The organism is Rhizobium sp. CC1099 (genome assembly GCF_029714385.1).
Lineage (GTDB): Bacteria > Pseudomonadota > Alphaproteobacteria > Rhizobiales > Rhizobiaceae > Rhizobium.
Map to the genome: position 1 here is coordinate 2,476,981 of NZ_CP121641.1, position 461,373 is coordinate 2,938,353.

The window sequence follows — 461,373 nt, forward strand, 5'->3', positions numbered from 1 at the left end:
AAAACAAACGCTAAAGTTCGCTCAGCGTCCGCTTCACAGCATTGCGCCATCCCTTGACCTTCGCGGCCCGCGTCTTCTCATCCATGTTCGGCTCGAAGCGCCGGTCGCGTTTCCACGTGGCGGAGAAGGTCTTGCGGTCGGGCCACACACCCGCCCTGCTCCCGGCAAGCCAGGCAGCACCGAGGGCGGTGGTTTCGAGGATGACCGGGCGATCGACGGGAGCTTCGAGCAAGTCTGCCAGCCGCTGCATCGTCCAGTCGGAGGCGACCATGCCACCGTCGACGCGCAGCACCGTGTCGTCCTTGCCGTTCTTCCAGTCCTTTTGCATGGCATCAAGCAGGTCGCGGGTCTGGTAGCAGACCGCTTCGAGCGCCGCGCGGGCGAATTCGGCTGGACCGCTGTTGCGGGTGAGGCCGAAGATCGCGCCGCGCGCCTCCGGGTCCCAATGCGGCGCGCCAAGTCCGGTGAAGGCGGGGACGAGATAGACCTCTTGTGTCGGGTCGGCCCGTTCCGCAAGCTCGCCGGTCTTCGAAGCGCGGTCGATGATCCCGAGGCCGTCGCGCAGCCACTGCACGGCCGCGCCCGCAATGAAGATCGAGCCTTCGAGCGCATAGGTCGTTTCGCCGTTTAGGCGGTAAGCGATCGTGGTGAGCAGCCGGTTCTTGGAGCGCACCAAGTCGGCGCCGGTGTTCAAGAGCGCGAAGCAGCCTGTGCCGTAGGTCGATTTCATCATGCCAGGCTCGAAGCAGGCCTGTCCGATGGTCGCGGCCTGCTGATCGCCGGCTACGCCGAGAATCGGGATCGCGGCGCCGAATATCGAGGCATCGGCAACGCCGAACTCATCCGCACAGTCCTTCACCTGCGGCAGCATGGCGGCCGGCACGCGCAGGATTTCGAGCAGGTCTTCGTCCCATTTGTTCTCGGCGATATTGTACATCAGCGTGCGCGAGGCATTCGTGGCGTCGGTGACGAAGTTCTTGCCGCCGGTCAGCCGCCAGATCAGGAAGGTGTCGATGGTGCCGAAGCAAAGCTCGCCCTTGGCGGCACGCGCCCGTGCTCCCTTCACATTGGCCAGCAGCCAGGAAAGCTTGGTGCCGGAGAAATAGGGATCGAGGATCAGCCCGGTCTTCTTCGTGAACGTCTTTTCGAGGCCCTGGCGCTTGAGATTGTCGCAGTAGCTCGCCGTGCGGCGGTCCTGCCAGACGATGGCGTTCTGGATCGGCTTGCCGGTCTCGCGTTCCCAGACGACAACAGTCTCGCGCTGGTTGGTGATGCCAAGTGCCGCGATGTCCTTGGCTTCGATCTTCGCCTCGCGCAGCGCCATGTGGATGGTGGAGACCACCGAATCCCAGATCTCCTCCGGATCGTGTTCGACCCAGCCGGAACGCGGATAGATCTGCGTGAACTCCTTTTGGCCCGCGCCGGCGATCCTCATCTCGCTATCGAAAATGATGGCCCGCGTCGATGTCGTGCCTTGATCGATCGCCAAAACATATCCGCTCACGCCTGTCCCTCCCATGCGCATTGCTTTGTTGCAGAAATCAATAAGGCACCAAAGCGAACCTGAAAAGAAAATAAAACGAAAAAGAAGCTACGCCCGTCCCGCCCTCGGCTGCTCTCCTTCCAGCCTGCAAATCGTCTCTCCCGCGCGATTGCCAGAAGCGCCGCTTTGGGCATAACCTTCGCGATATTGCGTCGCGAAAACAAGCCATGGGGAGAACAGCATGAAGAGAACCGTTGTCGTCACCGGATCCACCAGCGGCATCGGGCTTGCGATCGCCACCGCCTTTGCCGGAAAGGGCGACAATGTCGTCATCAACGGCTTCGGAAAGGCGGACGAAATCAAGGCGATAGTGGAGCGGCTTGAATCGCTTTCCGAGGGAAGTGCCCTCTACCACCCAGCGGATATGACGAAACCCGCGGAGATCGCAGACCTGATCGCCACGGCGGCGAAGACCTTCGGCACCGTCGACGTGCTGGTCAACAATGCCGGCATCCAGCATGTCGAGAAGATCGAGGATTTCCCGATCGAGAAATGGGACCAGATCATCGCCATCAACCTGTCGAGCTCGTTTCATACGATGCGCGCCGCCATCCCGCAGATGAAGGCGAAGAAGCATGGCCGCATCATCAATATCGCCTCGGCGCACGGCCTCGTCGCCTCGCCTTTCAAATCCGCCTATGTGGCCGCAAAACATGGTATATTAGGCCTGACGAAGACAGCGGCGCTCGAACTTGCCGAATTCGGCGTGACGGTAAACGCCATCTGCCCCGGCTATGTGCTGACGCCGCTCGTCGAAAAGCAGATACCGGATACCGCCAAGGCCCGCGGAATGACGGAGGAACAGGTGAAGACCGAGGTCATCCTCAAGGCCCAGCCGACGCGCGAATTCGTCAAGGCCGAGGAGATCGGCGCCATGGCGCTCTACCTCGCCAGCGACGACGCCCGGCAGGTTACCGGCACCCACATCTCGATTGACGGGGGCTGGACTGCGGCATAACCATTTCAAAAACAAGAACAAGGAACAACATGAAAGACAGCATCCGCTTCATCCTCAACGGCGAGGACATCACGCTGAGCGATGTCCACCCCTCCGAGACGCTTCTCGATTTTCTGCGGTTGAGGCGCCGGCTGACCGGCACGAAGGAAGGATGCGCAGAGGGTGATTGCGGCGCCTGCACGGTGCTCGTCGGCCGGTTGCTCGACGGCAAGCTCTTCTATGAGACGGTCAATGCCTGTATTCGCTTCTTAGGATCGCTGAACGGCACGCATGTCGTCACCGTCGAGCATCTGGCCGCCAGGAACGGCACGCTGCATCCGGTACAGCAGGCGATGGTGGACTCCCACGGTTCGCAATGCGGCTTCTGCACGCCGGGCTTCGTGATGTCGCTCTATGGCCTGTGGCTTTCCAACGAGAAGCCCGGACGGCCCGAGATCGAAAAGGCGCTTCAGGGCAATCTCTGTCGCTGCACCGGTTACGAGCCGATCGTCAAGGCGGCCGAAGCCGTCAGCCGCGCGCGTCCGAGCACGCTCTTTGATCCGCTCGAAAAGACCCGCTCCGAAATCGTCTCCAGGCTCTGGGCGATGCAGACACGCGAAACGATCACCATTGTTTCCGGCGAGGACCGGCTGATCGTTCCCGGCTCGGTCGAGGCGTTGGCGCGCGTTCTGGCCGATGAACCGCAGGCAACCGTCATCGCCGGTTCCACCGATGTCGGACTCTGGGTGACGAAGCAGATGCGCGCCTTGAGCCCCGCCATCTTCATCAATCACCTGAACGAACTGCAGGCGATCAAGACCACGGATGGCGGCGTGACGATCGGTGCGGGCGTCACCTATACCAAGGCTTTCGAAATCCTTGCGCCGAAGGTACCGACGCTCGGCAATCTCATCAACCGCATCGGCGGCGAGCAGGTGCGCAACATGGGTACGATCGGCGGCAATATCGCCAACGGCTCGCCGATCGGTGACAGCCCGCCGCCTTTGATTGCGCTCGGCGCCACGCTGAAGCTGCGCTCGGCAACGGGCACGCGCATGCTGCGGCTCGAGGATTATTTTATCGAATACGGCAACCAGGACCGCAAGCCTGGCGAATTCGTCGAGAGCGTCTTCATGCCCTACCCGGCCGAAGGCAGCCAGTTCGCGGTCTACAAGATCACCAAACGCCGCGACGAGGACATCACTGCCGTGCTCGGCGCCTTCTATCTAACACTCGACGAGGCAGGCGACGTCAACGACATCCGCATCGCCTTCGGCGGCATGGCCGGAACGCCGAAGCGCGCCCGCACCGTCGAATCCGATCTCATCGGCAAGCCGTGGAACGAGGAAACCGTCGACAGAGCACGCGACGCCTTCGACGCCGATTTCCAGCCGCTGACCGACTGGCGCGCCACCGCCGAGTACCGGCAACTGACGGCAAAGAACCTGCTGAGGCGCTTTTACCTGGAAACGGTTGGAACGCCAGTGGAATTGAAGCGGTTCGAGGGGGTGGCGTGATGACGATCATCAACATCGCCGCAAGCAGGCCCCCTCATCCGGCTGCCGCCACCTTCTCCCCGCCGGGTCCGTCATGCTCGGGCTTGAGCCGAGCGTCCACGTCCGAGCGGCTAGAGTGGACACCAAACGCCAGTGCAGGCAACTCGGAGGAGCCATCTGATGGATAAATCCACCTTCGACACCGCCAAGGTCATCATCAGCGGTCCCATGCACAGCGCACTGAAACATGATTCAGCGCATAAGCATGTCACCGGAACTGCCGATTATATCGACGATATTCCGGAACCCGCGGGCCTGCTGCACGGCGCGCTCGGAATGTCCGACCGCGCCCATGCCGAGATCCTCAGCATGGACCTTTCCGAAGTCCGCCGGCACCCCGGCGTCGTTTGGGTCTTCACCGGCAAGGACGTGCCGGGCGTCAACGACGTCAGTTCAAACGGCAGCCATGACGAGCCGCTGCTTGCCGAAACCGAGGTCGAGTTCCACGGCCAGCCGGTCTTTGCGGTGATCGCCGAGACCCGCGATGCAGCACGGAAGGCCGCACAGAAGGCGAAGATCGAGTATCGCGATCTGCCGCACTGGAGCGATATCGACGGCGCGCTCGAAAACGGCAGCCCGCTCGTCATCGCGCCGATGACGCTGCAGCGCGGCGACGCCAAGGCCGAGATGGACAATGCCCCGCACCGGCTGAAAGGCCAAATGCGCATCGGCGGGCAGGAGCATTTTTACCTCGAAGGCCACGTCGCCATGGCGATCCCCGGCGAGGACGACGAGGTGACCGTCTGGTCCTCCACGCAGCACCCGAGCGAAATCCAGCATATCGTCGGCCACGTGCTGAACATTCCGTCGAATGCCGTTACGGTGAATGTGCGCCGCATGGGCGGCGGCTTCGGCGGCAAGGAAACGCAGGGCAACCAGTTTGCAGCGCTTGCCGCCATTGCCGCCAAAAAGCTGAAACGTGCCGTTAAATTCCGCCCCGACCGCGACGAGGACATGAGCGCCACCGGCAAGCGCCACGACTTCCTGGTGGATTACGAGCTCGCCTTCGACAATGAAGGCCGCATCCACGCCGTCGACGCAACCTACGCGGCGCGCTGCGGCTTCTCGTCGGACCTGTCCGGCCCGGTGACGGACCGCGCCCTCTTCCATGCCGATTCCAGCTATTTCTATCCGCATGTGCATCTGACCTCGATGCCGCTGAAGACGCATACCCCCTCGAATACTGCCTTCCGCGGTTTCGGGGGGCCGCAGGGCATGCTGGGAGCCGAGCGCTTCATCGAAGAGATCGCTTATGCGATTGGCAAGGACCCGCTCGAAATCCGCAAACTGAACTTCTACGGTCAGCCCGGTTCCGGCCGCACGACGACGCCCTACCACCAGGAAGTTGAAGACAACATCATCCTGCGCATCGTCGAGGAATTGGAGGAGAGTGCCAATTACCAGGCCCGCCGCAATACCATCATCGGTTTCAACCGCGACAGCCGCTTCATCCGCAAGGGCATTGCGCTGACGCCGGTGAAATTCGGCATCTCCTTCACGATGACCGCCTTCAACCAGGCGGGCGCCCTGGTGCATATCTATCAGGACGGTTCGATCCATCTGAACCATGGCGGCACGGAGATGGGCCAGGGCCTTTATACCAAGGTGGCGCAGGTGCTGTCCGACAGCTTCCAGGTCGATATCGACCGCGTGAAGATCACCGCGACGACCACCGGCAAGGTTCCGAACACGTCTGCGACCGCCGCCTCCTCCGGTTCCGACCTGAACGGCATGGCCGCCTATGACGCTGCGCGTCAGATCAAGGAGCGGCTCGTTGCCTTCGCCGCAGACAAATGGAGCGTCGATCCGGCAGAAATCGTCTTTTTGCCGAACCGGGTGCGCGTCGGCGAGAAGGAAGTCCCCTTCCCCGATTTCATCAAGCAAGCCTATTTCGCCCGCGTGCAGCTCTCGGCAGCGGGCTTCTACAAGACGCCGAAAATCCACTGGGATCGGGCAGCAGGGCGCGGCACGCCGTTCTATTATTTCGCCTATGGCGCCGCCTGCAGCGAAGTCTCGATCGACACCCTGACCGGCGAATACCTGATCGACCGCACCGACATCCTGCACGACGTCGGCCGCTCGCTGAATCCGGCGATCGACATCGGCCAGGTGGAAGGCGGCTTCGTGCAGGGCATGGGCTGGCTGACGACGGAAGAACTCTGGTGGGACGACAAGGGCCGGCTGCGCACGCATGCGCCCTCGACCTACAAGATCCCGCTTGCCTCCGACCGGCCGAAGATCTTCAACGTCGGTCTCGCCGAATGGTCGGAAAATGCCGAGCCCACCATCGGCCGCTCAAAGGCCGTCGGCGAACCGCCGCTCATGCTGGCGATCTCCGTGCTCGAAGCACTCTCGATGGCGGTGGCCAGCGTCGCCGACTACAAGGTCTGCCCACGGCTCGACGCCCCGGCAACGCCGGAGCGGGTACTGATGGCGGTGGAGCGGATGAAGCGGGTGTGAGAGTGGCTGGCTTACTGATGCCTCAAGCCAAGGTGAATGAGCGGGGGAGCAAGACTGGCCCGGCTAGAGGCAGTGACTCCCTGCAATCAGCAGGCTGCGATAATTTCATATCAGTCTTCCCCCTTGTGAGGGGGGTGTCACGCAGGACAGAGGGGGGTGCTTTCGCGCCATGACGTCCTCTTTCCTCGCCTTCACGTCGGCTCACCCCGCCATCATCCTCATCGACATTGTCGAAACCCAAGGCTCCACGCCGCGCGAAGCCGGCACCTTCATGCTCGTCGCCGAAAATGCCACCTGGGGCACGATCGGCGGCGGGCAGTTGGAGTTCATGGTGATCCGCAACGCACGAGACCTGCTTATAGGCAGCGGCAGGGCGACCATGAATATTCCGCTTGGGCCGGAGATCGGGCAATGCTGCGGCGGGCGTGCTGAGTTGCGGTTCCGGCGGGTGACGGATGATCTGATGACAGAGCTGAAAGCAAGGCAGGCCGAAGAAACGTCACGCTTTCCGGAGGTCTATGTTTTCGGCGCAGGCCATGTCGGCCATGCGCTCGCGGCCGCACTTGCGCCGCTGCCGCTCTTCGTGACAGTGGTCGAGACGCGTAAGGAAGAGCTTGCAAACCTGCCATCGGAAGCGAAGACGCAGCTTACGCCGATGCCGGAAGCGCTGGTGAAGGAGATGCCCGCGGGCTCCGCCGTCGTCATCCTGACGCACGACCATGCGTTGGACTTTCTGATCGCCCGCGAGGCGCTGGCGAGAACCGATCTTGCCTATACCGGCATGATCGGCTCGGCCACGAAACGGGCAACCTTTGCAAACTGGCTTTCGCGCGAAGGCGGCGAGCGGAACTGGCTCGACCGCCTCACCCTGCCGATCGGCGGCTCGGTTGTCAGGGACAAGCGGCCGGACGTGATCGCCGCCATGACCGCTGCCGAAATACTGACGGCACTTTCGGCCTATCGGCAGAGATCGCTCTCGTGACGGGGATCGCGCCCGTCCAGGAAGCCAAGATCGCGCTTTACACGATCGGGAATGCCGTCGAGATCGAGCCGCGACGGGTGGAAGATCTTGCCATAGGCCCACCCTGTCACGCCTGAAACAAGTGACAAAAGCGAAAGATTGACGAGATTTGTGTTCTCTTCGATAGCATGGCAATCCATGACGTCACCCTTGTTCAACTGATGCTGAGGCTTGCAGATTGCCGCTAAAAATGTTGCAATTCCAATCGAACAACCGTCTATGTGCATAAAGAGAACTTATCCATGAAGCTGTCGAAACAGTTCCCGCTGAATGCGCTGCGCGTCTTCGAAGCCGTGGCGCGGCTTCGCAGCTTCACGAAGGCGGGCGAAGAGCTCGGCATGACGCAGACGGCTGTGAGTTATCAGGTGAAACTGCTGGAGGAGAGTATCGGCGAACCGCTGTTCCTGCGCCGCCCGCGCCAGATCAGCCTGACGGATACCGGCGAACGGCTGGCGCCGAGGGTGACGGAAGGTTTTGCCATCCTGAGCGAAGCAGTCGCCTCCGTCAGCGCCGCAGCAGAAGAAATGCTGCTTATCCACTCGACTCCGACCTTTGCGGCGCAGTGGCTGGCGAGACATATAGGCTCGTTTCACCTGAAATATCCGAGCACTGCCGTAAGATTGAAAACCTCAGACACGCTGATCGATTTTTCGCGCGAGTCCGCCGATCTCGCACTCCGCAGCGGCAAAGGCAACTGGCCGGGCCTGCGTTCCCATATGCTGATGAAGGTGACGTTTACGCCGATGCTGGCGCCCGCATTGGCCGAGTCGATCGGCGGCATCCATTCACCGGCCGACCTGCTGAAGCTGCGGCTGATCGATGCCGGAGACCCTTGGTGGCTCCAGTGGTTCACCGAGGCCGGCGTACCAAACCCCGATCTTGCCGGTCGTCCTCGCTCAAGGCTCGGCGCGCAGTCCTTTGAAGCAAGTGCCGCAATTGCCGGCCAAGGCGTTGCGATCCTGACGCCGGAATTTTATTCGGACGATCTCGCCGCCGGCAGGCTCTGCCAGCCCTTCGACCTCGTCTGCTACGACGGCGCCGACTACTGGCTCGCCTATCCGGAAAGCCGAAGGAATGTGCCGAAGATCAGGGCCTTCCGGAACTGGATCATCGGCGAGATGGACGCGCACGCTCTCTGAGCGGCGCTCAATAGCCCATTTCCGGCGCGTAAAAGCAGCGCGGCGTGTCCTCGTTCGGGAACAGGCAGAGGTGATATTCGCCATCGCCGGATTGCATCGCCTTCGTCATCGGCAGCATGAAGACATGCGCCCGCGTCACCAGCCGGTGGTCGCCGGGCAACAGCGTCACCCGATACCCTCTGGGCGTCACCTTGACGCTTTTCGAAGGAATCATCTGGCAATCGCCAGTATGGTTGTCGCCATTGCAACAGAAGGGTTCGTAAGACCAACCCGCTGGCGCGTCGTGGGCACTTACACTCGACGCGAACGCAATCATCACACCTGCCAGAATGCTGCGCATGGGCATCTTCTCCGTCGATGAATGCGCCGCCTCAATGCGGTTTCCACCTCATCCTGGCGGCCCATAATGGTAATTGTAACCGAATCGTGACATTTCAAGGATCACTAAATTCTGCAGTGCAACATACTCAAACCAGACTTGCTGCCTTAAACCGTCCGCAACTTTCAATGACCTCACGGTCACATAATCCATGCTGACGGAGACCGAATTGAGGCTTGTCGTGCGGAAATGCGTGACGGCAATGCTCTCGGGGGCAGCCTCAATCGCGGCCGAAAGATCGGTGTTACCCGTTTGAGACGCTCGGCAGAGCTCGACTTTTTGGCAGCCCTGCTTCGATCAAGCCACCCCTGACGATTAAACTGCCAGGAATTTCACAGAAATGAATTGCGCGGACAGCAAATCCTCTGCCTTCATAATAATCGAGGGAAACAATCGCCGATGCGTGCTCCTCGGCAAGCAAGCGGCGGACGTCTTTCCCCTTCCCTCCCGCAGCAACTTTCTGCAATGTGGCGAGTCGGAGGAAGACAGGGGAACTGAATGTATGAATATGCCATAGCGTGGGAATGGCTGGCTTTTGCGACACGCTGGTTTCACGTCATCACCGCGATCGCCTGGATCGGCTCGTCCTTCTATTTCATCGCGCTTGATCTCGGGCTGGTGAAGCGTCCGCATCTTCCGCCGGGCGCCTATGGCGAGGAGTGGCAGGTGCATGGCGGCGGCTTCTACCACATCCAGAAGTATCTGGTGGCGCCGGCGCAGATGCCGGAGCATCTGACCTGGTTCAAATACGAAAGCTACTTCACTTGGCTCTCCGGCTTCCTGATGCTCTGCATCGTTTATTACGGCGGAGCCGACCTCTTCCTCATCGACCGCCATGTGCTGGACATCAGCGCGCCTGTCGCGATCCTGATCTCGCTCGCCTCGCTGGCCGTCGGCTGGATCGTCTACGACCTGCTCTGCAAGTCGCCGCTCGGCAAGAACACCTGGGGCCTGATGGCGGTGCTCTATGGCGTGATCGTCTTCATGGCCTGGGGCTATACGCAGCTCTTCACCGGCCGCGCCGCCTTCCTGCATCTCGGCGCCTTCACGGCGACGATCATGTCGGCCAACGTCTTTATGATCATCATCCCCAACCAGAAGATCGTCGTCGCCGACCTTATCGCCGGACGCACGCCGGATCCGAAATACGGCGCGGTCGCCAAGCAGCGCTCACTACACAACAACTACCTGACGCTGCCAGTCATCTTCTTCATGCTGTCGAACCACTATCCGCTGGCCTTCGGCACCGCCTTCAACTGGGTGATCGCAGCCCTCGTCTTCCTGATGGGCGTCACCATCCGCCACTGGTTCAACACGACGCACGCACGCAAGGGGCGCCCGACCTGGACCTGGATCGCGACAGTCATCCTCTTCATCATCATCATGTGGCTTTCGACGGTGCCTGAGGTGCTGACCGGTGGAAGCGAAACGGCTGCCGTCGCGCCGGCCTTCCAGCAGTTTGCTGGTGATCCCCACTTCCCTGCGGTCAAGGAGGTGATCGGCACGCGCTGTTCGATGTGCCATGCCGCCGAGCCAGTCTATGAGGGCCTTGCCCGGCCGCCGAACGGCGTCATCTTCGAAAACGACGCGGAAATCGCCGCCCATGCGCGTGAAATCTATATACAGGCAGGCCGCAGCCATGCCATGCCGCCCGGCAACGTGACGGAGATCACGTCGGACGAGCGGAAACTGCTCGTCGCCTGGTTCGAAAGCGCAGTCGAAGGCAAACAGCAATGATGACGAAACTCCTGCGCGGGCGCCTGCTCTCGTTCAAGCGCGCGCCCCTCAGCGTCACTGATACGGACAGCTACCGCTACGAGAGCGACGGCGGCCTGCTGATCGAGGCAGGCAAGATCGCGGCGATCGGCGCCTATTCCGACATCAGGAAGAAGGCTCCGGCAGATGCGGTCGAGATCGACCACCGCCCATACCTCATTATGCCGGGCTTCATCGACACGCATCTGCATTTTCCGCAGATGCAGGTGATCGCCTCGTACGCAGCCAACCTGCTCGAATGGCTGAACACCTACACCTTCCCGGAAGAATGCCGCTTCGTCGAAACCGCGCATGCCGAAAAGATCGCGTCGCATTTCTACGACGAACTGGCCCGCCACGGCACGACGACGGCTGCCGCCTATTGCTCCGTCCATAAGACCTCCGCCGACGCCTACTTCTCGGAGGCCATGCGCCGCAACATGTGCATGGTCGGCGGGAAGGTGATGATGGACCGCAATGCCCCGCAGGGCCTGCTCGACACGCCTGAGATGGGCTATGAGGAAACGCGGCAGGTGATTGCCGACTGGCACGGCAAGGGCCGAAACCACGTCGCCATCACCCCGCGCTTCGCCATCACCTCGACGCCGCAGCAGATGGCGGCGGCCCAGGCTCTCGCCCAGGAATTTCCGGACCTGCACATCCAGACGCATCTTTCGGAAAACCACGATGAGATCAGGTTCACCTGCGAGCTTTATCCGGACGCGATCGACTACACCGATATCTACGCCCGCTACGGCCTGCTAGGCCCGAAGAGCCTCTTCGGCCACTGCATTCACCTCTCCGAGCGCGAGGCAGATGCCATGAGCGAAGCCGGTTCGGTTGCAGTCCATTGCCCGACCTCGAACCTCTTCCTCGGCTCCGGCCTCTTCCCGCTGAAGGCACTGGCGCGCCGCGAAAAAACCGTCAGGATCGGCGTTGCGACCGACATCGGCGGCGGCTCCAGCTATTCGATGCTGCGCACCATGGACGAAGCCTACAAGATCCAGCAGCTCCTCGGCGAGCGCCTCAACCCGCTCGAAAGCTATTATTACATGACGCTCGGCAACGCCGAGGCGCTCTCGCTCGCCGATAGCATCGGCACCCTGGATGAAGGCACGGACGCCGATCTCGTCGTCCTGAACGCCGCGGCAACGCCTGCCATGGCGTTGAAGATGGACGTGGTGAAAACGCTGCCGGAAGAACTTTTCCTGCTCCAGACGATGGGCGACGACCGGGCGGTCGCGGAGACTTATGTGGCGGGCGAGGCAGCGAAGAGCAACCTCACTCTCTGAAGCAGACAAACTGGACATTCTCGCGCGCTGATCGATGCTTATGAGGCGTCACACTCTCCAATCCATCTGCCCGACCCAGTGGCCGCCATTCTATTTACGCATGCATCAACAGGGCTTGAGCTGCAAGGACCTTCAACCGATGCTCGGCAGCCTTGGACGCGTGGCGGAAATTCTCAATCGCAGGCGATCCCTCTCGCTTGAAATGATCCGCCGGCTGCATGAGCATCTCGAGATTCCGACCGACATCTTGATCCAGCCGATCCGTACCAACAACACGGCATAGGATATCAATACGACCAGCTTTTCTTCAAAGCCTCCATCACTGCGCGGATGATCGGGACATTCCTAATGTCGGAGTGAACGACAAGCCAGACTTCGCGCGTCAGCGGCTTGGGCTCCCGAACGGCCTTCACGAGGCCATCCAAGCCGGCAAGGAGGAAATTCGGCAGGAGGGCGACACCGCCGCCGGCCCTCGCGGCGGAAAGCTGGAACTCGAGGGTGGTGGCCTTGATGGACAGTTTTCGCCCATTCGCCACCTCGAGCAGGCGAGTTGACTGCGGCGAGCTCGACATGGTTTCGTCATAGGCGATGAAGTTCCAGTCCTCTTCCGGCACACAAGCCAGATAAGTTGGCGCCGCATAGAAGCCAAAAGCCACGTCGCCAAGCTTGGTGATGGTAAAGTCGCCCTGTTCCGGCTTCGTCATGCGGACCGCGATGTCCGCCTCCCGCCGGTCGAGCGAGGCGTATCGCGTCTCGCCGACAATGGTGATGGCGATGTCCGGATGGTTGCGCCGGAGCTCGACGAGCGGCCCGGCAAGCAGCGCGGCCGCAAGCGTCGGCGGTGCGCTTACCTTGACATCGCCGGCAAGCCTGCCGCCGGCAGCAAGGCTCACACGTTCGATCGCCCGCGCCTCCTCCCCCATGCGCTCGGCCATCGCCGCGACCCGCTGCCCCTCAGCCGTCAGCGATATGCGCCGTCCGCGCCGGTCGATGAGCTTCACGCCCATCTGCGCCTCCAGGCCGGCGACGCGGCGGGCGACCGTCGCATGCTCCACGGCGAGCGAGCGGGCAGCGCCGAGCAAAGTGCCAGTCTGCGCCAGGGCCGCGAAATAGCGAAGATTTTCCCAATCGAACATTGATCATTTTTTCCCATCAATTGGCAGACAATAGGGAATTTCCGATCAACAGGCCATCGGCCATGATTGCTGCGACAGCAAACCGGAGCACAGTCATGGACAAAATCGTTACACTTCAGGCGCCGGGCGGTATCGAGCAATTGCAGGTCCTGGAGCACACACCGCAGCAGCCTGGCCCCAATGAGATCCGCATACGGCATGAAGCGATCGGCATGAATTTCGTCGACATCTACCATCGGAAGGGCATCTATCCCTTGCCAGCCTATCCGGCAGTCCTGGGCGTCGAGGGCGCGGGCATCGTAGAGGCTGTTGGTACCGGCGCCGTCGAGGTGAAACCGGGTGACCGCGTTGCCTATGCCGGCGTGGTCGGCGCCTATGCCGCAACGCGCCTGCTCCCCGCCGCGCGCGCCATCCGACTTCCGGACGAAATTCCATCACGCCTCGCCGCAAGCTCGATGCTGAAGGGCATGACTGCCTACATGCTGCTGACGCAGACCTACAAGGTCGCCCCCGGCACGATCGTCCTCGTGCATGCGGCAGCCGGCGGGCTCGGCGCCATTCTGGTTCAATGGGCAAGGCATCTCGGAGCAACGGTTATCGGGACCGTCAGTTCAGCGCAAAAGGCAGTGCTCGCCTGCAACCATGGCGCCGACCACCTGATCGTCGGGCGCGATGCGGATGTCGTCGGCGAAGTGAAGCGGCTGACTGGCGGCCGCGGCGTTGATGCCGCCTATGACGGCATCGGCGGCAGCATGCTGTCCAAGACCATCCAATGCCTGCGGCCATTCGGCGTCGCCGCAACGATCGGCCAGGCCGGCGGCCCGATACCGCCTGTCGCTGTCGAGGAGCTGCGCCCCGGAAAATCTCTCGCCCATCCGAGCATCATCGCCTATGTCGCCGACCTCGATAACTACACAGGGGCGGCCAAAGCCGTGGTCGAGATTCTGCGTTCCGGCATCACCGCAACGATTGCCGGAGAATACGCTTTGCCCGACGCCGCCAAGGCGCAGCAACTCCTCGAAGAAGGACGTGCTGCGGGTAGTCTCATTCTTGTTCCATAGGCGACGAAAGAGATACCCAACAGCTTGGAAATCATGTTAAGGGCCACGGCACTATCCAGATGCGAAAGTCTCGTCCATGGCCACTCCTCTCACCATCGCTGACCTCAAGCAACTCGCCCAGCGCCGCGTGCCGAAAATGTTCTTCGACTATGCGGATTCCGGTGCCTGGACGGAGTCGACCTATCAGGCGAATGAGAGCGATTACGCCAAGATCAAGCTGCGCCAGCGCGTACTCGTCGACATGACGAACCGCACGCTGGAAACGACGATGATCGGCCAGAAAGTCTCGATGCCGGTGGCGCTCGCGCCAACCGGCTTGACGGGCATGCAGCATGCCGACGGAGAGATGCTGGCTGCCCGCGCGGCCGAGGAATTCGGCGTTCCCTTCACGCTCTCGACCATGAGCATCTGCTCGATCGAGGATGTCGCCTCGGTGACGACACGGCCGTTCTGGTTCCAGCTCTATGTGATGAAGGACAAGGACTTCGTCATGGACCTCATCAATCGCGCCAAGGCGGCCAAGTGCTCGGCGCTGGTGCTGACGGCTGACCTGCAGATCCTCGGCCAGCGGCATAAGGACCTGCGCAACGGCCTCTCGGCCCCGCCGAAATTCACGCCGAAGCATATCTGGCAAATGGCGACGCGCCCCTTCTGGTGCCTCGACATGCTGAAGACGAAGCACCGCACCTTCGGCAACATCGTCGGCCACGCCAAGAATGTTTCCGACCTCTCCTCGCTGTCTTCCTGGACGGCCGAGCAGTTCGATCCGCAGCTCTCCTGGGCCGACGTCGCCTGGATCAAGGAAAAGTGGGGCGGCCCGTTGATCATCAAGGGCATTCTCGATGTCGAGGACGCGAAGGCCGCAGCCGAGACGGCGGCCGACGCAATCGTCGTCTCCAACCATGGCGGCCGTCAGCTCGACGGCGCCCCTTCCTCGATCAGCATGCTCCCGCAGATCGTCGATGCCGTCGGACATAAGATCGAGATCCATCTCGACGGCGGCATCCGCTCCGGCCAGGACGTGCTGAAGGCCGTGGCGCTCGGCGCCAAGGGCACCTATATCGGCCGTCCCTTCCTCTACGGCCTCGGCGCCATGGGCAAAGAAGGCGTGACACTGGCGCTCGGCATCCTCCGCAAGGAGATGGACATCACCATGGCGCTCTGCGGCAAACGCGACATCAACGACGTCAACTCCTCAATCATCGCCGGGAGGCAGTAGCGCTCGCAAGTGAGAAGCCTACTCAGAAGAGTCACGAATCCCAGGATCGCTGTCGCGATGGCTGGCTCATTGACGACACGGTCTGAAAAACCACGGCTTTAAGCCATGTTGCGTTTTTGAGGCCATATTTGATGTCGAGTTCATCGCGGTGACGGCTGCCGAGAGCTAAGCTCCGATAGATCTGACTCCGGAACTTTCTGAAGGCGCGGTGTCGCATGTGTGTTGGCGGCTCAGGGTCAACGCACGCGAACAAGCTTAGCCTTGGCCGGATTGCGCCCAGGAGCGGACATCATTGTTCGTCCGCTCGACATTCCTCTTCTACGTTTCAAGTGGCTGTCAGTATCATTAGCTCATCGGGCTCTTGGAAAAGACCAGTCCGAACCCGAGCGCGATCATTGCGAATCCTGAAAACTCGCGGATGCGCCGGAACGCGCCGGATGAAGATCGGGAAGGCCGCCGTCGTCAACCTGGGACCATCTGAGACACGATCCGATCAATCTCTTTTGTGCTTCCCGACAGGCCTGCCCTCACTCCGGCCCGGTCGGCGTCGGGCCTGTTCTGGCTCATCTTGCACTTGCCCTCCAACCTGCGGATCGGCATGCGCATGCCAACGATCCCGCGGAGCTGCGCGGCGATGAACGCGGATGGCGCGTCGTTGACCGACCAAGGGTGGCTTCGGCCGCTCTCGTGCAAATTGGTAAGCTTGTCGACCACCGCGAAGAGACGATCCGCATCTTCGAAGAACTCGATCGGACCCATCGCATGCACCGCCGAGTAGTTCCAGGTCGGCACGACCTTGCCATGTTCCGCCTTTGAAGCGTACCAGGAGGGCGTAATGTAGGCTTCGGGCCCCGTGAAGACAGCCAGCCCGTCTCCGATCATTGTCGACGACCATTGCTTGTTGGCCCGAGCGAGGTGGGCGTAAATCACGCCGAACTCGCCCTCGGTCTCATCGATAAACGTCGGCAACAACGTCGCCATCGGCCCATTGGGTGTCGCGGTTATCAGGTTTGCCGTCCGACATTCACGCATCATCCGATGGAGATCAACGATGTCCTCGACGACGAAAGCGGGGGGATTGTACATTTAGATTCTCCTTGCATTGATATCGTAATGCACTTCAACTGGCTCGAATTGAACGTCCAGTTCAGGAGGATTTCAGTGGGCCAGTTGAAAGACAGGTCGAGGAACGTCGGGACGACCCGAAGGATCGTGGAAAGCCTGCGGGACCAAATTGCGACCGGTGTGTACGCGCCAGGCGACAGGTTGCCCTCGACGCGCGCCCTGGCCGTGGACCTCGGTGTTTCGCGTACCACAGTCACCGCCGCCTTCGACCAGTTGATCTCGGAGGGCTACGTCGTCAGCCGCCAAGGCTCCGCGAGTGTGGTGGCGGAGATTGGGCCGATGCGACATCGTCAGCCAGACGAGAAATCCGGCCCGGCAATCCCGAGGCTGTCATCGTATGCGCAGCGGCTCTCGCAACTGCCCGAGGGAGCTTCCCCGGTCCATTCCGGCCTGGCATTCAATTTCCGCTATGGGGACCTGTCGGCGGCGGATTTTCCCACGCTTCTGTGGCGGCGAGCACTGACCGAGGCGCTTCTCAAAACCAAAGGACGTCTCGCCTACGGGGTTCCCGCCGGAAATCCGGTCTTGAGGAAGGAATTGCAGGGATACCTCTGGCGTGCGAGGGGCATCAGATGTGAATCCGAGCAGATCGCGGTGGTGTCCGGTTCGCAACAAGGGCTCGACCTTTGTGCCCGCGTCCTGGTCGACACGGGCGACCGTGTCGTCATGGAGGAACCGGGTTACGTGATGGCTCGTCACGTGTTCGTGGCCGCCGGCGCGTCGGTGATCCCTGTTCCCTGCGATGATGGCGGCCTCGATGCCGCGGCCGTCGAAGGCGTTCGCGACGCCGTGCTCGCCTATGTCACGCCCAGTCACCAGTATCCCCTCGGCGGCGTGTTGTCCGTCGGGAGAAGGGAGGCACTGCTGCGGTGGGCCGATGAAACCGGGGCATACATCCTCGAAGACGACTATGACGGTGAGTACCGCTATGACGTCAAACCCATACCGCCGCTCTACCAATCGCGCAGCGGGCGGGTCATATATCTCGGGACCATATCGAAGACGTTGTCGCCGACGCTCAGGCTTGGGTATCTGGTCCTCCCCGAGAACCTCGTCCAGGTGTTCTCCAAGTGCAAGCAGGCCGTGGACCGTCACAGTCCGGCCCACGACCAGGAGGCGTTCGCGAGCCTGCTAGAGAGCGGAGCCTATGAGCGCCATGTTCGGAAGATGCGGAGGGTAAACGCCGAGCGGCGCGCCGCTCTGATTGAGGCCTTACGGAAGACCTTCGACAACATAGAGGTCGTCGGCTCGTCGGCAGGGCTTCACCTCGTAGTCTGGTTCAACGGTCTTAAACCCGAGAACGAGGTCGACTTGGCGGCCGAGGCGTTGAAACTCGGAGTAGGCATCTATCCTGTCGATCCGCTGTACGCGGGACAACGCCCCCGGCGTGCGGGATTTGTGTTCGGCTACGCCACAATGACTCCCGCTGAGATCAGAAGTGGGATTGAGCTTCTTCGGCGGGTTTTCGGAAATCGCGACGCTTTCATTTGAACGAAGGAACGCCGCGTCGAGCTCAGGAAAATTTCAAAAGAGCTTCAAGTTGAGCGGAAAGTTGTAATACCAGAAGGTCGGCTCCCGGTTTGCCGCTGATCTGCACCCCGATCGAAAGGCCCGACACGCTCCTCAACCAAGGGCACGAGACATCCCCGAAACTGTTGAACGACAGCGTCCCTGTGGCTGGCCAAACCGGGACGTTTCCTTTGCTTGTCACCTACGACCGCTTAGGGCCCCGACAACGGTCATGTTCAGAGACAGGCACGTTCCGGAGGCCGCTTCTGCATGACAGTTCGCTCCGAGGAAGCAGCCCAGCGAAAATCTTAAACCGAATTGCTTCAGTGCGGAACGAATCGCCTCCGGAAGGATTGCCAGGCGGTCACCGCGCTCAGTGGAAGGGCTTCATCAAGTTCGCCGAAGCGACCGGTAATCGGGTGAACCGCCAGTTCATCGACGGCGAAACAGCTGATCCCGTGCCGCGCGAAGCCCAGGTCAAGGGGTTCGAGATCGAGAACCACCCGTACATTATGATCGATCCCGAGGAAGTGGCGGCGGTCATTCCGGAGAGCAATAAGACCTTAGACATCGAGCCCTTCATTCCCTGCTCCGACGTCGATGACGTCTATTTCGACAAGCCATATTACCTCACGCCGACCGACAAAGTCTCGGAAGATGCCTTCGCCGCCCTGCGAGACGGCATGCGGAAGTCGAATGTCGCCGCTATCGCGCAAACTGTTCTCTTTCGCCGGATGCGGACCGTGCTCATCCGCCCTCATGGAAGAGGGCTGATCGCAACCACCATGTATTACGACTACGAAGTCCGATCCTCGGAAAAGGCTTTCGAGGGATGCCCAAAACGGCATCGGCATGGGCGAAGGCCTTGCAGCGCAACTGCTATCCTATCACGCCAACAAACCCATCTTGGACCGGCTCATGAAGGAAGCAGGCTTCGATGGCGACAATGCCGTTTCGTCTCTGCTGGACAATCTGGATGCCGCCAAGGCGAAGCCTGGCGCACCGAAGGTGCTTCACGAAGACGACTAAACTGCTATCGAATCCAGCCCGTTGCCAGCGCGGCCGCCCAGTCGGGGCGGCCGTTTGCTTTTGCGAGTCTCGACATCGCCATGTGATCGTAGGCGACGTTGCGGAAATAGGGTGTCCAGCCGGACGCGGATTTCTCCAGGATGGCGTAGCTTGCCATCGGATGGCCGGTCTCCACCTTGTGCGGATAGGGTTTGTCATCGTCATAAGCCGGGCCGCCGACGCTGCCGGGATTGACGATGAGGCGGCCGTCGCGAAGCTGGACAAGGCGCGAAATATGGCTGTGGCCGCACAGGATCAGCGGCAAATCGATCCCGTCCGCGAGCGCCTCAATTTCTTTCAACGGCTTCAGAAACACATGGCCCTCCGGAGCGACGGATTCCAGCCAGTAGAGATTGTCATCCTTAGGCGTCGCGTGGCAGAGATAGACTTCACCTTTGTAGATGAGGTCGCTCGGTAGAGATCGCAGCCAATCGAGATGACGCGGTAGAAGCTGCTGATAGGCAGCTTTATCGGAAGCATGCATGTATTCCGGCTTCTGCTCGATCAGGTAGCGGTCGTGGTTGCCGCGGACTGTCGGAAGGGCGAGCGAGAGAAGCAGCTCGGCGGTCTTTCCTGCTTCCAGGGGGCTACTGAAGCAATCGCCGAGATCGACGATATCCGAAATGCCCTGCGCGCGGATATCGGCAAGCACGGCCTCCAGAGCCAGATGGTTGCCGTGGATATCGGCGATCGCCGCAAACCGCATCGGCTAACTCCCGCGATAGGTGGAATAGCCGTAAGGCGAGATCAGCAGCGGCACATGATAATGCGCGCCGGTGTCGGCGATGCCGAAGCGGATGGGTACGAGATCGAGAAAGGCCGGATGCGGCAGCGGCATGCCTAACGCGCGCAGATAATCACCGGCATGGAACAGCAGTTCGTAGGTTCCTGCCTGGAAATTCGCGCCTGAGAGGATCGCGCCGCCGTCGACACGGCCGTCCGAATTGGTCTCGACCGTCTTGATGTGGTGGCGGATATCCCCCTCCAGGCGAAAAAGGTCGATCCTCAGCCTTTCAGCAGGCTTACCGGAGGCGGTGTCGAGAACATGGGTCGTCAGTCCGGTCATAGAGCTGGCTCGCTGATCGTGTATGAGGTTTCGAAGAAATGCTCTTGCAGATTGTCGCCGGGACCGTCCCTGTCGACAACGAGAAAGTCGCTTGATTGGCCGAGCACGAGCAGCGGGTGATGCCAGACGTTGCGGCGATAGTTCACGCCCTGGTCGCCATGTGCGAGAAACACCTGCGGCCTGCCGGGCTTTCCGTCCTGATCTTCCGAAACCACGACCAGAAACGGCCGCCCGGAAAGCGGCGAGAAGCTCTGGCTGCCGAAAGGATGCCGCTCCATCATGCCGATCTCATAGGGAAAGGCGCGCGGCTGGCCGCGGAAGAGATTGATGATGACGCGTGCGCCCTCGCCTGCCGCCTCGGCCGTAGCCAGCGCATGAAAGCGTTCCGTCGTGCCGCCGTTGATATACCGCATTGTTGCCGGATCGGCCTCGATAACGTCGCCGAACGGCGCGAAAGCAGTTTTGGTGAGAGGCTGGATGTCGAGAAGGTCTGTCAAATGTCATTCACCCTGGGCGTGCCAGTGACGCAATCCATGCAGTTGATCGAGAAGATCGGGGATGGCTGTTTGCGCAGTATCCCAAACGGTGTCTAGGTTCATGCTCATATAGCCGTGAGCGATCCGGCTTCTCATTCCGCGCATCTTTTGCCAAGGCACGTTGGAAAATTCCGCTGCAAACTCGGGATATTCCTCCATGATGCGCGATGTTGCCGCGCCGATCATCAGGAGGTTCATTCCAACTGCGCGCTGTCTCACAAGGTCCTTCAGAAATTCATCCTTGCTCATGTCCTTGACGAAATCGATGGTTTCGAATGCGACCTGCTGCATCTCGTCGAGATAGGTTCGAAGCCGATCGATACTCATACAGGCTTGGCTTCCTGCAGGACCCGGCTGCGGACACGTTCGGGAAAATCGCCTGGCGTCAGAACGTGGATTTCCGTCCCGGACATCAGCGCCTGCAACTCCTCCAGCAGCCCGCCGAGATCGAAAAGCGTCGTCCCCGGCAGCGCATCGACGAGAATATCGAGATCGCTGTCCGGCCTGTCCTCGCCGCGGGCGACGGAACCGAAGATGCGCGGGTTCGCCGTGTTGAAACGCGTCGTGGCGTCGCGGATCGCCTGCCTGTTCTTTTCCAGCACTTCCGATGGCTTCATCGAGGCATCACTCCTGATGCCTCGAATATAGGTGAGCGGCGATAAAGAAGAAAGAACTCACCCCTTCACCCCGAAGAGCCGCAGCCGCATGATGCCGCCATCCGGATGCATCGCGATGCGGACATGCGTCACCGGCCCGATATCGGCGATGGCATCCGCGCCATATTCGTGGATGTGGTCCATCTGCAACTTGGTGCGTGTCAGTATCGGCTTCCAGTTTTCCGAAGCCGCTGTGTCCACTTCGCTCAGCGTATCGCCAAGATCGGGCAGATAAGCGCCGAGAAGCTCGCAGGTGTCCGGGAAATTGCCCTTGAAGAAGGCGGTATCGACAATGACGCGCTTGATTGTGCCGGGGTGGCCGAGGCGGATAACAGCCCAGTCGTGACCCGGGCCGCGGCGGCGCTTGGTTTCCCAGCCGTCGCCCATGTTGATGCCGCGTCCGGGGCCGAGCATCTTGTCCGGGTGGCCGTAATGGGCGTCCGACCAGGCAAGCGACTTCGCGCCATTGAATATATAGCCGAGGTCAACTTCCTCGCTCGCACCGACCTTCGACCAGTCGAAATAGGCCGAGCCGTAGACGCGCAGGCGCGCGACGCCGCCATCGGGATAGATATGCAGGCGCAGATGCGTCCAGATCTTCTCCTTACCGGCATTCTCGAAGAAGTGATGCGCGCTTGGCCCCAGAGGCGACTTCGCGAGGATTTCGGTCCACACCGTTGCATCGGTCGGATCGCCGTCTTCGACGAAAGCGGCCTCGATCGAGCAATGCGGCGGATAGTTGCCGGTAAAATAGCTGGTATCGACGTCGAAGCCGAAGATGCGGCCGGGCATGGCAAGCTTGACGATCGCCCAGTCATGGCCGGGCACGCGCTTGCGGCGGCTTTCCCAGCCGTCCATGTACTTGCCGTTGTCGTCGTAAAGGTCCGGATCGAAGCTCGCCGGCACATCCTGCAGCATGCGCTCCAGCGGCGCAAAGAACTCGTCCGTCGCATAGAGGCCCCTGGCGCCGAGGCGCGCGGAAGCAAGGTTGATCGCGCCGTTCGCGAAGGACGGCAGGCTGGCATTGGTATTCTCGGTCATTCACTTCTCCGGAAGCATGGATGTCAGGCGCAAAAGCGCAATCTTTTCGACCTCAGCGCAGGCGGTCGCAAGTTCCTCGTCGCGGCTGTTGCCGATGCGTTTTTCGAAAGCCGCAAGAATATCGTCCTTGTTCAGTCCCTTCACGGCGACGATGAAGGGAAAGCCGAATTTCTGGACATAGGCGGCGTTGAGTTCGGTGAAGCGGGCATGCTCTTCGCTGCTCAGCCAGTCAAGTCCGGCACTTGCCTGCTCCTTCTTGCTGTCTTCCGTCAGTTCGCCGGCGACTGCCAGGCGTCCGGCAAGATCGGGATGGGCGCGAAGCACGCCAAGACGCTCTTCCTCGCTTGCCGCGCGGAAGATCGCGACGAGCGGAATGTGCACCTTGTCCACAGTCAACTCATCGCCAATGAAACCGTCGTCATAGGCGCGCTCGGCAATGAAGGGCGAATGTTCGAAGACACCGCCGAAACGCGACACGAATTCATCCCGCCGGATCATCAGGTCATGTCCTGCTTGTGGTTCTTGTGCCAATGCTCGGCAATCTCGATGCGGCGAGGGATCCACACGTTGTCGTGCTTCAGCACATATTCGATGAAACGCTTCAGGGCTGCAGCGCGGCCGGGCCGACCGACCAAACGGCAATGCAGGCCGACCGACATCATCTTCGGGTTGCCGGCCTTGCCTTCTTCGTAGAGCGTATCGAAGGCATCCTTGAGATAAGTGAAGAATTGATCGCCGGAATTGAAGCCCTGCGGCGTCGCAAAGCGCATGTCGTTCGTTTCAAGCGTATAAGGAATGATGAGGAACGGTTTGTCATCAACCCCCTTCACCCAGTAGGGCAGGTCATCGGCATAAGAGTCTGACGAATAAAGGAACCCGCCCTCCTCTTGAACCAGCCGCAGCGTATTGTCGGAGGGCTTTCCCTGGTACATGCCGAAGGGGCGCTCGCCGGTGAGCTCGGTGTGGAGACGCACCGCTTCGAGAATGTGCTTGCGCTCGAGGTCTTCCGGAAAATCCTTGTACTCCAGCCAGCGGTAGCCATGGCTGGCGATCTCCCAGCCGGCTTCCTTCATCGCCGCGACGGCCTCCGGATTGCGGGCCATCGCAAGCGTCACGCCGTAGACGGTCGCCTGAACCTTGAGCTCGGTGAACATGCGCCAGAGCCGCCAGAACCCGGCGCGCGAACCGTATTCGTAGATCGATTCCATGTTCAAGTTGCGCTGGCCGGGCCAGGGCGCCGCTCCCACGATTTCCGACAGCAGGTTCTCGGACGACGGATCACCATCGAGGATCGAGCTCTCGCCGCCCTCTTCGTAATTGATGACGAACTGCACGGCGAGGCGGGCCTCGTCCGGCCATTTCGGATCGGGGGTATTGCGACCATAGCCGACGAGATTGCGCGGATAGGTATCGGAAGCCATCAAATCACCTTTTGAAAGTCAGGCGAAACGGTAGCACCCGGAGACGGAATGTCGAGACGGAAATGCGAAACTGACTTTCGCCGCTACGGCACAAGTCGCCGCCTCTGCGGCTGGATCATATGCCTGCGGCCCGCAATAGCGCGACGCAGAAGACGCCGAGCGCCACGGAAACGAGCATCGGCAGACGGAGTGCGGCAATGGCGGTGAGCGCGCAGGCGATCGTTTCCGCAATGCCGGTGGCAAAGGCGGTCGGCGCGACGACCGCCATTAGAACGGCAGGCGGAATGGATTCGATCGCCTTTCGGCGGCTTCCCTCCAAGGACAGATGCCACACGAGCACAAGACCGCTCAGGCGCGTGAGCACCGTCACGGCTGCCATGGCGATGATCGCGACAAGGGTGGAGAAATCGACTGTCATTGCGTTACCTCCACGCGCCGACTGCCGCTGGCAACTGCCGCAAGCAGACCGGCGCCGGCGCCGGCTGCGATGTACCAGACGCCTGGTACGAAATGTTGGGTCGCTACCGCGGCCGCACCGCTTGCGATAAGCACAGCGCCGGTTTCCGGTCCCTTCCAGAAGCCCATGACGAGCACGATGAAGACGGCCGGAAAGGCGAAATCCAGTCCAAGCGCCACGGGATCACCGAGGAAAGCGCCGAGCGTCGCGCCCGCAAGGCTCGAAAGCACCCAGGCGAGATAGAAGGGCGCGGCAAGCCCAGCGAACCAGGCGGGCGTGAGCCGCGCAAGACCGGCGCGGAATTCCGCCATCGCCCAGATCTCGTCTGCAAGAAACAGGCATGCGAAATAGCGCCTGCGTCCGCCAAAAGCCTGCATCTTGGTGCCGAGCGAAGCACTCATCAGCACATGGCGGATATTGACGAGCAGGGCCGCAAAACCGACGCTCGTCCACGAGGCCGGATGCGTCCAGATATCCATTGCCACGAACTGCGAACCGCCGGCAAAGACCAACGCGCTCATCAGTGCCGTCTCGACCGGGGAAAGCCCTTTCGTGACCGCGACCGCGCCGAAGACGAGGCCGATCGGTATGACGGCAGCGATGAGCGGCGAAATGGCTCTCATGCCGCCCAGGAACTCCGCCCATTTTCCATTCTCATTCACGACAGGATCTCCGATTTGATGCGGAGGTTTTAGAATGGAGATGAATGGTCGTCTTGAACGAAAGTGACTACCGCGCGCGGTATTGGCCGGGCGTCACGCCGGTGCGCGCCTTGAAATGCCGGCTGAAATGCGCCTGGTCGGCAAAACCGCATTCGAGCGCAATCTCCGCCGGCTGTCCGCCAGCCTGCAGCTTGCGCCGAGCAACGCGAATGCGGATATCAGTGAGGAAGGCGTGCGGCGTGATGTGGAATTCCTTGCGGAAGGCGCGTATCAGATGCGCACGGCTGAGGCCCGCCACGGCGGCGAGTTCTTCAAGTCCGACATCAAAGGCGTAGTTTTCCATCAGGTAGTCACGGGCGCGCTGCACGGCCGACCGCTCCTGCGTGTCGATCGGCACGATGATTGAACTGCCGTGATGCCGAAACATGGCCTCGAGCACAAGGAACATGCCCTGACTGGTCTCCAGCGCACCGGCCCCCAATTCCAGCGCGCGGTGCGCATCATAAAAAGCCTCGGCAAGCCGGGGATCGTGAAGGATCTGCTTGCCGAAGGCCGGCATGCCGCTGAAGGTGCGGCCGGTGACATCTTCCAGGATTTCGCGGAAGAGTGACGTGTCCGGGTAGATCATCCGGTAGCGATAGCCGCCCTCGACAGGCACGCCGTCATGGATTTCGCCCGGATTGATCAGATAGAGATCGCCCGGCCCCGAGCTTTCGCGCGCCCCCCGGATCGTCGCGATCTGGCTGCCGCTTTCGATAGCGCCAATGCTGAAGGTCTCGTGGGCATGTGGCGCGAACTCATGCGTCAGGAACGTCGCGCTCAGGCACTCCATGCCGCCGAAACGGCTGTCACGCCAGAATCGCGTCGTCTCCGCTCCAGACAGCGGCATGGCTTCGGTTGCCTGTTCCTGGGAGATGTTGTCCATCGGCCGGATATAGCATCTTTGGGCCGCCCATTCTTGAACAAAAGTGATCAGGCGATCTTGCGCGCGCTGACCTTGCCCATCGGATGCAGCGAATGGACGCGGAACGGCCCGCCTGTGCCTTCCTCGATCATCAACGCGATGTTGGCGACGGTGACCGGCTCAGCGAGAACAGGCTCGAAGACGTTACGCAGCGCCTGCTCGATGCGCGGCATATCGACAAGATTGACAGGACCCGTCAAAGGCATGTGGAAGCGGAACTCGTCCATCACATAGGGATTGCCCCAGCGATGCAGGTTGGCAAACTGCGCGGCTGAAAGCGCATCCGGATCGATGCGCTCGATCTCGGCTTCGGAAAGCGGTGCACGGAAGCGGTCGAAATGCTGCACGACCGCAGAAGCGAGATAGTGCATGTGTTCGCAGGGGACCGACGGCACGAGGCTGAAGTAATTGCGCAGGCGCGCGACCTCGATCCTTGGAATCCGGAACGGCTGGAAGCTGCCGGAAAAGCGCATCATATCGCGTAAAAGTTGCGTTTCCGAAACATCGGGTGCAAGATGAAACGGCGCCTTCAGCACACCATGGAAACCGTAGCGGCGCGGCACGGCAGTATGGAACGCTATATCGTGGATGCCGATGCCGCCAATGGCCGGAGGTTCGACCATCTCGCCGGAAAAGACGTTGCGGCCGAGCCAATTGGCCGCCACCTCACTGAGCGGATCGCTCGGCGTCGGCGTGAAGCAAATGGCGTAGCGCATGCAATCTCCTCCACCAAAGGAAGGGCGCGCAGACGATTCCGGCGCCGTCGATGCGCAAGCAGATAGGTGATTTGCATGACAGAATAACGAAAAGCACCAGCTTCTAATTCACGTTTAACGTGAAGCAGCCGTGATATGGCTCGAAAACGCGAAACTTTCCGGCAGGGCGAAAGGTGCGGAACGGCCGTCGGCCATATGTACGGCAGCTTCGGCAAGACGGTGGGCAAGGCCGAAGCTGACCTTGAAGCCGCCGGTCAAGGCGATGAGCTTCGGATACATCGGATGTGGACCGATCATCGGATCGCGGTCGATCGCCTTCGGACGAAGGCCGGCCCAGCGCTCGACGACCGGCGCCTCGCCAAGCACGGGGGCCATCTCGCGCGCAGCTTCGATCAGAGCGTCGAGTTGAGCATCGGTCGTATTGGGATTGTCAAAACGGTCCTCGCTGGTGCTGCCGATCGCAGCATGGCCGCCCTCATGAGCAATGATATAGAGGCCGTCGCGGAAGATGGTGGGAAAGGCGGGATCGATCTCGGCCTTCAACAGCGCCGCCTGCCCCTTGACCGGTTGGCCGAGCGGCCTTTCCAATCCGGGCGTGAACCGCTGCAGAAGTGGAAATGACTGGTGACCTGCCGCGACGATGCAGCGGCCGAAGGCGATTGTTCTCCCACCGGCGTCGGCGATCCCGCGTTCCGGTTCGAGACCGCCAACTGTAGCATTCTCGATAATGCTCACACGCTTTGCCTGCCTCAGAAAGGCGACAAGAGCGGCGACCAGCGTGCGGGGTGCGACGCGGGCAGCGAGCGTGTCGTACACGAAGCCGCTCGCACCAGCGGCAGGGTCGATCCAGCCTGCAACCGGCGGAGCATCTGCGACATGCCAATGGAAGCTGCGGCCGTGCCAATGCCAATGTGTTTCGGCATCGGCGGAATGGGTAAGCGCGATCTTGCGCAGATGCGGCTTCGGCAGCGGGATGATGCGGCCGGAGCGGCGGTAGCCGGTGGAAAGGCCGGTGGCAGCTTCGATCGCAGCGATCTCGGCTTCGAGGGAAACCAGCGCATCGAACTGGAACTGCTTCTTGGCATTCCATTTGTCCGGCAAATGCGGCATCAGCGCCCCGAGCAGCCCGCCGCTCGCACCCTGCCCCAATTCACCGGCATCGACGAGGAGCGTGTCGATGCCAAGCCGCTCGGCATGAACCGCCGCCCACAGCCCCATGATGCCGCCGCCGGCAATCAGCAGGCTGACGGACGATTGACCGGAGGAGATGGCCGCACTATCGGCTTTAGGCATGACAGAGATTGATCCCGATCAGATTGGCAGCACGAGCCAGCCGCTCGAATGGCGCGACGGCGATATGCCCTATTCGCAGGCTTTTGGCGACCATTTTTATTGCCAGACGGACGGGCGGCTCGAATGCGGCCACGTCTTTCTGGCGGGCAATGGCCTGCCGGAACGGTGGACCGGCAAGGACAATTTCCGCATTGGAGAGTTGGGGTTCGGCACCGGGCTGAACTTCGCGGAAACATGGCGGCAATGGAAAGCGCATCGCCAAAGGGACCAACATCTGAATTTCATTTCCTTCGAGCTTTACCCGATGCGCCCGCAGGAGATCGGTCGCGCACTTTCGCACTGGCCGCAAATCGATGCCGAGCGGCAGGCGCTGACGGCGCTGTGGCCCGGCCAGCCGCAAGGCACCGTGACGCTGGCATTGGACGAGCAGACGACCTTGAGCGTTGTCTGCGGCCCGGCAATCGATGGCGTTGCGGCCGCCGAACCCGGCTTCGACGCCTGGTATCTCGATGGTTTCGCGCCGTCGCGCAACGCCGACATGTGGTCGGAAGAGCTGATGCGGCTCATCTGCGAGAAGACCCTCTCTGGAGGAAGCTTCGCGACCTATGCCGCGGCAGGCTTCGTCAGGCGCAATCTGATGGCGGCGGGATTTGCGGTCGAGCGGCGCAAGGGTTTCGCCGGCAAGCGCGAGATGCTCTGCGGCGTAAAACCCTAGTGGCCTGAGCGGCCGGGCAACTGCGCGCTCTTGCCGAGCCAGAGCTGGATTTTCTCTTCCAGCAGTTCGGGGCTGATCGGCTTCGACATGTAATCGTCCATGCCGGCGTCGAGACAGAGCTCGCGGTCGCTTTCGAGCGCATGCGCCGTTACGCCGATGATCGGCACGCGGTGGGCCTGTCCGCGCTCTCGGACACGGATCGCGCGGGTCGCGTCGTGGCCGTTCATCACCGGCATCGAGACGTCCATCATGATGATCCGCGGCGCATGGCTTTCCCAGGCGTTGACCGCCTCCTGGCCGTTGTTGACGACGAGGAAACTCAGGCCGGTGCCCTGCAGGATCTGCGTGAAGACGATCTGGTTCACCTCGTTGTCCTCGGCGACGAGCACATCGATGAAGGCAGTCTTGCGCTGTTTTGAGGGCGGCGGCGCAGAAGGCTCCGGTTCCCTCATCTCGGTTTCTGCCTGCAGGCGGGCGATTTCGGCTGCAGAAGCCCGCTTCACGCGGCTTGCGCGCACGACCTCGACGATCGTGTTGCGAAGAAGGTTGGCGCGGGCCGGCTTCATCAGATGCGCATGGCCGTTGAGGGCTGCGAACTCCTTTTCCGTGCCGGAGATATCCATTGAGGTCAGGAAGATGATCGGCAGGCTCTCGAAGCGGGCGTCGTCCCTGAGCCTGCGGGCGACTTCCGCACCGTTCATTTCCGGCATGTGATAGTCGAGCACCAGGGCATCGACCTGGACGCCGATCTGGTGTGCGGCCTCAAGGATGGCAATGCCGGTCCTGCCGTCTTCCGCAGCCACGCCGTCAAAACCCCAAAGCGACAGCTGCTCGGAGAGAATGCGGCGGTTCACCTCGTTGTCGTCGATGACGAGCACGCGTGCGCCGCGTACATTGACGGGCAGCGGCTTGGGATCGAGGCGGGCGGCAGCGATGGCGAAGGGCAGGTTGACGGTGAAGACCGAGCCCTTGCCCGGTTCGCTCTCGGCGTTGACGTAGCCGCCAAAGAGATCGACCAGACCGGCAGTGATGGCAAGACCAAGGCCGGTACCCTCGTGGCGCCGCGTCGAAGAGGAATCGACCTGCGAGAATTTGTCGAAGACCGATTGCAGTTTGTCTGCCGGGATGCCGATGCCGGTATCCTCGATCCTGATCTCGACCATGACCTCGCCGTCCGAGCCAGGCCGGAAACCGATATCGACGAAGACATGCCCCTTCTCGGTAAACTTGACGGCGTTGCCGACGAGATTTGTGACGATCTGGCGAAACCGCCCGGCATCGCCGATGACGGCGGCAGGCAGGTTCGAATCGGCGCGCACCAGAAGCTCGAGATCCTTCTCCGCCGCGGGCGAAGAAAGCAGCGTCGCGACATCCTCGACCGCTTCCACCGGATCGAAGGCCGCCTTGCGCAGCGTCATCTGTCCGGCATCGATTTTGGAGAAGTCCAGAATGTCGTTGATGATCGTCAGAAGCGCGTTGCCGGACTTGACGATGATGTCGATGAAGGTCTTCTGCCGCGCGTCAAGATCGGTCTTCGCCATCAGCTCGGCCATGCCGAGCACGCCATTCATCGGTGTGCGGATTTCATGGCTCATATTGGCGAGAAATTCCGACTTGGCGCGATCGGCAGCTTCAGCCCGTGCCAGCAGCCTCTCAAGCTCTTCCTCGCGCTCTTTCATTTCGGTGACGTCGGTGAAGAGCGCGACCCAATGGCCGCGCTCGCTGATCGTCGCCTCCATGTTCACCCAGCGCTCGCCGGCCACATGAAAGACAGTGGCGATCGGCTGCTTCGCAGCGATGTTTGAACGCCAATAGTGCAACACCTCGGCGGCGGGACTCTTGAAGTCGCCGCGATCGGCGCAGAAATTGAAGAGGTCGATCCAGCCGCGGCCCGCAACGAGGTATTCCGGCGGAATACGCAGAACGTCCGAAAGCGCATCGTTGGAGAGCTTGATGATGCCGTCCTGGACGATCGTCAGGCCTTGCGGCATGGCCCGCGTCGCATCCCGCATCAGTTCGCCGAGATGCTCCAGGGCAGCGCGCGTTTCATGGATTTCCTTCTCGCTCGCGCGAATGGCGCTCATATCGGAATAGGAGAGAAGAATGCGGTCGTTCGAGATGCGGCGGCTGTCGAAGATGATCGATTTGCCGCCCGACCAGCTGAGTTCGATCGGCTCCTGCTCCCCATCCGAACCGAAATGGCGCTGGCGCTCCGCCAGGATCTCTTCCGGGCTGTGCTCGTGGCCATAGCGCCCGAGTTCACAATTGCGGCGGATGACATCGATGAACGGCCGGCCGTCAAAACGATCGTCAGGCGGCAGATCACAGATCGTGTAGAATTCGTCGTTTATGTAGAGGATATCGAGATTGTTATCGAGGATCAGCACGCCGACCGGCAGCGAACGCAGGATGTTTTCAATGTCGCGATGCAGGATTTCGGCATGCTTCTGCGCCTCGATCAGCTTGGCTTCACGCTCCTTGAGCGGTGAGATGTCCGAAAAAGAGCCGACGACATAGACCCTGCTGTCCGGCGTCTGCACGCGATTGACGCGCGTCAAGATCGGATAAACTGTTCCGTCCGTGCTTGGAAGCTTACCTTCCACCTCCGTTAGCGAGCCGTCCTTGAGCGCCAGAGCGTTTTCCTCATAGATGCTGGCGCCACTCTCCTCGCCGAACATCTCAAACTCTGTGAGGCCAAGCACCTTTGACCGGACATGGCCGGTGAAGGTCTCGTAATACTGGTTGGCATAGACGAGGCGGTGCTGTTCATCGCGCGCGAAGGCGGCGACCGGCAGGTCTTCCATGATGGTCTGGAGGAGATCGAGCTCGTTCACGCTCTCGTGCCATCCGGTTTCAGCGGGCGATGCTTTGCCTCCACTTCGATAGGCCGAATTGACGATCAGCGGGCGGCCGTCGTCAGCGAAAATGCCGACCGGATGATCGAGTTTTTCCAGCGTGGCACGGACGCGCTCGAAATCGGCGAGCAAAGCCTGATCCGGCCCCGAGAGAACCGGCCGGCGGGGCTGCGCGCGCGCCTCGAAGATACCGAGAACATAGGCCCGGTCTTCCGACGGCATGAAGCTCTCGATCCGGATCCGCTCATGCTCGGTTGCGGCAGCATCGAAGCAGATGGCGGTTTCTTCGGTGCCGAAGACGAGCGCGCGGCGCTCCTTGTCTTCACGCTCCTCCTCTTCCGGACGATCGAGAATTTCGCTGGTCCGGCGGCCGATGAAATCGGAAATTTCCCTGCCGAAGAAGCGGGCATAGGCTTCGTTGACGGCAACGTAGCGAAGCTCGCTGTTCTTGACATAGGCAGGCGTATCCAGATCTGCGATCCGGCTGCATGCCAGTTCGAGAAGGTCCCCGCTCGATGTCAAAAGATCTCGCCTCGCTGTCAGGAGAAGGAGTTTTGTTCTGGCATCCACTATAGGTGTAAGCCGTTTAACAAGGTTTTAACCATGACACGTTCCGGAAATCCGACCCCGGGACAACGAAGTTCGGCCCAAGAGTATCAGGAACTATGCTATAATCTCCCACATTGTAAGACTGAACTCGATCAGTTGGCCGCGTTTCGCCACGGTTTCTCCTGACGGCTTCAAGAAACAAGTTCGTCTATGATAAGGAGACGATCATGTCCGTACTTCACAAAAGCATGGCGGCGGGCTTGATGGCGTTGACTTTGACTGGCACCTCCCTCATTCCGGCAACGCCGGCGGACGCCCGTTCGCGACGCGATGCCTTTTGGGGCGGTGTTGCGGCCGGAGCAATCGGCGGCATCCTGCTCTCGCAGGCTGCGCGTCCCTACCCTGGCTACGGCTATTATTATCCCGGACCTTACTATGGAGCCGACTCCGGGCCCTATTACGGAGCCTACTATAGACCGTACTACAGGCCTTACTACAGGCCGTACCCGGTCTATCGCAGCTACTACCGGCCGTACCGGCCTTACTATCGCTCCTACTATCGGCCTTACCCGGCCTACTACCGCAATTATGGATATTGCGGTGTGGAACGCCGCTACGATCACCGAGCGGACGTATGGGTCAGCGTTCGGGTCTGCCCCGGCTATTAAGGAATATGCGTGCGGCACGCCGCCGCTCGTTCAGGCGGCGGCGCAGCACCTTTCTCTCGCTCGTCTCTTGACTTTCAACCTGAACTAGACCAAATGCAGGCCAGCTTTCACCTTCCGGCCGCCGCGTGAGCTGCCCCTGCGAAAAAAGACAAACGCAAGAAGAAGGATAAAAGCGCATTTCATAGGATGCCGCGATCCCAAGTGCGGCCAGAAGCGCTGGAAAGTTTTTCCAACACACAAGTTCCCACTTCACGCGGGGTTCTTGACGCCAGAATGATACCGGACCGCATGGTGTGATCCGGCACATCGTTTCGGCGCCCCGAAAGGTTATGACTTGACTAATTTTGAATCGCTTGGTGTCTCCAAGCCGATCGTCGCCACGCTTTTTCAGCTCGGCATTGAAACGCCCACGCCCATTCAGGCGCAGGCAATCCCTCTTCTCCTGGAAGGCCGCGATCTGATCGGCCTCGCCCAGACCGGCACTGGCAAGACGGCTGCCTTCGGCCTGCCGCTGATTGAAAAACTGCTCGCCGATGACAGGCGTCCCGACAATCGCACGACGCGTACGCTCATCCTCGCTCCGACCCGCGAGCTGGTGAACCAGATCGCCGAGAACCTCAAGAACTTCGTCCGTAAGTCGCCGCTGCGCATCAATGTCGTTGTCGGCGGCGTGTCCATCAACAAGCAGCAGCTGCAGCTCGAACGCGGCACCGACATTCTCGTCGCGACACCCGGCCGCCTCCTCGACCTCGTCAACCGCCGCGCCATCACGCTGACGACGGTGCGCTATCTCGTGCTCGACGAAGCCGACCAGATGCTCGATCTCGGCTTCGTGCATGATCTGCGCAAGATCGCCAAGCTCGTTCCGAAGCGCCGCCAGACCATGCTCTTCTCGGCAACGATGCCGAAGGCGATCGCCGATCTTGCGGGCGAATACCTGACCGATCCGATCAAGGTGGAAGTGACGCCTCCCGGCAAGGCTGCGGACAAGGTCGAACAGTACGTCCACTTCGTCGGCGGCAAGAATGACAAGACGGAACTGCTAAAGAAGTCGCTTTCCGAAAATCCGGATGGCCGCGCGATCGTGTTCCTGCGCACCAAGCACGGCGCCGAGAAGCTGATGAAGTATCTCGATCACGTCGGCTATTCGGTCGCTTCCATCCACGGCAACAAGAGCCAGGGCCAGCGCGAGCGCGCCCTGAAGGCATTCCGCGACGGCGGCATCAAGACTTTGATTGCAACCGACGTTGCCGCCCGCGGCATCGATATCCCGGCCGTCAGCCATGTGTTCAACTATGATCTGCCGGAAGTGCCGGACGCCTATGTGCACCGCATCGGGCGCACGGCTCGCGCCGGCCGCGACGGCATCGCAATCGCCTTCTGCGCGCCGGATGAGGCACGCCTGCTGCGCGATATCGAAAGGCTGATGGGCATCGAGATCATCGTTGCCAGCGGCGAACCGCCGGCAGACATGCGCGCGGCTCCGCGCCGCGGCAACGGCAACGGCAACAACCGCAATCGCGGTGGCCAGGGCCGTGGTGGCGAAGGTCGCGGCGATGGCCGTCCGGGTGAACAGCGCTCCGGCAATCGCCAGGACCGCCGTCCGCGCCGCGAAGGCGAAGCAGGCGAGGTCCGCGCGAACAACGAGGAACGCCGCAACCGCCGTCCGCGTCCCGAGCGCCAGACTGCCCGCAACGAGGACTTCCGCGGCCAGCGCCGCGGCGAAGCGACACCCCAGGGGCCGGACAACGACCTCGTATCGACCTCGGATTTCCGACCGGCCAAGAAGCCGCAACAGCGCCCGCACGGCAGCGCCGATGCGAACCGCCATCATCCCGGCGGCGCCCGTAACGCGCACGGCCGCCCTGGCCGCAAGCATGGTGAGGATCGCGGCCAGCAGGCTCACGGTGAGCACCGCCAGGACGGCTCTGGCGGCATACGTCGCAAAGGCCCCCGCAATGGCGGCGGCCAACGTCGCGAACAGGCTTGAATACAGAACTGAAAGAGGCCGGGTAGCTTCCGGCCTTTTTTTGCTTTAAGCCTAGGTGAACGGCTTACCCCGGCGAGACGGTCTCAAAGGACTGCGCGCCGGCGACATGCGAACACTATCGCAATCTGCATTGCTATTTTCCGGGCATATCTGCCGATCTTAGCAATTCCGGTTGCATGCCAGCGCCTTCGCGACACTGGCCCTCATTGAGTGCATTCAACGACAGACTGCTTATTCAATAAGAGAGATAGACCTTGCGATCACCCGTAGCGTCCGGCAGCCGCCGCTTTCAGCTCATTCTGCTCAAGCCGTCGCATTATGACGACGACGGCTATGTGATCCGCTGGTGGCGGGCCATGATCCCTTCGAACTCGCTGGCGGCTCTCTTTGGCATTGCGGCAGACTGCGCGGAGCGCGAAGTGCTCGGCCCCGGCGTCGGCATCGACATCAAGGTGATCGACGAAACCAATACACGCGTGCATATTCCGGAACTGCTCGCGCTGCTGAGGCAGCACGGTAATTTCGGCATGGTCGCGCTGGTCGGTGTTCAGTCGAACCAGTATCCGCGGGCGCTCGACATTGCCCGGCCGTTTCGCGCGGCGGGCATTCCAGTCTCGATGGGCGGCTTTCACGTTTCCGGTTGCCTTTCGATGCTCGACGGCAAGGCGGTCGAACTCGACGCCTGCCGGGAGATGGGCATTTCGATGTTCGCCGGCGAGGCCGAAGGCAGGCTCGACAAGGTCTTGCAGGACGCGGCTTATGGCGAGCTCGAGCCGGTCTACAATTTCATGAACGACCTTCCGGGCATCGGCGGCACGCCTGTGCCCTTTCTGCCCAAAAAGAATGTCGAACACACGCTCGGGCTAAGCAGCAGCTTCGATGCCGGCCGCGGCTGCCCCTACCAGTGCTCGTTCTGTACGATCATCAATGTGCAGGGCCGCAAATCACGTTTCCGCTCCACCGACGATATCGAAAAGCTGGTGCGGATGAACTGGGCGCAGGGCATCCACAAATTTTTCATCACCGACGACAACTTCGCCCGCAACAGGGACTGGGAAGCGATCTTCGACCGGCTGATCGAACTGAAGGAAAGGCATGGCATCCCGCTCGGCCTAATGATCCAGGTCGATACGCTCTGTCACAAGATCCCGCACTTCATCGAAAAGGCAAAACGCGCCGGCGTCACGCGGGTCTTCATCGGCCTGGAGAACGTCAATCCGGACAACCTGACGGCCGCCAAGAAGAACCAGAACAAGATCACCGAATACCGGAAGATGCTGCTCGCCTGGAAAGCGCAGGGCATCATGACGCTCGCAGGTTACATCCTCGGCTTTCCTTCCGACACGCCGGAAACCATTCGCCGCGACATCAAGATCATTCAGCACGAGCTGCCGCTCGATATCATCGAGTTCTTCGTCCTGACGCCGCTGCCGGGCTCGGAGGATCACCAGACACTCTGGCGCAAGGGTATCCCGATGGACGCCGACCTCAATACCTATGACGTCGAACATGTCTGCACTGCGCACGAGAAGATGAGCCGGCAGGAATGGGAGAGCATCTATCACGAGGCCTGGTCGCTTTACTATTCGCCGGAGCATGTGAAGACGTTGCTGCGCCGGGCCGTTGCGAGCGGCTTGCCGCTTGCAAGCCTCGTCAAGGTGCTGGTGTCCTTTGCAACAACGGTGCCGCTCGAAAAAGTGCATCCCCTGCAAAGCGGTCTGCTGCGGCTGAAGCACCCCTCGGAACGGCGGCCCGGATTGCCGCAGCAGCATCCCCTCGTCTTCTGGCCGCAATTCGTGTGGGAAACCGTTGCCAAGCACGTCGCGTTGGCAGGCTCCATCCTGCGCATGAGCGCAACTGCGTTCCTCATCAAAAGAAATCCGGCATCAAAAAACTACATGGACCAGGCGCTGACGCCGGTTGATGACAGCGAGGAAGAGAAGCTCGATCTGTTCACCAAGACAGCCGGCGGTACCGCGGCCGTCACGCATGTGCGGAAAATCGCGCAGTTGACCCATGCCAACCATTAGGCTTGATCAAGCCTCAGCCATCCGGGCGCTTTTCCGGTTCGTCAGATAGACGCCGGTGACGACCACGATCGTTCCGATGATCAGCGGCACGGTCAGCGGTTCGCCGAAAGCGATGAAGGCCTCGATCGCGACCGTTGGCGGCATCAGGTAGATCAGCGATGCGGCCCGCGAGACCTGGCCGCGGCGGATCAGGTAAAGAAGCAGCCCGATCCCGCCCATCGACAGGCCGAAGACCGACCAGATCAGCGCGCCGAAAGCCTCTGGCGTTGCATCGAAATGCAGGCGCTCGAAGGCGAGCGCGAGCGGCAGGGTGACGATAAGCGCCCCGACATATTGCATCGTCGCGATCGTCTTGAGATCACCCGTCTGCAAGTGTTTCTTCTGGTAGATCGTGCCGTATGTGACGGAGACCATGGCGATTAGGTTGATCGCGAGCGGCACCGCAGCGTGAACGAGGCTCGCGGAGGCTGGATCGAAAAGTTTCGGGGAAACGGCGATCGCTATGCCGAAGAAGCCGAGGAGAAGTCCGAACTTCTGGGTGGGCTGCAGGCGTTCGCCGATCAGGAAGGGCGCCACCATCGCCGTCAGCAGAGGCTGCAGCGCGGCGATGATCCCGGAAATGCCAGCCGCAACGCCATTGGCAATCGCCCACCACAGGCCGGCAAGATAGAATCCGTGCAGAAAGAAACCGGAATAGATCGCGCGCAGAACCGTCGCGCGATCCGGCCATTTCGCCTTCAGCACCCAGCAGAGACCGAAAAACGCCAGCGCCGAAAGCGCATAACGGATGCCGAGGAAGGTGAAGGGCTCCGAATGGCGTGCTGCATATTTCGCGACGACCCAGCCGGTGGACCAAAGCAGGACAAAAATGGCGGGAGCGAAACGATCAAGGGTCATGGGAGGCCTGGGGGCAATGCGGTATCGGGCGCTGATAGCCCCCAAGCGCCCTCGCGTCAAAGGCGAAGCATTGATACTTATTTCAAGTTTCGCTGATGATTGGCGCAAAAAGCGGAAATGACCGGGCGTCTGCCCGGCCATCTCATGCGCGGCTTGCGGCCGGGAGTTGCCGTCAGCCGATCTTGATGAGCTTGCCTTCCTTGACGGACTGGACCGCCGCATCGGCGAGCGCCAGCGCGGAAAGGCCGTCGGCGCCGGAGGGCGAAATCGTTGCGTCCTTCTCGACTGCGGCGATGAAGCTTGCGATCTCGTTGGCGTAGGCTTCCGTGTAACGGGTCATGAAGAAGTCGTGCAGCGGCGGGCGCGTGTAGCCGTCACTGTTGGCGACTTCGATCGAGACCGGACGCTGATTCTCGGCCGCCACCATTCCCTCCGAACCGTGCACTTCGATGCGCTGGTCGTAGCCGTACGTGGCGCGGCGGGAGTTGGAGATGATCGCCTGCTTGCCGGACTTCGTCTGCAGGATGACCGAAACGCTGTCATAGTCGCCCGCCTCGCCGATTGCCTTGTCGACAAGGACAGCGGCCGTTGCGGTTACCGAGACCGGCTCCTCGCCAAGCAGGAAGCGGGCCATGTCGAAGTCGTGGATCGTCATGTCGCGGAAGATGCCGCCAGAGCGCTTGATGTAGTCGACAGGCGGGGCCCCGGGATCGCGCGAGGTGATTGTCACCATCTCGACCTCGCCGATGCGGCCGTCGTCGATTGCTTTGCGCACGGCCATGAAATGCGGGTCGAAGCGGCGATTGAAACCGACCATCAGCTTCGCCTTAGTCTCATCGACAACCTTGATGCAGGCCTTGACACGGGCAACGTCGAGATCGATCGGCTTTTCGCAGAAGATCGCCTTGCCGGCCCGCGCGAAGCGCTCGATCAGATCCGCGTGCGTGTCGGTCGGCGTGCAGATGACGACGGCGTCGATATCCTTGGCCGCCTCGATCGCCTCGATCGTCCGGAGCTCGCAGCCATAAGCGGAAGCGATCGCTTCAGCCGCCTGAGGAAGCGCGTCGGCGACGGCGACGAGCTTCGCATTCGCGTCGCCGCTCACGGCTTTCGCGTGAACCTTGCCGATGCGGCCGGCGCCGAGAAGACCAAATCTGACTGTCATGAGAACCTCCCTGGAATTCGGAACAAATAAACCGAATTGTGACAATTGTGGAATTTTCATTCCATTTTCTGTTCGAGCCGTCAAGCCCGTTGCCCTTTCACATTCTCGAAATCCATCCTAAAGACAAGTGATCGAAATATGACCGGGGGACACATGCAGCTGATAGATCCAAACCATCCGGCCTACCGCCGCGTCTGGGTGCGGGCGCTGATCGTGGGCCTGTGCCTGGGCTGGGCGGCGCTGGAGTTCATTACCGGCGACCCGTTCTGGGGCGTGCTGTCGGCCGGCGCCGGCGTCTATGCTTTCTACATGCTCTTCTGGACTTTCAAGCCGCAGCCACCCGCCGAACCCGCCGAGGCTCCCAAACCGGAAGAGACGGACCCCGAATAATCAGCGGCCGCGACGCCGCACGGCTTCATCGATCAGCAGGTTCGCGAGCATCATGCGCTTCGTTGCATTCTCCCGGAATGCAGGCGCGACGCGATCGGGATGGTTCGACTTGGCAAAGGCACGGCGCTTTTCGTTCAGCGTCTGCAGCGTATCGGCGGCTGTGATGGAGAGCTCCGCAGCGATATCGGCAGGCGCAGTGCGCGCAAGATGTTCCGGCATGACGGGTTCCGGCTCAGGCTCCGCAAGGGGCTGCGCCTGGATGTCCTCGTCTGCCCCGGCAACAGGCGTCTCCAGTTCCAGATTATCGAGATAGCCTTGGCCCGCCCGTTGCGAGGCCGCTGATACGCCCTCCATCACGTCGAAGGCGAGACCGGTGGTAAAGCCATGGACGCGATGCGCGACGGACGCCTCTGCCTCGTCTTCGCTCTCTTCTTCTGCTTTCAGCCGCTCCAGAACGGATTGAAAAACCGATTGCCCGAACAACATGCCCCTTCCCTTCGAAGTGGCGCATTGAACACCGCCAGCATGGCGCCGGGCTTGCGCTCAGCCTCCCTGCTTCCGGCTTTCCTCGAGGATGAGGTCGTAGAGAAGCCGCGCGCTCGGAGGCAGGGCGCGCTCGCGTGCGGTGATGAGGCTGTAGGGCTTTACGTCGATCTTGAAATCGGTCGGCAGCACGCGCACGTCGGATGCCTTCGCATCCTGGCCGGCGAGGAACTGGGCAACATCCAGCGCCACGGGTGCGATCGCGTCCGTCTCGCAGATGATCGCGCAGGTGAGCAGCAAGGAAGACGTATTGACGATATTTTCCGGCAACGGCACGCCCGCCGCCAGAAAGATATCCTCCAGCGTCCGCCGGAGCAGCGTGCCCGGCGGCTGGAAGACCCACCCGTAACCATGGAGATCGGCGAGGCTGCTCGCATTCTTCTTGAGGAGCGGATGGTCCCTGCGCACGATCAGACAGGCTTTTTCGATGCCGATCTCGCGCACTTCGAAGAGTCGCGGATTAACGTCGTCGGGAATGCGGCCGATGATGAAATCGTGCCTGGCGGCGAGCAATTCCCGCGCGAGAACGTTGCTGGTCTCGACCTCAATGTTGATCTCGATGCCCGGAAACGCCTTGCGAACCTTGTCGATGGCCGGAACAACAAGGCTCATGGCCGGCGCTGTAACCGCGCCGATGAAGACGGAACCGCCCTTGCCGCTCTTCAATTCGCTGATCTCGCGGCTGGCCTCGCGCAATTCCAGCAGAATTTTTCGTGCACGCCTGGCGAGTGCTTGTCCGAAAGTCGTCAGCACGACACCGCGGGCGATTCGTTCGTAAAGCGGCGTCTTAACGATCGATTCCATTTCAGCGAGCATTCTGGAGGCGGCAGGCTGGGAGATGTTCAGGATCTCCGCCGCCGCGGAAATCTGTCCGCTATCTTCGATTGCGACGATTATGCGCAGGTGATTCAGCTTCAAGCCCGCACGCAGAAAGGCATCATCGCCAATATTATCGCTGTGGATATCGATCCGATCCTCGGAAATCGACCCGGAAACAATCGCCATGGTTGCGGCCTCCCATCCGCCTTCCATCAAAAGTAATACTTTTTAACGATATACCAAATTTGTTATGCACTTTACCACTTATTCTATTTGACAGTTATAAGATTCCATACGAGTTTGCGGCCGTGTGCTGGTTGGCACTCAACACGTGTGAGATCGTGGAGGAGACCTACTTCGTTTCTCACCATCTGAAGTAACTATCCAATCTACGGAACCTGCCACAGTTTCGTGGCGGGCGACTATTCGTCCGCCGTCTATTAACAAGGGAGAGAGAAATGAAATCCATTATCTCATTGATGGCTGCGGCCGCCTTCGGCGTCGCTTCATTCGTTATGCCGGCACTGGCGCAGGACAAGGGGACCGTCGGCATCGCAATGCCCACGAAGTCTTCCGCTCGCTGGATCGACGACGGCAACAACATCGTCAAGCAGCTTGAGGCAGCGGGCTACGGCACCGACCTGCAGTATGCAGACGACGACATTCCGAACCAGCTGTCTCAGATCGAGAACATGGTCACCAAGGGCGTTAAGGTTCTCGTCATCGCCGCCATCGACGGCACGACGCTTTCCGACGTTCTCCAGAAGGCTCATGACGCCGGCATCAAGGTCATCGCCTACGACCGCCTGATCCGCGACTCGGCCAACGTTGACTACTATGCAACGTTCGACAACTTCCAGGTTGGCGTTCTGCAGGCAACCTCCATCGTTGACGCCCTCGGCCTCAAGGATGGCAAGGGTCCGTTCAACATCGAACTCTTCGGCGGTTCGCCGGACGACAACAACGCCTTCTTCTTCTACGACGGCGCAATGTCTATCCTGCAGCCCTACATCGACAGCGGCAAGCTCGTCGTGAAGTCCGGCCAGACCGGCATGGACAAGGTCGGCACGCTGCGTTGGGACGCGGCAACGGCCCAGGCCCGCATGGACAACCTGCTCTCGGCTAACTACACCGACGCCAAGGTCGACGCCGTCCTGTCTCCGTACGACGGTCTCTCCATCGGCATCATCTCGTCGTTGAAGGGCGTCGGCTACGGCACCCCAGATCAGCCGCTCCCGGTCGTTTCCGGCCAGGACGCTGAAGTTCCGTCCGTGAAGTCGATCATTGCTGGCGAACAGCACTCGACAGTCTTCAAGGACACGCGCGAACTCGCCAAGGTCACCGTTGCAATGGTTGACGCTGTCATGTCCGGCAAGGAGCCGGAAGTCAACGACACGAAGACCTACGACAACGGCGTCAAGGTTGTTCCGTCTTACCTGTTGAAGCCGGTAGCGGTCGACAAGACCAACTACGAGAAGGTTCTCGTCGAAGGCGGTTACTACACGGCTGACCAGCTGAAGTAACTGTACCAAGTTGGCCGGAATCCGCTGGTTGCGGGTTCCGGTCTTCACTTTTATGATCGTCGCGCCGAATTTCCGGCTGTTGGCGTTGGATTTTGACTATGGACAATACAATCCTCGAAATGCGGAACATCACCAAGACGTTCCCGGGCGTAAAAGCGCTTGAGAACGTGAACCTTAAGGTTCGTCAGGGTGAAATTCACGCATTGGTGGGCGAGAACGGGGCCGGAAAATCGACCCTCATGAAAGTTCTCTCCGGCGTTTACCCGGCCGGCACGTACGATGGCGAGATCGTCTACGAAGGCGACGTCCGCAACTTCAAGGTCCTGAAGGATTCGGAAGAAATCGGCATCGTCATCATCCATCAGGAGCTGGCGCTCGTGCCGCTTCTGTCGATCGGCGAGAATATCTTCCTCGGCAATGAGAATGCCAAGAGTGGCATCATCAGCTGGCAGGAAACGTTCAACCGCACGCGGCAGCTGCTCGCAAAAGTCGGCCTGCGCGAATCTCCCGACACGCTTGTCACCGACATCGGCGTCGGCAAGCAGCAACTCGTCGAGATTGCCAAGGCGTTGTCGAAGAGCGTGAAGCTCCTGATCCTCGACGAACCGACGGCATCGCTCAACGAAAGCGACTCAGATGCGCTGCTGAACCTGCTGATCGAGTTCCGCAACCAGGGCCTCACCTCGATCATCATCACCCACAAGCTGAATGAAGTGCGCAAGGTTGCCGACCAGATCACGGTTCTGCGCGACGGCATGACGGTCAAGACGATGGACTGTCACATCGAAGAAATCAGCGAAGATATCATCATCAAGAACATGGTGGGCCGCGAGCTTGCCGATCGTTATCCGCCGCGCTCCGTGCCGATCGGCGAAACGATCCTCGAAGTCAAGAACTGGAACGCCTATCACCAGCATCACCGCGATCGGCAGGTGCTGCACAATGTCAACATCAGCGTCCGCAAGGGCGAAGTCGTCGGCATCGCCGGCCTGATGGGTGCCGGCCGCACTGAATTCGCCATGAGCGTCTTCGGAAAGTCCTATGGCCACAAGGTCAGCGGCGAAGTGCTGATGCATGGCAAGCAGGTCGATGTCAGCACCGTCCGCAAGGCGATCGACGCCGGTCTCGCCTATGTGACCGAGGACCGCAAGCATCTCGGCCTCGTGCTCGGCGAGAACATCGTTCACAACACCACGCTCGCCAATCTAGCCGGGGTCTCGAACGCCACGGTCATCGACAGCATCAGGGAATCCAAGGTCGCATCGGACTACCGCTCGAAGCTGCGCATCCGCAGTTCCAGCATCTTCCAGGAAGCGGTCAATCTCTCGGGCGGCAACCAGCAGAAGGTCGTGCTGTCCAAGTGGCTGTTCTCCGATCCCGATGTCTTGATCCTCGACGAACCCACCCGCGGTATCGATGTCGGTGCAAAATACGAAATCTATACTATCATCAACCAGCTCGCCGCCGACGGCAAAGGCGTTCTGATGATCTCATCGGAAATGCCGGAACTGCTTGGCACGTGCGACCGCATCTATGTCATGAATGAAGGACGTATCGTTGCGGAACTGCCAAAGGGAGAGGCGAGCCAAGAAACCATCATGCGCGCTATCATGCGCTCAGGGGAGAAGAAACAATGACTCCGGTCAACCCTCTAGCCGCCGAGGAAAGCAACGTCGTTTCCGTTGCCGACTATATCCGTGGCAATATCCGTGAATATGGCATGCTCATTGCGCTCGTCGCGATCATGGTTTTCTTTCAGTTCTACACCGGCGGCATTCTCTTCAAGCCGGTCAACCTGACGAACCTCGTTCTGCAGAACTCGTTCATCGTCATCATGGCGCTCGGGATGCTGCTCGTCATTGTGGCCGGCCATATCGACCTGTCCGTCGGCTCGATTGTCGCCTTCGTCGGCGCCCTCGCCGCCATGATGATGGTCACGTGGCAGATGAATTTCGTGGTGGCGGGCATTCTCTGCCTGATCATCGGCGGCATCATCGGTGCCGCCCAAGGCTACTGGATCGCCTATCACCGCATCCCGTCCTTCATCGTGACGCTTGCCGGCATGCTGGTCTTCCGCGGCCTGACGCTCTTCGTACTCGGGGGCAAAAACATCGGCCCGTTCCCGAAGGATTTCCAGATCATCAGCACCGGCTTCCTGCCGGGCAGCATGATCGACATCGCCGGAACGCCGGTGCAATCCACGTCGCTGATCCTGACACTCATTATTCCGGTCGTGCTGTTTTACCTTGCCTGGCGCCGCCGCAAAGTGAATGAGAGCCACGGCATCGATGTCGAGCCGATGGGCTTCTTTATCGCCCAGAACGCCGTCGTTTCCCTGGCGATTCTCTTCCTCGGCTATCAGCTTTCGACCTACAGAGGCCTGCCGAACGTTCTCGTCGTCATGCTCGTGCTGATCGCAGCCTATGCATTTGTAACGCGTCGCACGACGATCGGCCGCCGCGTCTATGCGATGGGCGGCAACGAAAAGGCCACCAAGCTCTCCGGTATCAACACCGAGCGCCTGAGCTTCTACACCTTCGTCAACATGGGCGTTCTTGCCGGTCTCGCAGGCATGATCGTGGCGGCTCGACTGAACTCGGCAACGCCGAAGGCAGGCGTGGGCTTCGAGCTCGACGTCATCGCGGCGTGCTTCATCGGCGGCGCTTCGGCCTCCGGCGGTGTCGGCAAGATCACCGGTGCCGTCATCGGCGCGTTCATCATGGGCGTCATGAATAACGGCATGTCGATCGTCGGCCTCGGTATCGACTTCCAGCAGATGGTGAAGGGCCTCGTGCTTTTGGCCGCCGTCTTCTTCGACGTTTATAACAAGAATAAGGGCTAAGCGCTCCGGCGCCAGTCCTCGCATTTGCAGTCATGAGAACGACCAGTTCCGGCTCCCTCGGGAGCCGGAGAGGCGGAGCTGTTCCGCACCCAGCTAAAGAGGATGAAAGCCGTGCTTATTTCGCAGATCAAGGGTTCGAACGGAGAGATCATCGTCGCCGTGCGTGAGCCGGGCGGTGCAGCGAAAGCCGTGAAGAATGCAGGCAGCGTATACGCGCTGGCAATGGAAGCTGCAGACGCCGGCAAGTCGCTCGTTTCCATCATCGAGGCGCATGGCTATGGCGATGCCGTCGATCTGGAAAAGGCCTATGCCGAAGGCAAATTCCTCCCGCCGATCACGCATCCGGATGCTGCTCACCTGCATCTGACGGGTACGGGCCTCACGCACCTTGGCTCAGCGGCGACCCGCGATTCCATGCACAAGAAGACCACCGAGGCCGCGGAAGAAACGCTCACGGACTCGATGAAGATGTTCAAGATGGGCATCGAGAACGGCAAGCCGAAGGCTGGAGAAAAGGGCGTCCAGCCCGAATGGTTCTACAAGGGCAACGGCTACGGCGCTGCAGCGCCCGGCGCTCCCCTCGTCTCCCCTTCCTTCGCGCTTGACGGCGGCGAAGAGCCGGAAATGGCCGGCATCTACGTGATTGCCAAGGACGGTACCCCGTTCCGCATCGGCTTTGCGCTCTCCAACGAATTTTCCGACCACGTCACCGAGCGGATCAACTATCTCTATCTCGCCCACTCCAAGCTGCGTCCCGCAAGCTTCGGTCCGGAAATCCGCATTGGCGTTGCCCCGGAAGACATTCGCGGTACCTCGCGCATCAAGCGCGGCGACAAGGTGATCTTCGAAAAGCCGTTCCTCTCCGGTGAGGCGAACATGTCGCACACCTTCGCGAACCTCGAATATCACCACTTCAAGTATGGCCTCTTCCGCGTCCCGGGCGACGTTCACGTCCACATGTTCGGCACGGCGACGCTCTCCTTCGCAGATGGCGTCAAGACGGAAGAAGGCGATGTTTTCGAAATCGAGGTTGCCGAATTCGGCCTGCCGCTGCGCAATCCGCTGAAGGTTGCCGCCGAGGAAAATATCGCTGTGAAGCAGCTTTGAATTTTGCGCTGGGCTGGCCGCGATCTGCGGCCGGACCACTCTGTAAAGGGTAAAGGAGGCTCGTTCAGCCCATGACCATTTATCAAAACCTGATCGCCGGCGAATGGACCGGCGCCGACGCCGTCGAAAACATCAACCCGTCCGATACGAAGGAGGTCGTCGGCCTCTACGCCAGCGGCTCCGCCGCCGACACCAAGAACGCGATCGCCGCCGCCAAGGCCGCCTTCCCGGCCTGGTCGCGTTCCGGCATCTGGGAACGCCACGTCATCCTCAAGAAGGCCGGCGACGAGATCATGGCGCGCAAGGACGAACTCGGCGCGCTGCTTGCCCGCGAAGAAGGCAAGACACTGCCGGAAGCCATCGGCGAGACGATCCGCGCCTCGCAGATCTTCGAATTCTTCGCAGGCGAAGCGCTGCGCCTTGCCGGCGAAGTCGTGCCCTCCGTGCGTCCGAACATCGGCGTCGAGATCACCCGCGAGCCGCTCGGCGTCATCGGCATCATCACCCCCTGGAACTTCCCGATCGCGATCCCCGCCTGGAAGATCGCCCCGGCGCTCTGCTACGGCAACACCATCGTCTTCAAGCCGGCCGAACTCGTACCCGGCTGCTCCTGGGCGATCGTCGACATCCTCAACCGTGCAGGCCTGCCGAAGGGCGTGCTGAACCTCGTCATGGGCAAGGGCTCGATCGTCGGCCAGACGATGCTCGACAGCCCCGACCTTGCCGGCATCACCTTCACCGGCTCCGTCGGCACCGGCAAGCGCGTCGCGGTTTCCTCGATCGAGCATAATCGCAAGATTCAGCTCGAAATGGGCGGCAAGAACCCGATGGTCATCCTCGATGACGCCGATCTTTCCGTCGCCGTCGAAGCGGCGGCCAACTCGGCCTTCTTTTCGACCGGCCAGCGCTGCACGGCATCGTCTCGCCTGATCGTGACGGAAGGCATCCACGACAGGTTCGTGGCGGCCATGACCGAGAAGCTGAAGACACTGAACGTCGATCACGCGCTGAAGACCGGCACGCATATCGGCCCGGTCGTCGACGAGAGACAGCTCAAGACCGACACCGATTACATCGAGATCGGCAAAAAGGAAGGCGCCAAGCTTGCCTTCGGCGGCGGGCTGATCGCGCGTGACACGCCCGGCTTCTACCTGCAGCCGACGCTGTTCACCGAAGCGACCAACCAGATGCGCATTTCCCGCGAGGAAATCTTCGGACCTGTGGCATCGGTCATCCGCGTCAAGGATTACGAAGAGGCGCTGGCTGTCGCCAACGACACGCCGTTCGGCCTGTCGTCGGGCATCGCGACCACCAGCCTCAAGCACGCGACGCACTTCAAGCGCAATGCCGAAGCCGGCATGGTCATGGTCAACCTGCCGACCGCCGGCGTCGACTTCCATGTTCCCTTCGGCGGACGCAAGGGCTCGTCCTACGGCTCGCGCGAGCAGGGCAAATACGCCGCCGAATTCTTCACAACCGTCAAGACCGCTTACACCCTGGCGTAACGACATCATCGGCTTCCGGGTCGCGCGAGGCGAACTGGAAGCCGTGAAGGACAGAGACTATGAAAAAGAAAGCTGAATGGCCGCGTAAGCTGCGGTCGCAGGAATGGTACGGCGGCACGAGCCGAGACGTGATCTATCACCGCGGCTGGCTGAAGAACCAAGGGTATCCACACGACCTGTTCGACGGACGGCCGGTTATCGGCATCCTCAACACTTGGTCGGATCTGACGCCGTGCAACGGTCATTTGCGAGAGCTCGCCGAGAAGGTGAAGGCGGGCGTATGGGAAGCAGGCGGCTTCCCGGTCGAGGTGCCGGTGTTCTCGGCATCCGAAAACACCTTTCGCCCGACGGCGATGATGTATCGCAACCTTGCCGCGCTCGCGGTGGAGGAGGCGATCCGGGGCCAACCCATCGATGGCTGCGTGCTGATGGTCGGCTGCGACAAGACCACGCCGTCGCTTCTCATGGGGGCAGCTTCCTGCGACTTGCCCTCGATCGTCGTCACGGGTGGGCCGATGCTGAACGGCTATTTCCGCGGTGAACGCGTCGGCTCAGGCACGCATCTGTGGAAGTTTTCCGAAATGGTGAAGGCTGGCGAGATGACGCAGGCCGAGTTCCTCGAGGCGGAGGCCTCGATGAGCCGTTCGTCGGGCACCTGCAACACCATGGGCACCGCCTCTACCATGGCTTCCATGGCCGAGGCGCTCGGCATGGCGCTTTCCGGCAACGCCGCGATCCCAGCAGTCGATTCCCGCCGCAAGGTGATGGCGCAGCTCACCGGCCGGCGTATCGTTCAGATGGTTAAGGACGATCTGAAGCCCTCTGACATCATGACGAAAGAGGCCTTCGAGAACGCCATCCGCACCAATGCGGCTATCGGTGGATCGACCAACGCCGTCATCCACCTGCTCGCCATGGCCGGCCGGGTCGGCGTCGATCTTTCGCTGGACGATTGGGACCGCTGCGGCCGCGAGGTCCCGACCATCGTCAACCTGATGCCGTCGGGCAAGTACCTTATGGAGGAGTTCTTCTATGCCGGCGGCCTGCCGGTGGTGCTGAAGCGCCTCGGCGAGGCGGACCTCCTGCACAAGGATGCGCTGACGGTATCCGGCGAAACCATGTGGGATGAGGTCAAGGACGTCGTCAACTGGAACGAGGATGTGATCCTGCCTGCCGAAAAGGCACTGACCTCTTCGGGCGGCATCGTCGTGCTGCGCGGCAATCTGGCGCCGAAGGGCGCGGTGCTGAAGCCTTCGGCCGCCTCCCCGCATCTGATGGTGCACCGTGGCAGGGCGGTCGTGTTCGAGGACATCGACGACTACAAGGCCAAGATCAACGACGACAGCCTCGACATCGACGAAACCTGTGTCATGGTCATGAAGAACTGTGGACCAAGGGGCTATCCGGGCATGGCCGAGGTCGGCAACATGGGCCTGCCGCCCAAGGTGCTCAAGAAGGGCATCACCGACATGGTGCGCATCTCCGACGCCCGCATGTCCGGAACGGCCTACGGCACCGTCGTGCTGCACACCTCCCCGGAAGCGGCGGTCGGCGGGCCGCTCGCGGTGGTGAAAAACGGCGACATGATCGAGATGGACGTGCCGAACCGTCGTCTGCATCTCGACATTTCTGAGGAGGAGCTGGCCCGGCGGCTCGCCGAATGGCAGCCGAACCATGATCTGCCGACGTCCGGCTATGCCTGGCTGCACCAGCAGCATGTCGAAGGGGCCGATACCGGTGCCGACCTCGACTTCCTCAAGGGATGTCGCGGAAACGCGGTCGGCAAGGACAGCCACTAGCGGAGCGCATCGAGACAGCAAATCGATGAGGCGGGGTGAAGCCCGCCTTTTTCGTTGGTTGGTGGAAAGAAAAGGCGCTTCAGCGCCGCGTCGCCGACTGCCATGGCGGCGCCGATCCAGGCCCTTACGCACCATCCAGCTCGAGGTTTTCGATGAACTGGCCACGCGCCGCCGCCTGGTTCAAGCCGCAAGTGCCGTTCGAGGGCGAGCTATGGCCAGCTTACATCAAACAGTCATACAGGCCGATAAGCGTGACGTCGATTTCCTGGTCGGCCCGCGCGGCTCGAAGATCCCGATGGACCGCGCAGCCCATGGGGCCAAACGGTCACCAGCGTCAAAAGGCGGTACGAAAGTTCCGCCTTTTTCTTTGCGAACCGCATTTCTTCCGGAACGTTCTCGCCTCGTCGCCGTTACCGCGGTAGGGAGGGAACCATGCCTGGAGTGCAAAAATCGATTGTGCTCAGCGCCTTCAACAAGGATGAGCACGGTACCCTGATTCCGGCATTCGAGCCTCGGCAGATGAAGAGGGAAGAAACGGCCGTCTATATCGCACAGACGCTCGTCAAGGATTATGATGGGGTCGTCGTCTGGTGCAGCGAGAAAAACCATGCCATCGGCGAACAAGGCCCATCGGTGATCCTGTTCCGCTCAGGTCTGGTGCCGGAATTCGAGTAGCCATAGCCCTTATCGTATCAAAGCTCCGGGGCGGGCGAGGCAGGATGACCGTTTATTCCGTCAAGCACATCACGCATTATTCCTATAAACGGCCTGTTGCCTTTGGCCAGCACCGCGTGCTTTTCCGCCCGCGGGACAGCTTCGACCAGCGCCTTCTGGATGCAACGATGACGATCGATCCGGAACCGGCAGGAATCCGCTGGATACACGACGTCTTCGGGAATTGCATTGCGCTCGTGGATATAGACCGGCCGGCCGATCAGTTGCGGTTCGAGACCAATATTCGCCTCGACCACACGCCGCAGGTGCCGCTCGATCTCGAAATCGATCGAAAGGCGCTAACCTACCCTTTTTCCTACGACAACGAGGAGATGACGGACCTTTCCTGTACGATCACGCGCCACTACGAGGATCCGGGTGGTGCGGTCGCACACTGGGCGCATCAGTTCGTCGGAACACGCTCGTCGGGCCAGACAGGCCACGTCCTGATGACGCTCTGCTATGCGATCCACGAGAGTTTCATCTATGCCCGCCGCTCTGAACATGGAACGCAGGCGCCGATCCAGACGCTGATGATGCGGCAGGGAACTTGCCGCGACTTTGCCCTGCTGATGATGGAAGCGGCGCGTTCGCTTGGCCTGGCCGCCCGTTTCGTCACCGGCTATATCTACGTGCCGGATCGCGACGGCTCGACGACGCTCGGCGGCGGCTCGACGCATGCCTGGTGCCAGGTTTATCTCCCGGGCGCCGGCTGGGTGGAATTCGATCCCACGAACGGCATCGTCGGCAACCACGATCTGATCCGCGTCGGCGTTGCGCGCGATCCTCGCCAGGCGGTTCCGCTCTGGGGCAGCTATGACGGAGCGGCGGACGATTTCGACGACCTGGTTGTGCAGGTCAACGTCACCACCCAACAGTAAAATCTGGCGAAGGGTCTCTTCCCTGTGGAACCGAAAGGTTCTGCTGGCGTTCCTTGATGGCCTGCGGGCTTGCTGAACGAAGGAGCTTCCATGAAGATTCGCGCTGGTTTCACGATCGGCTATGAATGTGTACAGCCAACGCCAATGCTTCTCGTCCTCAATGTCCACCCCTCGCGGCGTCCCGACCTTCTGACGGATCAGGTGCTGTCGTTCAGCCAGCCGATCGCGGCGTGGAACTACACGGATAGTTTCGGGAATTCCTGCACACGCATCGTCGCCCCGCCGGGACTGACCACGATTTCGACCGTGTTCGAGATCTACGACAGCGGCCAGCCGGATGCGGTGCCGCTGGATGCGCAGCAACACGAGATCAAGGACCTGCCGGACGACGTGCTCGTTTTCCTTCTCGGCAGCCGTTATTGCGATACGGACCGGTTGAGCGATTTCGCCTGGGCGACGTTCTCGAAGACGAAACCCGGCTGGCCGCGGGTGCAGGCCATTGCCGATTTCGTGCACGGCCATATCGAATTCGACTACCTGAAAGCCGATCTACTCCGTACTGCGCATGGTGGCTATTGCGACAAGACCGGCGTCTGCCGCGACTTCGCGCATCTTGCCATAACGCTCTGCCGCTGCCTGAACATACCAGCGCGCTATTGCACAGGATATCTCGGCGATATCGGCGTGCCGCCCGATCCCGCGCCGATGGATTTCAGTGCCTGGTTCGAAGTCTATCTGGGCGGCCACTGGCATACGGTCGATGCCCGGCACAACGTTCCGCGCATCGGCCGCATACTGATGGGAACCGGCCGCGATGCGACGGATGTGGCCATCTCGACCGCTTTCGGTCCGGCTGTATTGAAGCAGTTCGATGTCGTGACGGAAGCGGTGCCCAGCGATAACGACGCCATCTCCTGAACATTTTCACGATCAGCGGAAATCCCGTGCGGTGAGCGTCAGATTGTTTCCGCGCCGATTTGCATAGGCTCTGGCGGCTGCTTCCTGGATCGTAGAGCGTGCGGCGTCAAAGGCATTGAGACAGGCAAGCTCCGAAGCGTTCGCCGCAGCGGATTGTCCAAGCGCGGCTGCTTCGACGAGAAACCTGATTTCGAACATGCCGTCGTAGCCGGTAAAGCGTACAGCCTTCCTCGTTTCGTCGAAAGTACGGCTTCTGTTGGGAAAGATAAGCGTCATTCGGTTAGTCCTCCAAATGAGCGCGGTCAGCGCGAAGAGCTGCAGCGATCAGATCGCATTCAAAAGTGTGGGCACGCAGTTGCTGATTGAAATCGACGAGCTGTTCTGTGGCCAGCGAGGTCGGTTCTCCCCGCAGTAAAACACCCGCAATATGGGCTTCCTGCGCCGCGATGTGCTTTCTGTCTTCCGCCACGCGCCGGCGGGAAAGCTCCAGATCTTTCGAAGAATAAGCCATGGCTTATTATAGCACGGCTTTGAGCCGAAATCTAAGTAACGCCAAAATGAAGATCGTCCGATCTTCTTTTCTGCGAATAGTTTTAAGCCACGCTGGCCATCAGCTCTGGCTTTGCATCTGGCCCTGATCTTCGACCTTGACCATGACCGAGAGTTTCTCGCCCGGCGTGCCGATGCGCATGCCGGAAACAGGGGCTGCGTCGCGGTAGCACAGGCCGGAAGCGACGCGGACGTAGCGGGCATCGGGGCAGATGTCGTTTGCCGGATCGAAGCCGACCCAGCCGAGGCCAGGAATGTGCGCTTCGCCCCAAGCATGCGTCGCGGCCTGCTCCGCCTTTCCCTCCATCATCAGGTAGCCGGAGACATAGCGCGTCGGCACCTGCAGTGCGCGGGCCGCCGAAACGAAGATGTGGGCGTGGTCCTGGCAAACGCCGCTCTTCTTCTCCATCGCCTGTTCGGCGGTCGTGTCCGTGTTGCTAGTTCCCGGCTTGTAGTCGACCGCTTCGTGAATGGCCCCCATCAGCGCGTGCATCAGCGCGAGTTCATTGTCGCCGTTTACTGTCCGTATGAGTTCCCTGATGAGCCTGCCGGGCTTGGTGCGCGGCGTGTCGCGCAGGAACAGCCAAAGCGGGCAGAAGCCTGTATGCGGGCCGGTCACTCCATTGCGATCTTCGGTTTCGACTTCACCCTCGGCGACGATGCGCGTCACTTGCTGTTCGCCTTGCAGCGAGACGAGGTTCACATGGTTGCCGAACTGGTCGTCATACTCCACCTCTGGCTTGGCGCCTTCGACATGCAACGACCAGTTCAAAACGCTTTGACCGAAGGCTGAGGGCGGTGTCAGGCGCAGCCGCTGCAGCGAGAACTGCGACGGCTCGTCGTAGTGGTATTCGGTGACATGGCTAATCTTCAGTCTCATCTCATGCCCCGCTTATACGTAGAACCGATAGCCGTCGGAAATTTCCATGCCCAGCTGGTTGTTGCGATTGACGAAATCCTCAAGGAATTCGTGCAGCCCCTGGTCCATGACGTCCTTGATCTGCCTCGTTTGCAATGATGTCCGGATGGCGTCGGCGGTATCGTGGGCCGACAGCCGCTCACCACCGTAACTGCTCGATATATAGCCGAGGTTGCTGACGATCTTTTCGTAGCAATAGGCCAGCGACCGCGGCATCTGGCCATTCAAGATCAGGAAGTCGGCGATATTGGCCGCCTTGTACTCCTCATCATAGGCCCAGCTATAGGAACGGTGCGCTGAAACCGAACGCAGGATCGATTCCCACTGCACATTGTCGATCGAGGACCCCACCTGCGAGATGGATGGCAGCAGCACGTAGTACTTCACGTCGAGAATGCGGCTCGTATTGTCCGCCCGCTCGATGAAGGTGCCGATGCGCGCGAAGTTATAGAGCTCGTTTCTCAGCATCGAGCCATGAAAGGCCCCGCGGATAAGGCCCGCGCGCCGCTTGATGACATCGATGACCTCGGGCATTTCGGCCGCCTTGAGGCGCTTGGAAAGCAGGGCCTTGAGCTCGATCCAGCATTCGTTGGTCGCCTCCCAGGTCTCGCGCGTCAGAGCCGTGCGAACCATGCGGGCGTTGTTGCGGCCGGAATCGATGCACGACATCACGCTCGACGGGTTCGAATGATCGCGCAGCAGATAGTCGATCGCATCGACCCTGGTGAGTTTGGCGTGCCCTTCGTCGTAGGCTTCGCGGACACCCGCACTCTGCAGCACGCCATCCCAGTCGTCGTCGCCTGTGCCGCTTCGGGTAAGCGACATGCGCAGGCCGGCATCGATAAGACGCGCGATATTCTCGGCGCGCTCGATGTAACGGAACATCCAGTAGAGTCCGTTTGCAGTTCTTCCGAGCATCAATCCTCCAATACCCAAGTGTCTTTGGTACCGCCGCCCTGGCTCGAATTGACGACCAGCGAGCCCTGCTTCAGCGCGACGCGGGTCAAGCCGCCCGGAATGATCTGCACCTTGTCGGAAACCAGCACATAGGGCCGCAGGTCCACATGGCGCGGTGCGATGCCCTTGTTGACGAGGATCGGCACCGTGGAGAGCGACAGCGTCGGCTGGGCGATGTAGTTGTTCGGTCGGGCCTTCAGCTTTTCGGCAAAATCGGCCCGCTCCTTTTTCGAGGCCGTCGGGCCGACCAGCATGCCGTAGCCGCCGGAGCCATGCACCTCTTTCACGACGAGTTCTTCGAGGTGTTCCAGCACATATTTGAGGCTGTCGGCCTCCGAGCAGCGCCAGGTCGGCACGTTTTCGAGAAGCGCCTTCCGGCCGGTATAGAACTCGACGATCTCCGGCATGTAGGAATAGATCGCCTTGTCGTCGCAGATGCCGGTGCCCGGCGCATTGGCGATGGTGATGTTGCCGGAGCGGTAGACATCCATGATGCCCGGAATGCCGAGGGCGGAATCGGCACGGAATGTCAGCGGATCGAGGAAGTCGTCATCGACGCGGCGATAAAGCACGTCGATCGCCTCATAGCCGCGGGTCGTGCGCATCTTCACCTTGCCGTCGATGACGCGCAGATCCGCCCCCTCGACCAGTTCCACGCCCATCATGTCGGCGAGGAACGAATGCTCGTAATAGGCGGAATTGTAGATGCCGGGCGTCAGCACGGCGACGCGCGGCTTGCCCTTGCAGCCGGGAGGGGCGAGCGAGGCAAGCGATTGGCGCAGCAGATACGGGTAGTCCTCGACGCGCTGGACCTTGTTCTCGTGGAAGAGTTCCGGAAACATCTGCATCATGGTTTCCCGGTTTTCCAGCATATAGCTGACGCCGGACGGCGTGCGGGCATTGTCTTCCAGCACGTAGAACTGATCCTCGCCGGTGCGCACGATGTCGGTGCCGACGATATGCGTATAGACGCCGCCGGGCGGGCGGAAGCCGATCATCTCGGAAAGAAACGTATCGTTCTTCTCGATCAGCTCACGCGGAATACGGCCGGCGCGGATGATCTCCTGCTTGTGGTAGATGTCGTCCAGAAAGGCATTCAGCGCAATCACGCGCTGCTCGATGCCCTGAGCGAGCTTCCGCCATTCGCGGCCGGAAATAATGCGCGGGATGATGTCGAAGGGAATGAGCTTCTCCGAGGAATCCGCATGTCCGTAAACTGCGAAGGTGATGCCGGTTTTCCGGAAGATGTTTTCCGCGTCGCGAGATTTGGCAATCAGATGCGCCCTGTCCTGGGCATTGTACCACTCGAAATATTTCTCATATGGCTGACGGGGATTTTCATCCCCGGTGATCATTTCATCAAATGCCAAAGGTGTGGCTCCCCTTCTTTTTGTTCATTTGAATACAATGCAAAAGGCAATGCAAGAACCATGCACAGTTCGAAGAGAAGATTCCTAAAATCCCCCTCGGCGCCAAAAACAGCCGAAAAACCGGGCATTTAGGCGGCTGCATCGCGAGGGCCTGGACGGCCGGTCGAGCGAGCACGACCAAAAAGTGGGCATGTGATTATTTTCCGCCCGCCTCGTCGAGGCAAATCGCGCCAGTGGACTTTGCGTGGAGTGCGCCCGCAAGGGCCGATCGCTCAGCCGTGCCCCGGTCCGCCTGCATTGACGATATCTTCGTCGATCACGCCAAGCGCCCGGTTCAGATGTCCTTCGAAGACAAGGTTCTGCTCGTCTGCGACCACTCGCAATTCCGGCATGCCTTCCATGCGCACTATATGCGATTGCCCAAGGCCCTCCTCAATCCCCTGCCGCAGCAGATCGTAGTAGCGCGTGCCCGGCCCGGTGATTGCGATCGGCATGCGCTCCGTCAGGCTCAGCACGCGCGACAGCCCGTTGCCGAGCGCGAGGCCCGCCTGGCGGAAGGCGAAGGCCGGCATGCGATGCCCCTGGCGAGCCTGCGCGGCGATCTTGTCGAGTTCGGCGACCGGCACGAATTTTGCCGGGATCGTATCGAGCGGCACTTCGAAGGCCGTTCGAAGGATCGCATAGAACCCGGCATGCGCCTCAATGCATCCCTTGGCGCCGCAACGACAGAGACCGCCATTGGCCATGTGCAGCATATGCCCGAAATTCGGCGCCGATATCTCGTGGCCGCCATGCGGCGTGCGCCTGACAATGCCGAGCCCGATGCTGTGGCCGAGCGAGAGTGCGCCAAGCGAGCGGAAATCCTCGCCCTTTACATTCTCCTCGCGCGCGCCGAGCGCGGCGGCGACGAGCAGTGTTTCATTGTCCAGGATAATCTTCGCCTGCCATTCCGGACGCAGCGCCGATTCGAAATCGATCTGCTCGCTGCCGAAGATCGGCGACCAGACGAGCACGGGCTCGAGCGAATTCACTAGCCCTTTGCTGCTGATTGAGATCAGCAAGACTTTGTTGCGGCTGATCCTGGAACGCTCCAGGATACGTGACAGACCCGCCTTGACCGCCGCCGCGAAGCGCGCCGCCCCCGCAGGGTCATGCGAACGTTCCTCGCTGAAGCGATCGATCAGCTTGCCGGCGTAATCCACCAGCGAATATTGCACGGCGTCCGACGAGATGATGACCACGATCAGATAGCCGCAGTCCCGCCGCTGCCGGAAAAGCACGCGTGGCCGTCCTCTTCCGCTTGCCGCCTGGTGCTCCGATTTCTCGATGATCTGCGCCTTTTCGAGATCGGCGGTGATCGCAGAAACCGTCGCGGAGGACAGGCGCGTGTAGTCGGAAATCTCGGTATGCGCGACCGCACCGTGGCGGCGAAGAGCGGAAAGCACCAGCACGCTATTCCTCTGCCGGACCAGCTCCGTGCTCGATTTGGTCAGCATGAATGCCGCCCTCTCCCCGTATTCCGCCCCGCTTTCACACCGAATCTCCAGCCGATTTTCGCAATGGAATTTAGCCGGTAGTGCGGTGTTGACAGTTGAAAAAATCTCTGACACTAAATTTCTCGACTGTCGAGAAAATAATTCATCGATTTCTGGACAGCGATCCGCGGCGGCCGGAGGAAACATTCGGGCTGGGTCGACCGCAATTCATTCGGGAGGACAATATGAAGTCTATTTTGAAGCTGATGGCCGGCACGGCCATCCTCATTTCCGTGCACACGGCGGCCATGGCTGCCGATCTCGTCGTCGGCGTTTCCTGGTCGAATTTCCAGGAAGAGCGCTGGAAGACCGACGAAGCCGCCATCAAGAAGGCCCTCGAGGCCAAGGGCGCAAAATACATCTCTGCTGACGCCCAGTCGTCTGCCGCAAAGCAGCTGACGGACGTTGAATCGCTGATCTCGCAGGGCGCGAACGCCCTCATCGTGCTTGCGCAGGACTCCGATGCCATCGCTCCCGCCATCGAAAAGGCCGCCGCCGAAGGCATCCCGGTGGTCGGCTACGACCGCCTGATCGAAAATCCGGCAGCCTTCTACATCACCTTCGACAACAAGGAAGTCGGCCGCATGCAGGCAAAGGGCGTCTTCGACGCAAAGCCTGAGGGCAACTACGTCTTCATCAAGGGTTCCTCGTCCGACCCGAACGCAGACTTCCTGTTCTCGGGCCAGATGGAAGTGCTGAAGGCAGCAGTCGACGCCGGCAAGATCAAGAGTGTCGGCGAAGCCTATACCGACGGCTGGAAGCCGGAAAACGCGCAGCGCAACATGGAACAGTTCCTGACCGCCAACGACAACAAGGTTGACGCCGTTGTTGCTTCGAACGACGGCACGGCCGGTGGCGCAATCGCCGCTCTCGACGCACAGGGTCTCGCTGGCTCAGTCCCGGTCTCCGGACAGGACGCCGACAAGGCAGCACTCAACCGCGTCGCCCTCGGCACCCAGACGGTCTCGGTCTGGAAGGACTCGCGCGAGCTCGGCAAGCGCGCTGCCGAAATCGCCCTCGATCTCGCCGCCGGCAAGACCATGGACAAGATCGAAGGCGTTGAGACCTTCAACGGCGGCCCGAAGGGCGTCGCCATGCAGTCCGTCTTCCTGAAGCCGCTGCCGATCACCAAGGACAACCTCAACGTGGTCATCGACGCCGGCTGGATCAGCAAGGCGGAAGCCTGCCAGGGCGTCAAAGCCGGTTCGGTTGCTGCCTGCAACTAAATCGCTGCCGACAGGTTGAAAACAGTGCCGGCGCCGCAACGGCAAACCGTTGCGGCGCCGGATGCGGATCGAGATCCGGCGCCAGCCCAGGTAGCGACCGCTAATCGACCGCCATTACCCATCCCGACCCGATGCCGTCATGGCCGCTGAGACCGGATCTGCAGAGATCGGTGATGGTGATAGTTTAAGAACTGGGCGTAAGTGGCGGTTGACTAAGAAAAGCGCCGCAGCCTGCCCAAACGATGGGGGAACGGCAAACCCATGGCCGAAACGGTACATTCCACGACTTCCAACGGGCCGCGCAACGCGGAAGCCAATCCGGTGGCGCGCTTCTTCCGCGCGACGGAGATCGACACCCGGCTTCTCGGCATGGTCGGCGCGCTGCTGATCATCTGGATCGGCTTCCAGATCATGACCGGCGGCCTCTTCCTGACGCCGCGCAACCTCTGGAACCTCTCGGTCCAGACCTCGTCCGTCGCCGTCATGGCGACCGGCATGGTGCTGGTGATCGTCACCCGCAACATCGACCTTTCCGTCGGCTCCATGCTCGGCTTCTGCGGCATGGTGATGGGTGTCTTGCAGGCGCAGGTGCTGCCGCAATATCTCGGCTTCAACAGCCCCGCCACCTGGATCATCACGCTTGCTGCCGGCCTCATCGTCGGCGGATCGATCGGCATGCTCCAGGGTATGATCATCGCCTTTTTGAACGTGCCGTCCTTCATCGTCACCCTCGGCGGGCTTCTGGTCTGGCGCGGCGCCACCTGGTTCGTCACCAGCGGCCAGACGGTCGCGCCAATGGATATCAATTTCCGCATCATGGGCGGCGGCACGGACGGCTCGATCGGCGCCACCTGGAGCTGGATCGTCGGCGTCATCGCCTGCCTCGCCATCATTGCCAGCATCATCAATTCCCGCCGCCAGCGCCGGCGCTTCGGCTTCCCGCGGCGCCCGCTTTGGGCCGAATACTTCCTTTCGGCCCTCGGCTGCGTGCTCGTGCTCGGCGCCATCGCCGTCGCCAACAACTATTACTGGCCGACAAACATCGCCAAGAGATATGCGGAGGCAAACAGCATTCCCTGGCCGGAGTCCGGCCTCGATATTCCTTACGGCATTGCCGTGCCGGTTCTGATCGCCGTCATCGTCGGCGCGATCATGACCTTCGTCGCGACGCGCCTGCGCTTCGGCCGCTACGTCTTCGCCATCGGCGGCAACCCGGAGGCAGCCGAGCTCGCCGGCATCAAGACCCGCTGGGTCACGGTCCGCATCTTCGCGCTCATGGGCCTGCTCTGCGCCATCGCCGGCGCAATCTCGACCGCCCGCCTCAATGCCGCGACGAACGCGCAGGGCGAGCTGGACGAACTCTATACCATCGCCGCTGCCGTCATCGGCGGCACGTCGCTTGCGGGCGGCACCGGCACCATCGCCGGCGCCATGCTCGGCGCGCTCGTCATGCAGTCGCTGCAGTCCGGCATGGTACTGCTCGGAATCGACAGCCCGCTCCAGAGAATCGTTGTCGGTGTCGTCCTTGTCGTCGCCGTCTGGCTCGACACGGTCTACCGCGCCCGCGCCAAGTAAGAGGAGGCCAAACCATGACACACCAAAGCACTCCCCTTGTGGAATTGAAAAACATCTCGATCTCCTTCGGTGGCATACACGCCGTCGACAACGCCTCGGTCGACCTCTACCCCGGCGAAGTCGTCGCCCTCCTCGGCCATAATGGCGCCGGCAAGTCGACGCTGATCAAGATTCTTTCCGGTGCCTACAAGCGCGACGGCGGCGACATCCTGATCAACGGGGAACCCGCCGACATCCGCAACCCGCGCGATGCGAAGAAATACGGCATCGAGACGATCTACCAGACGCTCGCCGTTGCCGATAACGTCGATGCCGCCGCAAACCTCTATCTCGGCCGCGAGATCCGAACGAAGTGGGGCACGCTCGACGACGTCGCCATGGAGGCCTCGGCCCGCGAGGTGATGGGGCGCCTCAACCCGAACTTCAAGCGCTTCAAGGAGCCGGTAAAGGCGCTTTCGGGAGGTCAGCGGCAGTCGGTGGCGATCGCCCGCGCGATCCTCTTCAACGCCCGTATCCTGATCATGGACGAGCCGACGGCAGCCCTCGGTCCCCAGGAAACGGCGCAGGTCGGCGAGCTCATCAAGCAGCTGAAGAAGGAAGGCATCGGCATCTTCCTCATCAGCCACGACATCCATGACGTCTTCGACCTCGCCGACCGCGTCTCGGTCATGAAGAATGGCCAGGTCGTCGGACACGCCCGCACCGAGGACGTCACCAAGGACGAGGTGCTCGGCATGATCATCCTTGGCAAGGTGCCGCCAAAGGCGATCCCCGGCCCCGGCGCCATGCAGGTCTGAACGAATGGACCCGTGAACACCAAAGTCCCGCCGCTCGCAAGAACGGCGGACTTTTCAATTTTGGAGATTGAAGCGCAGCGCAAGCTAGGCTAAGAACCTGCCATCGGACAGGCGATTCAAACCGCCTCAGGCATGCACCCGTAGCTCAGCTGGATAGAGTGTTGGATTCCGATTCCAAAGGTCACAGGTTCGAATCCTGTCGGGTGCGCCATTTTCAAGTTCTGTGCCGCCGCATAAACGCGAACTGACACCCTTGGTTCGCGGATTCTAGCCACCATAAACGCGAACTGGACCGCCCCGGAACGACATTTTCGGTGGAATTGCGCAATGCCCTGCTCCTCCTCATCACTCCTGACCGCAGACGCCATCGCTTGCTTCCTGCTTTCGAAGAATGGTGACGAGGAGCCATGCAAGACAGAACCGTAACGTTCTCGACAGGCTGATCCCTCAGTCGCAAACGTCGTTAAACCTTTGCTGTCGCGAGGAAGGCCCCCGCGGGGCGTTCGTGCCCCTCGAATCCGCGCCATCGCTCCCCCAAATGCCAGCCGGGAAATGTTGACACCCTCCGAACACCCCTCGAACAGGGCAAAAAGTGGCCTCCAAAACGCCCTTCCCTGGTTATAGTGAAGAAGTGGTTAATGCCCGCCATTCGCCCCCTGAGGCGCACATGGGACGAGTATAGCCCTGCAGAATCGGCGGATCCCTGCCTTGTTCCAAAACAACGCAGACATACTGATCGAAAAACCCCGAAGTCTCGTCAAGTCCTTAGGTCACGCAATACATCGGACGAGGACGATATACATTATGATACTTAAGGGTGCCTTCGCGTGATGGATTCGCCTGCATATCCTTCGGCACCATTGCCAGGAAAGAAAGGACTGGGTCCTGCGGCGCTCGGCGACCTGAATCCTTGGAAGCCTTAGCCGCGGCACAGGATTGGCCGGTATTTCCTTTCAACGAGGAAGTTAAGTTTCCTGACGACCAGGTCGCCCGACCTGTCCGACTTCGAGAGAGCTTGGGTCGCCAAATATACCACTTCCCGCCTAGCTGTCCTCTGTCCGTTTCGGACATTTCGAAAAGTCCTCGTCCTTTTCCATTCGATCTGTTTCGCTTGATGCAGGTTCAAAACGGAGACAAACCAGATGCCACAGCGCGAAGCGAAGATCGCAGAAGGCAGAGTTCTTCGAGGCTATGATGACGACAAGACGTTGCTCGAGATGGGCCTGGGCCTGATCCAAGGCAGATATCAGGACGTGACCGATGCTGCACGCTCGATCGGCGGCAACGACGAGTCCAACATCCATCGCCTCCGCCGGAAGTTTCGCGAGGGTGCTTATCATCAGAAGGCGCTGGAAAAGTACACGGGGGATGTCATCCGGAGCCGCGGACTCGCAGTCAGGCCGCAGTTCCCTTCAGCGGACGGGCTCAGGACCTGGTTGATCGGCGAGCTGGGCACGTTGATCGATGGCTACGCCGAGTACAGCCGTATGGTGGGAGCGCAGTCGGATTGCGACGGCGACCAGTTTCTCTTCGAAGACTATCTGCATGACTGGGATCGCCACTTCACCTCCCGGCAAGCCGTCGAGCAGCTACTGGGATCCGTTGTTCCGGCGATCCACAGCTTCTACGAGGGAAACCTCGTCATGAAAGAACATGGCGCGGATACTAAGGGCATCTCTGAATTCTACCCGGTGACATATGTTATGATGGAGATCGACCCTGGACAGGCACTGTCTCCAAACATGCGGCTCACCGAGACCGAACCAGGCGTGAACAGGGGCGACCACCTTACCGTCATCTACCAGAACCCAACCATCCGCGACGCAAGATGGCTTAGTGCTGAAGCAAGGCGCTACGAGTCCTTCAGGGCGGAATATGACAGCCACTGGCTGAAGGATCGTATGTGGAAATGGCCCACGGAGGAAGGCGTTCAGAAACCTACGGTCACATGGGGCGAGCAGCCTGAGGTTTCGCTCGTGGCTCGGTAATCTGCGGGGCCGCTTTGCGGTCTTCGTCTGCCGGAGGAAGTTGATCGCGGAGGCAACTCCGTGTCCCGCGCGGGGATCGAGTCGCTTCCTCCGGCCATCAAACGCACGGCCACAGAAACAATTTCTGCTTGAGCGAATTACCGCGGAGGCCAACGAAACGGGTAGTTTCCCCATGCAATTCTGCCGGATTCGTTAACCTCGTGCCCACATGTTCTGACTGCGGGGTTGCCGCATTCCGGTAGATGACGATGCCGATTTAAACCGATCCATTTTCAACGGTATGGTCATGACAAGTATCCTGACGAACACATCGGCTGCGATGGCGCTGGCCACGTTGAGAACCGTCAACGGTCAGTTGAACCGGGACCAGACCATGGTTTCGTCCGGTTATAGGATCAGCACCGCCGCCGACAACGCGGCATACTGGTCGATCTCGACGACGATGAAATCGGACGCCAAGGCCGTCAATGCCGCAAGGGACGCCATGGCGCTCGGCTCCGCAAAGACCGACACGGCCTATGAAGGGATCGAATCGGAAATTTCAGTCGTCAGCGAGTTCAAGGCGAAGCTCGTGGCGGCGATGGAGAAGGGGGTCGACAAGACCAAGGTCCAGGACGAACTCGACCAGCTCGCGCAGCAGGCCGTCTCAATCTCCAGTTCGGCAAGCTTCAACGGCCAGAACTGGCTGTCCACCGACATTACCGACATCTACGACACCACCCAGAACACCGCGAGCCTCGTCTCGGGCTTCATCAGGACGGGTTCGGGCGTCCAGGTGACTAGCGTCCCCGTCGACCTATCCAAGATTTCCCTCTTCAACACGACAGGCGGCGGCGCCCTGCAGAAGGACGACAGGAGCACCGGCACCATCGGCGGACTGCGCAACACCGATACGTTCACGCACGGCGGTGGATCGATCCAGATGTTCACCTTCACCGGCCCGCTGGTCTTCACCGACAACACGACGGCGATTACGCTCAGCATGGTGCTCGACGCCGACGATCCGTCGACGACGACCTCGCCACAATCGGGAACGTCGGTGAGCGTCACGATCGACCGCTCTCTGGTCGATCCGGTCTATCCGACGCTGAACGGTGTCATCTCCACCCGCGACCAGTTCGCATGGGTGATGCGCGCGGCTCTCACCCCCGTCGGAGCACAGTTCTCTACGGTGAGCGGAACGACTGACGGATACGCGCTTCTTTCGGCGGAGACTTCGGGCCTTTCCGGATCCTCGATCCAGGTGACGAGCGTTAACTCCACGCTTGCAAGCGGAAGCACGGGCGGCCTCACCACGACTGGAACGGACTACGGCGACCGTCCGAAACTTATCAGCTTCTTCGACGGCTCCTTCAACGTACACAGCTCGGCGGTTCTCTACCTTCCGGTCACCATCAACGGAACGTCGACGACAGTGTCGATCGACCGCCAGGCCGTCGACAACGCACTCGGACCGACCGATGGCGTAATCTCCTCGGCCGACGATCTCGTGACAGTCCTGAATGCCGCAATGACCGCTCAGAACGTTGGCGTGAAAGCCTCGAACCAGGGAACCTACATCCTCTACGAGATCGACGATACCGTGCACCCCGAAGCGGGAAGCAAGACATCCTTCGGGATTGGCCCCGCCTACGACAACCTCGGAAATGTTCCCGATTTCGGATTACTCGACGTCGACATCACGTCCAGCTCCGCAAACCTCGACTACTATCTGAGCGGCGTGGAGTCGATGCTGCGCAAGCTGACTGTCGCAGGATCCACGCTCGGATCGCTGCAGCAGAGAAACAGCCTTCAGGAGAATTTCGCGAGCAAGCTCATCGACAACATTTCGTCGGGAGTCTCGAAACTCGTCGATTCCGACATGGAAGAGGTGTCTGCCCGCATGAGTGCACTGCAGACGCAGCAGCAGCTCGCGCTCAAGGGTCTTCAGATCGCCAATTCACAGCCACAAGCGATTCTAAGCCTGTTCCAATAGAAATAGCATCAAGGGGCCTGTATCAAATCCCAGCCTCTAACCGAAATGTGGGATCCAGGTAAATATTGATACTGTATCCCTTGTGGAATCGGCGTCGGTCGCAGCGCATCGGATTAGTCGTTAGGATCGAGTCAGACGAGGTCAAACCGATGATTTCCAAGCGAGCGGCCGTCGAAGCCGATAAGCCCTTTCTCATATGGCTTGAAGAGGCTTGCATGCGTGAATATGCCGTTGCGCTCTGGGGCGCGTGGCCGCAAGATTTGAGCGTGCGGAGCTCTATTGTAGGCTGCCAGATCATCGTCGACGACGCCTACGATGTCGGTTGTGTCACTGTTGAGAAGCACAGTGACCATCTATGGCTCGATGAGTTGTTCATCGCGCCAACGTTTCAGCGGCGGGGAATCGGTTCGAAAGTTCTACGGAGTGTTATATCGGAGGCAGAAGAACTTGAACTTCCGGTGCGCTTGAGCGTCCTGACCACCAATCCGGCCGTGGACTTTTACCTACGACATGGATTCCGAGTTCATCAGGAAACGAAAGAGAGACGATACCTTGTAAAGTGACCTTTCTCTTCATAGCACGGCTGGGCCAGGCATGCGAAGTCGCGGGCGTCCTGCATGCGGAAGATCGGAGACCCGGAGCACTTGATGGTGGCAAGCGGATAATAAAAGCGAGGAGACGCTCGGCGCGGGTCGACATCGCCCGGCGGCATCTCGAATGGAATATGCGTCATGCTCATTCCTCGGAAATACAATACGATGAGGCGGACGCCGAACTAGGTCCGGCGGTCAGTCAAGGTATTCGGACCGAGTGGGAGCGAGCAATGTACAACATGATGGCGAGAACGTTTAGAGAACAAAATGGCGGGCGTCAAGGCGCCGACTTCTCCTTATTTTCAGAAAGATCCCTAGAACGTTTGAACCTATGCGGAACCATCACGCTCACTGCGGATTTCTTCTGGCCGAGGTACGGAGTTTCCGCATGAACAAGGACAAAAAGGCACAGCAGGCGATCGAGGAGACAGGTAAGACGCCAGTCGACGGTCAAGAGCTTCCCGCTGCCGGCCCTCATGCCAAGGAGCACCTGACGGACGAGAGCAAGACGCCGGGCACCGGGGCACTTCAGGATAGGGAAGACGAGAGCGTTTCGCCAGGCGGCGGTTGATCGTCGTATAAGTAAGCAGCCGTAACGTGCGTGGCAACAGGCTCCGCGATTCTGCTGCCCTATTCCTCAGCTTCCAGAGACCCGCATCGCGCCCGATCCGTCCGTTCACCCGTTGACGTTGTAGGTCGCGATCTTCAATTGCCGCCTGCTTCAAGTTCGCGTTCCTCTTCGATCGCCGACAACCGGGCGTTCGCGGCGTCGAGGATTGCGGTCAGGAACTCGACGCGGGTCCAACCGACGAGGTGGGCCTCCTCCACGAGGATCTGGATGGCGTAGTCGACAGTTTGGTCGAGCTCGACCTTTCGTTCCGGACTTTCTGGCTGGGCGCTCGGTGGATCGATCATGGAGAGGTTGCCTTTCATCGGGTAAGGTCGCGGCGGACGGGTTAGATGCTCGCCTGGCGTTTCGTTGCCCGCACCGAGAAATCGGAAAAACCGGTGCGTTCGTCATCTCCGTCGTGTCCGATTGGCACACCGCGACCTCGCGCAATTAACCTCCGTTCCTAGCGAAGGTTCCAGTAGAGACTATAATAGCGAACCCGGCCTCGTTTCGCGGGGATGCCGGCTAGAAGACACTCCGTGCCCTTGAAACCAACACAATCATCGACTATCTGCACCTCATCGGCGTTGCTGGTGAGCGCTCCACGCGAGCGTTCGCGACTGCCGAAGTCGCTTATCTGCTTTTGACCACGGATGTACTGGCACTGGTGTGAAGAGCGATGTCGAGAAGGTCGGTGCGGTTTCGCCCCGGCCTTTTTTATTGCCTGCTTGTCAGGGCAGAGCCCCCGGCCAATCGTTCGATGGTTCCTCGGCCTCGGCGCCCGGACGATCCTCGGCGGGATCGGGATCGCGTTCGTAGGCAGCACGGAGATTTCCGATCTCTTCGACGATCGCCTCATAGACGTCCGACTGCTTCGCGCCCTTGACGACGAATGAGTCTACGAAGTCTTCTAGCTTCAGACGCAGACCATCTCTCCAATCATTGGTCATATCTGCCACTCCGACTGAAGGCGGACGCCTTGGCATAGCAGACCCCGCGTTGGAGAATGCGTCGTCATCCGGCTGATCGGAGCGGCGCCCTCGTCGGGTTCGGGTTCGGGATCGGGAAGAGGCTCCTCGCCGGGAATGCGGTCGGGCTCCGGTGGCGGATTGTCGAGCGGCGACGGTGACGGCGGTGGCACGATAGGTTCGAACGGAACTGACATTGGAAATCCTCCTCAACCACGGCAAACGCAGCAGGTGTCGGCAAGTTCCGACGCGAAAAGAACGGGCGTCGATCAGTACCCTCTGAGCATATCGAACCGAATTATGGTCCGATCGCACCAATAATTGGTGCACCACGTTATGAATGAGATCCCCTCCACGGGCACCCAAAGCATTCGGGCTTCGAAATGCAAGCTTGGGGCCCGACCGTAGCGGTCCCTATCGACGGGCTTCCCTTGCGGCTGTCCGCTGCCGTGAACATCATGACCGAAGAACAGGATGGTGCGATCAGCACGGGTAGAACTGCGTTTGTCCTGAAAGGAGTCCTCGCGTGAAGCACTTCATGGCACGGCGTTACATGTAGACTCGATTAGGTTGCCGAACCTCTGCCCCTGGGCCTCCACCAGCCACCAGCCGACACCGCAACCATCTTAATCCTTCATCGGCTCGCCAAGCGTATGCATCAAGCGGTTCGCCCAGCCGAAGATGGCAGCGGAGAAGACCAGGTCGAGTCGCTCCAGCTCGTCGAGCCCCACGTCCGCCAGCCCCCGCGCGTCGTCGACCGTCGCCGCGGGCGGTGTGGTCGACAGTCGTGCCGAGAAGTCGAAGATTGCCTGGAGGTGGTCGTCCAGCGTGGCATCGAGTCCGTCGGCGAACACGGCGTCGATGACGTCGGCCCGTTTTGTCAGGTTATTGAAGCGCGAGGCGTGGACCGCGGCGCAGTAGACGCAGCGATTGACGATGGACGCGGCAACGGCGCCCAGTTCGCGCTCGCTCGCCGCCAGCCCGTCCTTGCCGTACATGATGAGGTTGAACAGGGGCGAGCGGACCGCGAGCGTCTCGGGGTCGTGCGCCAGAGTGAGCACATAGGGCGAGATGCCCTTGTTGGACGGCGTCGTCTGCATCGCTGCATGCTGCTCGTCGGTGGCGGTCGCGAAGTCGACTGGAACGACATAGGGCTGCCAGCGCGGCACGGTGGTGGTGAAGGTGTGGACGACCTCGCTCATCGCATTTCTCCAAGCAGCTTCAGGCCGGCGAGAACGCGCACCTGGTAGTTGACGAAAGCGGCGAGTTCCGCGAGCCGGACGAGGTCGGCGTCGCTTACGCCGACCTCGCGCAACGCTTCTACATGGGCACGCGTCGCATCGCGTGGTGCGACCGTCAGCCGGTCGGCATGACGGACGATCTCCGCGGTACGCGGGTCCGTCACGTTCGTGTCGGGCTCGGCGAGCGAGGCCGTCGCCGATTCGTCGGCGCGGGCGACCAGGGTGTCGTAGTGGCTTGCGAGCGCCGCGCTGCGGTTGTGGCGCGCCATTCGTGCGGCAAGCGCGGCCCTGAGGCCGTGCGACAGTCCGCCGGGATCACGAGGCAGGAGCACGGCGTCATGGGCGGCCTCGCTCAAGCGCAAGATCTCGGCGCGCTTCTCCATGGCTTGCGCGAGCGCGGAGCCCGGTCTCGCAGAGGCTAGGGTTTCGATGAGTGTCAAAACAAGCTCCTCAGTACGTCACGGACAATGCTCTAGGTAGGCGCGACGCGCCATTATGTCAAATAGTAATGAAGACATGACTTTTATGCGGAATTTTTACTATTAGCGATCGCCAATTGAGAATTGTCATGCTTTACTGACATGAAGGAGAGTGTTTGATGTCCAGTATGCATTCTAACTCTTTCGATATCCGACAACTTGAAGCCTTCGCCGCGGTCATGTCCGCCGGTAGCGTTACCGGAGCGGCGCGGCTCCTCGGCCGATCGCAGCCGGCGGTCACGAGGCTCATTCAGGATCTGGAAGCGGACATTGGCTACGCGCTGTTGCACCGGAGCGGGCCACGCATTACTCCCACTTCGCGCGGGATCCTCTTTCACGCCGAGGTGGAACGCCATCTTGTCGGTCTCGCCCACATCCGCGAGCGGGCGGATGCTATCGGCCGCGACGAGCCGCCGCCGCTGACAATCGCGGCCACGCCGTCGCTCGCAGCCGGCGTGCTGCCCCAGGCGCTCGCCGCCGTCGCGCCGGAACTAATTCCAAGCCATCTCCATGTGCAGGCCCTGGCGGCCGAGAACGTCGTGCAGTCGGTGCTCGCCCGCTCGGCGGACCTGGGAATCGCTAGCCTGCCGCTGGAACATCCCGGCCTCGACGTGCATTGGGTAGCCGATGCACCATGCGTCGTCGCCCTTGCCGCGAGCGATCCGCTCGCCGAGAGCGACGTCGTGCGCCTCGCCGATCTTGCCGACCGCCGCATCATCACCTTGGCGAACCCCTATCGCCTGCGGCACCGCGTCGACGAGGCTCTGGAAAGGGCGGGCGTCACGCCACAACGGATGATCGACGTCAACGCCTCGATGACGGCTCTCACGATGGTCCGAGCGGGGCTGGGAGCCGCCATCGTCGAGCCAGCGACGGTCTGCGGCGTTCCGCTCGAGGGCATCGCGATGCGTGTGCTCGACCACACCATCCCCTTTGTGTTCGGCGCGATTTCACCTGCCGCGATGCCGCTTACTCCGACCGTCTCCGCCGTGATCGAAGCGGCGCGCGCGGTGGCCCTGGCGATGCCCGGTTGCCGACTGCATGACTCGGGCGGCCTCGAGGCCTTGGCCGACACCGTCTACGGACAAACCCCGCTGCCTGAAGGATTGCCGTCATGAGCGCCTTGTCCTCCTTTCCGAACGGACTCGACGCCCTCGAGGCGCGCCTGCGGCAGGATCTCGCCTGGCTGGAACTTCCGGCCAAGGCCTGGGTGCCGCCTCGCGTCGTCGACGGCCAGCGCGTCGTCGACGTCGTCATCATCGGCGCAGGAATGGCCGGGCTTGTCGCCTCGGCCATGCTGAAGCGGCTCGGCGTCGCCAATCACGTCGTCCTCGACAAGGCGCCCGCCGGACGCGAGGGGCCATGGGTCACCTTCGCGCGGATGCGAACGCTTCGCTCTCCCAAGCAACTGACCGGACCGGCGATGGGGCTGCCGGCGCTGACATTCCGCGCCTACTACGAGGCATTGCATGGCCGTGACGCCTGGGTCGCGCTCGACCGGGCACCGCGCGAGACGTGGATGGACTACCTGATCTGGTATCGGCGCGTGCTCGACCTGCCGGTGCGCAACGGGACGACCGTCGACTCGATCCTCCCGCGCGCGGACGGTCTGCTTGACATCGTGTGCCGTCAGCACGGCCGGATCGAAACTACGATCGCCCGCCACGTGGTTCTCGCAACCGGCCGCGACGGCCTGGGCAGCCCCTTCGTTCCTCCCATCGCCGACGACATCGACCCGAAGTTCTGGGCTCACACCGCCGACGCTATCGATTTCGCATCGCTGCGCGGCAAGCGGGTCGGCGTCGTAGGAGCCGGCGCTTCTGCGATGGACAACGCCGCCACCGCTCTCGAGGCCGGGGCGGCACGGCTTGACATGTTCGTGCGCAGGACCGACCTGCCACGGATCAACAAGTTCACCGGCATCGGCAGCCAGGGCGTGGTGCACGGCTTCGCCGGTCTGCCCGACGAATGGAAGTGGCGCTTTCTCGACTACGCCATGCGGGCGCAGACGCCGCCACCCCGCCCCAGCGTTCTGCGCGTCAGCGCGTTCCCGCAGGCTCATCTCCACTTGGGAAGCCCGATTACCCGGCTGGAGCAGCAAGGCGATCATCTCGCGGTGACGACGCCGAAGGGCCGCTATCCCCTCGACTTCCTGATCTTCGGCACCGGCTTCAAGATCGAACTGACAAATCGGCCGGAACTCGCCGCCGTCGCATCCCACATCCGCCTCTGGCGCGACCGCTTCCCCGTGCCGGCGGACATGCGAAACGGCGAGCTCGAAGCCTCGCCCGACCTCGGAGACGCGTTCGAGTTCCTCGAGGCCGAGCCGGGCGCCTGCCCGGCGCTGGCCCGGATTCACTGCTTCAACTTCCCTGCCACCCTGAGCCACGGCAAGCTCACGGGCGACATTCCCGCCATCAGCGAAGGCGCCGACCGGCTTGCGCGCGGCATCGTCAGGTCGCTCTTCGTCGCCGACCGCGAGCGTCATTTCGCCGATCTTCAAGCGTACGATACGCCTGAGCTTCTCGGAGACGAATGGGCGGACGACGAGACTGGGGCGAGCGACGACACGACGCTTCGCGAACCATTTCCCGAAAGGACACCGACCTGAAATGCTTGAGCTCAAGAACCTAAAGCTGTCCTACGGAAGCACGCAGATCCTCAACGGCGTCGATCTCTCGGTGAAACGCGGCGACGTGGTGTCGATCATCGGCCCCAGCGGTACCGGCAAGACCACGCTGCTGAAGTGCATCAACTACCTGGTAAAGCCGGCGTCCGGCACCATCGCGTTCGATAAGATCAAGATGGACTACCAGCGCCCGGACAACACCGCGATACAGGCGATCCGGCTCCGGACGGCCATGGTCTTCCAGCAGTTCAACGTCTTCAAGAACATGACGGTCATTCAGAACGTGATGGATCCGCTCGTGGTGGTGCAGCGCAAGTCAAAGGACGAGGCGCGTGAAATCGCCCTGCAGGAGCTTGAACGAGTAGGCCTCTCCGACAAGCTGGACAGCTACCCGTCCCAGCTCTCAGGCGGCCAGCTCCAGCGGACCGGCATCGCGCGGGCGCTCGCGGTCAAACCGGACGTGATGCTCTTCGACGAACCCACGTCGTCGCTCGATCCCGAACTCGTCGGCGAAGTTCTTAAGGTGATCAAGGACGTCACGTCGTCGGGGATCACCTCGCTGCTCGTCACCCACGAGATGCAGTTCGCAAAGAACATCTCGAACCGCATCGTCTTCATGGATCGGGGCGTCGTCGCTGCCGACGGCAGCCCGACCGAGATCTTCGATTCGCCCTCGAATCCGCGCCTTGCCCAGTTCCTCAATTCCGAGCTTGCAATCCAGTAGAGAAAGGATGCCTGAAATGTCTTCTATCAGATCGAATTCGCGTCGTCGGTTCGGCCTCGCCGTCGCCGGTGTCGCAATCGCCCTTGCAACCGCGGGGGCATCCTATGGCCAGGACTCCGTCCGGACGATCAAGATCGCCACGGCGGCGGAGTCGAAGCCGCTGTCGTGGGGCGCGATCGGCGTCGAGCCGCAGGGGTACGAGCCCGACGTCCTGAAGGCTATCAACGCCAAGCTGCCGCAGTACAAGTTCGAGATGGAAGGCGCCGCCGACATCGCGCAGGAGACCGGCCTCGCGACGGGCAAGTACGACATGGCGTCCGGCGGCTACTACAAGGCGCCCGCGCGCGAGAAGCAGTTCCTCATCCCCGACAATCCGATGGGCGCGAGCCTGATCAAGATCTACAGCCGCAAGGACAGCGGCATCAACGAGATGAAGGATCTGGTCGGCAAGAAGATCGTGCCCGTCACTGCCGGCGGGGGCATCTACAAGTTCGCCACCCAGTGGCAGGAACAAAACCCGGACTACAAGATCGAGATCACCGCATCGAGCGCGGGCATCCCCTACCCGGATCGCCTGAAGGAAGTCCAGAACGGCAAGTACGACGCGCTGGTTCTGCCGTCGAACCTGGGCGAGCAGACCGTGATCGACAACCAGAAGCTCGACATCAAGGCGAGCGAGCCGGTCGCCATCAACAACACCTACCTCCTGATTCACAAGTCGGAGGAGAACAAGGCCTTGGCCGACGACATCGACCGGGTGCTCAAGGAGCTGAAGGACGACGGCACGCTGGGCAAGATCTCGCAGAAGTGGTTCGGCGAGGACGTCACCAAGTACATGAAGTAACGGCTCGTCCAGACGATTCCAGGAATGGCCGACGATCAAGGCTGAAACTGCAAGAAGGAGTGTTCCAAGGTGGACCTTTCCATAATGATCCCCGAGCTGCTCAAGGCGCTGCCGCTGACGCTCGCGATCACGTTTACGGCCATGATCGTCGGCTTCTGCCTGGCGCTGATCGCGACGACATTCCGGGTTCGCAGGGTACCGGTGATAAGTCACCTGGCCGACCTCTACGTATCCTATGCCCGGAGCGTCCCCGTGGTCCTCCAGTTGTTCGTCGCCTTTTACGGACTTCCTTTGGTGGTCGCGCTGTTCGAGGTCGAAGATTTCGTCTCGCCAACCGTCGCTGCAATGTTGGGGCTCAGCCTCTATCACGGAGGATATCTGTCGGAGGTCCTGCGGCCGGCATACCTGGCCGTCGATCGTGGTCAGCATGACGCGGCGGACAGTCTGGGATACACCTTCCGACAGAAGCTTACTCGCGTCGTCGGCCCACAGGCGGTGCACATCGCATTGCCTGGTTACGGCAACTCCATCATCTACCTGATCCACAACGTCGCGCTGGTCATGTACATCGGGGCGGCGGACGTGATGGCAACTGCGCATCTGGTCATGGAGCGAGACTACAACCAGTACCAGTTCGGAACCTATGTCGTGCTGGCGGTGATCTATGCGCTGCTTTGCCTGATCGCGTGGCTCATCGTGCGCTTCTTCGAGCTTCGCTCCTCGAAGTTCGCACCGAAAGCGGCGCCCGCGAAGACCACTATCATGGCAAGCGTCTGATCAGGAAAGGGTGCACATGTTCGATATCGAAGTCTTGCTCCCGGACCTGTGGAGCATCCTGGGCGCAGTTCCCGTGACGCTCGCCATGGCGATCGCGATCTTCATCCTCTCCACGATCGTCGGCAGCCTGTTCGCGATGGTCGAATACAGGCGAATCCCCGTCCTGCGAGAGTTCGTCGTCGCCTATAAGGTCGCCTTCAAGGGCGTGCCGATGGTGATCGTGATCTTCCTCGCGTACTACGGCCTTCCCCCCGCACTCCACTTCCTGGCCTCTCTGGTCGGGGTGGAGTTCAACGGTCACTCGACGCCGAACTGGGTCACTCTCATCGTCGCGTTGACCGCCTGCGTCGCCGCGTTCCAGGCGGAGGTCGTGAAGGGCGCCCTGAACTCCTTCGACACCGGCCAGGCTGACGCGGCCTACTCGTTGGGCTACAAACGCAGCCAACTGTTCAGGCGGATCATGCTTCCCCAGGTGATCGTCGCGGCGATCCCGGACCTCGCCAACTCGTTCATGGTGATCATGAAGGCGCTGTCCCTTGGGTTTGCGATCGAGGTCGTCGATATCTTCGCGCAGTCCCAGTTGACCGCCGCTCTGAATTTCTACTACCTCGAGGCCTTTGTGATCGCCGTCGTGATCTACATGGTGATTGCATACACCGTCACTCAAATCGCCGACAGGACTGAGCGAGCCCTTAGGATGCGGACGTGAGGGTAGCCTCGCTTCCCCTGCTGTTGCCGCGAACAGTGCCGTCCACGATCATGGCGGATTTTGCCGAGAGCTTCTGACGATGTACGCGCGAGACGGCGAGGTCGCCGCCCCACGCTTCGGCGTAGCTCGCCGGGCAACGATACCCGGCGAGCTACGCCGGGTCCGTGGCCGCGCAGACGAGAACCTTGTCGACCCGGCGCCCGTCGAGATCGACGACTTCGAACTAAAGAGACGTCGCGAAGAGGCGCTGAGATTGGGATCAGAGCCTGGACCTCATCGAACAAAGTAAAACTCCACCGTTGGCGGCCTGGGGACGTCGATACCCTGAGGCAGCCATTTAAGGTTTGAGATCGAGCAGAGCGCGACCGCTTCCATCCATGGCGAATGGCACGGATGCATGTTGGTGGGACACCATCCAGCGGCCATCGCGCTTCACCAGGCCAAGGGTTTGACGAAACCAAAGATCGACCTCAGTGCCGTCAGTTTTAGTTCCCGTCATGCGCGTCAGACCACTCCAGAAAGCAACGTCTCCGCCGACCGTTAGCTTGGCATCGCAAACATCGCCGCCGATCGGACCTTCCCAGGTATTGAACCATGCCTGCAGGCCTGCCTCGTCCTTGCCGTGATAGACGAGCGGCGGTGCTAGCGAAAACTCGACAGAATCCTCGGTTTCGTAGGAAAGTGCGCCCTTGGGATCTTTTTCGCCGAGCGCGGAAGCGCGCATCGTTAGCATGGCGATAATCGCCTCTTCGTCGATATTGACTTTGGTTTCGGTGCTCATTGGCCGTTCTCCTGTGCTGTTCAAGCAGAGGACGAACGGGGGAACGACAATCCGACACCGACACACGAAGCTAGTGGAAATTTCGCGCCTTCGCCTTCAAGGTGTCGATATGGAGATCCGGGATTTATCCCGAGCCGGAGATTATGCCGAGTCCATTCCCGAGAGCCCGCGATTTCCGATGTGGAGTGCTAGGATTTTCAGTCATGCCTACTTCATGGCTGGCCGGTATGAGGATGCCCTGCGGATGCTGGACCGCTTGACGCCGGAAAACTATGGAAGGAAACACTGGGGGATGCGTTCTGGCGCGCTTGCGGTTCTTGGCCGAACTGAAGAGGCGAATGTCGCAGTAAGGGACGCACTCAGGCGGTTTCCCCAATTTGACCGTCGAGGGATTTCTCAATATTCCCGGATTCAACGAAGCGGAGCGCCAGCGGTTGATCGAAACCATGCGGCCTCGTCGGATTTCCTGATTGCGCCAAGGCGGAAGAGCTCGCGAAGATAAAGAAGCCGCTGCGCCTGCCGGAGTGTGCTTCGCCGTAATCGCGTTTAATGGCGGCCACGGATGACAAACGTCTCGAAGGGTCCGAGACGCGACCTTTGTTTCACTGACCGCGAAAGCCCAGATGTGGCGCTCGTCCCTCGTTCCGGGTCGACGAGACGTATGGCAGTAAACGACCCAAAGCAGACCGCCGCCGCAGAAATTATATAGCACCGACAATGACATAGCGGCGGCCGGTTTCATCCTCTCCGGCGCGCCAATTTCCTCTGGTGTCTAGCCCGAAGACATAGGTGACAGATCGCATCTAAGACATGGGTGACAATCTGGTACCGAACGGATTGTCGATAGTTTGCAAAGTCCGCTGCTTTAGGTCGATATATCCCAGATCATAGTGCATGAAGCTGATGAGCCAGATGCCTTCGTCGACGTCCTTGATTCCGAGTGTCTGTCCGGCCAGCACGGTCGAGACGTTGATCTTCTTGCGGTAGATGCAGATTTTATCCAGCACACCGACGTCAGAGGCTCCATCGAAGAAACTCAAGGAACAATCGGCTCTGGTTGTGGTTCGCCGTAGGTCTCCAACGAAAGGACGATCCTATGTTTATGCGAGTCGACCAGCTCCAGGCCGAACTGCCTGCCCCGAAACGGGCCGATCCGAACGCCGCCGCAGCTCTTCAAGAGCTTCTTGGCGGAAAGTATGGCGAGATGTCCACACTCGGAAACTACATGTTCCAGAGTTTCAATTTCCGCTCTAAAGAAAAACTCCGGCCGTTCTACAGCCTCGTCGCGAGCATCACCGCCGAAGAGCTTGGTCACGTCGAATTGGTCAGCAACGGCGTGGCCATGCTTAACAATGGTCCTGACATCCCTGACGGAGACGCCGGCGACGGCGGCGACATCTCCGGAGCGCCCTTCGAAGATATGAAAGACATCTGTCTGGCAGCGGCCTTCCTTTCGGGCGGCGGCGGTGCGATGCCGGTCAACAGCAACGGCGTCTCCTGGAGTAATGACTTCATCACCACGACGGGAAACGTCGTCGTCGACCTGCTTCACAACTTCCACCTGGAATGCGGCGCACGCCTTCATAAGCTGCGTGTCTTCGAGACGCTGACCGATCCGACCGGCAGCGAAGTCTGCGGCTACCTGCTGGTGCGCGGTTCGGTTCATGCCCACGCCTACGCACTTGCGCTGAAGAAGATCACCGGCGTCGAGATAGAGAAGTTCCTACCGTGCCCGAACATTCCGCTGGCCAACATTCGAGAATGCCAGAAGTACCTTGACGAGGGATCGCATCGCCGCCTCTACACCTGGAGCCCCAAGGACTATAAGGAGATAGCCGGCATCTGGAGCAATGACGAAGTCGCGCTTGCTGGCGATCCGCCCGGCACGACTAAAGCGACGTCCAGCGAACGTCCCTCTGCCGTAAGACCGGTGGGGCCGGTCCTCTTCTCCGCGCCTCTGGGGCCTTGGGTGGCCATCGTGGCTCCGAAGCTGAACTCGATGTGAACGACGATGGCGCCGTCCTCGATTATCTGATAGGTTGTGGCGCACGCGCCTCCAACGCCAACTTAACTTTAGGAACGCCCGCTCCTTCCGATAACATCTTGTTGTATACGTTCCAACGCTTCTGCTAAAGGTTGATATACGACACGCGTTGCGTCAGAAATCTCCGCTGACAGAAGACCGTTTTGACAGGGTCGATCATCGTCCCATCCGGAATGGTTTACGATGGGGTACAAGCATATACCTTCGATCGGGACCCCGGCATCCATCGCAGCAACGACCTCGCTATAAACATACATGATCCAACCAGGTCGCCTTTCAGCTTCGATACCGGTTTCGGCAACGAATATCGGCTTGCCATATCTGGCATAGGTTTCGATCAGAATGGTCCTAAATGGTTTGTAAAGCGCATTGGTTTCGTCGATCGGTGAACCACCGTGGATCCACTGATTGTTGTGATAGTAGTTCACCCCAACGATATCGAGATAGCGATCTGCGCCGCCGATTTGGGGCCATAGCCTTCCACCTAGTAAATCCCACCCCTGGAACTGCGACTGGCGATGTCCTTCGGCAAGTTGCCTCTCCCAGGGTCGCGACGGATCTAGGATGACGTTGATAACGGGATCGCAGTGCACAAAACGTGCCCGTGGATCGACCAGAAGGATGGCATCCATGGCGGCGATAGAAGCGCGCGCGAGCTGGACTTTCAATTCAAAGCCGCGTCCGTTTGCAAAAGGGTTCAGGTAGCCGACGTCTCCTCCACCCCACGACAAAAACGAGATCTCGTTTACGGGACAATAGAACGGAACCTCGCTCGTGTTTTCCCGCACCACTGCTGCGACAGCACCCGCAAAATTTGCAAGCCGAGGCGCAAAATCCTGCCCCCAAATATCGATATCGTCTGGCCAGCCATAGTGCAAAAGGTCCCAGATGACCTGAACGCCCACCTCTTTCGCTGCTTCGAGCATCGGAAGAAAGCTAGACCAATCATAGCGGCCAGATGACGGCTCTATAAGATGCCAGCGGAGGCCGTCGCGCACGGTTTCGATCCGGTGCGCTTTCAGTTGATCGTAGTCCTGTCGCGCATGCGAGTCGTGGCCAGTAGAGGCGAGGACATCGAGACGCGTCCCAGCAGTTTCGCCCTCGCCTGGACGGAGGCGGTGCGTTGAACACTCGAAACCACCCTGAATGAAGGATTTGAACAAACCAGATGGCCCGGCTCGCGCTCGATCTTCGAGAACATCCAGAAAAAGACCTTCCCATCGCGGCACGATAGTAGCGGCGCTGTAGTCGTTTTCAACTTTTGACATCAAGGCCTTGCCCAGCCGGGCACGCAGTTCGGCTGACATGATCAGCTTCATCATGGCCTGAGCGACAGCGGCGGGATCGTTGTAGGGCACGAAGAGACCCGAAGTCCCCTCCTCGACCTGCTGGAGCGCCCCGTTATCAGGCGTCGCGATTACGGGCAGACCTGCCGCACCCGCCTCCGCCAGAATGTGCGGCATCCCCTCGTCGCGCGAGAGCCAGGTAAAAATATCGAAGGCTGACAGAAGGTTGGGAACATCCTTTCGATCTCCGAGAAAGGAAAGCACGCCACTCAATCCCCGCTGAGCAGCAAGCGAATGCAACTGTATCGCATATTCCGGGTGGAACGCGTCGGCCCCCCCTACAATCACAAAACGCGCAGACGCAACGTCCTTGTGCACAATCGCCGCAGCTTCTATGAAGTCTTCGACGTTCTTCTTTGGATCAAGCCGTCCGACCCAGCCGACAAGGACCGAATCCTCGGCCAAGCCGAGTGACGAACGGGTTTCGGCACGCCGGGTGACGTCAAATTCCGAGAAATCGACCATCGACGGGATTTCAAGAGCACTTAATTCACGACCGGGCATCACGGAGGCTGCGGCATCGCGGATTGATCGACAGACGCCGACGTAGCGACTTGTGAAGTGCTTCGGCCCCGCAAGCGCCTCCGACACCAGCCCGCCATGTTCAATCAGCGGCGGGCGGAGGTGGATACGTTCAAGCGCCGGGTAAATATCGGCGACATTCTGACAGGAGACCACGACGTCATAGCCTGGGATCTTCGTTGCCAGATAGGTTATCGTATCCTTGAACGACAATGTGTAAGGGGTCGTATCGACATCCACGCCCAACGCCGTTAGCTGCTCGTGTGTCTGATCGGGCATGCTCGGTTTGTGGAAACATGCCACGACGTCAATGCGATAGCGGTTTCGATCGAGATTTCGGGCAAGGAGCCGCACTTCCGTCTCTTCACCGCCAACGACTAACCATGCGAATACGAAAAGGATTCGGACTGGTTGTTCGCGCGAGCTCATTCCTGAACCTTAAAAACAATCTGCAGGAATTCCGGCCGGTTCGTAACGAGATCGGCCAAGAATTGCGGCGCATCATCAAATGGAACGACGTGCGTGATCATGTGGTCCCGGATAGCAGAGCCGTGGCTCCGCATAAGGCCAACTGTCTCTTCGGCAAGCCGACATCGGCCCCACGACGCCCCCAATCCGCGCGGGACACGATTGATTTGTGCGCACCTGATGTTGAGCCCATTGTGGTGAAACTCTTCGCCAAGCCGCAATGCCTCGGCTCCACCTTGGTAAAAGGCGAGATCGATGACTGTTCCCTGCGGGCGCAACGCTTTGAGCGCAGTATGCAAGCTGGTCGCCTGCGCACGCGTCTGGAACACTACATCGGCACCGCGGTCTCTGCCGCCGTTGTGCCAACGCGCCTTCACGTACTGCCACACTAGTTCCTCCTCCATCGCGGCGAGGCCAAGATCGTGCGCCCTGTTCTGACGGAATTGCGACGGGTCGGCGACAATGAGGTTGGAAGCTCCGCACTTCTGCGCAAACAGCGCAGTCATCAGACCCACCGTTCCCGCACCCAGGACAACGACGTTGCGTCCCTCAATGCCAGCGCCCAGGTAGGGCACGCTGCTTCCGAAAGCCTCTGAATCGGCGTGCAAAATTCCATTAGCCGCGATCGGTCCCATCTGAGCGACAAACACTCCAAGCACGGGATCGATATCGTTGGGAAGCGGCACCAGCAAGTCATGGCAGGGGTCTGCAGTGTGACCGCTCTTATGCGCAAAAGTCGTCGCGACAACATCGCCATTCGCGAAGCCGGCAGCCCGTGTCTCCGAAACGCGCGCCACCTCCATGTAGCCCAAAAAGGGAACTGGATAGTGAAGGTCAGCCTCGCCTTCCACAAATACGCCTCTCTCCCCATCGAACCTCGAACGGAAGTAGGGGTTGGTATTTTTCATGAACGTGAGTTCGGTACCTGCTGAAAATCCGCTATACAGCGTCTCCAACCGGATATGGCCGTCGGCGGGCGGGCCCTCTTCGTATTCCAAAAAGAATGCTTTCCCAGCACGTTCTATGCCCAGCGAACGAATTCGCCGATGGCCGGTGGGCGGGCTCTGCGGCTCCTCTTTACGGGATTGATGCTGAAGAGGAGCCATTGGCCTGCGCTCGAAGACAGGAGGATCGAGTTTTACGGGTTCGTCTTGTCGGGCTGAGGCTGCGACAGCCAGCGCGATGCGATGCGTTGCGAGCGCGTCCGAGTAGGCACAGCGAATGTGGTTTTCTTGCCCGCGCACGGCGTCGACAAAGTCGCGATCCTCGCGCCAGACGGGATCGCCTTCGGCTTGACGCACCGGACGTCCTGCTCCGACATCGACCATGATGTCATGATCTGTCAATTCGATCGCAAGACGATCGGCGAAGATGTTGAGCCCGACCCTATGGTTCCAGCCGAGAAGGCAGGTCGACGAAATGTTGGCGATGACACCGGACTCGAAGGTCATTGTCGCAGTCGCAACTGCGGGCACATCGAGGCCAGGAAATTCTGACCGATCTTTAAAGCCAACACGACCATATACGTCCGTTACTTCGCCAATGAGGTAACGCGCCAAGTCAATGATATGAGTGGTCTGCTCGATCATCTGCCCACCTGATCGATCAATCTTCCACCACCATTGGGGTGGAGGCGTCTGGTCCAACCAGTAGCCGGAGAGAAGTTGCGCCGGGTTTTCCACCAACAACCGGCGGGCCTCCTCTACAGTATCGAGATACCGCCAGTGATAGCCCACGGCCGTGATTAATTTCACTCCCGCAATCATGGCTGCAAGTTCTTCAGCAAGGGCCAAATCGAGAGTGATAGGCTTCTCGACAAAGAACGGGACGCCGCGTCGGATCAGCTCCCTTTCCACGTCGCCGTGCGCAAAGGGAGGTATGCAAATATAAACTGCATCGAGCGCTTCGTCGTCCAGCATTGCCTGGTGGCTGGTGAACGCCTTCGCACCAAAGCGCGATGCAGCTTCGCTTGCGCGACCTAAATCAGGATCCGCAAAAGCGACGAGCGCCACATCGTCAAATCCGGTAAGAATGTCGAGATGGCGGCGCGCGATTCCTCCGACGCCGATGAAGCCAATCCGTGTCTTCTCCATGAAAGGATGTCCTCTTTCGACTTCTGTTTTGGCGGGGAGAAACCGTTGGTAGACGGCAACCGTTTCGGTGGCCATCCGATCCGCTGAAAAGGCGCTGTGAAATCGATCCATGCCAGACTGACCTATTGACCTGGCGCGAATGGGGTCAGAGAGCGCGTCGATCAAAACATCAGCTAAGGAGGAGGGATTTTCTGGCTCAGCCAAGAATGGGTGATCTTCGCCAAGGGCTTCGATGGTCCCCCCAATTCGGGTTGCTACGACCGTCAGTCCTACAGACATTGCTTCGAGCACCGCCAACGGCAGGCCCTCAAAGCGCGAGGGCAGGACAAAGAGGTCGGCATTCATCATGATGTTGGCAACGTCGTTTCGGTGTCCTAGAAACTGGACATGATCGCGAAGTGCCAGTCCGTCGACCAGATCTTGGATAGCATTCATTTCCTCGCCCTCCCCCACCAGAAGAAGCAAGGCGGTAGGATGGGCTGCAACAACGGTTGGCATTGCCCTTACGAGGGCAGCGTGATCCTTCTGTTTTGAAAAGCGCGCCACCGTAAGCAGGGTTGGTCGGGATTGAAGCGCGCGTTCGCCGATGCCGTCTGCGTCGCTTTCCCCCCGCTCCAACGCATATATCCCGTTGCGGACAACCGTCAGCCGGGCCGGATCCACACCATTTCTTTCAAAACTCTTGCGAGATGCCTCGGAAACTACGATATGATGGGCAACTGTCAAAATCGATCTATGATACTGCGCGATTTGCTCGGCATCTGTCAGCAAATATGGCAAATGCTCCGTTCGTATGACGGGAATTCCGCAAACGCATCCTACACGGGCGATCTCGTGTCCCTCCCACCCGATGCCGGCATGGATGTGAAGCAGCGACGCACCTGATGAACACAGCCATTCCTCAAATGCCGCGGGATCATCGGCGTTCTTGATCGCCAAGCCGCGGCAGACGGCGCGGGTCAGCAACGCGCAATTCGGCGGAGCCGCTAGCGTGACTTTGTAGTGTGTTCCAAGCGCCTGCCCGAGCGTAAGCATGTGCTCGCCCATCCCGGACGGCTCGCGGCTGTCGGTGGCGATAACGATGTGGTGCAATTGACTTGTCATTTCACGCTCGCAGCAATGGTGCTTGCGTGCGCCTTTGACATCTTCCGGTATGTTGCCAGAGCCTGGCCCACCACCTGATCCATATTATAGTACTTGTATGTCGCGAGCCGACCGACAAAAGTTACGTCGCTACAACGTCGCGCAACAGCTTCATATTGCTTGTAGAGTGCCTGATTTTCCGGTCGAGGGATGGGATAGTAGGGCTCCCCGTCTCTACCGGCGAACTCATAGGAAATGGTAGTCTTCGGATGGATCTGACCAGTCAGATGCTTGTATTCGGTAATCCTCGTATACGGCACCGTCTCCGAAGGATAGTTGATCACGCCGACTGGTAGCAGGCGTCTGGCATCATGTGTTTCGTGCCGGAACTCAAGGCTACGATATGGAAGACGACCGAAGCGAAAATCAAAATATTCATCGATCGGGCCTGTGAAAATCGTATGCGCCGCCAGATTGTCCTTTCGGATGTCCGCGAATTCCGTGCCGAGCAATACAGTGATGCACTCGTGGTCCAACATTTTCTCGAACATCTTAGTGTAACCATGCAACGGCATGGCCTGGTAGGTGTCGAGGAAATATCGGTCGTCGTCGCTAACCCGTGCCGGGACACGCGACGTCACCGATCTGTCAAGCTGGGTCGGATCGAGACCCCATTGCTTGCGGGTGTATCCTTGGAAGAACGTGCGGTAGAGATCGTCACCGACCTGGGAGACCACCGCATCCTTCGCCGTTTCGATCGGATCGCAAGGTTCCGCACGAGCGGCCAAAAATAAGGCGGCCTCTGCGTCGTCCTTCAGATTGAGACAATAGAGCCCGTTGAGGGTCGTTCGGTTGATGGGAACAGGCAATCGGCGATCGCCAATATCGGCGAGCACACGGTGTTGGTACGGCCTCCAAGCCGTAAATTGTGACAGGTAGTCAAAAATTTCCAGACTGTTGGTATGAAAAATATGCGGTCCATATCGATGAACGAGGATGCCGTCTTCGTTGTGAAAATCGTACGCGTTGCCGCCGATATGCAGACGCTTATCACACAAAAGTACATGCTTCCCATCGGACGCCAATCTTTCTGCCATCACCGAGCCCGCAAAGCCCGCACCGACGATCAGGTAGTCGTAGGATGGCCTTGACCTGACGCTTGACTGTGAACAGGGGAACTGTGTGGGGGAATGCGGAGATGCGGACCGACGGATGATGGCTTCCTCAACCAGCACGCTCATCGCATCAAACGTGTCGTCCCAAGACGAAGCGGCGATAAGGATATCAACTGACCTCAGCCAGGCGCTGTCGAATTCTTTGAGAGCAAGCGCGTCGTCGCACGCAGTGGCAAACCCCTCGGCATCTCGCGCAAGAGCGACACCGGAAACGCCCCCGTATTGACGCACTACGTCAGCGACAGGCGTCGATACGATTGGTCGACCGGCAGCAAGATACTCCGGAGTCTTGGTAGGGCTTATTAAACGTGTTGCGTCGTTCAGAGCAAACGGCATCAGTGCGACGTGCCAGCCCGACACATACGCTGGCAGTTCGCCATATGCTTTTCGGCCGAGGTAATGGATGTTCGCCGCTTTGGGGAGGTCGTCGGGTGAAATCTTGACGATTGGCCCGATAAATACGAAAGAGAGGTCCGGCCTAGCGTTGGCTACAGCGCTTATTAGGCCGAGGTCAAGGCGCTCGTCGATGACACCGTAATATCCGAGCTTTGGACTGCTGATAGACCTTTGATCGGCCGGCTCCTCGAGGTTTCCACGAGCAGCGTGGAAATGGTCTGCATCGACGCTAGACGGGAAAGGATGAATATTGTCATGCAGATACCGCTTAGCCTCATACAGGCTGTAGCCGCCCGTGAAGGCCACATCGGCGCGTGCAAGGAGTGCAGCCTCGGCGTCCTTGAGAGTTGGCGGCGCAAACTTGAAGTTGGCCAACTCGTCCATGCAATCGTAAATGACCGCCGCCGCATCGATGTGGCGAGCGAACCCATACATGAGCGGCGTATAGAACCATAGTATCGGGCTGGCCACGCCATAGATCGACAGTAGTTCATCCAACAGTTTTCTTAGTTCGCGCTCCCTCTCGTCCTCGCCTAACCAGTGAGGAATTCGAGGACGTATGGCTTTCACCGCCGTCCCCTCAAATGGATGGATCTCCAGATAGGCTAAATGATGATCTGTGGGGATGAACTCCTCGAAATAGAAGACCTGTCTATCGCGGGCGAAACGTTCCATCAAATGCTGCGGACGCTGCAGCACAAAATCCCAGCGCAAATGGGAAAAACATATGATCGGCGCCTTGCGTTGCAGGGCTTTATGGAGCCCTTGGGTGAATGAGCTGGAGAGATTCATTGCGGATCCGCCGTTTTATTAGAGGCCTTCTAACCTCCACTCTGGCGGTTTGTTCCGCAGTCATTTCTGCCCCGCATGCGAATCCATGATTTCGCAAAGCTTGCGGACCGAATGTGGCCACGTCCAATTGTCGAGTACAGCCTTGCGCGGGGAATAGTTTGAGAGGTTTTCAAGCATGCTCAAAATGCCATGGTCAAAGTCATCCGCTGCTGCAGTCGCTCCGGTTCGCGATGTAATATACTGAAGGCCGCACACGAGTGCGCTATTAGCGAGAACAGGCAGCCCAGCGAGCATGTATTCGGTCAGGATCGCTGGCGCACCGTCATTGATGCCGCAGACCACACCGATCTTTGCCTGGCTCATTAGACGGTTGACGTCTGCATATCGCACGCCGGGCGGACCAACAAAGTCGACGGCAATTCCCAAGGCTTGCACTTGTGCACGCAGAATATCCCCGAGTTCCCCATAGCCGCAGACGCAAAGTGCACGGATACCACTCGGAAGCTTAGCGAGCGCATCGAAAAGGATATCGTGGCGCTTGTAGGCTTGAGCGGCGGCGACATAGATAACGTCATATCGTCGAGGGCCATCGAGTGGATAAAATGTGCTGTCGGAGGCAAATTCCGGTCCAATCGGAAGGACCGCCGTCTTCATTTCCGGATGTCGCCGCTTCACCTCCTGCGACTGCCACAAGGCGCCGGTAAGCACGAGGTCGAAATGTTGGCTGATTGATCGTGGAACTCGCCACGTGGGAGCATCGATAGAATTGTAGATTTTATAGCTGCTCTTGCATGCGACAAGTATATCTTCGGAAACGCCAAGCCCCCACACGCAGAGAATATCGGGAGCACCAAACGTAATGATGTGGGCCAGCATATCATTCGACGCGAATGGCGCCTCAGGGCCGTTCATTGCGAATGAACGGTGAACAAGAAACGGATTTGTCAGATCCTCTGGGGGCGGGTGGGCGCCCCGCCAATGCGTCCAAATTTCGACGATGTCGACTATGCCCGTCTTCAAGCAAGCAAGGGGCAGGCGTTCAATGTAGCCGCCCCGCACCATTACATCCTGGATTGATTGTTCGGCAGTAGAAGGACTTCCCCGCGCTCCGCTGGCCCACTGACCTCGCAATTCCTCGATAGAAAGCGGCGAGGAAGGCTCGTACCAGCCGGCCTGATAGTCGCTGATAACGACAAGACGCTTTTTCGGTAAATATTCCCTGTTCAATTCACGCCACTCCGTCACCCATGACGCAGACCATTCCTTGCAGTTACTTCACAAGATCGATTCCGTGACTGATCCGGCGATCGCTCTTTACCCATCGAATACGTTCGGAGGCGTACCGTCGGGATCGGTTTTCAACATGTACGGGACGACCGACCATATCAGCGCGGCGGCAACGCCATCCGGCCGCAATTGCAATTCAACAATGGTGGTCCAGGCTCCGTCGTCCATAGCCGCACCTCGTGAGATGATGAGCGGCTAACACCGGCGGTGTCGGTAAGTTCCGAATTCCGCGCAAACCGGCTGTCGTTGGTTCGCTCTTAGCTCCCCCTAACGGACGAACGGTGACCAGCGGGTGGCGCGCAAACCTCGTCGGGCCTTACGACCACAGCATCCGGCGACTGGCTGCCTGCGCTAACAAGCGCGATGGCGTGCCTCAGTGCGGCCTGAACGTGCTCGCTTTGGACGCCAACCTTAGCAAAATCAAGATGATGCGTCGGCAACACCGCGAAGTCGAGTTTCCAGAATATCGATCAGGATCACTCGTTGCCGACTCCCGACGATGTTCGGGAAACCGTGACCTCGCGGCATCAGAATGCAGTGCGCCTCATCACTGTTGGTTGAGCAGGAAGACTGCCGCGCGGCACATCCTTCAGCGAGCCAGTTACGGGCGTTCCCTTCATCTAGCGTACGGACAAAAGAAGCCCCGCCGAATGAACTGACCCCATTAAGTTGGACAGTTTAGAAGGCCAGGTCCGTGCAACAGGCAGATCGCTCCTAGTCCGTTCTCGACAAGGAAAGGGGCGTGCCTAGAGGCATCCGGACGCGAACTCAGCGGCTTGTCCCGCAAGGAGGCCGACGATATAGCCGCGCAGCTCAACGTCGACCACTTTTCTTACACCAGATCTGGAACATCAAAAGATAAACGAGGTTCGGGATAGGTGAAACGAAGCAAAATAGGAGAATCCAATGCTTCTGAAACTCATCGCGGTCTCGGCACTTTCGATCGGTGTGGCAACTTCGGCCATGGCTCAGGCCAGCGGCGGCACAGGTGGAACTGGAGGAACCAGTGGTTCTGGCCAGTCCGGCGGCGCTTCAAGATCCGGTAGCATGTCCGATAGCGGATCCGGCACTTCCACCTCCGGCACGGGCGCTTCCGATAAAGACAAGGATTCGACGGGCAAGCAAGACTCTTCCGACTGCATTCAGGGCCAAGTCAAAGATGCCGCCGGCAATTGCCGGTAAAATCTGGCTCATCGAAGAAACCCCGCGGTCAACTCTGCGGGGTCTTTGTGCCGTTCCTTCAACTGCGCTTCCACGAAGACCGATTTTACCTATGAACGAGAGCGGCAACCCTACCAAGGATCGGTGCGAGGAAGGCCGAGATGGAGCGGTTTCTGACAGCTATGAGGGCGAGCCGTCGCGTGAACATCCGAATTAGACAGGATGTGGCGCGGAGTCGATCGCCTAAACGGCGGTGGGCCTCTCACTGTCTTTCTCCGGAATTCTATTGTGGCCAGGTTCTTCGCGATCAGGCACGAGGTTTCAGGGTATTCGACACGTTTTTTGCGTCCTGCTCAGCATCATCGGTGTCGCTCAAGGGACCGCTAGCCGAAGCGAAAATACTTCTGGAACATTCGGGTGAAGCGGGAGTTGGGAGCGCATTCAAAAAACGGTGAAAAAGCTTTGGAGGCTTCTACCATGTCCCAACCATCCATCTCCCGCCTGCCGGGCGATACTCCGTATGCGGTTAACCCGGCAGACCCGCGCACTACGGCCACCATCAACAAGATATCATGGGGTGCAGTGTTCGCCGGCGTCGTTCTCGCACTCGCGGCCCAGTTCCTCCTTAATCTTCTCGGTGTCGGGATTGGCGCTGCAGTTCTCGACCCTACCACGTCGGACAATCCTACAGCGACCAGTTTCTCCATCATGGGCGGCCTCTGGTTCGTCGTTTCCGGCATCGTCGCCTCGTTTATCGGCGCATATGCTGCAAGCCGGCTGTCCGGCCGTCCCAGCAAGTCCACAGGCGGTTTCCACGGCATCACCTCCTGGGCCGTTACGACGCTAGTCATTCTCTACCTCCTGACCACCTCGGTTGGCGCACTCGTCGGCGGCGCCTTCAGCGGCCTTTCGAGCGTGGTCGGCGGTGTCGGCAAGACTGCAGCAACTGCGGCGACCACCGGAGCGTCTTCGATTGCCGCAGCAACCGATCCGATGGCCGATATCGAACGGCAAATTCGCGAGGCCAGCGGTGGCTCCGACCCGCAAGCCCTTCAAGCGGCGGCAGTCACGGCGATGAAAGCCGTGGCAACGGGCGACCCGAGCAAGGTCGAGGACGCCAAGGCACGGGCCGCCGACGCTCTGGCGAAAGCTCAGAATATCCCTGTCGACCAGGCGCGGGCGAAGGTGGATGAATACGAGGCAAACTACAGGGCATCCGTCGATCAGGCAAAGCAGCAGGCTTTGGAGGCGGCAGAAACCACGACGAAGGTCGTGTCCAGCGGCGCCCTGCTCGGCTTCGTCGCACTCGTTCTCGGCGTGATTGCAGCTTGGTTCGGGGGGGTAGCTGGCACGAAACCAGGCCCCATCCTTGAAGAATATACACGCGGCCGAAACCTATAGTCATCTCAACACGAGGAACACGAACATGGCAGAACCTAAAAATCTTAGCGATCTCCTTTATGAGACCCTCATGGACATGTACTTCGCGGAAAAGCGGATACTGACGGCCCTGCCCGAGAAGGCTGAAGCCGCGCAATCGCCTGATCTCAAGGAGGCATTCGAAACACATCTCGGTCAGAGCGAAGATCACGTAGCGCGCCTCGAACAGGCCTTCGAACTGATAGGCAAGCCAGCGCAGCCGAAGACCTGCAATGCCATCCTCGGCATCATCGAGGATGGCAAGGAAGTCATGGAGGCGTTCAAGGGGACGGCCGCCCTCGATCCGGGCCTGCTCGCCGCTGCGCAGGCTGTGGAACATTACGAGATCAGCCGCTACGGCACGATGGTCACCTGGGCCGAGACGCTCGGTTTGGATGACGTAGCTGACCTCCTCGCGGAGACTCTTGACGAAGAAGAAACGACAGACGAACGGCTTACCGAGATCGCCAAAGCAACCGTCAACGCGCAGGCCGCCTGATTGCCGGCGCGTGGTGACGGAAACGGGAGGTGCGCCAACGAGGTCGGTTGATCACTATGGCGCGCCGACCCCTGGGGACCTAAATCAACGCATGCGATGCTGCAAATAACATATTCATCCGAAGGACTTGCCGCTTCTCAACCGGGACTTAGCGTTGGTGCAACGGGTGTTTGATGCTGTTAGAGCCGAAGCCGGCGCCAAAGCCGGCGACCAATCAACCGCAATCATCAACCCTTTTTACCCGGCCGCTCTTACGTTGAAAAAAGTAGCGCGCTATGAGCAGCCTCCTGCTGTCCGAATAACGGTCGAACCTCGTGATCTTCGCATTGTTCCGCGCCACCGGGCCTTCTTACGGTGGAGGACGTGCGTTCAGGATCCACCTTCGATCGTCATTCTGCTCAGCACCCGTTCAGGCGTCCCGTAGGCGGCACCGGCGAAAGCCTCCAGCGCACCCCTATCCCGAATTCTGATGACACCCCGGTCGGAGTAGATGAGATTCTGCCCCTCAAGGACATGAAGAGCGTTCGTCACCCCCGGTCGTCTGACGGCCAGCATCACGGCGAGGAACTCGTGCGTCACGTCGATCCGGTGGCCGTCGACCCGGTCGTCGATCATGAGAATCCACCTCGCCAAGCGAGCGTCGATGCGTTGGACGGCGTTCGACAGCGCGGTATAGGCGGTCTGGGTGAACAGACTAAGAGCGAAGCGTTCCAGGATTCGTCTGACCTCGACGTTTTCCGCCACGAGTTCCTGAAGGGCCTCGCGCTTTATCCGATGACCTTTTCCGGACACCTGCATCATGAATTCGAAGGGATGCCGCTCCGCATCGAGTATCGCTACGAGCGGCGTGACACCGTCCCTTCCGACAAGCCCGATTTCCGTGCGTTCGCCGGCCGCAGACACGGCGACCATCGACGCCACTCCGTCTTCGGGAAAGTAATGGTGCGCGATGGGAGCGTCGAAACCGGCGATATGGAAGTTTCGGGGAAGATCGATGGGTTCAAGCCTTGGGCGGATCGCATTCCAGGCGTCGGCGGACAGACCTGACAACAGGTGATTGCGGATAGCGGATTGAAGCATCGCGGTTCTCCAGTACAGCGAGCGCAGAGCATTCCGATCGTCTGCGCTATTACAGTTGGGACCGCCATCGTACTATCCGCACGTGACTGTGCAACCGCAAGGAGTTCACGCCGGCATGTAATGAACTTCGTACCATAACAGGCCGACGCCGGAACGCATAGCATTTCCGCTCATTCCCCTGTTGCCGCCCAAGGGAGAACGGCATGAACGAGGCTGTCCTGGCATGCGCCACCCTGGAAGATCAGCTCGCATTGATACCCGCCGTCAAAGGTTCGCGATGACGTTTGAATGATCCGCGTCAGATGCGGACGACCTCGCGCAGGGACGCGCTGCGCATGGCTCGCCCGATCCACCCCTCGGCCTGGCGGCACGCATCGGCAAGGACTCTTGACGATCACGGTTTCGAACGGAGGCGACGCCATTCCGCCGGAGACGATGGAGCGGCTGTTCCAGCCCCTTTTCCGCGGCGGCGAGCCGGCGCCAGGCAGGACGGCCTCGGACTAGGTCTCCAAAACGCTTCCGAGATCGCCAAGGCCCACGGGTGGCACTCACCGTGACGTTCTCTCCAAAGGTATGCCCAATCCAGAATAATCCCCAGCAGTGAGGCTTGAAAATCGAGCAGGTTTCCCAGCGCAAACGTGCGCTCAAGAGAGATCTGGCCAAGGGGCTGGAAGAGAAGTCGTTCGGTTGAGCGATGTCATCAAACTCGATTGAAACCTTCTTTGGTTCGATATCGGACGGTGGGCGAACAGCGGGAACCATTAGTGCGCGTATCCATTACGGTTGGTGCTCGGAGGAACCACCATGCCGCAATGCCCTTCCCTTCAAGATGAAATCGTTGCCTTACGTCCTGTAATGCAGGCCTTCGCTCATCGATTTACCAGATCGGATGCCGACGCCGAGGATCTGGCACAGGAAACGGTCTTGAGGGCCCTGGGGCATCTGGATCATTTCACGCCCGGAACCAGCCTCAAAAGCTGGATGTTCACCATCCTCCGGAACCAGTATTGCAGTCAGTACAAGCGGTCGAAGCGTTACCGTTTGGCCTCCGACATTTCCGAAGGCTCCTTCGAAAACTCCGTGCCATCGGATCAGGATTGGCCATTGCGGCTGAAAGATGTTTCCGAGGCGATCGACCGTCTTCCCAAACACATGCGACAGGCGCTGATGCTCGTCGTGTCCGGGCGCTCGTACGCCGATGCCGCAAAGGATTGCGGGTGCGAAATCGGTACCATCAAGAGCCGGGTCGGCCGCGCACGGATGGCGCTGATGGTGGCCTTGGACGAGGCCTCTTTCAGCGAAGCTGCTACCCGGTAAAAAGAAAGCGCCAATGCAGGCAATTTCAGGTGCACTCCACGTTGAGCACGCTCTCCCAGGAACTCAAACGCCCTGCGACCTTGATCGAAGAGTTCAAGCAATCCTAATGTGCCCGAAAGATTTCCCAGAGGCGACGATGAATCGCCAAGATGTCTTCTTTCGCTTCACTCAGAACGAAGCATCCAGGGGGCTTTAATGAACTCGAAACGAAGGCGGCGAATACGAAAGGGATCTGGCGGGCCTCGAGGATTTCTACGCACGCAATCATCTCGTCACCCTCGTAGTCGAGATCGATGATCGCGCCATCGTGGCCGCCAAGGTCAAAAGATGAAAGAGCATTGGCCGCAACGGGGCCCGCCAGAACAATGTTGAGTGATCTCCAAGCGTTCGAAACGGTCGATGGGGTCGTACGACTGGTAATCACGAGAAAGCGCAGCATGTTGGTCTGCCCCCTGAGTGCGATGTTCAAACAGAACACACTCGGGGAAGTTCCGAAGGGAACCCCGGTGCCCCTTTACCTGATCGGATACGACCAGGATTGCAAGCATTTACTCAAAGGCGAACTGTGGGGTGCGCTATCACTCCGCAACGCCGCATAGAGCGAGATCGTTAGATGTTGCGTCCTGAGCGTCGCTTATTTCAGATCCTGGAAAAAACGATGGTTCCGCGAAACCTTCATTCAACTCCGCCAGTCATCTTGGGATAATCCGCTCACCTCTCCCGCCTCAGGATTACGGTGATACGAAGCTCTTGGGAATCACCTGTGGGTCGGTAACGACACGCTGAGACGCCACTCCATCTCAGGTGTTGACCATTACGTCGTCCGATCAAGTTAGTTCGGGCTACGGCAGGGCTGCGATTCTACTTCCATGTCCGCTCGGAGACACCTTCAACAGGGATCTCTAAGCATCGACCTCCCCTCGGTAATCGCGGCGCTTCTTGCGATGATCGCCTAAACCAAAGTGACACCGTGCAGGGAACGAAACGACAGCCCCGCAGTTAACTGGCACGCAAACAATCATGTTTCGCGCTGTTCAGGAGAAGTCACGTGGGAAGCACATCTGACAAGGCATCGGGCAAGGCCAACGAACTGGCGGGCAAGGCACGCCAGGCTGCTGGCAAAGCCGTGGACAACAAGGAAATGCAGGCTAAGGGCGCGGCGCAGGAAGGCAAGGGCAAGGCCCAGGTCGCCAAGGGCAAAATCAAGGAGGCAGTCAAGGGCGTCGTTGATCGCACCTGACCGAACTCTGATTCCGTTGTCAACGACTGCCGCCCTTGGGCGACGGGGTACCGGGACATGCGGTGCGCCTGCATCGCGATCAAGGCCGGCGACGAGTCCAAGGACAAGACGAAACCGCCCAGCCCTGGCAGACCGCTACGGCTGGTTTGACGACTTCTTAGCGCTCTTCAGCTTCTTGGATGAAGTCGGTACGCTACCGGTGACGGCAGATGCAGCGTCACGCTTGTCCGCTAATGCAGCCGATCTGCGGTCTTTCCCATGTAATCCGCGACCTACGCACTGCGCGACCCCATCGGCGAAGGCGGCCCCGTGGTGGTGTCCTTCCGCCGTCTGGGTGCTCGGTTCGGCATTCGACTCGCCGCTCACGATCAGGATGACGATCGAAAGTCATTCCCAGAAAGAAGCGATGCTGAGCGGTGAATTGGGACTTTGGGCGAGGCTTGTGATTCTGACGGGCGATAAGGTCGAAAGCGCCGGGCGCAAGCAGGCCCGACTGCTCTTCCTATTTCGTCTTAAGACGTTCAGCCTCTTCTGTGATCCCTGCCTTCGCGGTATCGTGCACGTCGACAGCGACGGAAGCAGCCTTGTCGTAGACATCCGATGCGAGATCCTTGCCCTCATCAACAATCTCGGTGGCTTTCGATGCGACGTCCGCTTTAATGCTATCGGCTGCATCTCCAAGGACTTCATCTTCCTTGTCCGTGCGAGGAAGGGCAGCACCGAAAGCGGCTCCCACGGCGAAGGCCAGCGCGCCCCCAACCAGCGGCTGATCGCGAAAATGCGCAAGGATCGCTGTATTAAGTCGTGTCGTTTTTTCTGCAAGTATTGAACTCGCCGAGGACGCGGACTGCGATACTGAACCTGCGGCATCGCTCGCCTGCTGAGCCACGTTCCCGGCGGCATCCTTAACTTGTTTCCAGCTTTCCGAAGCCCAGCCTGTCGTGGCCTCCAGCACAGCGCCCGCTTCATCTGTGATATTGGAGATCTGTTTACCCGTCGCGTCGGCAAATCCTCGGTATGCTCTTCCGCTCGAGTCGACGAAGTTGCCAGCGCGATTTTCCGACCTCATCAGTCAAAGCCTTGAACCGCTCTCCGGCATCGTCGATGAAGTGGCTATATCTGGCGCCGCCAACATCCTCTGGCGGCCCGACGCGTCGAACGCCTCCGTGGGCAGCATAAAGCGGATAATTTTCAAGCGGCGTGTCAACGGCCGTGCGGGTAGGTGACAGCGCCCCGCCTTGTTTAGCCATCAGCCATGCTAGGCTCACGCCGATCAAAGCGACGGGGAGTGGGTTGACCTTGAGGGCTGTTCCGAGGTTGCTGACATACTCCCCACCACCGCTTCCTTTGGCATACGCGAGGACCTCATCGACGAGCTGACCTGGGGACATTCTCTCCTGAATAGCGCCGATGCGGTCTTCGATCCTTCGACGGTCGGCATCGATTTCGCGCTGAATATCGATCGACGATTTCTCCGATGATTGATTCATCATATTTTCTCCTTAACGACTTCGACATCTCGGCGGAGGGATGCAGCCGTTCGATCCAGTTTCAGATTGGCACCGCGCAATGTAGCAAGACCTTTAGACACCAGCACCCACGCGATACCGGCAATAAAAAAGCCGACAATCAGCGCGGATAGAGCCTGGGAGGATGTTTGCGTGAAGCCTTGCGTTACTAAGAACGCAACTAAGCCGCTTACCAAAACGCTTAGCAGGACACCGACAGCGCCGATTGCCAGCACCATGCCAATCACCAGGACCTCGACGCCGCTGAGAGCTTTAGAGACTTTTTCAGAGGCTTCCGTCTTAGCCAGGTCTATTTCCTTGCGAAGGAGGCCAGAGACATCGCTGACAAGGCCGCCAACGAGTTCCGATAATGGCGCGTTATCGCTTTCTTTAGCCATTGTGCGGACCTCCGGATGTTCCTGCGGTAGACGAAAGCTGGAAGTCGGTAGACGCCTGCATCTTCTCTGGTGCGCTCGGAGACGACTTTCGGATTGCAGAAGCAGTCAGAAAACGGCTCGCTGCCAAGCCGGCAAGTGCCGCTACCCCCAGAAAAGCCAAAGGCTGTTTGCGGCCGAAATCCTCAGCCATGCTGGCAATCTCTCGGAGATCCCGGCCTTCCATTTTTTTCGCGAGGACCGCGACGCTCTCGCCGATCTGCTTTGCATACCGGCCCACCTGTGCCTGATCGCTGCTTTCGAGTTCCGCGCCCACTTTCTGCAGAGCGGTTGCGATGCCACCGACTTGGTGAGCGGCGAAGTCGGTCTGTTCCGCCACAGTATCCTGGATCTTCTGCGTGGCGGTCTGGGCGGCATCCTTGGCCGCCTTGCTGACTTCCCCAAGGTCATCGCTGACCCTGGTTTTGAGATCACGAACTTCGACTGGCTGAATTTCGGTTGGGACGCCATCGTCCACCGGAGACCGTTCATCTTGCGACGGCATCGGCCCAGTTGGAGCCTGTATGATTTCGTCTGGCATTTTCAATCCTCCCAGAAGGTGCGAGCGGCGGATGCTGCGATCACCCCTAACCGGAAGAGCAGATGTTTGTTCCCAGTCACTCTAGGTTTGCATCCAACTAAAAATTGGCGAATTGCCTCGACGGAAAAAGACATCGCTCCTTCGCTTCCTCGATATGATCGATGGCCAATTTGGCTTGCCCCGAACGACGCGTTTCCTCCTCGCCTCGAACGGGAGCCGGACATCGGCTCGGCAGTTGAATGCCGCCGTCGTTATTGGCCGCACAATGGAGGACAGAATGTCGAAAGTTGATCAGCAATGCGATCAATCCTTATACCCGAGCCCGGCTTGGCGCTGGAGAACTGCTCGCCGCCAAACCATCGGGTGCGCGGATGACGCCCGACTTCAGATTGTCAGGGACAATCCGTCGAGGAACGCCCTGAAGAAACGGGACATCCGGACATGCAAGCCAATCCAGTCGGGGAGTGTTTGCGTCCAGGTCGATTCGGCATAGGTGAAGCTATAGGCACCGAGCACTGCCACGAAGATCTCGGCCTCGCGGATCTCACCGGTCTTGCGATCAACAATCGGGATCTTCTTGCCAGTCGACGAAGACCTTGTCGCGGGCCGCATCTCCTGGCGCATAGTCGGCGAAAGTCGCTGTGAGAAGCTACGAAAGAGTTCGCAGAAGCGGCTTTAGCCGTGCCCTTCGGGGTGCGACCCACGATACTCCTCCCAGAGAATGAGCAAGGTGACGCCTGGCTTTTTGAGCTCGACGGCATGTTCAGCCCAGTTCGGTTCGTGCGGCGTCTCGTGCCTTGTTTGACGCAGGCTTGCGGGAAGGTGTTGCTGAGATCGGGGCGGCCTCGATCCGCATTGCGAGTGCCGAGGCCTCGGATCAAATCGAAGACGCACGGAGCCGGATCAGGAACCGCCCATCGCAGCGGTGGGTCCCTCGCTGCGCTGATCGGCGATTTCTGGGGGACGACCCGCTAACACAATCTTCTGCAGGCAGTTGAACGATTGGCTATTCGGGCCCCTGGGGCCGATCGGGAGGACCAGAGGGCGCTTTTAGGGCTGTGCCAGTCCCGGTTTTGGGTCGCCTGATTCGGAGCCTCCGAGGGCTTACCGGAGACGGCGGCGGCGCATCGGAGAGCATCTCACGCGCGGCGGTGGTCAAGGTGGAAGCAATGAAATCAGCCTCCGGAAGCTGGTGCAGTTGCGTGTCCTCATCGTTTTCAGACCACAGCACTGCGCCTACGCGCGTGGTGGGATACATGCGCTTGAAGCGGCGTACAAGTATGCCGGCATGCCTGACAGAGTCAAAGTTCAGGAAGCAGACGACGATGGCATTTGCTCCATTCGGAACGAGATCGCGGCTGCGGCGGCTGGCGATGTCGGAGTGCCTTGCTGCCACCACTTCCGCTCCTTGCACTTGGAGAACCTGGGCCAGCATCACCGCTGATGCATCGTCAAGAGGCCCCCTGCCACCAATGCAGAAGACCGTTTTCCCGGTCCCGTCCGGCAGTTCCTCGTCGCCCTCTCCCTCATCCTTCGTGGCCGTCAAGGGTGTCTCGTCTGCGGTTTTGTCCTCCTGCTCTTCTTCTTCCTCCTCCTCCCGAGCGATCTCTTCCAGATTCGAGACCAGCGTGATGGCGGTACCGAACACTTGTTCCATCTGCTCCGCTGTCAGGACGCCTCTACGGCGGTCCTGCTCGGCGAGCAGAAGGGCTGGAATAGCAACCTTGCCATAGTATTCCTCCAGATAATCTTCCTCGAGGATCTCCTCAGCGAGATCGGTGGCCTCGTCGGGATCCCCAGCTAAAAGTCTTTGATAAAGGCGTTCCTTGGGATCAAGCACCGGTTCGCTGCCAAACAGGACTTCCAAGAATTCAAACTGCGGGACATAACGCCCTAGAACTGCCAGGCACACGGTCAGCGGCGTCGACAGGATAAGGCCGACCGGTCCCCATAACCATGCCCAGAAAATAGCTGCAACGATGATGGCAAGGGGAGAGAGGCCTGTTCGGGAACCATACAGCCATGGTTCGACGATGTTGTTGCTCGTCAGCTCCAGCGCGAGAAAGATCGCGGCGACCCAAAGAACAAGGCTCCAGCCCGGATCGACTGCGAACGCCAGGAAGAGCGGCAGTACGGCAGCTATTACCGGCCCGATATATGGGACGAACCGCAGAACGATGGCAAGCATCCCCCAGAGCACTGCATTGGGAATTCCCACCGCCCAAAGCCCCAGCGCCAAGGGGATGCCGTAAGCGCAGTTCACGACCAATTGCATGAGGAGATACTGCGCAACGCGGCTTCCCGCCTCCTGCAGGGCTTCGGTGGTGCGATGGAGGTCTCCGTAGCCGACGAGCCGGATAAAGCGGTCGCGAAGCTCCTCCCGCTCCAGGAGCATGAATATGACGACGACTATGATTAGTCCCAATGACGCGATCGGACCGACCAAGGGGCCGATCAAATTTGTCAGCGTTGCAATGGGGCGGCTTGGCGCGAATATCTCTACGAGCAGAGGCTCCCTAGATGATCGCTCGCCCACGGGAGCAGTCGGTTTCTGCTCCACGCTGTTGAGTTCCCGTCCGACACTTTCGACGACTGAAGTCAGCCGCCGAACGATACCCGTATCGCTTCCGCTTTCCTGGAGCGCCCGGATCTTTCCCACAATGTTGGTCTGATAGGCAGGGAGGTTTTGCACGACTTCAGTAACCTGTCCGGCCACCACAAGGCCGAACAGGATGAGAACAAGAAAGGCGAGCATGACGGTAGTTATTACCGCCAGAATGCGAGGAAGCCCCAGCTTACGAAGACGTGAGGAGATTGGTGCCAGTGCGAACGTCAGCAGAACAGCGATTGCCAGAGGAAGGAGGACTTCCTTTGCAAAGTAGAGAATGGCAATGACTGCGAGCACACTCGCAAAGGCAGGCATGCGTGAGGGTGATGCGGGCGGAATTGAATATATACGACGAGAACCCCCGAGGCCGTTTTTCAATTCCGCCTCCTTGCTATGGTCGTGACTTGAAGGCGTCGATATGCCAATTGGTCCAAGACTCATGGAGGTAGGGCGCAGATGGGACTTAGCAATGATTGCGCTGCTGCACTGGCCGAGCGGCAGGGTGCCAGGATGATGGTGTTCTCGCGGGACCCGGGATCCACGATGAATGCGCATCCTGTCTGGGTCGCGCTCCAGGCCGCCCCTCGGAAAGGATCGAGATTGGGTATGCAGCGACGGCGGGCCTAGTTTGGTCGAAGCGATCCCATGCCCAGGCTCAGAACATCAAGCCTTGCGCGTTCGAACCACCCGCCTGGCTATTTTCGCAGGATCTTCTCCATCGCTTTCCCGTTGGCGAGTTCGTCGATCAGTTTGTCCAAGTAGCGGATTTCCTGCATCGTAGGTTCTTGGATGTCTTCCACGCGAACGCCACAGATCGCGCCGGTAATTAGCGATCGCGAGGGATTCATTTGAGGCGCTTGCGCAAAGAAGTCCTCAAATTTTGTGTCATTCGCCAACTGATTATCTAGCGTCTCTTGGGTATGTCCCGTCAGCCAACAGATGATCTGATCGACGTCAGCTTTCGTGCGCCCCTTCTTCTCCGCTTTGGCGACATAGTGCGGATAGACGCTCGCGATACTGACTGAATAGATTCGATGCTTCGTCATGCATCCCCCCGGCGGAAGCGTTGTGAGCTTTTGTCACCGCTAACTTAGCCAACGGACGCTCAACAGCAATCCTTTGCAGCGCGGGAGGCTTAAAGAGCAAGTCCGGCATGTCCATCAAGTGGCGCGAATCTCTGGGGCCGATAGCGGAAGACTCTGCACTTCAGGATGCGTTCGTCCTTCTGCGCGACGCCATGCGCAAGTCAAACGTGGCAGCAATCGCGCGGGCGGTGCTGTTGCGCAAGATGCGCACGGTACTCCGCGCTCATAGCAATGGCCTCATCGCCACCGCGTTGAACTTCGACTACGAAGTCAGGTCGTCCGCGAAGGCTTTCGACGAGATACCAAAGCTGAAGATGGAGGGCGAAATGCTCGATCTCGCAAAACACATCATCGCGTGCGTCCGGATCTTGTTCGCCCGCACACCCTCCGAAGTTCCTTCGCGAATCCATCATCAAGCGTCTGCGAGCCAGCGTGAGCAGTTTCGGGAACTTCGGAGGGCATCCAACTTCAGGCGGTCAGGTATTCAAGCCGCCATCCACTGTGAGGATTGTTCCTGTAATTTGCCTTGCAGCAGGGCTCGCGAGGAAGGCCACAGCCGCCGCCACATCTTGCGGCTCGCCATACCGGCCAAGAGGCATCAGTGCGCGCTGGAAGTCGGCAAAATCACCGTTGGCCGGGTTCATGTCTGTATTAGTCGATCCCGGCTGGACCAGGTTTACGGTGACATCACGCGCTCCCAGTTCGCGAGCGAGGCCGCGCGTAAACGAGTGGAGCGCGGATTTTGTCATGTAATACACCGTACCGCTCTCGCCAACGATGCGTTCGGCGCCGGCCGAGCCGATAGTAATGATGCGACCTCCCGCTTGAAGATATGGAATGGCGGCCTGCGAAGCGAGCACGGGTGATCGCACGTTGACGTTCAGCAGCGCATCGATGTGAGCGACGCTGACGTTGGCGATCGCATCGTAAAGCGCGATTGCCGCATTGTTGACAAGAATGTCGAGACCGCCAAGCGCCTGGGCGGCCTCCTCCACCGAGCGCTTCACGGCCGCCGGATCGGCACTGTCGGCCTGGATAGCAAATCCGCGCCTGCCCTTCCCCTCAATAGCTCGAACAACCTCTGCTGCGCGATCAGCCGAACGCTCGTAGGTGATCGCCACGTCCGCGCCCTTGTCCGCAAGTGCTAGCGCAATAGCGGCGCCGATACCACGCGATGCGCCCGTCACAAGAGCTCGCTTTCCAACCAATTCACTCATTATCTGTCCTTTCTGTAGTGATTGACACAGAAATACGTAGGGACGTGAAAGCGGTGCGTCAAGAATATTATATCGATCGATACAAAAACGTATGCAAGTTGCCGAGGAAGGATGAGAGGTTTATATAACAATTGATGCAGAAATCGGACCGAAAGCCTCAAGCCTGCGAATCTACTCCGTCCCGCGCTCGCGGGCGCCCTCGCGCATTTGATCGACAAGCCGCCTTGGCGAAGGCGACCCGTCTCTTCTGGCTCAAGGGCTTTGAAGCCACGTCAATGACTGATCTCACCGAGGCGATGGGGATCGGATCACCCAGCCTGTACGCAGCATTCGGATCAAAGGAAGCGCTTTACGCGGAAGCGGTGCGTTATTATCGCGAGAGCTACGAGGCGCTCGTCTGGGCTAAATTCCATTCAGCGCGGACGGCGCGCGAAGCGATCGCTTCATTTCTGCTGGACTCAGCTGCGGCCCTGACCGGCTGTGTTGCAGACATTCCCCATGGCTGCATGGTGGCCCTCTCATCGGTCGGCAGCGAAGGCCACTTGGAATTGGGTGAACTCGTACGATCAGCACGTGCCGTCACGCTCGAACGCCTGAAGGCGCGCTTGGATCGGGCCGTGGCGGATGGTGAAGTTCCAGTCGCAACGGACGTCCATGCGCTTTCGCGTTTCGTGCAGACTGTCCAGTTTGGCATGTCAATCCTGGCTCGCGACGGGGCCAGCCGTGCCGAGCTTGAGGCCGTGGCTGAGGTCTCGATACTGGGATGGGATGCCCGCATCAGGAGCGACACCGATTCCGCGTAAAAGCGCGCAGGCTTACGGGCTGCGCTCTATCGATTCTCATTGATAACGCAATCAACCGAGCAAAGTCATTCACCTCCGATGGGCGTCTCTCGAAACCGAGACCCGAGATATTTCTGCGATTGGAGGGAGGACCGAGCAGGAGGTTTGCCAATCGCTTCTAATTTAGGTGCGGCAATCGCGATAATAGGGCAGCTCTCGAGCAGAATATCGCCCAATCGGCGACAAATGGCGGGGGAAGGTTTTTGAAGACGGCTCCGTCATCGCCGGCCTTGAAATAGGATATGAAAGCAAACCCATAAAGTGGCGACGGCGTGAGGCACAATTGCTTGAAACCGAAGCCTAGGATGCACCCGATCAAGCGATCGCCCTTCCGCGGCCGGTCGATTTTACCTGCTGAGTTCGGCCGCAGAGGAACTCTACCCGCGTGCCCGCTTCAGGCCGGACCAACTGCCTCGACACTCGCATTTGAACAAAACCCCGCTCCCGCTGGTTATTCTGCAAAATCGCGAGAGAACGACGATGGATTTCCTAGAGGCGGTCAACGCTGCCGGATCCTGGCTGCAGGTTTTCCTTCTCAATGAGTGGACGCTCTATCAGTCCGCCCTGATAGTCGCCGGTTACCTGCTTTCCGGCTTGCTGGCAAAACGGATCGAGCCGGCATTGGAATCGCGCGCCCGCACCATCAAGGGAAATCCGGATCTGCTTCGCGTCATCATCGCATTTATGAGGCGAACACGCTGGCTCTTTCTGATTGTGCTGCTGGCGATTGCGGATGTGGTGCTGTTGCGATTTGCGTGGCCATCGCACCGGTGGCTGGTAGCAACAGCCCTCACTCTCGTGGTGGCGTGGTTCGTCATCTCGGTACTCACGCGCATCATCCGAAACCAGATGCTGGCGCGTGTCGTTGCCGCCGCCGGCTGGTTCTATTTTGCACTTTACGCGCTTGGGCTGGATCGCGCGCTTCTGGCAGCACTCGATGGTATAGCCGTCAATCTCGGCGCCGTTCGCCTTTCTATGCTGCTCGTCTTGAAGGCCATCGTCCTTTCCGTCGCGCTGATCTGGCTTGCGGTTCTGATCGGCAACATGTCGTCGAACTGGATCCAGAAGTCGGCGGATCTCACGCCCTCCTTGAAGGTTCTCATCAGCAAACTAATCAAGATTGGGCTCATTGTCTTTGCGGGCACGATTGCCTTGTCTGCGACAGGCATCGACCTGACTGCGCTCACGGTTTTTTCAGGTGCTGTCGGCGTCGGCATTGGTTTCGGCCTGCAGAAGGTCGTCTCCAACTTCATATCCGGAATCATCATCCTGCTCGATAAATCCATCAAACCGGGCGACACGATTACGCTGGGGGAGACCTTCGGCTCCATCCGCGACCTGCGCTCCCGCTTCGTCTCCGTCATCACCAGAGATGGCAAGGAGTACCTCATTCCAAACGAAGACTTCATTTCCCAGCAAGTCGTCAACTGGTCGTTTTCCAGTGATTATGTCCGCATCGAGGTGGATTTCGGAACCTCGTATGACAGCGATCCGCACGAGGTTGCCCGCATCGCGATCGAGGCGGCCAAGACCATCCCGCGGGTTGCCGGCACCTACGCCCAGCCGGTCTGCTGGATGACGGCCTTCGGGGCATCATCGGTCGATTTCAAGCTGAGATTCTGGATCTCCGACCCGAGCAACGGCCTTACCAACGTGCGCGGTGAAGTACTAATGGCATTATGGGATGCATTCAAGGCAGCCGGCATTTCGATCCCGTTCCCGCATCGCGAAATCATCATGAAGACACCTGTCGAGCTTGCCCGCGCATCTCTTCGGCAGCGGCCAGATGATGAGCGCGCTTCCGGCAGCCCCAAATCCGGGAACTGAATTGCCTCAAAGACGTTCGGCAATATCCGTTCACGAGGTCACCGCCATGCGCCGCGCCCTTTGCTTGCTCTCCCTCGCACTCGCCGGCTCCCAGCCGCTTGCGGCAGCCGCTCAGGAAGCCAATTTCCTCCAGTCGCTTGCCGGAAACTGGCAAGGCGCAGGCCAGGTGCTGATGCGGATCGGCAGCGATCCGGTCAACGTGCGGTGCAGCTTCGCAACGACGGCGGGCCGAGCCAACTTCTCCATGAACGGCAGCTGCCGGGGCTTTGTCGTCGTGCGCCGGGCCGTTTCGGCAAATCTGAGGGTCAGCGGCGGGCGCTATACCGGGACCTATGTCGGACCGATGGGCCTGCCGTCTGCGCTTTCTGGAGGCCGCCGCGGAAACGCCATCAATCTTTCCGTACGCTGGGCCCGCCCCGTGAACGGCGACCGGAACGCCACCATGACCATCGAGAAGGTCGGGGCGGATGGCTTGCGCCTGCGCACGGTCGATCGCGACCATGCGACCGGAGGGTCGGTCGTCACCAGCAACATCGATCTTATGCGTCAGTGAACTTCCGCAAGTCTGTCCAGCCGGTTTCGTCAGTTGCTCGTCTGCGTCGCGGCCGCTTCCGGGGCCGAGCCGTTCCTGGCGAGTTGCCCGATGGCCACCAGAACCAGCACGGCAAGGACGCCTGCCGCCGATGTCAACGCCAGCGACCAGACGACGCCGATGCTCCCGATCAGGTAGGCCAGCGCAAAGGGTGCGACCGCCGACACGATCAGGCGCGCCGCCATCACCCGGCCCTGCATCTTTCCATAGCCGTCGCTTCCGAAGAGCAACAGCGGAAGCGTTCCGGTGACGATGCTGAAAAGGCCGTTTCCCAGGCCGAAGACAACTGCGAATGCGATGGCGCCGGCAACGGAAGGCGCGGTCGGGATGAGCAGCAATACCGCTGCCGACATAAGCGTGGCCGCGATGATGGCAAGCTTGAGCGGCGGCAGGTTCACGCCGAAGAGCATGTTCGTCAACCTGCTGAGAACCTGCGAGGGGCCGAAGAACGTCCCGACCAGCGCCGCTGTCGCGCCGAGCCCGAGGCCGGAAAGCAGCGGCACCATATGGACGAGGATGGCCGAGCTCACCAGCGACTGGAGGGAGAAGGAAAGCGCCATCAGAACGAAACCCATCCTGCGCGCCGATGCGGCAAGCGTTCCTTCCACGCGTCTCGCCGGCGAGGCTTTGCCGCTTCGCTCCCGGTTTCGGCGCATCTGCCGCGAGAGCACGGCATGGATAGGCAGGCAGATGATGAGGTTGAGGCCCGCGAATACCAGATAGACCTGCTGCCACGACATCTCAGCGTGCAGCATCGTCGTGATCGGCCAGAAGATCGTCGAGGCAAACCCGCCGATGAGCGTCAGGTAGGTGATGCTCCGTTGTGCCGCCTGCGGCCGGATCTGCACGAGCAGCGCGAAGGCCGCGCCATATTGAACGAGGTTCGACGCCGCCTCGATGCCGATCAGCGCCGCCACGAAGGAAATCCTGCCGGGCGCCAGCGCGCAGGCGACAAGTGCCGCCGCCGCGATCGCCGATCCCGCCGTCATGATCCGTCCGGCGCCGAAGCGGTCGATCCATTTGCCGAGCGCAGGTGCCATAAGGCCGCCGATCAGGAGAGCCGCGGACAATGCGCCGAAGACAGCCTCGGACGGCCATCCGAGATCCCGCGACATATCGGGGGCGAGGATGCTGAAGCTGTAATAGAGCGTGCCGTAGCCGATGATCTGCGTGATGCCAAGGGCGATAATGGCAGCAATCGGCGGAGGTTCGGTCATATGGATTTCAGGCTCACGCGCTGTTCGAGCTTATCGGCCTCTTCCTTGCGCTCGCTGTAGCGATCGGTGAGATAGGCGGAAGCGTCGCGGGTAAGCCACGTGAATTTCACCAATTCCTCGCAGACGTCAACCACCCGGTCGTAATAAGACGAGGATCTCATGCGGCCGTCCGCGTCGAACTCCTGAAAAGCCTTGGCGACTGACGACTGGTTCGGAATCGTGATCATGCGCATCCAGCGGCCAAGCATGCGCATTTGCCCAACGGCGTTGAAAGACTGCGAGCCGCCCGACACCTGCATGACGGCGAGCGTCTTGCCCTGCGTTGGCCGCACCGAGCCAACCGAAAGCGGAATCCAGTCGATCTGCGCCTTCATGATGCCGGTCATGGCGCCATGGCGTTCGGGCGAAACCCATACCTGCCCTTCCGACCACTGCGAGAGATCGCGCAGTTCCTGGACCTTCGGATGGCTCACCGGCTCCGCATCAGGAAGCGGCAATCCCTCCGGATTGAATATCCGCGCCTCGCAGCCGAAGTGCTCGAGCAGGCGCGCCGCCTCATGGGCGAGCAGCCTGCTATAGGAGACCGTGCGTAGCGAACCGTAGAGGATCAGGATACGGGGCTTGTGCTTCGAGAATGGCGGCCGCAGCGCTGCCAGATCGAGCGGCCGCAGATGTTCGCGGGAGGCTGCCGGCAGATCAGACAATGCGCCTGCCTTCCGCATCGAGAACCTGTTCGCCGTCTTCCTTGGCGAAGGCGCCCTTATGGGGCTCCGGCAGGATATCAAGAACCGCCTCGGATGGCCGCGCCAGCCGCGTGCCGAGCGGCGTCACGACGAAGGGCCGGTTGATGAGGATCGGATCTTTCAGCATCGCATCGAGAAGCTGATCGTCGGTCAGGGCCGCGTCATCGAGCCCGAACTCCGCATAGGGCGTACCCTTCTCGCGGATGGCCTGGCGCACCGTCAGGCCGGCGTCGGCGATCATCTTGACTAGCTCCGAGCGCGACGGCGGAGTTTGCAGATACTCGATGACCGTCGGCTCGATCCCGGCATTGCGGATCATCGCCAGCGTGTTGCGCGACGTGCCGCAATCTGGGTTGTGATAGATGGTGGCTTTCATAGCTTTGCCTCAGGTGAGAGGGTTGACGATGCACCCGGCTGCAGCAACCAGGTGAAAAGAAAGAGCGCCACGACCGCGCCGGCGATTTCGGCGACCCAGAAGCCCGGAAGATCGACCGGACGGATGCCGGAAAAGGTGTCGGTCAGCGAGCGGGCGAAGGCAACGGCCGGATTGGCGAAGGAAGTCGAAGCGGTGAACCAGTAGGCGGCCGTGATATAAAGCCCCACCAACCATGGCACCGCCTTCTGCTCGAAGCGGATCCCGGCGAGGATCACCGCCACCAAGCCGAAGGTCGCGACACCTTCGGAAAACCATTGCGCCCCGCCGGTGCGCACCTTTGTCGACAGCTGGACGAGCGGAAGATCGAACATCAGATGGGCCGCAATCGTCCCGATGGCGCCGCCAGCAACCTGCGCCAGGACGTAGCAGAGGAAATCGCGTTTCGGCAGCGACCGCGATATCGCGAAGACCAGCGAGACCGCCGGATTGAAATGAGCTCCGGAAACCGGCGCGAGGATAGTGATCAGCACCACCAGGATGGCGCCGGTCGCCAGCGTGTTGCCGAGCAGCGCCAGTCCTACATCCTGCGTCAGCGATGTCGCCATGATGCCCGACCCGACCACGGTCGCGACGAGAAGTGCTGTGCCGAGGCCCTCGGACACCAGGCGGCGCGGCAGATCGAACATCATCGTTATCCTGCCTTCACCGGATTGCTCGTCGAACCTTCCATGGCGCCGATCTGGCGCAGGTGCTGCTCCAGAGCGAGCTTGTCGATCGACGACAAAGGCAGGCTCAGGAAAGCCATGATCCGGTTCTTCAGGAACCGTGCGGCCTGCGCGAAAGCCCGGCCCTTCTCGACTTCGCTGCCCTCGACAGCGGCCGGATCCTCGACGCCCCAGTGGGCAGTCATCGGATGGCCGATCCAGACAGGGCAGGCTTCGCCCGCGGCGCTGTCGCAGACCGTGAAGATGAAATCCATTTCCGGCGCACCCGCCTCGGCAAACACGTCCCAGCTCTTCGAGCTGAAGCCGGTCGAAGGATAGCCCAGCGCCTGCAGCTCCTTCAGCGCATAGGGATTGACCTTACCCTTGGGTTGGCTCCCTGCCGAAAACGCCCGGAAGCGCCCCTTGCCTTCGGCGTTGAGAATGGACTCCGCCAGGATCGAGCGGGCGGAATTGCCGGTGCACAGGAACAGCACATGGTAGAGACGGTCGGCAGTCATTGCAGTTTCTCCTCCACTTTAGGCGCGCAGCATGCGGCGACCGCCGCCACAGGTGCGCAGATTTCAGGGTTCCCGGCGCAGCAGTCCTCCATCAGGAAGCGGATCAGACCGCCCAGCGCATTATAGTTCGCGGTGTAGATGATCGAGCGGGATTCGCGCTTCTGGCTGATGAGGCCGGATCGTTCGAGCTCCTTGAGATGGAAGGAGACATTCGACGGCGAGACAGCCGTCTTCTCCGCAACCATGCCGGCGGCCATTCCGTCTGGACCCGCGACCACCAGCACGCGGACGATCTGCAGGCGGGTTTCCTGGGCGAGCGCGGCGAAGGCGCTCAGGGCTTGACGTTGATCCATATTTCAATAATCCTTGAATCATTGAAATTAGGATTAATGCAAATGAACGCGATCGACAACAGCAAAATGCAGGACCGCGACATCAGCCTCGGCCTGCTTCTCGACTTCCTGGCAGGCGCCAAGCATTTGCCCTTGGTTTTCCATTACGACGGCCGGCCGGTGAAACCGGGCTACCACGTCACCGAAGTCAAGGCCGGTGAGTTCGCAGCGCTCGACTGCGGCGCCAACCCGGAAGCATGGCGAGAGATTTTCATCCAGCTATGGGACATCGAAGAGGACGACCGCACGCATATGCCGGCTGGAAAATTCTATGCAATCATCCGCAAGGTGACCGAGCATGTGAAGCTCGACGGTTCTGCAAGGCTGACATTCGAAGTCAGCGACGGCGTGCGGCCAATACAGCTTTATTGCGCGGCCATGCCGGCCTTGCTGGGCGGCATGGTGCACGTTGAACTTGCGCCTCGCCCGGCAAGCTGCAAGCCGCGCGACCGCTGGCTCAAAGAGGAAACACGAAAGACTGAAGCCTGCTGCAGGCCCACGCATGGCAAAGATACCTGCTGCGCTTAAAAGGCACTGAAAAGCCAACGGCCCACATCAGCGACAGTTATCTCCGGCCCTTCCTAATCATATTGGGCAGGTTGATATGTCGTCGGGACACTGCCGTTATACGTTCCATGAGGTTTGTGCTGTTTTACATTGTAGCGTGCTTTTCCGTCAGCCTTGCTGTGGGCGTCACCATATATCCGATCTTTGAACCGCCACCCGGGCCGGCGCAGGATTCCTGGCGGCAAAGCTCCCGTCCTCAAGCAGCCAGGATGGCGGGCAAGACCTCTCGCCTGATGCCTTGCGCCAATGCCTCGTCCTGCCTCCAGGCGCCAACGAGCGCTGACCCGAACGACGCTTTTCGTTTCCGTCCACCGGTTTTTGTGCCGGCCTCTCCCCGCACCCCGTCGGCGGGTGTGCCCGCGAGACGTGAGCTTTAAATGGTTGCCCCGGCCCCAGACCAAGCCCTCCGCATCGTCGCATTCCGGCAGCAGGTCGACCGAACGCGCGAATGCAACGCTTCATTAACCACGTCTAGCGTACTTTTGGCAAAACCAAGGAGGTCGGCAGGTTGAGGGGGCGAACAACACTAGCTCGTAGCGCAGCGTATTTTGTAATCGCGTCTTTGCTGGCGGGCTGCGTGAGCGGACCGGACCACACGCCTCCGGAGATGCCGCTGCCGGCGAAATTCGGTGAGGGCAGCACCAAGAATATCGGTGATGTTGCGACGGTGGCCTGGTGGTCGGCCTATCGCGACAGGCAGCTCGACAGCCTGGTGGCGCGCGGCATCGACCAGAACCTCGACGTGCTGCAGGCGATGGAGCGCATCAATTCGGCGTCCTCGAATGTGACGGTCGCCGGGGCCGGTTCGCTGCCGAGCCTGGTGGTCGGCGCCTCGCACACGGTGTCGGGCCAGATGGGCTCGGAGCGCACCCGGGTGGGTGCTACCAACACCACTGGCGGCGAGGCCAATGTCTCCTGGCTGCTCGATCTCTTCGGCCAGTACCGCCGCTCCAAGGAAAGCGCGCTTGCCTCGCTCGATTCGGCCTATGCCAGCGCCGACGTGGCCCGGCTTGCCTTCCTGCAGGATCTCGTCTCGACCTATATCGACGCCCGCTTCTTCCAGGAGCGCATTGCGCTGTCGAAGGCCAACCTGCAATCGCGCCGGGAGACCTACGACCTCACCAAGTTCCAGCTGGAAGCCGGGGCCGCCTCCAGGCTCGACGTCGTCCAGGCCGAGGGCCTGGTGCAGTCGACGCAGGCCGAAATCCCCGGTCTGGAAACCAACTTCCGCGTCTCGGCGCATCACATCGCCACGCTGCTCGGCCTGCCGGCCTCCTCGCTGATGGCCGAACTGCAGAGGGGCGCCGCCCAGCCGGTCTACCGTGCCGGCATCATCTCCGGCATCCCGGCCGACCTGATCCGCAACCGTCCCGACATCCGCGTGGCCGAGCGCAATCTGGCAGCGGCGACCGCCAATATCGGCGTTGCCCAATCGCAGCTTTATCCGTCGATCGCGCTGTCCGGCTCGATCTCGCCGACCTGGGTCAACCCGGCCGGTGGCCGCGGCGGCGGCCTGACCACCTGGTCCTTCGGCCCGACGCTCAACCTGCCGATCTTCGACGGCGGCCGCCTGCGCGCCAATGTCGACATTGCCAAGTCGGACGCCAATACCGCCTATCTCGCCTGGAAGGCAGCGGTGCTCAACGCCGTCGAGGAGGTGGAGAACGCGCTGTCGGCGGTGCGCCGCGACGCCCAGACGGTGGAAGCGCTGCGCGCCCAGGTCAAGACGACGCAGGAATCGCTGGAACTGTCGACGGCAAGCTACAAGGACGGCGCCTCCTCGCTGCTCGACGTGCTCGACGCCCAGCGCCAGGTGTCGCTGGCCCAGGCGAGCCTGGCGGCGGCCGTGCAGCAGATGGCCAAGGACTACGTCTCCCTCAACGTCGCCATCGGCGGCGGCTATGCCCCGGGCGGCAAGGTCAATTCTGTCTCCGCCACCGTGGCAAAAGGCCCCACAAAGAGCTGAAAAAGCCAAAGGGGGTTGTTTGCGGGAGGGGGCGATTTACTACCTTAAGGGCGACCACCGATATTCCCCGGTTAGTGTAATATGCTCCCATCCGAGCGGCGAGACGTGAGGCAATAGAACCAGATCGACCTGCTCACCGCGGGCAATTTGGTCGGAGACGATTTCGACGAGCTTCCATGAGTTCCAATAAATGATGATGGCAGTGAGCAGATTGAGCCCGGCAAAGCGGTGTTGCGGTCCCTCGGACGAACGGTCTCGGATTTCTCCACGCCGGTTGAAACTGACAGCTCGCTTGAGGGTATGGTGGGCTTCCCCCTTGTTCAGCCCGATCTGAGCCCGGCGCTGCAAATCAATGTACCTCAGCCAATCGAGCGTGAATATCGAGCGCTCCAGACGGACAACTTCTCTGAGAGCCAGCGCCAGGCTGTTTGACGTGGATAGGCGGCGAGTTTCCGAAGGATTTGACTCGGCACGACGGTTCCACGGGCCATACTGGCAGCGAGCCTCAGAATATCGGGTCAATTTTCACGGATCAGCTGAATGTTGATCCGCCCGCCGATCAGCAGCTGAAGAGCAGGCGGCACGTGATCAGGAGCGGGGGCGTAAATCCGCTTGTCATGGCGTCCCGCGACCGCTTCAGCATCCGCATGATCGTGTCCAGGGACGGTTCCAGGCGCCCCGTACGAAAGTCCACCAGGTTGGCGAACAGCTCCAGGAGTTCGATGGCAATAAGCCGAGTGCGCCGCTGCGTGCGCCTGGCTGCCGTGTGGCCAGCTCGCAGCGGCGCGCGGCCATGACGATCCGGCGAACCTCCTGCCGATCCGTTCGCCGCCAGAAAACGCCCTCGCAGCGGCCTGCGCCGTGACTGTGTCGTCTGATAGGTGTGCAGGCGCGGGGGATCGTTTGTCCGTCCAGGACGGCGCCCTGGGCGAAGAGCAGACCCTGACGCGATTGACATGCCTTACCCGTTCCGCAATCAACACTTTGCGTTCCCGGCAAATGCGACGCCGATCTTCGTCCTCTGGGCTTGGCGCTTTGACCATTGCGCATACACGCGCCTCACCGCGCTTGAACGCGAGCAGTGCCCCAAGCTTAGCGAGGGTGAACCAATGGATCAGCATAGCAGGCTTTTTGTCGGTTTGGACGTCTCGAAATTTGAAGATTTCTGTGGCCGTCGCTGACGGTGCGCGGGGCGGTGAAGTAAGGTTTTATGGGGACGTAGCCTCGGATCCGAACGCGGTGACGAACATCGTGGAAAAATTGGCGAAACGAGGAGCTGTCCTCCACTTCTGCTATGAGGCCGGACCGACAGGTTACGAGCTTTACCGTTAGCTTACCGGGATGGGTCACGACTGTGTGGTGGTCGCACCGTCCATGATACCAAAGCGTTCTGGTGATCGGGTGAAGACGAACCGGCGCGATGCGGTCAGCCTAGCATGGCTACTCTTGCAAGGAGGGGGCCGTCCACATATGCGCCAAGATCAGTGCGGACAGGTCTGCATTTCTGATTGAACGGGTGTGGTTTCCATAACCTACTCCTTCCGAGCGAGTGCTTTAATACAGCCTCACTCTGCCAGAGCGCCGGCCGCTGTTCACTCCTGATGGGATCTAAAGTATATTCAGCACGATGAGAGGCCCCGCCGCCAATCTGGCTGTGCAAACCCGGCCAGCTCCACCCGATTGGCGCTACCATTTGCGTACAGAATTAAATATCAATCTTGATCTTTGAGTATATATCGACATTATGGTGTCGCGTTTCTAATCTGCAATCTCTGGCTATTCTTTAAATAGCTATGACAATATGTGGTTGGAAAGCGCACAGGGTAATTCCCCTAAAGGTGGTCGCATACATGAGAATTCTTTTTATAACGTCATTTCCTCCATTTCCGATTGATCGCACTGGAGGTGGCATTAGATCAAGACTGCTTATCGATGCGCTGAAAAAAATAGGGTCGGTCGGTATCTTTTACCTAAATTACAGAGGGGCAGATCATGACATCTCACATGAACTATCTCCGCTCTTCGCTGATGGTTCGTTGATGTTGGAGCAATCTGTTAAAATCGGAGGCCAAGGAAAAATCTATGCACATGCCGATAAGGCACTTCGCGGGTTAGGAATGATATGGGGCAGAAAGCTCGCTGCGGCAGGGCTGCGGGTAGACATTGGCGCGCGTAAAGCGATCGAAGACCTAGTTGCCTCCAAAAAGTACGATCTTGTGGTGGCTAGGTTGAGTCGCCCGACGGCCGTTTCCGGCTTACTTGATGTCGACAACATCCCCCTAATAGTTGATGCCGATGATTGGGAACCCAGTCGCGTGACCACGCAGCTCAATGTGGTTCCATGGTATAATATCCTTGTAAGGGCATATCTGCATCGTATGCACGGAGGAGCAGAGTATCTGGGTCAACGGATACTAGAGCGTGCTGACCACGTTTTTCTCGCTTCGGAGACGGATACGGCGCTTATATCAAAGATTATTGCAACAACATTGCCTAATCTTCCGCTATCGAATGATGGAGGTGAGATTGTTCGGCTTTCTCAATCTGACGCGAAATCTCGTATTTTATTCGCAGTTGGTCAGTGGTCCAAGGCACAGAACTCAGATGGTATGTCGTGGTTTATAGAGAATTCTTGGCCTCTAATTCTGAGGAAGGTTCCAGAGGCTAGACTTCGTATCGCAGGGCGTGTCTCTGATGATTTGTCCAAAGTTTGGAAACGCCGAAAAAACCTGGATCTTCTCGGGTTCATTGATGATTTGACACCTGAATATGAACAGGCGGCAGCGGTTGTGGCGCCGATTACTTGGGGCGGTGGAACTAAGATCAAGGTTTTGGAAGCGTTGGCCTACGGACGTGTTCCTGTTGGGACGTCTCATGCATTTGATGGGCTGGCTGATGAGCCAATTTTAAATGACGTTGTTGTCAAAAGTGACGATGCAGAAAAGCTCGCGGACGGTGCTGTTAAATTGCTATGCGATCATGATTTTCGGTCATCACAAGAAATCATGACGTTGAAATATTACGGCGATAATTATTCAATTTCTTGCTTTAACGAAATGGTGGCGGAAACTGTGAAAAGTGTTGTACTTGCCCGCCCCTGATAGCGGTGGGGTGGCCACTAAGACAAAACGGTTTTTCGGCCCTACTCGTTAGGTCGATCACAAAGTCGACGATCTGCTTACCAAAACTCGGTCGGGTATAGACGGCCGCGCTACCACGTGCTCTTCTCCCCAACCTCGGCGTCATGGATCAATCAGGTCGAACGCTGGTTTGCGGAACTGACCCGCGAGCAGCTCTGTCGCGGCGTCCACACTTCGACAATGCCGCTCGAAGCTGACATCCGAAGCTTCATCGAACGCCATAACGAGCACCCGAAGCCCTAGAGACTGACTCGAAAAGACGTCAATAACATAATATCTTGCGAGGCGTCGGATTAGGACGCGGATGTGGGCGATGATGATCCACGCTTCTGCGGAAGCGATGGATTTCTCCCAATCCTTGACCAATCTTCGGCATCTTCCAAGCCATGCGAAGGTGCGCTCCACGACCCAGCGACGCGAAGGACTTCGAAGCCCTTGGCCTTGTCGGTGCGTTTGACGATCTGGAGAGTGAACGTAGCCATTTTTTGCAGCGCGCCCCTCAGCTTCGGTCCGGCATAACCGCCATCGGCGAAGATATGCCGGAGCCAAGGCCAACGCTTGAGAATGGTTTTGAGAACGGCATCCGCGCCGTCGCGGTCCTGAATATCGGCGCTGTGCACCATGAGGCCGACCATCAATCCGAGCGTGTCGACGACGATATGACGCCTGCGACCCTTGATCTTCCTGCCCGCATCATAGCCCGCAATACCTCCGCTTTCGGTGGTTTTCACGCTCTGGCTGTCGATCACGCCAGCAGACGGCGAGGCTTGACGGCCTTCAAGCTCGCGCGCCGCCATCACAAGATGATGGTTGATCCGTCCCCATAACCCAGTTGCTCGCCATTCGTAGAAATAGGCCTGAACTGTCGTAAACGGCGGAAAATCCTTGGGCAGCATCCGCCACTGGCAGCCCTGGAAGCAATGTAAAGCAGTGCGTTCACGATCTCCCGAAGATCGGTGCTGCGCGGCCTGCCCAAACGCCTTGGCCCAGGCAGGAAAGGCGAGATCAATCCCCATTCCCGGTCCGTCAGGTCGCTTGCATAGCGGCGCGTCGGGCATATTGCCGACGGGTGAAATCAGTCTAACCCATTGTGGTCTCCGTTCGTCCTAAGCAAACAAACAGAATCACAAATGACTGATTTCACTCAATTCTTTTTCGGTCAGGCTCTTACAGGTGGACGAAAAGCACGATGAAATGAAATGCGGCGCGACCGCTCGCGGTCAAGGAAAAAGGACCCGTTCTGCCTATTGACGAGCCCTTCTCCCTTCATCGGAGGAGTAATGAGACGGTCTCGCAAGGATGATACCGCTCTCAAGCATCAGACCACGATTTCCCGGTCTTGAACATTTCTACAAATGGATGAGCCTGCCCTACGCCCCGATACGCGCTATGACGATCGCGCGAACGCGCTTCCTGTGCCGGAAGAAGACAGGAACCCGCCCGCTCGGCTATCACCCAAAGGGATTAGTTGATTTCGTGCAGTAGTATGGCATCCTTGCGTCGGGATCGGGGGCAGTACCGAGTAGAGCCAATTCCAAATGCGGCAGCTAATACTCGCGGGCTAATGACCGCGAAAAGCTCCTTGCGGAAGGGCTCGCTTCATTGCTGAAGCGAGCCCGGCTTTTTTCGGCCCCCAAGAATATCGAGCAGTCTTCAGTCTTATACAGAATAACAGCGTCCCCGCTTGTAGGGGCGCCGGGGATACTCAGATCCTCTTCCTTCTCGGCCACCAAGCATCGGAACACGGCTCCTTCGAGGCGAACCGCGCATTCCACCCCTGACCCAGGTGGCACTCGAGACGGCCCTGCCCGCGAAAGCATGCGAAGCCCTTCACAGCAGTTCGAGGAGTTCAGCACCAACCACGCATGATCAATGCATGAAATCCCTGATCTTGTAGGCAACCTCCGTCCGGTTGGTGGCATTCAGCTTTTTCATGATGTTGCGGATGTGAACCTTTACCGTACTTTCGCAAAGCTTCATTTCATACGCGATGATCTTGTTGGCCTTGCCGCGCAGCAAGGCTTCTGCCACGACCGCTTCACGCGGCGTGAAGAGTTCATCGGTGCAGTTCATGCCGTTGCTGACAGCACTGATCACGTGCCTCGCAGCAAGAATGCTGCTCGCGGGAATGAAAATTCCCCCGGCCTGGGCCAGGCCGATCGCTTCTGCAGCAACGCCAATACTGACAGTGGTGGGTATGTAGCCTCGGGCGCCGTATTCCAGCGCTTTGAGGATTTGCGAAAGTTCGTCGCTTTCCGCCCCCACGACGACAGGGCTGGATTTGAACTTCTCGGTCAATTTCGCGATCGCTTGGCCCACATCGGCATCCGTGATCTTCTTTCCGCCGATCATCAAAAGGATGACGGCGGGATCATGCTGGATATGCTGGTTCTGCCAGTCCTCCAGCGAATTGGCGGAAATGATGTTCAAGGCCGGTTGATACTCGCGAAGGCTGCGTGACAGGCACTCCCGGTCAAGCGCCCGCGAATCGATCAGCAGCAGATACTCCGCATGCTCTTCCGTCGTGACGATATTCGCTGACGACAGACTCCGTACCGGATCCCTCGCCTTCAAGGAAATGAGGCGGGTTGTCCTTGCGATACCAGTATTTTCGCTGGTTATTTGTTGCCCGTTCATAGCCGACTCCTACTCTCAACAAAATTGGCAGCCAAAACTAGAGACCAATTTGAAATACATACGCTTTACTTGCAAATCATACGATTAGATCAAACTTTAGGGCCTGATCTAAAGTACTTTTACAGTCGTATGAAATCCAAACGCCCAACATTAAACTTGCATTAATTATAAATGTCGGCATTAACATATGTTAACCACTACTCATAAAAGATCACATCTAAAACTTATTTCTTACTGGGCAACAACATTGGCCCTAATCACTTTAGCCACAAAGAGCTACGAATATTGTGAATAATCCTCATATTTTATAGAATTATCCACAGAGGTGCCCTGTCGGCTCTTCTTTCGAATAGCCCCCAAAACACCTGGAAGTATTTCAGGAATTTACAGCCGGCGCTCCGCCGGCGGCGCCAGGTAGCTTGGGTCGAAATCGACCAGTTCCTCGAGTTTCTTCCTGTCCAGGAATTCGACGACGCCACTTTTGAATACAAGCAGGCCGCTGAGCCGCATATCTTTCAGGACGCGATTGATATGGACGGTCGAAAGACCGACGGCATCACCGATTTCGGCCTGTGTCAGCGGACATTCAAAACCATCCGCCAACTCGTGCTGGAAGACACCCAGCCGGACGGCCAGCTCGAGAAGAAGATGCGCCGTCCGGGCAAGAGCATCGCGGCGCCCGATATTCGCCATCCTTTCGGTCAGCCGGGCTTGACGGCGCACCATCTCCAGGAGCAGCGCGCGGTGCAGGTCGTTCGAAGCGCTCTCGGGCTTTCGATCGCCGAGCGCCGGCAGTTCGTAGATGCGGATGTTGGAGAGCGCCTGCATCGTCTCGCGCGACAATTCCGCCGAAGCAGTCCACACGATATCGCCGGGAAGCGAAAAATCGGACACCATGCGTGTGCCATTTGGAAGCAGCTTCCAGGATATTATCCAGCCGCTGATCAGATAGAAGATGCGGGCCCGGCGATTTCCGACCTCGAAGATCGTTTCGCCAGCTTGGTAACCGCGGTACGCTCCCCCCGCAAATTCGCGACGCTTGAGATGACGACTTGCCGAAAGCTCATATTCCGCGGTGGTCAGTGTTACCATTCCCCAAACCCCGTAAGCGAACATCCGCTTTGACTGAACAAAAGTATAATCTTAAGGTTGGAAAATACACAATATCATGCGTCTTTTGCCGTGTCGCTTACTCCATATTGCTTAAGTTGCTTGGGAGCGCGGTGTTGCAGCCTGCCGCAGGACTTTACGCGCATACATTGAATCTTTTGCGGGCGACGGGAAACAACGCTCCGCTGTGATCGGCAAGCCAGGGGAACATCTGGTCTTTCAATGCGGAATTCAACGGGGGCCGGCCGCAATGCCTCGCACGTCGTCCGACATCGGATATTCGCTGATCAGGCCTGGCCGCAGCGCAAATCGCAAGCGCCGCATTCCCGTTTCCGCACAGTCCATCGTGAGATTATATCTTTCCTCATCAATACCTTGGGCGAGCGCGGCTTTTAGAAGAGCAGGAATTTCGCTCGTCACATGCTCTTCATCCACAAAATAGGCTTCGCGCCCGACGGAGCGGAAGAAGCCCTCGACCTTTTTATCCCAGCTAAGTCCGACATGCGCAATGCGCAAGGAATAGGCGGCGATGCAGGCGTGGAGGCGATGGGAAACGATGGCATCTGCGGCATTCAGCAGCCGCAGCAACTGCCCTACGTCCGCGGGCCGATCGGCAAGATGGAGTACGCCTGAGGTAAGATGACGTACCATCGAGCCTTCGTTCACGATCGTCCTCGCGAAAATGTGATCTTCCGTGGCGCCGTTGCAGAACAGCATGACGCTGAATCCGTCCTCGATCAGCGCGTTTACTAGCTTGCGGTACCCAGCCGCATCCCCAAGCGGTATCGGGCCCGTCTGGCTGGCATGCCGCGTGAGCACGACCGGTTCCGTGACGCAGATGGCGACCGTCTTTCCCGCGCTCGGTACGCGCGTCGTATCGGCTATCTGGGCGATCAGGAGCCCCGGATCAGGGATGATGTCCGGAACTGGACCGGCCGGAAAATGACGGCGCCAGCTATCGTAAGCAAACCTGTCGCGCACCGAGACGTGCAGCAGCCGCACGCCGCCGATGCGGGCGAACAGTCGCCTGGCTGGCTCTGACCAATCGGAGCTTACGCCGACAGCATAAATCCCAAGCGGGCGGTCGAAGCGCCGAACGCAATCCAGAACTGTTCCGATCTTTAACGGGAAATTCAGGTCGTCGTCCTGGAACAGATTGCCGCCTCCGATGACGACTGCATCCGCCGCGGCAATCTTCCGTTCCCATTCCCCACGCAGCCGCCGGAGCGCTCGCCGGACGACGAACCCGACAGCCAGCCGCCGCGCAGGCTTTGGCAACCTTTGAAGCAGCTTGAGCAGATGCCGGCGCCGGCTGCTATTTGCACCGCCGAACCCGGGACGACCGGCAAGATCGACAGTCTCCACCTCGATGCCGCCGCCCGTTTGCGAAAGGCCGTGCTCGATGCACAGAGCCAATATGCCGTCGCCAAGGTTCTCGCTGTACTTGACGTTGAAGACGACGATCTTGAAGGGCATGCTGCTCATGACCGCCTCTCCAGTAAGCTCATGGTACTAGAGGCAGAGGCCCTCGCGCGGAGCGGATAGGGCGCAGCCAGGGCGGTCGTGGCCCCGGCAAGAATGTAGATCATCAGCCCGAGATCATAGACAGTTGCGGATATGGAAGCCGTGACCAGCACCGCCAGGATCCCCATTTTCGCGGCGCGTATCGCCGCACCGCATTCATTCAACTGCGACGACCCAATGGGCGGCTTCAACGACAGTACGGACCATATGAACAGCGCGAACAAAAACGCGCCGAGCACCCCCATATTGGACAGCAGCACCAGCACGAAGCTGGAAGCCCGTGCACTGCCCAGCCCCGCACCGAAACCTAACGTGTCGCGGAACGTCTTGTAGGCAACGGCATTCCAGTCCGCACGCTCTTGTCCCGACTGGCTGTCGGCTTTCGAAAACAGCATCTCGTCGAAGAAGCCGGCAACGCCTGCCGAAAGTCCGGGCAGCGTCGCCAGGACAAGAAACACGATGAGCGGGGCCGCCGCGAGCGAGCCGGCAATAAAGAGCGCCGGCTGGCGAGATCGGTCAGCGGGCGACCGGAAAAACGACCGCAAGAAAAGGACCGGAACAATAATCGCCAGACCGATAAGCCCCGTCGCCGATGTCGAAAAGAGCAATGCGATGAACAGAAGCCACGTCAAAGGGCCGATTGCCCGGCCACGGACGCCTTCGAGCCAGAGGCTGGCGATGATGGCAAACAGCACCAGCGTATAGCCAGCAAATGCCGATGCTTCCGGAAAAGTCCCCGAAATCCTCTTCAGCCCGCCCTTTTCGGCAGCGGTCAGCAGCGCGTAGTTTGCCGTCCTGACAAACCCGAGCAAATATTCGGTCCGCGTGAAATAGGTGACGATATCGGCCAGTGCGAAGCTCAATGTCACCGTCGCGGTGACCAACACGGCTTTGATGAGATCGTCATGCGCGCCTGCGCGCCTAAAGAAGGCAAAGGTGCTGGCGAACGCCACCAGGCCGCCCACGGCATAGACGGTCTGCGTTATATTGCTCGACGAGGCACGCAGCGGCACGAGCGAGATTATGTTTCGCAGGCCGACCGACCGCTCGACGATCATGGTTTCCGTCATTCCTTGAAACAACCGCGGAAAGAACAATGCCGTAAACAGTCCGAAGACCGTCAATACCAACAGGATGAATCCAGCGCGCGACGGAGAGACTGCAGCGAAGATCTGTCCCTCGCCGAATGCCATGAAGATGCGTAGAACGAAAAACAGCAGAAAGAGGTTGGGCACCAGGATTGACGCTCCGCCCATTCCGGGCAGCGCAATGGCCGCCGCCGCGCCGAATGCAGTCGACAGCATCATCCATGTGAAAGAATGCCTGACCGGGGCGAACACCAGAATTGCCCCCAGCACAATGGTCATCAGCCCAATGAATTCGACCCGCATCCACCGCACCCAGTTTTCCTCAACAGAAAGCTATCATGCGCCGAAGCGGCTTGTATTTACGTCCGCCTTAAGCCCTTTGCGGTAGTCCTTCGGTCGAATTGGGCCCTTTCCCGCGAAAGTGCGCGTCAGTACGGTCCGCGGCATGAGAACGTTTACGCTCAAAACCTGTCTTCGTCGTACAGGCTGGCCGCGATCGTCTGGCCGCCGGCTGGGCATCGTGATCGCTGCCGCGCTTCTGTGCGCCGGCCTGGCAAATGCCGAAGACTGCGTGCCCGGCGACACCGGCGATCAAATCGATACCGAGGAGATGAAGCTCACTTTCGAAGACAACTTCGACGATCTCAGCGTGTCGGCCTGGGGCCCTGGAACCCGCTGGATCGCTCATACGCCGTGGTCCGGCGATTTCGGCGGCGCCCGTTTTGCCAATCCCGAACTCGGTTTTCCGTTTGTCGTCACCGACGGCGTTCTGCGCATCGAGGCGGCCCGCAACGCCCAGGGCGATTGGCGTTCCGGGCTGCTTGCCTCCGTTGACCCCAAGGGAATTGGCTTTTCGCAGTGCTACGGATATTTCGAGACGCGCGCCCAGCTGCCCATCGGGCCTGGCGTGTGGCCAGCTTTCTGGCTGATTGGCAAGGATAGGTCGAAATCGACCGCCGAGATCGATGTTCTTGAATTCTACGGAGACAAACCGGAAGGATATTCTTCGACCGTCCATGTCTGGCACCGCGGTGGCGGGCATTATTCGGATTTCTCGCGCATCGAGGTGTTCCGCGACGCAAGGCCCACCGACTTTCATACATATGGCGTGAAAATAGATTCCGAATTCATCCGCATGTATTTCGACGAGAAGCTGGTCTGGAAAACTAAAACCCAGCCGGAGCACCGCCAGCCGATGTATATCCTTGTCAATCTGGGACTGGCGAAAGACGCTGGCGAAATGAACGTTCCCGATCCTTCGCATATGTTCGTGGATTACGTCCGGGCTTATAGCGTCAGGTGACGCTCCGCATGGACCGCAGGCTCACCCTCGCATCCGATCAATTATCCATCCGCACTTTAAAAACACGCATGTATCACAAGGCGTTAGCAGAGGTGCGCGGGCGCCTGCCACATGGGACAGGGTATGGGAAAACCGGCCCTCTAAGACTTTCGTGCACTTGCTGTCATCCCAATGATCAACTGGCGATTTTCCTCGATCATGAAATCCTGTCTCCTCATTCTTTCGATGGCACGATCTCCTGCAGGGCAATGATTGGGGGCAAATCAGTGACTGATCCGGCGTTTCTTGAAACGAACGAAGCCGATGTTGTTGTGTCTTATGACCGGGACCGCTCTCTCCAGGACATCGTACGTCAGCAGGCTCGCATCGCTCCGCAGGCGACGGCGATTGTCTTCGGCGACGAGCGTCTCACCTACGATGAGCTCGACAGATTGTCCGACGCCCTGGCGGGACACCTCGCGGAGCTTGGAATCCGAAAGGGCGATGTCGTGGGCATGCTTCTTCCGCGCGCGCTCAATACCGTCATTTGCATGCTTTCGATCCTGAAGGCCGGCGGCGTCTATGTACCGCTCGATCCGGCCTATCCCGAAGAGCATCTCGCCTATGTCGCCGCCGAGTGCGCCCCCAAGGTTGTCTTCGTCGATGCGGAATCCGCTGGAAGGGCTAGCTCCGTCCCCGACCTGCGCGGCACAATCATCGATGCAGGAGTTGTGATTGGAAGGCTCGCACACAGCGCCGTCGCCAAACGGCCGGCCATCGAGGTCACTGGCAGCGACCCGGCTTACATCATGTACACGTCCGGTTCCACGGGCCGGCCGAAGGGCGTTACGATTGCCCACCGCAGCATCGCGCGGGTCGTCCTCGATCAGAACTATATCGATTTCAGACGTGACGACGTCATCCTTCACGCCGCTACAATCGCCTTTGACGCGACGACCTTCGAAATCTGGGGCGCGCTGCTGAACGGATGCACGGTCGCCGTCATGCCCGATGCCGATTTCTCCCTGGCGCGCCTTGCAGGCGTCATGCGTGACACCGGCGTCAGTATGACCTTTCTCACCACGGGGCTGTTCAATCTCTTCGCGGACTATGCAGGGGGCGATCTGCCGAGGCTGCGCCATGTGCTTTTCGGCGGCGACGTGGGCTCTCCAGTGCATGCCCGGCGATTTCTCCAGCGCTATCCCGGCTGCCGGCTGAGCAACGCCTACGGCCCGACCGAAACTACCGTGTTTGCAGCGGCCTTCACCGTACCGCCAGGCTTTGCGGAGGCGGAGCTGCCGATCGGCAAGGCGATCGCCCATACCGGGATCTGCATTTTGGACGAGGAATTGCGGGAACTTCCGCCCGGCCGCGAGGGGCAGCTTGCGATATCCGGCGACGGCTTGGCGATCGACTATTTCCGTTGTCCGGAGCGCACCGCGGAAAAATTCGTCATGGTCGCCAAGGAGGCCGGCCCGAAACGCTGCTATCTGACCGGCGATATCGCCCTTCTCCAGCCCGACGGCACGGTAAGCTTCAAGGGACGCCGCGACCGGCAGGTCAAGATCAACGGCAAGCGCATCGAGCTTGACGAGATCGAGACCGCACTGAGGAACGACCCGGCACTCTCCGACGCCATCGTTCTCTGCCACCTCCAGGGTCCCACCCTGAAACGTATCGTCGCCTATCTGCGCCCGCACGCGGAAACTGCGCTTGGCGATCCGGCTTTCGCACAAGAGGTCATGTCGAGGCTGCGCGCCACACTTCCGGTCTACATGATTCCGAGTGCGACCGTCGTGGTCGATGCATTCCCGCTCACCCCGGCCGGCAAGGTCGACCGCGCGAGCCTCCTCCCGCCGCCGGTCGAGGCCGCCCGGCCCGATGCGGACGCCGTGGCAAGCACGCAAGCGGAAACGCTACTGACGCAGCTCTGGAGCGAGGCGTTGGGTGCCGAAGGGATCGATCTCGACAGAAACTTCTTCGATCTCGGCGGCACCTCTCTCCAGCTTCTGCAGGTGCATGCGGGACTGGAAGCAAGGCTCGGGCGCGCCGTGGATGTCGTCGCACTGTTCAAGCATTCGACCATCCGCGAGCTTGCCCGCCATATCGAGGGCAAATCCCAGAACACCGCGCGATCCATCGCCGCTGCCCAGCGAGCGGCACTTCAGAGGAAAACCATGTCCCAGTTCCGAAGGAGCGCTTCATGACGGGAATTCACGAAACCGCCCACTCCGATCTCGATCGAATTGATATCGAGGACGATCAGGGTCCGGGCGGCATCGCGATCATCGGCATGTCCGGGCGCTTCCCGGGCGCACCCTCCGTGGAAGCGCTTTGGGAGCTCGTCCGTGACGGCCGGAATGCCTTTTCGATATTCGCGCCGGACGAAATCGAAGATTGCTTCACCGACGAAGAACGCGCCGCCGCAAATTATGTCGCTGCCCGCCCGCATCTTCCGGACGTGGACATGTTCGACGCAGAATTCTTCGGCATGTTTGCACGCGAGGCAGCACTCACCGATCCGCAGCATCGCGTCTTCCTGGAAATCTGCTGGGAAGCGCTCGAAAACGGCGGCTACGATCCGCATCGCTATCCGGGCATGATCGGCGTCTTTGCCGGCTCGTCGATGCCGACCTATCTGATCAACAACGTCCTTGGCGATCGTGCCAAGGCGGAGGAATTCGCCTCCAATTATCAGATCGGCTGTTTTCAGCAGCTCGTAGGAGCGCTCAACGACGCGCTCGCGACTCGTATTGCCTACAAGTTCGATCTGCGCGGCCCCGCCTTCACGCTGCAATCGGCCTGCTCGACCTCGCTACTTGCCGTGTCGCAGGCCTGCCAGAACCTACAGACCTATGCTTGCGACATGGCGCTCGCTGGCGGCGTGTCCATCACGCTGCCGCAAAAACGGGGGTATATCTACCAGGAAGGCGGCATGGCTTCGGCCGACGGCACCTGCCGGCCGTTCGATGCGAACGCGGATGGAACCGTCTTTGCAAGCGGCGCAGGCGTCGTACTCCTGAAGAGGCTGGAAGACGCGCGAAGGGACCGCGATCGCATCTTCGCAGTCATCCGCGGCTACGGCATTAACAATGATGGCTCCGACAAGGTCGGTTTCACCGCACCGAGCGTCCGCGGACAGGCCGAGGCGATCTCCGCCGCCCTGGCAAATGCAGGAGTGCCAGCCGCATCAATCGGATACGTCGAATGCCACGGGACAGCGACGCCCCTGGGCGATCCCATCGAGTTCGGCGGCCTGAAGGAGGCCTATCTCGACATTGCGGACGCGCGGGAGAGCTGTGCGCTCGGTTCAGTGAAGGGCAATGTCGGGCATATGGACTGTGCTGCAGGCGTATCCGGTCTCATCAAGACAGCGCTGATGCTTCATCGCGGCAAGATTCCGCCGATGCCCAACTATAGCCGCCCCAATCCTCGGCTCAATATCGAGGAGAGCCCGTTTTATATTCCCACCGAAATGACGGACTGGCCGGCACAGGGACATCCGCGCCGCGCAGGCGTCAGCGCCTTCGGCGTCGGCGGCACGAATGTCCACGTCATTCTCGAAGAAGCGATTGGCGAAGACCGCGAGGCATGCTCAGACGTCACCAAGCCGTACATCCTGCCGCTGTCGGCACGCGATCCGGCAGCCTTGTCGGCTATGCGCGCCAATCTCAGCGCTCACCTGACCGAGCGCCCGGAGATTTCGCTCGCAGACGTCGCCGCAACGCTGCAGAACGGCAGATGCGAGTTCAGCCATCGCTTTGCGATATCGGCCCGGACCGTCGAAGAGGCGCGGGAAAAGCTCGGCCCGGAACGCACTGCGGATTCCATCGCCTCGGACGCCCCTCCGGTCGCGTTCATGTTTCCGGGACAAGGCGCGCAATATGTCGGCATGGGTGCTGGACTCTATGACAGCGAACCGGAATTCGCACGCTGGATCGACAGGGGCGCCGAACTGCTGAAGCCTATGCTCGGCCTTGATCTTCGGATTTTCATCTGCCATTCCGGACCGGTGCCGGAGTCAATGGCTGACGAACAGCGCAACACGCGCATCGCTCAACCATGCCTCTATCTCGTCGAATATGCGCTGGCACGGCTGTGGATGAGCCGAGGCCTCAGGCCTTACGCGATGATCGGCCATAGCGTCGGCGAGTTCGTAGCAGCAACGCTTGCCAACGTGATTTCTTTCGAAGATGGACTCCGGCTTGTCTCCAGCCGCGGGCGTCTCATGCAAAGCCAGCCGCAAGGCGCGATGGTTTCGGTTCGGGCCGACGCGCAAACCGTCTCCGCTTACCTGAAAGGCGATGTCGAGATCGCCGCCGTCAACGCTCCGAAGCTGTCGGTTATCTCCGGCCCGTTCGCGGAGATCGACGAGGTTTGTTCAGCGCTCGAAGCTGGCGGCATTGCCTTCAGCCGCCTGCACACGTCGCATGCCTTCCATTCGCCGATGATGGACGAGGCGGCAGCCGCACTTTACGAGGAGACAGCCAAGGTAACCTACGGAACCGCAACGGTTCCCTATATCTCTTGCGTGACCGGAGACTGGCAGACGGCGCAACAGGGCACTTCGCCGGATTACTGGGCCAGGCACTGCCGCGACGCCGTTCATTTCGCCGCTGGCCTCGCAAAGCTTTGCGACGGGAGGAAACCCATACTCCTGGAGGTTGGTCCAGGGCGGACGCTCTCCGTATTTGCTTCGCAGACCGTTGCACGGGACAGTCTGAATACCGTGATCCAGTCTCTGCCCGAACACGATCGCGCGCCCGAAGCTGCCGATGTCTTCGCCGGCGCCCAAGGCAGATTGTGGATGGCTGGCTGCGTCCTTGAATGGCCGGAACTGCCCAACGGCGCAACGGCACACCTTGATCTGCCGGTCTACCCGTTCCAGCGCCAGCGTCACTGGATCGATGCGCCTCCATCGGCGCGCCGCAATGCAGGCTCTTACGCGCTGTCTCGCTCCGAGCTGCAAATCGTGGTCGAACCTTCGGCTGCGATCCAAATGCCGGCAACTGTCAGCGTCGCTCCAACGAACGCCCCCTCTTCCGCCGATCGTATCCCTGCGCTTGAATGCGAACTGCTGGCCACTCTCGCCGAGATGTCGGGCAATGCATTGAGGCCGGCCGACGTCGCCGCGACATTTATCGAGCTGGGCTTCGATTCCCTCTTCATCGGGCAATTCGCGCAGAGGATCGAGAAGGACTACCGGGTCAAGATTTCGTTCCGCGATCTTCTGAGCACCATTCCGTCGATCGCCAACCTGGCGAAACATCTCGATGAGAAAATGCCGGAGAAAGCGCCGGCAGCATCTCCGCCGCCTGCGGCGCATCTTCTTGCACCAGCGGCGGTTTTTGCCGCGTCGGAGATGCCTTTTGCGCCTACCCCTTCGCCGTCCGGATCGATGGGCGAAGTGCAGGCCCTCATTCAATCGCAGATTCAACTGCTCCAATCACTCTTCGCCCAGCAGCTCCAGTTGCTGCAATCCTCGGCGACCTCTCCACCGGTGGCGGTGGCAGAAAGCGCCGCAACCGTAAGCCTGCCGCAGGCGGCACTATCAATTGCTCCGGCTCCAGCTGCTGCTGCCCCGTCCGAAGCGGTAGATGCGCCGGTCACGCCCGCAGAAAGGCTGGAATCCGTCCCGCTCACGGAAGCTCAGACGGAGATCTGGCTGGCAGCCCAGACCGGCGATGAAGCGTCCTGCTCCTTTAACCTGTCCATTTCGCTGACGCTGGACGGCGAGTTCGACGAAGCTGCCTTTTCAAAGGCACTGAGCCTTGTGACGGATCGTCATGATGCGCTTCGAATCCGCTTCAGTCGCGCTGGCGATTACTTCCGCTTCGCCGACGATTTCGCGCTGAAGGCGCCGCTGGTGGATTTCGCCGGCCGGCCCGACGGCGAAGCGCAGCTTCGGGAGATGCTCGACGAGGATGCAAGGACGCCCTTCGACCTCGTCGACGGCCCGCTTGCCCGCGCCTTCATCGCGCGTCTGGCAGTCGACAAGCATGTCTTCGTCTTCAGCGGACACCACATCATCTGCGACGGCTGGTCGATCAGCGTGCTTCTCGACGAGCTAGCGATGGCCTATGCGGCTTTCCGCAACGGCGAGACACCGCAATTCGAGCCGGCGCTCTCCTTTGCCACCTATGCGACGAAGCTTGCGCCCACACCCGAAAAATCCGAGAAGGACGAGCAGTTCTGGCTCGATCAGTTCAAGGAGATTCCGGAACTGCCGGAACTGCCGCTGGACCGGACGCGGCCCGAACATCGCAACTTCGCCAGTGGTACCTGCACGGGCTACATCGAGGGCGATGTCTACAAGGCGCTGAAAAAAGCTGGAGCGCAGTCCGGCGCAACGCTGTTTTCAACCTTGCTGGCGATGCTGCAGGTCGTCGTCTCCCGGCTTTCCAGGCAGGAGGACATCGTGATTGCGGTTCCTGCAGCCGGTCAGAACCTGATCGGAGAAGCGATCCTTTTCGGCCATTGCGTCAATCTCCTGCCAATCCGCCAGACCGTCGCATCACAGACGAGCTTCTGCGAGCATCTGAGGGCAACGCAGCGGCTTGTTCTGCAGGCGGTAGAGCATCAGTCCTGCACCTATGGCACGCTCGTGCGCAAACTCGGCGTAAAGCGGGATTCGCGCCGCCTGCCATTGACGGAAATCCAGTTCAATCTGGACCACACCGCAGCAGATCAGCCCTTCGGGAACCTGACGGCAAACATGGCCAACAACGTGAAGGGCTTTTCCAATTTCGACATGTTCTTTTGCGCGTTCGAAGAAGAAAACGCCGTCCGCATCGATGTCGAATACAATGCGGAGGTCTTCGACCGATCGACGATCGAGCGCTGGATCCAGCATTTCGCAACGCTCGCCGAAGCGCTGTCCAAGAACATCGACGTCGAGATCTCGAGGCTGCCGTTATTGAGCGACGACGAACGCGGCTGGCTGATCGACGGCTTGAACGACACGGCGGCAAACTATCCGCGAGATGAGCACGTGGTCTCCCTCTTCGCCCGCAAGGCGTCGAAGCAGCCCGATGCGATTGCAGCCGAACATGGCGGCCGCTCCATCACTTACGGCAGGCTGGAAGCCCGCTCCAATCAGTTTGCCCGATATATTCAAGAGGCGATTCCCGAGCCCGGCCAGCGCATCGCACTGCTCGTCGACCGGTCGCTAGACATGGTCGTGGCGCTGCTGGCGATCATGAAGGCCGGGCACACCTACGTGCCCATGGATCTTTCCCATCCTGAAGAGCGCCTCTGCCAGACCCTCGACGTCGCGCGCGTCGGCGGCCTGATATGCGACAGCGATGCCATGGCGTCCCTCGCCCCCGCAAACATTCCCGTTATTCGCATCGACGAGGAAGCAAAGGCGGTAGGCCGAATGACCAGCACTGCGCTTGACGCTCTGCCGCCCGATTCCGCTGCCCCTGCATATGTCATCTTTACCTCCGGCTCGACCGGGGCACCCAAGGGCGTCGAAGTGTCCCATCGGGCGCTGACGAACTTCCTCCTCTCCATGGCGAAGGAGCCCGGCTTCACCGATCGGGATACGATCCTTGCGGTGACGACGATCTCGTTCGACATCGCGGGGCTCGAGCTCTACCTGCCGCTCGTTACCGGTGGGAAGATGGTGATTGCCGACCGGCAGCAGGTGCAGGATGGCTTCGCCATTGTCGATCTCGTGGAAAAGAGCGGTGCGACCGTGCTTCAGGCGACCCCCGCGCTCTGGCAGATGCTTGTCGAGGCCGGCCTCGAGGACAAACCGCACCTCAAGATGCTGTGCGGCGGAGAGCCCATGCCGAAAGAACTCGCCAAATCCCTGCTGAAAATCGGCGGCGAGCTCTGGAACATGTATGGCCCGACGGAGACGACGGTCTGGTCGTCCGTCGCGCGCATTTCCGACGCGGAGGCACCGATCACCATCGGCCATCCGATTGCCAATACCCAGCTTTACATCGTCGACCGCAACAACGACATCGCGCCCATCGGCGTCACCGGCGAGCTGTGCATTGGCGGCGACGGCCTGGCGAACGGCTACTTCGACCGGCTGGATCTGACCGAGAAGGCCTTCGTTCCGATCTCCTTCGGCTCGAACCGGCCAACGCGGCTCTATCGGACCGGCGATGTCGGACGCCGTCTTGCGAACGGTTCGCTGCAACTGCTCGGACGCCGAGACCAGCAGATCAAGCTCCGCGGCTTCCGCATCGAACTCGGCGATATCGAAGCCGTCGTTTCGAAGGCTCCCGGCGTGCGCCAATGCGCGGTCGTCGCTGCGGAGAAAAAGAGTGACGGCAAATTGCTCGTTGGATACATCGTACCGGAAGCAGGCGCCGAGCCGAGCGCAGCCGAGCTCTCGGACTTCGTCACGGCGAAGCTGCCCCGCTACATGGTGCCGACCTACTGGGTGACCGTCAGCGAACTGCCGCAGACAGGCAACGGCAAGCTCGATCGCAAGACGTTGCAGCAGCGTGGAATTCCTGCCCACAGCACCGAGGCAAAAAAGACCAAACCGCGCACTCCAATGGAAGAGCAACTAGCGGCTATTTGGCAGGACATACTCGGCAGCCAGGATATCGGCGTGGACGACAATCTCTATGCGCTTGGAGCCGACTCCCTCACGATTTTCCGCATGGCAGCGCGCATGCTGGACGCCAATCTCCCGCTGGAAGCCAAGCACCTCTTGCGCTACCCATCTATCGCGCAATTGGCCAGGTTTGCCGAACAGCAGATCCGGCGGCGAGAGAAGCTGTCCAAACGCCTGTCCTCAATGTGGTGCAGCGTCTTGAACGTTGACCAACTGCAGCCTGATGACGATTTCTTTGCCGTCGGCGGCAACTCCGTTCTCGCAGCAAAACTCCTGCAGGAAGTAGAGGCGGCCTACAAGATCGTTCCAAATCCCGAAATGATTTCCAAATTTCGGACATTCCAGGATTTCACGGCAAAAATCGCCAAGACACTGGAAGGCGTTGACACGGAGTCGTCCCTTTGGGAATTGGTGACATGCAAGACAGGCAGCAGCGATGCTGTTGTCTATACGTTCAATCATCCATTCCTGTATTACGCGCTCGCCACCGAGATCGACGACAGCATTTCCGTTCACAACCTGAACATGTTCAGCGCTGATTTGACGAGCGCACCGGCGGATATGTCGGTGGAAGATATAGCCAGACAAGCGATCGAAGCGATGAAAATTCCGGTGGGAACCCGTCGTTTGGCCCTGGTCGGTCTGTGTGTGAACGGCATTTTGGTCATGGAGATCAGCCGGCAGTTGCGCGAAAGCGGTATAGACGTGCGCTGTACCGCTGCCATCGATAGCTGGTGCCCCACATTCGTATCATCGCTGCCCAAGAGCCGCCTAATGTGGTGGCAGACGGAGAGGCGCGCGAAGCGGGTCTTGCACTTCACCAGCAAGCTTGTGAAGGGGGACATTACCACCCTGGATTACTTCAGGCACTTCAACATCTCATGGAAGCTGATGCAGCTTCTTCACGTGAAAAGTGCCGAACCTTTGGAATCAGATCGCGCCAATGCGATGGTCACTGCGTTCATGAATTCCGCAGCCGCGCATCACAATGACCCGGCGATCAGAGATTCATCAATTGTCCTGGTGCGCAGTCAGGCGCACAATAGCCGGGCACGAAAGTTGAGGTTCGGCTGGAGGAACGCCGTCGCCGAGGACACGCCAGTGCTCGACCTGGAAGGCTGGCATGAGGACTCGCTGATAGATTCCGGCAAGGCTCTGGCAAGTCTCATATCCGCGCGGCTTGGAGTCTCCTCGGACGTGTCATCAGGGGGAATAGCTCGCTGAGCGCAATCCGTCAGACGTTCGTCTATTTTGGGAGCACGCGTGGATGGGAATGGCAGCACACAGACCTTTGAGAGTTGCGGTCCTGGCAAAGTCGAGGGATCGGCTCGAAGCATGGCAATTGATGGTGCTTGACCGGCTTGCTTCCGAGCCTCTTTTTGATCTTGCAAGCATCATCGTGCATCAGACGGCACCTAAGGTTCGGGTGCCGAAGCTCTTCGCACTCGAGGCCCGTCTGGAACGCAGGTTCCTTACCCATGAGACCCCCTATCTGCCGAAATCCTTTTCGCCGGAAACCCAGCGATTCGACGACATGGGATCGCGCGATTTAGAAATGGCGGAGAGCCAGGACATCCTTCGACGCCTCATGCAGGACCTGGAAGTGGACATCGTCATTCGTATGACGCCCTCGGGCCTGCCATCAGGCGTAAGTGATGCCTTGCCGTTCGGAGAATGGGCGTTGAGCTGCAGCGATCAGGTCTCGGACAATGTCGACTGGTTCGCCTATCGTAGCACAATTTCGAAGGCGGCATCGGTCGAGCTCTTGCTTTATAAATCCGGAGCACCAGACGGAAGCGTTGACGTCATCGCGTCTTCCTTCTTCAATACCAAGACAAGTGCTGCGCGCGTTGCCGCCTCCATAAAGGAGCGTGGCGTGACCTTGCTTATGCGCGAATTGAGACGCCTTGCCGAAACACGGCAACTGCATGTGATCGCCCGCCGGCCCATCCCGGCGATCCCCCCACCGTCCGCTTCAGATCTTGGCCGCTACGTTGCTACGCTTGCTGGCGACCTCGCCGCACGTTGCATCAAAATGCTGAGAAAGAAGCTTCATTCCGGTTCGTCCGTTTGGGCCCTCTATACCGGCGGGGGTCACATCGAGGATTTCGACCCACAGCAATCCGTTGAAATTCCGCCAACGATGAACGAGATCAAGGCGGATCCGTTCCTTTTCGAACACGAGAACGAATGTTACCTCTTCTGCGAAGCCTATGCGGATGGCCAGAAGAATGCACACATTGCCGTCGGGCGCTTCCGCGGAGACAAGCTCGAACACCTCGGGATAGCCTTGCGTTGCGAGCACCACCTTTCCTATCCTTTTGTCTTCAGGGATGGCGAGGATATTTTCATGATGCCCGAGCGGCACCAATCGCGCCAGATCCAGATCTGGCGCTGCGTCGAATTTCCGCTGAAATGGGAATTGTACTCGACGGCGCTCGAAGGCAGGTCGGCCGCCGACAGCGTGCTGATGCGTCATGGAGGAAAATGGTGGCTTTTCACCAATCTGTCGGATTTCCACGACTATGAAGATCACTGCAGCGAACTCTATGTTTTCGAGGTCGACGGTCCAAAGCTCGAGCGCGTGATGCCGCACCGGCATAATCCGGTCGTCATAGACAGCACGCTCGCGCGAAATGCCGGACGCATGTTCGAACGCGGCGGCCGCCTTTACAGGCCATCGCAGCGCAATGCCTATGGCATCTACGGATATGGACTGAACATCATGGAAATCGACGAGCTGAGCCTCGACAGCTACAGCGAGCGGTGCATACGAACGATTACGCCGGACTTCAAGAAAGGCCTGCTTGGCTGCCATCATTTTGATGAGGCGGCCAATCGTTACGTTCTGGATGCGCGCTTGACATGAAGAACAGGGCGTTTTCGTCTCGATAGTTCAGGCTGACATGCCTTCCGCCGGTCAGCGCCGCAAGCGTCCCGACAAATGGAGGTGGCATTTCGAGGTCGAACAGACTCCAATCCGCCGGCGTATTTCCGTCTGCATCCAGGCGCTCAAGGCGCGGCGGAAGACCATCGCCAACGGTGACGTCGAATGCATCCAGAGGAAACGAGAGACCGACGCCGATCGCCTTGACGAAGGCTTCTTTGCGTGTCCAGACGGAATAAAACGCCCGACGATACTCTGCGGCCGGAAGTGCAGCGAGGGTCATTTCCTCCTTCGGCGACAGGAAACGGCTGACATTGTCTTCCTTCAGAGGCCGAACCTCTTCTATGTCTATCCCGACCTGGTAGCAGCTTGATACCGCAAGCGCCGCCATCCCGCCGCAATGGCTGAGGTTGAAATGCAACATCCTGCCGTTCGACGCTGCGATGCGCGGCTTGCCATAGGCATTGTAGCTCAGGCTGAGGCGGTTGGGCTCAATTCCGAGGTAGCTGCCGACAATTCGGCGCAGCCCCGACCGGCCTGCAACGAACCTGCGGCGATCACGCTCGTGAACAAAGCGCGCTGCCGCATCGAGCTCGCGGGCCGTCAATGGCGTTGCGAGATATGGTGCCTGCGAAGTGCTCGCCTCCTCCAGGTTCCATATCCAGATATCGATGACATCAGCGCTCAAGCCGTCACGCATTACCCCCACCCCCTGCCGACAGTTCATAGAGAGCGATCAGGACCGCCGTTTGTCTGCCAGCCAAGCTCAGAATGGCAGCAGGCGTCACCTGCACGGAGCACCAGTTTGTCTGGTCTGCGGCCCGACAGGCAAGCTATCCAAAGTCGGTAGAGAGTTACGCTTATGGGCACCTTGGCCATGCTCCGTCCTTCGCCGTATTTTGGTAATCTTCAAAGTGCCGGCACCGATGGAGTAGTATTAATGAGTTCGCGTGAGCCATCGTCGCTATCCAGCCTGACGGCAAAAGCCGGCACCTGGACGGTCGGCAGCAAGTTGGCTTCGAAGGCACTGGATTTCGTAACGCTCCTGTGTCTCGCCCGGCTGCTCGGCCCATCGGATTTCGGACTGGTGGCGATGGCGATGTCTTCGGTTCTCATAGCCGAGGCGATTTTCGAGATGCCGGTTGCCGCCGCACTCATCAGAGATCCGTCGCCAACCAAGGATATGTTCGACACGGCTCTGACGATCGGCCTGACAAGGGGTCTGATCGTTGGCATGCTGCTGTGTGCGCTCGCCTATCCGCTCGCATTGTTCTATGACGAGCCGCGGCTGACCACCCTGATCTGCGTGCTTTCGCTGGCGCCTGTCATGCGCGGACTTAAGAGCCCGAAGCTGATACTTTTTACGCAGCGCTTCGATTTTCGCCCGGACTTCATCCTGGAGGCCGCGGGCAAGATAGCGTCCTTGTGTGCTGCCGTAGCCATGGCCCTGTATACCGGAAGCTACTGGGCGATCGCGGTTGGCACGGTTGTCGGCCCGATGCTGATGATGATCGTCTCCTATATCTACGCGCCACAGCAGCCAGTTCTGTCACTCAAGGACTGGTCGATGTTTGCGCCCATTGTCGGATGGTACATGCTGTCGCAAATTCTCCAATCGGTGAACTGGCAGCTCGAAAAACTCCTCCTGCCGCGCTTTATGGACCTGGTTTCCTTCGGCCGCTATTCCGTTGCAAGCGACATTACTGCCGTTCCCTATCAGTCGGTGGTCCAACCGCTCTTCAGGCCGTTTCTCGTCGCATTCTCGCAGATTCCGTCGCATGAAAAGCTTGGTGAAGCCTATCTGCGCGCCACAAGCACGATCGTCTTCCTGGTCGCGCCGGCGCTTGTGCTTCTGTCGATCCTCGCGGATGTGGTCGTCACGATATTGCTTGGGCCTTCCTGGCATGGTGCCGCCTTCATCCTCACATGCCTGCCGCTGATCGCCATCATCAGCCTTCCCACGGCACTCGTGAACTCCATTTGCTTCCTGGCCGACAAGATGCATCTGATCGTCATCAAGAGCGTCATCGAGCTTTGCTCCAAAATGATGCTGATCTGCTCGCTCGGATATGCTTACGGGCTGTATGGCATACTGGCCGGACAGGCGATCGCCGCCGCGATAAGCCTCACCACTTCGCTTGCCATCGTCCGTGCATCGATCGGCCTGAGCCTTGCCCGGCAAGCCAAGGAAGGGGTCAAATATTTCGCTCCGATCTTGCTGATGGCGCTCTGCCTGGTGCCGGGAATCTATCTCGGCGACTCCGTTGACCATCCTCTGCGGCAGTTGTGGCTATCGATTGCAACGGCCGCCGCTGCAACGCTTGTCTATCTTGGCAGCATGTTTTTCATGGCCCGCATGTCTTCGTCCGAAGGACTGCATGAATACGACTTCGTCATGCAATATCTGAGAAAGAGGTTCAGGCCGGCCATTTAATGGATGCAGTTCGGCCTGTTCGTAATCTATCGGTTTCCGTGATCGAAAGGCGCAAGCCGCTGTCAAATATAGCCTCTGCTGCCCTTATGTTTCAGGCTATAAAACCGATGGGAAAGCCAAGTAGACTTGCGAGATAGAGGAGAATCGCCATAAGAGGAGCACAACCGGACGCATAATTGGCATGTCGATTGGCATTCATGCTTGCTGTTGTCTTCGTCGAAGCGAAGAATGTTTTGCGGGCAGAAGTTGCGCGAAGCAAGGCGTCTAAGCCCAACCAATTTCGAAGCCAAGGGGTCTTGGTGTTGAAACGTCGGCAGGAGGCCGGACGGATGCATTCAAAAGTCCCGTTCGAACGCATGCGTTCTCCCACCGCAAAATTCGTTCTGCGGTGGGCGGCTATTCTCTTTTGCCTGGTGATATGGGGCGCCGTGATGGCCTTTTTCATCTGGTAGATTCGTTGCGCGCGAAAAGAACGATGCCGATCGTCTTCCAGATAATCTTCAAATCAGCCGACATCGAGCAGCTGTGATAATAGTCCACGTCGAACTGCACCCGTTCATCATAGGTCGTGTCCTTGTTCCGGTGCACCTGCCATAGACCGGTAAGGCCCGGCGTCATGGCGAGATAGTAATGGATCTGACGGCCGTAACGCTCCATTTCTTCGGCCACGATCGGCCGCGGCCCGACAAGGCTCATATCGCCGCAAAAGACGTTCCAGAGCTGCGGCAGCTCGTCGAGGCTCGTCATCCGGAGATATTTTCCAAGCCAATGGACGCGCGGGTCGTTGACCAGCTTCTGGGTTTCATTCCATTCGGCGCGCCGCACGGGATCGTTGGCGAGAATGCTGGCCAGCCGCGCATCGGCGTCCTTCCGCATCGAGCGGAATTTCAGGCATGAGAATGAACGGCCGTAGCGGCCGACACGCTCGTGTCGGAATATGAGCGGCCGCCCATCAACCAGCAGCAGGGCCACCGCGATAAGCGCGAAAAACGGCAGAAAGAAAACCAGCGCCGATCCGGAAATCAGGATGTCCCCGGCACGCTTCAGGCGATAATCTCTCGACGTCGGCCGTCGTAGCCGAGCCGATTGCCCGTCCTGAGCAACGCCATCAAAGAACGATAGCATTTTGAAACCCCGTTTGTATCTCAACCCACAGTTAAGGTTGGCAGTGTCGGCCAGAATAGACAATTGACCAGAACGGCTAAGCCTTAGTCAGATAGAAGTAGGCCCGAATACCGATGGCGGGACCATTGATTTATTCACCTCTTAAAACTGTCGATACAGGAGAGGACGCAACCGCTTTCAATAAGGGTATCTGCTTGATGCCGTTCAATTAAATGAATGGATGGCGATAGGCGGCGGATCGATTGCCGGATCGTTCAGGTAGCCGACCGGCAACGCCAGCCAAGCTCGTTCGCGCCAAGATCCGGCCGTAGAGAGCGATCAGCGCTTCGCCCCAGGTTTCCGGCGAATGAGCAAGCCCGGGCGCCTTGCTGAGGCCGTTCAAGCTCATGGAGCGTACCACCGCATCATCGGCTGCGAGCCGTCGCATCGCCGTCGCCAGCGATCCGATGTTCCCCGTCCTGAATGTCAGCGCGCAACCGAATTCCTCAAGCTCGTTTCCCAACAAGGCGGCGTCCGGCACAATAACGGGAATTCCGCTTCCGATCGCTTCGACGGCTGCAAGCGCGAAAGGTTCCGGCACGCGCGACGACACGACGATGGCGCGCGCATTGCGCAGGAGTTCGTGCATCTCCCCTTTCGCTTTCCAGCCGTGGATGACGACTTCAGGATAGTCGCGCTCCAATATCGACCGCCCTGCGCCATCGCCAATGATCTGGAGCCTCACATTGGCAAGCCGCGCCGCCCGCGCGGCATCCTCGAACCCTTTTTCCGGCTCGAGCCTTCCCACGAAGAAGAAATCCCGCATCGTCCAGGGTTCGGCCCCTCTGCGCAGAAACGGCTCCACCGGATTGCGAATGGTCTCGATATGATCGGTGCAGAGGCCGGCGCGCTCGAAATATTCACGCATCCGCTGATGCACGATGACGATATTGGCCGGGAGCTCGTCCGTCGGATAGAGCCGCTCACGCAGCAAGTGGCGTGCAGAACGCCAGATCTTCTCGTGATAGCCGCGTTTGTCGCATTGCGTCATCATGCACGGCACCGACATCGGCGTGAGAGTGCAGACGGTGTCTTTCCGGTAGTTCGCAAAACCGCCGTTTGGGCAGCACAGGAAATAATCGTGTGCATGCAGAACCACGCGCTGGCGGACGGGCCACAGGGCCTGGAAGATGGAAGGCGAAAGGATCTTCGACCAGCCATGGACGTGATAGATGGTCGAGGCCGTGTCGGCACTATCGATGACCTCGCGCACGGCATCGAGAGCCTGCCTGTTGTAAAGCCCGTTGATCGAGGCTGCGATCCGCCCCTGGGCGGTCAGCGGTGCGCCGCCGAGATTGATGGTGTCGTCCGCCGGCAGCTCGCTTCCAGCCGCGTCGCCCGCCAGATAGGTTACGGGAATGCCGGCGCGTTTGAGCAAATGCGCCGACAGAATGGCGAGGTTGGAGGCTCCCCCGACCTTTGTCGAACGGTCATTGATGACGACAACACGATCGGGATAACGCTGAATCACGATCCTACCCCATCGTCCTGATATTCTGCGGGGCAAGCCTGCCCATCAGAAGATCGAAAATTGCGATCGCATTGCCCTTCAGACGCCCTTTCCGGTCGACCCAGGGTTCGGGGCGCCAGGCTTTGACAAGATTGGCGGCCAGGTTCCGGCCCATTTGCGCAGCCGCCCGCCCCGAACTCAGGGTGTTCTTGCGCACGAGATAGATGGGATTTGCGATCTGCGAATATCCGAACTTGATGCCGGTCGTTCGACCGGCCTTCGTGCCGAGATGCACGCCCTGCAGATGGTCGGCGCAAATGACTTCGCCATATCGCGCCATCATGCGGCTGAAGTCGACATCTTCAAGCCAGCCATAAAACGGCAGATTCTCGTCAAACCGGACGCCTGAAGCCACGATCGCCGAAACACGGACAGCCATGTTGCAGCCATAGGCGTTATAGATCGGCTTAAAGGATTTCTCCCGTTTCTGCGGGCGGCGAACCTTCTGCACGAGTTTCAGGCCGTCGCAGACCGAGATACCCGCCCCGGTGATCCCGTCGGCGATGACCGTGCCCGTCGACATGACGATATCGCGCCGGGTGCGAAACAGCAGCTCAGTGTCCTCGATATAAGTGGGCGTCATCAGGAAATCGTCGTCGAGGAAGAGCACCACATCCGCACCGACGATGCTGTCGAGAATTGTATTGCGCTGAAGGCAAAGTCCGCGCTCTGAAACCAGTACCCTGACCGGGCATGCGAGCGAGGAAAGGCTCGCTCGGTCGACATCCTCAAGCGAGGGCACGCAGATGACGACCTCCTCGGGCTGACGCGTCTGGTGCGATATATGGGGAAGCACGGCAGAAAGGATTTCGCGCCTGCCCGAACTCGCGATGCCGACAGCCACCTTGAGCGGGCGCCCGCGCGGCTTGTCATTGAAGGCCAGATGGGGAGCGGCCGGTTTTGCGGTAGGTTCGCTCCGCCGCGACGAAGCAGGCTTTCCCGATGAACGCTTGCTGCCACCGCTGCGATTGGCGATGATCCCGAGCAGGTTCACCCGCGACGCGCCGAAGCTCGCAAGCGCGGCCGACAGCCGCTCGATGGTCATTTTCTTCGGCTTGCCGACGACAATGGCGATGCCATCCAGATAGTTGAAGATATGCCGGGTATCCGCCGAGCCTTCGAATGCCGCAAGATCGACGATGACGACGCCGTAGTTCTGGCGGAGTAGCTCAATTTCCGTCTTGAGCGCGGCAAGATGACCAAATATCTGGTGGCACGCGGCAGACCGCCTTGTCTCCTCAACGGTCAGCACGGGAACCAGCGTGGAGGCTTCAGCATGCTCGTCGTCCCTGTTTCTCCTGCTCCTGCGGCCGTGCTCATCGTGACCCGCCCCGACATGTTCGGCGGCTTGCGGCTCATGCGCGCCAACATGATCCATCCGCAGCAAGCCGAGCCCGAAGTCCTCCCCGGCGGCACTCGCCACTTTGCTCAGGAAGCCTTTTTGGAAATCGGCATCGACGAGGACGACCGGCGTGCCTTCATTCTGGTAGAGCTGCGCGAGGTTCGCCGCAACCGTCGTCTTTCCCTCGCCGCTGCCGACCGACGTGATGCCGATGACCATTGGCGAATTGGGGCGGAATGCCGAACCAATGGAGTTCTTCACGCCTCGCAAGGCTTCGGTGAAATCGGAATAGGGCGCATCGAGCACACCCCGCAGCGGCATCGCGGCCTGCAGGTTTGCCGCCTTCGCCCCGGCGGGCAAAACTGCCGTTGCGCCCTGAAGAGGCAGGCTGCCGAGCGACGCTATACCGAGCTCCTGCCGCAGCCTGGAGTTCAAGTGAATCCCCTTGCCCCTTCCATCAAAAAGCAGCGCGAGCAGGAGACCACCGGCCAGGCCCATCAGCGTGGTGAAGGGCAGGATGATGGAGGGTTTCGGCGAGCTCTTCGTCAGCGGCGCGGACGCGGCCGTCACGACACGGGCATCTCCGAGCGGGAAAGACTGCTTCTGCAACGTGCCCGTCAGTTGTTGGAGAATTCCTTCATAGATGCGGCGATAGGTCGTTGCACGGCTTTCCATTTCGGTGAGTTTCACACGCGCCAGGTTTTTGTCCGTGCCGGTAGCAGTCAGCGCCGCCATCTGGTCATTGAGGAGGCGTTCGCGGGTTTGCGCGACCTGCAGGTTCGTTTTGTATACTTCCTGGATGCGGACGAGTTCGTTCCTGATATCGCCGGTTAGCCGTGCAACTTCCTCTTTGGCGGCCGCGATCGCGGGATTGCCGGGATCGTAGCGGCTTATCAGATTGTTCAGCCTGGTCGTAGCAAGGCTGACGTCCTCCTGGAGTTTCTGTATGCGGGGGTTGTCGATCGTCTCCTGAACGCTGCCGCGAACCGTTTCCCCCGCCATCATCCGATTGAGGGTATCGAGCTTGGCGGACGCGGCAGCGGTCTCGGCGCTTGCGGAAATGGCTTGGCTGCTGATCTCGGACAATTGCTGCTGGTCCAGGGACGATGTGGTGCCGAGTTCCATGATGCCGTTCATGGCCCGGAATTCTTCTGCATCCAATGCCGCCTGCCGGGCTTGCTTCTCCACGTCGATCAACCGGGTTTCCAGCCAGTTCGCCCCGCTTTGCGCTGCTGCGGCGCGCGCGGAGACGGCCGAATCCATATAAGCTTGCGCAAGGGCGTTCGCGACGCGAGCCGCCTTTTGCGGATCGGTAGATTTGTAGCCGATTTCGAGGATATAGGATTGCCCTACCCTGACGACCGAGACCCGCGACAGGAACGACGCCATCGTCCTGCGCATGCGTATCTCCTCGTCCGACGCCTCCTGGCCGGGTGCGGCGGGTGCAGCCGCTTCGCCGATCATCGACTGCAGCCAGTCCTTGACGATCGACCGCCACGACGCATTGTCCTGGATTTCCGGATCCTCGGAGAGATTGAGTTTGTTGATGACCGCTTTCGCGATCGGCTCCGACTGGATGATCTCCACCTGACTGGCGATTTCAGCCGCCTCGATGATGATCGTTCCAGTGAAAGCATCCTGGGATGCGATCCGGCCCTGCTCGGGATCCATGACGAGGCGGGCAGCCGCGAAGAAGAGCGGCGGCTGGGTGGCGACATAAACACCGCCCGCGGCAGCGCCTACCGCCGTGAAGAGGGCAAGTATCAAGGTGTGGCGCCGCAGAAAGCGCCATATGTCGCCGAACGATATATTTTCCGTGTCAGCTGATTGCTTCTTGCCGAACTGATCGCCGGGGATAAGCTTGCCGATGTCGTGAACAACCATATTGTTTTGCCCAATCCTCGAATTCATGTGATTTACTGCACCCGCGGAGGAGGATTGGCGGACGAAAGCATCGAGCCGTCCAGGTTCTTGGAGACATTGTAGCGAACGTCCAGCACATCCCCCGGCTCAAGCCCAGCGCTATCGGGAACCGGAGCGGCAGTGCCCGAGTCACCGCCGCGGGTCAGCCAATATTCAAGCGGTTGCACGTCGACGGCCTGGAGGCTTTCATAGCGTGCAACGGATGCGCCTGCGGCCTGCAGCAGCTGAACGGTCGTGGAGCGCTTCAACCGCACGTCTTCCAGCTCCGCTTCTGTTACTTGCAATTCCTGCCCCACCTCTGTCTTGCGCTGGCCCTTCAGGTTGAGTGCTTCACGTTCGGTTTCGTTCAGCTTCTGCTTGGCCTGCATGGACGCGACGACCAGATCGAGCTTGTCGCTCTGCATATCGGCGACGATGCGTTCAAGGGATGTCTTGCGGGAGGTGGTCAGGATCTTGGTGTCGACGAGTTTTGCGATGTCGCCAAGCTCATCCTGGGCGATCTGGACTTGCCTTTCCTGCGCCACCATCTTCTCGTCGAGCACAGTGATCTCGCTTCGCAAGAGCTTCATGAGATCTGCTGCGGATTCCAGCTGGTGCCGCAAGGCGTCGGCTCTTGCCGTGAAGAGAGCGCTTTCGCTTTTCAGTATCTGGCCCACGACTGAACCTTCGGGGGCGCCGGTCAGTTCCGGAGGAAAATCCACGGAAGGCTTGTCGTTCAGCTCGGCGATCAGCCTGGCGCGGCGGGCCGTGAGCTGTTTTGCCTGAAGCTCGAGGCGGCTGAACTCCCCAGCGTAACGAATCTGCTCGGCGTCGGCATATTCGCCGGAGCGATCGTTGCGGCGTTCCCGTCCGCCAGCCAGGGCAAGCGCTTGCTTGACGGTCAGTCCTGGCCGGAATTCGAACTCGTTCGGCCGCTCGACGGCACCCGTGACATAGACCATCGGATATTTGGCGATCTCAACCGAGGCGATGGGAGCGGTCGCAAGCCCCGTCAGTTTTTTGATCCTCTCACCGATCAGGAGCGCCGTCTCTTCCGTCGTCTTGCCGAGAACGGCAATCTCGCCGACCATCGGCATCGAGATATCGCCGCGCTGAGACACGGCATATTCGCCGTTGAGAGCGGTCCATTCCTTGTACTCGCCCGTTGAAGGCACCCATTCCACGACCGAGACCTTCATCCTCGTCTGCGCTCTGATGCGGTAGCTGTCGTCTGCGGCATGGACGGCTTGTCCGGTCAAAGCGGTGCCAATGAGCCCTGCCGCCATGATGAAGCGGAGGACACGACGGGCGCCGGGCAATGCGGTTCTTGAATTGCGTACGGCAGCAATGGGCATGGCGCGACCTTGTTCTCCTCGTCATTCTGCAGCGGGCAAACCGCCGAATGTCGATGATGCGCCTAATGCAATTCGAGTAAATCCACCGCGACGCAGCCTGCTTTAGTCCAATCTGAGGAAGACGGAGTAGAAAACCACCGGCCGCTTCCCCCAGTTGCGGTATCTCCGGCCAAGTGCCCGCTCCACATAGGTCTTTTGGCCGTGGCTCTACACCGTTTTAGGGCGGTTGCAGACCAATCTAGGCTCTGTGGAATGTCCCCCGCTTCAACGATGATGGCCCGACTGGTTGGCGAGGGAGACATCATGCGTGTCGCGATTGTTCACTACTGGCTGGTTTCGATGCGCGGCGGCGAGAAGGTCGTCGAGGCCCTCTGCGACATGTTCCCAGACGCCGACATCTTCACCCTCGTTTACGATGAAAGCCGCGTCTCCGAAAAAATAAGGGGGCATGTTGTCAAGACGTCGTTTCTGCAGCGCTTGCCGGGTGCCGTCAGGCATTATCAGTCGCTGCTTCCGCTGATGCCCTTCGCGCTCGAAAGCCTCGACCTCAGCGGATACGACCTGATCATCTCAAGCGAATCGGGCCCCGCCAAAGGCATCATTGCTCCGCCGCATTCGACACATGTCTGCTACTGCCATTCGCCGATGCGCTATATCTGGGACCACTATCACGTCTATCGTTCGCATGCCGGCCTCGCTTCCAGAATGATGCTTCCGGTGATCGCCCCGCTTCTGCGGTCCTGGGATGTCAGCACCAGCATGCGCGTCGACCGTTTCGTCGCGAATTCGCACCATGTAAAAGCGCGCATCGGCAAGTATTACGGACGCTCCGCCACGGTCGTCTATCCGCCAGTAGCAGTCGAGGACTATGCGCCGTCGGATACCATCGAGGACTTTTATCTTTGCGCCGGGCAGCTCGTCTCCTACAAGCGGGTCGATCTCGCCGTGAGGGCCTTTTCCAAGATGGGACGCAACCTCGTCGTCATCGGCGAAGGCAAAGAGCTTGCCATGCTGAAGTCGATCGCGGGGCCGACCGTGAAATTCCTGGGGCGGGTGCCCTTTCCGGTTCTCAAGGAAAAACTGGCCCGATGCCGCGCCCTGATCTTCCCCGGAGAGGAGGATTTCGGCCTTGTCCCGGTGGAAGCCATGGCGAGCGGCCGGCCGGTCATCGCTTTCGGCAGTGGCGGAGCGCTTGAAACGGTCGTGCCGGGAGAAACCGGCCTCCTCTTCTACGAGCAGAACGTTGAAGCCATCGTCGACGCAGTGCGGTCGTTCGAAGAACACGCCGAGGATTTCGATCCCGAAACCATTCGCACGCACGCAGCGCGGTTCAGCACCAGGAATTTCAAGTTCGGCATGGACTCGATCATCCAGGAGGAACTTCGGGCGAGAAGAAGTAGCGCGCTTGCTGCGAGCTCCCATGCGGAGGCCCGCCGGTTTCCTCTGGACAGCGTCTTTCCCGTCCCCCCGCCTGGAACGGATATCGTCCACTGACGGAGCGTCCGCGTTGGCAGGGCGCGCAGAGCTTTTGCGAAATCACACCTTCAGTTCACGCCGTTCGCGCTCGGTGATCATGGCAAGATCGATCACCTTCTGCAGGTTGGCGGCGTGGCGGAAGTTGGGGTCTGGCTGCAGGCCGCTCATCACCGCGTCGGCAAAGCGCTGGTAGTTGGTCGCCACCGGAGCGGCCTCGATCTCCCTCCAGGTCGCACTTTCGACGTTGTCGCCGAGGCAGCCGCGCAAATCCGAGCCGGAAGGGCGATGGTTGACCTCAAGACTCCCCCTCTCGCCGTAGATGCGAAGCTTCAGCTCGTTCAAGTGGCCCGTCGCCCAGCGGCTGGCATGCACCACGCCGAGCGCGCCATTGGCGAAATCGAGCGACATCGTGAAGCTGTCGTTCGCATCCAGAAGATATTCGCCGATCTGGCCGCCCGGTACCTTGTTGAAGGTCTTCAGCCGGGCAAAGACGTGATCGATATCGGTCGCTGCACCATAAGCGGCGAAATCGAGGATGTGGATGCCGACATCGCCGAGCACACCGGTCGAGCCGTGGCCGGTCGAAAGGCGCCAGAGCCAAGTCGATTCCGTGCGCCAGTCGCCCCAGGCGCGCGACACGAGCCAGCTCTGCAGATAGGATGCTTCTACATGCTTGATGGTGCCGAGCTCGCCTGCGAGTACCATCTCGCGGGCGCGCTGCAGCGGCGCGACGTTGCGGTAGGTGAGGTTCACCATGTTAACGACGCCTGCCGTTTCCGCCGCTTCCGTCATCTCCAGAGCCTTCGGATAGTTTTCCGCCAGCGGCTTCTCGCAGAGCACATGCTTGCCGGCAGCAATCAGCGCCATGGTCGTCGGGTGATGGATGCGGTCCGGCGTGACGTTCGTCGCGGCGTCGAAATCACCCCAGGCTATGGCGTCGTCCAATGTCAGGAAACGCTTTTCGACGCCGAATTCATCGGCGAAGAGCTTCAGGCGATCGGGATCGGTATCGACCGCGCCGACGACCTCGACACCATCCATGTGCGCGAAATGGCGCAACTGGTTCTTCGCCATCACGCCCGTACCAAGAACGAGTAGTCGCATGGATGCTCCTCAGCAGTGAGCGGCTTGGCCGTCCGGTGCGGTTTCGGGCCGCGCTCTTCATCCGGCTCCAGTGCCTTCCTTACCGGCTCATTTGGGGCATCCGCGATGCTCGTCAACGCAGCCGGCACATAGACCTCTTGGCGCTGCTCTTGCAAAGCGAGGCAATGAACGGAGAAAACCAAGAAAAATCAATGAGAAATGGATTTTGAAAAGAGGTTGACGACCAGAACGCCGGCAATGATCAACCCGAGCCCGAGCACGGCGGGAAGATCGAGGCGCTGCTTGAAACAGACAAACCCGACCACCGAAATCAGCACTATTCCCAAAGCGCTCCAGATCGCATAGGCAATGCCGACCGGGATCACCTTCAAAGTGAGCGACAGGACGTAGAAGGCAGCCGTGTAACAGACGACGAGAAGTACGCTCGGCCAGAAACGCGTGAGCTGCTGCGAGAGCTGCAGCGCGGTCGTGCCGATCACTTCCAGGATGATTGCGGCGAAAAGCAGCGCGTAGACGGCAGCCGGGCTCATGGTTCTGTCCTTCGAAAATAATTAGCGCTTCGTGAGTTCGGTAAGCCGGGCAATCAGCGCGCTGCGTTCGGCAGTACCGATCAAGTTGCTTTCCGTCGCGTCGGCAAGCCAGAGACCGTCCGCAGCAAAGCGCACGATCTGAGCGTCGATCGACGAGTCGGTGCCGACATATTCTTCCGCCCGCTCCCGCACCCATTCCCGCCAACGCTGGCGCAGTCGCGGCTCGGCCAGCATTGCAATCGTCACCTGCGTCCAGTGACGGGAGTCATCCGTCCTTTTGCTGATGTCGGCGCACACGAAAAGATAGGCGCGCGTGAAGCGCCCTTGCGGCACCGGATCGGCCCGCATCAGTTCACCGAGTTCTTGATCGAAGCGCTCGAGCAGACTGTCGAACAACGCATCCAGCAGCGCGTTCTTGGTCGGGAAATGGTGCAGCAAACCGCCCTTGCTGATGCCGGATGCGCCGGAGACGGCATCGAGCGTCACCGACGCCATGCCCTGCTCCGTCGCAAGGCGTGCGGCGACATCCAGCAATTGCCGGCGCACGAGAACAGGCTGTTTCTTGCGATGATGAGCAGTTGACATGTTCTATAAAAATACCGTCTGGACGGTTTTGTCAATCAGAATCTGCGGGCACGCTCTGCCTCAGGCATCCTGGGCGAAATGCCGCGGCGCATCGCAACCGGTTGCGAATAGCGCAGCAGCAGTGCATTAAGAAGTGCATTTCAGGGGACGGAATTTGACGGAAGAGGTTATCACGCTCTATCAGGCGATCGGCGGCGGCCTCACGGTGCGGGCGCTGGCGCAGCGTTTCTACGAGCTGATGGACACGCTGCCGGAGGCAAGGCGTGTCCGCGCGGTCCATCCGCCGAGTCTCAAAGGTAGCGAGGAGAAATTCTACGAATATCTGACCGGCTACCTCGGCGGCCCGCCGCTCTATACTGACAAACGCGGCCATCCGCGGCTGCGCAGCCGCCATTTCGTCGCCGCGATCGGCCCGGTCGAGCGTGACGAGTGGCTGCTCTGCTTCCGCCGCGCAATGGACGAGACGATCGTCAACGAGAAGCTGCGTGAGATCATCTGGCCGCCGATCGAACGGCTGGCGTTTCATATTCAGAACAGGGAGTAAGATCAGCCATGATCTCGAACACGCGTGCCGCAGCGTTTTTCTTCGTCTTTGCCGGTCTCTTCGGCGCGGCAGGCGTGGCACTTGCCGCCCTCGCGGCCCACGGTGGTGGTGAAGCCGCGCTCGCAGCCTCCGCCTCCGCGATGTGCCTGGCACACGCCCCTGCACTATTAGGTCTCGCAATTGGAATTAAGGAGATCAGAACCGCCCGGCTGGCCGGTTTTCTGATCATCGTTGGCACACTGCTCTTTGCCGGCGATCTCGTGATGCTGCGCCTTGCGGGGATCGGGCTATTTCCCTTTGCCGCCCCGACTGGCGGCTGGGCGATGATGCTCGGCTGGCTGGCGATCGCCGCCGGCGGCTTGATGCGCAACAAACCATAAGCTTAGCGCTGCGGCACCCGGCCGAAGCGCAGCAGGTTCCCGTGCGGATCATGGATGTAGAATTCCTCCATGTTCCAGGGTCGCACTTGCATATCCGTCAGATGCCTGACGCCCTTCGCGCGATATTCCGCATGGAGGGCCGCAATGCCCCCGCCACGCAGGTAGATCGACGTCTTCTCCGGCAGGCTGGCATCGTCGGTGCGCCAGAAATGCAGTTCCATCTCATCGCGCCTGACGATCAGATAGTCAGGCGTATGGTGCACGATCTGCGCAAAGCCGAGTTCGTCACGATAAAAGGCAAGCGTCTCGGCAATATCGAGCGACGGCAGGACCGGAAGAACTTCGATACGGTCCGGATCGCCGCTCATATGCCGTCCACGACGTTGAAACCTTCGAATACCGGCGGCCCCTTGTACATGACCTTATGGTTACCCGCATTGCGGTGCGCCGCGCGGAAGTTTTCGGATTTCGTCCAGTTCTGGAAATCCTCTTCGCTTTGCCAGACCGTGTGCGACGAGAATAGCGTATAGCCCTCCTCCGCATCCGTCTTGCCGCGCAGCAGGCGGAACTCGACGAAGCCGGGCACCTGCGCCAGACTGGAGTCACGGTTGCGCCAGACATTTTCGAAATCCGCCTCGGCGCCGGTTGCGACCTTGAAGCGGTTCATCGCAATATACATCGGGAGCTCCTCACACTTCGTGCCGTCCGCGCGGGCCTGCGGGAAGGCAACGACATTATTGCCGTTTGCCGCCTCGCGGCCAAGCGCTGCATCGGTCTTTTCTCCCGGCATGCGCGCTTCCCAGACGGGAAACTCCGTCACGTTCGGATAAAGCTGCTGGCGCTCGGCATTTTTCACCAAGAGATCGTAGAGCTCAGGCACGAGGCCGTCGCCATTCTGCGCGGCGAGCTTATGCAGGCCGATCATCATGAACCCGTCAAGGCGCTGGTCTTTCATCGGGAATTGTCTCGTTCGTTCATTGTCTGCAGCGCACGCTCCAGGCTCGATTTGCTGCCATTGCGCAGCGGAATGAAGGCCTTGCCGAACTTCTTGCAGCCGGTCTTCACCCGCAGGCAGGCATCGTGGCTGATACAGTCGATCGGGCAGAACACGCAGTCGACGGAGGGAAGAACCGTATCGATCCGCGAGACCGCCTCGCGCAGCCCGCCGTCATGATGGATCAGTTCGGCACCGAAGCTGCTCGCGATCTGGCGAAGATGCGCCACCTGGCAATCGCGGCCGCCGACATAGAGGAAACTGCGGCCATCCAGTTTCGATCCGCCGGAAGATTGCTGCGCCGTGTGCGCTGCCACATCCGCGCTGACGCGGATTTCCCGGTTAGATCCCTTCTTCGCCTTCCGAGCCATTTATCACCCGTTCGCTCGTTGATCGTCACACGATTCTAACGTGTGCGAACGGACCTTATTAAACTTGATTTTTAGAGTAAAGTATAAAGTTGACATTTTTTGTCATATTTTATCGCCGGCCCGAGATCTGCACGTCCTGCGTGAAGGTCCAGCTCGGCTTGCCCCACTCGGAAGGCAGCGGCGGGAAAGGCGAGGCACGGCGCACGCCGGCCACAACCGCCTGATCCAGCTCGGGAATTCCGGAGCTGCGCGCGACGGAAAGAGACACCAGCGAACCGTCGCCGCCGATCGTCAGGCGCACGCGGACACTCATCGAAGCGCTCATCCGTTTATATTCCGTGGGCACCTTGACTGCGCGGCGAATGCGCGACTGCACCTTGCCGGGATAGTTGGCAACGGCTGCGCTCCCGGCTCCGCCGGAGCTCCCGGCGCTGCGCGAGTTCTGGTCGGAATTTGCCGTCTCGCTTCCGTCGCTGGCCCCTCGCCTGGAATCTTGCTTGTTCTCGCCTTGGGAGCCGGCAATCTCCTTTTCCGTCTTCTTCGGCGGCTGCTTCTTTTCCACCGGCTTCGGCTTTTCAGCCTTCGGCTTGGCTGTCGGCGTCGGTGCCTCTTGCGGCTGCACCGGCTCCGGCAGCGCTTCGGCGGTCTCGACCGGCTTCAATTCCTCCGGTGTCTCCGTGGCCGTCGGCTGCACGACCGAGGTCTCAGCAGGACCGTTCGACGTCAACACCTCAGGCTCTGCCGCCGTTACTGTCTCGGGAGAAACACGCGTGACCTCCTGCATTGGCGGTACGGCTTCCGCCTGGGTCGGCTGCACCGTTTCCGGTGGAACCTCCGTCGGCTGGACTTCCGTGGGCTGGACAGTCTGCGGCTGCACCGTTTCGGCAACCACTTCTTCCGGCTGCGGCTCGACTTGCAGATCCGGATCGCCGGCAGAGGCCTGGTCGGCTTCGGAATCGCCAAGGATGACGACGCTCACGGCCTCGCCCGCTTCCTCCTCCGGGTCGTGTGGCGTCACGACGAAGCCGATTGCCAGGGCCGTGAAGAGAATGGCGTGAAAGGCAAAGGACGTCAGGCAGGCAGCGGCGACGCGTCGCTTGCTCGGCTTTGGCTCGTTTGCCTGCTTTTCAAGGGCACCATGGTCCATCGGCGGCGCGTCTGCCGCGGCTGTCTTCTGCGCCTGCGGATGCTCCGGGAAAGATTCGATCAGCGAGAGGCGCGCATAGTGGATCACGGCTTCTGCGGCGGGCTGGCGCTGCGCATTGCGCAGCTCGGGCATTTCATGACCGGGATGGATACCCGGCATATTGTCGTTCAAACCGTCAGCATCCTGCTCCACGATGAAATCGCGTCGCGACCTGGATTTCGCTGAAACTGCCATGTGCCCTGCCCCGGCCGGTTTGAAACTGAAGCCCGCCGGAGATCAACTCCGGCGCGAATTGCTCGCCCCTCGAAGGGAACGGAAATCTGCGAACGGGTAACGAGACCTTTCATGCATTCGCCCGCTACCGGGCCGTCGCAGACCGGCGTATCGTTGATGAGAATGCGGGTCACGGCCTCGCACTTCACATTCGGCATGTCGAACTGCCGCACCCGCTTCTTGCTCTGCGGCAGATCGCGGAAGTCGAGCACGGTGATCTTGTCGACGGCGTTCTTGTCGTTGAAGAAGGCAAGCTCGAAAGAGATCTTGTTGACGGGTGCGGCAAGCTTATTGAGCGCTACGAAGGTCATCATGCAGCCCTTCTGCGAGGGCGTCAGCGCATTCAACTCGACTTCGAGGGCATTCGCGGGGGCGGCCACGGCGGCATCCTGCGCATAAGCGGGGCAAAGACTTCCGGCCGTCATCAATCCGCCTGCCACAAGTGCCGCAAATCTGCCGCCATACCGCTTCTCCATGTAATTTCTAAAACTTGAGTTTATAAGTCTTCTATTGCGTCATTAAAAAATGGTGACTATGAAAGTCAAGATAATTGTATCAAGACCGGAGGAAAACAAGCCCCCGGCACCAGCGGAAATTGCCAACCGAAATGATGGTTGAGAAGCCAGACACCTTTAAGCATGCACCTCTCCCGCGGGAGGCAGCCGAAATTCGCACCATCGAAAGCGCGGACATTTTCCGCGGCGCGAACGAGATCATGATCCGGCATGACGGCGTGGTCTACCGCATGAAAATTACCCGGCAGGGCAAACTCATTCTCAATAAGTAAGGGTGGCAGATGACTGATGAGACCAGACCGGCACCGGCCGAAATTCGCGCGTTCCGCGCCGAAAATTCGCAGATGCGCGAGCGCGATATCGCAGCGCGGCTGAACATTTCCGAAGCGGCCCTCGTCGCCGCCGAAGTCGGCATTTCCGCGACCCGCATCGACGCCAGCGCGCTGAAGCTTCTGGAGCGCGTGGCCGAACTCGGCGAAGTCATGGCGCTGTCGCGCAATGAAAGTGCCGTCCACGAAAAGATCGGTGTCTTCGAAAACATCAAAATGGGCATGCAGAGCGCAATCGTCCTCGGCGAAAACATCGACCTTCGCATCTTCCCGAGCCGCTGGGCCCATGGCTTTGCCGTCACGAAGAAGAATGGCGACGAGGAACGCCTCAGCCTGCAGTATTTCGACAAGACGGGTAACGCGGTCCACAAGGTGCATCTGCGTCCGAATTCGAACGTCGAGGCCTACCGCTCGATCGTCGCTGATCTGAAGCTCGACGACCAGTCGCAGGAATTCGTCGAAGCCGAAATCTCCGCTTCAGAGGATGAGAGCGGCGACGTCGGCCGCGACGAGCTGCGCGACAACTGGAGCAAGCTCACGGACACGCATGAATTCTTCGGCATGCTGAAGCGCCTGAAAATCGGCCGCCAGGCCGCACTGCGCACGGTCGGCGACGATTACGCCTGGAAGCTCGGCAACACGGCGACGGCCGAGATGATGCACGCATCCGTCAAAGCCGGTCTGCCGATCATGTGCTTTGTCGCGAACAACGGCATCGTGCAGATCCACTCCGGCCCAATCTTCAACGTTCAGGCGATGGGACCTTGGATCAACATCATGGATCCGACCTTCCACCTGCACCTTCGCCAGGACCACATCGCCGAGACCTGGGCCGTGCGCAAGCCCACCAAGGATGGCCACATCACTTCGCTGGAAGCCTATGACGCCAAGGGCGAAATGATCATCCAGTTCTTCGGCAAGCGGAAGGAAGGTTTCGACGAGCGTATCGATTGGCGCGAAATCGTCGAAAGCCTGCCGAAGGCCGGAACGAGCATCGCAGCGTAAGGAGCGGAACGATGAAAATACCTTCGAACTTGCGCCGCCGCCGGCTTTGCGAACTGACGCTGACGGCGGCCGTCATGGCACTGCCTTTGCTGCCCGCTGAAACGGCGGAGCATAGCTTCATCCGGGCGGCGCAGGCCGAGGAACCGAAAAAGATCGACACCTCGCGCCTCGTCGCCGTCGGCGGCGACGTAACGGAAATCGTCTATGCGCTCGGCGAAGAAAGCCGCCTCATCGCCCGCGATTCCACTAGCACCTATCCCGAAGCTGCCATGAAGCTGCCGGACGTGGGCTATATGCGGGCTCTCTCGCCGGAAGGCATCCTTGCCGTCAACCCGACCGCGATCATCGCTGTCGAAGGATCGGGCCCGCCGGAAGCGCTGACCGTCCTCAAGAACGCCAGCGTGCCGTTCGAGACGGTTCCGAATACCTACGATCGCGAAGGTATCCTGACGAAGATCGACAAGATCGGCACACTGCTTGCGGTGCCCGACAAGGCCAAGGCGCTGGAAACCAAGGTCGGCGCCGATCTGGATGCCGCGATCGCCGATGCCGGCAAGCGGCCGGAAGCGAAGCGTAAGCGCGTGCTTTTCATCCTCAGCACGCAGGGCGGCAAGATCATGGCCTCCGGCACGGACACGGCGGCTGATGGCATCATCAAGCTCGCAGGCGCCATCAATGCCGTCGGCAGCTTCTCCGGCTACAAGCCGGTGACCGATGAGGCGATTGTCGAGGCAAAGCCCGATGTGATCCTGATGATGAACCGTCAGGGCAGTCACGCGGCGGCCAACGACGACCTCTTCAAGCAGCCGGCGCTCGCACTGACCCCCGCGGCCCAGAAGAAGGCCATCATCCGCATGGATGGCCTGCACCTGCTCGGCTTCGGTCCGCGCACCGCAGGCGCCGTCCGCGAATTGAACGCGGCCATCTACGGGGGCTAAGATGGCTCTGCTGGACGCCATGACGGGACAGAAACGATCACTTTTTTCGATAGCCGCGCTTCGCGAGCACCGCGAGGCAGGCGATCGAGGGCGGCTGGCGCTCCTCGTGATCGGCCTGCTCGTGGTGGGTTCCGTCTTCTCGATGCTATTTTCGGTGACGACCGGCGCCTCGGATGCCTCGATTGTCGACGTGATTGCAAACGTGGCGGGTTCGGAGGCGGCGCTCAACATGCGCGACCGGATCATCATCTTCGACATCCGGATGCCGCGGGCCATCCTCGGCTTTCTCGTCGGCGGCTCGCTCGCCGTCTCCGGCGCTGTGATGCAGGGACTGTTCCGCAATCCGCTTGCCGATCCCGGCCTCGTCGGCGTGTCGTCCGGAGCGAGCTTCGGCGCCGTCGTGATGATCGTGCTCGGCGGAACGATCGCCATGCAATTCCTTGCGCTGCTCGGCATCTATACCCTGCCGGTTGCAGCTTTCGGCGGTGGCCTTGTTACGACGGTGCTGCTTTACCGGATCGCAACGACCAATGGCCAGACCTCGGTCGCTACGATGCTGCTGGCGGGGATCGCGCTCGGAGCTCTAACGGGTGCGATGACAGGTCTGCTGACCTATATCGCCAACGACCAGCAGCTTCGCGATCTCACTTTCTGGTCCATGGGCTCGCTCGCAGGTGCAACCTGGATGAAGATCGCCGCCGCCGCGCCGATCATTCTGGCATCCTTCGCAGTCCTGCCCTTCATGGCGCGCGGACTGAATGCCATAACACTTGGTGAAGCGGCCGCGTTTCATATGGGCGTCCCGGTTCAGCGGCTGAAGAATATCGCGATCGTAACCGTTGCCGCCGCAACCGGCGCATCGGTTGCCGTCAGCGGTGGTATCGGTTTTGTCGGCATTGTCGTGCCGCATCTGCTGCGCATGATCATCGGCCCCGACCATCGCTATTTGCTGCCAGCCTCCGCTCTCCTCGGCGGCTCGCTCTTGATCTTCGCCGACGTTCTGGCGCGCACCATCGTCGCGCCCGCCGAATTGCCGATCGGCATTATCACGGCTGCAGTCGGCGGACCCTTCTTCCTCTGGATATTGTTGCGGCAGCGCTCGCGGCTTGCGCTCTAAAAGTGAATTTCGATGATCGAACTTTCCGGCATCTCGGTCCGCCTGTCGGGCAAGACAATCGTGCATGACGTCAGCTTTACGGCGAAGGCCGGCCAGTTGACGGCGATTGCCGGACCGAACGGCTCCGGCAAGACGACCACGATGAAGGCGATCTCCGGCGAGCTTTCCTGCGACGGCTCCGTGCGCATCAACGGCGAAGAGGTCAAGACAATGCAACCCTGGCAGCTGGCCGCCATTCGCGGCGTGCTGCCGCAGGCAAGCGCCATCTCCTTTCCCTTCACCGTGCGCGAGGTCGTGCGCATGGGACTGACGACAGGGCTGAACCTGCACCCCGAACAGGCAGAGCAGATCGCGGCACGGGCGCTCGCCGCCGTCGACCTCGGAGGCTTCGAAGGCCGTTTCTACCAGGAGCTTTCGGGCGGCGAGCAGCAGCGCGTCCAGCTCGCGCGCGTGCTGTGCCAGATCTGCGAGCCGGTCGCGGACGGAAAACCCTGCTGGCTGTTGCTCGATGAGCCGGTCTCCAGCCTCGACATAAGCCATCAGCTGACGATCATGAGCCTTGCGCGGAAATTCTGCGACGCAGGCGGCGGCGTGATCGCGGTCATGCACGATCTCAACCTGACCGCTCTTTTCGCGGACCAGATCGTCCTCATGAAAGCCGGGGGACTAGCCGCTGCCGGCAGCGTCAGCGACGTGCTCACCGACGAGCGCATGCAATCTGTATTCGGATGCCCGCTGCGCATCAATCAGGTTCCGATGGACGCAACACCCTTTGTCCTGGCTCACAGCGCGCTTGCCGGCCGTTAAACCGCCGGAACTTTTGATTGGCCAGCGCGTTGTCGTGTCGATGATTTGGATCAATGCCGGGCGATACGACTTATTGCAATGATCGGTGCTGACCTCGTTTGAAACCGGCCCGCGACTTTGCGCGCGCCCATGCCAAGGAGAGCATCATGGCTTCCATCCTCCCGTCCATTCGCGGCCGGCGCCATGGCAACGGTACGCTTCACGACATCGAATCCACAATCGAGGATCAGATCGAAAGCCTGCGCGACGAAATCGCGACCCTGACGAAGCTGGTTACAAAGAATTCGCGACGGCGCGGCGAAAAGCTCCGCTATCAGGCGGCTGCTGGCTATGACGAACTCCTTGGCCGCAGCGAAGACCTCCTCCACGATCTGCAGGAGAGCTATCTGCGCGGCGCAAATGAAGTTCGCCATACGGTACGCAGGCATCCGATCGCAACGATCGGTGCGGCGGCCGCCTTCGGCCTCGTGCTCGCGCTCCTCGCACGCCGCTAAGGAGGATCGATGCTCTTTCCGATCCTCAGCCTTTTGATAGGAAACAGTTTTCACAGGACCGTTGCGCGAACCAAGCGCAACGGTATTTTCATTGTGCTCGCCGCAATCTTCCTTCTGAGCGCCTATGTGCTTGCGGTCACAGCCGGGACAATCTGGCTCGCGGGCATCTACGGTGCGGTGGGTGCTGCGCTCTTTCTTGCGGCATGCGCCCTGCTGATCGGCATCGTCGTGCTGATCGTCATGAAGATCATGAACGCACAGGAAGAGCGTCGCGCGCAGGAGCGCCGCCTGGCGATCGAGTCGCTGGCAGCCGTCGGCATCAGCCTTGTCCGTTCACAGCCGCTTTTGACGGCTGGCGTGCTTGCCGCGCTCGTTGCAACAAACCTAATGGGCTCCAAACACCGCGACTAGGGATCCTGACCTCTAGCCCGTTTCGCTCGCACTTTTCCGAATGCGGTCCGGAAGTCCATCATGGGGGCCAAGTGGCCGCTTCGGCCAATCGTCCCACCAGTCGTCAATCAGCTCCTTCCTTTCCGGGTTGAGAGGATAGTGAATACGGTTCTCCGGCTTGTGTCTCTCTCCGACCACGAGCAGCCGGACCTCCTCCTCAGTGTTATTGATGAAATTATGGGCTATGCCGGTGCCAGCCGGGAACCCCACGCCGTCGCCAGGTGCGAGCCGATGCAGATGGCCATCGATCCACACGTCGGGATTTCCTTCAATAACGAAGACGAATTCCTCCTCCGCGCTTTCGGCATGTGGAAGCGATGTACGCCGGCCGGCCGGCAACCGCTCATGATGAATGCCGAGTTTCGAAAGGCTGAACGCCCGGCCAAAAGGCGCGCCAATGCTCATGCGTTCATCGCGTCCTGAATAATGCGGCTCATCGGGTCGCTCGATATTGCGCCAGTGGGTGATAAATGGTGGACGTTCGTTGCTATCCATGAGTTGCTCCTCGGGTAGCCCATGCCCGCAAGCCACGCTCAAATCCGCAACGAGCACCGGTCATGAAAACAGCTAGTGACCGCGCCTCAATCGTCAAGCATCCTGCGCAGCGGCGCCACCGGCATATTTGCTGCCAAGTTTTCAGGGCTAGTCTTCATCTCTTGCACAACAAAAAGCCGCCGCCTGAGGCAGCCGGCCTTTTCCTCCCATTCAACGCGTGGATCAGAAGGCGAAGGCCTTCGACGTCAGCGGCGCGGACGTCGAATCCGGGCCGAAATCCGCTTCGCCGGAAATCTGCAGCAGTTCCTGGAGCCGCTGGCGCGCACGATTGACGCGGCTCTTGATGGTGCCGACGGCGCATCCGCAGATCTCCGCGGCTTCTTCGTAGGAGAAGCCTGATGCGCCGACGAGAATGATCGCCTCGCGCTGATCCGGCGGCAGTTGGTCAAGCGCCTTCTTGAAATCCTGCAGGTCGAGCGCGCCGTATTGCGCCGGATGCATCGCCATGGATTCGGTGAAAAGGCCGTCGCTGTCCTGGATCTCGCGGCCGCTCTTACGCATCTGGCTATAGAGTTCGTTGCGCAGGATTGTGAAAAGCCAGGCCTTCATGTTGGTGCCCATCTCGAAGTGATCCTGCTTTGCCCAGGCCTTCATGATGGTGTCCTGCACCAAGTCGTCGGCGCGATCGTGCCGGCCGATCAGCGAAATCGCGAATGCACGCAGACTCGGCAAAGCCGCCAGCAGTTCGCGTTTGAAGCTTGGTTTAGCCTTATCCATCAGCTCGCCCTTACTCGGCCAGTTTGGCCGAAGCCATCATCTCAGCCTGGTCCAGCTTCTCGAGCAGATCGAGAAAACGATCGGGGATCGCCTCGTCCTGTGCCGCCGCATAAAGGGACCGCAGTTTGACGCCGATCTGGTTGTTTGGATCGAGGATATCGCTCGCGCGCATTTCCAGCCGCCGCTGATTCTGTTCTTCGTTCTGCTGCTTTTTCATAAACTCGTCGCTTCTCGCCGTTGTCTTTGTCTGAATGGACGATACGTTTGCGCTGCGGCGTGATATGCCAACAGCACCCTCCGCCGCTCGAGGCGGTTGGTGCTCAGATACTTGCCGTTTATCGAGGCTCAAAATCGCGGTACGCCCTTCATTCGTCGCCACCATAATGCAAGGCTGTGAAAAAAGTTCCGCATATACTGGAACTTTTTTAATAGCGCGACGTTTCCACTGCATTAAAGCCAGTTATGGCCTACGGACGGGAGTTTTTAATGACACTTTCTACTCGAATTGCGCCGCATCTTCCTTATTTGCGTCGCTATTCCCGCGCGCTTACCGGCACCCAGACTTCGGGTGATGCTTACGTTGCCGCAGTTTTGGAAGCGATCATCGCCGATATATCCATTTTCCCGGATACCGAGAACGACCGCGTCGCACTCTACAAACTGTTCACGAAACTGTTTGGTTCCACTGCCATCCAGATTCCCGAGCCGGCGTCGCCTTATGCCTGGGAGCAGCGTGCGACCGTAAACCTCAGCAAGGTCTCGCCGCTTGCCCGCCAGGCCTTTATCCTCGCGTCGGTCGAGAATTTCCGCGTCGGCGAAATCGCCGACATACTCGAGACCGACGACCAGGAAGTGATGAGCCTGCTCGACAAGGCCTCGCAGGAGATCTCGCGCCAGGTGGCAACCGATATCATGATCATCGAAGACGAACCGCTGATCGCGATGGATATCGAGCAGATGGTCGAAAGCCTCGGCCACAAGGTGACCGGAATCGCCCGCACGCATTCCGAGGCCGTGGCTCTTTACAACAAGACCAAGCCGAACATGGTCCTTGCGGATATCCAGCTTGCCGATGGCAGTTCCGGCATCGACGCCGTGAACGACATCCTGAAGACATCAAGCGTGCCCGTGATTTTCATCACCGCTTTTCCAGAGCGCCTTTTGACAGGTGAGCGGCCGGAACCGACGTTCCTGGTCACCAAGCCCTTCAATCCAGACATGGTCAAGGCTTTGATCAGCCAGGCGCTATTCTTCAATGAATCCACCAAGGTTGCGGCATGAAGCTGAACCGTCAAAGCGACGGAACAAAGCCAATAGCGAGGCGTTCCCAGCTAGCTGGGCCGCTCCGGCAACAGCTTTAACGGTTTCTCCAACGCTTGGTCATAATATGACCAGCGGGGTTCCTGAAATGGCAACCTCTTTCCAGCTGCGCAAGAAGGATCGAAGGAAAGGCGGCCTGGTGAATACGACAGAACCATTAACCGGCAAGCCTTTCGCGCTGGAGGGCAAGTCCGCGATGATGGAGCGGGCGCTGAGCAGCGCCGGAATTTCGATTCTCTTCCAGGATTCCACGCTGACACTTTCCTACGCCGAAAATCTTCCCCGCCATTTCGCCGAACTGTTTTTCGCCGGCGGCAGCGACAGCGACCTCTTCGGCAAGGCGCACGGCGATTATCTGAGGACACTCAAGTTCAAGGTGCTCGAAACCGGGACGGCGACGAATGCCGAGATCGATATGGACGTCGATGGCGAGGTCCGGACCTACGAACTCAAAGTACAGCGCATCAATAACGGCGGCTCGCTCGGCATTCTTTCGGTCATCTCCGAAGTCACCGAGATGCGACACCGTGAAAAAGTGCTGAAATCGCTGCTGCGCGAACTGTCGCACCGCTCGAAGAACCTGCTCGCGATCATTCAGGGCATCGCGACGCAAACGGCCCGCAATACGCTGTCGCTCGACAGCTTCCTTGCAAAGTTCCGCGGTCGCCTTCAATCGCTTTCCAACTCGCAGGATCTGATTACGGATTCGAGCTGGCGCGGCGCCTATCTCTTCGACCTTGCGGAAAAGCAGTTCGCACCCTATTGGCCGGAAACGGCAGGCTCCATGCCGATCTTCGGCATCAATGCGCATATGACGCCGAATGCCGCCGTACATCTCGGATTGGCGCTTCATGAGCTGATCGTCAATTCGGCCTCCTATGGCGCAATTGCCGGCGGCGCGTCTTCGATCACCCTGAACTGCAAGGAAGCGAAGCACAACGGCAAGAAGGCGATCGAGATCGCCTGGGTGGAAATCCTGCCGAACCGGACAGAGATTCACGAGTTCAGTGAAAACAGCTTCGGCAAGACCGTGCTGGAACGCGTCGTTCCCTCGTCCATGAGCGGCAAGGCGGAGCTCCGGCTCGTTCCTGGCCGTATCGAATATTACCTGCAGATCCCCGAGACGGAATTCGAAATCCTCAAGCGCCCCTGAGTTTCGCCGTTGCTGGCCCAGAACAAAAAACAGCCAGTGCGAGGGCGGCGCACTGGCTGTTTTCACTCATCGGGAGGGGACCGTGAGTAATCCGGATGATGGGTTGGGGGCGCGCATGTTGGGTCGATGCGATCACCATCCGGATGCCCCAATAACGACCGCGTTGACCTTTGGTTCCGCCGGATCCGAAAAAAATTGAATTTTTATGAATCTTTTTTGCAAGGTGGCGAATGGCTGCCTTCGTGAATGATGGGCACAGGTGCTCAACGGCGCGACTTAAAATAACAAAAACAAATACTTATGCGAATATACGTTTCAAAATTTTACCGTTTGATAAATTTTTTATCCTGAGTTACGCTTTCCCTCACTAGCCGTTTACCAATAATGAGGGAACTTCAATGGAACGACTGGAAACTGGGATTCATTCCGGCCGGCTCTCGACCGCCGAGTATGAAACTAATTTTTCCGATCTGCATCCGCGCCTCGACAAGCATGAGGCGCTGGTGGCCGCCGACCGCTGCTATTTTTGCTATGATGCGCCGTGCATGACGGCCTGTCCCACCTCCATCGACATCCCGCTCTTCATCCGTCAGATTGCAACCGGCAACCCGATCGGTTCGGCCAAGACGATCTTCGACCAGAACATCCTGGGCGGCATGTGCGCCCGCGTCTGTCCCACCGAAGAGCTCTGCGAACAGGCCTGCGTGCGCAATACCGCAGAGGAGAAGCCCGTAGAGATCGGCCGCCTTCAGCGTTACGCGACTGATACGGCCATTCAGGCAGGCAGGCAGTTTTATGAACGCGCCGCCTCGACGGGTAAGAAGATCGCCGTTGTCGGCGCCGGCCCGGCCGGCCTTGCCGCCGCTCACCGCCTTGCGGTGAAAGGCCACGACGTCGCCATCTACGACAGCAAGTCGAAATCCGGCGGCCTGAATGAATACGGTATCGCCACTTATAAAGCGGTCGACGACTTTGCCCAGAAGGAAGTGGATTACGTGCTTTCGATCGGCGGTATCGAAGTCCGCCACGGCCAGCAGCTTGGCCGTGATTTCTCGCTTGCCGATCTGCAGTCTCAGTACGACGCCGTCTTCCTCGGCATCGGCCTTGCCGGTGTCAATGCGTTGCGCGTCGATGGTGAGAACCTGCCGGGTGTCGATGACGCGGTCGATTTCATCGCCGGTCTCCGTCAAGCCACGAACAAGGCGGACGTTGCCGTCGGCCGCCGCGTCGTCGTTCTCGGCGGCGGCATGACCGCCATCGATGCGGCCGTTCAGGCCAAACTGCTTGGCGCCGAAGAAGTGACGATTTGCTACCGCCGGGGCAAGGAGCACATGAACGCCTCGGAGTTCGAGCAGGACCTCGCGACGTCCAAGGGCGTCATCATCCGCCACTGGCTGGCGCCGAAGTCAATCCTGTCGCAGGACGGCAAGGTCGCCGCGATCGAGGTGGAATATACCAAGCTCGCCAACGGCCGTCTCGTCACGACCGGCGAAACCGGCGTCATCGCCGCCGATCAGATTTTCAAGGCGATCGGCCAGACCTTTGAAGCATCCGGTCTCGGTTCGCTGCGCATGGAATCCGGCCGGATCGCCATCGACGGCGAAGGCCGCACCTCGCTCGACGGCGTCTGGGCGGGCGGCGACTGCGTCTTCGGCGGCGATGACCTGACCGTATCTGCCGTCGCGCAAGGCCGCGATGCTGCCGAATCCATCAACCGTACGCTTGCTGCCGGTGCGCAGCCAGCCGTCGCCGTCGCGTGAGGAGAATGAACAATGGCTGATCTCCGCAACAATTTCGTCGGCATCAAGTCGCCCAACCCGTTCTGGCTCGCCTCCGCGCCGCCGACCGACAAGGCCTATAACGTCGAGCGCGCCTTCAAAGCGGGCTGGGGCGGCGTCGTCTGGAAGACGCTCGGCGAGGAAGGCCCGCCCGTCGTCAACGTCAACGGCCCGCGCTACGGCGCGATCTGGGGCGCCGACCGCCGCCTTTTGGGTCTCAACAATATCGAGCTCATTACCGACCGCGACCTTTATACCAACCTGCGCGAAATGAAGCAGGTGAAGATGAACTGGCCGGACCGCGCCCTGATCGCCTCGATCATGGTTCCCTGCGAGGAAGACGCCTGGAAGGCGATCCTGCCGCTCGTGGAGGAAACCGGCGCCGACGGCATCGAACTCAATTTCGGCTGTCCTCACGGAATGTCCGAGCGCGGCATGGGCTCGGCGGTCGGGCAGGTGCCGGAATATATCGAGATGGTCGTGCGCTGGTGCAAGCAGTACACGCGCATGCCGGTCATCACCAAGCTGACGCCGAACATCACCGACATCCGCAAGCCGGCACGCGCCGCCAAGGCCGGCGGTACGGACGCCGTCTCGCTGATCAACACGATCAACTCGATCACCGCAGTCAATCTCGACACGTTTTCTCCTGAACCGTCGATCGATGGCCGCGGCAGCCATGGCGGCTATTGCGGCCCGGCGGTGAAGCCGATTGCGCTCAACATGGTGGCCGAGATCGCCCGCGATCCGGAAACCTACGGCCTGCCGATCTCCGGTATCGGCGGCGTGACCACCTGGCGCGATGCTGCCGAGTTCCTGGCGCTCGGCGCCGGCAACGTGCAGGTCTGCACCGCGGCCATGACCTACGGCTTCAAGATCGTGCAGGAGATGATCACCGGGCTCTCCGACTGGATGGACGCCAAGGGTCACAGGTCGCTCGACGATATCACCGGCCGGGCCGTTCCGAACGTCTCCGACTGGCAGTATCTGAACCTCAACTATGTCGCCAAGGCGAAGATCGACCAAGACGCCTGCATCAAATGTGGCCGCTGTCACATCGCCTGCGAGGACACCTCGCATCAGGCGATCACGCAGTTCGTCAACGGCATGCGCCATTTCGAGGTGATGGAAGACGAATGCGTCGGCTGCAATCTTTGCGTCAACGTCTGCCCGGTCGAAAACTGCATCACCCTGGAAGCCCTGCCCGCCGGCGCGCTTGACAAGCGCACGGGCCGTCCCGTCGACCCGAACTACGCCAACTGGACGACCCACCCGAACAATCCGATGGCAAGACAGGCGGCAGAGTAGAAGACGGTCGCGACTCGCAAGACTGCGGCGATGCCCTCATGCGGCTGCCGCCAGCTTCTCCCCGCAGGCGGGGAGAAGGAAGTATGCCGCACCGTTTGGGCATTCGACCTTTAGGATGGTACGTAACTCTCCCCGCATGCGAGGTGAGGGTGAGGGGCAGCATCATGGCGCCCCGCAACTAAACCCCGAACGACTTCCTGTAGGCACTCGGGCTTGTCCCGAGCCGCTTGCGGAAATGATGCCGCATCGTCGCCAGTGTGCCGAAGCCGCTGGCGGCGGCGATATCGTCAAGCGATGCGGCGAGTTCCTTTTCCAGGAGATTGCGGGCATGGCGAAGCCGCTCTTTGAGCAGCCATTCGCCCACGCTGAGGCCCGTCGTCGTTTCGAAGCGGCGCTGGAAGGTGCGCAGGCTCATGCCCGCCTTTTGCGCCAGCAGGCTGATCGACTGCTCCTCGTCCAGCCGCTCCCGCATCCATTGGAGCAGCGGCCCGAGCCGCATTCCCTCCCGCTCTTCGAGCACGGGCGCGCTGATGAATTGCGCCTGCCCGCCTTCGCGATGCGGCGGAAGCACCAGACGGCGCGCCACGCTGTTTGCGGCTTCTGCGCCAAAATCACCGCGCACGACGTGCAGGCAGAGATCGATGCCGGCCGCACTGCCCGCGGCCGTCAGGATACTGCCCTCGTCCATGTAGAGAACGTTCGCATCGAAGGCGATCTGCGGATAGCGCGCTGCGAGCGACGCGACATAGCGCCAATGCGTCGTCGCACGCCGGCCGCTCAAAAGACCGGAAGCGGCAAGCACGGCAACGCCGGAGCAGAGCGACATGATACGGGCACCGCGCTCATGAGCCTGACGCAGCGCATCGATCAACGGCTCCGGCACCGGCGCATCGATCGACCGCCAGCCCGGCACGACGATGAGATCGGCTTCGGCCAGAACCTCCAGGCCCCGATCGACCGAAACGCTCAATCCGCCCGAAGCACGGAGCGGCCCCGGTTCGACGCCGCAGACCGAATAATGATACCAGCCCTCGCCCATTTCGGGACGTGGAAGACCGAAGACTTCGTAAGCAATACCGAATTCGAAAGTGCATAGCCCGTCATAGGCAAGCACGACGACATGCGGACGTCTGGGCGAATTTGGCATGATCTTTACGCTAACCGTCATTAAAGCCAATTTCGCCATGCCATAACATCGGCGATGGTCGGCGGCAACTCGAACCGTGAAAGGAAAACCATGGCGAGCCCCGTCAGCGAAACACCCGCCGCCTCCCCGGAGGAAACCGCCGCCTACTACGCCCGCAAGCTCGCCTTCGAAACGGACTGCTGGGACGTCCAGGCCTCCATTTCCTCGGGCAAGGCTGACTTCGTCCTTATCGACGTTCGATCCCCGGCGCTCTTTTCCCGCTCGCATGTGCCGGGCGCGATCAACCTGCCGCATGGCAAGATGACCGCCCACCGCATGTCGGAGTGGCCGGCCGATACGCTCTTCGTCGTCTATTGCGCCGGGCCCCACTGCAACGGCACCGACAAGGCGGCGCTGCGCCTGGCGCGGCTCGGCCTCTCCGTCAAGGTCATGATCGGTGGCATGACCGGCTGGGCTGACGAGGGCTTCGCCTTTACGGACGGTGAAGCCCCAATGGCCGCGCAGTGACGGACCTCGTTTAACGCTATTGCGGATGCGTATTTCGCAAAATGGAGCTATGGTTCTTTGCGTTTGGGCAGCAATCGGCCGGGGATGCCGCAGTGGGAGGAATAGACGGTTTTGGAACGAACCAAAGATCTGAACAGCACCTCCGCTCGCGCGGAAACCGGCGCGGTTGCGCCCGCATCGTCGCCCTCTGCCCGTCCGGGGGTCGTGGCAGCTGCCGTTTACCAGCAGGGACAGCGCATCCGCGATATCCGGATAGAAGAGGCCGGCGAATGGCGAACGCACGAGAATGCAGTCGTCTGGATCGGCTTGCACGAGCCGGACGAGATGCTGCTGCACCAGGTACAGGCCGAATTCAATCTCCACCCACTGGCGATCGAGGATGCTGCCCAGCCGCATCAGCGCCCGAAGCTGGAGATTTATGGCGACGCCATGTTCATCGTTGCCCGTACCGCCCACATGAAGGACGGCGAAATCGTCTTCGGCGAAACCCATCTTTTCGTCGGCCGGGGCTATGTCGTTTCCGTGCGCCATGGCGCATCGTCCTCTTACCTGGCGGTGCGGCAGCGGTGCGAGGCGACGCCGGCCGCGCTCGCCCATGGGGAGAACTACATTCTCTATTCCATCCTCGATTTCATCGTCGACAACTACATGCCGGTGATCGAAGTGGTGCAGGAAGAAGTCGAGACGCTCGAAGATCTGATGCTGCGCGAACAGCTTACAAAGGTCGACATCGAGCGCCTCTACATGCTGCGGCGCAAGCTGCTGCGGCTGCGCAATGCCGTCGTGCCGCTCGTGGACGTCTGTCGCCGCTATGAGCATATCGACCTTCCGGGTATGGACTCGACGCTTCAATCGCTGTTTCGCGACGTCACAGACCATGTGCGCCGGGTCCAGGAGGATATCGACGCGCTGCGTGAAGTCCTCGCCTTCGCCTTCGAAGCCAGCGTGATGATCGGCCAGACCGAACAGACCGCGATTGCCCGCAAGCTCGCCTCCTGGGCGGCGATCCTTGCTGTTCCGACGGCGATCGCCGGTATCTACGGGATGAATTTCAACGATATGCCGGAACTGAAATTCCAGTACGGCTATTTCGTGGTGCTGGGCGTGATCGCAACCTTATGCGTAACGCTCTTCGCCTTGTTCCGCCGGGCGAAGTGGCTGTAGCCGGGGCTCCCGCCAGAATGCTCTGACGGGAGTGGAGAACCCAACTCAAAACTCGATGACCATCTTTCCGAAAGGGCCGCGATCGAGGTGCTGAAGCGCCTTTGGCAGTTCGTCGAAGCTGTAGCGCTTGTCGATCACCGGCTTCAGGCCGGTGCGGTCGACGGCGCGGACCAGGTCCTCCAGCGCGCGGCGGTGTCCCACGCTGAGGCCCTGTACCGTCGGCGACTTCAATAGCAGCGATTGCACTGGCGCAGATAGATCGAAGCCATCCATGACACCGATCACCGAAATCCGGCCGTTGACCGCCACAGCCTTTAGGGACTCGCCGAAATTGGCGCCGGCTGCGATTTCGAAGATGTGGTCGGCGCCGTAATCCTCCGTCAGTTCGAGGACGCTTTCGGCCCAATTCTCCCTGCCGATCCCATGATCGGCGCCGAGAGCACGGGCGCGCTCGAGCTTCTCGGCATTTGCCGAGGTGATGATGACTTCGGCACCGTGCATCTTGGCAAGTTGAAGACCGAAGAGCGCCACCCCTCCGGTTCCCTGAATGACCACCTTGTCGCCCGCCTTCAGCCTGCCGAGTTCGATGAGCGCGAACCACGCCGTCAGACCTGCGCACGGCAGCGTGCTCGCCTCAACGGCATCGAGCGTCTTGGGCGCGTGAACGAACCAGTCCTCGGAAAAGGTCACATACTCGGAAAGCACGCCCGGGTAATATCCGCCGAGCGTCTTGTAGGGCGGATGGCGGGCATCGCCGAGGCCTGGCCCGTTGATGCGCCCGGGAAGAAAGGTCGTGATGACGCGGTCGCCCGGCTTGAAGCGCGTGACGCCGGGGCCGACAGCTTCGACCACGCCGGCAAGGTCCGATGCCGGAACGAACGGAAACTGCAGCGGCAGACCCATGCCGGTCTCCAGCACCAGCTTGTCGCGATAGTTCAGCGATACGGCCTCGGCACGGACCAGCACCTTGTTGCCGCTCGCCTCTTCGACCGCCGCTTCACGCACCATCAGATTCGTCGGTCCGATATTGTCGATCGACCATTGCTTTGCCAACATTCTTCTCACTCCATTCGGTTGACGGAGCCGAAGCATATCGTTGAAATTTGATCGACAGTTGCGTTATTAATTCCACAAAATGTTTCCCTAAAGGATCCAATAATGGAACAACTCAAAGGCATATCGGTGTTTGTCGAGGTCGCGGAAGCAGGCGGCTTTTCCGCAGCCGCCGAGCGGCTTCATTTGACGCGCTCAGCCGTCGGAAAGACGATCGCACGGCTGGAACAGAGGCTTGGTGTGCGCCTGTTTCACCGCACGACCAGAGCGCAGAGCCTGACGGAGGAAGGCCAGTTCTTTTACGAGCACTGCCTGCGCGCGGTCGAGGAGATCACGCGTGGCGAAGCGCTTCTCGAAAGCGGCAAGCGGGAGGTGCGCGGGCGCCTGCGGGTCACAATGCCGGTTCTTTTCGGCCGTCAGTGTGTGGCGCCGATACTCATCAAGCTGCTCGACGAGCATCCGCATCTCGAACTTGATCTTTCCTTCAACGACCGGATCGTGGATCTGGTCGAAGACGGCTTCGATATTGCCGTGCGCAACGGCCCTCTCGGGGACTATCCCGGCCTGATGGTGCGCGTCATCGCCCAGCAGCGCATGACGGTTTGCGCCTCGCCGGGCTACCTCGAACGCTGCGGCATTCCAGCCAAGCTCGAAGACCTCGAAACCCATGACGGCATCGTCTATGGGAGGCAGGATCGAAACCGCACCTGGATATTCCCGACAAACGCCGAACCCTTCCGGCAGGTGTTGCCGCGATCGCGGCTGCGGCTCGACGATCTTGCCACCATCGCCGACGCCGCGGCACAAGGCGTCGGCCTTGCCTGGCTACCGTGCTGGCTCGTGCGGGACCGCGTTGCATCCGGCGAGCTTCGCCGGGTCCTGACCGATATTGCGGCTGTTGCCTTTGACGCCAATGTCGTCTGGGTAAAGTCGCCTGCAATGCAGCCGAAGGTTCGGCTCGTGATCGACACCTTGGCCGCGAAGCTCCCGGCTCTCATGAGTTAGCGAAGAAAGTCTCGGAACCCTCTGAATTTTTTGGTGTATTCACTGGAAATAGTGCGTTTCCGCCGTATATCCCTTTCCTTGTTACGCCGAAATGGGGTAACTGAAACGGAACCGGAGTCTCCTGTCTCGTGAGCAAAGCCTGCAACGGTGCGGACCTGACGAATTGCGACGGGGGAGCTATCCTTCAGCGCGCCGCCATCCAGCCCTTCGGTTTCCTGCTTGCAGCTTCCGCCGACTGGAGAATCGTCCGCGCGTCGGCTAATCTCGAACAGTTTCTTGGCGTAGGCTGCGAACAGGGGCTTGGGCAGCCCCTCTCCGGCATCATCATGTCCAGGACGCTGCACACGATCCGCAACCGGCTGACCGTCATCCGAGGTCCGGTCATGATCGAGCGGCTGTCCGGCATCGCCTTTGCGGAGGGCGGCCCCATTTTCGACGTGGCTCTGCACTGCAGCGAGGGTGAGATCGTCATCGAGGCCGAACCGTCGCAGCGCGAGGGCCAAGGCGGCTCGACGCTGTCGATGCCCGCCATGATGGCGCGCATCGACCAAGCGCAGACCCTGGAAGCCTTTTTCCGCGAGAGCGCCCGGCAAGCGCGCGGCATTACCGGCTTCGACCGCGTGATGGTCTACCGCTTCGATGACGAAGGGTCCGGCGAAATCGTGGCGGAAGCCGCGAGACCCGGCATAGGATCCTTGCTTGGCCTTCACTTTCCGGCCACCGACATTGCGGCCCAGGAGCGCGCCTTCTATGCCCGCAATCTCTTCCGCATCATCGCCGATGTCGATGCCGCGCCGGTTCCGGTCGTGCCGGAACTCGACGCGCACGGCCGGGCGATCGATCTTTCCCTGTCGCTCCTGCGTGCGAGCCCGTCGGGCCATATCGACCACCTGAAGGACATGGGCGTCGCCGCCTCGTTTTCGGTTCCGATCGTCGTGGATGGCAGGCTCTGGGGCCTGTTTGCCTGCCATCATTATGCTGCCCGCCTGCTCCCCGTCGAACGGCGCTTGACGGCGGAACTCTTCGCCCTGATGTTCGCCTCGCGGCTCGAAACCCGGGAGTGCCGGCTAGCGCTGGAATTCGAAACCGGGGCGCGAAAGATCGTCGAGCGGCTGTTGGCCGCCGTTGCGGACAATACCGGCCTGCCCGATGATCCGGCCTGGCTGGCCGAAGTGATCGCGGGCGCTGTTCCGGCAGACGGCATCGGCGTCTGGATCGGTGGCCGCACGGCGCTTTCAGGGCTCGCTCCCACTCAGCAGCAATTCTCTGCGCTGATCGATACGCTGAACCGCAAGGTATCCGGCCATGTATTCGCGACCGATCGTGTTGCCGAACTCTGGCCCGAGGCGGAATTGAATGGCGACGTCGCCGGATTGATGGCCATTCCGACCTCGCAGCCACCGCGCGATTATATCGTATTCTTCCGCCAGGAAATGCTGCGAACGGTTCATTGGGCTGGCGGTTCGCCAGGGCCAGCAGAACACGACGCCGACAGCCACGCCCTCACCTTCCACAAGAGCTTCCAGGCCTGGTCTGAACTGATGCGCGGACGATCGCTGCCGTTTTCCGCGGTGCAACGCCATGGCGCGGAGACGATCGGCGTGACGCTTGAAGCCATTCGCCGCCTGACCGGGTGAGGCAGCACCACTGAAGAGGGCTGTCAGGCCGGGCGAACCATCAGCCCGCCGATGAAGAGCTGCTCGAGGAAGCGCGCCGCATCCTCGAAGCGCCCTGCCCCGGCATGCTCCTGTCCGAGTACGGCGCGCACCTGGACGTCGAAGTCGGCATAATGCTGCGTTGTCGACCAGATCGAAAAGATCAGATGGTAGGGATCGCATTTGGCGATCTTGCCGGCCTTCGCCCAGGCGCGGATGACCTCGGCCTTCTCATCGACGAGCTGCTTCAGCGGACCCTTCAGCTCGTCTTCGATATGCGGCGCGCCCTGCAGCACCTCGTTTGCAAACAGCCGGCTTTCGCGAGGAAAGTCGCGCGCCAATTCCAGCTTGCGGCGAATATAGCTGCGGATTTCGGTCTCCGGATTGCCCTCGGCATTGAAGGCGCGAAGCGGCTCAAGCCAAGTATAGAGCACCCGGTCGATCAGCGCCCGGTGCATCGCCTCCTTGGTACGGAAGTAATAGAGCAGGTTCGGCTTCGACATGCCGGCCACCTCTGCGATCTGGTCGATCGTCGAGCCGCGGAAACCCCTGGCGGAAAACACATCGAGCGCAGCTTCCAGAATCTGCTCTTCCTTCTCCTCCTGGATCCGCGTGCGCCGCTGGGTCTTCGCTGCTCTCGGAATTGCCATCTGGCTCTCGTTTCCCCTTGAAATTCAATTGCTTCAGTCGAACCGTTCCTTCTGCCGTCCTTTTGAGCAACTCCCTGCAATTTTGTCTGAATTTTTCCTGATTTTCGTCTTGAGCCCGGCGCGGGAAGCTGTAATGTTTACCAATCGGTCAAATTATCTGTCAGATGCAAAACAAAGGCAACTGGCGATTTTCCAGCGTAACAAAACAAACAAGCGCGCCGGGAATTGACGATGGGAACAGACGGCGCATGTTCTTTGCATGACCGTAAAAAACAGGTGAGGATTTCAGACATGGTGGCAGCACCAGGCGAGAATATGCGCGTCAACGGAGACCGTCTCTGGGACAGTCTCATGGACATGGCAAAGATCGGCCCCGGAATTGCCGGTGGCAATAATCGCCAGACGCTGACGGACTCCGATGCCGAAGGCCGCAGCCTCTTCCGCACATGGTGCGAAGCCGCAGGCCTGACCGTCGGCGTCGACAAGATGGGCACGATGTTCGCAACCCGTCCTGGCACCGATCCCGATGCGCTCCCCGTTTATGTCGGCTCGCATCTCGACACCCAGCCAACCGGCGGCAAATATGATGGCGTGCTCGGCGTGCTCGGTGCGCTCGAAGTCGTCCGTACGATGAACGACCTCGGCATCAGGACGAAGCACCCGATCGTCGTCACCAACTGGACCAATGAGGAAGGCGCCCGTTTCGCCCCGGCCATGCTTGCCTCCGGCGTTTTCGCCGGCGTTCACACGCTGGACTATGCCTATGGCCGCAAGGATCCCGAGGGCAAGACGTTCGGCGACGAGCTGAAGCGCATTGGCTGGCTCGGCGACGAAGAAGTCGGCGCCCGCAAGATGCACGCCTATTTCGAATATCACATCGAGCAGGGTCCGATCCTCGAAGCCGAGGAGAAGCAGATCGGCGTCGTCACCCACTGTCAGGGCCTCTGGTGGCTCGAATTCACGCTGACCGGCAGGGAAGCCCATACGGGCTCGACGCCGATGAACATGCGCGTCAATGCCGGGCTTGCCATGGCGCGCATCTTCGAGATGGTACAAGGGGTCGCCATGAGCGAGCAGCCGGGCGCCGTCGGCGGCGTCGGCCAGGTGCTCTTCTCGCCGAACTCCCGCAACGTGCTGCCCGGCAAGGTGATCTTTACCGTCGACATCCGCTCGCCTGACAAGGAAAAGCTCGACCGCATGCGCGCCAAGATCGAGGCCGAAGCGCCGAAGATCGCCGATGCACTGGGCGTCGGCTGTTCGATCGAGGCGATCGGCCATTTCGAACCGGTGACCTTCGATCCGAAGCTCGTCACCGCCGTGCGCGACGCCGCCGAAAGGCTCGGCTACAGCCACATGAACCTCATCTCCGGCGCCGGCCACGACGCCTGCTGGGCTGCCAAGGTCGCGCCGACGACGATGATCATGTGCCCCTGCGTCGGCGGCCTGTCGCACAACGAGGCGGAGGAGATTTCCAAGGAATGGGCGACCGCCGGTGCGGACGTGCTGTTTCATGCCGTGGCCGAGACGGCGGAGATCGTCAGATGACGGCCGATGCGGATGCCGATCTGAATACCATGACGCATGCGGAATTGCTTTCGGCAGCCCGCGCCATGCGCCGTGCGATCCGCACCCACCGGGATACGTCCATGCACGAGCTCTGTTGGCATCACCCCGACATGTGGGCGCTTCTGCCGGATTCACCCACAGGCGGCCAGATCGTGCCGGATTGGCCCCAGTTCATGCGCGGCTGCATCCGCTACCGCCAGTCATTGGATAAACAGCTTGCGCAGGCACCGCGCAGCGCCAGGGAGTTCGGAGAATGAGCACAGTCATCAAGGGCGGAACCATCGTCACGGCCGACCTCACCTACACGGCCGATGTGAAGATCGAAGACGGCAGGATTGTCGAGATCGGACCGAACCTTTCCGGCAATGAGACGCTGGATGCGTCCGGTTGCTACGTGATGCCGGGCGGCATCGACCCACATACGCATCTCGAAATGCCGTTCATGGGCACCTACTCCTCCGACGATTTCGAGAGCGGCACGCGCGCGGCCCTTTCCGGCGGCACGACGATGGTGGTCGATTTCGCCCTGCCCTCGCCCGGCCAGTCGCTACTTGAAGCGCTGACGATGTGGGATAACAAATCGACCCGCGCCAACTGCGACTATTCCTTCCATATGGCAATCACCTGGTGGAGTGAGCAGGTCTTCAATGAGATGAAGACCGTCGTCCAGGATAAGGGCATCAACACCTTCAAGCATTTCATGGCCTACAAGGGTGCGCTGATGGTGGACGACGACGAGATGTATTCCTCCTTCCGGCGCTGCGCCGAACTCGGCGCGCTGCCGCTGGTCCACGCCGAAAACGGCGACGTCGTCGCGCAATTGCAGGCAAAGCTCATGGCCGAAGGCAACAACGGCCCGGAAGCGCACGCCTATTCCCGGCCGCCCGAAGTGGAAGGCGAGGCGACCAACCGCGCCATCATGATTGCCGACATGGCCGGCTGCCCCGTCTATATCGTCCACACCTCCTGCGAACAGGCGCACGAAGCGATTCGCCGCGCCCGCCAGAAAGGCATCCGCGCCTATGGCGAGCCGCTCATCCAGCACCTGACGCTCGACGAGACGGAGTATTTCAACAAGGACTGGGATCACGCCGCCCGCCGCGTCATGTCACCGCCCTTCCGCAACAAGCAGCATCAGGATAGCCTCTGGGCTGGCCTTGCCTCCGGCTCGCTACAGGTCGTCGCGACCGACCATTGCGCTTTCACGACCGACCAGAAGCGTTTCGGCGTCGGCGATTTCACCAAGATCCCGAACGGCACTGGCGGCCTTGAAGACCGCATGCCGATGCTCTGGACCTATGGCATCAATACCGGCCGGCTGACGATGAACGAATTCGTCGCCGTGACCTCGACGAACATCGCGAAGATCCTCAACATCTATCCGAAGAAGGGCGCGATCCTCGTTGGTGCCGACGCGGATCTCGTCGTCTGGGACCCGAAGCGCGCAAAGACCATCACCTCGAAAAACCAGCAGTCGGCCATCGACTACAACGTCTTCGAAGGCAAGCAGGTCACCGGCCTGCCGCGCTACACGCTGACGCGCGGCGTCGTCGCCATTGAAGAGGACACGATCAAGACCCGCGAGGGCCATGGCGAATTCGTCAAGCGCGAACCGGTCACCGCCGTCAGCAAGGCGCTGTCGACCTGGAAGGAAGTCACCGCGCCGCGCAAGGTCGAGCGCACCGGCATTCCGGCAAGCGGCGTGTGATCGGAAGGGATGTCGAGCGTGCGGGATACCCCCTTCTGCCCCTTCGTGACATCTCCCCCACAAAAAGGGAGAGCAGGAACATGCGGCTACCGCATCACCGTAGTTGAACGGCACAATGCGCCCGGCGCTTTCATGGGGATCGACGAGCGTCCTCCATCCGATCTGCCCCCTTGTGGGGGAGATGCCCGGAAGGGCAGAGGGGGGTATTTTTCACCCCTCCACCAATCTATCCAGTTCCGGCAGCAGCACGACACTTTCCTGCTCGTTGGGATCTGTCCGCGCGATGATCGCGGTGCACGGCGTGCTGCTGAAGTTCGCCGGCAGGTGCGGGACGCCCGCCGGAATGTAAAACAGCTCGCCGGCATGGACGACGACATGATGCTCCAGCTCATCGCCGTACCAGGTGTGCGCTTCGCCGGAGAGCATGTAAATCGCCGTTTCATGCGCCTCGTGCAGATGCGCCTTGGCGCGTACGCCCGGTGGGATCGTCAGAAGATGCATGCAGATGCCCTTCGCGCCGACCGTTTCCGCAGCGATGCCCTCGAAGTAGCTCAGCCCCTGCTTGCCGCTATAGGCGTGGCTGGGGCGAATGATGTGGCAGGTGGGCTTTGACTTCGCATCCATCGTCATTCTCCATGAAATTTGCCGCGGCAAAGAAAACCGGCGATCATCATAGCACGCAAACCGCGGCGACGCGGGGAAAACAGGACTGGTAAAGCATCGATGCAAGCATCCGTCGTATCCGCAAAGGATCTCTGTCTCACCTACCAGACGAATGACGGGCCGGTGCATGCGCTGAGCGATGTCAATCTCGATGTCCGCAAGGGCGATTTCGTTTCTTTCATCGGTCCATCCGGCTGTGGCAAGACGACGTTCCTGCGCGTCATCGCCGATCTGGAGAAGAAGACCTCAGGCGAGATCACCGTCAACGGCATGACGCCGGACGACGCCCGCAAGGCGCGCGCCTATGGCTACGTCTTCCAGGCGCCGGCGCTCTATCCGTGGCGGACGATCGAGAAGAACATCGCGCTCCCCCTGGAAATCATGAGTTATGCCGCCGCCGACCAGAAAAAGCGCATCGCCGAGGCACTGGATCTCGTTAACCTCTCCGGCTTCGAGAAGAAATTTCCCTGGCAGCTTTCCGGCGGCATGCAGCAGCGTGCCTCGATCGCCCGCGCACTGGCTTTCGACGCCGACCTGCTGTTGATGGACGAACCTTTCGGCGCACTCGACGAAATCGTCCGCGACCACCTGAACGAAGAGCTTCTGAAGCTTTGGGCGCGCACCAACAAGACGATCTGCTTCGTCACCCACTCGATCCCCGAAGCCGTCTACCTCTCCACGAAGATCGTCGTCATGTCCCCGCGCCCCGGTCGCGTCACCGACGTCATCGACTCCACGCTCCCGGCGCAGCGCCCCCTCGGCATCCGCGAAACCCCGGAATTCCTGAAAATCGCTCACCGCGTGCGTGAGGGGCTAAGGGCGGGGCATAGCTATGAGGAGTAGGAGGGCAGGCCTATGAAACCCGATACCCTCAAGGACAAATTTATCCCCGTCCTGACGATCCTGCTGGCGCTCATTGTCGTCTGGTACGTCGCGGCGGTCTTCATGAACGCGCCCTTCCAGCGGGACATGGATCAGCGCGGCAACGTCACCTCTACCGCGATGGAATTCGTCGAAAAGACGCTCTCGCAGCCGAAGCCGATCCTGCCGGCGCCGCATCAGGTGGCAAGCAATGTCTTCGAGAACACCTTCCTCAGAAAACTCTCCAGCAATCGCAGCCTCGTCTACCACGCCGGCGTGACACTGTCCTCGACGGTTCTCGGCTTTGCGCTCGGAACCTTGCTCGGCATCGCGATCGCCGTCGGCATCGTGCATATCAAGACGCTCGACCGTAGCCTGATGCCGTGGATCATCGCATCGCAGACGGTGCCGATCCTGGCGATCGCGCCGATGGTCATCGTGGTGCTCGGCGCCATCAACATCACCGGCCTGATCCCGAAGGCGCTGATCTCGACCTATCTCTCCTTCTTTCCCGTCGCGGTCGGAATGGTGAAGGGTCTGCGCTCGCCGGAGATCATGCATCTCGACCTGATGCGCACCTATAATGCGACCGCTTTGCAAACCTTCTGGAAGCTGCGCGTCCCGGCTTCGATCCCTTTCCTCTTCACGTCGATGAAGGTGGCGATTGCCGCGAGCCTCGTCGGCGCAATCGTCGGCGAACTCCCGACAGGCGCGGTCGCCGGCATCGGTTCGAAGCTGCTGGCGGGCTCCTATTATAGCCAGACGATCGATATCTGGGCGGCACTCGTGGCAGGCTCCGTGCTGGCGGCCATGCTCGTTGCGATCGTCGGCCTCGTGTCGAAGTTCGTCGATCGCGCCATGGGAGGCAGGCCGGCATGAAGAAGCTGAATATCTCCTGGCAGGCCGTGGTCGCTCTTTTTCTCTGCGGCGCGGCGCTGCTCTCGCTGCCGCTCCTCAGCGAAGCCGCCCCCCGCCCCTTCAGCGATGAAACGGTGACACTTGTCGTCGTCATCGTCGCGGCATCCGCCCTCATTTCGGTAGCGCCTCTGCCGCGGCTCTATTCCGCGACCGTTTTGCTGATCGGCACTCATGAAGCCGCCTGGATGCTGCTTTCCGGCATGGCCGGCAACGAAGGCATGGCGGCGAAATCCTTTTTCTTCCTGATCGCCGCCTGCTGGCTGCTTGCCTGGCGCTGCGTCACCGTGCTTTGCGAGATCAAGCCTGCCTCGAATTTCGAAAGCTCGTTCCTGCGCCTGCTGATCCCCGCGATCTTCGGCGCCTGGATCCTGATCCTTTGGGAAACGGCGACCCGCGGGGCGGGCATTCCCTTCGTGCTCCTACCGCCGCCAAGCGCTATTGGCGCACGTATCGCCGGGTCGCTGCAGATCCTCGGCGAAGACGTTAGGCAGACGATCTTCAAGGCCGTGTTGATCGGCTACGCCGTTGGCTGTGCCAGTGGCTTTATCGTCGCGATCCTGGCCGATCGCGTGGCGTTCCTGCGCCGCGGCCTGCTGCCGATCGGCAATATGGTCTCGGCGCTGCCGATCATCGGCGTGGCGCCGATCATGGTCATGTGGTTCGGCTTCGACTGGCCGTCGAAGGCCGCCGTCGTCATCATCATGACCTTCTTCCCGATGCTGGTGAACACCGTCGCGGGCCTGGCCGCGTCCGGCAGCATGGAGCGCGACCTGATGCGCACCTATGCCTCGAACTACTGGCAGACGCTGCTGAAGCTCCGGCTTCCGGCAGCCATGCCCTTCATTTTCAATGCGCTGAAGATCAACTCGACGCTGGCGCTGATTGGTGCCATCGTTGCGGAATTCTTCGGAACGCCGATCGTCGGAATGGGCTTCCGCATCTCCACCGAGATCGGGCGCATGAATGTAGACATGGTCTGGGCCGAAATCGCCGTTGCGGCGCTGGCAGGCTCGATCTTCTATGGAGCCGTCGCCCTCGCCGAAAGGGCGGTGACTTTCTGGCATCCGTCTATCCGTGGTGGCTAGACGTCGCTTTATTCTCGCAAATGGGATTGGGCATAACTTCAGAGGGAAAAGAAAATGAAAAAACTGATGGTTGCAATGATGGCAAGCGCAATGTCGCTCGCGGCTGCCCATGCAATGGCCGCCGACAAGGTGACGCTGCAGCTGAAATGGGTCACGCAGAGCCAGTTCGCCGGCTATTACGTCGCCAAGGAAAAAGGCTATTACGAGGAAGAGGGCCTCGACGTCGACATCAAGCCGGGCGGTCCGGACATCGCACCCGAACAGGTCATTGCCGGCGGCGGCGCCGACGTGATCGTCGACTGGATGGGTGGCGCGCTGGTTGCCCGCGAAAAGGGCGTGCCGCTCGTCAACATCGCCCAGCCCTTCCAGAAGTCGGGTATGGAGATGATCTGCCGCAAGGACGGCCCGATCAAGTCCGAAGCCGATTTCAAGGGCCGCACCCTTGGCGTCTGGTTCTTCGGCAACGAATATCCGTTCTTCGCCTGGATGAACAAGCTCGGCCTCAAGACCGACGGCGGCGCGGATGGCGTGACCGTCTTGAAGCAGAGCTTCGACGTGCAGCCGCTCCTGCAGAAGCAGGCAGATTGCATCTCGGTCATGACCTACAATGAATACTGGCAGGCGATCGATGCGGGCTTCAAGCCGGAAGAGCTGATCGTCTTCAACTATACGGAAATGGGCAACGACCTTCTCGAAGACGGTCTCTACGCAATGGAAGACAAGCTCAAGGACCCGGCCTTCAAGGAAAAGATGGTCAAGTTCGTCAAGGCTTCGATGAAGGGCTGGAAATACTCGACCGAAAACCCGGATGAAGCAGCCGAGATCGTCGTCGATGCCGGCGGCCAGGACGAGAACCACCAGAAGCGCATGATGGGCGAAATCGCCAAGCTGATCGGCGACGGCACCGGCAAGCTCGACCCAGCGCTCTACGATCGCACGGCCAAGGCTCTTCTCGACCAGAAGATCATCACCAAGGAGCCGGCCGGCGCCTGGACGCACGAGATCACGGACGCGGCTGCGAAGTAATTCCAGCCAATGCAAAAATGGAAACGCGCGGCGACACCCGCGCGTTTTCGGTTTTTTAACGTCGCTTCAAAAATTTCGGGGACGATGTCGCATCGGCAGGCTTTCGCACGTCATTAGGAATATACGGCTGCGATCAATCATCGGAATGACCACATAACCATGCGGTGATTGATCTGGACGTAAACGGCAATTAGTATGTTCGGATAGGGGAATTATTTTCTGCCGGTCTTGCGCGTCGAGCAAATCGATACCAAGTACAAGCCGGATTTGCCGGAGGAGTGACTTCTCTGTAATAGAGACGGCAAATAATGCGGGAATGCCTCTGAGAACACAGAGACGAAATGGCCTGTTCGCGAGCTGAGGGACAACGCGCGATTTTGGCTGACTATGTCATATAATTTGGATCACGACGCATGGCACGCACGCTGACTATACTACGCGCCTCCACCCTTTTGATCGCCGCGCTCGCGCTAACTCCCGCTTTCGCGCAGGAAACCGCAACCACGAAACCGCAGCAGAACCTGCCGGCGATCGTCGTGACCACCGCCAAAATTCGCACGCTCGTCGACCGTGTCGTTGCGACCGGCACCGTGAAGCCGGTCGAGGAAGTCTATATCCAGCCGCAGGTCGAGGGCCTTTCAATCCGCGCGTTGAATGCCGATGTCGGCGACAAGGTTGCAGCAGACAGTACGCTTGCGACGCTGAACGACGACGCGCTGCTCTTGCAAAAGAGCCAGATGGTGGCAACCAAGGCGAAGGGCGAAGCAACGCTCGCGCAGTTGCGGGCACAACTGGTCGAAGCAGAGGCGAATGCCGAGCAGGCCCGCCAGCAGCAGGCCCGCGCGCAGGAAATGGGCAAGAAGGGCACGGTGTCCACTGCGACGGTGGAACAGGCAGATGCCGCTGCCGCTTCTGCCAACGCCCGTGTGAACTCCGCCGAGCAGGCGATCGAAGTTGCCCAGGCGGACCTTAAGGTCGTCGACAGCCAGATCGCCGACACGGATTTGAGGCTTGCCCGCACCGATGTGAGGACGCCAGTCGCAGGCACGGTTTCGGCAAAGAACGCCAAGGTCGGCGCGATCGCCCTGGGTTCGGGCGAACCACTCTTCACCGTCATCCGCGACGACGATATCGAACTGGTCGCCGAAGTCGGCGAGAGCGATATCATCAAGATCGAGCCGGGCCAGAAGGCGACGATCTCGCTTGCCGGCAGCCGCGACAAGCTAACGGGTTCGGTGCGCCTCGTTTCGCCGACGGTCGATCCGACGACGCGCCTCGGCTTCGTCCATATCCTGATCGATGATGACAGCAAGGCGCGTTCGGGCATGTACGGCAGCGCCGAAATCATCATGAAGACGGCCGAGAACGTGGCTTTGCCGCTTTCGGCTGTCCTGACGAGCAGTGAAGGCTCGTCCGCCCGCAAGGTCGAAGACGGAGTTGTGAAATTCGCCGAAGTGGAAACCGGTATCCAGGACGGCGCCTATATTGAGATTGTGAAGGGCCTGAAGGACGGCGAGGAAGTCGTTGCCAAGGCCGGTGCTTATGTCCGCGACGGCGACCGCATTACGCCTGTTCGCGAACAGCCCGCTGCTTCCAACTGAGAGACGGCCCGATGAACTTTTCAGCCTGGTCCATCCGAAATCCCGTAGCGCCGCTGCTGCTTTTCGCGCTGCTGCTTTTTGTCGGCATTCAGTCCTTCAACAAGCTGCCGATCACGCGCTTCCCGAACATCGACGTGCCGCTCGTCTCGATCACCGTGACGCAGAGCGGCGCTTCGCCTGCCGAACTCGAAATGCAGGTGACCAAGGAGATCGAAGACGCCGTCGCCTCGATCAACGGCATCGACGAAATCCAGTCCACGGTCACCGACGGTCAGTCGCAAACCAACGTGATGTTCCGCATGGAAGTGCCGACGGAGCAGGCGGTCCAGGACACCAAAGACGCGATCGACCGCATCCGCAGCGATCTTCCGGCCAATGTCGAGGAACCGATCGTCGCCAAGGTCGATGTCGAAGGCCAGGCGATCCAGACCTTTGCCGTGTCCTCGCCGGACATGACGCTCGAGGAACTCTCCTGGTTCGTCGACGATACGATCAAGCGCGCCCTCCAAGGTCAGGCCGGCATCGGCCGCGTGGACCGCTATGGCGGTGCCGAACGTGAAGTACGCATCGAGCTCAACCCCGACAAGCTGAACGCCTACGGCATCACTGCCGCCAGCGTGAACAAGCAACTGCACGGAACCAACGTCGACCTCGGCTCCGGACGCGGCCAGGTCGCGGGCAGCGAGCAGGCGATCCGCGTTCTCGGCGACGCCCGCAACGTGGCGGAACTCGCCAATACGACGATCGCCCTGCCGAACGGCCGTTTCGTCAAGCTCGCCGAACTCGGCGCCATCAAAGACACCTATCAGGAACCGAAATCCTTCTCGCGTTTCGACGATACGCCCGTCGTTACCTTCGGCGTCTTCCGCTCCAAGGGCGCCAGCGAAGTCAGCGTCGCCGAAACGGTGGCGCAAAGCCTCGACAAGGTGCGTGCGGAAAATCCAAATGTCGGCATCGAGCTGATCAACGACTCCGTCTACTTCACCTACGGCAACTATGAAGCTGCCCTCCACACCTTGATGGAGGGCTCGCTGCTGGCGGTCGTCGTCGTGTTCCTGTTCCTGCGGAACTGGCGCGCAACGCTGATTTCGGCGATCGCCCTCCCCCTGTCCGCGATCCCGACATTCTGGATCATGGACCTGATGGGCTTCTCGCTGAACCTCGTCAGCTTCCTCGCGCTCACGCTCGCGACAGGTATCCTCGTCGACGATGCGATCGTGGAAATCGAAAACATCGCCCGGCACATCAAGATGGGCAAAACCCCCTATCGGGCGGCGATCGAAGCGGCGGACGAAATCGGTCTCGCCGTCATCGCCACGACGTTCACGATCATTGCCGTCTTCGTACCGGTCTCGTTCATGCCGGGCATTCCCGGCCAGTACTTCATCCAGTTCGGCCTGACGGTCGCCTTTTCGGTGTTCTTCTCGCTCGTCGTGGCACGTCTCATCACTCCGATGATGGCCGCCTACCTGATGCGCCCGCAAGATGGCCAGGACGACCATCATGACAATGACGGCCTCTTCTTCCGCGGCTATACGCGTCTCGTGCGCGCCACGACCGCCCGCTGGTGGACGCGCTATGCGACGCTCTTTGCGGCGATCGCCTTCCTGATCGGTTCGGTAGCACTGCTTGCCCAGGTTCCCGGCAGCTTCCTACCGCCGGAAGATGCGTCCCGCATCGTGCTTTCCGTCGAGCTGCCGCCGAACGCGACGCTCGAAGACACTGACCAGACGTCCAACGCGATCTACAACAAGGTCAAGGACATCAACGGCGTCGAAAGCGTCTTTGTTCTCGGCGGCGCATCCCCCAAGGGCGACCTTGAACTGCGCCGTGCAACGATCACGCTTTCGCTCTTCAAGCTGGACCACTCGCTGGTGAAGAGGGTTATCAACGATGTCTTTGGCTCCATCCCGGTCATCGGCCCGCATCTGCCCAAGGTCGAGGTTCATGGTCGCGAACGTCCGCAATGGGATATCGAAAAGGAAGTCTTCGCCAGGGTGAAGGATATTCCCGACGTTCGAATCTTGAAGCTCAACGACCGCGGCGAGCGTGACCTGTCGTTCAACTTCCTCTCCAAGAACGAGAAGGATCTGAACGAGGCTGTCGGCCTTCTGGAATCGAAGCTGCGTGCAGAACCGCTGCTGGCAAACGTCAGTGCCGAAGGCGCCCTGCCGCGTCCGGAACTGCAGGTTCGTCCCCGCAAGGACCAGGCCGCCCGCCTCGGCATCACGCCGGAGCAGATCTCCGATACGATCCGTGTCGCCACGATCGGCGACGTCGATGCGGCGCTTGCCAAGATCAACCTCGACGACCGCCAGATCCCGATCCGCGTTCAGACCGCAATCGATATGCGGCGCGATCTTGCGGCCATCCGTGCGCTGAAGATCCAGACGGCGAGCGGCGCGATCGTGCCGCTCTCGACCGTGGCTGACATCGACTATGCGGAAGGCGCGAGCTCGATCAAACGCAACAACCGAAATCGCGTCGTCGCGATCGGCTCCGACCTACCGCAGGGCGTGGCTCTCGATACGGCATCGGCTCGCTTCCTGCAGATCGTCAAGGACACCCATATCCCATCGACCGTGCAGCTTGTCGAAAGCGGCGACACAAAGGTCCAGAAGGAAATGCAGCAGAGCTTCGTCAACGCGATGCTGATGGGCCTGATGCTGGTTCTGGCCGTCCTGATCCTGCTGTTCAAGGATGTGATCCAGCCGTTTACCATCCTGTTCTCGCTGCCGCTGGCAATCGGCGGTGTGGCGGTTGCTCTGATCATCACCAACAATCCGCTCTCGATGCCGGTTCTGATCGGCAACCTCATGCTGATGGGCATCGTGACGAAGAACGCCATCCTGCTCGTCGACTTCGCAATCGAAATGCGCCGTCACGGCATGACACGCGTCGAAGCTATGGTGGAGGCCGGCCGCAAACGCGCCCAGCCGATCATCATGACCTCGATCGCCATGTCCGCCGGCATGCTGCCCTCGGCACTCGGCGTCGGCGAAGGCGGTTCGTTCCGTGCGCCGATGGCGATCGCCGTGATCGGCGGCATCATCGTCTCGACGGTGCTTTCACTCGTCGTCGTGCCGTCCTTCTTCCTGATCATGGACGACCTCTCGCTCCTGCTCGGCTGGCTCTTCGGCCGCCTCGTCGGCAAGAAGGATCAGGAGGAACTGGCGATGTCCCGAGAGGAACTGACGGAAGCTGTCGGCGCTCTCAGCGAACGGGTGGAGGCGATCGAGCACCCGGAAGGCAAGCGCAAGAGCGCCAATGCCAACGACAAGAACGTGCTCCGCCTGCCGCCTTTCGCGGCGGAGTAAGCTTGCACTGAACAATGAAAGGCCGGGGCGAACCCGGCCTTTCATTGATGTGGAATTGGAATCGCGAAAGCTGCTTGCAGCCGCCGTTGTGAGCGGGTTTCCTGTCAAATCTACGAAACAAAGGTAAGCAGCGAAAAGAAAGGCGGCTTGATTCAGCCGCCTTGGATGACGGAAGCTCGATGCTCCCTGTGCCTCGGCCAGTTCGTCACCGGGATCAGGATCAACATCAGGTGCGCGATCAAGGATGGCAAGCGCGGCATCGACATTTCCGCGTGCCGCCCGCTTTTTCAGGCTCATGATGGCACGTCGATGACCAATGCCGTCAGCGATAAACGCCGAAAGCAACTGGTTCAGTGATACGTTGTCTTCCGCCGCTGCTCGCTTAGCTTCTTCCATGACATGATCTGCTATTCTGAGAGGATAGGTACTCATGTTGGCTGTCTCCTTCTCGTTAGTTCTGCCACAAAATCTCCGGCTCTCATGACAGACATACCGAATGCCCTCACGGCTGGATGTAGGAAGTGCCTGTCACTACTTACGACAAATGTCGCACCAGCCGTCAAAGCGCATTCAATGTAGATGTCATCCTTCGGATCGGCCAAGAACGGTCTGAAACGAAACCATGGAGAAACGAGATGAGCTGACTGAAAACCGCATCCAGCACAGTGTCAATCTCGTCCTCGCTTAGCCATGGTTCATCACCAAGAACACCTGGCCGCTTCAGAACGTCCTCGTATTCCAGCGCCACGGCAGGAGAAACGGCAAAAGGAACATCTCCAGCAAGCATTTCCCGCAAGAGTTGGTGCGACGCTCCTCTTGACGACCGGCGGACTTGCCGACCACCTTCAAGCCGATGGCGGCGCATTTCGAAGCAACTGCCATTGGTGCAATACAAATACAAATGCGAGGCCGCGCCGGCTATCGAGGCGATCGTCGCATTCGAGTTTTCAGTTGGCGAAGAAATTCCGGAAAGCGAGTGGGAAACGCATTTCCTGCCCGTGGACGACGACGAGGCTAACTAACGCCGTCGCCATGTGGGAGATACAGGAACCAGGGACGCGTCCGTTCTTAGAGCCCGCCCTGCTCCTTCAGGAAGCTGACGATCGGGCCGATGCCCTCGCCACGCTTCATGTCAGAGAAGACGAAAGGACGCGTCTCGCGCATGCGCGCCGCATCGCGGTCCATGACGTCGAGATCGGCGCCGACATACGGTGCGAGGTCCTTCTTGTTGATCACCAAAAGGTCCGACCTGGTGATGCCAGGCCCGCCCTTGCGGGGGATTTCCTCGCCCTGGCAGACGGAGATCACATAGATGGTGATATCGGCTAGATCGGGCGAAAATGTCGCTGCCAGATTGTCGCCGCCGGATTCGATGAAGACGACATCGAGGTCCGGAATACGCTCATTCAGTCCAGCGATCGCCTGGAGATTGATCGTCGCATCTTCGCGGATTGCCGTATGCGGGCAGCCGCCGGTTTCCACGCCGACGATGCGGTCAGACGGCAGCGCCTGCATGCGCATCAGCGCTTCGGCATCCTCGGTCGTGTAGATGTCATTGGTGACGACGGCGATAGAATAGTCGTCACGCATCGCCTTGCAGAGCTTCTCCGTCAACGCCGTCTTTCCAGAGCCGACAGGCCCGCCGATGCCCACACGAAGAGGTCCGTTTCTTGATTTCATATGTCACACTCCAATTCGGCCGATGATAGCGTCCGGATAACGGCGCTGCCACCGGCAAATAGCGCAGAGCTCCGATCAGGAGCGGAAGAGCCTCGTTGTCTGCGTCTCGTGCCGCAGCGAGGCGATATCCGCCTGAACCGCCGCCGAACCTAGATCGTCGAGCGTCGAGCCTGACGCACGGTGAGCGGTCGCGGCAATCGCCTCTTCCAGCCGCGCAAGGATAGCCACGCCGTCCTTCTGCCCGGCAACGCCGAGCCGGATGCCCGCCGAGACCGATTGCGAGACATAGGCATGCAGGAAGGCTGCGAGCGCATTTTGCAGGTCGATGCCATGCGCTCCGGCGACTGCGCCGACGGCAACGGGATAGGCAACGGCCTGCGGCAGGCGATCAACGACGGTATCGGGCCAGGCGCGCGCCGCCGCCAGAAAGGCATCGCCGAGCAGCGTGGTTTCCTGATGGCGCTCCCGCGAGCCGGCAAGAGCCTCCGCCAGCGCGGCAAGCTCCGCAAGCACTCCTGCATCCGATTGCCCCCGCCAGCTCGCTGCAAAGAGCACGGCATCGTTCCAGATGCTCCCATGCGAAAGTAGCGTTTCGATCCATCCGTCCAGCGAGGCTGCATCCGTAACAAGCCTGTCATGGACGGCGCGCTCGAGTCCTCCGGAATAGGCAAACGAGCCGACCGGAAAGGCCGGCGAGAGCCATGCCATGAGACGCAGCAAGGCCTGCAGGTCGCCGCTCTCGCTCATTGCAGTTCAATCATGCGCGTGGTGGCCGTGGTCGTGCCCATGTGAGTGGCCGCCGTGTGAATGGTAGGCGCCGCGGGCGGGCTGGAAAGGCTCGGCGACCTCGCTGACCGTCGCTCCGAGCCCTTCGAGCATCGACCGGATCACGTGGTCGCGCAAGATCAGGATGCGCTCCTCTTCGATCTGCGCGCCGAGGTGGCGGTTGCCGAGGTGCCAGGCAAGCTCGATGAGATGCAGCCGGTCCCGGCCCCTGATCTCGAAAAGCTTCTCGTCCGCAGCCTGGATTTCGATGAGTTCGCCGTCCTCGAGCACCAGCATGTCGCCGCTTGCAAACAGCACCGGCTCCTTCAGGTCGAGCATGACCATGTCGCCGTTATCGAGATGCAGGAGCTTACGGCGCAGATGCCTCAGATCATGGGGCAGGACGACTTTGCCGATAGGATTGGAAGACGGGGTTCCGGCCGGAAGATAGGAGGTGACGCGCTGCATGACATGTCCGTTTCTGTGAGATCAAGACCATGCAAAATAGCGCCTGGCAGCGCAAGCGCCAATGCTTTCGCGGCCGTTATATGCCATAGGCGCGTTGCGTATCGTCGAAATCTGGCACTGCACCCTGGACGCCAAGGCCGCCCTCGACCAGATGGTGATGCCATGTGTGGTCCAGCGCGTTCCTTTCATGAACGACGCGGTTGCGGCCGAGCGCTTTTGCCAGATAAAGCGCCTTGTCGGCGGACGCATAAACGGCCTCCTTGCTGCGCCCGGGCAGAAGATCGGCAATACCGGCCGAAATAGTGATCGATATGTCGCAGCCGTCGGCAGCGATCGACCGTCGGGCAATCTGCGTCTTCACCGCTTCGATCTTCTGCAGCCGTTCTTCGACGTCACCGCCTGAAACGATTACGCCGAACTCCTCGCCTCCGAGACGCGCAACAACCGAAGAACCGTCGAATGCCGAAGCGAGAATTGCGGAAACGGCTATGATGACGGCGTCGCCGCAGGCATGGCCGAAACGGTCGTTGATCGCCTTGAAACGGTCGACATCGAAAATCACCAGCGAGGCGCCGTCATCGATGCTGTCGAGCGCTTCGGCAAACGCACGGCGGTTCAACAGGCCGGATAGCATATCGATCCGGCTGAGCTTTTCGAACTCCGCGCGCGATACCGTCAGCTGATGCATTGCATGGCCGACGATCAGCGAAAGAATTCCGCAGACAATGCCACTGAGAAGCCAGGACAGCGCGATGCTGTAGCTGATGGTAAGAGCGAGCGTGAACGGCAGCACGCCGAGGAAGGCAAGCAGCGGCATCACTGCGAGGATCAACAGGATCGACAGGATAACGGCGGCAAAACTCATCTTCAGCGCAAAGCTGAAAATCGTGCCGCGATGGTGAAAATTGCCAAGTTCAGCCTGGAGAAAAATCCAGCTCCTCATGAGAATCGACCTCCAGCTCGGCGTCCCCGGAGATATCTGATTAGAGCTCAACTCCTGCCGGCTTCTTAAGCGGTTCGTTAAAATTGGAACGAGTTTATACGATTTAATGTTGTATTGGTTTGTCGCGCCGAATGGACGCCGCAGCAAGCAAAATCGATAGCCTCCAATATAAATCCAAGCAATTGAAAATAAAAGGTTATTATAAATCGAAAGGATTCCGGCATCTCAAACGGAAGCGACCGTTGCTCGCGACAAATTTTCATCGCTTTATACAACCGTATGATGAGCAATTTTGATATGGCGCTTTAAGAGCGCCGGCTGAGAAGCCGGCGCTCCTGGTGCCCTAAAAGAGGAAGTAGCGCTGCGCCATCGGCAGCACGGTTGCCGGTTCGCAGGTGAGCAGTTCGCCGTCGGCGCGCACCTCGTAGGTTTCCGGATCCACCTCGATATGCGGCGTCAGGCTGTTGTGGATCATCGATGCCTTGGAGATGCCGCCGCGGGTGTTCTTGACCGCAACGAGGTCCTTGGCGACACCCAGCCTTCCCTTCAGCCCGGCATCGAGCGACGCCTGGGAAACGAAGGTGACGGAGGAATTGGTGAGGCTCTTGCCGTAGGAGGCAAACATCGGCCGATAATGCACCGGCTGCGGCGTCGGGATGGAGGCGTTCGGATCGCCCATAGGTGCAGCGGCAATCGAGCCGCCGAGCAGCACCATGTCCGGCTTCACGCCGAAGAAGGCGGGATTCCAGATGACGAGGTCGGCGCGCTTGCCGACTTCAATCGAGCCGATCTCATGGGAAAGGCCATGCGCAATCGCCGGATTGATCGTGTATTTGGCGATGTAACGCCGGACACGGAAATTGTCATTGTCGCCCTTTTCTTCCTTCAAACGGCCTCGCTGGCGCTTCATCTTGTCGGCCGTCTGCCACGTGCGGATTGCCACCTCGCCAACACGGCCCATGGCCTGGCTGTCCGACGAGATGATCGAGAAGGCGCCGATATCGTGCAGGATGTCTTCTGCTGCGATCGTTTCCTTGCGGATGCGGCTTTCGGCAAAGGCGATGTCTTCCGGGATCGACGGCGACAGGTGATGGCAGACCATCAGCATGTCGAGATGTTCGGCGATCGTATTGACCGTGTAGGGCCGCGTAGGATTGGTGGAAGACGGGATGACGTTCGATTGGCCGCAGATCTTGATGATGTCCGGCGCGTGGCCGCCGCCTGCCCCTTCCGTGTGAAAGGCATGGATCGTGCGGCCCTTGATGGCGCCGATCGTGTCTTCGACAAAGCCGCTTTCGTTTAGCGTGTCGGTATGGATCATCACCTGCACGTCGTATTGGTCGGCAACCGTCAGGCAGCAGTCGATCGCGCCGGGCGTCGTGCCCCAGTCTTCGTGCAGCTTCAGCGAGGTGGCGCCCGCAAGCACCATTTCCTCGAGCGCGCCGGGCAGCGATGCATTGCCCTTGCCGGCGAAGGCAAGGTTCATCGGGAAGGCGTCGGCCGCCTCGATCATCCGGGCGAGGTGCCACGGGCCGGGCGTGCAGGTCGTCGCCAATGTGCCATGCGCTGGGCCGGTGCCGCCGCCGAGCATGCAGGTGAGACCGCTCATCAGCGCTTCTTCGATCTGCTGCGGGCAGATGAAGTGGATGTGGCTGTCCATCCCGCCGGCCGTCACGATCTTGCCTTCGCCCGCGATCGCCTCGGTGCCTGGTCCGACGATGATATTGACGCCCGGCTGCGTGTCCGGGTTGCCGGCCTTGCCGATCGCGACGATCCGTCCGTCCTTGAGGCCGATATCGGCCTTCACGATGCCGGTATGATCGACGATCACCGCATTGGTGATGACGGTATCGACCGCACCGTTGGCGCGCGTCACCTGGCTCTGCCCCATGCCGTCGCGGATCACCTTGCCGCCGCCGAACTTCACCTCTTCGCCATAGGTCGTGAAATCTTTTTCGACCTCGATGAAGAGCTCGGTATCGGCGAGGCGTACCTTGTCGCCAACGGTCGGGCCGAACATGCTGGCATAGGCGGCGCGGGAAATCTTGTGGGGCATATGTCAGGCTCCTTGGGAGGAAGAAAGAGACGTATCGGCAGGATGGCGCGTCAGCCGGCCATTGGCGATGTAGCTGTCGACAAGCTGCCTTTCGGCGGCGAAAGGATGCCACTGCCAGCCGGAATGACTGAAGCCGGCAAGGCCGATCTCGACCTCCGGAAACCTGCGGAAGGTCGCGGCAATCGCAATCATGCCGCTGCTCGGAACGACATAAGGCGCGGGATCAAAGGTAGCCAGGGCGTCATCGACTGCTTCATGAATCACTTTCTCAACGACTATATGTTCCTTGCCAGCGTCCTTACAGAAGACGTTGAAGTGACTCGTATAATCGTCACAGAAGTCGTCGAGCTCCGGATGCGAAACGGCGAGCGGCGCACGCAAGACGGTGAATTTTTCGGGATCGCGGACGCTCCAGATTTCCGAGGCCTCCATGACGGCCGGGTGCGTCCGCCACGTATCCGAACCCAACATCGCCTTGGCCGGGCGCCCGGTGTTGCAGACGGCTACGACGTCGGTGCGGCCGGGGCTTGCGGCATAGGAGCGGCATTCGTTGAAACGGATGACGAAGTCCGCAGCCGCGATTGCCGCTGCTCCCTCCTCGCTGATTTCCCCATTGCCGACGATCATGATCTTGCCGCTCACCTCAGTCCCACCGCGTCGGAAAGCTCTTTGAGCTGCTTGGTGCGTTCATCGCTCAGGTCGGCACGGCAACCTGCGACCAGCATAGGCTCCATCGTGCCGCCACGCGCCTGGAAGCCGTAAGCCTCGCACTGGGCGTCCCGATAGGAAATCCAGGCGCGCTGCGCGGTTAGCAGCGCTTTTTCGGCTCCGCGATCCTTCTCGTCCAGATCCTTGTCGGTCGCCGCGAGCGCTGCGCGCGTCTTCTTCCACTGCTCGTTGAGCGCCGTGTCGGCCGCCTCGTATCGGGACTGCTCGCAGAAAGTCATGTCGGCCTGCGTCTTCGGGTTCTTGCAATCCGGCTCCTGGGCCTGCGCGGCACCAGCCACGATCATTCCCGCCGCAGCACCGGTCAGGTACAAATTCAACCGCATCGATTTCCTCCCGGTTTTTCTTCTCAGAGCTTGCCCATCACGAGCTGGCGGAAGCCATAGACCTCACGCTTGCCGGAGAGCGGGATCAGCGTCACGGAACGCGTTTGACCCGGCTCGAAACGCACGGCCGTGCCCGCCGGGATGTCGAGGCGCATGCCCTGCACCTTGTCGCGATCGAAGGAGAGGCCGGCATTTGTTTCGGCAAAATGGTAGTGGCTGCCGACCTGCACCGGGCGGTCGCCAGTGTTCGAGACTTCAATGGTGACGGTCGGTGCACCGGCGTTTAATTCGATGTCGCCGCTTGCGGTAATGATTTCGCCTGGGATCATCTTAATTTTCCTCACGCCGCCTTCACGGGCACGCAGCCCTCGGCCTTCAAGATACGTTTCGTCGATGCCGGATATTTGGCGAGCATGGCGGCCGGACGCACCGGGCGGCAAGTGAACTCACCGCCGCAATTGGGGCATTGCCCCCGGAGCACATCGCTTGCACAATCGGCGCAGAAAGTGCACTCGAAGGTGCAGATCATCGCCTCGCGGCTTTCCGGCGGCAGATCCCTGTCGCAGCATTCGCAGTTCGGACGAAGTTCGAGCATTGCGACCTCCTCAGCGGATCGGTTCGTGGACGGTGACGAGCTTGGTGCCGTCCGGGAAGGTCGCTTCCACCTGCACATCATGGATCATCTCGGCGACGCCCTCCATCACCTGATGCCGGCCGATGACATGAGCGCCCGCTTCCATCAGTTCGGCGACCGGGCGGCCGTCACGCGCGCCTTCCACGACAAAGTCGGTGATCAGCGCGATCGCTTCGGGATGATTGAGCTTCACGCCGCGTTCCAGCCGGCGCCTCGCCACCATCGCCGCCATGGAGATCAGCAGCTTGTCTTTTTCTCTCGGAGTGAGGTTCATCGTCCATCCATCTGCTTTGAAACTAGAGATTCCAGACTTTCGGCACAGGCGCACCGTTGCGCAAGGCGGAAATAACCGGAATCAGGATTTTTCTGAGGGCAAAGCCGTCAGCGGCTGCAGCGCGCACGACGAGCTTGCCGTTCCAAGCGCTGGCGCCTGCCGCATGTCCGCCGAGCAGCGGGCGCACGCTCGCGAGATAGGCTTCCGCAAGCGGCCCGGCATAGAGCAACGTTGCAAAAGCCACCTGTCCGCTGAGGACGGGCTGGCGAGCAGTCAGCGCGCCGATGGCGCCATCAAGCCGCAACTCCTCGGCATGGATCAGCTTGCCAGCGCGGCGAATCCGCCAGCGATCACGGAAAAGGCCGGTCTCCATCTTCTCGCCCATCGCCTTGCGGCCGAGCAGGATCGCCTCGACGGCCAGGAACTCCGCCGTCTCGTCGAGATCGACGTCGAGGCGGCGGAATAGCGAGGCGCGATCGAACAGGATCGTCTCCTGCGGCAGCCAGTCGACCCGTGCATTCGCGCCGGCCTCGATCGTTGTCGTGACTTCGGCCGTTCCAGCGGATGCCTTGTAGATCTTCTCGCAGGCCTGTGTCGTCACATCGATACGCGTGGTTGGACCTGCAACGACGCTCCAGTTCATCTGGTCGCCACCGGTCAACCCGCCCGCCGTATTGATGATGACCGCCTCCATGGAAGCATCGAAAGTCTCCGGGAGGCGTATTTTGGCGGCACCTTCCTGATAGAGTTCGTGGATGCGCGCCCGCCCGTCCAGCAGCTTCGCGGCCAGGTGCCCGCCCCCCTGTGCCCTTTGTGGCCTGGTGATTGCCGCCGCGATCGTCATTCCATCCCCTGGTGCCTTTACCGTTTGCCCGGCCGTTCTCATTCAATGCCGCAAATAATTGAAAGCAAGCAATTTTTATGCCGCCTGCCGATCTTGAAGGAACGGCGGCAGACACGGTTGCCCAGAACATGGAAGCTGCCTTGGAAAGCGGCATATGCCGCTCAGACGGTCAGGTGGCGCCTGGCCTCGGGCGTATCGAGCGTTTCCGCCAAACCCTCGTGGACGATCTCGCCGCGGTCCATGATGTAGACATAGTCGGCAAGCTCACGGCAGAAGTCGAGATACTGCTCCACGAGCAGGATCGCCATGCCGGTCGAGTCGCGCAGATAGCGGATTGCCCGGCCGATATCCTTGATGATCGACGGCTGGATGCCTTCCGTCGGCTCGTCCAGTACAAGGATCTTCGGCCGCGTCACCATGGCCCGACCGATCGCCAGTTGCTGCTGCTGCCCGCCGGAAAGATCGCCGCCGCGACGGGACAACATCGACTTCAGCACCGGGAAGAGGCTGAAGATATCGTCGGGGATGTTGCGGTCGCGGCGGCCAAGCGGAGCAAAGCCGGTTTCGAGGTTTTCCTTGACGGTGAGCAGCGGGAAAATCTCGCGCCCTTGCGGCACATAGCCGATCCCCTGCTTGGCGCGCGCATAAGGCGGCAGGCCGTTCAACGCCACGTCATTGAAGCTCACGGTTCCGGCCGACAGCAGATGCTGGCCGGTGACGGCGCGGAGAAGAGAACTCTTCCCCACGCCGTTCCGCCCCAGCACGCAAGTGATCTTACCCATCTCCGCCTTGATCGAGATGCCGCGCAACGCTTGTGCGGCGCCATAGTGCAGGTTTGCGTTTTCGACTGTCAGCATGAGACCGCCTCCTGGCGCGTTGCGGGTTCAAAGGCCCCTCCCCAACCCCTTCCCACAAGGGGCAGTGGCTGACTGGGAGCGACCGTCTTGCTTTCCATCAACCCATGCAAAAGCGGGTAATCATGGCAATGAGGGAACGACCCGGTTAGACCCCTCCCCCTTGTGGGAAGGGGTTGGGGAAGGGTCAGCGCTCTGCCAACGACAAACAGATCAATCATCCCTCACCGCCCCAAATAATTCTCGATCACCTTCGCATCGGAACTCACGAAATCGATCGACCCTTCGGCAAGCACGGAGCCTTCCGCCAGGCAAGTCACCTTGACGCCGAGGTCGCGGATGAAGCCCATGTCGTGCTCGACGACGACGACCGAGCGAGTCTTAGCGATTTCCCGGAGCAGGATCGCCGTCTCCACGGTTTCGGCATCCGTCATACCGGCAACCGGCTCGTCGACCAGCAACAGCTTCGGCTCCTGTGCGAGCAGCATGCCAATCTCCAGCCATTGCTTCTGCCCGTGAGACAGACTGGCTGCCAGCTCGTCGCTACGATGCGTCAGCCGCACGGTCTCGAGGATTTCCTCGATGCGCGCCTTGTCGTCGGACGAGAGGCGATAAAAGAGCGTCGGAAAAACGCCGCGCTTGCGATTCAGCGCGAGTTCCAGATTGTCCCAGACCGTATGGCTTTCGAAGACTGTCGGCTTCTGGAATTTGCGGCCTATGCCGAGCTGGGCGATATCGGCTTCATCTTTCTTGGTGAGGTCGATCTCGCCGTTGAAATAAACCTCGCCCTCATCCGGCCGCGTCTTGCCGGTGATGATGTCCATCATCGTCGTCTTGCCGGCGCCGTTGGGGCCGATGATGGCGCGAAGCTCGCCAGGCTCGATGACGATCGAAAGCGAGTTCAGCGCTTTGAAGCCGTCGAAGGAAACCGAGACGTTGTTGAGGTAGAGCACGCTGTTGGGTTTGATATCCGGGATCATAGCCGCTCACTCCGCTGCCTGGATTTTTGCATCGACGCCTTCTTCCTGAAAAGCAGGCGGCGCGGTTTCCGTCCTCGGCTTCTTCTTGCCGAGGTATAGGGCGATCGTGCCGACGATACCTTTCGGCAGGAACAGCGTGACGGCAACGAAGAGACCGCCGAGCGCAAAGAGCCAGAACTCAGGAAAAAGGCCGGTGAAGATGGTTTTGCCGCCATTGACCAGAATCGCCCCGATGATCGGACCAATCAGCGTCGAGCGGCCGCCGACGGCCGTCCAGATGACGACCTCGATGGAGTTTGCCGGTGCGAATTCTCCGGGATTGATAATGCCGACCTGCGGCACGTAGAGCGCACCCGCAATACCCGCCATCATCGCCGAGACGACAAAGGTGAAGAGCTTGAAGTGTTCGACGCGGTAGCCGAGGAAGCGCGTTCTGCTTTCCGCATCGCGCACACCGACCAGCACCTTGCCGAACTTAGAACGCACGATGGCCGAAGCAATCAGCAGCGACAGCGCCAGGAGGCTTGCGGTCGCGGCGAAGAGTGCTGCGCGCGTTGCGTCGGCCTGCACGTTGAAGCCGAGGATGTCCTTGAAGTCGGTCATGCCGTTATTGCCGCCGAAGCCCATGTCGTTGCGGAAGAAGGCAAGCAGCAGCGCATAGGTCATCGCCTGGGTGATGATCGAGAGATAGACGCCGTTGACCCTGCTCCGGAAGGCGAACCAGCCGAAGACGAAGGCGAGCAGCCCAGGCACCAGCAGCACCATCAGCGCTGCAAACCAGAACTGGTCGAAGCCGTACCAGAACCAGGGCAGTTCTTTCCAGTTCAGGAACACCATGAAGTCGGGCAGGATCGGGTCGCCATAGACGCCGCGCGACCCGATCTGGCGCATCAGATACATGCCCATCGCGTAACCGCCGAGCGCGAAGAAGGCGCCGTGACCGAGCGAAAGGATGCCGCAGAAGCCCCAGACGAGATCGAGGGCCAGGGCCAGCAGCGCATAGGTCAGGTATTTGCCGAACAGCGCCATGATGTAGGTCGGGATATGCAACGGGTTCGCCGGACCTGTCATGAGGTTCAGAACCGGCACCAGCACGGCGACCATGAGCAAAACGGCGATGGCAATGGAAATCTTGCGATCGAGAGACCGGAGAAGGAAGGCCGTAATCATGCTTCCACCGCCCTTCCTTTGAGTGCGAAGAGCCCGCGCGGACGCTTCTGTATGAAGAGGATGATGAGGACGAGCACGAGGATCTTGCCGAGCACTGCGCCGGCGAAGGGCTCCAGGAACTTGTTGACGACGCCGAGCGACAACGCACCCACCAGCGTGCCCCAAAGATTGCCGACGCCGCCGAAGACCACGACCATGAAGCTGTCGATGATGTAGCTCTGTCCAAGGTTCGGCGAGACGTTGTCGATCTGCGAAAGCGCCACACCCGCCATGCCGGCGATGCCGGAGCCGAGCGCGAAGGTGAAGGCATCGACCCAGCCGGTGCGGATGCCCATGGACGACGCCATTCGGCGGTTCTGCGTGACCGCGCGCATTTGCAGGCCGAAGGCAGAGCGCTTCAGGAGCAGCAGTAAAGTCACGAAGACGATCATTGAAAAGACGATGATCCACATGCGGTTCCAGGTGATCGACAGCCCGCCGAGTTCGAAGGCGCCGGACATCCAGCTTGGATTGCGCACTTCGCGATTGGTCGGGCCGAAGATCGTGCGAACCGCCTGCTGCAGGATGAGGGACACGCCCCATGTCGCCAGCAGCGTTTCGAGCGGGCGGCCGTAGAGATAGCGGATGACCATGCGCTCTATGACGAGGCCGACGAAGCCGGTGAATAGGAAGGCCGCCGGAATCGCAATCACCAGCGAATAGGTTGCGAGCTCGGGAAAGTTCGATGCGACATGTTCCTGCACGACGTAGGTAGTGTAAGCGCCGATCATCACCATTTCGCCATGCGCCATGTTGATGACGCCCATGACACCGAAGGTGATGGCAAGCCCGATTGCCGCGAGCAGCAGCACCGAGCCGAGCGACAGGCCGTACCAGACGTTCTGCACGATATCCCAGAGCGCCAGATTGCGCTTGATACCGGCGATATTGGCCTCGATGCCGGCCTTCAGGTCGTCGGGTGCAGTCTCCATCGCGGTGGTCAGGATGGTGAGCGCATTGCGGTCGCCGCGCGCCGCGATTGTATCGATCGCCGCCTTCTTGTCTTCGGCGCTGACATCGCTCTTGAGCATCATGACGGCGCGGGCCGCTTCCATCGTGTTCTTGATTTCGGCATCCTTTTCATCGGCGAGCGCCGAGTTCAGAAGCTCGAGATTGGAAGGGTCGGAATCCTTCAGCAGCCCTTGAGCGGCGGAAAGCCGTGCGGAACGGTCCGGGCTCAGCAGCGTCAGCGTGCTCATGGCGCTGGCGATCACGCCGCGCAGGGAATTGTTGATCTTGACCTTGGACATGTAGTCCGGATCGATATCGGCGACAGCCTCGCGGGTGATCGGGTCGGAATAGGTCGGCTCGTCGTCGGAGCCACCCTGCAGGAGAACGGGGCCGCCCTCTTCGGAATTCACGTAAAGCTGGCCGTCACCCAGCTGCTGCAGGATCTGGCCGACATGCGGATCTCCTGAAGCCACAAGAGCCTTGATGGCAGCCTCGCGCTCCGAAAACCCGCCGGCGCCGAGTGCATCGACAAGGGCGTGGATATCGTCCTGCGCCTCGAGCGCCGTGGCGAACGCCGGCAGGGCAAGGCAGATCGTCAAAAGGAAAATCTTGATGGCGCGAAACATGGGGCTCTCTCGCCTGGCTTGTCGTTGGCCTTGTGGGCAGCAATCGCTCGGGACGGAGCTTCCGCCCGGACAAGGGATCCGGACGGAAGGCTTCAGGCAGTCAACGGATCGGGTTCGTACTCAGGAGCCCTTGCCGCCGCACTTGCCCGTTGCAACGTTGAAGTTGCCGCAGTTCATGGGCTTGCGCCAATCGGAGATCAGGTCCTTGGAGTCCGGCAGGAAGTCGGACCATTCGTCGCCGACGACGGCTGACGTTTCCTGGACGATTTCGAACTGGCCGTCAGCCTGGATTTCGCCGATCAGCACCGGCTTGGTGATGTGGTGGTTCGGCATGACGGTGGCATAGCCGCCGGAGAGGTTCGGAACCGTGGTGCCGATGATGCTGTCGAGAACCTTGTCGGTATCGGTCGTTCCGGCAGCCTGAACAGCCTTAACCCAGGCATTGAAGCCGATATAGGCGGCTTCCATCGGGTCGTTGGTCACGCGCTTGTCGTTCTTGGTGAAGGCGTGCCATTCCTTGATGAACTTCTTGTTGGCCGGGCTTTCGACCGACTCGAAGTAGTTCCAGGCTGCGAGGTGACCGACGAGCGGCTTGGTGTCGAGACCGGCAAGCTCTTCCTCGCCGACCGAGAAGGCGACAACCGGGATGTCGGTTGCCTTGATGCCCTGGTTGCCGAGTTCCTTGTAGAAGGGAACGTTGGCGTCGCCGTTGATGGTGGAGACGACGGCAGTCTTCTTGCCGGACGAGCCGAATTCCTTGATCTTGGAGACTTCCGTCTGCCAGTCGGAGAAGCCGAACGGCGTGTAGTTGACGATGATGTCTTCCTTCGGAATGCCCTTGGATACGAGGTAGGCTTCCAGGATCTTGTTGGTGGTGCGCGGATAGACGTAGTCGGTGCCTTCAAGCACGAAGCGCTTTACGCCTTCCTTTTCCATCAGGTAGTCGACGGCCGGGATCGCCTGCTGGTTCGGAGCAGCGCCCGTGTAGAAGATATTGCGCGAAGACTCTTCGCCTTCATACTGAACCGGGTAAAAGAGCAACGAGTTCAGCTCTTCGAAAACCGGCAGGACCGATTTGCGCGAAGACGAGGTCCAGCAACCGAAGACGGCCGCAACCTTGTCCTTTTCAATCAACTCGCGTGCCTTTTCGGCAAACAGCGGCCAATCGGAGGCTGGATCGACGACAACCGCTTCGAGCTTCTTGCCGAGAAGGCCGCCCTTCTTGTTCTGCTCATCGATGAGCATCAGCATGGCGTCTTTCAGCGTCGTTTCGGAAATGGCCATGGTACCGGAGAGCGAATGCAGAACGCCGACCTTGATCGTGTCGTCGGCGGCAGCGGCTCCGTGGAAGGCGGCTGACGCCGCCATGACGACGCCAAGCGCGGCGCCCGTTACATAGGACTTGAGATTCATCTGGTTGAACTCCCCTCTTCTTGTTCCGCAACAGGCCGGAAACGGAGATTAACTGTTGCTTAAAGAACTATCGGGGGCTGCAGCGCAAAACCGTATACGCAATATGACGTAGAGGTGGGGGCGAAATGGGCAGGTCGGCGCGAGACGCGGCGGAGATTTGGACCCTCCCCGTAAGGGGAAGGTCTTCAGCGTCACCGCTGCCATGCAGCCGTTGAGGCGCAGGTTAAAAACCGAATGGCCCGATGTTTAGCCTAGCTGTTACCCTCGATGGTCAGCGTCACCCCGGTCGGGCCGTAGGCAACGCTTGCCTTATGGCCCTCGACGGTGACGTTCCCGAAGGTCCCGGTGACGGAACCCGCCTTTAAGAACTCGATCTTCGTTCCCGGCGCCGGCGCATAGCCATCGGCAAGCGTCACGCGAAGCTCGCCGGAAAGCGCCGCCTTGCCCTTGACGATGAGCCCGCCCTTGCCGTCTTCTCCGAGCGTCGGCTTCATCGCGGCGTTGGTGCGCTGGCGGTAGTCGCCGCCGATGGTCACGGGCCTTTCGGCAGCCAGAATGAGCGAACCGCCATCGACCGCCAGATCGCCGTTGCCGAAGGCTGTCGGCGACAGGGCCGCCAAAGCCCCCTCCTCCAACACCGTGCCGCCTGCATAGCTGTTGGCGCCGGAAAGCCCGAGGATGCCGCTGCCGCGCTTGACGAGCCGGCCCTTGCCACCGATGGCGTTCTTCCAAGTATCCAGCTCGTTGAAGCCGCCTTTGGCTGCGTCCATCGTCACCGTCACGTCATCCGCAAAGGTGCCGTAGCCGTCGGCGGCGGCAAAAAAGTTGAGGCGGCCGTAGCCTTCCGCGTCGTCGAGCAGCGGATAGCCCGAAGCGATCTCGGTTGTCTTCAGCACATCGCGGCGCTGCTCGGCATCGAGATAGGGCAGACGCGTTTCGAGAAGCACTTCGGCGCCTTTCGGCACGCGCGGCGGCTGGTCGGTTGCGTCGATCGGCGCGAAACCGTAGGACAGGCGTTCAAGCACATAGGCGCTGTTCGCGCTGCTGTCTGCGAAGCGGTCGTTGGCAAGCGGCGCCGCATGCGCCAAGGCGTCAAGACCGGCCTCGCCCGTCGCGCCGCTCTTGGCGGCGAGCCAGGACTGCGCCTGGCGGTAAGCATCACGCTTCAGTGCGGCGTTCTCCGGCTTGTTGAGGTTGTAGACAACCGTCGCGGTGGCCAGCATGCGGCCGCCCATGACGTCGAGCGGCGAGTGCATGCCGGCAAGGATGCGGCTCTCGCCCATTTCGCTGGCGCGCGTCAGCATTTCCTGAAAGCGTTGCGGCACGAGATAGGCCATGGCGAGTGCATCGCGCCAGGCTTCCGCCGCATGCCCGCTGGGGAAACCGCCGTCTTCGGCCGGCTTGCCGCTCTTGGCCGGCTCCAGCATCGGGAGGACCACCACGTCCTGGGTCCAGCGGTAGGGACGCGCATATTTGAAATAGCGTTTGGTAGGCTCAGTTGAGCCGTCGTCGCTCGCCGCGTTGATGAGATCTACCGCAAGGCCCAGATCCGGATTCGCCGCCATCTTGGTCTTCTCGTCCGCTTTGCTGCCGAGTCCGCGATTGTTGCCCTTGTCGTCGTACTTCACTGTCGTCGCGTCGGCGGCAACCTCGGTGATCGTCGTCGTCTGCTTTGACCCGGCCTTCCAGGCATCCGTCAGCGGCCCGAGACCATCGACAATGCTGGCATTCTTGCCGCGCCGGTCGTCGAGATAGGCGGCGATGGCCTGCTGCGCGGTGCGCGCACGGGTCACCTTGACCACATAGGCGATATTTGCGTGGTGAACCGCCTGGTTGGCGATATGGCCGTCGGTCGGGCTGAAGGGAATGCCGTCCCAATCGGACTTGGCAACGGCCGGGCAATTGTCCTTGGCCGGTGCCTCGACACCCGCATCGACGAACGGCGTGCGCGGCGTCCAGATCTTCAAAAAGCCGGAGAGAAGCTCGATGGCGGCATTGCTGTTAGCCGTCGAAAGGCAGGCATCGCCGCGCTTGTTGGTGACGCCGGCATCGACATAGGCCGGCGCCGACTGGGCACTCGCAAGCGACGGCACGACGGTGATGAGAACGAGGAGCGCGGTGGTCAACCGGCGATGGCGCAACACAGACATAGTGGATTTCCGAATTTTTAGGAAGGAATGCCGGAGTGGTAGGATTTGGCTGTGACAGACGCGTTTCAAAAATATGGCTGTTCTGTGAACTTGCGAGACTGCACCTCTTGCGTTTTCCGTCATTCCTGCCAAAGCTGCCTATTCAATGATCACTTTATCGAGAGCGCTAGAAAATAGGCATGGCAGCGCGCCAACGCATCATTCCGGTGAGACGCGAATATAATCGCTGGGTCGCGAACCAGACGCTGGAAGACTATGCGCTGCGCTTCACCGCCAAGAGCGCCCGACAATTTTCCTCGCAGCGCATCTCGCAGACGGCGATCGGTGCGATTTCCTTTCTCGCGCTCGAAGCGATCGGCGGTGCCATCACCCTCTCCTATGGCACGACCAACGCCTTCTTCGCGATCGTCGTCGCCTCGATCGCCATGCTCGCCATCGGCCTGCCGATCAGCCGCTATGCAATCAGGCACGGCGTTGACATCGATCTTCTGACGCGCGGCGCAAGCTTCGGCTATATCGGCTCGACGATCACCTCGCTGATCTATGCCAGCTTCACCTTCATGCTCTTTGCGATCGAAGCTTCGATCATGTCCGGCGCGCTGGAACTGACGCTCGGCATCCCACTTTGGATCGGCTACATCGTCAGCGCCGTCATGGTGATCCCGCTGGTGACCTACGGTGTCAAGCTGATCAGCAGGTTCCAGCTCGTCACCCAGCCCTTCTGGATCGTGCTCAATATCCTTCCCTTCATCTTCATCGCGATCCTGGATTGGGAAAAATTCGATCTCTGGCGCGCCTTCGCCGGCATTCGTCACGCTTCGGGCCCGCCAGGTACAATCGCGGATTTCAACCTGATGGAGTTCGGCGCCGCTTCGGCCGTGATCCTTGCCCTCATGTCCCAGATCGGCGAACAGGCGGACTTTCTCCGCTTCCTGCCGCCGGACGGGCATCGCAAATTGCGTCATCGGCTCGCCGTCTTTCTGGCCGGCCCCGGCTGGGTGATCATCGGCGCACCAAAGCTGCTTGCCGGCTCCTTTCTCGTCGTGCTGACGTTAAGTGCCGGCGTGGCCGTCGACCGCGCCGCCGATCCGGCGCAGATGTACCTGACCGCTTTCGGCTACATGATCCCCTGGCACAACGGGGCATTGCTGCTGATGGCGGCCTTCGTCGTCGTTTCCCAGTTGAAGATCAACGTGATGAACGCCTATGCCGGCTCGCTCGCATGGTCGAACTTTTTCTCGCGCCTGACCCACAGCCACCCCGGCCGCGTCATCTGGCTGATCTTCAACGTGGCGATCGCCCTGCTTCTCATGGAACTCGGCATCTACCGGCTGCTTGAGGAAACGCTCGGGATATTCTCGATCATCGCCATGGCCTGGCTCTGCACGATTTCGGCCGATCTCTTCATCAACAAGCCGCTCGGCCTTGCGCCGCCCGGCATCGAGTTCAAGCGCGCACATCTCTACGACATCAACCCGGTCGGCCTCGGCGCCATGGGTCTTTCGGCGACGATTGCGCTGATTGCGCATTTCGGCGCCTTCGGCGCAATCGCCGCTTCGCTTGCACCTTACATCACGCTGGTGATCGCGCTTACAGCCTCGCCGCTAATCGCCTGGGCGACGAAGGGCAAGTTCTATCTGGCGCGCAAACCGCGTCACAGCTGGAAGAACCTGACGAACATCACCTGCTCCGTCTGCGAACATCCGTTCGAGCCGGAGGACATGGCCTGGTGCCCGGCCTATGCAGCGCCGATTTGCTCGCTCTGCTGCTCGCTCGACAGCCGCTGCCACGACATGTGCAAGCCGAAGGCGCGGTTCAACACGCAGGTAGGCACTGTCGCCAAGACCTTGCTGCCGGAGACGGTGATCGAGAAATTGTCGACCCGCCTCGGACGTTACGGCATCGCCGTGGTTCTGGCCCTGACAGCGGTCGGCGTAATCCTTGCGATGATTGCCCATCAGGTCGCCTCGGCCTCTCCGGAAACGGCGGAGGTCGTCAACGGCACGATCCTGATCGTCTTCTTCGTCTTCTCCGTCATCGCCGGCGTCGTCTGCTGGTTCTACGTGCTGGCGCATGACAGCCGCGTCGTCGCCGAAGAGGAATCTTCGCGTCAAAATACTCTGCTGCTGAGGGAAATCGCCGCGCATAAAAAGACCGACGCAGCGCTTCAGAATGCCAAGGAGGCGGCAGAAGCCGCGAACCGGGCGAAAAGCCGCTATGTCGTGGGCTTGAGCCATGAGTTGCGCACGCCGCTCAACGCCGTGCTCGGCTATGCCCAGATTCTGGAGCGCGACGAGACCATTCCTGCGCCGCGCCAGTCATCCATCAAGGTCATCCGCCGCAGCGCCGAGCATCTTTCCGGCCTGATCGACGGTTTGCTGGACATTTCCAAGATCGAGGCGGGCCGCCTGCAGGTCTATTCGAATGAGATCAACATCCACGATTTCCTCGACCAGATCGTCGACATGTTCCGCCCGCAGGCGCAGGCGAAGGGTCTTGCTTTCACGCATGACCGCTCTCAGTCTCTGCCGCAGTTCGTCCGCACCGACGAGAAACGCTTGCGCCAAATCCTCGTCAATCTGCTTTCGAACGCCATCAAGTTTACCGACGAGGGGAGCGTGACCTTCGATGTCGGCTATCGCAGCCAGGTCGCGACCTTCACCGTTTCCGACACCGGTCGCGGCATTGCCGAAAAGGACCTGAGCCGCATCTACGAACCGTTCCAGCGGGGTGAGGCCGATAGCATCCGCCCCATGCCGGGGCTTGGATTGGGCCTGACGATCACGCAACTCCTCACCAACACGCTCGGCGGCGAAATCGCTGTCGTCAGCGAGAAGGACAAGGGTTCGACCTTCCGCGTTCGCCTGATGCTATTTGCCGTGATGCGCGAAATGATCGCGCCGCCCCAGGAAAAGAAGATCGTCAGCTATGACGGCCCGCGTCGGACGATCGTCGTCGTCGACGACAACGAAGATCATCGCGAGATGATGCGGGAAATCCTGGTGCCGCTCGATTTCGTCATGCTGACGGCGGGCAACGGCCCCGACTGCCTCACCCTGATCGAAGGCATCCAGCCGGACCTCTTCCTCGTCGATATTTCGATGCCCGGCATGAACGGCTGGCAACTCGTATCGCGCCTGCGCGAAAGCGGCCAGACCTCCCCGATCGTCATGCTCTCCGCCAATATCGGAGACGCGGCAGCCGCCGCCGACAGCGACGGCAGTCACAGCGATGCAATCGGCAAGCCGGTCGATATCAAGCAGCTACGCGACAAGCTGGCGCTGCATCTTGGCCTGAAGTGGATCTATGCCGACGCCGCCCAGGCAACCGTTCCCGTGGCTCAACCGCCGATGAAAAGCCCCGGTTGCGCGCATATCGAGGAATTGCTCCGCCTCGGCGAGATCGGCTATATCCGCGGCATCGAAGCCAAGCTCGCAGACCTTGCCAAGGTGGAGGCAAATCAGCCATTTACGGATGAACTCCGCACCTATGTCGCCGCCTTCGATCTCGCCGGCTTCATGACTTTCCTGCACGGCTTCGACGAAAAGGTAGAAACCATTGGCTGAACCGGCCCTCCCCCGCGATATCGTTCTGCTGGTCGACGACTCCCCCGAGGCGCTGGGCTTCTTGACCGATGCGTTGGAGCAGTCCGGTTTTTCCGTGCTGATTGCAACCTCGGGCTCTGCAGCTTTGAACATCGTCGAGCGCATCACGCCGGATCTGATCCTGCTCGATGCGGTCATGCCTTCGATGGATGGCTTCGAGACCTGCCGCAAGCTGAAGGCCAATGCGGCCGTCAGTCAGGTGCCGGTGATCTTCATGACCGGCCTCACCGAAACCGAACACGTCGTCCACGCGCTCGAATCTGGCGGGGTCGACTATCTGACCAAGCCGATCAATATCGATGAGCTTCGCGCCCGCATTCGGGTGCATCTACGCAACGCGCGTTCGGCGCAAAGCGCCCGCGTGGCCCTGGACGCTGCTGGACGTCACCTGCTTGCCGTCAAAGGCGACGGTGCCGTTCACTGGTCGACGCCGCAGGCAACCCGCCTCGTCAATGCAGCGACGGGCAGTGACGACGGCATGGATATCGTCACCAATCATATTGCCGAGTGGATGAAAATGCGCGCTGCAGCCGGGCGCGATGCCGTCATCTCCATCGCGAACGCGGGCCAGGCAACGCTTCAACTCGGTTTCCTCGGCACCATCGGACCCGACGAATATCTCTTCCGCCTGACCGCCGCCAATCAACGCAGCGACGACGCCGTGCTTCGCCAGCATTTCTCCCTGACCCAGCGCGAATCCGAGGTGCTGCTCTGGATCGCCAAGGGCAAGGCGAACCGCGATATCGGTGAAATTTTGGGACTGTCGGCACGCACGGTGAACAAGCACCTGGAGCAGATCTACGTGAAGCTTGGCGTCGAAAACCGGGCCTCGGCTGCGGTCAAGGCGGCGCATGTGCTGCATGAGATATGAGCGTCTGGGCAGCTTATCGAGATCCCGACACGGCAAAGGCTGGAGATATTGATCCGGAAGGCGAAAGAACAGGATATCGCACGCATCGTGGAAATCCGAAACAGCGTTCGTGAAAACAGGCTATCCGATCCCGGCAAGATTACACTCGACGATCTGCGCTGGTTTATTGCAAACCCGGGAATATTCGTCTGGGAACAGGATGGCGAGGTCCAAGGTTTTTCCGCCGGCGACCCGCGCAACGGCAACATCTGGGCGCTGTTTGTCGATGATGCTTACGCAAAGCGCGGTATCGGAACGGCCCTTCTTGCCAGCGCCTGTTCGGTCCTGAAGGATGCAGGCCATGATCGCATCTGGCTGACAACAGACCCGGGAACAAGAGCCGAGAAGCTCTATCGTCAAGCTGGCTGGGAACTGATTGGCGAGAAGGACAACGAACTGCTTTTCGAACTGAACCTGCCGGCCGGCAGTGCCTGATTGGCACGCATTTCATCAGTGGATGGGGATCTGCGCCTTCCGGTAGGAGAAATATTTTTACCAAGCTTAGGCAGCGATCCTTAAATCCTTTGCGCGTATGCAAAAGGCACCATAGGCGATCGAGCGGCAGGCGGCGGGCATGAAAAGCAGACTTTACTATGTGGATCGGTTGAGGATCTTCGCCTTCGCCATTCTGCTCGTCTACCATTCGTCGGCGTCCTTCCTGCCCGACATCAACTGGCTGATCCACAGCGACAAGACAAGCGCCACGCTTTCTTTGGTCATGGACTTCCCGCGCGCTTGGCGGCTTGCGCTATTATTTTTCGTCTCGGGCATGGGAGCGGCCTTTACCTTCGGCTCGGCAGGCAGCCTGTCCTTCCTGCGCAAGCGCACGTTTCGTCTGCTGGTACCCCTCCTCTTTGCCATGGCAGTGATCGTTGTGCCGCAGGTGTGGTACGAACGAATGTACGAGAACGGCTATCAGGGTTCACTTCTCGAATTCTGGACGACCCGCTACTTCACCGAAGGTCGCTACCCCAAGGGCAACTTCACGTGGGCGCATATGTGGTTCGTCGCCTATCTGCTGGTCATGTCAGTGATCTGCTATCCCATCTTCGGATACCTGGTACAGCCCGGAAACAAGATCGCAGCCTGGTTCGAACGCACTTCGAAAACCGGCTTCATCTACCTCTTTTTCCTGCTGCCGCTCGCACTCAACCTGGCGCTTTCGCCTTTCTTTCCGAAGCAAACGAATGCCCTCTACAATGACGGCGCGTGGTTTGCCGTTTGGGCAAGCTGGTTCGGACTGGGCTTTCTCATGGCCCGCCATCACAGCGCGCTAATCGAAACGATCATCGGCCGGCGCTTCGTCAGTGCTGCGATCGCCCTGGTGACAAGCGGGCTGCTCTATCGCTACGCCTGGATGGTGCCGGAGGACCAGGCGATCGGCAGCTACGCGCAAAATACGCCGCTATTCAAGGCAGGGATCTTCTTGCTGGCCTGGAGCATGATCCTGACGCTCGTCGGATTTGCGGCTCGTCACTTCAATCAGCCCAGCGAAAAGCTGTCTGCGATGAACCGGCTGGTATTCCCGCTGTACATCGTGCATCAAACCGTAACGGTAGCCGCGCTGTACTATGTCCTACCGCTCGATATGACGGTCGCCGCGAGCTATTCGATCGTCACGGCCGCCACTATCCTGCTTTCGGTGCTGTTCGCCGTCTGTGTCGACTTCGTGCCTGGCCCGGCACGTGTCCTGTTCGGCTTGAGCGGTCATGGCAGGAAGATTGCAACAAGCGAGCCCGATCGTCAGCTCTCGCGATAGGTTATCCTGCGCCAAAAGGAACGAAATCAAACGACGCGATCGGGCGGCTCACGCCCGTCGAAAAAGGCGGTGATGTTTTCCACTACCTTCATGCCCATTGCCGTTCGGGTCTCCTCCGTCGCGCTGCCGAGATGCGGCAGCAGGACGACATTCTCCATCGACTTCAGCTTTTCCGGCACCTGCGGCTCCGCTTCGTAGACGTCGAGCCCCGCGCCGCGGATGCTGCCGCTCTGAAGGGCGCTGATCAATGCCGCCTCGTCGACCACGTCGCCGCGCGCCGTATTGATCAGAAACGCGCTCGGCTTCATCGCCGCAAAGCGCGCTGCATTCATCAGATGCCGGTTCTCCGCACCGCCGGGGCAATGGAGCGAAACGAAATCGGAAGCGGCCAGCACCTCCTCCATCGTCGCCAGCTGGCGAGCCCCATAGCGCGCAGCCTCCGCGGCATCGATCTTCGAGCGATTGTAGAAGACGACGTCCATCCCGAAGCCGGAATGGCAGCGCTGCGCAAAGGCCCTGCCGATGCGGCCGAATCCGATGATCCCGACCGTCTTGCCGGCCACCTTTGTGCCGATCATGTGCGTCGGGCACCAGCCCTTCCACGCGCCGCCGCGAAGCTGGCGCTCGCCCTCCCCGCCCCGGCGGGCAACGGTGAGCAGGAGCAGCATGGCGATGTCTGCGGTGCAGTCGGTGAGCACGCCGGGCGTATTGGTGACCAAGATGCCTTTCGCCTTGGCGGCGGCGATATCGATGTGATTGTAGCCGACGCCGAAATTGCCGAGAATTTTCGTGCGGATATCACCTTCGAAAACGCTGGCAGGCAGCTTGTCGGAAACGGTGGGAAGGACCGCATCATAGGCTGCCATCGCCTGCCGCATTTGATCGAGACCAAGCGGAATATCCTTCTCGTTGAAGGTTACGTCGAAACGTTCGGCAAGGGCAGCTTCTGCCGCGGCGGGCCAGCGGCGGGTGACGAGGATGCGCGGTGGGGACATTGGTGCTTCCGTCTCAAAATTCTACGCCTCAAAGAACTAGAGGATGACCGCAAGAATTGAAACGCCTGTCCAAAAAGAAAGAAGCCCGGTCGAGACCGGGCTTCCGTAAACGGTACTGGACCGTGCAAGCGAAGCTTACATAGTCTGCGGGAAGTAGCTGTACTTGCCGTCCGGACCCTTCTTCCATTCGTACATGATGTAGCCCGGAATCTTCGGGTCACCCTTTTCGTCGAAGGAGATGTCGCCGAGAACGGTCGGGAACGGACCCTTTTCCTTCATCGCGGTTGCGACGGCTTCCGCATCGGTCGAACCGGCCGCCTTGGCAGCACCGGTGATCGCCTGCATGGCCGCGTAGGCGTAGAGAGTGTAAGCTTCCGGGTTGAAGCCGGCAGCCTTGAACTTCTCAACGAGTTCCTTGTTGGCCGGGTTGAGCGTCGGATCCGGGCCGAAGGTGTTCAGCGTACCGGCAACTGCGTCGCCAGCGATGGAAGCAAGTTCGTTCGAGACGATACCGTCGCCCGAAACGAGCGTTGCCTTCAGGCCCTGGTCGGCAGCCTGACGGATGATGAGACCGGCTTCGGTGTGCAGACCACCCCAATAGATGATCGAGACGCCGGCTTCCTTCATCTTTGCGATGAGGGCGGAGAAGTCCTTGTCGCCGACATTGATGCCTTCATACATGGCTTCGGTGACGCCAGCAGCGTTCAGAGACTTCTTGGTCTCGTCGGCAAGACCCTGACCGTAAGGCGTCTTGTCGTGAACGACAGCGATCTTGGCGTCCTTGAAATGATCGGCAAGGTATTTACCGGCAATTGCGCCCTGCTGGTCGTCACGGCCGCAGGTACGGAATGTGTTCCACAGGCCGCGCTCCGTGAACACCGGGTTCGTTGCAGCCGGGGTGATTTCGAGGATGCCGTTTTCAGCATAGACTTCAGACGCCGGGATCGAAACGCCCGAGTTGAAGTGGCCGATCACGAACTTCACGCCGTCAGCGACGAACTTGTTGGCGACGGAGATGCCCTGCTTCGGGTCGGAGACGTCGTCACCGAGTTCGAGCTTGATCTGCTCGCCGTTGATGCCGCCTGCGGCGTTGATATCAGCGGCTGCCTGCTCGGCACCCTTCTGAAGCTGAGCGCCGAACGCAGCGTTCGGGCCAGTCAGAGGACCGCCGACGCCAATGAGAATGTCGGCCCAGGCGTTGCCGCTGAAGGCGACCATCGCCGTCAGTGCCACTGCCGACAGAAGAGATTTCTTCATATTTTTACTCCCAATTTTTGGGCGGGTTCCGGTCCAAGACCCGGCGCATTACCCACCATTGACTGCGCCAGGAAAGCTGTTCCACTCTGAAGGCAATTCATGCCTAGTTTCAACGGACTGTCAATGTTTGTCCTTCCAAGAGAACGCGGAAGTTTTTTCGTACAGCCAGTAATAGTTGTTGACCATCTGATTGGTGCGGCGATAACGGAAACCCGCCGTCGAGAAGACGAGCAGCAGCACGAAATCGATGACGTAAAAGAAGGCGCTGAGCATCGGCCCGTTGAAGAGCGCATGATGCAGGAACTGCATCACCCATGCGAGCAGGAAGGTGTAGACGACGACCAGCGGATAGTTGCTCCAGCTTTCAGCTGCAGCCCTGCCGGCGCGCCATGCCGTCCAGAACCCGATCAGCACGACCAGCCCGCGGATGACCATCCGCACGCCCGTATCCGGTTCGAAGAAAAGTCCCTGCATGTCAAACTCTCCCTTCTGCCCGGCTCAATGTCTTCCGCCTTCGAGATAGGCGGCACGGACTTCCGGATTGGCGAGCAGTTCCTTGCCGGACCCGCTCATCGTTACCTTGCCGTTCACCATCACGTAAGCACGGTGCGAGAGCTTCAGGGCAGCAAATGCATTCTGCTCGACGAGGAAAACGGTGAGGCCTTCCTGCTCGTTGAGCTTCTTGATCGCCTCGAAAATACCCTTGACGATCAGCGGCGCGAGACCGAGCGACGGCTCGTCGAGAAGCAGGAGCTTCGGTCGCGCCATCAGCGCACGGCCGATCGACAGCATCTGCTGCTCGCCGCCGGAAAGCGTGCCGCCGCGCTGCGCGTGGCGTTCCTTGAGGCGCGGAAACAGCGTGAAGATCTTCTCGACGTCCTCGTTGAAATGTTTGAGGTTGTCGAGGCCCGCACCCATCTGCAGGTTTTCCGTGACGGTCATCCGCGGGAAGATGCGGCGGCCTTCCGGCGACTGCGCGATGCGAAGCCGCGCGATGTCGTGCGTCGGCATGCGGGTGATGTCGCGCCCTTCGAAGATCACCGCGCCGGTGCGCGCCTGCGGGCTGCCGCAGATCGTCATCATCAGCGTCGACTTGCCGGCGCCGTTGGCGCCGATGAGGCTGACGATCTCACCCTTGTTGACGTCGACATCGATGCCCGCGAGCGCACGAATATTGCCGTAATAGGTTTCGACGCCCTGAACCTTGAGAAGCTGTTCGCCGGCCATCAGTTTACGCCCCCTTCGAGGCTCTCGACGGTTGCGATGACCTCTTCCACTTCCTTGTCCTCGACACCGAGATAGGCCGCGATGACCTTCGGGTCGTTCTTCACATGCTCCGGCGTGCCGTCGGAAATCTTCTGCCCGTATTCCAGCACCACGACATGGTCGGAGATTTCCATGACCACCGACATATCGTGTTCGATAAGCAGGATCGACGTACCGGTATCGGCGCGAATTCCCTGCAGCAATGCGTTGAGAGCCGCCGATTCACGCGGATTGAGGCCGGCGGCGGGCTCGTCCAGGCAGAGCAATTCCGGCTCGGTGCACATGGCCCGGGCGATTTCGAGACGCCGCTGCGCGCCATAGGGCAGATCGCCTGCAGGATCGTCGGCGCGGCTGATCAGATCGGCCTTTTCCAGCCAGAAGCGTGCGAGCTCGATGGATGCTGCAGCCTCTTTCCTGTAGGGACCGATGTTGAGAAGGCCGAGGATCGTATAGCCCGATGCCTTCATCAGCTTGTTGTGTTGGGCAACGAGCAGGTTCTCCAGAACGGTGAGGCCCGAGAACAGGCGGATGTTCTGGAAGGTACGCGCGACACGGGCTTCCTTGGTGATGCGGAAATCCGGCAGGCGCTCGAGCAGGTACTGCTTTCCGCTCTGCTGGTTCAGTGTGATCATTCCCATCGTCGGCTTGTAGAAGCCGGTGATGCAGTTGAAGACGGTCGTCTTGCCGGCGCCGTTCGGGCCGATCAGCGCGGTAATGTCACCGCGCTTGGCTTCGAAGGACAGGTCGTTGATGGCCATGAGGCCACCGAACTTCATCGACAGATGCTCGACCTTGAGCAGGGTATCGCTGGACATTGTCGTCATTTCTGCGGGGCTCATCAGCCGTGCCCCTCCTTGATAAAGCTTCCAGAAACTGCCCTGCGCTCCTTGAGGAAGGCAGTCGGTTCACGCGAGCCGACGAAGCCGCGCGGCTTGAACAGCATGACGACGACCATGGCGAGGCCGAATAGAAGCATGCGGTAGAGTTCCGGCGTGAAATCCGGACCGAAGACGGCTTTCAGGAAGTCCATCTCGCGCAGCAATTCCGTCCCACCGACCATGACGAGCGCAGCAATCGCAATACCGGTCAGCGAGCCCATGCCGCCGAGGACGACGATGGCCAGGACGACAGCCGATTCCAGGAACACGAAGGATTCCGGAGAGACGAAGCCCTGGCGCACTGCGAAGAACGAGCCGGCAACGCCGCCGAACATCGCACCCGTCGCAAAGGCTGTGAGCTTGGTCGTGACCGTATTGATGCCGAGCGAACGGCAGGCGATCTCGTCTTCGCGCAACGCTTCCCAGGCGCGGCCGATCGGCATGCGGCGAAGCCGGATCGTGACGTAGGCCGTCAGCATGCAAAGGCCCAGGATCAGATAGAAGAGGAAGATCTTGTAATAGGCCGACGACATCGGAAGGCCCATGAGCTTGGCAAAGCCGCCCGACGTCGCATTGAAAGGAATGCCGAACAGCGTCGCCTTCGGGATGCCCGAGATGCCGAAGGTGCCCTTGGTCACAGCCGTCCAGTTGATGAGCACGAGACGGATGATTTCACCGAAGGCGAGCGTCACGATGGCGAGATAGTCGCCGCGCAAACGCAGGACCGGGAAGCCGAGGATGACACCCCAAAGTGCCGCCAGGATGCCCGACATCGGCAGCAGAAGCCAGAAGGACAGGCCGAAATAGCTGGAGAGCAGCGCATAGGAATAGGCACCGACCGCGTAGAAGGCGACGTAACCGAGGTCGAGCAGACCGGCAAGGCCGACGACGATGTTAAGGCCCCATGCGAGCATCACATAGATGAGAATCTGGATGCCGAAGTTGTCGACCCATTTCAGCGAGCCCTGCGCGCCGAAAGCCGCGTAGATGGCCACCGGATAGAGCAGAAGCGCGACCAGCGCGATTTTCAGGAAATGCTGGCGGAGAAAACCCTTCTCGGTCGAGATGTCGAGCTCTCCGTGCTTCGCCTTGGCAAGCTTGCGCTTGTCGATGTTCGGCTTGACGAAAACGACGATGACGAAGCGGCTGATCGCAGCGATCGCCACGAAGATCGCGAGCAGGCCCCAGCGCTGAACGATGATGAGCTCGTTGTTGATGTTCTGGTCGGTCTTGAGGCCGACATAGAGAACGAACAGACCGAGAGAAAGGAGGGCCGCGAATAAGGCTTCCGTAAGGCCTTTCTGGATAAGCCCGGGTGCGGGCTTGCCAGCAGGATTTTCGATGTTTGCCATGATGTTATACCTTCTCGACTTCCGGCCGTCCGAGAATGCCGGTCGGCTTGAAGATCAGGACGAAAGCGAGGATCGCAAAAGTCGCGACATCCTTGTAGGCGATCGTGAAATAGGCGGACCAGAGCGATTCGATGAGGCCGATCATCAGGCCGCCGAGAACGGCACCCGGCAACGAGCCGATGCCGCCGAGAACGGCTGCGGTAAACGCCTTGACGCCCGGCGTGAAGCCGTCGTTGAACGAGGCGACGCCATAATACATCAGGTACATCGTGCCGGCGACTGCGGCGAGCGCCGCGCCCATGATGAAGGTGATGGAGATCGTCTGATCGACGTTGACGCCGAGAAGAGCGGCCATCTTGCGGTCCTGCTCCGTCGCGCGCTGGGCGCGTCCGAGCGCCGTGCGGTTGACGATGTACCAGAAGGCGGCCAGCAGCACCACGGTGATGACGATGATGATGATCTGCTTCAGCGAGATCGAAATACCGCCGATATTGTAAACCGAACCGACGAGCGGCGGAATCGGCTTGTTGCGCGGGCCCTGCGTCACCTGGATGAAGTTGGACAGCGTGATCGACATGCCGATCGCGGTGATCAGCGGCGCCAGGCGGAAGGAACCGCGCAGCGGCCGGTATGCAACACGCTCGATCGTCCAATTCCACAAACTCGTCATCAGCATCGCAACGATAAGCATCAGCAGCAGAAGAACTGCGACCGGAACGCCTGCAAAGATGGATGTGAGAACGAGAAAGACGATAAGAGCGGCGAAACCACCGAGCATGAAGATATCGCCATGGGCGAAATTGATCATGCCGATAATGCCATAAACCATCGTGTAGCCAATAGCGACAAGGCCATAGATGGATCCGAGCGTCAGCCCATTGAAGAGCTGCTGGACGAAATACTCCATATGTCATTTCCCCTGGATGCGAGCCTACATGACTGCATCTCTTTTTGGTCTGTAGTTCCCTTTTATCGGAACCTCATATGCGGCATCCATACCGTTTTCCGCGAAAATGTGAAGACAAAAAGGCTTTACTGGGTCAGATTCTTGGCGAAACGGACGTAAATGGCGCGTTTCGGCCCAAAATCCACATTAAAGAGGCATTCCCTGAGGAAATTTTAGCCAGAAACCGGCTGTGGATTAACCAAATCGGCTGCGAGGCGGGCAAGGCGGGCAGCTTTAAGCATGGCACTTATTCCATAAAACCGGAGCTTTTAGCAAATTCCTACGAAATTCAAGGGCTGGACGCGAAAAACGTTTCAAACGAACGGCCTGCCGGGCGTTGCAATTAGCAAATGCGCCAGTCCCAACTCTCACGGATTCCAGCCGCCGCTGCCATAAGGACGCGTGATGATTTCGAGCAGGTGACCGTTCGGATCTTCGAAATAGAGACCGCGTCCACCGTCGTGGTCATTGGTTTCGCCTGGCTTTCTCTGGCCGGGATCGGCCCAGTAACGCAGGTTCCGCTCACAAATTCGATTGAATATCGCGTTGAATTCAGCGTCGCCGACCAGGAAGGCGTAGTGTTGGCGTATGATCTCACCTTTCGTATCCATATAGTCGAGATTGGCATCGTTGTCGGTCGTGACCATGTGGAACGGCCCCCACCGCCGCGGCGGCGACAGGCCCAGCATATCGGCCAGGAAATCTGCCGAGGCCTTACTGTCTCGAGCCGACAGGATGGTATGATTGAAGTGGATGGCCATCTTGGTCTCACGGAAATGAGGCGGAGCTTCAACGCGGTGGGTTTGGGCGGTTAACACGCCCGCCCGTCTCTTTGTTCCGGGCAGTCACACCTTGAGCTGAGGCGGGCGAATGTTGCACGATCACAAAAGTCGGCCGCTTCATCGGAAAACGTGCACCTTAAGTTAAAATCCGTCGCTTCTCTGGAGCTGACATTTGCATAGCGAGAAGCGTCGGCCGAAGTCGATCCTTGGCTGTCCACGCCCCTCTGACTTCAAATCTCTTTCGAAGCAACGTAAACTCCCACCGGTGGAAGGGCCTTGGTAGGCGAGGAGCAGATCGGGCGGGCGGCATGAACGAGGTGAGCGGGAATTGGCGTGACAGTTCGGGCGCGGCGGTACGGCCGCCGATCGCCTGGGCGCTCGCTGTAATTGCCGGGTTCGCGCTCGACTGGCTCTATCGGCTGCCCTTCCTGCCGGCGGCCATGCCGGCCGGCGCGCTCGGCGTCATCGTGTTCCTCGCCGGCCTGGCGCTGCTGATCTGGGCGGCGGGGACCTTCCGCCGTGCGGGGACGCAGATCCAGACCACCCAGCCAACGGCGACGATTGTCGACGAGGGACCCTACCGCTTCACGCGCAACCCGATCTATATCGGCATGTTCCTCGGCCTCATCGGCTTGGCCATCGCCATCGACAGTCTGTGGCTCATCGTCCTGCTGGTGCCGTTCTATCTCGTCATCCGCTACGGCGTGGTCGCCCGCGAGGAGGCCTATCTCGAGCGGAAGTTCGGCGACGTCTATCTCGCCTACAAAGCCCGCGTCCGGCGGTGGCTGTAGCGGGACGAAGAGGGATCAACCTGCTGGAACCCACCGCGGAACGGGTCGGACGCGACATCCGCGGCATCATTGGCAAGATCCGGTCTCGGTGGCGCAAAACAGATGTGCCTTTGCAGCGACCGTGGTGGCTGCCGTCGGGTACCGCCCTTACGATGGCAGCTGCTTGCCGGCCTGCTCGCTGACGATATGCTCGGCGTACCAGTCCGGCCAGCCCTCATCGTACTCGCCTGTCAGCTTCTCGTGCTCGCCATGCGCGGCAGCCGCACGCCGGAGGGCGGCCGCAAGCTCTGTGGACGAGGTGAATGTCGTGTCGTCGGCGTCCACGCGTCCGGGCAATCGGGCGGTAATCTCCTGGAGCAACCAGCCGTTACCATCTGGATCGCTGAATGAGGCGAACGAGCGGTAGCTGCGATGCTCGGGATCCGGACCAGGGATCCGGAGCTGCCCAAACAGGTAGGGTTCGTCGGTGCCAGCGTACACGCCGCTGGCGTCGTGGAACACCTCGCTGACCTCGACCCCACGCCCGAGCAACTCGCGTCGGGCGGCCTTAATGTCGGAGACGATCAGGTACAAGCCCCGCGCGGAGCCGGGCGCTGCTGCAGTGACGTTCTGGCCGAAGATAACCGAGCACCCGGAGCCAGGCGGCGTAAACTGGATTACGCGAAAGCCCTCATCGGCGGCGAAGTCGGCGTCGAGCCTCCAACCCAGATCGCTGTAAAAGCCCTTAGCGCGATCCACGTCCGAAACAGGAATAACGACGATCTCCAGCTTCATGTCGATCGTCTGCGTTCTCGGGGTCTCGACAACAGTTTTGCTGTGCTCCTGGCTGTTGCTCATGTGGAGCTCCTTAGATTGGCAGCCTTCAGGGCGGCGGCACATGCCTAAGTGAGTGGATCACAGCGGAGGCGTGCAGTCGAATCAATTATGATGCGGTGCTAATGGACCCTGCGCTAACCTTCGTTGTGGAGACTTCCGATTGTGATGAGGAACCATTTGCCCCTCGTATGGCCCGTTGCCATCGCGGTCGCCAGCAATCTATCTTCTCGAATGACGGCTATGCCCCGCGCAAAAAGGTGGCTCGATCACCATATATGTCTTTATACTGCTTCCGGATGCTGACATCCGTTGAGGGGAACATGTTAGCGATATTCGAAAAGGCGGCGCTTGAGGCGGGTAGAACGATCATCGCGATCTTCGACGAAGGGTGCGCTGTCGCGACGAAAGCAGATTCAAGTCCCGTGACCCGCGCGGATGAAGAAGCGGAGCGGATCATCCTGGCCCATCTTACACGCAACTATCCGGATATTCCGGTGATTGCCGAAGAATCGGTGGCGGCCGGTCACGTGCCGGATATCGAGGGAAAGGCTTTCTTCCTTGTCGACCCGCTCGACGGCACGCGCGAATTCGTCGACAGGCGGCGCGAATTCACGGTCAACATTGCCTATGTGGAGCATGGCGTGCCGCTTGCGGGCATCGTCTATGCACCGGCACTCGGTATTGCTTTTGCAGGCAAGGCAGGACACTCGGAAAAACTCCTCGTCGGCGCCGATTTTACGGTGACGGAACGCATTGCAATCACGGTCCGCGCACCACCTGCCAAGCGCCTCGCTCTTGCCAGCCGCAGCCACAAAAGTCCGGCGACCGACAGCTTTCTCATCGAGCAGGCGATCTCCGAATGCACCAATATCGGCTCTTCGCTGAAATTCTGCCTGCTTGCCGAGGGAAAGGCAGACGTCTATCCGCGCTTCGGCCGGACGATGGAATGGGACACGGCGGCGGGCGACGCGATCCTGCGCGCTGCGGGCGGCACGACCGTTACCATGGACGGATTGCCGCTGACCTACGGCAAAACCGGCGGCAAGGCGGATTTCGACTTCGCCAATCCCGACTTCATCTCCTGGGGCGGCAAGGAAATGGCTGTGCAGATGCGCATGGCTTCGGGCGAAAACCCTTAAAAATCAAAAAAGGAATGGCGTGCAGCTTGCCGTGACGGCAATGCGGCCCTCCCGCCCGAAACGCCGTCCGAAGTATATAATTGCCTCCGGAACCGGCGATCTCTGGACCAGCGAGGAGCCGGCAACGACGAATTTGCCGTCAAAGTGAGCGCCGATGGCAGACGGAGCTCGCCATTGCGGCCGCGGCATTGTGAAAACGCCGGCACGTCCCATCGTCCGCGTCTTGCTTTCAACCTCCACATCGACCTCGGCAAACAACGGCAAGACGGATTTCAACACCATGCACGCGGAGCAACGGGATCGACGCTCGGCGCTGCGGTCCGTCAGGTTCAGGACAACGGGCAGCCATTCCCGCAAAGGGTCTCGGTCTGCTGATTCTATCAGCGAGCACCGGCATTCGGCCTCGCGCAGCTTGCGAGCGGCGACGGGCTCTCGATCATTCGTACCGGCGCCGCCAATACGAGTTCGGCGCCGGGAAGGCCGAGGTCAGCGCCATTCTGCTCTGAAGGGCTTACAGCAGCCTGTAGCGGAAGGCGCGGGCGACGGCTTGCATACGGTTTACCGAATCGAGCTTGCGCATCGCGCCCTTGAGATAGCCGACCACCGTATGCGGCGAGAGGTCGAGAATGATTGCGATCTCGTCGCTGCTCTTGCCCGCCGCCGACCAGCGCAAGCATTCGATCTCGCGGCGGGTGAGATTTTCCGAAGGCCCCTCGTCTGTGCGGTTCTCGCTGCTGAAACGGTCGAGCGCTTCCATCGCGGCATAAAGAAGGTCCATCTCCTCTTCGCGCGAAAGCGCAGAACGGCGACCTGAGAAGGCGAATATGTATTGCTTCAGGTCAGCGTCGTGCAGCGAAAAGCCGAACGTCTTCTGCAGCCCATGCATCTGGAACAGCGCATTCAGCCGGCGATTCTCCTGATTGGCGGCACCGCCGGCGAACGGGCTGGCATCGCAGAAAACCGGCATGATCGTTCGCTTCAGTGCGCCTACCAGCCGGCTGCAATAGAACAGATCGACCTCGTCGTAGAGATTGGTAAGGTTCTGCGGCCAGTTGCTGATAATGCGATTTTCGAGAAATGTCGTGCTGTCGGCGCGCGGGAAGGCTACGAGGAGGTAATAGTCGAAGCCTGCAGCTTTCGTCATGTCCTCCAGCCGGCGCTTCAGTTCGGCTTTCAGCTCGCCGGTGGGAACGGCGGTGGAGAGCGGAAAAGCGTTATCCTCTGCGCGGTTTCGGGCTGCGCGCTCACGTCTTGTCATCGACTTGTCCTCAGCCGCGGGCCATCGGTTCGGGTCTCGCAGAGGAAGCGCTACGGCGCCGGACAACAGCAAGACTGCAACGATGCCCCGCGTCGTAGGGACGTGAGGCATGCCGAGGCAATCTTTGACTGATGCTGCGAGAAGAACGGAGACGAGGTCTTGCGCTCATTCACGATGTTGCTGCGCTTATAAGGCCGTCCCCGAAATATCTGTAATATCTATTCGGCATGGGAGCCATGCATCCGGTACAAATTGACGCTACGGCAGGCAGCCCGCCCCGGCGGGCTGTGATGGCAGCTAAAGTTGTTATCAAAGTCTTACTGTGCGCTTAGGCAATTTTTAAATGTGACAAGCTAGAGTGCCCGCGTGGTCTTGAGTTGTGTAGAGAGTCCAATGACCGAAATGATACGTCCCCGAGTAAAATATGTCATCGGCCCCGATGGCAGCCCGCTGACGATTGCGGATCTTCCGCCGCCGAATACCCGGCGCTGGGTTATCCGTCGCAAGGCTGAGGTTGTCGCCGCGGTGCGCGGTGGCCTGTTGAGCTTGGAAGAAGCCTGCGAGCGTTACACGCTCACCGTCGAAGAATTCCTGTCCTGGCAGTCGTCGATCAACAGTCACGGCCTTGCCGGCCTGCGCACGACGCGTATCCAGCAATACCGTCACTGAACCATCTGCCTCAGGCAAAGACATTTATTTCGGGCCGGACGCATTTCCCTGAAGGGAGTGAAGAAGGCCCGAAATTATTGTTGACGCTGCGTAGCACCAGAGTCCCGGTTGAGTAAAAGCATCCGCCAGGCCCGTGGTCTTCGCCGCTGCAATCACGATCGCCACCAGTAATACGTCCATCATCGACCACTTGGACAGATACGGCACGGCGTGACGATAAAACCAGCTGCCGGTCCCGCCGCCGGCAGCCGTCGCCTCGGCGGCAATGCCGATGATCTTCAGGGTCGGCAATACGATTGACACGATCGCGACGATCAACGCGAGCGGGATATCCCCTCCGCTCCAGAGCGCAGCAACGATCTCCACCAGCGACGGCGTTTCGTCGAAGAAGTAGAGTTTCTCGAATCGGATCAGAGGCAATACCAGCCCAAGCGCCAGGAAAAATGGTGCTGCAGCAAGCAGTACCGGCCGGATTCCCACCAGTCTTCTCATCGAATACCCCTTGGTTGAACACTGTGTCGTCACCTGCACCGGCTTGGCATGGCATGGCCGCCATGTCACGGTCTGCATGAACAACATCGGTTTTCGGAGAACATACAATGGATATTCGGAACGAAGACAATGCCTCGGGCGGGCGGTATGTGGCCAAGGTCGACGGCCACGAAGCCGAAATGAGCTATTCCCGCACGTCGCCGAAGCTCGTCATCATCGATCACACCGGCGTGCCGGATGCCCTGCGCGGCAAAGGCGTCGGCCAGGCGCTTGCGCTTCACGCCGTCGAAGAGGCGAGAAAGGGCGGCTGGAAGATCTTTCCGCTCTGCCCGTTCTTCAAGGCGCAATCACAACGCCACGAGGAATGGCGCGACGTGGTGAATTAACAACACCAAAAGCCATGTATGACGGACTTACGGCCCGTCATACATGGCTTCTTCAGGCGATCCCCAGGACGCCGCAGCCGGCGTCCGCTGCCAATCGATCAGGCGCGGGCCCGAATGGCGCTATCTCGCTCTTCGAGCGCGGTAGCGCGGGCATATTCCGCCTGCATCTCCTCGAGCGCCTGCTCCAGCGACTCTTCCTGCATCTTCAATTCCTTGATGGAAACCTGAAGATTGTCGGCGCGCTGTCGTGCCGCCTTTGCGAAGGTCGGGTAGGCGAAGTGATTCGGGTCGGAAATGCCGGATTTCTTCTCTTCGATGACGATCTGACTTTCCAGATCCTTCGTCATTCGTTCGAATTCCGACATCATCATCTGCAATTGCTGCAGCTGACGTCGTTTTTCGTTCACCTGAAACTCCTTCAGGCGAACTAGGCTCTCACGCGACTTCATACGCATTACTCCAGTGATGCGAGATCCCGGCTTACTAAAATTGCCCTTGCGCACCGGTTTGAAACGGCCTGCCAAAAATATTTCCATCGGTATTAACAAAAACCTACCGCTGGTAACCTTTCGTTTACGGGCATCGTTAATGATAGTGCCGATGATTTAAGGGTCGGTAAACATCACTACGCGATTTCCGGATCCTGTTCATTGGTGAGTCGAATGAATCGCTTACCGGCCATTCTTAATGTAAAAGTTAAAGAAATGGCGTTGCGGATTCTCATTGGAAAACAGCGAAATGGACAAATTGCTTAATAAATTCGTTACCTCTTGCCAGAGTGAATCAGAATTTGTTAACCATTTCGTGGCAGCTTCCAAATCACGCAGTGAAGTATTCGGTATCGCGTAGGGGGCCAGACCACCTTTCGGCGGCGGTAAAGGGGATAATAATGCGGGTACTACTTATCGAAGACGACAGCGCGACAGCGCAGAGCATCGAACTGATGCTGAAATCCGAAAGCTTCAACGTCTACACCACCGATCTTGGTGAAGAAGGCGTCGATCTCGGCAAACTGTATGATTACGACATCATCCTTCTCGATCTGAACCTTCCAGACATGTCCGGATATGAAGTGCTGCGCACTCTCCGCCTGTCCAAGGTCAAGACACCAATCCTGATTCTCTCCGGTATGGCAGGGATTGAAGACAAGGTCCGCGGCCTTGGCTTCGGCGCCGACGACTACATGACCAAGCCGTTCCACAAGGACGAATTGGTCGCTCGCATCCACGCGATCGTCCGCCGTTCCAAGGGCCACGCCCAGTCGGTCATCATGACTGGCGAGTTGATCGTGAACCTCGACGCCAAGACCGTTGAAGTCGGCGGCCAGCGTGTTCACCTGACGGGCAAGGAATACCAGATGCTGGAGCTGCTTTCGCTCCGCAAGGGCACGACCCTGACCAAGGAAATGTTCCTCAACCACCTTTACGGCGGTATGGACGAGCCGGAACTGAAGATCATCGACGTCTTCATCTGCAAGCTGCGCAAGAAGCTCGCAAATGCTGCCGGCGGCGCAAACTACATCGAAACCGTCTGGGGCCGCGGCTACGTTCTGCGCGAGCCGGATGGCGCCGAATACGCCGAAACCGCCTGAGACACCGAATTTCCCCTTTCGATCATGAGATATCCCGCTTTTCCGGCGGGATTTTTCGTTTCGATGCATGGCCTCGCAAAAAACAAAGCCGCCCGGAGGCGGCTCAGGCCTTGAAGAATATAGGAAATCAGGCGGCGATGGCGCGGTTGCCGAAGACGGCCGTCAGGATCTTGCGGTCGAAGGGTTTCAGCAGGAAGTCGGTGGCCCCTGCCCGCTTGCCCATCATCAGCTTCTTGAGATCGGCCTCGATTACGCAGTAGTAGATCTTGACGTCCTTGCCGCCTTCCATCGCCCGGATGGCGGAAATCAGTTCGATCGCGCCGTCCATGCCGGAATCGACGATCATATATTCCGGAAGCTCGGCCTGGCAGCGCGAAAGCGCTTCGCTTGCATTGGACGCCTCACTGACAAGGAAATCGAGTTCGGAAAGGATACGCTTTCCGACTTTGCGGACGACATCCGAACTATCAGTGATCATGAACCGCTGCATGCCTGCTCCTTCGCTCCACTTTTACCCCAGTGGCGCTTCCTCAGTCCCTGAGAATAGGTCCATTAGGCTAAGGAAGTGTTACCTTGGACGTGCCAGGCTGCAGCGATGCAACCATGACGCTAGACAATAACCGACTCCGCGGTGAAGATAATTTCTTCGCCCGTCGCGCTGTGGCCGAGCTCCATGCCGCACTCTTCGGCGAGCAGGACCGTGTAGTAAGGCTGGATCGAATGCGCATCGATCGCCTCCTCGACTTGGCCCGATGTGATTTCCACGAACTTCGCCGGCAGGCGCATCAGCTTGCCCTTGGCAACGATCTTGAACTTCGCGTCGAACTCCGGATTCTCAAGCGTTACTTCCAGCGAGCCGCCGCGCGGGATCGAGGAATAGGCAACCAGGAAGAGATTGAGCAGCAGCTTGACACGGTTTTTCGCGACGATGGCGCGCGGCCCATTCCAGGTCACCTCGGTCTTCTTTTCGGCAGCTGCGAAATCCTTGGCTGCGCGCTCTGCCTCACCGGTATCGATCGAAGCGCCGACCGAACCGGAGGCGCCAAATGCCAGGCGTGCAAATTTCAGGCGAACCGAGGCATTGAGCGCACTCGTGCGGATGAGGTCCATGGCGTCCGAATCGGCGCCGCCTTCGTCCAGCAGCTCGAGACCGTTGTTGATCGCGCCGACGGGCGAGATGACGTCATGGCAAACACGGCTGCAAAGTAGCGCGGCCAGATCCGGGCCTGTCAATGTAAGATTGGGGTTCTTGGACATCATCGTCTCCTAAAGGCGGCAAAATTTCATCCCGCCTATCATGCTTGATCAAAATTGCACGAAGTTTGCGCCGTACTCGTCGCCATAATGACACCATATTTGGTAAACCGATTATTAAGACGATCCGCGCAAAATGCATCCACTGCCGGAAACGGCTCATCGAACCGACCATGATGAACGGATGACACCATGCGCCTTCAATCCCCCGGAAGATTTATGGGCTTTTGCCGACTCTTCGTCGCGCTGACCATTGCAGCATTTGTGCTCTCCCCGCAGCAGGCGGCGGCACAGCAGGCCAACAGCAATCAATACACCATGCAGGAGATCGTCGACGCTGGCCATTCCTTTTTCGGATCGACCAGCGGCGGTCTGGCAAAGGTAGTTGAAGCGGCCTTTCAAAAATATGGTCTGCCAAACGGTTACGTTTTGGGACAGGAAGGGTCCGGCGCCTTCATCGCCGGCCTGACCTACGGAGAAGGCCAGCTCAACACCAAGAACGCCGGCGCCCATTCGCTCTACTGGCAGGGACCGTCCCTCGGCATCGACTACGGCGGCCAGGGCTCGCGCGTCATGATGCTGGTCTACGACCTGCCTTCGATCGACAGCATTTATGCCCGCTTCGGCGGTGTCAGCGGCCAGGCCTTCGTCATTGCCGGCTTTGGCATGACGCTGCTCAAAAACAATAATGTTCTGGTGGTTCCGATCCGCACCGGCGTCGGCGCCCGCCTCGGCGTCAACGTCGGCTATCTGAAAATCACGCCCGGCCCGACCTGGAACCCCTTCTAAGCCCACGATCGGCGGCGGGATTCTTGCCCGCCGTCACCTATCCGCCACTTGCTCTAGGCGCAGCGCGTGCTTTAATCATTGGCGCTGACGCAAATCAAACTTTAAAGCAATGGCCGCGCCGTGATCGAATATGCTCTTCTGTTCGGACTGGGTTTCCTGACGGCGGCGTTCCTCGTCTTCCTGATCTCTCCTGCAATCCATCGCCGCATCGTCTGGTATACGGAAAACCGCATGAAGGCGACAATGCCCCTCACCCCGCAGGAAGTACGGGCGCAGAAGGACATGGTACGGGCGCTCTACGCTGCGGAGAATGCCAGAACGGCACAGGACCTGATACGCGAGCGCGAAAAATCCCTGTCCCTGCAGCTTCGCCATGATTCCCTTGCGCTCGATGCCGGCCGCTTGTCGTCCGAACTCGGCGCATTGCAGGCGCAGATCGGCGATCTGAACGTCGAGGCTGCCGAAATGCGCTCCCACCTGCGCATGGACGAAATCTATATCAGCAAGTTGAAGACGAGCCTGCACATTGCCGAACAGGCGACTTCTGCAAAGGAAAGCGAGATCGAGACGCTGCGCACGCGCCTCAACAAGCTCGCCGAGCAGGCGGACAACCTCAAAATCGACATGGCGGCGCGCGAAACCGAGATGGAAAGTCTAAAAGTCCGTGCCAACGCGCTGCGCGACGAACGCGACACGTTGCGCCAGGACGTCAATCTTCTGCAGAAGCGGGCCAAGGATGCCGAGCAGAAGCTGACGCAGCAGGAGCATTTGGTGATCCGCCTGGAGGACAAATCCGCGCGCGAGGCAGCTGCCGCTGCCGACAAGGAAACGCTGCTCGGCCGCCGCCAGCAGGAAATCGCCAAGCTCAAGGAGCAATTGAAGTCGCTCAATGCCGGCCTGCGCAAGGCAAACCGCGCGCTTCGCGATGCGGGTCTGGCAACGGTCGAAACCAAAGGGGAGGAACTGATGCAGGAAGAATCTCCAGCTTCCGAACTTGATTCAGCAGCGGTTGCCGCCCGCCTTGCCGAAGAAGTTCGCGCGCGCAGTGCAGCCGTTTCCGATCGCATTTCCAAGGCGAAGGCGACGACGGGCAACGACAGCGCCATGCGCGAAGAGATCGCCTCGATCGCGGCTGGCATGGTGGCACTGACGGCGCTTAACGAAGGCCCCTCCTCGCCGATCCGCGACCTTCTGCCGGAGGATGCGGGTAACGAAGAGGGCGAACGCGTGAGCCTCGCCCAGCGCGCCGCAACGATCCTGTCGCAACCGGGCTGATTCAGAGACGAACGGCCGCCGATGCCATCGCGAACAAAGCGATGCCGGTCGCCGTCGCGACATTGAGACTGTCGAGGCGGGCAGATTGCGGAATGCGCGCACTCCTGAAACGCGCCAGGACAGCTTCCGGCAGCCCATCTCCCTCGGTACCGACCACCAGCGCCATGCGATCCGAAGGTGCTATCGCACGGATATCCGTCTTGCCGCGCGGCGATAGCGTCCAGATATCGAAACCGCGTTCTGCTAGTGCAACGAGGATATCGAGAGCACTGCTGCTCCGCTGATAGGGAACGCTCAGCACGGAACCTACCGACACACGCATCGCCTTCCGGTAAAGCGGATCGCAGGAGGTCTCGTCGAGGAAGATGGCGTCCGCGTTGAAGGCGGCCGCGTTGCGGAACATCGAACCGGCATTGTCGTGATTGGAAATGCCGCAGCCAACGAGCACCAGCGCGCGCTCCGGCAGGTTGTCGAGCAGGTTCTCGCTGCCCGGGATGCGTCGGCCGAGCGCCAGCACGCCGCGATGCAGCTGGAAGCCGACGATGCCCTCGAGAACATCCGCCTCGGCGACATAGACTGGGACATCATCCGGCACGCGCGCAAGAATGTCTGCGACGCCTTCGGCGCGGTTTCGCAGCAGCAGGATTTTCTCGGCCTCGAAGCCGCGTCTCGTAGCGTGGGCTTCGGCCAGCATGCGCAGCACGACGGTGCCTTCGGCAATGAAGCGGTTCTGCCTGCCCGTCAGGTCGCGTTCGCGGATCGCGCGGAATTCCGCAATGCGCGGATCGTCGGCGCTTTCGATCGTGATCGGCGCGGCAGCCATCGGCCTCAGTTGCCGGCGACGGTGATGTCGGCGACGAGCCGACCCGCCTCGATGTCGAAGACCAGCGCCTTGCGCTTGCCGTCGATTGATTGGCCGAAGAACAGGATCTGGCTGCCGGAGAGCGACGTGGACTGCACGGCGAACCCGAGCGGCAGGGAAACCGTGGATCTGACCGGCGAATCCGAAGGAACGCCGGAGCCCGAGACAGCTGCCGTTTCTGCCGGTTCGGCCTTCATCGTCTTGTAGACAACGGCGCCGAAGACCGCCATAAGGCTCACGAACATGATGGCGCCGGAGACGATCTGCAGGCGGACCATCTTGCGCCGGACATTTTCCATTGCCGGATCAAGGGGCTGTTCTTCCTGATCGTCCAGCTCGATTTTCGTCATCGTGGTGTCCTATGAAATACTTCGGAGAAGAAGCGTCTTGAGCGACCCCTTTAAACAAGCATCCGGCATTAGGAAAGTCCTGACTGCCGATGAGAATGCCGAAGGCCGCCTCGACGCCTGGCTGACGGCCCAGCTCGGCGAGGAATTTTCCCGCAGCCGCGTCAAGGTGCTGATCAAGGATGGCCAGTTGCTGGTGAACGGCGCCGTTGTCCTCGACCCGCAAAAGAAGGTGCGCTCCGGCGACAATTACGAACTCCTGCTGCCCGAGCCGGAAGACCCGACGCCGAAGGGCGAAGACATTCCGCTCGACATCCTTTACGAGGACGACGACCTCATCGTCATCTCGAAACCGGCCGGCATGGTCGTCCATCCCGCTGCCGGAAACTGGACGGGAACACTCGTCAATGCGCTGATCCACCACTGCGGCGACAGCCTCTCGGGCATTGGCGGCGTCCGGCGGCCAGGCATCGTGCATCGGCTCGACAAGGATACGACCGGCGTCATGGTCGTCGCCAAGAACGATATTGCACATCGCCACCTGTCGCTTCAGTTTGCCGATCACGGCCGCACCATGCCGCTCAAGCGCGCCTACCAGGCGATCGTCTGGGGCCGGCCGCGCTCGCTCTCAGGCACGATCGATGCGCCGCTCGGCCGCTCGACCGGCGACCGCACGCGCCGCTCCGTCAAGCGTCCTGACAGCCAGGAAGCCGACGAGGCCATCACGCATTACGCAGTGCTGGAACGCTTCCACGAGAGCCCGGATGCAACAGCGCTTGCCGCCCTCGTCGAATGCCATCTGGAGACCGGCCGCACCCATCAGATTCGCGTTCATATGGCCCATATCGGCCATCCGCTGCTTGGCGATACGGTCTATGGCGCGCATTTCAGAACCAAGGCCAATCTACTGCCCGATGAAGCACGTAAAGTCGTCAACAGCTTCGGCCGTCAGGCGCTCCATGCCTATATGCTGCAGTTCGAGCATCCCCGTACGGGTGAACTCATGCACTTCGAAGTGCCCCTCCCCGTAGATATGGTGGAACTCGCAGAAGCGCTCCGCCGTTAGCAGTATAACGTCTTCGTGAATGCTTTTGATGGGCTTGAACCGCTGTTCTGCCATACTTATCTGTATGTTGACTTAGTGCGGGCTTGGATTTGAGCCGCACGTCCCGGTTCGCCAGTTCCGACGCGGGGACGCGTTCCATCGGGAACCGGAATCTATATAGGAGGGTGCAATCATGGCCCGCAATACCTTGCCGTCCATTACCGCCGGCGAAGCCGGTCTCAATCGTTATCTCGACGAAATCCGCAAGTTTCCGATGCTGGAGCCGCAGCAGGAATATATGCTGGCAAAGCGTTATTCCGAGCACGGTGACCGCGAAGCTGCGCATAAACTCGTCACCAGCCACCTGCGTCTCGTCGCCAAGATCGCGATGGGCTACCGCGGCTACGGCCTGCCGATCGGCGAAGTCGTGTCCGAAGGCAATGTCGGCCTCATGCAAGCCGTCAAGAAGTTTGATCCGGAACGCGGTTTCCGTCTCGCCACCTACGCGATGTGGTGGATCAAGGCCTCGATCCAGGAATACATCCTGCGCTCGTGGTCGCTGGTGAAGATGGGCACGACCGCCAACCAGAAGCGCCTGTTCTTCAACCTGCGCCGCCTCAAGGGCCGGATCCAGGCAATCGACGAAGGCGACCTGAAGCCGGAGCATGTCGCGGAGATCGCCACGAAGCTGAACGTCTCCGAGGAGGAGGTCGTTTCGATGAACCGCCGCCTTTCCGGCGACGCTTCGCTGAACGCGCCGATCAAGGCCTCCGAAGGCGACAGCGGCCAGTGGCAGGATTGGCTCGTGGACGACCACGACAGCCAGGAAGACGTGCTGATCGAGCAGGACGAGCTCGAAACGCGCCGCCGCATGCTCTCGAAGGCGATGGGCGTGCTAAACGACCGCGAACGCCGCATCTTCGAAGCACGCCGCCTTGCCGACGATCCGGTCACGCTGGAAGATCTGTCGACCGAGTTCGACATCAGCCGCGAACGCGTGCGCCAGATCGAAGTGCGCGCCTTCGAAAAGGTGCAGGACGCGGTGCGCAAGGAAGCGCTGGAAAGGGCAAACGCCGTCCGCGTCGTCGAAGCCACGGCATAACGGGTTCGCGCCTCGATATGAGATCGGAAAGCCGCTTGCTGCAGAGTGCGGCAGGCGGCTTTCTTCATTTTAAGTTTGCAAGAGGCACCTTCCGGGATGAGGCAAAGGCCGAAACTGTTCGGCGCGGATTACAGCGTTTATGTGCGGGCCGTGCGGCTCACCTTGCATGAAAAGGGCGTTGACTACGATCTGGTGCCCGTCGATGTCTTTGCAGCGGCAGGACCGCCGTCATCCTATCTCGCCCGGCAGCCGTTCGGCCGAATTCCAGCCTTGGAGCATAACGGCTTCAATCTTTATGAGACCGGAGCGATAACCCGCTACATTGATGCGGCATTCAACGGTCCAAGCCTGCAACCGGCAACTCCAAGGAAGTGCGCCCGGATGAACCAGATCATCAGCATCGCGGATGGATACATCTACTCCAACCTCGTCTGGGGAATGTATGTGGAACTGGTGTCGAAGCCGCTGCGCGGAGAGCCAAGCGATGAGGCGCGCGTGGCCATCGCTCGATCCAAAGCGCCTGTTTGCCTGCAGGCTCTTGCGGATTTGATGGATGGCGAGCCTTGGCTCGCGGGAGAGACGCTGACATTGGCGGATCTGCACGTCGCACCAATGATGGATTATTTCTTGACGGTTCCCGAAGGGCGGAAGCTGCTTGAGCAGCACACCGGTCTCGCCGCCTGGTGGCAACGCATCGCCGAGCGTCCAAGCATGCAATACACAAAGCCAACGACATGAGCCCGGCAGCGGGTTGTCCCGCTGCCACTTCTCCAGGCGACCAGCGCGTTACTGGCTCGTGCTCACGTCGCCGAGCGCCGTCCATTCTTTGACTGCGGTATTGAAGGCTGCTATGCCGGTCGGACCCTTCTGCATCGTGATCAGTGCGCGGCGGCCGTTGCGATAGGTGATCGGAATATCGATCCAGTCACGCGTCGAAAGCAGATCGAGGTTCGCCTTGCGGGCATCCGGATAATCGTTCAGCGCGATCATGTGGAAGTCATCGGTGATTTTGGCAGGAACCGCGATCAGCGGGTCGCCGCGATCTTGTTCCGTGCGCTTCATCGAAATGCGTTGGACGCTATCGATGCTGCCGCCTTCGAAATTCGGCGGAAGCGAGAACACGATCTCGACAAGGTGGCTCGCCGGAAGCGACGGATCGGAGTTGCGCTTGAAGGTGACGAGAGCCGAAAGATTGCGCTCCGGCACCGTCACATTGGCCTGCACCGTCGATTCTTGCTTGCCGCCCTGGCCGGCTTCGCGCTGGACGCTCCAGGCGACACCCCCCTGGATCGCCGTTGGCGAGCTCTGGCCGATCCGCTCCTCATAGAGGAACATCTTCTCGCTCGCACTGGCCGGCACCTGCTGCGGAGCAGCGGTCGGGCCGTTCGGCGGCGGCGTCTCGGCGGACGCCCCACCTGCCTGTACGGGCGGAGCCGGCGCGGTGGATGCCACATTCTGCTCGGCGACCGACTTGCCTTCGGCGGTGGGCGTACCGGGCATGGCAGCCGGGCCGCTGTCGACTTCCGTACCGTCTGCCATGAGGCGCTGGTTGAACTTGTTGTTGACCGAAGAACCATCATCGAGCGCGGCAACCTGCCGGCCAGGTTCGGCAGGCTTGGCCGCTTCGGTGTTGTTTGTCGAAGGGTTTGCCGGCGTCTGGTTCTGCATAGCAGCGGGCTCGCTCTCGGCCGTTTTGGACGGAGCGGCGCTCACCAGATTGTCAACCATCGCGATCAGCTCGGCACGGTTCATCCAGGCGGCGTAGGCACCGCCGCCCAGCACTGCCAGCACGCCGATAACGGCAATGATCGTGCCGATACCGAAGCGGCGGCGCTTCGGTTCCATGCGGAAATTCTTGCTCTGCAGTTTGGCGGCAACGATCTGGTCGATATCGGCAGCTGGCGCCGAATCGTCGTCTTCCGCAACGACGCCGCGGCGACTGTAGCCCCGAAGGGCCTTGGCTTCCTGCCACTCTTCGCCCGGTACGTCGGCAGCAGGCGCCGCAGGCTTGCCGTGGATCTCGGCGAACAGGTCCGAATCGTCGAAGTGCGCTGCGACAGGGGCCTTCTTGTTGGTGCCTGCCTCGATCGGCGGCAGATCGTCAAAGGCGGCGGCTTCCCAGGAAAAGCCCTCGTTCGCGGCCGGCATCTTCGCGGGCGGCGGCGGGTTTTGAAGACCAGCAATGGCTTCCTCGAAGGCGCGCGCGTGGTCGTTGGCCGACTCCGCTGGAGGAACGCTTTCTGAGAAGTTCCTGACCTCCTCCGTGGCCCATTCAATCTCTGCGTCCTTCGGTGGCTCGGCCGGAGTTTCGGCAGCCGGCTCGGCCCAGACGGGATCGAAATGCGCAACCGTTTCGGCCTGCAGCGGCTCCTCGCGGCTGTGCTCGACGAACTCCTCCGGCTTCTCGAAAGAGACGAACGGCTCAACGAGCCGGTTCGACGGATTGTATTCGCCGGCAGGACGAAGGGATTCCGGTTCGACAGCCGGTTCGGCCTCGACGGCAGGCGCCTCCTCGAGATACTCCTCCGGCGGGGGTGCGTATTCCTCGACCGGCACTTCATCGCGATGCGACGCAGCCCATTCCTCAGGAGGTGCTGCTTCCGCCTCAGCCGCAGCAGTAACTTCCTCGACCGGGCGGTCCCATCGTTCTTCTTCTTGTTCTTCCGGCACCGCCGCTACCGACGCGGGCTCCTCGTGAGGCTCCTCGTAGGGGGCCGCCTCTTCCTGCGGTTCAGGCTGCGGCTCTTCGTGACGGTATTGCGCTGGTTCATCCGCATCGGCGAGATGCTCTTCTGCGACCGGTTCTGCGGCAACCGGTTCGTCAGCAACCGATTCTGTGGCAACCGGTTCGTCAGCGACCGGTTCGTCAGCAACCGCTTCTTCAGCAACCGGTTCTTCAGCAACCGGTTCTTCAGCCGGCTCCGGCGCGGCAGCATACTGTGCTGGCGGCTCGGAAACAGGCTCTTCATGGATAGGTGCTTCTGCTGCAGCAATGGCTGCCTCATCGTCCGGCAATGCCTCGGAGTGCTCGGCCTCCACCTCGCGGATAGCAGCATCGAGCTTATCGAGCTGGCGCTGCAGCATCGCTTCCGGCGGGCGCGGCTTCATGTTTTCGAGCTGCCGCTGCACCGCGCCGCGGGCACGCTCGTAAACCTTCGCCCGCATCTCGGGGGTGTTTTCAGCCAGGCCGTCAACCGCCCGCCGGATAACTGCAATAAAATCAGCCATTAGTTACTTTTCTCGAGAGGCCCGATTCGCGGCCGGGCCAGATGCCATAATGACCCGCGACATTAATCCTCAAACGGATCAGTCACAAGTATGGTGTCATCGCGCTCAGGGCTTGTCGACAAAAGCGCGACAGGCGCACCGATTAGCTCCTCGACCTGGCGGACATATTTGATCGCCTGCGCAGGCAGATCGGCCCAGCTGCGGGCGCCGACGGTCGACCCCTTCCAGCCTTCCAGCGCGATGTAGACCGGCTCCACGCGAGCCTGCGCCGCCTGGCTTGCCGGCAGATGGTCGATCTGCTCGCCGTCGAGCATGTAGCCGACACAGATTTTCAGCTCGTCGAGACCGTCAAGCACGTCGAGCTTCGTCAGCGCAATGCCGGTGATGCCGTTGGTCGCGACCGACTGGCGTACAAGCGCCGCATCGAACCAGCCGCAACGGCGCTTGCGTCCCGTCACCGTACCGAATTCATGGCCCTTCTCACCAAGGAACTGGCCGACCGAATCGTTGAGTTCCGTTGGGAACGGACCTTCGCCGACGCGCGTCGTGTAGGCCTTGGTGATGCCGAGGATATAGCCGAGCGAGCCAGGTCCCATGCCGGAGCCGGCAGCAGCCTGGCCGGCGACCGTATTCGACGAGGTCACGAAGGGATAGGTGCCATGGTCGATATCGAGCAAGCTGCCCTGCGCGCCTTCGAAAAGAATGCGCGCGCCCTTGCGGCGCTCCTTGTCGAGGAGCAGCCAGACCGTTTCGCGGAAGGGAAGCACGCGATCGGCGATCGACGTCAGCTCCGTCATGATCGCCTCGTGGCTAACCTCGGCAACGCCCAGGCCGCGGCGAAGCGCGTTGTGGTGCGTGAGGATACGGTCGACCTTGCCCGGGAGCGCCTCCAGATCGGCGAGATCCATGACGCGGATCGCGCGACGGCCGACCTTGTCTTCATAGGCCGGGCCGATGCCGCGGCGCGTCGTGCCGATCTTCGTGCCGCTGTTGGAGGCGGCATCTTCGCGATAGGCATCGAGCTCGCGGTGCAGCGAGAGGATCAGCGTAGCGTTGTCGGCGATGCGCAGGTTGTCGGGAGAAATCTTGACGCCCTGTTTTTCGAGCTTCTCGATCTCGGCAATCAGCGCGTGCGGATCGACCACGACGCCGTTTCCGATCACCGCCATCTTGCCTGGGCGCACGACGCCGGAAGGCAACAGCGACAGCTTGTAGCTCGTGCCGTCGATGACGAGCGTATGGCCGGCATTGTGTCCGCCCTGATAGCGCACAACGATATCCGCACGTTCCGAAAGCCAATCGACAATCTTGCCCTTGCCTTCGTCACCCCATTGCGAACCGACCACGACTACGTTCGTCATCCAACTCTTCCTGTTACCGGCGGATTATCCGCGCTCTGCTCAAACCCGCGCATCTATAAAGCTTTGTTTTTTGGAAAGCGACCCTGTTATCAGGGCGAAATGGGCTTTTTACGTGACAAATCAGCCGGTCCCGGGCTATTGCCGGTCCATCGGCAGCCATTCGAACTACTTTTCGGAAGACGGAAAGAACCAACCTTGCATATCACGGCCTATATTTGTCTCGCCATTGCGACGTTGTGCTGGGGTGGAAACACTGTCGCCGGAAAGCTGGCGCTCGGCCATGTGAGCCCCATGACGCTGACTTTCCTGCGCTGGACTATTGCGACCGCGCTCATCGCCGCGGTGTCGCTTCCGCAGATCAAGAAGGACTGGCCGGTCGTCCGCAAGAAGCTGCCACTGCTGCTTTTCTACGGCATGGTCGGCTATACGCTCTTCAACGCCATGCTTTACTCGGCCGTGAAATACACCACCGCCATCAATGTTGCGATCGAGCAGGCAGGCATCCCGATGCTGATCTTCCTGCTCAATCTGATTTTCTTCCGCACCGGCGTTTCGGCCGCGCAGGTCGCCGGCTTCGGCATGACGCTCGTCGGCGTGGCCTTGACCGCCTCCCATGGCGATATCGCGGCGCTGCTCAGGCTCGGTCTCAACCGCGGCGACGCCTTGATGCTGGTGGCGGTCGCCGCCTATTCGATCTACACGATCTTTCTGCGCTGGAAGCCGCCGGTCGACTGGCGCACGCTCATGGCCTTTCCCGCCCTGGCGGCGGCGCTGACGTCGCTGCCACTGCTGCTTTGGGAAAATGCGGCCGGCAATGTCCAGATGCCGGACGGCAAAGGCTGGATTATCACGTTTTACACGGCGATCTTCGCCTCGCTGGTTGCGCAGATCCTCTATATCAAGGGCGTGGAGTGGATCGGCGCCAACCGGGCCGGCCTCTTCATCAATCTCGTTCCGGTTTTCGGCACGCTCTTATCCGTGCTGCTGCTTGGCGAAGCGTTGCAGCTCTTCCATATCGTCTCGCTGGTGCTGACGCTGGGCGGCATTGCGATCGCTGAGACGGGACGTCCAAAGCTTTCGGCTTCGACCGCCCCCGCCTCGCCTATGGACTAAGATCAGCCGAGTTCCAGCGTCGTGACGCCGTAGACGTTCCTCAGCGGAATGGCAGGCGCCGTGCCGCGATACATGCGCGCCGTCTCGAATACCGGTTCGAGCCCCATGTTTTCGGTAAGCGCGATCGCTTCCCTGTTTTCGGCGGGGACATCGATGAACACCGGCTCGCCGCCAGCCTCCGGCAGCAATTCGGCAAGCAGCGCGGCTGCGGTATCGGTATCGGCGGCAAAAAGCGGCCCGATCTTGTAGCCTTCGTAACAGCGGCGGATTGTGGCGTAGCCGCGGATCTTGCCGCTCTTGCGCGCGATCGCCGTCTTGCGCCCGCGCCGCCGCTTGCACCATGCGGCAACGAATGCATTGCGTGGCTCGGTGAAAATCGCGGCATCGTAACGGAACAGCCCGTCCAGCTTGTCCGACACCGGATGCGCTAAGAGCGAGGACTGCGGAAACACCGCCGGAATGCCGCCATACCGGATCGTAGTATAGGCAGGTTCGAAGCCTGCCTTGCGGTAATTCTCCTGCTGAGCGACGACGCCGTCGAGACCGATCGTGCGGTCTGCCGCAGACGCCATGCCGGCATTCCAGAGCGCCTTGCCGTAGCCTTTGCCACGGAAATCCGGATGGACGATGTAGAGGCCAAGAAACGCCAAGTGTTCGCCGTATTTCACCACCGAAATGGAACCGACCGGAACTTCACCAACCGCACCGATGAAGAAACCGGACGGGTCGGCTTCCTGGAAAGCGAGCGAATCGTCGAGTCCTGGATTCCACCCCTCCTGCCTTGCCCATTCGAGCACAAGCTCCAACTCACCCGGCCGCATCGCGCGAACCGCAAATTCCGAACTCATGCAACCTTCCCAAGCAAACCCTGCCTTAAGTTTGCAGGGCAGAATAAAGCGTTAAAGTCTGAACCGCGGCATCGCTACCGGGCGCGAAGAAACATGCTCATTGCTGAAACGACCTGCATCGATCGTCATAAGGCACGACACGAAAATCTTCGCATCACAATTATCATGAAGCAACGCCGTTGAAATCTCAAGAGAATTACTTCGCAGAAGCAGCAAAGCGTAAATGACAGCACCGCTTTGGGGGTACCGCAGATTGGTTCGCGTGGCCGCTTCCGGCCGTCCTAGCGCAAACCAGGTGAATTCTTTGCTAATATAGCCCGTCCGGCGCTCAATTTGGTTGCAAGTCAAACCTGAAGCATGCTGTCTACAGTGGCGCATCTGCAATGAGTGAAAGCCTTGGCCACGCAACCGTCCGGCCTGCATATGAAAACGCCGCCGCCGCGCCGCAAGCGCCGCGCAGCATTGTGGCTGATGCTCACGCTTTCGATCTCGCTCGTTGCCGGCACGGTCCTGCTATCCAACGACATGCGCCATCTGCGCACCCTGGCAGCTTTGTCGGGCTACGGTCTCAACCTGCAGGTCCAGCAACCAGAACCACCGCCGCTACAGCTGGTAGAGGTTGCAAAGCCTGCTCCCCAGCTGCCGGTCAAGATCCCACCGAGGCTGATCGAGGTTCCGCAGCCCGAGCTCGCCGGAAATTTCCTGCGGACGTGGCGGAAGTCCGGACCGGACATGTGCGAAACGTTGCGCAAGGCAGGCATAGAGATGACTCAATGGCGTGCCTCCGCCATGGGCAGCAGCGCTTATGAATGCTCTTTTCAAGAGGTCTACAAGGAAGATGGGGAGCGCCCACTGAGTTCTGTGTTTCTGATCATTCGCGGAGATCGCAAAGGCGCGATTTCCAACATACGCGCCAAGATCGTCGGGCCGGCGACGGATAGCGCGGGCCGGCTCGATCCGTCTTTCATGCGCGTTTTCGAAACGGTGCTCGCACAATCGCACTGGCTGGATTTTCACGATGCCTTGAGCGCGATCCGAGAACTGAAGGATGTCAGAAAGGAAGGTTTTGGCGCGAGTGTCGTCTTCTCCCGCGAATTCAGCAGCGAGAACAGTTTCAATTTTATCATGACGATCAAGGCGGCACCCGGTCCGCAGATGCGGACCAGGGCCTTTTTTTCTACCGGACGCTGGATGCCCGCGCCGGACAATGAGGTCTCGGAAGCACTGCCGCCAATCTTCCGGTAGTTAGAAATAAGGCTCGAAGAAGCGCCGCACGGCGTCGATCTCGTTCGGACGGATGTCATGTCCGCCCGGGTGCCACTCGGTCTCGGTCGCAGCCCCCTGCCCGGTGAAATAGCCGGCGAGCGCTTGGGTCAGACCGACCGGAGAGATCGGATCACGTTCGCCCGCCGTAATCAGCACCTTGCGGCCCTGGAGTTCCCGATTCGCCTTCGGCCGAAACGGAATGAGAGGATGCATGAGCACCGACGCATCGAACAGCCCGTTTTCGATCAAGACATTCGCCAGGATGTTCGCACCGTTTGAAAAGCCGAGGCCAAGGATGTGCGACGCGCCGTGATCGACCGTCATGTCTTTCACGAAAGACGCCAACTTCTGCGTGGCCCTGGCAAGATCGTCCATGTCGTAGACGCCCTCGCCGGTGCGCTTGAAAAAGCGTGCCGCGCCGTGCTCCGAAACATCCCCGCGGGGAGAGACGATCGTCGCATCGGGCAGAAGCCGCCGTGCGAAGTCGAAGAACTGGTTTTCATCCCCTCCGGTGCCGTGCAGCACAAAGAGGATGGGTTTTCCCGGGGCACCGGCATGGAGCCGGTGCACATAGCTGTGGTCGTTCATCGATCTGCCCCTTAAGCTTCGAGCGGTTGCAGGTGCTGCTCGATCAGTTGCCGCAGATGCGCGTGCTGCTGCGGCAGCTTCAGCGCTTCGCCGAGATGAGCCGTGTCTTCGTCCCGGTCGAAGCCGGGTTCGTTGGTGGCGACCTCGAAGAGAATGCCGCCAGGCGTGCGGAAATAGATCGCCCAGAAATAATCGCGGTCGATGACCGGCGTCACCTGGTAGCCTGTATCCATCAGTGCCTTGCGCACCTCAAGCTGCTTTTCGCGGTTGTCGACAGCAAAGGCGACATGGTGCACGGAACCGGCGCCCGGCAGAGCACGGGAGATATTCGGCATCGTTTCGAGATCGACCAGATGCGCGCCGTTGCCGGCTGGCATCACCAGCCGCTTCACGCCGTCTTTCTCGTCTTGAACCTCATAGCCCATGAATTTCAAGAGTTCGGACGTCGCGCCCTCATCGCGAAGGCGCATGGCGACGGAGTGGAAGCCACGGATGGCGTGATCCTCGCCGATGCCGCCATGCGTCCAGGGCTGGCGGCCGTCGTCCCTGACTTCAACAAGCGCGAAACCGTCGCCATCAGGACCCGCAAAGTGCAGTCGCTTTTGGCCGAAGCTCTCGTCCGCCTTGAGACCGCTGACGCCGAGCTTGGTGAGACGGTCGCTCCAAAAGCCGAGCGAGCCCTCGGGAACGGAGAAAACGGTCGTACCGACTTCGCCGGTGCCCGGACGGCCCTGCGCCATCTTGGGAAACGGGAAATAGGTCATGATCGAACCCGGCGAACCGGTCTCGTCGCCATAATAGAGATGATAGACGTCAGGCGCATCGAAGTTCACGGTCTTCTTGACGCGGCGCAGGCCGAGCGCGTTTGTGAAGAACTGGTTATTTGTACGGGCGTCCTCCGCCATCGATGTGACGTGGTGCAGACCCTTGATCTGGTTGAGCATGTCGAGACCCCTTTCTTGCCCGCAGCGGCGAGCCTTCATGGGTCATAGATGATTGCTTGGAGCGATTTGGAATAGTCCCGGAGACCAAAACGCATTGTCTCCTTTTATTGAACACCGGTCCAGAGATGTTCAGAAAACTCTAGGCATCCTGGGGATTGGCGGGCAACTCCCAGTCGACGGGCGCGCGGCCGTGAGACTGCAGGAAAGCGTTTGCCTTCGAAAAATGCCTGCATCCGAAAAAGCCGTTATGCGCCGAAAGCGGCGACGGATGCGGCGCCTTGAGGACGAGATGACGGTCGGTATCGACAAAAGCCGCCTTCCGCTGCGCGTAGGAACCCCAGAGCATGAAGACGACGGACTCGCATTCCTCGTTGACCTTGCGGATCACCGCATCGGTGAAACGCTCCCAGCCCTTGCCCTGATGTGACGCGGCCTGCGCCTCCTCGACGGTCAGAACGCTGTTGAGCAACAGCACACCCTGGCGGGCCCAATGCTCCAGAAAGCCATGCCGCGGCGGCTTGATGCCGAGATCGGTTTCCATCTCCTTGTAGATATTGACCAGCGACGGCGGAATGCGCACGCCTGGTCGAACGCTGAAGCAGAGCCCATGCGCCTGTCCGAGGCCGTGATAGGGATCCTGCCCCAGAATGATGACCTTCACCTTTGCAAGCGGGGTGAGATCAAGCGCGCGAAAATACTCCGACCCTTTGGGGAAGATACGCTTGCCGCTTTGCTTCTGCACCAGCAGGAAATCCTTGAGCTGCTGCATGTAGGGACTGGAAAATTCGGGCGCGAGTGCCGCCTTCCAGCTCGCTTCGAGCGCGATGGTCTGTTCGCTCATCGATAGTCCTCGTTCCACCGAAGGGGGGATAGATTTGCCCTGAAAAGGGAGGCGCGCAATATTTTAGTCACCTATCGCGGCCAAAATTTACGAAGTATCGTCAGACTGGTGATAATCGCGCAGGAAAGCAAGCGTCAGCAAAGGCTTAACACGCATGAAATTTGGAACAAGCGGCCTGCGCGGCCTTTCCGCCGATCTGGAAGGCAGGGCGTCGGTGGTCTACGCGACAGCGTTCGGGCAATATCTTCTTGAGAGCGGGCGCGCGCAAAAAGGCGACCTCGTCATGCTCGGCCGCGATTTTCGCGATTCCAGCCCTGCAATCGCTGCGACATGCGCTTTCGCGCTGACCGCGCTTGGCTTCAGGGTCGCTGATTGCGGCACCGTCCCGACACCAGCGCTGGCATTTTACGGATCCCGAAACAAGGCCGCGAGCCTGATGATCACCGGCTCGCACATCCCGGCGGACCGCAACGGCATCAAATTCTACCGACCCGATGGCGAGATCGACAAGGCGGACGAAGCCGCGATTTCCGATCTTGCAGTCAAGCTCGACCGCTCCCTGCCTGAAGAGGCAATGGCGGAAAAAGCGAAGGTCGAGGACCGGTCCGGCGACTGCGCTAGAGCCTTCATGGCGCGCAATGCCGGCATTCTCTCCAAAAATGCCCTTTCCGGCCAAAGGATCGGCGTCTATCAGCATAGCACCGTTGCCCGCGACATGATGGTGCAGCTGTTGTCGCACTACGGCGCCGAAGCCATCGCGCTTGGACGATCGGAGACCTTCATCCCGGTCGATACCGAAGCCGTTTCGGCGCAGACCGTTGCGCTCCTCAAGGATTGGGCGCAGTCGCTGACCCTTGATGCGCTCGTTTCGGCCGATGGCGACGGCGACCGGCCACTGGTGACGGATGAGAACGGCACGCCCCTGCGCGGCGACTTGCTGGGGCTGATCACTGCGAATTTCCTGGATGCCGGGACCGTGGTCACGCCTGTCACCTCCAACTCCGGCATCGAAGCCGCCGGCGCCTTTGCCGTCGCCCGCACGCGCGTCGGCTCACCCTTCGTTATCGCCGGCATGCAGGAGGCGATCTTCGCAGGCAAGGACCGCGTGATGGGCTTCGAGGCCAATGGCGGTCTGCTGACCGGTTCGGATTTCAGCGTCAATGGCAGGACGCTGGAGGCACTGCCGACACGCGACTGCTTCCTGCCGATCCTGGCAGTCCTTGCGCTGGCAGCGGCGCAAAAGAAGCCGCTGTCGGTCATTGCCGCTTCCTACAATCTCCCGATCGCGGCGGCCGATCGGCTGGAGAACTTCCCCGTCGAGACGAGCGCAAAATTGATGGCTTACCTGCGCGCCTTGCCGGAAAACCTGGCGGATTTCCTGAAGCCCCTTGGGAGCCCCGCCACGGCAAGCGACATCGACGGCTTGCGCGTCACGCTGGCCGACAGGCGCATCATCCACTTTCGCCCCTCGGGCAACGCGCCGGAGATGCGCTGCTACGTCGAAGCGCAAACCGAACATGCCGCAAGCCAGTTGCTTGAAGCCGGACTGAGCCGGATCAGGCAGTGGGCCGGACAGAACTGATTGAAGACAGAAGATTTTGAGGAAACGCACCCGATGACGCAAAAGATCGTTCCCGTGATCATGGCAGGAGGCAAGGGCACACGCCTGTGGCCGCTGTCGCGCGCTGCAGCCCCCAAGCAGTTCATTCAGTTCATCGGCGACAAGACGCTGTTTCAGGAAACGCTCGCCCGCGTCTCCGATCCGGCCCTCTACGAAGCACCGGTCGTGCTGACCAATGAGGAATTCCGCTTCCTCGTGGCCGAACAGGCCCGCGAACTCGATCACGCGCTGAAGGCGATCCTGCTGGAGCCGGTTGCCCGCAACACCGCACCCGCCGTTGCCGCCGCTGCCGCCCTCGTTGCCGACCTTTTCGGCAAGGACGTGATCATGCACGTGCTTGGCTCGGACTATGAGATCGTCGCCGATCAAAGCTATTTCGACAGCGTCCGCGCCGCGCGCGAAACGGCCGCCAGCGGCAAGCTCGTGACCTTCGGCATCGAGCCGACCGAGCCGGCAACCGGCTACGGCTATATCGAAGGCGGCGAGAACCTTTCGGCAGGCGCACAGACCGTGAAGCGCTTCATCGAAAAGCCGCCCTTGGACAAGGCAAAGGAGATGGTGGCTGCCGGCGGCTTCTACTGGAATTCCGGCATGTTCATGTTCCAGGTGGGCGGGCTCCTCGCGGAAATGCGCAACTATGCGCCGGACGTCGTCGCCGCTGCCGGTGAGGCTGTTGCGAAGGCGACGCGCGATCTCGACTTCACCCGTCTCGACGCCCAATCCTTTGCGAAGGCCCCCAGTATCTCGATCGACTATGCGATCATGGAAAAGACGGCCAATGCCGCTGTCGTGCCATCGCCCTTCAAATGGTCAGATCTCGGCAGCTGGGATTCCGTCTGGAAAACCGGGACGCGCGACCCGAACGGCAATGTGGCGACCGCCAATACGACGCTTGTCAACAGCCGCAACTCGCTGGTGATGAGCCACGGCGTGCATCTTGCCGTCCAGGGGATGGAGGATGTCGCGGTGATCGCCAGTGAGGATGCCGTCTATGTCGGCAAGCTGCAGGACAGCCAGAGCGTCGGCGATCTCGTCAAGACGCTCGCCGCCCTGCCCGCAACGTCGAAACTGACGCAAACCCATCCGACCTCGTACCGGCCGTGGGGTGGTTATACCTCGATCTTCAACGGCGACCGTTTCCAGGTAAAGCGCATCTTCGTCACACCCGGCAAGAAGCTCTCGCTGCAGAAGCATCACCACCGCTCGGAACATTGGATCGTCGTCAAGGGCACGGCCGAGGTGACGATCGGCGAGAATGTGCAGATGCTGCGGGAAAACGAGTCTGTCTATATCCCGCTCGGCGAGGTGCACCGCCTCGCAAACCCGGGCAAGATCTTGCTCGAACTGATCGAAGTGCAGACCGGCTCCTACCTCGGCGAGGACGATATCATCCGCATCGTCGACGAGTTTGGGCGCAGCTGAGAAGTGGGGCTGTCTTGAATTTATAACGGTGCGCCTGTATCACGATCGCGTTTTGCCGCCGGCAGGCCGCGATCGTTTTTGATGAAGGTTATTCCATGCGCATTGTTATGATTGGTTCGGGCTATGTCGGTCTCGTCTCCGGCGCCTGCCTTGCGGATTTCGGCCACCACATCACCTGCGTCGATAAATCCGAAGCGAAGATCGACGCCCTTGAACGCGGCGAAGTGCCGATCTTCGAGCCGGGCCTCGATGCCATCATCGAGCACAACCGCAGCGCAGGCCGCCTGGATTTCTCCAAGGATCTGGCTGCACCGGTTGCCGACGCCGATGTCGTCTTCATCGCGGTCGGCACGCCGTCGCGCCGCGGCGACGGCCATGCCGACCTCAGTTACGTCTATGCTGCCGCGCGCGAGATTGCCGCAGCCGTCAGCGGCTTCACCGTCGTCGTCACGAAGTCCACCGTTCCCGTCGGCACCGGCGACGAGATCGAGCGCATCTTCCGCGAAGAGTTCCCCGGCAAGGACATCGCCGTCGTCTCGAACCCGGAATTCCTGCGCGAAGGTGCTGCCATCACTGACTTCAAGCGCCCCGACCGCATCGTCATCGGCACCGAAGACGCGCGCGCGACGGAAGTCATGCGCGAAGTCTACCGGCCGCTCTACCTCAACGAGGCACCGCTTTATTTCTGCGAGCGCCGCACGTCGGAGCTGATCAAGTACGCCGCAAACGCCTTCCTCGCCATGAAGATTACCTTCATCAACGAGATCGCCGACCTTTGCGAACAGATCGGTGCGGATGTGCAAAAGGTTGCCAAGGGCATCGGCATGGACAAGCGCATCGGCGACAAGTTCCTGCATGCCGGCCCCGGCTATGGCGGCTCGTGCTTTCCGAAGGACACGCTGGCGCTCGTCAAGACCGCGCAGGACTATGACAGCCCGATGCGCCTCATCGAAACGACGGTTGCAATCAACGACAACCGCAAGCGCGCCATGGGTCGTAAGGTGATCGCCGCCTGCGACGGCAGCGTGCGCGGCAAGAAGATCGCCGTCCTCGGCCTGACCTTCAAGCCGAACACCGACGACATGCGCGATGCGCCGTCGATCACCATCATCCAGGCCTTGCTCGACGGCGGCGCCACGGTTCACGTCTATGACCCGGAAGGCATGCAAGCGGCCAAGGAAATGCTCGGGCCGGTGACCTACGGCAATGACCCTTACGAGATTGCCGAGAGCGCCGATGCCATCGTGCTCGTTACCGAATGGGATGAATTCCGCGCGCTCGACTTCAAGCGCCTGAAGACCACGATGAAGAACCCTGTCGTCGTGGACCTGCGCAATATCTATCCCATCGCCGAAATCACGCGCCACGGCTTCAGCCACTTTGCCGTCGGCAAGAAGACCGAGTAGAGATAGAAAATGCATTACTTCATAACAGGCACCGCAGGCTTCATCGGCTTTCATCTCGCGCGGCGCTTGTTGCAGGATGGGCATCGGGTTACCGGTTTCGACGGCCTGACGCCCTATTACAGCGTCAAGCTCAAGCATATGCGGCATGCGGCTCTGGCGCAGTTCCCGGCCTTCAAGCCGGTGGTCGCCATGCTTGAGGATCAAAAGGCGCTCGAAGATGCGGTCGGCCAGGCAAAGCCGGACATCCTGATCCACCTCGCGGCCCAGGCCGGCGTCCGCTACAGTCTTGAAAACCCGCGCGCCTATCTGAGCTCGAACGTCGAAGGCTCCTGGAACATTCTGGAAACTGCCGAGCGCCACAATGTGCAGCATCTGATGCTGGCCTCGACCTCTTCGATCTATGGCGCGAACCCCCGCGTTCCCTTCCATGAGACCGACAGGGCCGACGAGCCCCTGACGGTCTATGCCGCGACCAAGAAGTCGATGGAGCTGATGGCGCACAGCCATGCGCATCTCTACAAGCTGCCAACCACCGCCTTCCGCTTCTTCACCGTCTATGGTCCCTGGGGCCGCCCGGACATGGCGCTCTTCAAGTTCGTAAAGAGCATGCTGGAAAACCAGCCGATCGAAATCTACGGCGAAGGCAAGATGAGCCGCGATTTCACCTATATCGACGATCTCGTCGAGTCGATCGTGCGGCTTTCCGCGATTATGCCTTCGGAAGAAAACCGCATCGCCGACGACAAGGTCGAGACGCTGTCCCGCCAAGCGCCGTTTCGTGTCGTCAATATCGGCGGCGGTCAGCCGGTCAGCCTGATGGACTTCGTGGAGACCGTGGAAAAAGCGCTCGGCCAGCCGGCGCAGCGCAAAATGCTGCCGATGCAGAAGGGCGACGTGCCGCGCACCTTCGCCAGCCCGGACCTGCTTGTCGCCCTGACGGGTTACAAGCCCGATACGAAGCTTGAAACCGGCGTCAGGGCCTTTGTCGAATGGTATCTGGAAGCCCGCCGGGAGCTCGAGCCGTAACCGCCAGCATCCGGCTGCCCGCGCCCGATTTGGCCGGGGTCCGGCCGGCCGGCGAAATGAGCTTGCCGATCTCCCCAGCCGGCATCGGATAGCCGAGCGCGTACCCCTGCAGCATGTCGCAGCCGAGCTGCGTCAACGCTTCGGCATGGCCCTCCGTTTCAACGCCTTCAGCAATCACGCCCACATTGAGCGCCTTGGCGATGTCGATGATCGAGCTGACGACACAGCGCTGCTCCTCGGATTCGACGATGTCAGTCACCAGTTGCCGGTCGAGTTTCAGGCATTTTGGGCGCAGCCTTGCCAACCCGATCAACGAGGCGTGCCCCGAACCAAAATCATCGATCTCGATATCGATGCCCATCTGTTTGATCTGATCGATGTTGCTCAGCAGCTTGTCATCGGGATCGTCGAGAAAGATCGTCTCCACCAGTTCGAAAGAGAATTCGCCCGGAGGAACCTCCAGCGCCTGCAGGCTGTCGAGCAGCGCCGGATCGAACAGCCGCGCGCTCGAAATATTGACCGCTATGCGCGGAACGGCGGTACCCCGATCCTGCCAATGCCGGCGATCCTCCAGCGCCATTTTCAGAATTGCCGCGTCGATATCCGCCGACAGCCCATTCTCATCCGCGGCCTTCAAGAAGACGGCCGGCGACAGCACACCCCTTTCTGGATGAATCCAGCGGGCAAGCGCTTCGAGGCCGGAAATCGACCGCGTCTTGGCGTCGAACTGCACTTGGTAATAAGGAACAATCTCTCCGCGCTCCAGCCCGCGCTTCAGCTCTTCGGCGAGACGCCGTTTGCTGAGCAGGTCCTCCCGCAATTGCCGGGTAAAGAATTCGATGCGGTTTACCCCAAGTTTCTTCGCTTGATAGAGCGCAAGATCGGACTCGGTGAACAGATTGCGCGTCCGCCGGCCGGCACTCCATGATATCCCGATCGAGGTACCGGACTGCAGCAATTCCTGGCCGAACCGGATCTTCTTTCGCAGCCGCTGCTGGACATCCGCGGCAATGCGCGTGAGCTCTTCGACACCTGCGAAATCCCACAGCAGAATGACGAATTCATCGCCGCCAACGCGCGCGACGAGGCTGTTTCCCGGAACGGCGGCCGTCATCCGCAGCGCGGCCGCACGCAGAACGGCGTCGCCTGCGGCGTGGCCATAGCTATCGTTGATCTGCTTGAACTGGTCGAGACCAAGGTGAAGGATCGCAAGCGTCGAGATCGACTTGTCGGCATGCAGTTCGACAAACCGCCTGTCGAACAGGCGGCGGTTGGGCAGCCCGGTCAGATAGTCATGTTCGGCAGCATACTCGATCCGTGCGTTGCTTTCCTCGAGCGCCCTTGCCCGCGCTTCGGCGACCTGCCGCTGACGCTTCAGCTCCGCGTTCAGCATGACATCAGCCGTGACGTCCCACTCGGCGCCGATGAATGAGGGAGCACCCTCTTCGCTGACGTAGAAATGCGCCCGCGAGCGCAAATGCCGGATTTCGCCGTTCGGCAGGATGATACGGAATTCGGAATTATAGGCGCCACGCCGGGCGATCGCCTCGTCGAATTCCTGCACTGCGCGTTGCCGGTCTTCCTGATGAACCGCGTCAAACCAAAACGATGTGGGAAGGACGCGCATGGTCTCGCCCGTTTGATAGAGCCGGTGCATTTGCGCATCCCAGAGGATCTGGTTGGTGCGCACATCGTGCTCCCAAACGCCGATCTGCGACGCATCGAGCGCAAGCTCGAGGCGCCTTAACAGATCCTGGAATTCCTGTTCCGACCGGGTCGGTGTCCTTTTCGGCAATTCGGTGTCTCAGACTTAAGCAGATGCGAGAAATCATAATACTGTCTCAAGCCCACATTAACGAAGCCTTTTATGGATTGCCGAGCTGGCTATTGGGAGTAACTTTCCTTACTCCCGCAGGAAATAATCGCCTAATGATTGTGGCGCGGCGGAACCCTTGCAATCTGCCGGAAGTCTGCCGCCCCTTCAAGTACCGCCCCTTCCGAAAGCTGACTGACCGACCGACGGTAGATCTGCTGCCACGGCGTCGCATCCGCCGGCACCGGCGGAATACCCTCGCCCTTGCGCCGTTCGATCTCGGCGTCGTCGACCAGCATGTCGCAGCGGCCCAGATTGAAATCGATGCGGATGATGTCACCGGTGCGAAGCCAGGCGAGACCGCCGCCGGCGGCACTTTCCGGCGAGGCATTGAGGATCGAAGGACTGTCCGCCGTACCGGATTGGCGGCCATCGCCGATCGTCGGCAGGCTGCTGATGCCGCGTTTCAAGAGGTGGTCCGGCGGCTGCATATTGACGACTTCGGCTGAACCCGGCCAACCGATCGGCCCTGCCCCGCGGATGACGAGGATGGTATTCTCGTCGATATCCAGCGACGGATCATTGATGCGCTTGTGATAGTCCTCGGAACCGTCGAAGACGGCCGCCTTGCCCTCGAATATGCCTTCACGACCAGGCTCCTGCAGGTAGCGTCTGCGGAAATCGTCTGAGACCACGCTCATCTTCATGATCGCGAAATCGAAGAGATTGCCCTTGAGTACGAGGAAGCCAGCCCGCTCCTTGAGAGGTTCCGCAAACGGCCGGATGACCTCACGGTCGCTTGCCTGCCGGCCTTCCAGGTTTTCGGCCAAGGTCTTGCCGGTGACTGTCCGACAGTTGCCGTCGAGCTTACCGGCCTGCAGCAGTTCCCACATGACCGCAGGCGTGCCGCCTGCCCGGTGATAGCGCTCGCCGAGATAAGCGCCTGCCGGCTGGACGTTGGCAAGCAGCGGGATATCGAAGCCATGGACCTGCCAGTCGTCGGGATGAAGCTCGACACCGGCATGTTTCGCCATGGCCGCCAGATGTGGCTGCGCATTGGTCGAACCGCCGATCGCCGAATTGGTGCGGATGGCGTTGAGGAAAGCCTCGCGCGTCAGGATATCCGACGGCTTCAGGTCTTCGAACACGATCTCGACGGCACGGCGCCCGGTGCGATAGGCCATCTGGCCGCGCTCGCGGTAAGCCGCCGGAATGGCGCCACAACCCGTCAGCGACAGGCCGAGTGCTTCGGCAAGCGCGTTCATCGTCGAAGCGGTGCCCATCGTATTGCAGTGGCCGACGGATGGTGCGGAATCGAGCGCGGCCTGAAGAAACTCTTCGCGGTCGATTTCGCCGGCACCGTATTTGCGCCGCATGCGCCAGATCACAGTTCCCGATCCCGCCAGTTCGCCCTCGTGCCACCCATCAAGCATCGGCCCGCCTGAAAGTACAATGGCGGGAATATCGACGGTTGAGGCCGCCATGATCGCCGAAGGAGTGGTTTTGTCGCAGCCGGTCGTCAGCACGACGCCATCGAGCGGATAGCCGTAGAGAATTTCGACGAGCCCGAGATAGGCGAGATTGCGGTCGAGTGCGGCCGTCGGACGCTTGCAGTTTTCGAAGATCGGATGCGTCGGGAATTCGATCGGGATGCCGCCGGCATCGCGGATACCGTCGCGCACCCGCTTGGCAAGTTCGACATGCACCCTGTTGCAGGGCGTGAGATCGCTGCCGCTCTGGGCAATCCCGATGATTGGTTTGCCGCAGCGCAACTCTTCCGGTGTGATGCCGTAGTTCATGAAGCGCTCCAGATAGAGCGCCGTCATGTCGATATGGTCAGGATTATCGAACCAGTCCTGCGAACGCAGGCGGCGCGTCGGCGGCTTGTAGTCGTTCATTCTTTCCTCCAGAACGGGCAGCAGGCATATATTCCCGAATGGCTCCGTCCATCCGATGTACGTTCATCAAGACATAAACCTGCGACGCCTCCATGCAAATAAAAAAGGCGGGACCGGATGTCCCGCCTCTTGATTTGATGATGTTTTCGCTTACTCCGCTGCGACCCGAATGGCGGCCTCTTCCGACGGCGGACGATTGTCGTTGTGCTGCACCAGCGGACGGTTGCCCGTCAGCTTGCGGAGCAGCACATAGAAGACCGGCGTCATGAAGATGCCGAAGAAAGTCACGCCGATCATGCCGGCAAAGACCGCGACACCCATGGCGGCGCGCATTTCCGCACCGGCACCGGTGGAGACGACCAGCGGCACGACACCCATGATGAAGGCCAAGGAGGTCATCAGGATCGGGCGAAGACGCAGACGGCTTGCCTCGATCGCCGCCTGGACCGGCGTACGGCCTTCGAACTCCAGTTCACGGGCGAATTCAACGATCAGGATCGCGTTCTTCGCCGAGAGACCGACAAGGACCACGAGGCCAATCTGCGTGAAGATGTTGTTATCTCCGCCCGTCAGCCAGACGCCGGTCAAGGCGGCCAGCACGCCCATTGGCACGATCATGATGATCGCAAGCGGCAGGGTCAGGCTTTCATACTGGGCAGCTAGCACGAGGAAGACGAGCAGCAGCGCCAGCGGGAAGATGATCACGCCGGAATTGCCTGCCAGGATCTGCTGGTAGGTCAGATCCGTCCACTCGAAGCTGATGCCCTTCGGCAGCGTCTCGTTGGCGATTTTTTCGATCGCGGCCTGCGCTTGGCCGGAGGAGAAGCCCGGAGCAGGACCGCCGTTGATATCGGCGGAGAGGAAACCGTTATAACGGTTGGTCCGCTCCGGCCCGGTCGTCGCGCTGACCTTCAGCAACGCCGACAGCGGGATCATCTGGCCCGATGCCGAACGAACCTTCAACTGGCCGATGTCGTCCGCCTGGGCGCGGAACTTCGCATCGGCCTGCACCCGGACGCTGTAGGTGCGGCCGAAAGCATTGAAGTCGTTGACATAGAGCGAACCCAGATAGATCTGCAGCGTTTCGAAGACATCGGTCACCGAGACACCGAGCTGTTCGGCCTTCGCGCGATCGAGGTCAGCAAAGAGCTGCGGAACGTTGATCTGGTAAGCAGAGAAGATGCCGGTCAGCTCAGGCGCCTGGTAGGCCTTGGCGATCATTGCCTTGTTGGCCTCGTCGAGCGCCTGGTAGCCGAGACCGGCGCGGTCTTCGAGCTGCATCTTGAAGCCGCCCGTCGTGCCGAGGCCATTGACCGGCGGCGGCGGGAACATGGCGATGAAGGCATCCTGGATCGCCCCGAACTTCTGGTTCAAGGACATGGCAATCGCACCGCCGGAAAGCGCCGGCGACTTGCGCTCCTCAAAATCTTTCAGCGTCACAAAGACGATGCCGGCATTTGAAGAGTTGGTGAAGCCGTTGATCGACAGGCCGGGAAAGGCGATTGCGTGGGCAACGCCGGGCTCGGCCATGGCGATATCGCTCATCCGCTTGATGACGTCTTCGGTCCGGTCAAGGCTTGCGGCATCCGGCAGCTGGGCAAAACCGATCAGATACTGCTTGTCCTGTGCCGGCACGAAACCGCCCGGAACAGCATTGAAGAGGCCATAGATCGCACCAGCCAGCGCCAGGTAGATGACCATGACGATGCTCTTGCGCGACAGCAGGCCCCCAACACCCTTGCCGTAGGCTTTCGAACCTGCACCAAAAACGCGGTTGAAGCCGCGGAAGAACCAGCCGAAGATGAAGTCCATGCCGCGCGTCAGCCAGTCACGCTTGGCGTGGTGGCCCTGCAGCAGGAGGGCTGCCAGCGCCGGAGACAGGGTCAGCGAGTTGAAGGCCGAGATAACCGTCGAGATCGCGATCGTCAGCGCGAACTGGCGATAGAACTGCCCTGACAGGCCGCTGATGAAGGCGAGCGGCACGAAGACGGCGACGAGCACCAGTGCGATCGCGATGATCGGGCCGGAAACTTCCTTCATGGCCTTGTAGGTCGCATCGCGCGGGCTGAGCCCATTCTCGATGTTGCGCTCGACGTTTTCGACGACGACGATCGCATCATCCACGACGATACCGATCGCCAGCACCAGGCCGAAGAGGCTGAGTGCGTTGATCGAAAAGCCGAAGACGTACATCACCGCGAAAGTACCTATGATCGATATCGGAACGGCGATTAGCGGGATGATCGAGGCACGCCACGTCTGCAGGAACAGGATCACGACGAGAACGACAAGAGCGATGGCTTCGAGCAGCGTATCGACGACCTTCTCGATCGACGAACGGACGAATTTCGTCGTGTCATAGACGATCTCGTAGCTGACCCCGTCCGGCATTGCGATCTTCAGCTCCTCCATCGTCTTCTGGACTTCGTCCGAGATGGTGATGGCGTTGGAGCCCGGAGACTGGAAGACCGGGATGGCGACCGCCGGCTTGCCGTCGAGGATCGAGCGCAGCGAATAGTCGGCAGCGCCGAGTTCGATGCGTGCAACGTCGCGAAGGCGGGTGATTTCACCGTTGGCCCCCGACTTGACGATGATGTTGCCGAACTGCTCCGGCGTCTGCAAGCGCCCTTGAGCGTTGACGTTCAGCTGCAGCTCAGTGCCTGGCAGGCTCGGCGAAGCGCCGATCGTGCCGGCAGCGGCCTGAACGTTCTGCTCGCGGATGGCATTGGTGATATCGCTGGCAGCGAGATTATGCTCGGCGGCCTTTTGCGGATCGATCCAGACGCGCATCGAATAGTCGCCCGAACCGAAGACCTGCACCTGGCCCACGCCATCGATGCGCGCCAGGCGATCCTTGATGTTCAGGACGCCGTAATTGCGCAGATAGGTGATGTCGTAGCGGTTGTCCGGCGAGATCAGGTTGACGACCATCATCAGGTCGGGAGAGCTCTTGACGGTGGTGATGCCGATGCTCTTCACCTCATCCGGCAGGCGAGGTTCGGCCTGCGAAACACGGTTCTGAACCAGCTGCTGCGCCTTATCGGGGTCGGTGCCAAGCTTGAAGGTTACCGTCAGCGTCATGACGCCATCGGAAGTCGCCTGGCTGGACATGTAGAGCATGTCCTCAACGCCGTTGATCTGCTCTTCGAGCGGTGTCGCAACCGTCTGCGCGATGACGTCCGGATTGGCGCCCGGATAAGTGGCACGCACGACGATCGACGGCGGCACGACCTCCGGATATTCGGAAATCGGCAGTGCCCTGAGGCCGATCAGACCGGCTACGAGGATGAGGACCGAAAGCACGCCGGCAAATACCGGGCGGTCCACAAAGAATCTGGAGATGTTCATTTCAAAGCCCTCTCCGGGATGAACTTGGATGCAAACCCCTGTCAGGCGGTTGGGGTGCCGCCGGCGGGTCAAATCATTTCGTTGGTTGGCCCGAAGGGCCGGGCGACGGGGAGGCTCGGCAGGTGTCGTCTTCGCTTTTGGCTCAGACGTTCGCCCCTTCGTCGCTCACCCCCTCATCCGTCCTGCGGACGTCTTCTCCCCGCCGGGGAGAAGGGGAATTGCTCTGGCGGCCCTACTTGGCCGCCACTTTCTCTTCCATCTGCGGCTCGACCACCGCACCCGGACGGATGCGCTGCAAGCCATTGACGACGATCTTCTCGCCCGGCTTCAGACCGCTTTCGACGACGCGGAGGCCTTCACTTACCCTACCGAGCTCGACCGGCCGATAGCTGACCTTGTTCTCGCCGTCGACGACGAAGACGAACTTCTTGTCCTGGTCGGTGCCAATCGCACGCTCGCTGACGAGAATCTTATTCTCGGCTTTCGGCTGGCCCATTCGGACGCGAACGAACTGGCCGGGGATCAGCTTGCCGCCCGGATTGTCGAACACGGCGCGGACTCCGATCGTGCCGCTTGCAGCATCGACCTGGTTGTCGACGAGCTGGAGCTTGCCCTTGATCGGCGTGCCTTCATCAGCAAGCGTGCCGACCTCGACCGGGATCTGTTCGAGGGCCCGGACTGCACTGTCATTGGCCGGAAGCTGCGACAGCGCCTTCGTCACCATCTCTTCGCTGGCGTTGAAGCTCGCATAGATCGGATCGATCGAGACGAGCGTCGTGAGCGCTGGGGAAGCCGAACCCGCAGCAACAAGGTTGCCGGCGGTGATCTCCAGCTTGCCTACTCGGCCAGAAACCGGAGCCCGGACCTCGGTGTAACCGAGATCGAGCTGAGCCGACTGCAGCGCCGCCTGCGCGGTACGGAGCCCTGCCTGCGCCTCGGTAAAGGCGCTCTGGCGCTGGTCCATATCGCTCTGCGAGATCGTGCGGCTATCCGAAAGCCGGCGGCCACGCTCAAGCTCGATCTGCGCCAAGCTGACCTTGGCCTCGGCGGAGGCAACCTGCCCTTCGGCTTGAGAAACCGCCGCTTGGTAAGGGGCCGGATCGATTGTGAAGAGCAGGTCGCCGGCCTTCACCAGTGCACCTTCGCGGAAGTGGACCGACTGGATGGCGCCTGCAACGCGGGAGCGTAGCTGAACTCGGTCGACCGCTTCGAGACGGCCCGAGAACTCTTCCCAGGTGGTCACATCACGGCTTGCGACGACGGAAACCGTCACCGGCACAGCGGGAGCTTGTGCAGGAGCGGAAGCGGCCGTAGCAGCCGTGCCCATCGGCAATTCAAACAAGATGGCGGCTGCTGAAACAGACGCAACAAGCCCTATGCCAGCGCCCACCAGGGCCCAGCGCTTCTTTCTGGACGTCATTGGTACTCTCCTTACGGCCCTATACGGCCGACGATAATCAGTTCGTTTTCAATGCAATTGGTGTTGAACGCTTAACTCCTGAACGAAACTTCTGAACTCGCGGCTGACGTTCTCCTGCCAGTTCGAGGTGCCGTCCGTTTTCCCGCCGTAAATAGATGGCCAGCCTGCCCCGGCGGGGAGGATATGCTGGCGGACCTCGACGCCTGCCGCTTTGAGGCGGGCGGCATACCCGACGGTCTCGTCGCGCAGAGGGTCGTCCTCCGCCGTGAAAATCAGCGCCGGCGCAACGCCGGCAATGCGCGAACAGAGACAGGGCGCCGCATAGGGGTGACAGCCGCCGCCGCTGAGATAATGGCTCCATCCTTCCGTCCAGCGCTGGCGCATGCCGATGCCGTCAGCCTTGCGGATGGAGGAGGTGCCCATGAACGGATCGAGGAGCGGCGAAATCAGGATCTGGCCGTCGAGCGCATCGGCATAGTGATCGCGTGCCTTCAGCGCTACACCCGCCGCGATATTGCCGCCAGCCTCTTCGCCAGCGATCAGAAGCAGCGAGTTGCGATCGCCAATGCCGGAGGCGCGCTTGTTGGCAAGATAGGAAAAAAGGGAATAGCCGACTTCCAGCGGCTTCGGAAAGACGTTGCCGAGCGGCGCGTTGTAGTCAGGGATCGCAACAATCGCACCGGCTTTCGCCATGCTCTCAGCAACCGCACTTTCCTTGATGCCGGCCTGAACGCCCGATTCCAGGAAGGCGCCGCCGTGAAAGAACAGAACGATCGGCGCCCCCTTACCGAACTCGGCGCCTTGATAGACGCGCGCGGAAACGGGGCCGATGCCCACCTTCTCCAGCACCATGTCTTTCACCTGCACCGTCATCGGTCCGGCTTTCGCTCAATCAAAGATAACGCATGGTAAGCACCTACAGCTTGCCATTCTGATAAAAAAGATATTGTTATTCACATCGCGGAATAAGAAGCTGTATTATGATTACACTGTTCCGATTTTCGAATAATATCGCAGTGCAAACTGTGGAGATCTCCGATGGACCAGCTCTCGGCAATGCGCGCCTTCATACGCGTCGTTGAGACGGGCAACTTTACACGGGCGGCCGACACGCTCGCAATGCCCAAAGCGACAATCACCAATCTCATCCAGGGCTTGGAAGCGCATCTGCGCACCAAGCTGCTCAACCGTACGACGCGGCGCGTCATGGTGACGACGGACGGCGCACTATATTACGAACGCGCCTCGCAGATCGTTTCCGAACTCGAAGAGCTCGACGGCAGTCTTTCCAACTCCCAAAGTCTTCCAAGCGGCCGCTTACGCGTTGAAATGGCAGGCGCTTTTGCCGACACCATCGTCGTGCCCGCACTCTGCGATTTCTACCTGAAATATCCCGATATCCGCATTGATCTCGGTGTCAGCGACCGCACCGTGGACTACCTTGCAGAAAACGTCGACTGCGCCCTTCGCGCCGGCACCCTCGCCGATCAATCGTTGATCGCAAGACGTGTATCCGAAATCGAAATGGTCACCTGCGCATCGCCCCGCTACATCGAGAAATTCGGCATGCCCGCGCACCCGCAAGAACTCGAAAGCAGCCATTACGGCATCAGCTATTTCCGCGCACAGACCGGCCGCACGATCCCGTTCGAATTCAAGAATGGCAACGAAGCGATCGAGATAAACCCGAGATATATCGTCTCGGTGAATGACGGCAGAACCTTCATGAGCGCCCTCACCACCGGCCTCGGCGTCGGCCAGACGCTCCGCTTCATGGCGCGCAGCGCCCTCGCAAGAGGCGAACTCGTCCAGGTTCTGCCGGAATGGAAGCGCGATCCGCTGCCGCTCTACGTCGTCTACCCGCCGAACCGGCACCTGAGCAACAAGGTACGCGTTTTTGTGGACTGGATGGTAAAGCTGCTTGCCGACGCCAAGCTCAACGACGCTTGAAAACGGAAGCGGCCCGGAAGTCAGAAAAACCTTCGACGGGCCGCGATCGGATCAACTTCGAATATCGAGCCCGCCGCATCACCAGGGAAAATGATGCGGCGGACTTTTGGAGGCTTGGCGCCGGAATGGGGATTTCCGTTCGCTCCTTGCCAAGGAATATAACTGCATCCGGACCGAATGTAAGGCGCAATTTCGCGCATCACCGTTCAGAAAAACGGAATAACGCCGCCACCGAGCCGCGAACAATGTCATGGAATTAGACCATGCCGCCATTGGCGCGCAGGACCTGTCCGTTTATCCAGGAGCCATCCGGACCAGCGAGGAAGGAAACGGCAGCGGCGATGTCTTCCGGTCTACCGAGGCGTTCGAGCGGGTTCATCTTCGCCATGCGGGCGACGAGTTCGTCTGATTTGCCATTGAGGAAGAGATCGGTAGCGGTCGGGCCGGGAGCGACCGCGTTGACCGTGATGTTCCGGCCGCGCATTTCCTTCGACATGATCGCTGTCAACATTTCCACCGCCGCCTTGGTGGCGGCATAGACGCCGTAGGTTTCGAGCTTCACGCCGACGACACTGGTCGAGAGGTTGATGATCCGGCCGCCGTTGCGCAGCCGCTTACCGGCTTCCCGAAGTGTGTTGAACGTGCCCTTCAGGTTGACGCTGACCTGGCGGTCGAAGCTGGCATCGTCGGCATCGGCGATCGAAGACAGCATCATGATGCCGGCATTGTTGACGAGAACGTCGATACCGCCGAAGGCTGCTTGCGCAGCATCGAACATCCGGCGCACCGCTTCGGGATCGCTGACATCGGCCTTCGCCGTCAGCGCCCTGCCGCCGGCCTGCTCGATTTTCTGGGCCAGTTCTTCGGCGGGAGCGGCGTTGCCGGAATAGTTGATAACGACGGTAAAGCCATCCTTGGCAAGACGTTCGGCAATGGCGGCACCGATGCTGCGGGATGCACCCGTGACAAGCGCGACCCTGTTGTCATTGCTAGCCATTTCCTTCTCCTTCAGTTGCTTGCGCCGCAGCGCGTTTTGATGAGGAGAAGATGATACTTTCCATAGTGCGGATAATCATGCATTCTTCGGCATCACTATCCGACAAATGCGAACAAATACCATGGACCGATTTGATGCCATGCGGGTCTTTTGCCGCGTCGTGGAACGCCGCAGCTTCACGCTCGCAGCCGAGGATACGGGCCTGCCTCGCTCGACAGTGACCGATGCCGTCAAGCAGTTGGAAGCGCGCCTCGGCGTGCAACTGCTCCAGCGCACAACCCGCCATGTCAGCCCGACGCTCGACGGCGAGGCCTATTACCAGCGCTGCCTTTCGATCCTCGCCGACATCGAGGAGGCCGAAGGCGCCTTTGTCGGCGCCAAACCGAAGGGCATGTTGCGGGTCGATGTGCACGGTACGCTTGCCAGGCATTTCGTGCTGCCGAGCCTGCCATCCTTCCTGGAGACGTATCCGGATATCGAATTTTACATGAGTGAAGGCGATCGTCTGGTCGATCTCGTCCGTGAAGGCATCGATTGCGTGTTGCGAGTCGGCGTGCCGCAGGATAGCGACATGATCGCCCGCCGCGTGGCCTCGCTGGAAGAGATCACCCTCGCCTCACCCGCCTATCTCGAACTCCATGGCATACCGGAACATCCGGACAAGCTCGACGGCCACCGCATGGTCGGGTTCCGGTCCAGCGCGACGGGCGGGCTGCTGCCGCTCGAATTCATCATCGACGGGCAGGTCTGCAACATGTCGATCCCAGCCATCGTCTCGGTCAATGCAGCCGAGAGCCTCCATGCGGCAGCACGCTGCGGACTGGGCATCATCCAAGTGCCGCGCTACCATGCCGAACGCTACATCGCCTCCGGCGAGCTGGTTCAGATCCTGAAAGGCTTCCCGCCGACCGAGACGCCGGTCTCGCTCCTTTATCCGCGCAATCGTCAGCTTTCGCCGCGCGTCCGCGTCTTCATAGACTGGCTGGTGAAGCTCTTTGGGCAGCAGCGGGCAAGTTTCGGGTAGTCGCATTTGATGCGCGATGATATCGGCCGGAATCAAACGACAGGAACTTGAATGACGAACACAAGTGCCATTGGAAACGCTCCGTTGACCGGTAGTGAGCTTCGAGGCTTCTTCGAGCGCGATGCGATCGCCGTCGCGCGCGATCTCATCGGCTGCCACCTGCTCGTCAACGGTGCGGGCGGGCGCATCACCGAGACGGAGGCCTATTTCCCGCACGACGAGGCCTCGCACAGTTTCCGCGGACCGACCAGGCGCAACGGCGCGATGTTCGGCCCGCCGGGCAACGTCTATATCTACCGCATCTACGGCATGTACTGGTGCCTGAACTTCGTCTGCACGCCGGGCTCGGCCGTCCTCATCCGCGCGCTGGAGCCGCAAAACGGTATCGCTGGAATGATCGAGCGCCGCGGCACCGATGTGCTCACCCGGCTCTGCAGCGGTCCCGGCAAGCTCTGCCAGGCGCTCGATATCGATATCGCGATCAACGACCGCCTGCTCGAGCGCCCGCCATTTGCGATCTTTCCCTCGGCGCCGGTTCCGATCGCCTCGGGCACGCGGATCGGCATAACGAAGAATGCCGAAGTTCCATGGCGCTTCGGCATTCAGGGCTCGCGATATCTGAGCAAGCCGTTCCGCTGATCAATCCATGACGGCGCTGTGATCCGTTGATGCCGGCGCCGCCTTGGGTTTGCGCAAGATGAGCGCCAGCGGCATCACCGCAAGCGACATCAGCATCAGGAGCTTGAAGTCGTCCATGTAAGCGATGATCGTCGATTGCAGCGTGATGAGCTCGTTGAGCGAAGCCCGGCCTGCCGCGGTGAGCGGGCTGAGCGACTGCGTGGCGGCGGCATCAAAGGCCCGGTTGAACGGCGTGACATAGGCCGCGATCGAAGCGTGATTGCTCTGCGTATTCTCGACGATCAGTGCCGAGACGATCGAAATGCCGACGCTCGAGCCGATGTTGCGGGAAAGATTGTAGAGGCCCGTGCCGTCGGCGCGCATATGCGCCGGCAGCGTCGAGAAGGCGATCGTCGTCAGCGGCACGAACAGGAAGCCGAGACCGGCACCCTGGATGAAACCGACCGAGACGATCGTCCACTGCGAGACGTCCGGCGTCCAACCCGTCATGTCGTACATTGCCCAGGCCGTAAGGCCGAGGCCGAACACGAGGAGCCAGCGGGTATCGACCTTGCCGATCAATCGCCCGACGATGAACATGCAAAGCATGGTGCCGATGCCACGTGGCCCCATGACGATGCCGGCCGTGATGACCGGATAGCCCATCAGCGTCTGCAGATAAGGCGTCATCAGCGCCAGCGAGGCGAGATAGGTGACGCCGACCACGAAGATGAACACCATGCTGATCGCGAAATTCTGGTCGAGAAACAATCGTGGATTAACGAAGGACTTTTCGGCTGTCAGCGTATGAACCAGCAGCAGATAGAAGGCTGCCGCGCAGACGATCGCTTCGACCATGATCTCGCCGGACGAGAACCAGTCGAGCTGCTCACCGCGGTCTAAAAACAGCTGCAGCGCGGCGATGAAGAGGCTCATCATGCCGAACCCGAACCAGTCGAGCTTTGCGAGCGCATCGCGCTTCGTTTCGCTGACGAAGATGACGATGCCCGCAAAGGCGAGCGCACCGATCGGCACGTTGATATAGAACACCCAGCGCCAGCTGATGTTGTCGGTCAGCCAGCCGCCGATGACCGGCCCCAGGACCGGCCCGACCATGACCGAGACGCCGAATAAGGCCATGGCCGAGCCGCGCTCCTCGACCGTATAGATGTCGAGGAGGATGCCCTGGGAGAGCGGTACGAGAGCAGCCCCGAAGAGGCCCTGGAGAAGGCGGAAGGCGACGATCTGCGGCAATGATTGCGCTACGCCGCAAAGCACCGATGCCACGACGAAGCCGGCAATTGCCGTCAGGAGCACGTTCTTGCGGCCGAACTTGGCGGCGAGGAAGCCCGACGGCGGCGTCATGATGGCGGCCGCGACGATATAGGACGTCAGGACCCAGTTGATCTGGTCGGCGGAGGCCGAAACGCTGCCCTGGATATAGGGCAGCGCGACGTTGGCGATGGTGGTGTCGAGCGCCTGCATGATGACGGCGAGAATGACGCAGGCCGTGATCGCACCGCGATTGGCAACCGGGCCGGGGGGAGATGCTGCAGCGTTACTCATGGCCCTTGCCGGCTTCGCGGCCCAACAGCCTGTTGACGAAATCCGGCAGGCCGCGGGCATGGCCGGTATCGACATCGACGATCGTGCTCATGCCGACGCGAAGCGGCGGCTTGCCGTCGGCATCGTCGATGCTGACATGGATCGGAATACGCTGCACGACCTTCACCCAGTTGCCAGTGGTGTTTTGCGCCGGAAGCAGCGAGAAGCTGGAGCCGGATGCCGGACTGATGCTTTCGACCTTGCCCTTCCATTCGACGCCCGGATAGGTGTCGACAAAGATGCTCGCCTCTTGGCCCGGCTTCACGTAGGTAAGCTCGGTTTCCTTCGGGCTTGCAGCGATCCAAAGCCGATTGGTCGCAACCAGCGAGAAGGCCTGTTGCGAGGCCTGCAGGTAGGAGCCGACCTGCAGCGCGTTGACATTGGTTACGACGCCATCGAACGGCGCCTTGACGACGCTATGGTCGAGCTCGCGCTGGGCATTGTCGACATTTGATTTTGCCTGCAGGTAGAGCGGGTTCTGCTCGACCGGCTGGCTGGCATCGTCGCCGAGCTCTGCAAGCGTGGTCGCAGCCTGCGCCCTGGCGACAGCAACCTTCTGAAGCGCAGCATCGAGATCGTGCTTGGCTTCATCATAGGCGGCACGTGTTACGGCCGAACTGTTGACGAGGCTCTGCTGACGATCGAACTGCGCCTGGAAATACGGGATGTCGGCCTGCGCCTGCGTGATTTCCGCAAGCGACTGCCGATAGCTGGCCTTCAGGTTTTCGATCTGGTTGCGCTGGACGCCGAGCTGGGCCTTGGCGCCGTCGAGCGCGATCCTGAAGCTGTCGGATTTCAGGCTAAAGAGCACCTGCCCTGCCTTGACCGTTTCGTTCTCGTGAACGTTGATCTGGTCGACGATGCCGGAAACATCCGTCGTCAGGCCGACCATATCCGCCTGGATATAGGCATTGTCGGTCGACATGACCTGCCCGCCATTCACGTAGAAATAGCCGCCGGCAACAAGGGCAATAGGCAGCAGCGCAAACAGCACGGGGCGGGTGAGGCTGCGCCGACGGCGGACGCTGATGCCGTCGGACGCAGCCACTGCGGCGGCCGGCGCTGAATTGGATGAAGGCGCTTCGGCTACCGTTTCCTGGGTTTCGGAGACTTCCTTGTCTTCGATCGGATTCTTGTCTTCGGTCGGATTCTTGGCGTTGGCGTCGTCAACGACGCGGAGGGAGGATTTTTCAACCATGGTTCTGCTCATTCCCGGCGGCCGGTGTGCGGCACGCCTGCACTAGATTTGTTTTCATCAGCGATAGGATTTGAAAGAGCTGTTCGCGCTGCTCGGCGCAGACGCCGTCGAGGGCTTCGCCGCGCGTGGCTTCTCCGATCACCCGCATTTGCGCAAGCAGCGGCAAGGCCTCGTCACGCATGTAAAGAAGCCAGACGCGCCGGTCCGCCGGATGCTGCCGCCGTTCGACAAGTCCGCGTTCGGCAAGCTTGTCGAGAATTCGCACCAGCGTGATCGGCTCGACTTCGAGGATCTCGGCGAGCCCACCCTGGTGAATACCCTCGTTGTTCGCGAGATAGGCAAGCGTTTGCCATTGCGAGCGGGTCAGCCCGAGGCATTTAGCGCGCTGCTCGAACCGCTTGCGAAGCAGACGGGCGACGTCGTGTAGGACAAAACCGAGGGTCGGATGGGCGCTCATGAAAGATATGCTAGCTATTTATAAGTGTGCTTATAATGTTGATAGATATAGTGAGCATGTGCAACGCACAAGATCATCGGCCGCAGATTCCGCAGTTGCGGCCAAAATGCCGCAGGGCACGTGTGGCAAGAGCTGATCGTCGACCCCCCTGATCCCGGTCAGATTCTCGAACTACCGGCGATTGGCGTTTGCAATTTCTGCCTACTGACGTTTATAGTCCGATTTCATAGAGTTACCGGAGCAGACCTTCGGCCTTTTTTTGCAAGCTGGCCTCCCTGCCGATCGGCCGGTGCGTGACAAGAGCAACAAGACGAAGGCCGGAAAGCCGGGTTCGACACAGCAGAAATGAATCGCATCGTTACCGCATAAGTTTGGCGGCATACCGGCCGCCCAGAATGGGGGATCGCTATGCCTTACTCTCTTCGTGAAGCCCTTGCTCTCACTTACCTTATCCTTTTTCCCGCGACCGTCATTGCCCAGGACGCTCCGCCTGCTCCGCCCGTCACGGTTGCAAAACCCGTCGTTCGCGATGTCGTGGACAGCGACGAGTTCATCGGCCGCTTCGCGGCGGTCGACGAGGTCTCCGTGCGATCGCGCGTCGGCGGCTACCTGCAGGAAGTACATTTCACCGATGGCGCGATGGTCAAGAAAGGTGACTTGCTCTTCGTCATCGATCAGCGCCCCTTTGTCACTGCGTTCAATGAAGCAACCGCTGCGCTTGAAGTCGCGAAATCGACACTGATCTACGCTGAAGCGCAGTTCAAACGCGCAGAATCACTCGCCACCAGCGGCAGCCAGTCGGTTTCGACGCTCGATGACCGGCGCCGCGAATGGGTTTCCGCTCAGGCCAATGTCCGCGGCGCCCAGGCCACGGCAGATCGGGCCACGCTCGATCTCGAATATACGAAGATTACCGCCCCGATCAGCGGCCGCATCGACCGGCGGCTGATCTCCGCCGGCAACCTCGTCCAGGCCGACCAGTCGGTGCTGACGACGATCGTTTCGCTCGATCCGATCGACTTGTATTTCGACGTCGACGAGCGCCGGCTGCTGAACTTCGCGCAGACGGCGCGTGCGCGCGGCAGCGACCTTCAGCAGGGCGGCGGCGGTCTTGAGGTGCAGGTCCGCATCACGGATGCCAACGAGAAGCCGTTCACAGGCAAGCTCGATTTCGCCGAGAACCGGGTCGACAGCCAGACCGGCACGATGCGGGTCCGCGCTCGCTTCGACAATCCGAATTTCGTGCTTCAGCCTGGTCTTTTCGGCCGCGTGCAGGTGGAGGCGTCCAACGTTTATAGGGCTATTCTCGTGCCGGACGAGGCAATCGGCTCCGACCAGAACCAGCGGGTCGTCTATGTCGTCGGCAACGATGGCACGGTTTCGACCAAGCCCGTGCGGCCCGGCCCGCGGCTTTACGGCTACCGCGTCATCCGCGAAGGCATGGAAGGCAATGAGACGATCGTCGTCAACGGCCTGATGCGCGCTCGCCCGGGAGCCAAGATCACGCCGCAGACGACTGAACTGCCGCAGAGCCGCGAGGATATCCCGCCGGAAGCTGCAAGCATGGAGCTTGCCCAATGAGGTTTGCGCACTTCTTCGTGGACCGACCGATATTCGCGTCCGTCCTCTCCATAGTTCTGCTCATTCTCGGCGGCCTCGCCTATTTCCAGTTGCCGGTGGCGCAGTTTCCCGAAATAGCACCGCCCACCATCGTCGTGCGCACCAACTATCCCGGCGCCGACGCCCAGACCGTCGCCGACACGGTCGCAACGCCGCTCGAACAGGAAATCAACGGCGTCGAGAACATGCTCTACATGTCCTCCTATTCGACTGACGACGGGTCGATGTCGCTGACAATCACCTTCAAGCTCGGTACCGATCTGGATACGGCGCAGGTTCTCGTCCAAAACCGGGTAGCGATCGCCGAACCGCGCCTGCCCGATGAGGTTCGCCGCAACGGGGTCACCACCGCGAAGAGTTCACCCGACCTGATGATGGTCGTGCATATCCTGTCTCCGAACAGCCGCTACGATCAGCTTTACGTTTCAAACTACGCCCGCAGCCGCATCCGCGATGTGCTGGTACGTCTCGACGGCGTCGGAGACCTCACCATCTTCGGCGAGCGCGAATATGCCCTTCGCATCTGGCTCGATCCGCAAAGGCTGGCCTCTTATAGCATGACCCCGAACGATGTGGTGGCTGCCTTGCGCGAACAGAACGTGCAGGTTTCGGGTGGCTCGATCGGCGGGCCGCCGGCGGCGGGCATAAACGCATTCCAATACACCGTGACGACGCAGGGCAGGTTCTCCGATGCGCGGCAGTTCCGCTACGTCATTGTGAAAGCGACAGAGGACGGCCGCCTCGTACAGTTGCAGGACATTGCCCGCATCGAGCTCGGCGCCAAGCAATACGCCACCAACAGCTACCTCGACGGCAAGCCGGCGGTGGCGCTCGGCATCTTCTCGCGTCCGGGCACAAACGCGCTCGCTACCGCCGCCGAAATCAAGGCGAACATGGAACAGCTCGCCAAGGACTTTCCCCCAGGGCTGGCTTACAACATCGTCTACAATCCGACCGAGTTCATTTCCGAGTCGATATCAGAGGTCTACAAGACCATTTTCGAAGCGGCCGTGCTGGTCGCAATTGTGGTGCTGGTCTTTCTGCAATCCTGGCGCACGGCCATCATCCCCATCGTCGCGATCCCGGTGTCGCTGATCGGCACTTTCGCTTTCCTGCTCGCCTTCGGCTTCTCGCTCAACATGCTGACGCTCTTCGGGCTCGTGCTCGCTATCGGCATCGTGGTAGACGATGCGATCGTCGTCGTCGAGAACGTCGAGCGAAATCTGGCCAAGGGCATGACGCCGAGGGAAGCGGCGCATGTTACCATGGACGAGGTCGGAACGGCGGTCATCGCGATCTCCCTGGTACTCATCGCCGTGTTCGTCCCAACAACCTTCATCCCAGGCATTACCGGCCAGTTCTACCGGCAGTTTGCGGTGACGATCTCGGTCGCAACGGCAATCTCGGCGGTCAACTCGCTGACATTGTCGCCAGCCATCGCTGCGCTCGTGCTGCGGCCGCACGAAGAACATGCGAAGGAGACGCGAAATCCGTTCACGCGACTGGGCCGCGGCCTCGCCAACGGCTTCAATCGCGGCTTCGACCGAATGAGCCACGGCTACTCATGGATTGTTCGCCGCACCGTTGCGACAAGGACGGCCCTGTTCTGTGCGCTGCTGGTATTTGCGGGACTGCTGGCATCGACCTACTACATGGGCCGAATCGTCCCGAGTGGCTTCATCCCCAATATGGACCAGGGCTATGCAATCGTCGTCCTCCAATTGCCCGAGGGCGCCTCGCTCAACCGAACCGATGCCGTCGTGCAGCAGGCGGCGGAAGTCATCCGCAACACGCCTGGCGTCTCTCACGCGGTGGCCTTTGCAGGCTTCAGCGGCGCCACCTTCACCAACGCGTCCAATCAAGGCGTTGTCTTCGCACCCTTCGACACCTTCGAACACAGGCTTGAGCAGGGTCTGAGCGCCGGCCGGATCATCGGTCAGCTCTACCAAAACCTGCAGAGCATCCAGGAAGCCTTCATCATTGCCATCCCGCCGCCGTCGGTCAGGGGTATCGGCAATTCCGGCGGCTTCAAGATGCAGCTGATGGACCTCGAAAGCGGCGACATGCGGCGGGTTCTGGCCCTTGCCAACCAGATGATGGGTACCGCCAATCAGACGCCCGGGCTGACCGGCGTCTTCACGACCTTCTCCGTATCGAGCCCGCAATTCTTCCTCAATATCGATCGCGACAAGGCACGCATGCTGAACGTCCCGATCTCGAACATATTCGATACGCTCTCGATCAATCTGGGCACATCCTATGTCAACGACTTCAATGCTTTCGGCAGGGTCTATCAGGTGCGGGCGCAGGCCGACCAGGAATTCCGCCTCGAGCGGGACGACATCCTTGCCCTGAAGGTCCGGTCGGCGACGGGCGCGCTCGTGCCGTTGGGAACCCTCATCGAAGTCCAGGACAGGAGCGGTCCGGCGCTCGTCCAGCATTACAATATGTATGTCTCGGTACCGCTACAGGGCAATCCGGCGCCGGGTGTGTCGACCGGCACCGCCCTCGACAGCATGGAGAAGATCGCGGGTTCGCTACTGCCCTCGGGAACGACCTTCAACTGGACCGAACTCGCCTTTCAGGAGCGCGGCACCGGCAACACAGCGATCTTTATCTTCGCGCTTTCGGTGATTTTCGTCTTTCTGGCCCTGTCGGCGCAATATGAAAGCTGGGTGCTGCCGCTCGCGATCATCCTGATCGTGCCGTTGGCCATCCTTGCGGCCCTGCTTGGCGTCCATCTTCGCGGCATGGACAACAATATCCTGACGCAGATCGGCCTCATCGTGCTAATCGGCCTTGCGGCAAAGAACGCGATCCTGATCGTTGAATTCGCGAGGCAAGCGGAAGAGGACGGTAAGACGCCGGTGGAGGCGGCGATTGAAGCCAGCCATCTGCGCCTGCGCCCAATCCTGATGACGGCATTCGCCTTCATCTTCGGCGTCGTGCCGCTGATGATCGCGACGGGGCCAGGCGCGGAAATGCGCCAATCGCTCGGTACTGCCGTCTTCTCGGGAATGCTCGGCGTCACGATCTTCGGCTTGTTCCTGACGCCGGCCTTCTACGTCGTGCTGCGCGCGCGCCGCCGCAAAGTCGCGCCGAAAGGGCAACCGGTCGAAGAAACAGGTTGATCTTTACGAAGGGCGCTGCTCAAGCGGGCGGCGCTTGGGTGCTTCGTTGGACAGGAGCTTGCGCAGCGGCTTCTCGACCATCTCATAGGCCGCAATCCCGAGCAACGTTCCACCGCAAATGGCCGCAACGACGGCAAGGCCGCCCGGAATTCCGAGAATTCCTGCAGCCTTGATGGCGACCGATACCGCAAACGTATGCCACAGGTAGATGGAAAAGGACGCATCGCCGAGATAGGTGAGCAGCGGCACGCGGCCGATGCTGCCGTCGGCCTCCAGCGAGACCATGCCGAACACCAGCGCCATCGCCAGCGGTCCGCATATGAATTCGTCGAACCCGGCACCCATCAGGTGAATCGCCGCAAAACCGCAGAGTGCGGCGCCGACGCAGCCAAGCCCGAGACTATTTCCGGCGGTCCAGCGCCGCAACCACAGCTCGGCAATGAAGACGCCGCCGAGGAACTCCAGGATGATCGGCCGCGTATAGGTGGCGAGCATCGGCGAAGACGGCTTCCACATCAGGCCGACCACGACGAAGAAGCCGAACGCAACGGAGAGGAAAGGCAGCCGCCACTGGCGCGGCAAGAACAAGGCGCCGGCAAAAAGGACATAGAAGAACATCTCGAAATTGAGCGTCCAGCCCTGAACCAGGATCGGCCAAATCTCGCCGGTGCTCGGCGAGTGCACAGGAACAAAGACGAACGAGCCCAGGACGTGGCCTGCATCGAGCTGCAGGTTCGGAAACAATCCTGCCATCGCTCCGCCGATCATGATGACCGTCACCAGCCAGTATGAGGGTGCGATGCGGCGGATGCGGTCAACGAGGAAGCGATGCGGCGTCAGCGGCTTGCGGTCGCTAATCACCCACATGATGAAGCCGCTGATGACGAAGAAGACGTCGACGCCGGCAGCGCCGATCGTAAAGTGCCCGCCACTTCTTTCAGCCGCATGGAAAACGACGACGGCCAGTGCCGCAAAGGCACGCAAATATTGGATCCCGTAAAGGGTCTTCATGCATATCCCTCGTTGCGCCGCTTTTTGCGGCGTACGTGCAAAAATCAGGAACGAACAGGCTTAGCAGATTGGTAATGGTGCAGGCCGGCCATCGCCGAGCGCTGGCGCGCGCCGACAAGCTTGCCTGCGGAAAAATAAAGAAGAAAGGTACCGACGTTATAGGGCGTCAAAACGTCGATCTCCACGAACGAACGGATCAGAAGCAGCACGGTGATGCCGAAAAGGAAATAGGATTCATCATTGCGCACATCCTCGATCAGCCGGCGCAGATGCCCCCAGAGGGTCGCGATGATCGTAACAGCAAGGATGAGCACGCCGATCAGACCGAGTTCCACGGCCGTCTCGATGTAGGTATTATGAAAATGGAAACCGGCTCGCGAGGCGATGAAGAATTCCTTCCATAGCCTCTCAGGCTCTGCGAAGCCCTGAACCCAATAAGCCTGATAGCCGATGCCGATGGCCGGGTTCTGCGCCGCAGCCGCAATACCCTGTTGCCAGAGATAGGTGCGGCCCGTCAGGGTCGAATCCTTGCCGAAGATGCCCAAGACCGCGTCGACAGCGCCTAGATAGACGCCCGCCACCACCAGGATGACAGCCGCGACGCCGCCGCCGACCACCAGCAGCTTGCGTTGTTGCGGCGACAGCATGAGCACGACGCGAAACCCTATCAGCAGGGCAACGACCGCCGCCGTCGTGATGACCGAGGTGGCGGATTGCGAGGTAAGCAGGCAATAGGCCGCCATAAGGCCGACTATGCCCGACGCCATCATCCAGAAACGGCGCTCGCCGTAAATGAAGACGGCGGCAAAGGCGAAGATGATGCCCAGCGACGCATAAAAGCCGAGCTGGTTCTTCGATGCGAAGGCGCCAACGAAACTGTAGGTCCCGTCCAGCACGTCATATTCGTAGTAGCCGAAGAGGATCGAATAAAGCAGCACGACCGCCGCGCCTGCCACGACCCCGAGCGTCAGCGTCCGGACATCAAGCACGCGCACGGCAATCAGCGCACAGACCACCTGCGTCAGATACTGGATGCTCGCCCTCAGCGACACGCTCGGCACGGCGGACCAGAAGACGGAGAGGAAGGCGAAACCGGCGAAGGCGAACAGCCAGATGAAGCGGCTGTAGCTGCCGAGCACCTTGCGATAATTGACGGCGACGAGCGGCAGCCACAAGGCATAATAAAACAGGATCGCCACCTGCCCGAAGCGGATCGAGTAAGCAAAGCAAAAGAGAGAAAGCGCAACCGCCGGTATGGCGTAAAGCTCGTTCTCACCTGGCTTTATCAGCACCGATTTGGCGATCCGCATGCGGGTCTCCGCTATCTCATCGCAACCCCGGCCGTGACCCTGATCAGGTCGCCCGGTTGCAATGTGCTATTTTCCGTGACCGGAACTTCCTTCGACTGGCCGTCAACCTCCCGCACGATGGAATAGCTGATGCTGGCGGCATTCTGAGGGTCGAAACGAGCGGCGTCGTTCGATTGCGCCAATGCTTCCGACATCAGCGCATCGCTGGTGGCAATCTTCAGGTTGAGCGTGTCGAGTTCGGATTCGGTGTCCTGCAGTTCCTGCGACAGCTTGGCGTCCCAGTCGTTGCGCAGGGTGATCTCGTCCTGATTGGCCTGGCTGATGTCCTGCTTGGCCTTCAAGATGTTGGTATCGATATCGAGAAGGGTCGCCTCGGTATCGGCGGCGCGCTGTTCGGCGGCCATTTTTCGGGCGCTGAGCGCAAGGCCCTTCTCGGCCAGGTTTTCGACCTTGTCGCGGTCCTCCTTGGCAAGCTCGAGCTGGCGCGTCTGTGTCTCGGTCTTTTTGCCGAGAGATTCGATTTCGGCCTGCAACAGCGATTTCAGGTCGTCCAGCGCCTGAAGCTGCAGCGTGAGCCGCTTCTTGCGCGTGTTCATCAACGCCATTTCGCTGGCGAGCAGGGCTTTTGCCTCGGGCAGATCCTTGAGCTCCTGCGGCATTTCGATCGTGTCGCTCTTGGAGGTTTCCGCCTGCAGCCGCGCCTTGCGGGCAATGAGCCGGTTGCGCTCCGTCGTATAGACGACGGCGTCGCCCTTGGCGTTTATGAAATCGCGGGCAAAGCGCTGGCCGGCATCAGCCCGCCGCAGGCCGCCAGCGATGCTGACGGCCTTCACGACTGTCAGATTGGGTGCGAAGGGATACTCGCCGGGGTTTTCCACATCGCCGGTCAGAAAGACCGGCCGGAACTGGGCAAGTTCGACGGACGCCGACGGCCGGTCCTTGAGGCCGAACTGCTTCTGCAGCGCGACGCCGATTTCCTGCGCGATTGCATCCGTCGTCTTTCCGGAGGCCGGGAGGTCGCCGACGAACGGCAGTGAAAGACTGCCTGAGGGGCCGATCGTGTAATCGCCGCTCACCACTGACCAGTCGCGGATCGCGCCTTCCGCCGTTTGCCATTCGGCAACGCGGATGCGCAGCTTGTCCATGGTGCCGAGCTGGTAGTCGGCAGCCCGGGCAAAGCCGGAGGACCCGATCAATATGCTAAGCCCCGCAACGAAAGCGAGGCCGTGCATAAAGGAATTTCCAAGCAGGTTGCGGCGCAACAGGATTTCTCTCATTCAGTCTTCCTCGTAAATCGGCACGGCAAGCCAAAAGCAGTACCGTACGTTACTTGGCGTATATGGAAGCGGCTTGTCAGTAGCTGCCACGCTGCATGCAGACGGCGGGGATCGTCTGTGCAATGATCTTCACATCGCGGATGAGCGACCAGTTTTCGACGTAGTGTGTGTCGAAAGCCACGCGGGCAGCATAGGACACGTCGTTGCGCCCGCTGATCTGCCAAAGTCCGGTAAGACCCGGACGCGCCTGTAGATAGTAGACGGCCGAAGACTCGTAGAGTTCCAGTTCATCAAGAACGACGGGCCGCGGCCCGACAACGCTCATTTCGCCGCGAAGGATGTTGATGAGCTGTGGCAGTTCATCGAGGCTGAGCTTGCGAAGCACGCTTCCGACCGTGGTGACCCGCGGATCGTCCTGCAGTTTTCGCGTTTCACGCCATTCTTCCATCGCCTTCGGATTGTTGCGCAGATGCTCCTGCAGGACCTTGTCGCCGTTGACGACCATGGTCCGGAACTTCAGGCAACGGAACTCCTGGCCGTTGTGGCCGATACGGCGATGCCCATAGAAAGCCGGCCCCTTGTCGGAGAGCTTTACGAGCAGCATCACCATCAGAAAAATCGGGCTCAGGAAAAGGAGCCCGAGCGAGGCAGCCGTGATATCGAATGCCCGCTTCATGATCCCGCCAGTCGGCGGAAACACATTCGCATGAACCACGCCAAAAAATGGCGTACTGTCCGATCTCGTCGCAGACTTCATAGAGTTAACTCCACTTATGTTTGCCGTTTGGTCGGTAAGCCCAGGCCGCTAAGCTAGCGCTGACGAGTGAGGAGTGTATGGTTGGAATTTGTTTTTTTAAGCCACAATTTCATGGCGATTGTGTAACGGCCCGTTTCCGGCGTGTCTTTATCACATTTCTTTTTTTAAGGGTTCTCTAAATTTCATATGCAAAGCATGCAATGTTTTTGAATAGACTCTGTGCGGCGCACTAAAGGTCTTCGTGTTTGCTTCGCGTCGCAAAAAGATTGAAGAATAAATCTTTCTACGCCTTTCGGGTGACATTTGACTAAGCACTGCGGGCACTGCCGAGAGTAGGTCAACTATATTGTCTTATCGCGGAATTTATTGCATCGCACCATCGATTTTGCGCCGCACACTCAAATCGGTTTAGATGAAAACTTTGTAATAAAAGTTGAACGCATTTGGCTTTCATGCGTTGGTTCGGTAGGCAAATGTGACGCAAAGTACCGCGTGCAATGTCATAATTAGAACAACCTGAAGTAAAATCGACACATTTGCACCCCGAATCCTCGTCACGGCACTCCTTAACGAGGCTTCGTCGATTTTACCCAAAGCCGGAAGGAAACCTTAAACCGAATACTGTAGATAAAGAGACGACGGATGAAAAAGAATGCTCTCGTTCGGTTGAAACAAGGGGCCTTCTAAAATATACAAAGTAAAGGGTCCTTAGGGAGGAAGCCCGAATTCAATGACTGTTCATTGAACGAACCTCCCCAAGGGAGGCACGGTTATGTATGCACCTCGCGTTTTCGTTAGCATAATCGGCGCTTTGGCCGTTTTTGCGGTTGCGACTTATTGGCTGAACGGCTCACTGACAACGACACTGATAGACACGGTGATCTGTGCCGTTCTCCTGCAATTGGGCTATTTCGGCGGCGTCCTGTTCCTCGTGTGGAAGGAAGCAAAGGCGCGCAACACCCAGGGCACCACGGCGGTATCCCATACACCGGCCCGAAGCGACGACAAGGAGAAGATTCCGGTCTCGCCCTTCAATGGTTCCGAGCCTTTCAACCGCTGAAAGCAACGCTTGTTTGGCGGCACACGGATAGCGGCCAGCCGATCCCGTAATATCTTTTGAAGGCCTTTTGCATTGCCGCAGACACGGCGACGTCCTAACTCTTGCGCGAGACAACGGAGGGTACGACGTGGTAGAAATGGCTAAGGCAAGCGTTTGCGTGATCATCGCCGCCAAGAACGCGGCCGATACGATCGGAATGGCTGTCGCTTCGGCTTTGCGGGAAAAACAGGTGGCTGAAGTCGTCGTCATCGACGACGGATCCGGCGATGGAACCGCCGGCGCTGCCAGAGCTGCCGATGACGGCAGCAATCGCCTGAATGTCGTTTCTTTCGAAAAGAACAGGGGCCCATCGGCCGCCCGCAATCACGCGATCGAAATCTCCACCGCCCCACTGATCAGCATACTCGATGCCGACGACTTCTTCTTTGAAGGCCGGTTCAGCCGGATGCTTGCGGACGACGACTGGGATTTCGTCGCCGACAATATCGCTTTCGTCGAGGCGGAGACCGTGACGCGTGCGCCCCAGCAACTCGATCATTTCCTGGACCGACCGCTGTTTCTCGACCTGGTGGCCTTCGTCGACGGCAATATTTCGAAGCGCGGCGTCCGGCGCGGCGAAATCGGCTTCCTGAAGCCGGTGATGCGGCGCGCGTTTCTTAACGCTCACAGACTGCGCTATCGCGAGGAGATGCGTCTTGGGGAGGACTATGACCTCTATGTCCGGGCCCTGGCCAACGGCGCGCGCTACAAGGTGATCCACAGCTGCGGCTACGGTGCTGTCGTGCGTGGCAACTCGTTGAGCGGCAGCCACCGGACGGAGGATCTCCGCAAGCTCTACGAAGCCGACCAGGCGATCCTGGCGAACTGCAGCCTGACGCCGGAAGCCGCCGCCGCCGTGCGCCGCCACGAGAGCCATGCTCGCGGCAAATACGAACTTCGCCATTTCCTCGATATCAAGAAGCAGTCGGGCGCTGGTGCAGCCTTGCGCTACGCCCTCACCCATCCTTTCGCCGTTCCGGCGATTGCCGGCGGCATCTTCATGGACAAGACGGAACGTTTCCGCAGCCCCGGCGGCGTCGAGATCGCCACCAGAGGTGCTGGCGGCCTCAGATATCTGCTGCCGTCGTCAGCCGAATAGGAAGCGCTACTTCGAAAGCTTGCCGCCGGCGATCTGAAGAGCACTCGCAAACAGGGCCGGATCACGCCACGCCCAGCGGGCCAGCATTTGGAAGTCCGGCAGACGCCGCCGGCGCACCAGTCGCACCTGGCTCCAGAGCGCCTGCTTGCGCGCCCGGTTCTTGTAGGCCTTGATGGTCTCGATCTCCTGCGGACGCTTCGAAAAACGGCTTTCAAGCCGGTCGAGCGCCATCCAGGTGATGAACTGCTGCTTGAGAAACTGCGGTGAATCGTTGTCCACGCCGTGGAAGATGTTGATGCCCTCTCCGCGCAAGGCGCCCGCCTCCGCGCAAAGAAGCACGCGCCGCGCCGCAAGCATGCAATCGCAAAAGAACAGCACGTCCTCCGCCGCCAGCCGCAGCGCAGCGTCGAAGCGGACCTTGTCGATCAGCGGCCGGCCGATGACCATGCACGACATGTGGAGAAAGGCCCAGTTCTTGAGCATCACGCCGGCAATGTCGGGAATCTCGAGCAACAGCGGGTGCTCGGAAAGGCGCGCCGCCTTTTCACTGGCCTCTAGATCGGCGATGCTGAAATGATAGTCGAATTCCTCACCTCCGTGGATCGACGCCCAATAGCAGTCGGCATCGAACGTCTGCAGCGCATCATGGGCATTCTGCAGGTGTTTTGGCGTCCACAGGTCGTCTGAATCGAGGAAGGCTGCAAAGCGCGTTGCCGCCGGAACATTGTCGAGGCCTGTATTACGCGCCCCGCCCGGTCCCGCATTCGCCTGCTTCACAACCGCAATCCGCGATCGCTGGCCTTCGGCAAGCGGCTCTAGCTCGTCTTCGGCGGGATAAGGCGACTGGTCATCGACGACGATCACATCGAAGTCCTGAAAGCTTTGGGCAAAGACCGAGGCCAGCGCGCGGCGCAGAATGCCGTCCTCGCGCTGATAAAAAGGGATGATGATCGTGAAGGTCGCCATTCTTTCTCCTGAAGAGTCCGGTGATGGGCACATAGGGTCGAGACTGCACCCGAGCAAGTTGCTGCACTGCGAAATGATGTAGGTCATTCAGGCCGAAATTTGTCAAAGCCCACCAGCGCGTTGTCAAACAGCCATGTGCCGAATAAACCCATTTGGGGAGCGACAGCCACATTTCAGCCACATTCAGGCACCGGGCATCGCGTGAAAACCGATGGACTCCTTCACCAAACGACAAAACTTTTCCGTCGCGGCGGCTTTCATCGCCCCCCAATTTGAATTTATGATGACTTTCCGATATACATTGCCCCATCGGCGTTTCAGTTCCTTCTCTTAAAGCCAAGCCCGATAAGAGCCGTCGCTGAGCCGTTCGAATCAGCCGTCCCAAAACGGGATCGCCGATCATTTTTGCTGCAGTGCCATATTTTCTTCCGCAAAAACGCTCTAGCTTTTGGTCTGCGGGCTCGAGTCTGCTCTCGTTGAAACGGTCGCAAGGGGGGTGCGACCCAATAGGGGTGACTGATAACGTGAACGTTGACGCCAACGTATCCTCGCGGATCAACCTGATGCGCATCGTGCTCATTTCGGGCATCGTGTTCGTCCATATACCGTTTGACCCTGCCAATACGCCGTTCAACGGAAACTACGGTTTCTTCGACTGGCTGCGGGTCTTCCTGAGCGAAGCGCTCTTCCGTGTCGGGGTTCCCTGCCTCAGCGCCATTTCCGGCTACCTGCTGTTTCGTGGCGGGACGGAGGGCTTCAACTATGTGAAAACCGTGCGCACGAAAGCGCAGACCGTTTTCCTGCCGTTTCTCATCTGGAACACGGCATTCTTCATCGCCGCGCTTGCGATGCTGAGCGTCGGCATCGGTGACGGCTATGTGGTAAGCCCGTGGACCGCATCGGTGCGTGGCCTTCTCAGTCAGCTCTTTGCGGCCGAGGAATTTCCCACCAACATCCCGCTTTACTTCCTGCGCGACCTCTTCGTCTGCATCCTGCTTTCGCCGCTGCTCGCCTGGCTCATCCGGCGCATCCCCCTGCTGACATTGTCGACTTTGTTGCTGCTCGCGCTCATTCCGGAAATGTCGCTCTATATCGTGATCAAGCGCTCGATCCTCTTCAGCTTCGCTTTCGGCATCTATGCGAGCCTCTACAACATCGACATCAAGGCGCTCGACCGCTTTGCACCACTTGGCGTGGCGCTGCTGCTTGCCGCTTCGGCGCTGCTTGCAACCGCGATCTACATGACCGGCCCATCGATGCCGGACTGGGTGGAACTATGCCGCAATGCACTGGCAATCGGCGGGGCTGCCGGCTTCTGGATGCTCTCGGCACCGCTGATCAAGACCCCTCTCGGCCAGCGTCTTGCAAAGACCGGAAGCTTGAGCTTCTGGATCTTCTGCGCCCATTATCCGCTGCTCGTCCTATTCTTCATGATTTGGGGAAAGACGGGCATCGGCTTCTATCCGCTCTTCTTCTGCGGCTCGCTTCTGGTGCTCTTTCCAGTGCTTGCGCTTTCCAACAGCTTTGTCCGCAGCAACGCACCGCGTCTCTACGCCGTTTTGACCGGCGGCCGGACCAAAAAGAGCTCTCAATCCGCTTCCCGCCGGGATGTCCCGGCAGAATTCGTTCCACAGCAAAGGTGAGACATGACGGCCAAAATCGCCCATGCGCGACTGCTTTGCCAGAGTTTGACGATCGGCGCCCTTATCCTCGGCGCCCTCCCCGCCCATGCCCAGCAGGCAAAGGGCAAATCCTTCGTCGATGATTTCGATAAGATCGACCGCAGCGTCTGGTACGTTTCCGACGGCTGGAACAACGGCGCCCACCAGAACTGCACGTGGTCTAAGAACCAGGTGAAGGCTGAGGGCGGCATGCTGCAGCTGACCTTCGCCGAGGGTAAATCCAAGGACCGCAACTATCTCTGTGGCGAGATCCAGACGAAAAAACGCTTCAGCTACGGCACCTATGAAGCGCGGATCAAGTCTGCAACCGGCAAGGGCCTGAACTCCGCCTTCTTCACCTATATCGGCCCTGCCGATAAGCAGCAGCATGACGAAATCGACTTCGAGGTGCTCGGCAAAGACACGTCGACTGTCCAGGTGAACCAATACATCAAAGCCAAGGGCGGTAACGAAAAGCTCGTGCCCGTCGGCCAAGGCGCCGATCAGGGCTTCAATGACTATGCATTCGTCTGGGAGTCGGGCAGGCTTCGCTATTACCTGAACGGCAAGCTTGTCCAGGACGTCACCGACCCGTCCAAGATTCCCCAGAACCCGCAGAAGATCTTCTTCAGCCTCTGGGGAACGGACAAACTTTCGGACTGGATGGGCAAATTCGCCTACACCCAACCCACGACGATGGAAATCGATCGGGTGGCCTACACGGCGCCGGGTGACAAATGCCAGTTCCAGGGTTCGATCACCTGCACGCTCAACTAAGCCTTCTGAAACCGCCGAAACATTGCACAGCACACCCGAAACGGACTCCGGTGACATCCGGGATAGCGCAAGGAGTATTGATGCTCAAAGTCCTCTATCTGGCGCATGATCTGGCCGATCCTGCCGTGCGGCGCCGCGTGCTGATGTTGACAGAAGGCGGGGCCTCGGTGACGCTTTCCGGCTTCCGGCGCGGCGAGAACGCGCTTGCCGCCGTCAACGGTCTCACGCCGATCGAACTTGGCCGGACCGTCGATGCCAAATTCGGCCAGCGCATGGGCGCTGTCGCAAAGGCGGTCGCCGGCCTGCGGGGCCTGCTGAACGGTGTCGAACGGCCGGACGTGATCATCGGGCGCAATCTGGAAGCGCTGGCAGTCGCCGAACGAGCCAGCCACCTCTTCGGCGGCGTGCCGATCGTCTACGAATGCCTCGATATCCATCGCCTTCTCGTGAATGACGGCATAGCCGGCAGGGCTGTGCGCCGTGCCGAAGCCTATTTCGGGCGAGATGCGAAACTGATCCTGACGAGTTCGCCCGCCTTCATCGCGAACTACTTCGTTCCGCGCTCGGCTCTCAAGGCGCCTATCATGCTTGTCGAGAACAAGGTGCTCGCGCTGAACGGCATGCCGGAAGCAACCCCGCTCCGCGTGCCGCCGAACGAGGGCGAGCCCTGGAAGATTGGCTGGTTCGGTGCGCTCCGCTGCCGCAAGTCGTTGCAACTGCTTGCCGATTTCTCCAGCCGGATGAACGGCCGTGTCCGCATCGTGCTGCGCGGCCGGCCGGCCTATTCCGAATTCGAGGATTTCGACGCCTTCGTCGCCAATGAACCCTACCTGAGCTTCGAGGGGCCGTATAAGAACCCGGAAGACCTGCCGGCGATCTACAGCGACGTCCACTTCTCCTGGGCGATCGACTTCTTCGAGGAGGGCCTCAATTCCAGCTGGCTGCTTCCCAACCGGATCTATGAAGGTTGCCTCCATGGCAGCGTCCCCATTGCGCTTGCGGGCACCGAGACGGCTCGCTTCCTCTCCCGCAAGGATATCGGCCTGACGCTGCACGACGCCTCTGTCGAAAGCCTCGAAGCACTTTTCGAGGACCTCACCGGTGAACGTTACGGCACACTCGCTGCGGCAGTCGCCGCCGAGGATCGGAAGAGCTGGCTCGCCGACAGCAGCGATTGCCGCGCCTTGGTCGACAATCTGTCCCGCCTTGTACCGTCCGCCGCCGAAGCGCAGACGGCCGATGCCTCTAACCCCGCAACCGCAGTTCCAGAAGGGTCGACTGCAATGAAGACTGACGTTTGTTCCAGCGTCGCCAGCCTCATCATCATTCCTTGCCTGAACGAGGCAAAGCACATCAAACCCTTGATCGAAAAACTCGGCCCGGCGCTTGATCAGTTGAACGCCCGCATCGTCGTCGCAGACGGCGGAAGCACCGACGGCACGCGTGAGATCGTCGGCCGTATCAGCCAAACCGACCCGCGCGTCATCCTTCTCGACAATCCCCGCCGCATCCAGAGCGCAGCCATCAATCTCGCGGTCACGACCTTCGGCCGCGATTACGAATACCTGATCCGGATCGACGCCCACGGCGACTATCCGGCGGACTACTGCCAGCGGCTCGTCGAAGAGGCCGAGCTTACTCAGGCGGATTCGGTCGTCGTCGCCATGGAGACGATCGGATTCGGCATTTTCCAGAAGGCCACCGCTTTCGCGCAGAACTCCAAACTCGGCAACGGCGGCTCGAAGCATCGCGAGGGAGCCAAGGGCCATTGGACCGATCACGGCCACCATGCGCTGATGCGCGTCGCAGCCTTCGAGACCGTCGGCGGCTACGATGAAACATTCAGTCATAATGAGGACGCGGAATTGGATTACCGTCTGAAAAAGGCGGGCTTTGGCATCTGGATGACCGACAAGACACGGATGATCTATTATCCAAGATCAACCGTTGGAACGCTTTTCCGGCAATATCTCGGCTATGGCCGGGGCCGTGCGAAGAACATTCTGAAGCACGGCAGCATGCCGAACCTTCGCCAGATGCTGCCGCTCGCGGTGGTTCCGGTCTTTATCGGCGCGTTTCTGGCCGTGCTGAGCTGGATTGCGGTCATTCCGTTCAGCCTCTGGGCCGTCGCCTGCGTCGGCTACGGTTTCTGGATGGCGGTCGGCCAGCGCAATCCATACGGGCCGCTTGCCGCACTCTCGGCCATGGTGATGCATTTCGCCTGGTCGGCCGGTTTCTGGATGGAGCTCCTGAGCTTCCGCAACCGCAAGGCGTCTTGATGAAGGACCAACGCATGCAGATCGATATCGGCGTTTGCACCTATCGCCGCGCCTCGTTGGACGAGGCGCTGCTTTCGCTTGGCGTGCTTGCGGTTCCTGAAAACGTCACCCTGCGCATCATCGTTGCCGACAACGATGTGACGGCGAGCGCGCAGGAACGCGTCGACGCGCTCCGCTCGACGATCCCGCACGAGATCGCCTATGTGCACTGCCCGGCATCGAACATCTCGATTGCCCGCAACGCCTGCCTCGAAAATGCCAAGGGCGATTTCCTGGCCTTCATCGACGACGACGAGGATGCCTCGGAAAACTGGCTGGTGGAGCTGCTGAATGCGGCGAAAAAGACCGGCGCCGATGCGATCCTCGGCCCGGTCCGCAGCGTCTATGCATCGACCGCTCCTGCCTGGATGCGCGAAGGTGATTTTCATTCGACGCTGCCGGTCTGGGTGGGCGAGGAAATCCGCACGGGCTACACCTGCAACGTGCTGCTCCGTCTCGGCTCCGAACATGTGAAGGGCCGCCGCTTCAACCTGGCGCTTGGAAAGACGGGCGGCGAAGACACCGAATTCTTCAGCCATATGCACCGGGACGGAGGACGCATCGCCTATGCTCCCGAAGCGCATGTCTATGAGGCGGTGCCGGAAAAACGGGCGGAGCTTTCATGGCTCGCAAAACGCCGTTTCCGTTTCGGCCAGACGCATGGACGTCTATTGCAGGAGAGGCATAGGGGTCTTAACCGCCTGAAACAGATCGGACTTGCCACCGCAAAGGCCGTTTATTGCCTGGGCGTGGCGCTCGTCTGCATCCTGGTGCCCGTTCCACGCTATCGCTATGCACTTCGCGGCACGATGCATCTCGGCGTCGTCAGCGGCCTGCTCGGCGTGCGCGAGATTCGCCAATATGGCGCAGCAGAGGGGACGGCATGACGAAAGAGCTGCCGGACATCAGCTTCATCATGGCTGCATATAACGCAGCCGAAACGCTTTCGAAGGCGATCGAAAGCGCGCTGGCGCAGACCGGCGTGACCGTCGAGGTCATTGTTGCAGACGATTGCTCGGGCGATGACACGCGCGAGGTGGCCAGCAGCTATCCGGACAGGAATGTCCGTCTGCTCGCGCTCGAAACGAACGGCGGACCGGCCGCAGCGCGCAACGCAGCCATTGCCGCGGCAACGGGCCGGTGGCTTGCCGTACTCGATTCCGACGATGCGATCGAACCGGGGCGGCTGGCCAGGCTGATTGCCCGCGCCGAGAAAGCTGGGGCGCAGATCGCGGTCGACAATCTGCGGGTGATCCGCGCCGATGGCACGCCGCCGGAAACCATGTTTTCCGAGAGCGCGCTGGCAGCCATGCCGGAACTGACGCTGGCCGATTTCATTCGCTCCAATGCGCTCTTCCAGACGACGCATAATTTTGGTTATCTCAAGCCTGTTTTCGAACGAGCCTTCATCGAGCGGCACGCACTGCGCTTCGACGAAAATCTGCGGATCGGCGAGGACTATCAATTCCTCGCCTCCGCACTGGCGCTTGGCGCGCGCTGCGTGGTCGAGCCCGTTGCCGGCTATGACTACAATATCCGCGAGGGTTCCATCTCCCGGGTGCTGGAACTCCGGCATATCGAAGCGATGATGGAGGGAGACAGGGTCTTCCTTGGCAAGCATACGCTCGATGTGGAGGCCTCCTCTGCGCAGAAATTCCGGACACGCAGCCTGCGACAGGCGAGATCGTTCCTTCTCCTTGTCGACAGCATGAAAAACAGATCGATCTCCGGCACGATCAAGGCGGCATGGAGCGATCCGATTGCGCTGCGCCACCTCAAGATGCCGATCGCTGTCCGCATCAACAGATTGGCCGCGGCATTGCGCAATCGCGCCGGCCTCAAGACAGACATTCCAACGTTCGGCGGCGCGCCGCGCTCGCCCAAAGGATGACCTCATGAACCAACGAAACCTGACCCTGCACAGCACGGTACCGAAAGCGTCCGACGATTCCGACAGCTTCATCGATATCGATCGGCTGATTGCGATCCTGTTTCGCCGCGCCGGTTCGATCGCGCTTTGCGTCGTCGCGTTCGTGGCGCTTGCTGCCATCTATTTGATACTTTCGACACCCGTCTACACATCGATGACGCAGATCCTGCTCGATGACAGCATGACCAAATATGCCGAGGATGAGGCGCCTGCCGCCAGTTCCCAGCAGGTGGATATGCAGATCGCGAGCGCCGTCGAGATTCTGAAGTCGAACGAGTTGGCACTGAGCGTCGTCGATGCTCAAAACCTCTCCGAGAACGATACCATCCTCGATCCCGGCCAGGGGGCCGTCGAACTGGTGAAATCCGGCGTGAAACTCATTGCCAGCGCCCTGACACCAGGCGGCCCGCCGGTCTCGGAGGAGAATGTCCGCAATGGCCGCCGTCAAAAGGCTGCGGCCATGCTGCAGCAGGCGCTGTCCGTGGAACGCGTTTCCCGCAGTTCTGTGATCGCCGTCGCCTTCCGCTCGACGGACAAGATGCTGGCGGCAAGGGTCACGAAGGCCTATGCCGACGCCTATCTGAACGACCAGCTCAACGCGAAGTTCGACGCAACCGAACGCGCCTCCGTCTGGTTGCAGGAACGTCTTGCCGACCTGCGCGACCGTTCGCAGCAGGCTGCGCTCGAAGTCGCAAAGTTCAAGACCGAAAACGGCCTGACGTCGGCGAACGGCGAACTGATGTCCGAGCAGCAGCTTGCCGACCTCAACAAGCAGCTCATCGTCGCGCAGGCTGATGCGGCCAGCGCCTCGGCCCGTTACAACCAGTTCAAGTCGATTGTCGATCAGGGTCCGGAAGGTGCGGTCAACAACGCCGCAATTTCCTCCGGCCAGACCGACAATTCGGTGATCCAGGACCTGCGCACACGTTATATCGGGGTTACCCGCCGCGAGCAGGAGATCACCACCAATTTCGGTGCGGACCATCCGCAGGCGGTGCAGCTCCGCACGGAAAAGGAAGACCTGACGCGTCAGATCTTCCAAGAACTCCAGCAGCTTACCTCCAGCTACCGCAACGAGTTCGAGGTCGCGAAATCGCGTCAGGAGTCGCTGCAGGAAAACATCCGGCATCTGACCGGAAAGAACTCCGAATCCGACAAGTCGATCGTCAAGCTCAACGATCTCGAACAGCGGGCAACCGCGCTGAAGACGCTTTATGAAGCCTATCTCGGCCGTTACGAGGAGGCAGCACAGCAACAGTCCTTCCCGATCGCCAAGGCGCGTGTGATTTCCGAAGCCGGTATCCCGACGTCACCGTCGAGCCCCAAGAAGACGATGACGCTCGGTCTGGCGATCGTCCTCGGCCTGATGGCTGGCGGCGCGTTGACGGCATTCCAGGAATTCCGCGAGCGCTTCTTCCGCGTCGAGGGTGACGTTCGCTCTATCCTGGGCCTGAAGTTCCTCGGCTATCTGCCGCTGGTCGGCAAATTGCCGAAGGAGCGCAAGGTCTTCCAGCCGCGCAAGACCCCGCTACCCCCGTCCCCAGAAGTGCCGGAAGACGGCGCGAGTTTCGAGCGCATCATGCGTATCGTTCTCGAAGCGCCCCGCTCGGTCTTTGCCGAAACGCTACGCAACGCCAAGCTTGCAAGCGACGTCATGTTCCAGGGCAAGAGCGACCGCGTCATCGGCGTCGTCTCCGCCCTTCCCGGCGAAGGCAAGTCGACGACCGCCGCGAACTTCGCAGCACTGCTTGCCTCCAGCGGCAAGCGCACGTTGCTGATCGACGCCGACCTTCGCAACCCGGGGCTTACGCGCATGCTCAAGACCCCGCCGCAGCATGGTCTGGTCGAAGCGGTGCTCGGCGACGTACCGTGGGCAAGCGCAGTCAGGGTCGACAGCCGCACCAAGCTTGCGATCCTGCCGGTCGTTTCGAACGACAACCTGATGCACACCAGCGAGCTTCTTGCCTCGCAGGGCATGTTCAATTTGATGGAAAATGCCCGCAAGATGTTCGACTACATCGTCGTCGACCTTGCACCGCTCGGCCCGGTCATCGACGCGAAGGCCTTCGCGCCCCAGGTCGATGGCTTCCTGTTCGTGACGGAATGGGGCCAGACGCCGACCAACATGGTCCGCGATATCGTGAATGCCGAACCGCAGATCAAGCAGAAGATCCTCGGCGTCATCCTCAACAAGACGGATATGTCCGAGCTCGCCAAATTCAGCAACTTCGGCGGAACGGAACGCTACCACCACAAATATGTCAGCTACTACACGGAGGAAATTCCCCCAAAGCGGCAGTCTGCCGAAGCCTGATCAGGTGGAGAAGAGGTGAACCCGACCCCGCCACAGGCGGGCGACGGTCAGCCTCCCGCTCTTGAAGGCCCGCGTGTCCAGATTGAGCCGCCGCGGTTGGACGTCCGGCTCGCTGCAGGGCGTATGGCCATGAACGACAAGCTTCGGCAGCGCGATGCCGCTGTCGAGGAACCGCTCGCGGATGAAGACGAGGTCCTCGTCGCTCTGCTTCTCGATCGTAAAATTTGGGTCGATCCCGGCATGGACGAACAAAACGTCCGGCGTATCGACGAGGATCGGCAGCGCCCGCATGAAATCGATATGCTGGCGCGGCAGCGATTGGCGGATGAAGCCGTCAAGCTTGGAAGCCGTCGGAAAGATGAGCGGCAGATGCTCGGCGTCGAGACCATATGAGCGTAGCAGCGAATCGGCGCCCATGCGCATCCATTCGGAAAACGAAATCTTCCCGTCGATATAGTCGAGCATCATGATTTCGTGGTTGCCGGTCAGGCAGATGCGGTCGAAACCTTCCGGCACCGGCCCCATCAGATGCGAGATCACCTGCGCAGATGACGGGCCGCGGTCGATGTAATCGCCAAGCATGATGATGAGCTTGCGCCCGGGCAGGCGTGCTGCATCCCGCACGATCGTATATTCGGCCATCTGCAGCAGATCATGCCGCCCATGGATGTCGCCGACTGCATAGATCGGCCTGTCGCCGGGATCGAGCTGAAGGCGTTGCCGGGCGGGCGATAGCATCATGGGAACCTCTTGGTCATCTTCAATGGATGAGCCATAATCAATCCTGTGCCTGACTGAAAGCTGCGCGGTTGAGAATTGAAAGGTTTGTGGGATGGTCAAGCATGGCCATCTCTATCAAGCTGGTAAGAAAATTCAAACCACACCGACTTTGTAGAAAAAGCGGCCTTATCATCCCGGTGGTGATCCATCACTCCTATCATCACCGAACAAGAGTACGATCGATGGGAACCGTATCGCAATTTCACGACCCGGCGCGACCGGTCGCACAGCGCATCGGAAGCGAGGAAGAGGCGATCAGCACAGCGCGCACCCTTGCCGCCGCCTTTCAGCGGCAGTCGAGCGAGCGCGACATCAATCGCATCCTACCCTATCAGGAAATCGACGCCCTCTCGCAATCCGGCCTTGGCGCGATCACCGTTCCGCCCGAATATGAAGGACTGGACGTTACCAATTCGCTGCTCGCCGAAATCGTTGCGATCATCGCTGAGGGCGATCCTTCGATCGGCGAGTTTCTCGAAGTCCATTTTACAGTCCTCGACGGACTTCGGCAGCAGGCTGGCGAAGAGCTGCAGCGCGCCCTCTTTGCGCGAGTACTTGCCGGCGATCGTTTTGCCGCGGCCACTTTTGTGGATGCTGCCGCAGTCAGTCCCCGCGGTCTCGGGTATCGACTGAATGGCCGCAGCAGGTCTTCGCCGGCGGTGCTCTTTGCCGATTGGATCGCGGTCGGACATGATCAGACCGCGCTTTACCTCCCCTCCGACAGCGAAGGCCTTCAACTTGTCGATGATTGGGACGGCCTTGGCCAGCGCACCAACGGCACAGCCGCCATCGTGGTCAGCGACTTGCATGTCAACGCGGATGCAGTCGCGCTTGTCGCGCACGCGCCATCGGCGATCGGCGAATTGCTGCATGCCGCCGTCGATCTCGGGATCGCGCGTGCGGTTCTTTCCGCCGATGCCGGCGCAGCACAGGCAAACGACGTTGGCAAGCTCGCGATCGGCATAGAGACGGTAGCCGCGCTTCTGGAAAGGGCGGGCCGCAAGCTCGACATCGCGCAGATCAATATGAGCGGCCCGGCGGCCGAAGATGCCTATTTCTCCGCTACTGCGGCGCGCGCCGTCGCAAGTAAGGTGGCAATCGATGCCTCGAACCTGATTTTTGAACTAATGGGGGAAAACACCGCGAGTATCGGCCTCAATCTCGACCGGCATTGGCGGAACGCCCGCATCCGCGCGCTGAGAACATCCGCCGATGTTCTTCATCAGCGCGCCGCCCATCATCTGCGTAAGGATCGCTAGATCAGCCTGCCGCGAAAACCGGCGACGTCTCGTCGTCTCCACCGCTAAGCTTGCCGCCCTTCGCGACGAATTGCTCGAGCGTCATGTTGTCGAGGATATCGGCGATCGCATCCCGCACTTCGGTCATCGAGCGGCGCACATGACAGGTTTCCGGATCCGAACAGTCGTCGCAGGCTTCATAAGCGGTGCGGCTTGCGCAGCGAATGGGAGCGAGCGGCCCGTCAAGCGTGCGGATGACATGGCCGATGCGGATCTCCGACGCCGGCCGCGACAGCGAATAGCCGCCGCCCGGCCCCTTCTTGGAGCGAAGAATGCCGACATTTCGCAGCTCCAGAAGGATCGTATCGAGGAACTTTTTCGGGATATTGTTGCGTGCGGCGACATCGTTGATGAAGGCGGTTTCTCCCGGCGCCAGACGCGCCAGATCAACCAGTGCCTTCAATCCGTACTTTCCCTTTTTGGTCAGCATTTTCGATCGTCCCGCAGATCTGCGCGCTGCTTTCTTTTATCCATGCAAATAGCGCCGAAAGCATGAACGCACAATAAATAGCTATTATTTATATAGGTTAAGTTCAACTTTATGGCTCTCCCCAAAAATCATGATCTTGCCTTAAGATTTTCGGCGGAATAATCGGCAGATCGCGCGAACGGTCACGCCGGGCTCTACGAACGATTTCAACCACACTGGATGCAACCGATGCCTCTTTTACTCAAGGCGTGCATACACTCTATGTCCAGTTGACAGATATCCTACAAGTGGATATGTCTATCATATTCTGAACTCATGCATGGACGAGAACGGCATGACGCTTAAGACGATGAAGCCTCTGACGCGGGCGCCTTTGCTGCACGTCTCGGTGCAAGAGAGCCTTCGCGCCTATATCGCCGACAACGGCCTTGCTCCCGGAACTCTGCTACCGGCCGAGGGAGAGCTTGCAAGCCAACTCGGCGTCAGCCGCAATTCGTTACGCGAGGGCATCAAGGCACTGGAGTCGCTTGGCGTTCTGGAATCGCGGCGCGGTGTCGGCATCTTCGTCAAGGCCTTCTCCTTCGAGCCGCTGCTCGACAATCTGGCTTACGGCCTCGGCGGCGCGCTTCGCCAGATCGAGGAAGTCCTCGAGATCCGCCGCACGCTCGAAGTCGGCCTCATCGGCAAGACGCTGGAGATGATCAGCGATGAGGATATCGCCGAGCTGCGTGCCACGGCAAACAGGATGCGCCTCCATGCCGAGCGCGGCGAATCCTTCGCCGAAGACGACCAGCTTTTCCACCGCCTGCTTTTCCGCTGCCAGAACAACGAGACGCTCGTACGGCTGATCGATGTTTTCTGGCTGGCTTTTTACAAGGCGTCCGACTTCGTCAATCTCGACAATGTCGATCCCATGGCCACCTGGAGGGACCACGAGGCGATCGTCGATGCAGTGGAAGCGAAGAACCTGGAGGAAGCGCGCATACGCCTGGATCGCCATTATGCCGGCATCTCCCGGGTGATCGCAAATAACAAGACAAGTTCAAATGTGGGAGGAACACAATGAAACGACTGTCCAGATTATCGGCCATCGCACTTACCGCTATGATGGCGACGACCGCCATTCCAGCCTTCACGACGCCGGCTGAAGCGGCAACGCTTTCCGGCGGCTTCGACGTCGGCCCCGGCGGCTTTCAGGGCAATTTCAATCCGCTGGCCGCGACCGCCGGCTTCACCTGGCTCAGCATCTATTATGAGCCGCTCGTCGCCTATGACGAGAAGCTGCAGAAGGTCGTCGGCGTGCTTGCCTCGTCTTATGAGGTCAGCGAGGACCAGAAGACCTACACCTTCAAGCTCGCGGATGCGAAGTGGCATGACGGCAAGTCCTTCACGGCGAAGGATGCGAAATTCACCATTGAACTGGCCACAAATGCCAAGACGGGCTCGGTGCTTGCCGCGCGCCTCAAGCCGGTTTCCGCGGTCGAGGCACCCGATGACCGTACGCTCGTCGTCAAGCTGAGCGCACCGAGCGCCAGTATCCTGGATACGATGACCAAGGTGATGATGCTGCCCGAGCACGCGCTCGCCTCCACCCCCGCCGACCAGCTTGCAAAGAGCACCTGGTGGTCGACGACGCCGATCGGTACTGGCCCGTTCAAGTTCACCAAATACGTCACCGATCAATATGTCGAGCTCGCTGCCAACATCGATTATCGCGGCGGCAAGCCGGCGCTGGAAAAGGTGATCAATCGATATTTCGCCGATCCGGCGGCAGCGATCGCCGCCCTCCGGTCCGGTGAAATCCAGTTCACCTATGTCGATTCCAACGACGTGCCGACCTTCAAGGACGACAAGTCCTTCAAAGTCATCGAAGGCAACTCCTTCGTCGTCAACTATCTGGGCTTCAACCACGATTCGCCGATCTGGAAGGATGTGCGCGTCCGTCAGGCGGTGATGTATGCCATCAATCGCGACGCCATCATCAAGAGCCTTTACAGCGGCGCTGCGACGCCGGCCAATTGCGCCTATATCGCCGATCGGCTGGTGCCGAAGGATATCGAAGCCTACGCCTACGATCCGCAAAAGGCAAAGGAACTGCTGAAGGAAGCCGGCTGGGATCAGATCAACGGCGCCAAGCCGATCACGCTTTTGACCTACTACACGACGCCGCTTGCGACCAACGTGCTCGCGGCCGTGCAGGCGATGCTCGCCCAGGTCGGCATCAATGTCGTGCCGCGCGCCGTCGATGCGCCGACCTACAACAGCATCGTGCTGAAGGCAGATGCCGACATCTCGCAGTTCCAGATGGTCTATGCCGGCCTGCAAAACGGCCCGGATGCCGGCAGCATCAATCCTGGCCTCAACGAAAAGCAGATACCGCCAGCAGGCCCGAACGTCGTGCGCGCCCGCATGCCGGATCTGACCTCAGCGCTCGATGCTGCCCTTGCCGAGACCGACAGCAGCAAGCGCGATGCCCGCTATCAGCAGGTCTGCAAGGTGATGAACACCGAGTTGCCCTGGGGAACACTCTGGGTCGCGAACCGCTACGGCGTGGTGTCGACCAAGGTCAAGGATTTCGTCTGGACGCCGGCTCCAGGCGGCGGGCCATATCAGGCCAATCCGCAGCAGTGGTCGATCGCCGAATAAGGCGCTCTTCTTGAACTATCGAGGGTGGCTTCGGCCACCCTCACGGAATGGATTTCCAATGCTCAGATACAGCCTCCGGCGCGTGATCATCGGGATGGGCATGCTTCTTGCCTTGAGCGCGCTGATCTTCCTGTTGCTGCGCCTTGCCCCCGGCGATCCGATCGATGCCTATATCGATCCCAACATCCCAATGTCGTCGTCTGATCTTGCTGAATTGCGCAGCCGGCTCGGGCTCGACCAGCCTTTGCCGGTTCAGTATCTCGCATGGCTGCAGCAGGCGCTGGCGGGCAATCTCGGCTATTCGATCAAGCGGCTGGACCAGCCGGTCCTGACCCTCGTGCTTTCGCGCATCGGCCCGACGGTGCTCCTAATGGGCACCGCGCTGGTAATCTCGATCGTCGCCGGGATTGCGATCGGCGTCATCAGCGCCGTGCGCCGCAATTCCGTCGCCGACATTTCCTTTTCGGTCTTCGCACTTGCCGGCATTTCCAGCCCGGCCTTTCTGAGCGCGCTGATCGGTCTTTACATTTTTTCCGTCCGGCTGAACTGGACGCCATCGGGCGGCATGCTAACGCCGGGCGAGGAGTTCTCCGTCCTCGATCTCCTGCGGCATCTGATCCTGCCTGCAGCATTGCTCGCCATCGCCCAGGCTGCCTTGATCATGCGCTACATGCGCGCCTCGATGCTCGAAGTCCTCAACCAGGATTACGTGCGCACCGCCCGCGCCAAAGGCGTCGTCGAATTCTGGGTCATCACCAAGCATGCTCTCAGAAACGCGCTGCTTCCCGTCGTCACGCTGATCGGTTCGACCATCGGCCTTGCGATTGGCGGGGCGATCTTCATTGAAAGCGTCTTCAACTGGCCGGGCATGGGCCTGCTGCTCGTCGATGCCGTGGAGACGCGCGACTATCCCGTCATTATGGGTGCGACACTCGTCATCGGCACCTGCGTCATCATCGTCAATCTGCTGACCGATATCGCCTATGCGGTCATCGATCCGCGCATCACGGTGGGCTAATCCATGCTGGCCCGCACCGCAACCCGCAGCCCCGGACCTCTCGCCCGCGCCTTTGACCGCTTCCTTCTCAACCGGGCAGCCGTCTTCGGGCTATGCGTCGCAATCCCGATGCTGGCGATCATCCTCTCCTATCCGCTCTGGTGGCCTTTCCTGCCGAACGACATCGATCTTCTGGCGATGAACAGCGGCCCGACCGCGACGCATTGGTTCGGCACGGACGGCGTTGGCCGCGATGTCTTTGCCCGGGTTCTGGAGGGCGGCCGCATCTCGCTTCTGGTCGCCGTCGCCTCGACTGCGATCTCTGCGATGATCGGTTTCCTCTTCGGCGCCGTCTCCGCCCTGGCCGGCCGTTGGGCTGATGCGCTTTCGATGCGCTTCGTCGACCTGGTAATGACGCTGCCGCCCGTCATCTTCCTGCTCGTGCTCGCCTCGATTGCCGGTACCGGCATCTGGCCGACGGTGCTGGTGATCTCGCTGCTCTCCTGGCCGCTGCTTGCCCGCATGATCCGCTCGCGACTGCTGGAACTTCGCGAACGCGATTTCGTCCTGGCGGCGCGCGGCATGGGTGCCGGCCTGCCGCACCTGCTCTTCCGTCATGGCCTGCCGAACTCGATCGATATCCTGATGGTCTATGCGACGCTGCAGATCGCCAATGCCATTCTTCTCGAGGCCGGCCTCTCCTTCCTCGGGCTCGGCATTGCGCCGCCGGCTGCAAGCTGGGGCAACATGTTGAATGCCGCCCGCTCCACCGCAGTTCTCGAACAATATCCATGGCAATGGCTCTTCCCCGGTGGGGCGCTGGTCCTTGCCGTGCTTGCGATCAATTTCATTGGCGATGGCCTGAGGGACGCCTTCGATCCTCGCGCCGAATTAAACTGACAATCGAAAGAAAGCGAAAATGAGCAAATTCAAGGGTGTGGTTCCTCCTGTCGTAACGCCGCTGAACCCGGATTTCACCGTCGACTATCCCTCCTATACGCGCGTTCTGGAGCACCTGATCGGCGCCGGCTGCCACGGGGTCTTCGTGCTCGGTTCGACGAGCGAGGTGGTCTTTTACGACGACAAGACGCGGCGCGAGATCATCGAACATTCGGCGAAGGTAGTAAACGGCCGCGTGCCGCTCATCGTCGGCACCATCGATCCGACGACCGATCGGGTCATTTCGCATGCGAAGATCGCAAAGGCAGCGGGCGCCGACGCCGTTGTCGTAACAGCGCCTTTCTACACCGTTACCAGCCAGTCCGAGATCCTCGACCACTTCCGCTATATCCGCGACGCCGTCGATGTGCCGCTCATCGCCTATGACATTCCCGTCTGCGTCAACGTCAAGCTGCAACGCCAAACGACGGTGACGCTCGCCAAGGAAGGCACGATCATCGGCTTGAAGGATTCAAGCGGCGACGACGGCAATTTCCGCTATGCGCTTCTGGATCTCGCCGCGCACAAGGACATTTTCCTGATGACAGGCTCGGAAATCGTTGTTGATACCGCGCTGCTGATGGGGGCCCACGGCGTCGTTCCCGGCATCGCCAATGTCGACCCGCACGGTTATGTCCGCCTTTGGGATGCGGCGCAGCGTGGCGACTGGGCTCTCGCGAAGAAGGAGCAGGAACGTCTTTGCCGGCTCTTCGAAATCGTCTGGATCGCGCAGGGCCGTGTCAGCGGCGGCGCCTCGGGCATCGGCGCCTTCAAGACCGCCATGAAGCGGCTTGGCATCATCGACACTGCCTTCATGCCGCGTCCGCGTGCTCCCCTCAACGAAGCCGAGACCGCCAAGATCGACGAGATCCTGCGCGCGACCGAGCTGCTTGGCTGATGATCGCCATGCAACAGACCGCCGATCCCATTCTCGACATTCGCGGACTGCGGACGATCTTTCGCATCCGCGGCGGCGAGGTGACGGCGGTCAACGGCATCGACCTGACCGTCGCCGCCGGCGAGACGCTGGCACTCGTCGGCGAATCCGGCTCGGGCAAGTCGGTAACGAGCCTTTCGGTCATGCGGCTACTGACCCGCAATATCGGCGCGATCGCCGCCGGCAGCATTCGCCTGAAGCGGAAGAGCGGCGCCGTCGCCGACCTCGTCCTGCTTGACGAGCACGACATGCGAAAAGTCCGCGGCGACGATATCGGCATGGTGTTTCAGGAGCCGATGTCGAGCCTCAATCCCGTCTTCACCATCGGCGACCAGATATCGGAGCCGATCCGCATTCATCGCGGGGCGGATCGGAAGGCCGCGATGAATGCGGCCATTGCCCTGCTCGAAAGCGTTGGCATTCCGGATGCGAAGCGCCGTGCCGGCCAATATCCGCATGAACTTTCCGGCGGCATGCGCCAGCGCGCGACGATCGCCATGGCGCTCGCCTGCGATCCGGTGCTGCTGATTGCCGACGAGCCGACGACGGCGCTCGACGTAACGATCCAGGCACAGATCCTCGACCTTCTCTTGAAGCTGCAGCGCGAGCGCGGCATGGCGATGCTCTTCGTCACCCACAATCTCGGCGTCGTCGCGGAAATCGCCCACCGCGTCGCGGTCATGTATGCCGGGCGGATCGTCGAGCAGGGGCCGGTCGGCGAGGTTTTCCGCCATCCGAAGCACCCCTATACGATCGGCCTGCTCGCCTCGATGCCGCGGCTCGGCGACGCAACCCGCATGAAGCTCGCCGGCGAAAAGCTCGCCGCCATTCCCGGCATGGTGCCGAGCCTGATGAAAATGCCGCCGGGCTGCGCCTTCTCGCCTCGATGCAAGTTCGCCATAGACGCGTGCCGCGCGGCTGTCCCGCCGCTCGAAGACGTCAATCCGCAGCATCGAAGCCGCTGCATCCGCTGGCGGGAGATTTAGATGAACGAGCCTTTGCTTTCCGTTCGCGGTCTCGCGAAACATTATACGTCGCGCGGCACGAAACTTACGATCCTGCAGGATATCTCCTTCGATATCGGCAAGGGCGAGGTCGTCGGCCTCGTCGGCGAATCCGGCAGCGGCAAGACGACGATCGGCCGCTCGGTGCTACGGCTGGTCGAGCCCTCCTCCGGAAGCGTGCGCTTTGACGGAACCGAACTCACCGCGCTGTCCGCCTCCGCCATGCGGCGCGCGCGGCCGCGCATGCAGTATATTTTCCAGGACCCCTATGCCAGCCTCTCGCCGCGCATGACGATCGGCGAAATCCTGACGGAGGGGCTGAAGATCCAGGGCATCGGAAAGCGCGAGGAAAGGCTCGACCGGGCGCGGTCCGCCCTCGAAAAGGTCGATCTTCCGGCCGACGCACTCAATCGCTATGCGCATGAATTTTCCGGCGGACAGCGCCAACGCATCGGTATTGCCCGCGCCTTGACGCTGTCGCCGGAATTCATCGTTGCCGACGAGCCCGTTTCGGCGCTCGACGTCTCCATCCAGGCGCAGGTCATCAACCTGCTGCGCGATCTGCAGCAGCGCCTCGGCCTCACCATGCTGTTCATTTCGCATGACCTGGCGGTGGTCGAATATATCTGCGACCGCGTGATCGTGCTCTATCTCGGGCGGATCATGGAGATCGCGACGAGCGCCGATCTTTATGCCAGGCCGCAGCATCCCTATACCCGCGCCCTGCTCTCGGCGATCCCCTCGCCTGATCCGGATGCCCGGCGTAACCGGCAGATATTGAAGGGCGACATTCCAAGCCCGGCCAACCCGCCAAGCGGCTGCGTCTTCCGGACGCGCTGTCCAAAAGCGCTGGATGCCTGCGCCCGGACCGTGCCGGAACTGCGCGAAGTGGCCCCTGGGCATTTCAAGGCCTGCATTCGAGACGACCTGGATTGATCGGCAAAAGGAGCATTCGGTGACAGAAAAAAGGCGGCATCCGATCGGCGGGAACTGGGCAAGCCTTCTTTTGCCGATCGAGACAGACGACAGCATAAATTTCGATAAGCTCGGCGAGGAAATCGATATTCTGATCGCAGCCCGCGTCGACGGCATTTATTCGAACGGCACGGCAGGCGAATTCCACAACCAGACGGAAGCGGAATTCGACCGCATCCAGTCCATGCTGGCCGAGCGTTGCACGAAAGCCGGAATGCCCTTCGTCATCGGCGCATGCCAGCCGGATGCGATGATCCAGCTGGACCGCGTCCGGCGTGCAGCCTCGTTCAGGCCGCTTGCCATTCAGGTGATCCTGCCGGACTGGTGGCCGCTCAACGATCTCGAAGCTGCCGATTTCCTGGCGAGGGCATCTAAGGTCGCCGATGGGATTGCGCTGATCCTCTACAATCCGCCGCATGCCAAACGCGTTCTGACGCTCAGAGAGCTCGCAAATATCTGCATCCCCTGCCCTGATATCGTCGGCATCAAGCTTTCCGATAGCGGCGCGGACTGGTATGGCGAAGCGCGGAAATACCTCCAGGCATTCTCGCTCTTCGTACCCGGCCATCATCTGGCGACCGGCACGAGAGAAGGCGTGGCTGCAGGCGCATTTTCCAATGTCGCCTGCCTCAGCCCGCGCGGCGCGCAGCGATGGACCGATCTGATTGAGACCGACCTCGAGGCCGCATTGGAAACGGAACGCCGGATCTGCCGATTCATGGACGAACACATCGTCCCCTTCCGCCAGAAGGCCGGTTATTCGAATGCCGCGCTTGATAAACTGCTGAGCGCAATCGGCAATTGGGGACCTGTCGGAACACGGCTGCGGTGGCCCTACCGCTCCATCGACGAGACTGAGGCGGCGCGGCTTAGCGAGATCGCGCGCGAGGAGCTAGGCGAACTCTTTTTTGCGCCCTAAAACACCAGCTGCACCTTGCACGCAGCCGAGCGGTCGCCGGCCTGCTCGAAAGCCTCCAAAGCGCGTTCGAGGGGGAAGCTGTGGCTGATGATCGGACGGATGTCGATCTGCCGGCTGGCGATCAATGCCACCGCATCTTTGAATTCGCTGTGAAAGCGTTGCGAACCGTGGATATGCAGTTCCTTGCCGACCAGACCATTGAGCGGAATGGCTATGTCGCCGGTCACGCCCACCTGCACGATCGTGCCGCGCGGCTTGACCGACGCGATCGCAAAGCGGATTGCCGGTGCTGCGGCAGAGCATTCGAATGCAAGGTCGAAATAGCCTTTGCCGGCTTCGTAGGGCGCGAGCGCATCCTGATCTTTTGCATTGATCGTTTTGTCCGCTCCCATTGCGCTTGCGCGCCGGAGCGCGGCGTCAGCAAGGTCGGTGACGACGATTTCCGCTGCCTGACGATAACGCGCCGCGGCAACGGCAAGGCATCCTATCGGGCCGGCGCCGGTGATCAGCACCTTTTTTCCCGCGATCTCGCCCGCGCGTGAAGCTGCATGCAGGCAGACGGCCAGCGGTTCGGCGCATGCCGCTTCGGCCGCGCTGACATCACCGGAAACCGCAACGCATTGCACCGCCGGCACGACCAGCCACTGGCGAAACATGCCTTGCTCATGGGGAAGCCGCATGGCGCTTCCCATGAAGCGCATGTCGAGGCAGTGGATCGGCTGCCCACGCTTGCAATATTCGCACGATCCGCACGGCTGGCTCGGATTGACGGCGACCAGGGTGCCCTCAGGAAGGGCCACTCCGGCGCCCGCCGTCTCGACGAAGCCCGACGCCTCGTGTCCGGGAATGATCGGCTCGCGCACGCGCACCGGCCCAAAACCGCCGTCCTGGTAGTAATGCAGGTCGGAGCCGCAGATCCCTGCAGCCGCCATGCGCAAGAGCACTTCGCCTTCGCCCGGTTCCCGCACGGAGCCTGCCTCGACCCTCAGGTCCCGCGCTCCGTAAAGCCGGGCAAATCGCGTCTGCATAAGCTTCCTCCCCATTACTTCAGCAACCCGAGCTGCTGCGGCAGCCAGAGCGAGACCGACGGGATAAAGGTGATCAGGATCAGTGCGACGAACAGCGGCGCGAGCCAGGGCAGGATCGCCATGGTCGTGCGCTCGACGGAGAGCTTTGCCACCCGCGAAAGGACGAACAATACCATTCCGAGCGGCGGATGAAGCAAGCCGATCATCAAATTGAGCGTCATGATCAGGCCGAACTGCACGGGATCGATCTGGAATTGCGTCACAATCGGCAGCAGGATCGGAACAAGGATGGTGATCGCCGCGATCGTATCCAGGAAGCAGCCCACGAAAAGCATCAGCAGATTGACGAGGATCAGGAAAACCCACTTGTTGTCGGTGATCGAAAGGATCGCCGTCGACAAGAGCTGTGCGGCCTGGCTGACCGTCAGCAGCCAGGCAAAGACCGAGGCCGCGGTGACGATAAAGAGAACCGAGGCCGTGGTCTCGATCGTATCGAAGCTCGCCTTGGCGAGCGTCGAGAGTGTCATGGTGCGGTAGCGCACCAGCCCCAGGAAAAGCGACCAGAGCACAGCCGCGACTGCCGCTTCCGTCGGCGTAAACCAGCCCATTGTCATGCCACCGATGAGAATGACCGGCGTCATCAGGGCCATGACGGCTGAAAAGGAGAAATACCAGTCCAGTGCCAGAAGCGCGGCAAGCGCGATGCCGGCCGACACGTTCATCGACAAGCCGGCAAGAATCATGAGGTAGATCGCGACGGGAACGAGCAGCACCACGACGATTTCCAGCGACGCCGACAGAAGCTGCTTGACATCGAAGGGTGCGTCCGAGCCCCAGCTCCGCGCATAGGCGAATGCGGCAACGGTCACCATCATCAGAACGGTCATGACGATGCCGGGCAGAATGCCGGCCATGAACAGGGCGCCGATCGAGACGTTCGCCATCATGCCGTAGATGACGAAGGGTAGAGACGGCGGGAAGATCGGGCCGAGCGTCGCCGAGGCCGCCGTGACGCCGACGGCTGCTTCAACCGGATAGCCGTGGTCCTTCATCGCCTTGATCTCGATGGTGCCGATCCCGGCGGCATCCGCAAGCGCGGTTCCCGACATGCCGGAGAAGATCACAGAGCCGATGATGTTGACCTGCGCGAGGCCGCCCTTCATCCAGCCGACGAGGGCGACCGCAAACGAATAGATACGTCCGGTCACCCCGGCCGAATTCATCAGGTTGCCGGCGAGAATGAAGAAGGGAACGGCAAGCAGCGGAAAGCTCTCGACGCCGGCGATCATTCGCTGGGCGACGATGATGTCGGGCGCGACGCCGTAAAGAACGATATAGAGCACCGAGGCGGTCGCCATCGAGATCGCGACAGGCACGCCGATGACCATCAGCAAGAGAAACGAGCCGACAAGCAGGAGCATGTGATCAATCCTCGATTTTCTGGAATTCCTCGGGCCGCTCCAGAACGGAATAGCCGCGGCGCATATTGGCAACGAAGACCACGATGGCGCGCAGCAGCATCAGGACGAATGCGGCAAAGACGCTGTAGAAAACGATGTTGCGCGGCAGCGCGATGGTCACCATCTCCTCCCCGGCGACGATCTGCACATAGCGCCACATCAGATGGCAGGCGTAGGCAAAGAAGCCGATACGGACGACATCGACGAAGCTGGCAAGGATCCTCGCCATCCGCTGCGGCATGTAGTGGTAGAATACGTCCACCTGGATGTGGCGCGAGGTGCGCACGCACATGACCGAACCAAGGAAGACGACGCCGATCAGGCAGTTGATGGCGATCTCTTCCGTCCAGGCATAGCTGTCGTTCAATACATAGCGCGTGAAGAACTGCAGAAAGACGCAGCCGGTCATGAGCCAGAAGACGATCAGGGTGATCCAGTCCTCCGGGGCATAATCCGAGGCTTTGGCGGTCGGAGCCGCGCCTTCGAACGTATGGGCAATCTCGTCTGGGGTGATCTGGGTGTGGACTTCTTGCGACATGGGGAACGTCCGTTTTCGCCGGAAAGGAGGATACGGCGCTCAATGGCGCCGCATCCTTTGCGATTATTGGATAGCGCGGATGGCTTCCCAGTCGGTCTTTTCGTAGCCGAAATCCTCGAAGGCCACTTTCTCGGCAACTGCCTTTTCGAAGTCGGCCTTGTCGACTTCCGTCACGTTGAGCCCCTTCTCCTTGAAGGTGGCGATGAGGCCGTTTTCCCGTCCTTCGATTGTCTTCGTGGTGCGCTCTGCAGCTTCCCGCATCACGGTCTCGAAGATTGTCTTGTCCTCGTCGGAAAGGCTCGACCACAGGGTCTTGGAAACCACGGTGTTCAGATGATCGACAATATGGCCGGTCAGGATGATGTTCTTCTGAACTTCGTAGAACTTCTTCGCCTCAATCGTCGTCAGCGGATTTTCCTGTGCCTCGACCGTGCCGTTCTGAAGCGCAAGATAGACCTCGGCAAAGGCGATCGGCGTCGTGTTTGCGCCGCAGGCGCGCGGCATGGCGAGATAGGCTGGAACGTCGGGAACGCGGATTTTGAGACCCTGCATGTCGGCGCACTTGGCGATCGGCTTGTTCGAGGTCGTCTGGCGCGTGCCGTAATAGCTGACGGCAGCAATATGGTTGCCGGTCTTGTCTTCGTAGCCCTGGGCAAGGCGCTTGAAGACATCGCTCTTGGTGTAGGCGATCAGATGTGCCGGGCCGCGGAAGATATAGGGATAGTAGGTGACGCCGATCGGCTTGTAATCGCGGGCGGCAAAGCTCGAGCCGGAAATGATGATATCGACGGTGCCGAGCTTCAGTCCCTGGTTGATGTCCGCTTCCTTGCCGAGCTGTGAAGCGGGATAGACTTCGATCTTGTAGCGCCCGCCGGTGCGCTTGTTGATCTCCTCGGATGCCCAGACCGAATCCGTGTGGAAGGGTTCGGACGTTTCATAGACATGGGCCCATTTCAGGACCGTCTGTGCATGTGCGGCAACCGTCGTCGCCATGATGGCGGCTGCGGTGCAAACTATCGTAGCCAGTCTGATCTTCATCGCTCTTTCCTCCCGAGCTTGCGTTAGATCTTTGCATTCCTCCGGGCCGCAGCGCGGCCGCCTTCGTCTTCCCCGAAAAGCTCCTCCCCGAAGCTTTCGGAAAATCTCTTCTGCGATCTGTCGAGATGGGTCCGCATGGCCTGTTTGGCGGCTGCGGGGTCATTGGCGGCGATCGCATCTCTGATGGCGCGATGCTCCTCCATCGCGCGCGTCCAGAAATCGGGTCCCTCGAAATGGCTCGCCAGCTTCTCGAAATACGGCGTCATGCGCTGATCGTAGATTTCGCCGGTGAAGCGGATGAGCGCGGCATTTCCGACGATGCCGGCAATTGCCGTGTGGAAGGCGCGGTCGATTTCGAGCGCCGCATCGGTATCGTTCACAACGCTTGCCATCTGCTGCAGGTTCTCGTCGAGCACTGCAATGTGGCTGGCGGTTGCGCGCTGCGCAGCCTCCTCGGCGATCGCGCATTCGATGATGGAGCGGGCCTGCAGCAGCTCGAAAGGCCCTTCGAACGGTTCGCGCTCCGGCTGAGCGGGCTGAACGGTGTGCTTGCGGGCGACATATATTCCCGAGCCCATGCGGATATGCACGAGCCCTTCCACTTCCAGCACGATCAATGCTTCGCGAATGGTCGGACGCGAGACCGCCAGCTTTTCGGCCAGTTCGCGCTCCGGCGGGAGGCGCTGGCCAACGGCCAGCTCGCCAGTCGCGATCATCGAACGAATTTGGTCAGCCACCTGCCTGTAAAGGCGGCGCGATTCAACAGCCGAAAACATCTAGCCTCCCCGGCGCGTTTCTCCTCAAACGCGCAATTGGCCAAGTGGCCTGACCAATTCATCCATTCGTAACATTGATCGTCTCGTGCGTCAATCCGCCGCAAAGGACGGGCTCTATGGACCGAACGGCTGTTGCAGAGCGTAACGTGCGGCAAGCGCCGCAAAGGATGCCGCTGTCGCAGGGTCGAGTTCGACACCATTTTTCTCGCGGTCTTCGGCGACTTTCCATTCGCGGTCGCCTGGCGCCATGACGTTTAAGTCATCGCGGGCCGGCGAATTGCGCAGCGTCTCCAGATAACGCGTCATGGCAGCGTCGAACCGGTGTCTGTCCAGGAAAGCCTCAGGCTTCATCGCCAGCACGAAGGCACCCAGTCCGCGCGGTGTCGAGAAGTCCGGACCGGGCATTGGCGCGATGTCGAAGCTCAATTTCATGCCGGTCAGGACGGCGCTGAGGATTTCGGCCAATCCGGCCAACCCGGCCCCCTTGAAGCCGAATTCACCGCCAAGCGGCGCCAGCATATCGGCCTGTTCCGGGTCGGTGGTATTGTAGCCGTGGCTATCCGAAGCCGTACCGGCCGGCAAACTCTTGCCAAGGCTCCTGTAAAGCTGAACGCGATTATAAGGCACTGCGCTGGTGGCCATGTCGAAGAGCCAGGGATTGTCGTTGGGAACCGGCACCGCACAGGCGATCGGATTGGTGCCGTGAAAGCGCATCGCGCCGTCATGCAAGCGGACAAAACTGTCGGAATTGCAGAACGCAAGACCAATGAAGCCCCGCCGGGCCGCATGAAGCGCATAGGCGCCGGCCGGCCCGAAATGCGAGGAATTGCGGATGGCCACGGCGCCGATGCCATGGCGGTCGGCCAATTCGATCGCATGATCCATCGCCACGAAGGTCGCAAGCCCTCCATGGCCATTATCGGCGTCGAGCACACCGACGGCTCCGAATGCCGAAGCAAGCGCCACTTTCGGCTGCCGGTTGATGCGGCCCTCGGTCAAGCCTTTGACATAGTGCGGCAAAAGCCTAACGCCGTGGCTGTCGATGCCGAGCCGCGTCCCATGCATCATCGCCCGCGTCGCTCCATCGCTGGTTGCTTCGTCAGCACCCGCTGCAATGAAGACGGCGCGACAGAAGCGATCGACGGAAGCAAGCGTCGCCCTTACAGGCGAAGTCGGATGTTCAGTCGGCATCGGCAAATCACCTTTCACCAGCGCTCGCTGGCTGCCTTGGCGTCGTAACGGGCTCGGGCCGCCAGAATTTCAGCCTGGTTCGATTCCGTCCACCCCACCAGCGCGCGGATGGTTTCGTGCAGAGTGCAGCCGAGCGGCGACAGCGCATACTCCACACGCGGCGGCACGACGGGATAGACCGTTCGCTGGATAATTCCGTCGCGTTCGAGGTTGCGCAAGGTGGTCGTCAGCATCCGCTGGCTGATGCCGTCGATGCTGTTGCGCAATTGCGTGAAGCGGAGCGTGCGCTTTTCCAGAAGAGCGATCACCAGCAGCGACCATTTATCGGCGATCCGATCGAGGATCTGCCGCACCTCGCAGCCTTCGCGCACATCCCATTGCAGGACGTCGTAATCCGCCTCGCTGCTGCAAAGGTTACTCGGTGAGTTTAAAGTGCCTTCTTTCATGGGTCCGGAGCATGGCCTAATTGTTTGATGGTTACAAGAGGGAACTGACTGACGAAAAGTTACTCACTCTCTTCATCGTCAACAAAGGACCATGCTTATGTCCACGACCCTTTCTTCTTCCGAAGCCGGCGCCGCACCTATGACGCCGCGTGCCGCAGCGACGTTGATCGTCCTCTGCGGAGCCATCTTTCTTGAGGGCATCGATGTTGCCATGCTCAATATCGCGCTTCCGGCAATCCGGGCCGATCTTAATCTGACGACAACCACGCTGAGCGGCGTGGTGAGCGCCTATGTGCTGGGCTATGCCGGTTTCATGCTGCTCGGCGGCCGTGCTGCCGACATTTTCGGCAAACGCCGGGTCTTCCTTTCCGCGCTTGCCGTCTTCATTGCATTTTCCGGACTCGGCGGGCTTGCGACGGAGGGCTGGATGCTGCTGTTGGCACGCTTCGTCACGGGCGCCGCCTCGGCATTCATGACACCGGCGGGCCTGGCGCTCGTCGCGACGAATTTTCCGGAGGGTCCCCAGCGCAACCGCGCAGTGACCATCTACGCCTCCACGGCTTCCGCCGGTTTCTCGCTCGGGCTCGTCCTGGGCGGATTGCTTGCTGCAATCGATTGGCGCTGGGTGTTCTTTGCGCCGGTGATCCTGGCGCTCCTCATCTTTGTCGCCGCGATCAGGCTCATCGCCGACAGGCAGACTAAAACCACCGGGGAACGCTTCGACATTCCAGGCGCCGTTACGCTCACAGCAGCGATGCTGCTTGCGGTTCATGGCGTGACCCGCCTCGAACATCCGGACCAGAACCTGGCATGGACGCTCGGCATATTCGGCGTGAGCGCGGCCCTGTGGCTTGCCTTTTTTTTCCTGATCGAGCGCCTGTCTGCCGCGCCGCTCGTGCGTTTTTCAATATTCCGCTCCGGGTCCCTCGTCCGGTCGAACCTCGGAGCGCTGCTATTTGCCGGGTCGTTCTTCGGCTTCCAGTTTATCGCGACCCTCTATCTCCAGGAGCTGCTTGGCTGGACGCCGATTGAGACCAGCATTGCGATGCTTGTGATCGGCATCGACGCCGTCGTCGCTCCCATCCTGACGCCCAGGCTTGTCGATCGCTTCGGAAACGACCGCGTTATCTTCGCAGGCTTCGTTCTTGCCGCCATCTCCTACGCATTGCTGTTGGGGATAGAGCTCGACTGGACATATGCGGCAATCTTCCCAAGCATGCTTTTGCTCGGACTGGCCTTCTCGATCGCCTACAGCCCGCTGACAATTGCCGCCACCGATGGCATTCATGAAGACGAACAGGGGCTGGCCGGCGGGCTGGTCAATACCGCCTTCCAGTTCGGCGCAGCCCTCGGCCTGTCGGGTGCAAGTGCCATCGGCGCCTATGTTCTTGGCGAAGCTACATCTGCCGAAGCCCGGCTGGTATCGCTGCAAACGGCGCTGATCGTCCCGGTCGCAGCCGCCGTGGCTGGCGCGCTGATCACTGCCATGGGCATCAGGCGCTGCCGCGATCTGCCCCGCGATCAGGTTATGCCATCCTGAACCCAAGAGATGGCCGCGGCTTTAGTCGCGGCCATCAATCGCATCGCACGTCCGCCAAAAGCAGATAGTCCTCGAATCCAAAGGCAACATCGCTTTGGTCGAAGCAAAATCTCTTCGGAAGGATGCGGATCGCATATCGGCGATTGCAGGTGCCGGGAAAGTCCAGCCGGTATTCCCGGCGTTCCATTGAACTCGACGCCTCGGAATATTGTGCGTGTCCGAAATAGGAGGCGTTCTGCATCAGCCGTGCCGAACCGGACAACCCGACCTTCTTGCGAAGCGCCCGGAAATCTTTGCCCATAGCTTCATCCAAACTTGGATAGTCCTTCGCATGCGGTTCCTCGCCTGCCGCAGGAATGAGGCTCTCCCTGACGGCCATGTTGAATCGCACGTCGTCTCTGCCGGGGACTTCGCCGTAGCTGTTGAGGTACTTCCAGCTCACACGAATACGCCGCTCCGCGGGCGCGTCGGGGTCCGGCGGCAAAACGGTGACAGCGAGGTCGCCCGGAGCCGATCCGTCACCGCCCGCCCTTTTTGCCGGAGCGGGACAGGGCGTGTAGAGCGGGCGGTAGCCGCATTCCGGCCCGCCGCCGCCCCATAGGCAATCGCTGAGCTCGCGCCACGCGTCAAGGCTGATCTGCGATGAGTGCCCGGATACATCGTTGCCGTTTGCCGGAACCATCCACGGGTGAATCCTGCCGCCACCGGAGCGCCGTGCCCATTCCGTCCGGTGCATATCCACTTGCCGGAAGTTTTCCTTCTCGGCGCGAAGCTCCAGAAGCTGCGCCCAGCTGGGATTGGAAATGTACGGTTCACGCCCAACCGCGTCAGGCGCGAGACGCTTCCCGGTCGTCTGCGTCGTCAGCGTGTGGCACTCCGTGCAGTCGCCATTCGGATCGCGTACCGTGCTCGCGTTCTTCAGTTCGGCCGCATAGGTGCTGGTATAGCCGGACCCGATCACGCGAAAGGGCGTCCTCTCATCACGGGGTAGTCTCGGGAGATAGGCGCCGAGGCTGAAGGCCCGGGCTCTCGGATCATTTTTGCCGTCCGGATAGCCAACTCTTGCCTGTCCGATATGCGGATTGATGACGTAGGGATTCTTGTTGTCGTGGCATGCCGAACATTGAATTTGAAACGTCGGATCGTAAAGCGCTTCTGCCGCCGCCCGCCCGGCTGTGTCGGAATATGACCCACCGCCCGGCGGAACGAACGGCTTCGACCAGTCGAACACCTCCTGGTCCTTGCGGCCGTCGAAGAACACGATCTCGCCGGTTGCCCTGTTGAACCCGATCGAGCCGAAGCGCGAGAATTTCGGATTTGACCGCTGCCAATAAGGATCAGGCTCAAGCTCCAGGCTGGCATTGGATTTGCGGCACAGGAAGAGCCATTCCACATTGCCTTTCACGACGCGGTTCAGACGCGAGTTCAGGCCGCAATAAGTGACGTTGCCGGCAAGCGACGGCTTATCGCATTTTGCAATGCTTGACGTCCACTTGACCACGGCGCCGTCCGCATCCCGGTGTTCGAATTCCAGCGGATTGCCCGCCTTGTCGGGGTTTGGTTGCAGGTCGACGATATTGCCGTCGACTTCGAGCGGGATCGTTTTCGCACCCCCGCCGCCGCAATCTGCGTCCGGGATCGGCCCGAAAACCGCACGGGCCTCGTCGCCGAGCCGGGTCGTGATCTTGGTGCTGGCAGATGCCGGCTCCCAGAGGAAGGCGCCGTTCCACCGATGCACGGTTTCGGCGAACTTTTCGTCGGCCGACTCTGGATTGAAAACGTCATCCGCCTTCGGCCGATCCAGGGCATTAGCCGGGGCAAGCGCTGCAGCCCCGATCATGAATGCGAAGCCGATACCCTTCACACCCATTTCCGCACTCCTCCGGCACAGATGCTTCGCCCGGTTGGCCGGCGCCCGAACACGCGAAATCTCGAACCCTCAGAAACCTGACCTTCACCGCGCCCGCGTCATAACCTTCGGCTCGTCGGTAATCAGCGTCAGCATTTTGAACTTCCAGGCACCGTTCTCCTTGACGAAAACCGCCCTTAAAACCGCGGCATAGTCGAGCGTAGGCACTTCGTTGTCAGCCCGCTGGATGACTGCCAGCATGGCAGACTTTGCTTCGACCGTCTCCGGGGCATTCGGATCGACAATGTTCAGGAGCGTATTGCTTTCGAAGTGGCGGATACGCGATTGGGCATCATCGAGCTTGAGAAAAAGGCCTTTGAAATAGTTCTCCAATTGCTCAGGATCGTCACTCTTCTCGCGTTTGAGCCCTCCGCCTCCGCTGCAGACCTGATACTCCGCATCGCGGGTAAACATCTCGACAATGGCGGATGCATTCTTTTCGTCCAGTGCCCAGTAGTAGCGGTGGATCAGATCCATAATCGCTTGCCGTTCGGCCGGTTCAGGATTCGTAATCGGGTATTTCCAGTTCCTGGCGCTGGGGTCGTCACATACTGGGTCCACTGCCAACGCCGGGCGATCGGATATCAGCCAGATCGCCGCAGCGGCGGCCAGCATGAATGCAGCAGGTATATTTGTCGCCCATTTCTCTTTTCGAAGAATAGCCACGTGTCCCTCCTGTTGATCTCGTCTCAGTTGAAGATCGGCAGATGCCTTGCGCAGCGAAGACTTTGCGAGGTTACTGCCAAACAGCTCTTCTCTCCCCATCAGCATAGGTCGTTCGACTGGGAGAGAAGCCGCCGCACTCGCGATGCACTGTTTGATGAAGTCCCCAACTGACGCTAGAGTACATTATATTGAAATAGTAAGAAAGAAATTGCTAAATTTAGAATGGACGCATATTCCGCTTTACTCAGTGCTCCATGTAATATGAATGGAACGCCGCAGGACGACGACACCGCGGCGTGATTGCGATTGACCTCAGCAGATCACCGTGAATGCCGAAGAACGGATTTCTCGCAGGGAATACGATGGACGAGGTTTCAAAATGGTTGAACACGCTCGGCCTTAGTCGGCTTGGGGAAGCTTTTGCGCAGGCGCAGATCGATTTCGACACGCTTCGTCTCTTGTCCGACGATGACCTCAAAGAGCTTGGAATCCCGCTCGGTCCGCGCCGAAAAATCCTCTCCGCCATCGCACAGCTGGACGATGCCCACGAGCCGCGTCAGCGGCCGATGGTGCCCGTGGAACGAAGGCCGCTGACCATCCTGTTCTGCGATCTGGTCGGTTCGACGGAATATGCCGCGCGCCTCGATCCTGAAGACTTCAGCAAGCTGACACAAACCTATCTCAACCGATGCGCCGCACTCGTGCACGCGCATGGCGGGTTCACCGCCAACTATATCGGAGACGCGCTGCAGGCATTGTTCGGTTATCCGACAGCGGAAGAGGATGACGCGGAACGCGCGATCAGGCTCGGCTTCAGCCTCATACAGGCGATGCCGCAGATTGAAACGCCTGACGGATCCCGGTTGCAGATCCGCATCGGGATTGCAAGCGGGCTTGTGGTTGTCGGGGATTTCGCTGGAGCGCCCGCCGGCGTGTCGACGGTCGCCTTCGGACCGGTGCCAAACCTCGCCCAGCGGCTGCAGACATTGGCCGCCGCTCAGACAATTCTTGCCGACCAGAAGACCCGCGACGCTGCCAACGGAGCTTTCGATTTTGTCGATCTCGGTGCGAAGTCGTTGAAGGGGTTCGGCGATCCGGTGCGAATCTGGCGTGTCGACAAGGCGCGACCGCTGGAAAACCGGTTCGCAAAAAGAACCCACTTGACGAAGCTTGTCGGCAGGCGCGCCGAACTCGACCGCCTGCGTGAGCTTGCAGACGGGATCGTGGCTGAAAAGAGCGGACGGGCGATCCTGATCTCGGGCGAAGCGGGCATCGGCAAATCGCGGCTGATTTTCGAGGCGCGCTCACGCGCTCCGCACTTTACGGCTTTGACGCTTCAATGTGCGCCTGCCTATTCCAACAGCGCCTTGTATCCGTTTCTGGATCTGCTGAAGCGTCATGCGGGTATCAACGATGCCGCGCCGGCAAAGGCGAATGTGGAACTGTTGGAGATGATCCTTGCCTCCAGCGATATTCCGCTTTCCCAAACGCTGCCCGTGTTTGCGCGACTGCTGGCGATCGAGCAAACGGATTATTCCTTGCCGGACCTGACATCGAAAGAGCAGCAGACGATCGTGCGTCGCTTTTTCGTCGAATGGCTGCAGGGCATGTCGCAGGCCAACCCGCTGTGGCTGACGATCGAGGACGAACAATGGATCGACCCCTCCTCCGGCGACGTGCTGAAAGCGCTGATCGATGAAGTGCGGTTCGCGCCAATGCTGGTCGTCGTCACCTCGCGCGAGGCAACGCTGCAGTCGCCTGTGAAAAATCCATCGCTTCAAGGGCTCCGGCTAAAGCGGCTGACCCGCTTCGAAGCACAGGCGCTTTGCCGCGTGCTGGCAGAGGGCAGCACTATGACCGATGCCGCCAACGATTTCGTTCTCGCCAGGGCCGAAGGAGTGCCGCTCTATGTCGAGGAACTGTGCCGCGCAGTCGCCGACGGCCATGCTGCCAGCATATTGAAGGAAGGACCGGATACGGCAGCCGACATTCCGGTGACGTTGCAGTCTTTCCTGCTCTCGCGCCTCGACAAGCTGGGGAACGGCAAGATGATCGCGCAAATGGCGGCGGTCATCGGCAGAGTGTTCAACATCGGGCTGCTTGCGCATCTTTCCGGCCTGTCCGAAGAGGCTCTGGTTTCGATCCTGGACCGCCTGATCCAAGCCGGGTTGATCGCGCCGCAACCGGCGATCAACTGGCCGAGCTACAGTTTTACCCATGCCCTCCTGCAAGAGGCGGCCCAGGCAACCCTCCTGCGCGAGCGCCGCCGACAATTGCACCATCTTGTCGCCGAAGGGATCGAAAAGCTCTATCCAAGACAGGCGGCCGAGCATCCGGAAGTCCTTGCGCAACATCTCGCTGCGGCCGGGCTTTACCAACGGGCAGCCGATTGCTGGCTCACCGCCGGCCGCAAGACGGGCGCCACCTGGGCAAAAGTCGAGGCCGCCAATATGTTCGCAAACGGGCTGGAGTGCCTTCAAAAATTGCCGCCATCGCGGGAACGCGATCAAAAATGCCTCAGGCTCGAGCTCGAACGCGGCGATGTGCTTTATGCCACGTTCGGCCACGTCACGCCCGAAGGAAGCGCGGCCTATCGCAATGTCATGTCTTTGAGCGAAAGTCTCGGCGATCCGGAAGCAGGTATCCGCGCACTGGACGGGCTGTTTGGTACCGCCTTGAATTCAGCGCGGTTCGCCGATGCGGAATGGGCAAGCGACCAGCTGCTCGATATGGGGCGTCAGCAACAGAATTTGAAAGCCCTCGTCCTCGGCATGCAATTCAAGGGCATGTGCCTCTTTTCGCAGGGCAAGCTCGAAGAGGCCCGGCAATATCTGGAGGAGGCTCTCGATTATCGCGCGAAGGCCGATGAGGTCGGCAGCGATTTTCCGAACATGACGATGATCTATCTGTCATGGACACTGCATCTGCTTGGACATCACGAGCGCGCCATCATGCTTTATCACGAGGCCGAGCAGGGCGCGCGCCAGCAATCCGATTACCAGTTGGCGGGCTGGCTTGGAAACGGCTGCGTTCTGATGGCTCTGCGCAAGGACGTGGCCGCCTTGCAGGCAATGGTGGACGAGTTGGGCCCGCTGGCCAAGGCGAACGGCTTTCAGCTATGGGCGAACCTGGCATCATTCTTTCAGGGCTGGGCGATGGTTCATGCGCATCACGACGGCCGGGGCTTGCAGCAGATGCGCGGCACCTGCGACAACCTCGGCGAACAGCAGATAGACAAGCCCTGCTATCTCGGCCTGCTGGCAGAAGCAAACCTCGCGCTTGGCGAATTCGAAGGTGCCGTCCGCGTCATCGATGAGGCGCTGGCGCTGACCAAGAAGACAGGTGAGCATTATTTTACAGCGGAACTGCTCCGCCTCGGAGGCGTGGCCGGCCTCTACCTTAAAGGCGATGCTCACTCCGCCGAGCGCGCGTTCCGCAAGTCGGCAGCCTTCGCCCAAAAGCAGGGCGCAAAGACCTGGGAATTGAAGGCAACGCAAAGCCTTGCCGAACTCCACCGCTCGACCGGCCGCAAAACGAGAGTGGAACGGCGCCTCGACGCCATTACCGGATGGTTCGAAGGGCAGAATAAAACGGCACGCATGTAATCCCTCGCTTGCGTTTGCCGCCATCATTCGCCGTTCTTCGCCGCAAGCGCAATCAGCAACACAAATCCGATCTGGGCATAGAGGTTGCGCAATTTCGGCGGCACTGCCGCCGCTGAGGCTCGCAAGCTGGTATCGAACTGCTGCCCGAGGCCGATGATCGGCGGCAGATTGTAGACGATGACATTGGCTTCCCGGATGGCTTGAAGTTCACCGCTGAGTTTCGCGGAACTATGCAGCGATGATCTCGCAATCGGTCGCAAGATTGACTTCATTGCTCACAATTTTTCGGCCTCGAATCCTGGATAGACGAATGCGCCCTCAATGGTCCTGCAATCGCTTTCAGAAACTCCCGCTAATCGGGCAATATCGTACCATGTCGTCCGAACGATATTTGTCATGTCTTTTACAATCTTAACGGCCTCCTCCTTATCTAAGAGGAAACGATGGCACTGAGAGAGAAAATTGCTTGCATGAGCTATCCTACCTTGATCTCCACAAATGAGTGCCAAGTCTCTTTGTTCAACACTTATTGGCGTCGAGGGAGTCAGGTCATAGGCGGGCGACAACTTCCAGCTCCGGTTCTTTGCAATAGCTGCGTGATTTCGGGGATGGTCGTCGGTGTTCGAGATAAGTGCATTGAAGCACATGCGTTTGAATAACTCTTGTGCCTGACGTTGCGGTTCTGCGCACACACGACGCAATTCTTCCGCAAGTAAAATGTATGACCATAGATCACGAGAACGGTGGCTGTCCTCGGCACGGAGCAACGTCAATCCGCTCACCATCCTCGTTCTGTAATAGCCGTCTTCGGATTTTTCTCGATCAAACCGTTTCACCAAAAGGACATCCCGCCCGGCGACTGACGTAATGCGACTATCAGCCGTCACCAGACCGCATTCACGGCCGAGTAGTAGCATCGCATGCTCCACTCGCGCTTGATTCCAACGATCATCGATACGGTTAAATTTGGCGAGCCATAGGCCGCTCTCGTCTTCTACGACTGTTTTCGGTCGTGCACCGCCCATGGACGTGCCGAGCAATAGGATTTTCTCGATCTGCTCTCGTTCGGCAGTTCCGTCGACATCCTCGTCGCGCACTATTGCGTCCGCGATTTCTTGTAGTCGTGCGAGGTCAATAGTCTTATTGAAATGGCGGCTCGGAGCAGGTGGCTCGACGTTCAATCCGAATCCTAATGCGCCCGCGCGGTCGTCAGGGGAATGGAGTAGATAGTCCAGTTCGCCCAGTGGCGCTTTGCCAACGTATTTCTCGATCAGTCTACGCCCCCAGTGGTCTGGTCCTGCGTCGCGTAATGAGCCAAAGATACCACCCATTGCCGCTGTTTCATAAGTTCGAGCGGCAATTACTAGTTCAGCAGGGTCAATCTCAACGGCTTCCGGGTTTTCCCGATAGCTCCGACCGTAGACAAACTGCCCCACGTTTGTGCCTTGCCGATCCTGCTTTAGCGAAAAGCGGCCGGCGGTTACCGGCTTGGTCTGTTCTGGAAGCGTTATATAAACAAAGCACTCCCAAGGACCGTCGTTAGAAATTGTCATCCAATGTTCTTCCCTGTCGTGCCCGCTGAGGTGTCCGTGCCCTTTCGAGAGCTTTCCCTTCCTGATCTGTTTCGGGATCGCCAACTTGCGTGAGTTGTTCCGTAAGGCCATATGCCCAAAGCAGCGCGACATATACGGCAATGCTGGTTGAAGGCTTACCCTTCTCGGCGTCTGAAACCACGCGCCTAATGACACCTATCTTTTCAGCGACCTCCTGAAGCGTAAGATTCCTACGAAGTCGAGCTGTCTTGAGGTTTGCCCCAAGGACGTTCAGTGAGCGCTCTACAGCGTAAGGGGGTGCCAAAAGTAATGCGCTTTTTGCTACCATGATACCTTGAAAGCTCCTTATGCGTCGTAAAGTAACCTCAAGAGTACATTTGCAGCATTTAATCAATTTGTCAACAGGATGTTACCTCAAGATGCCATAAGATGAGATAGCGAGCCTTCAAGGTAACATTCATCCATGAATACATCAAGCAACGGAGAAGGAGCGGTCCTTGTGGTATTTGTTCCATAATGCCGGAGTTTCGCAACCAGCCCATCGACGGAAAGCTCGGACGTCGCGCGCTCTGCAAGGGCTTGAGCGTCATCACGAGCAAGGCGGTTCGACTTCACCTGGCCGTCAAGCAGGCGACAGCCGACGAGGATATTGCAGCCTTTCAAGCTGTTTTAGCGTGGAAACCGGCGCAACGATTGTCCCCTTGCAGGCGGGTATTTTGGAAAGGCTATGGTTTACCGACCTGAGACAACGGCAGTCGCGGCACCGGTTTATAGCGCTCGCGTGTTCGAGCCCCTACGGATTGCGTATGATCGGTGGTCCTCTTTGACGCAGTATCCTACTCCTTCCGGGAGACGTGTTCTGGCTTTCCTTTGGTCTTGGTCGCGGCAAATTCCTCGAGCTGTTTCTCGCTCATGGATTCAACCATCTGCTTGGATGCTCCCTTAAGCTCGCTTTTCGGTGTTTCACCGCGCTTTGCGGCGAGGGCTGCTCCAGCCGCCTTCTGCTGTGCTTTGGATTTTGCTGGCATGTCGGTTTCTCCTTTCAACGCTCAACTCCGGCCGGAAAGGATAGTTCCTGAGCCCGTGGCAAGCAGCACCAGGCGGAGCTTGCCCATGCCGGCTTGGTTGCTCGCGGATTTTTACGGACGTTCCGGCTGGCCGCTTTGGGCGGCGGCGAGAATGGCGTCAATGAGGCGGTGAACCTTCAGTGCCTCGCGCCCGTTGACGCACGGCTCGCGCCCATCCTCAACGGCATTGAGAAAATCGGCAAGCACGGACCGATGATGGTTGTGCGGGAAGGCCATAGGATCGGCGCCGGCGCCGCCGGCTGCTTCGTCTTCGATTGAGATTTCGGTTCCATCATGGAAGGAAGCGGCAAGACGTCGCCCGTCAAGGCGGGCCATGCCGCGCGTGCCGATGACGTCGATCTCGTCCGGATAGCCGGGGTAGGCACAGGTGGTAGCGCTGACCGTGCCTATTGCTCCGCTTGTAAAGCGAATGGCCGCCATCGCCAGATCTTCCGTCTCCATGCGGTGCACCTTGCTGGTTGTCGTATAGGCTCTCACCTCATCCGGAAGGCCGGCGAGCGAAACCAGAAGGTCAAGGGTGTGGATGGCCTGGGTGAGAAGCACGCCGCCGCCATCGCGAGCCCGTGTGCCGCGTCCCGGCTGGTCATAATAGCCTTGCGGCCGCCAGTTGTGGAGACGCGCCGAAGCGCTGACGATCTCGCCGAGGCGCCCTTCATGGATCAGTGCGGCAAGTGCAATACTGACCGGACGAAAGCGATGCTGAAGCACGATACCAAGCTTTATGCCGGCATGCTCCGTCACCTCGACCACCGCCCTCGCCCGCTCCTGTGTGATCTCCAGCGGCTTTTCGAGAAGCACATGCTTGTTTGCTTCGGCTGCCCGCCGCACCAGCTTAAGATGCGTATTGGGCGGCGTCAGGATCATGACCGCGGCGATCGACGGGTCGGCGAATATGGTCTCGGCGTCCTCGCAAGTCGCAAAACCGTATGTTTCTGAAAATGCTTGCCGCCTCGCAGGCGTCGGGCTGAAGGCGGCAGCGACCTCCACCCTATCTTTAAGATCGAGCAGCCCTTTGGCATGCGGCGCCGCTGCCATGCCGAGACCGATCAGCCCGATGCGCAATTTTGCCATCTCAGTCTCTCCGTCAGCCCTTCAGTCGGTCGATACAGGAATGCCCGCATTCACCTGCTTGTCAATGTCTCGATATGGCCGCGTCTCCATCTTCTTTTGCCTGTGTTGTCCCGCGCCTTGACGACGAGAAACCGGCGCGGCGGCGCAAAAATTCATCATACAAGTGCGTAGGGTTTGTATGTTGACATTACACCTTGCTGGTTCTAGCCATAATGAGCCGGTTGGAGGAGCGGCAAGAATGAGGGGGCTTTTCGATCCAAATCTTCTGTACCCAGGAGAAGAGCGCACGCGCCTCTATGCAGAGGTAAGCAGTGCGCTCCATCGTGAGCCCAATGGGGCACCGAGATATGTCGGTATGTCCTCGATGAGCCCTTTTCGAATTCCGTGCAGCTTCTCAATCGTGCCGGACCAGCAGCGTCGGTTCGCGGAAGATCGCCGGAAGGAAGACGAAAGCTTGCGAGGGCCATTTTTAGGCGCGCAAAGAAAGCGTACCGGCTTCTAAATTAAATCGTCATGCAAAACGGGAGGAGAGCATGAAAAACTTAGTTAAACTGGCGGCGGGTCTTATGGTTGCCGCCTCGTTCATCGGCAGCGCGGCCAGCGCCCAAACGGTGTTGAAATCGTCCGATACTCATCCAGACGGCTATCCGACCGTCGAGGGCGTCAAATATTTCGGCGAGCTGGTGAAGGAGCGCACGCAGGGCCGCTATTCGGTCGAAGTTTATCATTCCGCCCAACTCGGCGAGGAGAAGGACACGATCGAGCAGGTGCGTTCGGGCGTGATCGAGCTGAACCGCATCTCGATGGCGCCTTTCAACGGTACGGTTAAGGAAACCATCGTTCCGGCGCTGCCCTATATCTTCCGTTCGGAAGACCACATGCACAAGGTCATGGACGGCGCGATCGGCGACCAGATCAAGAAGGCGTTCGAACCGGCCGGCCTCGTGGTGCTGGCATACTATGATGCCGGCGCGCGGTCGTTCTATAACAAGACGAAGCCGATCAGCACGGTTGCCGACATGAAAGGCCTGAAGTTCCGCGTTATCCAGTCCGACATCTTCGTTGACATGGTGGCGGCGCTGGGTGCCAACGCCACGCCGATGCCCTATGGCGAAGTGTACTCGGCGATCGAAACGGGCGTCATCGACGGCGCGGAAAACAACTTCCCGAGCTACGACACCGCCAAGCACGCCGAAGTGGCGAAGAACTACTCGCTCGACGAGCACACGATCCTGCCGGAGGTGTTCGTCATGAACAAGGTCGCGTTCGACAAACTAACGCCGGAGGATCAGGAGATCTTCAAGCAGGCGGCCAAAGACAGCGTCGCAAAGCAGCGCGAGCTTTGGGCAGCCAAGGTCGCTGAATCGCGCGCCAATGTCGAAAAGCTCGGCGCGCACATCACCACGCCGGACAAGCAGGGCTTCATCGACGCCATGGCCCCGGTTTACGAGAAGCACGTTACCGACGACGTACTGAAGAAGATGGTCGAGGATGTAAAGGCGGTGCAGTAGCCCACACCTCGCCTCCCTTTTTTGCGGGAAGGCGACGTAAGCTACCCGGGGTGGGCGGTTTAGCTCCACCCCGGTTCATTCGCCGTTTCGCGCATATCTTCATCATCCTCCCGATAAGGGAGTGAACGCCCAATTCGACGAGGTCCTTTATGTCGAATAGCCTAACACCCGCCGTCAACTTCCTGGCCCGCCTGAGCAACGCCGCCCTGTGGCTCGCCGGCGCCGGCCTGGTGCTGATGACGGCTTTCGTCGCCTGGCAGGTATTTTGCCGCTACGTGCTGAACGACTCGCCGAGTTGGACGGAGCCGGGCTCCGTCATGTTGATGAGTTGGTTCATCTTCCTCGGCGCTGCCGTAGGCATCCGGGAGAACAACCATCTTGGTTTCGACGTGCTGCTCTACGTGCTGCCGAAATCCGGCAAGCGCGTCCTGCGCATGATCTCGGACGTGGTCATTCTCGCCTTCGGCGCCGGCATGATCTGGTACGGCGGTGCGCTCATGAGCCTGACCTGGAACACCACCTTGCCGTCGTTGGGTATTTCCGGCGCGTTCGACTATCTGCCGCTCGCCGGCGGCGGCGTGCTTGCCGTGATCTTCTCGCTGGAGCGCATCGTACTCCGCCTCGCCGGCGAACCGATCGACGACGCGCTGGATGAGGTTTTGCCGGCCGAGATCGCCGTCGAGATCGAAAACATCAACGCCGACCCGAACGTCAAACTGAAAGTATAGCGCGATGGAACTCTGGATCCTGTTCGGTGTCTTCACCACCCTGATGCTGATAGGCACGCCGATCGCCTTCTGCCTCGGCGTCGCCAGCTTCGCCACGGTGATCTACATGGGCCTGCCACCGCTGGTCGTCTTCCAGCGGCTCAATTCCGGCATGAGCGTGTTTTCGCTGCTTGCCATCCCCTTCTTCATCTACGCCGGCGACCTGATGGTGCGCGGTGGCATCGCGAGCCGCATCGTCTCCTTCGCTGCTTCCCTCGTCGGCCACGTGCGCGGCGGCCTTGGCCAGGTGAACATCGTCACTGCGACGCTGTTCGGCGGCATTTCCGGTTCGGCGGTGGCGGAAGCTGCAGCCGTCGGCGGCCTGATGATCCCGCAGATGAAGCAGCGTGGCTATGGCGCGGACTACGCCGTCAACGTCACCTCGATGGCGGCGCTGATCGCGCTGCTTCTGCCGCCCTCCCACAACATGATCATCTATTCGATCTCTGCCGGCGGCAAGATATCCATCGCCGACCTGTTCACCGCCGGCGTACTGCCAGGCCTCTTGCTCGCAGTTGCACTCATGGTGACTGCCTACATCGTCGCGCGCTCGCGCGGCTATCCGACAGAGCCGTTCCCCGGCTTTACCATGGTGGCGCATCTGCTCGCTGTCGCGTTGCCCGGGCTTCTTTTGATCGCCATCATCTTCGGCGGCGTGAGGTCCGGCATCTTCACGGCGACGGAAAGCTCGTGCATCGCTGTGCTCTACGCGCTGCTGGTAACCGTCTTCGTCTACCGGCAGATGAGCTGGAAAGACTTCGTCCACGCCACGCAAGGCGCCGTGCGCACGACGGCAATGGTGCTTTTGATCATCGGCACCGCCGCCGCTTTCTCCTGGCTGATGGCCTTCCTCAAGGTGCCTGCCTCGCTGGTGGCCTGGATGAGGGCCGTGGCCGACGATCCACTGACTGTGCTGCTCCTGCTCAATGTTTTAATGCTTGTGCTCGGCACCTTCATGGACATGGGACCGACGATCATCATCTGCACGCCGATCTTCCTGCCGGTGGCTCAGGCCTACGGCGTCGATCCGGTGCATTTCGGCGTTATCATGATCCTGAATTTCGGCATCGGGCTGAACACGCCTCCAGTCGGCGCGGTGCAATTCGTGGCTTGTGCGGTCGGCAAGATTTCCGTCTGGGAGGCTATGCGCTCGATCTGGCCGTTCTACGGCGCAGGTCTCGTGGTGCTCGCACTGGTCACCTACATCCCGGCCATTTCGCTGTGGCTACCGGCTGCGTTCAAATAGGAGAGCGACATGGCGGCCGATACAGCCGTTGATTTGAGGATCGAGCGAAGGCCGAAACTCTCCGAAAGCGTGGTTTCGGCCATCCGCGCACAGGTCTTGTCTGGGGAATACGCGCCCGGCCAGAAGCTGCCGACGGAGAGCCGGATGGGCGAGCTCTTTGGCGTTAGCCGCACCGTTGTTCGCGAGGCGATTGCGACCCTCGCCGCTGATGGTCTCGTCGAGGCGCGGCAAGGCGCCGGCGTCTTCGTCAAGGACCACCCGACGCTTGCCTTCGGTTCGATCACGCTTGACGTCGGCAACAAGATCTCCCATGCGCTTAACGTGATCGAGGTGCGCATGGGGCTCGAGATCGAAAGTGCGGGGCTTGCTGCGCTCCGACGCAATGGCGCCCAGGAGGCACAGATCCACGAAGCTTTCTTCGAATTCGACCGGCTGCTTGAGCGTGGCGAGGCAACGGGCAAGAGCGACTTCGTTTTCCACCGCGCAATTGCGGCTGCCACGAACAACTCCTATTATGTCGAGGTTCTCGATGCACTCGGCATGCGAGCAATCCCCTGCGACGTCGCTTCGCCCTGGGGTACTGACAGCATGCTTTCGCGCAACTATCAGGAAGGCCTGCAGCGCGAGCATCTGGCAATCCTGAAGGCGATTTCCGCAAGCGACCCCGAAGCCGCCCGCGCCGCCATGCGCGCCCACCTGACGGCCAGCCAGGAACGCTATCGCGCCCTTTTGAGCGGCCAGCAGGCAAAATGGATTTCAGGAACGGCCAAGCGCAAGGGCTGATATCCTTTTCTTCCAACCCGAAGGCAGCCGGTGTTGGCAAAGCCACGCTCACACGCAGCTTCAAAAAGCTGGCGTCTGTTTCAAAGCACCATGCAGATCATATCCACGGCTGAAACCTTGTGCGCACTCAACTGTGAATGGCTGAAATCACGACCATGCTGTAATCTTGAGCCGGAGTAACGAGGAGTGAACGTGGAAAGAAAGCTCGCTGCGATCATGGCCGGCGACATCGCCGGATATAGCCGCCTCATGGCCGATGATGAGGCAACGACCTATGCAGAGCTGCGTTCAGTATTCGACGACATAATCAAACCGTCGGTCGAGCGCCACGGTGGCCGGATTTTCAAGAGCGCCGGCGACGGGTTCCTTGCCGCATTTCCAAGCGTGAATGAGGCCCTTGATGCGGCTATCGGCATCCAGCTCGGCTTTGCCGAAAGTCCTTTCAATCTGCGTCTCGGTATAAATCTTGGAGATGTCATCGAGGATGATGGCGACATGTTTGGTGATGGCGTCAACGTCGCGTCGCGGCTTGAAGCCATGGCCGAGCCAGGCAGCATATTTGTGAGCGCTGCGGTCGTGCGGAGCGCCGATCGCGGTCGCAGTGACCTTTTCCACAGAATCGGATTACGGCAAGTCAAAAACATCCCGGAGCAACTTGAGGTATATGCGGTCAGGTTAGACGGCGCCAGCGGTAGCGGATTGAGGTGGCTCACGCATGCCCTGCGCCGGTCGCGCGGGGCGGTGCCCTATGCGATTGGCCTAAGCGCCCTCCTGCTTGTCATGGCAGCAAGCCAGGTTCCTGGATTGAAAGCGATGACAGAAACGATCGCCGACAGGGTTACATGGCTGTCCGGCGTCGGAGACATGGATCGGCGTCCCTCAGTTGCCGTGCTTCCCTTCGACAATATGAGTGGCGATACGGGACAGAACTATTTTGCCGATGGACTCACGGAAGACATCATCACGGAACTGGCACGCAATCCCGAGCTCCAGGTGATCGCTCGCAATTCCACATTCGCATTGCGTGGAGAGGCGGCCGATATTCGCGAAGTCGGCGAAAAGTTGGATGCCGGCTATATCGTGGAAGGCAGCGCGCGGCGAGTGGGTGATCAGCTTCGCGTCGTGGCGCAGCTGATTGATACGCGCAGCGGCGCCCATCTGTGGTCGAAAAGCTATGATCGCCGCGTTGCAGACGTCTTTGCCGTACAGACGGAACTCACGACCGAGATTGTTTCGCACCTCGTATCGTATGTTCGCGAATCTGAAGTCGCCGACGCCTCAAAGCGGCCAACCGAAAACCTGCAGGCCTATGATCTCGTCCTTAAGGCGCGCGATCGCTACAAACATGGTTCGAAAGACAAAGAAGCGCTTCTTGCAGCGCGAGCGCTTTATCATCGGGCGTTGGAGCTGGATCCGGGATATGCGTTGGCGCGAGCACATCTCGGCATGACCTACATCATCGACATGACGCAAAGCGTAAGCGGGCGAGCCACGATGGCCGACGTGGAGACGGGCTTGAGCGAGGCGCGACAGGCGATCCGTCTCGATCCCAACCTTGCCATTGGTTACCAGGTGTTGAGCTTCGGTCTTGCAGCCAGCGGTGATTATCCCGGTGCCATGCAGGCCGCGCGTCGCGCGGTGGAATTCAACCCCAACGACCCTGACAGCCTCATGGCCTTGGCAAAGGCGCAGGTCCGTTTCGGAGATTACCGCGAGGCAGTAAGCAATGCCGAACGCGCGCGGCGCCTGCACCCTATGGCGCCGGAATACTACACCTATGTCCACGGCCAGGCACTTTATGCCGCTGGTCGTCTGGAAGAGGCAGACAGCGTCATTGGAGAGTGCCTGATCCGTGCGCCGCAGGACGCGGATTGCCTGCTGATCCGAACCGCACTGTTGGCGGCTCGCGGGGATGTGGCGGAAGCCCAGGTTGCAATGGCGCGATTGGTGCAAACCAAACCTGAGTTTTCGCTGGCCTCCGAACGCACCTATCGGCGCTTTGGAGATTCTCCTCTGATGGATCAATTCCTGCAGGAACTTTCCCGTGCAAAGGCTCCGGAAACCGCTTTGCGTTCAGGCTTTATCGAACGAAACACCGCATGAGCGCGGTAAGTGCTCCCGCCGTGTTCTTCTGTGCCTTCTGGATCGATGAGAAATTAATCCAGCCTCTGAATCCGCTTGCGCCTGCGCAGGATTCCAGCGAGTGTTAACTTGCCGAAAGGTTGTGGGATGAGCCATGGACAGTGCGCAGTGGGTTCAGCCGGTAATGATCGTCTGCAAGCAAAGCGGACAACTCTACACTATTACAAATACCCGGGAAGCCATCGATATCCTTCTCCGGTATTGGCCAGTCTCTGATGGCAAAGCATTTTTCGATGCCATGGAAGTATGCATCGGCGTAGCTGAGGGAAGAACGTCGAAAGAGCAAGCAAGGCAAGCCTTCATCGATGCCGCCCATGAGGCGCACATCCCCGTCGAAATTCCTGACGTCATCAGAGTGAGAGTCTGATTTCCTGCAATTCTAAGCAGCTGGCTAGAATGCCATTTTATCATACCGCATTCTTCCGGAAGCGCTTTTTGAGGTCACCGAAGGCATTGGACCGCGTTCGCCCTCGGCGATTTTCATTGGCGGCAGCTCACGTTCGAGCACAAGGCACTACGGGTTTGCGCAAAGACACTACATTCCGCGCGAGTTCTGAACCGCAACGATTTTACGCACTGAATCCCAACTGGCTGAGCCGCGCGTAAAGACCGTCATCGAGCTTCGCAAGCGTCTCGTGATTGCCTTCTTCGACGACACGGCCCTGCTGCATGACGACGATCTTGTCGGCACGCACAACTGTGGAAAGCCGGTGGGCGATGACGACGACGGTGCGGCCGGTCATCGCTTCGTCGAGAGCCCTTTGGACGGCGGCTTCGGATTCGTTGTCGAGGGCGGAGGTTGCCTCGTCGAGCAAGAGGATCGGAGCGTTGCGCACCAGCGCGCGGGCAATCGACAGGCGCTGGCGCTGGCCGCCCGACAGCGTCACGCCGCTTTCGCCGACGGGCGTATCGTAGCCCTGCGGCTGCGCCAGGATGAAATCATGCGCGTAGGCAAGCCGTGCGGCTTCCTCGACCTCGGCATCCGTCGCATCCGGCCGGCCATATCGGATATTGTTGCGGATCGAGCCTTCGAAGAGGTAGGGTTGCTGCGAGACATAGGCGAGCTGCTCACGCAGCGACTGTTTGGTAACATGGGCGATGTCCTGCCCGTCGATCAGGATCTCGCCGCCCGCCGGATCATAGAAGCGCGGGATCAGATTCATGATCGTCGATTTTCCGGCGCCGGACGGGCCGACGAGCGCTGTCGTCTTACCGCCTTCGGCGACGAAGCTGACGCCGTTGAGAACGCTATCGGCGCCATAAGCGAAGGAGACGTCGCGAAATTCGATCCGTGCCTCCGTCGGCCTCAGCGGCTTAGCATCCGGCAGGTCGCGCTGGCGTGGCTCCATGTCCAGCACTTCGTAGATCATCCGTGCGTGGACGGCCGCGCGCTCCATCTGCACCTGCAGCTTCGCAAGACGGCGCAGTGGATCGTAGAGCAGCAGCAGCGCCGTGAAGAAAGAGAAGAAGGCACCCGGCGGTACGTTGAAATAGATCGAGCGATAGGCGGCATAAGCAAGTACACCGGCCAGCATGAGGCCGGCAAAACTCTCGGTTACGGGTGCATTGCGTTCCGATAGGCGGGCAAGGTGATTGGCTCGATTTTCGACCGCAATGATGACGTTTTCGACCCGGGCCTCCAGCGCGCGCTCCATCGTAAAGGCCTTAACCACGGAAATGCCCTGGATCGTCTCCTGCAAAGTTCCGAAGAAAATGCTGTTGAGCCGGATGCCTCTTGCCGCAACCTCTTTGAGGCGACGTGAAAAATACCTGAGCCCGAAGAGCAGCGCCGGTGCCATCACCAAAACGACGGTACTTAGCAGCGGGTCCTGATAGACCATCACTGCGAGCAGCGAGACGAAGGAGAGCATGTCCCTCGCCGTCGACGTAACCGTCAGATTGAGAACGTCGCGTATGCCGGAAATATTCTGGCTCAATAACGCAGCGACCTGCCCCGACCGTCGCTGGTCGAAAAATTCGACCGGAAGCGTCATAAGATGGGCCGCAAGCCGCTTCTGGTAGCGGGCGACGATACCGTTGCTGACCCTTGAAAGAGCAACAGCCTGACCGTAGCTTGCAAATCCTCGGATGACGAATGCGGCGAAGAGCGAGAGACAGATTAGCCCGACGAGCTCTGCGTCTTTACTGACGAAGGCCTCGTCGACAATGCTCTTCATCACGTAGGCCGTATAGGCAGTAGAAAGCGCGACCGCAGCCAGGCAGGCAATCGCGAAGCTATAGCCAGGAATATGGTCCCTAAAATTTTCGGAGACCACCCGCTTCAATATCTCAAGAGTGCGGACGTTCTGTTTTGCTGGAGACATGAGCGCTCGTATGAATTCCCCGCCGGCTCAGCCAAGCGATAAGGTTCGAGCTGGCGTCTTACCGGCCAATGACCGGAAAGTCGAGTATTCATCGCGCCTGACGAAACGGCGCGTCTGCCGGGAAGCATTCGGCTGATCGTGTTGCATAGCCGTCAGATTCCTATAGACCCTGCGGAGGAACGCGACTGCCATTAAGTTTAGAATGGGGTCGGGCAGCAGATTGACGTCACGCTGCTGCCACGAGATCACGTGGCCGTCCTCGTTCTGGCCTGCGAGCGTTTGCCGCCTTGGGACATTGCCAGACACGAAAGATGTCGCAGAATCCTGATCTGGTCTCCTGCTACTCACTTGGTGAACCTCACTTGGAATCCGTGAGACGGCTTGATAACAACATGGCCTCGGAAAACAACGGAAGGGACTACGTCAGCCACGTGGTCTCGAACAGGGCAATTAGAATGGATCCGGTCAAGAGCGACCTGCTCAACGCATGGGTTGTCAGCGAGTCTAAAATTGGTACGATGTCTCAATGCACCGGCGTAGCAAATAATTTTGGTGGGCCAGTCCTTCAAAAACCCGTTGTGGTAAAACACGGCATCTCAAAATATTTTTCACCGCGTTTGTTCTCTTCACGAGAAGCAAGGCCTGATGTCATCATTTCCTGTGGTTTCAGGTCTGAGAGCCACGTCATAAAGATGAAACGAGCCTTCAAAAGCCGGCCGTTTATAGTGCATCTCCAGCGCCCGAGGGTATCCGGTTATGATTTGGTTTTCGTATCCAATCATGACTGGACGAATGAGTTCGATGAACTGCCGCAATACGAGCGGATGGTAGGCGTGCCACATCGGCTCCGGGCCGAAGAGATACTGCTGCGGCGGGAAAATGCCAGGCGCCTGTATAATCCGCAGGGACGCAAAATAGCCTCCGTGTTCGTTGGAGGTTCAAACGGTGCCTACGTTTATGACGATCGGGCGATAAGCGGCATCCAGGACGCAGTTAGAACTCTTGCAGACGACGACTGGCAAGTTCTCGTGTCAACATCTCGAAGATCCGACGATGAGACTTTAAGAAGACTACGCGAGATTGAATCGCCAACCGTCACCGTTTGGGATCGATGTGAACCAAATCCTTACATTGACTACGTCGCGGCGGCTGACGCCTTTCTCATCACAAAGGATTCAGTGACAATGCCATGCGAGGCGCTAGTGACCGGCCGACCGGTATATTCCTTGGATCTGTCAGCTGTTCCCGGCGATCGGCTGGTGAAGTTTGAGCGCTTTCATCGGGATCTGCGAGAAACATTGAAATTGACGCGGTCGTTCGAAGGTCGACTTGAGGCTTATTCGTATTCACCGCTAAATGAAGCCAAGCGTATAGCGCGCGTCATTGAACAAAGGATCGGGTTCCAACCCGGACCATTGACTGGAGAATAGTCAGTCGCTTTCGAAGCGCTCGTCGTAGCGATAGCCGATTTTCAGCAATGCGGAAACGGGCGAAAAACAATCCAATTCAATGGACTTTCTACCTGCATATTGCTTTGCCGCAGCGAAAAACGCGAGAATACGACGCTCTGCCGATAATATTCCAGTATAAGCGGAGGAGGTCTCATTTTCGTAAAACCGAGGGAGATTCGCGTTGGAAATATCTATACCAAAAAGGCCAATGCGCGTCGCGCCCGACGCTAACGCAAATTGCATGGCAGTTGCGGCGACAGAGCCCGCGGGGAATATGCCTTTGTCAGGATCTATCGAGACTGCCGAATTCTCACTCCGGAAAAGCCAGTCGCTTTGAACAGCCACTTCTGAACGTCGTTTTTGCCCATATGGTGCAAGAATGTTTCTGATGAGCACTACCTTTCTGTCTCGAAGCCAGGCACTGTCAATCTCACAAATCGCTCGAATGACGCTGATCGATAGTAAACATGGAACGTTCTGAGGAACCTTCTCCTTAAGGAGAGTGAAATGCCTCCACACGAAGCGCTCATCCTCCACAACTACAGCGAGCGGCTCTTGTATCTTTGATCCAATAAGGCTTATCGCTCCGTTGAGTAACAACGCACTGCCGGCCGGTATCTTCTCAATTGCGCACTGGTTGATTGACGGGCCGCTGCCGACGATAAAAACACAGTCAGGTTTGTTTGGATTGACATCAGCAAAAGCCAGCGTTTCAACAATATCGACCGACCGATAACGAATTAAGGCTTGTTGCCGCTCCTCGGAGGAAATTATTTTGAGCCCCGGCAGCCAATCTTGAAAATGGCTTTTAGATCGGCCGAGAAACAGCCTAACGCCGATTTTGATAATGGATCGTGCCAACGGGCGGTTTGCTGAGTGAAATATCTCTCCCATGACAACGCTACCTGATCGTTTTATTAGTAAGGCCGAGCGGGCGCTTGAAATCTTCGCTATCTGTAGCGTCTCCTGAAGGTCGCCCGCTGTGATTTGTTCAAAGTGTGGTCTGTGCAAAGTTATTGGCTTGCGACCACTAGAAGTGTCAAGGTAATAATCCCGACGAGAACAAAGCCGTATCTCCACTGCCGAACGTCGAACCGACCGGTAGAAAACTGGCTGTCACGCGAAATGCCTACTTCTATGAAATCCTTGAGTTAATATGAGCATCAGTCAACTTCGCAAGCGGGTGTACCGAACACTAAAATATAAACTTGCACGGCCAAGCCCTCCGGATTTACGCACTCCGTTTCGCGGTCCCGTCGTCGTGGTTGGATCTGCCCCGCAAGCAAATCTCCCTGCTGGATTAGATCGCAACTTTAGCATTGTGACAGTCAACGGGTCTCAGGCTGTCACAAAAAACTGGGGCATCGAGAGACCAGACATTACGTTCATGCAATTCAACCAGATCAGAGGTCAAAATACCAATGCGGTTGAGGTTCGCCGAGTGCTGCGGGGGCAGTCCACAAAGGCCTTATATGTCTTTCTCTGGCCGGAGGGTGAGGAAGCACTCAAAGCGGGCTTGAGCGCATTTCACTACCAGTACGAGAGTCTAACGCTTGTCAACAAATACGAAAGAATGGCGCTGCTCGATAAAGTTTGTGGCCTAAGGACTGCGGAAATGGACGCGAGTGAAAAGTGCTCCAACGGAGTAAATGCCGTGCTGTTTGCCTTCTGCCATGGCGCGAGCGAAGTCATAATTACCGGTATTAATCCTCGGTCCACTGGGCATGCGTACAATAACGAAAATCTTGGGCGACTTCATCAAACTATGGACGAGATGGTTTTCAGCAAGCTGTTGCGCGATGGGTGGCCGCTTTACACCGCGGATCCTCAAGTTTCTTCAGCGATCGGCATACCGCTATGGATGCCGGCGTAATGCGTTAACGCCACGTATAGCCACACTAGGTTGACGGAATGCGCAGACTCACGGGAGACCCGGAACTTCGCAAGGCGGTCCCCGCCGGAGGGATGCTTCTTGGTGGCAGGTCACAATGATGTGATGGTCGAGTATTCGTGGAAACGCTGCAGCATTTGCTGGTCCAGATATCTCGCTGTGGCTTACCGGAAACGCCCCGATTGGAGGTGCCGCCTCGATATTGCTATTTTTGCTCATTCGAATATGACCTCGACTTCTCAATCACTCGAGGGCGCAAATTTATGAAGTACAGGACAGAGATCGAAGGACTTCGCGCCGTAGCTGTCTTGTCCGTGATTGTTTTTCATGCGTATCCAAATGCTCTGCCCGGAGGCTTTATCGGCGTCGATATATTTTTTGTGATTAGCGGCTATCTGATAACATCGATCATTTTAAGGGACATAGAGGCAAGAACATTTAGCATCGCACGCTTCTTCGAAAAGCGTGCGCGGCGAATTCTACCCGCTCTTTTTTTTGTAATCGCGTGCTGTGTACCGGCCGGGTGGTATTGGATGATGCCAGCGGAATTACGCGCGTTCTCAGATTCAGTTATTGCAGCATGCCTGTCGGTATCAAATATCTTCTTCTGGACAAAAAGTGGGTATTTTGCGCCTGAAACGGCCCAAATGCCGCTACTTCATACATGGAGCCTTGGGGTCGAGGAGCAATTTTACGCGATCTATCCGTTTTTGCTACGCACAATAGGCAAGAAGTCATACAAGAAGAACGCAATGCTACTATTTTTAGTGGCGGGAGCCACGGTCAGTATTATCGTAAGTTACATATGCTCGAAATATTATCCCGAACTGAACTTTTATTTTCTTCCGACACGAGCATGGGAGTTTTTCTTTGGAGGGGCCTGCGCTGTCTTCTCCGGTCGCCGAGAACGCGATCATGGATGGTGGGCTTGCGCGGGGATCATCCTTATCGGCGTTGCGGTTATCTGTTTCGATGAGAGCTCTCAGTTCCCCGCAGCAAGTCTGGCAGTAGCTGGAACATGTTTAGTCCTAACATTTGCGAGAAGCGGGAATTTTGTAGGAAATAGCCTATCGCTACCACCTCTAGTGATGGTGGGCACGATCAGCTATAGCGCGTACTTGTGGCATCAGCCCCTGTTTGCTTTTGCTAAAATTCGCAGCGTAGACGTGCCAAACGGAATGACGATATTCGCCTTGATAGTCGTCTCCTTGGCATTGGCATATTGCACGTACCGTTTCATTGAGCTGCCGTTCAGACGCAAGCCTGATCAAGATATTCACGTTAGCAAAGGATTCGTCGGTGGCTGCGCTGTCTTTACAATCGCGCTTGTTAGTTTTGGAATCTACGGAAACCTCACAAAAGGCGCCCCATCCCGGTTACCACCTCAAATTTCTAATTTTATTCAAGAGAACGCATGGAATCGACGCTGTCTAGCATTTACGGATCCTTCTCCGCTCCAATTGCCGGAACCAAGTTGCGTTTATAATTCTGAGCATGATTCTAGCTACGCGATCGTAGGGGATTCCATAGCTTCGTCACTGAGCCCCTCTTTAGCCGCGCAACTCGATCGACACGGCATTGCGTTGGAGCAGATGACGCATACCGCATGCGCTCCAATTGAGGGAATTAAGAGCAGTGGAGAGTCCGCACAAGGCTGTCCAAACTATATTCAGACTGCATTCGAACGTATCAAAGCCAGTGGGGTTAAGACAGTCATCCTGGCAGGGGCGTGGATCACGTTTTTCGACGAGAAGAACCTGGTGCGCAACAAACAACCAATCACGCTTGCGTCTTCGAAGGGAAAAGCCATGGTGCGTGACGCGCTTCAGTCGACGGTGAATGAACTACTGGAATCCGGTATTCGGGTTGTTTTGCTATATCCGGTCCCCAGAGGAGATTCACAGGTTGTGGCCAAGGTCGCCAAACTAATGCTAACCGGCAACCTGAAGCCAACAGTTTCGGTTTCTAAGGAAAAATATATTTCCCAGGCGAAAGACGCAGTTGATTACCTGGACAGCATTAAGGGCGGTAATATAATCAGGGTTTTTCCCTCGCATTCTTTTTGCAACACAGCTGACAATAACTGTGTCTTAGCATCAGGAGGCCAAGCTTATATTTACGACAAACTTCACCTCACGAGGGCAGGTGCAGATGTTGTCGCAAAGAATATCGTTGGCGCTCTAATTAATTGACCGAGCTCCAGGCGTATTGCCTCATATTATCGTCTTTATAGGTGTTTAGAATTGGCGTTATCAAAGCCCTGTCTTACAGTCCGGCGAACTTATGGCCGACGATGGATAGATCCAGTTTTGACCTTCTTACGGCACTCGATCTTCTTCCGCTTCTGCTCAAGGCAGGCAAACATGTTCTCGTATTCTCAGGATTTTCCATGGCCAATCGCAAAGCCGTTTTGATCAATGATACCTCTACAAAGCCGCACCTTGGATGCCGTCTCGTTGTAGCTCAAATTGTAAACCTCGCCTCTCAAGAGGGCATCGAAATTAGCGCGACGTCATCCGTTCATGTCGATTGGCGTGAGCAGCCACTTGTACAGGAGCATATAAGAAACGCAGACCTCGTTATTGTTAACGGTGAAGGTACTCTCCATGATGCAACCAAACAGGCAAAGGCTCTCGCAGATGTCGCGCCTTTTTGCCGTGATGCAGGGGTGGCTTGCGTACTCATAAACTCGGTTTTCGAAAGAAATGACGAGGCTATCGCAAAGGCATGCAGTTTTTTCGATAAGATCTATGTCAGGGAATCTCTGAGCGCAAAAAGCGCCACTTCAATGGGCCTCAGGGTCAATGTGGTGCCGGATTTGACGATCTCAAGCAATGTATTTTCTCCGGCGTCCGGAACAGAGCGGAATACACAAATTGTTGTCACGGATAACGCCAACAAGGTGGCGCAAAAGGAAATCATCGATCTCGCGATTCGACGGAAGGATACGACTTTCTTGAATCTCAACACTAGTGACTTGGAAAATCCCTTCATTGACCAACAGCTGCGACCGCGCGTGGTATTTTCCCCGAGCGGCCAAGTGACGGGGACTCCGCCTCATCGCTCTCCTGGGCGCATATCATACAAGGCCTTTCGAAAGTCGGTCTTCCGGCCAAACATGATGCAGCGCTGGGCCATGACTAGAGACTTTTCTCGTTTCCGTCCGGCGACTGAGATTTTGGCAACGATCGCCCAGGCAAAAGGCGTTGTCGCGGGACGTTTTCATGCCGCCTGTCTCTGCCTTCTTGCCGATACTCCCTTTGTCGCTGTTGCGTCAAACACGTCCAAGACGCGCGGTATGCTGATGGACGCAGGCATTCCGGGGTTGCTGGCGACAGACGCGGGCTCAGCGTTTAGCTCGGAGTTCAAATGGGGCGATGCCGAAAAGGTTGCTGCTGCAGAGTACGTTGCCCGAGCTAAGCGCGACGCCACGGCGATGTTTCGTGATATCGCCTCTTTAATTGATTAGGGCTCTCGGTTGCAGCGTCTCGTCATGTCCTGGTGCGTGTTCCGATGAAGCCGTGACTGCTACCGTAACCGATGTTCCGACCCCACATTGCCGGTATTCGCCTGATCTGGGATGGGCTTCCATGGAAGAGCGACAAGGAGTTTCTCCATGGAGACTACGTTGGAGGTTCTCACGACGCGGCGGGGCCGACGTGAGGCTCATCGCCAATGGCCGGACGAGGTCAAGGCCAGGATTGTTTCGGAGAGCTTGCGACCGGGCGTGACGGTGAACGAAGTCGCGGAACGCTACGGCCTGAAGGCAAACCATCTGTCGTCCTGGCGAACTCTGGCGCGGCAGGGCAAGCTGGTTTTGCCGGAGCCGGAAGAAGCAGTCGAATTCGCGGCCATGGTTATCGAGACGCCCGTGCCGGAGCCGCTGGCTGCCAAGGCGGTTTCCCGCGCTGAGGTTATCGTCGGTCCGGTCACGATCCGCCTTGAAGAAGGTGCGTCTGCTGCCCGGATCGCAGCCATCGCGCGTGCCTTGGCGGCGACGACATGATCTTCCCATCGAACCGCGTGCGGATCATGGTGGCGACCAAACCGGTCGACTTCCGCAAGGGTCACGACGGATTGGCAGCGCTTGTGAAGAACGAGCTGCGCAGGGACCCGTTCACCGGAACGGTCTTCGTGTTCCGGTCTCGCAAGGCGGACCGGCTGAAGCTGATCTACTGGGATGGCTCTGGTATCGTGCTGGCCTACAAGAGGTTGGAAGAGCACACCTTCACCTGGCCCGGCATCAAGGATGGCCTGATGACGCTGAGCCACGCCCAGTTCGAAGCCCTGTTTGCGGGTCTCGATTGGCGGCGGGTTCGTGCGGTCGAGGCGAGAGCACCGGAAGCCATCGAATAGCTGCGGCACGATGACTCGCACGACAGATTCCGAAGGCAAGATCGGTCGGGATTTGATAGGTTCCGGCCATGCTGGACGCCGCCGATCTTCCCGATGATGTTGCCACCCTGAAGGCGTTGCTGGTCGCGGCGCGGGCACGCGAGGCAGGCAAAGACGCCCAGATTGCCCGCAAGGATGAGCGGATCGAACGGCTTGAGAAGCTGGTCGCGGCCTTCAAACAGGCAGCCTTCGGGCGCAAGTCCGAGAAGACTGATCCCGACCAGTTCGATCTGGCGCTGGAAGACCTGGAAACGGCCATGGCAGCGATCCATGCCGAAGAAGAGGCGGACGCTTCTGCCGGGAACAGGGTCACCAGGCCACGCGCGACCAATCGCGGCTCTCTTCCAAAACATCTTCCTCGTGTCGAAGAGGTGATCGAGCCGGAAAGCCTGATCTGCGCCTGCGGCGGTTGCTTGCATTGCATCGGCGAAGATGTCTCAGAGCGGTTGGACGTGGTCCCGGCGCAGTTCCGCGTCATCGTCACCCGTCGCCCCAAATATGCCTGCCGTGCCTGCACCGACGGCGTCGTTCAGGCCCCGGCTCCAGCACGGCTGATCCAGGCAGGGCTGCCGACGGAAGCTACCGTCGCCCATGTGCTGGTCTCCAAATATGCCGATCATCTACCGCTCTATCGGCAGGCCCAGATCATGAGCCGCCAGGGCGTCGATCTCGACCGCTCGACTCTTGCCGATTGGGTCGGCCGGGCAGCGTTCGAATTGCGTCCCGTCTTCGACGCGCTGATTGCCAACCTGAGGCGCTCGTCCAAGCTCTTCATGGACGAGACCCGTGCTCCGGTGCTTGATCCCGGCTCGCGCAAAACCAAGACCGGATACTTCTGGGCGCTGGCGCGAGATGATCGCTCATGGGGCGGCGGTGCTCCACCAGGTGTGGCCTTCACCTACGCTCCCGGTCGCGGGGGCATTCATGCCGAACGGATATTGCAGGGCTTCTCCGGCATCCTGCAGGTCGATGGCTACGCCGGATACAACAGGCTGATTGCACCAGACCGGATTGGCCCGGACATTCGGCTTGCCTATTGTTGGGCCCACGCTCGCCGCAAGCTCGTGGAGATCACCCGCAACGGAGCAGCACCTATTGCCGAGGACGGCGTCAAACGGATCGGAGAACTGTATCGGATCGAAGCCGAATTGCGCGGCCTTCACCCGGAGGCTCGCCTCGCCGGGCGACAGGAACGATCTGCCCCGCTGATCGCCGACATGCAGGCCTGGCTCGTCCATCAACGTTCGCGCGTCGCGGCCAAGTCCCCGCTCGGTGAGGCTTTGGCCTACATCGCCAAATACTGGGATGGTCTCAAGCTGTTCCTGACCGACGGTCGCATCGAGATCGACAACAACAGCGTCGAGCGGACCATCCGGCCTATCGCCCTCAACCGCAAGAATGCGCTCTTTGCCGGGCACGACACTGGGGCCGAGAACTGGGCAACCATCGCCTCGCTCGTAGAGACCTGCAAACTCAATGCCGTCGATCCGCTGGCCTACCTGACCGCCGTGCTCACTGCCATCGTCAACGGCCACAGGCAGAGCCGGATTGGTGAGCTTTTGCCATGGAATTACCCGGCGGAGTAGATGTGCCCAAAGGCCTGAGTCGACACAAAGGCGACTTCTTCCGTTGCCCTCGACCAATCGATATGGTCGCCTCATAGACGAGGATGACGAACGCCATGACACTTGCTCACATCAACTTGGTAGCTCGCGATGCAGAAGCGCTCGCAGCGTTCTACATAAACGTCATGAAATGCGAATTGCTTCGCGCACCCAAAATGTTGTCCGGGGAAATCGTTTCGCGAGGAAATGGCCTTCCGAACTCTGAGATATACACGATCTGGCTCAAATTCCCCGAACTTGAACGCCCATTTCTGGAAATACACGAGCATACGGTTACCCATCATCGTGATCAGCCAAGGGTCAACGAACCAGGCTTCGGCCACCTATCATTCCAAATGGAGGATATAAGCGACGCACTTTCGAAGATTCTTCAAGCTGGGGGCTCGCAGATCGGCAACATCACGGATTTTGGGACACCAGAGAAGCCATATCTGATCGCGTACGCACGCGATCCAGAGGGAAACGTCCTTGAGCTTGAGCAAACGAGCACTGGCCGCTAATGGCTGCATGGTCGCCATCCCCGTCATGTCCTACAGCACTCGGCACTGCAAAACGCAGCTCGGTCAAAGTGTAAGCTCGACACCGCTTACTGCGCGCAGTGTCCGGCCGGAGGCTCAGCCTACCTCTCAAGTGAGCCCGCGTGGCGCGAAGAAGCAGCGGATCGTCATATGCGGGGCGGACGTGCAAATGTGATACTGGCTGTCTTCGCTCTCCAAAACCCGGTTCTTGGGGATGAAGTATCTTGTCTTGGACCCGGTGCGGATGTTGAAGTTGCCGCCCGGCAGCGGCTCGACATAGCGCGGGCTGATGACCCGGCAGTCCTTGTTGTCGCAGCATTCGTAGCCGGTGACCGGATCATGGTGGCCGGAATACCAGTTATGGGCGACAGCGAGAGCGATGAGGACGAGCTTCATGTCTGCTTGACCTTCTCGGTGCCGAGGGCCCAACGCTCAACTTCGAAAAGACCCCACGGTATGACAATAGCGGACGTTTGCGAGTGCTCCAAGCGTTGCCGATTAACGACGGACCGCGGCGCTCGCCAATGGCCTTCTGATACAACCGCTCGATCTTGTGACCGGTCGACCAAAGCAGTTCGCGACCGATGCCTTCGGAAGCGCCTAAGCCGGATCGTCAGATTGGATCGTCTCCCTATCGTCCGCGCCGACGAAGGTGGAGTCAGAACAACGCTTACCTGCTACCCGACTTTAGGCAACGCGGAGCTGGAATTTTCCGAGTTTAAGCTCAGCCTGGCCATGGGGCCGATGAGCCGTTCATGAGCGAGATCGGCACCTTGTTGCCGATGGCGCTATGTGGCCGAAATTCGTTACCGATCCTCCATCTTCGCCCGCGCGTCGTCAAGGCTCATTAACAAATGAGCGTGGAAGCGGCTGCGGCCGCACGCCAGACGTTCAGCAATGAAAGTTCGTTCGCCGTTGATCTATTCTGCTTTGGGCCCAGGAAAATGCGGCTTCTTTTTTTTCATCCACGCCGGTCTGAGCGATCTAAACATCTGATCGATCTTCCGCGCCGCGCCAGTCAGACTGATAAGTTTATCGACCTCGGCATCGGTGTTCCCGAGACGCTCGGAAAACACCTCTGCAGCGGCCAAGGCAATGTCCGTCTTTGAGATTTCCGGAAAGAGATCACTCAAATTCTCGTAAGCGTTTATTGCAACGCCATCATGTATCGAAATCTTGTCGGCCCTTGCAAGCAGTCTAAAGCAAGTTTGCTCAAAACTCCAATCGTGCGCAGCAACCACTCTCCACTTTTCGGTCCGGCGCGCTGAAAATCCCGCGAGTACGATAGAGCCGGGAAGGTTCATACCTGTGAGCCACATCGCCATCGCAAAGCCGCTGGTCGGTGTTTTTCCGGGAGTGTAGAAACGGTCGGTAAAGCCAACAAGATCGAGGTGACCAGTCGGGGCGCCGTGGAAATCGGCCGACGTATTCAGCTTTTCCAGCACGGACAAGCGGAGATTCAGAATGCCAAGAAATGTCGCTTGCTCGAAAAACGCGAGCACCTCGTCCACTTCGCCTTTGTAAACGATATTTGCTCCCGCGGGTTGGCCGCGCGAGACCAGAATAGCGTTGCCTTTGAAATCTTCAGACAAGGTTTTGTAGACCTTGTTGAAGAACACGAACAAGGTGCTCGCAGGATAATGGCGCTGGAGCAGTTGGACGTCATTTAGACCGCTGTTGGCGACAAGGACAATGTGTGAGAACTGGGAGAAAACTCTCTTCCAGTCCAAAGTATCAGAGAGATCAGCGACGGCGCCCTTAAGCTGAAGCGTGCCTGCGCTTTGATCGGTAGGCGTGATCAACTTGGGCTCCCGACAGCCTTCTGGGTGACGGCAAGCACGCGCTCGCGCATGGCAAACCATTCGTCGGAGTAATCGTCATTCTTGTACTCGTCGAAATATGGGCCGCCATCGGTAAAGTGAACGATTTTCGCATCGTCGCGCTTGTCGTACTCGTTTACCAGGTAGTTCCAAGTGACGGGTATATCGCCAATCTGCTCGTCGGAGTCTAGCCACTTGAACTGGTGCAACTGCAGGCCAGTGGCCGTGTTGACAAAGTCCTTGGTCAATGCCCTGCACTTTGAGTTGTTGAACAAGATCATGCTCGACCAGTTCTTCTTCTCATACTTCGTCTGAGTCTGGCCTAGAAATTTGGTTTCAACCTTCGGAACGTAGTCATGCTTCACGCACATCGCAGCATATCGATCATCCCGGAGATTCCAAAGCTCTGCGATGTCGGCGCGCGCCAGCATGTCGCAATCCATGAAAATACTCCACCCCTCATAGTTGCTGAGGTAGGGAACCAGAAAGCGAGAGAAGGAGAACTCCGTCGACTGCAGCGCATTGCGCTCGCGCGTGAAAATGTCCCTCAGATTATCGAGGACAATAGGCGAAAAGGCGACAGGGATCGAGGAGTGCTCTATAATACTCTGGCACAGAACATGATAGGCAACTACCTCCTTGGAATCAAAACCGACAAAAATTCGAGCAACGGCATCTCTCATCGATGATCCTTTCATTTTGGCTGTGCAGAGACCTCTTTTAAGGTCGCCCCTCTCATGGAGAGGGAAAAGTTCCTCTGACGGTCCGCAGCTGTGCACCACCAGAAACCCTGTGTCAATTCACATGGAGGCCTTCCGGGGCCGGCTCTCAAAAAAGCCGCGACGTCACTTGATTCCAATCCAGCGCTATTATAGCGCGACTTTCCTGAAACGAGATTCAACTTCTTCCAATCCAGGGACATAAGGCGGCAAAATGTCGTGGTTCAGACGAAAGAACACTCCGATCAATAGTCTTGCCATCATTCCGCCGGAGCCTCTGCCAGGCCGGTCCGGAATCGCGATTGCCGTAATCGTTAAAGACGAGGCATCATATATCGAAGAATGGGCGATGTTTCATAAAGCCGTCGGGATCAGTCACTTTGTCGTCTATGATAACGGCTCGACCGATGCCACATGCAGCATATTGCAGTCGGTTCTCAATGCCGACGAGCTTACGATCATTCCATGGTCCGGCAAGATGTACGTGGAATCGAGATTCATCAACAGCCAGGTTCTCGCCTTCTCCCATGCCGTCACCACTTTCGGCGGTAAATTCAGCCGCATAGCTTTTATCGACGTCGACGAATTCTTGCTTCCGCGCAAGGGAGGCACGATCGAGGAAGCGCTGGAAGCAACACAGGGATTTCCGAATCTCTCCTTGCCTTGGCATATGTTTGGCACGGGCGGACATAAGATGAGGCCGCAGGGCCCCGTTGTCATGAATTATACGTGGCGCAACGACGATCCGCTTAGCAAAGCGAAGCACCTCTCCAACTTCAAGTGCATCGTAGATCCCTGCGAAGTCGTAGAGGTTTCGGTGCACCAATTCAAGACGCGGTCCTTCGGCGATCTTACCGTCAATGACACAGGATTTCGCACGACCAGGGACGGCAGGAAGAAACGAAGTTTTTATTCAAACGAGTATCTCCAACTGAACCACTACTACTGCAAGTCGGCTCAGGAAATGGCCGAGAAGATCGCCCGCGGGTCCGACTACATTGTCTCAGCGGATTTCCTGAAGAAGAAAATGGAAACGACCCTTCGCAACATAGAAGCAAGTTTAGTGGAAGACCGCTCGATGGTCGAATTCGTGACCGGTCGCTCGATCGCCCTCTCCCGACCCGAGATATCGTCGGTCGCACCGCTGTCACGCTGGCAAAGCGCCAGTCCAAATCGGGATGCCTGAAGCCTGCGACACATATGGATCTGCTGTAGCGGATATCCCTTCTTGATAAGATGCTCCAGTATCCGTCCGATCCATATCCGTGTGCAGCCGCACCAGGTTTTCCTTGTTGTAGGCATGGCCGACTGATTTCGGGTAATGCCTGTGATTATGACGGCCGGCGTCTTGTGATAGAGCGCGAACAATACGGCGTTTATGCCGTTTGAGCATTTCTGATCCGCATTGAGTTCAGCGGTTTCAGCCCGCAGACCTTGTGCAGGAGCGCCATGCGCTGATACCTGCTGACGATCTGCAGTTCATCACTGGTAATCAAATACCCTAAGGCTCTCCTCCAGCGCCGCTGGCCGCGTTTTAGCGAAAGGTCATGATCGCTTTTCAGACGTCAAAGAAGGGACGCCCGCTCTTATAATACCCATGACGGGGCGGAAGACTTCCGAGAGACTCGCCGCACCCTTGGCCGATAGGTGATCTCCGTCCTTATACAGGACAGTGCCCTCTCGCATCACGTGACACCTGAAAGCATCGCAGATTGCGCCCATGGGGTCTACCACCAGCGCTCCGTTCGATTTGGCTGCCTCGTCCAGCACCCGCCGTGCTAACGCCTGCCTTTTGCTCGTGTAATCAAGAGGAGGGGCTATATCAAGCGATCTTCTAGCGACTACGGCTTTGGCGAGCGCTTCTGGGACGTCGGAGCCAACCTCCGGCACATCCATTACCAGCACCGCCTTCGTCCCCTCGTGAGCGAACTTAGCGAGCGTGGTGTTTAGACTCGCCCTGACAGGCGAAGACCAATCTGCCAAGGAGGGTTCTACACGCGGGTCGAAAAAGACGCCCCCACCCGGAAGCTCGGCCCTATGAACGTATTTCGGCCAGTAACCAACCATGAAGATGAAAGGGAACTTTCTCTGCTCGATAAACGACATTACTGTTGAATTATACTCGATGCACCGCTTCACCGCCCAAGGGGGACCGAAGTCCGCATTCGGTAAGGGCGGGCAGGAGGCGCGGCCGAGGAACATACCAGACAGACCCATCTCGCGCGCCGCAACGTCGATTGCCGGAGCAATGGCCGCGGCGTGAGAGTCACCCCACACAAGGAACTGCGGCTCGCTTGAAGATTGCACTCCAATCCTGCAAAGTTCGCCTCTTCTTATCTGAGCCAAGGTCAAGCCATCCCCGTCCGAATCGGCAAAGCACAACCGAGAGAAAAACGGGCTCTCATCATGAGTGGCTTGGTAAAGCCGGAGCGCCTCTTCGGGTAAACGATGGGGAATGCCTTCAAATCTTTTGACGACAGTTCCGAAGGCGACCGCCGAAACAATTGCGGCGCTGCTCAGGCCGGCTATGGCCGCACCCGAGGGCGCTAGCCTCCCATGTCGGGCGGGTTGCTCTACAAACCTCCAAGAAAGGTAGGCCAACGCGAACGACAGTGTGACGACCGTCAGTGCCCACTCGGTCGTCAGCTCGTGTTCAAGAGCGGAGCGCGAAAACACGATAACGGGCCAGTGCCAAAGATAGAGGGAATACGAGATGCGGCCGATAAAGACCGAAACGGGATTGTCGAGAAAGCGGGCAATCAAGCCATCTCGGCAATTGGCGTGGATCACAAGGGCCGTACCAACACAGGGAACTGCGGCATTGAACCCCGGGAAAGGAGTGCTAGGAGAATAGAGAAAGACGGTTGCGAAGATTGCAACGAGCCCCAGTGCTGTCATGGCTTGAGACGCGCGGGCTCGATAGTTCGCTTGCGGCGCAATAGCGACCAGAACTCCTATTAGCAATTCCCAAACGCGGAAATGCAGCAGGTAAAATGCTTTCTCCGGTTTATGATATACTTCGAAGATGCTTGCTATAAACGACAGAAGCGAGACCGCCAAAACGATCCCGAACATGCGTCTGCCTGCAAATTTATAGCAAATGAAAAGCGCGACGGGGAAAACAAGGTAGAACTGCTCCTCGACAGACAGGGACCAAGTATGAAGCAAAGGCTTCACCTCGGCGGCAATATCAAAATAGCCACTCTCGCGATGAAACAGAACATTTGAAGTGAACAATGCGGCGGCTATTAGGCTATCAGCAAAATACCAAAATTCCTGTGGCATGAACAAGAACCATGCCGCGACAGCCGAAACAGCCATCATTGAGAACAGCGCCGGGAAGATGCGCCGCATGCGCCGGATATAAAACTCCAGAAGACTGAATCTGCCGCGGTCAAGGTCGGCCAGGATGATCCTCGCCATGAAAAATCCCGAGAGGACGAAGAACACATCGACACCGACGAAGCCGCCGCTGAACACCCCGAAACCTGCATGAAATAGGAGCACCGGCAAGATTGCCACGGCTCGCAATCCGTCCAAGCCGGGTCGATACTCCATGGGTCGATATGTTAAAATCGAGCTGCTCCTCTAAGAACTACCGACCGCGGACGTTGCCTCAGGCATGGGTAATGTAATCTGCTCAACCTTTTTGGAGGCCGGCTACTTGTAGCCGAGCCGTTGGCCTCGTCAATCACCTGCTCGCGAAATGTCGCTAGGCAACGCCGGCACAGAGAAGATCGTGCATATGCAAGATCCAGGCGGGCCGGCCTTTATGGTCAGTCACAAACCGAACATGGACTTTTTTGCGACGGCATCATTTCCATCGCTGAGCCTGCAAGCACAAACCTCGATCACTCGCGCGGAGGAAGGCCACAGCGGTGTTCGGAGGAATGATAGCCACACTGTCGGCATCGGACGTAACGGGATATAACGGACAAATTGAAGCGCTTGGCGAAAGCCATGTTCTTCAGCGCCGCGGTCCCTCCGGCCCACGAAAAGAGAATCAGAAAATGCAGTATTAATCTCGAAAATCGCCGTGACTTGCTTCCGTCGGATGCAGAATCGGGCCGATGTACCGCAGATGCGGGGTAGCCACGATCTTCCGGCCGATATGCCCGTCGCAGCCCAACAGGGCCTTCACGACAACTGAATCATATCATCGCGGCCAAGTTGTTCAAGTGACCGTGCATCAAACCGTCCTTAGTGTGCGGGAGGGTAACCGCCGAATATAAACTGCCGCGATTAACGGCATCACGGAAATTCAGCGCGGAGTGGACACGTCGATTGGGTTGTGCAAGACATGGCGCATGTACTGAAGAGAACCTCTCCTTGCAAACTAAGCGACGGAAATTTCTAGATGACAGTTGGACCTGACGCGCTCGAAATCCTCCGGGAAAAACACCGCCTCTGGCTCTCGCAGCTCGACATTCGCGATCAGCCGTGGTTGATCCTCGGCTCCGCCCCGTCCCCTACAATACCGGCTGACTTGATCGGACATTGCGCTCGCGTCGATGTCAACAACTCGGGCAAGACGGCTGCCGCCTTGGGTCTCCCACCGGCCGACCTGACGTTTCGAAAGAGAAAGAAGTCTTGGGATGAGCATCCTCACGTGAGAACGAGAGGTCTTTTATGGCTTCACACGAAACCTCTATGGTTTATGCGACTGAGGCTGCTGCTGATGCCCCAGGTGCAGTACAAGAGTCTGATGCGCGCCACCAAGGATGAGCGTGAGGCGATCGTCACCGCCGTGAGCGGTGGCCTTCCCCCCGGTGTGGGAGAACTGGGAAAAGTCACAAACGGAGTTGCGGCTGTTTGTTACGCCCTTTTCATGGGCGCGCCATCAGTGACCCTGGCCGGGTTCTCCGTGACGAAAATGGGCCATTCTTACAACGACAAGGGCAAGCTTCGGCGACAGATCGCGGAGGACACTTTTGTGCTGACGCAGCTTCGAAATCGCGGGAATGTGTTCACCACGGAGGGCGAGCTCTCCGCACAAATCGGCCTTCCCCTCGTTCGAAACAGGGATGACATCGAAAAACACATGGCTAGCCCGATCTCTGTTGCCCGCAGTTAACGTGTTCTGCCCAGGAGTAAGCGAAATGGTATCATTGCCCGCTCAATGGAATAGATATCATTTCGGCCTCAATTCAGCCATGCCGACACCCGTTAAGGCCGCAGTGTCAAGGCGCCCCCGCACGGCCATGACTGGCAAGACCTAGCTTTGGGTAGTGGTGCGAGCCGCAAAGCCATAGGTCAAGAGAAGCAGCAGAGCATGCACCCCTTGCGTATACTAAAACGACACATCGAATGGTGGTTTTATCGCTTCTGACGATCCAGGCTTCCCGCCAACTGCTTGCGCAGGAATGGAATGCGCAATCACGCTGATCACACCGTCGAAGATGGGAGCAAGAATTCTAGCACCCGATGCGGAAAGATGATCGGCGTCCTTGTACATTACAGTGTCTTTAATGATCGCGTGGCAACGGGTAGCGTCGCACAGCTTAGGGAGAGGGTCTACGAGATAGGCGTTCTTGCGCTTGGCGACATCGTTCAGCACCATTCTTGCCAACGACTGTCTTTGATCGGTGTAGTCGCGCGAGGGAGCAATATCCTCAGAGCGGCTTGTCGTTACGGCTCTCGCTAGTGCTTCGGGGACCGGTACGCCCATTTCAGGAACGTCAAGTACCAATACAGACTTCGTGCCAGCCGCGTCTAACCGCGTGATGGTTTCCTCGAGGCTCTTTCGCACCGGCCCGGACCAGTCTTCGACGGGTGGAGCAATGTTAGGATCGAAGAAGATGCCCTGATTAGGCAGCTCGGATCGGTGGACATATTTTGGCCAGTACGCGACTAGAAATACATAAGGGATCTTCTGTGTTTCAATGAATGAAAGCGCCGCCTTGTTGTGATCGACGCAGCGTTCGACGTTCTTTTGAGATGAAAATGCGGCGTTAGGGAGCGGTGGGCAACCGCCACGACCGACAAGTACACCCTTTATTCCTGCCTTACGCGCTGCAAGATCGATTGCAGGAGCCATCGCGGCCGAATGCGAGTCTCCCCAAACGACAAAAGACGGGGGAGCAGTTGTGGAGTGATCACCCACAACGCAAAGCCGGCCTTCCTCTATGGCCGCGACGGACAGGCCGTTTCCGTTGGTATCGGCAAAGCAACGCGGCTGAGAAAAAGGACTTTGATCGTAAGTTGCCGCATAAAGCTGGAGCGCTTCCCCACTGAGACGCCACGGCATCCCATGATAGGCAATGATCGTGCTCGCAACTACAACCGAGGCCGCAACTGCCGCCGCGCCCGAAACAAGCGGCGTGACTATGCTCATGCCGCCGCCGTGCCTGAATGGTTGCTCGATAAAACGCCACGAGAGGTATCCGAGCGCGAGCGCGCAAGCAAAGACCATTGCGCCTTCCAACCAGGCCTCCATTCCGAGGTTGAGGTAGCGGGTAAAAACGATAATGGGCCAGTGCCAGAGATAGACAGAGTAGGAAATCTTTCCGATGAACATCATCGGGGGCGCCTTTAGAAGGGCGTAACTCCAGCTCCCCCGGGCCTGTGAAAATATCACTGCGGCAGCAGACAGGCACGGCAGGAGCGCGTAGTAACCAGGAAAGGGCGTGTCAACATTGTAGGCGAAGAAAGCAGCAATGATTCCAAGCAGGCCAACCCCAGCCATCAAGCTTTCGCTGCGCTGCGTCAGTTTCGGTGCAGGAACAAGGGCAACCAGCGACCCAAGTAGGAGCTCCCATACCCGAAAAGGAAGCAGGTAAAACCCCTGAGATGTAGCGTTGAAGGCCGCCCAGCAGCTGGCGGCAAATGACAAAAAGAATGCCGCTATCAAAACTGCCAATGTCACTGCGCGCGACTTCCGCGTCAGCAGGAGGGTAAGCGGAAAGAATATGTAGAATTGCTCTTCGACGCTCAGTGACCACGTGTGAAGCAAGGGCTTCGTGTGCGCTTCAAGATCGAAGTAGCCGCTTTCTTTTTGGAACAGTATATTGGCGGTAAAAGTAGCTGCTCCGATCAGACTTTTAGCGAAGTATTCGAACTCCTGAGGCATGAACAGGAACCACGCCGCGATCGTGCTTGCGGCAAGAACCGCGGTGAGCGCGGGCAAAATTCGTCTGATGCGGCGGCTGTAGAACTGCCAGATATTGAAGGAGCCCGCCGCGATCTCCGACGAGATAATTCTGGCCATGAAATAGCCGGAGAGGACAAAGAAAACATCGACGCCAACGAAGCCGCCGGGAAGCCAGGCCAGGCCGATATGATAGAGTACAACCGGTATAACGGCGACGGCGCGCAGCCCATCGAGCTCGGCCCTATAACTGGGCCGGCTTTGGCTCAATATCATTTCGGCTCCTTTGGAAAGTTCGACCGCTGAATCGCGGCTATCCGTAGCCGTGCGATTTGCCCGCAATGAGGCAAGGACTGCGTCATCGTTATATTTTCAATCAAGGACGTCTCCGCAGCCGCTGAGCGAGTAAACAGGCCCGAGCATTGCTCAGCCGGCGCTCCGAGGACCGGGTAGCTTCGTTCGGACGAAACGGGATCGCTGCAGCCTCGGCCTAGCGGCTAGCCAAATCATAAGGCCGATTGTCGCCGGGCCTGCGAAGAGAATCGGCAGGTTTAACATGCTTACTCCCTCCAGTGATCCGCGACCCAGCGTGTCGGGAGGATAAAATGCCGAAGATGCGCGAAGAACGAGTCCCGCTTCAGCCGCTTTCTCTTGTTGAAAACTGCCATGAGATGTCCAAACGGAGTGTCGGCGCCCCGTTCGTGGTACTTTCCTCTTATCGCCTGCTCTGGGCGAAGGCCACGAGGGAAAATGACTACTTTTGCGCTCTGGGGGAGCCGCGGTGCAAGGAAGTAATTGAGCGGCCATGCACGGCGGCAATCTTGACGAAAGTGCAGCACCCACTCGCGCGGGAAAAACTTCGGACCATCCGGAGCGTTCCTGGTTACGAAACGCTGCTCGAACCGGTATTGATCCGCAATCACCTGTGGTGCCGCCTTAAACTTTTCTTGCAGTGGTGCGAGCTTGCCCACCGGAAATCGAAATAGCGATGTCTGTCCGAGCTTTTCAAATGGCGTGGTCTGATTGCGCGCCATGACAACGTCGTCGGCGCTGCCAACCTCAAAAAACGGATCGAGTGACGCAACAATCACAAGGTCCAAATCGAGGAACAAAACTGGGCCGCTGAGTGACCCTAAAGTTTCGCCCCAAAGCCGCGCCTTATTCCAAATCCCGGGAGATTTCTCTGGCATCTTCGCGACGTCTAATGGTGGTAGGTCCTCGCAAAGAACCTCAGGCCGAATGCCATCTCGCTTATCGGTGAAACATGTGAAGGTAAACGGCGGAGTTATGTTTCTCGCAACCATGGCATAAAGGCGATTGATATAGGGGGGGCCGAACTTCGTACCCCAATTTATGCAGATCACCTGTTTCGTCGTGCCTGCCGCAGGTAGCATCTCGCTCACAGCCATTTACTCCGCCATTCCTATCTAAAATCTCAATGCTGCTAGCGCTTTTTGAGATTCATCGCGCGATGAGAGGTAACCTTTTGCCTTATTGGCGAGCACTCGGCAACTTCTAAGGTGCAGGGTGTCGTTGAACCATTAGACATAGCCAGTGCGGCGAGTCGCAGGCTACGCGATTGGCCGTCACATCAGTCTTGACTTCGACTGTCAGTGAGTGTTCCCACGGTGAGAGCCTCCTTGATGAAATAGGCTGAAGGATGCGAACCAGTGCGGATCAGGGGACGTCTATTTTCATCGGATGTTTGCGGATCAACGACTCGACGTAGGCGCCCGGCTCGTTAACATTTCGCGCCAGCAACCTCGAAGCGATGCTTTCGGCAGCAGCCTCCGCTCCTGTTCGCGAATAGAAGTTGCCGCGAACCTGCACGGAAGCGGCGAGCAATCGGATGAACGCGTCAAGAAGCTTGCGTGATGGCGGTTGTGGATCTTGCCAGAAACGATCGATGGACTTTGGATCCGTCAGCCCTTCGATATCATAAATCGTAACTCCGAGCGTCTTAACAGGCTTTCCAGCCTGCAATGCGGAAAGCGCAGCTGTCGAATTGACGGTGACCATGCCCCGGCTTGCAGCGATCAGCGCCGAGAGGTCACCGCCGTCGATAACCTGCACGCGGCCGGACAGGCCGAGCGACAGGGCGGTGGCGATCACATAGTCGTCCCAGTCGATAAGCCCGTTGTCGAGCGGATGGACTTTGACGAGCAGCTTCGCTTCTTGCGGTGCGTGCTCGGCAAATGAGCGCAGGATAAAACGGATCGCATCCCTCTGGCTGTGGAACGGCGAATGGGCGCGCAACTGATAGTCGGTCTCAATCTGCAGGGGATAGACAAAGAACGCTGCGTTATCGGAAGACAGCCGGCCAACTTTGAAATTCGCCTCTCGAGCCCTCTTTCGGCCAGTTGCGAGCCTCCTCACCCAGCCGGCATATTCGGCGAGCGGATGAAACAGCCCGTGCCGCCGGTAATGAGGATAAAAGAGCGAGAAGAACACGGTCGGCAGATAGTAAAGCAGATCGGCAATCGCTTCCGAGAGGAAAGTATGACTGTAGCGCCTGTTCCAATCCGGTTCCGGCAGGCCTTCCGCAGCCGCAAGTATATGAGCCGGATCAACGGGAAAGCGCGAATTGGACGAAAGGCCTTCGCGCTCGATCGTCACCCAATCAGGCCTCAAATGCCCCATCTCGATGGTGTAGATCGAAACGCCCATTGCGCGGGCTTCGGCGATGGCAGCATGGTGGTAGGGTCTTTCCTCTCCGTGGACGATAAGGTCGGTGATCTTGCGGTCCGCGATGAGATGACGGACATAACCCGGCCAGGCGGCGAAGGGCCCGCGATAGTTCAAGGCACCTCGCCTGCGCCAGAATAGCCAGTCTCCGCTATTAAGGTTGACGCGGAGGCACGCGCAATCGGCTGCCTCAAGGTGGTCCGCGATCCGACGATAGAGGATGGACGATGGCCCCTGGAGAAACAGGAAGGCGCGTTTCGCCATCTCCTCTGAGCGGACCGGCACGATCATTCCGCGGGCAACTCTTTGCTGAGACCGGCATAGCGCAGCAGCGTTCCGAGCAGGTTCCACGGCGCTTCTTCCCGGGGCGGGACCGGACGCTGCGAATGCGCCCGAGCGCGACCAAGCGGCACAATCATATAATCGGTACGAGGATCCGGAAACGGATCAGCGAAAGCCTTCAAGAGCGGCGCGTGATCTCCGTAAAAGAGCAACCAGACTGGCCGGTCCAGTGTGTCGAGATGATGTGCCAAATTTCCAAGCGCATGATCGGCGCGTCGAAGCAGCTCGGAATAGATCTCCACAGGATTCGTGAGATCCCCGACACGACCAGGCTCCCAGGGGCCATGGTTAGCCATCGAGGCGACGAACAGGAAATTCTTGATGCCCGGATCCTTTTCGATCTCGCGGATCACGTTTTTCGTCAGCGCCTGATCGCTGACATAAGGGCCGTCGCGCTCCGGATTATGATCGAATTCATCGAGCATCATCATGTGATCGAAGCCAAGCTGCGGCATCGCCTTGTGGCGCAGGAAGAAGGTGCGGTCGTAGGGATGAATGAACTGCGTCTTCCAGCCGGCCTGCTTCAGTTTGTTCGGCCAAACGACATCCGCATATTGGCTTGCGCTCAGATAGGGATAGCTCGCATCGATATGCACGTCGTCCGGTTGAAGGCCGCTTAAGACTGCAAATTCGGTGCGAAGCGTATAACCGCCCTCAAAAACGCTCGTCATACGACCCCATTGCGCCGCCCGCTTCCGCAGCCGATCAAGGTTGGGAAGCTTAAGGTCTTTGACCTCGAAATGACGAAGATCGATGAAGGATTCCGACTGCCAGATGACAATGAGCGGCGGCTCCTCATCGCCGTCCGGATCCCAAAGATCATGCAGCGCAGATTTCAGCATTTCGGACAGCTCGTGCACGATCTTCTCGCGGCGGCGGCCGAGCCATATGATGAAATGAAGAACGACAGATGTGAACGTGCCGAAGCGGACCGTATTCTTCTTGATATCGATCGGTCCAACCAGCTGCTGAGTGGCCCGCGAAACCGGCCCGTTCACAGGGCCGTAGAAAAGCGCCAGCCACGGGCCGAAGGCAACGGCAAGTCCGACCAGCACCCAGAACACCCGTGCGCTGTCAGGCAAGATATGCGGCTCGAAATAGAAATAGAGCCCGGTCACGCCGAAGACGTAAAGGAACGAGAATATCCAGAAGAAGACGTTTAGCGAGGTCGCGTAGAAGATCTCCTTGTATTTGAAGACATCGACGACGAGCGCGATGTCGGAGAAAATCAGCGGCTCACGGATGAACTTGAACTTCGCGCGCGAAATCCCGGTGAAAATCACAAAGAAGCTCATCGTCGCCTGCATGGCGTAGATCGGCCGCCACGTCACCGAAAAGAAACCCGCAAAGACCAGAGCGATAACCGGAAGGCGCGCCGCAAGATCGAGCGCATAGCGTGCGGGTGTTCGCTCGATCTTGTTCTGACGATAGACGGCAGACGGCATCGCAAACCAGTCCGTTGCGTAGACGAAGATGCACGTCAGGACGAAGCAGGAGGCGACCAATAGAAGGGGGACATCATGTAAGCGCAACGGAACCATCGATTTTCTATTACCGGCAACAAATGCCAAATCCGATTAAAGCTTGGGCGTGTCAATGCCCGATGATATCCCCGACTTCAAATGCACAGTCGATGACCTTGCGTGCGTTTCCCTTGCGCCACGCTTCAACCGATATCGGTACCAGAGCGAAAGCAGCGGCTTGATGAACGGCCCCAGATAGGCAAGCGCCATGAGGGACGGCGTGAAGTGAATCTTCGAGCGGTTGCGGTCGATACCGGCGATAATGCGCTGTGCAATTGCTTCCGCCGTCCAGGGCTTCACCTTGCCCATGAGAACCTCGGCCTGCCATGGCCGCATCGTGATTTCGCGCTGATACTGCGGTGTCAGCGTGTCCGGCGGAAAGCAGATAGAGACGCGAATTCCCGTTCCGACGGCTTCCGCCTGTACGGCTTCCGCAAAGCCCTTGAGGGCCGATTTAGAGGCGCAGTAGGCCGCATAACCGTGAAGGCCAATCAATGCGGCACCCGACGAGACCACCATGATGGTGCCCTGCCCCCTCGCCTTCATGCTGTGATAAACGGCACGGGCGGCATTTGCGGTGCCCATGAGATTTGTGGTTATTTGCTGGTCGAAGGCCGCGGCTGAAAGAGCATCGAAGGCGGCCGGCTCGACAATGCCGGCAGAGGCGATCAGCACATCGCAGGGGCCGTTTGCCGTTTCACAGGCTTTGACCGCAAATGCCAGGTCCTCATGCTTGGAAACGTCAGCCGAAACGGCAAAAGAGCTTCCGCCCTTCGATACAGCCTGGACGTCTCGAACCGCCTGATCGAGGCGTGCCGCATCGCGTGCGATCAGCGAAACACGCTCGCCTCTGGCGGCGTAAGCCTTTGCGACTGCTAATCCGATACCGCTTGAACCGCCGGTTACGATGACATGCATTGCATCGTCCTGCCTTAAGGCTTGCCCGCCACCTGGTTCATCGGCAGGAGCTTCATGACCTTTTCGAAGTCGATCGAACCTAGGCCGAAATTGCGGTCCTGTAAATCTTTCAGCCGCTTTGCCGTCACAGTGACGGCATGGCTAATCTGCTCATCCGTGTGATTACAGGTGATGAAGAAACGCAGCCGCGCCATGCCCTCGGGAACTGCCGGATGGATGATCGGCAGCGCGTTTACGCCCTCTTCGAGAAGATCGTTGGAAAGCTGCACGGCGCGAACGGAATCCCCAACGATCACCGGAACAACGGAATAACCGGTCGCAAGGCCGGTATCGAGACCGGCTTCCTTCGCAAGCTTGAGGAAGAGCGCACCGTTGCGCCGCAGCCGGGTAGTACGCTCCGGCTCTTTCGTCAATATTTCCAGCCCGGTCAATGCTGCAGCCGCCAGTACCGGCGCCAGGCCGACGCTATAGACGAAGCCGCCGGCCTCCGCCTTCAAGACGTCTGCCAGGGCCTGGCTTCCGGCTATATAGCCGCCGCAGCTCGATGTGGTCTTGGAAAGCGTTCCCATCCAGATGTCGACGTCATGTGGATCGATGCCGTAATGTTCGAAGCTGCCGCGACCGGTTTCTCCAAGGACGCCGAGAGCGTGCGCCTCATCGACCATCAGCCAGAAGCCGTAACGCGACCTCAGCTCGACCAGTGCCGGCAGGTCGGCGATATCGCCATCCATCGAGTAGACGCCTTCGACGATCACCAGGATACGCCGGAAGTCGGAGGACAGCGACTTCAGAACGGATTCGAGGTTCTCGACATCATTGTGCTTGAAGAGACGGCGCGTCGCGCCTGACTGCTTGATCCCGGCAAGCGCGCTGTTATGAATGAACTCGTCATGGATCACGAGATCCTGCGCGCCCATCAGACAGCTGATCGCAGCAACATTGGTCAGGTAGCCGCTGACGAAGCAGACCGCAGCGTCGACGCCGTAGACCTTGGCAAGCGCATGTTCAAGTTCGACATGCACGGGCCGCTCTCCGGCAACCAGCCGGCTTGCCGATGCAGAAATGCCAAAGCGATCTATCGCCTCTTTTGCCCGCTGGTTGACGAGCGGGTCGGTATTGGTTGCGAGGTAGTCATAGGAGGCAAAGTTTGCGAATTCCCGGCCGGACATGACAGTCGTTGCACCTGCCGCCTTGTCATGAGACCGGTAGAAGGGGTTGCCGATGCCAGCCATCTGCGCCCCGATCTTCTGGGTCATCACCCGCTGGTATTCCGGCAGTTCGTCGAATCGTGTCACCTGGCGAACCGGCGGCTGAGGGTGGCGGTTCATCCGGGCTGCCCGGTTTCTGCCGGACGACTCGTTGGCGTGCCGCATCTGATCGAGCAGTCCCGTTTTCCGGTCCTGCGCCTTGCCGTCTGGATTATCCGTCATTTCACATTGCCGCTTTCTGAACCGTGCCAGAATGACTCTGGATCAGCTGGCTGACAACCTGCTCGGCTTCGCCTGCTCCCTCGTTTCCACCGCTACGGCTGGCCACGCGCTCCCGGAGACGAGCCACAACATCGCCGATGGTCGTGCCATCACTGATACCGCTCAGCGGTATGTCGAAACCGGTCTTCTGTTGGAAGCTCATGCCGAGTTCCATCGCCATCAGGCTGTCGAGCCCGATATCCTTCAGCACTTTTTCCGGTGTGATCCCATCTTCGGTGATACGCAGGATCGCTGCGATTTCGGCAGCGACCAGCTTATGGATAAGGGCCTGCGCTTCATCTGCAGACTTGCCGGCTATCATCGCCTCGAGATCGATGGTTTCGTTGTCATTGGTCGCCTGGCTGCTTCCTGCCTGGCGCATGATCGTCTCGAAGAGCGACTTTCCGGCAATTGGAAGAAGCCGCGCCGCGCTCCAGTCGACCTCGGCGATCATGACGGTCGCACCCTCGATGCGGCCCTGATCGGCAAGCATGTAGCGCTCGACCTGCTCCAGCGCATCGCCCGCTTTCAATGCCGACTTGCCGATGCGCTTCGAAAGCACCTCGTTCACCTCGGCGTTACGCGCCAGGTAGCCCTTGTCTGCAATCGCGCCGAAGCCGACCGCCAGACCGGCAAGTCCGGCTGCGCGGCGTTGGCGCGCCAGACCTTCGAGGTAGCCGTTGGCTGCGACGTAGTTCGCCTGGCCCGGATTGCCGAGCATCGTCGTCGCGGACGAGAACAGCAGGAAGAGATCGAGGTCGTCATCTGCCGTCAGCCGGTGGAGGATTTCCGCACCCTTGACCTTGACGTCGACGACGGGCCGGTTGCGTTCTGCCGTGAGGTTCGAAAGCAGGGCATCGTCAAGCACCATGGCTGCATGGACGATGCCCTTCAGCGGCGCCTTGGTGCGCAATTCGCCAAGCAGGGCGGCGACCGCCCTCTCCTCGGTGATGTCGCAAGCATGCACGCTTGCCGTGACACCCTTCTTTGTCCATTCGGTGATCGCCTTGCGAGTCTCGTCGTCGGCAACGCCCTTCCGCGAACAAAGCGCGATCTTCCGGGCGCCCTTCGAAACCAGCCAGTTTGCGGTCGCAAGGCCGAAGCCGCCGATACCGCCTGCCACGAGGAAGGTGCCATCGGAATCGAAACGAAGCGCCTTGCCGGGTGCCGGAAGGACCTTGTCCTTGCCGATGATCGGGGGACGGACGACGATCTTGCCGATGTGGCCAGCATTCTGCATCAGTCGGAACGCGCTGCGGATCTCGTCGTAGCCGAAAGCGCGATAGGGGATCGGCACCAGCTTTCCGGCGGAGAACAACTCTCCGATTTCGGTGAATATCCGCTTCGTGAGTTCCGGCACATTGACGAGCAGTTGGTCGGCATCGATGCCGAAATAGCTGATATTGCGGCGGAAAGGCCGGAGCCCGATCTTGCGGTCGGAATAATAGTCGCGCTTTCCAAGTTCAAGGAAGCGCCCGAACGGCTTCACGAGTTCCAGGCTACGTTCCATGGCTTCGGAGAAGAGCGAATTGAGAACGAGATCGACACCGGCACCATCGGTAATCCGGCGGATATCGGTCACGAAGTCCAGGGAGCGCGAATCGAAGACATGATCGGCGCCGAGCGTTTCCAGGAAGCGACGCTTCTCAAGCGTTCCCGCCGTGGCAATGACCGTGGCACCCTTCAGCTTTGCGATCTGCAGGGCAGCCAGGCCGACACCGCCTGCGGCACCATGGATCAGGATCGTCTCGCCGGGCTGAATGCGGCCGAGCTCGACCATGGCGTAATAGACCGTGAGGAACGCGACCGGCACGGTTGCTGCGGCGACCGTATCCATCCGTTCGGGTAGCCTGGTGACACCGTCTCGGCGAACCCTCACATGCGTCGAGAAGGCGGCTGGGCCGATGCCCATCACCTTGTCGCCGGGCCTCAGATCACTGACGCCCATGCCCGTTTCGACAACGCGTCCGGCAAACTCCATGCCGATCGTGGCGCCAGCAAAGCCGTCCTCCAGTGCTTCTTCGGGGAGTAGGCCCATAGCCCACATGACATCGCGGAAGTTGAGACCCGTTGCCTCGACGGCAACGACGATCTCGCCGTCGGCAGCAGACGGTACGTCACAAGCTTCCCAGGCAACACTGTCGAGTCGTCCGGCCGAATGCTGGCGGATCGTGGCAGCGGCATAGTCGCCGGTCATCCGGGCAGATGACGCTGAAGGCCCGGTAACAGCGCGCAGTTCACGGACCTCGCCGGTTGCCTCGTCGAGCATCCATTCGCGGTTTGCCCCAGGTGATGCGAAGATCGAGTTCACGATGCCGGAAACTCGCCGATCGCTGGGTTCCGCATCGAGCATGTGGACGTCCAGGAATTCATATTCGTTCTGCAGGACGCGGGCAAAGGCCCAAAGCCCGGAGTTTGCGCCGTCGGTCCCATCACCGGAAAGCGGCGAGCCGCCGGGCGCGATGAGAAGAAGCTGCGGACGGCTGTTTGCGGCAGCCTCGCCGGACTGCATGTAGGCGGCAAGCGCTTCTGCGAAAGACGCAAATGTAACGAGCCGATCCTGTGACAGCTTCGATGGGTCTTCCTTCGATGCGCGCTCGGCATAATAGACCGCACGCACCGGCTGGCCCGCGAATTTGGAGAAGGCTTCAGCATAAGCCGACTTCGGCTCGTCCGCCGCAACGGATATTGTTGCCAGCCCCCCGAAGTCCGAGGCGTGGCTTGAGCCTTCGCCGATCACAAATAGCGGGCCATTACCGGCCTCGGCGGCCAGTGGTTCTTCGCTTACCACCTTCGGCTGCGCGATCAGCGAAACGAGCCTGCCTTCCGGATACTCGGCTTCGTCGACCTTTGAGTCCGCAAATCCGAGCGAATGTGCAAGATCCTCAATCTGCCGGGCGGTTCCGAGCTTTCCGATCGGAAATTCCGGAGACTGGCTGCCTGCAAACCAGCCGTCCGACAGGCCGAATACGAAGTCGTTGAAAGCGGAAGGCGCACGATCGGCAAGGACGAGCGTCGCACCGTGAGCAGTTGCCCTGCGCACGACAGCCTGGAGCGCCTCGTCGCTGGAAAGATACTGCTGGCTCTGATCGCCGGCAGCGACAACCAGATCGGCCGCGGCCTGATCGCCGAGCTTATCGGGGTCTGCGACAATGACATGCGCACTGTCTTCGAAGGCGAGTTCCAGCGTACGCCGGATATTTTCACGCGGGTCGGCAATGACCAGCAAAGCGCCGTGTTCGGCTGCTGCCAGGGCAAGCTTGCGGCTGAAGGCGGTCGAGATAGACCCAACTTCTAGAATCCGACGGATGCCGCCTTTCTTCGCTTTCAGCACACCATCGACCATGCCGCTTACGACAGAAAGGCGGTGCAAGCTCAAGGGCGAATGGACGAGAACATGCTCCAGCGTCGCTTCGCTGACCGACTTCGAAGAAGCAATGTCGTTGCCCTGCTTGAGGGCCGCGATTTTCTCGAGAGCGTCGCGATGCGCATCGTTGATGAGGACGGCTTCCGCGATGCGGCCGGCATCTTCACCATAGAGTTCCCGCAGAACCTCCTGGACCGGCGGCAGCGTGAATTCAGTCGCAACGGTCCATTTTGCATCATCGGAAGAGGCAATGCCCGCATCTTCAAGGCTGAAGAGGCAGCTGGTGAGGAAGGATCTGAATGCGGCATCGCCGGGAAGGCTGCCAATCGTAATCGAGCCATCCTTTGCCGCGAGCGCAAGCGCGACCTCGTGGCATGCGCGATAGACGGCGGCGTCGAGCAGAAGGGTTGCGTTATTCAGCGCAACGTCCGGGGCGCCAGCAATGACCGGAAGCGCATGAATGTCGGGTGTCGCGGCAAAAAGCGCGGACGGGACACTCTCATAGTGAAAGGCGACGGAATCCAGCGTGTGGTGACGCCTCAGATACGTCCGGCGGAAGCGGCAATCGTCGAATGCCGCAACCTGCGTGCCGGCATCGTCGAACATCCGGAAACGCACCTTGATCGAATTCTGGCTGAACCGATCGATCCCGATCGTCGCCCTGACGACCGGGCGTTCAGAACGCCTGACGCGAACGGAGCCGAAGCGCACAGGGATATAGGGCGCGCCTGCCTGATCGCCGGATAGCTGATCGAAAAGCGCCACCAGACCGTGAAACGCTGCATCGACCGACATCGGATTCAGATTGTAGCTCAGGTAAGGGTGTGCAGGTTTTTGTGCCGTCTTGAGATCGACCTCTATCAGACCGTGCCCGAAAGCGACGGCCTTCGACAACAACCTGAAATGCGGACCATATTGCAGGCCGAAGCGCTCAGCTGTCTCATATGTCTTTTCGGCCGTCAGAACCGATTTGACTTCGCCGGCGACGGGGGCTGCGCGCTCGTCGGCCACAGCATCGATCGTCTTGCGCACCCGGGCTACGGCATGAACGGTCCAGTCGTCATTGCTCAGCCGTTCACGCGAGCGGATTTCGATGTTGCCGGTTTCGGGAGAAAGGACCGTCGAAAGTTCGGCGATACGATCTTGCCGCAATTCCAGCGGCCGGACGATCTCCAGATTTCCGAGTTCGACCTCGTCCGTATCATAATATTGCTGCGCAGCCGTTACGGCGATCTCGATAAAGCCGCTGCCAGGCATGATCGCCTTTGAATCCACGACATGCTCTGCAAGGTCTGGCAGCAGGTTGGCGTCGACATGGTTCTTCCAGCTCGATGCGTTCGGATCGGTTCGCCAGCCGAGCAGCGTATAAGGCACACGCTGATCGCGGCCGAAGATGTCGATCTCGTCGCTCGTCGGCTGCGGACGCAATTCAACTTTCTCGAACGGCAGCGGAGGAAGTTGAATGAAGGCGTTGCGACCGGCGGCGTTGCGTGAGCGAAGCGGCGATACGCCATGAGCCACAGCACGCGCGAAGGACTGCGCGACCGGATCGCGGCCGGTTCCGCTTTCACGCGCAAGCGTCGGGATTACGGCCGCTTGATGCGAAATGTTCTTGGCGATGTCCGTCACATAGTTCGAAAGAATCGGGCGGGGCGAGATTTCGATGAAAAGGTTGCAACCCATTTCCATCGCGGCTTCACAAGCGTCCTTGAACAGCACCGGATCGCGCACGTTGCGCCACCAATAAGCCGTGTCCAGCGTCTGCCCATCAGCATGGCGGCCGGTGACGGTGGAAATGAAGGTGCCGGCGCCGGCATCTGGCTCAAGATCCGGCAGATCGTCGAAGAATGCATCTTTCGCCCGATCGATGATCGGATGATGGAACGGATAATTAATATCGAGCACATGCGCCATGATCTGCGCCTTGCGGGCGGCGTCGCGGAAGGCTTGAACCTCGTCTGATGGGCCGGAAATCGTCACTGAATTCGGCGCGTTGATGGCTGCGATGCAGATATTGTCGAAGCGGTTCGCATTTGCGAAAGCAAGCGCGGCATCCGCGCTCATGACGACCGCTGCCATCTTGCCTTCGCCGGCGAGCAGGTCCTGATGCTGCGAACGCTTGGCGACGATCGCCACAGCTTCCGCGGCCGTCAGCACCTTGGCGGCGTAGGCAGCGGCAATTTCGCCGACTGAGTGACCAAGAACCGCATCGGGTCTCAGGCCCTGCGCCGAAAGACAGTCGATCAACGCCGCCTGCACCGCAAACAGCATCGGCTGAGCGATCTTGGTGTCTGCGAGCCGCTCCGGCAGGTCTTTGGAAAAGAGCAGATCAGTCAGCTTTTCGCCCAGATAATATTCAAAGAGCGCGCTGAAGGACTGGAAGCATTGGCGGAAATGCGCGTTTTCGCGATAGGCATCCACGCCCATGCCCGGCCACTGCGAGCCGTTTCCGGCAAAGACAAATGCAACCCGCACGCCTTGACCAGGAACCTCGCCATGCTCGCCAGCCGTCGGCTCACCTGCCAGATGAGCGCTGATTGCTGCCAGCACTCCGTCGCTGTCTTTCGCTTTGACAGCAAAACGGTGGCGCATTGGCTCACGGTTCGCCACCGCCGAAGCGACAAGCTGGCGCGCCTCTCTGGTCTCGGCCTGCTCCAGACGCTGCTTATAGTCATCAAGCAGGCCCTCAAGTGCCGAGGCGCTATGGGCGCTTGCCATGAAGATGACGCGATCACCCTTTGCTTGCGGCTCAGGCGGTGCGACAGGATCCGGATCGCTGATCACGACATGGGCGTTCGTGCCGCCAAAGCCGAACGAGTTTACGCCTGCAAAGCGCGGGGTTTTCGCAGGCATCAGCTCGATCGGAGAGGTGTTGACGCGAACGTTCAGGTCCTCGAAATCGATGTCTTCGTTTGTCCGCTGGATATGAAGCGTTGCCGGCAGGAAATTGTTTTCAAGCGCAATGACTGCCTTTAGGAGACCGAAGAGGCCGGAGGCTGGTTCAGTATGACCGATATTCGATTTGATGGAGCCGATCGGAACTGGCGCCCGGCGGTTCTTGCCGATGACGCTGCCGATGGCCCAGACTTCAGCGGGGTCGCCGACGCGCGTGCCCGTACCATGGCCTTCTATGAAGGCGATGCGGTTCACATCGATATTGGCGCCTTCGTAAACCGACTTGAGGAGGGCAGCCTGCGCCTCCCGCGACGGCAGGGAAATGCCATTGGTACGGCCAGAAGAATTGACGCCGGTTGCATGAAGACGGGCGTAGCTGCGATCCCTTTCGCGCAGAGCCTTGTCGGTGCGGCGAAGCACCAGCACGACGCCCCCTTCGGCGCGCACATAGCCATGGCCATTCGTGTCATAGGCTCGGCACAGGCCTTCGGGCGACAGCATACGCGCCTGTGCAAAACCTACGAAGGAAAGCGGATGCGCCAAAAGATTGATCCCGCCCACGATTGCCGTATCGATGTCCCCGCGATCAAGCGCACGGACGGCCTGATCGAGCGCCACCAGCGACGACGAACAGGCCGTGTCGATCGTCATGCTTGGGCCGCGCAGCCCGAAGATATGCGAGATACGGTTCGAAACGATTGAAAGCGTGTTGCCCGTCATGAAATAAGGGCTGCCGGTCGCTGGATCCTCGACGGCAAGGTTGCCGTTATCAAGGCTGGATGCACCGACATAGACGCCGACCTGCTCGCCACTCAGGGAAGCTGCAGGAAGATTGGCGTCCTCAAGCGCACGCCAGACAAGGCTAAGCAATATCCGCTGCTGCGGATCCATCTGCATCGCTTCGCGCTGGGAAAGGCCGAAAACAGCCGGATCGAAATGATAGACGTCAGTAAGAACACCGGCGGCGAACGTATAGGTCTTGCCCTGGATGCCTTGATGCGGGTGCCAGTAGCGGGCGAGCTGCCAGCGCTCGGCCGGGATTTCGCTGACGGTGCACTTCCCGTCCTCGAGAATTTGCCGCAGTTCATCCACTGAAGAAGCGCCTGGAGCAACGCTTGCGCGCCCAATAATCTCAATCGTCATGTTTACCCGGTGTCGTTATGGCAGTAGGCGGCAGAGGGTGGCTATCAACGCCAGCTAAAGTTCACATCATAAAAGCTGCGGCTTGTCATCCGAAAAAATCGTATCTGCGGTTGTATTCCCATAACTTTCAATAACAACCGTAACCGATTGTAAACAAAGGAAGGAGCCCCATCATTTCCTGATGGAACCCCTTCCAAAAGCATAGCAACGATGAGCAGCTGGATCTAATTGTTCATGTTGTTGTAAATTCCAGCGCTCTGCGCGGCAATACCGACCGGTTGCCCGACAATTCCCAGGAACATACGAATATCGACGGCAGGATGGCGCGAGATGTAGATAACGTCGCGATTCTTGACCGGGAACGTCTGCCCGACGATCAAGCTATCTGGATGACTCATGTCGAAACGGTAAACGATCGGATAGCGGCCAACGCTATCCGGCGCCAGCCCCTTGTTCAGCAGCTCATGGAACCGCTTGGTGCCAAGCAGGCTCATGACGACATCAGGTTCTTCATAGCGGAACAGGAAATATCCTTTTGCGTCCGTCGCCTGATCATTGCCGCCTCGACCAAGTGCTACCGCCTCAAGCAGATTGAGATCGTTCGCACCGAATGGCACACGTGCGTTCAGATTGGCAGAACCAAGGATTGTAAACGTCCGCGGGTCCTTCGAGACGAAAATCCGGTCTCCAGGCTGGACGTAGATGTCTTCCGATGGGTTTTCGATGATCGACTGCAGAAGAGCCGTTCCGGTTTTCTTGCCGCGGACGAGCGTCACATAGGCTTCATAGGGCTGCGCTTGCGGTCCGCCTGCCTTGGCGAGCACCTCGGTGATCTTCTCGCTGACGAGGCTCAGCGGCACCTGGGACGGCTTGCCAACCTCACCAGAAACCGTCACGTTTCGCGAAGCGGTGCTCACGCTCGTAACAATGACGTCCGGCTCGACGGCTTTGTTTGCCAATGACGCAAGAATTGCCTTGCGCGCTTCCTCGAGCGTCTTGCCTACAAACCTGACCGATCCCGCATAGGGAATTGCCGCCATGCCATCCGGTTGGACCACGATATCGAGGTTCGTCTGCTTTGATTCCGTTGTCGAGAAGAGGCCATCGCTGCCGGCCTCGAATATTGTCACCTTGAGGTGGTCCCCAATACCGATCACCACACGGTCAACACCGCCGCCAATGCCAAAACGGCGATTAAGAGCAGTCGCCACGTAGTTGGAAACGAGAGTGGCAGAGCGGCTGTCGACGTCAACGATGTCGAAAACGGCGGCGTTACGTCGACCGACTTCTGCCGCGGATCGCCCGGCATCCTTGTTAATCGTATCGGCAAGAGGTCCCTGCGCAGGCAACCCCTGGCAGCCTGCCAAGGCAAGGCAGATCAACACAATACTCGATCGAACCAATTGATTTCCCTCGATATCGGCGGGGTCACTCTTCCTAGTTACCGCGGCCGACTTATTTGCAGTAGATTCCAATTGGCACCTGCAAAGCACACTGAGCGTCTCACAACAAGTCAATTGACGGACCGACCTCCAAAAAAATCACAGCTGCGTTATCAACGCCATACCGCAAGCAATGACTTAGCAAGGTCGCACAAGCAGTGCAGGAATTATCTTCAATTTGAGTTAAAGGCGCTTAAACCAGCAAAACCGCCCTTACCTGCGTTCCATCCGAGCCGCTAACCTGCCCTAAAGAACTGAAGCAGGAGACGCTCAGCAGATGCAAATGATAATCGGACCTAGTTAACAACTGTAACCAGCGAAATTTGCCGTCCGGTCGCATTCGTCAGGACACCTTAGCCGCTGAGCTCCCAATTCCACGCAATTTCAGAATATGCGCTTCGATGCGCGTGCGAATGGCCGCTTTGGCTCTTTCGGAATTCCGAAGATCCACCGCATAGTGGTTGCGCAGAAGATACCAAAACCGCCGGAGGTCGGCTGGCGATACAGCGGTTTTTCCGGGCCGGAATTGCCTTTCGAAGTCGCCTGGCTGCTCGCAAACGCAGCAAGCAGCCATGTAATCTGAGCGGCCGAAAACAAATACTGGCTTCTCGTGCAAAAGAGCTTCTGCACCCACGCCGGAGTTAACCACACATACGGCAGCCGATTGGGCGATGATAGTATGAATGCTGCCGGTGGCCGCAACGATCCGACCAGCGTCTTTGTTTTCTTGGATGTATTTTCCAATTGTTGTCGAACCACAAAGTGGATGGCGCTTGACGACAACGGAGTAACCGATCTTCTCGCATGCGGTGACGACTTCCTCCATCATTTCGATTGGGCTTCGATACGCCAATTCCTGCACCGAATCGCCAACCATCTGGAGAGCAATGAAAACGAAACGGGCTGGCAGCACCTCAGCAGAGCGTAGCGGATCCTGCGCATATTTTGACACGTTGCGGGAAATGGTTTGCGCCTGATCCTGGTCGAAGAAGCTGGCGGCCATGGAGAGATCCACCTCGTCGAGCGGCAGTTCAGTGAGACGTTTTCTCGAGAATTCCGACCATCCGGAGTAACCGCCGGCGTCAAAGCTGAAGCGCGACGGGCGATCGGTTTCCTTAAAATGAAGGCCATTTCGATGCTCGGATACTGTGTGATAGGAGAAGAACGGTACTGGCAGGTCTTCGACCCCATGCAGCTTAATCTGCCCTTTAACTCCGTACTTCAGGCCCATTGCGTCGAGACAGTCCGTGATGGTTCGCAAAACAAACCTGATGTCAGACCGAAAGCCGGGATAGTCGATCTTGTTGGAGCGTACTGCTGCCGATGGGATGATGACAACTGCATCATATGTCTCGCCCACAGCGTGGCTTAGTCCAACCCGCCCCAGGATATCCCGATGCGCTTGTTCGATGAGCCCGGACATCGACGCAAGCGCATCAATGTCGAGTCTTCGCTCTAGTCGGTCTGCCGCCTTCTTCATCCCGCCTTTTCGAAGCGCTTCAAGGACCTGCTTTGCTCCTGCGAGATCCAGGAGCCACATCGAAGCCTCGATCGCCTGTTGAGCAAACCTTGAAAGAAGCGCGGGGTCATCGAGAATTGCATCGCGATCGCGAACTATTCGTTCGATCACAGACCTCAGAATGTCATCTCGGCCCGCACTCTCGGACGCGGCCGCAACCGAAGCCGCAAACTGGAAGAGAGGCTTGTCGTGATCGTGCGAGAGGCGCCGCAAACCGTCGACGGCAAACTCCTCGTGCCTGCGTTCCTCGAGTAACAAGCTTCTCTTGAACTCGGCGACCTGAACCCGCACAGGAAATGTCTCTGCAACATAATCCAAGGTAGAGAGGGCCGCTTCATTCTCTCCGCTCCTGCGCAGCAGAGCCGCCTCGAGCACAGGCGAGAGGGTTCGGTCGAAGTGGCGTCCCTTCATTAATTTGTACGCGTATCGAGGATCGACGTGCCCGAGAACCTCGTAGAAAAACAGCCGCATCGAGTCCGCACCCGGTGTTTCGCTGTTGCTCAGCTCAACAACGGTTTCGGCTGCTTTTTTGAAATTTTTCTGCTGACAGGCAATATACATTCGGCCGTCACAAATGCGACGGCGGTGTGCAGGCATCGGCAGAAAACGTACGATGAAGGCAAGGGCGGCAAGCACCAGGCTCAGGATATTGAGGAGCCTCTTCCGTTCGATCAAATCTTGAACAAGTTCCGCCAGTCTATCGATCAGGTAATTCATTGCATCTCGATCTAGCCGCCTCGGTCGCGAGACGACGGTCGCATGGACCGCTCGTGAAACGCGAATATCTTACCGTTCGGCAGTAACCACGTTGTCGTGTTTACCGCAACAGAACTCGTCAGTCATCACCGAGGATCGAGCGGCCCCGCCGTACCGATGTCCTTCCAAATCTGCCGCCTCAGCCCCAATCGAACGAGGCAGTCTTCGATAAACCAGCCGATGACTTCCTTTCGGCCCTTCACGAAAGGTAAGAATGCTGCGTCAAGGCCGACGAAGGGAAGGAACGGATTAGGTCGCTGCGACGCATAGATTTCGACGCGCACGGAAGGCCGGACCGACTTGCCCCTGGCATGGAATCCAAACGTATCTCCGACCACGAGCGTATTGGCGGGAACGGCGAACTTGGTAGGTTCAGGCAAACGCAAAAGGTGCAGCTGGTTCTCTGGAATCCGGAACGAACCGTTGTCGCCGCGCATGGATGCCAGGATGCTCTTCCTCTTGTGCCAGGCGAGCCGCCGCTTGGTCAGTTTGTGAGAGCCGGCTACATAGGTGAAGGGGCCTTCGTCCTCAGTAACATCATAGAGGAAAAACCAGGCCTTCACCGTCGAGTGGAACGTATCCATGTGAAGATCAGTTTGCGGATCTTTTCCTTTGCCCTCTTCGGTCTCCGTCCCAAAGATAGTTTGTATACTGATGACTGGCTCTGCCTTAAAGCCTCCGACATAACGCAGTGGGTCGCTCCACGCATTGCTATCTACCAGGGCGCGAATAGCCGGGTAGTTTTTCAAAACCTCAGGAGTGAGGGACGTCCGGCGCGTGACCGCTTTCCCTTGCGTCATTTCGCGAGCCGGCGCGCGAAGGGCCTCGACTTCGGAACGAAGCTGCGCGAACATTTCCGGTGTTAGGAAATTGCGTCGTTCTATATAGCCGTTCTCGGCGAAGAAGGCACGCTCATGTTGAGGAATGAGGTGCTGCAGGCGCCGGCGTCGCGACTCTACAATTTTCGCGGCGGTCTTGACGCGCCAGATATGTAGGCCATTTCGGTTGAGCTTTTCGCTCCCCAGCAGCGGATTTTCAATGAAGCGCTTTTCGCCAGTAATGATTTGAAGCGCATAAACAGGAAGCATCAGCACCTTCAGTGGCGACCATTTTCGCTTTGGCATCGTTCCCCTCCATTCGACTTGCTCGGGCGAATTTGGCGTCTTTTTGTCAACCAAGCAACATCGAATCGCAGCTAACGGCATTTGTTGGGCCAGAAGCAAGGCTCGCAGCTGGCGAACGGAGTATGGACCAGGGATCGTGTCCCGGCACGTGGTGTAGGTTTTGAGGAGTAAGGTGGCCATCAGTGTTTTCCGGTAGGGTCGGGTTGTTCAAGACCAACCTGACGGAAAGACCACCGATGACCAATGACATGATGAACGTGCGCTCGCTTGTTGAGAAGAGCGCCGATGCCGATTTATTGCGCGAGATGATTGGCTTTGCAGCCGAGCGGCTGATGGAGCTGGAGGTTGGCGGAGCCACCGGCGCTGACTTCGGCGAGAAGAACCCGATGCGGCTCGCTCAACGCAATGGCTACCGTGATAGGGATTGGGAGACGCGAGCCGGAACGGTCGAGCTTCGCATTCCCAAGCTGCGCAAGGGCAGCTACTTTCCGAGCTTCCTCGAACCACGTCGGATGGCGGAGAAGGCTCTGACGGCTGTTATCCAGGAGGCTTATATCCAAGGCATCTCGACGCGCTCAGTCGATGATCTGGTCAAGGCGATGGGTATGAGCGGCATCTCCAAGAGCCAGGTGAGCCGCCTGTGCGAAGAGATCGACGTCAAGGTGAAGGCGTTCCTCGATCGTCCCATCGAAGGCGATTGGCCATACCTTTGGATCGACGCGACTTACCTCAAAGTCCGGCGTGGTGGTCGCATCGTCTCCGTCGCCGTCATCATCGCCGTCGGTGTCAACAGCGACGGGCGGCGTGAGGTTCTGGGTATGGAAGTCGGCACGTCCGAAGCTGAGCCGATCTGGACGGAATTCCTGCGCAGGCTGACACGCCGGGGTCTGCGTGGCGTCAAGCTCGTCGTCTCCGATGCGCATGAAGGGCTCAAGGCCGCGGTCACCAAGGTTCTCAGCGCCACCTGGCAGAGGTGCCGGGTTCACTTCATGAGAAACGTCCTGGCACATGCCGGAAAGAGCGGCAGGCGGGTCGTATCCGCTTTCATCGCAACGGCCTTTGCCCAGGAGACCCCGGAGGCAGCAAGCGCTCAATGGCGCAGCGTCGCCGATCAGATCAGGCCGAAAGTGCCGAAGCTCGCCACCATCATGGACGATGCCGAAGAGGACGTGCTCGCCTACATGACCTTCCCGAAAGAGCACCGGGCAAAGCTGCATTCGACGAATCCAATCGAGCGTCTCAATGGCGAGATCAAGCGACGCACCGAGGTCGTCGGCATCTTTCCGAACGACGAAGCCATCGTCCGTCTCGTCGGCGCACTGCTGCTCGAACAGAATGATGAATGGACCGTCCAACGCGCCAGATACCTGACACTTGAGACCATGGCGCAAATGAGCGATGATCCCCAAATCAGTCTGCCCGCTGTGGCACGCTGATATCCCTCCGGCCCTATGTCGGAAAGCACGGCCATCAGCCGCGAGCTACACCACTTCCATGGACACGATCTGGACCAGGAATCGAGGGCGGGACTCCGTGAGTTGTTGTCAGACTCTATGGGTCGAACTCGAAAAGTGATCAACGATAGCAATATCTTGCAAGCCGTCTCGTGAGCATGCGGATGTGGGCGATTGTGATCCAGGCATGGGCTGAAGCGAGGGATTTCTCGAAGCCTTTCGCCAGCCTGCGGCATCGCCCCAGCCATGCAAATGTGCGCTCGACAATCCACCGGCGTGGTAGGATCTCAAACGCCTTGGTGTTGTCGGAACGCTTGATGATTGCGAGTGTCCACTTGCCGATTCTCTTCAGTCGGTTCTTCAGCTTTTCGCCAGGGTAGCCACCATCGGCAAAGACATGAAGCAGCTAAGGCCATCTGTGACGAACGGACTTCAAGAGATCGGGCGCTCCGTTGCGATCCTGAACGTCGGCCCCGTGCACCATGAGGCCATCAGGCCAAGCGTGTCGACGATGATATGGCGCTTGCGGCCCTTGATCTTTCTTTCCCGCACGCCGCCGCTTTCGGCGGTTTTGACACTCTGACTATCGATCACCCGCACACCATGTTCAATCACCAGCCTTTACGTCATCTCTGCAAGTGTGATGTCCGGCGTCTCCTCGATCAAACCGACGATGAAGGCTTCGTGCGCATCGAGCGACGTCATAGCTGACCCTGCCTGCGGGCGACCGTCTCGCCCGTCTCACAATCGCGGCTATACCAACTTCCCGCCGTCGAAATCCCGCTCCGACAGCGCCGCGCCGCCTCTCGCGTCGACAGTCCTCCCTCGATCGCTTCAATCACACGACCGCGAAGGTCTGCACTCAGGCTGCGTGTAATCCTCATCTCCTCGCAAATCACGAGGCACAGTGATTCAGACCCTCACCATCGAAGGAACCCCCAACCGACTCCACGTTCATTGAAGATGCTCTAGATTGCGTGGGTCACGATTCCGATTAAACAATAGCAACCCTGGATCCGGGACGAGTTGCTTATTCGATGAAGTGGCGTATTGGTGAATCTCGAAATCATAACGAGGAAGAAGATTGTGCAGAGTATATCGAGTGGCCCGTTCGTTAACGATGCCCTTCGCGACGTTCGCTTACAGGTTAAAAGGTCGCCTCGATATAGGGTACCACTCGCCAACCAGCCACTACCAGAAGGTTCAACTGTTCTCGTAATGGGTGAACCAAGCGCCTATGAGACCGCAGTCAGACGACTTCATGATCGTGGTTACAAGATTGAAGCTTTGGTCGCTGACGATGGTGAAAGATCTGACATCAGAGGCGTTCCAATCGTGAACCGGGCAACGTACCCTCTCAGACCCGGCCTTCCTGTGGTATTTGCCGGCGTGCCGAGGAAATTTCAGTTCTCCACATGCCGGCAGTTTTGTCAGGCACTTTTCTGGCTCGATGCTGATCTCGTGCCGAAGCAAAAAAGCCGGTTAGCTGACCCGAAGATACTCGCCCGAAACACAGGAGACATCAGCCGCATGTATGGGCTCCTTCAGGATGAGGAATCCAAGGCGACGATGCGTTCGATCTTGGCCTCGCGCCTGTTCAATGACAATGGGTATCTAAGGATCGCGAAATATCGTGAGTACGACCATCCCTTCGTCAAAGTAACACCCGGTGATGTAGTAGTCGATGCAGGCGCCCACGTTGGCAAAATCACTCGGATGTTCGCGAAAGCCTGCGGCCCGAACGGTCAGGTGTATTCCTTCGAGCCTGACCCGGAAAACTTCAAGGAGATGGCAGATCGCAATAGCGATCTTCATCAAGTTGAACCCGTCAAGCTCGGGGTGTGGAGTTCGACGACCACGCTTTCCTTCAACAATGATCAAGGCCCGAGCGCGGGTCACGCGTTGACAGAGAATGGCGGACTCAAAGTCCCTGTCGTTTCTCTAGACGAATTTTTCTCTCAGCCAGGTCGTCGTCCTCCTACCCTTATAAAATTGGACATTGAAGGTGCTGAAGCTGCCGCGCTCTCCGGCGCTGAGAAGACAATCCGGACATATAAGCCTCGTCTTATGATTAGCGCATACCATAAGCCGCATGATCTCTGGGAATTGCTTTTTCAAGTCCAAGCCCTAAGGCCAGACTATCAGTTTTATCTTGGTCATCATAACTTTTATCATACGGAAACTGATGTCTACGCCGTATAGTCAAAGGAGAATAGATGATCCAATGTTCTGATTCGTCTTAAGGTTGTGCGGAGTTGAATGTGGCAGACAATCCGTAACCTGCGGATACGGCCGCACCAGCGGCCTGCTGATCAGCTCTGTTGGCTCTTTGCAAAGGTATCCCGTCCAGGGCAGTTGAGGAGTAACCGCTGTTCCAGCCCCACGTTGTCCTCGCTGCCGTAATCTGTGATCGCCTTTCCATGGACGAGCAACGGGAGTTTCTCCATGAAGACTACATTGGAGGTTCTCACGACCAGAAAGTCTGGGCGTGAGGTTCACCGGCACTGGTGATCGTCGGTTCCGTCATTATCCGTCTGGAAGAAGGTGCGTCCGTCGCTCGGATCGCCGCTGTCGCGCGTGCCTGCGCGGTCCCGGCATGATTTTCCCATCGAACCGCGTGCGGATCATGGTTGCCACCAAGCCGGTCGATTTCCGCAAAGGTCACGATGGATTGGCGGCGCTGGTCAAGAACGAGCTGCACAAAGACCCGTTCACCGGAACGGTCTTCGTATTCCGGTCTCGCAAAGCAGACCGATTGAAGCTGATCTACTGGGATGGAAGCGGGCTAGTGATGGCCTACAAGCGGTTGGAGGAACACACGTTCACCTGGCCGGGCGTCAGGGACGGCTTGATGACCTTGGGCCATGCTCAGTTCGAGGCGCTGTTTGCAGGCCTCGATTGGCGTCGGGTCCGTGCTGTGGAGGCAAGAGTGCCGGACGCCATCGAATAGATGCGACACGATGACTCGGGCGGCAGATTCCGAGCATGAATCAAGCGGGATTTGATAGACTTCCACCATGTTGGACGCCGCCGATCTTCCCGACGATATTGCTGCCCTGAAGGCGATGCTGATCTCGGCGCAAGCGCGTGAAGTCCGCAAGGATGAGCGGATTGAGCGCCTGGAGAAGCTTGTTGCCGCTTTCAAGCAATCCGCCTTCGGCCGCAAATCCGAGAAGGCTGATCCCGAGCAGTTCGATCTCGCACTGGAGGACCTTGAGACGGCAATCGCTGCCGTCCATGCCGAAGACGAAACGGATAGCCCTTCGGGCAAGCAGCGGTCCAAACCCCGTGCAGCCAATCGCGGCTCTCTTCCGGCTCACCTTCCTCGCATAGAAGAGATCATCGAGCCGGAAAGCCTGGTCTGCGCTTGCGGCGAATGCCTGCATTGCATCGGCGAGGACGTGTCCGAGCGGCTGGATGTCGTTCCGGCGCAATTCCGCGTCATCGTCACCCGCCGTCCCAAATATGCTTGCCGTGCCTGTACCGACGGTGTTGCTCAGGCTCCGGCCCCACCGCGACTGATCCACGGCGGGTTGCCGACGGAGGCCACCATCGCACATGTGCTGGTGTCCAAATACGCCGATCATCTTCCGCTCTATCGGCAGGCCCAGATCATGAGCCGCCAAGGAATTGATCTCGACCGCTCCACACTGGCCGATTGGGTCGGTCGGGCAGCTTTTGAACTGCGTCCGGTATTCGATGCCTTGATTGCCAATCTGAAGCGCTCGACTAAGCTATTCATGGACGAGACCCGTGCGCCGGTGCTTGATCCCGGTTCCCGCAAAACCAAGACAGGGTATTTCTGGGCGCTGGCGCGTGATGACCGTCCATGGGGCGGCACAGCACCTCCAGGCGTCGCCTTCACCTATGCGCCCGGTCGCGGAGGACTGCACGCCGAACGAATATTGCACGGTTTCTCAGGTGTTCTGCAGGTGGAAGGCTATGCCGGATACAACCGCCTGATCGCACAGGACCGTGTCGGTCCTGACATCCGGCTCACCTATTGTTGGGCACATGCCCGGCGCAAGCTGGTCGAGATCACCCGCACCGGCTCAGCGCCGATTGCTGAGGACGGTGTGAAGCGGATCGGTGAACTCTATCGCGTCGAAGCCGAGTTGCGCGGTCTTTCCCCCGACGTCCGGCTGGCCGAAAGGGAGAAACGATCAGCACCGTTAATCGCGGATATGCGGACCTGGCTCACCCATCATCGTGCCCGCGTCGCTGGCAAATCGCCGCTTGGCGAGGCTCTCGCTTATATCGCCAAATATTGGGATGGCCTTTGCAGCTTTCTGGCTGACGGCCGCATCGAGATCGACAACAACAGTGTCGAGAGAACCAGTCGATCCGCTTGCGTATCTGACCAGCACGCTCAGCGCCATCGTCAACGGCCACAAGCAGAGCCGAATTGAGGAGCTATTACCATGGAATTATGCGGTGAAGTAGCGCGTGCCCAAAGACGCAGTCGGCCCGAAGCGGACGATCACCTATGTCGACTTTGGTTGCAGCATTCGGCTACTTATAAATCTCGACGCACGAGAGGGTAATCAGCATGTTGCTGACAGTGGAAAAACAAAAATCGGAGCAGGGAGAAGTTGCTATCTGCTTTGATAGAGAAGGCCTCGAATTCCTGATCTTTCAACTCTCGAAGCTGCGAGAACGTCATGACCATTTTCACCTAATGACGCCCGCTTGGGCAGGCCACGAGCTGACAGAAGAATTGCAGGGCGGCGATCAGTACGAGCTTTGCAATAGCCTGAGACTTGTCCGCCTTCTCCCCTGAGGGAACAATAGGCTTCCTCCTCTGCCGAGGTCGCCTTTCGGCCCGAACCGGACTTTAATATGTCTAAAGTGACTTGGACATAAAAACGAGAGTATGGCCTTTTGGTAGGTCGTCCAGCTTTCCAAACGATCGGTAGCCACACTTCTGATAGAGCCGACTGGCATCGGCATTTACCGTATCGAGCCATGCCCCATGACAGCCTCGCTGACGAGCCTCGTTTTCCGCCGTTTCGAGCAATCGTGTTGCAATTCCTTGCCCCCGTAACTCTTCCGGCACAAACAATGTGTCGATTACTAACCACCCCCGTGCGGTAAGGCCTAACAAGCCTCCCACCACCTCGCCATGCTCATCGAGAACGAGCGCCGCGAGTGGTCGTCGGTCTGATGCACCGATATGTCTCTTGTTGAATTCGATAAGGCCATTTTCGATGATCGCAACATCCTCATCCGAGGGCATGTCTGTAATATGAATTTCCATCGCTTTCCGCATTGTTGGTAGGTCGATGGCCAGCGCTTATGGCGCTTGCCGTCGCGGTGAAGGATATGAAATTTAGGACGAAAGAGACTATGCCTTGCCCAGATGCCTCGGCCAGAATTCCTGATGGACTTTGGCTTCGAGGTTCGTCGGGCCAACCACAGTGACGTTGCGCGCGCCGGTTTGCAACACCGCCCGGCTTGGCACGTTCAACCCGATCCCAGCGATCTCGCCAAGCCGCGTTTCGGAGCACGCAAACACCATACGCCCGATGCCCGACCAGTAAATCGCCCCGGAACACATCGCGCACGGCTCCGTGCTGGTGTAGAGCGTGCAGTCACCGAGAAAAGCAGAGTCGTAGTGCTGCGCCGCCAGTTTTACCAGGTTCATCTCGGCGTGGTTCGTCATATCGTGGCCGGTGAAGACGCTGTTTTCGGCACGAAGGATTACTTCGCCGTCCTTCACAAGCACCGAGCCAAATGGTTCGTCGCCGCCTTCCATCGCGATTTCGAGAGCGCAATCGCCTCGCGCAAAAACGGCTCGTGGTTTTCCATCGGAGTCTCCCCAAACACTAGAACGTGATGATCTTGTCTTGAATCGAAGAGATTTCCAAGGGAGCTGCAAATCAGAGTCAAGATGCTGGCAGGGGGAAGGAGGCCGATATGGATGTCTCCTATTCGCGCGCATAGTTGCCGCCTCCATCATACTGCGATCAGCAAAATGTAGCGTATGATTTCGGTCAAGGTGCGAGCGGCACGCCGCTTACGTTGAGGACGCCAATTCGATGGGAGCATTTCGGCAAAGTCGCGTGAGCGGCGTGTCGGCGACGCGGTGAGCACATGTAGCTGACCGAGTGCGCCGTCCGTCACCAAATTATGCTCTCTCTCTCTCTCTCTCTCTCTCTCTCTCTCTCTCTCACAATATGAAAAACCCATTGTCCAAAGTTTGTGCGTCAGCCAAGTGGATCATAAAATCTGCTTTTCCGTCACCGTTTGTGTCCGCGTAAATATTTGTATCAGCAGCTAACTTCTCGTAGCGGATTTCTCCAGCATGGCCGGTGAACGCGCTTGTGCCAATCCAATTGAATGCATTATTTCCTGATGTCTTGGTGCTGGCGTCGAGACCGGAGACATCCATTATGTCGCCATCGGCTCCGCCGAAATCGTAAATTACGTCAAAGGACGTCAGGCGCGAGTCCGAGACTTCCTTAAACAGGAACGTATCCGCGCCGGCACCGCCAATCAGTTTGTCGGCACCTTCGTTGCCGTAAAGAATGTCATTGCCCAACCCACCGTTGAGCGTACTGACACTGCCGTCCGCATACAAAACGTCGTTAAATCGCGAGCCGGTAAGATTTTCGATCGATTTGAAGGTATCGCCTAATGCGTCACCTGTACTGTTCTGCATCTTGGTCATGTAAACAGAAACGCCAGCATCGGCTGTTTCATACGACGCAGTATCGGACCCTGAGCCCCCCAGTAGGGTATCGGCGCCTGCGCTCCCGATCAGGACATCGTTGCCGACATTGCCATTCAACACATTCTTGGAGCTATCGCCGGACAGTTTATCGTCGTACTTCGAGCCCGTTATGTTTTCAATCGATTTAAAGATGTCCCCTGCAGCGTCACCTGAATTGGTGGATGGTCGCGAAAGAAAAACGGTTACGCCCTTGTCGGCAGTTTCATATGATGCCGAATCAGACCCGACTCCACCTGTAATCTGGTCAGCCCCGGTACCACCTATGAGTACATCATCAGAAGCGTCGCCGTTGAGGATATCATTTCCGCCTTCGCCGAACAGGTGATCAGAGCCATCCGGAATTCCCGTGAAAGGGCCGCCGCCGTCGCCGTAGATAATATCGTTCCCGAGACCTCCATAGATATAGTCGCTGCCAGCATCACCTCGGAGACCATCCGAGAACGCTGTTCCGTGCAGAACGTCATCATCCAGAGTGGGAATCTGAATACTCATGCCATAAAAGTCATCCAACGTCAGGTGAGGCGCACCTTTGAGAATAAACTGGACGATTTTTTCGGGGAACGCCTGCGATTTATCTTCAAAAAACACCTCGCCAGTTTTTTTGTCATAGGTGATCCGATAAGTCGCAAATCCGCTCTCAGTCATCATGGGCGCGGGAAACTTTGTGTCAAACGAGAGCTCTGCAGAATTGTTCGCGATATTCGTCTTTTCGAGAATAAGCCTTTGAGTTTCGCCAGCGACTGCTCGGTGTCCGACGTTGCTCAGACCTAGCCAGTCGCTAGCCGGATCGAAATCCATAATGTAGTCAGCTTCATCACTCTGCCGGTGTCCTACCGTGATGAATCCATCGACCCCGCTTCCCCCAGTGAGTTCACCGTGCGAGGCATAGTCTGCCACTTTGTAATTTGCGAAGATAAGGTCATCGCCGGCATCACCAAAGGCGCGGTTGATGATCGCCTGAGTGCCGCCTTGCGCAATGATTATATCATTGCCCTCGCCCCCGTGTAGGTTGGCGCCTCCGCCGCTGTCCAAGTAGTCATTCCCGCCCCCCGCATATACTGTCGTTGCCTTATACCCGAGGCCGATAAACGCATCATCAAAGCCACCAAAATACACAAGCTTCGTAGTTTCTGTTGCTTTAAATGAAATTCTCTCAAACCCGCTTATTCTAAAACCATCGAGTTGCACCTCTCCTCCAGTCGAGCGAAAATCGACTATTTCGGGACCCCGACTGACGTTGGGGGCCATTACCAAGAGCGTATCAAAGCCTTCACCGCCCGCTATGGTGGAATGCATTTCATCGGCCACAAACGAAATGGAAGCCGTATCGTTGCCTATTCCGAGGTCAACAACGTCAATGTCCTCGTTAAAATAATGATCTGGATCGAAACCATAGTAGTCATCCCCGGCGCCAGTGATGACCGTATGGCTTCCGTAGCTGTCGAGAACCGAATCGTTGCCATCGCCACCGATGATTGTCGCGTCCTCGGAACTCGCATAAATCTTATCGTTGCCGGCTCCGCCATCTATGTATTTTCCACCATGGATGATGTCGTTGCCGTCGAGTCCATAGACTTCTTGTCCAGCTCCCCACAGCTCATCATTGCCCTCGGTGCCCGTTAGCGTAGTTTGTCCCAACACAGCTGCTCCTCTATCGGGAATTTATCGAAGTAAAATCACGTTTTGCGAGAACCATTAGCATAATCGCGGATCGACTTTTTGCCAGCGTCCCGGCCTCTCGCTTACATGGAAATTCTTCGCGATGAAATCCTCGGTGGAATAAATCGCTGACGAGGAGTTTGAAGGCGCGATGCGGGACAAAGGGCGAGGGCCCTCAAGCGCTGCTCAGAAATGGCTGGAGTAGTACCTTGGGCCGAGACCGGTGGAGCCTCGCAATTTCGCACCTCCTCATTCGCGTTCGCGCATTTTTCCTGCTGTGGGGATTCGCAGGGCAGCCCTCAATTTCCCGGAATTTCGAGACGGATAATGCCGATAGGAAGAAAAGACCGATAGAGGAGCGGGCTTCTCATGTTCGGTCCCGGACCTCAGGTCTCGCACGGCTAAGGCTATGCACCAAGCATCGACGGTTTTGACTCGGCTATCGCATCGATCACTATATCAAGCGTGACAATGCGGAAGTGCTTCGCCTTCGGGAATTGAACAAGAAGGCCTGAGTGCATTTGCCAAAAATGAGCACCCTCTACCATGTAGGTCAAGCCGGTGGAGGATAGACCCGTATTGACATGACCGTCTTCACTATCGATCGCCAAACCATCCAGAACACGCCAGGCGACCACGTCCCGGAAGACGATCCTTACTCTTCCTGCACCTTCCTTTTTTATCAGCTCAACGTGGAGTGTTTTTTGCTTCCACTTAATGGCCGCCACCTCTGCTTCAATTGCACGGAAAGGGGTCGGACCGGGAACTTCATTGTAGTCAGCCATATCTCAACTTTCGAGCGCGGGCATTGTTTCCTTGTCTATCAGTTCCAAGCTTATGCGTTACGCATGGCAGGCCGTCAACATTTCTCAAAGTGGCGGAATATGGCCGATCGCGAGTTTGCGACGCCGGACGCGATCATGATCCACGCACCGCTTTGAGAACGCCAGAAGTTCCGGATCATGGCCGCACTCACGCGAAGCGTGGTGTCGCCAACACAGATCTCAACGAGATCTGTCCGCACCGCCTCGAAACGCGTGAAGCGGTCCCCATAACCTGCTCCTTCAAGCCGCCGAACCGCTACAGGCGCCATGACTGTCCGCCGCAACCAAAGCACTGAGAAGGATCCATTCCATGGGCACGCGCGATCGCAGAATCGCAGACACATTTGCGACCGGGAGCCAGGCCTGCCTCAAAATCATAGTCTTATCTCCATCCGGCCACGGCCGCGGTTTGCGCCGCTTGCGGACCGGTTCAGCCGCCAGAAGTTCGAACGTCCGATCTTGATTCACGCTTTCGCTCATAAGATTCCCCACATGATTCATGCAGAAAATGAGCGATATCCAGCCCACGCTACGTGGGATCGCCTACGCGCTTACGAGTCGAATGCAATCGGTGACAGCGGTAGACATCGCTTCAAAAAGCTCCTGCGTCCCGATCATCCTTGACCTTGCCCCGTTGAAATAATCCATTTTGAAGTAAGCTCTGGCCCATTGAGAGGACCAGGGAATGAAGCGCAACCGTTTCACAGACGAACAGATTATCGGCATTCTGAAGGAGCACGAGGCGGGTACGCCTGTCTCGGAGCTTTGCCGCAAGCACGGCGTCAGCGATGCTAGTATCTATAAATGGAAGGCCAAGTTCGGCGGCATGGACGTGTCCGAAGCCAAGCGGCTGAAGACGCTGGAGGACGAGAACACGAAGCTGAAGCGGCTTCTGGCGGAAGCGATGCTCGACAATGCTGCTTTGAAAGACCTTTTGGGAAAGAAGTGGTGACGCCCGCAGCCAAGCGAAATGCTGTCGCGCATCTGATGAGCCAACATGGGATGAGCGAACGGCGGGCGTGTAAAGCCATCGGGTTTTGCCGAATGACGATTCGTTATGAGACGAGGCGCGACGATGATTATGATCTTCGCGAGCGCATGAAAACGTTGGCCCATGAACGCCGTCGCTTCGGCTATCGACGCATTCATGTGCTGCTCAGACGCGAGGGGCGGCTTGTGAACCACAAGAAGCTCTTCCGGCTCTATCGGGAGGAGAAGCTCACCGTGCGCAAGCGCGGCGGTAGGAAGCGGGCGATAGGCACACGAGCACCGATTCTGATCCCGACGGCCGCCAATGAACGCTGGTCGCTGGACTTCGTGTCGGATCAACTCACTGATGGCCGCAGGTTCCGGGTTCTAACTGTCGTCGACGATTGCACCAGAGAATGCCTGGGTCTCGTCGCCGATACCTCGCTCTCCGGCCTGCGTGTTGCTCGTGAGCTGGATCGGATCATCGAGGAACGCGGAAAGCCCAAGATGATCGTCAGTGACAATGGCAGCGAATTCACCAGCAACGTGATCCTTCAATGGACGGACCGAACCAAGGTGGATTGGCATTACATCGCGCCGGGCAAACCGATCCAGAACGCCTTCATCGAGAGCTTCAATGGACGGTTGCGAGATGAGCTATTGAATGAAACGCTCTTCTCGTCACTGGCTCACGCTCGTTCAGCGCTTTCAAACTGGCGCAGCGATTACAACAATCACCGACCCCATTCGAGCCTCGGCTGGCTGACACCGGCCGAGTTCGCTCAAACCATCAATCCGCGACGTGATGCGGTGCTGCGCAGCCGAAATGGCTCCGCACCGCAACCCGCCGCTACCGCCATAAATGCAGCAACCAAAAACCGCTGGAGCGAACTCAAAATTGGATAAAACTTGGGGGCAAGGTCATCCTGCCACGTCATTTGCCCAACTATTGAACGGCGCCTTGGGGTCGCGCGAGTGAGGATGACCGGGACTCGAGCTTTTCACGATTAAGACGTGCCTAATGTGCATTCTATTCGAGAACGTTGAACTTCTGGCTGTTCCTCGGCAGGAACACCACGTCGTAGAAACGAGCGTTTGGCTTGAAATTGTTGAGGATGTTGAAGAAGACGAAATCATGCTTCAAAAGCTCGACGACCAGATCAGAGAACTGGTAGGTTCCTTCCGCCGTATTCCTGATGTTGGTCTCACAAATCAGGAAATCGACCTGCGGCCACATCTTCGTCATACCGCGAACGGCCGCTAGCTCGAAACCCTGAATGTCCATCTTCACGCCGAATGGACCCTTTGCTCCGACGTCCTCGATGATTGAATCCAGTCTGTCGATCTCGACCTCATACCGGTCGAGGACTTCCCACGTTTTGAATACGCCCTTCGGCTCCAAGAGGGATGTGAACCAGGAATTAACATTGAGCGTGAGCTTGTCCTTGCTCTCGCCGACTGCCTTGTTCACATAAATGTAGTTTTTCGGCTTATGCTGCAGCCGTTCCTCCGCACCCTTAGCTGGATCGATCAAAACGAAAGGCAAGTCATTGAAGGCTTTATAGAGCCTGGGAGTGCCAGTGTGCACCCCGATATCGATGATCGTTTTGGCATTCGTTGCTAGACTACGCAAGTAATCCGGCTTTTCCATCGCGTCTATTTTCTTCAAATAGTGAGATGGGAATGTTTCAACAAACATTTTCAATTTCTCGACTTCCCCTGCGAGAGAGGACGCCTCACCCAACTGATCAACAAGGGAGGATATTCTTGTCACCGTCTCCCGCAGGGAGGTGATCGAAGGTGTTGTCTTATTTACTGTCATTTATCGACTCCCAGCTGCGAAATGCGCGCAACGCAGAGAGTTGTCGTCAACTGTAAGTGCATGTGAAGTGGCCTCTACTTCTCTTTTCTGAGCTCACAATTTCCTTCCCTTATGCCTCGACGCGAGCCTAAGCTTCGCCATAGCCGCAACCAGCGGGACGGCAAACTCTATCAACATCAATTATGCTAACCTTCTCCATGGACGGCTCTCTCATGTGACTTTTGATAGCCACTCTATGACACAGCGATGCCGGGAGCGGCGGCCGTCGGCCTGATCACGTCAGATGCCGGATCCGATCGATCAGAAAAATGCAACCGAGTTGATCAAACGCACTTTGCCTTTGACCTGCCGCCTGACTTCGCCCAAACCGATCGCAGAAGCATTCGCTGTCTCTCCTTTAGAGGAAAAAGAAGCTGCTACTCAAGGACTGGGATTCGACGAGATGGATCATAAAATCCGGAACATTATCGCCGTTGACGTCGCCATAGACGTTGGTGTCGGCGGCTAGTTGGTCGTATCGAAGCTCGCCAGCTTGCCCTGAAAATTGCCCTACGCCAATCCAGCTAAAACTCTGATTTCCTGAAATCGATGCCGATGCGTCGATAGCAGACAAATCGAACATGTCACCATCGCTTCCAGCAAAGTCATAAATCCTATCATACGAAACGGTGGTCGATTCAGATAAAGCTTTGAATAGGAACGTATCCGCCCCGACGCCGCCAACCAGCTTGTCAGCTCCGTCGTTTCCGTAAAGGATGTCGTTGCCCGTGCCGCCGTTCAGCGTGCTAACCCCGCTATCCGCGTACAGTACATCGTTGTATCGCGAGCCGATTAAATTCTCGATGGATTTAAAAACATCGCCTGTCGCGTCCCCCGTATTGCCAGAAGGCTTTGACAAATAAACTTTTACAGCGCTATCGGCTGTTTCATAGGACGCCGTATCCGAACCACTACCGCCAATCAATGTATCAGCACCGGCCCCGCCGACAAGTACATCATCACCTTCACCACCGGATAGCACGTTTTTGGTGCTGTCACCGAAAAGCTTGTCCGCGTATTTTGATCCCAAAACATTCTCGATTGAAGAATAGGTATCGCCACCCGCATCTCCGGTATTGCTGCTCGGACGCGAGAGATAAGCCACCACGCCTGCTCCGGCTGTCTCGTAAGAAGCCGTGTCTGAGCCTACCCCCCCGGCAAGTTTGTCCGCGCCGGCACCACCCACCAAGATGTCATCGCCACTTCCCCCAGACAAAAGGCTAATACTGGCGTCTCCGAAAAGCTTGTCATTGTGGCTTGAGCCGCTCAGATTTTCAATTGAAGAGTACGTGTCTCCTGCGGCAATTCCAGTATTGAGCGACGGTTTTGAAAGGCTTGCAACGATCCCTGTCGCGGACGTTCCGTAAGAGGCGGTATCCGATCCGGAGCCGCCAATTTGCTTGTCACTGCCACTTCCGCCATCCAAAATATCGTCGCCGGCGTCTCCGTTTAAGGTGTCGTTGCCACCGTTGCCCTTCAAGACATTAGTAACCTGATTGCCAGTTAGAACGTCGTTTCCCGAGCCGGCATTGACGTTCTCGATCAGCGATGCAGTATTTTCATGGTAAAGCAGCGAATTGAATATATTGCCTCGCGCGTAGCCATCGTTTGGCCCTCCCCCGAGGTAGGCTAGCTGGTCGGCGTTGAATTTCGATGATTGCCCTGGCCTCAGGTCCACCTTTACGGCTGTCGTGTAGGCCGTCAGATCGAAGGTATCGGTGCCTCCACCATCCCATAGCGTGGCAAAGATACGGTTATCACCTGGCGTTATGGCTGCCTGTCCATCGACGAATGTAACTCCGCTCTGCGGGGTCCATTTATATACAGTATTGCCGCTGTTAGTGGTGTAATTTGCTCCATACACTTCCTGCAGCGCAGCAATGTCAGAGATCATGTAGGATTGCGGCGCACCGTATTCTTCATAACTGTAGCTTGGATCACCCCCCACATAGCTTCTATAGGTCATAACGGAAAACTCAAGGGAATCATAGTTTGACGGGAGAACACCGAACGAGCCTTCGGCCTCATGACCGTGCTTAAGGCCGAGAGCATGACCCAGTTCGTGAAGAACTGTATGTGCCGCGTAGTTCCCTGGGCTCGCCGTTCGATAACCGTACTGAACGCCGAACCATACATCGCCGGCTTGATCGGCATACCCGGGATAGTACGCGTATGCTGTTAACGGCATCGATGACTGCGAAAGCCGGATATTCGCTGTGTTCGCTCCCCCCTCTGAGACGTCTAAATTGGTGAAGCCTTCCACCGAAAATCCATCGTTTGCTGCCGTTCCATAGCTTTTTTCCAACGCAAAAAGGGCCTCGTTTTTTTGAGAGGCAGAAATTGCGGCAAATCCGCTGTCCTTTTCCGGAGAGTAAAGATAACTTGAGCTGCTAGTAGGGAAACTATAGGTGACAGGTCCCGACCAAATGACGCCGCTTAAGACTCCGTCAATCAATGCGGTGCCTGTCGGATTATTATACTGAACTGACTTGTTCGTGCCTGTCATTTTCTCGCTATTCTCACGTTAAAATGGCGATATCGGGTGGAGGTCGAATGACACATACTAGATTCTTCCAGGTTTTGTACAGCTGGGTCACCATCTTTGGTCTTCTTCCGGGTGTCGGCAGTTCAACAAGCGTTATGCCGCCCCCTCCCGATCCCGACGCTGCAATTAGGTCTGAATTTAAGATGATCGAGAAGAAAGGGACAAAGGAGGATTACGAGCGCTTCATTCGGCGGCACCCGCTCCACCCTCTTGCCCGAATAGCGAAACAGCGCGCCGACCAGCTCTAGCACGACGCAGGGATGCGACGAGTGAGGTTCAGCTGAATTGCCACGAACGCGGATGAGAATGATTAAAGAATTCAGCGCCGCTCGAAAGTGCGTCCAAGGACACGCACGGTGTCGAGTTCGATCCGCCCGGCCTGTCTAATAGTTACGAATCTACCTGAAGTCAGGGCATTCGGGAAAAAGACCAGTGGACCAGTCTGGGAAAGGTCTTCGGCCATGAAATGCTGCAGACTCGCCTCGATATCGCTAGATGTGACAGAGACGGCAACATCTCGGTTTTTAGGTCGCTCCGGAAAATGAACTTCTATCATCTTCAGCAAGTATTCTGCCCCCAGATCAATTACCATCGCAGCTTCTGCAGACTCCAAAATCACGTTGCAGTTTCCGGTTGGAAGATCTTTAAGGCAAACTCCGAGATTGGTATCGGGCGCAAAAATAGGTCTGATTCCTGCCGAGAGGTTCTGGATCGCGTAACGTTGTCGAATTCGCCACGGGCTAAACGCTGAACAAAGAGCGTCTAGTCCGGCATCTCTGAGAGCGGCGGTAGCTCTGTCGATTGCTAATTTCAGAAACGTTGCGTCTATATGGATTCCGTCGAAAAGGGCTGTCGGCAGCGTCGTCCCGTCAGCATCAATTAGATCTGAAAAAAGTGAAGCAAAGGCGACGTTGACCCTGTCTCTCGCGTACATTGATGCATCATGATTGAAGAGATAGGTCGCATAATTTCTCTCATGCTCGCTTCCGAAGAGAGGGAAATTTGGATCGAACTTAGCTTTGGTGGAGAAGTGGGGCCGGGTGACCTTGCCCCCAAGTTTTATCCAATTTTGAGTTCGCTCCAGCGGTTTTTGGTTGCTGCATTTATGGCGGTAGCGGCGGGTTGCGGTGCGGAGCCATTTCGGCTGCGCAGCACCGCATCACGTCGCGGATTGATGGTTTGAGCGAACTCGGCCGGTGTCAGCCAGCCGAGGCTCGAATGGGGTCGGTGATTGTTGTAATCGCTGCGCCAGTTTGAAAGCGCTGAACGAGCGTGAGCCAGTGACGAGAAGAGCGTTTCATTCAATAGCTCATCTCGCAACCGTCCATTGAAGCTCTCGATGAAGGCGTTCTGGATCGGTTTGCCCGGCGCGATGTAATGCCAATCCACCTTGGTTCGGTCCGTCCATTGAAGGATCACGTTGCTGGTGAATTCGCTGCCATTGTCACTGACGATCATCTTGGGCTTTCCGCGTTCCTCGATGATCCGATCCAGCTCACGAGCAACACGCAGGCCGGAGAGCGAGGTATCGGCGACGAGACCCAGGCATTCTCTGGTGCAATCGTCGACGACAGTTAGTCGGCCGTGAAGAACTCGGAAGCCGCTGATTTGACGTAAGAATTGAATGATCTGCAGATCTTATAGTTGCAGGAAACAGCCGCCGAACAGGCTGTTTCCTTGCAAAATCAGTTTGAGGTTTCCCTGGCTGGCGAAGCGTGATTCACTGGGTTATCGCGGTGAATCGGAGAGCCAGGCATGGGCAAACCACGTGAACGGCGCGAAACGGGTGAACAGGATCTATTCCGATCCCGGCTCGACCAGATCATCAACATGAAGCACGAACTGGTGCGTCTGGCGCAGGCCATTGACTGGTCAGTGCTGGAAGCCCGTTTTGGTGATGTCTATTCGGACGGAGCGGGCATGCCGCCATTGCCGACGCGGCTCATGGCGGGGCTGGCCATTCTCAAGCACACGTTCAACCTGTCGGACGAGGCCCTGTGCGAGCGCTGGGTGGAGAACCCCTATTTTCAGTACCTGTGCGGCGAGGAGTTCTTCCGGCACGAACTATCGTTCGACCGCTCCTCGATGACGCGCTGGCGGCAGCGCATGGGCGAGGAGCGGATCGCCGCGCTCTTGCAGGAGAGCCTGGCAGTGGCAGTCAAGACAGGCGCGATGAAGCCACAGGATACGCGGCAAGTGATCGTGGACACGACCGTTCAACCGAAGAACGTCATGTTCCCGACGGATGCCAAGCTTATTCACCGGGCGCGCGAACGGCTGGTGCGGCTGGCGAAGAAAATGGGGCTCGACCTGCGCCAGACCTATGTTCGGCTCGGTAAATTCGCCCTGATCCAGCATCAGCGCTATGCTCATGCGAAGCAATTCAAACGGGCTGGCAAGGCGCTGCGCAAGTTGAAGACCTATCTCGGTCGGACCGTTCGCGACATCGAGCGTCAGATCGCGGGCGACGAACAACTCGACGCGATCTTCAAATGGCCGGTCTATCAGGCAAAAACGGTCATGGAACAGCGGCAACGTCAGCATGGCCGCAAGATCTACAGCCTGCATGCCGACGAGGTCGAGTGCATTGGTAAAGGCAAGGCGCACAAGCCCTATGAGTTCGGGGTGAAGGTGTCCGTGGCCACAACACTGAACCGTTCAAAGGGCGGGCAGTTCGCGCTGCACGCGACGGCGCTGCCCGGAATCCCTACGACGGCCACACGCTCGCGACCGTCATTCCGGATATGGAAAAGATGATCGGCAACGAGCTCTCCCGCATTCTGGCCGATGCTGGATACCGCGGCCATAATGCTCCCGAAAGTCACAAGCTGAGGGTCTTCACCAGCGGCCAGAAGCGCCGCCTCACGCCCGCCATCAAACGCCAGATGCGGCGACGATCGGCGGTCGAGCCCGTCATCGGACACCTCAAGAGCGAACACAGAATGGAGCGGAATTATTTCGCTGGCGAACAGGGTGATGCCGTCAATGCCGTTCTGGCGGCCGCCGGATACAACTTCTCCCTCCTGCTGCGATGGTTCAGGCAGCTTTTGTGTCTGTTAGCCGCACTACTCTTCCCGTTCCAGAGCCGACCAAAGCGGTATCTCCCTGCCTGAAAACGAGTTCTTCACGATCGACCAGTTAGAACCCGGAACCTGCGGCCATCAGTGAGTTGATCCGACACGAAGTCCAGCGACCAGCGTTCATTGGCGGCCGTCGGGATCAGAATCGGTGCTCGTGTGCCTATCGCCCGCTTCCTACCGCCGCGCTTGCGCACGGTGAGCTTCTCCTCCCGATAGAGCCGGAAGAGCTTCTTGTGGTTCACAAGCCGCCCCTCGCGTCTGAGCAGCACATGAATGCGTCGATAGCCGAAGCGACGGCGTTCATGGGCCAACGTTTTCATGCGCTCGCGAAGATCATAATCATCGTCGCGCCTCGTCTCATAACGAATCGTCATTCGGCAAAACCCGATGGCTTTACACGCCCGCCGTTCGCTCATCCCATGTTGGCTCATCAGATGCGCGACAGCATTTCGCTTGGCTGCGGGCGTCACCACTTCTTTCCCAAAAGGTCTTTCAAAGCAGCATTGTCGAGCATCGCTTCCGCCAGAAGCCGCTTCAGCTTCGTGTTCTCGTCCTCCAGCGTCTTCAGCCGCTTGGCTTCGGACACGTCCATGCCGCCGAACTTGGCCTTCCATTTATAGATACTAGCATCGCTGACGCCGTGCTTGCGGCAAAGCTCCGAGACAGGCGTACCCGCCTCGTGCTCCTTCAGAATGCCGATAATCTGTTCGTCTGTGAAACGGTTGCGCTTCATTCCCTGGTCCTCTCAATGGGCCAGAGCTTACTTCAAAATGGATTATTTCAACGGGGCAAGGTCACGGGCCCCCACACCAGGACAGGTAGGCCATAATACCCTACTAGCCAGTCTATGAACTCAAAATACCTTTTTACAGTTTCTCGAACTGCGCCCTCGATCCCAATGTTGCGTTTGACCGCAGATTTGACAATATGTGCGCGGCAATCGATCTCGCCGGCGCAGACGATGAAACCATGGCAGGGTTTTCGAAGGCGTTCTAGTTTTCGGAGTAGTCTCTCCTTGCCACCGGTGGACGTTCCGAGCCGATTGATGTTGTGTGCCGTCACAGGACCGAGGTGCAGGATGTCAACCAAGGGCAATCTGGTTTTTGTCACCCTGCCCTTATCCTGGTAACCACTCCAAAACTTCGCATGGCTATCGCCAATCACCAACAGCCTGGAAGGACTGCCGGATGACACAAGCTTTTCCTGCACGAACATTTCCTCTGCCGTGGAATTTCAGCAATGAATTCCTGTCGGAAAACGATCCGCAAAGAGATTTTCCGGGTGATCAAGGAAACTGGAAATTGCCCAATGAATGTTGAGCAAAATTAGGATTGTTAGGTTGATCTAGTTCAGTCGGAAAGTTGCGGGAACATGGTTCGAAACGACAAACATCTCGCCGAAGGTAAGTGACCTCAAGCGTCTGCGGGACAGCAATCCCTCCCAAAACGTGCATTGCGCTATTATTGTTGCCATGAATATGAACAGCTTGGTGCGTTTGCGAGAGGTTGAGCAGGGCTTGGCGAGCCTTACGGAACCAGAACAACTTGTGGAGTTTGTAAAGGCTGTGGCACTCCACGAGGATCTGCGAGAACTGATTAAGTTCTACAGGCGTCATCTCTGAGAAAACGTCCCATTCATGCCCTTCAATATCAACTTTGAGAATCATATTCCCTTCGTTGCAATGGCCGTTCTTTTTGATTTCCTCTGGCAAGCTAGAGAGGTCGCCTCCAGAAAGGGACGGTCCGGTGATGCCTCTGCGAGCAAAATGAAAATTGGGATGCGTGGTAGGAAGCCCTTCAATCGTGTGATCATATTGAAAGACATCGTAACCTTTCGCCGCCATGTCGCTGTCCCACGAAACATCGCGGTTGATTCCGATCGAATAGCAGATACGGTTCTCCGGGAAGTGAGAAACCATGACATACCCGCCGTCATAGTCCCTTCCCACTCTTTCAAACGACAGCCCAACGGGGTCTTTGGGGCTTAGATAGCCACAAAGCTCACGTGCCATTTCCGAGACGCCAATATCGAGCCGCAGGTCACGCACGTCCCTCAACTTTGTCTCGACTTTCGTAATGCGCCTTTCCAGGTCGGCAATTACAGCTTTCGACTTCTCATCTAGCTGTGGTGCCATATCGGGGGATCGAGGCTCCTTAGGCGTCGTTGTAAGCGTATCACTTTTCATATCTGCGTTCCCCCTCATTCGTAGTTCGCACTAATCGGACTCTCGGATCAGCGTCAAGTAGCTTCATAACGTATTCTTTTTCGACGTCTGGCGCATGGGGCCACTTCCCTCGAAGTTCAAGCGTATTAGGCATGCTTCGGGCAATATGCCCAGACGAAAAGAAGTCAAATCCATAAATATTAAGCTTCACCAAACCGGTATGGCGCAGATAATCAATCCAAAGCAAACCGGAGCTCGGCTCGATATTGTAATCTTTCACCAGATTTCTATAGACAAACGCGGGGAACCGTTTGACCCGTCTGGTCAGCAAAAGCCGCGGCGACAGATGATGAAAGGCTGGGTGGCAGGCGACAGTTGTGCAATTGAACAGTGGCGCAAAATAAAGCTGTCTGCTTTTGTCGCTCGTTGAGCAAGACCAGATATCGGTTTTCTTTCCTAGTGCTTGGATGCCGGAGTAACGGTCCAGGGTGTCAACCGCCAAACCTTCCCGCAAAACCGCAAGCCTTTCCTGCCCGCTCGACTTCTTGTCAACAAAGTATCCTTCGAGATACTCCGAAGGTAGGTCGCCGCCACGCATCTCCTTTCGAACGATTAGTGGATACCCGAGATTCATTCTTATGACTATATCATGGCCGTCGATCTCGCTGCCATGAATTCCTGCTGCCAGCGACGAAGCATTTCCGACAAGGGCTACGGTTTTCCCGGAGAAGATTTCTTCCGACAAAGGGGACGTCAACAATCTCGCCGCTCTTCCCCACGCCGGAGCGACGACGCGTTTATTGAAACGATTGAGACCCATACCGCTAAGCTTTTGAAGACGTTGAAGTCGAACACTCGCTTCATTCTTCAGGCGGAGGATGGCTGCGCCCGCTGGTGGCTTTGTGAGTTTTACACCGCGGGTTTGCAGTGACTTTTCAAAACCGAAATCTTCGTGAATCGGATTTGGACTATATGCAGGGGCGGCAGATCTGTCTTCATTCTTGTTGAGAACAGCTTCGTCTAGCTTGAAGCCGACCGCGTAGATATAGTTCGAGATGAACTTCGAGTAACGTTCACGTCGGTCTTCGGGATTTTCAGAGATCGCCGCGGAATAGACCTTGCCGATCGACTTCAGGTCCGCCGTGAAGACAGCAGGATCATAAATCGCCCTTCCGAATGTGATAACCGGTTTGTCAAACAACATTGCCTCGAAACCAACGCCACTGTTGATGACGGCGACGACTTTAGCTCTGCTCAGACAATCGTGAATATGGCCAGCGCGACTGAAGACTACCGCTTTTGAGGCGAATTTTTTCCTCATCCGATCAAAAATATCCGTTTCGTCAAACGGATGTTGTCGGAACATAACCTTCACCCCAGATAACTCCGCGAATTTGGCGAGTTCTTCTATAAACCTTTCGAGTGATACATCGGAATGATAGACCAAAGCATCATCACCAGGAACCTGAAGGGGCGCGAGGATGTCAAACTCAGGCAACTGATTTAGATGGTCGGCATTTTGAGGTGCTTTCGTAATCCTCTCAGCCTTTGTAATTCGAACAAAGGCATCAAGCCGATCATCAACTTCCGCGTTCTGAAAAGCATTTGAATTATATACTGTCGACGCCCCCCCCCATCCGTTGCGGTCGACGGTGAAGAGCATCGGGACGAGCTCTTGCATGTAATAGTATGCCTTCGGGTGCGGCAGTTGTGCGCTTATCAGATGGGGAACAAAGATAGTTTTCGCAAATTCGTAATTCTTCAGGGCTTCCTTTGTTATCTTCCATTGTGGCAAGGGAACAAGCCGGGCAGGCTTTCCTCGCTCCCACGAAAGCTCCACCAAAAGACGCGCCATCTGACGCCATGCTATTCGGCCCGGTCGAGCAAGCCGTTCTACGCGACGTTTGAACGTATTGTTCTCCAGATGGCTTTTCGTCCCAAGATCCTGCTTGGGATGCAGGATGATAACTTCTGGAGGGCGAGCGAAGCGCGCTCTGGTTTTTTCGCGGAATTCTCTTGCTGCTGTCGTCTCTGCCTTTTCTTTGGGAAGTCGGACCCAGATGAACCCTTCGTGCTTATGGCTCCGGTCCGCATAACGTCCAGGCAGCGCCGCGACCTTTAAAAAGCCTCTGCAGGCCTGCAGCGCCTTATATACCGCCTTCCTCTCCTCATTTTCAGAGGTCGTCTTGGCCATCCCGGAAATCGCCTGTGCAAGGAAACGGTCGACACGGGAATTTGGGAGCAGCCAGAGAGTATTAGTTAAGACCTTTTGGGAGATGCCCTTCCTGTTGAAACGCAATTTCAATGCACAGTCGGCCTTCTGCAATTCAGCTGGCAACAGAGTTATATCGCGCCGGACAAACGAACACGATTCCAACAAGAGCGTCGGAAGACGCGTTTGCAAAAGAACGTTTCTGGCAATCTGATATGGCAGCGCACGTTGATTGTCGTCGACGTCGCCGTCGAGTTCTAACTCGTACATGCTGAGGGCGATCAATTTTTGGGCAAGCGATTTGAGGAGCTCACGTGCAGCCAAGAGGTCATCAGTCAGGCAGAGGACGAGACGAACATCAGGAGAGTTTATCTCAAAGGACGCGATAAGGTCCTCGCCACTATCAAGGAATTCCTGTCCGCTACAAACAACTAGAACCTGCCAAAAGCTATAATTTGCTTCAACATTACCTATCTTCTTGAGCTTCATGTCAACCATACTTAGCAAATAGACCAGATATACATGGTATTAGCTCCACCACAGTTCGGAGCGTTTTTTGCTAAGGTCGCTGGCCCTACTCTTGCCCTCTGCTTTGCGATCGCCCTTGAGATGATCCATATAGCCTCCCAAGACGCTATTGATAAAGATGTGCCCCCGGGCAAAACGCGAACCGAGAAACTTGAACTTGGCTTCGCGATCCTGTTCCATAGCGGAAACAATCTTCCAAAACACATAGCTATCATGATTCTCTTTCAGTTTAAGGAAGTCCCCGGAGAGATAGCTTTGTTCAAACCTCTCTGCGAAATCCATGATTTTCATGTGATTCAGGTTGTATCCGACCCAGCCACATTCCGGATAACTCATGCGATTCAGATAAGCTGATAGCTGACGCCCTCGCGGAGCGAGCTTATCGATTAGCGAATGCGGCAATTCTCGATGCGTGACGGTATCAGCGTCAAGCCAAATCAATTGATCTGCAATGCCGTGCGCACGGCGGATCGCATCAGTTACTGCAAATACCTTGTTCGAGAAACGGATCGCATCCCATCGAAAGTTGTACTCCGCCTTTTTTTTCTTGGGATTCTGCCCGTTCGCGGAGGGATTGTCTTTATACAGCCGGCGAAACACTTGAAGCTTGGGAAGCGTAGCGTTGTGATCAAATACCGTCACTCTAGGGTCGGATATCTCGACCCGGACATCTTCCGCGTAAACCCAGAGCGCAACGTCCGACGGCCAATATTCCAAGAACGTTTCGATGCAGCGCTTTCCGTACTCGTTATAACCTTTCTCGTGAAATGTCGTGACAACAACGTGGCGCAGCTTGGTCGCGGGCCAGAACTTCGATAGGAGCATATTTCTAAATCCGTTGTAATTTTAGGATCGCGTCTGAGTGGCGCTTTGCGGACTCGTCAGTAGGCTGCTACAGCTTTTACGAGCCGGACGAATCTTCGGCAATAGTTTTTTGCCGAGCATCTGGAATGCCGTTACAAAATTTGAACCCGATCCAAACTTGTTGAGAAGAAACGCAATCCTAAGCGCGATCACGGATATTGTAATAGCCCATCACACCGACTCCCCACGCCATAAGGCAGCCGAAAAGCACGAGAAGGGCCAGAAGAAGGCGCCTAGGATACTGAGCGATCTCTGAGGGAGTCGGAGGTACGAAGACGGCGAGATAGCGTTCATGAGCGCCGGCATCAATGCGCGCCTTTTCTAGTCCAGCAAGAGCTGATGTATAGGCCCGATCAGCGAATTCCCGTTCCGTTTCTAGCGTCTCGTACTTCTGTATGCGGCCCGCGACATCGGAAACATTGCCCTTATCTTGTAAGTTTCCGCTTCCAAGCCGCTGCCGTTCCGTATCGATCTGCCGTTTAATACTCTCAATTTCCGTGGCCATAACCCTTATCCGCGGAGAACCGTCACTCATCTGCTTTCGAGCGGAAGCCATGGCAGTGTTCAAATCAGCTAAACGTGTTTCAAGACCGGCGATGAGTTGCGCGGCCAGCTTGGCACCCTCAACTGGGTCTACTTCCTGCGTAATGGTTCTGTAATCTCTGACCGCCCTCCGAGCATCCGCGATACGTTTCTCCGCACTGGCGACCTCTGCTTTTGCCCCGACAAGCACCTGAAGGCGTCCTTTAGCAGAGAGATCGTTGATCAATCTTTCGCTTCTTTCCACAACGAATTGCGCTACTCTCTCGGAGTCGCTGGGATCGAAAGTCTTTACCTGGAGCGTGATAATTCCCGAGGACTGGTCGAATCTAATATCAACCATGCGGCGCCAATATTCGACTTTCTCTTCGATCGGAAGGCCAGATGGCATCGCAAAGAAAAAGTCCAGGCCCCTCCGCTCAAACAATTTGTCCAGGTCGAAATGTCGTTCCAGCTCGGCGACCATTTCCTTGCTGCGGATGTATTCCATTAAAATGAAGCTGTCCCCAACCGTACTTGACGGCGACGCCTGCGAGAACATGCCTAATATATCCGTTGCAGCTGCCGATTGAATGCTGCGCACGGCGAAAGAAGCCGAGCTATCATATTGATCTGCTGCGATGAAGGCCAAGTATCCCGAAGTGACGGCTGCTGGAAGCGCGACAACTGCGATAAACGACAGCGCAATGACGCGGTGTCGCAGCTTGATTTTAAGGGGAGGTTTCGTGCCGCTCAGCTTGTCCGGATCGACGACACCAGGAATCTCTCTAATCAGCGGTTGCGCTGAAGATGGCTTTGGCGACAGGGTCGTAGATTCATTCGGGATCTCGAAAAGGAGGCGGAAGTTTGGTTCTGTTTTTGCTCGGTCGACTGCAATGGCGCGCGAATTCTCAGCCCGCGCGGATACCGGCAAATGATCGCCATCAGGTTTTAGAAAGGTTTCAGTCACTCAGTGTAGCCTTCATATTGAAATCATGATCCTTGATGGCATCTTTAACATCGTTGAAATACTGAAGCTTCCCATTCTCGAGAACGATGCCTGACTGGCAATAGTCTCGGATTGTCGAGGTCGAATGCGAAACCATGATCACATTCGAATCCTTTAATCTCTCATTGAAGACCGCTCTGCATTTCGTTCTGAAGGCCACGTCACCAACTGCCGTAATTTCATCGACGAGATAATAATCGAACTTAATTCCAAGGGACAAGCCGAACGCTAAACGCGCCTTCATGCCTGATGAATAAATGGAAACCGGTGATCTAAAAAATGGTCCCAACTCCGCAAAGTCCCTAACATAATCTATCAAAGCTTCGGTATCGACGCCATACACTCGCGCGACGAATCTCACGTTCTGCTCACCTGTCATGGAGCTTTGAAAACTTCCGGCAAAACCGAGCGGCCAGGAAACCCTTGCTCGGCGGATGATCCGCCCGCTGTCCAATTGCATGGTTCCCGCTATCAATCGAAGAAGGGTTGATTTTCCTGCTCCATTCCTGCCCAACAGACCGACGCTTTGACCTTTCTCGATAGTGAAATCAACATTATCGATAATTGTCTTGGCGATGCCTTTCGCCCGCACAATTTTTGTAGCTCTGTCGAAAATGATCATTCGCTTCTCAGAGTCGATTTGAAAAAGGTGAAGAACGACATTCCGATAAACACCGTAATCGCGCTGAAAATGCTCAGATATGTTACATCCAAAGATTGCGGGTTGTACTCTGGATAAAATCCAACGCGGAACAGCATTACTACGTGGCAAAGCGGGTTCAGTAGTACTATGTCTCGGTAAGGATATGGTAACGCATCTGGTAGGAAAAATACGCCGCTAATGAGATATAGCGGGCGTGTGACGATCTTGAAGACCTTTTCATACAAGCCATTCTGAAACGCCACGTTGTTGAAGAGACCGATCCCGAGGCCGATAGCGCTGGCAGAGACCACCGCTTGCGATAGCGCAATCCAGTTCAACGTCGGAGGAACGGGCAACATCGCCGAAATGATAGCGAGGACAATCGCTGCCACGACTACTGTGGTGACTAGTTGAAGGATAAGCCGCGCCAAAATCGTATCGATTGGTGCGACGGACGGATAGCTCAACAGCGAGCGGTTCGATTTAACTGCGCCGTTGATGTAGCCACTCATAGCGGCATAGAATTGAAAAGCCAGAAAACCCGTGGCAAAGAATAGGGGAAAGCTCGACCCTAAGACGGGCCGGCGAGAGATCGAACCGAAGAGTAAGGAAAGCAGCGTGATGTGAGCAGCGGGATCTAAAAACGCCCAAAGATAGCCACCAGGCTTGCTTCCGAAGCGCGACGCCATTTCCCGCACAAGTAGAGCGCCAACAACTCGAACGTGGGTTCGGAAGAGCTGTCTGCTGTCAACGTCGCCCTCGTTTCCTACGAACTCAGACATTCAACCACGCCGCCTTTAAGTCTTGCTTGAGTTCCCGCATCCCCTCGCCTACCTCCATCGAGCTGATATTGTTGGTGCACGGCAATTTTGTCAAATGAGTGAGGCGCCGTAAACTTTTGGACCTAACAAAAATGACGTCACTTTGCGTCGACGTTCTCGGGATCTGCGCCCTATTCTTCAAGATATCTCGTGGCTCAATATTAAACGTGTCACGACAGCGAATTGAACACTTTGATCGGCTCTCCTGGAGGCCACTCCCTCGACAATGGCGCCCGCTAAAGATACGACCTTACGGCAATGCGTACCTATCCGGCCGTGCGACGGCCAGGTAGCGTCATCGCAACAATCCCCGCTCCCCGAACTGCTATCTTTGCGTCACATGCAGAACATGGTCACGCGCAGCAAACCACTCGTCGGCATAATCGTCGTCTTTATATTCAGTGAAATAGGGACCGCCGTCGGTAAAATGCACCAGATCCGCGCTTTCATTGTATTCGTATTCGTTAACCAGCCAATTCCAGGTCCGCGGCAGTTCACCGATCAAGTCGTCGGATTGAAGCCATTTAAACTGATGCAGTTCGAGGCCGGTGGCGCTATTGACATAGTCCAGTGACAGTTTCTCACATTTGGCATTGTTGAAAAGAATGACGCTGGACCAGTTCTTCTTTTCATATTTCGTTTGCACCTGACCGAGAAACTTCGTTTCCACCTTTGGTACGTAATCATGTTTTACGCACATGGCGCTGTAGCGATCATCACGCAATTTCCAGAGCTCAGCGATATCCGTTCGCATCAGCATGTCGCAATCTGCAAAAAGAGACCAGCCCTTGTAGCTGCTGAGATATGGAACGAGGAAGCGCGAGAAAGAGAACTCCGTCGACTGAAGGGGATTTCTTTCGCGTGTGAAGATGCCATCCAGAGTGGGAAGCGCGATGGGAATGAACTCTACCGGAATCGAACTCTTTTCAAGAATACTCTGGCAAAGCACATGGTACGCTACCACTTCCTTACTATCAAATCCCACAAATACACGGGCTGTCTCAGTCATATCTTTTCCTCTTCATTAATTTGATGGCCGACTGCCAAACGCTTATCAGTCGATTATTCGACAGAGCATGTCATACGCACCGCGAGCAATTAACGGGCAACAGTTACGTTCGAATAAAAACATCCACCTCATCCCTCTTCATGATTTAAAGCCTTTAGGCCACGCCTAATCTCAACAGATCATGGAAATGTATGAGACCAAGCAGGTGATTTTCCTCATCGACGACAATGAGGGCTCCTATTTTGTATTGCTCCATAACTGGCAACGCATTTTCGACGAATTCCCGCGGCCTTATGGTCTTCGGCTCTCGTGTCATGATGTCGTCGACAAGTAGATCAGAGAGGCCACTCTTTATCTTTTTGGCGATATCGCCCTGTGTCACGATCCCGCGAAGACGCCGGTCTCGGCTCAAAATGGCGATGCAGCCGAAGTGCTTTTGTGAAAGGACGGTGACGGCCTCAGGTAGTGGGGTTCCCGCAAATACTAGCGGAACGCGCCTTCCGACATGCATAACGTCCTCCACACGCGTAAAACTAGCGCCGAGCTTTCCGCCAGGGTGAAACACCTTGAAATCCTGAGCGGAAAAGTTTCTTGCCTCGAGCAACGCGATAGCGAGAGCGTCGCCGAGCGCGAGTTGCACTATCGCCGAGGTCGTAGGCGCCAGACGATGTGGACAAGCTTCTTCAACAGTGGGCAGGAGAAGAGTGACGTCAGCGGCCGATGACAACGTTGACTGCTGTGAAAACGTCATTGCTATGAGCGGAAGCGAAAATCGCCGCGAACAATTAATGATATTACGCAACTCAGCACTACTTTTGGAAAGTGCGATGACAATGTCGCCACTGCCGATCATGCCAAGATCCCCGTGGCTTGATTCGGCCGCGTGAACGAAGAATGCCGGGGTGCCCGTCGATGCAAGCGTCGCAGCGATCTTCGCTCCGATGTGTCCGCTTTTCCCCACTCCGGTGACAATGACACGTCCAGTCAACCGCAGGATGAGCTCTACCGCTTTCGCGAAGGAGCCAGCGAGCGATGTATTAAGCGCCTGCCCTATTGCTTCGAGCGCGCGGCTTTCGGTGCTTATCGTCCGCAATGCGGACGCTATAGCTCCATTGTCGACGAAGGTTAACGCTGCTTCAGTCATACGTGGGAATTAGCGACTTCCTTCCGACTTGTCCATTGCCTCACTCGCGTTTCAGGCGTGCGTTTTTAAGCAGCCAGGTAGGCAGGCTTCATGGATGCGGGCCGGCCGCGCAGACGGCCGCAGCTTTAGAAACTCCTACCACTATAACGTTTTTGGAATTGGCCACATTTATCGACTCTGCGCGGAAACTCTTGGAAAGTTCAGCATTGATTTATGACTTGACTTGGGCTTCAAAGCTCCAGATTTCTGAACCTGTCCCGCACTAATAGGAAGAGAATTATTGGACGGCGTCTTCGCAAAAAAAGTCAAGATCGCACCGAATGTCAAAGTCGAATGCGAAAAGCCTGTAAAGCTTGCTGGCCCCATTCTCTTCCGGCGCGATATCCGGATCGGCGCTTATTCCTACGTATTTCGGTCCGATATATGGAATCTCTCCAAGATAGGTCGATATTGCAGCATTGCGCCAGGCTTGGTGGTGGGTGCAGACTCCCACCCGGTCAACTGGTTAAGCACCTCGCCCTTTCAATACGCCCCCGGTAAGCTCGATTGGACAGGCTGGTCTACGACATTCGTACCCGAGGGAAGATCGCCTGAAAATGATCCATCATTGGAAAAGGGGATTCCCAAGATCGGTAACGACGTCTGGATTGGCGGCGATGTTTCCATCCTAAGTGGCGTGGAGGTCGGGGACGGAGCGATCATCGCTGCGGGGTCCGTCGTCACTAAATCTGTGCCTCCTTACGCTATCGTTGGCGGAGTACCGGCGAAGCTGATCAGGATGCGGTTCTCGGACAAGCTGATTGGCAGGATGCTTAAGATAAAGTGGCATCGCTTCGACGCCATCGATCTAAGCGGACTACCGTTCAGCCGCCCGGACGAAGCGCTCGATATCCTCGAACAACGCATTGCGGCCGGTCTACAACCTTTGCCGCGAAAGTACGTGCCACTAGTGATCTGACCTTGAGCGAGAATCGGCGAACCGTGCCCCCGATTCATCTCTGAGACATTGAGCAAAGGCTTAACACGCATGAAATTTGGAACAAGCGGCCTGCGCGGCCTTTCCGCCGATCTGGAAGCAGGGCGTCGATGGTCTACGCGACAGCGTTCGGGCAATATCTTCTTGAGAGCGGGCGCGCGCAAGAAGGCGACCTCGTCATGCTCGGCCGCGATTTTCGCGATTCCAGCCCTGCAATCGCTGCGACATGCGCTCTCGCGCTGACCGGGCTTGGCTTCAGGGTCGCCGATTGCGGCACCGTCCCGACACCAGCGCTGGCATTTTATGGATCCCGAAACAAGGCCGCGAGCCTGATGATCACCGGCTCGCACATCCCGGCGGACCGCAACGGCATCAAATTCTACCGACCCGATGGCGAGATCGACAAGGCGGACGAAGCCGCGATTTCCGATCTTGCAGTCAAGCTCGACCGCTCCCTGCCTGAAGAGGCAATGGCGGAAAAAGCGAAGGTCGAGGACCGGTCCGGCGACTGCGCTAGAGCCTTCATGGCCCGCAATGCCGGCATTCTCTCCAAAAATGCCCTTTCCGGCCAAAGGATCGGCGTCTATCAGCATAGCACCGTTGCCCGCGACATGATGGTGCAGCTGTTGTCGCACTACGGCGCCGAAGCCATCGCGCTTGGACGATCGGAGACCTTCATCCCGGTCGATACCGAAGCCGTTTCGACGCAGACCGTTGCGCTCCTCAAGGATTGGGCGCAGTCGCTGACCCTTGATGCGCTCGTTTCGGCCGATGGCGACGGCGACCGGCCACTGGTGACGGATGAGAACGGCACGCCCCTGCGCGGCGACTTGCTGGGGCTGATCACTGCGAATTTCCTGGATGCCGGGACCGTGGTCACGCCTGTCACCTCCAACTCCGGCATCGAAGCCGCCGGCGCCTTTGCCGTCGCCCGCACGCGCGTCGGCTCACCCTTCGTCATCGCCGGCATGCAGGAGGCGATCTTCGCGGGCAAGGACCGCGTGATGGGCTTCGAGGCCAATGGCGGCCTGCTGACCGGTTCGGATTTCAGCGTCAATGGCAGGACGCTGGAGGCACTGCCGACACGCGACTGCTTCCTGCCGATCCTGGCAGTCCTTGCGCTGGCAGCGGCGCAAAAGAAGCCGCTGTCGGTCATTGCCGCTTCCTACAATCTCCCGATCGCGGCGGCCGATCGGCTGGAGAACTTCCCCGTCGAGACGAGCGCAAAATTGATGGCTTACCTGCGCGCCTTGCCGGAAAACCTGGCGGATTTCCTGAAGCCCCTTGGAAGCCCGTCCACGGCGAGCGACATCGACGGCTTGCGCGTCACGCTGGCCGACAGGCGCATCATCCACTTTCGCCCCTCGGGCAACGCGCCGGAGATGCGCTGCTACGTCGAAGCGCAAACCGAACATGCCGCAAGCCAGTTGCTTGAAGCCGGACTGAGCCGGATCAGGCAGTGGGCCGGACAGAACTGATTGAAGACAGAAGATTTTGAGGAAACGCACCCGATGACGCAAAAGATCGTTCCCGTGATCATGGCAGGAGGCAAGGGCACACGCCTGTGGCCGCTGTCGCGCGCTGCAGCCCCCAAGCAGTTCATTCAGTTCATCGGCGACAAGACGCTGTTTCAGGAAACGCTCGCCCGCGTCTCCGATCCGGCCCTCTACGAAGCACCGGTCGTGCTGACCAATGAGGAATTCCGCTTCCTCGTGGCCGAACAGGCCCGCGAACTCGATCACGCGCTGAAGGCGATCCTGCTGGAGCCGGTTGCCCGCAACACCGCACCCGCCGTTGCCGCCGCTGCCGCCCTCGTTGCCGACCTTTTCGGCAAGGACGTGATCATGCACGTGCTTGGCTCGGACTATGAGATCGTCGCCGATCAAAGCTATTTCGACAGCGTCCGCGCCGCGCGCGAAACGGCCGCCAGCGGCAAGCTCGTGACCTTCGGCATCGAGCCGACCGAGCCGGCAACCGGCTACGGCTATATCGAAGGCGGCGAGAACCTTTCGGCAGGCGCACAGACCGTGAAGCGCTTCATCGAAAAGCCGCCCTTGGACAAGGCAAAGGAGATGGTGGCTGCCGGCGGCTTCTACTGGAATTCCGGCATGTTCATGTTCCAGATCGACTCGCTGCTCACCGAGATATCCGAGTACGCCCCGGACGTCATGACCGCGGTCAGCGACGCTGTCGCAAAGGCCGCGCGCGATCTCGACTTCGTCCGTCTCGACGCCCAATCCTTTGCGAAGGCCCCCAGTATCTCGATCGACTATGCGATCATGGAAAAGACGGCCAATGCCGCTGTCGTGCCCTCGCCCTTCAAATGGTCGGATCTCGGCAGCTGGGATTCCGTCTGGAAAACCGGGACGCGCGACCCGAACGGCAATGTCGCGACCGCCAATACGACGCTTGTCAACAGCCGCAACTCGCTGGTGATGAGCCACGGCGTGCATCTTGCCGTCCAGGGGATGGAAGATGTCGCGGTGATCGCCAGTGAGGATGCCGTCTATGTCGGCAAGCTGCAGGACAGCCAGAGCGTCGGCGATCTCGTCAAGACGCTCGCCGCCCTGCCCGCGACGTCGAAACTGACGCAAACCCATCCGACCTCGTACCGGCCGTGGGGCGGTTATACCTCGATCTTCAACGGCGACCGTTTCCAGGTGAAGCGCATCTTCGTCACACCCGGCAAGAAGCTCTCGCTGCAGAAGCATCACCACCGCTCGGAACATTGGATCGTCGTCAAGGGCACGGCCGAGGTGACGATCGGCGAGAATGTGCAGATGCTGCGGGAAAACGAGTCTGTCTATATCCCGCTCGGCGAGGTGCACCGCCTCGCAAACCCGGGCAAGATCTTGCTCGAACTGATCGAAGTGCAGACCGGCTCCTACCTCGGCGAGGACGATATCATCCGCATCGTCGACGAGTTTGGGCGCAGCTGACTGGGACTAGTGGACTGGCGTGTCGTTGCGGCGAGACCGTTCATGCGATCCCCTCGGCGCCATTAGCTACGGCCAGTGACCAATCCGGCATGCGATTACCGCCGCGCCTGCTCCAGTGCCAGAGCGACGATCCGCGACTTGAGTCATCGCGCTGCCGCCGAAGTTGCGTCGGGCGTGCTTTCGAACCGCTCAGCGATCGCAGCGATCATGCAATTCACGATATAGCCGCAGACATAAAATTGCGGCTCATTACGTGAGCGGCCGATTTTCCAAAGCTCATCTGGTTCGCCTGACGGTTTCTCCGCGGCATACGGGATAGTCCGTCGTAACCGTCCTAACAAGTGCCGCGAATGCAACCATGCCGGGATCATCTAGATCTTGGCTTTTTTCTGGCCACATCCGTGCCCGCCCCACACGACAAGGTCGGCCCTTGAACCGCAAAATGGCGACCCCGGCTGATTCGACCGCTGCATTCGCTATCGCAGCCCAACCATTCAATCCGTCAGTGGAAACCGCAACCGCATCGACCGAATCGATGATGGTCTTGTCACCGAGACGCGATTTTCCCAAGTCCAGCATAGCGTCCCGAGCAGATCTCAACAAAATCGCGGTCTCAGAAGCCGGCCAAGGGCCACTATGTGATTGTGTTTGTCGCGACACTGCAAAGAGAGCCGCACTGATGAGTGTGCCAAGGCTTGATCCGGTGCTTGCGCTCGCGGTGAAGGCAAGCGTGTTGAAGGCCTCACTTAAGCTTATGCCTCGGATATCAACGCTTGCGAGAGCCCGCAGCAGCCGTGCCAACATGGTCCCGGTGTCACCATCGCCCAATTCCCGATCCGCAGCATTAAGCGGCTCCTCGAGGGTCGTCATTGCGTTGGCAGCGCGTTGAACGAGAAGCCACAGTTCATCGGATGTAATGGAAGTCATTGCACACTCCAGAACGGGCAATTCGCCTGAGTTGACAGCAGTTTCTCAAGCTCGTCGTCCAAGAAGCATAGGGTAATCGACAGACCGGCCATCTCCATTGAGGTTGCAAATGGCCCGACCATCGGCATGACGACATGAAGTCCCTCCTCCACGAGGACTTTTCCGGCACGTTGAAAGGCGATGTACAGCTCCTCCAGCGGCGTTGCCCCGAGACCATTGACCATTACCGCCAGACGCCGGTATTCCATCTCATCAGGCCGCTCCTCGAGAAGTCGACCAATCATCTCATCGACAAGCGCATCGGCAGACGCCATAGGCTTGCGCCACAGACCAGGCTCTCCGTGAATCCCAAGGCCGAGCTCAACTTCATCATCGCCGAGTACGAAAATTTCACCGGTCGCACCCGGCAGGCGGCAACCTTTCATTCCAAGACCGATCGTCCGCGTGCGTGCCACCGTCCTCCGTGCAATCTCCGCAACGTCCTTCAAGCTCGCACCGCTTCTTGCGGCGGCGCCCGCCGCTTTATAGGCGAACACGATGCCGGCAACGCCACGCCGCTTTGAAATTTCCTCGCGGCTGGCACTTGCTATGTCGTCCGTCGCAAGCACGGTCTCGATGTCATTTGTCGCGGCAAGTTTGCTCGCCATGTCGAAGTTCATTCTGTCGCCGCCATAGTTTCCATAGAGGAGCAGAACCCCGTTGCCACCGTCGGCCAGGTTGATCGCATCGACGCAGGATTGCAGGTTCGGTCCTTCAAACACGTTGCCGACAGCACAGCTGTCGGCGAAGCTGTGGAGTATGCAAAAGGCCTTCGGGCTAAAGTCCACAGGGGCTGGTAATCAACGGCTTTCCAACTCCCCGACTGCTGGATCCGCCAGGACTTCTGGCTGTGGGAGCTCATATATGGCACAGAATTATCCGCTTGAAACGCCGGCATTTCCGGTTGAGGAAATAGCCAGCAACTCGGTTTCACTTCACCCCGTCGATCAAGAGGTCGGAAAACGCATTCGCGTACGCCGTCAGCAATTGCGAATATCACAGGCCGCGCTCGGTGCGGGCGTTGGTGTTTCATTCCAGCAAATTCAAAAATATGAGCGTGGCGTCAATCGCGTCAGCTCGTCCGTACTCTATGAGATTGCTGCGGTCCTTGACGTATCGATGGCCTATTTCTTTGAAACGCTTTCGAAGCCTGGTTGCGGCAGCGGTGCAGTGTTAAGCCGCAAAGCCGACATACGCGAGGAATTCATAGCGACTGATGAGGGTCAACGGCTCGTGGATGCGTTCATGGCGATACCAAAGAAGATGCGCCCGAAGTTCATTTCTCTCCTTTCCACTTTCGGCAGCGTGAACGACTGAACTCCTCCTTACAACGGGCTGGAGGCGCCCGCTGAACGTGTGGCGTGGGCGAATTATCCCATCCGTCAGCTACTGATAGCCCGGAGGCATACGCCTCCGGCTTTTCCTGCCATCCCCCGACGCTGCATTGCAAGGTGGCTTTGAGAACCGTCGAACCATCTAACGCGTGCACGCGGGCGTTCCTGCTAATTTCGTGTTCCGGCGCCGCTCACGAACTTCTCGCGCGCCGCCGCGCAGAGGTTGAGGTTAGCGCGGCGCCGAACTGTGCTTGCGATACAAGCGCCGTCCAAACTTCGTCGTGTGTCGCTGCAAGTCCCGGCATGCGATGTGAATCCCGCATTTGTCCTCGATCAAGTGCGGAAGCAAAGGCTGCAACAAGATCGCCGGCGGTTGCGCCAGGATCTGACTTTCCCGACAAGCCAAGGAGGTGACATTGTGGGGGCAACTGACGATCAATCATCACGGGAAGCCGAAACCTGGAGACATGCCGCCGAGAGCTATGTCTTGGCGTCGAACCCGTGCGACCTCATTGAGCAGATTACCCTGCCGATCTCCCATCTCGCCCGGAGGGCCAGCGGGACCGAGGTGGAACGGACGCTAGTCTTCGACGAAGGCAAGGCAATTGTCCGGGGCTTCGAGGGCGGCATCCTGCTATGGGTCGGTGCTACCAATCTCGTCGTCCGCCAGGCTCTTCAGCTGCTGCTTGAGAGTGGTCTCTTTCTCGCCACGTCGGATAAGCGGCTAGTGATCTCTTGGCATCCAAGTATCGGCAAGCCCTTTGCGGCGATCGATGGGCTGCTGTCTGCAACGTGATGTACGCCAATGACGGACACACATCGGCTCTAAGAATTGCATCAGAGAGCTGAAGAGACTCAGCGCCAATTGACAGAGGCAACCACATCGCGAATATTCCCTTCTGAGTTGAGGGGATCATGGAAGTTCAACAATACTGTCGGCTCGCAGCGTTCTTCGCTGGGTTACTTGTCGCGCAATCGGCGCTTGCGGGTGGGGCTCACTCGCAGCGTCCCGATGAATCCGAGTTGCTCGATCCCACCTGTACGGCGGTGAACGAAGCCGACGTCAATACACGAAAGGGTTACGGCTACCGCGAACTGGTTCATCAGCCTTTTAAAGGCGGAAGCACGAAAGAATACATCGAGATCATTTATAGGGCTGCCAATGAGTTCCAAAGATATTCCGGCAGATCCACGTGGCAAAAATTCGACATTCCCGAGGTCAACCCGTATGACCAGCGATTCACATCGTGTACGTTCGTCGACAGCCACAATGGCTATCATTACTACGCCAACTGGAACAAACCTGGGTACCGCGCTTCAGCCGAAATCTGGTTGACGCGCGATCGAAACAAACTCGCTAAAGTCATTCGGCGTTACCCACCCGACCGGAAAGAATTTCCATTTTCGACAGTCATTTCGATATTTGACTATAACGCCAAGAAGGCGCAACGGCCCGATGACGCCTTAGTCGTTGCGCGTGAAATCCCGAAAAACGATCCCACCTGCGATGCTGTAAACGCAGCTTATGTAAAGACGCGCCAAAGCAGGGAATTCAACGTGAGCATCAACAAAGTGAAAGAAGACGGCTCCCTGGAGCCTTACGTCGAGGGGAGATTTACGGAGACTGAAGGCGTTAACATATATGCACACTCGAGGAGGCAGCAACGCTTCGACCGGAACAACTGGTCCACAGTTGATCAGCATGGGCCGAAATTTACCGATTGCACTTTCGTTGAAAGTACCAAAATCGGATCGGAGCCTGCGAAATACTACAACGCGAGATGGCATAGATTTCCCTACAGTGCCAATAGCGACATTTGGGTTTCCGATATAGATGGACGGATGATGAAGACCTTGCGCCGATACGATGATCCCTGGGAGTTCACATTTCAGAACGCGCTGGAGGTTTACAACTACGATCCGGCCAGTGCGGTCGCGCCTCCTGATTGACCACTTTCCAGCCGATCAAAGCCAATGTAGGGCTATGCTTAAGACCCGATACGAAAGGACCGAAGCATGTCCCATTTGGAAAAGATGAAGGGAAAGCGGTACATTTTCCAATTCTACGTCGACAAGGCCGAGGCGCGAGCCGGAAAGGCTACGGAAGATCGTGACTTCGAGCTGGCTGATCTTCTCGGCAGCCTCGGCAGCATTATTCGCGAGGACATCCAGGTACTCGACGATGAAATCGCCGACGAGGAGTATGAAGAGGACAACTAGGAACCTTCAACCGTCTCGAATGTTCGGCGGAATGGATCGTGCGGCCAAGATCTCCTGTATCCGTGCTTTAGCCCCTGCACGTGGCTGTGCGATCCGCCTAGCAGGGCCTCGATTCCTTTTCTGTTCATACTCGTGGCAAACTCCAAAAATAGTCCGCGTTTCATCTTCAAAATGAAAAAACAGCGTGCATAATCCCCTCTGGGTTGAGATTCTATTGAGGGCATTCATTGAAAACTCGATATGTGACGCTGGCTATTTTGCTGGCAGGAACTTCTTGCGCCAAACGTCCGGATGCAATTGTACCGGCCGACATTCCGATGGCGGCCTATACCGGCTCGCCTTGTCCGGTGCTCGCAACTGAGCTCGTGAAGGAACAGGAGAACCTTGCCGCGCTGTCGAAGGCACAGAACCAGGCCGCAACTGGTGATGCGGTAGGCGTATTTTTGATAGGCGTTCCTGCATCCAGCACATTCGGAGGCGACAAGGAAGGACAAGTTGCAGTTTCGAAGGGTAAGGTGCAGGCAATCCAGAACGCTATGCGCAGCAAGAATTGCACCGTGGGGTAAATGGGGTGGAAAGCTTTAGACCATTTCCGCCCGGATTCTTCTTCGGCACCAAGACAGCAAGCCTGCTGAGCCTTTGGCAGTTCATCGCACGCCGCCTAGTTGCGTTTGCCGTATTCGGGCTGCTGGCTAACGCTGCCTTGGCACAACAGAAGACTGCGCTCGACTGGACCCGGAAAGATGCGTTGGGCTTTGTTCCCGACGGCAGAATCCAAATGGGGATGACCAAGTTCGAGATAGAGAGCCTGATCGCTAAAAATTTCAACCGCTGGACCAAGACGGAATTGAGAATTCCGCTGGATCCAGCCGACACCGGTGAGGCGAAAGACCCAGCGACGTCCTTCGATCGGAGAATACGGCTGGAGTATAAGGTTCAAGTTGGCCGTCGAGATGATACAGAGCGCTACTACTTTTACTTCACTTCGCCGTTGTCAGATGGCCAGTTGTACTCAGTGAGTCGCGACGTAAGATTCGACGGCTATCTTCGACCGTCTTATGCAGTCTGGGCCCATTCATTGCTCGCACTCTGGGAAGACCCACCCGCCTTCATCTATGACGCCCCCGACGGAGTTAAAAAAATCAAATACTTCGCTGATCAACAGGGAGCCCTTGATGCAACCGGAACGGAATCCTGTCAGAAATCCAAACTAACCGATCTTAAAAAGCGAAGCGTTCGGGAACTATCGAATTTCGTGTCCGACGTTTTATCCGGCAATTGCCTTTACGAGATTACTGCCGAGGCGACCATGCTCGACGATGGCAGCCTTTCGCTTTCAGAGGTCAGCTTATTTCAAGCGGACCTTTTCGTGATTGATCTTATGAAAAGGAAGGCAGCATTCGAACATTAAATCTTCGAGTTCGCGGCCCCGAGCCGTTCGGCAGCCCGGTTGACCTTCGGCTGGCTTCGTTTGCCTTATGGGGCGTAAGCGTACTGTTGTTAATCGGCCCGATAATTCAACGGGTACCTGGGCCGCTTGAGAGACGATCTGCTCTTGCCTGAAATAGGAGAGCTGGCATGTCTCTTTTCGAATTACATCTGTTTACCGATGATGAGATTGAACTCGTAACGTCCGCAGTCGGCCGCTGGTCAGAGAGAAATCATATCGATGTCAAAAGTGAGCACGGCCACGCCACGCTGATACAGGCCATCGCCCACGTTAGCTCTGGCATGAAATCGCCGGAACCGTCGTACGCTTCCGAAAGCTCAGAAATGCCCTTGAGAAGAGTTGGCCTAGCGAATGCCATCGCGCTTTCGGTCCTCATGTTGTTTGCCTGAGCCTGATGGTTGCCGCCATTCGGCAAAAAGGTATGACGTGGTAGTACAAAGGACCAGAGCGACCGCCCAGAACAGTTGCGATTTTCGGGCGATCGGCACGGCTAATGTCCTAACCAGAACCCTGGAACCAATAGCGTGTCACGACATTCTCCTCCCCACAGGGAGATACCAAATGACGAACGATCCTAAAAATTCAAACCGTGATCCCAACCTTCGGACCACACCGGTTGATTATCGCCGCACGAATTGGGTCGCATGGATTGCAGCGGTAGGATTGATTGCGATTGGCGCTTTCGCTCTCACCCAGTGGTCTAGCGGACCCGACACCGATCCAGAGACGACAGCTTCGACCAGCAATTCCGAACCCGCGCTGGCTCCAGCAACCCCGGCCGCGCCGACAGACAATAATGCCGCGCCTGCTCCCGTCACGCCGCCTGCAGGAACGACGCAACAGTAAGATTGATTTTGCCGTGGTCGGGGCGCCGCTTTCGACGGGTAGCGACGCAAAATCCGCGTTATGGCCGCTGCAAGCGCCTTGAGCCCAAAGGACGATGGGACCATCGGCTTGCAGGCCAGACTTTTTCGCGCGCTAATGATCGAGACCGCGCCCACGACCATGTGTCTGCACTTGGCGCTCGGCCAGGATCTTCTGGCTGCTTTCGATCCGGACGGCCCGCTGCAAGACCTTGAGCGATGTCCGCATCGCATCAAATGCCTTTCGGTCGGCCGGCGGCACCATGTTGAGGGCGTCCTTCTCGTTGCGCCCGATTGCACCAGGCCCGAAGCGCGCATCGAGTGCCTTGTTCACCGCAGCGAACTCGTCGCGGACCTTCGGATCAAGCGCGCTGATCATTCCGGAAAGCGCCCGCGGGTCCTTTGCGACCGCTAAGGTGAGGCGCACGAGATCATCGCGGGCGCCCCTGATCAACCCCGGAATGGCTATCCCCATGCGTTGCCGTTCTTCGCCGAGCGTGCGGAGAGCCGCATCGAATGCATTCGCGTAAGCCGAAGCTAGGGCGGTCAGGCGAGTGGCAACCTCCGGAAGCACTTGCAGCGCATCCCTGCGCTCTCGCCCGGAAGCAAGGAGCCGGTCGATCACGCGGTCCGAACCGCGTAGCGCTCCGTAAGCTTGAGGATCGCCGGCGACGGCTGCAGCGATGCGATCCGCCACGATACCCTTTGTGATCAGCGCCTCGATCGTCGTCACCGCGCCGGCCGGATCACGCCAGATGCTGATCGCCGCTTCCGCAAAGGCTGCGCGGCGCTGCTGGTAATGCGGCGTCGACATGGCGGTTGCTTTCGCGTCCTCCTCGACCGGCGCCTTGAATTCTGTGACCGCGGCAAGGAGCGGCGGAGCGGCGGTTTTCTGCCTCTCCGGATCAAAGGCCGCAGCGGCGACAATCCGCGAGCGATCCTGGCGTTCGGCCTGATGCTGCGCGTCGGCAAACCGCTTCACAGCCGTAAAGAGCCTTACCAGCTCCTCGCGCTTATCTTGCCCCAAATCCTCCGGCATGCGCTCCATGGCGTTGCGCTCGACATGCTCATTCGCCTTATTGGTAAAGGCGCTCCGGCCGAAGCGAACCGTCAGCGCCTGGCTCACCGCCTTGATTTCCTGCACGACAGAACGATCCACCGCGGCGAACAAAAACGCAGTTTGATAAGCCTCCTCCCCACCCGCTAGCCGGATGGCCTCGATCTCACTGAGACGCGCATGGGCGGCCATTGATAGCGCCGGAACCGAAAACGACATATGCGTGCGGCGCGTCCGTTCGCGGGCGGCGAAGCGTTCGGCGCTCTTCTGGAACGCCGCAGTATGGGTGCGCACCAGTGGCTTTAATTCAGCAAGAGCGGCATTCGCGGCATTGCGCTCGTCACGCGCCGCCCGTCCATCGATTAAACGGTCCGAGCCGCGCAAACGTCCGAGCTGGGCCGGTGCACGCGTGATGTCGTCGGCAAGCCGGCGGGGCATGGCGTCAGCGTGTGAAGCCCGGTCGTTCAGCAAGGCAAGCGCCTCGCCCGGATCCACAAAGATCTTCCCAAGCTGCGCGCGAAGGATCGCTTGACGTTCCTGACAACCGGGTGAAACCAGTTGCGCCAGACGCGCATCCTCGTCCACCCCCCTTGAGAAAGACGTCACAGGTGCCAGAAGATACCGCATGTCCTCGACACTGGTCTGCTCGACGGATGCGGTCGGGACTCGGTCATCATAAGCGATGCGCCGTTCGCGCTCGATCGCAAAGCCTAGAGCGACGTTTGCCCGTTCCCACAGCACCGCCAGTTCCTTTCTCTTTCCGGCAAGTCGGGCCAGCTGCCGGGCAACGTCCTCTTCTATCCCGGCGGCGATCTCCGCGAGATGACTAATCCCGCGACGCCGCGCGAAATCACCCGCATAGGCCCAGTAGGCGGTCTCATCTTCGAAATCGAGCGTCGTAGTCTTGGCGCCGGAGCGCGACAATCGCTCGACGAGCTGATTGAACAGTTCGGGCCGATGGCTTTCGCGCTCGATGCGCTTCCGGCGGGCCGCAGCGGCTTCGACCTGTCCGACTGTCCAGACGTTGCGATCCACTTCCCTTTCCTCGAAACGCTTCTGTCCGGTTTCCGCGTCGATGACAGGAACCTGAACTTTGACTTTCTCAACCCCGTCCTTGCGCAGAGTGACCGTGTCCCCGACGTCGGCCCCACCCTCCCGTAGTGCCTTCGGCAGGCTCACGCCCCAAAGCCTATGCGTAACCCCGTCATCCGTTTTGACCTCGGCATAGGGGCTCGGATCGACGTCCTCTCCTTCGCGGAATTGTGCCTCCCCGACATCGACAAGTTCCCCAGTGACGCCGGCCGCATGATCGACCCGGCTCTTCCCGCCCCATTCCGGTTTTGCCTCGAAGTCCTCCTTGGCAGCGTAGAAATCGGCACGGTGGCGATGGCGGGTCATCGCCACATAGGTCAGATGCTGATCCATCATGCCGGTCGCAAGAACGAACGTCCAGTCGACCGTGGCACCCTGCGATTTATGGATCGTCGCGGCATAGCCGTGATCGATATTGCGGTAGCTGTCCTCACTGAAAATGACATCGCGGCCATTATCGAGGCACACCGAAAGCAATGTCCGGCCGCGTTTATCGGTCGTCGAAACAACCGTGCCCAGCATGCCGTTCTTGACATATTGGGCCTCGAGATGCTCGGCGCGCGGCTCGAAGAAGCGGGCGTTCTTGAGGAAGATGATGCGGTCGCCAATGGCAAACTCGCGCGCCCCGCGTTCGGTCTGGAAGGCACGACTGTCACGAAGCGCGCCCTCGGCCGTCATCACGGTCCTCAGCGCCTCGTTCAAACGCTTCACATCCAGGTTCGTATGAGCGAGAACGAGTAGTTCGTCGCCGCGCAAACGGCCCGGGCTTCCTTCATCGGCGGATTTCTGAAGCAGTTCGCGACGAGCATCGGTCCAGTCGGAAACGATGCGCCCGATGACTTCCTCCCGCGTCTCTACTTCGACAAAGTGGCCTCGCTCCACATAGGCGTCGAGACCCTGTTCGACGTCGCGGCGCGCAAACAGCCGGGACGCGTCGCGTGCCCATTGCTCGCTTTGGCGGCGCACGCCGGAAAGCTCGGCAAAGCCGATTCGCTCCGTGATTGCCCGAAAAGCAGCACCTGCCTGGATCGGCTGGAGCTGCATGGCGTCACCGACCAGGACGACTTTCGCGCCTGCCTCTTCCACAACCTTCAAGACGCGCGCCATTTGCTTCGACGACACCATGCCGGCTTCGTCGATCACCACCACGTCGCCGCGTCCAAGCTTGTCGCGGCCGTCGGCCCAGGCGAGCTCCCAGGATGCGAGCGTCCGCGACTTGATGCCGGAACTCTCTTCCAGACCTTCGGCAGCCTTTCCGGCAAGCGCAGCACCGATCACCCGGCGACCTTCGCTTGCCCAGGCGACGCGCGCGGCATCCAGAAGTGTGGACTTGCCGGCGCCAGCAAGCCCCACGACCGCGGCAAGGGCGCTGTCCCCTGTGACATGCCGGACGGCGTCCACCTGCTCCGCATCGAGCCGGAAGCGCCTTTCCGGATCACGCGTCTCGACGCTTCCGATCGCTGCGTTGATCCGCCGATCGGGGACGGCGTGCCCGCCGCGCTCTGCGAGAACCCGCGCCGACTGAGCCATGTCATATTCGATGCGCAGGATGTCGCGCGTGGTGAAGATTGCGGACTCTGCAGCTTTTCCCGTTTGCGGATCGAACAGCTGCGGCTTCAGCGTGACGAGATCGTTCGATGCCATCAGCCGCGCACGGATATTGGCGAAGTCAACCGGATCGTCGACATAGCGGTGGAGCGCCCGGGCGATATCGCGCTCATCAAAGGTCGAGCGCTCATTGGCAAGCTGCTTTAAGAGGAGTTCGGGATCTGCAAACAGGCGATCTGCCATTTCCTGCCGGCGGGCAAGTTCCGCCGGCGCGAAGAACATCTCCCTGCCCCTGCGTGCCAGTGCTGCTTTTTCCGGACCGAGATGCTTCTGTGCGATCCCGTCCAGCCCCTGTTCGGCATAGGAGCGGCCGTCGAGGCGGATCTCATGTCCGGCGAGCGCGAGATGCCGATTGGCCGCGTCCGCCCAGCCGATCTTCCACGCCTTCATTGTTTCCTTGTCGCCGGCCCAGATCCGATAGACAATCTTGCCCTTCGGCCGGTCCGGCGTGACGACGCGCAGCGGCTCACCGTCTGCTCCTGTTACCGCCACCTTCTTCGGCCCGAACCCCTCTTCCGTCAAAGGACGCAGCGTTGTCATCAGGTGGATGTGAGGATTGCCGTCCTTGTCGTGATAGACCCAGTCGGCAACCATTCCTTTTAAGGTAAGGTTGTTCCGGACGAACTCGCGCACTAGTGCGATGTTCTCGGTCCGCGTCAGTTCCTCCGGCAGAGCAATGATCAGCTCGCGGGCAAGCTGCGCGTCGGCCCGCTTCTCGAAGGCATCGACGGCGTTCCAGAGCACCTCGCTGGCGCCGGCGACCGGGCGTCCGTCGATCGCCTTGCGCAGCCACGCCGGCGTCGCATCCGGCAAGACCAGCTCCTCATGCACCAGCTCCGACAAACCGCCGCGATAGGTGAAGGACGTGCCAACCTGCTCGTCCGTCATTCTCGTACGATGGCGATAGGCTGCAGCCGAGACGATGCTGCGTCCCGCTCCCCTGCTGATCACCTGCGCTCTGACGAACATGATCGCCACCACCGTCTCCTGAATCCCGGGGCACGTCGCGCAAGCGACGTATATTGCGCCCTCAAACCGATCGGCCCGACCGGGCCGATGCCGCTTTTGCGTAACTCGTCTACCGGCGGGAATTCCGCTCCAGATTCTTGGGTTCTGCGCAATCTAGCCCATTTAACTAACTTGTTATAGTGTGTATAAATGCGAACATCATAATGACAGAACACAATGGAGCATCGTCAATGGCAGCAAAATTATCGATTTCCGAACTCGACGCGCAGATCGAGAAGCTGAAGGAACGCAGAAAATTTTTGATAGTAAAATCCGCCGAGCGGTTTGCGCGCGCCGCGACGAAGGCGGGCCTGGCGGAGATGGAGTTATCCGACGGAGAGCTCGATGGGATCGTCGCCGAGATCGCGGCACGATTTCGCAAAGAGGAGAGGAAGACGGCTAGTGGCGCATCTTCTCAAGCAGGTCGATCAGCAGATTGCGGACCTGGAACGCCGGCGCCGGTTTCACATGACGGCTGAGCGCAAGCGCAAGGCGCGGGAGAAATTTCTACTCGGCGGAATCGTCGTCAAGGCCGGGCTATCGAAGGCCGACCGGGCGTTCCTGCTCGGCGGCCTGCTCGAATTGGCCCGGATCGTTCCGGGCTCTTCGGAACATCAGCGGCTGCGCGACATCGGCGAAGTGGCGTTCAAGGCCACTTCGCTGGATGCTGTTTGGGAAAAAACGGAATGGCATTGAAGCATCGATTGCATCCGAGCCTTCTGCTTGTTCTCGTCCCTCTCGCCGTCACCGCCTTTGCCGTCTACGTGGTCGGCTGGCGATGGCAGGGATTGGCCGCCGGCATGTCAGGGAAGACGCAATACTGGTTCCTGCGGTCTACACCCGTGCCGGCACTTTTGCTCGGGCCGCTCGCAGGGCTTCTGACGGTCTGGCCCTTGCCGTTGCATCGACGCCGGCCGATCGCGATCGCAAGCCTTCTCGGCTTTCTCGTCGTTGCCGGCTTCTACGCCTTGCGGGAATATGGACGTCTTTCTCCCTCCGTTGAGCGCGGCATCATCACTGGGGACGAGGCGCTTTCTTATCTCGACGCTTTCGCCGTGTTTGGATCGTTTCTCGGCTTTCTGATCGTTGCGGTGTCGGCGCGCATCTCCGTCGTCGTCGCCGATCCGGTCAAACGCGCCAAGGGTGGAACCTTCGGCGACGCCGACTGGCTCTCGATGCATGCGGCCGCAAAGCTTTTCCCGCCGGATGGCGAAATCGTCGTCGGCGAGCGTTATCGCGTCGACCGCGAGCTCGTGCATAAGCTTTCCTTTGACCCGAATGATCGTTCGACGTGGGGACAAGGCGGCAGGGCACCGCTCCTGACCTACAAGCAGGATTTCGACTCCACGCATATGCTGTTCTTCGCCGGTTCCGGCGGGTTCAAGACAACCAGCAATGTCGTGCCGACGGCGCTTCGGTATGCCGGTCCGCTCATCTGCCTCGACCCGTCGACAGAAGTTGCGCCGATGGTGGTCGAGTACCGCAGGCATGTTCTCGGCCGTGACGTAATCGTGCTCGATCCTGCCGATCCGGCAACCGGCTTCGACGTCCTCGACGGCATTGAAACGTCGACCCGCAAGGAAGAGGACATCGTCGGCATCGCACATATGCTGTTGTCGGAAAGCGCACGTTTCGAATCGTCAAGTGGCGCCTACTTCCAGAACCAGGCGCACAATCTGCTGACCGGCCTGCTTGCGCATGTCATGCTCTCGCCAGAATATGCCGGAAGGCGAACTCTGCGCAGTTTGCGCCAGATCGTTTCCGAGCCGGAGCCATCGGTGCTCGCCATGCTGCGCGACGTTCAGGAGAACTCAGCGTCCGCCTTCATCCGCGAAACCCTCGGCGTTTTCACCAACATGACGGAGCAGACCTTTTCCGGCGTCTACTCGACGGCCTCGAAGGACACGCAGTGGCTGTCGCTCGCCAGTTACGCTGGTCTCGTCTGCGGCAACGCCTTCAGATCCAGCGATATCGTCTCTGGCAAGAAGGATGTGTTCCTCAACATCCCGGCTGCCATCCTGCGCTCGTATCCGGGTATCGGAAGGGTGATCATCGGCTCGCTGATCAAGGCCATGGAGCAGGCCGATGGCGCATTCGACCGCCGCACATTGTTCATGCTCGATGAGGTCGACCTGCTCGGCTACATGCGCGTGCTGGAAGAAGCGCGCGACCGTGGCCGCAAATACGGAATCTCGCTGATGCTCATGTACCAATCGGTTGGACAGTTGGAACGACACTTCGGCAAGGACGGAGCGACCTCATGGATCGACGGTTGCGCGTTTGCCTCCTATGCCGCAGTCAAGGCACTCGACACGGCGCGTAGCGTCTCGGCCCAATGCGGGGAAATGACCGTCGAGGTAAAGGGCCGGTCGCGCAATGTCGGCTGGAGCAGTTCTACCACGGGATCTCGCCAATCGGAGAGCGTAAATTTTCAGCGAAGGCCGCTGATCATGCCGCACGAGATCACTCAGTCGATGCGAAAGGATGAACAGATCGTTATCGTCCAAGGCCAAAGTCCGATCCGCTGCGGGCGAGCGATCTATTTTCGGCGCAAGGACATGAACGAGGCGGCCAAGGCCAACCGCTTCGTCAAAACCAACCTCTGATCGGTAAGCGATATCGTCAGATGCCCAAGGACTGCTTGCGATGCGTCTTGCTTCTGACTTTGAGGCTCCGAGTGCTCCCGCCACGGAGCCGACCATGTGAAGCGGAAGAAAGTCAGGGAACCGTTGCGACGCGGTCTACCGAGATTCGCGGTCCTATATGGCAAATTCAACCAATGGCGGTTTTGCGTCTAGGCTTGGACGGTATAAGCGGGAGGCTTTGATTGCTCGCTCATCCCCATTGGGCCGGGAATGCCGAAAAAGACTGACAGCTCTTCGCAGATTGTCGGCGAGCGCCGTCGAGCTAAACTCGCCCCCGACGCCTTTCCCCGGCGCATCAGGTACGCGCCCTGGTTCATCCATGCTTTATGTCGTGCCGAAGGGATGCTCGACACTCTCGCTGTCCCCAGGGCGTCTTGGGGGATACCCGAATGCACCAGACGCCGGACAGCGGGACAGAATGCAGGTCGCCAGAGGCTGGCGCTGCAGGTTGCTCGAGAGATTTCGAGGATCGTCGTGCGCGCCAGTGCTAGCAATCTGTTCGACCGAACCGCCGCTCGGATCCCAAAAGAAATCGCGCCCGGAATCGGCTTGCCTCGTCCGTCGACGCGGTTCTACGGCTCCACTCTTTTGGGCCGCCCGCGGCCGAGAGCGCCGTCAGCGCGGGCCTGCAAATAGGCGTAAATGTCGTCGATATAAGGAGCGAAATTGGGATCATTGGCGAACCCTTTCATGGCCGAGCTCCCGCTCGTGCTCTGGCCATCGCGAACGACACGCCTGAACGTCTCGATATCGAGCGGCCGGTTAACGAGAGAGGATGCGAAAGTCGAGCCGACTCCATCGGGGCCGTGGCAATGGTTGCAGCCGGCATGATAACGCCGGTAACCGTTGTAGGTCCGCGCATCGGCCTTCCCATCGACCACTTTGTAGAACTTGTCGGCGGCCGCGTCTTCCTGCGAGGATCGCCCCGAACCCACCGCGACGCCACAGGCGACGACAGCGAACAGTAGCAGGCGCTGCAATGGACGCATCTCCCTATGCCTCAAAGGCGCTTAGCGGCGCGATCGGCCGCGTCATCCGATAGCGAGTTCGTGCGAACCAAATCGAGCCCTAACTGTGTCACAAGCCCGCTGCCGCAAAAGCCGAGCCAACTTCGTGTGCTTTGAAAGTCACTTTCTCGCACGTAAAGTTGACTCGGCTCTCTCCCCGACCAGCCCTGCGGGATTGATGGTCCGTTGGCTCGCCCGGCGAGTCCAGATGGGCAGGGCCGGAATCAGGATTTCGGACCGGCCAAAAGGATCACTCCTCGATTATGGCGCTGGTCGACACGTTATCGATCAGAGTCACGCTGGGCTCCTGCACAAGAAGGACCTCGCCATGGCGTAAGATCTCGAAGTCGGCGGACGGCTGGCCGACGGCTCGAGGGACGGAAATCATTAGCCGCTGCCCCGGTCCGAGTGTGGAGACGAATCGGATCGGCTGTGCTTCTTCTCCGGACGCCATGGTCGCAACCACCCGGTAGCCGCCGTCTTTCTCCACCGTGTAATAGACCGCACCATTGAAGCGGTCGAGATGAATACTGTAGCCGTTCTCTGGCGGCAGTTCCGAGGCCGAGGCGACGCCTGTCGTGGCGAGTAAGGCAATTGCAAATGCGGTAGAACGTCTGGTCATCGCTATCCCTCCTCCGCGAGCGATCCTGCCTGGGCATTCTCTTCCCATGGCGGAGTTCAGCCTATGCGCGATGCAGCTCGGGCACATCGGTACCGTCACCCAATTTCCCGGCGGCTGGTACCCTAAATTTGCGCTCAAATTGGTATTCGACGGCTTGCAACGCGCCAGCGGCTTACAGGAGCCATGGCTCGCCGCGCAGGCGCAGGAGGACCTCCATACGATTGGCGGCGTTGAATTTGCCGAGGACGGCGGAAACCTGATGCTCGATCGTGCGCGGGGAGCGCGACAAACGCTGGGCGGCTTCCTTGTTGCTCATGCCCGCTGCGATCAAGGCGAGCACTTGTTGTTCGTGCCACGTCAAACCAAGCGGGTGACGGCGGGCCGCCCCATATGGCCCTCTGCGGGTTTTCGGCAACTGGCCCGCAACACCCAAGCGCTGCGCCTGTTTTCGCGCCAGCGCCGCAGCGGGACGCGCCTCCAACGACTCGAACGTCGTGACTGCACGGGCCAATGCCGGCCCGGCATCGGCTCCTCGAACCTGCATCAGGGCAAGCGCCGCTTCATAGGGAAGCCCTAGGCGATCCCACTCCCTTGCCGCCGCTAGCGTATTGCCGCGCAGCTCGGCGGAACGCGCTAAAGGAATCTGCGCCTTCGGCGCGGGCAGCGGTTTGGCGATACCGCATCGCTTCCACCACACTGCGAGTTCGCCGAAGTCCCAGGTACGGAAGTTATCGAGATCCATCCCGACGAGGGCATTTAATTGCTCATGGGCAGCACTGTCGTCTCCGTCAAGCCAGGCTGCTTCGGCCAGCGCCAGACGGACTGGCACGATTCGTTGCAGCTCGCCGGTCGCCAATCCCTCTTGGAGCGCCTGCTGGAGAAGCGCCAAGCTGCCGGGCTCACCCAGTCGCACGCGCACCGTTCCGAGCACAGTGAGCGCCGGCAGGTGCATGACCATCGGTAGGCGTTCGAGACTCATGACGCCCTGCGCAACGGTCTCAGCTTCGCGAAAACGGCCCTGCTCCATGCGAAGCTGCGCCTGCCGGCCGAGCAGGTATTGCGCCGCTGAATCGAGATCGTGCCTAGTGGCGAATGCGATGCCTTCGGACAACAAGCGTTCAGCCAGGACAAAGTCCTTGGACACGGCCGCGCATTCCGCGAAGTTGGTGTAGGCTCGCGCCGCATGGTCGTGAAATCCGTGCTCGAGCGCCAGCGCCAGGCTTTCCTCCAGCCGCTCGCGGCCGCCCGGACGGTCGGCGAAAAGGAGCGCGGTGCCGACATTGTTCAAAGCGTGGACGCGCGTTTCGACTTCGCCCAGTTGGTCGGCGAGTGAGATCGCGCGCAAGCCCCAATCGATCGCGTCGTCGAAGCGATAATGCAGCATGTGAAGTTGAGAGCGCGTGCTGTAGGCCATCGCGAGCTCCGAGCCAGGCGGCAATTTTTCCATTTCGCGCACCGCCTGGTCTGCGTAGTCCTCCGCCGGCTGGCCTTCGCCGCGGCGCCAGTGCAGGCGTGACAGTCTGCACAGATTAGGACCGATCTTGTCGGTGCGTCCGAGTTCGCGCCAAATCGCAATAGCACGATGATGCGCCTCAATCACCGGTTCATAGACGAGCAGGGCCAGTCCCGCCTCGTAGGCCCAGTCCTCGTAAAGTTGTGCGGCCAGCTCCGGTGTGGCTTGGGCGACGTATCTGAGAGCTGTCGCCAAATGTGAAGCCCCCTCCCGGTGGGCGCCTAGGCGCACCGCATGTGCCGCGGCTTGTGGCGCCAGTTCGAGAACGCGCGCGCCATCGTCGGCCCCGGCTGCGTGGTGTACCCGGCGTGAAAGCAGGGCAGACGCATGGGTCGTGGGGAGTTGCGATATCGCCGCCTCCACCTTTGCATGGAGCGATCTCTGAACGTTCGGCGGCAACCGGTCGAGCGTCGCCTGCCGAGCAAGTTCATGTCTAAACATCACGGCGCCTTGATCGTCTTGCCGCAACAATCCGCGCGCCACGCATTGGTCCACCAGTGCTTCGGCCTCGACACCGAGCAGAGGCCGGATGAGCCACGGTTCCACGCTGCCTGGCACAATGCTGATCACCTCAAGCACTTTGCGTTCACCCGCTGTCAGTCGAGACAGGCGCGTCCAGACGGCATCGCGTATCGAATCTGGTACACGCCCTTGCTCCGCCTCGCCGCTTGCCAGAAGTTCGGTGATGAAAAAGGGATTGCCCTCCGTAACGCGATAGAGATCGGCGGCGCGGCGGCCCGCCTGCTCAGCCAACACCGTCACCGCTTCGGGAGACAGCGGCTCAAGCGCAATGCGGGTGACCGATGCGGACGGAAGATCGCCGAGGACATGCGTCAGGGGATGATCGGCGCCGATTTCATCGCTGCGCAGACTGAGCACTAGCACGACTGGAAGCAAGGAGATGCGGCGACCGAGGTATTTTATCAGGTCAAGCGTCGCGTTGTCGGCCCAGTGGACATCCTCGAAGATGAGTACGATTGCAACACTGGCGTGCTGGAGCACATTCAACAGTGCCGGAAAGAGCCGCTCCGGCGGAGCCGCCTGATCGAGCAGTGCTGCCACACGGGGGTCAAGCAGTTGCCCAATGTCCTGCATGGGTCCGAGCGGGCACGGCGTGAAAAGCGCCTCGCACCAGCCCCATAATACCTGGCAGCCTTTGTCGGCATGCTCCGCGAACTCGCGCAGGAGAGAGGTTTTGCCGATTCCGGCTTCGCCTTCGAGCAGCACAGTGCTGCCGTGCCCCGCCGCAGCGCTCCGCATTGCGCTCAGCAACGTTTCGAGTGGACCCTCTCGATCGAGCAGCATCGCGAAACCCTCTCGTCGAGAGTATAGCAAAATAAGATTATTTTGGCACAATGAAGTCTGCGAGTTGAAGGCCGTATTTCGCCAATATTAGGTATAGGTTTTCGTTGCTTCTCCGGGACGTTAATTAATCCTATTCCGGCTGCTCGCGCGAGATGCGCGAAACCGGAGCGCGCGGAGGGCTGAGCAAACCAATTATCGCCGCTCGCGCACCTTCAGATTGCAGCAAGGACAGTTTCAAAGTCGGCGGCACGCATCAGGGGCAATTTATGCGGCTAAAAGCGCCCTATACATTGACTGCTTCAGCGGCGGAAAATCCTGCCATCTATGAGATCAGGCTGGCCATGATCAATGCCATCCCGGCTAATTCGAACGGCTCCAACCGCTCATCGAGAAATAACGCACTCAGTACGATTGCACTGACCGGCACTAGGAGCGTCACCAGGGAAGCTTGTCATGGGACCGTTTCGACGTCGGTCTGCCGAAATTCGTCATCTGTCGCCAGGATCGGCACGTCATAATATTTGGCGCAAGCGTAATGCAGACAATCGCCGAGATTGAGACCATGGCGTCCTGAGCGGTAACGGTGCGCCGCCGACAATGCAAGCCGGGTCGTCTCCATCGCCGGCGGCAGCTCGCGAACTTCGACCCCTCGCTCGTCGAGAAATTCGAGCAGCAGTGGCTCTACGGCTTGAACCGAAATGTTGAACTTGTCCGGTCGGGCAAGCCCCAGAGCAGCTTCCAGCACGGCGATCGGCGATGTCATCGGGCCTTTCGTCGAAGCGATCGCTTCTGAGACCCGCTCCGCCTCCGGTTCCTCCGATAGAAGGGCGATGATCGCGCAGGCATCGACAAACATCAGCCTTCCTCCCACATCTCATCGAAGGCCTCGCGTGGAAGCGGTTTCCTCGCTACATCATTGATGGCGATCCGATGCTTCTCCCGCAGCCGTCTCGCGGTCTGCAGCGGCGTTTCGGTATTGCGCCGGCGCTCTATCGCTTCCTTCATGGCGATGACGATCGCTTCTGTGATCGTAACCCCTGCCATTTGTGCAAACTTGCGCGTGAGAGCATCAGCTTCCGGATTATTGACATTGATTGCCATGGCGCTCACATGTAGATGGAATCAACTATTAATGTATATCAATCTATCTACATTTCAAGCGCAGGAGAGTTCAGCGGAGAGACGACAGATATGTCTAGAGCCGACTGACTATTCCGGTTGGCACTGTTTTTTCAGTTATCGGAGAAAATTCTCGCCGACGTCGCCACGGCAAGTAATTGGCGATCAGGAGCATTGACGGCCAGCACGTCGGCCGCGTTGCGCAGCCAGCGCCGAGGAGAGGTTCACTGTCCCTCGTCTTCACTGACGTCATTCGAAATATTTCGATCTCGCGTTCGAACTGCTCGTCCCCGGCCTGCGCCTGTGCAATCAGGGCCGCGAGTTCGGCTTCGGCCTTGGCCCGTTCTTCCTTGGTGAAGTAGCAGCTCCGAAGTTCGGCACGCAGTTCGTTGACTTGATCGATAGTGGTCATGTTGATCGTCTCCTTTTGATGACGTCAACGGGACCACGCGCGCACGAAGCGCGTGTCAGGGATCGCGGAACGCGACCGGCAAAGCCGGCGAGTGGGGTGCCGGTTTTGTCGGAGCGCAGGGAACCGGAGCGGAGATAAAACCGGGGGCCCACGCTCGTCCTTGACGCGGGCTGAGCAGCCGTAGAATGGGAGGGCAGAAAGAAGAGAACCCGCGACCCCGACCAGGGGTCGCGACCGTATTCCTAAGAGTTCAGCCGCATGCCGCCGGGTTCCTCCAGGCCGAGGGTGAGCCCAGCCCCGCCCCGCTGGCGGGGCCAAATTTCCGGTCATTATCTGGACCGGCTGACCTCGGTAAACGACTTGCGACGCGCTATGAACTCGCGGAGAAGGGGAAGAAAAAAGGCTTTGCTGAACCGCCCAATGGGTGGTTCGGGCTCAAGGTAAAAGGAGCGGCCGACGACATCGCTGTTGAATTCATCTAGGATGATCCAGAGCCGCAAATCTGCATTGAGGCCGGCCCGCCGCCCATGGACAAGATTATTCGCATCGGCATGGATACGTCAAAGCATGTTTTTCAGCTGCACGGCGTGGACGTCGCTGAGAAACCGGTCTTGCGCAAGAAGATGCGCCGCCAGGAGATGATCGACTTCTTCACGACCTGTCCGCCAACCGTGATCGCCATCGAAGCCTGTGGCGGTTCCCATCCCTGGGCTCGGCTGCTGACCTCGCTCGGGCATGAGGTGAAGTTGATCGCGCCGCAGCTCGTGAAGCCCTATGTCAAGCGAAGCAAGAACGACGCCGCCGACGCTGAGGCATTGTGCGAGGCGATGAGCCGCCCGACGATGCGGTTCGTGCCGGTCAAGGCAGTCGATGAGCAAGCCGCCGCCATGTTGGTCGGCGTCCGGGATCGTTTGATCCGCAACCGCACCCAACTCGCCAATGCAATCCGAGGTTACGCCGCTGAATTCGGCATTTCCGTCGCCAAGGGGCTGGCGCATATTCCCCTGCTGCTTGAACGGATACAGTCCGACGAGACCGTGCCGGAGCTGGCACGGGAATTGTTCGCGAGCCAGGCGGAGGAATACGCCCAGATGGAAGAAAAGCTTGCAGACGTGGATGCCAGGCTCATGGCATGGCAGCGAGCCGACGAACGCAGCAAACGTCTCAATGCTATTCCCGGCATCGGCCCGATCGGCGCGGCGCTTCTGATCATGAAGACACCGGCGCCAGAGATATTCCGATCCGGCCGTCAATTCGCGGCGTGGATTGGGTTGACGCCAAAGGATCACTCGACCGGCGGCAAGCTGCGACTCGGATGCATCACGCGGGCAGGCGATGAGGCATTGCGAGCGGTGCTGGTGGCCGGGGCAACGGCCGTCATTCAACATGCTCGGCGACACGGCAAGGCCTCTCCATGGCTGGCCGAAATGCTCAAGCGCAAGCCGCCGAAACTGGCAGCCGTCGCACTCGCCAACAAGATGGCGCGTATCGCCTGGAAGATCATGGTGTCCGGGGAGAGATACAACGCAAAATATGCGTCAGCCCTGATGGTTGACGCCGCATGAAGATCAGCACGACACAGAAAGTTCTAACTTACAATCCGCGTTAAGTTGCTGATGCCCGAACTTGCAAGATAGGAGCAGATGGTGTGATCGATCGATCCACGGCGTGAGACACTCCGTGCTATCCCTTGGCCTTCTACAAGGTCGTAGAGATGTTTGGAACTCACGTTGCGGAAACCATCTTGGCCAGCGTTCATGTGCGAGCGCAACAACAGGCCGGACATATGGACGCAAGCGATCGGATCAAAATCATCTCAAAATATCTTGCGAGCGGGGGGCCGTCCACATATAGGGATAGCGGATGACCGTCGCGGTCTGTATGTCGTCATAGCTGCTCACCGGCTGGCCTCGTCGGTCTCCGCATAGGCGTCGACCGCGGCCTCGAATTCGTCGAGCAACTCGCGCGGCATGGTTTCAAGCATGCCGACTGAACGGACATCGGATTGCCGCATCAGGCGTTCGTAGTCATCGATGTTGAGAAGCACGAGGCGCGGCTTGTTGCGTTGGGTGATCGTGACTGGATGGCGCAGTGCCTCGGCGATGATATCGCCAGATTTCCGGGAAAGATCACTTGTCGAATAGGAACCACCTGTGCGGGGCATGCTGGTCTCCATAGGTATTTGGTGCCGGCGATTATAGCGTGTTTATGGACACAAATCCACCATATACAGCATTGTTGTAAATGCTGTATGTTATCCGGTGTCCGCTTGCGAGGCGGCTGGTTGGCCGGGATCTCAGTCCGGTTGGGGCGGACCAGATGTTGGATACCGTCTTCGGCTCGCGTCGCACCAGAGCCGGGAAGCTCAGGTGGTCGAGCTCGACCGGGAGCCTCGTGGGACTGGATTTTTGCCTGTGTACGGAAATACTGACGCCTCAGTCGCTCGGGGCTCTACTGGACAGAAGATCCTGGATGATGCCGTCCGGCACGGATCGAAGGGCTTCGCGCGAGTAGTCGTCGAGCAACTTCCGGAGTGTGCCCGATGAGATCGGGATGAAATCATAACCTTTCGCCAGCGCTGCAGCTCGCAGGTCCGGAAAAGCCTGCAGGAAGAAGGTCTGCAGCGGCCGGTCGTAGCCGATGACGGCATCGGGATCGCTATGGCGGGAGGCGGTTTTCGTGACGGTGATCGTGTAGCGGCTCATGGGGAGGCTCCTCGGATCGGATGGGGGTGCCGTTCGCGGTTGGGCCGGCCCCGTTGCCAGGGCCGGCATTCCGGATCAGGCCGGATTGTTCCAGAGGATGACCTTGCGGTTCGGTTCGCCGCCTGGAGCGGGTGCGAGATTGCCGAAGATCACGCCGATTTCCGGTGCTTCCAGCTTGACGGAGAGGTATTCCTCGCCGGTCTGGCGGGCGATGCGGGCCCACGCGGCGCCGATTTCAAAGCCGGTCTTGCGGTGGATGACGCGGTAGTCCGGGGCTTCCTCGCTCGCCTTGTTGGCGTTCGGGATGATGGCGATCGGGGCATTGACCCGGATGGTGGCGAAGACGCCTTCGAGGGTACCGTCGGTCTTCTGCGTCAGGGTTGCGATCGTGGTGGCCATGGTATTGTCTCCTTCGGTTGCTCGGGACCATTCCCGATGGCGCCCGAAGAAGGGGCCGAGCCGCAGGCGTCACCGGAGCGCAAGCGCAGGGGAACTCCTTGCGGGTTGACGCTGATGGCGGCCGGCCCATTAAAAGGCGGCATAAAAACGGGAATGGTCCTGGATGCGGCCGATGGGCGAGACGTCTATCTGTGGCCATCCGATTCGTCCGGCCGCAGACCGCCCGCGCCCATGATGCACGGCACCGTCCGGATCAACGCCTCTTCGTCCATCTTCGCCCACAAGCGAACCTGGCATGCCACACGGCCAGACTTCAGTGCCTCACGGCGGTTTCGCTGCGCCGTCGCCTCGCCGCCCGACCACAGGGACGTCTCCGCTCAATGCCAGCCTGGCGCGGCAATCTTCGGGAACCTCGCCCTGACCAATCCCGGTCTCTGCCAAGGGTCTTCGCCGAGTCTCAACAGGGCGCGGAAGCTTCACCCGGCTTTGACCACGCGGGACAGACCGGCCTCCATCGTCGCGCGCAGGCGCTTGCCAATATCGAGGACACCATCGCCGAAATCTGTCTGGGCGCGGCAAGCTGCACATCCATCACGGCTATGAACCGATCCGCCGCCACTCATTCGGCAAAGTCGTTGAAGATCGACGGCCGTGCGATCGATGATTGCCATTATGAATGCACCACCTCGAAACGACGCATCGGCTTCTCCGCGATTGTCGTGCACAAGCTCTATTGCGGGGCGCATAGGAGCGCGAGTATGGAGCACAATCTCGCGGAGTTAGGCTGCACCGGCCGCCTAAGTGTACTTCAGTCAGACCGCAGCTCACTTCACCATCGAGAATTCGAACCTGTCCCACTGAAGAATCAACCGATACTCGTTTTTTTGGGCGAACGTGCCGTCGCGATTGCGGACAATGACGCCGCAGAAACGCCACCGCGTCGGGTAGATGGAACAGAGCATATCGCCCTCGATTTTGCTGCTCCCCTGATCGGACCATTCTCCGACGGTGATCACTGTCGTGCCGTCTGGTGCCGTCACTCGCCGATATGCCTCGCCTGTCTCGATATTGCGCCCCTGGATTTCGTGACCGAAGAGCAGAGCCCTTATCGCGCCGCCGTCGAGGCGATCTTCCGGCTTCGGGCTGAAACCCTCGGGCAGATCCGGCACACCTGCCTTACGCATACCCACGAGGACTCTTTCCAGGTCGACGTAATTCTTGAACGGGAATTCGACCGCAGCCATCAGCCCTGTGTATTCAGGTTCTTGCGCTTGGGCCAGGTAGGGCTTCAACCTCTCACGGGCGGCGGCAGCATCAGCGTGTCGATCCAGTTGCCCATAGGCGGAGATGAGCAACATCAGGCCCTGGTAATTGGACCAAAAGTCCCAATAGGAGGTTTCCTTCGATTCCGGAGCAATCTTTTCGAAGGCGACGACGGCTTCCTCGAAGCGGTCCATCGAGAAGTAGGCGAGCCCGGCAAGCAAGTAGCGCCAGCGTGACCAATCGGGATCCACACGTGTTGCGGCATCAAGGTAGCCGAGACCATCCTCGGCCCTGCCGTTAAAAATCATGGCCATACTCAGCCACTCGTAATTGGAAGGGTCGCTCGAATCGAGCGCTATGGCCCGCTCCGCGGCGGCGATCGCCTCATCGGACCTTTGCATCTGGTTCAGCTTTGCCGTGAGGAGTCTGTAATACGCCGGAGAGGGATTCTTGGCGGCCTGCGTGAAATAGGCGTCTGCCTTGCTGCGGGCTTCATCCTGCGTAAGCCCCAACACTTTCGACCGAGCCTCGGTCCAATGTGCTTCCCGATACATCCAGGCGAGTGCCGCCGCAGCATTGCCAAATGCGCGATCAAGCGCCAGAGCCCGCTCATAGTACTTTACGGCTTCCACCCAGTCCTCCGGCCTTTCCCTCAGTTCCAGTTCGCGACCGCGCAAATATGCCTCGTATGCGGCGAGGTTATTTGTTCCACCAGCGATCGATGCAACTTGATGGCTCGTGACCAGGCGAAGCTTGAGGGCGGTTGCGATCTCCCCAACCATCTTGTCCTGAAGCTCGAACACGTCGCTCCATGCCCCGTCGAGCCGCTCCGCCCAAACGTTGCCATTGGTCGTCGAGTCTATGAGTTTCGCATTGATGCGCATCTCGGCCCCGGCACGACGTACGCTGCCCTCCAGGAGGTATCGAACGCCCAATTGGGTCGAAACTTCTGATGGCAGGCTGGCCCTGTTTTTAAAGGTGAATGCAGCATTGCGCGAAATTACGAACAGGCCGGGAATGCGTGCCAGTTCCGTTGTCAAATCCTCGGTGATGCCATCGGCAAGGTAGCCCTGCTCCTTGTCATCGCTGAGGTTGTCGAAAGGCAACACGACGAGCGACGGCCGGGTGTCGACAGCAGCAACGGAGGCATTATCCTCCGCCTGCCATGGTTGCCACCATGCCAATCCCGCCAATAGAAAGACGGCGATACCCATGGCAGCTGCGGGAACAGCCCAGGCTCGCGGGGTCCTCGCTGCGCCGATGGTCCTGCGTTCCACTGCGGGGTCAAGCACCACGCGATAGACCCGGATAGGCTCGGCAATGTTCTTGACCCTCCGCTCGCCCAGCGCAAGGTAACCGACCGCAAGCTTCGATCTCACCTGGTCATAGGTGGTTCCGGATATTGCGATGCCGCCGGGTTCCGCCAGCACCTGCATGCGGTCGGCGATATTGACCCCGTCGCCGTGAATGTCCTCGCCTTCGACAATGATGTCGCCGAGATTGACGCCAATGCGGAAAACCATCCTCTGTTCGGGCGGCAGTGCTGCGTTGCGCTCGGCTTTCTCCTGTTGAAGTTCCACCGCGCAGTGCACGGCATCCACCACGCTGTGAAACTCGACGAGCACGCCGTCACCCATGGTCTTTACCAGGCGGCCGTGATGCATGGCGATCTTCCGCTCGAAGAGTTCGTGCAGGTCGGCGTGGAAGCGGACACGCGTTCCCTCTTCGTCGACCTCGCTCATTCGGCTGTAGCCGACGACATCCGCAATCAGGACTGCTGCTAGACGGCGCTCCATACCAGATCTTCCTGGGTGAGCCTCAAACAGCATATTACAGCACGTCACGTGCGGGTGCCATTATCCTTGCTTGAAGTGAACGACGGGAATTTTGGAGAAAATCATGTTTCAGTGGCAATTTCGACCTCACATAACGAGTTTGGGCGTCAAGCGCGTTATGACGGGGAAATTCGCCCCTCACCGCCAGGGGGACGCCGATCGGACGTTACGACCTGCTGATCGCCGGAAGGCGAGGGCCAGCGGGCTGGTCCTGGCCACGAGTTCAAGCATGTGGCGGGATTGCATGATCCAGGTGAGCACGAATGGGCACAGACCGCCCACTGCGAGAAAACTCAACCAACATGGCAAGCGGTTGAACTTCTTGCTTGATTTTGTCGGCGTCAATTTCCAAAAGGAGTCCCAAATGACCCTTTTTCAGGAGACACGCAGTGTCAACAGTTAGTCTAAAGGACGCAAAGGCGTCGTTCTCTCATGTTATCGATAAAGCCGCCGCTGGCGAGTTTGTAACGATCACGCGCCACGGTCGCGCCGCCGCCGTCCTCGTCAGCGTAGGAGCCGCAGAGGCAGCAAGGAAGGCACTCCGGAAGGATCGGCCTAGCCTGGTCCAGTACCTGAAGACCTTTCCGGCCGATCTCGATCTCGACGACGATGTTTTCGCCCGCAACCCGGTCTCCTCCCGCGAAGTTGATCTGTGAGCTCTCTTCTCGACACCAACGCCATTTCCATGTTCGCCCCTTCCAGGGCGAGTGCATCAGACGTCTTTGCCCATTGGATCCATGACAGAAGACAATGTGGGAGTTGGCAGGGTTCTCGCCAATCGCAGCGCATCAGTCGTCGATGCGAAACCCGACCTTCATGACCACCTGGTAGTGGCCCACCACACCGTCCTTGATGTGTCCGCGGATTTGATCGACTTCGAACCATTCAAGGTTTCTCATCGTCTTTGAGGCCCGCGAAATCGCCGTCTCGATCGCCTCCGTGACAGAGGTCTTCGAACTTCCGATCAGTTCGACCTTCTTGTAAACGTGATCGTTCATGCCATCCTCCCATTCGAATTGAAATCTCTCCGACACGGCTTCCAAGCTTGCCGTCGAGCACAGACGATCCGGGAACGGGCGCCTTTTGTCAAACGGCCCGGGATATGAGCGATTCCGGACTTGGGCAAAGCCGGACAGCTTCACGCTATGCAAGCGCGAACCAATTAATTGGTACTTATCGCAGAGCTACGGGCGCGCGGCTATCAGACGCCACAGATCAATCTATTTCACAATTCCCTTTGCTTAGATGCAAGCTCCGTGAATTGCCGTTAAAATTCCGGAGGTACGTTGGCAAATGCCACAACTGTGGCGGTTCGCCAACGGCTGTCTAGCAGAGTGCCATTTCTCAATCTGGACATTCGGCACCAGTCTCGACCCAGGCGGCGACAAGCGCGGCAAAGGTCTCCTGCGAACCTGGAGGGGCACTGCGTCCTTCCCCCGGATGCCAAGCCCAGCCGACCAGATGGTCTTCGCCCATATGGCGTATGAGGTCGGCATGCGAACGATTGCCGTTCCGGCTTGTATCTTTTACCTGCCGGCATATGTCACCCACCGTCAGCCCTTGCCAGGCCATGCTGGCCGGGGCCAATGACCAGTGTGCGTTGCCCGGAATGGATTTCATGCGGCTGCCTACGATCGGACGATTCTCCGCACCGTGGCAAGTGCTGCAGACAAGCCCAGCCGGACCCAGCGAGCTTTGGCTGGCATTCATCAACGGCACATGCTGATGCAAGTCTTCTCCCTGCGTCGGGCTGCGCGTTGCCGGATGGCAGTTTATGCAGCGCGGATGCGTCATGACACGGCTGGCTTCTTCGAAGATAGCCTTCGAGCGCGCGCTGGTCTCCGTTATCGCATCGAAATCGGAGACGGTCTTCAGCGCTCCACCATCCGATGTTTCGGCATAGCCCAATGGTCCTAAGCCGGCAACGCTCCCGATCGTAGCGACAACAGCGGCGAGCGGGATTGCGAGAAACCGCTTGGCCATGATCACACTCTCCGCAATTCGTTCTGATCGATCGGCAGCGACCGCAGCCGCTTGCCGGTTGCCGCAAAGATCGCATTGAAGAGCGAGGGTGCAACGCCGGGTGTGCCAACCTCCCCTATGCCGCCTGGTGCCTCGGAACTGGGCACGATATGCACCTCGATCTTCGGCGTCTCGTGTATTCGCAGAACGGGAGAATCGTCGAAGTTGCCCTCCACTACGGCACCGTTCTGGACCGTGATGCGTCCGTAGAGTGCAGCGCTGAGGCCGTAGATGATGCCGCTCTGTATCTGGGCTTCTACCGTGTCTGGATTGATGATCTGGCCACAGTCGACAGCGCAGATGATGCGGTCGGTCTTGAGCTTGCCATCTTCCCCTACGCTTACTTCCGAGATCATCGCGGCAAAGCTTCCGAAATCCTCCAAAAGGGCGATACCCCTTCCCTTGCCTTGGGGGAGAGTGGTCGACCAGTCCGCCTTCTCCGCCGCTAGGTCGAGGACACCTAGGAGGCGCGGCTTATGCTGAAGCAGCCGCCTGCGGTAATCGAGCGGGTCGATGCCCGCGGCGTGAGCCAGTTCGTCGACGCCGCCTTCGATTGCCGGGACGTTGCGCGTGGCACCGACGCCGCGCCAGTTGCCCGTCAACATCCCGTCCGGAGCCTCGTGGCGCACGAAGTCCGTATATTTGTTCGGGATCGCATACGGCGTCTCCGCACCAGTCATGATGTCGAGGTCTATGCCATCGCGCGTGAAGGCCGGTAGCCAACGCGCCATCACGGATGGGCCGATGACGCGATGCCGCCAGGAAACCGGCATGCCATCGGCACCCAGCGTCGCGGTGATCTTACTGTAATTTAGATAGCGGTAGCAGTCGTGGCGGATGTCTTCCTCGCGGCTCCAGGTGACCTTAACCGGGCCATCCACCTGCTTTGCGATCTTCGCCGCCAGAATGACGCCGTCGACATCGAGCCTCCGGCCGAAACCGCCACCGAGAAGGTGGTTGTGCACAACGACCTTATCCAACGGGAGGCCTGTGACGTCAGCAACCACTTGTCTTGCCCGGCCCAACACCTGGGTGCCGACCCATACGTCGCAGCTATCGTTGCGGACGTGAACCGTGCAATTCATCGGCTCCATCGCCGAATGCGTGAGGATCGGTAGGCGGTAGACGAATTCAAGGGCGGGCTTGTGTTCGGATTCCGCCTTTGCGACATCGCCTTCGTTTATGTGGGGCAAGGCGTTGCCGCCGATCGCGTCCTCCGCGCGCTTCTCGAGATCGGCCAGCGAGAGAGCACCATCGGCGCCCTGCTCCCACTCGATGGAAAGTGCTGCAAGCCCCTTGCGTGCGGCGCCAGTATTGTCGGCCACGACGGCGACTGCGTCCTCGATCCGGACGACCTGTCGGACCCCCTTGACCGCCATTGCCGGTCCATCCTTGACCGATCGCAGTTTCCCGCCGAAGTGGGGACAGATCGCTATCGCCGCATAGGACACGCCTTCCGGGCGGGCGTCGATACCGAACTTGGCGGTGCCGTTGACCTTCTCGGGGCTGTCGAGACGCCGGATGGACTGGCCGATCACTTTGAAGCTGGACGCGGATTTTAGCGGAACTTCCTGCGGAACGGGCTCTGATGCTGCAGCCTGTATCAGGCTCCCGTAGTCGGCGCGGCGGCCGCTTGCAGCGTGAACGACATGCCCGGCCTCGGCCTTGCACGTATCCACTGCAACGTTCCAACCATGCGCAGCAGCGTTTACCAGCATGATCCGGGCCGTGGCACCTGCCTTGCGCATCTGCTCGTAAACAGCGCGAATGGCAAGGGAACCGCCGGTGATCTGATCACCTATCAAAGGATTTGCATAACGTGCAGGATCAGCAGGTGCATGCTTCAGCGTGGTCTGATCGAGGCGGACTTCCAGCTCTTCGGCCAGCAGCATCGCCACCGAGGTATAGATGCCTTGCCCCATCTCCACGCAGGGCATGATGAAAACAATCTTGCCTTCCGCAGGGATGCGAATGAAGGCATTTGCTTCAAACGTCTCTGCGGCAGCACATGACGGCGACGGCCGAAGGCCGATGACCAGGCCTGCTCCGGTCAACGATGCGCCGATCAGAAAATGCCGACGCGAAACAGCAAGGTTGACTTTGTCGTGGATGGACATCGCATCACCTCGCCTTGGCAGCCAGTTTGATCGCCGCCCGAATGCGCGGATAGGTGCCGCATCGACAGATATTTCCGGCCATGACGGCATCGATGTCGTCGTCGGTGGGCGACGGATTGGCAGCAAGTAGCGCGGTGGCGGACATGATCTGTCCAGACTGACAGTAGCCACATTGAACGACATCGATGTCCAGCCAGGCCTTCTGTACCCGAGCGCCTTCGTCAGTCTCGCCAATCGCCTCGATCGTGGTAATGGGCTTGGCGGCCGCTTCGGCGACCGGCATCACACACGACCGCACGGGCACACCATCGACATGCACCGTGCAGGCTCCGCACATGGCGATGCCGCAGCCAAATTTCGTACCGGTGAGACCTATGGTGTCGCGCAGGACCCATAAAAGCGGAATATCGCCATCCACATCGACGGCGTAGTTCTTACCATTGACTGAAAGATCGTAGGACATATGAACGTCGGCTGGAAGCCGCCCCTCAACGAACATACAGCGACAGCTAAATTAGCTGAAAGCGCGGAAAGCGCAAGTTGCAATCTTGTGGCTCTACGCCGATAATGGGCGCTTTCCAGAATGACCGGAGCCGCACGGCAACCGCTGACCAAACCCTACTAACCCTGGCCAGCAGAGCAATCACCTTTACGATTCGACCAGGATCACCAAGGACTCTGGCACCACTCCATCGAAGGCCATCGCATCCGCGGCTTCCTTGCTCTGCATAGCTTTCATCATGGCGTCCATGTCCGGAACGTCCATAAGAACGGCCACCCGAGTCGGATTTTGTGGATCTACAAATGTTCGTATGTTGGTCACGCCGAGCGGACCAAAAAGCTCTTTGCGCTTCGGCGAGTCGAGCCAGTGCTTCGTGCCCTTTGTGATGTTATGGTGGCCAATGACTGTCGGCATTGCATCCTCCCTATCGTGACGGCGAAGGCCGGCATCAACCAAGAGTGCCAAGATCCATCCCCGTCGAGCCACGGAGCGCCGTTTTGGTTGGACTGTCAATTATTTCGTTAAGGGCGCGCGGAAGAACGATTCGGAGAGGGCGTTTCTTCCGGACGGTTCGACCTCAATGAACCAGGATCGCGGTCACGCGGCTGTGGCTATTGACATGTGACATGCGCAAACAGCCGCAGTGGCCCGATAGGTCGGTATGTTTTGATCGCGTTAGCGTGGACACGCATGATCCGCCAAAATGGAGCCGAGCTCGCGGCGGGCGCAGACCATGCGAAACAGCAAATCCCTCGCGAAGCGACCGGCATTCACGATGATCGCGACTGCTGCCATCGGACATGCCGACGGTGGTCTCTTGCGCTTCCCGGTAATAGCCCTCGCTCACCCGAAACCGTCCATCGATGCGTTTGCACTGGACGATGACGTCGATGGCGATCTCTATCAGTCGTCTGTATCAGAAGCGACGACGGACTAAGGCTGGCGCAAGACGGAATTTAGTGGTGGCGTTGCATATAGATCAGGCCGCCCAGGATAACGATCCCGACCAGTGGCAGGGCAATGTAGATGATGTTGAACAGGTTACTTTGGTCGAACACATCATCTCCTTTGAGCTTCAAAATGAAGCCTTCGCCATAGATATGGGCCAGAATCGTGGCAATTAAATAGCCAAAGAAACCGAAGCCGGTCGCGATGGTCACAACGTCGCGCTGTGCCAAGAGTGCCACAATCGGCGAAAAGAGCCCTGCGAACAAGATACTACCGGAAATCGTATTGCACCAGGAAGCGTGGTGTTTCAAGGTCTCATTCCATCGCAACAGTTCGGTTTTCGTGGTGAATTGCTGCTCGTCCTCGGTGTCCGTCATGTGCCTTTCCTCATGATGGCTCGGCTATAGCGGTTACTGGTTAAAACGTCAGGAAGCCGGCGTCGGAATTTTTGCGCTCCGTCTCGACGATCTCGGCAAACTCAGCTTCCTCCTTCGCGATCCGAGCGCCCTCGGTTTCCGCCAGACGCTTCGAGATGTTGTCAGGATCGCGCACGTCGTCGCGATAGCCGCGGACATCCTCGACCGTGCCTTCAAACACTACCTTGGGATTCTGTTTCCTGATCGCAATTGGTTTCGAGACCCGCGGTGCTCCATGACGGAGCGGCCAGAGCCTCTCTCCGACCACCTCAACCATCACGAGCTTACCTCACCCTCTGCCTCACAATCCTGCGGCCCCCACAAGCTGACCATTTCTGACCGGCTTTCACAACGGCGACGCCGCTCCCGGGCGCTTGCGCGTCCCGGTAATAGACCTCGCTCACCCGAAACCGTCCATCGATGCGTTTGCACTGGACGATGACATCGATGGCAATCATCAACAGCGCACGGATATCATGCCTGTCGAGGTCCCTGCCGCCTTCCGATTCCTTGACCAGCAATGTCAGCTGTTCGAAGGCGAGCTGCGCGGAGTCGGCATGCACTGTCGTGATCGAACCTGGGTGCCCCGAATTGACATTGCGGATGTAATAGAATGCCGTTCCGTCTCGCAGTTCCTGTAGTAGAATTCGGTCCGGCCGCATGCGCAGGCTAGATTCCAGCAGGTCCTTGGCGCCGATCTTCGCCAGGCCCTGACCTCCTTTGGAATAAAAGAGACGAACGTGGTTCGATTGCGGGATGACCAGCTCGGGCGTGTCCTCGATCGAAATGATCCGCTCGCTTGACGGAATATGACGGATCAGCGCCTTCGACAAGGTCGTTTTGCCGGAGCCCGTTGCGCCGGAAATGATGATGTTCTTTCTCGCTTGGACGGCTTCGCGGAGAAACGCCTTGTAGGACCTGCTCCTGTAGAACCCCAAAAGCTTGCAGCCCGACGCGTTGCCGTCTCTTTCGGCTTTCACGCCATCGTCGAACAGGCCGCCGTCATCGAGATCGTCGAGGCTTAGCGAAACGGATGACGGCTTTCGGATCGTAACGCTGACCGTTCCCTTCGTCGTTGCCGGTGGGATCACGATCTGGATTCGCTCATCGTCTGGCAGGGTGGCCGACAGGATCGGCCGTGTTTCATCGATCGCTTGATTGGAATAGCTTGCGACAGCGCGTGCGAGACGCATCAGCTTGTCGAACGATAGCTCCGGCAGATCGTGGGTCTGCCATCCGGCCGTCCCCTCGGTCACCACCTGACCTGGCCAGTTGATGATGATCTCGTAAAGCGACATGTCGCGCAGAAAGACGGAGATTGGCGCAAGAAGCTCGCGCACGACACCGCAATCTGTTCCCTCCGACATCGGCGCACCTATTTGGTGACCGGAGAGGAAGCCGGCCTGAAATCCCCGAAAATGGCGCGGTCATAGATCCTGTTGCGAGGCTCCGTCACGCGAAGCCGGTAAACGCCAGAGAAATCAAGATCCCGCGCCACGAAGATTAAGACCAGGTCGCCCTGGTGTTTCAGAAGCGTCGGCGGGATACTGATCGACTGTTCCACCGCGATCGCCGCGGCCTGCTGGCCGGCGCTCGTGGTATCCTGCGCCTCGACATCGCCTTCCTGCAGCCGGCTGCTCGCGTAGGAGGTCGCATCGCCGACGATCGACAGCAGGATCGCGCTGCCGAAGCGCTCCCACCAGTGGGTGTCGACAAAGCCGTCCATGCCGGCACGTCCGAGATTATCGGTTGCAGGCGACGCGAGCGTAAAGATCACGCCCTTCGGCGTCTTGGCACGGCTCCACAGAACAAACAGGCGTTTCTGACCGCGGCGAAGACCGCCGCGATATTCGCCAACGATCTGGGTACCCTTTTCCATCAGCACGACGCGGCCATTGTCCGACAGCACATCGCGGTTGATGACGCAGCTTGCAAAGCCCGGCTGGTCCGAGGAAAGCGCTGTTTCGAGCACGCAAGGGATGGACGTTCCCATGGCGACGATGAAATCGCGATTTCCAAGCATGCCGGCGCGCGAGCCCTGCAATTGCGTCGGCGTCAGCATCCTGTTGAACCGCTGGTCTTCGTTTTCCGCCTGCGAACCGAGAGCGCCGGGATTAGCGTCGAACGGAAAGTCGTTCGATGGAGCATCCGAACTCTGGTTCTGCCGGTCGGTAGCTGGCGCCTTATCGCCGCCATAAGCGATCACCGGCGCGCGGCGGGCAGCGTCGAGGAGCTTATCCTCCTCAGCCGGCGCCTCCTCGGTCACCACAGGCGTTGGCAGCTGCGCCTCCGCCGGCATCAGTGGCTGAACCGGTTCCCTGGCGGGCTCGAAATCCGACGTCTGGCGGATAACGACGCGCTCGGGGTGGGTTCCTTCTGGCGGTTTGTTCTGACCGCGCATCGACCAGAGCGCAAAAGCGACGAAGGCAACGATCGCAACGGCAACTGCGCCGCGTTTCAGGATCGGGCTGTTGTCGAGCCGGCGCCGCCCGGTCGATGTTTCGGCGCGCTCTCCAGGGATCGGTGTGTTGTCTTCCGCAGCCATGACACTTTCCTATTGCGCGATAGCGGGTTGCGTCTTGACGACACGCTCGACGGACGGTGACGTCGTGTTGGTCTCAGGGTTGATGCCGACACGATCGTAGGCCTCGTTGAACACGCACAGCACATCCCCTCCCCGCCGCAGAATGAACTTGTGGCTGATGGCATGAACCAGCACCAGATTGCCGTCGACGGATTTTGGAACCAGGCCCTCGGTGCCGTCGGAGTTTTCCATGTAGATCGCCGGCATTTCCTGATTGCCGGCAAAGGCGAAAGTGGTGACTTTGCCGTTGTCATAGACGGCCTGCGGTTCGAGTGACACGGAACCTTGCGCCGAATAGCGCCAGTTTCGCGGCCCATAGACCTCGTGGAGCGCGAGCACCTGGTCCGCCCGACCGGCCTCAGAAGCCTGGGCACGGGCGGCGGCCTCCTGACGGCGCCGTTCCGCCTCATCGGCCGGGTAGCGGTACTTCACGTAAAAATAGGTGTTCTGTCCGGCTTCGACCGTTCCGTCCCGCACCGTCAGTTCCATCTGATAGCTGCGGGTCGATCCGTCGCGCCTGGCCGTCACAACAGAGATATTGGTCACCGGCTGATGTTCCCGCGGCTTCAGGAACAGGATGTTGCCGGCCGGCGCCACCTCCCATGCAACGCTATTGCCAAGCGCGACATGGGCAATCTCCTCGTCGGCGGCAAACTCGATCTGGACCGACGACCGCAACGTCCCGACGATCCGCGTGATGTTGTAGGGCTGATAATCGACGAAGCGGATACGGCTGTCCTTTGATGCGCCGCGGGGAATTTCCAGGGCAACCGCCGTCGATGAAAGACCAAAGCTCAGAACAGAGGCGATCAGCAATATCTGTTTCAATCGACGGCCTCCGGATCGGCGCGATATTCGCTGACGGCAAAGCCCAGGGGATTGACCAGCCGGTCGGTGGAGGACATCGGCGCGTTGACATAGGAAAAGGTGAGCGTTGCGACCCAGTGCATGGTGCGCACGTCGTCTCCGCGGGTGTTCGTGCGCATGTAGCGCACGGAGGCCACGTTGGCATTGATCAGGGAGATGGAAACAATGCTGATGCGCGCCGTCGCGCTGCGACCGTAGATATTCTGCGGAGATTGCGGATTGCTGCCGCGGTAGACAGTCGCAAAACGCGTCTGCTCCGGCTGCGTGGAGAGCAAGGCAACGATCCGAAAATTCTCCTCGGCCTCGCTCCAGACATAGCCTTCTCTCGCGCGCACATACTTGGCAGCGAAATATTTGGTGACGGCCTCATCATAGCTCCCGGCGGCCGACGTCAATGCGGAGACGACGTCGACGATACCGGTGGAGTTGTCGACGCGGACCACGAAGGGCTCGACCGTTTTCAACGGGATGAGCCCGGCAATGGCGAAGACGGAGACGACGGCCACGATGCCGGCACAACCAGCGACGAACCAGGCGATGCGGGCGGAACGCTCCACCTGGATCAGCCGATCCTGATCGAACCGGCGCGCCTTGTCGAAGTAGATCTTCAGATTATCCGGCGTCACCATGTCACTTGCCCTTGCACGGACGGTAAGAACCTTCGACATCGAAATGCGCAAAGGCGGCTGGCGTGGCCGAGGCCGGTTGCTGCGCGTAGAAGGCGGCATGGCTTGCCGGGGCGGACGCAGGCTGCTTCAGCTTGCCATCGTCCTCCCGTTGCCACATGGCCCGGTTCAGGGGCCGGCGGAAGTAGCCGTCACATTTGGGAAGCGGGTGTGTCATCGAGCTGCAGGCGGGAAGTGCCCCGGCGATGAGAAACAATGAAACGATGCGAAGCATGCGCACACAACCTGTCCGTTTCTTGAGGAGAGCGGACGTCATTTTTCCCCTCCCGGTCTGAGACGGCGCGAAACCGGGCGGGCTCCTCGCCCGATCGCTCTTGCCGAATGCGAGGCTGCCCAGGCAATCGTGCTTTCGTGAGCGTCGCGAGCAGCGCCGTAGCCGTAGGTCAAGGATGCCCCGCCCGCGGCGAGAGCCGACGCAATACCGGGCAGCTGATAGAAGACGTAAAGCGCTGCAAGGCAGATGGCGCAGAGCGCGATCGGGCGCATCAGCACGTCGGAATAGCTTTCGATCGCCGTGAAGGTCGTGTCGACGCAGGTGATCAACAACGAACCGATGGCAACGACCAGGACCTGGAGGATGACGAAATTGGCAAGCTGCGCAATCCAGGACTCGGTGAAGCGGCGAGTGGGCTGGAACATTGCAAGCGCAATGAAGATCGGGCCAATCGCAAGCACGATGGCAAGGGCCAGCCGCGCATAGAGGGAAACGATGTAACCGATCGCCGCGACAATAAAGCTCGCGCCAATGACCATCATCCCGCCGATGCCGGTGACGATGTCGACCGGCCAGGACGCGCGGGCCCAGATTTCCTGGGCGCCCTTCTGACCCTTGTCGAGCAGGCTGTCGAACGTAGAGGCGCTCGGCGCGGTGCCCGAGTTCAGCGCCTCGGAAATCTCTTTGGGCAGCGTCTCGAAGAACAGACCGGTGACGTAGGTCTGGTACTCGCTGGCGTTCCTTACCAGCATGACGATGATTGCAAGCTTCATTGCCCGAAACGCAAACTCGAGGATGGGCTCCTGGACGGAACCGCGCAGCACAAGATAGCCGTAAAGCACGACGTAGAGCGTCAGCGCCGCGGTGAGCGGGCCACTCACCCAGGCGGCGATGTTTGCGGTGCCCGACGAGATGAACGTCTCCAGGGGCGACTTGAACTGCCCGTCCACGAAACTGAAGACCTGATACATCTCTTAGCCTCCGGGTGACTTGCGAATCCGAAGAAGCTGCAGTCCTGCCGCCTCTGTAGTGTTGGGCGTGTCAGCATGTCTGATCGGATAGTTCCAGCACCCGGCCATGACGTTGGCTAGCAAGGCCCCATCACCCGCATACGTCTGGCCGGCGCAAACCGGCTGGGCGGACGCGATCACTGCAGGAAGGGCATGTTTCATTTGAGCGCCGCTCCCATTGCGTCCATGCGCTTGCGCCAATCCTCCGCCTTTCGCTGGTCATCGACCTGCACCTGCGCCTGCTGGACCATCTGCAAACCCTGCATGCGCAGCAGGTCGGTTTGAAGAAACGCCGTTTCGGCCTGCAGCCGTGCCTGAAGATCGGCGACGTCCTTGGCATCGGCGGCGCTGGAGATCTGCTGGCGCAGCTGATCGATGCCCTCGATGCGCGTGGTGGCTGCATCATAGATCTGTTGGCCAAGGCTCATCTGCCCTGCATTCTGGTTCTGGACGCGCGACAATTCCTGGGCGTAGAAATCATTGGCGTCGGTGCGATAGGTCGAGTTGCTCCCAAGGAATTTCGAAGCGGAGTTGCCGAAGACGCCGGTACCCGACCCCTTGAACAGGCCTTCGACGGCACTGAAGTCGCGTGGCAGTGCCTTGCGGATCGAAGGGTCGTTCAGCAGGCTTGCGACATCTGCCATGTTGGTGATCTTGTTCAACGACCCATAAAGCTGCTCGGCTTGCTGGAGCTGCTGGTTCAGCGTGTCGAGCTGAGACTTCAGCTGTGTGATGCTCTCGATCTGCTTTACGATCGCCGTCCGGTCGATGACCGGAATGCCCTGTGCGGATGCCATTGCGGCCGACAGCAAGGCAGCTGCCGCCATAAGAGCAAACCCTGCGCTTTTTCTTTGCATCATCCCGCTCTCCTTCTTTGCCGGAATACCGCCAGCCAGTCGTCTCGCCGGTCACCGACCTCCGCCCTGATCGCCTCGGCGAGTTCCACGTTGGCGGTGCGGCCGGACAATATGTCGAGCTCGTCATCGAAGCCTTTGAGGTCCAGTTCTGCGACGACGCTGTTGTGTCCCTGTTTGACGATGAAGCGGCGGCTTTCGGCCGACAGTTCGCGAGCGACAAGCTCGAACTCCCGTTCGGTGAGTTTGAAACCATCGACGTAGTCGGCACGATCGCCACGCGGATTGGGAAGGAAGATCTGCGTCGGGCACTGCTCGATGATCGTGTGGGCGATCGGCGAGACAATGGCATCGCGCGGGCTTTGGGTCGCAAACAGCATGAGCCCGTTCTGTTTGCGGATCGTCTTGAGCTTGTTCTCGGCGAGGTCGCGAAAACCTTCGTCCTGCAAGGCCTTCCAGAATTCATCGATCACGATGATGATGCGGCGCCCGTCGATCAGCTGCTCGATGCGGAAGAAGAGATAGGCCATCAACGGTGTGCGGATTTCCTCGTTGTCGAGGAAATCTGTCATGTCGTATCCGATGAATTTGGCGCCGATCCCGATCTCGTCGGCCTCGTTGTCGAATACCCAGCCAAGCGGCCCTCCCCTTTCCCACCGCCGTAACCGCGAGGCGATACCCTCCGGGTCGGTGTTGTTGAGGAAAGTGCGCAAGGCGCCGATGGACCGGCGTTCGACCGGCAGGTCCGCCAGGCCGTCGACGGCCAAGGCGATGTCGCGCAGCTCCGTGACCGTCAGCTCGCGTTTCGCCGATCCGACGAGCTTGCCGATCCACCGTGTGAGAAACGCCTTGTTTTGTGCAGTCAGCTCAAGTGCCTTCAGCGGCGCGCAGCCGGTGGCAACGCCATTCCTCACCGGCAGGTAAGCGCCACCCGCCGCCCGGACGAAAAGGTCCGACCCACGATCCTTGTCGAAAAAGACCATATGCGGATCGTGCTTTTCGAGTTGGGAGAGCATGAAGTTCAAAAGTACGGTCTTGCCGGCGCCCGAGGGACCGCAGATGAAGGTGTTGCCAAGGTCGCGGTGGTGGAAGTTGAAGTAGAAGGGCGAGCCGGACGCGGTCTTCAGCAGGGCAACGGCTGGTCCCCATTCATTTCCGTCTTTCTGCCCGGTTGGATAGGAATGGAAAGGCGAAAGTGCTGCAAAATTCCGGGATGTGATGGCGCCAGACCGCGCGCGGTAGCGAAAGTTGCCGGGCAGTTGTGCCCACCAGGCCGCTTCAAGCCCGAGATCCTCGCGCGCGACGACCGCGCCGCCATTGGTAAGGTGCGAGCGGGCCTCCGCCAGATCGTCAGTGAGCGCTTTGACTGAGGAAGCGAAGACTGAAAGAGTGAGGTGATGCTCGCCGAGTACGAAGCGGTTGGATTCGAGATCGTCCATCGCAGCGTCGAGTTCTTCGACCTGGGACGCCGCCTTGTCGCCGGCACTGACCATCTGGTTCTGCTTGCGCCCCATGATGCTGCGCGCATCCGCTTTCGAGGTGAAGGCGAAGGATTGTGCGAGGATGAGCTCGAACGGGGCCGTCAGGATGCCGTCGAGCATGCCGCTGCGGGTCGCTGCCGGATATTCCTTGAACCCAAACATCCCGGCATAGCGGCTTTCGGCCTCGTGACGGATCTCGATGGTCTCGCGGCCGAAAATCACCCGATCCGAATAGATCGCCGATGAAATCCTTCCTTCAGTCAACGCAATGGGCTCGCGCCGGCCACCCATGATTTGGTGAAGGACTTCGCTCGGTTCGGAAAACAGGATGCCGTCCTGCTCGTAGAGGGACAGCACGCGAGGCTCGAAGCGTTTCAGGCCTGCGGTGATGTCGGATAGCTTGCTGCGCAGGTGCTTTAGCGCAGTTTCGTCGAGCTCGACATCGCTCCGGCGTGCCCTGCGCAGCCGGGAAAGAAGGTTCACGGCCCTTTCGGCGGGATCGCGTGCGGGATGCCAGACCAGTGAAAGATAGAGATCGTTGCGAAACAGATCCTCACCGATCATGCGCGCGCGATATCTTGAATTCAGTGCATCGCAGAAAGGATTGGCGAATTGTCCTTCCGGATAGCCGTTGTCGCGACGGCGAATGACATGCGTCCAAAGTGCGAGGCGCTCATCGGCGATATTCCGGTAGAGCGTGTTGAGGTTGCGGTGCAGGCTGTTGAGGTCGATGACGTCCGCTGTTTCAAAGGAGACGCCTTCGAGCGCGATCATCACCATCAGCGCTCTGGTACCGAGCCCGATCGTCGTCTCGTCGATATGGCGCACATAAGGAATAAAGGTCTCCGGCCCGAGTTCGCGGGATCGAAGCGTTGCGTTCCTAGGCAAGGCTTAGGTCCCTTTCGTCATAGTGTCTGGTGAGCTTGAGCGGCGAGAGCGTGGCCCCGCCCCAATAGGAGGTGTTGCGCGATCGACCGCGGGTCTCCATCCAAGAAACCAGGATCCGGAACATGTTATGGTCGTGCTTGACGAGCGTTTGGAACAGAAAATGGAAGACGACGCCGACAAGCGCATAGGCAATCGATCCCGCCGTGATGTAGAGGATCGTCGTCAGCATGATGTTCAAGCCCATCGCCTCCATCGTCACACCGGCAATCATCGCCGGCCGGGTGCAGGCCAGGAACAGGGTGTCTTCTTCGATGTCGCGAGCTGTCGCCATGTCGCTCAGCTCCCGACAATGGTGTTCACCAGTTCGGTGGCACCGAAGATCCCCCCGATGCCGATGATCCAGTAGCCGGCACGGCGCAGATCCATGTAGCCGAACATCCAGGCAATGCAGATGATGATGACGGCGATGACCGCAAGCAGGCGGGCGATGTTGCCGGTCAGCATATCGACGATATTCTGCAGGACGGTTTCGATGCCTGCGGCCTGGGCGAAGGCCGGTTCGACCATGCACGCAACGATGGCTGCGGCCATCAAGGCAGAGGCAGCGATAGGGCGAAGACTGGATTTTGAAGTCATTCACTTTGCTCCGATCGATCATTCTGAAACACGAGAACCGAGGACCGCCGCCGGGAATTGAAGACGTCCCATGGGGCGGTCTCATCGACTTGGGGAAGGCGTTTTGCGACCGCTGACACATCCTGAATGTCTGCGGGCTTCTCGAAGCGAGCTTCAATGCGCGGCTCGGCAATGGAAAGCGATGCCAGTTTGGGGGACAGCCGGACCATTTCCTGGCGGACCTGCTCGTTATATCGGACCAGTTTGCCCAGCGACGGATCGTCTCGACCGTAATGAGACTGAAGCATGATGTTTTCCGCTTGCGCCGCATCGGCGCCTGCGCGCAAGGCAAGGCGATAATACCCATTGAGAAGAGTGGCGGTGGCCTTGAGGTTCATGCAGGGATCGAACGCATCCGATATGGAAAGCTTCAGCTTGTGCAGTTCCTCCAAGCCGAGACCGCCAAGACCGATCTGGATGTCCTGGTGAGCCGCAACGAGGGAAGTGGCGAGCTCAATTGCCTCCGCCTTCGATGCCGGCCGATCCGAAAGCGGCGGGCCACTGTTGATGCGGATGGCATAGGGATAGAAACGGCTCTCCAGGCTAACTACTGCAGCAATCGTCTCGATCGCAATGTTGGGAGCGCATGCCTGCGCAAGATCGACGAAGGCGACTGGCATTGCTTAGTACCACACCCTTTGGTTTCCGATCCCGTCAATGGTGACGTCGACGTAGTGCGGCTTCGCGCGCATATGCGGCTGCATTGTCACGTAGCGCCGGCACTGTCGCTGCCCGTCATTCCAGTGCCAGGCGGATGAATGAACTCCGCGCTCGCTGTCTGAGTAGCATTCATTGTTTGAGACAGTCTGCGGTGTGGTCGAGATGCAGCTTACCTGCCGTCCGCGATCACTGTATCGCGTCGTTAAGCGGTAGCCTTTGTCGCAATAGTAAGGGGCGTACCCGGGTGCAGACGCCGTAAAACCATGGCCGTTGCAGCTCGGGAATGCGTTCCCCTTTGCAAGTTCTCGCCACAGCTTCTCAATCGGCGGGCGGCATTCGGTAAATTGCGTTGCGCCGCCGGGATTGGAAAGGCATAGGATAACCTCGCATCCCCAATCATCTGCCCGCGCATAACTCCCTGAAATGAGATATGATGGCGAGGCATTGAGAAGAGCCACGAACGTCCTGATCAGAAGGTTTTTCATGAGCCGTCCCTCCGCAATCAACACGCCAACGATGCCCGCCGGCGTCTGTGTCGTCTGGAAATTATACAGCCTTATATTATGCAGTTAAACAGATGACAAGAGCACTCAACGTTCAATGGCACAACCTTGCCTTTTCAGCCTTCATCTTCCACGAGATTTTTGACAATCCGCTGGAGGATGAAACGCCTCAGTCGCGGTTGAAGCAGATCGGCATGATGAGTGTCCTCTACATCATGCACCAGGGACATCAGCCGCTAACGCTTTCAAATATCGTCGAAACCACGGGTTTGACGCGCACCGGAGTAACCGAAACGGTAGACCCGTTGGTCGGGCGCGGACTCCTGACGGAGAGCTTCGTGAAGAACTCGATGGGGCGCGGCAAGGCGCGACGGTTTGAGATCGCCCCGGAGATCCTGGAGAAAATTCGCAGCTTCCAGGGGAGTTAAAACCCTGCCCAGGGTGACATCGTCGGCGACTTATAGCGCCTTAATTAAGAGCAACTGCTTCGCCTTTGTCACCTGAGCCAGATAGTCGGCGCAGCATTGTCGGGCTTCTCACTGGCGTGGCGTCTTAGGTGTTGTGGACACTTGTCTGATCGATAAGACGATGGCGGCGACGCGCGCCCTCCGACAGACCTCGGGACCAGCGCTCCTTCCGCGGCCTGCCAATGAACTTCGACCTTTCATGCCGGAAACTCCGCCTTGACTGTCATTTTCCAGTCTCAACCGGTCCAGAGAAAATCGGAGGTGTCAAAGCGGCAACAATGCGTCAGGCTTCACATCACCGATTGATGCGTAAGTGTGCGTTTCCCTGACACCAGGAAGCGGCAGAATGACCCGCTGCAGGAATTCCTGGAACGCCTCCATGTCAGCTATTCGTGCTTTGACCAAGTAGTCGAAACCACCAATCACCATATGGCATTCAATGATTTCGGGTGCCTTTGCAACTGCCTCTGCAAAGCGATCGAAGACGTGCGGGGCGGTGTGATCCAGCCTTACCTGAATAAAGACGAGCGTGCCGCGTCCGATCTTTGAAGGCTCCAGCACAGCCCGTACGGCGCGTATAAAGCCTTCGCTGAACAGCCGCTTGATGCGTTGCGATGCACCGGTCGGTGACAGTCCTACACGTTGGGCGAGGTCAAGTACCGTCCGGCGACCATCTTCTTGCAGTAGCCCGAGCAGCTTCCGGTCGACCCTGTCCAGATCATTCATTTCGGACTCACACTTTTTAGCGTTGAAATGCGCGATAATCGCGCAAAAGAATCGATATCAATATATTTCATCGCGTAGTTTACCGCAATATCGTTTGAAAGGCACTGACCGCCTCCGGAACGAAAGGTAAGCAATATTATGGACAGCACACAAATTGCCTCAAGCAATCTCACCAAGGGCGAGATCAAGGTTCTCTCGCTAAGCGAAGCAGAAATCAAAAAATCTATCGACCTGCGTAAGCTGCTCGACGCGCTAGCGGACGGGTTCAAAGCGCTTTCCGACGGTCGTGTTGTCAATCCAGCGCGGCCACAACTCGACATTCCAAATGCAGGCTATTCGTTGGCGATGCCGGCCTGGATGAAGGGAATGTATTTGACCGTAAAACTGGTCAACGTGTTCGAAGGCAATATCGCCCGGGGCATCCCAAGTCACCTCGCAACAATACATCTCTTCGATCCAGAAACAGGGATGCCTGTTTGCATTATGGATGGCACCTACATCACTGCCGTACGCACGTCTGGCTCGGCCGTCCTCTCAGTGCGAGAGCTCGCCAGGCGTAATGCCAAGGTCGCGACCGTGGTGGGCGCTGGCGTTCAAGCCAGCCAGCACCTTCACCTGTTGCCGCTCGTTCGCGATTTCCAAGAAATCCGAGTTTTTTCGAAGGATTTTGCTGATGCGCAGGCGCTGGCTTCACGTCATTCCGGCATCACCGCCGTCGAGGACCTCGAGGCCGCAGTACGCTCTTCAGATGTCGTGTGCCTCGCGACGCACTCCTACGTCCCCGTGATATCCGCAGAATGGGTTCAACCAGGAACGCACGTGTCCTCGGTTGGTGTCGCGCCCCCAGGCGGTGAACTTCCGATCGATTTGATCGCTCGCGGCGACCTCTTCGTTGAGACGCGGGATTCCTTCTTGCCAACACCCGTGGGTTGCTGCGAACTTGCAAATATTGATCCGGAGGCAGGCACCGATCTTGGTGCGATGTTGCTGGGACAGCGACCAGGTCGGACGTCAGATCAGCAGATCACAATCTACAAGGCCATGGGCGTCGCTATGGAGGACATGGTGGCAGCCGACCTCGCTTACCGTGAGGCCAAACGCCTGGGTGCTGGCCAACCCATTTCTCTCTAGGTTGTATTGTGAACCTGGTCCACCCGGCTGCAGCCTTGGGCGGGAGCCATCGGAAGGGCCGAAGGGGTGATGAATGCCTGCTCAACGCCATATCGTCGGGCAGGCAATTCATGGGACTGCTCCAAATTGACCTTGTCGAATGTCCAGATTTGGGCTATGTCTAGTTCAAGACTGGAGGCTATTATGCCGCACGCGCGACACACAGAGCAAGAGGACAGGCATGAGCCGCAGCGCCTGGAAACCGACCGGTTTGCTCCGGCAACCCGCAAAAGGTTGAGCGCCCCGGCTCTGCGAACCTTTCTGGCGATCGCCGATCTTTGGGGCCTGAACGAAGAGCAGCGCTTGCTTGTGCTAGGTTACCCGTCCCGATCCACTTATCACAACTGGGCCAAGCAAGCGCGCGAACATGGTGCCTTCACGCTGGACGTCGACACCCTCATTCGAATCTCGGCCGTGCTCGGCATTCATCAGGCGCTTGGGATCCTCTTTCCCGATGAACGCGTCGGCGTTGCGTGGCTGCGGACGCCGCATGAAGCGCTTGTTTTCGGCGGCCACCCCCCACTCGACGTCCTGACGAGCGGAACGCAGGACGGCCTGATGACGGTTCGTCGATTTCTCGATGCGGCAAGGGGTGGCATCTACATGCATCCGAACATCCTGGACGAAACGTTCACACCTTACGAAGACGGGGACATCGTCTTCCGGTGACTGATCGTTTTGCTCAGGCGCCGCGTCCTTCGTACCGGCTGATCCCATCACAATTTCCGCCAATCGGGCTGTTTGATACCGTTGCGACGGCGGCCGATCTCGAAGCCGTGATGGAGCTTGCCGGCTGGACCAATGACCGTCTTGTTGCCGACCGCATCCAACGACTTCCCCAGGGGGAATGGGTCTACGGCACTCCCAATTCCAGTATTGTGATGGCGGCATTTCTCCATGTTGCGCCGGGAGGAATGCGGTTTAACGGCCCCGATCTCGGCGCATGGTATGCCGCCGACGATCTCCGCACAGCCGCAGCCGAGGTTGGCCATCATCTTCGGCGCGAAGCTGTTGCGCGCAGTGTGGCGACGATGACGCGCACCTATCGAAGCTACATGGCCATCCTGCTTGGAGATTACCTCGACATTCGTGGAGAGCAAATGCTGCGGCCCGAGATCTATGACGGTGCCAGCTACGCCGCGTCGCAAGCGCTTGGTGAGCAAGTGCGTTCGAACGGCGCGGCCGGCATCCTTTATGACAGCCTGCGGCGCAGAGCCGGCGTGAACATTGTCGCACACCGGCCGCGGAACATTCGCAACGTTGTGCAGGCCGACCACTTCGAGATCACCGTTTCCGCCGACGATCGACGCATTGATGTCCAAAGGCTCGCAGCCTAACGACGGAAACACCTGAACTTTGGGTTGAGATGCGCATATTGCCTGCAGCGCAGCAACCTGCCCAATCCGCTTCAGACACGACATTCATGTGCGGCTTGTTGCAATGCACAAGGGCGTCAGTTTGCAGAAGAACACCCTGAATGAAGTCGCGGAGAAGGTTTGAAATGCAGCGACCTCAGCGGCTCGGTCGATGTGGGAAGTCAGATGCAGATCGAACGGCGGCGTGAACGGGCATCAAGCCGCTTGGTTTTCGACGCATCGCAATCGCCTCGCGCCTGATCCTGTTTGGTCTCCTCAGGTCGACAGACCCGTCTCGAATGGCAGATCCAAGGCCGCCTTAAACGCATGAGATGAAACAATCAGTCAGCGGATGCGTTGGTGACGTCATCGCGTGAGTGGCGTTCAGGCTGGGCATTGGCGCCAGCCAACTCTTTCACCGCCGATATGCGTACACTCGGGGATGTCGGAGGAGGACATCATGACCAATGTCTTGAATGCGGAGAAGCGGCTGCGAAAGGTTCTGCGCGGCCGGCCGTACAATGTGAACGAATTCGCCAGGAAATACCGGCTCGATGAGCAAGAGGCAAAGCGCCTCTACGAGAAGTTCGGACCATCCGCCACCGACCTTGACCTTTTGATGTCCGCGAAGTGTAGCGCGTCTCGCAAACCACCGACTTGCGATCTTTGAAAGGCGGGACCAAAATCCGCATTAGCTCTCCCTCGCTGCAATAACAATTCGAGGCTGCTGGGTTCCCGGCGATGTTTTGTCGGCAGTGGTGTCATCTGTGCGAAAGCTTTCGCCTCGCTCGGGACCAACAGGCGTAAGTCGTGTTCTCTGGTCCGCGATCGAGATCGCGCTCGGTGCCACTGGTCGCGCGTCCAGGAAGCCTGAGCAGAAAGCGTGGCGTCCTTCATTGAAATCAAAGCATGATTGAACATGAATTATACTTCTGGCTGATTTCTAATTTCAGCAACGCGAAGCACGATTGTTGCGCGTCATAGAAGTTTTTGGAGCAGCTTTTGCAATCCGGGTTGAGCCGCTTCGCGAATGGCGCCCTTCATTGAAAACCAGCGCGTCTTACGAACGGTTTTTTCAGGAAAGGATTTGGCGACAGACAGCGCCTCAAGCAAATGGACTTTCACCCGATAGCGGTTACGGCTGCCGTCCTTGAAATAGGTAAAGGTTCCGAAGACCTCGTCAGAGACGACGCCGGTCACGCCAGCCTCTTCGAACGCCTCGCGTTGTGCCGCGGCTCTTGAATTTTCACCGGGCTCGATATGCCCTTTCGGAAGGCCCCAACGTCCGCTGCGGCGGCTGCCCACCAGAAGAACCCTTATCTGACCTTTCCTGTCGCGGCGCAAACAGACGGCGCCGGCCTGGTGCACATCGTCTACGTCTGCAGATGTTTCCGGCTGCGATAGCGATCGATCCTGTAACATCGTCGTCCTTCAATGGGCGCATGCTCGTCAAGCGGACGGCACCCTGGTGAACGGGTTAACTCCAATCCAGCCTCGGCAAGATCGACCTTTTCCACTATAATGACATGCTCAGATGTCGCCTTCATGATACCGTGACACGGCTGAACTATCTGCTGGCTTCGAACGAACCTTGGAGATCATCCTTGGCTGCCGAAATCGAATTGAAACTCGAGCTATCACCTGAAGCGGTCAAAGAGCTGCTCGCTTCCGAATTTCTCGGAGAGCCAGAAGACGTCCTCAGCCAGCACTCGACATACTTCGACACGGCCGACCATCAGCTCTTCAAGGCAGGCTTCACCCTGCGTATCCGCCGCACCGGCGAGGCCTTGATGCAGACGGTAAAGGCGACAGGATCAAGCGCCTCTCTCTTCGCACGGTCGGAGTGGGAGACTCCTTTAACCGCGAACACGCCCCAGTTAGATCATTCCAGTCCGCTGCAAACCGAGTTCGGACCTGACCTTGACGTCGCTCCCCAGTTCGATGTCCAGGTTGACAGACGGGTCTGGAACCCGAGCGAGAACGGATCACAGATCGAGGTGGTCGTGGACCAGGGAACCGTGATCTCGGGAGAGCGGAGAACACCAATCTGCGAGGTCGAGCTTGAGCTGAAGGACGGTGACCGCCAAAATCTGTTCGTTCTCGCAAGGCGTATCGAAGCTGTTGCGCCCTTTCGTTTCGGCGTTCAGTCCAAGGCGGGCCGTGGTTATCAGCTCATCGGGCCACAGCAGTTCATGTTCAAGGCGGAACCCGTCGATCTGGACCGGAACATGAACGCGGTCAGATCCTTTCAAACCATCGCGCAATCCTGCTTCCGGCAATTCAGGCTGAATGAGGATGTCCTCCTTTGCCGAAGGTATGCAGAGGCTCTCCATCAGTCACGCGTGGCGCTGAGACGCCTCCGCTCTGCCTTTTCACTCTACAAGCCGCTGCTTGCTGATGCAGAAGCAGAGCGCCTGAAGGACGAGCTCCGGTGGCTGGCAGGAACACTAGGCGACGCCCGAAACCTGGACGTTCTCCTCGTCAAGGCCAAGGATGACGACATGCATGACCGGCTGAAGAGCGCACGCAACGCCGCCTATGACGACGTCGTCGACGCCCTTCAGTCCTCGCGCGCCCGTTCCCTGATGCTCGACTTCAACGAATGGCTTCACTGCGGTGAGTACCTCGACCGGCCGGAGACCGCCGATGATCGCAATGGGACGGCCGTCGATTTCGCCTGTCAGGCGCTCGACCGGATGCGCAAGAAGCTCAAGAAGCATGGCCGTGCCCTTGCACAGGTTGACGACGAACAACGTCACGAGGCTCGTAAGGACGCTAAGAAACTGAGGTATGCAGCCGAGTTCTTCGGCTCGCTCTTTCCCGACAAACGCGGCGTGCGCCGCCACAAGCGGTTCATTTCGGCGATGGGCGACCTGCAGGATCACCTTGGCGCTCTGAACGACCTCGCAACAGGGCCAAGCGTCTTGAAGAAGCATGGTCTGGAAGATCATCCGGCTGCGAGCTCGGTCATCTCGCATGCCGACAAGCAAGACTTGATCGATGCAGCACAGACTGCGCTCGACGACGTCGTGGATGCAAAAAGGTTCTGGCGTTGAATGGTGAAAAAAAGCCCGCCGGCGGCGGGCAAGAGAGCGGTCTGGTCAAGGGGGAAAAACGCCCAACCGGATGTAAGCACTGTATTCGGTTACCGTGACACTTCCGTGTCGCTTCCCGAAATGAAACAGTGATATGTTGCTTATAGCTTGAAATTGGCGAGGAGAATGGTCCGTCCTCCCGAATATAGCGGCTATGGGCGAACACCTTATCCTTGGTGCTGGACGATCAAGGTGCCAAGTTCAATTCGGAGTTGCTTCACGAGGCACCGAAGCGGATGCGGCCTTCTTCTTCAGCTTGCGCAGAACCGGGCTCTTTTCCGTAGGATCTTCCTCATCATCGGGGTCACTCGCCGACCCGACCTCATCCATTCTGTGCGCTATCGCAAGCGCGTAGATGGTATGCAGAACATTCCTATCCTTCACATGAGGATCTGAAAGAGCAAGAAGCGAGGCACGCACAATCTTCTTGCTGGTGGCTTTGGGACAGCGCTGCAGCACAAAATCGTAGAGCGCCTTGCCGGAAAGACCTTCTGTGGCGCCATCCAAAAGCGCTTCGTAAACTCGTTTCCGTTTTTCGCTCACGGTTCCTTCCCTCCAAGGTCGTCGCAACAATTTCTGTCGCAAAACCGTCATACACAATAAATCACCGCGCGCAATAGAAGTACAATTCGCGCCCACGACAGGGCGTCGCGCGACAAGCCTCACTCGGTCCCAATGACGGCATGGAGTTGTAGGCGCCTTGAGCAGCTGTAAATTATTCTGGGTTGCAGCCGATCGGAAGCGGATATGAAGAAAGATACGAGAGTCAGCGTTACGTTCGGTTTGCGTCCAAGATCATGGGCCCGCCGTCGCACATCCCGTCTGAAAAGAGCGCCAGCCGATAGATTTCTTGGTTCCCTCCGTCCGGCCAGGCCAGTCCAGGAGACGGCAGGTCCAATCCGAAGAGCGACCATCGCCCGCGCCATCACAATATACAGAGGGATAGCTGGGTGGCGGCCTCAGTGCGCTCCGGCGCCGCCGCCACTCGTACGCTTGGTAAGCAGAAGCGCGACCGCTGCGATCGCCAGGACGACGCCGATGACCGCGAATGTGTCGCTGAAGCCCATGATGAGGGCCTGGCGCTTGACGATCCTGCCCAAAGTGACCACCGCCTGGCCCGTGGCCTTGGCGTGGTCCGAGACGCCGTGTGACTGGAAGTAGCCGGTAAGCTGGTCGAGGCGCTGCCTGACCTCGTCTCGGCTGGCCGTGATGGACTGGCCAATGATGTTCGAATGGAACTGTTCGCGTTTTGTGAGCACGGTTCCCAGAGTGGCCGTCCCGACGGCGCCGCCGAGGTTTCTCAGCATGTTCGTCAGACCTGAGGCTGCAGCAGCGTCCGCCTGGGCGATGCTGCCCGTCGTGATCGCGGTGATCGGCGTCAGCACGAGTGCCTGGCCGATGGCTCGCACGATGTTCGGGATCCAGAACTGATCGCCCCCATTGTCCGGCGACAGCATGACGTTCATGAAGCAGCTAATCGCAAATATGCTGATGCCAAGGAAGCCGATATAGCGGGCGTCGAAACGCTTCATCATGATCGGGACCAGCGGAATGAGCAGCAGTTGCGGCAGGCCTGTCCATGCCAGGACGTTGCCGATTTCCTGCGCGTTGTAGCGCTGCACCTGCCCAAGATATTGGGGAAGGATGTAGACTGTGCCGAATAGAGCGACGCCGACGAGCACGTTGACTGCAACGCCGATGCCGAAGTTCCGCTGCTTGAGCAGCCGCAGCTTCACGAGTGGCTTTTCGACAGTCAGTTCGATCCAGATGAACGCTGCGAGGAATACGAACGCCACGACGCTGAGCTTCAGAATGAACGGCGACGAGAACCAGTCGTCCTTGTTGCCCTCTTCGAGTACCGTCTGCAGTGCGGCCAGACCGATTGCCATGGTGAAGATGCCCGCCCAGTCGCCTTCGCGTAGAAGGTCGAGACGCATGGGCTGCTTGTCGAGGGTCGCGGCGAGCGCGACCGCCATAATCGCGCTGGGGATCGTGTTGATGAAGAAGATCGTCTGCCACCCGTAGTTCTCGGTCAGGTAGCCACCGATCGTCGGGCCGATCGCAGGTGCAAAGGTGACCGACAGTGCGAAGATCGCAAGGCCGATCGGCTGCTGCGGCTTCGGCAGTTTCGTCAGGACCATGGTGAATGCCATGGGAATGAGGATGCCACCGGCGAATCCTTGGAGGCCACGCATCGCGATCATGGAATTAAGGTCGTGGGTGAAGGCGCACGCCATCGAGAAAAGCGGGAAGAGGATCGTGTTCACCAGAATGTATCTCCGGAATGAGAACACGCTGCTGAAGTATGCCGTCAGTGGAATGACGATGATCTCGCCGATCAGATACGAGGTCGAGATCCAAGCTCCGTTGTCGACTCCCGTCCCGATGCCGCCTTCGATGTCGAGCAGCGAGGCGTTTGTGATCTGGATGTTGAGAATTGCCATGAAGGCACCGATCATTCCTGCGAGAACGGCGATCCATTCCTTGGCGCCGGCCTTCTGCGAGCCGGCCGATACCGGCATTGCGCCTGATGTCGGCAACGTTGTGACGTTAGTCATGACTTGATCCTCCTGGATCCTTGTCGGTTCGCCGGGCGGCTATTCGTTGCCGGTCTTGGTATCGATGGTTGGGGTGACGGACATGCCGGGGCGGAGATCACCCGAGGCTGCACTTTCCACGTCGAGCACGATGCGCACCGGAATGCGCTGGACGACCTTCGTGAAGTTACCCGTCGCGTTGTCCGGAGGAAGGAGAGCGAATTCCTGCCCGCTGGCAGGGGCCAGGCTTTCGACGCGACCGTGATAGATATGACCGGGGAACATGTCGACGTCGATGTCGACCGGCTGTCCGGGGTGCACGTCCGTCAACTGCGTTTCCTTGTAGTTCGCGATGACATAAGCGGCCTTTGTCGGGACAACCGTCATGAGCTGCGTGCCTGCCTGGACGTACTGGCCGACGCGAAGAGTGCGGTTGCCGACGACGCCATCGATCGGAGCAACGATATTCGAGTATGAAAGATTGAGTTCGGCCTGACGCTGGATCGCCTGATCGCGTGCCAGCGCAGCGGCCGCCTGGGCCAGTTCGGCCTTGAGGATGTCAACTTGCTTCATCGCTCCATCGAGCGCCGCAACGTCGCGAGCCGTGGTGGCTCGGTTGGCAGCGATCTGGGCCGACGCCTGCTGCGCCGTCTGGACCGGAGCATAGCCGTTGGTGGCAAGCCGCGAATAGCGCTTGTCGTTCTGCTCGGCGAAGGTCTCGTTGGCGCGGTCGACTTCGACGGACGCCTGTGCAGCCGCAATCACGGACTGCTGTGTTTCGAGCGCAGCCTTCTTGGCGTCGACCGTGGCGCGCGCCGCATCGACGTCCGCCCTCGCCTGCTCGAGCGCCGTCGCGTAGTCGCGATCGTCGATCGTCGCAAGGACCTGCCCGGCTTCGACCGTCTGGTTGTCGCTGACGAAAACCTTGGCAAGGTAACCCGAAATCTTGGGCGCGATCGCGCTGTTGTCGGCCTTGATATAAGCGTCGTCGGTCGCGACTTCGAAGCGTCCGACCGTCCAGTAGTTGTGGCCGTAGTAGGCAGCGCCTGCGATGACTGCGAAGAGCGAGACGCTCATTGCGAGCTTCTTGAGGCCGCCGCCCTTTTTCTTGGCGTCGATCAAAGCAGTCGGCGCGGCAACCGGTGTCGCGATAGCCGGCTGTGCGGCTTCCGCGGTTGCAGGCTGTGCCGGTATTTCGGATATGGCAGCCTTGCGGTCGGGCTTGCCAGTCAGTGCGATAACGTTCTCGTCCATTGAGATCACTCCTGATTTTCGGTTGCCGTCGCTTGGGCCGCAGCCGCTTGGTCGCATTAAGGAAAATTTCTATTTTCCAAAATATGCGCTATGTTTGCGATGTCAAGAAGAATTTGGAAAATTATCATGTTCCAAAATAAAAGTGATCTTGTCCGCAATTCCGGATGGCCGGTGCGATCGCGAGCACGGCTCGGCATAGCCTTCGGCTCGAAAGCGCTGGTGGGCGCCTTCGCTCGGTCGCATGGCCCGAAAGGGTCTCTTTCTGGCTCCTCGCCTCGTCTCCGTGTTGTCGGTCGGCCCTCGTTTTACGATCCGCTCGGTGCTGACGAGCTTTTCCAGCCGCTTGGAAACGATACCGACGTGGACCGAAACGTTCGATTAGTTTAGGAAACTTGATATTTTCCTAAATTATGACTATGGTGCGCCAACAGGAACATTGGAATTGAAGATGCACCAAAATGCCCAGGTAGAGAAACGTTCGCGCGGCAGACCGCAGGTCCGGTCCGACGAGGAGACGCGAAGTGTCATCATCGACGCGGCGAACGACCAGTTCAAGAAAGCCGGATATGCGTCCGCCAGCATTCACGCGATCGCTCAGACCGCGGGCGTCTCGACGAAGACGCTCTATAGGCTGTTCCCCGCCAAGGCGGACCTGTTCTCCGACGTCATCTCGACGAAGATCAGCAGGTATTTTCTCGGACTCGACTCCCAGAGCCTGTCTGGACTCTCTCTTCAGGAAGGATTGGAACGTCTTCTGGCTGCCTACGGAAGGCTCACCCTGTCGTCCGAAACGATCATCATCACGAGGCTTGTCCTCAGTGAGTCCGATCGTTTTCCGGAGATCGCGTCCGTGTTCTACGAACAGGCAATCAAGCGCACCAGCAAGGCGATGGAAGACTGGCTGACAAGACAGGTGGAGCTGAAGGCTGTCCGTCTCGACGACGTCCCGCTGGCCACCGGGATGCTGCGAGGAATGATGGCCATGGAACCCCAGCGCGCTGTCATGCTGGGACAGGTCTCCGACATCTCCGACGACGAGATTATAGCCAGAGCCCGCGCATGCGCCCATCTCTTCGTCGACGGCTGTATCCGACCGGTAAAAGAAGGTTCATGACACTGGCGGTCTCGGCGCGGTCGGGCCTCGAAAAGGCGTCCCGCTTAACGCAATCGCGGGACATCATGAGCAGAGCCGTCACCAAGTCATTGGTGTGCTCAATCTCGCCCTTTCTGACATTTGTGTCGGCCCGCTCGCAGGTGCTGCAACACCGCGGTCGCGCCCACAACCAGTGTTTTGCGCAATGCCTCATCTCCGGCCCTCGTAATGACACCAAGCCTGACCTTACCCGCAGTCGAATGGTCCCGGGGCGTCAGCCCCATCCAGGCGGCAAATGGCCTTCCCGACGCAAACAACTCCGGCGCCGGCGCTTTCATCACCAGTAGTACTGCGCCGATCGGCCCGACACCCGGGATTTTTGCAAGACGACGGCAGCATTCGTTATTTCGACACCAGGCCATCAGTTTTGCCTCCACTTCCTTCCGGCGCCCATCTAACTGCACAAATTCGTCAGCGAGAGATGCGAATAGATCGCGTGCCAGGGCTGGAATGGTTTCGTCAATCATGATCCGTTCAAGCAGTAGCGGGATATGGGACGTGCCTTTACCGGCGGTCAGCCCAAACTCAGCCGCATGGCCGCGAATCGTATTGGAAAGCTGCGTTTGCGCGGCAACAGCGCGCTCGCGCATGCCAACTAGCATCAGCACGGCTTGCTGATCCGCCGATTTCATCGGAACGAACCGCGTTGTTGGGCGGCTCATCGCCTCGCATAGTGCCTCCGCGTCGGCTGCATCATTTTTGCCACGTTTGACATAAGGCTTCACGAGCTGCGGGGGGATCAGTTCGACCTCATGCCCGAGTGCGGTCAGCAACCGGGCCAAGTGATGCGAAGCACCGCAGGCTTCGATCGCAATCACAGACGGTGGGCATTCCGTGAAAAAGCCCACCATTTCCTTACGGCGCATCTTCTTGCGCAGGATCGGTTGCTCAGCAGCGTTGACGCCATGCAATTGAAAGACATGTTTTGGCTTATCCATATGCCAATACGAATAATCTGGTCCACGGACGGCTCCCTTTGCTTGAGTTCACAACGACTCACTCTGGCACATTTCGATGCCGTTCGGGGGGCCGTCCACCCCAACAGAAGCAAGCACTCGGCGAGGGATTAAGCTAAAATAAAAAGGGATTGACTCGGGAAAGCCCGTTACAGAAGACCCTGTTTAATCCGACAGATATTTCCTAGCGACCCTCAAAAACCCAGCGTTTCTGGGGTTTCAAATCCGGTCCTTCCTTCGTTTTTTACAGCCGACACACCTTCCTATTCAGTCGAGTCGAAATCGTGCTCGCTGCTATTGAGCATCGCGGCAAGCGTGTGCAGGCCGCTATCGAGTTGATCCATTGTCGGCGCCGCCAGAGCGAGCCTGACGGCGTTGGGCGCATGGCCTGGCGTGACGGCGAAGGTCGTAGAAGGAGTCAACGCAATGTCGCGTCGGGCCGCGGCTGCGACAAAACTCTGCGAGCGCCAGTGGGTTGGCAACGTCAGCCACAGATGATAGCATTTCGGGTTGGCCTGGATCTCGAAATCCGAAAGACGATCGGCCGCCAGATTCTGGCGCGCTCGCGCGTCGAGGCGCTTTAGCCTGGCAAGCTCGGCAACGGTGCCGTCGCCTATCATCCGCTCCGCCGCCGCAAACGCGAATCCCGATGCGGTCCACCCACCCGAACGCACCGAAGCCATCACGCTTTCACGCAGTCGCTGCGGCGGCACGATGAAGCCCAGCGTTAAGCCCGGCGCGGCCTTCTTGGAGAGACTGTCGATGACAATGCAGCGATCCGGCGCGAGAGCGGCAAGCGGCGGCTCGTCGTCGAGGAAGCCGTAGACATGATCTTCGATGATCGGAAGATCGAGATTCTCGACGACGTGCAGGAGATCGGCCCGGCGCGCCTTGGTCATCGTCATGCCCAACGGGTTCTGAATCGCGGGCTGAATGTAGATCGCCGAGAGATGGGCCTCGTGATGCGCCTTTCGCACCGCGTCGGGCCGTACGCCGCCTTCGTCCATCGCCAGCGATACCAGCGAAATACCCAGCCGGGCGGCGATGCCCTTGATGAAGGGATAGGTTAAGGCCTCCACGCCGCAGCGGCCGCCCGTGGAAACGACTGCGGCGAGCGCGGCGGCAATGCTCTGCCGCCCATTACCGGTGAAGACGAGCTGGTCCGGATCGGGGGACCATGTGCCCTGCGAAAGATGGGCGGCCGCAAGGCTTCGCACCGCTGGTGTTCCGGCGCTGGTCGCCTGTCTCAATGCGGCATCGAGCGCAGCCGGCGTCTCCAGACCGTCCAGACTTTTCGCTATGAGCGCGGTCTGACCCGCAAGCACCGGGTAGTTGAACTCGAAGTCGATCCGGATGCCGCGTGGCTCGCTTGGCGCCGCCGCGCCGCGCCTGGCCTCCCCGGAGATGAAGGTGCCTCTGCCGACTTCGCCAACGACAAGCCCGCGGCGCAATAGCTCGGCATAGACGCGGCTCGCCGTCGAGGCGGCGATCTTGCGCTCGTAGGCAAAGCTGCGCTGCGGCGGCAGGCGGTCGCCGGGTTTGAGCGTGCCATCGGCAATCTCAGCGGCGATGGTGTCGGCCAGCTTCAGATATTCGGACTTCGACATTATTGCACCGAGTTCAATGTTTCCATTGCACCGAGATTTTATCGGAGCATACTGTCTACGTCAACCGGATTGCACCCGGCACTACCAACGCCTGCAGTCAATGAGCACCCGGCCGCGCTTCGCAAGCGCTTGTGCCGACGGCGTCGCATTGCCGCAGAGTAACCACTGGAGAGCAGAAAATGTCTACAATGCTGTCAACCATCATCCGGCCCGCAGAAGAAATCGCTCGCTTTCTCGTCCGCCGCGCCGCCATTGCGAGGCTTTGCGAACTCGACGACGACGCGCTGAAGGACATCGGTCTCGCACGTTCCGAGATCGAAGCGGCGGCCTACGGTCTCATGACCGCTTCCAAGCGGGCGAGGCTATCATGATAGCCTCATCGGTTGCGCCGGAGCTGACGGCGGCCACGGTCCTCGTCGCCTTTGCCGGCGTGTTCCTGATCTGCTTCATGAAGGGCGCATTCGGCGGTGGATTCGCCATTGTCGGCATTCCACTGTTGTCGATCGTGATGGATCCGGTGACGGCCGGCGGCCTGCTCGCACCGTTGTTTGTCGCGATGGATCTGTACGCGCTGCGCTACTGGAAGGCCTCGACCTGGTCGAGGCCAGACCTCGTCCGGTTGCTGCCTGGACTGCTGATCGGCATCGGGCTCGGCTATCTGCTGTTCCGCTTTCTGGATCATCACGCCATCGCGATCATCATGGCGGTTGTCACCTTGATGTTCGTCGGCCTGTGGCTTGCCGGAGGCGGGAAGGTGGCGTTCCGGCAGCGATCGACGCCGAAGGCGATCACCGCCGGTCTCACCTCTGGAATTACGACGATGGTGGCGCATTCGGGCGGACCGCCCCTTGCGATGTATCTGTTGCCCCTCGGCCTCAGCAAGGAAGTCTATGCGGGAACGACGAGTCTGTTCTTCACTGTCGGCAACGCGACCAAGGCCGTACCATGGCTGCTTCTGGTGAGACCCGCGGGCAGCGACTGGACGCTGATGGCGATTTGCCTGCTCGCCATTCCCAGCGGCGTTTGGCTCGGCTGGCGGATTCACGGCATGCTGGACCAGCACCAGATCTATCGAGCCTGCTACGGATTGCTGGTGGTGACTGCGTTGAAGTTGTTGTGGGATGGCGTCTCCGGGTACCTCGGGTGAGTTCCTCCCGCCTGCGATTTTCTATCGGACGCACGCTTGGTTATGCGGCCGACTGTAGGCCCACCAGATCGGCCCATACTCGAAGGCCACACGCGGCAATATCGACGTCACGATCCGGCTGCTTTGACCGGATCGTAAACGGCGTCGCGCTTGAAAGCATCATTGCCGGCTTCACCGGCCGGCGATGATACCCCCATCCTGGCGCCGAAAACCAAAACCTTTCATCACTGATACGATCACGCCATGCACATAGAAGTTTCCCGTCCCACCCGCACGTGTCGCTCCGTATCAACCGCGCAGGCGGTCGCTGAAATCGACACTTGCCGCGATCATTGCCGGCTTCGCCGACAGGGAGGTAGGCGAATCGGTTGCGACGATTGCCCCGTCCGTCGCCTTTCAGAACCGCGTACAAACGGGTCATGGGCCGCTCGCCTCGGCGACCCACCGCAGTTCGATAGTTCATGCCGCCCGGCCGGAGAGTTTAGCCTCCGTTTCGATCGAGCGCGACCAACTCCGTAGCGCTCCTTCAGGTCAGATAAGCCCGAGCGCCAAACCTGGGTCCATTGTTCAGCCCCTGTCTTTACCTTCCCGTCTTTCCGGGAAGGGTGCCCGAGCCTCAAGCCAAAATCCTACTTTGCCTTAAGATGAGGTAGTCGCCCGGATGTCCCGAATCGACGGATATACGACATTTGAGACGTGCAAGTCTTGTCCTAATATCGGGGCTAGAAATTCCAACCCGATGGAGATTGTGATGACTGAGCACTCGAATGGTACCGCACTTATCACTGGGGCTTCCTCTGGTATCGGCGCGATTTATGCCGATCGCCTGGCGCGCCGCGGCTATGACCTGATCCTCGTGGCCCGCAACAAGGCGCGCCTCAATGCGCTCGCGGAGCGCCTCACCAACGAGACCGGTCGCGGTGTAGAGGTGGTCGCGGCGGATCTTGGCAACAAGGATGATCTCGCCCGAGTCGAGAAGGTGCTTCGGACCGACGCCAGCATCACCACACTGGTCAACAATGCCGGTGTCGGCGCGACCGCTCCGCTGCTGGCATCCGATGTCGACAAGATGGAAGAGATGATCACGCTGAACGTCACCGCGCTGACGCGGCTGACCTATGCTGCGGTGCCCGGCTTCGTGAAGCGTGGTACCGGTGCGATCATCAACATCGCCTCGATCGTCGCTATCGCGCCGGAACGGCTGAACGGAGTGTACGGCGGAAGCAAGGCCTTCGTGCTGGCCCTCAGCTTGTCGCTCCAGAAGGAGCTTGCTGAAAAAAATATCCGCGTCCAGGCAGTGCTTCCGGGGGCTACAGCGACCGATTTCTGGGACATTGCCGGCAGGCCCCTGGAGCATATGCCCAGCGAGATGGTCATGTCCGCCGAGGACATGGTGGATGCCTCGCTTGCCGGCTTCGACCTCGGCGAGCGGATCACCATTCCGTCGCTTCCGGACGCACGCGACTGGGAGGCTTACGAAGCGGCGCGGCAGAAGCTCATGCCGAGCCTCTCCCTTAGCACGCCTGCCGCCCGATATAGAGCTTCGGGCAATACACTCCCAACCGTCAAAGACCGCACGCATTGAAACGTACGTCGACGGCATTCCGTCGATCCTCGAAGCAAGGAGAATGATCATGTCGAGATTCTATTCGATAATTGGCAAGCGCAATCGCCTTTCCGCCTATGCATTGGCTGGAGCGATCGCAATTTTTCTTCCCGCGGTCGTTGTTCATGCCGAAACAAACTTTCCTGAGCGAAGTGGCGTCGAGGTTGCGCAGGCTCCCGCAAAGGGTGCGTCCGAAGCCCAGCCGGCTATCGACGAAACCATCCGTCCCTTCCAGTTCCGTGCCACCGACGAGGCCCTAGTCGACCTCCAGCGGCGGGTCAAGGCTACGCGATGGCCAAACCAGGAGCTTGTCGGAGACGACACCCAAGGCGTGCGACTTGCCACGATGCAGAAGCTCGCCGACTATTGGGCCAACCAGTATGACTGGCGAAAGGTCGAGGCGAGGCTGAACGCCCTGCCCCAGTTTGTGACGAATATCGACGGCGTCGACATCCACTTCATCCATGTGAAGTCGAAGCACCCGAACGCGCTGCCGGTCATCATCACCCATGGCTGGCCCGGTTCGATCATAGAGCAGCTGAAGATCATCGATCCGCTGACCAATCCCACAGCGCACGCCGGCACGGCAGCCGATGCGTTTGACGTCATAATTCCATCAATCCCCGGTTACGGCTTTTCCGGTAAGCCCACCGAGCTCGGCTGGGACCCGCAGCGTGTCGCCCGGGCCTGGGCCGTTCTGATGAACCGCCTGGGTTATAAGAAGTATGTCGCGCAGGGCGGCGACTGGGGTGACGCCGTCAACGAGCAGATGGCGCTACAGAAGCCTGCAGGGCTGCTTGGCATCCACACCAACATGCCCGGCACGCTTCCCGACAACATTTCAGCGGCGCTGGCCGGCGGTCCGCAGCCGACGGGCCTGACGGGCGACGAGGAGTATGCGTGGAAGCAGCTCGATTTCTTCTACAAGCACCGTGTTGGCTATGCACAGGAAATGGGGGCTCGGCCACAGACACTCTACGGCCTGGACGATTCGCCCATCGCCCTTGCCGCGTGGATGATTGACCATGATCCAGAGAGCCAGAAGCTGATCGGCCGCGTCTTTGACGGGGCTTCTGAAGGGCTGACGCGCGATGACATCCTCGACAACATCACGCTCTACTGGCTGACTAACACGGGGCTGTCTTCGGGGCGCCTCTTCTGGGAGAGCAAGCTCGCATTCTTCGCTCCCAAGGGCGTTACCATCCCCGTCGCGGTGAGTGCTTTTCCTGACGAAATCTACACCGCTCCCCGCAGCTGGACCGAGAAAGCCTTCCCGAAGCTGATCCACTACAATCGACTGCCGAAAGGCGGGCACTTTGCGGCCTGGGAGCAGCCGGAGATCTTCACCCAGGAGCTCAGAGCCTCGTTCAAGTCGCTGCGCTAGTCGCTTTGAAAAACCACGGCGCGCTCGGCGCGCCGCTTTCCTAGCCACGTTCTTTCATTGGAGAAAACCATGACCAGTGCAACCAAAACCTCTACGACCGACCTGAAACTTGAGGTCTTCGTTATCCCCGTCTCGGACGTCGACCGCGCAAAGCGCTTTTATGACGGTCTGGGTTGGAGGCTCGATGCCGACTTCGCTGTCGGTGACACATTCCGGGTCGTGCAGTTCACACCGCCAGGCTCGCCGAGCTCGATCCATTTCGGCACGGGGTTGACGTCGGCCGCACCCGGCTCGGCAAGCGGGCTCTATCTCGTCGTGTCGGATATCGAGGCCGCGCGCGCCGAACTCATCGGTCGTGGCGCCGACGTGAGCGAGATCATCCACCGCGCCGGTCCTGGACAGCCGCCGGTCAGCGGTCGCGATCCCGAGCGGCGCAGCTACCGCTCCTACGCCTCGTTCAGCGATCCGGACGGCAACGGATGGCTACTCCAGGAAGTCACCGAGCGATTGCCTGGACGCGTGGATACGGACATTACGACGTTCACCTCGTCGACCGAGCTTGCGGCGACACTCCGGCGCGCGGCGTCCGCCCACGGCGAACACGAGAAGCGAACCGGCGGCAGGCATGACGAGAATTGGCCGGACTGGTACGCCGACTACATTGTACAGGAGCAGGCCGGCAAGCCGCTGCCGTCATAAATCTCTGCAATGACGTCTACGGGTACGCAATCTAGCGAAGGCCGGAGTGCGTACCCGCCCGCTCCTTCTCACCTGCGTGGCGACCCCGCAACAAGGCCGGGGTGGCAAAGTCGCCGGTGGCTTTGCGGCCGCACAGCGCGTCTGAGATTACGACGAGGCCGACGGCATCCGGTTTCCGAAGAAGCGCCGCGCCTTTCTCCGGGCGGGCCATGGACGATAACGTCATCGAAGATCCGCCGCTGGTGTCAATCGATCTGAGCAACGTCCGGTTCGCCTGAGGACACAGGACTTTTTGCGATGGCGTAAATGTGATATATACTGCAGTTACAGACAAGGGTGGTGCGTCATGCACAAAATCGGCTACGTCGTCTTTCCAGGATTCCAGCTCTTGGGTTTTGCAGCGGTAACTGCCTTCGAGATGGCCAATCTCCAGCTTGGAGAGCCGGCCTACCAGATAGAGCTGCTTTCGCAAACCGGCGGCGAGATCAAGTCGTCCGCTGGCTTTGGGGTCAACACCAAAGCCTTCGACGACCGCACCCCTTACGACACCGTAATATTCGGAGCCGGCACGACGATCGAGCCGGTGACACCCGGGCTGATTGAATTTGCGCGTCACTCCCTGCAAACCGCGCGACGGCTGGCCGCCCCCTGTACCGGCGCCTTCATCCTTGCGGAATCCGGATTGTTGGATGGGCGGCGTGCGACGACGCACTGGTTTTTTGCACGCCAACTCCGGGAGCGCTTCCCGGCTGTCAGGGTCGAGGAGGATCGCATCTTCATCGTCGACGGTTCCGTGTGGACGTCGGCGGGGATGACAGCGGGCATCGACCTAACCCTCGCCATGATCGAGAAGGACCACGGCCAGGACGTCGCTCGCTCGGTCGCACGCAAGCTGGTGGTCTACCACCGCAGGGCCGGCGGCCAATCGCAGTTTTCGGCGCTGCTCGAACTGGACCCGAAGTCGGACCGGATCCAGAAATCCGTAGAGTACGCCAAGGCCAACCTGCGCAGCGTTCTGTCGGTTGAGGAGCTCGCGGATGCGGCGGGCTTGAGCGCGCGTCAGTTCAGCCGAGCCTTCCGGTCAGAGACCGGTCAGTCGCCCGCCAAGGCCGTGGAGAACCTGCGCGTGGAGGCGGCACGGCTGATGATGGAACAAGGTCGCCACTCCATGGACGTGATCGCGGAGGAAACCGGCTTTGCCGATAGTGATCGCATGCGCCGGGCTTTTCTGCGGACGCTTGGACAGCCGCCCCAGACGATCCGGCGCAACGCCCGCGAAAGCGCAATGGCTTCCTGAATGAGGAGAGCGTGAGCAGATCGCCACCGGAGATGGAACGATTTAGCCGCCCTACCGGTGTCGACGTGGAGGCCACGGACCGGTCCGAGGTCGAGAGCATGATGGACAACCGCATGACCCGCTTCGTGGATCGCGAAACGATAGCGCAGATTGATTGGTAAGGGAGGACGGTTGCTCCGGATCCCCTCCTCGATGTCATCGTAGCGGATAGCCCGCTTGCCGCGGCGGCCTTCTTGCGCGCAGACGATGAAAGATCGTTCGGGCTCAGAGAGTTTTCCGTGTTTGTCAGCGGCCGACTGGGCTATGAGGCGACAATCTGGGAACCAGACCTGGAGGGCCATCTTATCAAGAGGTTCAACGATCATTACGATCTGGTCAGGCAACCACTCGGCATGGGATGGGACTTTGTAAACGGATACGTGGAGAGACATCTCTGAGCGCGGCGGTGCCGCCGCCACTTTTTCGGAAACGGCACAGGCCCGATTGCTTCGGCTTGCTTTCGCACGGAGGGCAAACGCGCGACTGCTTACATTTGGTAATTTCTTGTCGCTATGGCGCGCTTCTAATGCCGGTTCTGCCGCCAACGATCGAATTGCGACCTATTCGACTTTGTATGGTCTAGGTTGCATTTTCGCCGACGCGCATGCCGCCTTCTGAGCGATGATGCTCCGCCCAAACGCGTTTGACCTGGGGCTTTCACTGCATCCTGCGAGTTTAGCAGTGCGAGCGATGCTGTTTCCGCCCGTTCGCAGGGCGACGATTCTTTCGTGTGTCGCCGTGTCCACCTGTCGGCCAGCGTATTTGCCGTTGATCCTGGCTCGATCGATGCCCTGGCGCTGGCGCTCACGCCGATCCTCGAAATCGTCACGAGCGACCTGCAGGGCGAGTTTCAGCAACATCTCTTGCACCGACTCGAGGACGATCTTCGCGACCCCCTCAGCGTCGGCCGCGATATCGCTCAGATCGACAATACCGGGCACGGCAAGCCGTGCGCCCTTCGCGCGGATTGTGGCAACGAGCTTTTCGGCCTCTGGCAACGGCAGGCGGCTTATGCGGTCGATCTTCTCCGCAATGACAACCTCGCCCGGCTGGAGGTCAGAGATGAGGCGTAGCAGCTCCGGCCGATCGGCGCGAGCACCCGACGCCTTTTCGCGGTAGACGCCGGCGATGTAATATCCGGCCGCTTTGGCTTGGCCTACCATCGCCTCTTGGCGAGCCAGGTCCTGTTCTTCGGTGCTGACCCGCAAATAGATACGCGCGACGCGCAAACTGGGGATTTCTCGCCTATTCATGCCTTACCCGCGACGTGCTCGTCTTCGTATTCCAGCACGCGCGCTGCTTCGGGAATCAGGGCCAGCCACTGCGGGCCGACGCGCTCGATCGCCTCGGCAAGCGTGTAATTCATTTCGGCCAGCCAATCGGGCCGGTTGAGCACCAGGGCGGCGGCCAACTTCTCGCCAGTGGACAAGACTCCAAACCCGCCGTGCTTGGCGTCACGAGCGCACGCCGATTATATGCTCAGTGCGAATCTCGGTCGAACGATCCAATCTGTAAGGCAGGGAGTATGGGATGGGCGAAAACTCATACGCTGGTTGAAGAGCGAAGGCTATCGAGAGATTTCGGTTCTCGGTATGAGCTTGGGCTCCTGGGTTGCGGGGGTCATCGCGGCGCACGACCCGGCTGTGTCTAAAGCCTCGTTGTTTCTGACGGCGGGGAGTCTAGCGGATATGGTTTGGACGGGTCGCGCGACACGATTGATACGCGATAGCCTTGAGCCTGAGATTGAGCTGACCGATCTAAGAAGGGCGAGGCCTTGACACAGACGGTAAAGGCGACAGGATCAAGCGCCTCCCTCTTCGCACGGTCGGAGTGGGAGACTCCGTTAATCACGGACACGCCCCTGCTCGATCATTCCAGTCCGCTGCAGACCGAGTTCGGAACTGACCTCGACGTCGCTCCCCAGTTCGATGTCCAGGTTGACAGACGGGTCTGGAACCCGAGCGAGAACGGATCACAGATCGAGGTGGTCGTGGACCAGGGAACCGTGATCTCGGGAGAGCGGAGAACACCAATCTGCGAGGTCGAGCTTGAGCTGAAGGACGGTGACCGCCAAAATCTGTTCGTTCTCGCAAGGCGTATCGAAGCCGTTGCGCCCGTTCGTTTCGGCGTTCAGTCCAAGGCGGGCCGTGGTTATCAGCTCATCGGGCCAACGTCGTCGACGCCCTTCAGTCCTCGCGCGCCCGTTCCCTGATGCTCGACTTCAACGAATGGCTTCACTGCGGTGAGTACCTTGACCGGCCGGAGACCGCCGATGATCGCAATGGGACGGCCGTCGATTTCGCCTGTCAGGCGCTCGACCGGATGCGCAAGAAGCTCAAGAAGCATGGCCGTGCCCTTGCACAGGTTGACGACGAACAACGTCACGAGGCTCGTAAGGACGCTAAGAAACTGAGGTATGCAGCCGAGTTCTTCGGCTCGCTCTTTCCCGACAAACGCGGCGTGCGCCGCCACAAGCGGTTCATTTCGGCGATGGGCGACCTGCAGGATCACCTTGGCGCTCTGAACGACCTCGCAACAGGGCCAAGCGTCTTGAAGAAGCATGGTCTGGAAGATCATCCGGCTGCGAGCTCGGTCATCTCGCATGCCGACAAGCAAGACTTGATCGATGCAGCACAGACTGCGCTCGACGACGTCGTGGATGCAAAAAGGTTCTGGCGTTGAATGGTGAAAAAAAGCCCGCCGGCGGCGGGCAAGAGAGCGGTCTGGTCAAGGGGGAAAAACGCCCAACCAGATGTAAGCACTGTATTCGGTTACCGTGACACTTCCGTGTCGCTTCCCGAAATGAAACAGTGATATGTTGCTTATAGCTTGAAATTGGCGAGGAGAATGGTCCGTCCTCCCGAATATAGCGGCTATGGGCGAACACCTTATCCTTGGTGCTGGACGATCAAGGTGCCAAGTTCAATTCGGAGTTGCTTCACGAGGCACCGAAGCGGATGCGGCCTTCTTCTTCAGCTTGCGCAGAACCGGGCTCTTTTCCGTAGGATCTTCCTCATCATCGGGGTCACTCGCCGACCCGACCTCATCCATTCTGTGCGCTATCGCAAGCGCGTAAATGGTATGCAGAACATTCCTATCCTTCACGTGAGGATCTGAAAGAGCAAGAAGCGAGGCACGCACAATCTTCTTGCTGGTGGCTTTGGGACAGCGCTGCAGCACAAAATCGTAGAGCGCCTTGCCGGAAAGACCTTCTGTGGCGCCATCCAAAAGCGCTTCGTAAACTCGTTTCCGTTTTTCGCTCACGGTTCGTCCTCCCTCCAAGGTCGTCGCGACAGTTTCTGTCGCATAACCGTGATACACAATAAATCACCGCGCGCAACACAAGCACGAACTCGCCACACCAAATGACGTCACCATGTCGCCGTCACATCGTGCGGCCGCACTGCGATTTGTTTCATGACCGCATGAAGCAATTGGAGCCAGCTCAATCATGCATACAGCGATGAACTTCCGGAGTTCCGCTCGCACATACCCCAGCGATAAAGGCCGGCGCCTTCAGATCCCGTTACGCCGGCAGCCGATCCATCTGGCCTCGAACAGGAAGGCAATAGGTATGTTCAAGGAACGAACCGTTTCAAACCCCACAGACGCATGAGCTCGGCTGGAGCGGAAATACCCGCGTCAAGGACGTAGGGATCGAGCTTTCGTCCCCGGCCTTTCTTCCCGAGATCTCGCACTGGAAGCCCATGGCCAAACCCCTGTAACATGTAGAGCAACACCCGAAAACGTCCGTCTTGTTCCCACCGGACAAGCGTACCCCATGGCTGGACAACTGTGCGGCGCATTTCTTCCGGGATGCCGGCGACCTCGAGCCATTGGGCAACGCATGCCTTCGCGTTAACGGACTTCACGACGCGGTCTTCTGTTCCTTGCCATATGGAGACTGGCGGCCATACGCTCTGCGCAGGCGAAACCGCTTTGACTGGGCTGCCCCATCCGCCCGATGGAGGCGCGGTGCCGGATTTCATCGCACGCAAAGCGGATACTGCATCCCTTGCGGTTCCAAAGGGCATTCCTGCGACGATCGCGACACCGGCAAAAAGGCCGGGATATGTTGCGATAAGGGCCGATGTCATTGATCCCCCCGCAGATAGCCCCGCAATGTAGACCCGGGACCGATCGATCCGGTGGCGGTCAATTGCATGTTCGATCATCTGCCGGACAGACATCAGCTCGCCGCGGTCGCGCGCCACTGCGCTTGGCCGAAACCAGTTGAAGCAGCCATGGGCATTGTTGGCATTCTTCTGTTGGGGATAAAGAAGAACAAATCCGCGCTGGGCAGCGAGCCTGGAAAATCCGCTTGAAGCGTCGAAGCTCTCAGGCGTCTGCCGGCACCCATGAAGGATCACGACGAGCGGCGGCTTTGCTGGCAACCGCTTCGGAAGAAAAAGTTTCATTCCAAGGCGTCCGGGGTTACTGCCGAAGCCGACTACCTCCCTAAGGACCGGATTTGCGCCGCCTTTCGATCTGGTCGACGTGGATCTCTTTTTCGTCTGCGAACTTTTCCAAGCCTTTTCGAAGAGGCTCTGAAACTTCCTTTGCGTCTTCAATAATCGCGAGAAAGACTTCGCAAATCGCACCTTCACCGGCTACGTCCTTATCACGAGGTTTCCGTATCATCCTCCTGAGCCTTGTCCGCTCGCAAGCGGGATGTTGGTGCCGCTGTTTCGAGCAGCACCGTATATAGGTTGGATTTGGCTCGGCAACGAGCCGCGTCGCGCAATCGGGGCTCAGACCGTGGATGCCGCACTAACCGATGGAGTACAAAAATGTCACCCTGACGACAGTTCCGTATTGCCCCTTCCTCATATAAGCAACTGCCACCAGCCATCGAATGGCGGGGTGGAGAAGACGACGTCGCCAGGCTGATGGAGAGGGTCGTGATCAATGGTGCATCCGTTTCCAGGTTTCGGTGCGAGGGTGCACCGCCGACACATTTCTTGACCGGTAGCGCCGGCGGCACTATATTATCCCCAGTTGGAGATTAATTGGGGTCTGAGCGTGAAGCAGGAGATGTATACGGTCGCGGAAGCCGGATTCCTGGTCGACCGGCCTACAGTCGAGGTCCAACGGGCAGTCGATAAGAAAGTGATCACGCCCGTTTCGAAAGGCCGGGGGGAAAGAAAGCAGCGACTTTTCGGCAAAGCCGAACTGCGGTTTCTCAAGGTTGACCCAAGTCTCGGCAACGCCCTTTCGCCACAGGGAAGGAAGCTCCTTTACAAGGAGTTCTCGCGTCTGTCTGACGCCGCGAAGGTTGCCACGATTGGAGTCATTGCTGTCGACATTCGAAAGACCGACAGCGAACTTAAGGCGCGAATGAAAATGCTACAGGACGCGAAAAGGGCGATAGAGAGCCGAGGTGGCGAGTCCTTTATAAAAGGCACCAACTTCATGACCTACCAGATCGCGGCGCTATCCCCGCGACTTTCCGTCGATCAAATATTGGAAGACTTTCCATCCTTGAAGCGAAGCCAGGTGCAGGCAGCTATCAACTACGCGCGTGCGTACCCAAAGCCCGGAAGGCCTTTCCCGTCGACGACGATCAAAAGAGGGCTTGCCGCATTGGTGGCAGCAGGCGTCTTCGACGAAGGTGAAAACGAAGACCAAGACGGGAACGCCTAGGTGCTGAAGTATCTGCTCGATGCGGACGTCATTAGGGGCATGACCGGCAATGACAACGTCAAGAAATGGATTGGGTCGGTGGACGACAGTCAATTGGCGGTCTGCGTCTTCACCATGTGGGAAAGGCGGAAAGGCGCCGAAAGTGTGAGAAAAAAAGATCCGGCAGCCGCAGATCGTCGACTGCAGGCGATCGATGAATTCGAAGATAGCTTCAGAGATCGAATTCTTGCTTTGGACGCCGACGCCGCTAAAGAGTGGGCTTTGTTCGTCGGTAAAAACGACAAGCACCGCATAGACGCAGGCATCGCTGCGATCGCGAAATGTCACAGTCTTATTGTCGCGACCAGAAACATCAAGCACTTCGAACCCTTCGGCGTGGAGGATCTGTTGGACCCGTTCCGAGATCCGCCCTTCAGATTGGAGGTCTATAAGAGATGACTGCCGATCTCATTGCGTCGAGGCCGCCGGAGAGCCCAGGCGGCGCCTGCGCCTTGCGACGACGATCCAATATCGCGCATCTTCTGGAATTGTGCGACAGGTGAGTGCTTGCGCTTTGCGGACTATCGGGCATTCCGAAGACCACCTGTTCGCGCTACGGCCGGATGCGACCGACTACCGCGTGCCATCCGTTAGCGGATGCTTCCCGCATCCTTCTGGCCAACCGTCATTTCGCTAAACAGCCAATCGCGGAATACCTTGACCTTCCTCTGCCGCAGCGCGCCGTCCGGATAGACGACGTAGTATTTCGACGTTGACTTCAGCGCCAGGTCGAAGGGACGCACCAGTCGCCCAGCCGCCAGGTCGGCGGAGACGAGCGCGCTCCTGCCCAGCAACACACCTTCGCCGTGCACCGCCGCCTCGACAGCGTAGGTGGCGGAGTCGAACCTCACGCCACCATCAGGATTGATATCATCCAAGCCGGCGCGCTGCAGCCACATAGCCCAGTCGATGGGGAAGCTGTCGTGGATAAGCCTATGGTGTCTCAGGTCGCTGGGCAGGCGCAGCGGATGTTCTCCCTGCAATAGCTCAGGACTGCAGACGGGAGAAACCTCTTCCTCGGCCAGGAACTCGGACGTCACCCCTTTATAGTCACCCCCGCCGTAGCGGATCGCGATGTCGATACCGTCCCTGACGAAGTCGGCGAGAATGCCGGACGTGGACAGCCGAACATCAATGTCGCGATGCACACGGTGGAAACGATATAGCCTCGGCACAAGCCACCGGCCGGCAAAGCCATCTGACGTGCTGACATTGAGGACACCCGCCGAACGCGGCGCCGTGGCGACGATCGTCGCGGCGCCTATTCGATCCAGAGCTGCACCAATTTCGGCGGCATAGGCAGCACCTGCGGGCGTGAGGCGCACGGACCGCGTACCTCTCTCGAAGAGTCGGATGCCGAGCCTGTCCTCGATGTTGCTGATGGCGCGGCTGACCGCCCCGTGCGTCACACGCAATTCGTCCGCCGCTTTCGTGAAGCTCAGGTGACGAGCCGCAGCGTCGAAGGCGGGAAGAGCGGTTAAAGGGGGGAGTCTGCGCGGCATGGCTTATTTGTGAGTTTTAGTAACATATCATCTACTATTATTCGGTTGTCGTCGAGTCAAGAGCGGAGCAAGTTACGACCGTAGAAGGTTTTTCAAGCATCGTTCAACACCGACGCAACAGATGAAAGGAACGCGCTATGAGCAATATTCACGCTTCTCTGGACGTCTTCGATCGAATGGCACCAGCGTCGAGGCGCACCCCCACGGACGCAATCCCATCCCTGCGTGTCTTTGGCAACGGACTTGCCACCCGCCTGTTCTCCGGATTCCAGCACCGCTGGACGATGCAGCGCATTGCGCGCTTCTCGGATCATCGCCTGAAGGACATGGGCTTTGAGCGCGATTGGGATGGGTCAATCATCCACAGACAGCGATAGCCTGAGCGGCGGCGCCGCTCGTTCCGATTACTAAAGGAGTAACGATATGAAGGTCTATCCCCATATGTGGACGGCCCCCTGCTCGCAAGATATTCTGAGACGATTTTGATCCGATCGCTTGCGCCCATATGTCCGGCCTGTTGTTGCGCTCACATAGACGCTGGCCAAGATGGTTTCCGCGACGTGAGTTCCAAACATCTCTGCGACCTTGTAAAAGGCCAAAGGATAGGACGGATTGTCTCACGTCTTGGATCGATCGATCACACCATCTGCTCCTATCTTGCAAGTTCGAGAATCAGCAACTCAACGCGGATTGTAAGTTAGAACTTCCCGTGTCGTGCTGATCTTTATGTCGCGTCAGCCACCAGAGCGGACGCATATTTTGCGTTGTACCTTTCTCCGGACACCATGATCTTCCAGGCGATACGCGCCATCTTGTTGGCGAGTGCGACCGCTGCGAGTTTCGACGGCTTGCGCTTGAGCAGTTCGGCCAGC

Annotated in this window: 408 protein-coding genes, 1 tRNA gene and 25 pseudogenes (1 of these 434 only partly in view); 195 read left to right on the forward strand and 239 right to left on the reverse strand. The window is 59.3% G+C overall.

Going from position 1 to position 461,373, the window contains the following annotated elements; all coding sequences use genetic code 11:
* Positions 1–10: 10 nt before the first annotated feature.
* On the reverse strand, positions 11–1,504 hold the full coding sequence (glpK, locus tag QA644_RS12695; protein ID WP_283068756.1) for a glycerol kinase GlpK: 1,494 nt from the start codon (positions 1,502–1,504) through the stop codon (positions 11–13).
* Positions 1,505–1,724: 220 nt separating this feature from the next.
* Between glpK and QA644_RS12700 the strand changes: the two genes are divergently transcribed.
* The 4 genes from QA644_RS12700 (at position 1,725) to xdhC (ending at position 7,478) form a co-directional block, all read left to right on the forward strand.
* Entirely contained in the window at positions 1,725–2,501 is a 777-nt protein-coding gene (locus QA644_RS12700) for a 3-hydroxybutyrate dehydrogenase (RefSeq protein ID WP_092585026.1), read from the forward strand.
* Positions 2,502–2,530: 29 nt separating this feature from the next.
* On the forward strand, positions 2,531–3,997 hold the full coding sequence (gene xdhA / locus QA644_RS12705; RefSeq protein WP_074069117.1) for a xanthine dehydrogenase small subunit: 1,467 nt from the start codon (positions 2,531–2,533) through the stop codon (positions 3,995–3,997).
* A 159-nt stretch (positions 3,998–4,156) separates the two neighbouring features.
* Entirely contained in the window at positions 4,157–6,496 is a 2,340-nt protein-coding gene (gene xdhB, locus QA644_RS12710; protein ID WP_283068759.1) for a xanthine dehydrogenase molybdopterin binding subunit, read from the forward strand.
* A gap of 169 nt (positions 6,497–6,665) precedes the next feature.
* Positions 6,666–7,478, forward strand: a complete 813-nt coding sequence (gene xdhC, locus QA644_RS12715; RefSeq protein WP_283068761.1) for a xanthine dehydrogenase accessory protein XdhC — start codon at positions 6,666–6,668, stop codon at positions 7,476–7,478.
* On the opposite strand, the gene QA644_RS12720 is transcribed toward xdhC, so the two are convergent.
* On the reverse strand, positions 7,454–7,657 hold the full coding sequence (locus QA644_RS12720; RefSeq protein WP_283068763.1) for a hypothetical protein: 204 nt from the start codon (positions 7,655–7,657) through the stop codon (positions 7,454–7,456). The genes xdhC and QA644_RS12720 overlap by 25 nt on opposite strands.
* 102 nt (positions 7,658–7,759) lie before the next feature.
* Here QA644_RS12720 and QA644_RS12725 point away from each other — a divergent pair, with 102 nt between their 5' ends.
* Positions 7,760–8,656 carry a LysR substrate-binding domain-containing protein gene (locus QA644_RS12725; protein ID WP_194727640.1) on the forward strand — a complete coding sequence of 299 codons (897 nt, stop codon included), beginning with the start codon at positions 7,760–7,762 and terminating at the stop codon, positions 8,654–8,656.
* Positions 8,657–8,663: 7 nt separating this feature from the next.
* Here the strand turns inward: QA644_RS12725 and QA644_RS12730 are convergent, their stop codons facing one another.
* Positions 8,664–8,996, reverse strand: coding sequence for a hypothetical protein (locus tag QA644_RS12730; RefSeq protein ID WP_022714113.1), 333 nt, complete (start codon positions 8,994–8,996; stop codon positions 8,664–8,666).
* A gap of 537 nt (positions 8,997–9,533) precedes the next feature.
* Here QA644_RS12730 and QA644_RS12735 point away from each other — a divergent pair.
* The 3 genes from QA644_RS12735 (at position 9,534) to QA644_RS12745 (ending at position 12,365) form a co-directional block, all read left to right on the forward strand.
* On the forward strand, positions 9,534–10,772 hold the full coding sequence (locus QA644_RS12735) for a urate hydroxylase PuuD (protein ID WP_283068765.1): 1,239 nt from the start codon (positions 9,534–9,536) through the stop codon (positions 10,770–10,772).
* Entirely contained in the window at positions 10,769–12,082 is a 1,314-nt protein-coding gene (gene guaD, locus QA644_RS12740; protein WP_283068766.1) for a guanine deaminase, read from the forward strand. Before QA644_RS12735 ends, guaD begins: the two co-directional genes overlap by 4 nt.
* A 139-nt stretch (positions 12,083–12,221) precedes the next feature.
* Positions 12,222–12,365, forward strand: coding sequence for a hypothetical protein (locus QA644_RS12745; protein WP_246763190.1), 144 nt, complete (start codon positions 12,222–12,224; stop codon positions 12,363–12,365).
* 4 nt (positions 12,366–12,369) lie between these two features.
* Here the strand turns inward: QA644_RS12745 and QA644_RS12750 are convergent, their stop codons facing one another.
* Entirely contained in the window at positions 12,370–13,218 is an 849-nt protein-coding gene (locus QA644_RS12750) for a LysR family transcriptional regulator (protein ID WP_283068768.1), read from the reverse strand.
* Positions 13,219–13,313: 95 nt separating this feature from the next.
* Here QA644_RS12750 and QA644_RS12755 point away from each other — a divergent pair, with 95 nt between their 5' ends.
* Complete coding sequence (locus QA644_RS12755) at positions 13,314–14,279, forward strand: quinone oxidoreductase (protein ID WP_283068769.1); 966 nt, start codon at positions 13,314–13,316, stop codon at positions 14,277–14,279.
* Positions 14,280–14,355: 76 nt separating this feature from the next.
* Positions 14,356–15,498 carry an alpha-hydroxy acid oxidase gene (locus QA644_RS12760; RefSeq protein ID WP_283068770.1) on the forward strand — a complete coding sequence of 381 codons (1,143 nt, stop codon included), beginning with the start codon at positions 14,356–14,358 and terminating at the stop codon, positions 15,496–15,498.
* A gap of 462 nt (positions 15,499–15,960) precedes the next feature.
* On the opposite strand, the gene QA644_RS12765 is transcribed toward QA644_RS12760, so the two are convergent.
* Positions 15,961–16,584, reverse strand: coding sequence for an FMN-binding negative transcriptional regulator (locus QA644_RS12765; RefSeq protein ID WP_283068771.1), 624 nt, complete (start codon positions 16,582–16,584; stop codon positions 15,961–15,963).
* Between QA644_RS12765 and QA644_RS12770 the strand changes: the two genes are divergently transcribed.
* The 3 genes and pseudogenes from QA644_RS12770 to QA644_RS12780 form a co-directional block, all read left to right on the forward strand.
* Positions 16,537–18,114, forward strand: a complete 1,578-nt coding sequence (locus tag QA644_RS12770) for a PLP-dependent aminotransferase family protein (protein ID WP_283068772.1) — start codon at positions 16,537–16,539, stop codon at positions 18,112–18,114. The two genes, QA644_RS12765 and QA644_RS12770, sit on opposite strands and share 48 nt — an antisense overlap.
* A gap of 371 nt (positions 18,115–18,485) precedes the next feature.
* A pseudogene (locus QA644_RS12775) lies at positions 18,486–18,962 on the forward strand (Ku protein); the annotation flags it as partial.
* Positions 18,963–18,972: 10 nt separating this feature from the next.
* Positions 18,973–19,161 (forward strand): annotated as a pseudogene (locus tag QA644_RS12780) (hypothetical protein); the annotation flags it as partial.
* A 4-nt stretch (positions 19,162–19,165) separates the two neighbouring features.
* Here the strand turns inward: QA644_RS12780 and QA644_RS12785 are convergent.
* The 13 genes from QA644_RS12785 to QA644_RS12845 form a co-directional block, all read right to left on the reverse strand.
* Positions 19,166–19,906 (reverse strand): metallophosphoesterase family protein, encoded by a 741-nt coding sequence (locus QA644_RS12785; protein WP_283068773.1) that lies wholly within the window; start codon positions 19,904–19,906, stop codon positions 19,166–19,168.
* Positions 19,907–19,909: 3 nt separating this feature from the next.
* Positions 19,910–20,266 (reverse strand): hydroxyisourate hydrolase, encoded by a 357-nt coding sequence (uraH, locus tag QA644_RS12790; protein WP_074069130.1) that lies wholly within the window; start codon positions 20,264–20,266, stop codon positions 19,910–19,912.
* Positions 20,263–20,763: an ureidoglycolate lyase gene (locus QA644_RS12795; RefSeq protein WP_074069131.1), complete on the reverse strand. Its 501-nt coding sequence runs from the start codon at positions 20,761–20,763 to the stop codon at positions 20,263–20,265. The genes uraH and QA644_RS12795 overlap by 4 nt, the downstream gene beginning before the upstream one ends.
* A 3-nt stretch (positions 20,764–20,766) precedes the next feature.
* Positions 20,767–21,129 carry a DUF86 domain-containing protein gene (locus tag QA644_RS12800; RefSeq protein WP_074069132.1) on the reverse strand — a complete coding sequence of 121 codons (363 nt, stop codon included), beginning with the start codon at positions 21,127–21,129 and terminating at the stop codon, positions 20,767–20,769.
* The gene (locus tag QA644_RS12805; RefSeq protein ID WP_074069133.1) at positions 21,126–21,419 is read right to left on the reverse strand and encodes a nucleotidyltransferase family protein; all 294 of its coding nucleotides are present in this window, start codon (positions 21,417–21,419) and stop codon (positions 21,126–21,128) included. The genes QA644_RS12800 and QA644_RS12805 overlap by 4 nt, the downstream gene beginning before the upstream one ends.
* 57 nt (positions 21,420–21,476) lie before the next feature.
* The gene (gene alc, locus QA644_RS12810; RefSeq protein ID WP_074069134.1) at positions 21,477–22,499 is read right to left on the reverse strand and encodes an allantoicase; all 1,023 of its coding nucleotides are present in this window, start codon (positions 22,497–22,499) and stop codon (positions 21,477–21,479) included.
* On the reverse strand, positions 22,500–22,997 hold the full coding sequence (uraD, locus tag QA644_RS12815; protein ID WP_283068776.1) for a 2-oxo-4-hydroxy-4-carboxy-5-ureidoimidazoline decarboxylase: 498 nt from the start codon (positions 22,995–22,997) through the stop codon (positions 22,500–22,502).
* Positions 22,997–23,920, reverse strand: a complete 924-nt coding sequence (gene puuE / locus QA644_RS12820) for an allantoinase PuuE (RefSeq protein ID WP_074069136.1) — start codon at positions 23,918–23,920, stop codon at positions 22,997–22,999. Before puuE ends, uraD begins: the two co-directional genes overlap by 1 nt.
* A gap of 115 nt (positions 23,921–24,035) precedes the next feature.
* Positions 24,036–24,338 (reverse strand): AzlD domain-containing protein, encoded by a 303-nt coding sequence (locus QA644_RS12825; protein ID WP_194727654.1) that lies wholly within the window; start codon positions 24,336–24,338, stop codon positions 24,036–24,038.
* Positions 24,335–25,000, reverse strand: a complete 666-nt coding sequence (locus tag QA644_RS12830) for an AzlC family ABC transporter permease (RefSeq protein WP_194730170.1) — start codon at positions 24,998–25,000, stop codon at positions 24,335–24,337. The genes QA644_RS12825 and QA644_RS12830 overlap by 4 nt, the downstream gene beginning before the upstream one ends.
* 106 nt (positions 25,001–25,106) lie before the next feature.
* Entirely contained in the window at positions 25,107–25,964 is an 858-nt protein-coding gene (locus QA644_RS12835; protein WP_194727655.1) for an AraC family transcriptional regulator, read from the reverse strand.
* 47 nt (positions 25,965–26,011) lie between these two features.
* Positions 26,012–26,719: a DUF1045 domain-containing protein gene (locus QA644_RS12840; RefSeq protein WP_283068779.1), complete on the reverse strand. Its 708-nt coding sequence runs from the start codon at positions 26,717–26,719 to the stop codon at positions 26,012–26,014.
* Positions 26,720–26,833: 114 nt separating this feature from the next.
* Entirely contained in the window at positions 26,834–28,012 is a 1,179-nt protein-coding gene (locus tag QA644_RS12845; protein WP_283068781.1) for an FAD-binding oxidoreductase, read from the reverse strand.
* Here QA644_RS12845 and mnmD point away from each other — a divergent pair.
* The gene (gene mnmD, locus QA644_RS12850) at positions 28,011–28,727 is read left to right on the forward strand and encodes a tRNA (5-methylaminomethyl-2-thiouridine)(34)-methyltransferase MnmD (RefSeq protein ID WP_283068782.1); all 717 of its coding nucleotides are present in this window, start codon (positions 28,011–28,013) and stop codon (positions 28,725–28,727) included. The genes QA644_RS12845 and mnmD overlap by 2 nt on opposite strands.
* Here mnmD and QA644_RS12855 read toward each other — a convergent pair.
* Positions 28,724–32,104 (reverse strand): response regulator, encoded by a 3,381-nt coding sequence (locus QA644_RS12855; RefSeq protein ID WP_283068784.1) that lies wholly within the window; start codon positions 32,102–32,104, stop codon positions 28,724–28,726. The two genes, mnmD and QA644_RS12855, sit on opposite strands and share 4 nt — an antisense overlap.
* A 254-nt stretch (positions 32,105–32,358) precedes the next feature.
* Between QA644_RS12855 and QA644_RS12860 the strand changes: the two genes are divergently transcribed.
* The 3 genes from QA644_RS12860 (at position 32,359) to QA644_RS12870 (ending at position 36,819) form a co-directional block, all read left to right on the forward strand.
* Positions 32,359–32,799, forward strand: a complete 441-nt coding sequence (locus tag QA644_RS12860; RefSeq protein WP_239597930.1) for a hypothetical protein — start codon at positions 32,359–32,361, stop codon at positions 32,797–32,799.
* Positions 32,800–33,133: 334 nt separating this feature from the next.
* Positions 33,134–34,789, forward strand: a complete 1,656-nt coding sequence (locus tag QA644_RS12865) for a DEAD/DEAH box helicase (protein ID WP_283068785.1) — start codon at positions 33,134–33,136, stop codon at positions 34,787–34,789.
* A gap of 254 nt (positions 34,790–35,043) precedes the next feature.
* Positions 35,044–36,819: a radical SAM protein gene (locus QA644_RS12870; RefSeq protein ID WP_283068787.1), complete on the forward strand. Its 1,776-nt coding sequence runs from the start codon at positions 35,044–35,046 to the stop codon at positions 36,817–36,819.
* 6 nt (positions 36,820–36,825) lie between these two features.
* Here QA644_RS12870 and QA644_RS12875 read toward each other — a convergent pair whose 3' ends face one another.
* Positions 36,826–37,716: a DMT family transporter gene (locus QA644_RS12875; protein WP_074069146.1), complete on the reverse strand. Its 891-nt coding sequence runs from the start codon at positions 37,714–37,716 to the stop codon at positions 36,826–36,828.
* A 172-nt stretch (positions 37,717–37,888) separates the two neighbouring features.
* A complete protein-coding gene (gene iolG / locus QA644_RS12880; protein ID WP_283068789.1) occupies positions 37,889–38,881 on the reverse strand; it encodes an inositol 2-dehydrogenase in 993 nt (330 codons plus the stop codon).
* 153 nt (positions 38,882–39,034) lie between these two features.
* On the opposite strand from iolG, the gene QA644_RS12885 reads away from it, so the two are divergent.
* Positions 39,035–39,271: a hypothetical protein gene (locus tag QA644_RS12885; RefSeq protein WP_283068803.1), complete on the forward strand. Its 237-nt coding sequence runs from the start codon at positions 39,035–39,037 to the stop codon at positions 39,269–39,271.
* Here QA644_RS12885 and QA644_RS12890 read toward each other — a convergent pair whose 3' ends face one another.
* Positions 39,272–39,757: a hypothetical protein gene (locus tag QA644_RS12890; RefSeq protein WP_283068804.1), complete on the reverse strand. Its 486-nt coding sequence runs from the start codon at positions 39,755–39,757 to the stop codon at positions 39,272–39,274.
* Between the two features lie 57 nt (positions 39,758–39,814).
* The gene (locus QA644_RS12895; protein ID WP_283068805.1) at positions 39,815–40,819 is read right to left on the reverse strand and encodes a LysR family transcriptional regulator; all 1,005 of its coding nucleotides are present in this window, start codon (positions 40,817–40,819) and stop codon (positions 39,815–39,817) included.
* Positions 40,820–41,091: 272 nt separating this feature from the next.
* Between QA644_RS12895 and chvE the strand changes: the two genes are divergently transcribed.
* The 9 genes from chvE (at position 41,092) to QA644_RS12940 (ending at position 51,922) form a co-directional block, all read left to right on the forward strand.
* A complete protein-coding gene (chvE, locus tag QA644_RS12900; protein ID WP_074069150.1) occupies positions 41,092–42,156 on the forward strand; it encodes a multiple monosaccharide ABC transporter substrate-binding protein in 1,065 nt (354 codons plus the stop codon).
* Positions 42,157–42,254: 98 nt separating this feature from the next.
* A complete protein-coding gene (mmsA, locus tag QA644_RS12905; protein WP_283068806.1) occupies positions 42,255–43,793 on the forward strand; it encodes a multiple monosaccharide ABC transporter ATP-binding protein in 1,539 nt (512 codons plus the stop codon).
* The gene (mmsB, locus tag QA644_RS12910) at positions 43,790–44,998 is read left to right on the forward strand and encodes a multiple monosaccharide ABC transporter permease (RefSeq protein WP_283068808.1); all 1,209 of its coding nucleotides are present in this window, start codon (positions 43,790–43,792) and stop codon (positions 44,996–44,998) included. The genes mmsA and mmsB overlap by 4 nt, the downstream gene beginning before the upstream one ends.
* Positions 44,999–45,109: 111 nt before the next feature.
* Positions 45,110–46,105: an AraD1 family protein gene (araD1, locus tag QA644_RS12915; protein WP_039846868.1), complete on the forward strand. Its 996-nt coding sequence runs from the start codon at positions 45,110–45,112 to the stop codon at positions 46,103–46,105.
* Positions 46,106–46,176: 71 nt separating this feature from the next.
* Positions 46,177–47,610 (forward strand): aldehyde dehydrogenase family protein, encoded by a 1,434-nt coding sequence (locus QA644_RS12920; RefSeq protein WP_283068809.1) that lies wholly within the window; start codon positions 46,177–46,179, stop codon positions 47,608–47,610.
* Positions 47,611–47,669: 59 nt separating this feature from the next.
* A complete protein-coding gene (araD, locus tag QA644_RS12925) occupies positions 47,670–49,409 on the forward strand; it encodes an L-arabinonate dehydratase (RefSeq protein WP_283068810.1) in 1,740 nt (579 codons plus the stop codon).
* A gap of 432 nt (positions 49,410–49,841) precedes the next feature.
* The gene (locus tag QA644_RS12930) at positions 49,842–50,084 is read left to right on the forward strand and encodes a hypothetical protein (RefSeq protein WP_074070348.1); all 243 of its coding nucleotides are present in this window, start codon (positions 49,842–49,844) and stop codon (positions 50,082–50,084) included.
* 44 nt (positions 50,085–50,128) lie between these two features.
* Positions 50,129–51,004: a transglutaminase family protein gene (locus QA644_RS12935; protein WP_283068813.1), complete on the forward strand. Its 876-nt coding sequence runs from the start codon at positions 50,129–50,131 to the stop codon at positions 51,002–51,004.
* Between the two features lie 90 nt (positions 51,005–51,094).
* Complete coding sequence (locus QA644_RS12940; RefSeq protein WP_283068815.1) at positions 51,095–51,922, forward strand: transglutaminase family protein; 828 nt, start codon at positions 51,095–51,097, stop codon at positions 51,920–51,922.
* A gap of 12 nt (positions 51,923–51,934) precedes the next feature.
* Here QA644_RS12940 and QA644_RS12945 read toward each other — a convergent pair whose 3' ends face one another.
* The 6 genes from QA644_RS12945 to QA644_RS12970 all read right to left on the reverse strand — a co-directional run bounded on the left by QA644_RS12945 (position 51,935) and on the right by QA644_RS12970 (position 57,213).
* Positions 51,935–52,198, reverse strand: a complete 264-nt coding sequence (locus tag QA644_RS12945) for a DUF1488 family protein (RefSeq protein ID WP_074069159.1) — start codon at positions 52,196–52,198, stop codon at positions 51,935–51,937.
* A 4-nt stretch (positions 52,199–52,202) separates the two neighbouring features.
* On the reverse strand, positions 52,203–52,433 hold the full coding sequence (locus QA644_RS12950) for a hypothetical protein (RefSeq protein ID WP_194727671.1): 231 nt from the start codon (positions 52,431–52,433) through the stop codon (positions 52,203–52,205).
* 99 nt (positions 52,434–52,532) lie between these two features.
* Positions 52,533–53,351, reverse strand: coding sequence for a transglutaminase family protein (locus QA644_RS12955; protein ID WP_074069161.1), 819 nt, complete (start codon positions 53,349–53,351; stop codon positions 52,533–52,535).
* 12 nt (positions 53,352–53,363) lie between these two features.
* Positions 53,364–54,308 (reverse strand): alpha-E domain-containing protein, encoded by a 945-nt coding sequence (locus QA644_RS12960; RefSeq protein ID WP_183922188.1) that lies wholly within the window; start codon positions 54,306–54,308, stop codon positions 53,364–53,366.
* Positions 54,308–55,717 carry a circularly permuted type 2 ATP-grasp protein gene (locus QA644_RS12965; RefSeq protein WP_022717103.1) on the reverse strand — a complete coding sequence of 470 codons (1,410 nt, stop codon included), beginning with the start codon at positions 55,715–55,717 and terminating at the stop codon, positions 54,308–54,310. Before QA644_RS12965 ends, QA644_RS12960 begins: the two co-directional genes overlap by 1 nt.
* Positions 55,718–55,989: 272 nt before the next feature.
* Positions 55,990–57,213 (reverse strand): ROK family transcriptional regulator, encoded by a 1,224-nt coding sequence (locus QA644_RS12970; protein WP_283068821.1) that lies wholly within the window; start codon positions 57,211–57,213, stop codon positions 55,990–55,992.
* Positions 57,214–57,437: 224 nt separating this feature from the next.
* Here QA644_RS12970 and xylF point away from each other — a divergent pair, with 224 nt between their 5' ends.
* From xylF to QA644_RS13010, 8 genes are all read left to right on the forward strand, one after another.
* Entirely contained in the window at positions 57,438–58,478 is a 1,041-nt protein-coding gene (gene xylF, locus QA644_RS12975; protein ID WP_283068823.1) for a D-xylose ABC transporter substrate-binding protein, read from the forward strand.
* Positions 58,479–58,739: 261 nt separating this feature from the next.
* Complete coding sequence (locus QA644_RS12980) at positions 58,740–60,053, forward strand: sugar ABC transporter permease (RefSeq protein WP_022717107.1); 1,314 nt, start codon at positions 58,740–58,742, stop codon at positions 60,051–60,053.
* 14 nt (positions 60,054–60,067) lie between these two features.
* The gene (locus QA644_RS12985) at positions 60,068–60,850 is read left to right on the forward strand and encodes an ATP-binding cassette domain-containing protein (protein ID WP_074069166.1); all 783 of its coding nucleotides are present in this window, start codon (positions 60,068–60,070) and stop codon (positions 60,848–60,850) included.
* Positions 60,851–60,984: 134 nt separating this feature from the next.
* Positions 60,985–61,061, forward strand: a tRNA-Arg gene (locus tag QA644_RS12990).
* A gap of 931 nt (positions 61,062–61,992) precedes the next feature.
* Positions 61,993–62,838: a hypothetical protein gene (locus QA644_RS12995; protein WP_283068827.1), complete on the forward strand. Its 846-nt coding sequence runs from the start codon at positions 61,993–61,995 to the stop codon at positions 62,836–62,838.
* Positions 62,839–63,124: 286 nt separating this feature from the next.
* Entirely contained in the window at positions 63,125–64,813 is a 1,689-nt protein-coding gene (locus QA644_RS13000; protein WP_283068828.1) for a flagellin, read from the forward strand.
* Between the two features lie 215 nt (positions 64,814–65,028).
* Entirely contained in the window at positions 65,029–65,376 is a 348-nt protein-coding gene (locus QA644_RS13005) for a GNAT family N-acetyltransferase (RefSeq protein ID WP_283068830.1), read from the forward strand.
* A 418-nt stretch (positions 65,377–65,794) separates the two neighbouring features.
* Entirely contained in the window at positions 65,795–65,977 is a 183-nt protein-coding gene (locus tag QA644_RS13010; RefSeq protein WP_283068832.1) for a hypothetical protein, read from the forward strand.
* Positions 65,978–66,111: 134 nt separating this feature from the next.
* Here QA644_RS13010 and QA644_RS13015 read toward each other — a convergent pair whose 3' ends face one another.
* From QA644_RS13015 to QA644_RS13035, 5 genes are all read right to left on the reverse strand, one after another.
* Entirely contained in the window at positions 66,112–66,321 is a 210-nt protein-coding gene (locus tag QA644_RS13015; RefSeq protein ID WP_283068834.1) for a hypothetical protein, read from the reverse strand.
* A gap of 426 nt (positions 66,322–66,747) precedes the next feature.
* Positions 66,748–66,966, reverse strand: coding sequence for a hypothetical protein (locus tag QA644_RS13020; protein WP_283068836.1), 219 nt, complete (start codon positions 66,964–66,966; stop codon positions 66,748–66,750).
* Positions 66,963–67,181: a hypothetical protein gene (locus QA644_RS13025; RefSeq protein WP_283068838.1), complete on the reverse strand. Its 219-nt coding sequence runs from the start codon at positions 67,179–67,181 to the stop codon at positions 66,963–66,965. Before QA644_RS13025 ends, QA644_RS13020 begins: the two co-directional genes overlap by 4 nt.
* Positions 67,182–67,610: 429 nt before the next feature.
* Positions 67,611–68,186 (reverse strand): peroxidase-related enzyme, encoded by a 576-nt coding sequence (locus QA644_RS13030; RefSeq protein WP_283068840.1) that lies wholly within the window; start codon positions 68,184–68,186, stop codon positions 67,611–67,613.
* A complete protein-coding gene (locus tag QA644_RS13035; protein ID WP_283068842.1) occupies positions 68,183–68,665 on the reverse strand; it encodes a hypothetical protein in 483 nt (160 codons plus the stop codon). Before QA644_RS13035 ends, QA644_RS13030 begins: the two co-directional genes overlap by 4 nt.
* 158 nt (positions 68,666–68,823) lie before the next feature.
* On the opposite strand from QA644_RS13035, the gene QA644_RS13040 reads away from it, so the two are divergent.
* From QA644_RS13040 to QA644_RS13065, 6 genes are all read left to right on the forward strand, one after another.
* Positions 68,824–69,822 (forward strand): LysR family transcriptional regulator, encoded by a 999-nt coding sequence (locus tag QA644_RS13040; protein ID WP_283068844.1) that lies wholly within the window; start codon positions 68,824–68,826, stop codon positions 69,820–69,822.
* Positions 69,819–71,315 (forward strand): NAD(P)/FAD-dependent oxidoreductase, encoded by a 1,497-nt coding sequence (locus QA644_RS13045; RefSeq protein ID WP_283068846.1) that lies wholly within the window; start codon positions 69,819–69,821, stop codon positions 71,313–71,315. Before QA644_RS13040 ends, QA644_RS13045 begins: the two co-directional genes overlap by 4 nt.
* Before the next feature lies 1 nt (position 71,316).
* Positions 71,317–72,057 (forward strand): amino acid ABC transporter ATP-binding protein, encoded by a 741-nt coding sequence (locus QA644_RS13050; RefSeq protein ID WP_283068848.1) that lies wholly within the window; start codon positions 71,317–71,319, stop codon positions 72,055–72,057.
* Between the two features lie 16 nt (positions 72,058–72,073).
* On the forward strand, positions 72,074–72,901 hold the full coding sequence (locus tag QA644_RS13055) for an amino acid ABC transporter substrate-binding protein (protein ID WP_283072378.1): 828 nt from the start codon (positions 72,074–72,076) through the stop codon (positions 72,899–72,901).
* A 69-nt stretch (positions 72,902–72,970) separates the two neighbouring features.
* Entirely contained in the window at positions 72,971–73,678 is a 708-nt protein-coding gene (locus QA644_RS13060) for an amino acid ABC transporter permease (RefSeq protein ID WP_283068850.1), read from the forward strand.
* 16 nt (positions 73,679–73,694) lie between these two features.
* Complete coding sequence (locus QA644_RS13065; protein WP_283068852.1) at positions 73,695–74,387, forward strand: amino acid ABC transporter permease; 693 nt, start codon at positions 73,695–73,697, stop codon at positions 74,385–74,387.
* Positions 74,388–74,724: 337 nt separating this feature from the next.
* Here the strand turns inward: QA644_RS13065 and QA644_RS13070 are convergent, their stop codons facing one another.
* The 3 genes from QA644_RS13070 to QA644_RS13080 all read right to left on the reverse strand — a co-directional run bounded on the left by QA644_RS13070 (position 74,725) and on the right by QA644_RS13080 (position 76,208).
* Positions 74,725–75,168, reverse strand: coding sequence for a nuclear transport factor 2 family protein (locus QA644_RS13070; protein ID WP_283068853.1), 444 nt, complete (start codon positions 75,166–75,168; stop codon positions 74,725–74,727).
* A 359-nt stretch (positions 75,169–75,527) separates the two neighbouring features.
* Positions 75,528–75,728, reverse strand: a complete 201-nt coding sequence (locus QA644_RS13075; RefSeq protein ID WP_283068855.1) for a hypothetical protein — start codon at positions 75,726–75,728, stop codon at positions 75,528–75,530.
* Between the two features lie 243 nt (positions 75,729–75,971).
* Positions 75,972–76,208: a transposase gene (locus QA644_RS13080; RefSeq protein WP_283068857.1), complete on the reverse strand. Its 237-nt coding sequence runs from the start codon at positions 76,206–76,208 to the stop codon at positions 75,972–75,974.
* A gap of 56 nt (positions 76,209–76,264) precedes the next feature.
* Here QA644_RS13080 and QA644_RS13085 point away from each other — a divergent pair, with 56 nt between their 5' ends.
* Entirely contained in the window at positions 76,265–77,173 is a 909-nt protein-coding gene (locus QA644_RS13085) for a manganese catalase family protein (RefSeq protein ID WP_283068859.1), read from the forward strand.
* A gap of 68 nt (positions 77,174–77,241) precedes the next feature.
* Here the strand turns inward: QA644_RS13085 and QA644_RS13090 are convergent, their stop codons facing one another.
* The 5 genes from QA644_RS13090 to QA644_RS13110 form a co-directional block, all read right to left on the reverse strand.
* Positions 77,242–79,509, reverse strand: a complete 2,268-nt coding sequence (locus QA644_RS13090; RefSeq protein ID WP_283068860.1) for a glycosyltransferase — start codon at positions 79,507–79,509, stop codon at positions 77,242–77,244.
* Entirely contained in the window at positions 79,506–82,745 is a 3,240-nt protein-coding gene (locus QA644_RS13095; protein ID WP_283068861.1) for a glycosyltransferase, read from the reverse strand. The genes QA644_RS13090 and QA644_RS13095 overlap by 4 nt, the downstream gene beginning before the upstream one ends.
* Entirely contained in the window at positions 82,742–84,970 is a 2,229-nt protein-coding gene (glf, locus tag QA644_RS13100) for a UDP-galactopyranose mutase (RefSeq protein ID WP_283072379.1), read from the reverse strand. The genes QA644_RS13095 and glf overlap by 4 nt, the downstream gene beginning before the upstream one ends.
* Before the next feature lie 177 nt (positions 84,971–85,147).
* Complete coding sequence (locus QA644_RS13105; protein WP_283068863.1) at positions 85,148–86,314, reverse strand: glycosyltransferase; 1,167 nt, start codon at positions 86,312–86,314, stop codon at positions 85,148–85,150.
* Positions 86,315–86,401: 87 nt separating this feature from the next.
* Positions 86,402–86,542 carry a hypothetical protein gene (locus QA644_RS13110; RefSeq protein WP_283068865.1) on the reverse strand — a complete coding sequence of 47 codons (141 nt, stop codon included), beginning with the start codon at positions 86,540–86,542 and terminating at the stop codon, positions 86,402–86,404.
* 738 nt (positions 86,543–87,280) lie between these two features.
* On the opposite strand from QA644_RS13110, the gene QA644_RS13115 reads away from it, so the two are divergent.
* The 3 genes from QA644_RS13115 (at position 87,281) to QA644_RS13125 (ending at position 89,453) form a co-directional block, all read left to right on the forward strand.
* Positions 87,281–87,556 carry an oxidoreductase gene (locus QA644_RS13115; RefSeq protein ID WP_283068866.1) on the forward strand — a complete coding sequence of 92 codons (276 nt, stop codon included), beginning with the start codon at positions 87,281–87,283 and terminating at the stop codon, positions 87,554–87,556.
* Between the two features lie 456 nt (positions 87,557–88,012).
* A complete protein-coding gene (locus QA644_RS13120) occupies positions 88,013–88,936 on the forward strand; it encodes a PhnA-like protein (protein WP_283068868.1) in 924 nt (307 codons plus the stop codon).
* Positions 88,937–88,961: 25 nt separating this feature from the next.
* A complete protein-coding gene (locus QA644_RS13125; protein ID WP_283068870.1) occupies positions 88,962–89,453 on the forward strand; it encodes a DUF892 family protein in 492 nt (163 codons plus the stop codon).
* 369 nt (positions 89,454–89,822) lie between these two features.
* On the opposite strand, the gene QA644_RS13130 is transcribed toward QA644_RS13125, so the two are convergent.
* Entirely contained in the window at positions 89,823–90,533 is a 711-nt protein-coding gene (locus QA644_RS13130; RefSeq protein ID WP_239597856.1) for a Crp/Fnr family transcriptional regulator, read from the reverse strand.
* Between the two features lie 855 nt (positions 90,534–91,388).
* Between QA644_RS13130 and QA644_RS13135 the strand changes: the two genes are divergently transcribed.
* Positions 91,389–91,850 carry a sigma-70 family RNA polymerase sigma factor gene (locus QA644_RS13135; RefSeq protein ID WP_239599468.1) on the forward strand — a complete coding sequence of 154 codons (462 nt, stop codon included), beginning with the start codon at positions 91,389–91,391 and terminating at the stop codon, positions 91,848–91,850.
* A 103-nt stretch (positions 91,851–91,953) separates the two neighbouring features.
* Here the strand turns inward: QA644_RS13135 and QA644_RS13140 are convergent, their stop codons facing one another.
* Positions 91,954–92,289 (reverse strand): hypothetical protein, encoded by a 336-nt coding sequence (locus tag QA644_RS13140; RefSeq protein WP_239597854.1) that lies wholly within the window; start codon positions 92,287–92,289, stop codon positions 91,954–91,956.
* 609 nt (positions 92,290–92,898) lie between these two features.
* Here QA644_RS13140 and QA644_RS13145 point away from each other — a divergent pair.
* Positions 92,899–93,090, forward strand: a complete 192-nt coding sequence (locus QA644_RS13145; RefSeq protein WP_239597853.1) for a CsbD family protein — start codon at positions 92,899–92,901, stop codon at positions 93,088–93,090.
* A gap of 502 nt (positions 93,091–93,592) precedes the next feature.
* On the opposite strand, the pseudogene QA644_RS13150 reads toward QA644_RS13145, so the two are convergent.
* The 6 genes and pseudogenes from QA644_RS13150 to QA644_RS13175 form a co-directional block, all read right to left on the reverse strand.
* Positions 93,593–94,580: pseudogene (locus tag QA644_RS13150) on the reverse strand (DUF3618 domain-containing protein).
* Positions 94,580–94,996: a phage holin family protein gene (locus tag QA644_RS13155; protein WP_283068877.1), complete on the reverse strand. Its 417-nt coding sequence runs from the start codon at positions 94,994–94,996 to the stop codon at positions 94,580–94,582. Before QA644_RS13155 ends, QA644_RS13150 begins: the two are co-directional and overlap by 1 nt.
* Complete coding sequence (locus QA644_RS13160) at positions 94,989–95,573, reverse strand: nutrient deprivation-induced protein (protein ID WP_283068879.1); 585 nt, start codon at positions 95,571–95,573, stop codon at positions 94,989–94,991. The genes QA644_RS13155 and QA644_RS13160 overlap by 8 nt, the downstream gene beginning before the upstream one ends.
* A 384-nt stretch (positions 95,574–95,957) precedes the next feature.
* Positions 95,958–96,185 carry a hypothetical protein gene (locus tag QA644_RS13165; protein WP_283068881.1) on the reverse strand — a complete coding sequence of 76 codons (228 nt, stop codon included), beginning with the start codon at positions 96,183–96,185 and terminating at the stop codon, positions 95,958–95,960.
* Between the two features lie 394 nt (positions 96,186–96,579).
* Positions 96,580–98,622: an AI-2E family transporter gene (locus tag QA644_RS13170; protein ID WP_283068883.1), complete on the reverse strand. Its 2,043-nt coding sequence runs from the start codon at positions 98,620–98,622 to the stop codon at positions 96,580–96,582.
* Positions 98,623–98,876: 254 nt separating this feature from the next.
* Positions 98,877–99,227 carry a DUF2200 domain-containing protein gene (locus tag QA644_RS13175; protein ID WP_239599458.1) on the reverse strand — a complete coding sequence of 117 codons (351 nt, stop codon included), beginning with the start codon at positions 99,225–99,227 and terminating at the stop codon, positions 98,877–98,879.
* 164 nt (positions 99,228–99,391) lie between these two features.
* Here QA644_RS13175 and QA644_RS13180 point away from each other — a divergent pair.
* Positions 99,392–99,622 (forward strand): annotated as a pseudogene (locus QA644_RS13180) (Ku protein); the annotation flags it as partial.
* Positions 99,623–99,742: 120 nt separating this feature from the next.
* Here QA644_RS13180 and QA644_RS13185 read toward each other — a convergent pair.
* Positions 99,743–100,483, reverse strand: a complete 741-nt coding sequence (locus tag QA644_RS13185) for an SDR family oxidoreductase (RefSeq protein WP_074069208.1) — start codon at positions 100,481–100,483, stop codon at positions 99,743–99,745.
* A gap of 134 nt (positions 100,484–100,617) precedes the next feature.
* Here QA644_RS13185 and QA644_RS13190 point away from each other — a divergent pair, with 134 nt between their 5' ends.
* The 3 genes from QA644_RS13190 to QA644_RS13200 all read left to right on the forward strand — a co-directional run bounded on the left by QA644_RS13190 (position 100,618) and on the right by QA644_RS13200 (position 103,705).
* Entirely contained in the window at positions 100,618–101,286 is a 669-nt protein-coding gene (locus QA644_RS13190; protein WP_239599456.1) for a TetR/AcrR family transcriptional regulator, read from the forward strand.
* 519 nt (positions 101,287–101,805) lie between these two features.
* Positions 101,806–103,152 carry a mechanosensitive ion channel domain-containing protein gene (locus tag QA644_RS13195; protein ID WP_283068888.1) on the forward strand — a complete coding sequence of 449 codons (1,347 nt, stop codon included), beginning with the start codon at positions 101,806–101,808 and terminating at the stop codon, positions 103,150–103,152.
* Between the two features lie 46 nt (positions 103,153–103,198).
* Positions 103,199–103,705, forward strand: a complete 507-nt coding sequence (locus QA644_RS13200) for a hypothetical protein (protein ID WP_283068890.1) — start codon at positions 103,199–103,201, stop codon at positions 103,703–103,705.
* 29 nt (positions 103,706–103,734) lie between these two features.
* Here QA644_RS13200 and arsK read toward each other — a convergent pair whose 3' ends face one another.
* Genes arsK through QA644_RS13230 form a run of 6 tightly spaced genes read right to left on the reverse strand, consistent with a single transcriptional unit; the run spans position 103,735 to position 107,655 of the window.
* On the reverse strand, positions 103,735–104,961 hold the full coding sequence (gene arsK / locus QA644_RS13205) for an arsenite efflux MFS transporter ArsK (RefSeq protein WP_283068892.1): 1,227 nt from the start codon (positions 104,959–104,961) through the stop codon (positions 103,735–103,737).
* A complete protein-coding gene (arsH, locus tag QA644_RS13210; protein ID WP_283068893.1) occupies positions 104,958–105,683 on the reverse strand; it encodes an arsenical resistance protein ArsH in 726 nt (241 codons plus the stop codon). The genes arsK and arsH overlap by 4 nt, the downstream gene beginning before the upstream one ends.
* Entirely contained in the window at positions 105,658–106,080 is a 423-nt protein-coding gene (arsC, locus tag QA644_RS13215; protein WP_283068894.1) for an arsenate reductase (glutaredoxin), read from the reverse strand. The genes arsH and arsC overlap by 26 nt, the downstream gene beginning before the upstream one ends.
* Positions 106,077–106,766 (reverse strand): MIP/aquaporin family protein, encoded by a 690-nt coding sequence (locus QA644_RS13220; protein ID WP_237361705.1) that lies wholly within the window; start codon positions 106,764–106,766, stop codon positions 106,077–106,079. The genes arsC and QA644_RS13220 overlap by 4 nt, the downstream gene beginning before the upstream one ends.
* A gap of 5 nt (positions 106,767–106,771) precedes the next feature.
* Positions 106,772–107,302 (reverse strand): arsenate reductase ArsC, encoded by a 531-nt coding sequence (locus QA644_RS13225; RefSeq protein WP_283068895.1) that lies wholly within the window; start codon positions 107,300–107,302, stop codon positions 106,772–106,774.
* Positions 107,299–107,655 (reverse strand): metalloregulator ArsR/SmtB family transcription factor, encoded by a 357-nt coding sequence (locus QA644_RS13230; protein ID WP_092588827.1) that lies wholly within the window; start codon positions 107,653–107,655, stop codon positions 107,299–107,301. The genes QA644_RS13225 and QA644_RS13230 overlap by 4 nt, the downstream gene beginning before the upstream one ends.
* A 42-nt stretch (positions 107,656–107,697) precedes the next feature.
* Here QA644_RS13230 and QA644_RS13235 point away from each other — a divergent pair, with 42 nt between their 5' ends.
* Both QA644_RS13235 and QA644_RS13240 read left to right on the forward strand, forming a co-directional pair.
* A complete protein-coding gene (locus QA644_RS13235; RefSeq protein WP_283068899.1) occupies positions 107,698–108,222 on the forward strand; it encodes a DUF6428 family protein in 525 nt (174 codons plus the stop codon).
* Between the two features lie 592 nt (positions 108,223–108,814).
* The gene (locus tag QA644_RS13240) at positions 108,815–110,227 is read left to right on the forward strand and encodes an efflux transporter outer membrane subunit (RefSeq protein WP_349254117.1); all 1,413 of its coding nucleotides are present in this window, start codon (positions 108,815–108,817) and stop codon (positions 110,225–110,227) included.
* A 39-nt stretch (positions 110,228–110,266) separates the two neighbouring features.
* Here the strand turns inward: QA644_RS13240 and QA644_RS13245 are convergent.
* Together QA644_RS13245 and QA644_RS13250 are read right to left on the reverse strand one after the other, a co-directional pair.
* Positions 110,267–110,799, reverse strand: a pseudogene (locus QA644_RS13245) (Tn3 family transposase); the annotation flags it as partial.
* A gap of 369 nt (positions 110,800–111,168) precedes the next feature.
* Positions 111,169–111,309, reverse strand: a pseudogene (locus tag QA644_RS13250) (IS110 family transposase); the annotation flags it as partial.
* Between the two features lie 27 nt (positions 111,310–111,336).
* Between QA644_RS13250 and QA644_RS13255 the strand changes: the two are divergent.
* From QA644_RS13255 to QA644_RS13265, 3 genes and pseudogenes are all read left to right on the forward strand, one after another.
* Positions 111,337–111,664 (forward strand): annotated as a pseudogene (locus QA644_RS13255) (transposase); the annotation flags it as partial.
* 413 nt (positions 111,665–112,077) lie between these two features.
* Positions 112,078–113,328, forward strand: a complete 1,251-nt coding sequence (locus tag QA644_RS13260) for a glycosyltransferase family 4 protein (protein ID WP_283068900.1) — start codon at positions 112,078–112,080, stop codon at positions 113,326–113,328.
* Positions 113,329–113,427: 99 nt separating this feature from the next.
* A pseudogene (locus QA644_RS13265) lies at positions 113,428–113,610 on the forward strand (IS630 family transposase); the annotation flags it as partial.
* 30 nt (positions 113,611–113,640) lie between these two features.
* Here the strand turns inward: QA644_RS13265 and QA644_RS13270 are convergent.
* From QA644_RS13270 to QA644_RS13290, 5 genes and pseudogenes are all read right to left on the reverse strand, one after another.
* Positions 113,641–114,456: pseudogene (locus QA644_RS13270) on the reverse strand (IS5 family transposase); the annotation flags it as partial.
* Positions 114,457–115,236: 780 nt separating this feature from the next.
* Positions 115,237–116,004: a response regulator transcription factor gene (locus tag QA644_RS13275; protein ID WP_194727711.1), complete on the reverse strand. Its 768-nt coding sequence runs from the start codon at positions 116,002–116,004 to the stop codon at positions 115,237–115,239.
* A 384-nt stretch (positions 116,005–116,388) separates the two neighbouring features.
* Positions 116,389–117,096, reverse strand: coding sequence for a Crp/Fnr family transcriptional regulator (locus QA644_RS13280; RefSeq protein WP_283068901.1), 708 nt, complete (start codon positions 117,094–117,096; stop codon positions 116,389–116,391).
* Positions 117,097–117,345: 249 nt separating this feature from the next.
* Complete coding sequence (locus QA644_RS13285) at positions 117,346–118,599, reverse strand: polysaccharide pyruvyl transferase family protein (protein ID WP_283068902.1); 1,254 nt, start codon at positions 118,597–118,599, stop codon at positions 117,346–117,348.
* A complete protein-coding gene (locus QA644_RS13290) occupies positions 118,596–120,029 on the reverse strand; it encodes a hypothetical protein (protein ID WP_283072381.1) in 1,434 nt (477 codons plus the stop codon). The genes QA644_RS13285 and QA644_RS13290 overlap by 4 nt, the downstream gene beginning before the upstream one ends.
* 142 nt (positions 120,030–120,171) lie before the next feature.
* On the opposite strand from QA644_RS13290, the gene QA644_RS13295 reads away from it, so the two are divergent.
* The 4 genes from QA644_RS13295 to QA644_RS13310 all read left to right on the forward strand — a co-directional run bounded on the left by QA644_RS13295 (position 120,172) and on the right by QA644_RS13310 (position 132,458).
* The gene (locus QA644_RS13295) at positions 120,172–121,029 is read left to right on the forward strand and encodes a glycoside hydrolase family 16 protein (protein WP_283068903.1); all 858 of its coding nucleotides are present in this window, start codon (positions 120,172–120,174) and stop codon (positions 121,027–121,029) included.
* Between the two features lie 266 nt (positions 121,030–121,295).
* On the forward strand, positions 121,296–123,215 hold the full coding sequence (locus QA644_RS13300; RefSeq protein ID WP_283068905.1) for a non-ribosomal peptide synthetase: 1,920 nt from the start codon (positions 121,296–121,298) through the stop codon (positions 123,213–123,215).
* Positions 123,212–130,813 (forward strand): non-ribosomal peptide synthetase/type I polyketide synthase, encoded by a 7,602-nt coding sequence (locus QA644_RS13305; RefSeq protein WP_283068907.1) that lies wholly within the window; start codon positions 123,212–123,214, stop codon positions 130,811–130,813. The genes QA644_RS13300 and QA644_RS13305 overlap by 4 nt, the downstream gene beginning before the upstream one ends.
* Before the next feature lie 49 nt (positions 130,814–130,862).
* On the forward strand, positions 130,863–132,458 hold the full coding sequence (locus QA644_RS13310; protein ID WP_283068908.1) for a hypothetical protein: 1,596 nt from the start codon (positions 130,863–130,865) through the stop codon (positions 132,456–132,458).
* Here the strand turns inward: QA644_RS13310 and QA644_RS13315 are convergent.
* Positions 132,382–133,176, reverse strand: coding sequence for a 4'-phosphopantetheinyl transferase superfamily protein (locus tag QA644_RS13315; protein WP_283068909.1), 795 nt, complete (start codon positions 133,174–133,176; stop codon positions 132,382–132,384). The two genes, QA644_RS13310 and QA644_RS13315, sit on opposite strands and share 77 nt — an antisense overlap.
* Positions 133,177–133,416: 240 nt before the next feature.
* Here QA644_RS13315 and QA644_RS13320 point away from each other — a divergent pair, with 240 nt between their 5' ends.
* Entirely contained in the window at positions 133,417–134,910 is a 1,494-nt protein-coding gene (locus QA644_RS13320; RefSeq protein ID WP_283068911.1) for an oligosaccharide flippase family protein, read from the forward strand.
* Positions 134,911–135,001: 91 nt separating this feature from the next.
* Here QA644_RS13320 and QA644_RS13325 read toward each other — a convergent pair whose 3' ends face one another.
* The 5 genes from QA644_RS13325 to QA644_RS13345 form a co-directional block, all read right to left on the reverse strand.
* A complete protein-coding gene (locus QA644_RS13325; RefSeq protein WP_283068912.1) occupies positions 135,002–135,355 on the reverse strand; it encodes a hypothetical protein in 354 nt (117 codons plus the stop codon).
* On the reverse strand, positions 135,352–136,035 hold the full coding sequence (locus tag QA644_RS13330; protein ID WP_283068914.1) for a sugar transferase: 684 nt from the start codon (positions 136,033–136,035) through the stop codon (positions 135,352–135,354). Before QA644_RS13330 ends, QA644_RS13325 begins: the two co-directional genes overlap by 4 nt.
* A gap of 208 nt (positions 136,036–136,243) precedes the next feature.
* Positions 136,244–137,545, reverse strand: a complete 1,302-nt coding sequence (locus QA644_RS13335; RefSeq protein ID WP_283068915.1) for a glycosyltransferase family 4 protein — start codon at positions 137,543–137,545, stop codon at positions 136,244–136,246.
* Between the two features lie 4 nt (positions 137,546–137,549).
* A complete protein-coding gene (locus QA644_RS13340; protein ID WP_283068916.1) occupies positions 137,550–140,810 on the reverse strand; it encodes a Wzz/FepE/Etk N-terminal domain-containing protein in 3,261 nt (1,086 codons plus the stop codon).
* Between the two features lie 32 nt (positions 140,811–140,842).
* Positions 140,843–142,183 (reverse strand): polysaccharide biosynthesis/export family protein, encoded by a 1,341-nt coding sequence (locus tag QA644_RS13345; RefSeq protein WP_283068917.1) that lies wholly within the window; start codon positions 142,181–142,183, stop codon positions 140,843–140,845.
* Between the two features lie 303 nt (positions 142,184–142,486).
* Between QA644_RS13345 and QA644_RS13350 the strand changes: the two genes are divergently transcribed.
* Positions 142,487–143,677 (forward strand): glycosyltransferase, encoded by a 1,191-nt coding sequence (locus QA644_RS13350; protein ID WP_194727723.1) that lies wholly within the window; start codon positions 142,487–142,489, stop codon positions 143,675–143,677.
* Positions 143,678–143,719: 42 nt separating this feature from the next.
* Here the strand turns inward: QA644_RS13350 and QA644_RS13355 are convergent, their stop codons facing one another.
* The 3 genes from QA644_RS13355 to QA644_RS13365 form a co-directional block, all read right to left on the reverse strand.
* A complete protein-coding gene (locus QA644_RS13355) occupies positions 143,720–144,763 on the reverse strand; it encodes a Gfo/Idh/MocA family oxidoreductase (protein ID WP_239597827.1) in 1,044 nt (347 codons plus the stop codon).
* 188 nt (positions 144,764–144,951) lie between these two features.
* Complete coding sequence (locus QA644_RS13360; RefSeq protein ID WP_074069229.1) at positions 144,952–145,293, reverse strand: SMR family transporter; 342 nt, start codon at positions 145,291–145,293, stop codon at positions 144,952–144,954.
* A gap of 21 nt (positions 145,294–145,314) precedes the next feature.
* Entirely contained in the window at positions 145,315–145,878 is a 564-nt protein-coding gene (locus QA644_RS13365) for a TetR/AcrR family transcriptional regulator (protein ID WP_283068918.1), read from the reverse strand.
* A 154-nt stretch (positions 145,879–146,032) separates the two neighbouring features.
* On the opposite strand from QA644_RS13365, the gene QA644_RS13370 reads away from it, so the two are divergent.
* Together QA644_RS13370 and QA644_RS13375 are read left to right on the forward strand one after the other, a co-directional pair.
* Entirely contained in the window at positions 146,033–146,422 is a 390-nt protein-coding gene (locus QA644_RS13370; protein ID WP_283068920.1) for a group II truncated hemoglobin, read from the forward strand.
* 8 nt (positions 146,423–146,430) lie between these two features.
* Positions 146,431–146,802 (forward strand): DUF423 domain-containing protein, encoded by a 372-nt coding sequence (locus QA644_RS13375; RefSeq protein ID WP_283068921.1) that lies wholly within the window; start codon positions 146,431–146,433, stop codon positions 146,800–146,802.
* Positions 146,803–146,804: 2 nt separating this feature from the next.
* Here the strand turns inward: QA644_RS13375 and QA644_RS13380 are convergent, their stop codons facing one another.
* From QA644_RS13380 to QA644_RS13400, 5 genes and pseudogenes are all read right to left on the reverse strand, one after another.
* Complete coding sequence (locus QA644_RS13380) at positions 146,805–147,170, reverse strand: VOC family protein (protein ID WP_194727728.1); 366 nt, start codon at positions 147,168–147,170, stop codon at positions 146,805–146,807.
* Entirely contained in the window at positions 147,167–147,481 is a 315-nt protein-coding gene (locus QA644_RS13385; protein ID WP_283072382.1) for an antibiotic biosynthesis monooxygenase, read from the reverse strand. The genes QA644_RS13380 and QA644_RS13385 overlap by 4 nt, the downstream gene beginning before the upstream one ends.
* Before the next feature lie 272 nt (positions 147,482–147,753).
* Positions 147,754–148,167 (reverse strand): DUF2325 domain-containing protein, encoded by a 414-nt coding sequence (locus tag QA644_RS13390; RefSeq protein ID WP_239597814.1) that lies wholly within the window; start codon positions 148,165–148,167, stop codon positions 147,754–147,756.
* Positions 148,168–148,276: 109 nt separating this feature from the next.
* Positions 148,277–149,548 carry a TonB family protein gene (locus QA644_RS13395; RefSeq protein ID WP_283068922.1) on the reverse strand — a complete coding sequence of 424 codons (1,272 nt, stop codon included), beginning with the start codon at positions 149,546–149,548 and terminating at the stop codon, positions 148,277–148,279.
* A gap of 65 nt (positions 149,549–149,613) precedes the next feature.
* Positions 149,614–150,012: pseudogene (locus tag QA644_RS13400) on the reverse strand (hypothetical protein); the annotation flags it as partial.
* Positions 150,013–150,194: 182 nt separating this feature from the next.
* Between QA644_RS13400 and QA644_RS13405 the strand changes: the two are divergent.
* From QA644_RS13405 to QA644_RS13435, 7 genes are all read left to right on the forward strand, one after another.
* Positions 150,195–150,374 (forward strand): hemin uptake protein HemP, encoded by a 180-nt coding sequence (locus QA644_RS13405; RefSeq protein ID WP_039845633.1) that lies wholly within the window; start codon positions 150,195–150,197, stop codon positions 150,372–150,374.
* Positions 150,375–150,383: 9 nt separating this feature from the next.
* Positions 150,384–151,436 carry a ChuX/HutX family heme-like substrate-binding protein gene (locus tag QA644_RS13410; protein WP_283068926.1) on the forward strand — a complete coding sequence of 351 codons (1,053 nt, stop codon included), beginning with the start codon at positions 150,384–150,386 and terminating at the stop codon, positions 151,434–151,436.
* An 11-nt stretch (positions 151,437–151,447) separates the two neighbouring features.
* A complete protein-coding gene (locus QA644_RS13415) occupies positions 151,448–152,374 on the forward strand; it encodes a hemin ABC transporter substrate-binding protein (protein WP_283068928.1) in 927 nt (308 codons plus the stop codon).
* A 1-nt stretch (position 152,375) separates the two neighbouring features.
* Positions 152,376–153,491, forward strand: a complete 1,116-nt coding sequence (locus QA644_RS13420; RefSeq protein WP_283068930.1) for an iron ABC transporter permease — start codon at positions 152,376–152,378, stop codon at positions 153,489–153,491.
* Positions 153,492–153,503: 12 nt separating this feature from the next.
* Positions 153,504–154,298 carry a heme ABC transporter ATP-binding protein gene (locus QA644_RS13425; RefSeq protein WP_239597804.1) on the forward strand — a complete coding sequence of 265 codons (795 nt, stop codon included), beginning with the start codon at positions 153,504–153,506 and terminating at the stop codon, positions 154,296–154,298.
* A 143-nt stretch (positions 154,299–154,441) separates the two neighbouring features.
* The gene (locus QA644_RS13430; protein ID WP_156886509.1) at positions 154,442–154,792 is read left to right on the forward strand and encodes a DUF883 family protein; all 351 of its coding nucleotides are present in this window, start codon (positions 154,442–154,444) and stop codon (positions 154,790–154,792) included.
* A 9-nt stretch (positions 154,793–154,801) separates the two neighbouring features.
* Positions 154,802–155,203, forward strand: a complete 402-nt coding sequence (locus tag QA644_RS13435) for a hypothetical protein (RefSeq protein ID WP_283068931.1) — start codon at positions 154,802–154,804, stop codon at positions 155,201–155,203.
* 12 nt (positions 155,204–155,215) lie between these two features.
* Here QA644_RS13435 and QA644_RS13440 read toward each other — a convergent pair whose 3' ends face one another.
* From QA644_RS13440 to QA644_RS13450, 3 genes are all read right to left on the reverse strand, one after another.
* A complete protein-coding gene (locus tag QA644_RS13440) occupies positions 155,216–155,737 on the reverse strand; it encodes a cupin domain-containing protein (protein WP_283068932.1) in 522 nt (173 codons plus the stop codon).
* Positions 155,738–155,959: 222 nt separating this feature from the next.
* Complete coding sequence (locus QA644_RS13445; protein ID WP_022717008.1) at positions 155,960–156,514, reverse strand: RNA polymerase sigma factor; 555 nt, start codon at positions 156,512–156,514, stop codon at positions 155,960–155,962.
* A gap of 10 nt (positions 156,515–156,524) precedes the next feature.
* Positions 156,525–156,731, reverse strand: coding sequence for a NepR family anti-sigma factor (locus tag QA644_RS13450; RefSeq protein ID WP_074069245.1), 207 nt, complete (start codon positions 156,729–156,731; stop codon positions 156,525–156,527).
* A gap of 269 nt (positions 156,732–157,000) precedes the next feature.
* Between QA644_RS13450 and QA644_RS13455 the strand changes: the two genes are divergently transcribed.
* The 4 genes from QA644_RS13455 (at position 157,001) to preA (ending at position 162,073) form a co-directional block, all read left to right on the forward strand.
* Positions 157,001–157,795, forward strand: a complete 795-nt coding sequence (locus QA644_RS13455) for a response regulator (protein ID WP_074069246.1) — start codon at positions 157,001–157,003, stop codon at positions 157,793–157,795.
* 238 nt (positions 157,796–158,033) lie between these two features.
* Positions 158,034–158,987, forward strand: a complete 954-nt coding sequence (locus QA644_RS13460; RefSeq protein WP_183927579.1) for a sensor histidine kinase — start codon at positions 158,034–158,036, stop codon at positions 158,985–158,987.
* 398 nt (positions 158,988–159,385) lie between these two features.
* The gene (locus QA644_RS13465) at positions 159,386–160,747 is read left to right on the forward strand and encodes an NAD(P)-dependent oxidoreductase (protein WP_283068933.1); all 1,362 of its coding nucleotides are present in this window, start codon (positions 159,386–159,388) and stop codon (positions 160,745–160,747) included.
* Between the two features lie 12 nt (positions 160,748–160,759).
* Entirely contained in the window at positions 160,760–162,073 is a 1,314-nt protein-coding gene (preA, locus tag QA644_RS13470; protein WP_074069248.1) for an NAD-dependent dihydropyrimidine dehydrogenase subunit PreA, read from the forward strand.
* A gap of 178 nt (positions 162,074–162,251) precedes the next feature.
* Here preA and ftrA read toward each other — a convergent pair whose 3' ends face one another.
* The gene (ftrA, locus tag QA644_RS13475) at positions 162,252–163,241 is read right to left on the reverse strand and encodes a transcriptional regulator FtrA (protein ID WP_283068935.1); all 990 of its coding nucleotides are present in this window, start codon (positions 163,239–163,241) and stop codon (positions 162,252–162,254) included.
* Between the two features lie 69 nt (positions 163,242–163,310).
* On the opposite strand from ftrA, the gene QA644_RS13480 reads away from it, so the two are divergent.
* Both QA644_RS13480 and QA644_RS13485 read left to right on the forward strand, forming a co-directional pair.
* Positions 163,311–163,727, forward strand: coding sequence for a rhodanese-like domain-containing protein (locus QA644_RS13480; protein WP_239597796.1), 417 nt, complete (start codon positions 163,311–163,313; stop codon positions 163,725–163,727).
* A 111-nt stretch (positions 163,728–163,838) separates the two neighbouring features.
* The gene (locus tag QA644_RS13485) at positions 163,839–164,891 is read left to right on the forward strand and encodes a magnesium and cobalt transport protein CorA (RefSeq protein ID WP_283068937.1); all 1,053 of its coding nucleotides are present in this window, start codon (positions 163,839–163,841) and stop codon (positions 164,889–164,891) included.
* 45 nt (positions 164,892–164,936) lie between these two features.
* Here the strand turns inward: QA644_RS13485 and QA644_RS13490 are convergent, their stop codons facing one another.
* Positions 164,937–165,947 (reverse strand): NAD(P)-dependent alcohol dehydrogenase, encoded by a 1,011-nt coding sequence (locus QA644_RS13490; RefSeq protein ID WP_283068939.1) that lies wholly within the window; start codon positions 165,945–165,947, stop codon positions 164,937–164,939.
* Between the two features lie 102 nt (positions 165,948–166,049).
* Here QA644_RS13490 and QA644_RS13495 point away from each other — a divergent pair, with 102 nt between their 5' ends.
* Both QA644_RS13495 and QA644_RS13500 read left to right on the forward strand, forming a co-directional pair.
* The gene (locus QA644_RS13495; protein WP_283068941.1) at positions 166,050–166,949 is read left to right on the forward strand and encodes a LysR family transcriptional regulator; all 900 of its coding nucleotides are present in this window, start codon (positions 166,050–166,052) and stop codon (positions 166,947–166,949) included.
* Positions 166,950–167,077: 128 nt separating this feature from the next.
* Positions 167,078–168,586, forward strand: a complete 1,509-nt coding sequence (locus QA644_RS13500; RefSeq protein ID WP_283068942.1) for a GAF domain-containing protein — start codon at positions 167,078–167,080, stop codon at positions 168,584–168,586.
* Positions 168,587–168,609: 23 nt separating this feature from the next.
* Here QA644_RS13500 and QA644_RS13505 read toward each other — a convergent pair whose 3' ends face one another.
* Complete coding sequence (locus QA644_RS13505) at positions 168,610–169,254, reverse strand: TetR family transcriptional regulator C-terminal domain-containing protein (protein WP_074069255.1); 645 nt, start codon at positions 169,252–169,254, stop codon at positions 168,610–168,612.
* A 291-nt stretch (positions 169,255–169,545) separates the two neighbouring features.
* Here QA644_RS13505 and QA644_RS13510 point away from each other — a divergent pair, with 291 nt between their 5' ends.
* From QA644_RS13510 to hydA, 3 genes are read left to right on the forward strand one after another with little or no spacing between them, the layout of a single operon-like run.
* Entirely contained in the window at positions 169,546–170,799 is a 1,254-nt protein-coding gene (locus QA644_RS13510; RefSeq protein ID WP_194727780.1) for a Zn-dependent hydrolase, read from the forward strand.
* Positions 170,796–171,077, forward strand: coding sequence for a hypothetical protein (locus QA644_RS13515; RefSeq protein WP_074069257.1), 282 nt, complete (start codon positions 170,796–170,798; stop codon positions 171,075–171,077). The genes QA644_RS13510 and QA644_RS13515 overlap by 4 nt, the downstream gene beginning before the upstream one ends.
* Entirely contained in the window at positions 171,074–172,528 is a 1,455-nt protein-coding gene (gene hydA / locus QA644_RS13520) for a dihydropyrimidinase (protein WP_074069258.1), read from the forward strand. The genes QA644_RS13515 and hydA overlap by 4 nt, the downstream gene beginning before the upstream one ends.
* Positions 172,529–172,738: 210 nt before the next feature.
* Here hydA and QA644_RS13525 read toward each other — a convergent pair whose 3' ends face one another.
* A complete protein-coding gene (locus QA644_RS13525) occupies positions 172,739–173,152 on the reverse strand; it encodes a cupin domain-containing protein (protein ID WP_194727781.1) in 414 nt (137 codons plus the stop codon).
* A gap of 99 nt (positions 173,153–173,251) precedes the next feature.
* On the opposite strand from QA644_RS13525, the gene QA644_RS13530 reads away from it, so the two are divergent.
* From QA644_RS13530 to QA644_RS13560, 7 genes are all read left to right on the forward strand, one after another.
* A complete protein-coding gene (locus tag QA644_RS13530; RefSeq protein WP_194727782.1) occupies positions 173,252–174,034 on the forward strand; it encodes an ABC transporter ATP-binding protein in 783 nt (260 codons plus the stop codon).
* 12 nt (positions 174,035–174,046) lie between these two features.
* Positions 174,047–174,931: an ABC transporter permease gene (locus tag QA644_RS13535; RefSeq protein ID WP_074069261.1), complete on the forward strand. Its 885-nt coding sequence runs from the start codon at positions 174,047–174,049 to the stop codon at positions 174,929–174,931.
* Complete coding sequence (locus QA644_RS13540; RefSeq protein WP_283068947.1) at positions 174,928–176,055, forward strand: ABC transporter permease; 1,128 nt, start codon at positions 174,928–174,930, stop codon at positions 176,053–176,055. The genes QA644_RS13535 and QA644_RS13540 overlap by 4 nt, the downstream gene beginning before the upstream one ends.
* A gap of 54 nt (positions 176,056–176,109) precedes the next feature.
* A complete protein-coding gene (locus QA644_RS13545; RefSeq protein WP_074069263.1) occupies positions 176,110–177,081 on the forward strand; it encodes an ABC transporter substrate-binding protein in 972 nt (323 codons plus the stop codon).
* Positions 177,082–177,494: 413 nt separating this feature from the next.
* Positions 177,495–178,682: an efflux RND transporter periplasmic adaptor subunit gene (locus tag QA644_RS13550; RefSeq protein WP_239597779.1), complete on the forward strand. Its 1,188-nt coding sequence runs from the start codon at positions 177,495–177,497 to the stop codon at positions 178,680–178,682.
* Between the two features lie 11 nt (positions 178,683–178,693).
* Complete coding sequence (locus QA644_RS13555; protein WP_283068950.1) at positions 178,694–181,999, forward strand: efflux RND transporter permease subunit; 3,306 nt, start codon at positions 178,694–178,696, stop codon at positions 181,997–181,999.
* Between the two features lie 165 nt (positions 182,000–182,164).
* A complete protein-coding gene (locus QA644_RS13560) occupies positions 182,165–182,356 on the forward strand; it encodes a hypothetical protein (protein WP_283068952.1) in 192 nt (63 codons plus the stop codon).
* Positions 182,357–182,558: 202 nt separating this feature from the next.
* Here the strand turns inward: QA644_RS13560 and QA644_RS13565 are convergent, their stop codons facing one another.
* The 18 genes from QA644_RS13565 to QA644_RS13650 all read right to left on the reverse strand — a co-directional run bounded on the left by QA644_RS13565 (position 182,559) and on the right by QA644_RS13650 (position 198,898).
* Positions 182,559–182,795, reverse strand: coding sequence for a hypothetical protein (locus QA644_RS13565; protein ID WP_283068954.1), 237 nt, complete (start codon positions 182,793–182,795; stop codon positions 182,559–182,561).
* 272 nt (positions 182,796–183,067) lie between these two features.
* On the reverse strand, positions 183,068–183,679 hold the full coding sequence (gene ureG / locus QA644_RS13570; RefSeq protein ID WP_039845662.1) for an urease accessory protein UreG: 612 nt from the start codon (positions 183,677–183,679) through the stop codon (positions 183,068–183,070).
* A 75-nt stretch (positions 183,680–183,754) separates the two neighbouring features.
* Entirely contained in the window at positions 183,755–184,426 is a 672-nt protein-coding gene (locus QA644_RS13575) for an urease accessory protein UreF (RefSeq protein WP_194727788.1), read from the reverse strand.
* Between the two features lie 6 nt (positions 184,427–184,432).
* Positions 184,433–184,912, reverse strand: a complete 480-nt coding sequence (gene ureE / locus QA644_RS13580) for an urease accessory protein UreE (RefSeq protein WP_039845664.1) — start codon at positions 184,910–184,912, stop codon at positions 184,433–184,435.
* Positions 184,913–184,988: 76 nt separating this feature from the next.
* On the reverse strand, positions 184,989–185,855 hold the full coding sequence (locus tag QA644_RS13585; RefSeq protein ID WP_283068959.1) for a GGDEF domain-containing protein: 867 nt from the start codon (positions 185,853–185,855) through the stop codon (positions 184,989–184,991).
* 343 nt (positions 185,856–186,198) lie between these two features.
* Positions 186,199–187,911: an urease subunit alpha gene (ureC, locus tag QA644_RS13590; RefSeq protein WP_022716980.1), complete on the reverse strand. Its 1,713-nt coding sequence runs from the start codon at positions 187,909–187,911 to the stop codon at positions 186,199–186,201.
* Between the two features lie 3 nt (positions 187,912–187,914).
* Complete coding sequence (locus QA644_RS13595) at positions 187,915–188,538, reverse strand: Urease operon accessory protein (RefSeq protein WP_283072383.1); 624 nt, start codon at positions 188,536–188,538, stop codon at positions 187,915–187,917.
* A gap of 11 nt (positions 188,539–188,549) precedes the next feature.
* Entirely contained in the window at positions 188,550–188,963 is a 414-nt protein-coding gene (locus QA644_RS13600) for a lysozyme inhibitor LprI family protein (RefSeq protein WP_283068960.1), read from the reverse strand.
* A gap of 23 nt (positions 188,964–188,986) precedes the next feature.
* Complete coding sequence (locus QA644_RS13605) at positions 188,987–189,292, reverse strand: urease subunit beta (RefSeq protein ID WP_283068961.1); 306 nt, start codon at positions 189,290–189,292, stop codon at positions 188,987–188,989.
* A gap of 11 nt (positions 189,293–189,303) precedes the next feature.
* Entirely contained in the window at positions 189,304–189,558 is a 255-nt protein-coding gene (locus QA644_RS13610; protein ID WP_283068962.1) for a DUF1272 domain-containing protein, read from the reverse strand.
* Positions 189,559–189,568: 10 nt separating this feature from the next.
* The gene (locus QA644_RS13615) at positions 189,569–189,871 is read right to left on the reverse strand and encodes an urease subunit gamma (RefSeq protein ID WP_024315673.1); all 303 of its coding nucleotides are present in this window, start codon (positions 189,869–189,871) and stop codon (positions 189,569–189,571) included.
* 22 nt (positions 189,872–189,893) lie between these two features.
* Entirely contained in the window at positions 189,894–190,715 is an 822-nt protein-coding gene (locus tag QA644_RS13620; RefSeq protein WP_283068966.1) for an urease accessory protein UreD, read from the reverse strand.
* A gap of 161 nt (positions 190,716–190,876) precedes the next feature.
* Positions 190,877–191,572, reverse strand: a complete 696-nt coding sequence (gene urtE, locus QA644_RS13625) for an urea ABC transporter ATP-binding subunit UrtE (protein WP_039845671.1) — start codon at positions 191,570–191,572, stop codon at positions 190,877–190,879.
* Positions 191,573–191,793: 221 nt separating this feature from the next.
* Positions 191,794–192,549 (reverse strand): urea ABC transporter ATP-binding protein UrtD, encoded by a 756-nt coding sequence (gene urtD, locus QA644_RS13630; RefSeq protein WP_194727791.1) that lies wholly within the window; start codon positions 192,547–192,549, stop codon positions 191,794–191,796.
* Between the two features lie 6 nt (positions 192,550–192,555).
* Complete coding sequence (urtC, locus tag QA644_RS13635; protein WP_283068968.1) at positions 192,556–193,719, reverse strand: urea ABC transporter permease subunit UrtC; 1,164 nt, start codon at positions 193,717–193,719, stop codon at positions 192,556–192,558.
* Positions 193,716–195,335, reverse strand: a complete 1,620-nt coding sequence (gene urtB / locus QA644_RS13640; RefSeq protein WP_283068970.1) for an urea ABC transporter permease subunit UrtB — start codon at positions 195,333–195,335, stop codon at positions 193,716–193,718. The genes urtC and urtB overlap by 4 nt, the downstream gene beginning before the upstream one ends.
* Positions 195,336–195,455: 120 nt before the next feature.
* Positions 195,456–196,748: an urea ABC transporter substrate-binding protein gene (urtA, locus tag QA644_RS13645; RefSeq protein ID WP_074069277.1), complete on the reverse strand. Its 1,293-nt coding sequence runs from the start codon at positions 196,746–196,748 to the stop codon at positions 195,456–195,458.
* A 251-nt stretch (positions 196,749–196,999) separates the two neighbouring features.
* The gene (locus QA644_RS13650; RefSeq protein WP_283068973.1) at positions 197,000–198,898 is read right to left on the reverse strand and encodes a phosphatase PAP2 family protein; all 1,899 of its coding nucleotides are present in this window, start codon (positions 198,896–198,898) and stop codon (positions 197,000–197,002) included.
* Positions 198,899–199,077: 179 nt separating this feature from the next.
* On the opposite strand from QA644_RS13650, the gene QA644_RS13655 reads away from it, so the two are divergent.
* The 4 genes from QA644_RS13655 to QA644_RS13670 all read left to right on the forward strand — a co-directional run bounded on the left by QA644_RS13655 (position 199,078) and on the right by QA644_RS13670 (position 205,172).
* Positions 199,078–202,464: an ATP-binding protein gene (locus QA644_RS13655; protein WP_194727795.1), complete on the forward strand. Its 3,387-nt coding sequence runs from the start codon at positions 199,078–199,080 to the stop codon at positions 202,462–202,464.
* Positions 202,457–203,374 (forward strand): response regulator transcription factor, encoded by a 918-nt coding sequence (locus tag QA644_RS13660; protein WP_283068974.1) that lies wholly within the window; start codon positions 202,457–202,459, stop codon positions 203,372–203,374. The genes QA644_RS13655 and QA644_RS13660 overlap by 8 nt, the downstream gene beginning before the upstream one ends.
* Before the next feature lie 87 nt (positions 203,375–203,461).
* The gene (locus tag QA644_RS13665; protein WP_283068976.1) at positions 203,462–203,848 is read left to right on the forward strand and encodes a GNAT family N-acetyltransferase; all 387 of its coding nucleotides are present in this window, start codon (positions 203,462–203,464) and stop codon (positions 203,846–203,848) included.
* A 139-nt stretch (positions 203,849–203,987) separates the two neighbouring features.
* On the forward strand, positions 203,988–205,172 hold the full coding sequence (locus QA644_RS13670) for an acyltransferase (protein WP_283068978.1): 1,185 nt from the start codon (positions 203,988–203,990) through the stop codon (positions 205,170–205,172).
* Between the two features lie 26 nt (positions 205,173–205,198).
* Here QA644_RS13670 and QA644_RS13675 read toward each other — a convergent pair whose 3' ends face one another.
* The 7 genes from QA644_RS13675 to QA644_RS13705 form a co-directional block, all read right to left on the reverse strand.
* Positions 205,199–206,167 carry a D-glycerate dehydrogenase gene (locus tag QA644_RS13675; protein WP_283068980.1) on the reverse strand — a complete coding sequence of 323 codons (969 nt, stop codon included), beginning with the start codon at positions 206,165–206,167 and terminating at the stop codon, positions 205,199–205,201.
* 135 nt (positions 206,168–206,302) lie between these two features.
* Positions 206,303–207,424, reverse strand: a complete 1,122-nt coding sequence (locus QA644_RS13680; protein WP_074069284.1) for a branched-chain amino acid ABC transporter substrate-binding protein — start codon at positions 207,422–207,424, stop codon at positions 206,303–206,305.
* Between the two features lie 120 nt (positions 207,425–207,544).
* A complete protein-coding gene (locus tag QA644_RS13685) occupies positions 207,545–207,898 on the reverse strand; it encodes a DUF6867 family protein (protein ID WP_074069285.1) in 354 nt (117 codons plus the stop codon).
* A 24-nt stretch (positions 207,899–207,922) separates the two neighbouring features.
* Positions 207,923–208,651, reverse strand: a complete 729-nt coding sequence (locus QA644_RS13690; RefSeq protein WP_022716961.1) for an ABC transporter ATP-binding protein — start codon at positions 208,649–208,651, stop codon at positions 207,923–207,925.
* The gene (locus QA644_RS13695) at positions 208,651–209,529 is read right to left on the reverse strand and encodes an ABC transporter ATP-binding protein (protein WP_283068983.1); all 879 of its coding nucleotides are present in this window, start codon (positions 209,527–209,529) and stop codon (positions 208,651–208,653) included. Before QA644_RS13695 ends, QA644_RS13690 begins: the two co-directional genes overlap by 1 nt.
* Entirely contained in the window at positions 209,529–210,920 is a 1,392-nt protein-coding gene (gene livM / locus QA644_RS13700; protein WP_283068985.1) for a high-affinity branched-chain amino acid ABC transporter permease LivM, read from the reverse strand. Before livM ends, QA644_RS13695 begins: the two co-directional genes overlap by 1 nt.
* Before the next feature lie 4 nt (positions 210,921–210,924).
* A complete protein-coding gene (locus QA644_RS13705) occupies positions 210,925–211,827 on the reverse strand; it encodes a branched-chain amino acid ABC transporter permease (RefSeq protein WP_039845683.1) in 903 nt (300 codons plus the stop codon).
* A gap of 77 nt (positions 211,828–211,904) precedes the next feature.
* On the opposite strand from QA644_RS13705, the gene QA644_RS13710 reads away from it, so the two are divergent.
* On the forward strand, positions 211,905–212,213 hold the full coding sequence (locus tag QA644_RS13710; RefSeq protein WP_283068986.1) for a hypothetical protein: 309 nt from the start codon (positions 211,905–211,907) through the stop codon (positions 212,211–212,213).
* A gap of 21 nt (positions 212,214–212,234) precedes the next feature.
* On the opposite strand, the gene QA644_RS13715 is transcribed toward QA644_RS13710, so the two are convergent.
* Positions 212,235–212,627 carry a VOC family protein gene (locus QA644_RS13715; protein WP_074069289.1) on the reverse strand — a complete coding sequence of 131 codons (393 nt, stop codon included), beginning with the start codon at positions 212,625–212,627 and terminating at the stop codon, positions 212,235–212,237.
* 329 nt (positions 212,628–212,956) lie between these two features.
* Here QA644_RS13715 and QA644_RS13720 point away from each other — a divergent pair, with 329 nt between their 5' ends.
* The gene (locus tag QA644_RS13720) at positions 212,957–213,439 is read left to right on the forward strand and encodes an isoprenylcysteine carboxylmethyltransferase family protein (protein WP_283068988.1); all 483 of its coding nucleotides are present in this window, start codon (positions 212,957–212,959) and stop codon (positions 213,437–213,439) included.
* 147 nt (positions 213,440–213,586) lie between these two features.
* On the opposite strand, the gene QA644_RS13725 is transcribed toward QA644_RS13720, so the two are convergent.
* A complete protein-coding gene (locus QA644_RS13725; RefSeq protein WP_283068990.1) occupies positions 213,587–214,276 on the reverse strand; it encodes a VOC family protein in 690 nt (229 codons plus the stop codon).
* 299 nt (positions 214,277–214,575) lie between these two features.
* On the opposite strand from QA644_RS13725, the gene cysQ reads away from it, so the two are divergent.
* Positions 214,576–215,394, forward strand: a complete 819-nt coding sequence (cysQ, locus tag QA644_RS13730; protein WP_283068991.1) for a 3'(2'),5'-bisphosphate nucleotidase CysQ — start codon at positions 214,576–214,578, stop codon at positions 215,392–215,394.
* A gap of 511 nt (positions 215,395–215,905) precedes the next feature.
* Here the strand turns inward: cysQ and QA644_RS13735 are convergent.
* Positions 215,906–216,652, reverse strand: a complete 747-nt coding sequence (locus QA644_RS13735) for a LuxR C-terminal-related transcriptional regulator (RefSeq protein WP_283068992.1) — start codon at positions 216,650–216,652, stop codon at positions 215,906–215,908.
* A 393-nt stretch (positions 216,653–217,045) separates the two neighbouring features.
* Here QA644_RS13735 and QA644_RS13740 point away from each other — a divergent pair, with 393 nt between their 5' ends.
* On the forward strand, positions 217,046–217,321 hold the full coding sequence (locus tag QA644_RS13740) for a DUF1153 domain-containing protein (RefSeq protein WP_007533628.1): 276 nt from the start codon (positions 217,046–217,048) through the stop codon (positions 217,319–217,321).
* Positions 217,322–217,345: 24 nt separating this feature from the next.
* Here QA644_RS13740 and QA644_RS13745 read toward each other — a convergent pair whose 3' ends face one another.
* Complete coding sequence (locus QA644_RS13745; protein WP_283072384.1) at positions 217,346–217,813, reverse strand: paraquat-inducible protein A; 468 nt, start codon at positions 217,811–217,813, stop codon at positions 217,346–217,348.
* Positions 217,814–217,920: 107 nt separating this feature from the next.
* On the opposite strand from QA644_RS13745, the gene QA644_RS13750 reads away from it, so the two are divergent.
* The gene (locus tag QA644_RS13750; RefSeq protein ID WP_194727806.1) at positions 217,921–218,199 is read left to right on the forward strand and encodes a GNAT family N-acetyltransferase; all 279 of its coding nucleotides are present in this window, start codon (positions 217,921–217,923) and stop codon (positions 218,197–218,199) included.
* Positions 218,200–218,297: 98 nt separating this feature from the next.
* Here QA644_RS13750 and QA644_RS13755 read toward each other — a convergent pair whose 3' ends face one another.
* A complete protein-coding gene (locus tag QA644_RS13755) occupies positions 218,298–218,648 on the reverse strand; it encodes a flagellar export protein FliJ (protein WP_074062076.1) in 351 nt (116 codons plus the stop codon).
* Positions 218,649–219,088: 440 nt separating this feature from the next.
* On the opposite strand from QA644_RS13755, the gene ctrA reads away from it, so the two are divergent.
* Positions 219,089–219,790 carry a response regulator transcription factor CtrA gene (ctrA, locus tag QA644_RS13760; RefSeq protein WP_003542362.1) on the forward strand — a complete coding sequence of 234 codons (702 nt, stop codon included), beginning with the start codon at positions 219,089–219,091 and terminating at the stop codon, positions 219,788–219,790.
* A gap of 127 nt (positions 219,791–219,917) precedes the next feature.
* Here the strand turns inward: ctrA and QA644_RS13765 are convergent, their stop codons facing one another.
* Both QA644_RS13765 and QA644_RS13770 read right to left on the reverse strand, forming a co-directional pair.
* Positions 219,918–220,280 carry a response regulator gene (locus QA644_RS13765; RefSeq protein ID WP_239597751.1) on the reverse strand — a complete coding sequence of 121 codons (363 nt, stop codon included), beginning with the start codon at positions 220,278–220,280 and terminating at the stop codon, positions 219,918–219,920.
* A 119-nt stretch (positions 220,281–220,399) separates the two neighbouring features.
* Complete coding sequence (locus QA644_RS13770) at positions 220,400–221,047, reverse strand: histidine phosphotransferase ChpT (protein WP_022716948.1); 648 nt, start codon at positions 221,045–221,047, stop codon at positions 220,400–220,402.
* Positions 221,048–221,236: 189 nt separating this feature from the next.
* Between QA644_RS13770 and QA644_RS13775 the strand changes: the two genes are divergently transcribed.
* Both QA644_RS13775 and QA644_RS13780 read left to right on the forward strand, forming a co-directional pair.
* Positions 221,237–221,833 (forward strand): EipA family protein, encoded by a 597-nt coding sequence (locus QA644_RS13775; RefSeq protein WP_074069309.1) that lies wholly within the window; start codon positions 221,237–221,239, stop codon positions 221,831–221,833.
* A gap of 120 nt (positions 221,834–221,953) precedes the next feature.
* Positions 221,954–223,108, forward strand: coding sequence for a hypothetical protein (locus QA644_RS13780; RefSeq protein ID WP_283068995.1), 1,155 nt, complete (start codon positions 221,954–221,956; stop codon positions 223,106–223,108).
* Position 223,109: 1 nt separating this feature from the next.
* Here the strand turns inward: QA644_RS13780 and QA644_RS13785 are convergent, their stop codons facing one another.
* Together QA644_RS13785 and QA644_RS13790 are read right to left on the reverse strand one after the other, a co-directional pair.
* Entirely contained in the window at positions 223,110–223,931 is an 822-nt protein-coding gene (locus QA644_RS13785) for an RNA methyltransferase (RefSeq protein ID WP_283068996.1), read from the reverse strand.
* 5 nt (positions 223,932–223,936) lie between these two features.
* Positions 223,937–224,320, reverse strand: a complete 384-nt coding sequence (locus QA644_RS13790; protein ID WP_194727811.1) for a hypothetical protein — start codon at positions 224,318–224,320, stop codon at positions 223,937–223,939.
* A gap of 37 nt (positions 224,321–224,357) precedes the next feature.
* Between QA644_RS13790 and QA644_RS13795 the strand changes: the two genes are divergently transcribed.
* From QA644_RS13795 to QA644_RS13805, 3 genes are all read left to right on the forward strand, one after another.
* A complete protein-coding gene (locus QA644_RS13795; RefSeq protein ID WP_074069313.1) occupies positions 224,358–225,383 on the forward strand; it encodes an RluA family pseudouridine synthase in 1,026 nt (341 codons plus the stop codon).
* A 172-nt stretch (positions 225,384–225,555) separates the two neighbouring features.
* A complete protein-coding gene (gene rpoH / locus QA644_RS13800; protein ID WP_039845711.1) occupies positions 225,556–226,464 on the forward strand; it encodes an RNA polymerase sigma factor RpoH in 909 nt (302 codons plus the stop codon).
* 96 nt (positions 226,465–226,560) lie between these two features.
* A complete protein-coding gene (locus QA644_RS13805) occupies positions 226,561–227,202 on the forward strand; it encodes a glutathione S-transferase family protein (RefSeq protein ID WP_283072385.1) in 642 nt (213 codons plus the stop codon).
* Positions 227,203–227,250: 48 nt separating this feature from the next.
* On the opposite strand, the gene QA644_RS13810 is transcribed toward QA644_RS13805, so the two are convergent.
* Positions 227,251–229,692 carry a hypothetical protein gene (locus QA644_RS13810; protein ID WP_283068998.1) on the reverse strand — a complete coding sequence of 814 codons (2,442 nt, stop codon included), beginning with the start codon at positions 229,690–229,692 and terminating at the stop codon, positions 227,251–227,253.
* Positions 229,693–229,754: 62 nt separating this feature from the next.
* The gene (locus QA644_RS13815) at positions 229,755–231,053 is read right to left on the reverse strand and encodes an adenylosuccinate synthase (RefSeq protein ID WP_283069000.1); all 1,299 of its coding nucleotides are present in this window, start codon (positions 231,051–231,053) and stop codon (positions 229,755–229,757) included.
* Between the two features lie 195 nt (positions 231,054–231,248).
* Here QA644_RS13815 and QA644_RS13820 point away from each other — a divergent pair, with 195 nt between their 5' ends.
* Positions 231,249–232,166 (forward strand): DMT family transporter, encoded by a 918-nt coding sequence (locus QA644_RS13820; RefSeq protein ID WP_194727815.1) that lies wholly within the window; start codon positions 231,249–231,251, stop codon positions 232,164–232,166.
* A gap of 2 nt (positions 232,167–232,168) precedes the next feature.
* On the opposite strand, the gene QA644_RS13825 is transcribed toward QA644_RS13820, so the two are convergent.
* The gene (locus QA644_RS13825; protein ID WP_283069002.1) at positions 232,169–233,014 is read right to left on the reverse strand and encodes a GNAT family N-acetyltransferase; all 846 of its coding nucleotides are present in this window, start codon (positions 233,012–233,014) and stop codon (positions 232,169–232,171) included.
* Between the two features lie 396 nt (positions 233,015–233,410).
* Between QA644_RS13825 and QA644_RS13830 the strand changes: the two genes are divergently transcribed.
* Positions 233,411–234,259: a DUF6030 family protein gene (locus QA644_RS13830; protein WP_283069004.1), complete on the forward strand. Its 849-nt coding sequence runs from the start codon at positions 233,411–233,413 to the stop codon at positions 234,257–234,259.
* On the opposite strand, the gene QA644_RS13835 is transcribed toward QA644_RS13830, so the two are convergent.
* The 3 genes from QA644_RS13835 to ung all read right to left on the reverse strand — a co-directional run bounded on the left by QA644_RS13835 (position 234,260) and on the right by ung (position 236,653).
* On the reverse strand, positions 234,260–234,868 hold the full coding sequence (locus QA644_RS13835; RefSeq protein ID WP_283069005.1) for an alpha/beta hydrolase: 609 nt from the start codon (positions 234,866–234,868) through the stop codon (positions 234,260–234,262).
* Between the two features lie 11 nt (positions 234,869–234,879).
* Positions 234,880–235,812 carry a VOC family protein gene (locus QA644_RS13840; RefSeq protein ID WP_283069006.1) on the reverse strand — a complete coding sequence of 311 codons (933 nt, stop codon included), beginning with the start codon at positions 235,810–235,812 and terminating at the stop codon, positions 234,880–234,882.
* A 139-nt stretch (positions 235,813–235,951) separates the two neighbouring features.
* Positions 235,952–236,653, reverse strand: a complete 702-nt coding sequence (gene ung, locus QA644_RS13845; RefSeq protein ID WP_283069008.1) for a uracil-DNA glycosylase — start codon at positions 236,651–236,653, stop codon at positions 235,952–235,954.
* Between the two features lie 154 nt (positions 236,654–236,807).
* On the opposite strand from ung, the gene QA644_RS13850 reads away from it, so the two are divergent.
* From QA644_RS13850 to QA644_RS13865, 4 genes are all read left to right on the forward strand, one after another.
* Positions 236,808–238,235 (forward strand): phosphomannomutase, encoded by a 1,428-nt coding sequence (locus QA644_RS13850; RefSeq protein ID WP_283069010.1) that lies wholly within the window; start codon positions 236,808–236,810, stop codon positions 238,233–238,235.
* 33 nt (positions 238,236–238,268) lie between these two features.
* The gene (locus tag QA644_RS13855) at positions 238,269–239,696 is read left to right on the forward strand and encodes a mannose-1-phosphate guanylyltransferase/mannose-6-phosphate isomerase (protein WP_283069012.1); all 1,428 of its coding nucleotides are present in this window, start codon (positions 238,269–238,271) and stop codon (positions 239,694–239,696) included.
* 95 nt (positions 239,697–239,791) lie between these two features.
* Positions 239,792–241,102, forward strand: coding sequence for a UDP-glucose/GDP-mannose dehydrogenase family protein (locus tag QA644_RS13860; RefSeq protein WP_194727821.1), 1,311 nt, complete (start codon positions 239,792–239,794; stop codon positions 241,100–241,102).
* A 9-nt stretch (positions 241,103–241,111) separates the two neighbouring features.
* The gene (locus QA644_RS13865; protein WP_194727822.1) at positions 241,112–242,128 is read left to right on the forward strand and encodes an NAD-dependent epimerase/dehydratase family protein; all 1,017 of its coding nucleotides are present in this window, start codon (positions 241,112–241,114) and stop codon (positions 242,126–242,128) included.
* Here the strand turns inward: QA644_RS13865 and QA644_RS13870 are convergent.
* The 5 genes from QA644_RS13870 to QA644_RS13890 all read right to left on the reverse strand — a co-directional run bounded on the left by QA644_RS13870 (position 242,076) and on the right by QA644_RS13890 (position 251,480).
* The gene (locus QA644_RS13870; RefSeq protein WP_283069015.1) at positions 242,076–243,923 is read right to left on the reverse strand and encodes a GGDEF domain-containing phosphodiesterase; all 1,848 of its coding nucleotides are present in this window, start codon (positions 243,921–243,923) and stop codon (positions 242,076–242,078) included. The genes QA644_RS13865 and QA644_RS13870 overlap by 53 nt on opposite strands.
* 131 nt (positions 243,924–244,054) lie before the next feature.
* The gene (locus QA644_RS13875) at positions 244,055–245,839 is read right to left on the reverse strand and encodes an IlvD/Edd family dehydratase (protein WP_194727824.1); all 1,785 of its coding nucleotides are present in this window, start codon (positions 245,837–245,839) and stop codon (positions 244,055–244,057) included.
* A 150-nt stretch (positions 245,840–245,989) separates the two neighbouring features.
* Positions 245,990–249,187, reverse strand: a complete 3,198-nt coding sequence (locus tag QA644_RS13880) for an efflux RND transporter permease subunit (RefSeq protein ID WP_283069018.1) — start codon at positions 249,185–249,187, stop codon at positions 245,990–245,992.
* Between the two features lie 232 nt (positions 249,188–249,419).
* Entirely contained in the window at positions 249,420–250,607 is a 1,188-nt protein-coding gene (locus QA644_RS13885) for an efflux RND transporter periplasmic adaptor subunit (protein ID WP_283069020.1), read from the reverse strand.
* A 48-nt stretch (positions 250,608–250,655) separates the two neighbouring features.
* Entirely contained in the window at positions 250,656–251,480 is an 825-nt protein-coding gene (locus QA644_RS13890) for an alpha/beta hydrolase (protein ID WP_074069330.1), read from the reverse strand.
* Between the two features lie 165 nt (positions 251,481–251,645).
* Here QA644_RS13890 and QA644_RS13895 point away from each other — a divergent pair, with 165 nt between their 5' ends.
* Positions 251,646–252,557, forward strand: a complete 912-nt coding sequence (locus tag QA644_RS13895) for a LysR family transcriptional regulator (protein WP_194727827.1) — start codon at positions 251,646–251,648, stop codon at positions 252,555–252,557.
* 256 nt (positions 252,558–252,813) lie between these two features.
* On the opposite strand, the gene QA644_RS13900 is transcribed toward QA644_RS13895, so the two are convergent.
* Positions 252,814–253,554 (reverse strand): SDR family oxidoreductase, encoded by a 741-nt coding sequence (locus QA644_RS13900; RefSeq protein WP_283069024.1) that lies wholly within the window; start codon positions 253,552–253,554, stop codon positions 252,814–252,816.
* 121 nt (positions 253,555–253,675) lie between these two features.
* On the opposite strand from QA644_RS13900, the gene QA644_RS13905 reads away from it, so the two are divergent.
* Together QA644_RS13905 and QA644_RS13910 are read left to right on the forward strand one after the other, a co-directional pair.
* Positions 253,676–254,578 (forward strand): LysR family transcriptional regulator, encoded by a 903-nt coding sequence (locus tag QA644_RS13905; protein ID WP_283069025.1) that lies wholly within the window; start codon positions 253,676–253,678, stop codon positions 254,576–254,578.
* Positions 254,579–254,629: 51 nt separating this feature from the next.
* Positions 254,630–255,217, forward strand: coding sequence for a DNA-3-methyladenine glycosylase (locus tag QA644_RS13910; protein WP_283069027.1), 588 nt, complete (start codon positions 254,630–254,632; stop codon positions 255,215–255,217).
* Here QA644_RS13910 and QA644_RS13915 read toward each other — a convergent pair whose 3' ends face one another.
* Genes QA644_RS13915 through QA644_RS13925 form a run of 3 tightly spaced genes read right to left on the reverse strand, consistent with a single transcriptional unit; the run spans position 255,218 to position 258,456 of the window.
* A complete protein-coding gene (locus tag QA644_RS13915) occupies positions 255,218–256,762 on the reverse strand; it encodes a DHA2 family efflux MFS transporter permease subunit (RefSeq protein WP_283069029.1) in 1,545 nt (514 codons plus the stop codon).
* Positions 256,755–257,999 (reverse strand): HlyD family secretion protein, encoded by a 1,245-nt coding sequence (locus QA644_RS13920; RefSeq protein ID WP_283069031.1) that lies wholly within the window; start codon positions 257,997–257,999, stop codon positions 256,755–256,757. The genes QA644_RS13915 and QA644_RS13920 overlap by 8 nt, the downstream gene beginning before the upstream one ends.
* Entirely contained in the window at positions 257,992–258,456 is a 465-nt protein-coding gene (locus QA644_RS13925; RefSeq protein WP_283069032.1) for a MarR family transcriptional regulator, read from the reverse strand. The genes QA644_RS13920 and QA644_RS13925 overlap by 8 nt, the downstream gene beginning before the upstream one ends.
* Positions 258,457–258,864: 408 nt before the next feature.
* Here QA644_RS13925 and QA644_RS13930 point away from each other — a divergent pair, with 408 nt between their 5' ends.
* Both QA644_RS13930 and QA644_RS13935 read left to right on the forward strand, forming a co-directional pair.
* Positions 258,865–260,037 carry an efflux RND transporter periplasmic adaptor subunit gene (locus QA644_RS13930; RefSeq protein ID WP_283069034.1) on the forward strand — a complete coding sequence of 391 codons (1,173 nt, stop codon included), beginning with the start codon at positions 258,865–258,867 and terminating at the stop codon, positions 260,035–260,037.
* Entirely contained in the window at positions 260,034–263,207 is a 3,174-nt protein-coding gene (locus QA644_RS13935; protein ID WP_283069035.1) for a multidrug efflux RND transporter permease subunit, read from the forward strand. Before QA644_RS13930 ends, QA644_RS13935 begins: the two co-directional genes overlap by 4 nt.
* Before the next feature lie 3 nt (positions 263,208–263,210).
* Here QA644_RS13935 and QA644_RS13940 read toward each other — a convergent pair whose 3' ends face one another.
* From QA644_RS13940 to QA644_RS13955, 4 genes are all read right to left on the reverse strand, one after another.
* Positions 263,211–264,218: an acyltransferase gene (locus QA644_RS13940; RefSeq protein WP_283069036.1), complete on the reverse strand. Its 1,008-nt coding sequence runs from the start codon at positions 264,216–264,218 to the stop codon at positions 263,211–263,213.
* A 44-nt stretch (positions 264,219–264,262) separates the two neighbouring features.
* Complete coding sequence (locus QA644_RS13945) at positions 264,263–265,528, reverse strand: O-antigen ligase (protein WP_283069038.1); 1,266 nt, start codon at positions 265,526–265,528, stop codon at positions 264,263–264,265.
* Positions 265,529–265,539: 11 nt separating this feature from the next.
* Positions 265,540–266,760 (reverse strand): polysaccharide biosynthesis/export family protein, encoded by a 1,221-nt coding sequence (locus tag QA644_RS13950; protein ID WP_239599444.1) that lies wholly within the window; start codon positions 266,758–266,760, stop codon positions 265,540–265,542.
* Between the two features lie 121 nt (positions 266,761–266,881).
* Positions 266,882–267,562 carry a sugar transferase gene (locus QA644_RS13955; protein WP_022716912.1) on the reverse strand — a complete coding sequence of 227 codons (681 nt, stop codon included), beginning with the start codon at positions 267,560–267,562 and terminating at the stop codon, positions 266,882–266,884.
* Between the two features lie 772 nt (positions 267,563–268,334).
* Between QA644_RS13955 and QA644_RS13960 the strand changes: the two genes are divergently transcribed.
* Together QA644_RS13960 and QA644_RS13965 are read left to right on the forward strand one after the other, a co-directional pair.
* Positions 268,335–268,622 carry an exopolysaccharide production repressor protein gene (locus QA644_RS13960; RefSeq protein WP_283069043.1) on the forward strand — a complete coding sequence of 96 codons (288 nt, stop codon included), beginning with the start codon at positions 268,335–268,337 and terminating at the stop codon, positions 268,620–268,622.
* Between the two features lie 136 nt (positions 268,623–268,758).
* Complete coding sequence (locus tag QA644_RS13965) at positions 268,759–269,760, forward strand: glycosyltransferase family 2 protein (protein WP_194730187.1); 1,002 nt, start codon at positions 268,759–268,761, stop codon at positions 269,758–269,760.
* Between the two features lie 6 nt (positions 269,761–269,766).
* Here the strand turns inward: QA644_RS13965 and QA644_RS13970 are convergent, their stop codons facing one another.
* A complete protein-coding gene (locus tag QA644_RS13970; RefSeq protein ID WP_283069045.1) occupies positions 269,767–270,726 on the reverse strand; it encodes a glycosyltransferase family 2 protein in 960 nt (319 codons plus the stop codon).
* Between the two features lie 524 nt (positions 270,727–271,250).
* Here QA644_RS13970 and QA644_RS13975 point away from each other — a divergent pair.
* From QA644_RS13975 to QA644_RS14000, 7 genes and pseudogenes are all read left to right on the forward strand, one after another.
* Positions 271,251–272,369 carry an acyltransferase gene (locus tag QA644_RS13975; protein WP_283069047.1) on the forward strand — a complete coding sequence of 373 codons (1,119 nt, stop codon included), beginning with the start codon at positions 271,251–271,253 and terminating at the stop codon, positions 272,367–272,369.
* A gap of 3 nt (positions 272,370–272,372) precedes the next feature.
* Positions 272,373–273,164, forward strand: coding sequence for a glycoside hydrolase family 16 protein (locus QA644_RS13980; protein WP_283069048.1), 792 nt, complete (start codon positions 272,373–272,375; stop codon positions 273,162–273,164).
* Between the two features lie 80 nt (positions 273,165–273,244).
* Positions 273,245–274,387: pseudogene (locus QA644_RS35170) on the forward strand (glycosyltransferase); the annotation flags it as partial.
* 60 nt (positions 274,388–274,447) lie between these two features.
* A complete protein-coding gene (locus QA644_RS13985; RefSeq protein ID WP_074070369.1) occupies positions 274,448–275,443 on the forward strand; it encodes a glycosyltransferase family 2 protein in 996 nt (331 codons plus the stop codon).
* Entirely contained in the window at positions 275,443–276,369 is a 927-nt protein-coding gene (locus tag QA644_RS13990; protein ID WP_074069347.1) for a glycosyltransferase, read from the forward strand. The genes QA644_RS13985 and QA644_RS13990 overlap by 1 nt, the downstream gene beginning before the upstream one ends.
* On the forward strand, positions 276,366–277,373 hold the full coding sequence (locus tag QA644_RS13995; RefSeq protein WP_283069049.1) for a glycosyltransferase family 2 protein: 1,008 nt from the start codon (positions 276,366–276,368) through the stop codon (positions 277,371–277,373). The genes QA644_RS13990 and QA644_RS13995 overlap by 4 nt, the downstream gene beginning before the upstream one ends.
* A gap of 4 nt (positions 277,374–277,377) precedes the next feature.
* Entirely contained in the window at positions 277,378–279,726 is a 2,349-nt protein-coding gene (locus tag QA644_RS14000) for a polysaccharide biosynthesis tyrosine autokinase (RefSeq protein WP_283069050.1), read from the forward strand.
* On the opposite strand, the gene QA644_RS14005 is transcribed toward QA644_RS14000, so the two are convergent.
* Positions 279,727–280,464, reverse strand: coding sequence for a metallophosphoesterase family protein (locus QA644_RS14005; protein WP_028739916.1), 738 nt, complete (start codon positions 280,462–280,464; stop codon positions 279,727–279,729).
* A gap of 224 nt (positions 280,465–280,688) precedes the next feature.
* On the opposite strand from QA644_RS14005, the gene QA644_RS14010 reads away from it, so the two are divergent.
* Entirely contained in the window at positions 280,689–281,765 is a 1,077-nt protein-coding gene (locus QA644_RS14010; RefSeq protein WP_283069052.1) for an acyl-CoA dehydrogenase family protein, read from the forward strand.
* A 1-nt stretch (position 281,766) separates the two neighbouring features.
* On the opposite strand, the gene QA644_RS14015 is transcribed toward QA644_RS14010, so the two are convergent.
* Positions 281,767–282,234, reverse strand: a complete 468-nt coding sequence (locus QA644_RS14015) for an Rrf2 family transcriptional regulator (RefSeq protein ID WP_283069054.1) — start codon at positions 282,232–282,234, stop codon at positions 281,767–281,769.
* 334 nt (positions 282,235–282,568) lie between these two features.
* Here QA644_RS14015 and QA644_RS14020 point away from each other — a divergent pair, with 334 nt between their 5' ends.
* From QA644_RS14020 to QA644_RS14055, 8 genes are read left to right on the forward strand one after another with little or no spacing between them, the layout of a single operon-like run.
* Complete coding sequence (locus QA644_RS14020; protein WP_039845753.1) at positions 282,569–283,300, forward strand: FadR/GntR family transcriptional regulator; 732 nt, start codon at positions 282,569–282,571, stop codon at positions 283,298–283,300.
* Complete coding sequence (locus QA644_RS14025; protein ID WP_283069056.1) at positions 283,297–284,880, forward strand: ABC transporter substrate-binding protein; 1,584 nt, start codon at positions 283,297–283,299, stop codon at positions 284,878–284,880. Before QA644_RS14020 ends, QA644_RS14025 begins: the two co-directional genes overlap by 4 nt.
* A 58-nt stretch (positions 284,881–284,938) precedes the next feature.
* A complete protein-coding gene (locus QA644_RS14030; RefSeq protein WP_283069058.1) occupies positions 284,939–285,898 on the forward strand; it encodes an ABC transporter permease in 960 nt (319 codons plus the stop codon).
* Positions 285,899–285,901: 3 nt separating this feature from the next.
* Positions 285,902–286,777: an ABC transporter permease gene (locus tag QA644_RS14035; RefSeq protein WP_092586343.1), complete on the forward strand. Its 876-nt coding sequence runs from the start codon at positions 285,902–285,904 to the stop codon at positions 286,775–286,777.
* A 19-nt stretch (positions 286,778–286,796) separates the two neighbouring features.
* Positions 286,797–287,714, forward strand: coding sequence for a dihydrodipicolinate synthase family protein (locus QA644_RS14040; RefSeq protein ID WP_074069355.1), 918 nt, complete (start codon positions 286,797–286,799; stop codon positions 287,712–287,714).
* Positions 287,715–287,722: 8 nt separating this feature from the next.
* A complete protein-coding gene (locus tag QA644_RS14045; RefSeq protein WP_283069061.1) occupies positions 287,723–288,739 on the forward strand; it encodes an ABC transporter ATP-binding protein in 1,017 nt (338 codons plus the stop codon).
* On the forward strand, positions 288,740–289,693 hold the full coding sequence (locus QA644_RS14050) for an oligopeptide/dipeptide ABC transporter ATP-binding protein (protein WP_074069356.1): 954 nt from the start codon (positions 288,740–288,742) through the stop codon (positions 289,691–289,693).
* 19 nt (positions 289,694–289,712) lie between these two features.
* Complete coding sequence (locus QA644_RS14055) at positions 289,713–290,651, forward strand: dihydrodipicolinate synthase family protein (RefSeq protein ID WP_283069062.1); 939 nt, start codon at positions 289,713–289,715, stop codon at positions 290,649–290,651.
* On the opposite strand, the gene QA644_RS14060 is transcribed toward QA644_RS14055, so the two are convergent.
* The 7 genes from QA644_RS14060 to QA644_RS14090 form a co-directional block, all read right to left on the reverse strand.
* Positions 290,648–291,679 (reverse strand): L-idonate 5-dehydrogenase, encoded by a 1,032-nt coding sequence (locus QA644_RS14060; protein ID WP_283069064.1) that lies wholly within the window; start codon positions 291,677–291,679, stop codon positions 290,648–290,650. The two genes, QA644_RS14055 and QA644_RS14060, sit on opposite strands and share 4 nt — an antisense overlap.
* A 14-nt stretch (positions 291,680–291,693) precedes the next feature.
* The gene (locus tag QA644_RS14065) at positions 291,694–293,100 is read right to left on the reverse strand and encodes a TRAP transporter large permease (RefSeq protein ID WP_194727851.1); all 1,407 of its coding nucleotides are present in this window, start codon (positions 293,098–293,100) and stop codon (positions 291,694–291,696) included.
* Positions 293,101–293,104: 4 nt separating this feature from the next.
* The gene (locus QA644_RS14070) at positions 293,105–293,677 is read right to left on the reverse strand and encodes a TRAP transporter small permease (RefSeq protein ID WP_194727852.1); all 573 of its coding nucleotides are present in this window, start codon (positions 293,675–293,677) and stop codon (positions 293,105–293,107) included.
* Between the two features lie 63 nt (positions 293,678–293,740).
* On the reverse strand, positions 293,741–294,715 hold the full coding sequence (locus tag QA644_RS14075; protein WP_283069069.1) for a sialic acid TRAP transporter substrate-binding protein SiaP: 975 nt from the start codon (positions 294,713–294,715) through the stop codon (positions 293,741–293,743).
* 23 nt (positions 294,716–294,738) lie between these two features.
* On the reverse strand, positions 294,739–295,491 hold the full coding sequence (locus QA644_RS14080; RefSeq protein WP_283069071.1) for a FadR/GntR family transcriptional regulator: 753 nt from the start codon (positions 295,489–295,491) through the stop codon (positions 294,739–294,741).
* A 114-nt stretch (positions 295,492–295,605) separates the two neighbouring features.
* A complete protein-coding gene (locus QA644_RS14085; RefSeq protein ID WP_283069073.1) occupies positions 295,606–296,682 on the reverse strand; it encodes an Ldh family oxidoreductase in 1,077 nt (358 codons plus the stop codon).
* Between the two features lie 14 nt (positions 296,683–296,696).
* On the reverse strand, positions 296,697–297,128 hold the full coding sequence (locus QA644_RS14090) for a helix-turn-helix domain-containing protein (protein ID WP_283069075.1): 432 nt from the start codon (positions 297,126–297,128) through the stop codon (positions 296,697–296,699).
* A 97-nt stretch (positions 297,129–297,225) separates the two neighbouring features.
* Here QA644_RS14090 and QA644_RS14095 point away from each other — a divergent pair, with 97 nt between their 5' ends.
* Positions 297,226–298,668, forward strand: a complete 1,443-nt coding sequence (locus tag QA644_RS14095) for an MFS transporter (protein ID WP_283069076.1) — start codon at positions 297,226–297,228, stop codon at positions 298,666–298,668.
* 34 nt (positions 298,669–298,702) lie between these two features.
* Here the strand turns inward: QA644_RS14095 and QA644_RS14100 are convergent, their stop codons facing one another.
* Together QA644_RS14100 and QA644_RS14105 are read right to left on the reverse strand one after the other, a co-directional pair.
* Positions 298,703–300,538, reverse strand: a complete 1,836-nt coding sequence (locus tag QA644_RS14100; RefSeq protein WP_283069077.1) for a hypothetical protein — start codon at positions 300,536–300,538, stop codon at positions 298,703–298,705.
* A gap of 84 nt (positions 300,539–300,622) precedes the next feature.
* The gene (locus QA644_RS14105) at positions 300,623–301,243 is read right to left on the reverse strand and encodes a nuclear transport factor 2 family protein (protein ID WP_283069079.1); all 621 of its coding nucleotides are present in this window, start codon (positions 301,241–301,243) and stop codon (positions 300,623–300,625) included.
* Positions 301,244–301,605: 362 nt separating this feature from the next.
* Here QA644_RS14105 and QA644_RS14110 point away from each other — a divergent pair, with 362 nt between their 5' ends.
* Positions 301,606–304,848, forward strand: a complete 3,243-nt coding sequence (locus tag QA644_RS14110) for an adenylate/guanylate cyclase domain-containing protein (RefSeq protein ID WP_283072386.1) — start codon at positions 301,606–301,608, stop codon at positions 304,846–304,848.
* 23 nt (positions 304,849–304,871) lie between these two features.
* On the opposite strand, the gene QA644_RS14115 is transcribed toward QA644_RS14110, so the two are convergent.
* From QA644_RS14115 to QA644_RS14135, 5 genes are all read right to left on the reverse strand, one after another.
* Positions 304,872–305,120: a hypothetical protein gene (locus QA644_RS14115; protein ID WP_283069080.1), complete on the reverse strand. Its 249-nt coding sequence runs from the start codon at positions 305,118–305,120 to the stop codon at positions 304,872–304,874.
* A 3-nt stretch (positions 305,121–305,123) separates the two neighbouring features.
* Entirely contained in the window at positions 305,124–306,401 is a 1,278-nt protein-coding gene (locus tag QA644_RS14120; protein ID WP_283069081.1) for a HipA domain-containing protein, read from the reverse strand.
* Entirely contained in the window at positions 306,388–306,729 is a 342-nt protein-coding gene (locus tag QA644_RS14125; RefSeq protein ID WP_283069083.1) for a helix-turn-helix transcriptional regulator, read from the reverse strand. The genes QA644_RS14120 and QA644_RS14125 overlap by 14 nt, the downstream gene beginning before the upstream one ends.
* A 508-nt stretch (positions 306,730–307,237) precedes the next feature.
* Positions 307,238–307,429: a DUF3008 family protein gene (locus QA644_RS14130; protein ID WP_283072387.1), complete on the reverse strand. Its 192-nt coding sequence runs from the start codon at positions 307,427–307,429 to the stop codon at positions 307,238–307,240.
* A gap of 111 nt (positions 307,430–307,540) precedes the next feature.
* On the reverse strand, positions 307,541–308,560 hold the full coding sequence (locus QA644_RS14135; RefSeq protein ID WP_283069085.1) for a Gfo/Idh/MocA family oxidoreductase: 1,020 nt from the start codon (positions 308,558–308,560) through the stop codon (positions 307,541–307,543).
* A gap of 533 nt (positions 308,561–309,093) precedes the next feature.
* Between QA644_RS14135 and QA644_RS14140 the strand changes: the two genes are divergently transcribed.
* The 6 genes from QA644_RS14140 to QA644_RS14165 all read left to right on the forward strand — a co-directional run bounded on the left by QA644_RS14140 (position 309,094) and on the right by QA644_RS14165 (position 315,376).
* A complete protein-coding gene (locus tag QA644_RS14140) occupies positions 309,094–310,071 on the forward strand; it encodes a TRAP transporter substrate-binding protein (RefSeq protein ID WP_283069086.1) in 978 nt (325 codons plus the stop codon).
* Positions 310,072–310,220: 149 nt separating this feature from the next.
* Positions 310,221–310,799, forward strand: a complete 579-nt coding sequence (locus QA644_RS14145; protein ID WP_074069370.1) for a TRAP transporter small permease — start codon at positions 310,221–310,223, stop codon at positions 310,797–310,799.
* A gap of 4 nt (positions 310,800–310,803) precedes the next feature.
* Positions 310,804–312,084 carry a TRAP transporter large permease gene (locus QA644_RS14150; RefSeq protein ID WP_283069087.1) on the forward strand — a complete coding sequence of 427 codons (1,281 nt, stop codon included), beginning with the start codon at positions 310,804–310,806 and terminating at the stop codon, positions 312,082–312,084.
* A gap of 9 nt (positions 312,085–312,093) precedes the next feature.
* The gene (locus tag QA644_RS14155; protein WP_283069089.1) at positions 312,094–312,867 is read left to right on the forward strand and encodes a FadR/GntR family transcriptional regulator; all 774 of its coding nucleotides are present in this window, start codon (positions 312,094–312,096) and stop codon (positions 312,865–312,867) included.
* A 192-nt stretch (positions 312,868–313,059) separates the two neighbouring features.
* On the forward strand, positions 313,060–314,970 hold the full coding sequence (locus tag QA644_RS14160) for an adenylate/guanylate cyclase domain-containing protein (RefSeq protein WP_283069091.1): 1,911 nt from the start codon (positions 313,060–313,062) through the stop codon (positions 314,968–314,970).
* Positions 314,971–315,103: 133 nt separating this feature from the next.
* Positions 315,104–315,376, forward strand: coding sequence for a DUF982 domain-containing protein (locus QA644_RS14165; protein WP_283069093.1), 273 nt, complete (start codon positions 315,104–315,106; stop codon positions 315,374–315,376).
* Positions 315,377–315,578: 202 nt separating this feature from the next.
* On the opposite strand, the gene QA644_RS14170 is transcribed toward QA644_RS14165, so the two are convergent.
* Positions 315,579–317,333, reverse strand: coding sequence for an ABC transporter ATP-binding protein (locus QA644_RS14170; RefSeq protein ID WP_283069094.1), 1,755 nt, complete (start codon positions 317,331–317,333; stop codon positions 315,579–315,581).
* 455 nt (positions 317,334–317,788) lie between these two features.
* On the opposite strand from QA644_RS14170, the gene QA644_RS14175 reads away from it, so the two are divergent.
* The gene (locus QA644_RS14175; protein ID WP_283069096.1) at positions 317,789–318,763 is read left to right on the forward strand and encodes an ELM1/GtrOC1 family putative glycosyltransferase; all 975 of its coding nucleotides are present in this window, start codon (positions 317,789–317,791) and stop codon (positions 318,761–318,763) included.
* On the opposite strand, the gene QA644_RS14180 is transcribed toward QA644_RS14175, so the two are convergent.
* Positions 318,764–319,678: a glycosyl transferase gene (locus tag QA644_RS14180; RefSeq protein ID WP_283069097.1), complete on the reverse strand. Its 915-nt coding sequence runs from the start codon at positions 319,676–319,678 to the stop codon at positions 318,764–318,766.
* A 262-nt stretch (positions 319,679–319,940) separates the two neighbouring features.
* On the opposite strand from QA644_RS14180, the gene QA644_RS14185 reads away from it, so the two are divergent.
* From QA644_RS14185 to QA644_RS14215, 7 genes are all read left to right on the forward strand, one after another.
* Positions 319,941–320,657 (forward strand): membrane-anchored protein, encoded by a 717-nt coding sequence (locus tag QA644_RS14185; protein WP_283069098.1) that lies wholly within the window; start codon positions 319,941–319,943, stop codon positions 320,655–320,657.
* A gap of 281 nt (positions 320,658–320,938) precedes the next feature.
* Positions 320,939–322,867 (forward strand): acyltransferase family protein, encoded by a 1,929-nt coding sequence (locus tag QA644_RS14190; RefSeq protein ID WP_283069099.1) that lies wholly within the window; start codon positions 320,939–320,941, stop codon positions 322,865–322,867.
* A gap of 197 nt (positions 322,868–323,064) precedes the next feature.
* Positions 323,065–324,144, forward strand: coding sequence for a polysaccharide pyruvyl transferase family protein (locus QA644_RS14195; protein ID WP_283069100.1), 1,080 nt, complete (start codon positions 323,065–323,067; stop codon positions 324,142–324,144).
* 147 nt (positions 324,145–324,291) lie between these two features.
* Complete coding sequence (locus QA644_RS14200; RefSeq protein ID WP_283069102.1) at positions 324,292–324,681, forward strand: transposase; 390 nt, start codon at positions 324,292–324,294, stop codon at positions 324,679–324,681.
* Positions 324,678–325,031, forward strand: a complete 354-nt coding sequence (tnpB, locus tag QA644_RS14205; protein WP_283069103.1) for an IS66 family insertion sequence element accessory protein TnpB — start codon at positions 324,678–324,680, stop codon at positions 325,029–325,031. Before QA644_RS14200 ends, tnpB (QA644_RS14205) begins: the two co-directional genes overlap by 4 nt.
* A 68-nt stretch (positions 325,032–325,099) precedes the next feature.
* Complete coding sequence (locus tag QA644_RS14210; RefSeq protein WP_283069104.1) at positions 325,100–326,656, forward strand: IS66 family transposase; 1,557 nt, start codon at positions 325,100–325,102, stop codon at positions 326,654–326,656.
* A 95-nt stretch (positions 326,657–326,751) separates the two neighbouring features.
* Positions 326,752–327,195, forward strand: a complete 444-nt coding sequence (locus QA644_RS14215) for a VOC family protein (RefSeq protein ID WP_283069105.1) — start codon at positions 326,752–326,754, stop codon at positions 327,193–327,195.
* A gap of 126 nt (positions 327,196–327,321) precedes the next feature.
* Here the strand turns inward: QA644_RS14215 and QA644_RS14220 are convergent, their stop codons facing one another.
* The 4 genes and pseudogenes from QA644_RS14220 to QA644_RS14235 form a co-directional block, all read right to left on the reverse strand.
* Positions 327,322–327,609 (reverse strand): hypothetical protein, encoded by a 288-nt coding sequence (locus QA644_RS14220; protein WP_026616981.1) that lies wholly within the window; start codon positions 327,607–327,609, stop codon positions 327,322–327,324.
* 328 nt (positions 327,610–327,937) lie between these two features.
* Positions 327,938–328,061: pseudogene (locus QA644_RS14225) on the reverse strand (IS3 family transposase); the annotation flags it as partial.
* A 72-nt stretch (positions 328,062–328,133) separates the two neighbouring features.
* Positions 328,134–328,943 carry a 3-deoxy-manno-octulosonate cytidylyltransferase gene (locus QA644_RS14230; RefSeq protein WP_145612052.1) on the reverse strand — a complete coding sequence of 270 codons (810 nt, stop codon included), beginning with the start codon at positions 328,941–328,943 and terminating at the stop codon, positions 328,134–328,136.
* Between the two features lie 68 nt (positions 328,944–329,011).
* The gene (locus QA644_RS14235) at positions 329,012–329,716 is read right to left on the reverse strand and encodes a glycosyltransferase (protein WP_283069107.1); all 705 of its coding nucleotides are present in this window, start codon (positions 329,714–329,716) and stop codon (positions 329,012–329,014) included.
* Between the two features lie 250 nt (positions 329,717–329,966).
* On the opposite strand from QA644_RS14235, the gene QA644_RS14240 reads away from it, so the two are divergent.
* A complete protein-coding gene (locus tag QA644_RS14240) occupies positions 329,967–330,938 on the forward strand; it encodes a glycosyltransferase family 92 protein (RefSeq protein ID WP_283069108.1) in 972 nt (323 codons plus the stop codon).
* 359 nt (positions 330,939–331,297) lie between these two features.
* On the opposite strand, the gene QA644_RS14245 is transcribed toward QA644_RS14240, so the two are convergent.
* On the reverse strand, positions 331,298–333,310 hold the full coding sequence (locus QA644_RS14245) for an acyltransferase family protein (RefSeq protein ID WP_283069109.1): 2,013 nt from the start codon (positions 333,308–333,310) through the stop codon (positions 331,298–331,300).
* Positions 333,311–334,430: 1,120 nt separating this feature from the next.
* On the opposite strand from QA644_RS14245, the gene QA644_RS14250 reads away from it, so the two are divergent.
* Positions 334,431–334,826 carry a hypothetical protein gene (locus QA644_RS14250; protein WP_283069110.1) on the forward strand — a complete coding sequence of 132 codons (396 nt, stop codon included), beginning with the start codon at positions 334,431–334,433 and terminating at the stop codon, positions 334,824–334,826.
* A gap of 216 nt (positions 334,827–335,042) precedes the next feature.
* Here QA644_RS14250 and QA644_RS14255 read toward each other — a convergent pair whose 3' ends face one another.
* The 10 genes from QA644_RS14255 to QA644_RS14300 all read right to left on the reverse strand — a co-directional run bounded on the left by QA644_RS14255 (position 335,043) and on the right by QA644_RS14300 (position 356,022).
* The gene (locus tag QA644_RS14255) at positions 335,043–337,115 is read right to left on the reverse strand and encodes an acyltransferase family protein (RefSeq protein WP_283069111.1); all 2,073 of its coding nucleotides are present in this window, start codon (positions 337,113–337,115) and stop codon (positions 335,043–335,045) included.
* A 284-nt stretch (positions 337,116–337,399) separates the two neighbouring features.
* Positions 337,400–338,248 carry a glycosyl transferase gene (locus tag QA644_RS14260; RefSeq protein ID WP_283069113.1) on the reverse strand — a complete coding sequence of 283 codons (849 nt, stop codon included), beginning with the start codon at positions 338,246–338,248 and terminating at the stop codon, positions 337,400–337,402.
* 268 nt (positions 338,249–338,516) lie between these two features.
* A complete protein-coding gene (locus QA644_RS14265) occupies positions 338,517–339,815 on the reverse strand; it encodes a capsular biosynthesis protein (protein ID WP_283069115.1) in 1,299 nt (432 codons plus the stop codon).
* A complete protein-coding gene (locus QA644_RS14270) occupies positions 339,812–341,407 on the reverse strand; it encodes an LTA synthase family protein (RefSeq protein WP_283069117.1) in 1,596 nt (531 codons plus the stop codon). Before QA644_RS14270 ends, QA644_RS14265 begins: the two co-directional genes overlap by 4 nt.
* A gap of 36 nt (positions 341,408–341,443) precedes the next feature.
* Positions 341,444–342,307, reverse strand: a complete 864-nt coding sequence (locus QA644_RS14275) for an SDR family NAD(P)-dependent oxidoreductase (RefSeq protein ID WP_283069118.1) — start codon at positions 342,305–342,307, stop codon at positions 341,444–341,446.
* Between the two features lie 14 nt (positions 342,308–342,321).
* Positions 342,322–343,737, reverse strand: coding sequence for an aminotransferase class I/II-fold pyridoxal phosphate-dependent enzyme (locus QA644_RS14280; RefSeq protein ID WP_283069119.1), 1,416 nt, complete (start codon positions 343,735–343,737; stop codon positions 342,322–342,324).
* 1 nt (position 343,738) lies between these two features.
* The gene (locus QA644_RS14285) at positions 343,739–351,181 is read right to left on the reverse strand and encodes a type I polyketide synthase (RefSeq protein ID WP_283069120.1); all 7,443 of its coding nucleotides are present in this window, start codon (positions 351,179–351,181) and stop codon (positions 343,739–343,741) included.
* A gap of 224 nt (positions 351,182–351,405) precedes the next feature.
* Positions 351,406–352,584 carry a polysaccharide biosynthesis/export family protein gene (locus QA644_RS14290; protein WP_283069121.1) on the reverse strand — a complete coding sequence of 393 codons (1,179 nt, stop codon included), beginning with the start codon at positions 352,582–352,584 and terminating at the stop codon, positions 351,406–351,408.
* A 382-nt stretch (positions 352,585–352,966) separates the two neighbouring features.
* A complete protein-coding gene (locus QA644_RS14295) occupies positions 352,967–354,859 on the reverse strand; it encodes a hypothetical protein (RefSeq protein ID WP_283069122.1) in 1,893 nt (630 codons plus the stop codon).
* A 125-nt stretch (positions 354,860–354,984) separates the two neighbouring features.
* Positions 354,985–356,022 carry a phytanoyl-CoA dioxygenase family protein gene (locus QA644_RS14300; RefSeq protein ID WP_283069124.1) on the reverse strand — a complete coding sequence of 346 codons (1,038 nt, stop codon included), beginning with the start codon at positions 356,020–356,022 and terminating at the stop codon, positions 354,985–354,987.
* A 236-nt stretch (positions 356,023–356,258) separates the two neighbouring features.
* Between QA644_RS14300 and QA644_RS14305 the strand changes: the two genes are divergently transcribed.
* Positions 356,259–357,458, forward strand: a complete 1,200-nt coding sequence (locus QA644_RS14305) for an IS256 family transposase (RefSeq protein ID WP_283069126.1) — start codon at positions 356,259–356,261, stop codon at positions 357,456–357,458.
* 139 nt (positions 357,459–357,597) lie between these two features.
* Here QA644_RS14305 and QA644_RS14310 read toward each other — a convergent pair.
* Positions 357,598–358,070 (reverse strand): annotated as a pseudogene (locus QA644_RS14310) (IS5 family transposase); the annotation flags it as partial.
* A gap of 624 nt (positions 358,071–358,694) precedes the next feature.
* On the opposite strand from QA644_RS14310, the gene QA644_RS14315 reads away from it, so the two are divergent.
* The 4 genes and pseudogenes from QA644_RS14315 to QA644_RS14330 all read left to right on the forward strand — a co-directional run bounded on the left by QA644_RS14315 (position 358,695) and on the right by QA644_RS14330 (position 362,256).
* Positions 358,695–359,678: an FkbM family methyltransferase gene (locus QA644_RS14315; RefSeq protein WP_283069128.1), complete on the forward strand. Its 984-nt coding sequence runs from the start codon at positions 358,695–358,697 to the stop codon at positions 359,676–359,678.
* Positions 359,679–360,072: 394 nt separating this feature from the next.
* Positions 360,073–360,426 (forward strand): IS66 family insertion sequence element accessory protein TnpB, encoded by a 354-nt coding sequence (gene tnpB, locus QA644_RS14320; protein ID WP_283069129.1) that lies wholly within the window; start codon positions 360,073–360,075, stop codon positions 360,424–360,426.
* Between the two features lie 67 nt (positions 360,427–360,493).
* Positions 360,494–361,919 (forward strand): annotated as a pseudogene (locus QA644_RS14325) (IS66 family transposase).
* 106 nt (positions 361,920–362,025) lie between these two features.
* Positions 362,026–362,256: an Imm32 family immunity protein gene (locus QA644_RS14330; protein ID WP_074063896.1), complete on the forward strand. Its 231-nt coding sequence runs from the start codon at positions 362,026–362,028 to the stop codon at positions 362,254–362,256.
* 63 nt (positions 362,257–362,319) lie between these two features.
* Here QA644_RS14330 and QA644_RS14335 read toward each other — a convergent pair whose 3' ends face one another.
* From QA644_RS14335 to QA644_RS14350, 4 genes and pseudogenes are all read right to left on the reverse strand, one after another.
* Positions 362,320–362,733 (reverse strand): GNAT family N-acetyltransferase, encoded by a 414-nt coding sequence (locus QA644_RS14335; RefSeq protein ID WP_283069130.1) that lies wholly within the window; start codon positions 362,731–362,733, stop codon positions 362,320–362,322.
* 87 nt (positions 362,734–362,820) lie between these two features.
* Positions 362,821–363,284: pseudogene (locus QA644_RS14340) on the reverse strand (nucleoside deaminase).
* A 361-nt stretch (positions 363,285–363,645) separates the two neighbouring features.
* A complete protein-coding gene (locus QA644_RS14345) occupies positions 363,646–365,847 on the reverse strand; it encodes a calcium-binding protein (protein WP_283069131.1) in 2,202 nt (733 codons plus the stop codon).
* 428 nt (positions 365,848–366,275) lie between these two features.
* Positions 366,276–366,653 carry a hypothetical protein gene (locus tag QA644_RS14350; RefSeq protein ID WP_239597616.1) on the reverse strand — a complete coding sequence of 126 codons (378 nt, stop codon included), beginning with the start codon at positions 366,651–366,653 and terminating at the stop codon, positions 366,276–366,278.
* Between the two features lie 724 nt (positions 366,654–367,377).
* On the opposite strand from QA644_RS14350, the gene QA644_RS14355 reads away from it, so the two are divergent.
* A protein-coding gene (locus QA644_RS14355) for an IS3 family transposase (protein WP_283069134.1) occupies positions 367,378–368,567 on the forward strand; the annotation gives its coding sequence in 2 pieces (ribosomal slippage) (positions 367,378–367,627 and positions 367,627–368,567; 1,191 coding nt in all).
* Between the two features lie 124 nt (positions 368,568–368,691).
* Here the strand turns inward: QA644_RS14355 and QA644_RS14360 are convergent.
* From QA644_RS14360 to QA644_RS14375, 4 genes and pseudogenes are all read right to left on the reverse strand, one after another.
* The gene (locus tag QA644_RS14360; protein WP_283069136.1) at positions 368,692–369,360 is read right to left on the reverse strand and encodes an FkbM family methyltransferase; all 669 of its coding nucleotides are present in this window, start codon (positions 369,358–369,360) and stop codon (positions 368,692–368,694) included.
* A gap of 520 nt (positions 369,361–369,880) precedes the next feature.
* The gene (locus QA644_RS14365) at positions 369,881–372,028 is read right to left on the reverse strand and encodes a M10 family metallopeptidase C-terminal domain-containing protein (protein WP_283069137.1); all 2,148 of its coding nucleotides are present in this window, start codon (positions 372,026–372,028) and stop codon (positions 369,881–369,883) included.
* 358 nt (positions 372,029–372,386) lie between these two features.
* A complete protein-coding gene (locus tag QA644_RS14370) occupies positions 372,387–373,001 on the reverse strand; it encodes a hypothetical protein (RefSeq protein ID WP_283069139.1) in 615 nt (204 codons plus the stop codon).
* 125 nt (positions 373,002–373,126) lie between these two features.
* Positions 373,127–373,645, reverse strand: a pseudogene (locus QA644_RS14375) (integrase core domain-containing protein); the annotation flags it as partial.
* A gap of 177 nt (positions 373,646–373,822) precedes the next feature.
* Here QA644_RS14375 and QA644_RS14380 point away from each other — a divergent pair.
* A pseudogene (locus QA644_RS14380) lies at positions 373,823–375,180 on the forward strand (IS5 family transposase).
* Between the two features lie 16 nt (positions 375,181–375,196).
* On the opposite strand, the pseudogene QA644_RS14385 reads toward QA644_RS14380, so the two are convergent.
* The 10 genes and pseudogenes from QA644_RS14385 to QA644_RS14430 all read right to left on the reverse strand — a co-directional run.
* Positions 375,197–375,880: pseudogene (locus tag QA644_RS14385) on the reverse strand (transposase); the annotation flags it as partial.
* A gap of 47 nt (positions 375,881–375,927) precedes the next feature.
* Positions 375,928–376,356 carry a hypothetical protein gene (locus tag QA644_RS14390; protein ID WP_283069141.1) on the reverse strand — a complete coding sequence of 143 codons (429 nt, stop codon included), beginning with the start codon at positions 376,354–376,356 and terminating at the stop codon, positions 375,928–375,930.
* A 76-nt stretch (positions 376,357–376,432) separates the two neighbouring features.
* On the reverse strand, positions 376,433–377,332 hold the full coding sequence (locus tag QA644_RS14395) for a hypothetical protein (RefSeq protein ID WP_239597580.1): 900 nt from the start codon (positions 377,330–377,332) through the stop codon (positions 376,433–376,435).
* Complete coding sequence (locus QA644_RS14400; RefSeq protein ID WP_283069143.1) at positions 377,322–380,012, reverse strand: glycosyltransferase family 29 protein; 2,691 nt, start codon at positions 380,010–380,012, stop codon at positions 377,322–377,324. Before QA644_RS14400 ends, QA644_RS14395 begins: the two co-directional genes overlap by 11 nt.
* A 39-nt stretch (positions 380,013–380,051) precedes the next feature.
* A complete protein-coding gene (locus QA644_RS14405; protein WP_283069144.1) occupies positions 380,052–380,876 on the reverse strand; it encodes a hypothetical protein in 825 nt (274 codons plus the stop codon).
* A 178-nt stretch (positions 380,877–381,054) separates the two neighbouring features.
* Positions 381,055–382,404 carry an RkpR, polysaccharide export protein gene (locus QA644_RS14410; RefSeq protein ID WP_283069146.1) on the reverse strand — a complete coding sequence of 450 codons (1,350 nt, stop codon included), beginning with the start codon at positions 382,402–382,404 and terminating at the stop codon, positions 381,055–381,057.
* Positions 382,397–383,065: an ABC transporter ATP-binding protein gene (locus tag QA644_RS14415; protein ID WP_283069148.1), complete on the reverse strand. Its 669-nt coding sequence runs from the start codon at positions 383,063–383,065 to the stop codon at positions 382,397–382,399. The genes QA644_RS14410 and QA644_RS14415 overlap by 8 nt, the downstream gene beginning before the upstream one ends.
* Positions 383,062–383,868, reverse strand: coding sequence for an ABC transporter permease (locus tag QA644_RS14420; RefSeq protein ID WP_283069149.1), 807 nt, complete (start codon positions 383,866–383,868; stop codon positions 383,062–383,064). The genes QA644_RS14415 and QA644_RS14420 overlap by 4 nt, the downstream gene beginning before the upstream one ends.
* Positions 383,869–384,232: 364 nt before the next feature.
* Entirely contained in the window at positions 384,233–384,916 is a 684-nt protein-coding gene (locus QA644_RS14425) for a glycosyltransferase (protein WP_239597569.1), read from the reverse strand.
* Positions 384,917–385,070: 154 nt separating this feature from the next.
* Positions 385,071–386,060 carry a KpsF/GutQ family sugar-phosphate isomerase gene (locus QA644_RS14430; protein WP_283069151.1) on the reverse strand — a complete coding sequence of 330 codons (990 nt, stop codon included), beginning with the start codon at positions 386,058–386,060 and terminating at the stop codon, positions 385,071–385,073.
* Positions 386,061–386,340: 280 nt separating this feature from the next.
* Here QA644_RS14430 and QA644_RS14435 point away from each other — a divergent pair, with 280 nt between their 5' ends.
* The 3 genes and pseudogenes from QA644_RS14435 to QA644_RS14445 all read left to right on the forward strand — a co-directional run bounded on the left by QA644_RS14435 (position 386,341) and on the right by QA644_RS14445 (position 389,975).
* Positions 386,341–387,018 carry a CatB-related O-acetyltransferase gene (locus QA644_RS14435; protein WP_283069153.1) on the forward strand — a complete coding sequence of 226 codons (678 nt, stop codon included), beginning with the start codon at positions 386,341–386,343 and terminating at the stop codon, positions 387,016–387,018.
* 69 nt (positions 387,019–387,087) lie between these two features.
* Positions 387,088–388,514: pseudogene (locus QA644_RS14440) on the forward strand (phosphomannomutase).
* A gap of 33 nt (positions 388,515–388,547) precedes the next feature.
* On the forward strand, positions 388,548–389,975 hold the full coding sequence (locus tag QA644_RS14445; protein ID WP_283069155.1) for a mannose-1-phosphate guanylyltransferase/mannose-6-phosphate isomerase: 1,428 nt from the start codon (positions 388,548–388,550) through the stop codon (positions 389,973–389,975).
* Positions 389,976–390,251: 276 nt separating this feature from the next.
* On the opposite strand, the gene QA644_RS14450 is transcribed toward QA644_RS14445, so the two are convergent.
* Together QA644_RS14450 and QA644_RS14455 are read right to left on the reverse strand one after the other, a co-directional pair.
* Entirely contained in the window at positions 390,252–390,902 is a 651-nt protein-coding gene (locus QA644_RS14450) for a DAK2 domain-containing protein (RefSeq protein ID WP_283069157.1), read from the reverse strand.
* A complete protein-coding gene (locus QA644_RS14455; RefSeq protein WP_283069158.1) occupies positions 390,899–391,663 on the reverse strand; it encodes a dihydroxyacetone kinase subunit DhaK in 765 nt (254 codons plus the stop codon). Before QA644_RS14455 ends, QA644_RS14450 begins: the two co-directional genes overlap by 4 nt.
* Positions 391,664–391,805: 142 nt before the next feature.
* Between QA644_RS14455 and QA644_RS14460 the strand changes: the two genes are divergently transcribed.
* The 8 genes from QA644_RS14460 to QA644_RS14495 all read left to right on the forward strand — a co-directional run bounded on the left by QA644_RS14460 (position 391,806) and on the right by QA644_RS14495 (position 396,791).
* Complete coding sequence (locus QA644_RS14460) at positions 391,806–392,258, forward strand: helix-turn-helix transcriptional regulator (protein ID WP_283069160.1); 453 nt, start codon at positions 391,806–391,808, stop codon at positions 392,256–392,258.
* Positions 392,259–392,693: 435 nt separating this feature from the next.
* On the forward strand, positions 392,694–393,071 hold the full coding sequence (locus tag QA644_RS14465; RefSeq protein WP_283069161.1) for a hypothetical protein: 378 nt from the start codon (positions 392,694–392,696) through the stop codon (positions 393,069–393,071).
* Positions 393,072–393,190: 119 nt separating this feature from the next.
* A complete protein-coding gene (locus tag QA644_RS14470) occupies positions 393,191–394,225 on the forward strand; it encodes a hypothetical protein (RefSeq protein ID WP_283069162.1) in 1,035 nt (344 codons plus the stop codon).
* Between the two features lie 66 nt (positions 394,226–394,291).
* Complete coding sequence (locus QA644_RS14475) at positions 394,292–394,495, forward strand: hypothetical protein (RefSeq protein ID WP_283069163.1); 204 nt, start codon at positions 394,292–394,294, stop codon at positions 394,493–394,495.
* A 227-nt stretch (positions 394,496–394,722) separates the two neighbouring features.
* Positions 394,723–395,061 (forward strand): hypothetical protein, encoded by a 339-nt coding sequence (locus QA644_RS14480; RefSeq protein WP_283069164.1) that lies wholly within the window; start codon positions 394,723–394,725, stop codon positions 395,059–395,061.
* A 5-nt stretch (positions 395,062–395,066) separates the two neighbouring features.
* Complete coding sequence (locus QA644_RS14485; RefSeq protein ID WP_283069165.1) at positions 395,067–395,906, forward strand: hypothetical protein; 840 nt, start codon at positions 395,067–395,069, stop codon at positions 395,904–395,906.
* Between the two features lie 167 nt (positions 395,907–396,073).
* The gene (locus QA644_RS14490) at positions 396,074–396,334 is read left to right on the forward strand and encodes a hypothetical protein (RefSeq protein ID WP_283069167.1); all 261 of its coding nucleotides are present in this window, start codon (positions 396,074–396,076) and stop codon (positions 396,332–396,334) included.
* Between the two features lie 172 nt (positions 396,335–396,506).
* On the forward strand, positions 396,507–396,791 hold the full coding sequence (locus QA644_RS14495; protein ID WP_283069168.1) for a hypothetical protein: 285 nt from the start codon (positions 396,507–396,509) through the stop codon (positions 396,789–396,791).
* Between the two features lie 132 nt (positions 396,792–396,923).
* Here QA644_RS14495 and traA read toward each other — a convergent pair whose 3' ends face one another.
* A complete protein-coding gene (traA, locus tag QA644_RS14500; protein WP_283069170.1) occupies positions 396,924–401,543 on the reverse strand; it encodes a Ti-type conjugative transfer relaxase TraA in 4,620 nt (1,539 codons plus the stop codon).
* Between the two features lie 221 nt (positions 401,544–401,764).
* On the opposite strand from traA, the gene QA644_RS14505 reads away from it, so the two are divergent.
* Genes QA644_RS14505 through traG form a run of 3 tightly spaced genes read left to right on the forward strand, consistent with a single transcriptional unit; the run spans position 401,765 to position 404,179 of the window.
* Positions 401,765–402,052, forward strand: coding sequence for a TraC family protein (locus QA644_RS14505; protein WP_283072388.1), 288 nt, complete (start codon positions 401,765–401,767; stop codon positions 402,050–402,052).
* Positions 402,042–402,269, forward strand: coding sequence for a conjugal transfer protein TraD (locus QA644_RS14510; protein WP_283069171.1), 228 nt, complete (start codon positions 402,042–402,044; stop codon positions 402,267–402,269). Before QA644_RS14505 ends, QA644_RS14510 begins: the two co-directional genes overlap by 11 nt.
* Positions 402,260–404,179, forward strand: coding sequence for a Ti-type conjugative transfer system protein TraG (gene traG, locus QA644_RS14515; protein ID WP_283069172.1), 1,920 nt, complete (start codon positions 402,260–402,262; stop codon positions 404,177–404,179). Before QA644_RS14510 ends, traG begins: the two co-directional genes overlap by 10 nt.
* A gap of 611 nt (positions 404,180–404,790) precedes the next feature.
* On the opposite strand, the gene QA644_RS14520 is transcribed toward traG, so the two are convergent.
* The 8 genes and pseudogenes from QA644_RS14520 to QA644_RS14555 form a co-directional block, all read right to left on the reverse strand.
* Entirely contained in the window at positions 404,791–405,207 is a 417-nt protein-coding gene (locus QA644_RS14520) for a c-type cytochrome (protein ID WP_239597503.1), read from the reverse strand.
* A 268-nt stretch (positions 405,208–405,475) separates the two neighbouring features.
* A complete protein-coding gene (locus QA644_RS14525) occupies positions 405,476–405,847 on the reverse strand; it encodes a hypothetical protein (RefSeq protein ID WP_283069173.1) in 372 nt (123 codons plus the stop codon).
* Positions 405,848–406,019: 172 nt separating this feature from the next.
* Positions 406,020–408,665 (reverse strand): LuxR family transcriptional regulator, encoded by a 2,646-nt coding sequence (locus tag QA644_RS14530; protein WP_283069175.1) that lies wholly within the window; start codon positions 408,663–408,665, stop codon positions 406,020–406,022.
* Between the two features lie 299 nt (positions 408,666–408,964).
* Positions 408,965–409,113 (reverse strand): annotated as a pseudogene (locus QA644_RS14535) (EamA family transporter); the annotation flags it as partial.
* A 3-nt stretch (positions 409,114–409,116) separates the two neighbouring features.
* A complete protein-coding gene (locus QA644_RS14540) occupies positions 409,117–409,521 on the reverse strand; it encodes a type II toxin-antitoxin system VapC family toxin (RefSeq protein WP_283069177.1) in 405 nt (134 codons plus the stop codon).
* Positions 409,521–409,766 (reverse strand): type II toxin-antitoxin system VapB family antitoxin, encoded by a 246-nt coding sequence (locus tag QA644_RS14545; protein ID WP_283069179.1) that lies wholly within the window; start codon positions 409,764–409,766, stop codon positions 409,521–409,523. Before QA644_RS14545 ends, QA644_RS14540 begins: the two co-directional genes overlap by 1 nt.
* A gap of 94 nt (positions 409,767–409,860) precedes the next feature.
* Complete coding sequence (locus QA644_RS14550) at positions 409,861–410,196, reverse strand: hypothetical protein (protein WP_283069181.1); 336 nt, start codon at positions 410,194–410,196, stop codon at positions 409,861–409,863.
* 329 nt (positions 410,197–410,525) lie between these two features.
* Positions 410,526–410,720: pseudogene (locus tag QA644_RS14555) on the reverse strand (hypothetical protein); the annotation flags it as partial.
* Between the two features lie 3 nt (positions 410,721–410,723).
* Here QA644_RS14555 and QA644_RS14560 point away from each other — a divergent pair.
* Complete coding sequence (locus QA644_RS14560; RefSeq protein WP_283069183.1) at positions 410,724–411,761, forward strand: IS110 family transposase; 1,038 nt, start codon at positions 410,724–410,726, stop codon at positions 411,759–411,761.
* Positions 411,762–412,093: 332 nt separating this feature from the next.
* Here the strand turns inward: QA644_RS14560 and QA644_RS14565 are convergent, their stop codons facing one another.
* The 4 genes from QA644_RS14565 to QA644_RS14580 form a co-directional block, all read right to left on the reverse strand.
* Complete coding sequence (locus QA644_RS14565) at positions 412,094–412,360, reverse strand: type II toxin-antitoxin system prevent-host-death family antitoxin (RefSeq protein WP_074069438.1); 267 nt, start codon at positions 412,358–412,360, stop codon at positions 412,094–412,096.
* A 271-nt stretch (positions 412,361–412,631) separates the two neighbouring features.
* The gene (locus QA644_RS14570; RefSeq protein WP_283069185.1) at positions 412,632–412,901 is read right to left on the reverse strand and encodes a hypothetical protein; all 270 of its coding nucleotides are present in this window, start codon (positions 412,899–412,901) and stop codon (positions 412,632–412,634) included.
* A gap of 75 nt (positions 412,902–412,976) precedes the next feature.
* The gene (locus tag QA644_RS14575) at positions 412,977–413,300 is read right to left on the reverse strand and encodes a DUF736 family protein (protein WP_028740169.1); all 324 of its coding nucleotides are present in this window, start codon (positions 413,298–413,300) and stop codon (positions 412,977–412,979) included.
* A gap of 824 nt (positions 413,301–414,124) precedes the next feature.
* Positions 414,125–416,359: an adenylate/guanylate cyclase domain-containing protein gene (locus tag QA644_RS14580; RefSeq protein WP_283069188.1), complete on the reverse strand. Its 2,235-nt coding sequence runs from the start codon at positions 416,357–416,359 to the stop codon at positions 414,125–414,127.
* A 428-nt stretch (positions 416,360–416,787) separates the two neighbouring features.
* Here QA644_RS14580 and QA644_RS14585 point away from each other — a divergent pair, with 428 nt between their 5' ends.
* Entirely contained in the window at positions 416,788–417,054 is a 267-nt protein-coding gene (locus QA644_RS14585) for a type II toxin-antitoxin system prevent-host-death family antitoxin (protein WP_283069190.1), read from the forward strand.
* A 132-nt stretch (positions 417,055–417,186) separates the two neighbouring features.
* Here the strand turns inward: QA644_RS14585 and QA644_RS14590 are convergent, their stop codons facing one another.
* The 5 genes from QA644_RS14590 to QA644_RS14610 all read right to left on the reverse strand — a co-directional run bounded on the left by QA644_RS14590 (position 417,187) and on the right by QA644_RS14610 (position 421,453).
* Positions 417,187–417,396 carry a dodecin gene (locus QA644_RS14590; RefSeq protein WP_239597476.1) on the reverse strand — a complete coding sequence of 70 codons (210 nt, stop codon included), beginning with the start codon at positions 417,394–417,396 and terminating at the stop codon, positions 417,187–417,189.
* Between the two features lie 346 nt (positions 417,397–417,742).
* The gene (locus QA644_RS14595; protein WP_239597474.1) at positions 417,743–418,381 is read right to left on the reverse strand and encodes an Isoquinoline 1-oxidoreductase subunit; all 639 of its coding nucleotides are present in this window, start codon (positions 418,379–418,381) and stop codon (positions 417,743–417,745) included.
* 2 nt (positions 418,382–418,383) lie between these two features.
* Complete coding sequence (locus tag QA644_RS14600) at positions 418,384–420,537, reverse strand: molybdopterin cofactor-binding domain-containing protein (protein WP_283069194.1); 2,154 nt, start codon at positions 420,535–420,537, stop codon at positions 418,384–418,386.
* Positions 420,538–420,541: 4 nt separating this feature from the next.
* Complete coding sequence (locus QA644_RS14605; protein ID WP_183928679.1) at positions 420,542–421,000, reverse strand: (2Fe-2S)-binding protein; 459 nt, start codon at positions 420,998–421,000, stop codon at positions 420,542–420,544.
* A gap of 186 nt (positions 421,001–421,186) precedes the next feature.
* A complete protein-coding gene (locus tag QA644_RS14610; protein ID WP_283069197.1) occupies positions 421,187–421,453 on the reverse strand; it encodes a hypothetical protein in 267 nt (88 codons plus the stop codon).
* A gap of 319 nt (positions 421,454–421,772) precedes the next feature.
* On the opposite strand from QA644_RS14610, the gene QA644_RS14615 reads away from it, so the two are divergent.
* The gene (locus QA644_RS14615; RefSeq protein WP_283069199.1) at positions 421,773–421,976 is read left to right on the forward strand and encodes a hypothetical protein; all 204 of its coding nucleotides are present in this window, start codon (positions 421,773–421,775) and stop codon (positions 421,974–421,976) included.
* 19 nt (positions 421,977–421,995) lie between these two features.
* On the opposite strand, the gene QA644_RS14620 is transcribed toward QA644_RS14615, so the two are convergent.
* The 14 genes from QA644_RS14620 to QA644_RS14685 form a co-directional block, all read right to left on the reverse strand.
* Positions 421,996–422,364 carry a hypothetical protein gene (locus tag QA644_RS14620; RefSeq protein ID WP_283069200.1) on the reverse strand — a complete coding sequence of 123 codons (369 nt, stop codon included), beginning with the start codon at positions 422,362–422,364 and terminating at the stop codon, positions 421,996–421,998.
* Positions 422,365–422,404: 40 nt separating this feature from the next.
* Positions 422,405–422,584, reverse strand: a complete 180-nt coding sequence (locus tag QA644_RS14625; RefSeq protein WP_283069201.1) for a hypothetical protein — start codon at positions 422,582–422,584, stop codon at positions 422,405–422,407.
* Between the two features lie 103 nt (positions 422,585–422,687).
* Positions 422,688–423,770 carry a P-type DNA transfer ATPase VirB11 gene (gene virB11 / locus QA644_RS14630; protein WP_283069203.1) on the reverse strand — a complete coding sequence of 361 codons (1,083 nt, stop codon included), beginning with the start codon at positions 423,768–423,770 and terminating at the stop codon, positions 422,688–422,690.
* Between the two features lie 8 nt (positions 423,771–423,778).
* Positions 423,779–424,948 carry a type IV secretion system protein VirB10 gene (gene virB10 / locus QA644_RS14635; protein ID WP_283069204.1) on the reverse strand — a complete coding sequence of 390 codons (1,170 nt, stop codon included), beginning with the start codon at positions 424,946–424,948 and terminating at the stop codon, positions 423,779–423,781.
* Positions 424,949–424,957: 9 nt separating this feature from the next.
* A complete protein-coding gene (gene virB9, locus QA644_RS14640) occupies positions 424,958–425,815 on the reverse strand; it encodes a P-type conjugative transfer protein VirB9 (RefSeq protein ID WP_283069205.1) in 858 nt (285 codons plus the stop codon).
* Positions 425,812–426,483, reverse strand: coding sequence for a virB8 family protein (locus QA644_RS14645; protein ID WP_283072389.1), 672 nt, complete (start codon positions 426,481–426,483; stop codon positions 425,812–425,814). Before QA644_RS14645 ends, virB9 begins: the two co-directional genes overlap by 4 nt.
* 1 nt (position 426,484) lies before the next feature.
* Positions 426,485–426,754, reverse strand: a complete 270-nt coding sequence (locus tag QA644_RS14650; protein WP_283072390.1) for a hypothetical protein — start codon at positions 426,752–426,754, stop codon at positions 426,485–426,487.
* A 38-nt stretch (positions 426,755–426,792) separates the two neighbouring features.
* Positions 426,793–427,725 carry a type IV secretion system protein gene (locus QA644_RS14655; RefSeq protein ID WP_283069206.1) on the reverse strand — a complete coding sequence of 311 codons (933 nt, stop codon included), beginning with the start codon at positions 427,723–427,725 and terminating at the stop codon, positions 426,793–426,795.
* A gap of 197 nt (positions 427,726–427,922) precedes the next feature.
* Positions 427,923–428,621, reverse strand: a complete 699-nt coding sequence (virB5, locus tag QA644_RS14660) for a P-type DNA transfer protein VirB5 (protein ID WP_283072391.1) — start codon at positions 428,619–428,621, stop codon at positions 427,923–427,925.
* Positions 428,621–430,987, reverse strand: coding sequence for a VirB4 family type IV secretion system protein (locus tag QA644_RS14665; RefSeq protein ID WP_283069207.1), 2,367 nt, complete (start codon positions 430,985–430,987; stop codon positions 428,621–428,623). The genes virB5 and QA644_RS14665 overlap by 1 nt, the downstream gene beginning before the upstream one ends.
* Positions 430,980–431,318: a type IV secretion system protein VirB3 gene (locus tag QA644_RS14670; RefSeq protein ID WP_283069208.1), complete on the reverse strand. Its 339-nt coding sequence runs from the start codon at positions 431,316–431,318 to the stop codon at positions 430,980–430,982. The genes QA644_RS14665 and QA644_RS14670 overlap by 8 nt, the downstream gene beginning before the upstream one ends.
* Positions 431,319–431,323: 5 nt before the next feature.
* Positions 431,324–431,623 (reverse strand): TrbC/VirB2 family protein, encoded by a 300-nt coding sequence (locus QA644_RS14675; RefSeq protein WP_239597443.1) that lies wholly within the window; start codon positions 431,621–431,623, stop codon positions 431,324–431,326.
* Positions 431,620–432,282: a transglycosylase SLT domain-containing protein gene (locus tag QA644_RS14680; RefSeq protein WP_283069209.1), complete on the reverse strand. Its 663-nt coding sequence runs from the start codon at positions 432,280–432,282 to the stop codon at positions 431,620–431,622. Before QA644_RS14680 ends, QA644_RS14675 begins: the two co-directional genes overlap by 4 nt.
* A 3-nt stretch (positions 432,283–432,285) precedes the next feature.
* Entirely contained in the window at positions 432,286–432,807 is a 522-nt protein-coding gene (locus tag QA644_RS14685) for a hypothetical protein (protein WP_283069210.1), read from the reverse strand.
* A 92-nt stretch (positions 432,808–432,899) separates the two neighbouring features.
* Between QA644_RS14685 and QA644_RS14690 the strand changes: the two genes are divergently transcribed.
* Positions 432,900–433,253 carry a MarR family transcriptional regulator gene (locus QA644_RS14690; protein ID WP_022718530.1) on the forward strand — a complete coding sequence of 118 codons (354 nt, stop codon included), beginning with the start codon at positions 432,900–432,902 and terminating at the stop codon, positions 433,251–433,253.
* 303 nt (positions 433,254–433,556) lie between these two features.
* On the opposite strand, the gene QA644_RS14695 is transcribed toward QA644_RS14690, so the two are convergent.
* Complete coding sequence (locus QA644_RS14695; RefSeq protein ID WP_283069211.1) at positions 433,557–434,018, reverse strand: Lrp/AsnC ligand binding domain-containing protein; 462 nt, start codon at positions 434,016–434,018, stop codon at positions 433,557–433,559.
* A 138-nt stretch (positions 434,019–434,156) separates the two neighbouring features.
* Between QA644_RS14695 and QA644_RS14700 the strand changes: the two genes are divergently transcribed.
* The 4 genes from QA644_RS14700 to QA644_RS14715 all read left to right on the forward strand — a co-directional run bounded on the left by QA644_RS14700 (position 434,157) and on the right by QA644_RS14715 (position 437,213).
* A complete protein-coding gene (locus QA644_RS14700; protein WP_283069212.1) occupies positions 434,157–435,149 on the forward strand; it encodes an ornithine cyclodeaminase family protein in 993 nt (330 codons plus the stop codon).
* 183 nt (positions 435,150–435,332) lie between these two features.
* Positions 435,333–435,857 (forward strand): antitoxin Xre/MbcA/ParS toxin-binding domain-containing protein, encoded by a 525-nt coding sequence (locus QA644_RS14705; RefSeq protein WP_283069213.1) that lies wholly within the window; start codon positions 435,333–435,335, stop codon positions 435,855–435,857.
* Positions 435,854–436,525 (forward strand): RES family NAD+ phosphorylase, encoded by a 672-nt coding sequence (locus tag QA644_RS14710; RefSeq protein WP_283069214.1) that lies wholly within the window; start codon positions 435,854–435,856, stop codon positions 436,523–436,525. The genes QA644_RS14705 and QA644_RS14710 overlap by 4 nt, the downstream gene beginning before the upstream one ends.
* Positions 436,526–437,003: 478 nt before the next feature.
* Positions 437,004–437,213 carry a hypothetical protein gene (locus QA644_RS14715; protein WP_194727968.1) on the forward strand — a complete coding sequence of 70 codons (210 nt, stop codon included), beginning with the start codon at positions 437,004–437,006 and terminating at the stop codon, positions 437,211–437,213.
* 308 nt (positions 437,214–437,521) lie between these two features.
* On the opposite strand, the gene QA644_RS14720 is transcribed toward QA644_RS14715, so the two are convergent.
* On the reverse strand, positions 437,522–437,848 hold the full coding sequence (locus QA644_RS14720; protein ID WP_283069215.1) for an NUDIX hydrolase: 327 nt from the start codon (positions 437,846–437,848) through the stop codon (positions 437,522–437,524).
* Between the two features lie 299 nt (positions 437,849–438,147).
* On the opposite strand from QA644_RS14720, the gene QA644_RS14725 reads away from it, so the two are divergent.
* Positions 438,148–439,599, forward strand: a complete 1,452-nt coding sequence (locus tag QA644_RS14725; RefSeq protein WP_283069217.1) for a CHAD domain-containing protein — start codon at positions 438,148–438,150, stop codon at positions 439,597–439,599.
* A gap of 240 nt (positions 439,600–439,839) precedes the next feature.
* On the opposite strand, the gene QA644_RS14730 is transcribed toward QA644_RS14725, so the two are convergent.
* The 3 genes from QA644_RS14730 to QA644_RS14740 form a co-directional block, all read right to left on the reverse strand.
* Positions 439,840–440,232, reverse strand: a complete 393-nt coding sequence (locus tag QA644_RS14730) for a hypothetical protein (protein ID WP_283069219.1) — start codon at positions 440,230–440,232, stop codon at positions 439,840–439,842.
* 365 nt (positions 440,233–440,597) lie between these two features.
* Positions 440,598–442,160: a DHA2 family efflux MFS transporter permease subunit gene (locus tag QA644_RS14735; protein WP_283072392.1), complete on the reverse strand. Its 1,563-nt coding sequence runs from the start codon at positions 442,158–442,160 to the stop codon at positions 440,598–440,600.
* A 75-nt stretch (positions 442,161–442,235) separates the two neighbouring features.
* Positions 442,236–443,429, reverse strand: a complete 1,194-nt coding sequence (locus QA644_RS14740; protein WP_283069221.1) for an HlyD family secretion protein — start codon at positions 443,427–443,429, stop codon at positions 442,236–442,238.
* 448 nt (positions 443,430–443,877) lie between these two features.
* Between QA644_RS14740 and QA644_RS14745 the strand changes: the two genes are divergently transcribed.
* Positions 443,878–444,543, forward strand: a complete 666-nt coding sequence (locus QA644_RS14745) for a TetR/AcrR family transcriptional regulator (RefSeq protein ID WP_283072393.1) — start codon at positions 443,878–443,880, stop codon at positions 444,541–444,543.
* Between the two features lie 125 nt (positions 444,544–444,668).
* Here the strand turns inward: QA644_RS14745 and QA644_RS14750 are convergent.
* Both QA644_RS14750 and QA644_RS14755 read right to left on the reverse strand, forming a co-directional pair.
* Positions 444,669–445,546 (reverse strand): annotated as a pseudogene (locus QA644_RS14750) (IS110 family transposase); the annotation flags it as partial.
* Between the two features lie 255 nt (positions 445,547–445,801).
* Positions 445,802–447,145, reverse strand: a complete 1,344-nt coding sequence (locus QA644_RS14755) for a PLP-dependent aminotransferase family protein (RefSeq protein WP_283069223.1) — start codon at positions 447,143–447,145, stop codon at positions 445,802–445,804.
* Positions 447,146–447,324: 179 nt separating this feature from the next.
* Between QA644_RS14755 and QA644_RS14760 the strand changes: the two genes are divergently transcribed.
* The 5 genes from QA644_RS14760 (at position 447,325) to QA644_RS14780 (ending at position 451,981) form a co-directional block, all read left to right on the forward strand.
* Positions 447,325–447,516 (forward strand): DUF1127 domain-containing protein, encoded by a 192-nt coding sequence (locus QA644_RS14760; protein WP_022713686.1) that lies wholly within the window; start codon positions 447,325–447,327, stop codon positions 447,514–447,516.
* Positions 447,513–448,292 carry a sulfite exporter TauE/SafE family protein gene (locus tag QA644_RS14765; RefSeq protein WP_194730371.1) on the forward strand — a complete coding sequence of 260 codons (780 nt, stop codon included), beginning with the start codon at positions 447,513–447,515 and terminating at the stop codon, positions 448,290–448,292. The genes QA644_RS14760 and QA644_RS14765 overlap by 4 nt, the downstream gene beginning before the upstream one ends.
* Before the next feature lie 751 nt (positions 448,293–449,043).
* Positions 449,044–449,877 carry an SDR family oxidoreductase gene (locus QA644_RS14770; RefSeq protein ID WP_283069227.1) on the forward strand — a complete coding sequence of 278 codons (834 nt, stop codon included), beginning with the start codon at positions 449,044–449,046 and terminating at the stop codon, positions 449,875–449,877.
* Positions 449,878–449,926: 49 nt separating this feature from the next.
* Positions 449,927–451,282, forward strand: a complete 1,356-nt coding sequence (locus tag QA644_RS14775; RefSeq protein WP_283069229.1) for an epoxide hydrolase family protein — start codon at positions 449,927–449,929, stop codon at positions 451,280–451,282.
* Positions 451,283–451,351: 69 nt separating this feature from the next.
* On the forward strand, positions 451,352–451,981 hold the full coding sequence (locus QA644_RS14780) for a VOC family protein (protein ID WP_194730369.1): 630 nt from the start codon (positions 451,352–451,354) through the stop codon (positions 451,979–451,981).
* Positions 451,982–452,012: 31 nt separating this feature from the next.
* Here QA644_RS14780 and QA644_RS14785 read toward each other — a convergent pair whose 3' ends face one another.
* The gene (locus QA644_RS14785) at positions 452,013–452,207 is read right to left on the reverse strand and encodes a hypothetical protein (protein WP_283069231.1); all 195 of its coding nucleotides are present in this window, start codon (positions 452,205–452,207) and stop codon (positions 452,013–452,015) included.
* A 120-nt stretch (positions 452,208–452,327) separates the two neighbouring features.
* Between QA644_RS14785 and QA644_RS14790 the strand changes: the two genes are divergently transcribed.
* Together QA644_RS14790 and QA644_RS14795 are read left to right on the forward strand one after the other, a co-directional pair.
* Entirely contained in the window at positions 452,328–453,278 is a 951-nt protein-coding gene (locus QA644_RS14790) for a GlxA family transcriptional regulator (protein ID WP_283069233.1), read from the forward strand.
* 11 nt (positions 453,279–453,289) lie between these two features.
* Positions 453,290–453,439: a hypothetical protein gene (locus QA644_RS14795; protein ID WP_283069235.1), complete on the forward strand. Its 150-nt coding sequence runs from the start codon at positions 453,290–453,292 to the stop codon at positions 453,437–453,439.
* Positions 453,440–453,896: 457 nt separating this feature from the next.
* On the opposite strand, the pseudogene QA644_RS14800 reads toward QA644_RS14795, so the two are convergent.
* Positions 453,897–454,570: pseudogene (locus QA644_RS14800) on the reverse strand (recombinase family protein).
* On the reverse strand, positions 454,567–454,728 hold the full coding sequence (locus QA644_RS14805) for a hypothetical protein (protein WP_283069237.1): 162 nt from the start codon (positions 454,726–454,728) through the stop codon (positions 454,567–454,569). Before QA644_RS14805 ends, QA644_RS14800 begins: the two are co-directional and overlap by 4 nt.
* Before the next feature lie 52 nt (positions 454,729–454,780).
* Here QA644_RS14805 and QA644_RS14810 point away from each other — a divergent pair.
* The 3 genes and pseudogenes from QA644_RS14810 to QA644_RS14820 all read left to right on the forward strand — a co-directional run.
* Positions 454,781–455,086 (forward strand): annotated as a pseudogene (locus tag QA644_RS14810) (dienelactone hydrolase-related enzyme); the annotation flags it as partial.
* A 5-nt stretch (positions 455,087–455,091) separates the two neighbouring features.
* The gene (locus QA644_RS14815) at positions 455,092–455,529 is read left to right on the forward strand and encodes a CYTH domain-containing protein (protein WP_283069239.1); all 438 of its coding nucleotides are present in this window, start codon (positions 455,092–455,094) and stop codon (positions 455,527–455,529) included.
* Positions 455,514–455,999 (forward strand): annotated as a pseudogene (locus QA644_RS14820) (CHAD domain-containing protein); the annotation flags it as partial. The gene QA644_RS14815 and the pseudogene QA644_RS14820, both read left to right, overlap by 16 nt.
* Before the next feature lie 240 nt (positions 456,000–456,239).
* Here QA644_RS14820 and QA644_RS14825 read toward each other — a convergent pair.
* Both QA644_RS14825 and QA644_RS14830 read right to left on the reverse strand, forming a co-directional pair.
* Positions 456,240–456,581, reverse strand: a complete 342-nt coding sequence (locus tag QA644_RS14825; protein ID WP_283069243.1) for a hypothetical protein — start codon at positions 456,579–456,581, stop codon at positions 456,240–456,242.
* A gap of 314 nt (positions 456,582–456,895) precedes the next feature.
* Entirely contained in the window at positions 456,896–457,924 is a 1,029-nt protein-coding gene (locus tag QA644_RS14830; RefSeq protein ID WP_283069245.1) for a PHB depolymerase family esterase, read from the reverse strand.
* Positions 457,925–458,339: 415 nt separating this feature from the next.
* Here QA644_RS14830 and QA644_RS14835 point away from each other — a divergent pair, with 415 nt between their 5' ends.
* Together QA644_RS14835 and QA644_RS14840 are read left to right on the forward strand one after the other, a co-directional pair.
* Positions 458,340–458,960, forward strand: a complete 621-nt coding sequence (locus QA644_RS14835; protein ID WP_283069247.1) for a DUF433 domain-containing protein — start codon at positions 458,340–458,342, stop codon at positions 458,958–458,960.
* Complete coding sequence (locus QA644_RS14840; RefSeq protein ID WP_283069249.1) at positions 458,961–459,398, forward strand: PIN domain-containing protein; 438 nt, start codon at positions 458,961–458,963, stop codon at positions 459,396–459,398. It begins immediately after the preceding gene.
* Positions 459,399–459,589: 191 nt separating this feature from the next.
* On the opposite strand, the gene gcvA is transcribed toward QA644_RS14840, so the two are convergent.
* On the reverse strand, positions 459,590–460,501 hold the full coding sequence (gene gcvA, locus QA644_RS14845) for a transcriptional regulator GcvA (RefSeq protein WP_283069251.1): 912 nt from the start codon (positions 460,499–460,501) through the stop codon (positions 459,590–459,592).
* Positions 460,502–460,638: 137 nt separating this feature from the next.
* Here gcvA and QA644_RS14850 point away from each other — a divergent pair, with 137 nt between their 5' ends.
* Positions 460,639–460,878: a hypothetical protein gene (locus QA644_RS14850; RefSeq protein WP_283069253.1), complete on the forward strand. Its 240-nt coding sequence runs from the start codon at positions 460,639–460,641 to the stop codon at positions 460,876–460,878.
* A 347-nt stretch (positions 460,879–461,225) separates the two neighbouring features.
* Here QA644_RS14850 and QA644_RS14855 read toward each other — a convergent pair whose 3' ends face one another.
* Positions 461,226–461,373, reverse strand: the final stretch of a protein-coding gene (locus QA644_RS14855) for an IS110 family transposase (protein ID WP_283069254.1). Its footprint extends 890 nt past the window's final position; 148 of the gene's 1,038 nt are visible here — the last part of the coding sequence; the start codon falls outside the window, past its right edge; it ends in the stop codon at positions 461,226–461,228.

Excerpts from the sequence above, each read along its gene's own strand:
- QA644_RS12700 (WP_092585026.1), top strand. The coding sequence starts at position 1,725 with ATGAAGAGAACCGTTGTCGTCACCGGATCCACCAGCGGCATCGGGCTT.
- xdhA (WP_074069117.1), top strand. The coding sequence starts at position 2,531 with ATGAAAGACAGCATCCGCTTCATCCTCAACGGCGAGGACATCACGCTG.
- xdhB (WP_283068759.1), top strand. The coding sequence starts at position 4,157 with ATGGATAAATCCACCTTCGACACCGCCAAGGTCATCATCAGCGGTCCC.
- xdhC (WP_283068761.1), top strand. The coding sequence starts at position 6,666 with ATGACGTCCTCTTTCCTCGCCTTCACGTCGGCTCACCCCGCCATCATC.
- QA644_RS12720 (WP_283068763.1), bottom strand. The coding sequence starts at position 7,657 with ATGGATTGCCATGCTATCGAAGAGAACACAAATCTCGTCAATCTTTCG.
- QA644_RS12725 (WP_194727640.1), top strand. The coding sequence starts at position 7,760 with ATGAAGCTGTCGAAACAGTTCCCGCTGAATGCGCTGCGCGTCTTCGAA.
- QA644_RS12730 (WP_022714113.1), bottom strand. The coding sequence starts at position 8,996 with ATGCGCAGCATTCTGGCAGGTGTGATGATTGCGTTCGCGTCGAGTGTA.
- QA644_RS12735 (WP_283068765.1), top strand. The coding sequence starts at position 9,534 with ATGTATGAATATGCCATAGCGTGGGAATGGCTGGCTTTTGCGACACGC.
- guaD (WP_283068766.1), top strand. The coding sequence starts at position 10,769 with ATGATGACGAAACTCCTGCGCGGGCGCCTGCTCTCGTTCAAGCGCGCG.
- QA644_RS12745 (WP_246763190.1), top strand. The coding sequence starts at position 12,222 with ATGCTCGGCAGCCTTGGACGCGTGGCGGAAATTCTCAATCGCAGGCGA.
- QA644_RS12750 (WP_283068768.1), bottom strand. The coding sequence starts at position 13,218 with ATGTTCGATTGGGAAAATCTTCGCTATTTCGCGGCCCTGGCGCAGACT.
- QA644_RS12755 (WP_283068769.1), top strand. The coding sequence starts at position 13,314 with ATGGACAAAATCGTTACACTTCAGGCGCCGGGCGGTATCGAGCAATTG.
- QA644_RS12760 (WP_283068770.1), top strand. The coding sequence starts at position 14,356 with ATGGCCACTCCTCTCACCATCGCTGACCTCAAGCAACTCGCCCAGCGC.
- QA644_RS12770 (WP_283068772.1), top strand. The coding sequence starts at position 16,537 with ATGGAGATCAACGATGTCCTCGACGACGAAAGCGGGGGGATTGTACAT.
- QA644_RS12765 (WP_283068771.1), bottom strand. The coding sequence starts at position 16,584 with ATGTACAATCCCCCCGCTTTCGTCGTCGAGGACATCGTTGATCTCCAT.
- QA644_RS12785 (WP_283068773.1), bottom strand. The coding sequence starts at position 19,906 with ATGCGGTTTGCGGCGATCGCCGATATCCACGGCAACCATCTGGCTCTG.
- uraH (WP_074069130.1), bottom strand. The coding sequence starts at position 20,266 with ATGACCGGACTGACGACCCATGTTCTCGACACCGCCTCCGGTAAGCCT.
- QA644_RS12800 (WP_074069132.1), bottom strand. The coding sequence starts at position 21,129 with ATGAGTATCGATCGGCTTCGAACCTATCTCGACGAGATGCAGCAGGTC.
- QA644_RS12805 (WP_074069133.1), bottom strand. The coding sequence starts at position 21,419 with ATGAAGCCATCGGAAGTGCTGGAAAAGAACAGGCAGGCGATCCGCGAC.
- alc (WP_074069134.1), bottom strand. The coding sequence starts at position 22,499 with ATGACCGAGAATACCAATGCCAGCCTGCCGTCCTTCGCGAACGGCGCG.
- uraD (WP_283068776.1), bottom strand. The coding sequence starts at position 22,997 with ATGATCCGGCGGGATGAATTCGTGTCGCGTTTCGGCGGTGTCTTCGAA.
- puuE (WP_074069136.1), bottom strand. The coding sequence starts at position 23,920 with ATGGCTTCCGATACCTATCCGCGCAATCTCGTCGGCTATGGTCGCAAT.
- QA644_RS12825 (WP_194727654.1), bottom strand. The coding sequence starts at position 24,338 with ATGACAGTCGATTTCTCCACCCTTGTCGCGATCATCGCCATGGCAGCC.
- QA644_RS12830 (WP_194730170.1), bottom strand. The coding sequence starts at position 25,000 with ATGAGAGCCATTTCGCCGCTCATCGCTGCCGTCATACCGATCGGCCTC.
- QA644_RS12835 (WP_194727655.1), bottom strand. The coding sequence starts at position 25,964 with ATGGACAACATCTCCCAGGAACAGGCAACCGAAGCCATGCCGCTGTCT.
- QA644_RS12840 (WP_283068779.1), bottom strand. The coding sequence starts at position 26,719 with ATGCGCTACGCCATTTGCTTCACGCCGACGCCGAGCGATCCGCTCAGT.
- mnmD (WP_283068782.1), top strand. The coding sequence starts at position 28,011 with ATGACAGAGATTGATCCCGATCAGATTGGCAGCACGAGCCAGCCGCTC.
- QA644_RS12845 (WP_283068781.1), bottom strand. The coding sequence starts at position 28,012 with ATGCCTAAAGCCGATAGTGCGGCCATCTCCTCCGGTCAATCGTCCGTC.
- QA644_RS12860 (WP_239597930.1), top strand. The coding sequence starts at position 32,359 with ATGTCCGTACTTCACAAAAGCATGGCGGCGGGCTTGATGGCGTTGACT.
- QA644_RS12875 (WP_074069146.1), bottom strand. The coding sequence starts at position 37,716 with ATGACCCTTGATCGTTTCGCTCCCGCCATTTTTGTCCTGCTTTGGTCC.
- iolG (WP_283068789.1), bottom strand. The coding sequence starts at position 38,881 with ATGACAGTCAGATTTGGTCTTCTCGGCGCCGGCCGCATCGGCAAGGTT.
- QA644_RS12885 (WP_283068803.1), top strand. The coding sequence starts at position 39,035 with ATGCAGCTGATAGATCCAAACCATCCGGCCTACCGCCGCGTCTGGGTG.
- QA644_RS12890 (WP_283068804.1), bottom strand. The coding sequence starts at position 39,757 with ATGTTGTTCGGGCAATCGGTTTTTCAATCCGTTCTGGAGCGGCTGAAA.
- QA644_RS12895 (WP_283068805.1), bottom strand. The coding sequence starts at position 40,819 with ATGGCGATTGTTTCCGGGTCGATTTCCGAGGATCGGATCGATATCCAC.
- chvE (WP_074069150.1), top strand. The coding sequence starts at position 41,092 with ATGAAATCCATTATCTCATTGATGGCTGCGGCCGCCTTCGGCGTCGCT.
- mmsA (WP_283068806.1), top strand. The coding sequence starts at position 42,255 with ATGGACAATACAATCCTCGAAATGCGGAACATCACCAAGACGTTCCCG.
- mmsB (WP_283068808.1), top strand. The coding sequence starts at position 43,790 with ATGACTCCGGTCAACCCTCTAGCCGCCGAGGAAAGCAACGTCGTTTCC.
- QA644_RS12920 (WP_283068809.1), top strand. The coding sequence starts at position 46,177 with ATGACCATTTATCAAAACCTGATCGCCGGCGAATGGACCGGCGCCGAC.
- araD (WP_283068810.1), top strand. The coding sequence starts at position 47,670 with ATGAAAAAGAAAGCTGAATGGCCGCGTAAGCTGCGGTCGCAGGAATGG.
- QA644_RS12930 (WP_074070348.1), top strand. The coding sequence starts at position 49,842 with ATGCCTGGAGTGCAAAAATCGATTGTGCTCAGCGCCTTCAACAAGGAT.
- QA644_RS12935 (WP_283068813.1), top strand. The coding sequence starts at position 50,129 with ATGACCGTTTATTCCGTCAAGCACATCACGCATTATTCCTATAAACGG.
- QA644_RS12940 (WP_283068815.1), top strand. The coding sequence starts at position 51,095 with ATGAAGATTCGCGCTGGTTTCACGATCGGCTATGAATGTGTACAGCCA.
- QA644_RS12945 (WP_074069159.1), bottom strand. The coding sequence starts at position 52,198 with ATGACGCTTATCTTTCCCAACAGAAGCCGTACTTTCGACGAAACGAGG.
- QA644_RS12950 (WP_194727671.1), bottom strand. The coding sequence starts at position 52,433 with ATGGCTTATTCTTCGAAAGATCTGGAGCTTTCCCGCCGGCGCGTGGCG.
- QA644_RS12955 (WP_074069161.1), bottom strand. The coding sequence starts at position 53,351 with ATGAGACTGAAGATTAGCCATGTCACCGAATACCACTACGACGAGCCG.
- QA644_RS12960 (WP_183922188.1), bottom strand. The coding sequence starts at position 54,308 with ATGCTCGGAAGAACTGCAAACGGACTCTACTGGATGTTCCGTTACATC.
- QA644_RS12970 (WP_283068821.1), bottom strand. The coding sequence starts at position 57,213 with ATGCTGACCAAATCGAGCACGGAGCTGGTCCGGCAGAGGAATAGCGTG.
- xylF (WP_283068823.1), top strand. The coding sequence starts at position 57,438 with ATGAAGTCTATTTTGAAGCTGATGGCCGGCACGGCCATCCTCATTTCC.
- QA644_RS12980 (WP_022717107.1), top strand. The coding sequence starts at position 58,740 with ATGGCCGAAACGGTACATTCCACGACTTCCAACGGGCCGCGCAACGCG.
- QA644_RS12985 (WP_074069166.1), top strand. The coding sequence starts at position 60,068 with ATGACACACCAAAGCACTCCCCTTGTGGAATTGAAAAACATCTCGATC.
- QA644_RS12995 (WP_283068827.1), top strand. The coding sequence starts at position 61,993 with ATGCCACAGCGCGAAGCGAAGATCGCAGAAGGCAGAGTTCTTCGAGGC.
- QA644_RS13000 (WP_283068828.1), top strand. The coding sequence starts at position 63,125 with ATGACAAGTATCCTGACGAACACATCGGCTGCGATGGCGCTGGCCACG.
- QA644_RS13005 (WP_283068830.1), top strand. The coding sequence starts at position 65,029 with ATGCGTGAATATGCCGTTGCGCTCTGGGGCGCGTGGCCGCAAGATTTG.
- QA644_RS13010 (WP_283068832.1), top strand. The coding sequence starts at position 65,795 with ATGAACAAGGACAAAAAGGCACAGCAGGCGATCGAGGAGACAGGTAAG.
- QA644_RS13015 (WP_283068834.1), bottom strand. The coding sequence starts at position 66,321 with ATGATCGATCCACCGAGCGCCCAGCCAGAAAGTCCGGAACGAAAGGTC.
- QA644_RS13020 (WP_283068836.1), bottom strand. The coding sequence starts at position 66,966 with ATGACCAATGATTGGAGAGATGGTCTGCGTCTGAAGCTAGAAGACTTC.
- QA644_RS13025 (WP_283068838.1), bottom strand. The coding sequence starts at position 67,181 with ATGTCAGTTCCGTTCGAACCTATCGTGCCACCGCCGTCACCGTCGCCG.
- QA644_RS13030 (WP_283068840.1), bottom strand. The coding sequence starts at position 68,186 with ATGAGCGAGGTCGTCCACACCTTCACCACCACCGTGCCGCGCTGGCAG.
- QA644_RS13040 (WP_283068844.1), top strand. The coding sequence starts at position 68,824 with ATGTCCAGTATGCATTCTAACTCTTTCGATATCCGACAACTTGAAGCC.
- QA644_RS13045 (WP_283068846.1), top strand. The coding sequence starts at position 69,819 with ATGAGCGCCTTGTCCTCCTTTCCGAACGGACTCGACGCCCTCGAGGCG.
- QA644_RS13050 (WP_283068848.1), top strand. The coding sequence starts at position 71,317 with ATGCTTGAGCTCAAGAACCTAAAGCTGTCCTACGGAAGCACGCAGATC.
- QA644_RS13055 (WP_283072378.1), top strand. The coding sequence starts at position 72,074 with ATGTCTTCTATCAGATCGAATTCGCGTCGTCGGTTCGGCCTCGCCGTC.
- QA644_RS13065 (WP_283068852.1), top strand. The coding sequence starts at position 73,695 with ATGTTCGATATCGAAGTCTTGCTCCCGGACCTGTGGAGCATCCTGGGC.
- QA644_RS13070 (WP_283068853.1), bottom strand. The coding sequence starts at position 75,168 with ATGAGCACCGAAACCAAAGTCAATATCGACGAAGAGGCGATTATCGCC.
- QA644_RS13085 (WP_283068859.1), top strand. The coding sequence starts at position 76,265 with ATGTTTATGCGAGTCGACCAGCTCCAGGCCGAACTGCCTGCCCCGAAA.
- QA644_RS13090 (WP_283068860.1), bottom strand. The coding sequence starts at position 79,509 with ATGAGCTCGCGCGAACAACCAGTCCGAATCCTTTTCGTATTCGCATGG.
- QA644_RS13095 (WP_283068861.1), bottom strand. The coding sequence starts at position 82,745 with ATGACAAGTCAATTGCACCACATCGTTATCGCCACCGACAGCCGCGAG.
- glf (WP_283072379.1), bottom strand. The coding sequence starts at position 84,970 with ATGGAACGTTTCGCCCGCGATAGACAGGTCTTCTATTTCGAGGAGTTC.
- QA644_RS13110 (WP_283068865.1), bottom strand. The coding sequence starts at position 86,542 with ATGGACGACGGAGCCTGGACCACCATTGTTGAATTGCAATTGCGGCCG.
- QA644_RS13115 (WP_283068866.1), top strand. The coding sequence starts at position 87,281 with ATGCTTCTGAAACTCATCGCGGTCTCGGCACTTTCGATCGGTGTGGCA.
- QA644_RS13120 (WP_283068868.1), top strand. The coding sequence starts at position 88,013 with ATGTCCCAACCATCCATCTCCCGCCTGCCGGGCGATACTCCGTATGCG.
- QA644_RS13125 (WP_283068870.1), top strand. The coding sequence starts at position 88,962 with ATGGCAGAACCTAAAAATCTTAGCGATCTCCTTTATGAGACCCTCATG.
- QA644_RS13130 (WP_239597856.1), bottom strand. The coding sequence starts at position 90,533 with ATGCTTCAATCCGCTATCCGCAATCACCTGTTGTCAGGTCTGTCCGCC.
- QA644_RS13135 (WP_239599468.1), top strand. The coding sequence starts at position 91,389 with ATGCAGGCCTTCGCTCATCGATTTACCAGATCGGATGCCGACGCCGAG.
- QA644_RS13140 (WP_239597854.1), bottom strand. The coding sequence starts at position 92,289 with ATGCTGCGCTTTCTCGTGATTACCAGTCGTACGACCCCATCGACCGTT.
- QA644_RS13155 (WP_283068877.1), bottom strand. The coding sequence starts at position 94,996 with ATGGCTAAAGAAAGCGATAACGCGCCATTATCGGAACTCGTTGGCGGC.
- QA644_RS13160 (WP_283068879.1), bottom strand. The coding sequence starts at position 95,573 with ATGCCAGACGAAATCATACAGGCTCCAACTGGGCCGATGCCGTCGCAA.
- QA644_RS13165 (WP_283068881.1), bottom strand. The coding sequence starts at position 96,185 with ATGCGGCCCGCGACAAGGTCTTCGTCGACTGGCAAGAAGATCCCGATT.
- QA644_RS13170 (WP_283068883.1), bottom strand. The coding sequence starts at position 98,622 with ATGAGTCTTGGACCAATTGGCATATCGACGCCTTCAAGTCACGACCAT.
- QA644_RS13175 (WP_239599458.1), bottom strand. The coding sequence starts at position 99,227 with ATGACGAAGCATCGAATCTATTCAGTCAGTATCGCGAGCGTCTATCCG.
- QA644_RS13185 (WP_074069208.1), bottom strand. The coding sequence starts at position 100,483 with ATGAGTGAATTGGTTGGAAAGCGAGCTCTTGTGACGGGCGCATCGCGT.
- QA644_RS13190 (WP_239599456.1), top strand. The coding sequence starts at position 100,618 with ATGCAGAAATCGGACCGAAAGCCTCAAGCCTGCGAATCTACTCCGTCC.
- QA644_RS13195 (WP_283068888.1), top strand. The coding sequence starts at position 101,806 with ATGGATTTCCTAGAGGCGGTCAACGCTGCCGGATCCTGGCTGCAGGTT.
- QA644_RS13200 (WP_283068890.1), top strand. The coding sequence starts at position 103,199 with ATGCGCCGCGCCCTTTGCTTGCTCTCCCTCGCACTCGCCGGCTCCCAG.
- arsK (WP_283068892.1), bottom strand. The coding sequence starts at position 104,961 with ATGACCGAACCTCCGCCGATTGCTGCCATTATCGCCCTTGGCATCACG.
- arsH (WP_283068893.1), bottom strand. The coding sequence starts at position 105,683 with ATGCGGAAGGCAGGCGCATTGTCTGATCTGCCGGCAGCCTCCCGCGAA.
- arsC (WP_283068894.1), bottom strand. The coding sequence starts at position 106,080 with ATGAAAGCCACCATCTATCACAACCCAGATTGCGGCACGTCGCGCAAC.
- QA644_RS13220 (WP_237361705.1), bottom strand. The coding sequence starts at position 106,766 with ATGTTCGATCTGCCGCGCCGCCTGGTGTCCGAGGGCCTCGGCACAGCA.
- QA644_RS13225 (WP_283068895.1), bottom strand. The coding sequence starts at position 107,302 with ATGACTGCCGACCGTCTCTACCATGTGCTGTTCCTGTGCACCGGCAAT.
- QA644_RS13230 (WP_092588827.1), bottom strand. The coding sequence starts at position 107,655 with ATGGATCAACGTCAAGCCCTGAGCGCCTTCGCCGCGCTCGCCCAGGAA.
- QA644_RS13235 (WP_283068899.1), top strand. The coding sequence starts at position 107,698 with ATGAACGCGATCGACAACAGCAAAATGCAGGACCGCGACATCAGCCTC.
- QA644_RS13260 (WP_283068900.1), top strand. The coding sequence starts at position 112,078 with ATGAGAATTCTTTTTATAACGTCATTTCCTCCATTTCCGATTGATCGC.
- QA644_RS13275 (WP_194727711.1), bottom strand. The coding sequence starts at position 116,004 with ATGAACGGGCAACAAATAACCAGCGAAAATACTGGTATCGCAAGGACA.
- QA644_RS13280 (WP_283068901.1), bottom strand. The coding sequence starts at position 117,096 with ATGGTAACACTGACCACCGCGGAATATGAGCTTTCGGCAAGTCGTCAT.
- QA644_RS13285 (WP_283068902.1), bottom strand. The coding sequence starts at position 118,599 with ATGAGCAGCATGCCCTTCAAGATCGTCGTCTTCAACGTCAAGTACAGC.
- QA644_RS13290 (WP_283072381.1), bottom strand. The coding sequence starts at position 120,029 with ATGCGGGTCGAATTCATTGGGCTGATGACCATTGTGCTGGGGGCAATT.
- QA644_RS13295 (WP_283068903.1), top strand. The coding sequence starts at position 120,172 with ATGAGAACGTTTACGCTCAAAACCTGTCTTCGTCGTACAGGCTGGCCG.
- QA644_RS13305 (WP_283068907.1), top strand. The coding sequence starts at position 123,212 with ATGACGGGAATTCACGAAACCGCCCACTCCGATCTCGATCGAATTGAT.
- QA644_RS13310 (WP_283068908.1), top strand. The coding sequence starts at position 130,863 with ATGGCAGCACACAGACCTTTGAGAGTTGCGGTCCTGGCAAAGTCGAGG.
- QA644_RS13315 (WP_283068909.1), bottom strand. The coding sequence starts at position 133,176 with ATGCGTGACGGCTTGAGCGCTGATGTCATCGATATCTGGATATGGAAC.
- QA644_RS13320 (WP_283068911.1), top strand. The coding sequence starts at position 133,417 with ATGAGTTCGCGTGAGCCATCGTCGCTATCCAGCCTGACGGCAAAAGCC.
- QA644_RS13325 (WP_283068912.1), bottom strand. The coding sequence starts at position 135,355 with ATGAAAAAGGCCATCACGGCGCCCCATATCACCAGGCAAAAGAGAATA.
- QA644_RS13330 (WP_283068914.1), bottom strand. The coding sequence starts at position 136,035 with ATGCTATCGTTCTTTGATGGCGTTGCTCAGGACGGGCAATCGGCTCGG.
- QA644_RS13340 (WP_283068916.1), bottom strand. The coding sequence starts at position 140,810 with ATGGTTGTTCACGACATCGGCAAGCTTATCCCCGGCGATCAGTTCGGC.
- QA644_RS13345 (WP_283068917.1), bottom strand. The coding sequence starts at position 142,183 with ATGCCCATTGCTGCCGTACGCAATTCAAGAACCGCATTGCCCGGCGCC.
- QA644_RS13350 (WP_194727723.1), top strand. The coding sequence starts at position 142,487 with ATGCGTGTCGCGATTGTTCACTACTGGCTGGTTTCGATGCGCGGCGGC.
- QA644_RS13355 (WP_239597827.1), bottom strand. The coding sequence starts at position 144,763 with ATGCGACTACTCGTTCTTGGTACGGGCGTGATGGCGAAGAACCAGTTG.
- QA644_RS13360 (WP_074069229.1), bottom strand. The coding sequence starts at position 145,293 with ATGAGCCCGGCTGCCGTCTACGCGCTGCTTTTCGCCGCAATCATCCTG.
- QA644_RS13365 (WP_283068918.1), bottom strand. The coding sequence starts at position 145,878 with ATGTCAACTGCTCATCATCGCAAGAAACAGCCTGTTCTCGTGCGCCGG.
- QA644_RS13375 (WP_283068921.1), top strand. The coding sequence starts at position 146,431 with ATGATCTCGAACACGCGTGCCGCAGCGTTTTTCTTCGTCTTTGCCGGT.
- QA644_RS13380 (WP_194727728.1), bottom strand. The coding sequence starts at position 147,170 with ATGAGCGGCGATCCGGACCGTATCGAAGTTCTTCCGGTCCTGCCGTCG.
- QA644_RS13385 (WP_283072382.1), bottom strand. The coding sequence starts at position 147,481 with ATGTATATTGCGATGAACCGCTTCAAGGTCGCAACCGGCGCCGAGGCG.
- QA644_RS13390 (WP_239597814.1), bottom strand. The coding sequence starts at position 148,167 with ATGGCTCGGAAGGCGAAGAAGGGATCTAACCGGGAAATCCGCGTCAGC.
- QA644_RS13395 (WP_283068922.1), bottom strand. The coding sequence starts at position 149,548 with ATGGCAGTTTCAGCGAAATCCAGGTCGCGACGCGATTTCATCGTGGAG.
- QA644_RS13405 (WP_039845633.1), top strand. The coding sequence starts at position 150,195 with ATGATGGTTGAGAAGCCAGACACCTTTAAGCATGCACCTCTCCCGCGG.
- QA644_RS13410 (WP_283068926.1), top strand. The coding sequence starts at position 150,384 with ATGACTGATGAGACCAGACCGGCACCGGCCGAAATTCGCGCGTTCCGC.
- QA644_RS13415 (WP_283068928.1), top strand. The coding sequence starts at position 151,448 with ATGAAAATACCTTCGAACTTGCGCCGCCGCCGGCTTTGCGAACTGACG.
- QA644_RS13420 (WP_283068930.1), top strand. The coding sequence starts at position 152,376 with ATGGCTCTGCTGGACGCCATGACGGGACAGAAACGATCACTTTTTTCG.
- QA644_RS13425 (WP_239597804.1), top strand. The coding sequence starts at position 153,504 with ATGATCGAACTTTCCGGCATCTCGGTCCGCCTGTCGGGCAAGACAATC.
- QA644_RS13435 (WP_283068931.1), top strand. The coding sequence starts at position 154,802 with ATGCTCTTTCCGATCCTCAGCCTTTTGATAGGAAACAGTTTTCACAGG.
- QA644_RS13440 (WP_283068932.1), bottom strand. The coding sequence starts at position 155,737 with ATGGATAGCAACGAACGTCCACCATTTATCACCCACTGGCGCAATATC.
- QA644_RS13445 (WP_022717008.1), bottom strand. The coding sequence starts at position 156,514 with ATGGATAAGGCTAAACCAAGCTTCAAACGCGAACTGCTGGCGGCTTTG.
- QA644_RS13450 (WP_074069245.1), bottom strand. The coding sequence starts at position 156,731 with ATGAAAAAGCAGCAGAACGAAGAACAGAATCAGCGGCGGCTGGAAATG.
- QA644_RS13455 (WP_074069246.1), top strand. The coding sequence starts at position 157,001 with ATGACACTTTCTACTCGAATTGCGCCGCATCTTCCTTATTTGCGTCGC.
- QA644_RS13460 (WP_183927579.1), top strand. The coding sequence starts at position 158,034 with ATGGAGCGGGCGCTGAGCAGCGCCGGAATTTCGATTCTCTTCCAGGAT.
- QA644_RS13465 (WP_283068933.1), top strand. The coding sequence starts at position 159,386 with ATGGAACGACTGGAAACTGGGATTCATTCCGGCCGGCTCTCGACCGCC.
- preA (WP_074069248.1), top strand. The coding sequence starts at position 160,760 with ATGGCTGATCTCCGCAACAATTTCGTCGGCATCAAGTCGCCCAACCCG.
- ftrA (WP_283068935.1), bottom strand. The coding sequence starts at position 163,241 with ATGACGGTTAGCGTAAAGATCATGCCAAATTCGCCCAGACGTCCGCAT.
- QA644_RS13480 (WP_239597796.1), top strand. The coding sequence starts at position 163,311 with ATGGCGAGCCCCGTCAGCGAAACACCCGCCGCCTCCCCGGAGGAAACC.
- QA644_RS13490 (WP_283068939.1), bottom strand. The coding sequence starts at position 165,947 with ATGTTGGCAAAGCAATGGTCGATCGACAATATCGGACCGACGAATCTG.
- QA644_RS13495 (WP_283068941.1), top strand. The coding sequence starts at position 166,050 with ATGGAACAACTCAAAGGCATATCGGTGTTTGTCGAGGTCGCGGAAGCA.
- QA644_RS13505 (WP_074069255.1), bottom strand. The coding sequence starts at position 169,254 with ATGGCAATTCCGAGAGCAGCGAAGACCCAGCGGCGCACGCGGATCCAG.
- QA644_RS13510 (WP_194727780.1), top strand. The coding sequence starts at position 169,546 with ATGGTGGCAGCACCAGGCGAGAATATGCGCGTCAACGGAGACCGTCTC.
- QA644_RS13515 (WP_074069257.1), top strand. The coding sequence starts at position 170,796 with ATGACGGCCGATGCGGATGCCGATCTGAATACCATGACGCATGCGGAA.
- hydA (WP_074069258.1), top strand. The coding sequence starts at position 171,074 with ATGAGCACAGTCATCAAGGGCGGAACCATCGTCACGGCCGACCTCACC.
- QA644_RS13525 (WP_194727781.1), bottom strand. The coding sequence starts at position 173,152 with ATGGATGCGAAGTCAAAGCCCACCTGCCACATCATTCGCCCCAGCCAC.
- QA644_RS13530 (WP_194727782.1), top strand. The coding sequence starts at position 173,252 with ATGCAAGCATCCGTCGTATCCGCAAAGGATCTCTGTCTCACCTACCAG.
- QA644_RS13535 (WP_074069261.1), top strand. The coding sequence starts at position 174,047 with ATGAAACCCGATACCCTCAAGGACAAATTTATCCCCGTCCTGACGATC.
- QA644_RS13540 (WP_283068947.1), top strand. The coding sequence starts at position 174,928 with ATGAAGAAGCTGAATATCTCCTGGCAGGCCGTGGTCGCTCTTTTTCTC.
- QA644_RS13545 (WP_074069263.1), top strand. The coding sequence starts at position 176,110 with ATGAAAAAACTGATGGTTGCAATGATGGCAAGCGCAATGTCGCTCGCG.
- QA644_RS13550 (WP_239597779.1), top strand. The coding sequence starts at position 177,495 with ATGGCACGCACGCTGACTATACTACGCGCCTCCACCCTTTTGATCGCC.
- QA644_RS13555 (WP_283068950.1), top strand. The coding sequence starts at position 178,694 with ATGAACTTTTCAGCCTGGTCCATCCGAAATCCCGTAGCGCCGCTGCTG.
- QA644_RS13560 (WP_283068952.1), top strand. The coding sequence starts at position 182,165 with ATGACGGAAGCTCGATGCTCCCTGTGCCTCGGCCAGTTCGTCACCGGG.
- ureG (WP_039845662.1), bottom strand. The coding sequence starts at position 183,679 with ATGAAATCAAGAAACGGACCTCTTCGTGTGGGCATCGGCGGGCCTGTC.
- QA644_RS13575 (WP_194727788.1), bottom strand. The coding sequence starts at position 184,426 with ATGAGCGAGAGCGGCGACCTGCAGGCCTTGCTGCGTCTCATGGCATGG.
- ureE (WP_039845664.1), bottom strand. The coding sequence starts at position 184,912 with ATGCAGCGCGTCACCTCCTATCTTCCGGCCGGAACCCCGTCTTCCAAT.
- QA644_RS13585 (WP_283068959.1), bottom strand. The coding sequence starts at position 185,855 with ATGAGGAGCTGGATTTTTCTCCAGGCTGAACTTGGCAATTTTCACCAT.
- ureC (WP_022716980.1), bottom strand. The coding sequence starts at position 187,911 with ATGCCCCACAAGATTTCCCGCGCCGCCTATGCCAGCATGTTCGGCCCG.
- QA644_RS13595 (WP_283072383.1), bottom strand. The coding sequence starts at position 188,538 with ATGATCGTCGGCAATGGGGAAATCAGCGAGGAGGGAGCAGCGGCAATC.
- QA644_RS13600 (WP_283068960.1), bottom strand. The coding sequence starts at position 188,963 with ATGCGGTTGAATTTGTACCTGACCGGTGCTGCGGCGGGAATGATCGTG.
- QA644_RS13605 (WP_283068961.1), bottom strand. The coding sequence starts at position 189,292 with ATGATCCCAGGCGAAATCATTACCGCAAGCGGCGACATCGAATTAAAC.
- QA644_RS13610 (WP_283068962.1), bottom strand. The coding sequence starts at position 189,558 with ATGCTCGAACTTCGTCCGAACTGCGAATGCTGCGACAGGGATCTGCCG.
- QA644_RS13615 (WP_024315673.1), bottom strand. The coding sequence starts at position 189,871 with ATGAACCTCACTCCGAGAGAAAAAGACAAGCTGCTGATCTCCATGGCG.
- QA644_RS13620 (WP_283068966.1), bottom strand. The coding sequence starts at position 190,715 with ATGACGATCGCGGCGGCAATCACCAGGCCACAAAGGGCACAGGGGGGC.
- urtE (WP_039845671.1), bottom strand. The coding sequence starts at position 191,572 with ATGCTGACAGTCGAAAACGCAAACCTGCACTATGGCGCCGCACAAGCG.
- urtD (WP_194727791.1), bottom strand. The coding sequence starts at position 192,549 with ATGATCCCGGATATCAAACCCAACAGCGTGCTCTACCTCAACAACGTC.
- urtC (WP_283068968.1), bottom strand. The coding sequence starts at position 193,719 with ATGATTACGGCCTTCCTTCTCCGGTCTCTCGATCGCAAGATTTCCATT.
- urtB (WP_283068970.1), bottom strand. The coding sequence starts at position 195,335 with ATGTTTCGCGCCATCAAGATTTTCCTTTTGACGATCTGCCTTGCCCTG.
- urtA (WP_074069277.1), bottom strand. The coding sequence starts at position 196,748 with ATGAATCTCAAGTCCTATGTAACGGGCGCCGCGCTTGGCGTCGTCATG.
- QA644_RS13650 (WP_283068973.1), bottom strand. The coding sequence starts at position 198,898 with ATGTCTGTGTTGCGCCATCGCCGGTTGACCACCGCGCTCCTCGTTCTC.
- QA644_RS13655 (WP_194727795.1), top strand. The coding sequence starts at position 199,078 with ATGGCAGCGCGCCAACGCATCATTCCGGTGAGACGCGAATATAATCGC.
- QA644_RS13670 (WP_283068978.1), top strand. The coding sequence starts at position 203,988 with ATGAAAAGCAGACTTTACTATGTGGATCGGTTGAGGATCTTCGCCTTC.
- QA644_RS13675 (WP_283068980.1), bottom strand. The coding sequence starts at position 206,167 with ATGTCCCCACCGCGCATCCTCGTCACCCGCCGCTGGCCCGCCGCGGCA.
- QA644_RS13680 (WP_074069284.1), bottom strand. The coding sequence starts at position 207,424 with ATGAAGAAATCTCTTCTGTCGGCAGTGGCACTGACGGCGATGGTCGCC.
- QA644_RS13685 (WP_074069285.1), bottom strand. The coding sequence starts at position 207,898 with ATGCAGGGACTTTTCTTCGAACCGGATACGGGCGTGCGGATGGTCATC.
- QA644_RS13690 (WP_022716961.1), bottom strand. The coding sequence starts at position 208,651 with ATGGCCGGCGAACAGCTTCTCAAGGTTCAGGGCGTCGAAACCTATTAC.
- QA644_RS13695 (WP_283068983.1), bottom strand. The coding sequence starts at position 209,529 with ATGAGCCCCGCAGAAATGACGACAATGTCCAGCGATACCCTGCTCAAG.
- livM (WP_283068985.1), bottom strand. The coding sequence starts at position 210,920 with ATGGCAAACATCGAAAATCCTGCTGGCAAGCCCGCACCCGGGCTTATC.
- QA644_RS13705 (WP_039845683.1), bottom strand. The coding sequence starts at position 211,827 with ATGGAGTATTTCGTCCAGCAGCTCTTCAATGGGCTGACGCTCGGATCC.
- QA644_RS13710 (WP_283068986.1), top strand. The coding sequence starts at position 211,905 with ATGCGGCATCCATACCGTTTTCCGCGAAAATGTGAAGACAAAAAGGCT.
- QA644_RS13715 (WP_074069289.1), bottom strand. The coding sequence starts at position 212,627 with ATGGCCATCCACTTCAATCATACCATCCTGTCGGCTCGAGACAGTAAG.
- QA644_RS13720 (WP_283068988.1), top strand. The coding sequence starts at position 212,957 with ATGAACGAGGTGAGCGGGAATTGGCGTGACAGTTCGGGCGCGGCGGTA.
- QA644_RS13725 (WP_283068990.1), bottom strand. The coding sequence starts at position 214,276 with ATGAGCAACAGCCAGGAGCACAGCAAAACTGTTGTCGAGACCCCGAGA.
- cysQ (WP_283068991.1), top strand. The coding sequence starts at position 214,576 with ATGTTAGCGATATTCGAAAAGGCGGCGCTTGAGGCGGGTAGAACGATC.
- QA644_RS13735 (WP_283068992.1), bottom strand. The coding sequence starts at position 216,652 with ATGACAAGACGTGAGCGCGCAGCCCGAAACCGCGCAGAGGATAACGCT.
- QA644_RS13740 (WP_007533628.1), top strand. The coding sequence starts at position 217,046 with ATGACCGAAATGATACGTCCCCGAGTAAAATATGTCATCGGCCCCGAT.
- QA644_RS13745 (WP_283072384.1), bottom strand. The coding sequence starts at position 217,813 with ATGAGAAGACTGGTGGGAATCCGGCCGGTACTGCTTGCTGCAGCACCA.
- QA644_RS13750 (WP_194727806.1), top strand. The coding sequence starts at position 217,921 with ATGGATATTCGGAACGAAGACAATGCCTCGGGCGGGCGGTATGTGGCC.
- QA644_RS13755 (WP_074062076.1), bottom strand. The coding sequence starts at position 218,648 with ATGAAGTCGCGTGAGAGCCTAGTTCGCCTGAAGGAGTTTCAGGTGAAC.
- ctrA (WP_003542362.1), top strand. The coding sequence starts at position 219,089 with ATGCGGGTACTACTTATCGAAGACGACAGCGCGACAGCGCAGAGCATC.
- QA644_RS13765 (WP_239597751.1), bottom strand. The coding sequence starts at position 220,280 with ATGCAGCGGTTCATGATCACTGATAGTTCGGATGTCGTCCGCAAAGTC.
- QA644_RS13770 (WP_022716948.1), bottom strand. The coding sequence starts at position 221,047 with ATGTCCAAGAACCCCAATCTTACATTGACAGGCCCGGATCTGGCCGCG.
- QA644_RS13775 (WP_074069309.1), top strand. The coding sequence starts at position 221,237 with ATGCGCCTTCAATCCCCCGGAAGATTTATGGGCTTTTGCCGACTCTTC.
- QA644_RS13785 (WP_283068996.1), bottom strand. The coding sequence starts at position 223,931 with ATGGCTGCCGCGCCGATCACGATCGAAAGCGCCGACGATCCGCGCATT.
- QA644_RS13790 (WP_194727811.1), bottom strand. The coding sequence starts at position 224,320 with ATGACGAAAATCGAGCTGGACGATCAGGAAGAACAGCCCCTTGATCCG.
- rpoH (WP_039845711.1), top strand. The coding sequence starts at position 225,556 with ATGGCCCGCAATACCTTGCCGTCCATTACCGCCGGCGAAGCCGGTCTC.
- QA644_RS13805 (WP_283072385.1), top strand. The coding sequence starts at position 226,561 with ATGAGGCAAAGGCCGAAACTGTTCGGCGCGGATTACAGCGTTTATGTG.
- QA644_RS13810 (WP_283068998.1), bottom strand. The coding sequence starts at position 229,692 with ATGGCTGATTTTATTGCAGTTATCCGGCGGGCGGTTGACGGCCTGGCT.
- QA644_RS13815 (WP_283069000.1), bottom strand. The coding sequence starts at position 231,053 with ATGACGAACGTAGTCGTGGTCGGTTCGCAATGGGGTGACGAAGGCAAG.
- QA644_RS13825 (WP_283069002.1), bottom strand. The coding sequence starts at position 233,014 with ATGAGTTCGGAATTTGCGGTTCGCGCGATGCGGCCGGGTGAGTTGGAG.
- QA644_RS13835 (WP_283069005.1), bottom strand. The coding sequence starts at position 234,868 with ATGAACGACCACAGCTATGTGCACCGGCTCCATGCCGGTGCCCCGGGA.
- QA644_RS13840 (WP_283069006.1), bottom strand. The coding sequence starts at position 235,812 with ATGCTCAACCAGATCAAGGGTCTGCACCACGTCACATCGATGGCGGAG.
- ung (WP_283069008.1), bottom strand. The coding sequence starts at position 236,653 with ATGAGCGAACAGACCATCGCGCTCGAAGCGAGCTGGAAGGCGGCACTC.
- QA644_RS13850 (WP_283069010.1), top strand. The coding sequence starts at position 236,808 with ATGAAATTTGGAACAAGCGGCCTGCGCGGCCTTTCCGCCGATCTGGAA.
- QA644_RS13855 (WP_283069012.1), top strand. The coding sequence starts at position 238,269 with ATGACGCAAAAGATCGTTCCCGTGATCATGGCAGGAGGCAAGGGCACA.
- QA644_RS13860 (WP_194727821.1), top strand. The coding sequence starts at position 239,792 with ATGCGCATTGTTATGATTGGTTCGGGCTATGTCGGTCTCGTCTCCGGC.
- QA644_RS13865 (WP_194727822.1), top strand. The coding sequence starts at position 241,112 with ATGCATTACTTCATAACAGGCACCGCAGGCTTCATCGGCTTTCATCTC.
- QA644_RS13875 (WP_194727824.1), bottom strand. The coding sequence starts at position 245,839 with ATGAACGACTACAAGCCGCCGACGCGCCGCCTGCGTTCGCAGGACTGG.
- QA644_RS13880 (WP_283069018.1), bottom strand. The coding sequence starts at position 249,187 with ATGAACATCTCCAGATTCTTTGTGGACCGCCCGGTATTTGCCGGCGTG.
- QA644_RS13885 (WP_283069020.1), bottom strand. The coding sequence starts at position 250,607 with ATGACGTCCAGAAAGAAGCGCTGGGCCCTGGTGGGCGCTGGCATAGGG.
- QA644_RS13890 (WP_074069330.1), bottom strand. The coding sequence starts at position 251,480 with ATGACGGTGCAGGTGAAAGACATGGTGCTGGAGAAGGTGGGCATCGGC.
- QA644_RS13895 (WP_194727827.1), top strand. The coding sequence starts at position 251,646 with ATGGACCAGCTCTCGGCAATGCGCGCCTTCATACGCGTCGTTGAGACG.
- QA644_RS13900 (WP_283069024.1), bottom strand. The coding sequence starts at position 253,554 with ATGGCTAGCAATGACAACAGGGTCGCGCTTGTCACGGGTGCATCCCGC.
- QA644_RS13905 (WP_283069025.1), top strand. The coding sequence starts at position 253,676 with ATGGACCGATTTGATGCCATGCGGGTCTTTTGCCGCGTCGTGGAACGC.
- QA644_RS13910 (WP_283069027.1), top strand. The coding sequence starts at position 254,630 with ATGACGAACACAAGTGCCATTGGAAACGCTCCGTTGACCGGTAGTGAG.
- QA644_RS13915 (WP_283069029.1), bottom strand. The coding sequence starts at position 256,762 with ATGAGTAACGCTGCAGCATCTCCCCCCGGCCCGGTTGCCAATCGCGGT.
- QA644_RS13920 (WP_283069031.1), bottom strand. The coding sequence starts at position 257,999 with ATGGTTGAAAAATCCTCCCTCCGCGTCGTTGACGACGCCAACGCCAAG.
- QA644_RS13925 (WP_283069032.1), bottom strand. The coding sequence starts at position 258,456 with ATGAGCGCCCATCCGACCCTCGGTTTTGTCCTACACGACGTCGCCCGT.
- QA644_RS13930 (WP_283069034.1), top strand. The coding sequence starts at position 258,865 with ATGCCTTACTCTCTTCGTGAAGCCCTTGCTCTCACTTACCTTATCCTT.
- QA644_RS13935 (WP_283069035.1), top strand. The coding sequence starts at position 260,034 with ATGAGGTTTGCGCACTTCTTCGTGGACCGACCGATATTCGCGTCCGTC.
- QA644_RS13940 (WP_283069036.1), bottom strand. The coding sequence starts at position 264,218 with ATGAAGACCCTTTACGGGATCCAATATTTGCGTGCCTTTGCGGCACTG.
- QA644_RS13945 (WP_283069038.1), bottom strand. The coding sequence starts at position 265,528 with ATGCGGATCGCCAAATCGGTGCTGATAAAGCCAGGTGAGAACGAGCTT.
- QA644_RS13950 (WP_239599444.1), bottom strand. The coding sequence starts at position 266,760 with ATGCACGGCCTCGCTTTCGTTGCGGGGCTTAGCATATTGATCGGGTCC.
- QA644_RS13955 (WP_022716912.1), bottom strand. The coding sequence starts at position 267,562 with ATGAAGTCTGCGACGAGATCGGACAGTACGCCATTTTTTGGCGTGGTT.
- QA644_RS13960 (WP_283069043.1), top strand. The coding sequence starts at position 268,335 with ATGTATGCACCTCGCGTTTTCGTTAGCATAATCGGCGCTTTGGCCGTT.
- QA644_RS13965 (WP_194730187.1), top strand. The coding sequence starts at position 268,759 with ATGGCTAAGGCAAGCGTTTGCGTGATCATCGCCGCCAAGAACGCGGCC.
- QA644_RS13970 (WP_283069045.1), bottom strand. The coding sequence starts at position 270,726 with ATGGCGACCTTCACGATCATCATCCCTTTTTATCAGCGCGAGGACGGC.
- QA644_RS13980 (WP_283069048.1), top strand. The coding sequence starts at position 272,373 with ATGACGGCCAAAATCGCCCATGCGCGACTGCTTTGCCAGAGTTTGACG.
- QA644_RS13985 (WP_074070369.1), top strand. The coding sequence starts at position 274,448 with ATGAAGACTGACGTTTGTTCCAGCGTCGCCAGCCTCATCATCATTCCT.
- QA644_RS13990 (WP_074069347.1), top strand. The coding sequence starts at position 275,443 with ATGAAGGACCAACGCATGCAGATCGATATCGGCGTTTGCACCTATCGC.
- QA644_RS13995 (WP_283069049.1), top strand. The coding sequence starts at position 276,366 with ATGACGAAAGAGCTGCCGGACATCAGCTTCATCATGGCTGCATATAAC.
- QA644_RS14000 (WP_283069050.1), top strand. The coding sequence starts at position 277,378 with ATGAACCAACGAAACCTGACCCTGCACAGCACGGTACCGAAAGCGTCC.
- QA644_RS14005 (WP_028739916.1), bottom strand. The coding sequence starts at position 280,464 with ATGCTATCGCCCGCCCGGCAACGCCTTCAGCTCGATCCCGGCGACAGG.
- QA644_RS14010 (WP_283069052.1), top strand. The coding sequence starts at position 280,689 with ATGGGAACCGTATCGCAATTTCACGACCCGGCGCGACCGGTCGCACAG.
- QA644_RS14015 (WP_283069054.1), bottom strand. The coding sequence starts at position 282,234 with ATGCTGACCAAAAAGGGAAAGTACGGATTGAAGGCACTGGTTGATCTG.
- QA644_RS14020 (WP_039845753.1), top strand. The coding sequence starts at position 282,569 with ATGACGCTTAAGACGATGAAGCCTCTGACGCGGGCGCCTTTGCTGCAC.
- QA644_RS14025 (WP_283069056.1), top strand. The coding sequence starts at position 283,297 with ATGAAACGACTGTCCAGATTATCGGCCATCGCACTTACCGCTATGATG.
- QA644_RS14030 (WP_283069058.1), top strand. The coding sequence starts at position 284,939 with ATGCTCAGATACAGCCTCCGGCGCGTGATCATCGGGATGGGCATGCTT.
- QA644_RS14035 (WP_092586343.1), top strand. The coding sequence starts at position 285,902 with ATGCTGGCCCGCACCGCAACCCGCAGCCCCGGACCTCTCGCCCGCGCC.
- QA644_RS14040 (WP_074069355.1), top strand. The coding sequence starts at position 286,797 with ATGAGCAAATTCAAGGGTGTGGTTCCTCCTGTCGTAACGCCGCTGAAC.
- QA644_RS14045 (WP_283069061.1), top strand. The coding sequence starts at position 287,723 with ATGCAACAGACCGCCGATCCCATTCTCGACATTCGCGGACTGCGGACG.
- QA644_RS14050 (WP_074069356.1), top strand. The coding sequence starts at position 288,740 with ATGAACGAGCCTTTGCTTTCCGTTCGCGGTCTCGCGAAACATTATACG.
- QA644_RS14060 (WP_283069064.1), bottom strand. The coding sequence starts at position 291,679 with ATGCAGACGCGATTTGCCCGGCTTTACGGAGCGCGGGACCTGAGGGTC.
- QA644_RS14065 (WP_194727851.1), bottom strand. The coding sequence starts at position 293,100 with ATGCTCCTGCTTGTCGGCTCGTTTCTCTTGCTGATGGTCATCGGCGTG.
- QA644_RS14070 (WP_194727852.1), bottom strand. The coding sequence starts at position 293,677 with ATGTCGCAAGAAGTCCACACCCAGATCACCCCAGACGAGATTGCCCAT.
- QA644_RS14075 (WP_283069069.1), bottom strand. The coding sequence starts at position 294,715 with ATGAAGATCAGACTGGCTACGATAGTTTGCACCGCAGCCGCCATCATG.
- QA644_RS14080 (WP_283069071.1), bottom strand. The coding sequence starts at position 295,491 with ATGTTTTCGGCTGTTGAATCGCGCCGCCTTTACAGGCAGGTGGCTGAC.
- QA644_RS14085 (WP_283069073.1), bottom strand. The coding sequence starts at position 296,682 with ATGCCGACTGAACATCCGACTTCGCCTGTAAGGGCGACGCTTGCTTCC.
- QA644_RS14090 (WP_283069075.1), bottom strand. The coding sequence starts at position 297,128 with ATGAAAGAAGGCACTTTAAACTCACCGAGTAACCTTTGCAGCAGCGAG.
- QA644_RS14095 (WP_283069076.1), top strand. The coding sequence starts at position 297,226 with ATGTCCACGACCCTTTCTTCTTCCGAAGCCGGCGCCGCACCTATGACG.
- QA644_RS14100 (WP_283069077.1), bottom strand. The coding sequence starts at position 300,538 with ATGGGTGTGAAGGGTATCGGCTTCGCATTCATGATCGGGGCTGCAGCG.
- QA644_RS14110 (WP_283072386.1), top strand. The coding sequence starts at position 301,606 with ATGGACGAGGTTTCAAAATGGTTGAACACGCTCGGCCTTAGTCGGCTT.
- QA644_RS14115 (WP_283069080.1), bottom strand. The coding sequence starts at position 305,120 with ATGAAGTCAATCTTGCGACCGATTGCGAGATCATCGCTGCATAGTTCC.
- QA644_RS14120 (WP_283069081.1), bottom strand. The coding sequence starts at position 306,401 with ATGACAATTTCTAACGACGGTCCTTGGGAGTGCTTTGTTTATATAACG.
- QA644_RS14125 (WP_283069083.1), bottom strand. The coding sequence starts at position 306,729 with ATGGTAGCAAAAAGCGCATTACTTTTGGCACCCCCTTACGCTGTAGAG.
- QA644_RS14130 (WP_283072387.1), bottom strand. The coding sequence starts at position 307,429 with ATGCCAGCAAAATCCAAAGCACAGCAGAAGGCGGCTGGAGCAGCCCTC.
- QA644_RS14135 (WP_283069085.1), bottom strand. The coding sequence starts at position 308,560 with ATGGCAAAATTGCGCATCGGGCTGATCGGTCTCGGCATGGCAGCGGCG.
- QA644_RS14140 (WP_283069086.1), top strand. The coding sequence starts at position 309,094 with ATGAAAAACTTAGTTAAACTGGCGGCGGGTCTTATGGTTGCCGCCTCG.
- QA644_RS14145 (WP_074069370.1), top strand. The coding sequence starts at position 310,221 with ATGTCGAATAGCCTAACACCCGCCGTCAACTTCCTGGCCCGCCTGAGC.
- QA644_RS14150 (WP_283069087.1), top strand. The coding sequence starts at position 310,804 with ATGGAACTCTGGATCCTGTTCGGTGTCTTCACCACCCTGATGCTGATA.
- QA644_RS14155 (WP_283069089.1), top strand. The coding sequence starts at position 312,094 with ATGGCGGCCGATACAGCCGTTGATTTGAGGATCGAGCGAAGGCCGAAA.
- QA644_RS14165 (WP_283069093.1), top strand. The coding sequence starts at position 315,104 with ATGGACAGTGCGCAGTGGGTTCAGCCGGTAATGATCGTCTGCAAGCAA.
- QA644_RS14170 (WP_283069094.1), bottom strand. The coding sequence starts at position 317,333 with ATGTCTCCAGCAAAACAGAACGTCCGCACTCTTGAGATATTGAAGCGG.
- QA644_RS14175 (WP_283069096.1), top strand. The coding sequence starts at position 317,789 with ATGGATCCGGTCAAGAGCGACCTGCTCAACGCATGGGTTGTCAGCGAG.
- QA644_RS14180 (WP_283069097.1), bottom strand. The coding sequence starts at position 319,678 with ATGGGAGAGATATTTCACTCAGCAAACCGCCCGTTGGCACGATCCATT.
- QA644_RS14185 (WP_283069098.1), top strand. The coding sequence starts at position 319,941 with ATGAGCATCAGTCAACTTCGCAAGCGGGTGTACCGAACACTAAAATAT.
- QA644_RS14190 (WP_283069099.1), top strand. The coding sequence starts at position 320,939 with ATGAAGTACAGGACAGAGATCGAAGGACTTCGCGCCGTAGCTGTCTTG.
- QA644_RS14195 (WP_283069100.1), top strand. The coding sequence starts at position 323,065 with ATGGCCAATCGCAAAGCCGTTTTGATCAATGATACCTCTACAAAGCCG.
- QA644_RS14200 (WP_283069102.1), top strand. The coding sequence starts at position 324,292 with ATGGAGACTACGTTGGAGGTTCTCACGACGCGGCGGGGCCGACGTGAG.
- tnpB (WP_283069103.1), top strand. The coding sequence starts at position 324,678 with ATGATCTTCCCATCGAACCGCGTGCGGATCATGGTGGCGACCAAACCG.
- QA644_RS14210 (WP_283069104.1), top strand. The coding sequence starts at position 325,100 with ATGCTGGACGCCGCCGATCTTCCCGATGATGTTGCCACCCTGAAGGCG.
- QA644_RS14215 (WP_283069105.1), top strand. The coding sequence starts at position 326,752 with ATGACACTTGCTCACATCAACTTGGTAGCTCGCGATGCAGAAGCGCTC.
- QA644_RS14220 (WP_026616981.1), bottom strand. The coding sequence starts at position 327,609 with ATGAAGCTCGTCCTCATCGCTCTCGCTGTCGCCCATAACTGGTATTCC.
- QA644_RS14235 (WP_283069107.1), bottom strand. The coding sequence starts at position 329,716 with ATGAGAGATGCCGTTGCTCGAATTTTTGTCGGTTTTGATTCCAAGGAG.
- QA644_RS14240 (WP_283069108.1), top strand. The coding sequence starts at position 329,967 with ATGTCGTGGTTCAGACGAAAGAACACTCCGATCAATAGTCTTGCCATC.
- QA644_RS14245 (WP_283069109.1), bottom strand. The coding sequence starts at position 333,310 with ATGGAGTATCGACCCGGCTTGGACGGATTGCGAGCCGTGGCAATCTTG.
- QA644_RS14250 (WP_283069110.1), top strand. The coding sequence starts at position 334,431 with ATGCCCCAGGTGCAGTACAAGAGTCTGATGCGCGCCACCAAGGATGAG.
- QA644_RS14255 (WP_283069111.1), bottom strand. The coding sequence starts at position 337,115 with ATGATATTGAGCCAAAGCCGGCCCAGTTATAGGGCCGAGCTCGATGGG.
- QA644_RS14260 (WP_283069113.1), bottom strand. The coding sequence starts at position 338,248 with ATGGCTGTGAGCGAGATGCTACCTGCGGCAGGCACGACGAAACAGGTG.
- QA644_RS14265 (WP_283069115.1), bottom strand. The coding sequence starts at position 339,815 with ATGATCGTGCCGGTCCGCTCAGAGGAGATGGCGAAACGCGCCTTCCTG.
- QA644_RS14270 (WP_283069117.1), bottom strand. The coding sequence starts at position 341,407 with ATGGTTCCGTTGCGCTTACATGATGTCCCCCTTCTATTGGTCGCCTCC.
- QA644_RS14275 (WP_283069118.1), bottom strand. The coding sequence starts at position 342,307 with ATGCATGTCATCGTAACCGGCGGTTCAAGCGGTATCGGATTAGCAGTC.
- QA644_RS14280 (WP_283069119.1), bottom strand. The coding sequence starts at position 343,737 with ATGACGGATAATCCAGACGGCAAGGCGCAGGACCGGAAAACGGGACTG.
- QA644_RS14285 (WP_283069120.1), bottom strand. The coding sequence starts at position 351,181 with ATGACGATTGAGATTATTGGGCGCGCAAGCGTTGCTCCAGGCGCTTCT.
- QA644_RS14295 (WP_283069122.1), bottom strand. The coding sequence starts at position 354,859 with ATGAATTACCTGATCGATAGACTGGCGGAACTTGTTCAAGATTTGATC.
- QA644_RS14300 (WP_283069124.1), bottom strand. The coding sequence starts at position 356,022 with ATGCCAAAGCGAAAATGGTCGCCACTGAAGGTGCTGATGCTTCCTGTT.
- QA644_RS14305 (WP_283069126.1), top strand. The coding sequence starts at position 356,259 with ATGACCAATGACATGATGAACGTGCGCTCGCTTGTTGAGAAGAGCGCC.
- QA644_RS14315 (WP_283069128.1), top strand. The coding sequence starts at position 358,695 with ATGGGTGAACCAAGCGCCTATGAGACCGCAGTCAGACGACTTCATGAT.
- tnpB (WP_283069129.1), top strand. The coding sequence starts at position 360,073 with ATGATTTTCCCATCGAACCGCGTGCGGATCATGGTTGCCACCAAGCCG.
- QA644_RS14330 (WP_074063896.1), top strand. The coding sequence starts at position 362,026 with ATGTTGCTGACAGTGGAAAAACAAAAATCGGAGCAGGGAGAAGTTGCT.
- QA644_RS14335 (WP_283069130.1), bottom strand. The coding sequence starts at position 362,733 with ATGGAAATTCATATTACAGACATGCCCTCGGATGAGGATGTTGCGATC.
- QA644_RS14350 (WP_239597616.1), bottom strand. The coding sequence starts at position 366,653 with ATGGCTGACTACAATGAAGTTCCCGGTCCGACCCCTTTCCGTGCAATT.
- QA644_RS14360 (WP_283069136.1), bottom strand. The coding sequence starts at position 369,360 with ATGTTTGTTGAAACATTCCCATCTCACTATTTGAAGAAAATAGACGCG.
- QA644_RS14365 (WP_283069137.1), bottom strand. The coding sequence starts at position 372,028 with ATGACAGGCACGAACAAGTCAGTTCAGTATAATAATCCGACAGGCACC.
- QA644_RS14370 (WP_283069139.1), bottom strand. The coding sequence starts at position 373,001 with ATGTACGCGAGAGACAGGGTCAACGTCGCCTTTGCTTCACTTTTTTCA.
- QA644_RS14395 (WP_239597580.1), bottom strand. The coding sequence starts at position 377,332 with ATGAAAAGTGATACGCTTACAACGACGCCTAAGGAGCCTCGATCCCCC.
- QA644_RS14400 (WP_283069143.1), bottom strand. The coding sequence starts at position 380,012 with ATGAAGCTCAAGAAGATAGGTAATGTTGAAGCAAATTATAGCTTTTGG.
- QA644_RS14405 (WP_283069144.1), bottom strand. The coding sequence starts at position 380,876 with ATGCTCCTATCGAAGTTCTGGCCCGCGACCAAGCTGCGCCACGTTGTT.
- QA644_RS14415 (WP_283069148.1), bottom strand. The coding sequence starts at position 383,065 with ATGATCATTTTCGACAGAGCTACAAAAATTGTGCGGGCGAAAGGCATC.
- QA644_RS14420 (WP_283069149.1), bottom strand. The coding sequence starts at position 383,868 with ATGTCTGAGTTCGTAGGAAACGAGGGCGACGTTGACAGCAGACAGCTC.
- QA644_RS14425 (WP_239597569.1), bottom strand. The coding sequence starts at position 384,916 with ATGACTGAGACAGCCCGTGTATTTGTGGGATTTGATAGTAAGGAAGTG.
- QA644_RS14430 (WP_283069151.1), bottom strand. The coding sequence starts at position 386,060 with ATGACTGAAGCAGCGTTAACCTTCGTCGACAATGGAGCTATAGCGTCC.
- QA644_RS14445 (WP_283069155.1), top strand. The coding sequence starts at position 388,548 with ATGACGCAAAAGATCGTTCCCGTGATCATGGCAGGAGGCAAGGGCACA.
- QA644_RS14450 (WP_283069157.1), bottom strand. The coding sequence starts at position 390,902 with ATGACTTCCATTACATCCGATGAACTGTGGCTTCTCGTTCAACGCGCT.
- QA644_RS14460 (WP_283069160.1), top strand. The coding sequence starts at position 391,806 with ATGGCACAGAATTATCCGCTTGAAACGCCGGCATTTCCGGTTGAGGAA.
- QA644_RS14470 (WP_283069162.1), top strand. The coding sequence starts at position 393,191 with ATGGAAGTTCAACAATACTGTCGGCTCGCAGCGTTCTTCGCTGGGTTA.
- QA644_RS14475 (WP_283069163.1), top strand. The coding sequence starts at position 394,292 with ATGTCCCATTTGGAAAAGATGAAGGGAAAGCGGTACATTTTCCAATTC.
- QA644_RS14490 (WP_283069167.1), top strand. The coding sequence starts at position 396,074 with ATGTCTCTTTTCGAATTACATCTGTTTACCGATGATGAGATTGAACTC.
- QA644_RS14495 (WP_283069168.1), top strand. The coding sequence starts at position 396,507 with ATGACGAACGATCCTAAAAATTCAAACCGTGATCCCAACCTTCGGACC.
- QA644_RS14505 (WP_283072388.1), top strand. The coding sequence starts at position 401,765 with ATGGCAGCAAAATTATCGATTTCCGAACTCGACGCGCAGATCGAGAAG.
- QA644_RS14510 (WP_283069171.1), top strand. The coding sequence starts at position 402,042 with ATGACGGCTGAGCGCAAGCGCAAGGCGCGGGAGAAATTTCTACTCGGC.
- traG (WP_283069172.1), top strand. The coding sequence starts at position 402,260 with ATGGCATTGAAGCATCGATTGCATCCGAGCCTTCTGCTTGTTCTCGTC.
- QA644_RS14520 (WP_239597503.1), bottom strand. The coding sequence starts at position 405,207 with ATGCGTCCATTGCAGCGCCTGCTACTGTTCGCTGTCGTCGCCTGTGGC.
- QA644_RS14525 (WP_283069173.1), bottom strand. The coding sequence starts at position 405,847 with ATGACCAGACGTTCTACCGCATTTGCAATTGCCTTACTCGCCACGACA.
- QA644_RS14530 (WP_283069175.1), bottom strand. The coding sequence starts at position 408,665 with ATGCTGCTCGATCGAGAGGGTCCACTCGAAACGTTGCTGAGCGCAATG.
- QA644_RS14540 (WP_283069177.1), bottom strand. The coding sequence starts at position 409,521 with ATGTTTGTCGATGCCTGCGCGATCATCGCCCTTCTATCGGAGGAACCG.
- QA644_RS14545 (WP_283069179.1), bottom strand. The coding sequence starts at position 409,766 with ATGGCAATCAATGTCAATAATCCGGAAGCTGATGCTCTCACGCGCAAG.
- QA644_RS14550 (WP_283069181.1), bottom strand. The coding sequence starts at position 410,196 with ATGACCACTATCGATCAAGTCAACGAACTGCGTGCCGAACTTCGGAGC.
- QA644_RS14560 (WP_283069183.1), top strand. The coding sequence starts at position 410,724 with ATGGACAAGATTATTCGCATCGGCATGGATACGTCAAAGCATGTTTTT.
- QA644_RS14565 (WP_074069438.1), bottom strand. The coding sequence starts at position 412,360 with ATGCCCCGCACAGGTGGTTCCTATTCGACAAGTGATCTTTCCCGGAAA.
- QA644_RS14570 (WP_283069185.1), bottom strand. The coding sequence starts at position 412,901 with ATGAGCCGCTACACGATCACCGTCACGAAAACCGCCTCCCGCCATAGC.
- QA644_RS14575 (WP_028740169.1), bottom strand. The coding sequence starts at position 413,300 with ATGGCCACCACGATCGCAACCCTGACGCAGAAGACCGACGGTACCCTC.
- QA644_RS14580 (WP_283069188.1), bottom strand. The coding sequence starts at position 416,359 with ATGGAGCGCCGTCTAGCAGCAGTCCTGATTGCGGATGTCGTCGGCTAC.
- QA644_RS14590 (WP_239597476.1), bottom strand. The coding sequence starts at position 417,396 with ATGAACGATCACGTTTACAAGAAGGTCGAACTGATCGGAAGTTCGAAG.
- QA644_RS14595 (WP_239597474.1), bottom strand. The coding sequence starts at position 418,381 with ATGGCCAAGCGGTTTCTCGCAATCCCGCTCGCCGCTGTTGTCGCTACG.
- QA644_RS14600 (WP_283069194.1), bottom strand. The coding sequence starts at position 420,537 with ATGTCCATCCACGACAAAGTCAACCTTGCTGTTTCGCGTCGGCATTTT.
- QA644_RS14605 (WP_183928679.1), bottom strand. The coding sequence starts at position 421,000 with ATGTCCTACGATCTTTCAGTCAATGGTAAGAACTACGCCGTCGATGTG.
- QA644_RS14610 (WP_283069197.1), bottom strand. The coding sequence starts at position 421,453 with ATGCCGACAGTCATTGGCCACCATAACATCACAAAGGGCACGAAGCAC.
- QA644_RS14615 (WP_283069199.1), top strand. The coding sequence starts at position 421,773 with ATGCGAAACAGCAAATCCCTCGCGAAGCGACCGGCATTCACGATGATC.
- QA644_RS14620 (WP_283069200.1), bottom strand. The coding sequence starts at position 422,364 with ATGACGGACACCGAGGACGAGCAGCAATTCACCACGAAAACCGAACTG.
- virB11 (WP_283069203.1), bottom strand. The coding sequence starts at position 423,770 with ATGTCGGAGGGAACAGATTGCGGTGTCGTGCGCGAGCTTCTTGCGCCA.
- virB10 (WP_283069204.1), bottom strand. The coding sequence starts at position 424,948 with ATGGCTGCGGAAGACAACACACCGATCCCTGGAGAGCGCGCCGAAACA.
- QA644_RS14645 (WP_283072389.1), bottom strand. The coding sequence starts at position 426,483 with ATGGTGACGCCGGATAATCTGAAGATCTACTTCGACAAGGCGCGCCGG.
- QA644_RS14650 (WP_283072390.1), bottom strand. The coding sequence starts at position 426,754 with ATGCTTCGCATCGTTTCATTGTTTCTCATCGCCGGGGCACTTCCCGCC.
- QA644_RS14655 (WP_283069206.1), bottom strand. The coding sequence starts at position 427,725 with ATGTATCAGGTCTTCAGTTTCGTGGACGGGCAGTTCAAGTCGCCCCTG.
- virB5 (WP_283072391.1), bottom strand. The coding sequence starts at position 428,621 with ATGCAAAGAAAAAGCGCAGGGTTTGCTCTTATGGCGGCAGCTGCCTTG.
- QA644_RS14670 (WP_283069208.1), bottom strand. The coding sequence starts at position 431,318 with ATGGCGACAGCTCGCGACATCGAAGAAGACACCCTGTTCCTGGCCTGC.
- QA644_RS14675 (WP_239597443.1), bottom strand. The coding sequence starts at position 431,623 with ATGACTTCAAAATCCAGTCTTCGCCCTATCGCTGCCTCTGCCTTGATG.
- QA644_RS14680 (WP_283069209.1), bottom strand. The coding sequence starts at position 432,282 with ATGCCAGTCGCCTTCGTCGATCTTGCGCAGGCATGCGCTCCCAACATT.
- QA644_RS14685 (WP_283069210.1), bottom strand. The coding sequence starts at position 432,807 with ATGAAAAACCTTCTGATCAGGACGTTCGTGGCTCTTCTCAATGCCTCG.
- QA644_RS14690 (WP_022718530.1), top strand. The coding sequence starts at position 432,900 with ATGACAAGAGCACTCAACGTTCAATGGCACAACCTTGCCTTTTCAGCC.
- QA644_RS14695 (WP_283069211.1), bottom strand. The coding sequence starts at position 434,018 with ATGAATGATCTGGACAGGGTCGACCGGAAGCTGCTCGGGCTACTGCAA.
- QA644_RS14700 (WP_283069212.1), top strand. The coding sequence starts at position 434,157 with ATGGACAGCACACAAATTGCCTCAAGCAATCTCACCAAGGGCGAGATC.
- QA644_RS14705 (WP_283069213.1), top strand. The coding sequence starts at position 435,333 with ATGCCGCACGCGCGACACACAGAGCAAGAGGACAGGCATGAGCCGCAG.
- QA644_RS14715 (WP_194727968.1), top strand. The coding sequence starts at position 437,004 with ATGACCAATGTCTTGAATGCGGAGAAGCGGCTGCGAAAGGTTCTGCGC.
- QA644_RS14730 (WP_283069219.1), bottom strand. The coding sequence starts at position 440,232 with ATGACGGTTTTGCGACAGAAATTGTTGCGACGACCTTGGAGGGAAGGA.
- QA644_RS14735 (WP_283072392.1), bottom strand. The coding sequence starts at position 442,160 with ATGCCGGTATCGGCCGGCTCGCAGAAGGCCGGCGCCAAGGAATGGATC.
- QA644_RS14740 (WP_283069221.1), bottom strand. The coding sequence starts at position 443,429 with ATGGACGAGAACGTTATCGCACTGACTGGCAAGCCCGACCGCAAGGCT.
- QA644_RS14745 (WP_283072393.1), top strand. The coding sequence starts at position 443,878 with ATGCACCAAAATGCCCAGGTAGAGAAACGTTCGCGCGGCAGACCGCAG.
- QA644_RS14755 (WP_283069223.1), bottom strand. The coding sequence starts at position 447,145 with ATGTCGAAGTCCGAATATCTGAAGCTGGCCGACACCATCGCCGCTGAG.
- QA644_RS14760 (WP_022713686.1), top strand. The coding sequence starts at position 447,325 with ATGTCTACAATGCTGTCAACCATCATCCGGCCCGCAGAAGAAATCGCT.
- QA644_RS14765 (WP_194730371.1), top strand. The coding sequence starts at position 447,513 with ATGATAGCCTCATCGGTTGCGCCGGAGCTGACGGCGGCCACGGTCCTC.
- QA644_RS14770 (WP_283069227.1), top strand. The coding sequence starts at position 449,044 with ATGACTGAGCACTCGAATGGTACCGCACTTATCACTGGGGCTTCCTCT.
- QA644_RS14775 (WP_283069229.1), top strand. The coding sequence starts at position 449,927 with ATGTCGAGATTCTATTCGATAATTGGCAAGCGCAATCGCCTTTCCGCC.
- QA644_RS14780 (WP_194730369.1), top strand. The coding sequence starts at position 451,352 with ATGACCAGTGCAACCAAAACCTCTACGACCGACCTGAAACTTGAGGTC.
- QA644_RS14785 (WP_283069231.1), bottom strand. The coding sequence starts at position 452,207 with ATGACGTTATCGTCCATGGCCCGCCCGGAGAAAGGCGCGGCGCTTCTT.
- QA644_RS14790 (WP_283069233.1), top strand. The coding sequence starts at position 452,328 with ATGCACAAAATCGGCTACGTCGTCTTTCCAGGATTCCAGCTCTTGGGT.
- gcvA (WP_283069251.1), bottom strand. The coding sequence starts at position 460,501 with ATGCCGCGCAGACTCCCCCCTTTAACCGCTCTTCCCGCCTTCGACGCT.
- QA644_RS14850 (WP_283069253.1), top strand. The coding sequence starts at position 460,639 with ATGAGCAATATTCACGCTTCTCTGGACGTCTTCGATCGAATGGCACCA.